This window comes from Klebsiella sp. CN_Kp073 (assembly GCF_040065495.2).
Taxonomy (GTDB): domain Bacteria; phylum Pseudomonadota; class Gammaproteobacteria; order Enterobacterales; family Enterobacteriaceae; genus Klebsiella; species Klebsiella aerogenes.
This window is the reverse complement of sequence record NZ_CM198051.1, coordinates 3,654,792-4,116,164: the sequence shown is the minus strand read 5'-3', so window position 1 is coordinate 4,116,164 and position 461,373 is coordinate 3,654,792. Positions and strand designations below refer to the sequence as shown.

The window sequence follows — 461,373 nt, the reverse complement described above, 5'->3', positions numbered from 1 at the left end:
ACGGTACCGCGCAGGTGCCGTTTCCGGCGTCGCTCTCTTTCATTACCCAAAGCGGGGCGACGAAAAGTTACGACGCCGGCTGCGACGATAGCTGGCACGACATGACCGATGCGCTATGGCTGACCACGCCGTGGACTGATATTTCCGGCGATGTGGGGCAGATGGATAAAACAACGGTGCGCTTCTCGATTGCTATGGACGATCCTATCTCGCTGCGCACCATCACCGACAACGGCTGGTTTGGCGAGGTCAGCGCTTCAGGAGAGATTCATGTCCAGGCGACGTGGCGTAACATTAATTAAGCTGACGCTGGCGAGCCTGTGGCTGCTGGCCGCGCCGCTGGCGCAGGCGATTTCTGTCGGTAATCTGACCTTTTCGTTGGCCTCTGACGCTGAGTTTGCGGCGAAGAGGGTTATCAACAACAATAAAAGCGCGCGGCTGTATCGGGTGTCGGTGGTGGGTATCGACCGGCCCGGCGGCCATGAGGTTCGTGCCCGCCCGGCGGACGGCGAACTGCTGTTCGCCCCGCGCCAGCTGACGCTGCAGGCGGGCGAAAGCGAATATTTTAAGTTCTATTATCACGGGCCGAAGGATAACCGCGAACGCTACTATCGGGTCTCGTTTCGTGAAATTCCCACCCGCAACCTGGTGATGCGCGCCCCGGCGGGCGGGCAGATCAGCATGGAGCCGGTGGTGGTGATGGATACCATTCTGGTGGTACGCCCGCGGCAGGTTCAGTTCAAATGGGCGTTCGATAAAGCGGCGGGGAGCGTCAGTAATACCGGCAATACCTGGTTTAAGCTGCTGATCAAACCGGGATGCGACACCACGGAAGAGGAAGGTGACGCCTGGTATTTGCGCCCCGGCGATGTCGTTCGCCAGCCGTCGCTGCGTAAGCCCGGCAACCACTACATCATCTATAACGAGAAATTTATTAAAATCAGCAATGATTGCCCGGTGAAATAGCCGGGCAATCGCCTGATTTATTCCTCGTTCAGCAACTGACTCACCAGCGCGATATGGGTTTTAATGCCGACCGCCAGCGCATCTTCGTCGATGCGAAAATGCGGGTTGTGCACGTTCCACGTCGCCCCTTTTTGCGCATTGCCGCAGCCGATAAACAGGAAGGTACCCGGTACTTTTTCCTGATAGGAGGAGAAATCCTCGCTGCCGAATAGCGCCTTATCCTGCAGCTGTAGCGTGCCTGCCGGGAAGTGACGAGCTATGGCTTCACGGGCGATATGATTGGTGGCGTCGTGGTTGTTTCCTACCGCATAGCCCTGCTGCCATTTGATTTCGTAGCTGGCGCCGTGGGCGGCGGTGATGCCGTCGATAATCCGCGCCATCAGCGGCGGTACCGCCTCGCGCACCTGCTGGCTATGGGTACGCAGCGTCCCGGCCAGACGCGCGCTGTCGGGGATCACGTTATAGCTATCGCCGGCCTGAAAAGTGGCGATAGTCAGCACCGGCGCGTTGCCCGGATCGATATTGCGGGCGACGATCTGCTGCAGCGCGCCGACCACTTCCGCGCCGATGGTCACCGGATCGATACAGTGCTGCGGCATAGAGCCGTGGCCGCCTTTGCCGCGAATGGTGATATCAAAGTTATCGCTGGAGGCGACGTACACTCCCTCTTTCAGGGTTATCACGCCAACCGGGCTGGTGGGGAAAACATGCAGGCCGAAAATATGTTCAACGTCGTCAACCACGCCCAGTTCAACCAGCTCACGCGCGCCGCCCGGCGGCACCTCTTCCGCTGGCTGGAAGATGAATTTAATGCTGCCGTGCAGCTGTTCGCGAAGCTGGCACAAGACTTTCGCCGCCCCCATCAGCATCGCGGTATGCGCGTCGTGACCGCAGGCGTGCATTACGCCGGGCTTCGTTGAGCAGAATGCTTCACCGCTCTCTTCCTGTAGCGGCAGGGCATCGATATCGGCGCGCAGCGCCCACATTGGCCCAGGATGCGCGCCGCGCAGCACGGCAATCACGCTATTTTCCAGCGGGCGGCTTATCTCGAGGCCGGAAAATAGCGCCAGCTCGCGGGCGATATAATCGGCGGTCGGCTTCTCGTTAAACGACAGATCCGGATGGGCGTGGATATGGCGACGCCAGCGCAGCGCTTCCTCGGCCGCGGCGGAAATGAATTGTTCAGTGGCGTGTTGCATCAGTGACTCCTTCAATCAATAACGGGCTGACTGACGACGGTTTTACGTTTCATGAGCGGCAGCACCGCCAGCGCGGAGCAAACCATCGCCAGTGAAAGAAACAGGAAAGCGCTGGCGTAACCGTGGGTTTTCTCCACCAGATAGCCAATGACGATCGGCGAGACAAAGCCGCCGAGGGTACCACCGGTATTAATCAGACCAATGGCCGAGCCCATCATATTTTCCGGCAGGCGCTTCATCGGCAGGGTAAAGGCGGTGACGAAGGTCGACATCAGGAAAATTTCGCCGATAAACAGCAGCAGGCTGGCGATAAGCGGCGTCCGGGCGTGGAAGATGGCGAAGATCGCCACGGCGCTGATTAGCGCGCTGATGGCAATCACCAGCGGTTCGCGATTAAGAAAATATTTACCCACCAGCCAGCCGGTACCGAGCGATGAGATCCAGATCCCCAGCCCCCCCGCGGCCACCACGTAGCCGGATGCAGAAAGCGACATTCCCATACTCTGAACAAAAAACTTCGGCAGCCAGGCCATCAGGCCATAGCTGGGAATATTGACGCAAAAGATAGCCAGAAAGAGCAGGATAACCGTGGGGTTACGCCACAGGGCGGCGCCAGCGGCGCTCTGTTTCGCGACCACCGCCGTCGGCTGTCGGCGCGGCACGCGCAGGGCGATCAGTAGGGCGATAGCGCAGGCAACGATCCCCAGTACGGTGAACGACAGATGCCAGCCGAGCAGCGCCAGCGCGTTAACAGCGATAATCGGCCCAATGGTCATCGCCAGTCCCGCTGACGACAGCAATATCGATTGGGCGAAGGTACGTTGTTCAAGAGTGAAGTTGCTTACCACCGCCTTGGCGCAGGAACAGGGATAGCCGGAGTGGCCGACGCCCGACAGAAAGCGGAACAGCAGCAGCAGGCCGAAGCTCGCTCCCAGCAGGCCGAAGCACAGCGCGAAGATCCCCAGCGCCGCCAGCGACAGCACCAGCATGGTTTTGTAGCCAATGCGATCGTTAAGCCAGCCCGCCGGAACCTGAAACAGCGAATAGGCGAGAAAAAAGATGCCGGTAATGTAGCCCAACTGCTCGGCGTTAAGCCCGAACTCCTTTTCGATAGGCAGCAGCGCGAAGCCGGTGACGGTTTTGTCGATGTAAACGACCACGTAGCCGATAAACAGTAAGAAGATCATCTGAGACTGACTTTTCATTTTTTTCCGCCCGGTGTCTCATGGTTGCATGTGTTGTCGTGGGGAATCCCCCCACTGCATCCTCAGGCTTTACCCGCGCGGCGGGAAGATATAATTTTTCTATAGGTGATGCTTTTTTCTGATAGGGGTGAGCGGTGAAATATCTTCCCAAATTAAACCAGCTGCAGGCGCTACGGCAGGTGGCGCGTAGCGGCAGCATCCGCTCAGCGGCGCGTGAACTGGGGCAATCGCAGCCGGCGCTGAGCCGGACATTACGTGAGCTGGAGCAAATCCTCGGCACGCAACTTTTTCTGCGCAGCAAAGAAGGCGTCGCCCTGACCGAAGCGGGAATCGCTTTCTTACAGCGCGCGGAGTGGGTGCTGGAGGAGCTGCGGCGCGCGGCGGACGAGGTGGAACAGATAAACCATGTCACCCACGGTAGGCTGACGGTCGGCTTTTCGTCGCTGATTGCCCTGACGGTGTTTCCGCAGGTGGCCGAAGGATTTAAGCAGGCGCTGCCGCAGGTACAGATGACGGTGAAAGAGGGGCAGCTTTCGTCGCTGCTGCCGGGCGTCCGCAGCGGAGAGATTGACCTGGCGATCGGATCGGTCGACCCGATGCATCCGCCGGAAGGGGTGATGCTGGAACCGCTGTTTACCGCGCCGTTCTGCGTTATCGCGCGCAAGGGGCATCCGCTGGCGCACGAAAGCGATCTGCTGGCGCTGCGTAAAGCCCGCTGGCTGCTGCCGGAGTCGCCGATGGGCTACTACCAGCAGCTACAAAACGAGCTGATTCATTTTTATCGCCAGGTGTCGATTACCCCGCTACGCACCGACTCGGTGATAGTCGGCTTGCAGATGGTACTGGAATCCGATTATCTGACCATCGTCGCGCGCGCCATGAGCCAGCCGCTGCAGCTTGGCGATAAGCTGGTCACGCTGCCGGTATCCACGCTCCCGGCGGCGCAGTATTGCGCGGTATGGTCGCAAAAATCGGCGCTCACCGCCAATGCCCGGCTGTTTCTCAATCGGCTGCGAAGCGCCTGTCAGCGCTACGCCTGGTAAAACGGCGGCTCGCCAGCTGGCTGAGGGCGCAGCACAGTAAATAGTAAACCGCGCCGGTAAAGACGAATATCGCCAGCGGGTAGATTTGCACCCGGTTATTGACCTGCCCGGCGACGGTGGTGAGTTCAGGCACGTTGACGATAAACGCCAGCGAGGTGTCTTTCAGCAGGCCGATAAAAATGCCGACCAGCGACGGCTGGACGTTGCGCAGCGCCTGCGGCAGCAGGATTAAGCGTAGCGTCTGGCCGGGGGCGAATCCCTGCGTCAGCGCCGCTTCATGCTGGCCGCCGGGCAGGGCGCGCAGCCCCGCCAGCACCGAGTGCATCACCGAGGCGGCGGTGAACCACGCCAGCGCCAGCGTGACCGTCACCGCGCCCGGCAGATCGCCGCCGGTCAGCATCGGCAGCAGATACCACAGCCAGAAAATAACGAAGATCAGCGGGATACCGCGAATAATTTCCGCCCACAGGAACAGCAGACGACGGACCGCTCCGCCGTAGCGCCAGGCGGCGCAGGCCAGCAGAATACCACCCGGTAGCGCCAGCGCGGTCGCGCCGATGGCCATCAACAAGGTGAGCGCCACGCCGCCGGGCTGGCCTTCCGCCAGTCGTCCCCACAGCAGATAATCAAGGTTGTCGGCGATCACCGCGAGGTTAGCGTTCATGTTGTGCGCTCCGTGGCTGACGATATCCCGGACCGAAGCGCGTCAGCGCCAGTCCCATAACAATACCCAGCGCCAGATACAGCACTGTGCCGATAGCAAAGGCCTCCAGCGCGTGGGCGTTATAGCTCTCGATTTGCCGTACCTGGTAGGTGAGCTCGGCAAAACCAATACCGCTGGCCAGCGAAGAGAGTTTCATCAGGTTCAGGTACTGGCCGACAATCGGCTGCCAGGCGTTGGCCAGCCCCTGCGGCAGCAGAATAAAACGTAATTCACCCCACGGGCTAAATCCCTGCGACAGCGCCGCTTCGCGCTGGCCGTGGCTGACGGCGCGCAGTCCGGCGGCAATCTCTTCCACCAGAAATGCCGAGGTAAATACGCCGAGCCCCCACATTGAGCAGAGAAATTCCGGCGTCAGCCACCAGACGTCGCCCGGTAGAATCGACCAGCTATGGGAGTCGTTGATAAAATCGCGCGCCGCCAGCGGCAGCAGGTTCCAGGCGGCGAAGTACCAGAACAGCAGTTGAACCAGCAGCGGTGTATTGCGAAACAGCGATACCCACGCCGCCACCAGCCAGCGGCCGGGGCGTCCGCCGCCGAGACGCAGGGCCAGCAGCAGCACCGCCAGCGCGGTGGCCAGCAGTATCCCGGCGAAGCTGACCCAGACGGTGGTCAGGAAGCCGGAGATTATCCACTGTAGCGGCTGCCCGCTGAGCACGCCATGCCAGTCGAGTATCGCCATCACTCAATGCTCTCCTGATGCAGCGGGTCGAGCACCTTCTGCAGAAAACGGCGGGTACGCGCATGCTGCGGGCGGGCGAAAAATTCCGCCGGCGGCGCGGTTTCGAGGATTTCGCCACCGTCGATAAACACCACCCGATCGGCGATTTCGCGGGCAAACTGCATCTCGTGAGTGACCACCACCATGGTGATACCGCTGTGGGCCAGGGCTTTCATCACCTGCAGCACTTCGCCGATCATCTCAGGATCCAGCGCCGAGGTTGGTTCATCAAACAGGATGATTTGCGGCGAGGAGGCAAGGGCGCGGGCGATGGCGACGCGCTGCTGTTGGCCGCCGGAGAGCTGAGCGGGCATCTGCCGCGCTTTATCCGTGAGACCGACCTGGGTGAGTAATTCCAGCGCCCGCTTTTGGGCGGCATCGTGTTGCCAGCCGTGCACGCGCTCCAGCGCGAGGGTAATATTCTCCTGCGCCGTCAGGTGAGCGTAGAGATTGAACTGTTGAAAAACGAAGCCGACCCGGCTGCGCAATTGGCGCAGCGCGCTGCCGGTCAGGCGGCGGGTCGGTTTGCCATCGATGAGGATCTCGCCGCCGCTTAACGATTCAAGCTGGTTGATCAGGCGGATCAGCGTTGATTTACCCGATCCTGATGGCCCGAGGATCGCCACCACTTCGCCGGGATTGACCGTTAAATTAACGCCGTTAAGTACCTGATGATCGCCGTAGCGTTTAACCACGTCGCGAAAGGTAATACTGGCCTGCTGCAGATGCGAGAAATCCGCGGCTGAAGCCGCGGAGCGTGAAAATAAGGCGGAAAACATCAGGGTTATTTCGCTTCTATGGTAAAGGCGCGCGGCTGCGGAGAGGCGGTGCCAGGGCCAAACCAGGTGTCGTAGATTTTCGCCGCCTGGCCGGATTTTTCCAGCTTAACCAGCTCGTCGTTTACCGCTTTCAGCAGCGCCGGTTCGCCTTTTTTCACGCCGACGCCAATCTCTTCTTTGCTCAGCAAATCCGGCAGAATTTTAAAGTTGGCTTTATCCGGCGCGCCCGCCAGCAGCCCGGCGAGAATGGTGCTGTCCTGGGTAATCGCCTGCACGTTGCCGTTTCGCAGGGCGGTCAGCGCCAATGGAATATCGTCATAGGAGAGCACCCGCGACTGCGGGAAGCGCTGGTGCAGCGCCTGTTCGCCGGTGGTGCCTTTTACCGCGCCGATGCGCGCTTTGCTGTAGTCATCCAGTTTATCCGGCGACTTAGCCGGAACCAGGAACTGCTGTCCGGTTACAAAGTAGGGCGTTGAGAAATCAATTACCTGCGCGCGCTCCGGGGTAATGGTGATATCGGCGACGATCAGGTCAGCCTTACCGGACTGCAGCAGCGGAATACGGTTAGCCGGGTTAGTGGCCACCAGCTCAAGCTTGACGCCAAGAGATTTCGCCAGCGCCTGCGCGAAATCGACGTCGTAACCCACCAGTTGATGGGTTTTGGCATCCACGGAACCAAACGGCGGGTTAGCGTCGAAGGTGGCGACCTTCACCACCCCGGCGGCTTTGATATCGGCTAACTGGTCAGCCTGAACCTGGGCGGTCAACAGCAGCGCGCCCAGCGCAAAAGCGATTTTGGTATAAGTTTTATGCATCATCATTCCCCTGAATCCCTGTTTTGTTTTGTGTTTATCACGCTCCCACAAAACCGCCTCGTCCGGCAAAGAAGAAAAAATTCTTATCTATAACCAAAATCTCTTAATAAAAATGGGGATATTGCTGTTAACCAAATCGCTTTTACAGGAAGGGGTTAGTCACCGAAGCGCAGCGGCGAATATGCATCTTCCAGGATTACAAATTCGGAATTGATATTTCCCGCCCGTCGGCGATTGTGGTTGAAATAACAACAACGCAAACCCGACCGATGGAGGAGAAATGAAAGTAGCGCTGTGGCAACGGATTACCGGCTGGCTGGCTTTTTTATCTAACGGAGAAGCCGGGCAGCAAGATGGTCAACGGATGATGGAGGCGATCTTGCCGGTCGCCAGCCTGTATGGCGTGGATCTCGGCAACGTGGAAACCCGGTGGTTTCGCCATGACAAAACATACTGAGCGGCGCTGGACGCGCGAAGCCTACTGGAACGAGGTGTGCTCTGTGTAGCAGAAGGCTGCTTGCGGTTGCGGTAAAAAGGAGAGGCTCCGCAGCCCAAGCAGCTTTAAACCCAGGCTCCTACTCCTGTTCTCCCTGTTTTTTCCCTTCCCCGTTTTGCAATTTCCCCGCCGTCACGGTATAAATGACCTTCATTTGGATGTTTAGACGTCCATACATAAAGAAGGCAATATGCAAACAACATCACAACAACAAGGTGGGCAACTTAAGCGCACCATGAAAACGCGCCACCTGATTATGCTCTCGCTGGGCGGCGTCATTGGCACAGGGTTATTCTTCAATACCGGCTATATTATCTCGACCACCGGCGCGGCGGGCACGCTGCTGGCGTATCTGATTGGCGCGCTAGTGGTCTGGCTGGTGATGCAGTGTCTTGGCGAACTGTCGGTGGCGATGCCGGAAACCGGCGCCTTTCACGTGTATGCCGCGCGTTATCTCGGCCCGGCGACCGGCTATACCGTGGCGTGGCTCTACTGGCTGACCTGGACCGTGGCGCTCGGCTCGAGCTTTACCGCCGCCGGCTTCTGTATGCAGTACTGGTTCCCGCAGGTGCCGGTGTGGGTCTGGTGCGTGATTTTCTGCGCGGTGATTTTCGCCCTGAATGTTATCTCTACCCGCTTCTTTGCCGAAGGCGAATTTTGGTTCTCGCTGGTCAAAGTGATCACCATCATTGCTTTTATTATTCTCGGCGGCGCGGCCATCTTCGGCTTTATTCCGCTGACCGACGGTTCACCGGCGCCAGGGCTGCATAACATCACCGCCGAAGGCTGGTTCCCTCATGGCGGCTTGCCGATCCTGATGACCATGGTGGCGGTGAACTTCGCTTTCTCGGGCACCGAACTTATCGGTATTGCCGCCGGTGAGACGCAAAACCCGCATCAGGTGATACCGGTCGCGATCCGCACCACTATTGCCCGGCTGATTATTTTCTTTATCGGTACCGTTTTCGTGCTCGCCGCGCTAATCCCGATGCAGCAGGCGGGGGTGGAAAAAAGCCCGTTCGTACTGGTGTTTGAAAAGGTCGGTATTCCTTACGCGGCGGATATTTTTAACTTCGTGATCCTGACCGCGATTTTGTCGGCGGCCAACTCGGGCCTGTATGCCTCCGGACGGATGCTGTGGTCGCTATCAAATGAGAAGACGTTGCCAGCCTGCTTTGCCAAAGTGAATAAACGCGGCGTGCCGCTAACCGCGCTGACGGTGAGCATGCTGGGCGGCGTGCTGGCGCTGTTTTCCAGCGTAGTCGCGCCGGATACGGTGTTTGTTGCGCTGTCGGCGATTTCCGGTTTTGCGGTGGTCGCGGTATGGCTGAGCATCTGCGCATCGCATTTTGTCTTCCGCCGCCGCCATCTGCAACAGGGCAAAGCGTTAAGCGAGCTGCACTATCGCGCGCCGTGGTATCCGCTGGTGCCGGCGCTGGGTTTTGTACTTTGCCTGGTGGCCTGCGTGGGGCTGGCCTTTGACCCAAGCCAGCGTATTGCGCTGTGGTGCGGGATCCCGTTCGTCGCGCTATGTTATGGTGCTTACTATCTGACTCGTACACGGAAATTAACTCAGGAGCCGCAACATGCCGCAGAATAATCCGCTAACCGCCATCCTTGAAACGCAACCGTTCGTGCTGCTGGATGGCGCGATGGCGACGGAACTGGAAGCGCGCGGCTGCAATCTGGCCGATAGTTTATGGTCGGCGAAGGTACTGCTGGAGAACCCGCAGCTGATCCGCGATGTGCATCTCGACTATTTCCGCGCTGGCGCACAGGTGGCGATCACCGCCAGCTATCAGGCAACACCGGCAGGCTTTGCCGCCCGCGGACTGGATGAGGCGCAGTCGAAGGCGTTGATAGGTAAAAGCGTCGAGCTGGCGCGTAAAGCCCGCGAGGCGTATCTGGCGGAAAACCCGCAGGCGGGAACGCTGCTGGTGGCCGGGTCGGTCGGGCCGTATGGCGCGTATCTGGCGGATGGCTCTGAGTATCGCGGCGATTATCAGCGCAGCGCGGAGGCGTTTCAGGCATTCCACCGTCCGCGCGTCGAAGCGCTGCTGGATGCCGGGGCGGATCTGCTGGCCTGTGAAACATTGCCGTCGTTTGCCGAAATCACGGCGCTGGTGGCGCTGCTGCGTGACTACCCGCGCGCCCGCGTCTGGTTCTCGTTGACCCTGCGCGACGCCGAACATCTCAGCGACGGTACGCCGCTGCGCGAGGTTGTTGCGGTATTGGCCGATAATCCGCAGGTGCTGGCGCTGGGGATTAACTGTATCGCGCTGGAAAATACCACCGCCGCGCTGCAGCATCTGCACAGCCTGACGTCGCTGCCGCTGGTGGTCTATCCTAACTCCGGCGAGCACTATGATGCGCTGACCAAGACCTGGCATCATCACGGCGAAGCCTGCGCGACGCTCGCGGCCTATTTGCCGCAGTGGCTGGCGGCTGGCGCCAGGCTGATTGGCGGCTGCTGTCGCACCACGCCGCAGGATATCGCCGCGCTGGCGGCGGGCCGCTAACACCTGTATTTCTTTCCCCCGGATGGCGGCGCTCCGCGCCTGATCCGGGCTACAACGACAACATCCGCAACTTTTGGTAGCCCGGCTAAGCGCAGCGCGAGCCGGGGGAACCCATTTCTTTAATCCCTGTTTTTAACTATCTAATCCCGCTTTTCTTCTAAAAACGATTCGCTATTAGGCAGAATTTTTAATTACTTCATCTCCACGCTGATGCCGGAAATACTGCACCCATAACAACTAAGGGGAAGCAGACACTATGGCATTCACATCGCGAATTACTCTTCTGGCGGCGCTGGCTTTCGCTGCCTTCCAGGCGCAGGCGGTTAACGTCACCGTCGCCTATCAAACCTCCGCCGAACCGGCGAAAGTCGCCCAGGCGGACAACACCTTCGCCAAAGCCAGCGGCGCCACCGTTGACTGGCGTAAATTCGACAGCGGCTCCAGCATCGTACGCGCGCTGGCCTCAGGCGATGTACAAATCGGCAACCTCGGTTCCAGCCCGCTGGCGGTGGCCACCACTCAGCAGGTACCGATTGAAGTGTTCCTGCTGGCCTCAAAGCTCGGTAATTCCGAAGCGCTGGTGGTGAAGAAAGATATCACTAAGCCGGAAGATCTGATTGGCAAACGCATTGCGGTACCGTTTATTTCGACCACCCACTACAGCCTGCTTTCCGCGCTGAAACATTGGGGAATCAAACCGGGCCAGGTGCAGATTATCAACCTGCAGCCGCCGGCGATTATCGCTGCCTGGCAGCGCGGCGATATCGATGGCGCTTACGTGTGGGCACCAGCCGTTAACGAACTGGAAAAAGAGGGCAAGGTGCTGACCGACTCTGCGCAGGTGGGGCAATGGGGCGCGCCGACGCTGGATGTATGGGTTGTGCGTAAAGACTTTGCCGAGCAGCATCCGGAAATCGTGAAAGCTTTCGCTAAAAGCGCCATCGACGCGCAGCAGCCCTATATCGCCAACCCGGAGGCGTGGCTGAAGCAGCCGGAAAATCTCAGCAAGCTGTCGCGACTGAGCGGCGTGCCGGAGGCGGATGTGCCGGTGTTAGTCAAAGGCAATACCTATCTTACCGCCGCCCAGCAGGCGCAGGAGCTTAACGGCCCGGTGAACCAGGCGATTATCGATACCGCGAAATTCCTCAAAGAGCAGGGCAAAGTGCCGGCCGCAGGAACCGATTATAGCCAGTTCGTTACCGACCGTTTCGTGAAATAAAAGGAGGCTCCGATGCTGCAAATCTCGCACCTCTCCGCTGATTATGGCGGTAAACCGGCGCTGGCGGATATCAACCTGACGTTGGACAGCGGCGAACTGCTGGTGGTGCTGGGCCCTTCCGGCTGCGGCAAAACCACGCTGCTGAACCTGATTGCCGGATTCGTGCCTTACCAGCACGGCAGCATCACTCTCGAAGGCCGTCGCATCGACGGGCCGGGCGCCGATCGCGGCGTGGTGTTTCAAAATGAAGGCCTGTTGCCGTGGCGCAACGTGCTGGATAACGTCGCGCTGGGATTACAGCTGGCGGGGGTTGAAAAGACCCAACGCCGGGAAATCGCCGCGCAGATGTTAAAAAAAGTCGGCCTGCAGGGGGCGGAAAAACGCTTTATCTGGCAGCTTTCCGGCGGCCAGCGTCAGCGTGTCGGTATTGCGCGCGCGCTGGCGGCGGATCCGCAGCTTTTGCTGCTGGATGAGCCCTTCGGCGCGCTGGATGCCTTTACTCGCGAGCAGATGCAAACTCTGCTGCTGCGACTGTGGCATGAAACCGGCAAGCAGGTGCTGTTGATTACCCACGATATCGAAGAAGCGGTATTTATGGCCAGCGAGCTGGTGTTGCTGTCGCCGGGGCCGGGGCGGGTGCAGGAACGCCTGCCGCTGGAGTTTGGCCGCCGTTTTGTCGCCGGTGAATCCTGCCGCAGCATTAAATCGGATCCGCAATTTATCGCCCAGCGCGAATATGTGCTTAGCCGGGTGTTCGAACAACGGGAGGCTTTCTCATGAGCGTGGTCCTCAATGATAAACCGCGCCAGCGCGCGCTGAAGTGGCGCTGGCCGCTCTCACGGCAGTTGACCCTTAGCGTAGCGACGCTGGCGGTGTTGCTGGCTATCTGGTGGGCGGTGACCGCGCTGCAGTTGATTAGCCCGCTGTTTTTACCCTCGCCGTGGCAGGTATTGCAGAAGCTACTGACCATTGCCGGGCCGCAAGGCTTTATGGACGCGACCCTGTGGCAGCATCTGGCGGCGAGCCTGACGCGTATCGCCATCGCGCTGGTACTGGCGGCGATCGTTGGCGTGCCGGTGGGGATCGCCATGGGATTGAGTCCAACGGTACGCGGGATCCTCGACCCGCTGATCGAACTGTATCGTCCGGTACCGCCGCTGGCGTGGCTGCCGCTGGTGATCATCTGGTTCGGTATTGGCGAAACGCCGAAAATCTTACTGATCTATCTGGCTATTTTCGCCCCGGTAGTGATGTCGACGCTGGCGGGGGTTAAAAGCGCGCAGCAGGTCCGTATTCGCGCCGCGCAGTCTTTAGGGGCCAGTCGCGCTCAGGTGCTGTGGCTGGTGATCCTGCCGGGCGCGCTGCCGGAAATTCTTACCGGCCTGCGCATTGGCCTTGGCGTCGGTTGGTCGACGCTGGTGGCGGCGGAGCTGATTGCCGCCACTCGCGGCTTAGGTTTTATGGTGCAATCCGCCGGTGAATTCCTGGCGACCGATGTGGTGTTAGCCGGGATCGCGGTGATTGCGATAATCGCATTTGTTCTGGAACTGGGACTGCGCGCGTTGCAGCGCCGCCTGACGCCCTGGCATGGAGAAGTACAATGAGTGAACGTCTGAGCATTACCCCGTTGGGGCCGTATATTGGCGCGCAGGTGGCCGGAGCCGATTTGACCCGTCCGTTAAGCGACAATCAGTTTGAGCAGCTATACCACGCGGTGCTGCGCCATCAGGTGGTGTTCCTGCGCGAGCAAAATATCACCCCGCAACAGCAGCGCGATCTGGCGTTACGGTTCGGCGATTTGCATATCCATCCGGTCTATCCGCATGCGCCGGGCGTGGATGAAATTATCGTACTGGATACCCATAACGATAATCCGCCGGACAACGATAACTGGCATACCGACGTGACCTTTATCGACACGCCGCCGGCGGGGGCGATTCTGGCGGCGAAGGAGTTACCTTCTACCGGCGGCGATACCCTATGGACCAGCGGTATTGCCGCGTGGGAAGCGCTCTCCGAACCGTTCCGCCAGCTGTTGAGCGGTTTACGCGCGGAGCACGATTTCCGCAAATCGTTCCAGGAGTATAAGTACAACAAGACGGAAGTGGAGCATCAGCGCTGGCGCGAGGCGGTGGCGAAGAACCCGCCGCTGTTGCACCCGGTGGTACGTACCCATCCGGTAACCGGTAAGCAGGCGCTGTTCGTCAATGAAGGGTTTACCACCCGCATTGTGGATGTCAGCGAGAAAGAGAGCGAGGCGCTGCTGAATTTCCTGTTTGCTCACGTCACTAAACCGGAATACCAGGTGCGCTGGCGCTGGCAGCCGAACGACGTGGCGATTTGGGATAACCGGGTGACGCAGCATTACGCTAACGCCGACTATCTGCCGCAGCGGCGCATCATGCACCGCGCGACAATTCTTGGCGATAAGCCGTTCTACCGGGCGGGATAAACGGCTAAAGATGCGCGCCGATGTAGCGCTGGTAGCGGTTGGCTTTGAGGTAGGTTAAATCCACCAGTACCAGCCCATCGACGCAGTGATTAAAGTCCGGATCGCTGCCGAAATCGATAAACTGCACGCCGCCCGGCTCGCACACTTCCGAGTACTGTTTATACAGCGGCGGGATGGCGCAGCCGAGGTTGCCGAGCAGCGACTTCAGCCGCGTCAGGTCTTCGGTGTAATCCTCGCCGCCAAACTGCGCCAGCACGTCGGGTAGCGAAGCTGGGTAGGGGCGGCGCGATTTGGCCAGCGGATGCGTCGCCGGAAACCATAAGCGGTAGAAGGCGACCAGCAAATCGCGGGCATCGGGCGGCAGACCGCCGGAAATCGAGACCGGGCCAAAAAGATAGCGATAGTGCGGGTTTCGCGCCAGCCAGGCGCCGATGCCTGACCAGAGATAATCCAGCCCGCGGCGTCCCCAGTAGCGCGGCTGAATGAAGCTGCGCCCCAGTTCAATCCCGTGCTGCAGAATATCGTCCATCCGCGCGTCGTAGTGGAACAGGCTGTAGCTGTAGATGCCCTCCACTCCCCGTTTCTCCAGTTGCATGGCGGTAGGCATAAAACGATAGGCGCCGACGATCTCCAGATCCTCTTCATCCCATAAAATCAGGTGCAGGTAGTCATCATCGTAGCTATCAATATCGCGGCGTTTGCCGCTGCCTTCGCCGACCGCCCGGAAGGCTATCTCCCGCAGACGGCCCAGTTCGCGTAGCAGCGGTGCCTCTTCCTGGCCGTTGCGTTGCCACAGATAAATCAGTTTACCGTCCGTGGTTTTGCCTAAACATTCGGTTTTTGCCAGCTCGCGTTTGAGCAGCGCGCGGTCTTCCGGGCGGGCGATCGCGCTTTCGCTTTTAAACAGGCCGGGGTGTCCTTTACCGAGGCGCTCGACGTGGCGGTAGCACCGGTCCGCCAGTTCGCGGGCGGAAAGCTGCGGCTGATGCCACGATGACCACGCGATTTGCTGGCCAATGCGCAACGGCAAGCTGCTATCGCGGCGGCGAAACATCTGCTGCATTAACAGCAGCAGCGGCAGATTCTCGGAGAGCAGGGCGCTGGCGTAGAACAACGGGCTGTTGTGGGCGCGGATCCAGGCCGGCAGCAGCGGCGCGCGGTATTTCGTCGCCAGCTTGATGAAGCCGGGATGCCATTTTTTATCACGGATGCCGCGGCGGGTCAGGCGCGAGACTTCCCCCGCAGGGAAGAAGATCAGCACGCCGCCCTGCAGAAGCTGCTGGTCCATCTGCTGCAGCGCCGCTTTGGCGGTACGGCCGTTGATATTATCCACCGGAATAAACAGCGAGCTCAGCGGTTCAAGATGGGTCAGCATACGGTTAGTGACGACTTTGACATCGCGCCGCACGCGGGAGACCGCATAAAGCAGGGCGAGCCCATCGAGCGTCCCGGTCGGATGGTTGGCGATAATCACCAGCGGGCCATGTTCGGGGATTTGTTCAAGGTCATGCGCCGGGATAGCGCAGCGGATATTGAGATGTTCGAGGACCTGTTCGACCGTATCCAGTCCTTTCAGGTGACGATGGCGGGCGGCAAAGTGCTGGAACTCTTCTTCATGCAGAAGCTTTTTCAACACCTTTTTCTGCCAGGGGGCGGGCCTCGCCTGAGGCCACAGGTCATCGAGAACGTTGTCGAGACTAAACATAGTGACTCCTCCTCTGTCCTGCCCAGACAGTAGAAGGCGCAGATGTCGTTCAGATTACAATTCGGTGAAGATTCGGTCTCAGCAGGCGAGGTTTCCCGGATAGCGGCTTACGCCTTATCCGGGCTACGGTCGGCGCCGATTTGTAGCCCCGGTAAGCGTCAGCGCCACCGGGGAGGGGCTATCGGCGTTCGCCGCAGCTAAGATCCAAGCTTTCGCCAGCCCAGTTTGCAGGATATAGCCCGCGTTGGACATCTCGATGAAAGGTTGAAAATGGCCAATCTATAACCTGCGTAACCCAGCCATGTTTTAATGGATTGATATGTATGTAATCAACAAGGCGGCGAGAATCTTTTTCATCACGTATGGCATGCTCCCAGAAGCGAGGTTGCCAGATATGTTGTCGTTTTAATGTTCTGCTAAAGCAGCCTTTGATATCGCGCCAGCGGGAAGAAAAATCGTCATCATTGTTGGGAAGTGTCCAGATACAGTGGAAATGTTCAGGCAATACCACCCAGGCATTAATGATAAAAGGGCAACGTTGTTTTACAACGGAAACGGAGTAGCGAAATAATGCAATTCTTTCAGTCAGAAGCATGCTTCTACGGTCCTTCAAATTAACGGTAAAGAACCAGGTTCCCCCCTTGATGTAATAGCGTCGATAAGCAACCACAGCTTCTCCTGGTAGCCAGCGTTTATAATGTGATTTAAGACGTTAAAGGAGAAGAGAAGGTTCGCCAAGGAGCCGTCACGGAAGATGGAAAGCAGCACGCAAAATCTGATTCCCGGATAGCGGCTCACGCCTCATCCGGGCTACAAGGTAGCCCCGGTAAGCGTCAGCGCCACCGGGGAGAGGGTAGGTTTAACGCAGGATTTTTTTCTCGGCCAGATCGAGGGCGAAATAGCTGAAGATCAGGTCCGCGCCCGCGCGTTTAATTGCGCCAAGGCTTTCCAGCACCACTTTCTCTTCGTCGATAGCGCCAGCCTGCGCGGCAAATTTGATCATCGCGTACTCGCCGCTGACCTGATAAGCGCCGAGCGGCAGGTTGCTGCGCTCGCGGATATCACGCAGGATATCCAGATAGGCGCCGGCCGGTTTCACCATCAGGCAGTCCGCGCCCTGGGCTTCATCAAGCAATGACTCGCGAATTGCCTCGCGACGGTTCATCGGGCTCATCTGGTAGGTTTTACGATCGCCTTTCAGCGCGGTACCGGCGGCTTCGCGGAACGGGCCGTAGAACGATGAGGCGAATTTAGTTGAGTAAGACATAATCGCGGTATTGGTAAAGCCTGCGGCATCCAGCGAACGGCGGATCGCCTGTACCTGACCGTCCATCGCGGCGGATGGCGCGATGAAATCAGCGCCGGCGGCCGCGGCGACTACCGCCTGCTTACCGAGGTTTTCCAGGGTTGCATCGTTATCGACGCCGTGCTCGCACAGCACGCCGCAGTGGCCGTGCGAGGTATATTCGCAGAAGCAGGTATCGGACATGACGATCATTTCCGGCACCGCCTGTTTGGCGATACGGGTCATGCGCGCCACCAGACCGTTTTCATTCCAGGTATCGCTACCGGTCGCGTCGGTATGGTGGGAAATACCAAAGGTCATCACTGAACGAATCCCGGCGTTGGCGATGCGCTCAATTTCGCGCGCCAGATGTTTTTCCGGAATACGCATGACGCCAGGCATCGCTTCGATGGCTTTGTAATCATCAATTTCTTCTTCAACAAAGATCGGCAACACCAGGTCGTTCAAACTCAGTGTTGTCTCTTCAAACATGGCGCGCAGCGAGGCGGATTGACGCAGGCGGCGTGGGCGAGTGATTAAATCTGTCATGGTTTGCCTGATTTTGTGAAATGAAAGAAGGTAGTGTACCGCAAACGACAGCGGGATGTTTCGCCAAAACGATCCTTAACAATCAGTGGCAAAACATCCCGCAACGATTACTGGCTGGCGGTTTCCATATTCGGCTGCACGCCGCTTAAGGCGCTGACGAGGTCGTTGACGCCGTCGCTCATGGCGCTGAAACGGGTCAACGCGGAACGGGTCACCACCACGAAGACCCCGACGTTAGCCTGCGGGTTCATCGCCATATAGGTAATAAATCCGCCGCCGCCACCGGTTTTCTGAATAATGCCCGGATGGCCGTTTTTCGGCTTCATGTACACCCAGCCCAGACCCAGCGCATCGGCTTTACCGGGGACATCCATGCCGATCACTCGGGTGAGCTGGGTACGTTGATAAATCAGCGTCTGCATGCGATCGGCCTGCTGGCCGCGAGTATAGAAATCCGAAGAGAGGAACTGCTGCATCCAGCGCATCATATCGCCCGGGGTCGAATACACGCCGCCGCTGCCGATGGCCGCGAGGGTGTTATTACACGGGCTGGCGCCTTTCTCCGCCACCATCAAGCGCTGACACTGATCCGGCGATGGGGTGAAGGTGGTGTCCTTCATGCCGAGCGGGCGGGTGATTTGTTCTTCAAACAGCTGCGGGTAGGGCTTACCGGCGGCGGTCGATAGCGCATCGGCCAGCAGGTCGAAGGCCAGGTTGGAATAGGCCGCCTGCGAACCCGGCGTGGTTTTAAGCGTAGCCGTCGACAGCCAGTTCCAGCGCTGCTGGCGGGTCGGCCAGACGAATACCGGGCGATGCGCCGCGCCGCCGGGCTGCTCGCGCGGCAGGGCGCTGGTGTGGGTTGCGAGATTGACCAGCGTAATCGGTACGCCCTGGTAGGTTGGCACCCGCGCGCCAGGCGGCGCGTATTTACTCAGCGGATCGTCAAGCTTAACCACTCCCTGATCGAGCAGTTTCACCAGCATTTCACTGGTCATCAGCTTACTCAGAGAGGCGATGCGGATAACGGAATCCAATTGTGGATGCTGATTATTACCCGGACGGGTTTCGCCGAAGCTGCGGAATACGCGCTGGTTGCCGTCGATAACCACCATCGCCATGCCGGTGGCGCCGCTGCCGTAATAAATATGTTCGGCGAAGCGGTCGACCACATCAGAAGTAAATACCGGATCAACGCTCGGCTGAACCGCCTGGGCTGAGGTCCACGACGCCGCGCACAGCGCAGCAAAAATGAGCAAACTACGTTTCAACGGAGGCATCCATCGTTTATTAGGGGAATATACACCGTATTTATACTACGAAGTCGCGGCGAGCAAAGTGGGAATAACGACAATATTTCACAGAAAAGCGTAACGGTGCGTAAAAATGACTTTTTTCCGCTTTCAGATATCTGCTTTTCCGCCTGACGCGTATGATTAAGCTCTTATTCATCTTATAAAAGAGAGTGGTGATGGCATCTCAACGGGTTCTGATGGTAGTGGATATGCAAAACGGCGTATTCGAGACGCCGCGTGTCGATCGCGAACGCTGCGTAGCGCAAATCAATCGCCTGATTCACGCCGCCGATAGCGTTATTTTCATTCAGCACGCTGAAGCAGGCGGCCTGGAAGAAGGAAGCGAAGGATTCGCGCTGCTGCCTGAACTGGCGCAACCCGCCGGGGCGCGCTACGTCACCAAAACGGCCTGTGATGCGTTTTATAAAACCGATCTTGAACAGGTGCTGCGCGAGAACGGAACTCACGCTTTTGTTATCTGCGGCTGCGCGACCGATTATTGCGTCGATACCACCATCAAAAACGGCGCCAGCCGCGGCTACGCCATCACCATTGCCGAAGATGCCCATACCACCGCCAATCGCGCCGCCGCCGAGGCTAAAACGCTGATCGCTCACTATAACGAGGTGTGGCGGACTTTCACCCTTCCCGATAATCCTTTACGCGTGAAACCCGTAGAAACAATTCTTGCCGAATGGCAGACGAACTAAGTCGCTGATATCCGGTCTCATCATGGGTCCGCTTTACTTCGCCGCCGCGCGTTGCGGCGGGCGTACGTGTGGTACACAGCAAAAACAGAACGATAAGAAGTTAGCAGGAGAGTACGATGTTTAAAGCTTTTTTCCCCAAACCGGGGCCGTTTTTTATTTCTGCCTTTATCTGGTCGCTGCTGGCGGTGATCTTTTGGCAGGCGGGCGGCGGCGACTGGCTGCTGCGGATAACCGGCGCATCGCAGGATGTCGCCATCAGCGCGGCGCGGTTCTGGTCGCTCAACTATTTGGTGTTTTACGCGTATTACCTGTTCTGCGTCGGCGCCTTCGCGCTGTTCTGGTTTATCTATAGCCCGCATCGCTGGCAATACTGGTCTATTCTCGGCACCTCGTTGATTATTTTTGTCACCTGGTTTTTGGTGGAAGTTGGGGTGGCGATCAACGCCTGGTATGCGCCGTTCTATGACTTGATTCAGAGCGCGCTGGCCACGCCGCACAAGGTCAGCATCAATCAGTTCTACCACGAGATTGGCATTTTTCTTGGCATCGCGCTGATTGCGGTGGTGATTGGCGTGCTGAATAACTTCTTCGTAAGCCACTATGTGTTCCGCTGGCGTACCGCGATGAACGAACACTATATGGAACACTGGCAGCATCTGCGCCATATCGAAGGTGCCGCTCAGCGTGTGCAGGAAGACACCATGCGCTTCGCCGCGACGCTTGAAGATATGGGCGTAAGCTTTATTAATGCGGTAATGACGCTGATTGCCTTCCTGCCGGTGCTGGTTTCGCTGTCGGCGCATGTGCCGGACCTGCCGATCGTTGGCCATTTACCGTATGGGCTGGTGATTGCCGCTATCGTGTGGTCGCTGATGGGAACCGGGCTGCTGGCGGTGGTCGGGATCAAGCTGCCGGGCCTGCAATTTAAAAACCAGCGCGTAGAAGCCGCCTATCGTAAAGAGCTGGTGTATGGCGAGGATGACGCCAACCGCGCCACGCCGCCGACCGTGCGCGAGCTGTTCAGCGCGGTGCGCCGCAACTACTTCCGCCTCTATTTCCACTATATGTATTTCAATATTGCCCGTATTCTTTACCTGCAGGTGGATAACGTTTTCGGCTTGTTCCTGCTGTTTCCGTCGATTGTCGCCGGTACGATTACGCTCGGCCTGATGACCCAGATCACCAACGTGTTCGGCCAGGTTCGCGGCTCGTTCCAGTATCTGATTAGTTCGTGGACCACGCTGGTGGAACTGATGTCCATCTATAAACGTCTGCGCAGCTTTGAGCGCGAACTGGATAACAAAGGGCTGCAGGAAGTCTCTTCAACCGTTAATTAATGAATGAATGCAAGGAAGGTTTATGGCGCAGGTTTCTCGCGGTGTTTCACTCTCTTTTACGCTGCTGGCCGGGTTGGTGCTGAGCGCCTGTACCAGCCAGCAGGCGCCTAAGTTGAAAGAAGGCGAGAAGCCGGTGGATGTCGCCGCCGTGGTGCGGCAAAAAATGCCCGCCAGCGTCAAAGACCGCGAGGCCTGGGCGCAGGCGATTGCCAAAACCTTTGACAGCCAGAAGCTGGCGCCGACGGAAGAAAACGTCTGTTCGGTGCTGGCGGTCGCCCAGCAGGAATCAAACTATCAGGCCGATCCGGCGGTACCGGGCCTGAATAAAATCGCCTGGCAGGAAATTGACCGTCGGGCGGAAAAAATGCATATCCCGGTATTTCTGGTGCATACCGCGCTGAAAATCACCTCGCCGAACGGTAAAAGTTACAGCGAGCGCCTCGATAACGTCAAAACGGAAAAACAGCTAAGCGCGATTTTTGATGACTTCATCGGCATGGTGCCGATGGGCCAGAAGCTGTTCGGCTCTCTCAACCCGGTGCATACCGGCGGGCCAATGCAGGTAAGCATCGCCTTTGCCCAGCAGCACACCGATGGCTATCCGTGGAAAATGGACGGCACCGTGCGCCAGGAAGTCTTCAGCCTGCGCGGCGGGTTGTGGTTCGGCACCTATCATCTGCTCAACTACCCGGCTAACTATAGCGTGCCGCTGTACCGCTTTGCTGATTTCAACGCCGGTTGGTATGCCAGCCGTAACGCCGCCTTCCAGAATGCGGTGGTTAAAGCCACCGGCGTTAAGCTGGCGCTGGATGGCGATCTTATTCGTTATGACAGCGATGAACCCGGAACGACTGAGCTGGCGGTGCGCCGTTTAGCCGGGCAGTTGGGGATGAGCGATGGCGATATCCATCGCCAACTGAAGAAGGGCGATAGCCTGGCGTTTGAAGAGAGCGATTTGTATAAGAAAATATTTAAAATCGCCGAGAAAAAGGCCGGGAAAACGCTTCCGCGCGAGATGTTGCCGGGGATCCAGCTGGAAAGCCCGAAAATCACCCGCAATCTTACTACCGCGTGGTTTGCTAAGCGGGTCGACGATCGCCGCGCCAGCTGTATGGCGCGTCGTTAACGGTTATGGTACCAGCGCAGGATAAGCCCCAGCGCGCCGACCAGCAGGCTACCAAACAGGAACGGAATTAAACCGAACAGGGTACCGACGCCGAGCCCAATCTCAATGCGCGGGCGGTTGATATCCTGAATCTGAATGAGATGTTCGAATACGCCTGGCGCGTGTACCAGCATGCTCAGCATTTGCGCGCCGGCCCAGATGCACAGCAGAACAAAAAGCGCGTAGGCAATGTTACCGCTGGTGATCGATACCTTCTTTTTGTTGCTCCCCATCAGCGTTTTAGAAAACGTAAATTCAGCCATATAAACCTCCGCAACACCTGTTCCGCTGGTTTTTCCCCCAGCTCTATAGACAGGAATTCTGGCAGCGCCGGGCGTTTCCCTGTATCAGATTGCTGGTAATTTCTGCCAGGAATAATCCTGTTTTGACAAAACTGTCGGCGAGCCCGCATTGCACAAAAGGGAGAGCGGCTTCGCATTGTGCGAACAATCTTGTTGGCGCGGCGGGCGGCTATGCGATGATGTTTTTTTTCCGCAGGAGTCGTTATGAAGCTGACCGACAAAATCCGCCGTGACTGGCACTACTACGCGTTTGCGCTGGGGTTAATTTTTATTCTCAATGGCGTGGTAGGGCTGTTGGGGTTTGACGCGCAGGGCTGGCAATCTTATGCCGTCGGTCTGGTGACGTGGGTAGTGAGCTTCTGGCTAGCGGGATTTGTTATTCGCCGCCGTCCGGCAGAAGAGGCGTAATATCCCCGGCAAGACGTGGTAGTTATTATTATCGGTTTGCGATCGTTTCGCCCTGGAAAAACGGTTGTTCTGTGGTGTTTCCAGGCACATTGCGCTCCCGATAATCCTTCTGCGTTATGTCTCTCATGGCGCAGGGAGCGCACAGAGGGCGGCCAGTCGCCGCCGCCCTCTGTACTCCCGGGCTCTGGCCGCCAAAATCGCCACTTCGTGGTTCCTTCGACTTATCCCTTCAGGCTTCGGGTCGGGCCGAGGCAGCGTCCGTGCAAAACACGGCCCTCAGCCCGCATCCATGCGGGCTGCCCCGGCCTTCCGGGAACGTCTCAGCGATTTTGAGGCCACCAACGGCGGCAGTTTCAGCAGCCACGGATAAAGAGGTAGCCCGGGTAAGGCGGTACGCCGCTACCCGGGAAAAATGCTTAGTTCATTGAGGTTTTCAGCGCGCGGTCGGCGGCGTGGCGCTCCAGCGCCAGCTCGATCAGGCGGCTTATCAGGCTGGTGTAATCCAGGCCGCTGGCCTGCCACAGCTTCGGATACATACTGATGTTGGTAAAGCCCGGCAGCGTGTTGATTTCGTTGATCACCACCTCGTTATCTTCCGTCAGGAAGACGTCAACGCGGGCCATTCCGCTGCAGCCGAGCGTTTGATAAGCGCGGACGGCGATATCGCGGATTTTGTCGTTGATCTCCGGGGCGATGGCTGCCGGAACCACCACCTGCGCGCCTTTATCATCGATGTACTTGGTATCGTAGGCATAGAATTCGCTATTGAGTACGATCTCCCCGCAGGTGCTGGCCTGGGGATAATCATTGCCCAGCACCGCGCACTCGATTTCACGGCCCTTAATCCCTTGTTCAACCACCACTTTATGGTCGAATTCAAAGGCTAACGCGACGGCCTGCCGATACTCTTCTTCACTCTTCACTTTGCTGACGCCGACGGAAGAACCCTGGTTCGCGGGCTTCACGAATAGCGGTAGTCCCAGCTTCGCTTTGACATCGGCAAAGCTGAACTGCTGGCGGTTGGCGCGAGTCAGGGTGATGAACGGCGCAATCGACAGACCGGCATCGCGTAGCAGGCGTTTAGTGACGTCTTTATCCATGCAGGCGGCGGAGCCCAGCACATCGGAGCCGACGAACGGCAAATTCGCCATCCGCAGCATCCCCTGCAGCGAACCATCTTCGCCAAGGGTGCCGTGAACAATCGGGAAGATGACGTCGATGGCCGCCAGCGGCTGGCCGCTATCGGCGTTGATCAACTGATGGGCATCGCGACCAGGAATTTGCGCCAGCGTCACGTCGGACGGGCGCAGCGCGATATGGGCAGGATCCTGCGGGTTCAGCAGATAGTTGCTGGCATCGTTGATATGCCAAAGCCCCTGTTTATCGATTCCCAGCAGCACAACATCAAAGCGTGTCTTATCAATTGCTTCGACGATATTTTTGGCTGACTGCAGCGACACTTCATGTTCTGCCGACTTACCGCCAAAAACGATCCCAACCCTCATTTTAGCCATTTCAACTTCCATCCTGATTACATCAAAACACATAACATAGCATGTGTTTTAGCGAGATGGCTGCCTGAATCTTTACCCTTTACAGCAGAGGGTTAAATGCTGCGCATTCGCCACTATCCGCCGATGTGCCTCAGCACATCCCACTGACGACAATGCGGTTATCTTCGATTATGTTTGTCTACTCCGCGGTCAGGGCGATAAAACACCAAACTCGCGGTATGCGCATCTCTGGTACTACGTGCGAAGACGGAAATTGCTAAGCTAGGTAATAATTAACGAAACACTAATGAATACGCGTAGTTATGGAATCCTAGAAGGTTAATCTCATTTCTGTCTGGTTCGGCTGCTTTTTCACCGGACTCGCCATCAGTCAAATTCTGCCCTTCTTACCGCTGTATGTCTCTCAGTTGGGCGTTACCTCACATGAAGCGCTGTCGATGTGGTCGGGCTTGACCTTTAGCGTCACCTTCCTGGTGTCGGCGATTGTCTCGCCGATGTGGGGGAGCCTGGCAGACCGCAAAGGGCGCAAACTCATGCTGCTGCGCGCCTCCCTTGGTATGGCGATTGCGATTTTGCTGCAGGCTTTTGCGAACAACGTCTGGCAGCTATTTATTTTGCGTGCGGTAATGGGGCTGACCTCCGGTTATATTCCCAACGCCATGGCGCTGGTGGCCTCGCAGGTGCCGCGTGAACGCAGCGGTTGGGCGCTCAGTACGCTGTCGACGGCGCAGATAAGCGGCGTGATCGGCGGCCCGTTGCTCGGCGGTTTTCTTGCTGACCACGTCGGCCTGCGGGCGGTGTTTTTCATTACCGCGATTTTACTGACGGTCAGTTTCCTCGTGACGTTGTTTCTGATTAAAGAGGGCGCCCGGCCGCAAGTGAGCAAAGCTGAACGCCTGAGCGGCAAAGCGGTCTTTGCTTCATTGACCCATCCGGGGCTGGTGATTAGCCTGTTTTTCACCACCCTGGTTATCCAGTTGTGTAACGGCTCTATCGGGCCAATTCTGGCGTTATTTATCAAGTCGATGGCGCCGGACAGCAACAATATCGCGTTTCTGGCGGGGATGATTGCCGCCGTACCGGGGATTTCGGCATTGATTTCCGCGCCTCGCCTGGGAAAACTCGGCGATCGCATCGGGACGTCGCGCATTTTGCTGGCGACGTTATGCTGCGCGGTGGTGATGTTCTTTGCGATGTCGTTCGTGACCTCGCCGCTGCAGCTCGGGGTATTGCGCTTCCTGCTGGGCTTTGCCGACGGCGCGATGTTACCGGCGGTTCAGACGCTGCTCTTGAAATACTGCAGCGATAACGTCACCGGGCGTATTTTCGGTTATAACCAGTCATTTATGTATCTGGGTAATGTCGCCGGGCCGCTCATTGGCGCTTCGGTCTCGGCAATGGCGGGGTTCCGCTGGGTGTTTATTGCCACTGCGTTGATTGTCCTGATTAATATCTGGCAACTGGCGATTATGTTACGCCGTAGCCGCCGCGCGGCCGTTTAAATAAAAATATTGGGCGCTCATAAGGGCGCCTTATATTAATCAGCTGATATAGCTATTAACCATTACCTTTAGTTATCCTTAAATAGTGCGACACATATTCCATTTTATTATTTACTATTAAATTTGGTTATAGAATTATCTTTTTGCTATTAATAATAGGGGCTTTCCCTTTGTTGCCTGGCGGTAATAAAAACGTTTCGCTGAATATTATTGCAGGAATAACCCTATTATTTGAAAATAATTCTGGTATCGATATGCCGATGTATGACATAACTAGGCCATTATGGATGTTGCTTAAGGATAATGCGTAATGAAAAATCTCATTGCTGAGCTGTTGGTCAATCTGGCGCAAAAAGAAGAAGAGGCAAAAGAGCTGACGGTACAGGTTGAGGCGCTGGAAATTGTCGTCACCGCGCTGCTGCGCCATATGGCTGAGGATGCGCAGCAACGTTTGATTCAGGATATCGAAACCGCCATGGAGCAGGTAAAGCCCGGACCGCTGGTGGACGACCGTGACACCCAACTTCTGCAGCAATATATAAAAAAGCTGCTCCGGCATCCTCGTAACTAATCATGTGACCAGTAAGGATGCTGTCATTTTTCTGTCACACCACTTTTATAAAGTCTCCCTCGTTTTGTTTTTTAAGTATTTTTTACATGGAGACGACAAAGTGAAATTATCTGCCCTCTTTATTGCCCTGTTACCGCTGCTGGCTCCCCCGGTTATTCATGCACAAACAACTTCTTCGCCGGTGCTGGAAAATCGCGCGGCCCAGGGCGATATCACGACCCCAGGCGGCGCGCGCCGTTTAACGGGCGATCAGACCGAAGCGCTGCGCGCTTCTTTAATCAATAAGCCGGCGAAAAATATTATTTTGCTCATTGGCGATGGCATGGGCGATTCAGAAATTACCGCCGCACGAAATTATGCCGAAGGCGCCGGCGGTTTCTTTAAAGGTATTGATGCCCTGCCGCTGACGGGCCAGTACACTCATTATTCTCTGGATAAAAAAACCGGCAAACCGGATTACGTGACGGATTCCGCCGCTTCGGCAACCGCGTGGACCACCGGCGTGAAAAGCTATAACGGCGCGCTGGGCGTTGATATCCACGAAAAAGATCATCAGACCATCCTTGAGCTGGCGAAAGCCGCGGGTCTTGCCACCGGCAATGTCTCGACGGCTGAGCTGCAGGATGCGACGCCGGCGGCGCCGGTGGCCCATGTGACCTCGCGTAAATGCTTTGGTCCCAGCGTGACCAGCGAAAAATGCGCCAGCAACACGCTCGAAAAAGGCGGCAAGGGCTCTATCACCGAACAACTGCTGAATGCCCGTCCGGATGTCTCTTTAGGCGGCGGGGCGAAGACCTTTGCTGAAACGGCGACCGCAGGGGAGTGGCAGGGGAAAACCCTGCATGAGCAGGCGGTCGCTCGCGGCTATCAGATTGTGACCGACGCCGCCTCTCTCGCCGCTATCAGCGAAGCAAATCAGGGTAAACCGCTGCTCGGTCTGTTCTCCGACGGCAATATGCCGGTGCGGTGGGAAGGCCCGAAAGCCTCTTATCACGGCAATATCGACAAACCGCCGGTAACCTGTACCCCAAACCCGAAACGCGATGCTTCCGTACCGACGCTGGCGCAGATGACCGAAAAAGCGATTGATCTCCTGAGCCGCAACGAGAAAGGTTTCTTCCTGCAGGTTGAGGGGGCGTCTATCGATAAACAGGACCACGCGGCAAACCCTTGCGGCCAGATTGGCGAAACCGTCGACCTCGATGAAGCGGTACAGAAAGCGCTGGAATTTGCCAAAAAAGAGGGTAATACCCTGGTGATCGTCACCGCCGATCACGCCCACTCCAGCCAGATTATCCCGGCCGACACGAAAGCGCCGGGCCTGACCCAGGCGCTGACGACCAAAGATGGCGCGGTAATGGTGATGAGCTATGGCAACTCTGAAGAAGAGTCGATGGAACACACCGGCACCCAACTGCGTATTGCCGCCTATGGCCCGCATGCGGGCAACGTGGTGGGTCTTACCGACCAGACCGATCTGTTTTACACCATGAAAGACGCGCTGGGTCTGAAATAACCCGCGGCCGGTAACGAATTTACGTTACCGGCTGGTTTTTTTGCTGATAGCGACCAGACTTACAGAGATCCACTAACAGAGGGATGGTGTGATGAAAATAACATTTCTGGTAACCCTACTTTTTGGTTTGGTCTTTGTTGCCGCGGTAAGTGCCGCAGATAAAACGTTAACGCCTCAGCAGCAGAAAATGAGCGTATGTAATACCGAAGCGGCGTCAAAGTCGCTAAAGGGTGATGAACGTAAAACCTTTATGAGCAATTGCCTGAAGAAAGATGCGCCAGCGGCCGGCAAGACGCTGACGCCTCAACAGCAGAAGATGAGCGCTTGTAGCAAAGAAGCGTCGTCGAAATCGCTGAAGGGTGACGATCGTAATAAGTTTATGAGTACCTGCCTGAAGAAATAAGATGACGGGTGGGGCGGTGGCGCCTCACCCGTAGTCTCTTTGAGGATTATCAGGAACGGCTCAGTTGCTCTGATTTTTCCATACACTTCGCCATTGCTTCGATAACGGCTGAACGGAAACCTTTTTCTTCCAGTACGCGAACCGCTTCAATGGTGGTGCCGCCCGGCGAGCAGACCATATCTTTCAGCGCGCCCGGATGTTCGCCGCTTTCCAGTACCATCTTCGCTGACCCCATGACCGCCTGCGCGGCGAATTTGTAGGCCTGCGCGCGCGGCATACCGCCGAGAACGGCGGCATCGGCCATGGCTTCGATAAACATAAAGACGTAAGCCGGCGCGGAACCGCTGACGCCAACCACCGGGTGAATCATCGGTTCGGCGATGGTTTCCGCCTGGCCGAAGCAGCGGAAAATGGTTAATACCTCGGCGATCTCTTCCGCGCTGACCAGCGCGTTTGGCGTCACGGAGGTCATCCCGGCGTTCACCAGCGACGGCGTGTTCGGCATGGCGCGAATAATTTTGCGATCGTGGCCCAGCGCGCGCGCCAGCTGATCCAGCGTGACGCCTGCGGCTATCGAGACCACCAGCGAATCTTTGTTCAGACTGGAAGCGATATCGCTTAATACCTTGGTCATGATCCCCGGCTTCACCGCGCCGAAGACGATATCGGCGACCTGAGCGACTTCTTGCGCGCTTTCCGCCGCATTAATACCGTACTGGTCATGCAGGGCGGCAACTTTGTCCGGCGATGGGGTATAGACCCAGATTTGCGCCGGTTGCACTTGTCCGCTGGCGATCAGGCCGCCGAGAATGGCTTTACCCATGTTGCCGCAGCCGATAAAGCCAATTTTCTTATCCATTACCTTTCCCCTCTGCATTTTTCGTTACGATCCCACTAGCTTATCATCCTGGCGCTTTTCTGGGGGAGAAAAGCAGGCGACAATGTCGCAACCTTTGCCGACGACAGGAGCCGAAATGGCGATTTGGGTAGATGCGGACGCGTGTCCGAATGTCATTAAAGAAATTTTGTTCCGCGCCGCCGAACGCACGCAGACGCCGCTGACGCTGGTCGCCAACCAGTCGCTGCGGGTTCCACCGTCGCGCTACGTCCGCGCGCTAAGGGTGGCGCAGGGTTTTGATGTTGCCGATAACGAGATTGTCCGTCTCTGTGAACCGGGCGATTTGGTGATCACCGCTGACATCCCGCTGGCGGCGGAAGTGCTGGCGAAAGGAGGGGCGGCGCTGAATCCGCGCGGCGAGCGCTACAGTGAGGCGACCATTCGCGAGCGCCTGACGATGCGTGATTTTATGGAGACGATGCGGGCCAGCGGCGTACAGACCGGTGGCCCGGATAGTTTATCGCAGCGCGATCGGCAGTTATTCGCCGCCGAGCTGGAGAAGTGGCTGCTTGCGGTTAAACGTCAGCAGGATTAAACCCAGCTGTCGTCATCGCTACCGAAATCATCGTCATTGCCGAAGCCGGCGTCGAAATCTGAGTCAAGGGTGTTGTTGTCCGCCAGGAAAGGATCGTCCTGCTGGCGGAACGGATCCTCGGCGGCGTTATTATCCAGCGCCGGGCTGACGTCTTGTTGCTGCTGCGGCTGCTGTTCATCGATGATGTTCACAATCTCCTGCGGGTGTGAACCACTGAACATATTGGTCAGCATATTGCCCAACACTACGCCGCCTGCCACCCCGGCCGCGGTTTGTAGCGCACCCGCCATAAAGCCACCGCCGCTGCGGCCTGCCGCCTGCGGGGCATAGTTTTGCTGCGGCGCATACTGCGGTTGCGCGTTATTGGCCTGCGGGCGGCCATATTGCTCGGCCCCAGGAATCGGATCGGAGCCGCGGGACTGGCCGCCGCCGAACAGGCCCGACAGGAACCCGCCGCTGCTCGGTTTTGCCGCCTGTAGCTGGCTAACCTGAGCCTCCAGCGCCTGAATGCGGTCGTTAAGTTGTTTGATAGCCGCTTCCTGAATCAGGATAGTTTGCGCCATATAGTACGGGGCCGCCGGCTGCTGGGTTACGTGCTGGGCAATCCGCGCCTCGGCGCTGGCGTCGCGCGATGCGCTGTGCGTCTCGGCCTCTTTTAAACGGGAAAACAGGCCATCAATAAGGCGTTGTTCTTCAGATTGCATGATACATTCCTCTGTCACACGGGTCATTTACCGTCAGAGTGCGACGGTCGGCCGGTGTTGTAAATATGTTGCAGCGTAAAGCTGTGCAGAAATGTGTTACCGTTTACGGCAAAGAATGGATAAAAAATAATCCTTCGCCTTTAAGTAAAGCTGGCATAACACTAAATGCAATGATAAGTTTACATGCGGAATCCATTCAAACTCTGTGGTAAATAGGGTTCCCTAAAAAATGTAACGATTATTTTACGGTTATCGTGGCAGGCATTTGCAGGTATCATGGCGTACTTTTCGCCTTTATTTCTCCGCGAAACGCGGAACCAGGGGGTCTTCGGTAATGACACAACCAATTTTTCTCATCGGGCCGCGAGGCTGCGGTAAAACGACGATCGGCCATGCCCTGGCGCGCGCGCTGCATTTCCAGTTTTCCGATACCGATCATCGTTTGCAGGCGCATGAGAAACGTACGGTAGCGGAAATCGTGCAGAAAGAGGGCTGGGAACGCTTTCGTGAACTGGAGACGCTGTCGCTGAAGGCTGTTACGCTGCCGGATACGGTGATTGCGACCGGCGGAGGAATTATTCTCGCTGAACGTAATCGTCTGTTTATGCGTGAAAACGGCATCGTGATTTATCTGCAGGCTTCAGTTAACGCCTTAATTGAGCGTCTGGAAGCATACCCACAGGCGGAACAGCGTCCAACGCTGACCGGTAAGCCCGTCCGCGAGGAAGTCGGCGAAGTGTTGGCGCAGCGGGAAGCCCTGTACCGCGAAACCGCCCATCATACCGTAGACGCCACCGCGACGCCGGATGCGGTGGTTGAACAGATTATGACCATGCTGTGCGATGTGACGGTAAGTTAGGATTTTACCTGGGTCAGGGGGGAAAGCGGAGCCTATACTTAATTGTTCTGACAGCCGAAAAAGGAAGAACAATGCCAAACAGACCCCCTTATCCGAGACAAGCACGCGTTGTCGCCGTCGAAAAAGGCGCCGCGGGTCAGACGGTCACCTGGTATCAGCTGCGTGCGGATTACCCGACACCCGATTCGCTGATCAGCGAACATCCCTCCGAGCAGGAAGCGTTAGACGCTAAACGGCGCTACGAAGATCCCGAAAAAACATAATCCCCCGGCCCGGTTTGTGCCATGAAGATGGCAATACCGGGCTCAGCTCACATTTTTAATTCATCAATGGTACTAATGAATACCTAACACACGGATTTTTCAGGAGCGACTCTGAAGCTTCTGGAATCTTTACATTCCGCAGCGCCGCTGAGCTGCTACGCTTCTCGACGGTTGATTTTTACTCACCAGGGGGGCGGATGTCGTGTGTGAAAAGCCTGTGTTGAAGCAGTGGTAGTGAAAAGGTACATGATATGAGTGCAACGATGGCAATTTTGACCATTGGCGTGGCGCCGGTGGCGGAAGTTTTGCCGCTGTTAACCGAACATATCAGGGAAGAGCAGATCACCCATATTAGCCTGTTAGGTAAAATGACGCGTGAAGACGTTATGGAAGATTATGCCGTGGAATCCGGTGACCAGGGGCTGCTGACCTTACTCAATGACAACCAACTGGTGGAAGTCTCCCGCCAAAAGGTGGAGCGCGATCTGCGCTGCGTTATCGAGATGCTGGATCGGCAGGAATATGATGTCATTCTTCTTCTCAGTTCCGAACAGTTGAGCGGCCTTGCGACGCACAACGCTATCCTTCTTGAGCCTGAACGGATTATTCCGCCGCTGGTGGCATCGATCGTCGATGGCCATCAGGTGGGTGTGATTGTACCCGTTGAAGAAGTCCTGCCCCTGCAGCGGCAAAAGTGGCTCACTTTAGAAAATACGCCTTACTATGCGCTGGCGAACCCGATGGGCGGCAGCGACAGCGATCTGCTGGATGCAGGAAGAGGTTTAGTCGAACAGGGGGCGGATGTACTGGTGCTCGACTGTCTTGGCTATCATCAGCATCACCGCGACGTATTACAAAAGGCGCTGGATGTCCCGGTATTATTGTCAAATGTGCTGGTTTCGCGACTGGCGGCAGAACTATTAGTTTAACCCGACGTTATCGATTAATTTTACGTGACAGGGGCAAGGAGCGCCCCCTATATTGAAGCTTCAACCAACGATGATAAGGTCTTGTTTATGCTTCAAAGCAATGAGTATTTTTCAGGGAAAGTGAAATCTATCGGCTTCACCAGCAGCAGTACCGGCCGCGCCAGCGTTGGAGTGATGGAAGAGGGTGAGTACGCCTTTGGCACCGCCCAGCCGGAAGAGATGACCGTGGTCAGCGGCGCGTTGAACGTGCTGTTACCGGGGGAAACGGAATGGAAGGTGTACGCGGCAGGTGAAGTGTTTAACGTACCGGGTAATAGCGAATTCCACCTGCAGGTGGCGGAACCGACTTCCTACCTGTGCCGTTATCTGTAATTTAAGCGCCTTCCTGCCGCGTCCACTTTCCGGGCCCGGCAGGAAGGTGATGCCTTAGCGCTGAGCTTCGCCGCCGAGGCCTTCTACCAGGTTTTGGATCAATGCCGCCAGCTCGCCGGTCATTAAGATAAAGTCGGCGTCAAAACGCTGCGCAAAATCTTCGCGGTCAATATCTTCATTCTGGTCACGTAATTCGTCGCAGAACTTCAGACGTTTGATCGATGCGTCGTCGCAGATCATAAACTGGATACGCTGCTGCCAGTCGAGCGCCAGTTTGGTGACCACTTTACCCGCTTCGATATGTACGGCGATCTCATCGCTCACCAGATCCTGTTTCTTCGCGCGGATCACGCCGCCATCTTCCAGCATCGCTTTCAATTCAGCTTCGTCAAGCAGCTGGAAGCCCTGAGCCACGCTACCGGAGCGCACCCATTCGGTCAGCGTCAGCTCGATCGGATTTTCCAGCGTCAGCGGCACCACCGGCAGCGAGCCCAGCGTTTTACGCAGCAGCGCCAGCGTATCTTCCGCTTTCTTCGCGCTGGCGCAGTCCACCATGATCAGGCCATTGACGGTATCGATCCACATCATCGTCTGGCTGAAGCGGCTAAAGGCGCGCGGCAGCAGCGAGTGCAGCACTTCATCTTTCAGCGAATCTTTTTCCGTTTTCTTCAGCTTGCGGCCTTGATCGGCTTCGAGCTTGAGGATCTTCGCTTCCAGCGCCTGTTTGATCACCGGCGACGGCAGGATCTTTTCTTCTTTACGGGCGCAGATAACGATCTGGCCGTTTGCCGTATGCGTCAGCGCGTCGCTGTGCGATCCCATCGGCGATACCCAACCGGTTTTCGCCATATCCTGGCTGCCACAAGGGGTAAATGTCAGCTCGGCCAGCTGTTTTTCCATCTCTTCGGCGCGCAATTCGATATCGCGGCTCAGACGGTAAACCATTAAATTTTTGAACCACAGCATGATAATTTCCACGGCTTTGTCGTTAAATCAGGCGGGCATGATAGCGAATTGTCGCTATGCTTGCATTGTTAATCGGGGTGAGGAGCAGACTGTGCGTATTGGTATTGATTTAGGTGGAACAAAAACAGAAGTCATCGCCCTGAGTGAGCAGGGCCAGCAGTTATTTCGCCACCGCTTGCCAACCCCGCGGGAGGATTATCGCCAGACCATCGAGACCATTGCCTCGCTGGTGGAGATGGCCGAGCAGGCGACCGGGCAGCGCGGCACCGTCGGTATGGGCATCCCCGGCTCGATTTCGCCATATAGTGGGGTGGTGAAAAACGCCAACTCGACCTGGCTGAACGGCCAGCCCTTCGATAAAGACCTCAGCCTGCGCCTCAATCGTGAGGTCCGGCTTGCCAACGATGCTAACTGCCTGGCGGTTTCGGAAGCGGTCGATGGCGCGGCCGCGGGGGCGCAAACCGTGTTTGCGGTCATTATCGGTACCGGCTGCGGCGCGGGGGTGGCGTTGAACGGGCGCGCGCATATCGGCGGCAATGGTACAGCCGGCGAATGGGGACACAACCCGCTGCCGTGGATGGATGAAGATGAGCTGCGCTATCGTCAGCAAGTGCCTTGTTATTGCGGCAAGCAGGGGTGTATTGAAACCTTTATTTCCGGCACCGGCTTCGCCACCGACTTTCAGCGGCTAAGCGGAAAACCGTTAACCGGCCGCGAGATTATGCGCCTGGTGGGGGAAGGTGACGAAAAGGCCGAACTGGCGCTGCGCCGCTACGAGCAGCGTCTGGCGAAATCACTGGCGCACGTGGTGAATATCCTCGATCCAGATGTCATTGTGTTAGGCGGCGGGATGAGCAACGTCGAACGTCTGTATCAAACGGTTCCGGGGCTGATGAAACAGTGGGTATTCGGCGGAGAATGCGAGACGCCGATTCGCCAGGCGATGCATGGCGATTCCAGCGGCGTACGCGGCGCGGCATGGCTGTGGCCGCTATAATCTCATTCCCTCTCCCCCCTGTGGGGAGAGGGTTAGGGTGAGGAGAAGACTTCACTCCACCGCAAACGCTTTCTCCAACCGGCTGTATCCCAGACCGTTTATCTTTTTCACTTTAATCTGCACCGGGATGCGTTCTTTCATCGCCTCGACGTGGCTAATCACGCCAATAACTTTGCCGCTGGCGTTAAGCGCGTCGAGCGCATCCAGCGCGGTATCCAGCGTTTCGCTATCCAGGGTGCCGAATCCTTCGTCAAGGAAGAGCGAATCAATTCGCGTCTTATGGCTCACCAGGTCAGATAGCGCCAGCGCCAGCGCGAGGCTCACAAGGAAGCTTTCGCCGCCGGAAAGCGTGCGGGTATCGCGCACCGCGTCGGCCTGCCAGGTGTCCACCACTTCCAGCTCCAGCGCCTCGCTGGCTTTGCGTTGCAGCAAGTAGCGACCATGCAGGCGGTTGAGCTGCTGGTTAGCCAGCCACACCAGATTATCCAGCGTCAGCCCCTGGGCGAATTTACGGAACTTATCGCCCTCTTTTGAACCAATGAGCGCATTCAGCCAGGCCCAGTCTTCGACCTGCTGCGCGGCTTGTTCCATCTGCTGGCGTAATGATTGCTGGCGCTGTTGGTTATCGCTGTTTTGCTTCAACTGCTGGCGGATCTCACCCTGACGGGCGCTGTTTTCCCGCAACTGGCGCGCCAGTTGCTCCAGCCTATTCTCTCGCTGCTCCAGCGGCTGGTTGATATCAATATCGCCGGGCGGCTGTTGCTGATGGCGTTCAAGCGACGCCTGCGCCCGCAGGGCCAGCGTTTGGTTCTGCTGAACTTCTTTTTCCAGCGTCTGCTTGAGTTGTTCCAGCCGCTGGCGGCTAGCCTCGTCAAGCAAAGCGGCAAGAAAGGCCGTTTGGTCGGCAAACGGGCTGGCGGCCAGCGCGGCGGTAAACTGCTTTTCGCTTTCCTTCACCTGCGCCTGCTGCTGGCTTTCCTGCTGGCCCAGCGTTTGCCACTGGCTCTGTAGCGCCAGGCAATCATCATGCACCTGCCGCCAGCCCTCCAGCGGCGCGGGAACGACGGTTTCCGTTGACTCGGGCAGCGTCTCAAGCAGCGGCGTTAGCTGCTGGCGTTGCTCCTGCAGCGCGGCGGCTTCATTTTGTTTCGCCTGCCAGCTGTGGGTCTCGGCTTCGCGCTGGGCCAGCCAGTCGTTAGCCTCTGCGGCAGGCGGAAGCGCCAGGGAATAAACCTCCAGCTCCGCCTGCAGCGCGCGACGGCACTGTTCGAGATCCTGCTGTAACTGCTGGAGCTGCTGCTGGCTCTCCTGCTGTTGCGCCTGCCAGGCCAGTCGTTGTTGATGCTGATACAGCTGCTGTTCATGCTGCTGTTGGCTATCAAGCCAGCCGGCAATATCATCCTGCGGCGTTAGCGCGATCGCCAATTCCGCGAGGGTGGCTTGCCATTGAGAGGTGAGCGCTTGCTCCTGCTGCAGAAGCGATGTTTTCTCGTCAGCGTCTTTTTGCTGTTGTTTAAGCAACGCTTCAAGCTGGCCGCGCAGCTGCGCGCCTTCTTCCGCCAGCTGTCGCACTTCCCGATCCAGCGCGTCGCGGCGGGTTTGGTTGATGCCGGGCACCAGCGCCTGGTATTCCGCCACCGCCGGATGATGTTCGGAACCGCACAGTGGACAAGGCGCGCCTGGCTGCAGGCGGGCGCGCTCGGCTTCCAGCCCGGCGATACGCGCTTCCAGTTCGCAGATGGCTTTTACATCGCTGAGCTGTTGATTTTTTTCCTTCCACGCCTGACGGCGCTGTTGTAGCGCGGCTTCAAGCTTCTCTTTTTCCTGCTGTGAGGCGTTTTCCGCGCTCTGTAGCTGCCGCAGACGCAGGAACAGCGGCTGCAGCTGGCGATGGAGGGTTGAGAGCTGCTGGCGCAGCGGGCGGGCGGCGGTATGCTGTGCCAGCTCGCGGCTGACCTGCTGCGCATCGAGGGTTAGCGTGGTGGCCGGCAATTCGCCGAGCTTACGGCTGGCATCCTGCAGGCGCTGCTGTAGCGTCAACTCTTGCTGAGCGTCGCGATTAAGCTGCTGGAAGGTGGCTTTCCAGCCTGCCAGCGCCGTACTCCACTGCTGGAATCGCTCGTGCGCTTTAAGCCACTCATGCAACGATTGCTGGCTGGATTCTAGTTGAGCCAGACGTTGTTGGGCTGCCAGGCGGATCCCGGCGCGACGGCGCAGGCTGTCCTGTAAGCGAGTATTTACTTCCTCAACCTGACGGCGGGTTTGCGCCAGCGCGGTACTGTGTTCCTGTAGCCGCGACCATAATGGGCGCAGTTGCTCTGCCGGCTGCGCGGTTTGTAGCGCCGCCAGCTGCGGCGCGGCGGCTTCCTGCGCCAGCAGCGCCTGCTGTAAAGCGGCCTGCGCCTGGGTGGCTTCCGCGTTTAGCTCCTGACGGCGGCGCAGCCACTGTAGGGCATTTTGCTGGCGGGTCTGTTCGGCAAGCTGCTGCTGTTCTTCAGCAGTAAGTACTTGCAAACTTTGCTGTAACGCCTGCTGCTGCTCATCATTTAACAGTACGACGCCGGAGGCCTGCGCCTGCAGCTTTTCCAGCTCAATGCGGGCGAGTTTATGTTTTTCAAAGACCTGCGCGGAAATTTGCCCGTAAATTTCAGTCCCGGTCAGCTCTTCCAGCAGCTCGGCGCGCTCTTTCGGTTTGGCATTGAGGAAAGCGGCGAATTGTCCCTGCGAAAGCAGCATTGAACGGGTAAAGCGCCCATAGTCGAGGCCGGTAATTGATGCCGTCAGCTCCAGTTTGTCTTTGACCTTGTCGGCAAGAATTTTACCGTCGTCGCAGCGCGCCAGCTCAACGCGCGGCGCCTGTAGATTGCCATCCGGCTGGTTGCGGGCGCGGTTCTGGCTCCAGAAGGCGCGATAGGCGGTGCCCCGGACCTCAAATTCAACTTCCGCCAGGCACTCGGCGGTGTCGCGGGTCATCAGATCGTTTTGCGATTGCGATACGCTGCTCAGGCGCGGCGTTTCGTGGTACAGCGCGAGACAGATGGCATCTAACAGGGTGGTTTTCCCGGCGCCGGTCGGCCCGGTAATCGCGAATAACCCATTGCTGGCGAATGGTTCAGCGGTAAAGTCGATTTTCCATTCGCCTTTCAGCGAGTTAAGGTTTTTCAGACGTAGGCTCAGGATTCTCACAGGTGTTCCTCACCGTTCAGGCTATGCAGCGTTTCCGTAAACAGTTGCTCCAGCCGCAGTTGCTGTGGAGCATCAAGAGTTTCCAGCGCCAGGCGGCGGGCAAACACCTCTTCCACCTGCAGTTCGCTCAGCGTTTCTCGCTGAACGCCGGCCAGAATGCGTTCACGCTGGGCGCGACTGCGGCGCACCAGCAGCACTTCCACCGGCAGCGATTCGGTCTGCTGCTGAATTTTTCTTTGGATATCGTGCAGATATTCATCGCTGGTGATTTCGATATCCAGCCAGACCGGCGGCTGCTGCGCGCTATCCTGCCACTGCTGAAGCTGTTCGGTGATGCTAGCGAAATCGCCTTTCAGTACCGCCAGCGGCTGGGTGATCGGCACCGGCAGCGGCGTCACCTCGCTGAGCTTGCCCTCCCTGAATGAGACCAGATTAACGCTTTTGTTTTTTCCGGTTTCATCAAAACTCAGCGGCAGCGGCGAACCGCTGTAGCGAATATGCTCGCAGCCGCCGACCATCTGGGCGCGATGAATATGGCCGAGCGCGATGTAATCGGCGGGCGGGAAGCGGTTGGCCGGGAAGGCGTCGAGGGTACCGATATAGATTTCACGGACCGCGTCGCTTTTGCTGGCGCCGACGGTGGTGAGGTGGCCGCTGGCAATAATCGGTAGTGCCCGTTCGCCGCGCAGATCGCAGGCCTGCTGATATTGCTGCTGATAGTAGTCGCTGATGGCGGTGAGCAACTGCTGCTGTTTTTCGCCGCTGGAGTGGCCAGCCTGGCTGACCACCAGTTCGCGCGGGCGCAAAAACGGCACCGGGCAGAAGACTGCGCCGGGCGTGCCGTCGCGCCGCGGCAAGATAAAGGGCGCGTGGCCGGCGTTGGCGACCACGGTGGTTTTCAGGAAGGCGAGTATTTCGCGCGACTCGTTTAACGTCGCCACCGAATCGTGGTTGCCCGCCAGCACCACCAACTGGCAGCCGGTTGGCTGCAGCTGAACGACAAAACGGTTATACAGTTCGCGGGCGTAGCTCGGCGGAGAGCCGGTATCAAAAATATCGCCGGCGACGATAATGGCATCCACCTCGTGTTCCTGCGCGCGTTCCAGCAGCCAGTCGAGAAAGGCGGCGTGTTCGTCCGCGCGGCTTTTGCTGTAGAAGTTCTGGCCGAGGTGCCAGTCGGAGGTATGAAGGATGCGCATAAAAATTCCGTTGCGATAAAAGCCAGGCGGCCATTATAACGTTGATCCTGCCGCCCGTATTCCTTTTGCCCTATTACGGCGAGACAGGATGCGTTAAGTGCGTGTCATCATTCAAAATCCGCATTCATCAGACGGTCATTTTTTCATAAATCTGTCACAAATCTGACGCATAATGGCCGCGCACTTCTATACTGATGGCTAAAAAACACAGGGTAAATAATGGCGAGAAGAATTCTGGTCGTTGAAGATGAAGCTCCAATCCGCGAAATGGTCTGCTTTGTTCTGGAGCAAAACGGCTTTCAGCCCGTCGAGGCGGAAGATTTTGACAGTGCGGTGAATCAACTCAATGAACCCTGGCCCGATTTGATTCTCCTCGACTGGATGTTGCCGGGCGGATCGGGGCTACAGTTTATTAAACAGCTTAAGCGCGAAGCGATGACCCGCGATATTCCGGTGGTGATGCTGACGGCGCGCGGCGAAGAAGAAGATCGCGTTCGCGGTCTGGAAACCGGCGCGGATGATTATATTACCAAGCCGTTTTCGCCGAAGGAGCTGGTGGCGCGAATTAAGGCGGTGATGCGCCGTATTTCGCCAATGGCGGTTGAAGAGGTGATTGAGATGCAGGGGCTGAGCCTGGATCCTTCCTCGCATCGCGTCATGACCGGTGAAAATCCGCTGGATATGGGGCCGACCGAGTTTAAATTATTACACTTCTTTATGACCCACCCGGAACGCGTATACAGCCGTGAACAGCTGCTGAATCACGTTTGGGGAACCAACGTTTACGTTGAAGACCGGACGGTGGATGTGCATATTCGCCGCCTGCGCAAAGCGCTGGAACATAGCGGCCATGACCGAATGGTACAGACGGTTCGCGGCACGGGATATCGTTTCTCCGCCCGTTTCTGAATTTTGACAGGAGTGTGACCCGTGCTGGAACGGCTGTCATGGAAAAGGCTGGCGCTTGAGCTTTTCTTATGTTGTATCCCGGCCCTGATCCTCGGGGCGTTTTTCGGTCATCTGCCGTGGTTTTTACTGGCGGCGGTGACCGGGTTGCTTATTTGGCATTTCTGGAATTTGTTACGTCTGTCATGGTGGCTGTGGGTCGATCGCAGTATGACACCGCCGCCGGGAAGCGGCAGTTGGGAACCGCTGCTGTATGGTCTGCATCAAATGCAGATGCGTAATAAAAAACGTCGCCGCGAGCTGGGAAGCCTTATCAAGCGCTTTCGCAGCGGGGCGGAATCCTTACCCGATGCGGTGGTGCTGACCACCGAAGAGGGCGCCATCTTCTGGTGTAATGGCCTGGCGCAACAAATCCTTAATCTACGCTGGCCGGACGATAGCGGGCAGAATATCCTCAACCTGCTGCGCTACCCAGAGTTTGCTAACTATCTGAAAAACCGTGATTTCACCAAGCCCCTTAATCTGGTGCTCAATAACGCCCGTCATCTGGAAATTCGCGTGATGCCTTATAGCGATAAACAGTGGTTGATGGTGGCGCGCGATGTCACGCAAATGCACCAGTTGGAAGGCGCGCGGCGTAACTTTTTCGCCAACGTCAGCCACGAGCTGCGCACGCCGCTCACCGTACTGCAGGGTTATCTCGAGATGATGCAGGAGCAGGTGCTGGAAGGGCCGACGCGGGAAAAAGCCCTGCATACCATGCGTGAGCAAACGCAGCGGATGGAAGGGTTGGTGAAGCAGTTGCTGACGCTCTCGCGTATTGAAGCCGCGCCGGTGCTGGCGATGAACGATAAAATCGACGTCCCGATGATGCTGCGGGTGGTTGAGCGCGAGGCGCAAACGCTAAGCCAGGGTAAGCATCAGTTGCACTTTAGCGTCGACGAAACGCTCCAGGTGATGGGTAACGAAGAGCAGTTGCGCAGCGCGATTTCCAATCTGGTGTACAACGCCGTAAACCATACGCCAGCGGGAACCGAGATCCGCGTCGTCTGGCAGCGGGCGCCGCACGGCGCGCTGTTTAGCGTTGAGGATAACGGCCCGGGCATTGCGCCTGAGCATCTACCCCGGCTAACCGAGCGGTTCTACCGCGTCGACAAGGCGCGCTCCCGGCAAACCGGCGGCAGCGGTTTAGGGCTGGCTATCGTGAAACACGCGGTTAGCCATCACGAAAGCCGCCTGGAAATCGAAAGTACGGTCGGGAAGGGAACGCGCTTTAGCTTCCTGCTGCCGGAACGTTTAATTGCCAAAAATGTCGCCTGACGCGGCGTTTGTCAGCTTTCCTTGCCAATGACCAGCTTCGGCTGGTCATTTTCATTTGCAGTCAACTTTACGTTGCGTATTAAACGAACGCCTGGTTATTTATTGTTCGCATGATTAGCCACGCGTTTTGCGTCGTCATGGTCAATTAATCCAGGTTCAAAATCATAGTTAGCATAATCATCTGGTTTTACGATCCCACCTTGCTTTAAAACGTTATAAGCGTTTAAATTGCCCCCTATGCAGTCCCGGTAAGACTGCTTTTGCGTGGTAATTCAAAAAACAATTCTTTTCCACGCCGCTTCGAGAGCATATCTCGCTGAGTTTACAGGCAATGGCCGCTGTATCATCCCGAAAGGAAGGCACGGCATTTTTCCGTTTTTACAACACCACATCCACAGGCAGTAATGAATTTATGACCCATCAGTTAAAATCTCGCGACATCATCGCGCTGGGCTTTATGACCTTCGCGCTGTTCGTTGGCGCAGGCAACATTATCTTCCCTCCGATGGTTGGCTTACAGGCCGGCGAACACGTCTGGACCGCAGCCATTGGCTTCCTGATTACCGCCGTGGGTTTGCCGGTGCTAACGGTAGTCGCGCTGGCGAAAGTCGGCGGCGGCGTTGAGCGTCTGAGCTCGCCAATCGGCAAAGTTGCGGGCATTCTGCTGGCCGTGGTGTGCTACCTGGCGGTTGGGCCGCTGTTCGCGACCCCGCGTACCGCAACCGTTTCATTTGAAGTGGGGATTGCTCCACTGACCGGCGACGGCGCGCTGCCGCTGCTTATCTATAGCGTTATCTATTTCGCGCTGGTGATTCTGGTTTCCCTCTATCCGGGCAAACTGCTGGATACCGTCGGCAATTTCCTGGCGCCGCTGAAAATTATCGCCCTGGTCGTGCTCGCGGTGGCCGCGGTAATCTGGCCGGCCGGCCCGATTAGCGACGCGATGGAAGCCTATCGTACCGCGCCGTTCTCTAATGGTTTCGTCAATGGCTATCTGACCATGGACACGCTGGGGGCGATGGTCTTTGGTATCGTTATCGTCAATGCCGCGCGTTCCCGTGGCGTTAGCGAAGCCCGATTGCTGACTCGCTACACCGTCTGGGCTGGTCTGATGGCCGGCGTGGGCCTGACGCTGCTGTACCTGGCGCTGTTCCGCCTGGGTTCCGATAGCGCGACGCTGGTCGATCAGTCGGCAAACGGCGCGGCTATTCTGCACTCCTACGTGCAGCATACCTTCGGCGGCGCGGGCAGCTTCCTGCTGGCGGCATTGATATTTATCGCCTGTCTGGTCACCGCGGTTGGCCTGACCTGCGCCTGCGCTGAGTTCTTCGCGCAGTATCTGCCGCTGTCGTATCGTTCGCTGGTGTTTATTCTCGGCCTGTTCTCCATGGCGGTTTCTAACCTGGGGCTCAGCCATCTGATTCAGATTTCGATTCCGGTGTTAACCGCTATCTATCCGCCGTGTATCGCACTGGTGGTATTAAGCTTTACCCGCGGTTGGTGGCATAATTCCTCCCGCGTTATCGCGCCGGCAATGTTTATCAGCCTGATGTTTGGTATCATTGATGGCGTTAAAGCATCGGCGTTCGCAGATATTCTGCCGCAATGGACCGCGAGCCTGCCGTTGGCAGCGCAAGGTCTGGCGTGGCTGCTGCCGACTGCGGTGATGGCCGTGCTGGCCGCGATCATCGATCGCGCAGCGGGTAGCCCGGTGGTCTCAAAAGCCCATTAACCGACGCTTTACGCAGGTGTTTAACCACGGGACTTAAGGTCCCGTGGTTTTTTGTTTTTTTGGTCATTCCCTTTTGCGTTTTGCCCCCGCAAAGCACAAACGAGAAAAACGGCATGGAACACGATGGAAAGTAGTAACAAGCTTAAGCGCGGGCTAAGTACCCGGCACATTCGCTTTATGGCCCTTGGTTCCGCTATTGGTACCGGCCTGTTCTATGGTTCGGCTGACGCCATTAAAATGGCGGGGCCGAGCGTATTGTTGGCATACATTATCGGCGGCGTGGCGGCGTATATCATCATGCGCGCGCTGGGCGAAATGTCGGTGCATAACCCTTCCGCCAGCTCTTTCTCGCGTTATGCGCAGGAGAACCTCGGCGGGCTGGCCGGCTATATCACCGGCTGGACCTATTGTTTTGAAATCCTGATCGTCGCGATTGCCGACGTGACCGCCTTCGGTATCTATATGGGCGTCTGGTTCCCGGCGGTGCCGCACTGGATATGGGTACTGAGCGTGGTGCTGATTATCTGCGCCGTCAATCTGATGAGCGTGAAGGTGTTCGGTGAACTGGAGTTCTGGTTCTCATTCTTTAAAGTCGCCACGATTATCATCATGATCCTCGCCGGTTTCGGCATCATCATCTGGGGTATCGGCAACGGCGGTCAGCCCACCGGTATTCATAACTTATGGAGTAACGGCGGTTTCTTCAGTAACGGCTGGCTGGGGATGGTGATGTCGCTGCAGATGGTGATGTTCGCCTACGGCGGGATTGAGATTATCGGTATCACCGCCGGTGAAGCGAAGGATCCGGAAAAATCGATTCCGCGGGCGATTAATTCGGTGCCGATGCGTATCCTGGTGTTCTACGTGGGGACGCTGTTCGTCATTATGTCTATCTATCCCTGGAACCTGGTGGGGACTAACGGCAGCCCGTTCGTGTTGACCTTCCAGCATATGGGAATTACCTTCGCCGCCGGCATCCTGAACTTCGTGGTGTTAACCGCCTCGTTGTCGGCGATTAACAGCGACGTATTCGGCGTTGGTCGTATGCTGCACGGAATGGCCGAACAGGGGAGCGCGCCGAAGGTATTCGCCAAAACGTCGCGTCGCGGTACGCCATGGGTGACGGTGCTGGTGATGACCGTGGCGCTGCTGTTTGCGGTCTATCTCAACTACATCATGCCGGAAAACGTCTTCCTGGTGATTGCCTCGCTGGCGACCTTCGCCACGGTGTGGGTGTGGATTATGATCCTGCTGTCGCAAATCGCTTTCCGTCGTCGCCTGTCGCCGGAAGAGGTTAAGGCGCTGAAGTTTAAAGTGCCGGGCGGCGTGGCCACCACCGTGGTCGGCCTGCTGTTCCTGGTCTTTATCATCGCGCTTATCGGCTACCATCCGGATACCCGCATATCGCTGTACGTCGGCTTTGCGTGGATCGCGCTGCTGCTCGTTGGCTGGAAAATTAAGACCCGCCGCGACCGTCAGTTAGCCCAGGCGCAGTAATTCTCCGCTCTTCCGGGTCCGGCTTTGCCGCGGCCCGGAAAAATCACATCCTCCTCCTTTCTCCTCCCCCAATTATTCTATTGATGATGAGTTATACGCCGGTTCACTGTGGCAAGGTGTGGCCATTACGCAAAAAGAGGAATGATGATGTTGAAGGCCTGGCACCTGCCGGTTGCTCCTTTTATTAAAGAGCAGCAGGAACGACTCGTTATCACATTGTGGCTAAGCGGCGAAACGATGCCGCAGCGCATTACGCTGCGCGCGGAAGAAGACAATGAAGAGCTGTCGTTGCCCATGCAGCGCCTGCGCCAATCCCCACACGCCGATGTCGTCGCCTGGCGTGGAGAGATCAACCTGACGAACGGCCAGCCGCGCCGCCGCTATAGCTTTAAGCTGCTGTGGGCGGACCGTCAGCTGTGGTTTACGCCGCAGGGTTTTCAGCGTTTTCCGCCCGCACGGCTGGAGCAGTTTGCGGTTGATGTGCCGGATAGCGGCCCGCAGTGGGTCGCCGATCAGGTCTTTTATCAAATTTTCCCCGACCGTTTCGCCCGTAGCGAGGCGCGAGAAGCCGGGCAGGACCAGGTTTATTACCACCATGCGGCCGGCCAGGATATTGTGCTAAAAGCGTGGGATGAGCCGTTAACCGGCGAGGCGGGCGGTTCGACCTTTTATGGCGGCGATCTCGACGGTATTAGCGAGAAGCTTCCTTATCTGAAGCAGCTTGGCGTGACCGCGCTGTATCTCAACCCAGTATTCGTCGCGCCCAGCGTACATAAATACGATACCGCTGATTACCGCCGTGTCGATCCGCAGTTCGGTGGCGATGCCGCGCTGCTGCACCTGCGCCACAATACGCAGCGTGAAGGGATGCGGCTGATCCTCGACGGCGTGTTTAACCATACCGGTGACTCGCACCCGTGGTTCGATCGCCACCAGCAGACGAGTAACGGCGCCTGCCATCGGCCGGATTCACCGTGGCGTGAGTGGTTTAATTTTTCCCCGGACGGGGTAGCGCATAACTGGCTGGGTTACGCCAGTCTGCCAAAACTTGACTACCGTTCATCGAGCCTGGTTAATGAAATCTATGCTGGCGAAGACAGCGTGGTGCGCCACTGGTTAAAAGCGCCGTGGAGTATGGACGGCTGGCGGCTGGACGTGGTGCATATGCTGGGCGAAGATGGCGGCGCGCGCAACAACCTGCGCCATATTGCCGGTATCACCCAGGCGGCGAAGCGGGAGCAGGCGGAGGCTTTTGTATTCGGCGAACATTTCGGCGACGCGCGTCAGTGGCTGCAGGCTGATGCCGAAGATGCGGCGATGAACTATCGTGGTTTTACCTTCCCGCTGTGGGGTTTCCTCGCTAATACCGATATTTCCTACGATCCGCAGCACATCGATGCGCAAACCTGTATGGCGTGGATGGACAACTATCGCGCCGGGCTGTCGCATCAGCAGCAATTGCGGATGTTTAACCAACTGGATAGCCACGATACCGCGCGTTTCAAATCCTTGCTGGGTAAAGATGTGGCGCGACTGCCGCTGGCGGTGGTCTGGCTGTTCTGCTGGCCGGGCGTTCCGTGTATTTACTATGGTGATGAAGTCGGCGTCGATGGCAACAACGATCCCTTCTGCCGTAAACCCTTCCCATGGGATCCGGCACTGCAGGATGAAACCTTGTTGGCGTTATATAAACGTATGACCACCTTGCGTAAGGGGCATCAGGCGCTGCGCTACGGCGGCTGCCAGGTCATCTATGCGGAAGATAACGTGGTGGTCTTTGTTCGCGTTTATAAACAGCAGCGGGTGCTGGTGGCGATAAACCGCGGTCACGCCTGCGAGGTGGTAATCGACGCATCGCCGTTGCTGGAGGGGAAAACGTGGCAGCGTAAAGAAGGCGCGGGCGACATGCACGATGATGTGCTGAGTCTGCCCGCGATTTCCGCTAGCGTCTGGTGTAGCCGTTAACGGTAGAGCTGGCTCAGACAGCTGTCTTCGAGAATAGCTTCTCGCCACCAGCGCTGAGCCAGACCGTTATTGCCGCTACGCCAGGCCATATAGGTAATATCTTTCTCACGGCTCGAAATCACCGGTTTCTCCAGCAACTCACCGCTCTCCAGCCACGGGCGGGCGATGTGGCGGGGCAGGAATCCGCATCCCAAACCGGCGCGCAGGAGCGCGACTTTGGTGGCGAAATCATCGACCCGGATTTGCTCCTGCTCATCGAGCAGGTTGCTGTTCAATGGATGACAGTAGCGGGCGCTATCGCTAATAACCACCGCGCGATGCAGGCTAAGCTGTTTGTTGGTCAGCGGTTGGGTCGTTTCCGCCAGCGGGTGGCCGGGCGCGACAACGAACACGTTGTCCATCGCGCCGAGCATTTTCCACGACCATTCCGCTGAAGTCGGCGGTTCGTTAATCGCCCCAAGAATAATATCCGCGCCGTTGTGAGTCAGCTCTTCCCACGAGCCTGCCAGGGTATGGTGGGTAAAGTTGAGGCGGGTTTGCGGATATTGCGCGTAAAACTTTTCAATCAGCGGCAATAGGGCCTGGAAAGGAAAAGAGTCGTCCAGCGCAATCGCCAGATCCCGCTCCCAGCCGGAACTCAGTAGCTGCGCCTGTTTTTCCAGATCGTTGGCGGCATTGAGCAGCAGGCGCCCCTTTTCCAGCATCATTTTACCGGTATCGGTAAATTTCGCCCGGTGTCCGGAACGATCCAGCAGACTGATGTTTAGATCGCTTTCCAGTTTTTGGATCATGTAGCTCAGCGCGGCGGGGGTTTTAAATAGCGACTCGGCCGCCAGCGCGAACGAGCCATGTCTATCCAGAGCATCAAGAATCAAAAGTACATCAAGGTTTAAACGCATTAGTTTCGATCCGTCAGTCTAATAATAACGTTGTTTTACCGAAGGGCCATGTTCAATTCCAGTGAATAAATTAGAACAGTTTCCCGTAATTTTTTGATTAGCTTTATTTAAATATTCAAACGGCCATTATTTTTACTCAAGTGAATTAAAACGGAAAGAATTCTTTAATAACTCGTTAGAAATTACTGACTATACTCATCATGCGTTATTGGCCACAATCAGCACAGCACAACGGCAGTGAATTATCTTCCTAACCAATTGATTAATAGGATATGTTATGTCTATTCGTGAACTGATTGATCCGTCTAATTCCACTCTTATTTTTATTGACCACCAGCCGCAAATGGCTTTTGGCGTGGCCAATATCGATCGCCAGACGCTGAAAAATAACACCGTCGCGTTGGCCAAAGCGGGCAAGATTTTTAACGTTCCTGTTATTTATACCTCTGTCGAAACCAAAAGCTTCAGCGGCTATATCTGGCCAGAACTGCTGGCGGTTCATCCGGAAGTGAAACCGATTGAACGTACTTCTATGAACTCATGGGAAGACGCCGGTTTTGTTAATGCGGTAAAAGCCACTGGACGTAAAAAACTGATTATTTCCGCGCTGTGGACCGAAGTGTGCCTGACTTTCCCGGCGCTGATGGCGCTGGAAGCAGGTTATGAAGTGTACGTGGTAACCGATACCTCCGGTGGTACCTCCGTTGACGCTCACGAGCGCGCCATCGACCGTATGGTGCAGGCCGGCGCCGTGCCGGTGACCTGGCAGCAGGTTCTGCTGGAGTACCAGCGCGACTGGTCACGTAAAGAGACTTACGACGCGGTGATGGATCTGGTTCGCGAACATAGCGGCGCCTACGGTATGGGCGTGGATTATGCTTATACCATGGTGCACGGCGCGCCGGAACGTAAAGCCTAAAACACTTCACCCTGCAAGCTGCCTCTTTGTTGGCTTCGTTTGCCCGCCCCGGTCACTGACTGATGTCAGCTCCCGGGGAAGGGCAATCTTGCCGCCTCAATGCGGCATGAATGATTTTGTGTATTGTCATTTATGGCTGATGGCGGGGGAAATCCCGCCATTCCCTGAAGCAAGGAATACTTAATGGCGCAACAGAAATCAGTGACGCTGGTCATCAGCCATCATCTCGATCCGCAAAACGGCCAGCGGTATGAAGCATGGTTGGGGAAAATCATGCCGGTTGCGGCGGAGTTTCCCGGCCATCTCGGCGCCAACGTGATCCGTCCGGCAGCCGGGCAAAATCTCTGGAGCGTGATTATTCGCTTCGACACCATTGAACATCTCTACGCCTGGACGCAGTCGGAAACCCGTCGTGAATTAGTCGCGGAAATCGCGCCGTATCTCAACGATGGCGATCGTACTGAAATCCGCACCGAACCGGCGTTCTGGTTTACCCCGCCTGCTGCCAACATTCGCCAGCCGCTGCGCTGGAAACAGTTTCTGATAACCCTGCTGGTCATCTTCCCGAGTACCAACCTGGTGCCGTGGTTGACCGGCATGGCGCTACCGGAGTTACGGGGAAGCTTATTACTGCATCTGATTAACGATGCCCTGGTGGTCGCGTTGGTGGTCTGGCTGTGGATGCCAATCGTGACCCGTCTTTTTGCCGGCTGGTTGAAAAAAAACTAACTCAACCAGCTTAAAGGAGTGTGTTATGTCGCAAACTGCCACACTGATTCTGACCCACGGTCAGATTCATACGCTCGATCGCGCGAACCCACTGGCGGAAGCCGTGGCCATCGCCGAGGGAAAAATTCTCGCGACCGGAAGCCACGATCGAATAATGACGTTCGCCGCCGAGGGGACGCAAATTGTCGATCTTAAAGGCCATACGGTGATCCCGGGTCTTAACGACTCCCACCTGCATCTGATTCGCGGCGGCCTGAACTATAACCTCGAGCTGCGCTGGGAAGGCGTGCCATCGCTGGCGGATGCGCTGCGTATGCTAAAAGATCAGGCCGATCGTACCCCGTCGCCGCAGTGGGTGAGGGTAGTCGGCGGCTGGAGCGAATTCCAGTTTGCCGAACGCCGCATGCCGACGCTGGAAGAGCTGAATGAAGCGGCGCCTGACACGCCGGTATTCGTACTCCATCTGTACGATCGCGCGCTGCTTAACCGCGCGGCGCTGAAAGCCGTTGGTTATACCAAAGAGACGCCGGATCCGGCGGGCGGCGAGATCGTTCGCGATAACAACGGCAACCCGACCGGGATGCTGATCGCCAAACCGAATGCCATGATCCTGTATGCCACGCTGGCCAAAGGGCCGAAGCTGCCGCTCGATCTGCAGGTCAACTCAACGCGCCAGTTTATGCGTGAACTGAACCGCTTAGGATTAACCAGCGCCATCGATGCCGGCGGTGGTTTCCAGAACTACCCGGAAGATTACGAAATTATCGAGCAACTGCATGCCAAAGAGCAGATGACCGTTCGTATCGCCTACAACCTCTTTACCCAGCGGCCGAAGCAGGAGCTGGATGATTTCGAGCGCTGGACCGACATGCTGAAGCCGGGGCAGGGCACCGATTTCTATCGTGCCAACGGCGCTGGTGAAATGCTGGTCTTCTCGGCGGCGGATTTTGAAGACTTCCTGCAGCCGCGGCCGGATCTGCCGCAAGGCATGGAGGATGAGCTGGAGCGGGTGGTTCGTCATCTGGTGGAACATCGCTGGCCGTTCCGTCTGCATGCCACCTACGATGAGTCGATTAGCCGAATGCTGGATGTGTTCGAGAAGGTGAACCGCGATATTCCATTTAACGGCCTGCACTGGTTCTTCGACCACGCCGAGACCATCACCGAACGTAATATTGAACGCGTGAAGGCGTTAGGCGGCGGTATCGCGGTGCAGCACCGGATGGCCTTCCAGGGCGAGTATTTTGTCGACCGCTACGGCAAAGAGGCGGTGAAACATACGCCGCCGGTGGCGAAAATGCTGGAACTGGACGTACCGGTAGGGCTGGGTACCGATGCGACCCGCGTCGCCAGTTATAACCCGTGGACCGCGCTGTACTGGCTGGTTTCCGGGCGTACCGTCGGCGGCATGGCGATGTACGATGATAACAACCGTCTGCCGCGCGACGTCGCCCTTGAGCTATGGACCGCCGGTAGCGCGTGGTTCTCCAGCGAGCAGGGTAAAAAAGGACGTATTGAGAAAGGGCAACTGGCTGACCTGGTGGTGCTGTCAAAAGACTACTTCAGCGTTGCGGAAGAGGAAATCAAAGGCATTGAGTCGGTATTGACCATCGTTGATGGCAAGGTGGTGTACGCGGCCGGTCATTTCTCGCCGCTGGCGCCGCCGCCAATTCCGGTATTGCCGGAGTGGTCGCCGGTGGTAAAAGTGCCAGGGCATTATCGCTCGGCGCCGCCTGCGGCCGCGAAGATTGGCGCGGTAGTGCAGATGCACCAGTGCTGCGGCAGCTGCGGCGTGCATGGACATCAGCATGATATTGCGCGCAAGTCGTCGATTCCGGTGGCGGATGAGCAGGCTTTCTGGGGCGTATTAGGCTGTTCTTGCTTCGCGTTCTGATACTTTTGCCCGGTGGCGCTGCGCTTACCGGACCTACAGCGAATATAACAGGCACAAAAAAGGCTCGCATTTGCGAGCCTTTTGACTAAAACGTCTAGCCGATTACAGGCTGGATACGTTCTCGGTCAGGTATTTAGCTACGCCTTCCGGAGAAGCGGCCATACCTTCTTTTCCTTTTTCCCACTGAGCCGGGCAAACTTCACCGTGCTCTTCGTGGAACTGCAGCGCGTCAACCATACGCAGCATTTCGTCGATGTTACGGCCCAGCGGCAGGTCGTTAACAACCTGGTGGCGAACGATGCCGTTAGCGTCGATCAGGAAGGAACCGCGCAGCGCAACGCCTTCGTCCGGATGCTCGATGCCGTATGCTTTCTGAATTTCACGTTTGATGTCGGCAACCATCGCGTATTTAACCGGGCCGATACCGCCCTGGTCTACCGGAGTGTTACGCCATGCGTTGTGAACGAACTCGGAGTCAAAGGAAACGCCAACCACTTCTACGCCGCGTTTCTGGAATTCTTCATAGCGCTTGTCGAAAGCGATCAGTTCAGACGGGCAAACGAAAGTGAAGTCCATTGGCCAGAAGAACAGGACGGTAGCTTTACCGTTGGTGTGCTGTTTGAAGTTGAATTTCTCAACGATTTCGCCGTTACCTAATACTGCTGCAGCGGTAAAGTCCGGAGCCTGACGAGTAACCAGAACCATATGATTCTCCTGTTATTACTAAGGTTAATTGGAACGCAACGCGGGCCAGTATAGGCAGAGGCGGGCAGGAACTCAATGCGGCGCTGACAATCGATGAGATAGATTTTGCCTATTGATAATTATTCAATAGCGCTTTCAGAATAATCGTTTTGTGAGAAAGCGCAAGGTTTTACAGCGTTCTCTTTTTCGCCTGGTCCATCATTCGCGGATAAAAACGCCAGAATTGCTGTTCCAGTTGCCCATAGTGGTTATCAAGGTCGTACCATGAATCACGCAGCGCATCGAGGCGCGGGCGGCGGCTGGCCATACCGTTCAGGACACGCTGAATGAATTCCATATCCTGATAACGTTCCAGCCAGCGTTCGGACCACATATATTCGTTGAGATTAACAAAGCGCGGCGGCGAATCCGGCAGAATTTGCGCCACCTGCGCGTGGGCGTAGCGCACGAACTCGTTTAGCGGCAGATCCGGCGACAGCTGCGCCCAGTGATGCGACAGGAAATGGTCCCACATCACGTCGAGGGAAATCGGCGCGACCCGGCGGGTCTCGGGGCGAAACCATTCGCGCGCCGTTTTAACTTCCGCCAGATTGTCGGTCATTACATCTATACGCCGATGCATATAAATGCCGTCAACCACATCCTCAGGATACTCGCCCTGCGGGTTACCGCGGACAAAATCGGCCAGCAGGTTGCCCGGCAGCGAGCTATCCGCAAGATGGGCGAGGTGTAAATGCGCGAGAAAATTCATATCAACTTCAATCCTTCACAGGGTCATGGCGTTCTTGCTGGTTAATCATGGTATTCCGCTATTATATCCAGCGTTGAATAGGGTAACGGTTGCAGGAAGACCCGCCCGGCACTAGACTACCCGCCTCTTTATTTAGTCTGAGTCATCGTCATGCGCGTTACCGATTTTTCCTTTGAATTACCTGAATCCCTGATTGCTCACTATCCACAGCCGGAGCGCAGTAGCTGCCGCTTGCTGTCGCTGGACGGGCCGACGGGCGCGCTGACGCACGGTACTTTCACCGATCTGCTCGATAAGCTCAACCCTGGCGATTTGCTGGTCTTTAACAATACCCGGGTGATCCCGGCGCGTCTGTTTGGCCGTAAAGCCAGCGGCGGCAAGATTGAAGTGCTGGTCGAGCGCATGCTGGACGATAAACGTATTCTGGCACATATTCGCGCCTCTAAAGCGCCGAAGCCGGGGGCGGAGCTGCTGTTAGGCGATGACGAGAGCATTAACGCCACGATGCTGGCGCGCCACGGCGCGCTTTTTGAAGTTGAATTCAACGATGAGCGCCCGGTGCTCGATATCCTGAACAGCATCGGTCATATGCCGCTGCCGCCGTATATCGACCGCCCGGACGAAGACGCCGATCGCGAGCTGTACCAGACGGTATACGGCACCAAGCCGGGCGCGGTCGCCGCGCCGACCGCCGGCCTGCATTTTGACGATCCGCTGCTGGAAAAACTGCGCGCGAAAGGCATCGAGATGGCGTTTGTGACGCTGCATGTTGGCGCGGGGACCTTCCAGCCGGTGCGCGTTGACAGCATCGAAGAGCACATCATGCACTCTGAGTATGCGGAAGTGCCGCAGGATGTGGTCGATGCGGTTCTGGCGGCGAAAGCGCGCGGCAACCGCGTCATCGCCGTCGGCACCACTTCCGTGCGTTCGCTGGAAAGCGCGGCGCAGGCGGCTAAAAATGGCCTGATTGAGCCGTTCTTTGCCGATACGCAGATCTTTATCTATCCGGGATATCAGTACAAAGTCATCGATGCGCTGGTGACTAACTTCCATCTCCCTGAATCCACACTGATTATGCTGGTCTCCGCTTTCGCTGGCTATCAGCACACCATGAACGCCTATAAGGCTGCGGTAGAACAAAAATATCGCTTTTTTAGCTACGGGGACGCGATGTTTATCACGTACAATCCGCAGGCTATTTCTGAGCGTCCCTAAAAAGGCCGGCACGCCGGCTTTCTGACGCCTTGACGCATTTTTTAGCCACGGAGTCATTCCGTGGCGAGTATTTAAACGTCGGACTGTTTTTCTGACGCAGGAGCAATGATGAAATTTGAACTTGATACCACCGACGGCCGCGCGCGTCGCGGCCGTTTGGTGTTTGATCGCGGCGTGGTTGAAACGCCAGCCTTCATGCCCGTTGGCACCTACGGCACCGTCAAAGGGATGACGCCGGAAGAAGTTGAAGCCACCGGCGCGCAAATCATCCTCGGCAACACCTTCCACCTGTGGCTGCGCCCGGGCCAGGAAATCATGAAGCTGCACGGCGACCTGCATGATTTCATGCAGTGGAAAGGGCCGATCCTCACCGATTCCGGCGGCTTCCAGGTCTTCAGCCTTGGCGATATCCGTAAGATCACCGAACAAGGCGTGCATTTCCGCAATCCGATCAACGGCGATCCGATTTTCCTCGATCCGGAAAAATCGATGGAGATTCAGTACGATCTCGGTTCCGATATCGTGATGATCTTCGACGAATGTACGCCGTACCCGGCGGACTGGGATTACGCTAAGCGTTCGATGGAAATGTCTCTGCGCTGGGCCAAGCGCAGCCGCGACCGTTTCGATGGCCTCGGCAACAAAAACGCGCTCTTTGGCATCATTCAGGGCAGCGTTTACGAAGATTTACGAGATATCTCGGTTAAAGGTCTGGTAGAGATTGGCTTTGATGGCTACGCTGTCGGCGGTTTGGCTGTCGGCGAGCCGAAGGAAGACATGCACCGTATCCTGGAGCACGTTTGCCCGCAGATCCCGGCAGATAAACCGCGATACCTGATGGGCGTCGGGAAACCGGAAGACCTGGTGGAAGGGGTACGTCGCGGCATCGATATGTTTGACTGCGTTATGCCGACGCGCAACGCGCGTAACGGCCATCTGTTCGTGACCGATGGCGTAGTGAAAATCCGCAACGCGAAGCATAAAAGCGATACATCGCCGCTGGATGCTGAGTGCGATTGCTATACGTGTCGCAATTATTCACGTGCTTACTTGCATCATCTTGATCGTTGCAACGAAATATTGGGCGCGCGCCTCAATACCATTCATAACCTGCGCTACTATCAGCGTTTAATGGCTGGTTTACGCAAGGCTATCGAAGAGGGTAAATTAGAGAGCTTCGTGACCGATTTTTACCAACGTCAGGGGCGTTCCGTTCCTCCTTTGAACGTTGATTAATTTTAATAATGAGGGAATTTCAATGAGCTTTTTTATTTCTGATGCGGTAGCAGCAACCGGCGCGCCGGCGCAGGGCAGCCCAATGTCTCTGATTCTGATGCTGGTGGTGTTCGGTCTGATTTTTTACTTCATGATCCTGCGCCCACAGCAGAAACGTACTAAAGAGCACAAGAATCTGATGAACTCCATCGCCAAAGGTGATGAAGTCCTGACTAACGGCGGTCTGGTTGGTCGCGTGACTAAAGTCGCGGAAAACGGCTACATCGCTATCGCGCTGAACGATACCACCGAAGTGGTTATCAAACGTGACTTCGTAGCTGCCGTTCTGCCGAAAGGCACCATGAAGGCGCTGTAATTACCATTTTCCCTAAGGGAACTGCCGTGTTAAACCGTTATCCTTTGTGGAAGTACGTTATGCTGGTCGTCGTGATTATCGTCGGCCTGATTTACGCGCTTCCCAACCTGTATGGTGAGGATCCGGCTGTTCAAATCACTGGCGCGCGCGGCGTCGCCGCCAGTGAGCAAACGCTGATCCAGGTCCAGAAAACTTTACAAGAAGAAAAAATCACCGCGAAGTCTGTGGCACTGGAAGAGGGCGCAATTCTTGCGCGCTTCGACACCACCGATACTCAGCTGCGAGCGCGCGAAGCGCTGGTAAATCTGCTGGGTGACAAATACGTCGTGGCGCTAAACCTTGCTCCGGCGACCCCGCGCTGGCTGGCGGCGATGTATGCCGAGCCGATGAAGCTGGGTCTTGACCTGCGCGGCGGCGTGCACTTCCTGATGGAAGTGGACATGGACACCGCATTAGGCAAACTGCAGGAACAAAACATCGATAGTCTGCGCAGCGAGCTGCGTGACAAAGGCATTCCTTACTCTACCGTGCGTAAGGAAGACAACTACGGTCTGAGCATCGTCTTCCGCGACAGCGCGGCGCGCGATCAGGCTATCTCTTATCTCAGCCCGCGCCATCGCGATCTGGTTATTTCAAGCCAGGGTAACAATGCGCTGAAAGCGGTGATGACCGACGAACGTCTGAAAGAAGCCCGTGAATACGCCGTTCAGCAGAACATCAACATTCTGCGTAACCGCGTAAACCAGCTCGGCGTGGCCGAACCGCTGGTTCAGCGTCAGGGTTCCGACCGTATCGTGGTTGAACTGCCGGGTATCCAGGATACCGCGCGTGCGAAGGAAATCCTTGGCGCGACCGCGACGCTGGAATTCCGTCTGGTGAACACCAACGTCGATCAGTCCGCAGCCGCTTCTGGCCGCGTACCGGGCGATTCGGAAGTGAAAGACACCCGTGAAGGCCGTCCGGTGGTGCTGTATAAGCGCGTGATCCTGACCGGCGACCATATCACCGACTCCACTTCCAGCATGGACGAGTACAACCAGCCGCAGGTTAACATCTCGCTCGATAGCGCAGGTGGCAACATTATGTCTAACTTCACCAAGGACAACATCGGTAAACCGATGGCGACCCTGTTCGTGGAGTACAAAGACAGCGGTAAGAAAGATGCCAACGGTCGCGCTATCCTTGCGAAAGAGGAAGAGGTGATTAACATCGCCAACATCCAGTCTCGCCTTGGCAATAGCTTCCGTATCACCGGTATCAGCAACCCGACCGAAGCGCGTCAGCTTTCTCTGCTGCTGCGTGCGGGCGCCCTGATTGCGCCGATTCAGATCGTTGAAGAGCGTACTATCGGCCCAACTCTGGGTATGCAGAACATCAAGCAGGGCCTGGAAGCATGTCTGGCCGGTCTGGTGGTCTCTATCCTGTTCATGATCTTCTTCTATAAGAAGTTCGGTCTGATTGCGACCTCTGCGCTGATTGCTAACCTGGTGCTGATTGTCGGCATTATGTCCCTGATTCCTGGGGCGACGCTGACCATGCCGGGGATCGCGGGTATCGTCTTAACCCTTGCGGTGGCGGTCGATGCTAACGTACTGATTAACGAGCGTATCAAAGAAGAGCTGAGCAACGGACGTACCGTTCAGCAGGCGATTGACGAAGGTTATAAGGGCGCATTTAGCTCCATCTTTGACGCCAACGTGACGACGCTGATTAAGGTTATCATCCTGTACGCGGTCGGTACCGGTGCCATTAAAGGGTTTGCGATTACTACCGGTATCGGTATCGCGACCTCAATGTTTACCGCTATCGTCGGCACCCGTGCCATCGTGAACCTGCTGTACGGCGGCAAGCGCGTGAAAAAGCTGTCTATCTGAGGAGTGCGTTGTGGCACAGGAATATACTGTTGAACAATTGAACCACGGCCGTAAAGTCTGGGACTTTATGCGCTGGGACTACTGGGCCTTCGGCATTTCAGGTTTTCTGCTGATTGTGTCGATCGCCATCATCGGCGTCCGCGGGTTTAACTGGGGTCTCGATTTCACCGGCGGTACGGTGATTGAAATTACCCTCGAAAAACCGGTTGATATGGACCAGCTGCGCGATTCGCTGCAGAAAGCGGGCTTTGAAGAGCCGCAGCTGCAGAACTTCGGCAGCAGCCGCGACATCATGGTGCGTATGCCGCCGGTACACGATGCCAACGGCAGCCAGGAGCTGGGCAGTAAAGTCGTTAACGTGATTAACGAATCGACCAGCCAAAGCGCGACGGTGAAACGAATTGAGTTCGTTGGCCCGAGCGTGGGCGCGGACCTTGCGCAAACCGGCGCTCTGGCGCTGATTGCGGCGCTGGTGTGTATCCTTATCTATGTCGGCTTCCGCTTTGAATGGCGACTGGCGGCAGGGGTGGTTATCGCACTGGCGCACGACGTGGTGATTACCATGGGCGTGCTGTCGTTGTTCCACATCGAGATTGACCTGACCATCGTCGCATCGTTGATGTCGGTCATCGGTTACTCGTTGAACGATAGTATCGTGGTTTCGGACCGTATCCGTGAAAACTTCCGTAAGATCCGTCGCGGTACGCCGTACGAAATCTTTAACGTGTCGTTGACCCAGACGCTGCACCGTACCTTGATCACCTCCGGTACCACCCTGATGGTGATCCTGATGCTGTTCCTCTTCGGCGGCCCGATTCTGGAAGGCTTCTCGCTGACCATGCTGATCGGTGTATCCATCGGTACGGCTTCTTCTATCTACGTCGCGTCCGCGCTGGCGTTGAAGCTGGGCATGAAGCGCGAGCATCTGATCCAGCAGAAGGTCGAAAAAGAAGGGGCGGATCAGCCGTCTATTCTGCCGTAATCCGGTTCAGTTGATATAAAGCAATCCCGGCCTCGATGGCCGGGATTTTTTTGCCAAAATTATCCGGCCTCGGCTACAAGTGCGGAAAAATCGCCTCTTTAGCCCTCATTTCTCCAGAAAACCTCGCCTCTACCTTCATCTTCAGCATAAAACAAACTTAGTTAACCTTCGCCAGTCAGCTCGCTACCTGCAACATTTATCCCTGCAAATCACGGCCCTCAGCCCGCATGGTGAATAAATTAACGGCAGGCCGCACGGACCGTAGGCCGGATAAGGCGCAGCCGCCATCCGGCGCAAAAGCGGCTCCTTATCCGCGGATATTGCCCGGAAGCGCTGCGCTTGCAATAACCCTTCAAACAGGGATATCTGCGCAGGTTGAGTATACCCACAACCTGATATGCCAAATTCTGAAAACCGCTTAGCACACTGCTGACAGTATGCTGTCAGGAGCCCTCTCGTACACTGCTTCTGAACTCACTAACGAGCTGGAGGAAGTATGAACAACGTGATTAACTGGTTTGAAATTCCGGTCGCTGATATGGATCGCGCCGTCGCGTTTTATGAGCCGGTAATGCAGGTGACGCTACGGCGTGAAACCATGGATTGCGCGGACCTGGCCGTCTTCCCGCATCAGGACCCGGCCCCCGGCGGCGCGTTGGCTAAATTTGACGGGATCGCGCCATCGCCACAGGGCGCTATTATTTATCTGCACACCGACAACCTTGCCGCCACGCTGGATCGCGTCGCCTCGGCGGGTGGGGCGTGTGTATTTGGCCCGTTGACGCTGCCGAATGATATTGGCGCCATCGCCCTGTTTACCGACAGCGAAGGCAACCGCGTAGGCTTGCATCAACCGGCTTAACCTCACTATTTAGCGAAACGAGAAATGACCCGACGCGCCGACCGTTTATTTCAGATAGTACAGATCCTGCGCGGCAGGCGGCTAACTACCGCGGCGTTGCTGGCTGAACGGTTGGGCGTGTCGGAGCGTACCGTCTATCGCGATATTCGCGACCTTTCGCTCTCCGGTGTCCCGGTTGAGGGGGAGGCAGGGAGCGGTTATCGTCTGCTGGCGGGCTACGACCTGCCGCCACTCATGTTGACCGCCAAAGAATCCGAAGCGCTCATTGCGGCGATTCGACTGTTAAAAACCTGGGGCGGCGATGCGCTTTCGCAGTCGCTGGAGTCAGCCCAGGAAAAAATGCTGGCGATTTTGCCGGAGGAGAGGCGGCGCAAAGCGGAGCAGACCCGGCTGTTTGCCCCTGATCTTGGCGCGCATCGCTATGCTAAAACCCACTTTGACGTTATCCATCAGGCCGTATCCAATCAGCAGGTATTACAGCTTCACTATCAGGATGAATCCGGTCAGGTGACGCGACGTGAAGTGTTGCCGCTGGGGCTGTTTTTCTGGGGGGAGCGCTGGCTGCTGGTGGCCTGGTGCGAACTGCGCAGTGATTATCGTAACTTTCGTCTCGATCGTTGTCTGGAGGTAAGGGCGACCGAGCGTCGTTTCAGCGAGTGCGCCGACCGTTCATTGAGCGATTTCTTACGTAAGGTGAGATGTGAGGAGCAATAAAAAAACGCCCGGTTGGCGTAAAACGCGTCCCGGGCGCTGTCTTGCTGTATCAGCAATTAGAAGTTGTAACCGACAACGAAGTAACCACCCCAGCCGGTAGAGCGAACGCTGAAGTCGCCGTCGCCGAAGTTCAGCTTGGCATCATCAGCCCACTGGCCGCCGTTATGGAAGTAACGCGCGACGATAGAGTAGTGCCAGTGCGCGTAGTTCAGCGCCAGAATATGGCTGGACGCAATAGAGTTGCTGGTACGCGCGTGCTTACCGTTCATATCGTAGAAGTTATCGTCGCCGAGGTCAGAACCCCAGTCGAAGTTGGTGAAGCCGATATAGCTCAGCGAACCGCCCCACAGGTCGGTCAGCGGAACGAAGTATTTCACCTTGAAGCGGTAGCCGTCCCACTCGTTTTCGTTGGAGGCGCCGTAGTTCTGCCACTGGTATTTGGCATAGATGTTCAGCGACAGGCTCATCGGCAGACCGGTATCGATGTCGGTACCCAGACCCATGTACCAGGTGCTCTGCTCCTGGGAGTCGTTACGGCCCATATCGTAGATATAGTTGTTCGCGAAGTACCACTCTTTGAACGGCCCGAAGCTCAGATCGGTGTTAGTCAGCTTGTCGATAGAGAAACGCGGTTCGATCTCCATAAACAGCGGGGAGCCTTTGTTCCAGATACCTTTCGCCGTGCTGTTGCCGCCGAAGAAGACCGGGGCATCAATATAGCCGTAGAAATCAAACCAATCTTTTTTAGCAAACGCTTCGTATTCCAGATAGGTATCGTTACGGATCTGCGGTCCAAAACGGGTGTGGTAGCTGCCGACCACGTTCACACTCTGGTGCCACCAATCAGACAGGTACTGCGGTTTTTCAGTTTCTGCCGCGCCAGCGGTGAAAGAAGCGGAAAGCGCCACAACAGCGCTCGCTGCCAGTAATGTTTTTTTCATGTTGATGCCACTGTTTAAATTAAGCCAAAAGGCGTTAAGAAAATTGCCGAAGCGTTGCTAAATATTTCGTCTTTCTGTGGGGGTCTATTATAGAAATCATTGCTCACAAAAATACGTGTTGTTTCACATAACCAGAACATGCGTAATCGATTGCGTTCACGATTCTATGCATTTCTTGACAAAATGCTACTGAAAATCGCCATCAGGAACGATTTCTAATGAACTCTTATGAAAAGTTGTAAATGGATAATATCGAGTGATGAAAGCGGGTCGCCGGGCCGTTTTGCCCGGCGTGAGCGCTTACTGCGCGCTGGCGGGTTGGATATCGTGGATACGAATAAAGCCGACTTTATCAGGCGTCACATTCAGGCGCAGCGGGATATCGACATCGCTGGGCGCCAGGATGCTGGCCGGGGCGCTAATCAATTGATCCTGGACGTTGACTTCCTGATAGCTGTGGGTAGTCCCGGTAATCTGTCCGGAAGCGACGGTTGCGGTAAAGGCCGGGAGCGGATCGTTAGACTCGCCCTGGATGCGTAAGGTCAGGCGCGAACCGTCGCCATCTGGCGTAATGCTACCCACTGACATACGCAGGGTGCCGATCTGGCTCTCCAGCCGCGCCGGGGTTTTGGCCTCCGGCAGCAGATAAACGCCGCGGGTTGATTTAGCATTCAGTGCGTTTTGCTGGGTGATTTTTATTGTTTGCTGATTCAACTGGGTCATCTCTTTGCTCAGCGTACTGACGCTCTCGTTCATCTGACGAACTTCGCTTTGCTGGGCGCAGGCGGTAAGGGTGAACAGGCTGCCGATGATAGCCAGTTGTAGGTAACGTCTTGTCATGGTCAGGATTCCGTTTACAGAGGATGATTAATGGTAGCTAAACTGAATTGACCTACCATAGATCCTTTGTCTCAAAAGCTCTTTCTTTGTAGTCCGCTGACTTCAGGGTAAACTACCCTTCAGATTAACTACCTGTCAGGACGCGCCATGCATTGCCCTTTCTGTTTCGCCGTGGATACCAAAGTCATCGATTCTCGCCTGGTCGGCGAAGGCTCCTCCGTGCGTCGTCGTCGGCAGTGCCTGGTCTGCAATGAACGCTTTACCACTTTTGAAGTGGCGGAACTGGTGATGCCGCGGGTGGTAAAAAGCAACGACGTGCGCGAACCTTTTAACGAAGACAAGCTGCGTAGCGGGATGTTGAAAGCGCTGGAAAAGCGCCCGGTCAGCGCCGATGACGTCGAAATGGCGGTAAATCATATTAAAACCCATCTGCGCGGCACCGGCGAGCGTGAAGTCGCGAGTAAAATGATCGGTAATCTGGTGATGGAACAACTGAAGAAGCTCGACAAGGTCGCCTATATTCGCTTCGCTTCCGTCTATCGCAGTTTCGAAGATATTAAAGAGTTCGGCGAAGAAATCGCCCGTTTACAGGACTAAGCCATGCAGGACGAAATGTACATGGCGCGAGCGCTGAAGCTTGCCGCGCGCGGACGCTTTACTACCCATCCTAATCCCAACGTCGGCTGCGTGATTGTAAAAGACGGCGAGATCGTCGGCGAGGGCTTCCATTATCGGGCCGGCGAGCCGCACGCGGAAGTGCACGCGCTGCGCATGGCCGGCGAGAAAGCCAAAGGCGCGACCGCCTACGTCACCCTGGAGCCCTGCAGCCACCATGGCCGCACGCCGCCGTGCTGCGACGCGCTGATCACCGCGGGCGTGGCTCGCGTGGTAGCGGCAATGCAGGACCCGAATCCACAGGTGGCCGGTCGCGGCCTGTATCGCCTGCAGCAGGCCGGCATTGACGTCAGCCATGGGCTGATGATGAATGAAGCGGAAGCGCTGAATAAAGGTTTTCTGAAGCGCATGCGTACCGGTTTTCCGTGGATCCAGCTGAAGATGGGCGCTTCGCTCGATGGCCGTACGGCGATGGCCAGCGGCGAAAGCCAGTGGATCACCTCGCCGCAGGCGCGACGCGACGTGCAGCGCCTGCGCGCGCAGAGCCACGCCATTCTCACCAGCAGCGCGACGGTGCTGGCGGACGATCCGGCGCTGACCGTGCGCTGGCAGGAGCTGAGCGCCGATACGCAGGCGCTCTATCCGCAGGAGAACCTGCGACAGCCGCTGCGTATCGTCATCGATAGCCAAAACCGCGTCACGCCGGAGCATCGAATTGTTCAGCAGCAAGGTGAAACCCTCTTCGCCCGCACCCATGCCGATGAACGTGCCTGGCCTGACAACGTGCGTACCCTGCTGGTGCCGGAGCATAACGGCCATCTTGACCTCGTGCTGCTAATGATGCAGCTCGGTAAACAGCAGGTGAACAGTATTTGGGTGGAAGCGGGGCCGACGCTGGCCGGCGCTTTGCTACAGGCCGGGCTGGTGGATGAGCTTATCGTCTATATTGCGCCTAAACTGTTAGGCAGTGATGCGCGCGGTTTATGCGCGCTGCCGGGGCTTGAGAAACTGAGCCAGGCCCCCCATTTCAAATTCAACGAGATACGTCAGGTCGGCCCCGATGTCTGCCTGCATTTAACGACTGCGTGATGTATTCCTAATATTAGGAAGCAGCGCCCAGAATATTATGATAAAATCCGCCCCCCTTGCGGGGCACATGAACCCGAAGGAAGAGTATGAACATTATTGAAGCTAACGTTGCTACCCCGGACGCTCGCGTCGCCATCACCATTGCGCGTTTCAACAACTTTATCAATGACAGCCTGCTGGAAGGCGCGATTGACGCCCTCAAGCGCATTGGTCAGGTAAAAGATGAAAACATCACCGTTGTTTGGGTTCCAGGCGCGTATGAGCTGCCGCTGGCGGCTGGCGCACTGGCAAAAACCGGTAAATATGACGCGGTGATCGCGCTGGGTACGGTGATTCGCGGCGGTACCGCCCACTTTGAATATGTGGCTGGCGGTGCAAGCAATGGCCTGGCGCACGTCGCTCAGGACAGTGAAATCCCGGTAGCCTTCGGTGTTCTGACTACTGAAAGTATTGAACAAGCCATCGAACGCGCTGGCACCAAAGCCGGTAACAAAGGCGCAGAAGCCGCGCTGACCGCGCTGGAAATGATTAACGTATTGAAAGCCATCAAGGCCTGATTTTTTGTAAGGGGAATTCCGTGAAACCTGCTGCTCGTCGCCGCGCCCGTGAGTGTGCCGTCCAGGCGCTCTACTCCTGGCAGTTGTCCCAGAACGACATCGCTGATGTTGAATACCAGTTCCTGGCGGAACAGGATGTAAAAGATGTCGACGTTCTGTATTTCCGCGAACTGCTGTCCGGAGTGGCGACTAACAGCGCGTATCTCGACGGTCTGATGAAGCCATACCTGTCGCGCCAGCTGGAAGAGCTGGGTCAGGTAGAAAAAGCGGTACTGCGTATCGCGCTGTTTGAGCTGTCGAAGCGTGACGACGTGCCGTACAAAGTGGCTATCAACGAAGCTATCGAGCTGGCGAAAACCTTCGGCGCTGAAGATAGCCACAAGTTTGTCAACGGCGTGCTGGATAAAGCGGCCCCGGTAATCCGTCCCCGCAAAAAGTAAACTGCAGGCCGGGCTTTGCAGGATCTAATCCTGCGAACCCGGCCTTATTCTTTTCTTTGCTGAGGCATAACGTATGGCATGCGGCGAATTTTCCCTGATTGCCCGTTATTTTGATCGCGTTAAAAGCGCCCGCCTTGATGTTGAAACCGGCATTGGCGATGACTGCGCGCTCCTGAATATCCCCGAGAAAAAAACGCTGGCAATCAGCACCGACACCCTGGTGGCGGGCAACCACTTTTTAGCCGACATCGACCCTGCCGACCTGGCGTATAAAGCGCTGGCGGTGAACCTGAGCGATTTGGCGGCGATGGGCGCGGAACCGGCGTGGTTAACGCTGGCGCTCACCTTGCCGGAAGCAGACGAAGCGTGGCTTGAAGCCTTTAGCGACAGTCTGTTTGTCCAGCTTAACTATTATGATATGCAGCTAATCGGCGGCGACACCACCCGAGGGCCGCTGTCGATGACGCTGGGTATCCACGGCTTTGTGCCGCCGGGGCGCGCGATGAAGCGTTCCGGGGCCAAGCCTGGTGACTGGATTTATGTCACCGGCACGCCGGGCGACAGCGCCGCCGGGCTGGCGCTTTTACAGGACCGGTTAACGGTCGATTCGCCAGCGGATGCCGATTACCTGCTGGCGCGCCATTTGCGTCCGATGCCCCGCGTGCTGCAGGGGCAGGCGCTGCGCGACCTGGCCAATTCAGCGATCGATCTTTCTGACGGTCTGATCTCAGACCTTGGTCATATCCTGAAGGCCAGCGCCTGCGGCGCGCGTATCGATCTCGATGCGATGCCGTACTCCGATGCTATGCTGCGGCAGGTCGATCCTGAGCAGGCGCTGCGCTGGGCGCTCGCCGGCGGCGAAGATTATGAGCTGTGCTTTACCGTACCTGAGCTGAACCGCGGGGCGTTGGATGTCGCGATTGGTCAGCTAGGCGCGCGTTTTACCTGTATCGGCCAGATCGTGGCGGAAGCAGATGGACTGCAGTTTATCCGTGAGGGTAAGCCGATTAAATTGGATTTAAAGGGGTACGATCATTTTGGCACGCAGTAGAGACGAGGCGAAAAGCCGCCTCAATATGCGCAATCCCTGGCACCTGCTGGCGACCGGGTTCGGTAGCGGGCTGAGCCCGGTGGTTCCGGGAACCATGGGGTCGCTGGCGGCGATTCCGTTCTGGTATCTGATGACCTTTCTTCCCTGGCAGCTCTATTCGCTGGTGGTGATGATGAGCATCTGTATTGGCGTCTATCTTTGCCACCGTACGGCTAAAGATATGGGCACCCATGATCACGGCAGCATCGTTTGGGATGAGTTTGTCGGGATGTGGATCACCCTGATGGCGCTACCGACGATGGACTGGCAGTGGGTGGCCGCCGGCTTCGTTATTTTCCGTATCTTCGATATGTGGAAGCCATGGCCAATCCGCTGGTTCGATCGCAACATTCATGGCGGAATGGGGATTATGGTCGACGATATCGTCGCCGGGGTGATCTCCGCCGGCGTACTGTATCTGATTGGCCACCACTGGCCGATAGGTCTACTCTAAATCTGCACCCCGGCGCGGCCGGGGTCTAAATTGCGGCGTTATTTGAAGCCGACGATTGGATGGGGCCGATAGGTCGCCTCCAGCTTGTCGATCTGTTCTGGCGTCAGGGTTAAATCGACGGCATGAAGGAGCTCATCCAACTGTTCCTGCCGCGAGGCGCCAATAATCGGCGCTGCCACGCCGGGCTTGCTTAATAGCCAGGCCAGCGCCACCTGCGCGCGGTTGGCGTCTAACTCCTCAGCCACTTCCTCCAGCTTCTGTGCTATCTGCTCATCATTGGCGTCGGTGGCGCTATACAGCGATTTACCGAACTCATCGGAGACGAGGCGTGCGGTCGTTTCTCCCCATGGTCGTGTTAGTCGGCCGCGCGCCAACGGGCTCCACGGCATGACCGCAATCCCTTTGCGCTGGCATAGCGGCAGCATCTCGTTTTCTTCTTCGCGATAAATCAGGTTGTAGTGATCCTGCATGGTGACGAAGCGCGCCCAATTGTTCTGTTCCTGCAGGGCGAGCGCCTGGGCGAACTGGCGGGCATGCATTGATGATGCGCCGATATAGCGCGCTTTCCCGGCGCGTACGACATCGCTGAGCGCCTCCAGCGTCTCTTCGATGGGCGTGGCGTAATCCCAGCGGTGGATCTGCAACAGGTCGACATAGTCCATTCCCAGACGGCGCAGGCTATCGTCAATGGATCGCATGATTTGCGCGCGTGATAGTCCCTGCGGCAGATCGCCGACCTGGTGATAAACTTTGGTGGCGACGATCACCGAATCGCGGCGAGCGTACTCCCGCAGCGCGCGGCCAAGTATCTCTTCGCTGCTGCCATCGGAATAGTTGTTCGAGGTATCAAAGAAGTTAATTCCGCCTTCCAGCGCACGTTTAATCAGCGGACGGCTGCTCTCTTCAGGGAGCGTCCAGGCGTGATTGCCGCGGTCAGGTTCGCCGAAGGTCATACAACCGAGACAGAGTCGGGAAACACGAAGATGGGTATCGCCAAGAGGGATGTAGTGCATAAGACGCTCCTGCTACTTTAAAAGGTATCCTTTAAGCATAGCAGGAGCGGTATGGGCAATTATGCCAACCAGTCGCGGATTTTGGCTTCGATACCGGCGGCATCAAGGCCGAGATCGGCGCGAACTTCTTCCTGAGTCCCCTGTGGGATAAAGAAGTCCGGCAGGCCGATGTTCAGCACCGGTACCGGGCGACGGTGGGCCATCAAAAGCTCGTTTACGCCGCTGCCTGCACCACCCATGATGGCGTTCTCTTCAAGGGTGACCAGCACATCGTGATCGGCGGCAAGCTGCAGGATTAGCGCGTCATCAAGCGGTTTCACAAAACGCATATCGACCAGCGTCGCATTGAGTTTTTCCGCAACCTGCGCGGCTTCCGGCAATAATGTCCCGAAGTTAAGGATTGCCAGCTTCTGGCCGTTACGTTTCACCACTCCTTTCCCGATCGGCAGCGACGCCAGCGGCTCAAGCGCGGCGCCGGTTCCGGTACCGCGCGGATAGCGTACCGCGCTAGGGCCGTCGTTATAGTGATAACCGGTGTAGAGCATCTGGCGACATTCATTTTCGTCGCTCGGGGTCATGATCACCATTTCCGGAATGCAGCGCAGGAAGGAGAGATCGAACGCTCCCTGGTGTGTCTGACCGTCGGCGCCGACGATGCCCGCACGATCGATTGCAAACAGCACCGGCAGCTTTTGAATGGCGACGTCATGGATCACCTGATCGTAAGCGCGCTGCAGGAAGGTTGAGTAGATCGCCACGATCGGCTTATAGCCGCCAATCGCCATCCCGGCGGCAAAGGTGACTGCGTGCTGTTCGGCAATGGCGACATCAAAATATTGATCGGGGAATTTCTTCGAGAACTCGACCATGCCCGAACCTTCACGCATCGCCGGAGTGACGGCCATCAGTTTGTCATCCTTCGCCGCGGTTTCGCACAGCCAGTCGCCAAAGACTTTAGAATATGTTGGCAGGCCGCCGCTGCTTTTTGGCAGCACGCCGCTGGTGTGATCGAATTTTGGTACCGCATGGAAGGTGATGGGGTCTTTTTCGGCCGGTTCATATCCGCGGCCTTTTTTGGTCATGATGTGCAGGAACTGCGGTCCTTTCAGGTCGCGCATATTCTTCAGCGTATTAACCAGACCCAGCACATCGTGGCCATCTACCGGGCCGATGTAGTTAAAGCCCATCTCTTCGAACAGCGTGCCGGGCACCACCATACCTTTAATATGCTCTTCGGTACGTTTAAGCAGTTCTTTAATCGGCGGTACGCCGGAGAAGACTTTTTTGCCACCTTCACGCAGCGAGGAATACAGCTTGCCGGAGAGCAACTGCGCCAGATGGTTGTTCAACGCGCCGACATTCTCTGAGATCGACATTTCATTGTCGTTCAGCACGACCAGCATGTCTGGTTTGATATCGCCCGCGTGGTTCATCGCCTCAAATGCCATCCCGGCGGTGATAGCGCCATCGCCAATGACGCAAACGGTACGTCGCTGTTTGCCTTCTTTTTCGGCGGCAATAGCGACGCCGATCCCGGCGGAGATAGAGGTGGAGGAGTGACCGACGCTCAGTACGTCATATTCGCTTTCGCCGCGCCATGGGAACGGATGCAGCCCGCCTTTCTGCCGGATAGTGCCGATTTTGTCGCGACGACCAGTGAGAATTTTGTGCGGGTAGGCCTGATGACCGACGTCCCAGATTAAGCGGTCGAACGGCGTATTGTAGACATAGTGCAGCGCCACGGTCAGTTCAACCGTGCCAAGGCCAGAGGCAAAATGGCCGCTTGAGCGGCTCACGCTGTCCAGAAGATAGCGGCGCAGCTCATCGCAGAGCTTAGGCAGGCTATCTTTTGGCAGCAGGCGCAACTCCTGGGTGGAATCTACCAGCGCCAGGGTTGGGTATTTGGCAATATCAAAACTCATCAGAGACTCATTTATTGTTTATTTATCGCGCTGAATAATGTAATTCGCGAGCGCTTCCAGTGCCGTGGTATCCAGCGATTGCACAGCCAGTTCATCTAGCGCCTGGCGGGCATCGGCAACCAGATCGCGTGCTTTCCGCTGGGCTTGCTCAAGACCCAAAAGCGCCGGATAGGTACTTTTGCCTAACTGTTGGTCGGCACCCTGACGTTTGCCAAGAGTCGCAGTATCACCTACCACATCAAGAATGTCATCCTGCACCTGGAAGGCGAGACCGATATTCTCCGCAAAGCGATCGAGCGCCGGCAGCGCCTGACGGCCACGCTCGCCGGCGCTCAGCGCACCAAGACGAACCGCCGCGCGGATAAGCGCTCCGGTCTTGTGACGGTGAATTCGCTCCAGCGTCTGCAGATCGACCTGTTTGCCTTCCGCCTCGAGATCCAGCGCCTGACCGCCGCACATTCCGGCGACGCCGCTGGCCTGGGCCAGTTCGGAAACCATCGCCAGACGGTCGCGATCCGGCACTTCCGGCATCGGCGTATCACTCAGTATAGAAAATGCCAACGTTTGCAGGGCGTCACCGGCAAGAATAGCGTTCGCTTCGCCAAACTTGATGTGGCACGTGGGTTGACCGCGGCGCAGATCGTCGTCGTCCATCGCCGGCAGATCGTCATGCATCAGCGAGTAGGCATGAATGCATTCGACGGCGGCGGCTGGGGCATCCAGCGTGGAACGGCTAACGCCGAACATCTCGCCGGTGGCGTAAACCAGGAAAGGGCGCAGCCGTTTACCGCCTAATAATGCGCCATAGTGCATGGCTTCAACCAGCGGAGTGTTCTGAAACGGCTGCGGGGAGATAAAACGGCGCAGCGCGTCATTGGCCTGGGTGACACAGGCCTGTAATTGTTGCGGGAAGTCCATTTATTCAGCGTCCGGCGTAAAGGGAGTCAACGGCGCATCTTCGCTATCGGCCAGCAGAATTTGGACACGCTGCTCGGCCTGTTGCAGTTTCGTCTGGCCCTGGCGTGCGAGCTGCACCCCGCGTTCAAATTCGCTGAGCGCTTCTTCCAGCGGTAGTGCGCCGCTTTCCAGACGATTAACGATCTGCTCGAGTTCGCCTAAAGCGCTCTCAAAGCTGGCCGGGGCCTCATTTTTCTTTGGCATAGTGAATATAGACTCTTGTTATGTCTCGATGGCTATCAGTATGGTAACGGAGTCGGGCGGTTAAGCAAACTCGCGGCATTCACCCTACGGATACATTTTTGCGAAAATGCGCAATGCCAGGCGAAAAGCGAACAATGATGGTATACTCCGCGCCCTGGATGCAGACGCTGTATTGCGCCTGTACAACTTTTTTGCTTAAAGCCCCGTCGGGCTTGCCAACGAACTATTGTCGCCATGAAGTTTATCATTAAATTGTTCCCGGAAATCACCATCAAAAGCCAATCTGTGCGGTTGCGCTTTATTAAAATTTTAACCGGGAACATTCGTAACGTTCTCAAAAACTATGATGAGACGCTCGCCGTCGTTCGTCATTGGGATCATATCGAAGTTCGCGCGAAAGACGAAAATCAGCGTCCGGCTATTCGCGACGCGCTGACCCGTATCCCGGGCATTCACCATATTCTGGAGGTGGAAGATGTACCTTTCACCTCGCTGCACAACATTTTTGAGCAGACATTACCGCTGTGGCGCGAGCAGCTCGAAGGCAAAAGCTTCTGCGTGCGTGTGAAGCGCCGTGGTAAACATGAATTCACCTCAATTGAGGTTGAGCGCTACGTTGGAGGCGGCCTGAACCAGCATATCGAATCGGCGCGCGTGAAGCTCACCGACCCGGACGTGACGGTTAACCTCGAGATTGAAAACGATCGCCTGTTGCTGGTGAAAGGGCGCTATGAAGGTATTGGCGGCTTCCCCATTGGTACTCAGGAAGATGTGCTGTCGCTCATCTCCGGCGGTTTCGACTCCGGGGTTTCAAGCTATATGCTGATGCGCCGCGGCTGCCGCGTACACTACTGCTTCTTCAACCTCGGCGGCGCGGCGCATGAAATCGGCGTTCGTCAGGTGGCGCACTATCTGTGGAACCGCTTCGGCAGCTCCCATCGCGTTCGTTTCGTGGCAATCAATTTTGAGCCGGTCGTTGGCGAAATTCTTGAAAAAGTCGATGATGGTCAGATGGGGGTGGTGCTCAAACGTATGATGGTGCGTGCGGCATCGAAAGTCGCTGAGCGTTATGGCGTGCAGGCGCTGGTGACCGGCGAAGCGCTGGGCCAGGTCTCCAGCCAGACGCTGACCAACCTGCGTCTTATCGATAATGTCTCTGACACGCTGATCCTGCGTCCGCTGATTTCGCATGATAAAGAACACATCATCAATCTTGCGCGTGAAATCGGCACGGAAGATTTTGCCCGCACCATGCCGGAATACTGCGGCGTTATCTCGAAGAGCCCAACCGTAAAAGCGGTGAAAGCGAAGATCGAAGCGGAAGAAGAGAACTTCGACTTCAGCATTCTGGATAAAGTGGTTGAGGAAGCGAATAACATCGATATTCGCGATATCGCCCAGCAAACGCAGCAGGACGTGGTGGAAGTGGAAACCGTCAGCGGCTTCAGCGCCAATGACGTGATTCTCGATATTCGTTCTATCGATGAGCAGGATGACAAGCCATTAAAAGTGGAAGGCGTCGATGTTGTTTCGCTGCCGTTCTATAAACTGAGCACCCAATTTGGCAACCTCGATCAAAGCAAAACCTGGCTGTTGTGGTGTGAGCGCGGCGTGATGAGCCGTCTGCAGGCGCTATACCTGCGCGAGCAGGGCTTTACTAACGTGAAAGTGTATCGTCCGTAATTCGCCTGTACTACTTATGAAAAGCCTTCCCTTAGGGAAGGCTTTTTTACATCTATTGGCTGGCGTATCAGCGTAGCGTTATCGCCAGCGCATTCAACTGATCGATAACGATATTCCATCCCTCAAAAAATCCCATCTTTTCATGCTGCTCGCGGGTTTCATCATCTGCATGCAGTACCGTAGCCGTATAGCGACAGCCGTCGTTTTCATCCGCAAAGGTAATAATAGCCGTCATAGCAAAAGGGGTAACGGCCGGCCGAAAGTTCTCGGTTAGCATTGAGGTCATGACTAATTTTTGCTGCGGAATGACTTCAAGAAAGCAGCCGGGGTTATCGCTACGTTCACCGTCAGGGCCGTGCATCACGGTGTGAAAAGCCCCACCTGGACGCAAATCAAAGGCCAGAACGTCGGTATACCACGGCTTAGGGCACCACCAGGTTTTGAGTAATGCCGGATCGGACCACGCGCGCCAGAGAGCTGAAGTGGGCGCGCTGAGCCAGCGGCTAATGACGAGGTCACGAGAATCGGTTGCGCTACGGGACATGCTACGGCTCCTCAAGATACAGGGGGGCCAGTCCGCTGCGCGGACCGGCTATCAGGATTCGTAGTAATTATAGATGCCAGCAGCCATGACCAACTGCGAAGCCACTTCATACGCTTTTTCGCGCCCGACCAGCAGGTCAATCATTTTGAGGGCGAAATCAATAGATGTTCCAGGCCCCTGGCTGGTCAACAAATTAACCCTGGGATCCCAGACGACGCGTTTATCCTGCCACTGTTCGGCGGGGATATGCTCTTTTAGCGCCGGGAAACCGGTCATGTTGCCGATAGGGAACAGATTATGTGGCACCAGAACGGTCGCTGGCGCGGCACAGATTGCCGCCACGATGCGCCCGGATAAATGAAATTGTCTTACGGTTTCTACCAGCAAAGGGCTGTCGCGGAAGCACTCGGCGCCTTTAATTCCGCCAGGCAAAACGATGATATCAAAATCGCCATCGGCGACTTCGACCAGCGGCGCATCCGCGAGGAGCTTCACGCCTCTTGAGCAGACAATCGTTAGATTGCCATCACTGGCGACGCTGGCGTTGGTCACTTTCACACCGCCGCGCGCTAATAAATCGATAGTGGTGACCGCTTCGGTCTCTTCGCTACCAGGGGCGAGGCAAATCAGTGCCGACGCGCTCATAAATATTCTCCTTTCGCTTTACCTGTTCAAATAAACGGGCATTTTCCGGCACTGACAGACCGTGGGCCCGGGCGCGATTAAGCAGAAAACCGGTGATATAGTCGATTTCCGTATGCCGCTGCGCGCGGATGTCCTGCAACATCGATGAAATATTATCTGCAGTACTTTCAATGACCTGATTCACATACAATAACAGGTTTTCTGCCGACGTATGAATGCCTTCACGTTGCATTACTGCGGCGACTTCCTGACAGATAACATTGATTTCATGCGGAAAATCACGCAGATCGCCATTTCTGCAATCTTTCAGCGCGGTCAGGGGGTTAATCACGCAGTTGACGGCCAGCTTACTCCACAACGCCGGGTGGATATTGTCGTGCCAGGCGACATCCGGTAGTACGTTTTGTAGGATGTCGGCGAGGTCGCTGTAATCTTCGCTATAGCTTTTAGCAGGGCCGATATGAGTGGTTCCCTGGGCGACGTGAATGATGACATTGCCATCGCGTCGGGCGGCGTGGGTGGTGGACGCCAGCAGCAGTGGTTGCTTAATGTTTTTTAATTCATTCAGGGTGCCCATGCCGTTATGAATAAGCAAAATAGGCGCCGAAGCCGGTAATATAGCGGCCAGATTTTTCACCGCCTGCGAAACCTGCCATGCTTTTAACGTCACCAGTAGCAAATCGCTGGAGGCGAGAAAATCAGGATCGTTAGCGGTCATTGATTCGTTAAAGGTGCTACCGTCAGTCTCAATGAGATTAACGCTACAAAATGGTTGCGGGACGCGTAACCAGCCCTGGACCTCATGTCCGTTTTTACACAGCGCGGTTAACCACAGTTGTCCCAGTGCACCGCATCCCAGTACGGTTACTTTCATTATTCCTCCTCACCTGCGACTCCCAGGCGCTTGTAGCTAAAGTATAGCGTTATCAGCTAAGCTTCCGGGATAACAAGTTGAGTTATGCCGCGTTGTGGGTATTATGCAACGCAAAAGAAACGGAAGGAGAGGAAAAGATGCCATCTTTCGATATTGTCTCTGAAGTCGATCTTCAGGAAGCGCGTAATGCGGTCGAAAACGCAAGCCGCGAAGTCGAGTCACGATTTGATTTTCGTAATGTTGAAGCCACCTTTGAGCTGAATGAAACCAGTAAAACCATCAAGGTGCTGAGTGAGTCTGATTTCCAGGTCAATCAGTTATTAGATATTTTACGCGCGAAGCTGCTCAAGCGCGGCATTGAGGGAAGTTCGCTCGACGTACCAGAAACCTTTGTACATAGCGGGAAAACCTGGTTTGTCGAAGCTAAGCTGAAACAGGGCATTGAGAGCGCAATACAGAAGAAAATCGTTAAATTGATTAAAGACAGCAAGCTAAAAGTACAAACGCAGATTCAGGGCGAAGAAATTCGTGTCACAGGTAAATCCCGTGACGATCTGCAGTCAGTAATGGCGTTGGTGCGTAGCGGCGATCTCGGCCAGCCATTCCAGTTCAAAAACTTCCGCGATTAACACGCAAAGCCCGATGGCGCAACGCCATTCGGGCATTGCGCTGATGTCGATGCCAGAGAAGGCTTAAGCCGCTCTCCGGCAAATCTAGATTTCATTACTGATCCCTTCCTTCCTGCTTTGTAATCCTTCAACAAAGTATTCAGCATATTTTTTCATGACCAACGCCAGGTTAGTTTTGCTAATTAATTTCTCAAATTGAACCTCAAAACGATGAATTCATACTTACATGATAAAACATGAGAGTGAATAAACCCCGGAAGAAGAGGGGCATACAGCGTTGATCTCAATCATGAAATAAGGAAAGTTGATTATGCACGGAACGAATTCACTTTTTGTTCATTATTTTAATCGGTGAAACTGTAACGGAGTAAGGATACGGCGTTGTGTGTGCCATTATTTATTACGCATCGCTAAAAAAATTTTGAATTGGTTTAGCAGGCGAGATGAGAACTGATGAACTAACAGCGTTGAAACGAGTCGTTACGCTCGATGCGTGGACAGGGGATGTCTCATATTTTATATGAATTGAATCAATTTTCTTTGTTCCATGTAGGTATATGCATTCGGCGTAGGCGAGCGCAAAAATACATTTTTAATATATTTAAAAATAATTTATTGAATAGAACTGCATATAACATTTGATGAGTTTACGTGCTTTTCACAGGGATTTTGTATGCATGATGCGTACTTAAAATAGTCAGGGTGAATATTGCTGCATTAGCGCAGATTATTCCTTCTGGCTGCACTCAATCAATACTATCTTAGAAAGGTTCATATGAAATACCACGAAAACAAAAAAAGGTCAGTGAAATTAAACCCGATTGCAGCGTCATTATTACTGCTGATGCCCGTAATGGCGCAGGCGGAAATTTCTATTAAAAATGGCAGCGTTACTGAAGCTTCCAATGGCGTGCCGGTTGTTAATATCGCCAAAGCGAACAGCAATGGCCTTTCGCATAACGTATATGACACGCTGAATGTTGGTGCCGAGGGCGTTATTTTTAATAACGCGACAAGCGCAGCACAGTCCGTGCTGGCAGGGCAGATTGCGGCCAACCCGAACCTTACGGATGGCAGCGCAATGGTTATTCTTAACGAAGTAACTTCAACAAATGCCAGTACCATTAATGGCATGATGGAAGTTGCAGGTGATTCCGCTCACTTAATCATTGCCAACCCTAATGGCATTACGACTCAGGGAGGCGGGTTCATCAACGCTGAAAAAGGGACATTGACGACTGGCACGCCAAAGATCGGTGATGATGGGCTGCTAAATGGCTATTCGGTTAATGGCGGAACGATTACGGTAAGTGGATTTCAGAGCGACTCGCCGACCGAAATCCTCGCGCGCAGTATCGTGGTGAATGGCGCTCTTTCTGCGAGTGAACTTAATGTCGTCGCTGGCAATAATGCCCTTAATACTGAGGGGGTGGTGACGGGTACCGTGACTGCTACTGGCAATGCTAGCAGCTATGGCGTGGATGTATCAAAGTTAGGCGGAATGTACGCGAATAAGATTAACCTCGTCAGTACTGAAACTGGGGTTGGCGTGCGAAACCAGGGAACGATTGCAGGTGGCGATAGCGGTATAAAGCTTACCAGCAATGGGAAGTTGGTTAATAAAAACGCAGCTATCCAGTCTAGTGGCGATATCACCCTGAACACCAACGGTGTTTTAGAAAATAGCGCAGGGAAAATCAACAGCGATAAAATGATCGCTATTGATACTTCGGGTAATAATGTTAGTAATATCAACGGTGGCAATATTTTAGCAACCACGAATAACTATATTACCAGCGGTAAATTCGATAATAGTAATGGTAAACTGGCTGCCGGACAAACGCTGGCTGTCAATACCAGTGGTAATACTTTTACCAATACCGGAAAAGCTAAAACGGCGGGTATTGAGGCGGGTGTCGTTGCAATAGAATCAGGTGATTTTAATAATAACAACGGTCAGATTCATGCTGGCTATGTTGGCCTGAAAAATACATCGTTAACCAATAATGGCGGAACTATTGATTCAACGGGCAATGTCGAAGTTGAAAGTACTGGAAACATTGAAAACGTAACTGGTTTGATCCGTTCCAGTGCTGGTGCTGTAAAATTAACGACAACGAAAGCAGTTAAAAACAACGACAACAAATCGGCCGATACCACGGGCGGTGAATCCTTGGGTATCGTCTCAGGTAATGGCATCGAGATTGCTGCTGACTACTTATTCAACTGGGCTGGCGAAATTGCCTCAGATGGTGATGTGAGCATCCAAACCACCAGTGATATTGATAACTATATGGGTAAAATTGAAAGCAGTAAGACTGTTTCAATTACTGGTCGCGACATCAATACCAGCCAATCCGGTATTAACGGAGGAGATGGTGTAAATATCGATCTCGACAATTACTACAGCCGCTTGGGGGTGATAACTTCAGTAAACGGTGATGTTACTATCAAAGCCAACACCGTGAGCACAGACAGTTCAGTCATTAAAGCTAAAAATATCAGTATCGATTCCGGAGCTGATATCGATGCTAAATATACTATGATGGTTGCTGATCAAAAACTAGCGCTTAATGCGGCAGGCAAAATCACCAGCACCGATAGCGACAAGTTCGGTTTCTATGTTGGTCAATATTTCGGTTATGGAAACCAACAAGGTGGTTTAATTGGTGGTGAGGGTGTTGATATTACGGCGAAAAGCCTGAATAACGAATCCGGTCGTATCATTGCGCAAACCGGTGATGTAAATATTAACCTGACTGGCGATCTTGCCAGTAACAAAGGGCAGATTGTTGCGAATTCCGGGAAAATGACGATTGCAGCGAAGAGAATTGCCGCTGATTATGCAACAATCTACAGTTCAGGCAACATGAAGATTGATGCCAGTGGATTATCGTCCAAAGCAAGTGGCTCTATCGCAAAAAACACGGCTACCGGTATCATCTCTTCTGATAGCGACGTATTGATTAATATCAATGGAGATTATAATAATACCGGCTGGGTGAACGCCAAAGGTAATATGACGGTAAATGCTTCTGGTTATCTGACTAATAACCATGCATTTAGTGCTGATGGTGATTTGAACCTGACGGGGAAAACCATTACTAATAACAGTGATATTGCTGCTGGAAATACGCTTAATATTTCTACAGCAAATGACCTGACCAATAACCTTGGCGCGAACATTTCGGCCAAAACAACTAACGTTACCGCTAAAAATATCTCTAACTGGGCTAACTTAGTTGCTGACAGCGAATTGAACGTCACGGCAAGTAATAACATTTATAATTACGGTAATCTGTATACCAATGGTAAAGCTGTTATCAATGCCAAAAAAATAGTCAATACTGGTTTTTGGGCTGTATTAGGTGGTGCGCAAGGATTTCAGACTACTGCTAATATTGTAAACATTTTTGGTACCGTGGTCGGTAAATAAATCAGGTAGCAGGTGAAAGCAGTAAGGGATTACTGCTTTCACATTATCAGGATAAGAAATGGATATTCGACATACATTAATTATTACTTCTCTTTTTTTGGTTGCGCTTCCTGTGACTGCTGCTGATGTTCAGTTAGGTCGTCTTATAAAAGAACAGCAAAGTAACGATAATGCGTCCTTACAAGACAGAAAAATAGAGCAGAAAGATGTATATTCTGATGCTACAACAAAGAAACATACTGATAGCACATTCCCGCAAGAAACACCTTGTTTTCAGATCAATGAATTGATTCTTAGTGATGATTTTTTAGATAATAATGAATTAAAGAAAATAAAAAATCAGGTAGTTGGTCAATGTCTCGGAATGAATGGGCTCAAAAAGGCTGCGGTGCTGTTCCAGGATTATTATATAAACGCAGGGTATATTACTACCAGAGTTGAAATTCCAACTCAGGATTTATCAACGAAAAAATTAAAACTGACGGTTGTGCCTGGAAGAATTTCAGAGATCGTTGTTGCTGGAAATGATATAAGCAAGTGGATTTTACCTTTTTCAGTTGGCGATATTCTGAACATCCGAGATCTAGAACAAGGCCTGGAAAACATACAGAGAACCCCTGAGGTGGATGTAAAGATCAACATTCTGCCAGGTTCCGAAAATGGTTCGAGCAAAGTAGTAATAAATACGCAGCGCAAAAAAAATGGAGCTTAAGGGCTTCCTATAATAACTTCGGCGATCAGAGTACTGGTAGTGAACTTATCGGTGGAACAAGTTATTTATATAATGTCACAGGCTTGAGTGACCTTTTTTATCTTGCAGGGACAGGTAGCCAAACGGGTGGCTATAAGAACGTGAGTACTTATTATAGTGTGCCATTCGGTTATTATGATCTTAGTCTCTATTATAGTAAAAGTAAATCCCATCAAGGCATCGATATTGGTGCATATACTTTTGACTATATTGGCAAGACAGAATACTTCAGTCTTAAAGGCAATAGAATGCTATACCGCAATGTGAACTCAAAATTGTCTGCAAGCGCTGAACTGATCAGACGTAAGTATGACTACACATTGGGTGGGACAGAACTGGTATTGCAAAAGCGTGATATGGGTAATGTACGGTTAGGCGTAAATTATAAGAGAAACTTTACCGGGGCAGCACTGGACTCCACGGTAACCTGGCAGCGGTTTACCAAGGCGTTTGGCGGTACCGATACACCTGATATGCGCACTGGCACTGTTAGTAAAGAAAGTCAAATTGTGAACCTTAATGTGAATTACGTGAAATGGTTAACAATGTTGCCAGTTAACGCCTATTATGAACTTAATTTTGGCGCCCAGTATTCACCGGATAATTTGACGTTACAGGATCAGTTCACGATAGGCGATCGTTGGAGTGTGCGTGGTTTTCAAAATAGTGATGGGATCTATGGCAATAAAGGTTTCTTTTTACAGAACACGCTAAATGCTGTGACGGGTTATAAAGGTCTCATACCCTATATCGGTGCAGATTATGGTCAAATAATTGGTAAGTTACCTTCACAGAACCTTAGTGGCAAAAAAATAATGGGTGGTATTTTGGGTGTCAAAGGGGCTGTCAGAGCTCTGGAATATGATGCTTCGGTATCAGCCCCTTTTATCTATCCTAATAATTTGGATGTCGATGAATATAAATTAAATTTCAACTTTGCGTACCAGATTTAATTCATTGGGGGATGTGCAATGCGTATTGGTACAGATATTGTTGAAGTGGCAAGAATAGAAAAAGCCATTGCCAATGATAAGTCAGGATTTCTTCATCGAGTATATACGGATAATGAGATCAAAGATATTGATTTTCCTTGCCCTAATTATGAGAGGGCATCAGGATTTTGGGCTGCTAAGGAGTCTCTGGTAAAAGCCATAGGGTATGGATTTAGTCACGGGATCCGTTTCCATGACATTGAGGTCGTTCATGATGAATATGGAAAACCTGAATTCATATTGTCAGGGAGTGTTAAGGAGATTCTAAATAATCAACAAATTATGAATATATCATTGAGTATTTCACACTGCCGGACATATGCGATAGCCGCAACCATAATCTATTAATAAAGGCATTCATGTAAAATGTATAGGTATAGCGATCTTGTAAGTAAAAAGGTGCTGATTACTGGTGCCAGCGGCGACATAGGTCTTGCAATTTGCGAGAAATTTCTTGAGCAAAAATGCACGGTATATGCGTTGTATAAATCAAATGTCGAGCCTTTGATTGCTCTGAAAGGAAACCATGCTAATGGCAACTTACTTAATATTTTGCCATGCGATCTCACAAGCCAGAAAGAAGTGACTGCGTTGTGTGAGCGCTTGACTGCCGAAGCCGGAAGACTGGACGTGCTGGTGAATAATACGGGGATTGTTAAGGATAGCCTCTTTGCATCAATGACCTTTGATGATTTTTATTCTGTCATTAGCATTAATTTACTTAGCTTGTTCCGGTTAACGAAGGAAGCATTAATGCTATTACGTTCAGCGGAAAATCCAGTTGTTATTAATGTCGCATCGGTGGCAGCTCTTGTACCAAGCGTTGGCCAGGCAAACTATAGCGCATCAAAAGGTGCAATATTAAGTTTTACCAGGACACTTGCCGCTGAGCTGGCGCCGCGGGGAGTACGCGTTAACGCGGTCGCGCCGGGGATGATTGAATCTAAAATGGCGAAGAAGGTTCCACGTACAGTTGTTCGTGAAGTGACTAACTCAATTCCATTAAAACGACTCGGAAAATGTGACGAGGTGGCCAACGTTATTGTTTATTTAAGTTCTTCAGCATCTAGCTATGTCATAGGGCAAACCATCGTCGTCGATGGTGGCATGGTAATGCGGTGATATATGTCTAAGTATTCAATACCACCAAAAATTTTTCTTGCTATGGGCGGCTGGCGTCAACCTTTACTCATGGTAGATAAAATAGTCGATTTTAAATACGGAGAGAATGGCTTCATCAAAGTTATAAAACATGTAACTTATAATGATCCTTATCTGCTTGGACATTTTCCGGAAGATCCCATTATGCCAGGAGCGATCATTTCTGAGATATTTGGCCAGGCAAGCGAGTATTATTCTTTTCTCACTGATATCTGTGATATTTATCAACAACACTCGGGTAAAGAACTTAGGTCATTGCGTGATATACATGCTTATATCAAGCATCCGGATATGTTGAGCATAATACATGCAAGGCGTGCTGCGGTGCGTGGAGTGTTAGCATCACAGAATTTGAAATTTAAAGAAACGGCTTACCCGGGAGATACGATTGAAGTGGTAAGCAAGCTGTCATTTTCTGATGATAGTGGGTTTAAACATTATTTAGTTACAGCTAATGTTGGCAAGAAAATTATTAGCCAGGGCATCATTATTAACTTTAGAGAAATCATTTAATTATCCAAGGAGTTCGGTGTGACAAACATCCATGATGAAATTGATGAAATTGATGAAAGAAAAAAAATAATCATCACGATTAAAAACGAAATTATTCAACGCCTGAATGTCCAGCGTGAGGCTCATCAAATAGATGATGATACGCCCTTGTTTGGCAATGGCTTGAAACTTGACTCTGTCGATGCAACGGAGATTATCGTTATGCTTGATAAAACCTTCAACATCCAGGTCTCAGAAGGCGATGATCCAGCCTATATGCGAAGCATAAATAATCTGGCATCTTTCATTCTAAAGAAAAAAACATCCTGAATTGATAAGGTTATATTGAAGGGTATTTTATGAAGTTACTTTCTGATCTCCATTTTAAAAACAATGCGGTTATGGGTATCTATAATCACCAATGCGTACCTTCTTCATATCATGATATTTATGAAGAGTATAAAGCTGTGCGTGAAAATGTCTTGCTGGTAGATTATTCTCATATGTCCATTACCAGTGTGATGGGGGAGGATGCATGGGCGCTTGTAAACTATTTGGTATCTGCTGATGTATCGATCATCCGTGATGAACAGGGTATTTACTCTTTGCTGCTTAACGCTGATGGAACTATCCGCGGTGATGCTTATGTTCTGTGCGCCGCTGAAGGCTATTATATTCTATCAGAGAATCTGACTGCACAAGAAGTTATAAATATCCTGAATGAAATCCTTGTTAAGGCGGATGATTTAGATATTCAGGAGATTCCAGAAATAAAATCGATGGGAGAGGATGACTGGGGCGTCATTATGCTGGAAGGGCCTTATGCCTGGGAAGTAATGGCAGAGGTTTATGGTTTTGATATCATTGGCCTACCTTATTATGAATATATGAATACCAATGATGGACTTATGGTTTTTCGTTGTGGGAAACATGGCGAATTCGCATATCAATTGATTGGTGCACAAGCAACGCTTGTCACCATGTGGATGAAGTTACAAGAAATAGGCGCCAGATATTCGCTGAAAACCGGTGGCTTAGAATATCAACGTCTGGTGAGAATTGAAAATACAGGATGGGATGAAAGTATTTACCCTCGCTATTCCACAAATCCGGTGGAACTGCAAATGCAGTGGGCTATCCAGTATGATAAAGAGGACTTTATTGGTAAGAGTGCAGTCGTGGAGTTATCGCGAAATGGCGCACAACGTAAGCTTATTGGGATCTCTCCATGCGATGAATGTTGTCAGATCGATTCAGATGATCTTGTGATGGTTAATGGACAACAGGTAGGGGTTATTATTAATGCAACATATTCGCCGGCCAGGCAAGCATGGATTGCGTTGGCCCTTATTGATGAATGTTATGCGTTAGCCGATATTTCAGGTTTTAGCCTTAAAACCGCAAATGGTGAAATCGCTGCGAAAACACAGAACTTACCCTTTATTTATAACTTGAGTTTGTTGGTTAATCCCACAACGCATAGCTTTGTTGATGCTTCGAAAGCAAAGAGCGCGTTTGCCACGGTATAACGTTTAGCGATGACAATATTATATCCAGCATCGGTCGGTAGATAATAACAATCGGGATAAAGCATAACATTATGAAAACTAGTAGAAAAAGAGTGGTTATTACCGGTATGGGGATTTTGTCGTCTCTGGCTGACAACATCGCAGACTTCAGGCAAGCGCTGCTGGAGAAAAAAAATGGCATCACTGATAGTGCGCGTTTCTCTAAATGGTTTGCGAACGCCCGTGCGGCTGAAATGCTGCATCAAATTCATTGTCCCGAATTATCGAAAGAGGTTGTCTCATCGCTAGATAATGCTGCACTTTGGGCCTACAAAGTTGGTAAGGAAGCACTAGAGCAGGCAGAACTGGCAACCCATCGGGAGTGCCTGGAACAGATGGGGCTGATTGTAGGCGTTTCTTCTGCAGGCACTGAAGCATTCCTTCCGCTATTTGAGCAGCATATTCAGGACTTTTCGTTACGGAAGGCTCTTTTTTCAGGCAGCTTTTCATCGTGTTGTTCCAGCGCATCTACGTTATTAGGCCTGAAAGGAGGCGTGGAACTCGTTGCAACGGCTTGTACGGCAAGCCCGAACGCAGTCGGCATGGCTTTTGATTACATCCAAAACGGCAAAAGCAAGGCTATGCTGGCTATTGGAACGGAACCTATTTATTTACCCACCTTTGCCGGTTTTTATGCCCTGAACGTTATGCACCCGCAATCGTGTTCGCCATTTTCGGGGCATTCAGGTATGTCTATTGGCGAAGGCGCAGGGGCAATAGTCCTGGAAGAGTATGAGCATGCGGTCGCGCGTGGTGCGACGATTCTCGGCGAAATTCTCTCGTACGCCACCTCGTGTGATGCATACCATGAAACGGGGCCCGACCCGCGCGCTAGCGGCGCAGTGCAGGTCATGCAGAAAGCCATGGCGAATGCAGGTATCAAACCTGAGCAAATTGATTACGTTAATGCGCATGGTACGGGAACGCAGGCTAATGACCAAATAGAAACTCTGGCGATGAAGAAAGTTTTCTCTGGCGCCGAAAATATATTGATCAGTTCTACTAAATCGTATTTTGGCCACAATATTGGCGCCGCCGGAATTGTCGAGCTCATCGCTTGTTTAGTTACCCTTCCGCAGAAGCATGTTCTGCCAACGTTGAATTTTTCGCAGCCGCGCCCTAACTGCGATCTGGACTACGTGGCGAATGAGTTTCGACACAAAGATATCAATATCTTTATGAAGAATAACTACGCATTCGGCGGTAATAATTGCTGCATGATTGTCAGTACCAAGCCGTGTTCAGTTCCTCTTACCGCCTATGATGCCAAACGTGTTGTTATAACTGGGATAGGTGCCGTATCGGCTATTGGACATACGCTTAATGAAATTCTTCGCTATATCCATGAAGATGCCAGGTCGCTGGAGTTGAGCGGCGTAGTATTTCCTGATGATACGCTTGAAGAGGCTAAAGCGCTGTTGGATGTTGTAGAGAAAACTAATCAGTTTGCGGAAATATTTGGCGAAGAATATCGAGAAGCGGCCTACCGACAGCCGGAGTCAGAAAAGCACTTTAAAACTTACCAGGTGAAAGGCCTCGAACCACGTAAACATTTACGCCGCTATGACCCACGCAAGGCAACGCGCGGCGGTACGTTTGCGCTGATTGCACTTTCAGAAGCGCTGAATAGGGCGAAACGCAAGATTAAACGTGACGGAGAGGAGCTGGGCATGGTTCTGGGAATGGCCCGTGGACCGCAAGAAACTACCTATAAGTATTTACAAAGTTTAAAGCCCGATCCGCGCAAAGTACGTACTTCAGAGTTTCCTGGTTCGCTGATGAACTCGATGACGACATTTTGTGGGATTTCGGAAGGTATAAAGGGATATACGACTACGTTAGCGACCGGTGAAAACGCCGCGCTTGGCGCATTGACTTATGGCTATGAAATTGTTCGCCAGCAACTACAGCCACAGGTCATTGTTGGCGGGGCTGATGAATATTTTCCATCGATGTCCCTGTATATGGATGCGGTGACCAACAAGATTCATATGACGTCAAATGTCGCTGATTATCAGGTATATGCCAAAGAGGAACATGGCTATGTTCCTGGTGAAGGGGCCTGTATGCTGTTATTGGAAGACGCGCGTGCAGCAGCTACCCGTGGCGCTGAAATATTGGGAGAAATTGCAGGTTATGGTAAGTCATGCAGTAATTCCTACTTTGATGCGACGCAGATTGAGGAAAAATCTACCGCAATGTCGCTGGCGATCGCTCGCGCGCTTGCCGATGCGGGTATTACCGCAAAAGAGATTGATTTAGTGTGTGGAACTAGTAGTGGCAGCGAAGTTAGCTCAATCATAGAAATTAATGCAATCTATGATTCATTCCATAGCCATAATCCACATGTTCCAGTGGTGAATTATAACGCATTTTTTGGCTTTGTTGCTTCGTCTGCAGGGCTTTTAAACCTGGCGGTGATTCTTGATTGTATTCAAAGACAATCGGTTCCTGCTATTCCATATACACAAAACTTTTCCGACGCAAGAATTAACTTTGTAAAGAAAACACGAGAAATAGCTATCAAATACGCTCTTTTAATTGGCGCTACAGAAGGCGGGAATTATTACGCTATCGTGATTAAAGGATAACAAGGTGAGCGGGAGAGCTATTATTTCTGGCTTTAGTGTATCCTTGCCATATGCTGAGAATAGTTCGCTGTTAATTCGAAATCTGCAGCAAGGAAAACGGGTACATTTGTCGCCATGGTTTATATCAGATAACCAGGCTAGAGAATGTGGATTTGCAGAGAATATATTCATTGCGAAACTACAACGAGAAAACGATAGCGCTTTTGAACTGGTGTACAAACTCATTGATGACGCCTTACTACAGGCTGGTCTTAGTAATGACAGCCTGAAAGGCAACAGAGTTAGAGTATATATTACCGGAATAGGCCCTCGTGTTGATGTTATGGATTACAGGAATTTTTATAATTACAATGATATGGAAGATGTTTCGGTAACATCTTCAATTAAAAATCTTTCTGTAAAAAATATGTCGCAGGATAATGTCTCTTATACGCTGGGGCTAAAGTATGAGTTGCAATATTTGCCGCCAAATATGAACTGTACAAGTAACTCATCATTGACGGCTATTCATTTGGTTACCAGGGCAATAGAGAGTGGAGGTATTGACCTCGGGCTTGTTATTAATATTTCAAAAATTAAATATCAGGATCTTGTATTCCTTGCAAGCCAGGGAATGTTTGACAGTAAAATTGTCCAGCCCTTCGGGGTAAACAGCAATGGTGTGCATTTTGCCGAAGGCTATAGCGTTATGTTACTGGAAAGTCAACAACACCGAATGATGCGCGGAAAAAGTCCGGGAGTATGTATTACTTCGGCATATAAGCAAATTAATGCTAGTCGAAGTAATGATGCATCCTGGCAAAGCACCAGCATTTTGAAGTTAATTCATTCATTATTAAATGATGCTGGGGTGAGAAAAGAGGACCTTTGTGCATTCATCCCTCACGGTAATGGAACCTCATCCAGTGATAAAGTTGAAGCAAAAGCGATCGCTATGTTTGCTGGTGAAACCCCGCTTCCCGTATTGGCCTATAAAGGACAAGTTGGTTATACCGCAACGGGTTCTGGGGTGATAGACCTAATTATTGGCTATCATTTACTGCTCACGAATGAATTGATTTTTCCTGTTATCAATGACGAAATCATAGATGATGTCGCTTGCCATATCTCCGTAGAAGGAGGTGTGAGGAGGCATGAAAAAAACCATCTTCTGAAGACCGGGTTAGGCGTCGATGGTTCAGTTGTTGCGTTATTAATGACAAATTTGAATAAGAGTTGTGGTTGATATGAATAGTAAGATGTATTTGTCTTCATATTCATTTCTTGAACCTGAAGAACCGTTTCATTTATATTATCCAAACTGGTTAAATGTATGGGAGTCGCATTCATTCAATACCGCGCTCAAGGCAACGGGAGCGAATGGTTGGCGATTTAAACGCTTTGGCACACGTGCCGAAATATATAATCGTGAAATCACAAGGCGACCAGATCATATACCCTATATTAATGCCATGGAAAGAGTGTCGGACGATGCTCTACATAGCTTATCAGCAAAAGAACGGATGCTACTCCTGAAATCACGAACCGCCTTTATCTATATTGATTCATGGGGGGAGTCAGGCGTTTTTGAATACAATATAAGTAGCCTTAACTTATCAACTATTGATACTTTACCTAAGAATTTGATTAAGAAATTTTCTATCAACAACGTGACCTGTAAAATACGAGGTGAAAACTATGCTCTATTTCAAGCAATGGCATTGACACAGGATTATCTTGCTTGGGATGTATTTGATTTTGTCGTTATCTGCGGAGGTTACCGTGCGGTGCCGTTGTTGGCTTTTACCGCAGAAAGCCTTAGCCAAGGCGAAAGGAAAAAACATCATAAGCATGTTCCTGGCGTGAATGTGTCAATTGAAAGAGTGGGCTGCTTTATATTCAGTAGAAGAGAAAGTCATATGAGAGTGAACTGTGGTCCATATATATCTAATGGTGTAGACCGCTTGTTTGTATCACAATCAGAAAAAAATAATGATATTGACTTGGTTGCCTATGCCGGTGGTATCAATAAATTAATACCACCTTCTAACAAAGGAGTCGATCTCATTACTCGTTATGGTTGTAGCGGCTGCATGACCCCTGCTTTGAGCTGGCAATACATTGCACACCACGCTTTGCATAATGGCTGTCTTCGAACCGTTATCCCTGGGGCAGTCGGTGGCTATGCTTATTTTGATACCTGGTACGAATAGAAGGCCCTATGCGCAGCAATATAACAGAATTACCTGATATATCTCTGTACGGTATACATAAATCTTATGGTCCTCAGGATAACATTACTATTGCACTGAATGATATTAATCTGGATATTGTAAAAGGTGAGTTCGTAGCATTATGTGGCCCTTCGGGAAGCGGTAAGAGTACCTTGCTTAATATACTTTCAGGTATTGATAAACCAACGGCAGGTAATGTTTTTTTCCTAGGCAAAAATCTAAATGCGCTGTCTGAAAAGAATTTAGCGCGACTCCGTAGTCATCATTTAGGGTTTATTTTTCAGTTTTTCAATTTAGTCCCGGTACTAAGTGTTTTTGATAATGTTTTTTATCCCCTGATGCTAAATGGACATTTCAATGCAAAAGAGGCGAAAGCACGGAGTCTACATTTCCTCGATAGTGTGGGCTTAGCCCACTTAGTCGGGCGAAAGCCAGGCCAATTATCAGGCGGACAACAACAGCGGGTCGCGATAGCAAGGGCGTTAGCGCATAGTCCTGAAGTCGTTGTTGCCGACGAACCGACCGGAAATTTGGATCTGGCCACTGGAGAAGCGATTCTTGACCTGCTGCTTGACATTAATCGGCGCACAGAGACGACGTTTATTATCTCCACTCATTCGACTCAGCTACAAGAGCGAGCTCGTCGGAGAGTGGAAATTAAAGATGGAGCAATAATATATGATTCAGCGAAGCAATCTTTGTAGAGTTTTGCTTCTGTGTTTAACCACGGTTATATTTTCAGCATTCGCTGAATCGATACCCACACCTGTTTCGGATCGTGTTTTACAGGATGGGTTACCAGGTGAGCCAAAAGCATTAGCATCGGTCACAGCAAATTTGCTTAAAGAATATGAACGCACTAATAACGTTGGTGTGCTGATCTTTTATTCATGGGGGATGCTGCGGCAAGCAGCTTATTACCTGAGTGTTAATGATCTGATTCACGCCTCTGAATATGCAAAAACAGGATTCTTCTATATGGATGAGTCGATAGATGTCAATGAAGATAATTTGCTAATCAGATATTTGCGTGCGCGTGTTGATGCCTGGCTTCCAGGTAATTTGGGGCGCTGCGTGATTACGATTGAAGATACCGACTTGCTGATGAGGAATAGAGATAAATTCAGCGTCGAGATTGTTCGGAAGATTAACGAGATGCGTTTACGAGCTCTCCATCAGTGCCATAGCAAACCACAAGAAGAACAATTCCTTCAGTATCTGAGAAGCGTAGGGCAAAACCTTAAAATCGATTATGCAAATAACAATCCGCCTGCGTGGGAAATGGCTGAAGTCGTGCAGGTTATTGTTCCGGTTATTAAAGGTGATTAAATGTCAAGGGATGTGATATTCATTAATGGTATTGTGGCGTTGTTATTGCTATTTGTAGTTTATAATATCATCTTCAACTATGGTGATGCTAAATTTTCATTCCTTAATTTGCTACGGCATCAGCGTAGAACCCTTTCTACTATTTTTGCTATTGTTTTAGGTGGTGGCGCTATATTTCTATATGGCGGTTTTATCAAATACTCTTTTTGGATACTCAAGGAGCAGACGATACGAACTAATGTTGGCCATGTGCAAATTTATAATAAATCCTACTTTGAAACGGCTAATAAGAATAAAAGCCTTATTTCTGACTACATTTCACTAAAGCATAATATATTACAAAATGCCTATTTTTCTAATGCAATTTCGACAATTTCAGGTCAGCTAGAGTTTAGTGGGATTATATCTCACTACGAAAGCGAAACGTCAAATTATTTTTCGGCGCAAGGCATTGAACCATTACCATCTCTGAAGCTAGGAGCATTTGATAAGATAGTCTTTGGAAGCGATTTATCTCGCGTAAAACATAATGAAATTACCATCGGAAGCGGTTTGGCCAAAACACTTGATAGCCACTATGGTGACTGGCTCGATATCCTGGCGGTAAATGTGGCAGGAGGACAGGGCGCTATATCAGTCAAACTCCGTGGCATCTTTGAGTCGGGAATTAAGGATTATGATGATGTTGCACTAAAGATACCTCTTGATACCGCTCAGCGAATCATGGGTACGAATGGCGTCAGTAAAATAGTTATCTTATTAAAACATGATGATGTAGCGCCATTTGTTATTAAAATGAGAGAGTTTATCGCTCAACAGAATTTACCCCTTATCGTTAAGGACTGGAAGGAAAGCTCTATTTTTTACCAGCAAGTTGAAGGCATGCTTTCGGGTATCTATTTTTTTATTAAAGTCATAGTAGCACTTATTGTGATATTTATGATCGGTAATTCAATGACGATGAATATCGTTGAGCGGACTAAAGAGATCACGACACTACGAGCCATCGGTTTACAGTCCAGTCGTGTTACGCTTTTATTCTGGTTGGAAGGTATATATATAGGCATTTTGGGGGCAATCGGTAGCCTTGCTTTTGGTTATACCATTGCTGCGATTATTAATATTTCCGGCATTGCAATGCCTCCTTCTCCAGGGCAGTCAGTTGGATATACTGCATTTATTAAAAGCAATGACGCAGAGTTAATTTGGTTTACCTTGATGTTGCCAATTTTAACGTCAGCCCTGGCTTCTATCATTCCTGCATATCGTGCATCGCGGCTTAATATTACAGATGCATTTAAATCTTCATAGAGGGCAGTATGAGAATTGGCATGTGGTATTTATTATATTTGGCAGTATTACTGCATTCAGCTGCAGTGCAAGCGACAAAAATTGATCAGCAGGCTCTGGAGATTATTCGCAGGGCGGATGAAGTTCGTTCACCAAATGAACCTTTCCGCTATGAAGTGACCGTGTTGGAGTTTAAAGAGGGAGTGGATGAACCTGAAAATAAACAATCTCTCGATATTTCAATGCGATTTATTAAGCCGAGGAACGGTATTAAAGCTGACGCTCGTTCATTGATACGCTTTACTTATCCTCCGCGAGATAAAGGTAAAGTCATGTTATCTGATTGGTATGATTTATGGTTTTATACACCTGAGCTTCGAAGGCCAGTTCCCATTTCGCGTTCACAACGCTTAATAGGCCAGATCTCTAATGGTGATGTTATCGTAACGAACTTCGAATATGCCTATGATTCGACGCTGGAGGGTGAGGAGCCTTGTGGTGATAAAATCTGCTATCGGTTGTCTCTTATTCGTAAATCTGAGGCCGTTACTTATCCAAAAGTGATTTACCTGGTAGAAAAAAACGCCGAGTATCGACCATTTAAGGCATCATATTACTCACTTGATAATCAATTACTCAAGAGTGTTTTGTATAAAAACTATCAAATGGTATTGGGAATGTACCGGCCAACAGAAATTATTGTGCAGAATACTCGGTATGAAAAGGGATATTCTGTCATGAAGTATAGTAATGTTCGCCTTGAGTCCTTACCAGAATTTCACTTCACGAAGGAGTTCATTCAGAGGGAAGCAAAGTGAAATTGCTTCGGGCCGTATTACTATCAATTCTAACATTAATACCGTTGTTGGGGATGGCAGATTGTCTTACCGCGGATGAAATACAACAAAATGGTCAATTGGTTTTGATGGGGCAAACATCCTTTACACATAAAAATGAGTCTCTATGGCGCATCAGTGGATCTAACCCGTATACCACTGATAACGCCTATAATAATATTTCACTTAACGTCTCTAGCTCTTGTGACATTATTGATGATGTGTTGGCTGTGGATTTTTCATTATATGGCTTTGGATATCATCCGATGAACGAGGTGGGGCCATTCGAAGAAGATGATAGTCGCTCTAAAATATTAATCGATAGGCTAAAGCTGAACGCAACATTATCTGAAAACGTCAGTCTCGAAGGCGGAAAACTTAGACCGCATTCCGGCGCTTTTCATTTAAGATCGCCTGCAGCATTGTTGACGACTTATTATGCCGGATTTAAACCTACCAGAATATTCGACCCCGGATTTAACTCCACCTATAATGAGCCGTTTTGGGGAGGGCGGATCTCAGAAGAGTTCCGCGATTATGCATTCTCATTTACCATCATACCCAAATTGGCGAGTATTGATGAATATTATGAGTCATCCAGCAACTGGACAGCCAATCAACGGAGCAACAGCAGTGAGTATTATTTATTAAGTTACTCCGATTATCGACTTGCTAATCATCGACTGGCAGCAGATGTGATGCTTGGCGATTCACCTTCGTTGGCCCTGGCGGATAGCTACAATATAACTCCTCAGTTTGTTGTCAACGTAGAGGCGGCTTTACACAAAAATCAACAGTGGCGGCATTTTTCCCGTGAAAAACGAGATGCAGTATTATCTGGAAAATATCCTTCATCGCTTTATGCTCAGGATGATAAAAAAAACTATGAATTAGCCGTTGGCGGCCAGTATACCACTGACCTTTTTAGTGTATTAGGTATCGAATACTATTATCAGAGTGAAGGATACTCAAAAGCGGCATGGCGAGAGCAGACCGACTTTATTAAACTATTAAGTAATAAAACTGGCTTGTCCAGTTTAGACAAAGTATTTGATGATTATAAATATCTGATGGGGTCAGAAATAAGTAATACAGGAAATAAAGGGATGTTACAAGGACGACATTATATTAATTCGTGGCTAAGTTTAAAGAATACAGATCATTCAACTTTTCAGCCCTATCTGGTGATGAACTTAGTTGATGGTAGTGCATTAATTGGCACCCATTATATCAAGCCGGTAAAAGGGTTGGGCGAACGGGTAGAGATTTATTCGGGGTTTTATAGCGCATTAGGTCATCGTGATTCTGAGTTCGCACTTTTTGGCGAGACCCTCGGAGTCTATATTGGATTTAAATACTATTTATAAGGATATATTGTCTATGACAAAGTTATCAGAGCAACCATTGGTGCTTATTTTCGCCGGTCAGGGAAATCCTGTAATTGGAATGGGATCAGATTTATGGGATCTAAACGCAACCACCAGACAAATCTGGGATTGCGCTAGTGATGTAACAGGGTTGGATCTTCGTCGGTTATGTCTGAAAGGGCCAATGAATCGTCTGGTGAGAACGACGACACAGCAGGCAGCGGTGACGGCTATCAACGTTACGCTCTATAGTCTTTATGCTGAGCAATTCTCTGACGCTCACATCGTGGGTTCATGTGGGCATAGTGTTGGTGAATATAGCGCACTCTACGCGGCCGGCGCTTTAACGCTGGAGAATGTGTTCAAACTAATATCAGCGCGCTCAACTATCATGGATGATTTAAGTCATATTCGTAAAGGCGCAATGCTAGCGGTGAGAGGTGCCGATTATCAAACGATAAGCCAGTTGATTAACGATTCCGCAAGCCCGGTTGTGGTGAGTTGTGATAATAGTCCCTTTCAGCAGGTGGTTGGCGGAACGCTGCCAGATTTAAGCGAATTCGCCGGGGTACTCATGGGAGCAGGCCTGGAAACGGTTAAGTTGGGCGTTAGCGGTGCCTGGCACACGCCACTAATGGCTGAAGGAGTTCAGCTTATGCGGGATGCCCTGGAGGTGGTGGAAATGGTACGGCCAAATTATCCTGTACTAATGAATGTTACCGGGCGCGAAGAAGGTGACCCTGAGATAATTAAAAACAACTTATCGTTGCATTTGACCCATACCGTACAATGGACAGCATCTATGACTGCTTTTTTACAACACACTCCCGTCGTCAGGTTCGTTGAAATCAGCAATAAAGCGTATCTTGGACAATTACTAAATGATTTCGATGATTTCTCGGCAGAGTATTTTATTCATTGTCGAAAAATATTGGGGGCGTAACGAGGCTAGCATGATTCCGGATTATTTAACTTTTATTCGTCGACAGGATCGTTCGCTTTTACCCTATTTGTACTTTATTTGTACGATGCTGATTGCATTCTACGTGAAAAACAGAGGGTATCTTTTGACCGTGGAAGATGCATTCCCTGTCAGCGCCATTTTTTCGTTAACTATGTTTAGCTTTGTTTATGAACTTAAAGCGTATTGGGCTTACAAATATGCGATAAAAAATATCAACTTTTCTTGGTTTCAGGGAAAAAAGTATTCGCAATGTGAGGCCATACTATGGCATCCGCTTGTTGCTACAGCTTGCTGTTTACTAGGGTGCTATCTGGTTGTGAAGGGATTTCTACTCTTCTTTTCAAGCATTCTCGCGATGGTCTGTATTGTCATCTTTGTGCCGATAATAGTCTATATGATGTGCTGGTTCGCCAGGAATTGTTACGTCAAACAGTTACAGCAGGCAACTGTGTATACGCTTAGATACCGTAATCTCCATCATTATGCTTGCTTAAATGTTACCGTAACTTTTATGACCAGTTTTCTGGTTATCAGCCCCTTAATCGAGGATGAAGATTTTTCCTTATCCAATGGTTTTTTGTCTGCAAAGTTGATAGTTGCTATGCTGATTCTTTGTTCAGCGATACTGGCAGTTAATTTGATTTTTGCTCACCCATCCAGGCGTTATACTTTTTTAGGACGGCTTTTTCAGAAAGAGTTTGATGTGAACCTGGCTAAAACTATCCCATTTACCGTAATGTATAGGAAATCGCTATGGTTGCGGTTAGTTATTTTATTTATTCTTCAACTGTTATGGATCGTAATTTTTAGCCTGTTGCTGAAATTATTAGGGTGGGAAATGTATTTTTATTTCTATTTTATTTTATGCATGATACCGGCGATGGGATACTTTTATTTACATGTTTACTGGCGCTGGCATGATGATTACATGACGGCATGTGATATGTATCTCAGATGTGGCGAAAATAATAATTAACATCAGAAAATATGGCCAGTCAGAAAACTGACTGGCCATATGCTATTTAGCTCTGCAGGGCCTCAACAACACCACCCCAGTCAGTAGCAGCATTATAAACAAAGTTTGACCAAACCCCTGATTCAGCATACAGCAGGGAGTTGATATGGTCAGTTATAATGCTTCCCAGGCTAGATGGCGAACCGCCAAGAATATTAGAAACCAGATCAATAGTGGTTTCCAGAGCGGAGGAGGCCAGAATCATACCTGCGTTAATACCTGCTGCTACCAGGCCCAGCGCTGATTGAACGGTGAAATCAACCAAAGCGCAAGGCAGGTCGATAATGCCTGCACCAGAGACATATTCCATTTCGTTTGCGGTTAATTCTTTCATTTTTAATTCCATCCTAGATTAATGAATTGTTAATGATGTGCCTATGCACACCGGGCAATATACTAATCAGAGGGTTTTTTATATAATAGTGAATATTTAAATGATCTATTAGTTTTAATGTGAATTAAACTTCACAAAACAGAATTAGAAAAGTATGGGGGCTTATTACGTCAATTCATGTTTGATAAGAGAAGATACCCGAAGGTATCTTCTGTGTTGCCGCGCGTTCAACTTATTGTTTAGAGCATAGAAATGGGGGGCGATTACGAAGTTGCGATAATAGCCTGTTCAACCTCGAAGCGGTTGGTCACTTTGCTGTCAATTTTTATGTAGGCTGAACGTTCTTCAGCGACAATCATGACCTGCTCAACGCCAGGTTTCGACAACAGACGGCGCTGTAGTTCATCATTAATGATGACTTCGTCCGGGATCTCAACTCGGAGACTGCTCACGTAAGGTGGTTCGCTCATCGTACTGGCAACCAGCAGCCATAACATTGCTAGCAGGGCCCCAAGCAGGAACACCGTTTGTGAATCAAAGAAACCATCGACCCAGCCGCCGAGGGCACCACCGATGGCCACGCCGATAAACTGGCTGGTAGAGTAAATACCCATTGCCGTGCCTTTATAACCTGCTGGTGATTCCTTGCTAATTAATGAAGGCAACAATGCCTCCAGCAGGTTAAAGGCGAGGAAGAACAGCTGCACGCCCGCGACCAGTTCCCAGAAATAGCCACCTGCTCCCCAGAGCACGATTTCAGCTATCAGTAGAAGAGCGACGCAGAACAGAAACACACGTTTCATCTTGCGCTTCACTTCCGCATAGATGATGAATGGCACCACGGCGACAAAGGAAATGACCATGGTCACCAGGTAAATTTTCCAGTGCTCGGCGGCCGGGAAACCCGCGGCCTCCAGTTGTCCTGGCAGCGCAACAAAAGTCGACATTAGCATGATGTGCAGACACATAATGCCGAAGTTCAGCTTGAGGAGTTTAGGTTCAGCAAGCACTTTGCTGAAGCAGCCCTTTACCATGCCAGATTCACGGTTCAGTACATGATTGTGGCTATTTGGTACTACCCATAGAGTCAGCAAAATACCGAGGCTGGCCAGAATAGCGATCATCCAGAATAGCGCATGCAACCCTAACTGGTGAGTGACAATAGGGCCGAGCACCATAGCGATAGCAAAGGTCACGCCAAAACTGACGCCAATGAAGGCCATGGCTTTGGTACGGTTCTGTTCGCGGGTTAAATCAGAAAGTAGTGCCATGACGGCGGCGGCGATAGCGCCAGAGCCCTGCAGCGCGCGGCCAAGAATAATGCCCCAGATAGAATCGGTCAGCGCGGCGATGATGCTGCCGATAACAAATATCAGCAAACCACCAATAATTAACGGTTTACGGCCAATGCGGTCAGACAGGAGGCCAAACGGGATCTGGAAGACGGCCTGGGCGAGCCCGTAAATGCCAATAGCTAAACCAATCAGCGCTTCACTAGCCCCCTGCAGCGCCATGCCATATGTGGTCAAAACAGGCAGGACCATAAACATGCCGAGCATGCGCAGTGAGAATACGGTCCCTAAACCCCAGGTTGCGCGCAGTTCTCCTGGCGTCATTTTGTTATCGTTCATTACCACCTCAATATAAAAACTGTGACTAGTGTAGTGGGGGGATAAGGACGCGTAAATAAATGTTTGTTTAGCAGATATTACGACTGTGTTGCGTAATAGAAGAAGGGATGAGAACCAGAGGCTAAAAGGGGGCAGAGCGAAATAAAAGATTAAAAACAACGGAAAGGGCAGAAATGAAATCTGCCCTGATCATTATACCGATTAGGATGCAGCCTGATCCAGGAAGCTATTCCAGTCGGTTGCGGCGTTATTCACGAAAGTGTTCCAGCTGCTTCCAGCAGTGGAAACGAAGTTTGCCCAGTTTTCCTGACCGGTGCTGACTACGCTTTCCCAGTTTGTCTGCCCAAGAAGGAACTTGCCAAATTCAATCGCGCTATCGCCGACGAAAGAGGCAAACGCCAGACCGGAGGTCAGCGCAAATGAGGTAAACCCTGCCGCGGAATTAGCGACAAAGCTGGCGAAACCAGTTGCAGCGCTTACCAGGTTGAAACCACCTGAGACAGATTCCATTTCGTTGAATGTTAATTCTTTCATTGTTATTCCTTGCAGTTAAATCCATGTTTTATGTAGGCGTTTGCCTACGAGATAAGGCTAGCACTAACTTCAGTGATGGAGCGAGATAGGCGGCGGTTAGCGATGCTCATTTTTTTCTCAATTTTTAACAGCGTAATAGGTGAAGAAAATGAAGCAAAAGGGGAGGGGAGAGGGCAATTTCTCTAGATAAAAAAGCCCCCGCTTGCGGAGGCTTTTATCATTTCATATAAAGCGTAATCTTATCTGACGTAAGCCAGCAGATTATGTGAATCCGGGACCATGAAATCGACAGACATCATCACCGACAGGGCAGTGATGGCGACGATGGAAAAGACGAACAGCTTACGTGCCCAGACTTTATCATCCGCCACTTTATACCCACGTAATGCCATGCCAAGCCACCAGACGCTGACTGCGGCCGCTACGACCAGATATTTGTATCCGGCATAGCCCCCAAGAGAAAGCATCAGCGTTGCCACGGCAAAGGCCACGATGTACAGCGTGATATGGTTTTTCGCGACGGAGATACCTTTCACTACCGGCAGAACCGGAATATTCGCCGCCTGATAATCCTTGAAACGGAAGATCGCGATGGCGTAGGAGTGAGGCATCTGCCACAGGCTAAAGATCGCCAGTAGAATCGCCGCGCCGCTGTCAAAATCACCGGTAACCGCGCAGTAGCCAATCACCGGCGGCGCAGCGCCGGAGAGAGAGCCAATCAGCGTGCCGTAGACGGAGTGGCGTTTCATGTACAGGCTGTAGACGCCGACATAAACCACGAACCCCATCACGCCCAGCCAGCAAGCCAGCGGGTTGGCGCCGAACCACAGCAGCATGAAGCCAGCAATACCCAGCAAGGTGGCGTATACCAGCGATGATTCTGGCGAGATCAGCCCTTTGACCAGCACCCGGTTTTTCGTCCGTTCCATCTTACGATCGATATCACGGTCGATGTAGTTGTTGAAAACACAACCCGAGGCGACCACCAGGGATACTCCGAGGAGCGTCCAGACGAACAGCGGATAGTCGATGTGGCCTTTGGAGGCCAGCAGGAAACCGCCGATCACGGAGATCAGGTTGCCAAAAATGATGCCTGGTTTCGTTACTTGCAGGTATTGCTTAAACATACTCGCCGCTCTTAGTGCATCATCATGTTGTAGTTGAGGTTCCACATAATCCAGATGGAGCCGACAACTACGATAGCAATGATGATTACGGTGAAGATAAACGCGGTCAGGTTCCAACCTTCGTCAGATTTACTGTTCATGTGCAGGAAGTACACCAGGTGTACCAGAATCTGCACCACAGCCGTGACCAGGATGGTTCCCAGAATCGCTGCATGCGAGGCCGAGCCACTCATAACCATTGCAAACGGGATTGCCGTCAGAATGATCGACAGGATGAATCCTGTCATGTAGCTCTTCACGCTGCCGTGAGAAGCGCCGCTATGATCGGTAGAATGACTCATTACATCGCCCCCATCAGATAAACAACAGAGAACACGCAGATCCACACCACGTCCAGGAAGTGCCAGAACAGGCTCAGGCACATAATACGGGTACGGTTAGTGCTGGTCAGGCCGCGACGGGATACCTGAACCATCAGCACCGCCATCCACAGCAGACCGGAGGTGACGTGCAGACCGTGGGTACCAACCAGCGCGAAGAACGCTGACAGGAAGCCGCTACGGTCCGGACCCATCCCTTCAACAATCAGGTGATGGAATTCATAGATTTCCATCCCAACGAACCCTGCACCGAAGAGGAAGGTGAGGGCAAGCCAGGAAACGACCTGGCTCTTGTTGTTTTTGTACATGGCGATAGCCGCCATGCCATAGGTGATGGAGCTGAATAACAGCAGTGCGGTTTCAACCAGAACGAACGGCAGTTCAAAAATATCTTTACCCGCCGGGCCGCCAGCCGTGCCGTTCACCAGAACGGCATAGGTTGCGAACAGCGTAGCGAAGATAATGCAGTCGCTCATCAGGTAGATCCAGAAACCGAAGACTTTCATCGGTCCTGTATCATGGTGCCCGTGTTCATGCGCGTGGGCATTGTGCGCAAGAGTATCAGTTGCCATTTTTCAGCCCTGCTTTGTTAATCTCATCGAAATGCTGTTTTTCCAGTTTTTCGACTTCCGCAACCGGTACGTAGTAATCCACGTCCTCGTCAAAGCTCTTGATAATCCAGGTCACAACGATGCCAGCGAAACCAACAATCGCCATCCACCAGATATGCCAGATCATCGCGAAGCCAAACACCGTTGCGAATGCAGCAATGATGATGCCCGCGCCGCTGTTTTTCGGCATATGAATTTCTTCATAATGCGCAGGTTGCTTGTACGCTTCGCCTTTTTCTTTCATTTCCCAGAACGCGTCACGTTCGTGAACGTTAGGAACGACTGCGAAGTTATAGAACGGCGGTGGAGAAGAGGTTGCCCACTCCAGAGTACGGCCGCCCCATGGGTCGCCGGTCAGGTCACGGTTCTGATCGCGATCGCGGATAGAAACGTAGAACTGAATCAGCTGGCACAGGATACCGCAAGCGATCAGCGCCGCGCCGCATGCTGCAACTACCAGCATGGAGTGGAACTGCGGGTCGATGTCCTGGCTCAGACGACGGGTCATACCCATGAAGCCCAGCACGTACAGCGGCATAAATGCCACGAAGAAGCCGATGATCCAGAACCAGAATGCGCGTTTACCCCAGGTTTCGTTCAGGGTGAAACCAAAGGCTTTCGGCCACCAGTAGGTCAGACCTGCGAAGCAACCGAATACCACACCGCCGATGATGACGTTATGGAAGTGCGCAATCAGGAACAGACTGTTGTGCAGTACGAAGTCCGCGCCCGGTACCGCCAGCAGAACACCGGTCATCCCACCAACGGAGAAGGTAACGATGAAGCCGATAGTCCACATCATCGCCGAGTTGAAGACGATGCGGCCCTGGTACATGGTGAACAGCCAGTTGAAGATCTTAACCCCGGTCGGGATTGCGATAATCATAGTGGTAATACCGAAGAAGGCGTTTACGTTCGCGCCGGCACCCATGGTGAAGAAGTGGTGCAGCCAAACGATGAACGACAGAACGGTAATACAGACGGTTGCCCACACCAGCGAGGTGTAACCAAACAGACGTTTACGCGAGAAGGTCGCTGCGACTTCGGAGAAGACCCCGAATACCGGCAGAACCAGAATGTACACTTCCGGGTGACCCCAGGCCCAAATCAGGTTGATGTACATCATCATGTTGCCACCCATATCGTTGGTAAAGAAATGGGTGCCCAGGTAGCGGTCCAGGGTCAGCAGCGCGACGGTGACGGTCAGAATTGGGAAGGAGGCGATAATCAGGATGTTGGCGCACAGAGATGCCCAGGAGAATACCGGCATCTTGAACATGGTCATGCCAGGGGCACGCATCTTGATAATGGTCACAAAGAAGTTGATACCGGTCAGGGTAGTACCGATACCGGAGAGCTGCAGCGCCCAAATCCAGTAATCGACCCCTACGCCAGGACTGTATTCAATTCCCGAAAGCGGCGGATACGCCAGCCAACCGGTCTGTGCGAACTCACCGACGCCCAGAGACAGGTTAACCAGAATTACGCCCACAACGGTGAACCAGAAGCTCAGGTTGTTGAGGAACGGGAAAGCAACGTCGCGTGCGCCGAGCTGAAGCGGAACCACCAGGTTCATCAGGCCGATAACAAACGGCATTGCCACGAAGAAGATCATGATAACGCCGTGGGCGGTAAAGATCTGATCGTAGTGATGAGGCGGCAGGAATCCTGCTTCCCCGGCAGAGGCCAGCACCTGCTGGCTACGCATCATAACGGCGTCAGCAAAGCCACGCAGCAGCATGACGATTGCCACGATAACGTACATGATACCGAGACGTTTGTGGTCGACGGACGTCAGCCACTCATTCCATAGGTAGGACCACTTACCGAAGTAAGTGATCGCTGCCAGTATCGCCAGTCCCCCGACGATGATTGCAGCAACCGTTACCACGATAATTGGTTCGTGGTAGGGCACTGCATCCAGTGTAAGTTTTCCGAACATCGTTTTCTTCCTCGGCCCCTTAGTGAGCGGTTTCCGCGTGGCTCATGTCCATGCCTTCCATCCCTTCGTGCGCAGCGTGCTCGCCTTCAGGTTTAGACATGTTCATGCTCTCGTGAGACATGAATTTGTTAACAACATCTTTGAACAAATCCGGTTTCACGTTAGAGAAGTATTCCACTTTGTTGTTTTCGCTAGGCACAGCCACTTTGTCGAATGCAGCCATGGAGTCCATGGAGTTCGGGGACTGTTTCGCTTTTGCTACCCACTGATCGAAGGTTGCACGATCTGGGGTGGCGATAGCCTTGAACTTCATACCAGAGAAGCCCGGGCCACTATAGCTTGCGGAGATACCGTCATAAGTGCCTGCTTCATCAGCAATGAGGTGCAGCTGAGTCTGCATCCCGGCCATCGCATAAATCTGGCTACCTAAGCGCGGAATAAAGAACGAGTTCATCACGGAGTTGGAAGTGACTTTAAAGTGTACCGGTACGTTCGCCGGGAAGGCGATTTCGTTGACGGTAGCGATACCCTGTTCCGGGTAAATAAAGAACCATTTCCAGTCCATCGATACAACTTCGATGGTGATTGCTTTCTCGTCGTGGACAAGCGGTTTGCTTGGCTCCAGAGCGTGAGTGGTTTTCCAGGTCAGAACGGCCAGGAACAGGATGATCAGAATAGGAACCGTCCAGACCACAGCTTCAACTTTGTTGGAGTGTGACCAGTTCGGGCTATACTTCGCATCTTTATTGCTCGCGCGATACTTCCAGGCAAATCCTACTGCCATTAAGACGGCGGGAATAACGACAATCATCATCAGGCCGAATGCCGTCAGAATCAAAGAGCGTTGCTCCAGTCCAATCTGTCCTTTTGGGTCGAGGAGCGCAGAATCACAACCACTGAGTAATACAGTACCTGCGATTAATGACATCCATCCCAAACTTTTATTGTATTTCCTGAGTCTCATTGAACGACCTCAATTCCACGGGATCTGGTGGCGTTTAAAGTGTACGGGCATTTTACGGTAAGGTTGCATTACTGTAAACACGATTGGATCTGTGTCAGTTCTGTGTTAGCGGGTTCTGCTTGGATTGTCACATATGTTACGGAATGTGACGTAATTGCTTGCAAAGCCTGATTTACGCTGGATCTATAACGAAAGGGATAAGAAAGGGAATGCTTATGGGGATACGGATATAAACATAGTAAAAATAACACAAATAATTAACAATTAATTATCAAATAAAAGACATAAAGAAAACGTTAAAATAAAGTAACGCTGCTGAATCGGTTAAATTAATTAAAGAATCGCGTAAAAATTGTCAATAATTTCCAGAAATCTAAAACGCACAAAACAACAAATCAGTTCTCAGGAAAAATAAAATCGCTAATAAGCCGTTATAATTACATCAGGTAATTAAAACGGCTATTAACGGTTTGGCGAAAATTAAAACAGCTGCGTTTTGCGTAGCGCCATATAGTCCAGAATCGCGCCGAGCAAAATACCACCGATAGCGGTCAATGCGGCGACTTCCAGCAGGCCTGGCAGGAAGGAAAAAGAGGTGTAATCCAGCGCGTTCATCGCCAACAGCAGCAGCCATATCGCCAGCATCAAACAACCTACCGCCAGGATAACCAGCGCCAGAGCATAAGTTTGCGGGTATTGCGTGCGCGGCAAGAAGCTTTCCGTTCGCTGCGTATATTCCAGCGTACGCCGACACAGAAGCAGGAGCAAAATCCCCGGCACGGCGGCTACGACGGAGAAAAGATAAAACGTCGGCCAGCCGTTCGCTTCAACAAACCAGCCGGCAATCGGACCAACGTAAACGCGACCCACCGCCGACAGTGCCGACAGCAGCGCGAACTGAGTGGCGGAAAACGACTTGTTGCATAGCGTCATTAACAGCGCGACAAATGCCGCGGTGCCCATCCCGCCGCACAGGTTTTCAAAAAATACCGCCGCCGCCATCGAATAAAGATGTTTATCGGTTACCGAGAGGATCCAGTATCCGGCGTTGGAGGCTCCCTGCAGCAGGCCAAAGATCAGCAGGGCGCGGAACAGCGTCAGGCGCTGCATCAGTACGCCGCCGTAGAGTGCGCCGACGATGGTGGCGAACAGGCCCAACGTTTTATTCACCATTCCGACTTCGCCGGCATCAAAACCGACGCCGCGTATAAGGAAAGTGGTGGTCAGGCTCATGGCGAAGGCATCACCGAGCTTATAAAGGACAATTAACAGCAGGATAAGCCAGGCGTTGTTGCGACCGAAGAAATCGCGCAGCGGCGCGGCGACGGCCTGTTCAAGAGATTTGGGCACCGGAATGACGTCGCTTGGCTCCGGCGCTAACAGCGTGGCGATAATGCATGGAATAAGTAACGCGGCCATCAGCCAGTACATACCTTGCCAGCCCAGCCAACGGTCGGCCAGCCAGAGCGCTAACCCTCCGGATACCAGCATCCCCAGGCGATAGCCGAGCACGCTGATGGCCGCACCGGCGCCGCGCTCTTCCGCCGGGAGGACGTCGGTTTTCCAGGCATCAAAGACGATATCCTGCGAGGCGGAGCAAAAAGCGATAACCACAGCCAACGCCGCCATCCAGCGCAACTGCGTTGCGGGTTCAAGAAAGCCCATCGCGGCGATGGCGACGAGTAGCGCTATCTGCGTCGTCAGCAGCCAGCCGCGGCGACGGCCTAAAAACGGCGGCGTGTAGCGGTCCATTAATGGCGACCACAAAAATTTAAATACGTATGCCTGTCCGACGAGAGAGAAGAAGCCGATAGTTTTTAAATCGATATTTTCGACGGTCATCCACGCTTGCAGCGTGCCGGAGGTCAGCGCGAGAGGTAAACCAGAAGCAAAGCCAAGGATCAGCAAAATAGCTGATTTGGGCTGCTGAAAAATACGCAAATAGTGATTGGACATGGCATATAGAGCAGACCCGGCGTAGTACCGGGTCTGCTATTTAATTAACGAGCGTTTTGCTTGATGAAGTCGTGAATGCTGGTGTCCTGCGCCATATCGGCGATGGTATCGGTCAGCACGCTATTAACCGCGTTTGCAATGTTCTCGTTGGAAGCCTGGAAAGCGCCCTCAACGGAGTAGCTGGAGCGGTAGTTTTTGGTCATCTTGTTGCCATTAGCGGCGGTGGCGATGATGGCGATATCCGCTTTAGTGGCGATGTTGTAACGCACGTTGCCCTGCGAGACGTCAGCATACAGTTTGTTAACAATGATCTGCAGATCGACGGCGCCATTCGGACCAATCATGTAGCCACGCGCGGTCATCTGCTTCTCAAGCACTTCCTGCAGCAGGAAGCGCAGATCGCGAGAGGCGGTCAGGGTGACCAACTGGTTGTTGCGGGTGACTTTCGCCAGCGCCTGATCGGTACGCTGGTCTGCGCCATTGATGCTGACGGTAACGCCCATCAGGCTCGGATCCTGCTGCGGCAGGGTGATTTTCGGCGATACTTCAATGGTCGTCGGCGGGGTGGCGCATCCTGCGAGTACAAACATCGCGACCAACGGGAATAGAATTTTCTTCAGCATGTTCAGGGTCTCAACGCACGGTGTTGTTATACCCGTCATAATTCAGGTTTCAGGCGCTACGGGGAATCGCGGGCGCTTTTTTCTGCAACTCGAAGTAGTTAGGGTGTTTAAGGAAAATTCCCGCCATCATAACATCGCCAACGGTGAGGGGAAGTGGCTACGAGTGGAAAATCATCGTGTTGTGCGTTTTATGACCTCGTCCCATTTCCGGTGGCGATTTGGCCGGGAGATTTAGCATTCATCATCAGTAAACCTGATACTTTTGCGTGAAAATATCAGAGGAATGCTAATTTTTTGTTGTTTTCTGCCAATGGAAGCGGTAAAAGCGGCTAACATTTAAAGGGAAAGGCGGCATCTCAGCGTTGTCGGAGGAGAAAATTCATGATGATACGTGAGCAGATCGAAGCAAAACTAAGAGCAGCGTTCGACCCGATGTATCTGGAAGTCGTGGATGAAAGCTATCGGCACAACGTCCCCGCGGGCTCTGAAAGTCATTTTAAAGTGGTGTTGGTGAGCGACCGCTTCACCGGCGAACGTTTCCTTAATCGTCATCGTATGATTTATGGTACGTTGACCGAGGAGCTGTCAAGCACCGTGCACGCCCTGGCGCTGCATACTTACACGATTAAAGAGTGGGAAGGGCTACAGGATACCGTCTTTGCCTCTCCGCCATGCCGCGGAGCGGGGAGCATCGCGTAAAAATCACATTTGCAACCGCTGGCGCTTTTCCAGTATGTTGCGTGAAGATTTAGCAAAAACGGCCTGCGGGCCGTTTTCTTTTGCCTGGAAAATGCGCAAAGTTCGCGCTTTTGCAGACAAATTTGAGCGGGAAATGTGAAAAACGCCGCAGCAGTAGGCGACAACCGTTCTCGACTCACAAAAGTGATGCCGCTATAATGCCGCGTCTTATATATGAATGTCTTCGGGATGATTCTGACGACAGGGAATGTGTTTCTGATTTGAAGAGGGCATCCCGGTTCTGCGAAGCCACCTACACGCGCTTCCAGAGTTGACCGAGCACTGTGATTTTTTTGAGGTAACAAGATGCAAGTTTCAGTTGAAACCACTCAGGGCCTTGGGCGCCGTGTAACGATTACTATCGCCGCTGACAGCATCGAGAATGCTGTCAAAAGCGAGCTGGTCAACGTAGCGAAAAAAGTTCGCATTGACGGCTTCCGTAAAGGCAAAGTGCCGATGAATGTTGTTGCTCAGCGTTATGGCGCTTCCGTTCGCCAGGACGTGCTGGGCGACCTGATGAGCCGTCATTTCGTTGACGCGATCATCAAAGAGAAAATTAATCCGGCCGGCGCGCCGAACTACGTTCCGGGCGAATACAAGCTGGGCGAAGACTTCACCTACGCGGTAGAGTTCGAAGTGTATCCGGAAGTTGAGCTGAAAGGTCTGGACGCAATCGAAGTTGAAAAACCGGTTGTTGAAGTTACCGACGCTGACGTTGACGGCATGCTCGACACCCTGCGTAAGCAGCAGGCGAACTGGAAAGAAAAAGAAGGCGCCGTTGACGCTGAAGATCGCGTTACCATCGACTTCACCGGTTCCGTAGACGGCGAAGAGTTCGAAGGCGGTAAAGCGTCTGACTTCGTACTGGCGATGGGCCAGGGCCGTATGATCCCGGGCTTCGAAGACGGTATTAAAGGCCACAAAGCTGGCGAAGAATTCACCATCGACGTGACCTTCCCGGAAGAGTACCACGCTGAAAACCTGAAAGGTAAAGCCGCTAAGTTCGTTATCAACCTGAAAAAAGTTGAAGAACGCGAACTGCCGGAACTGACTGCAGAATTCATCAAACGTTTCGGCGTTGAAGATGGTTCCGTAGAAGGTCTGCGCGCGGAAGTGCGTAAAAACATGGAACGTGAGCTGAAAGGCGCCGTGCGTAACCGCGTTAAATCTCAGGCTATTGAAGGCCTGGTGAAAGCGAACGACATCGACGTTCCTGCTGCCCTGATCGACAGCGAAATCGACGTACTGCGTCGTCAGGCTGCTCAGCGTTTCGGCGGTAACGAGAAACAGGCTCTGGAACTACCTCGCGAACTGTTCGAAGAGCAGGCTAAACGTCGCGTAGTTGTTGGCCTGCTGCTGGGCGAAGTGATTCGCACCAACGAGCTGAAAGCTGACGAAGAGCGCGTGAAAGGCCTGATCGAAGAGATGGCTTCCGCATACGAAGATCCGTCAGAAGTGGTTGAGTTCTACAGCAAGAACAAAGAGCTGATGGACAACATGCGCAACGTCGCGCTGGAAGAGCAGGCTGTTGAAGCCGTGCTGGCGAAAGCTAAAGTGTCTGAAAAAGCCACTTCCTTCAACGAACTGATGAACCAGCAGGCGTAATTCCGCCGGGCTGTTTAAAGTTCGCGCAAAAACCCGTTGCCGAAAGGCTGCGGGTTTTTTTATTGCAATGATAGGCTTAGGATGAGTGCTAAAACACATTTTCAGTGATAGCGTTACTCCAAAAGGTTGTTATGCTTGAATTATGGCTGCGCCATCCCCATAACCGGGTGACGTATCTGCATCCGCAGCGTCAGAAATAATGACCAGCTCAACGTATCAGTGCCCTGCGGATAGAAACTCTGGCTGATAATCCGTCCATAAGGTTACAATCAGTGCAGCAGGTTTTTTCAAAATTAATCCAGGAGACGGAAATGTCATACAGTGGCGAACGAGATAACTTTGCACCCCATATGGCCCTGGTGCCGATGGTCATTGAACAGACCTCACGCGGTGAACGTTCTTTTGATATCTATTCCCGTCTGCTCAAGGAACGCGTTATTTTCCTGACCGGCCAGGTGGAAGACCACATGGCTAATCTGATCGTGGCGCAGATGCTGTTTCTGGAAGCGGAAAATCCAGAAAAAGATATTTACCTGTACATTAACTCTCCGGGCGGCGTGATCACCGCCGGGATGTCAATTTACGACACCATGCAGTTCATCAAGCCGGATGTCAGCACTATCTGTATGGGGCAGGCGGCTTCGATGGGGGCTTTCCTGCTGACCGCTGGGGCGAAAGGCAAGCGTTTCTGCCTGCCGAACTCCCGCGTGATGATTCACCAGCCGCTGGGCGGCTATCAGGGTCAGGCGACGGATATCGAAATCCACGCCCGTGAAATTCTGAAAGTGAAAGGGCGCATGAATGAACTGATGGCGCATCACACGGGTCAATCCCTTGAGCAGATCGAGCGTGATACCGAGCGCGATCGCTTCCTGTCGGCGTCGGAAGCGGTGGAATACGGACTGGTAGATTCCATCTTGACCCATCGTAATTGATGCCCGTGGCGTAAGGGTGCCGCTATACTTGTTTTAACAACTGGGCGGCACAACGCGTCACCGCGACTTGCGCCTGAGAATGGCATTTGCGTCGTCATCTGCGGCACAAAGAACTTAAGAAGAGGTTTGGACTCATGACAGATAAACGCAAAGATGGTTCGGGCAAACTGTTGTACTGCTCTTTTTGCGGCAAAAGCCAGCATGAAGTGCGTAAGCTGATCGCCGGGCCGTCCGTGTATATCTGCGACGAATGCGTTGATTTATGTAACGACATCATTCGCGAAGAGATTAAAGAAGTCGCTCCGCATCGTGAGCGCAGCGCGCTGCCGACGCCGCACGAAATTCGCCATCACCTGGACGATTATGTTATCGGCCAGGAACAGGCGAAAAAAGTGCTGGCAGTGGCGGTATACAACCACTACAAACGTCTGCGTAACGGCGATACCAGCAACGGCGTAGAACTGGGTAAAAGCAACATTCTGCTGATCGGGCCGACCGGTTCCGGTAAAACCCTGTTGGCGGAAACGCTGGCGCGTCTGTTGGATGTTCCGTTTACCATGGCCGATGCCACCACCCTGACCGAAGCGGGTTACGTGGGTGAAGACGTAGAAAACATCATTCAGAAGCTGCTGCAGAAATGCGATTACGATGTGCAGAAAGCGCAGCGCGGCATCGTGTACATCGATGAAATCGACAAAATTTCCCGTAAATCGGATAACCCGTCGATTACCCGCGACGTGTCCGGCGAAGGCGTTCAGCAGGCGCTGTTGAAGCTTATCGAAGGCACCGTAGCCGCTGTTCCGCCGCAGGGCGGACGTAAACATCCGCAGCAGGAGTTCCTGCAGGTTGATACCTCCAAGATTCTGTTTATCTGCGGTGGCGCGTTCGCCGGCCTGGACAAAGTGATTTCCCACCGCGTAGAAACCGGCTCCGGCATTGGTTTTGGCGCGACGGTTAAAGCGAAATCTGACAAAGCCAGCGAAGGTGAACTGCTGGCGCAGGTCGAGCCGGAAGATCTGATCAAGTTTGGTCTGATCCCGGAATTTATCGGCCGTCTGCCGGTTGTCGCGACGCTGAATGAACTGAGTGAAGAAGCGCTGATTCAGATCCTGAAAGAGCCGAAAAACGCCCTGACTAAGCAGTATCAGGCGCTGTTTGGCCTCGAAGGCGCGGAGCTGGAGTTCCGTGATGAAGCGTTGGATGCGATCGCGAAGAAAGCGATGGCGCGTAAAACCGGCGCCCGTGGCCTGCGTTCAATCGTTGAAGCCGCGCTGCTCGACACCATGTACGATCTGCCGTCCATGGAAGATGTCGAAAAAGTGGTGATTGACGAGTCGGTAATCGAAGGTCAGAGCAAACCGCTGCTGATCTACGGCAAGCCGGAAGCGCAGCAGGCATCTGGCGAATAATTCGCCAATCGACACAAGCAGTTAAGCAAAAAGGGGGGATTTTATCCCCCCTTTTATTTTTCCTGTGTTCCCGCCGTTGAATGTATGGAATACATCCCCATATACTGGATTACATATTAACGGCGACGCGTTAATGAAGGTGTCGTCGGCTACCTGGCGGACTTTAAACTAAGAGAGAGCTCTATGAATCCTGAGCGTTCTGAACGCATTGAAATCCCCGTATTGCCGTTGCGCGATGTGGTGGTTTATCCGCACATGGTCATACCCCTGTTTGTAGGGCGGGAAAAATCTATCCGTTGTCTGGAAGCGGCCATGGACCATGATAAAAAAATCATGCTGGTCGCACAGAAAGAAGCGTCGACGGATGAGCCGGGTGTAAACGATCTTTTCACCGTCGGGACCGTGGCGTCAATTTTGCAAATGCTGAAGCTGCCTGATGGCACCGTGAAAGTGCTGGTGGAAGGCTTGCAGCGTGCGCGTATTACTGCGCTGTCCGATAACGGCGAACACTTCTCCGCCAAAGCAGAGTACCTTGCTTCTCCGGTCATTGAAGAGCGTGAGCAGGAAGTGCTGGTGCGTACGGCTATCAGCCAGTTTGAAGGCTACATCAAGCTGAACAAAAAAATCCCACCGGAAGTGCTGACGTCGCTGAATAGCATCGACGATCCCGCACGTCTGGCGGATACCATCGCTGCGCATATGCCGCTTAAGCTGGCGGACAAACAGTCCGTGCTGGAGATGTCCGACGTGAACGAACGTCTGGAATATCTGATGGCGATGATGGAATCTGAAATCGATCTGCTGCAGGTTGAGAAACGCATTCGCAACCGCGTGAAAAAGCAGATGGAAAAATCTCAGCGTGAGTATTATCTGAATGAGCAAATGAAAGCCATCCAGAAAGAGCTCGGCGAGATGGATGACGCCCCGGACGAAAACGAAGCGCTGAAGCGTAAGATCGACGCGGCGAAGATGCCGAAAGAGGCGAAAGAAAAAACCGAAGCGGAACTGCAAAAGCTGAAGATGATGTCCCCGATGTCGGCGGAAGCCACCGTCGTGCGCGGCTACATCGACTGGATGGTGCAGGTGCCGTGGAATGCTCGCAGCAAGGTCAAAAAAGATCTGCGTCAGGCGCAGGAGATCCTCGATACCGACCACTATGGTCTGGAACGAGTCAAGGACCGCATCCTTGAGTATCTTGCGGTGCAGAGTCGCGTTAACAAGCTGAAAGGGCCGATCCTGTGCCTGGTTGGACCGCCGGGGGTAGGTAAAACCTCGCTGGGTCAATCTATTGCCAAAGCCACCGGGCGTAAGTACGTGCGCATGGCGTTGGGCGGCGTGCGTGATGAAGCGGAAATCCGTGGTCACCGCCGTACCTATATTGGCTCCATGCCGGGTAAACTGATCCAGAAAATGGCGAAAGTCGGGGTGAAAAACCCGCTGTTCCTGCTGGATGAGATCGACAAAATGTCCTCCGACATGCGCGGCGATCCGGCCTCAGCGTTGCTGGAAGTACTGGACCCGGAACAGAACGTGGCCTTTAACGACCACTATCTGGAAGTGGACTACGATCTCAGCGACGTCATGTTCGTGGCGACCTCCAACTCCATGAATATTCCGGCTCCGCTGTTGGACCGTATGGAAGTCATTCGTCTCTCCGGTTATACCGAAGATGAAAAACTGAACATTGCTAAGCGCCACCTGCTGCCGAAGCAGATCGAACGCAACGCGCTGAAAAAAGGCGAGCTGACGGTCGACGATAGCGCCATTATCGGCATTATTCGTTACTACACCCGTGAAGCGGGCGTTCGTAGCCTGGAGCGTGAAATCTCCAAACTGTGTCGTAAGGCCGTTAAACAGCTGTTGCTGGATAAGTCGCTGAAACACATCGAGATTAACGGTGAAAATCTGCATGATTATCTTGGCGTGCAGCGCTTTGACTATGGCCGTGCGGATAGTGAAAACCGCGTAGGTCAGGTGACCGGTCTGGCGTGGACGGAAGTGGGCGGCGATCTGCTGACCATCGAAACCGCCTGCGTTCCGGGCAAGGGCAAGTTAACCTATACCGGTTCACTTGGCGAAGTCATGCAGGAGTCGATTCAGGCTGCGCTGACCGTGGTGCGCGCGCGTGCTGAGAAGCTCGGTATCAATCCGGACTTCTACGAAAAACGCGATATTCACGTGCACGTACCGGAAGGGGCAACGCCAAAAGATGGTCCGAGCGCCGGTACGGCGATGTGCACCGCGTTGGTTTCTTGTCTGACCGGTAACCCGGTACGCGCCGATGTGGCGATGACAGGGGAAATCACCCTGCGCGGCCAGGTGCTGCCGATCGGCGGTCTGAAGGAAAAACTGCTGGCGGCGCATCGTGGGGGCATTAAGACTGTTCTGATTCCTTACGAAAACAAGCGTGACCTTGAAGAAATTCCGGAAAACGTTATCGCCGATTTGGATATCCATCCGGTACAGCGAATCGAGGAAGTTCTGACACTTGCTCTGCAAAATGAACCGTTTGGCATGCAGGTTGTAAGCGCAAAATAGTGATATCGCGCAAATAGCGTTAAGAAAAGTGGGGCTGGTAAGTAAATTCGTACTTGCCAGCCTTTTTTTGTGTAGCTAACTTAGATCGCTGGCAGGGGTCATCGACAACTCTGTTGTAAGGGCATGACAGTCCTGATATAACTGCTGCGCGGTCGCGCCATGAAGGATTCTGGTGCGATATAAATTATAAAGAGAGGAAGAGAACAGTGAATAAATCTCAACTGATTGACAAAATTGCTGCGGGTGCGGACATTTCTAAAGCTGCAGCTGGACGTGCGTTAGATGCTTTGATCGCTTCTGTTACTGAATCTCTGCAAGCTGGGGATGACGTTGCGCTGGTAGGGTTCGGTACTTTTGCTGTTAAAGAGCGAGCTGCCCGTACTGGTCGCAACCCACAAACAGGTAAAGAAATTACCATTGCTGCCGCTAAAGTACCGGGCTTCCGTGCAGGTAAAGCGCTGAAAGACGCGGTAAACTAATCGGCTCTCCCGTCAGGGAATGTGACGAAGTACAAGGGCGCATCGCGAGATGTGCCTTTTTTATTTGTCCAGAACGCGACTTTATGTGTGTTTATGCGCACTTGTGGGCTGACAATTGCCCTGTTTTCTTGTCAAAATACGTCCTCACGCGCGGCAGCCATCACGTGCTATGCTGCGCGAGCAAAAGTCATCTACAGCGGAGCGTTGTTACACCATGATGGACAACCTACGCACGGCCGCCAACAGCGTCGTGCTCAAGATTATTTTCGGTATCATTATCGTCTCGTTCATTTTGACCGGGGTGAGTGGTTACCTGATTGGCGGCGGCAACAACTATGCCGCAAAAGTGAATGGTCAGGAGATTGGCCGCGCGCAGTTTGAAAATGCCGTTGCCAGCGAGCGTAACCGCATGCAGCAGCAGCTAGGCGATCAGTTCTCCGAACTGGCGGCCAACGAAAACTACATGAAGACCATGCGTCAGCAGGTGTTGAACCGCCTGATCGACGAATCGCTGCTGGACCAGTATGCTCGTCAACTGGGCCTTAGCATCAGCGACGACCAGGTGAAACAGGCCATCTTCCAGACCCAGGCCTTCCAGTCAAACGGCAAGTTTGATAACGAACGTTTCACCGGTATCGTGAATCAAATGGGCATGACCACCGATCAATACGCGCAAGCGCTGCGTAATCAGCTGACCACGCAGCAGCTGATCAACGCGGTAGCCGGTACCGATTTCATGTTGCCGGGCGAGTCCGATCAACTGGCGGCGCTGGTCTCCCAGCAGCGCGTGGTTCGTGAAGCGACTATCGATGTTAACGCTCTGGCGGCGAAACAGACCGTTAGCGATGAAGAGATTAACGCCTTCTGGCAGCAGAACCAGGCCCGTTTTATGGCGCCGGAGCAGTTCCGCGTGAGCTACATCAAGATGGATGCCGCCAGCATGCAGGAAAACGCCTCTGACGAAGAAATTCAGTCATGGTACGACCAGCATAAAGATCAATTCACTCAGCCGCAGCGTAATCGCTACAGCGTGATTCAGACTAAAACTGAAGCTGATGCGAAAGCGGTACTGGCCGAACTGCAAAAAGGCGCCGACTTCGCCACGCTGGCAAAAGAGAAATCGACCGACATCATCTCCGCGCGTAACGGCGGCGATATGGGCTGGATGGAAGAGGCTTCCACCGTGCCTGAGCTGAAAGATGCCGGCCTGAAAGACAAAGGCCAGCTTTCCGGGGTGATTAAATCTTCCGTAGGTTTCCTGGTGGCGCGCCTGGACAATGTTCAGCCAGCGCAGGTCAAACCGCTGGCCGACGTGCGTAACGACATCGCGGCAAAAGTGAAGCAGGAAAAAGCGCTGGATGCTTACTACGCGCTACAGCAGAAGGTTAGCGATGCGGCTAGCAACGATAACGAATCTCTGGCGGGGGCCGCGCAGGTCGCCGGCCTGAAAGTGGTTGAGACCGGCTGGTTCGGTCGTAACAACTTACCGGAAGAGCTGAACTTCAAGCCGGTTGCCGATGCTATCTTTAATGGCGGTCTGGTGGGTGAAAACGGCGCGCCGGGTAATAACTCCGACATCATTACCGTTGACGGCGATCGCGCCTTTGTCCTGCGTATTAGCGAGCACAAAGCGGAAAGCGTTAAACCGCTGGCGGAAGTGAAAGCGCAGGTGACTGATATCGTGAAGCGCAACAAAGCGGAACAGCAGGCGAAACTGGATGCCGATAAACTGTTGGCCGACCTGAAAGCGGGCAAAGGCGATGAAGCGATGAAAGCCGCCGGCCTGAGCTTCGGCGCGGCGCAGACGCTGTCCCGTACCGGTCAGGATCCGCTGAGCCAGGCAGCCTTCTCCCTGCCGCTGCCGCAGAAAGATAAAGCGAGCTACGGCGTGGGCAACGATGCCAAAGGCAACGTAGTATTGTTGGCGCTTGATGAAGTGAAAGCGGGTTCTATGCCAGAAGAGCAGAAGAAAGCGATGGTGCAGGGTATTACCCAGAATAATGCGCAAATCGCATTCGAAGCGCTGATGAGCAACCTGCGTAAAGACGCCAAAATCAAGCTTGGCGACCTCGTCGACCAGCAGCAATAATTTCGCGCCGCCTCGCAAAACGAGGTAACGCGATGCAATATTCAAAGGCCGCTTTCGCGGCCTTTTCCATTTCCGCAATCTGCCTTTTGTACTCCGTTTTCGCAGCCGCTATCGTGACCTTGCTGTCTACAAACAAGGAGATAACAGCATGAACAGAGGAATGAAAATGGTTATTGTCGCCGTGTTGCTGGCTTGTACGGCGGGTTCTCAGGGGGCGCTGGCGGCATCGGCGAGCGGCAAGGCGGCATCGGCAAAAGAGACTATTCAGGCGCCGCAGACGAAAATGCCGGAGGAAGGAAAAACGACCGATAACGTCGGCGCGCGGGTCAGCATCAATAATGCCAGCGCGGAGGAGCTAGCACAGGCCATGAACGGCGTTGGGCTCAAGAAAGCGCAGGCAATCGTCAGCTACCGCGAAGAGTATGGGCCGTTTAAGACTCTCGACGATCTTAAACAGGTTCCGGGGATGGGCAGTTCGCTGGTAGAGAGAAATCTGTCACATCTGACGCTCTAATTTCACCCGCTTGTTTGCACAGTGGCAAATCTTTGCCATGCTAAAGAGGTTATGCCATCTGGTGTGACCTCTTACCTGATTAACAACAATAATAGTAAGGCATGTGCGCTATGCAGACTCAAATTAAAGTTCGCGGTTATCATCTGGACGTTTACCAGCACGTTAACAATGCTCGTTATCTGGAGTTTCTCGAAGAGGCGCGCTGGGATGGGCTGGAGAGTAGCCCGGCGTTTCACTGGATGACCAGCCATAACATCGCTTTTGTAGTGGTCAATATCAATATCAATTATCGCCGCCCGGCGGTACTCGGGGATGTACTTACCGTGACCAGTAAGCTGGAGCAGTTGAACGGTAAAAGCGGCACCTTAAGTCAGGTGGTGACCCTTAATCCTAACGGTGAAGTGGTGGCCGATGCGCTGATTACCTTTGTTTGCATTGATCTGAAAACGCAGAAGGCGCAGCCGCTGGAAGGGGAGTTGCGCGAAAAGCTCGACCAGATGAATTTACGCTAACAACAGCCGGACCGCGGAGAGCGGTGAACCTGTAGGTGAGGTTGAACTCAGGCTTCGTGCTAATCGATTCCCGGAGGCGGCGCCTGACGCGCCTTTTCCGGGCTACCGGCTGGTGGGACGCGGTGAATCCGTAGCCCCGGTAAGCGAAGCGCCACCGGGGAGGTTGAACTCAGGCTTCGTGCCAATCGATTCCCGGAGGCGGCGCCTGACGCGTCTTTTCCGGGCTACCGGCTGGTGGAATGCGGTGAATCCGTAGCCCCGGTAAGCGAAGCGCCACCGGGGAGGTTGAACTCAGGCTTCGTGCCAATTGTTTCCCGGAGGCGGCGCCTGACGCGCCTTTTCCGGGCTACCGGCTGGTGGGACGCGGTGAACCCGTAGCCCCGGTAAGCGAAGCGCCACCGGGGAGGTTGAACTCAGGCTTTGTGCTAATCGATTCCCGGAGGCGGCGCCTGACGCGCCTTTTCCGGGCTACCGGCTGGTGGAATGCGGTGAATCCGTAGCCCCGGTAAGCGAAGCGCCACCGGGGAGGTTGAACTCAGGCTTCGTGCTAATCGATTCCCGGAGGCGGCGCCTGACGCGCCTTTTCCGGGCTACCGGCTGGTGGGATGTTGTGAATCCGTAGCCCCGGTAAGCGAAGCGCCACCGGGGAGGTTGAACTCAGGCTTCGTGCCAATCGATTCCCGGAGGCGGCGCCTGACGCGTCTTTTCCGGGCTACCGGCTGGTGGGACGCGGTGAATCCGTAGCCCCGGTAAGCGAAGCGCCACCGGGGAGGTTGAACTCAGGCTTCGTGCCAATCGATTCCCGGAGGCGGCGCCTGACGCGCCTTTTCCGGGCTACCGGCTGGTGGGACGCCCCGGTAAGCGAAGCGCCACCGGGGAGGTTGAACGGCGCCTTTTCCGGGCTACCGGCTGGTGGAATGCGGTGAATCCGTAGCCCCGGTAAGCGAAGCGCCACCGGGGAGGTGAACCCGTAGCCCCGGTAAGCGAAGCGCCACCGGGGAGGTTGAACTCAGGCTTTGTGCTAATCGATTCCCGGAGGCGGCGCCTGACGCGTCTTTTCCGGGCTACCGGCTGGTGGGACGCGGTGAACCCGTAGCCCCGGTAAGCGAAGCGCCACCGGGGAGGTTGAACTTAAGCTTCGTGCCCCTGGCCCAGACCGGTTTTTTGCTTCATGATCGCCATCACGCCGGCCTTATTGCCCAGATACTGATTCAGGCCGTTGGCGCGCAGGTTGCAGGCCGCACACTGGCCGCAGCCGTCGCCCTTGATGCCGTTATAGCAGGTGAGCGTTTTGCGGCGAACCAGATCCAACTGGCCCCAATAATCGGCCAGCGCCCAGGTTTCGGCTTTGTTGAGCCACATCAGCGGCGTCTCAAAACGGATATCTTTTGCCATGCCAAGGCTAACCGCGTGGTGCAGCGCTTTAACAAATTCGTCGCGGCAGTCCGGGTAACCGGAGAAGTCGGTCTCGCAAACGCCGGTAATAATTGCTTCAGCCTTAACCTGATAGGCGTAGATCGCCGTCAGGGTTAAAAACAGAATATTGCGACCTGGAACGAAGGTATTCGGAATACCATCGGCATCCGGCTTGTAATCCGGTACCGGAATGCTATCGCGCGTCAGGCTGCTCACCGCCAGTTCGTTAAGCAGCGTAACGTCCAACACTTTATGCGCCACCGCGCCCAGTTTTAGCGCCAGCTCGCGAGCCACGTCAATCTCGGCGCGGTGGCGTTGGCCATAATCAAAAGTGACGCAATGCACTTCGTCATACTGTTCCAGTGCCTGCACCAGGCAGGTTGTTGAGTCTTGTCCTCCGCTGAAGACCACTACGGCGCGTTTCATAGCAATTCCTGACTAAATAAGTGAGAGCGATATGGTACCGTCAGACGCTCGCGGCGACCAGCTCTCTCACGCCGATGATGCCGGCAGCCAGGCGCTGGCAAAGTCGAACCAGCCTCGGGCATTAAGGCGCAGGCCGTTAACCCCCGGCGGCGCGCTGATGCGGTAATTGTATTTGAATAACGGCGTCATGATGGCGTCATCCATCAGCGTATTGAAGACGTTGCGCAGGGCATCGTTGCGGCTACGCGCTTCGGGCTGCGCCTGCACGGCATCTAATGTTGCCTGCAGGTGCGCATATTGCGCCCCGGTCAGCAAATTAGGCCATAGCGTGTCGCAGCGTAGCCACTGTTCAAGGGTATATTCCGGCGCTTCGCCAATCAGGCGATCGCCCATCATCATATCGGCCTGTGCCAGATATCGGCAGCCGTCCCAATTTTTGGCGTCGTGAAAAATGAGCGTCAGTTCGCAGCCGAGAGAGGCGAGGCGCCGTTTCAGCTGCTCAGCCATAGTGTGTAATTCGACCGGCAAATGATAGAGCAGGGTAAGCTGGCGAGGCAGCGGCACCTCATGGTTTTCCGGGCCCTGAGGAATGGACCAGCCGGGCAGTACCTCATGGCTCGGCGTGATCAGATCTTCGTCCAGCGGTAGCGTTTCCAGCAACGACGAGCGGTGGATAATCGAAATCAGCCGCTGGGCCTGCGCTTTACTGAGACGTGGACTCTGACGCAGGGTCAAATAGCAGAAACCGAGGCTGATGCTATTGCTCACCTGGCGCAGATTATTGAGCTCCTCAGGATCGCCGATGGTGATCTGTACCGGATGGCGACAGCTGGTGCCGAGATCGCTTTCGAATAGCTGCGGCGTGATCCAGTATTCTACCGCCTGGATCAGCGGATGCTGTAAATGGTAGCGGGGATGGTTTTCCAGACGAACCAGATCCGGGCCAAAAAGTTTCAATCGGAACGGGCCGCTGCCGATTGCCGGATCGTCAGGATGCGCCAGCACGCTGCAATAGCTGGCTAAACGGAACGGTAGCCAGTAGTCCGGGCGATGCAGCGTAATCGTCAAACACTGGGCGTGGGTGACATCGATGCGGCTAATGCTGGCAAAAAGGGTGCGGAGAGCCGGCAGTTCCAGTAGCAACAGTAGTCTTTGCCGCAGCTGTGAGGTTTCCACGGTATCGCCGTTATGCCAGCACAGGGTCGAGCGGATATAAAAGTGCCACCGTAATCCATCGGGTGATACCTGCCAGTGGTGCGCCAGATCGCCCACCGGCGTATTATCGCTATCGTCGAAACGCGTCAGGCCGGAATAGATCTGCCCGGCCAAATGTTGTTCCGCACGACCGGGAAGAAAACCGGGGCGCAGCGGTTCCAGCGGCCGATAATAAGGGATACGCAGCGTCGGGGTATTGTTTTGCCACTGGCCGCCGAGGAAGGGGTGCAGCAACGCTTTCAGCTCAACCGGCGCCAACTGCGCCAGCTCCAGCGCGTTTTGCTGCTGACCCTTATTCAGCGCCTGTTCCATCATCTCGTTACGCAGGCTTTCCGGAGTTTTGTGAAAACAAAGCATTCCGCGCTTGCCGCGCCCGGAGCTGGCCTGCCAGCTTAACCAACCGGCCTCCTGGGCCTGGCGTAACAGCGTACGGATATGGCGCTCGCTACAAAAACAGCGCTCCGCCAGTTCGCCGACGGTCACCTGCTGCGGCGCGCCGGACGACGGCTGCCATAGCCGCTGGTACTGATTTAAACGGTTTAATAATCTCATTTGCGGAAAACCCGGAACAATAAAAAATATCTATTCACTATTACTTCCGTATATCTCAGGCGATACTGCAACACAAGCGAAACCCATCACACATCGGGGAAAATACCATGGCAAAACTGGCGGCATTTGATATGGACGGCACCCTGCTGATGCCGGACCATCGTCTCGGAGAACTGACCCTCACGGCGCTGAGACGGTTGCGTGAACGCGATATCGCCCTGACTTTCGCCACCGGTCGCCATGCTCTGGAAATGCGCCATCTGATCGGCGAGTTTTCCCTTGATGCTTTTCTGATTACCGGCAACGGTACGCGCATCCATTCACTGGAAGGCGACGAGCTGTACCGTCAGGATTTGAACCCTGAAGTGGCGGAAGAGGTGCTGCATAGCGTGTGGGATACTCAGGCCAGCATGCACGTTTTTAACGACGGCGGCTGGTTTACCGGCCAGGCAAGGCCGGAACTGCTCCGAGCTCACGCCTTCAGCGGCTTTCATTATCAACTGCGCGATCCGAAACGGATGCCGGCGCACCACGTCACCAAGATCTGTTTCTGCGGCGATCATGACGATCTGCGCCGTCTGCGGATCCAGCTAAATGAAGCGGTAGGCGCTCGCGCGTTTATTTGCTTTTCGGCGATGGATTGTCTGGAGGTACTGCCGGTCGGCTGTAATAAAGGCACGGCGCTGGCGGTGCTGAGCCAGCACTTAGGTTTCTCGTTGCAGGACTGCATGGCATTTGGCGATGCCATGAACGATCGCGAGATGCTTGGTAGCGTAGGGCGAGGATTCATTATGGGTAACGCGATGCCGCAGCTCAAAGCTGAACTGCCGCATCTACCGATCATCGGCGACTGCCGTCATCAGGCGGTTTCCCACTTTTTAACACATTGGCTGGATAATCCTGATCTTCCTTATTCCCCCGAATAGAGAGACCCTACCAGCAAGCCGGATAGCGTTCTATCCGGCTTTTTTTATTGCGCGCCGCTCAGTTGCATAATCTGCGTCTGCCACGGGGTAATATCGCCGATATTCGCCGCGACCCACTGCGGGTTGTAATAGCTTTCGAGGTAACGTTCGCCGCTGTCGCACAACAGGGTGACGATAGAGCCCATACGTCCTTCATCGCGCATCCGTGCGGCCAGCTGCAGTACGCCCCACATATTGGTGCCGGTGGAGGCGCCGACTTTTCTTCCAAGCTGGGTTTCCAGCCACAGGGCGGTGGCGACGCTGGCGGCATCCGGCACGCGCAACATTTCATCGACGACGTCGGGAATAAACGAGGGTTCGACGCGCGGGCGGCCAATACCTTCAATTTTGCTACCGACCGGGCTACGCAGGCTGGCGTCGCGGCTCTGCCAGTAATCGAGGAACACCGAATTCTGCGGGTCGACCACCATCAGTTGCGTCTCGTAGCCCTGACAGCGAATATAGCGGCCAATGGTCGCAGAAGTCCCGCCGGTACCGGCGCTCATGACGATCCACGACGGCTGCGGGTGCGGCTCGTGGGTCATCTGGCGGAAAATGCTGTCGGCAATATTGTTATTGCCGCGCCAGTCGGTGGCGCGCTCGGCGAAAGTGAACTGATCCATATAGTGGCCATTCAACTCGCGCGCCAGCATTTCAGAAGCGGCGTAAATTTCGCAGGCGTTGTCGACGAAATGACAGCGTCCGCCATAAAATTCAATCTGTTCGATTTTACGTTTCGCGGTGCAGGAGGGCATCACGGCAATAAACGGCAGGCCCAGCAGGCGAGCGAAATAGGCTTCTGAGACCGCCGTCGAACCCGAAGACGATTCGATAATCGTAGTGCCTTCTTTGATCCATCCGTTGCACAGTCCGTAGAGAAACAGCGAACGCGCCAGACGATGCTTGAGGCTACCGGTTGGATGCGTACTTTCATCTTTCAGATAAATAGGGATACCCGGAAAACCAGGCAGCGTCAGGCGGATCAGGTGTGTATCGGCGGAACGCTGGTAGTCGGCGTTAATTTCACTAATGGCATGTTTTACCCAGGCGCTGTTCATCTCGGATTCCTGTTTGTCATTTTGTGCCCATCTTAGCGGATTGTGCGGGAAAAATTGTTGCTATTTGGCCTTTCAATTACAATTACGGGAGTAAATTATTCTCTCTGGTGGCCTTATGTTAGATAAAATTGACCGTAAGCTGCTGTCGTTGCTGCAAACTGACTGCACCCTCTCTTTGCAGGCGCTGGCGGATGCCGTTAATCTGACCACCACGCCCTGCTGGAAACGGCTCAAGCGCCTTGAGGACGAAGGTATCCTGCGCGAGCGCGTGGCCATTCTGGATGCGGAAAAGCTGGGGCTCGGTCTAACCGCCTTCGTTTTGATAAAAACCCAGCATCACAGCAGTGACTGGTACTGCCGCTTTGTTAGCGAAGTGACGCAAATGGCGGAAGTACTGGGTTTCTGGCGTATGGCTGGCGAGTACGATTACCTGCTACGGGTGCAGGTCGCGGATATGAAGCGCTATGACGACTTTTATAAACGTCTGGTGAACAGCGTGCCGGGGCTGTCGGATGTCACTTCGAGTTTTGCCATGGAACAGATAAAATACACCACGGCCTTGCCTATTGATTAACGGCTTTTTGCCGCCACGAATTATACATTCAGGATTTTACCGTTTGCGATTATTTGCTCAACTTAGCTGGTACTTTCGCCGGGAGTGGCGCCGCTATCTCGGCGCCGTCGCTCTGCTTGCCGTTATTGCCGTACTCCAGCTAATCCCGCCGAAAGTAGTGGGGATTGTGGTCGACGGCGTGACTAAAGAACATTACACCGCAGAGCAGGTGTGGATGTGGATCGGCGCGCTGGTCGTTATCGCGGTGATGATTTATCTGCTGCGCTATGTCTGGCGCGTGCTGCTATTCGGCGCCTCTTATCAACTGGCCGTTGAACTGCGTGAAGACTTCTATCGTCAGCTCAGCCGCCAGCATCCGGCCTTCTATCTGCGTCACCGTACCGGCGATCTTATTGCCCGCGCGACCAACGATGTTGACCGCGTCGTCTTCGCAGCCGGCGAGGGGGTCCTGACGCTGGTGGACTCACTGGTGATGGGTTGCGCGGTGCTGATTGTGATGTCGACGCAAATCAGCTGGCAGCTAACGCTACTGGCGCTGGTGCCGATGCCGTTTATGGCGCTGGCTATCAAGCGTAATGGCGATGCCCTGCATGAGCGCTTTCGTGTGGCACAGGCGGCTTTTTCCAGCCTTAACGATCGCACGCAGGAAAGCCTGACCAGCATACGTATGATTAAAGCGTTCGGCCTTGAGGATCGTCAGTCGGCGCAGTTTGCCGCCGATGCGGCGGATACCGGGGCGAAGAACATGCGGGTCGCGCGTATTGATGCCCGCTTCGACCCGACAATTTATATTGCCATTGGCGCGGCCAACCTGCTGGCAATCGGCGGCGGCAGTTGGCTGGTGTTGCAGGGCGAGCTGACCCTTGGCCAGTTAACCAGTTTTGTCATGTACCTTGGCCTGATGATTTGGCCAATGCTGGCGCTGGCGTGGATGTTTAATATCGTTGAGCGCGGTAGCGCCGCCTACGGACGTATTCGTTCGATGCTGGAAGAAGCGCCGGTGGTCAACGATGGCACCGAAACGGTGCCGGAGGGGCGCGGTTCGCTTAACGTGGCGGTACGTGAATTTATCTATCCGCAGGCGGCGAAACCGTCGCTGGAGAAGGTTAACTTCACTCTGCGGCCGGGGCAGATGCTCGGTATCTGCGGTCCGACGGGAGCCGGGAAAAGCACCATTCTTTCCCTTATCCAGCGCCATTTTGATGTCACCGAGGGGGATATCCGTTTCCATGATATTCCGCTGACCCGCCTGCAGCTTGATAGCTGGCGAGGGCGACTGGCGGTGGTCAATCAAACCCCATTCCTGTTCTCCGATACCGTAGCGAATAACATTGCGTTGGGTAAACCGGACGCGAGCCGGGAGCAAATCGAGCGCGTCGCGCGGCTGGCCAGCGTGCATGATGATATTCTGCGCCTGCCGCAGGGCTATGAAACGGAAGTCGGCGAGCGCGGGGTAATGCTCTCTGGCGGTCAGAAACAACGTATTTCCATTGCCCGCGCGCTGCTGCTGGAGGCGGAAATCCTGATCCTCGATGACGCGCTGTCGGCGGTTGATGGACGGACGGAGCATGATATTTTGCATAACCTGCGCCAGTGGGGGGAGGGGCGGACGGTGATCATCAGCGCCCATCGCCTCTCAGCATTAACCGAAGCCAGTGAAATTTTGGTTTTGCAACACGGCCATATCGCGCAGCGCGGCCGCCACGAGCAGCTTGTCGTCCAGACGGGATGGTATCGCGATATGTATCGCTATCAGCAACTGGAAGCGGCGCTTGACGATGCGCCGCAGGATGAGGAGGCGGTTGATGCGTAATTTCGCTCATCTCTGGCCGACCCTTAAACGTCTGCTGGCCTACGGTTCGCCGTGGCGTAAGCCGCTTATCATTGCGGTCATCATGATGTGGATAGCGGCGGCTGCGGAAGTCAGCGGCCCGCTGCTGATAAGCTATTTCATTGATAACATGGTGGCGAAACAATCGCTGCCGGTGAAGCTGGTCAGCGGCCTGGCGGCGGCCTATATCTGCCTGCAGATCCTTGCCGCTACGCTGCACTATAACCAGGCGCTGCTGTTTAACCGGGCGGCGGTCGGCGTGGTGCAGCAGTTGCGCAGCGATGTGATGGACGCCGCGCTGCGCCAACCGCTCAGCGAGTTTGATACACAACCGGTCGGTCAACTGATTTCGCGCGTTACCAACGACACCGAAGTGATTCGCGACCTGTACGTGACGGTTGTGGCGACAGTGCTGCGCAGCGCGGCGCTGATTGGCGCGATGCTGGTGGCGATGTTTAGTCTCGACTGGCGAATGGCGCTGGTGGCGGTGGCTATCTTCCCGGCGGTGCTGATCGTCATGGCTATCTATCAGCGCTACAGCACGCCGATCGTGCGTCGCATGCGTGCCTGGCTTGCCGATATCAATGATGGCTTCAACGAAGTCATCAACGGGATGGGCGTTATTCAGCAGTTCCGCCAGCAGGCGCGATTCGGCGAGCGGATGCGTGAAGCCAGCTACGGTCACTATCTGGCGCGCATGCAGACGCTGCGTCTGGATGGTTTTCTGCTGCGCCCGCTGTTAAGCCTGTTTTCATCGCTGATCCTCTGCGGCCTGCTGATGCTGTTTGGTTTTAGCGCTTCCGGAAGTATCGAAGTCGGGGTGTTATACGCCTTCATTAGCTACCTCGGACGCCTGAACGAACCGCTGATCGAACTTACCACCCAGCAGTCGATGCTGCAGCAGGCGGTAGTGGCGGGCGAGCGCGTGTTTGAACTGATGGACCGTCCGCGCCAGAGCTGGGGTAGCGATAGCGCGCCGTTACGCAGCGGCGCGGTGGCGATTGATAACGTCTCTTTCGCCTATCGCGACGACCGGCTGGTGCTGCAGGATATCAATCTGGATATACCTTCGCGCGGTTTTGTGGCGCTGGTTGGTCATACCGGCAGCGGTAAGAGTACGTTGGCCAGTCTGATGATGGGCTACTACCCGTTGACTAAAGGCGAAATTCGCCTCGATGGCCGCCCGCTGTCGTCGTTAAGCCACAGCGCTTTACGTCGGGGCGTCGCGATGGTGCAACAGGATCCAGTGGTATTAGCCGATACCTTCTATGCCAACGTGACGCTGGGGCGCGATATCAGCGAGCAGCAGGTCTGGGAAGCGCTGGAGGCGGTGCAGCTCGCTGACCTTGCCCGTGAAATGAGCGACGGGATTTATACCCAACTGGGCGAGCAGGGCAACAACCTGTCGGTGGGCCAGAAACAGCTGCTGGCGCTGGCTCGCGTGCTGGTGGAAACGCCACAGGTGCTGATCCTCGATGAAGCGACAGCGAATATCGACTCCGGTACCGAGCAGGCTATCCAGCAGGCGCTGGCGAAAGTGCGCGAGCACACCACGCTGGTCGTCATCGCCCACCGTCTGTCGACTATCGTCGAGGCTGATAAGATCCTGGTATTGCACCGTGGCCAGGCCGTCGAGCGCGGGAACCATCAGCAATTGCTGGCGGCGAAGGGCCGCTACTGGCAGATGTATCAGCTACAGCAGGCTGGCGAAGAGTTAGCCGCCAGCGTTGAGGAGGAGTCGCTGAGCGCCTGATGCACCATCAGCAGGCATTGGTGCAGGGGTGACATGAAGTGGTGCAACTTGCTCACTAAGGGCGCACCGTATTGGTGCATTTTTGCGCATTAGCGGTCATTTGCCGTCTCGCCAGTAACATCCTCGCGTTTTTTTCTCCGTAAACGGGCCGATTCACGGCCCGTTTTCATTTTTGGCATATCCCTTGCTTTATCTCCTGTGTTAGCAGCGGCCACTATCAAATACTGACTGGAGGGGATTTATGAAGCTGGTTACCGTGGTAATCAAACCATTCAAACTGGAAGACGTTCGCGAAGCGTTGTCCTCCATCGGCATTCAGGGCCTGACGGTCACGGAAGTGAAAGGCTTCGGCCGCCAGAAAGGCCATGCCGAGCTCTATCGCGGCGCCGAATACAGCGTCAATTTCCTGCCAAAAGTAAAAATTGATATTGCGATTGCCGACGATCAGCTGGACGAGGTTGTCGAGGTGATAGGCAAGGCCGCCTGGACCGGAAAAATTGGCGACGGCAAAATTTTTGTCGCCGAACTGCAGCGCGTGATTCGTATTCGTACCGGCGAATCCGACGAAGCGGCACTGTAATTGCCTGACCACACAGCGATGGGGATGAAGAGATGATGAGAACGACGATGAAAACGGCTCTGGGAGCGCTGGCGCTGCTCCCGGGACTGGCGCTGGCGGCCGAACCGGCGGTGGCGGATAAAGCCGACAACGCTTTTATGATGATTTGCACCGCGCTGGTGCTGTTTATGACAATCCCCGGCATTGCGTTGTTCTACGGCGGCCTGATTCGCGGTAAAAACGTGCTCTCAATGCTGACTCAGGTCATTGTGACTTTTGGCCTGGTTTGCGTGCTGTGGGTTATCTATGGCTATACGCTTGCCTTCGGAAGCGGCGGTAGCTTCTTTGGCAGCTTCGACTGGGTGATGCTGAAAAATATTGAACTGAAAGCGTTAATGGGGTCGTTCTATCAGTATATCCATGTCGCTTTCCAGGGCTCTTTCGCCTGTATCACCGTGGGCCTGATCGTCGGCGCGCTGGCGGAACGTATTCGTTTCTCCGCGGTACTGATTTTCGTGGTGGTTTGGCTCACGCTCTCCTACGTGCCGATTGCGCATATGGTGTGGGGCGGCGGCCTGCTGGCGACCCATGGCGCGCTGGACTTCGCCGGCGGTACCGTCGTACACATCAACGCCGCGGTGGCGGGGCTGGTGGGCGCGTATATGATGGGCAAACGCGTGGGCTTTGGCAAAGAAGCGTTTAAACCGCATAACCTGCCGATGGTCTTTACCGGTACGGCGATTCTGTATGTTGGCTGGTTCGGCTTTAACGCCGGTTCCGCAAGCGCGGCCAACGAAATTGCCGCGCTGGCCTTCGTGAATACCGTCGTGGCGACCGCTGGCGCGATTCTGGCCTGGACCTTCGGCGAATGGGCCACTCGCGGTAAACCGTCGCTGCTGGGTGCCTGCTCCGGCGCGATTGCCGGCCTGGTCGGCATTACTCCGGCGTGCGGCTACGTTGGCGTTGGCGGCTCGCTGATTATTGGTATCATCGCCGGCCTGGCCGGGCTGTGGGGCGTCACGGTGTTGAAACGCTGGCTGCGCGTCGATGACCCATGCGATGTGTTTGGCGTTCACGGCGTGTGCGGCATCATCGGTTGTATCCTGACCGGCATCTTCGCCTCTACCACCCTTGGCGGGGTCGGCTATGCGGAAGGCGTAACGATGGGGCATCAGTTGCTGGTACAGCTGGAAAGTATCGGCATTACCGTGGTGTGGTCCGCCGTCGTCGCGTATATCGGCTTCAAAGTGGCGGCGATGACCGTCGGCCTGCGCGTGCCGGAAGAGCAGGAGCGCGAAGGACTGGACGTCAACAGCCACGGCGAAAACGCCTACAACGCCTGATAAAGCGAGCACTCTCCATTAGCGTCAAAGCCTCCCGTCCGGGAGGCTTTTTCTTTGCGTGGAATTTATTTCTTACTGAAGCCAGGGATAAAGCGGTCCACATCCACTTCCATAAATTGGCTGCGCTGGAAGTGGGCTTTCATATTCCACGGAACGGTGCAGTCGAAAATGGTTTTGCAGGCAATACCGCTATCGCGAATCGATGGGCTGAAGGCCGGGTCGGATGATGGATCCAACGGATGGCAACGTACGCCGGGAATAAACACGGTGCTGACATCGCCCTGATAGCGGGTGGTCATCGCCCACATGACGTCGTTGATGTCGAATACATCGACGTCCTCATCGACCAGCATCACGTGCTTCAGCTCAGAGAAGGCGGAAAAGGCCAGTAGCGCCGCCTGGCGCTGACGGCCCTCATCGCTGGGGGTGCGTTTCTTTACCTGCAGCACGGCGAGATATTTACCCGTCCCCGGAGAGGGGCAGTGGACGTTTTGTACGAAGCCCGGAAGCGCGCGTTCCACCATCTGCAGAATGCTGGCTTCGGTCGGGATCCCGGCCAGATTGGTATGCTCATCGCTCGGCCCGATACAGGTTTGCAGAATCGGGTGGCGGCGGTGGGTAATCGCTTTAACTTTTATCACCGGCACTTCCGCCTGCGCGCTACCGGTGTAGCCGGGGAACTCCGGCATGGCTTTGCCGCTGTTGGTATTCTGGTCTTCGCGTACCCGCACGCCAGGCAGCAGTTCACCTTCAATAACGATTTCGGCATTAGCGATGGCGCGGGCGTTGACGCTCACGCATTCGCTGAGCTCGACCGCCTGATTACGCAGAGCGCCGGCGATAGAGAGTTCGTCAAACCCGAGAGGAGTGGTCGGTGGTTCAAAGCAGGCGCCAATTTCAATCGCCGGATCCACGCCGATGCTAATCGAGATGGGCAACGCTTTCCCGGCGGCCTCGGCTTTTTGCCTGAAGGTGTCGAGATGACGACCCGGTACGAAATACATTGAGATTTCGTCTTTGCTCTGTACGCACAGGCGGTGGATGGTGACGTCATGGTCGCCGGTTTCCGGATCCGCGGCATAGCACATACCGAGGGTAAAGTAGGGGCCGGCGTCTTCCGGGGTGTTAGTCGGCGCGGGTAATATTTTGAGAATATCGAAATCAGGATCGCTTGCCAGATGCACCACTTCCTGGCAGGCCGCTCGTTCACGCGGGATAGTGATTGGCGCGATAGGATTCGCTACGGAGTCTTTGAGCATAAACGCCAGATTTTCCGGCGTGGTGCCAAACAGGCGCGCAACGCGCTGCCGCGAACACAGCAGGCCAATGAGCACCCTGACATCATCATAGCCTTTGACCTTGTTAAAGATCATCGCCGGGCCAACGCGGGTCGGGCGCTGAACGGTGCCGTGGGCGCCGACGTAGCGATATACGCCGGAGAGTTCGGCAATGGGGTCGACGGGTTCGTCGGTGTAGATCAGTTCATTATCGTACTGGCTTAATAGTGCCAAAGCAGAACGCAGATCGGTTACTTTTACATGTTGTTCAGACATCGTGCTTCCTTCAGTTTTCTGGCAATGGCTATTAATTCTCACCAGATACCGATAAGAGTCCAATCACATTTCCCCTTATTTTAATAAGATATTATTATCAGTGTTTTCGGGAGGGCGTGATGGATTATCGACAACTACAGGCATTTACGGTTCTGGCGGAAGAGTTGCACTTTGGCCGGGCGGCGCAGCGTCTGCATATCACGCAACCAGCGCTGACCCAGCAGATTAAAAGTTTCGAAAGCGCGCTGGAGCTACCGCTGTTCACTCGCGATCGACGCAACGTCGCCCTGACCGCCGAAGGGCAATTTTTGCTGGCCGAGGCGCGGATGATTCTCGGCCACTGCGATAAATTTCGCGAGAATGCGCGCAGTTTGCGACAGGGGCGTAAAGGGCAGTTGAAAATTGGCTACGTTGGCTCGGCTATTTTTGACCCGGCGCTGAGCGTGTTAATACGAAATTATCGTCAACGCCAACCCGAAGCCGATTTGTTAATTGAAGAGCATAACGTTAACGACCTGATAACCGGTTTATTAAGCGAAACGGTCGACCTGGCGTTTATCCGCTCGCCAGGCGCGCAATATGATGAACTGGAGTCGCTGGATATTGCGACCCGGCCGCTGGTGGCGGTGGTGCCTCGCCATCATGCGCTCGCCAGCAGGCGCGCAATTCCACTCGCGGCGCTGGCGGAAGAGACGTTTTTCATTCAGCAGGATCCCAGCGGCGTCGGATTGGGGTGGTCAGCCATCAGCGCCTGTCGGCAGGCGGGTTTTACACCCCGTAAGATTCAGTACACGCGTGATGTCTCCACGGCGATTGGCCAGGTATCGATGGGGATGGGGGTGACGTTGGTGCCCGAGACGCAAAGCGCCATGCTGGTGTCGGAAGTCAGTTATTGCCTGTTAGAAGAGACCTTTGCCGTAACGACGCTCACGTTATGCTGGCGGCGGCAGAGTCGCAACGGACTGCTGGGGGATTTTATTGCCGATGCGCGCGAATTGCTTGACCGTTAAAGGTAAGCGGGCCCGTTGTGGGCCCGTCGCGAATTAGTTATTGCGGTTACGCATGACGCCTTCCTGCACCGTCGAGGCGACAAGAATACCGTCCTGGGTATAGAATTCGCCGCGAACAAAGCCGCGGGCGCTGGAGGCAGAGGTGCTTTCGACGCTGTACAGCAGCCATTCGTTGATGTTGAACGGGCGGTGGAACCACATTGAGTGGTCAATGGTGGCGACCTGCATACCTGGTTCAAGGAAGCCGACGCCGTGCGGCTGCAGCGCAACCGGCAGGAAATTAAAATCAGATGCATAGCCCAGCAGCGACTGGTGGATACGAATATCATCCGGCACTACGCCGTTGGCGCGGATCCACACCTGGCGGGCGGGTTCGGCAACGTGCCCTTTCAGCGGGTTATGGAACTCTACCGGGCGAATTTCCAGCGGTTTGTCGCTGAGAAACTTCTCTTTCGCCTGCGGCGGCAACAAATGCGCCAGCTTACGGGCGATATCGGTTTCAGAGGGCAGACCTTCCGGCGAAGGCGCTGCCGGCATTGCTTTTTGATGTTCGTAGCCCGGTTCCGGCGCCTGGAACGAGGCGGTCATGTAAAAGATGGGTTTACCGTGCTGGATAGCCGCCACCCGGCGAGCGCTGAAGCTGTTGCCGTCTCGTAGTACTTCAACATCATAAACGATAGGTTTCTGGCTATCGCCAGGACGCAGAAAGTAACTATGAAAGGAGTGAATCAGGCGGCCCTCAGGCACGGTTTCTTTGGCGGCATACAGCGCCTGACCGACCACCTGACCGCCGAAGACCTGACGTAAGCCGAGATCTTCGCTCTGCCCGCGAAACAGCCCTTCTTCAATTTTTTCCAGATTTAATAATGCCAGCAGATTGGTTAGAGCCTGACTCATAGATACCCTCAATTAATGATAGCGGCGCTGACGCAGCGCATATTGAGGGCAAGTATAACCTGGAATCTCAAGTGGTCCGATGGGTGTAATAATCTGAATAAATGCCCCTTTCCGGGAATTATTCTGAGATCTGTGCCACACTTATTCACGATACTAATGTCTTAGCCATCGTGATGGCAGGACGTACTCCTGTGACTAAAGGGATGAAAAGGAGAACATAATGAAATTTGCCTATATGTTAAGTGCTATCGCCGTTGCTGCGGCCTTATCCGCCTGTGCGAATAATTCGAACAGCAACGCCGCTCATCAGACGACGGCACCCGATCCTTACGGCATTGCCTCACTGAGCTCCTCGCAGCAACAGCCTAATGTTTCCGGGACTATCAATATTCGCCAACGCGTAGCGTTACCGCCGGATGCGGTACTGACCGTGACGTTGTCTGATGCGTCGCTTGCCGATGCGCCAGCCCGCGTATTGTCGCAAAAAGCGGTCCGTACAGAAGGTAAGCAGGCGCCGTTCAACTTTGTTCTGCCGTATAACCAGGCGGATATCAAACCGAACGCGCGGATCCTGCTGAGTTCGGCGATCACCGTAAATGGCCAACTGATGTTTATTACCGATACCGTACAGACCGTGATTACCCAGGGCGGTAACCGCGCCGATCTGGTGCTGGTGCCGGTGCAGCATGCGCCAGTGCCGGTGGCTAATGATATGGCGCCGATGGCGCAATAAACGTCTTCATGCCCCTGTTCAGGGGCATTTTTTTGCCCTTAATAAACCCAGCGATAGTGTTGCAGGTCGATATGCCCGCTGCCGGAGACCTGGACGCCTTCCGCCAGCAGCGCCTGACGTTGGCGCTGCAGGTCGGGGCCGGTCAGCGAAATATTGCCGTGGCGATTCACCACCCGGTGCCATGGCAGGGTTGAGCCTTCCGGTAGGCGCTTTAACACGCCGCCCACCTGTCGCGCCGCGCGCGGCGAACCCGCCAGCAGAGCGACATCGCCGTAGGTGGTGACATACCCTTCCGGAATTGAGGCGACTATCTGCCAGACCCGCTGGGGAAAGCTGTCGTGGGCGTCCTCCATCATCACTCCTTCACGCGAGAAAAGCTCAGAATAAGCGCTTGACCGCGTGCTGTACAGCCGTCACAGGACGGTGAATTCCAGCGCCAGCCCGAGGATCTGCATACCGTGAATATTGTCATGCGGGCTGGTGGCGATCAGGCTTTCGAGGAATTTTAGCCGTTGCGATTGCGCATTGATAATGAGCTTGCCGCGCAGCGTCGGGTATTTGAGCGATGAGATGGGATAGACCACCCGGCCTTTGACCTCAACGGGCAGCTTACGCAGCTCGACGTGTTGCAACACGCCCACCGTGGAAAAGAGCAGGGCAACGGGGGTCACCGACAGCAGCGGCGCGCTACTGATGCTGACGAAATCCAGCAGCAGCTCGGGGCGTAGAAAATTTATGCCGTGAAAGGGGACGGTTACGCCATCAATGGCGGGCATGGGCAAGGTGGTGGTGGGGCGTGGCGATTGAGTCATGCGATTACCGTAGCGACAACACGTTGAAAAGACACAGGACGAACAAGTATGGCGGGTTGCGGTAAACTGTGCCGCGATGGGGCTCGCAATCTCTCTCATTGCTGGGGCGTTAGGCCGGGTAAAGGCACTATTTGCCGGGAAATCCGACGTTTTGCATAATAAACCAGCAGCTGGACGCGAGTGGCTTGCAATTCAGGAGTGCTATAGGGATAATGCGCCAGCGCGTTGGTTATCAACGCTCTCAATGGGGGCTCTGTTGGTTCTCCCGCAACGCTACTCTGTTTACCAGGTCAGGTCCGGAAGGAAGCAGCCAGAGCAGACGACGTGTGTGCCGGGATGTAGCTGGCAGGGCCCCCACCCAATTCCGGGTACCCTGATTTAATCTCCCTTATTTTGCTGTGCTTTTATTCTCTGCTACTATTATAAGCAATCTCACTTCATTTATTGTTTTACGTTACTAAAACGACGCTTTTTCATTCCTTAATTTTGCATTGTCATAAATGTGAAATAATAATGACATACTAATGTCATCTTCATGTCATATATAATGGGCAAATTATTTCCTGGAATTACCAGATATTATTAAGGATAAATAATATCTCTGGATCAAGATGTTAACTTCGTGTATTAATTATGATGATTTTATTGCACGGGAAGCGTGATCATGACCACAGTAGTTCTGAATGTGAAAATTGACGCAGAGTTAAAAGATAAACTGCGTCATTATGCGGAAGTCAATAACGAGAATTTAGGCACGGCAACGGAGAAGCTGCTGCAATTGGCGCTGGCGGCCATTGATTCAGCAGACGAGGCGGGGGTTTCGCATGAGGATATTGATAACCAGCATACCGAAGAGGAAGCGTCGCCGTTAACCCCTAAAGAAATCAAAGCATTACGCAAACTTCTGAAGAAGAAAAGATGAAACAACAATTCTCTACAGCCAGCAGTTACAGTGAAGCCTGTGACCTGCTGCGTTCCGGGTACGTTAAGCACGTGCGCCTGAACTGGAATATCGGTAGTGATGAGTTTTTTCGCATTGCTTCCGACTGGTGTGAAACTGGCGCAAAAATAAAAAAAGATGACGATGGCTTTATTATTTCGCTAAAAGGTTTTCCAATTCCGCGCCAGCATTAATGAAATGATTACGCGGTTGTCATTTTAATGACATGCGGCTTAGGCAAGATGGCACTGCAATTTTATAAAACATCTCATATTCATCATGGATGGTGGTTTTTGACGGGCTGATTCCAGCCCGTCGATATTTTATTATATTATTTTACGCATTCGCGTCATTTCTTTCTGTTGCGTAAGGGACTGCCACAGCGGTTGTAAAATGCTGAAGGCGTTGCGCAATTCCGTATCCGGCAGGGTGAAAGGCAAACGTAAATAACGATCGAAGGCCCCCTCCAGGCCGAAACGCGTACCGGTACCGATATGAATACCGGCATTCTCCGCACGTACTGAGAACTGCGTCGCTAACATTTCCGGCAGCTCCACCCAAAATGACAGCCCGCCCTCGGGGACGCAAAAGCGCCAGTGGGGAAAATATTCCGCCATTAATGCGGCGCACATATCGCGACGCGCGGCCAGCATCGCACGCCGTTGCGGCAATAACGCCTTTTCGTTTTCCAGTAGCCAACGGCAAGCCAGCTGCTCCAGCAGCGGCGAGCCGAGATCGAGCGTATCCCGCGCCTGGATGAGCGAGGCGATAGTCGACGCGGGCGCGCGGATCCAGCCAACTCGCAGTCCACCCCAGAACGTTTTCCCCGCGGAACCAATAGTGATTATCGGCGCTTCAGGATTGAAAGCCGCCAGCGGCGGCGGCGGCGGGGCGTTGTACCATAAATCCACCATCGTCTCGTCGGCAACCAGCGTCGTTCGCGTGCTGGCGGCCAGATCGGCGACGCGCTGCCGGGTCTCGCTATCCATGCAGCGGCCGGTGGGATTATGAAAATCCGGCATCATAAAGGCCAGCCGCGGCGAGGTTTGCGCAATGGTTGCCGCCAGTCCGTCGCAGTCCCAGCCCTTTTCCGGTAACGCCACGCCTACTGGCCGGCAGGAGGCGCCGCGAATGGCGTTAATTGCCATCGGATAGGAGGGAGCATCAACCACCACCCGGTCGCCTGGCCCGGTTAACAAACGCAGTACCAGGGCAAATCCGCTCAGCGCGCCATTTACGATCATGATTTCATCTGCCTGCGTCGGCAGTCCGCGTTCGCTATAGCGGCGGGCAATCACCGTGCGTAAATCGACTAACCCCTGCTGATCGTACCCGGTATAGGACAAATACTGCGGCATCAGCGTCAGCGCGTGGCTGTAGGCTTGATGAATTTCCGGTCCGGCGCTGAGGGCGGCGGTGGCGAGATTGACCGAAGGCGCCGAAAGCGTCTGTTCACCGGGCAGCAGAGGGCCAGCAGGTAGCGCAATGCGTGAACCACTCCCCTGGCGACTTTGCAGATAGCCTTCTTCTCGCAATAACCCCAGCGCGCTGGCGATAGTGGTGCGGCTAACATTTAGCGCCGTCGCCAGTTCTCGTTCGCCGGGCAAACGGGTCTCCAGCGCCAGCCGTCCATCAAGGATCAACAAACGCAGCGCTTCCGCCAGCTGCCGCCACAACGGCGCGCGCGAGGAAGGGGCCTGCCAGTTGCCGAGCAGGCGTACCAGCGATTGTGTTCCAAAACGACGTACTGACATAGCGATCCACTTTTCAAAAACTGGCCATTAATTACCAATCCATTTTTGCTGATGATGGGGGAGTTCGCAATATATACTGAGGTGTTTATGGTCCGTCGTTTGCTACAACTTTATATTGGTCTGGTTCTCTATGGCGTGTCGACGGCGTTATTCGTCCATGCCAACCTCGGGGCCGATCCGTGGGATGTGTTTCATCTGGGGGTGGCGAAACAGCTTAATATCAGTTTCGGCACGGTGATTATTGTGACCGGCGCCGCGGTGCTGCTGCTGTGGATCCCGCTGCGCCAGATGCCGGGTCTCGGCACCATTAGCAATGTCATCGTGCTGGGCCTTGCGGCCGATGCCACTCTCGCGGTACTTCCGCCGCTGGAATCGCTGCCCGCGCGTAGCCTGCTGCTAGCCGGCGCGGTGGTGATGAATGCGATAGCGACCGGGATGTATATCGGCGCCGGTTTTGGCCCCGGACCGCGCGATGGCCTGATGACCGGATTGCACGCGCGGACCGGCTGGTCGCTGCGTGGTATCCGTACCGCCATCGAAGTCTCGGTGCTGCTAATTGGCTGGCTGCTGGGCGGTAAAGTCGGGGTTGGCACCGTGGTTTACGCCTTTGCTATCGGCCCGCTGATCCAGCTATTTTTGCCCTGGTTCCGTCAACCGCGGCCAGTCAGTGCGGCGGCTAAAAGCCGTGAACTGGCGTCCTGAAATCGCCGTTCGCAATAGCAGCGACTAAACTTATCACTCAGACGCCGACGGATATGCCGCCGGCGCTGTTCACTTCGGAGACTCACTCATGAAGTATGTTGATGGTTTTGTCGTTGCCGTCCCTGCGGAAAATAAGGAGGCATACCGCGAACTGGCAGCAAAATCGGCGCCGTTGTTTAAAGAGTTTGGCGCCACGCGCGTGGTGGAGTGTTGGTCGGATGATGTCCCGGAAGGGAAGCTGACGGATTTCCGCATGTCGGTTAAAGCGCAGGCGGATGAGGAAGTGGTATTCAGTTGGATCGAGTACCCGTCTAAAGAGATCAGGGACGCGGCCAATGCGAAAATGATGAGCGACCCGCGGATCAAAGCGCTTAGCGATAGCTTGCCCTTTGACGGCAAGCGCATGATCTTCGGCGGTTTTGCGCCGATTCTTGACGAGTAAATCCGGCGGCGCGACTGGTTGCCAGCGCGCCGCACATGATATTAATGCGCTTTAATATTATTTTCCGCCCACTGAATAAATTCCTCTTTCGGCAGCGCCTTACAGTACAGCCAGCCTTGCGCGTAATTGACGCCATGCGCGCGCAGCCAGTCGCGCTGAGCGGGGGTTTCCACCCCTTCGGCGACGATCGCCAGATTCAGCGCCTTCGCCATGTCAATGATATGTGGCGTGAGAGGTTTATATTCCAGCGTATCGACAAATGACTTATCGATCTTCAGCGTATCCACATCCAGCGTCTGCAGGTAGCTGAGGCTGGAATAACCGGTGCCGAAATCATCAATCGAGATCCGGTGTCCCGCCTGGCGATAGCCAATAATCACCGGCAGGGTGGTTTGCGGATCGACAAAGCCGCGTTCGGTAAGCTCAAGGGGGATCTGTTCTGCGTTGATTCCCCAGCGCGCCAGCTGCTCCTTGAGTAGTTTGGGTAGCGTGGGCGAGCGCAGGTCATCCACCGACAGATTAATAGAAATGTGCATCTGCGGATGATGGCGCAGCCAGGGACCGAGATCGGAAAAGATTTTACGCACGATATCCTCGGTCAACCGGGTGATAAGCCCGGTTTGCTCGGCTAGCGGGATGAAAATATCCGGTGATAAAAAGGTCCCATCCGGCTGCTGCCAGCGGGCCAGCGCTTCGGCGCCGGCGATTTTACCATCCTCCAGCGAGACGATCGGCTGATAGTAAACCTGGATGGCATCGGATTGCAGCGCATCCAGCATGCCATAACGCGGCGAGCGTAATCTGCGCAGCAGGCGCAGAAGTAAAAAAGAGGTCAACAGGCTGGTAAAGAGCCCAATCGGCAGCCATAGCAGCAGCTGCTGGCGAAGGCGCGCATCCAGTGGCTGCGTGGACGACCAACTGGCGACGCCAAGACCCAGTTCAGGGATGATATGCACGCGATAGACGGTGTCATTCAGCGTCAGCGTCTCGCTATGGAGGTTTTTAATTCGCGTCCAAACCGCGGGATCGATCGGTTGGCTACTGATCACCACCTGATCGTGCTCGGTGCCGAATAATATCGTGTGGATCTTTTCCTGACCGGTGGCGATAACATCAATAAACGACACCGGGTCGATCATCACAATATGATTTTTATTGCCGAAAGCGGTCATGCGATGCTGCAGGCCGAGGTCATTGATCGAGGTAAGCCAGGTGCTGTAACCGTCGGCAGTCACGTGGTCGGGGGGCGGAAACGTGACTGAGACCTGGTGATCCTCAAGCGATGAGCACATCGGCACCGAATTACGCAGCCAGAGTACTTCCTGCACATAGCGATGGGTGTAGGCAATGCGGCGCATATTCAACAGATGTTCTGGCGAACAGGCGGTGGCGGTGTGCGCATCGGCTTCTTGTAATGCTTCTTTGGCCTGAGCGGCGACCTGTTCCACGCGCATCACAATGCGTTTTGAGTAGTGGTCGAGCTCGCTATAAAACTGCGCCTGCGCCTGACGCATTGCCAGCCAGATACTTAAGGCGATGGGCAGCACGATGGCGAGAATAAGTACCCCTGTAACCAGACTCATTAAATGGCGAGTCGTCATGGGTATGTCCTTATTTTAACGGGGAATTGCTCTGAGTATACGCGAAAGCGAAAAAAAGACCCGGATCGCGAATGCCGCGATTTGGGAGAAGGGGGGCAAATCATCGCCTCCTGAGACATCGCGTGGTTCTTGCTGAAACCGTTAATTTCCTGTGGTTGATCTTTGGCGTTCAACGGTGTACCTTAATTGTTATGTTATAACATATTAATTGAGGTTCGCTATGAAAGCTAATATTCATCCGCACTACCGTACCGTCGTTTTCCACGATACGAGCGTGAACGAGTACTTCAAAGTGGGATCCACTATTAAAACCGAGCGTGAGATTGAACTGGATGGCGTGACCTATCCGTATGTCACCTTAGATGTTTCGTCTAAATCCCATCCGTATTACACCGGTAAGCAGAAAACGCATGCCACCGAAGGTAGCGCCGCTCGTTTCCGTCAGCGCTTCGGTGGTTTTATTGATGCCAAAAGGAGCTAAATATGCAGGTACTGAACTCATTGCGTAGCGCTAAACAGCGCCACCCGGATTGCCAGATAGTGAAACGCAAAGGGCGGCTGTACGTTATCTGCAAAAGCAATCCGCGTTTTAAAGCGGTGCAGGGACGTAAAAAACGGCGTTAATTCGTAGGCTTGCGGAAGCTCTCCAGCGTGCGATATTGCTGGCCGTTGGCATCAAAATTACCAGCGGCCAGCCACTGGCGCATCGCGCTATCCACCTGCGGCCACTCGCTATCGATAATGGAAAACCAGTCGGTATCGCGATTGTGGCCTTTTATCACCAGCGCTTGTCGAAAGCGCCCCTCGAACTGAAAGCCTAAGCGCAGCGCCGCGCGCCGCGATGGTTCATTCAGGCTATTGCATTTCCACTCATAGCGACGGTAGCCGAGCGACTCAAAGACATAACGCATCAGCAACCACTGTGCCTCGGTGGCCATCGCTTTGCGGCTCAGCAGCGGCGAAAAGTGAACATGGCCGACTTCAACGACGCCGTTTTTGGCGTCAATACGCATTAGCGCTAACGATCCGACCGGCTGCCCACTCTGTTCATCAATTACCGCGAAGTGAAGCGGGTCGTTAAGCTCGCTGATGCTGGCAATCCAGGCGCTGAACTCGGCAACGCTGTTTTCCGGTTCACGCAAAAGCCAGGTCCAGGCGCGGGTATCAGGCGCCTGTCGATAGGCGTTGAACAGCGCTTGCGCGTGTTTAACGGCAAGCGGTTCCAGGCGGCATGACTGTCCTTGTAAGGTCTGGCGCTGCGGCCATGGGCGTGGCTGCCAGTCAGATAAAGCGTCGCCAACGAGTTGGTTAAATTGGTTGTATTGCGTCATCAGTCAAGTCCTGTTTGCGGGAAGAGTTCTGAGATTAAACATCTGCTGGTTCCATAAAAAGTGCCATCCGGGTATCTTTTCATGGTGCCACGAGGAGCAATGATGAATATACCGGACGATGCTTTTTTTGCCTTGCTGACGCGCGGGATACAGCTGCGGGGAGACGCGACGCTACAGCGCGCGCTGTATCAGACGCTGCGCGAGGCCATTTTACAGGGCGAATTACTTAGCCATAGCCGGTTGCCGGGCGCCCGCGTTATTGCTCAACGTGCTGGCGTATCGCGCAATACCGTAAACAGCGCCCTGGAGCAGCTGGCGATAGAGGGATATCTAAACCGCAGTCGTCAGGGGACGTATGTCGCGGCGCTCAATATGCTGGCGGAAAGCGAGCCGACGCCGCCAACGTTTGTTTTACCTGAGCGCTTGCGCACGCTACCGCAGCCGGGTCGACGGGATTCTCCGGCACTGTTGTTGACTACCGGAATGCCCGCGGTGAACTACTTCCCGCTGGCTATCTGGCGTCGTTTGCTCGATCGGGTACTGCGCGAGAACGGCAGTACGATTCTTGGGTATGGGGAGGCGGCCGGTGAACCAGCGCTGCGCGAGGCGATTGCCCGTCATCTGACCTTATCCCGGGGCATACGCTGCACAGCGCGGCAAATTGTGATTACTGAAGGCGCGCTGGAGGGGGTTAATCTTTGCACGCATCTGCTGAGCGAGGCGGGGGATACCGCCTGGGTCGAAGAACCCGGTTATTTCGGCGCCAAAAGCGTGTTTATTAAAGCCGGATTGCAAATAAAAGGGATTGCGGTTGATAGCGATGGCATGCGGCCAGATATCGCGGACGAGCCGCCGCCACGGCTTATTTTTACCTCACCTTCGCACCAGTACCCGAGCGGGGCGGTGATGAGCGCCGGCCGCCGTCTGGCGTTGCTGGAGTATGCCCGCCAGCATAACGTATGGATTATTGAAGACGACTATGACAGCGAGTTTCGCTACAGCGGCGAACCCATTCAGGCGATGCTCGGCATGGTGACGCAGGCGCCGGTGGTTTATCTTGGCACCTTCAGTAAAACGCTTTTCCCGTCACTGAGAATAGGATTTGCGGTAATGCCTCCTGCGCTGGCCGAGGCGGCGCAGGAGGCGATCGGCGCGCTGTTGCGCGGCGGCCATCGACTGGAACAGCGCGCGCTGGCGCTGTTCATCGAAGAGGGGCATTATGCGCGCCATCTGGCTTCAATGCGCCGATTGTATCGTCGGCGTCAGCAGCTGTTACGCGAGGCGGTCGCAAGCGAATTCGAGCTGGCGAATGAGATTTGGGGCGGAGAGGGCGGGCTGCATTTAACCGTCGCCATTGATGGCATCGACGATGTGCAAATTGTCGAGCAGGCGCGACGGTATCAAATGGCGCCAGCGGCGCTAAGCCGCTTTTATCTTAACCCACAGACCGCGCGTAGCGGCCTGGTATTGGGTTACGGTAATACGTCCGCGGCGCATTTCGTCGCGTCGCTGCGGACGTTGAACCGGCTAATCAGGCAGCAACGCGGGTCAGGGTGAAGACATCGTAGAACGAGAGTTCCCCTTTGGTGGCGATCATTTTCTGCAACTGGGCTTTCTGTTCATGGCCGACCTGCGGCGATTGCAGAATGCCGTCAATTAGCTGCTCAGGCACGAAGCGGGTGTTATACCATTCACCGTTATAACAGACGCGAAAATCGAGCACGTCGATATCTTCATAACGGTAGCGCGGGTAGACATCGAAGAAGAAGAAGCCATTCAACAGGACAAACAGGACGACCAGTAGCCATACGGAATCAACCAGCGTCTCAGAGCGCAGCATGACGACGAGCGTGGCCAAAAAGGCGGCGTACATGGCGACAAATAGCCACGGGTGATTGCGAATAAAACTGATACTAAAACGCGGGCGATTATCGCGTTTTTCTTTTTCGTTCAGTTCCTCAATGGTGTTGGTTAGCAGGCGCTGTATTTCTGTCATTTTAGTCCCCGAATTCTTCGTAGAGCCCGGCATTTCAGGCTCTACGGCTCAGTTTGGCGGTTATTTTATGTTGCCGGAGACTGGGGTTAAAGTAACAGATCAGTTACAGAAAAGCATAACAGTTACTATTATTCGGTTAATAGCAGCTTGATGATTTGTGCAGGATTACCGCCGACTACCGCATTGGCCGGCACATCTTTTACCACCACGGCACCGGATGCGATGACCGCGTTGTCACCGATGGTGACGCCGGGGTTGATGACCGCCCGGCCGCCAATCCATACGTTATTGCCGATAACCACCGGTTTTCCATACTCGATACCGCTATTACGTTCCGTCGGATCGAGCGGATGGGTCGCAGTATAGATGTGAACGCCCGGCGCCAGCATACAGTTATCACCAATCCGAATCGGGCAAACATCAAGCATTACGCAGTCAAAGTTAGCGTAAAAATTGGCGCCGAGGCTGATGTTATAGCCATAATCGCAGCGGAAAGTGGGCTCGATATACGCGTCGGTGGGCTTGCCAAATAGTTCGCTCAGCAGTGCCGCACGCGATTCGCGTTCATCCGGAGCAGAGTGGTTATAGCGGTGCAGTACCTGCCTTGCATACAGGCGGTCTGCTTTTAGCGTTGCGTCTCCAGCAAGGTAAGGTTCGCCGGCGATCATTTTCCTTTTTTCTTCGCTCATGGTCTTCTCCTGGTTAAAGAAGAAACAGTATAAAGCGAAACCGGTTTCATATGCAGCAATATGGGACTCAGGCGTTTAATATCCCGAGTGATCCCTGTTGACGCGCCGTGGTATTAATGACAGAAAATGAACTAGCGGATAAATTTCCATACTGAAGTTGGGATTTTGTCGTATAGCTTATTCATGGTCAATTCAGCAAGACGATGATCGGCTGCTGAGTAAAATACAGCCAATTCATTGTCGGAAAGTTCATATTTATTCTTTTCAATTACGCGCTCCAGCGTATCAATTGTCTGACAGCGGCGTAAACGCATCAAATAGTCTGTTTTAGTTAATGGTTTACCAGACATCATTTCACCTTTTGAATGTAATAATTCTAACAAGAAAGACTTACCGGGTTCTCCCGGCTGGCGTTCACAAAGCATCGGAATAAGCGATTGCCGGATTTACGCCATTTTTGGAGATCGCTTGTGTTTATGCCATAGCTACTGAACAGCATAAAAGTGTCATCCAGGTATTCGTCAAGCTGAGAAATCAGCTTATTATCCTCAGCATACTTAATTTTATAATTAAGCGCGTAAGTTGCTATGTGCTCGATCAATTCATTTAATTGAAGATTCACCGCCGAAGTGGGATCGTTAACCCAGCCGCGGTTGCTCTCTTCCAGGTTTGCAAGGCAGTCATGATACAGGGTTTCGCAGAGAAATCTAAGCTGCGCGATATCATGTCTTTTTGGCGAGTACTCGTCCATAACACATCCCCTTGTAAGTGGTTTAAACGACGACTAACAAACACCGTTGTGGGATGAAGACCAGGCTCAAACATTGTAATCCTGTGATTTAACTATAATCCAGTATCAAAGACATTTCACCGTGCTATTACGAAAAATTACAATAAATACGGTTAATTTATCTTAAAAAAACAGATCCTATTATACGAATTCCTTTTATGTTTGGCGAAACTGGAACGTCAGCCTTATATATCATCAGGTTATCTGATTGACGCCTGCCTGCAGCGAAAAGGTTGTTGGGAGGTTGTTGGTAATTAAGAATATTCTGAATGAAGCCTGATGGTGAAGCCAATAACGGAAATCTTAATAAAGATAGAACAACGTTCATCAATGTATATTATATGTCAGAACGTAAAATAAACAATAACAATGTGTGCGTTTAAAAACCCCTAAAGAAAAAGGGCCGCAAATGCGGCCCTTAGCTTAAGCAAGATTAATGATGCTCAACCGGATGGTTATGCTCAATATCTTCAGTTTTCTTACTGAAGCGGCGACGAACCACCACGAAGAATACCGGCACGAAGAAGATGGCCAGAACCGTCGCGGTCACCATCCCGCCCATTACGCCAGTACCGACGGCGTTCTGCGCGCCGGAACCTGCGCCGGAGCTGATAACCAGCGGCATTACCCCAAGGATAAACGCCAGAGAGGTCATCAGGATTGGACGCAGACGCATACGTACTGCTTCCAGCGTCGCTTCAATCAGGCCTTTGCCTTCTTTTTCCATCAGGTCTTTGGCGAATTCAACGATAAGTATCGCGTTCTTCGCCGACAGACCGATGGTCGTCAGCAGGCCGACCTGGAAGTAAACGTCGTTAGTCAGCCCGCGGAAGGTTGCCGCTAACAGCGCGCCGACAACACCCAACGGTACCACCAGCATGACGGAGAACGGAATCGACCAGCTTTCGTACAACGCCGCCAGACACAGGAAGACGACGATAAGCGAAATGGCGTACAGCGCTGGGGCCTGGTTGCCGGACAGGCGTTCCTGATAGGACATACCGGTCCAGTCGTAGCCGACGCCAGAAGGCAGTTTGCTTGCCAACTGTTCCATCATCGCCATCGCTTCACCCGTACTGCGTCCCGGAGCGGCCTGACCGAGAATTTCCATTGATGGCAGACCGTTGTAACGCTCCAGACGCGGTGAACCATATTCCCAATGGGAAGTGGAGAAGGCGGAGAACGGCACCATCTGACCATCGCTGCCGCGTACATACCAGTTGCCGATGTCTTCTGGCAGCATACGGTATTTCGCTTCAGACATGACGTACACTTTCTTCACGCGACCGCGGTCGATGAAGTCGTTGACGTAGCTGCCGCCCCAGGCCGCGCCAAGGGTAGTGTTGATGTCGCTAATTGAAACGCCAAGCGCCTGCGCTTTTTCCTGATCGATATCGATCTTGAACTGCGGCGTATCTTCCAGGCCGTTAGGACGCACGCCAACCAGAAGGTCAGGATGCTGAGCGACCATACCAAACAGCTGGTTACGCGCCTGAGTTAATTTCTCATGCCCTAAACCACCCTGATCGATGAGCTGGAAGTCAAAGCCGGTAGCGGTACCCAGTTCGACGATCGCCGGCAGGTTAAAGGCGAAGACCATCGCATCTTTAATCTGCGAGAAACGGGCCATCGCGCGACCGGTAATCGCTTCAACTTTGTTTTCTGAACCCGGGCGTTGGCTCCAGTCTTTTAACGACACGAAGGCGATACCGGTGTTCTGACCGCGACCCGCAAAACCAAAGCCGTTAACCGCGAACACCGATTCAACGTTGTTCTTCTCTTTGGTCAGGTAGTAGTCAGTCATCTCATCAAGGACTTTCTGCGTACGTTCCTGACTCGCGCCCGCCGGAAGCTGCGCCATACTCAGGAATACGCCCTGGTCTTCATCCGGCAAGAAGGAGCTTGGCAGACGAACGAACAGGTAAGCCATACCGATGACGATAATCAGATACAGCACCAGGTAACGACCGGTACTACGCAGAATGTTGCCTACGCTGTCGGTGTAGTGGTGCGTGCTCTTATCGAACATGCGGTTAAACCAGCCAAAGAAGCCTTTGTGCTCGCCATGGCCGCCTTTCTGAATCGGTTTCAGCATGGTGGCGCACAGCGCTGGCGTCAGAATCAGGGCCACCAGTACCGACAGCGCCATCGCGGACACGATAGTAATCGAGAACTGGCGATAAATCGCGCCGGTTGAACCGCCGAAGAAGGCCATCGGGATAAATACCGCAGACAGCACCATCGCAATACCGACCAACGCGCCCTGAATCTGACCCATTGACTTACGGGTCGCTTCTTTCGGCGGCAATCCTTCCTCCGCCATCACGCGCTCGACGTTTTCTACCACCACGATGGCGTCATCCACCAGCAAGCCGATGGCGAGCACCATCCCGAACATCGTTAGGGTGTTTATCGAGAAGCCAAATACCGCCAGGATGGCGAATGTCCCGAGCAATACCACCGGTACCGCGATGGTCGGGATCAACGTGGCGCGGAAGTTCTGCAGGAAAAGATACATGACCAGGAACACCAGGATGATCGCTTCCACCAGCGTTTTTACCACTTCATGAATAGAGATCTTCACGAACGGGGTAGTATCGTACGGGTAGACGATTTTCAGGCCTGACGGGAAGTACGGTTCCATCTTCGCCAGCTCGGCGCGGATGGCGTTGGCGGTATCCAGGGCGTTAGCGCCGGTCGCCAGTTTAATCCCCAGACCGGAAGCCGGTTGGCCGTTGAACTTCGCGATGATGTCGTAGTTTTCGCCGCCGAGCTCAACTTTCGCCACATCGCGCAGACGAACCTGTGAACCATCCTGATTGACTTTCAGCAGGATTTTGCTGAATTCATCTGCGGAGGTTAAACGAGTCTGGGCGATGATCGAGGCGTTCAACTGCTGGCCTTTCACCGGCGGCGTACCGCCTAACTGGCCCGCCGCGACCTGGGCGTTCTGCGCTTTAATAGCGTTGATGACATCTACCGGAGTCAACTGGAAGTTGTTCAGCTTCGTGGGGTCCATCCAGATACGCATCGCGTACTGGGAACCGAACAGCTGAACGTCGCCGACGCCGGAGGTACGGCTGATGGCATCCTTCATATTGGCGCCCACGTAGTCGGAAATATCCTCCTGCGTCATGGTGCCGTTAGTGTTGATAACCCCGACAACCATCAGGAAGCTACTGGAGGATTTCTCCACGCTCACGCCCTGTTGTTGTACTTCCTGCGGCAGCAGCGGCATCGCCAGCTGCAGCTTGTTCTGCACCTGTACCTGGGCGATGTCTGCGTCAGTACCGGACTGGAAGGTCAGGGTGATCTGCACCGTACCGGTGGAGTCACTGTTTGAGGACATGTACATCAGGTTATCGATACCGTTCATGTTCTGTTCGATAACCTGTGTCACGGTATCCTGCACCGTTTTCGCATCAGCCCCCGGGTAGGTGGCCGAGATCGTCACTGCTGGCGGCGCAATCGTTGGATATTGCGCCACGGGGAGTTTCATAATCGAAAGCCCCCCGGCCAACATGATGATTATGGCGATCACCCATGCAAATATGGGGCGATCGATAAAGAAATTAGGCATGTCTTAACGGCTCCTGTTTAAGTTAAGACTTGGTTTGTTCAGACTGAGCGTTCGCGTTGCCGGCGGTTTGCTGTTGGTTGTCTGAAGCTACTTCCTGCGCTTTTACCTGTACGCCTGGTTTGACTTTTTGCAGGCCAGCTACGATCACGCGATCGCCGGATTTCAGACCTTCGGTCACTAACCACTTGTCGCCGATAGCTTGAGTCGCGGTGACCTGGCGAACTTCAACTTTGTCGCCTTCGCCAACCACCATCACGCTGGCATCGCCGCGCGGGGTACGGGTAACGCCCTGTTGCGGAACCAGCAGCGCATCCGGGTTAATACCTTCTTCCAGGCGTGCGCGGACGAACATCCCTGGCAGCAGGGTGTGGTCCGGGTTCGGGAAGATCGCGCGCAGCGTGATAGAACCGGTGGTCTGGTCAACGGTGACATCAGAGAATTCCAGCGTGCCGTCTTGCGGGTATTTCAGACCGTCGTTGGTCACCAGTTCGACTTTCGCTTTGCCGTTTTCTTGCTTCAGTTTACCGTTCGCCAGTTCCTGTTTCAGACGCAGGAAATCGTTGCTCGATTGGGTAACGTCAACATAAATAGGATCTAACTGTTGAACGGTCGCCAGCGCGGTAGCTTGCCCGTTTTGCACCAGCGCGCCCTCGGTGACCGCGGATTTACCAATGCGGCCGCTGATTGGCGAAGTCACTTTGGTATAAGCCAGGTTGATGCGCGCGGTTTCAACCGCGGCTTTTGCCGCGACGACGGCGGCGTTGCTTTGCTGAGCGTCGGCAACGGCGGTGTCGTAGTCTTGTTGACTGATGTATTTCGTGCCAAGCAGTTTCTGATAACGTTTGACCGTCAACTGAGCGATGTTTGCGGCGGCCTGGGCTTTCGCTAAGTCGCCTTTGGCGCTTTCATAGCTGGCCTGATAGGTTGCCGGATCGATCTGATAAAGAGACACCCCCGCCTGAATATCGCTGCCTTCAACGAAGTTACGTTTCAGAATAATGCCACTTACCTGAGGACGGACTTCTGCGACACGATAAGCATTGGTACGGCCAGGAAGTTCAGTGGTGATTTGTAGAGGTGCGGATTTGAGCGTGACAATGCCAACTTCCGGCATTTGCTGGGCTCCTTGTTGAGCCGGTTTATCGTCACATCCTGTTAGCGCTAAGCTGCCTGAGAGCATCAGAACGACCGCCAGAGGCGTTAACCCTCTGTTTTTGTTCATATGTAAACCTCGAGTGTCCAATTTCAAATTTTCAGTGGCTCAAACGTCCACAAACCCACTTCAGTCTTTCTATTATGGTCATGCTATGGTACATACATTCATAAATGTATGTAAACGCAACCTCTGTAAAGTCATCAACCTATGGCACGAAAAACCAAACAACAGGCACTTGAAACCCGGCAACTGATTCTTGACGTTGCCCTGCGTTTGTTTTCGCAGCAAGGCGTATCATCTACCTCGTTGGCCGCGATTGCAAAAGCTGCCGGAGTGACCAGGGGCGCGATTTACTGGCATTTCAAAAACAAATCCGATCTGTTTAATGAAATATGGAGTCTTTCGGACGCCAGCATTAGCGATCTCGAAGTTGAGTATCGGGCAAAATTCCCTAACGATCCACTGTCAGTTGTTCGCGAAATACTGGTCTATATCCTCGAAGCGACGGTAGTAGAGGAGCGTAGACGCCTGATGATGGAAATCATCTTCCATAAATGCGAATTTGTCGGAGAAATGGCCGTTGTCCAACAAGCACAGCGCAGTTTATGGCTTGAAAGCTACGATCGTATTGAGCAAACATTAAAAGAGTGTATCACTGCTCAACAATTACCTGCGAATTTACTCACTCGCCGTGCGGCAATTCTGATGCGTAGTTATCTTTCCGGATTAATGGAGAATTGGCTTTTCGCGCCTGAGACCTTTAATCTTCATGCGGAAGCTCGCGCTTATGTAGACACGCTCATTGAGATGTATCAAACCTGTCCATCGTTGCGTAGCCCGTCTGCAATTGTGGCCTGACGACCAGGAGTAAATAAAGGTAAATTTTACTTATCTCTGCCGCTATTCGCGCGCGGGGAGAAGTGCTATTCTGCGCGCTGCGACGACCCCCGGTATTCTCCGGCATTTGCAACCATTCATGTTAATACTATGCAGCATACAAATCGTTGGCCTCATGCTATTTCCACCATTGTCTTTGCACTGGTCCTTATAGTTGGCACTCTGAGCTTCAGCCAGGTTCAGGCTGCAGATTTACCTGACCGTTCTGACATTCAAAGCCAGCTCACTACGTTAAATAAGCAAAAAGAACTCACGCCGCAGGAAAAATTAGTTCAGCAGGACCTGACCCAGACTTTAGAAACGCTCGATAAGATTGAACGTATAAAGTCTGAAACTGTGCAACTGCGTCAGCAGGTTGAACAGGCGCCGGCGAAAATGCGTCAGGCGGTAGACAGCCTGAATGCGCTGAGCGACGTTCCTGATGATGAAGTCACCCGTAAAACCCTGAGCACGTTGTCGCTGCGACAGCTAGAGTCGCGCGTGTCGCAGGCGCTCGACGACCTGCAAAGCGCGCAGAACGATCTGGCGACCTATAACAGCCAGTTGGTCTCGCTGCAGACGCAGCCGGAACGCGTGCAGAACGCGATGTATTCCGCCTCTCAGCAATTACAGCAAATTCGTAACCGTCTCAACGGCACCGCGCCGGGCGAAGAGACGCTGCGCCCGACGCAGCAGGGGCTGTTGCTGGCGCAGCAGGCGTTGCTGAACGCGGAAATCGAACAGCAGCGTAAGAGCCTGGAAGGCAATACCGTCCTGCAGGATACGCTGCAGAAACAGCGCGACTACGTCACCGCCCATAGCAACCGGCTGGAACATCAGCTGCAACTGTTGCAGGAAGCGGTGAACAGCAAGCGACTGACGCTCACCGAGAAAACCGCTCAGGAAGCGGTCTCGCCGGAGGAGACCTCGCGGATCCAAAATAACCCGCTGGTCAAGCAGGAGCTTGAAGTTAACCACCAGCTCAGCGAAAAGCTGATTCAGGCGACGGAAAACGGCAACCAGCTGGTGCAGCGTAATATCAGAGTGAAAAACTGGCTCGACCGCGCGCTGCAGTCCGAACGCGATATCAAAGAGCAGATTTCCGTATTGAAAGGCAGCCTGCTGCTGTCGCGTATCCTCTATCAGCAGCAGCAAACGTTGCCATCAGCAGACGAGCTGCAGGATATGACCAACCGCATTGCCGATCTGCGCCTGGAGCAGTTTGAGGTTAACCAGCAGCGCGATGCGTTATTCCAGAGCGATGCCTTTGTGGCAAAGCTGGAAGAAGGCCATAGCAGCGAAGTCACGCCGGAAGTTCACGACGCCCTGTTGGAAGTGGTGGACATGCGCCGTGAATTGCTCGACCAGTTTAACAAACAGCTGGGGAACCAGTTGATGATGGCCATCAACCTGCAGATTAACCAGCAGCAGTTGATGAGCGTCTCCAGCAATCTGAAATCGATCTTGACCCAGCAGATTTTCTGGGTGAACAGCAATAAGCCGATGGATTGGGAGTGGATTAAATCCTTCCCGGAAGCGCTGAAAGGCCAGTTCAAATCGATGAAAATCACCGTCAACTGGGAAAAAGCCTGGCCGGCGGTGTTTATCGCATTCCTTGCCGGGCTGCCGCTGCTACTGATTGCCGGTCTGATCCGCTGGCGCCTGCAGTGGCTGCGCGATTACCAGGCGAAGCTGGCCTCTCAGGTAGGTCAGTTACGCAACGATACCCAGCTCAACACGCCAAAAGCGATCCTGATTGATTTGATCAGAGCGCTGCCGGTGGTGCTGCTCATCCTCGCCGTCGGGCTTATCCTGCTGACCATGCAGCTGAATGTCAGCAACCTGCTGTGGGCTTACAGTAAGAAACTGGCAATGTTCTGGCTGGTGTTCGGCCTGTGCTGGAAGGTACTGGAAAAAGATGGCGTGGCGGTGAAGCATTTCAATATGCCCGCGCAGCTGACCAGCCACTGGCGGCGGCAGATCGTCCGCGTCAGCCTGGCGCTGCTGCCGCTGAATTTCTGGTCGGTCGTCTCTGAGCTCTCTCCGCTTAATTTGATGGACGACGTACTGGGGCAGTTCGTTATTTTCGTCAACCTGCTGCTGATTGCGGTGCTGGTGTGGCCGATGTGCCGCGAAAGCTGGCGTGACAAAGAGTCGCATAGCCTGCGCCTGCTAACGGTGACCGTGCTGTCGATTGTGCCCGTCGCGCTGATGGTCCTCACGGCGACCGGTTACTTCTATACCACGCTGCGTCTGGCTGGCCGCTGGATTGAGACCGTCTATCTGGTGATGATGTGGAACCTGCTGTACCAGACCGTGCTGCGCGGCCTGAGCGTGGCGGCGCGGCGTATTGCCTGGCGCCGGGCGCTGGCGCGTCGCCAGCATCTGGTGAAAGAAGGGGCGGAGGGCGCCGAACCGCAGGAAGAGCCGACGATCGCGCTCGAACAGGTTAACCAGCAAACGCTACGTATCACCATGCTGGTGATGGTGGCGCTGTTCGCGGTGATGTTCTGGGCGATTTGGTCCGATCTGATTACCGTATTCGCCTATCTCGACAGCATTACGCTCTGGCACTACAACGGTACCGAGGCCGGAGCCAGCGTGGTGAAAAGCGTAACCATGGGCAGCCTGTTGTTTGCGATTGTCGCCTCAATGGTCGCCTGGGCGCTGATTCGCAACTTGCCAGGCCTGCTGGAAGTGCTGGTGCTGTCGCGTCTTAATATGCGCCAGGGCGCCTCCTATGCCATAACGACGATCCTTAACTACGCGATTATCGCCATCGGCGCGATGACGGTATTCGGCTCGTTAGGCGTATCGTGGGATAAACTGCAGTGGCTGGCCGCAGCGCTGTCGGTTGGTTTAGGTTTCGGCTTACAGGAGATCTTCGGTAACTTCGTTTCCGGTCTGATCATTCTCTTCGAACGCCCGGTGCGTATCGGCGATACGGTGACTATCGGCACCTTCTCCGGCACCGTCAGTAAGATCCGCATTCGCGCGACGACCATCACCGACTTCGATCGCAAAGAGGTGATCATTCCGAACAAGGCCTTCGTGACCGAACGGCTGATCAACTGGTCGCTCTCCGATACCATCACCCGCGTGGTGATCCGCCTGGGTGTGGCCTACGGATCCGATCTCGATAAAGTGAAAGAGGTGCTGCTGCAGGCGGCGCATGAACATCCGAAAGTGATGCAGGAACCGGCGCCGTCGGTCTTCTTTACCACCTTCGGCGCCAGCACGCTGGATCATGAACTGCGCCTCTACGTGCGTGAACTGCGCGATCGCAGCTACGCGGTGGACGAATTGAACCGTTCGATCGATCGCCTGTGCCGTGAAAACAATATCGATATTGCCTTCAACCAGCTGGAAGTTCATCTGCGTAACGAGAAGGGAGATGAAGTGACGGAAGTGAAGCGCGATAATAAAGGGGATGATACGGCGCCAGACGTCGCATAATCGCTAATCGGGGCGGCATATGCCGCCCCGAATCGTTTTATTCTTCTGACAAAGGCGCGTCAGGTTGGGCGTTTTTCAGTTTGTTTTCATAGTCGCGCTTAATAATATCCAACGCTCCCAGCACCGTTTTTGCGCTGACCCGGTTTTCCTCCAGCAACATGATTAAATCGACGGCCAGTTTGACTTCGTCTGGTGCATTTTCCAGCGACATAATCCTCTCCTGTTAGCGCGTTAAACGCGCCAGTACGTTTTCAATATTTTCCAGCGCATCGCGACAGCGGGCCAGGCGCCCGGCATAGGCCTCGACCTCTTTGGTCAGCCGCTGCTGTTCGGCAAGGGTTGTTGCCGACGCCAGCTGACGTTGACGACCGTTGCGCATCGCCAGCAGGCGGCGCTCATACTCCTGGTGCTGCAGGCGGCGGCGTTGCCAGCGGTTTAGCGTCGGCGAGGCGCTATCCCAGTGGCGTAACGACCAGGTCGCCGTCTCGCGGCTAATGGCGGCAATCTGCGCTACCAGCCGTTCGGCAAGCCAGGCGACCTGGGGCAGATGCTGATGTTCGACGGCATGCTGGAGCTCGGTAAAATTATGCCGCGCTTCGTCAAGGTAAGCCTGCATCTGCGTGTCGCGGGTACGGAACAGCTGGCGGTCGAAACGCGGGCTCAGCGTGGCGTGATTGGCGAACGGCGCCACCTGAAGCGCCAGCTCGGCCAGCTGACTTTCCAGCGTTTGTAAAAGCCGGGTTGTTTTCAAATAACTCCTCCATTCCCTACTCAGCAACTGTGCTACAGTAGCGACATCTGCTTGATAACGATTCGCATTATGCCACGTATTATTTTAATCATCATTGGCTGGCTGGCGGTAGTGCTGGGGACGCTGGGCGTCTTCTTACCGCTGTTACCAACAACGCCATTTATTCTACTTGCCGCGTGGTGTTTTGCCCGCTCGTCGCCGCGCTTTCACCACTGGCTACTTTATCGCTCGTGGTTTGGCGGCTATCTTCGCCACTGGCAGCAGTACCGGGCGATGCCGCCGGGGGCCAAGCCGCGAGCCATTATCATGATTTTACTGACCTTTGCCATTTCTCTGTGGCTGGTTAAGCTTATGTGGGTGCGCATCCTGCTGCTGGCGATCCTCGCCTGCCTGCTGATATTTATGTGGCGCATTCCGGTGGTTGACGCAAAGCAACAAAAGCACTGATGCGCAATAATGCCTGTTGCAATTGTTGGCGACAGCCAGTAAATTCTGGCGTTTTCGAGCGCGGGTAAGCCTGGTCAAAGGTTAAACAAATGTTTCTTTGGCCCATTTTGCACGCCCGTGGGTAACACCGTTTCAATCAGGCATAAACTTATGACCGCAACTGCACAGCAGCTTGAATATCTGAAGAACAGCATCCAAAGCGTCCAGGATTATCCGAAACCGGGCATCCTTTTCCGCGATGTCACCAGCTTGCTGGAAGACCCTAAAGCCTACGCGCTTAGCATTGAACTGCTAACCGAGCGTTATAAAGACGCGGGCATCACCAAAGTGGTGGGGACCGAAGCGCGTGGTTTTCTGTTCGGCGCCCCGGTTGCGTTGGCGCTGGGCGTTGGTTTTGTTCCGGTTCGTAAGCCGCGCAAGTTGCCGCGCGAAACCATCGCCGAAAGCTATGAGCTTGAATATGGCACCGATCAGCTGGAAATCCACGTTGATGCCATTAAAGAAGGCGATAAAGTGCTGGTCGTTGACGACCTGCTGGCGACCGGCGGCACCATTGACGCCACCGTGAAGCTGATTCGTCGCCTGGGCGGCGAAGTTCACGATGCCGCTTTTATTATCAATCTTTTCGATCTGGGCGGCGAACAGCGCCTGGAAAAACTGGGCATCAATTGCTTTAGCCTGGTGCCTTTCCCGGGCCACTAAGCAAATCCCGACACATAGCCTCGCCGATCCGGCGGGGCTGTGATAGCATTACCCCCTCGTGAATTCACCTTCCAGCGTTTCAGAGCCAGCCCATGAGTTATCAGGTCTTAGCCCGTAAATGGCGCCCACAAACCTTTGCTGACGTCGTCGGCCAGGAACATGTGCTGACCGCACTGGCGAACGGCTTATCGTTAGGGCGCATCCATCACGCATATCTCTTTTCCGGCACCCGCGGAGTAGGGAAAACCTCCATCGCCCGGCTGTTGGCGAAGGGGTTAAACTGCGAAAGCGGTATTACCGCGACGCCGTGCGGCGTCTGCGACAACTGTCGCGAAATAGAACAAGGCCGCTTTGTCGATCTGATCGAGATCGATGCCGCCTCGCGCACCAAAGTGGAAGACACCCGCGATCTGCTGGATAACGTTCAGTATGCGCCGGCCCGCGGCCGCTTCAAGGTCTACCTGATCGATGAAGTGCACATGCTGTCGCGCCACAGCTTCAACGCGTTATTAAAAACGCTGGAGGAGCCGCCCGCGCACGTCAAATTCCTGCTGGCGACTACCGATCCGCAAAAGCTGCCGGTGACGATTTTATCCCGCTGCCTGCAGTTCCACCTCAAGGCGCTGGATGTCGAACAGATCCGCCATCAGCTTGAACACATTCTTGGCGAAGAGCAGATCGCGTTTGAGCCGCGCGCGCTGCAGCTGCTGTCGCGCGCCGCGGATGGCAGCTTGCGCGATGCGTTAAGCCTGACCGATCAGGCGATTGCCAGCGGCGATGGCCGCTTAAGCGCACAGTCCGTCAGCGAAATGCTCGGCACCCTCGACGACGATCAGGCACTATCCTTGATAGAAGCGCTGGTGGCCGCCGACGGCGAGCGCGTGATGGCAGGCGTCAGCGACGCCGCCGCGCGCGGCGTTGAGTGGGAAGCGCTGCTGGTGGAAATGCAAAGTCTGCTGCACCGTATCGCGATGGTCCAGCTCTCGCCATCGGCGCTGGGGGCGGATATGGCCGCCGTCGAGCTACGAATGCGCGAACTGGCGCGTACCGTGCCGCCGGCCGACGTTCAGCTTTACTATCAGACGCTGCTGATTGGCCGTAAAGAGCTGCCTTATGCGCCGGACCGGCGTATGGGCGTTGAGATGACGCTGCTGCGCGCGCTGGCGTTTCATCCTCGCCAGCCGCTGCCAGAGCCGGAAGTGAAGCCCGTTCAGGTTCCAACCTCTGCGCCGGTACAACAAGCGGCACCGCCCGTATCGTCGCCATCAGCGCCGCCGCAGAATCTGCCGCAAAGCACCAGCCAGGTGCTGGCGGCGCGCAGTCGGCTGCAGCGAACCCCGGGAGCGACCACCCCAAAAAAGAGTGAACCGGCAGCCGCATCCCGCGCGCGGCCGGTGAATAACGCTGCGCTGGAACGACTGAGTTCGATTACCGAGCGCGTACAGGCTCGTCCGGCGGCGGCCGCGCTTGAGCAGGCCCCGGCGAAGAAAGAAGCCTACCGCTGGAAATCGACGGCGCCGGTTGAAGAAACCTTAGTCGAGGTCGCCACGCCGAAAGCGCTGAAAAAGGCGCTGGAGCATGAAAAAACGCCAGAACTGGCGGCGAAACTGGCGGTTGAAGCGGTCGAGCGCGATAGCTGGGCGGCGGAAGTGAGCCAACTGGCGGTACCGAAATTGGTTGAGCAGGTCGCGCTGAACGCGTGGAAGGAGCAGGACGGCAATCGCATTTGCCTGCATCTGCGCCCCAGTCAGCGGCATCTTAATTCCGCCGGCGCACAGCAGAAACTGGCTGAAGCGCTGGGCGTGTTGTACGGCGCGCCGGTTGAATTGACCATCGTTGAAGACGATAATTTGGCGATGCGCACGCCGCTGGAGTGGCGGCAGGCAATTTATGAAGAGAAGCTCGCGCAGGCGCGCGAGGCGATTATTGCGGATAACAACATCCAGACCCTGCGGAGATTCTTCGATGCCGATCTGGATGAAGAGAGTATCCGACCCATTTGATCGCCAGTCGGACTGGCGATCGGTACCTTAACGATGACTTACTGAGAGAGAAGCCTATGTTTGGTGGAAAAGGCGGCCTGGGTAACCTGATGAAACAGGCCCAGCAGATGCAAGACAAAATGCAGAAAATGCAGGAAGAGATCGCGCAGCTGGAAGTGACCGGTGAGTCCGGCGCGGGTCTGGTAAAAGTGACCATCAACGGCGCGCACAACTGCCGTCGCGTGGAAATCGACCCAAGCCTGCTGGAAGACGACAAAGAGATGCTGGAAGATCTGGTGGCTGCCGCGTTCAATGATGCCGCGCGCCGCATTGAAGAGACCCAGAAAGAGAAAATGGCCTCCGTTTCTGCCGGCATGCAGCTGCCGCCAGGCTTCAAGATGCCGTTCTGATGCAAACCAGCCCGCTGTTAACTCAGCTTATGGAAGCGCTGCGCTGTCTGCCGGGCGTTGGCCCGAAGTCGGCGCAGCGCATGGCGTTTACGCTACTGCAGCGCGATCGCAGCGGCGGTATGCGTCTGGCGCAGGCGCTGACGCGCGCGATGTCGGAAATCGGCCACTGCGCCGATTGCCGCACCTTCACCGAGCAGGAGGTGTGCAATATTTGCAGCAATCCGCGTCGTCAGGAAAACGGTCAGATCTGCGTGGTGGAGAGTCCGGCGGACATTTACGCCATTGAGCAGACCGGGCAGTATTCCGGCCGCTACTTCGTGCTGATGGGCCACCTGTCGCCGCTTGACGGTATCGGGCCGGATGACATCGGGCTCGATCGCCTCGAACAGCGTCTTGAAGCGGAGTCGATAAGCGAGCTGATCCTCGCCACCAACCCAACCGTTGAAGGCGAGGCGACGGCCAACTACATCGCTGAGCTCTGCGCGCAGTATGGCGTTGACGCCAGCCGCATCGCCCACGGCGTACCGGTTGGCGGGGAGCTGGAAATGGTCGACGGCACCACGCTGTCGCACTCTCTCGCAGGCCGCCACAAGATTATTTTCTGAACAAATGGAGGCTGCGTTCGCCGCCTCCGCTTGAAAAATCCCACCTCTATCCCCATCTCCTCCCCAACACGTTATTTCCATTAATAATAAATGGCATTGTTGAGGTCGACTTACATGAAAGGACAAGAAACCCGTGGTTTCCAGTCAGAAGTGAAACAGCTTCTGCACCTGATGATCCATTCTCTTTATTCCAACAAAGAAATCTTCCTGCGCGAGCTCATTTCTAACGCCTCGGATGCGGCGGATAAGCTGCGTTTCCGCGCGCTGTCCCAGCCGGATCTGTATGAAGGTGACGGCGAGCTGCGCGTACGCGTATCGTTTGATAAAGACAACCGCACGCTGACCATCGCCGATAACGGTATTGGTATGAACCGCGATGAGGTTATTGACCATCTCGGCACCATCGCCAAATCCGGCACCAAGGCGTTCCTCGAATCGATGGGCTCCGATCAGGCGAAAGACAGCCAGCTGATCGGCCAGTTCGGCGTCGGCTTCTATTCGGCCTTTATCGTTGCCGACAAAGTCACCGTGCGCACCCGCGCCGCGGGCGACAAGCCGGAGAACGGCGTGTTCTGGGAATCCGCTGGCGAAGGCGAATATACCGTTGCCGATATCACCAAAGCCGATCGTGGAACTGAAATTACGCTGCATCTGCGTGAAGGCGAAGACGACTTCCTCAACGACTGGCGCGTGCGCTCGATCATCAGCAAATATTCTGATCATATCGCGCTGCCGGTTGAGATTGAAAAACGCGAAGAAGTGGACGGCGAAACCGTTATTTCGTGGGAGAAAATCAACAAGGCGCAGGCGCTGTGGACCCGCAGCAAATCTGAGGTCAGCGACGACGAATACAAAGAGTTCTATAAGCATATTGCCCATGATTTCAGCGATCCGCTGACCTGGAGCCACAACCGCGTCGAAGGTAAGCAGGAGTATACCAGCCTGCTGTATATTCCGTCGCAGGCGCCATGGGATATGTGGAACCGCGATCATAAGCACGGCCTGAAGCTGTACGTGCAGCGCGTCTTCATCATGGATGACGCCGAGCAGTTTATGCCGAACTACCTGCGTTTCGTGCGCGGCCTGATAGACTCCAACGACCTGCCGCTGAACGTGTCGCGTGAAATCCTGCAGGATAGCAACGTCACCCGCAACCTGCGTACCGCGCTGACCAAACGCGTGCTGCAGATGCTGGAAAAGCTGGCGAAAGACGACGCCGAAAAATATCAGACCTTCTGGAAACAGTTCGGCCTGGTGCTGAAAGAAGGCCCGGCGGAAGATGCCTCCAACCAGCAAGCCATTGCTAAGCTGCTGCGCTTCGCCACTACTCATACCGATTCTTCCGCGCAGACCGTGTCGCTGGAAGAGTACGTCTCGCGCATGAAAGAAGGGCAGGAGAAGATCTACTACATCACCGCCGACAGCTATGCGGCGGCGAAGAGCAGCCCGCATCTCGAGCTGCTGCGTAAGAAAGGTATCGAAGTTCTGCTGCTGTCCGATCGCATTGACGAGTGGATGATGAGCTACCTGACCGAGTTCGACGGTAAAGCGTTCCAGTCGGTCGCTAAAGCCGACGAGTCGCTGGAGAAACTGGCGGACGAAGTTGACGAATCCGCCAAAGAAGCTGAAAAAGCGCTGGAGCCGTTCGTTGAGCGCGTGAAAGGCCTGCTGGGCGAGCGCGTGAAAGAGGTACGTCTAACGCATCGTCTGACCGACACTCCGGCGATTGTAACCACCGATGCCGACGAAATGAGCACCCAGATGGCGAAGCTGTTCGCCGCTGCCGGTCAGGCGGCGCCGGAAGTGAAATACATCTTCGAGCTGAACCCGGCGCATCCACTGGTCAAACGCGCCGCCGATACCCAGGACGACGCGCAGTTTGGCGAGTGGGTTGAGCTGCTGCTGGATCAGGCGCTGCTGGCGGAACGCGGCACGCTGGAGGATCCTAACCAGTTCATCCGTCGTATGAACCAGCTGCTGGCGTCCTAAGCTTTACCCTCACCCTAACCCTCTCCCTAAAGGGAGAGGGGACTGCTCGCAGCTGGGGGCCTTTTCTCCCTCTCCCTTTAGGGAGAGGGGACTGCTTGCCGCAGGGGCCTTTTCTCCCTCTCCCTAAAAGGGAGAGGGGACTGCTTGCCGCAGGGGGCCTTTTCTCCCTCTCCCTGCGGGAGAGGGCCGGGGTGAGGGCCTTAATCTTCCCCAACCGTAAAATATCTCACCATTAACCGTTTCAGCCGCACCGCCTTCCTTGAGCCATGGCCGTTCTGGTGGTATGGTTTAGCGTTTTTTGAAAAATTGAAACGACATTTGAGGGGATTTTCGTAATGCGTATTATTCTGCTTGGCGCTCCGGGCGCGGGTAAAGGAACTCAGGCTCAGTTCATCATGGAGAAATACGGTATTCCGCAAATCTCCACCGGCGACATGCTGCGCGCCGCGGTAAAATCCGGCTCCGAGCTCGGTAAACAAGCGAAAGACATTATGGATGCCGGCAAACTGGTGACCGATGAGCTGGTCATCGCGCTGGTGAAAGAGCGTATCGCCCAGGAAGATTGCCGTAACGGTTTCCTGCTGGACGGCTTCCCGCGCACTATCCCGCAGGCTGACGCTATGAAAGAAGCCGGCATCGCCGTTGACTACGTTCTGGAGTTCGCGGTACCGGACGAACTGATCGTCGATCGTATCGTGGGCCGCCGCGTACACGCCGCTTCCGGCCGCGTCTATCACATCAAATTCAACCCGCCGAAGGTGGAAGGTAAAGACGACGTGACCGGCGAAGAGCTGACCACCCGTAAAGACGATCAGGAAGAAACCGTACGCAAGCGTCTGGTGGAATACCATCAGATGACTGCGCCGCTGATCGGCTACTATCAGAAAGAAGCGCAGGCGGGTAACACCCAGTACGCGAAAGTCGACGGCACTAAAGCGGTGGCTGACGTGCGCGCCGATCTGGAAAAAATCCTCGGCTAATTAAGCCCTTTCTCATCCTGCTGCGGCAGGATGAGAACACCTCTCATTTCTACCTTTTGCTATGATTGGTTCCGTTTAACGCCATTTACGCTACAATTGTCAGCGATTCAAATGGTTAAGAGGCGGTAATGCATCAGACGAAAACAGGTATTTTGCTAGCCAATTTAGGCACTCCCGATGCGCCCACGCCCGATGCGGTGAAGCGCTATCTGCGACAATTTCTTAGCGACAAACGGGTAGTGGATACGCCTCGTCTGCTGTGGTGGCCGCTGCTGCGCGGCATCATACTGCCGATTCGCGCTCCCCGCGTGGCGAAGCTCTATCAGTCCGTATGGATGGCGGAAGGCTCGCCGTTGATGGTGTATAGCCGTCAGCAGCAGCAGGCGCTGGCGGCCAGATTACCGGATGTCCCGGTGGCCCTGGGGATGAGCTACGGCTCGCCGTCACTGGCAAGCGCTGTCGATGAGCTACTGGCCCAGGATGTTGACCATATCGTGGTATTGCCGCTGTATCCGCAATATTCGTGTTCTACCGTGGCGGCGGTATGGGATGAGCTGGCGCGGATCCTCGCGAAAAAGCGCGCTATTCCGGGCGTTTCGTTTATCCGCGACTATGCCGATAACGCTGACTATATCCACGCCCTGGCGGCCAGCGTGCGCGCTTCGTTCGCCGTTCACGGCGAACCGGATGTGCTGTTGCTCTCCTATCACGGTATTCCGCAACGCTACGCCCATGAGGGCGATGATTACCCTCAGCGCTGCCGGGTAACCACTCGCGAGCTGGTCTCAGTGCTCGGGCTGCCGCCGGAGCGGGTGATGATGACCTTCCAGTCGCGCTTTGGCCGCGAACCCTGGTTGACGCCGTACACCGACGAAACGCTAAAAATGCTTGGCGAAAAGGGCACACAGCACGTTCAGGTTATCTGTCCGGGCTTCTCCGCTGACTGTCTGGAAACGCTGGAAGAAATCGCGGTGCAAAACCGGGAAATTTTCCTTGAGGCTGGCGGTAAGCAATATGAGTATATTCCGGCGCTTAATGCCGATCCGGCGCATATTGAAATGATGGTGAACCTGACCGCGTCGTATCGCTGATCGCGCGCGTAGCGGGGAATATGCTACTATTCCCCGCTTGTTCCCTGTCATTAAATCGCCACTATGAAATTTCCCGGTAAACGCAAATCTAAACACTATTTCCCCGTTAGCGCTCGCGATCCGCTGCTGCAACAAATTCAGCCAGAAAATGAGTCCAACGTCTCCTGGGTGGTTGGCATCGACCAGACGTTGGTGGATATCGAAGCGAAAGTGGATGAGGCGTTTATCATACGCTACGGTCTGAGCGCCGGTCATTCGCTGGTGATTGAAGATGATGTCGCCGAAGCGCTGTATCAGGAACTGGTACGCGACGGCCTGATCACCCATCAATTTGCCGGTGGCACCATTGGCAATACCATGCACAACTACTCGGTACTGGCTGACGACCGCTCGGTGCTGCTCGGCGTGATGTGCAGCAATATTGAGATCGGCGGCTACGCTTATCGCTACCTGTGCAATACCTCCAGCCGTACCGATCTCAACTACCTGCAGGGCGTCGATGGCGCTATTGGCCGCTGTTTTACGCTGATTAGCGATAGCGGCGAACGTACCTTTGCCATCAGTCCTGGCCACATGAACAAACTGCGTCCGGAAAGCATTCCGGAAGAGGTGATCGCCGGCGCTTCCGCGCTGGTGCTGACCTCCTACCTGGTGCGCTGTAAGCCGGGCGAGCCGATGCCGGACGCGACGATGAAAGCCATTGAGTATGCCAAAAAGCATGACGTGCCGGTGGTGCTGACGCTGGGCACGAAATACGTGATTGCCGACAACCCGCAATGGTGGCAGCAGTTCCTCAAGGAACATGTTTCGATTCTGGCGATGAATGAAGAGGAAGCGGAAGCGCTGACCGGTATCGCCGACCCGCTCACCGCGGCGGATAAAGCGCTGGACTGGGTCGACCTGGTGCTGTGCACCGCAGGTCCGGCGGGCCTGTATATGGCGAGCTTCACCGAAGAGGAAGCGAAGCGTAAAACGCAGCATCCGCTCCTGCCGGGGGCGATTGCCGAGTTCAACCAGTATGAATTCAGCCGTGCGATGCGCCATCAGGATTGCGTTAATCCGCTGCGTATCTATTCGCACATCGCGCCTTATATGGGCGGCCCGGAGAAGATCATGAACACCAATGGCGCAGGGGACGGCGCGCTGGCGGCGTTGTTGCATGATATCACCGCCAATAACTACCATCGTAATAACGTGCCGAACTCCAGCAAACATAAGTGCAAATGGCTGACCTACTCATCGCTGGCGCAGGTGTGCAAATACGCCAACCGCGTCAGCTATCAGGTGCTGAATCAGCATTCACCGCGTTTAACCCGCGGCCTGCCGGAGCGGGAAGATAGCCTGGAAGAGGCCTACTGGGACCGTTAATCCCGCGATAAGAGTACGCCCCGCGAGCGGGGCGTCGTATCAACCGGTAACAATCTCGCCAGCTGGCGGCGTTTCCAGCAGACGTAACATCGCCCGCGCGATTTCGCGTTCCCCCATCACCACCTGATTGGCTCCGCGTTCGGTAATATAATCGACCTCATCGTCGTAATGGGCGCGGGCGATAATCTCAATGTTCGGGCATTTTTCCCGCGCCGAGGCGACAATTTCACCGGCTTCATAGCCGTTAGGAATGGTCAGCAGCAGCCAGCGGGCGCAGTCGAGATGCGCCAGATTCATGATTTCTTCGTTGGCGGCATTGCCCAACACGGCGCTGATACCGCGTTCGCGTAGCTCATCCACGCGGGTGCGGGAGGTTTCAATTACTACCAGCGGGATCCCCTGGGCCATCAGTTTCTCGCCAAGCAGGCTGCCGACGCGGCCAAAGCCGACCAGCAGCGCATGGTTGCAGATATCCACAGGCACCTGTTTTTCGTCTTCCAGCACCTCTTCCAGCGTCTGTTCGTCGAGGGTTTCGGTTTTATCGAGATATTTTTCCAGCAGGGTAAACAGCACCGGGTTGAGCATAATCGAAATTATCGCCCCGGCCAGCACCAGGTTCTGCCCGGCCTGCGGCAGCAGATCCAGCGCCATGCCGAGACCGGCAAGGATAAAGGCGAATTCCCCGATTTGCGCCAGGCTGGCGGCGATGGTCAGGGCGGTACGCGGCGAGTGGCCGAACATACGTACCAGGAAGAAGGCGGCGGCGGATTTACCAAAAATGATAATCGCCAGCGTTGCCAGCACCGCCAGCGGCTGTTCGACCAGAATCATCGGGTCAAACAGCATCCCGACGGAGACGAAGAATAGCACCGCGAAAGCGTCGCGTAGCGGCAGCGTATCGTGAGCGGCGCGGTGGCTGAGTTCGGATTCGTTAAGCACCATCCCGGCGAAGAATGCGCCGAGGGCGAAGGAGACGTCGAACAGCTCAACGGCGCCGAAGGCGATGCCGAGCGCCAGCGCCAGCACCGACAGGGTAAACAGTTCGCGGGAGCCGGTTGCCGCGCTGCGCGACATGATCCACGGCACCAGACGGCGTCCCACCAGCATCATAATGGCGATAAAGGCGACCACTTTACCGATGGTAATGCCCATGTCGAGCGCCAACGACGCCAGCCCGACATCGCCTTTTTCGACCATCCCGGCGATAGCGGGCAGCAGCACCAGCGTCAGTACCATCACTAAATCTTCAACGATCAGCCAGCCGATGGCGATTTGCCCACGCTGGCTATCAATAAGCTGCCGTTCCTCCAGCGCGCGCAGCAGCACCACGGTACTGGCGGTGGAAAGACACAGGCCAAAGACGATGCCGGTCATCAGCGACCAGCCGAGCAGGGAAGAGAGCGCCATCCCGAGCAGCGTCGCCACGGCTATCTGGGCGATGGCGCCGGGAATGGCTATCGACTTTACCGCCATGAGATCTTTCAGCGAAAAGTGCAGCCCGACGCCAAACATCAGCAAGATGACGCCGAGTTCGGCCAGTTCAGGCGCAAGTTTAGTATCAGCAACAAAACCAGGAGTAAATGGACCGGCCAGCACGCCCGCTAATAAATATCCTACCAGTGGTGAAATACGTAGCTTATTGGCAATCATGCCGAGGATAAAGGCGAGCACAAGGCCGCCGACAATGGTGGTGATTAGCGGTGTTGCGTGATGCATTCCGTCTCCTTGCGTGTGGTGAGCCGATCCATTTTCGCTACTTAAAGCAAAAAACCGATTAATAGTTTATGACACTTTTGCTCGTTTTGTTTATGAATAATTATTGAAATTTGCGAAAAATTGGAATTACGGCAGAAAAAAGCACAGACAGGAAAATGGCGGCAGGTCATGGTGAGGTAATGCTGATGAGATAAGGGATTGCGGCGGCCAAACTTTCACTTTGGCCGCCAGATACTCAGGCTTTTTGATGGTTATTAGGCAGGAATATCGTCAGAATGCCGAGAAGCGGCAGGAAAGCACAGATTTTATAGACCAGATCGATGCTGGTATGGTCGGCTAACAACCCCAACACCGCGGCGCCAAGGCCGCCCATGCCAAACGCGAATCCGAAGAACAGGCCGGAAACCATACCGATTCTCCCCGGCAACAGCTCCTGGGCATAGACCAGAATAGCGGAAAAGGCTGATGCGAGGATAAAACCAATTATCACGGTCAGGATCCCGGTCCATTCGAGCGATGCGTACGGTAAAATGAGGGTAAATGGCGCCACGCCGAGGATAGAGCCCCAAATTACATATTTACGACCAATTTTATCGCCAACAGGCCCGCCAATCACCGTTCCTGCGGCCACCGCGAACAGGAAGGCGAACAAGTGAAGCTGGGCGTTTTGCACCGATAATCCGAACTTGTGCATCAGATAAAAGGTGTAATAGCTGCTAATACTCGCCATGTAGAAGTATTTGGAGAAAATCAGCATTAACAGGATGCAGACGGCCAGGATAACCTTGTTACGCGGCAGAGGATTAACGATAACCGGCTTCGGCTTGCCTTTATTCATCCGATGTTGCGCGGCGTACCAGCGGCTGATTTGCGACAGCACGACGATCGCCAGCAGCGCGGCCAGCACGAACCAGGCGACGTTGCCTTTGCCGTAGGGGGCGATAATCACCGCCGCCAGCAGCGGCCCCAGCGAGCTGCCGAAGTTGCCGCCAACCTGGAATAGCGATTGCGCCAGACCGTGACGGCCGCCGGAGGCCATCCGCGCCACGCGCGAGGATTCCGGATGGAAGACCGAAGAGCCGGTGCCGACAAGCGCAGCGGCCAGCAGTACCATGCCGAAGCTACCGGCCAGCGCTAACAGAATTAAGCCGCAGAGGGTGAAACACATCCCTACCGGTAATGACCACGGCATCGAGCGTTTATCGGTGATGTAACCAATCACCGGCTGGAATAGCGATGACGTCAGCTGGAAGGTGAGGGTGATCATGCCAATCTGCACGAAGGTTAACGAGAACTCCGCCTGCAGTAGCGGATAAATCGCCAGGATGAGCGATTGGATCATATCGTTTAGCAGATGGGAGAGGCTGATTGCCCCCAGGATGCCAAATGAGGTGCGCGCTTTTTGCGGCGGCGCGCCGGTACCGGGTAAGGATTGAGCGGATTGGTTGGTTGTCATAGGTTCACTTCAGCGAGTTCTATTTGTTGTAGAGAATGCAGGTTGATACCCTAAATAATTCGAGTTGCAAGAAGGCGGCGACACAGAGAATCCCCAGGAGCTTACTCTAGTAAGTGACTGGGGTGAGCGAGGACAAATTCGTCAGGAACGAATTTGAACGCAGTTCACTGCGCCCGTAAGGGCAAGGCCCAGGGATGGGCCGAGTTATTGCCAACGCACATGCAACTTGAAGTATGACGGGTAGAATTATTATCAGACTAACATACCTGTCCCTAAGGTTTGAAGGAAGTCGCAATTCTGAAAACATATTTGTCAAAGCGGCTGACTCGCTATACTTTCGGCACTTGTTATTAAGTCAGGGAGTGAAACATGCATTATTTAAAACGCGGCGTGGCGCTGGCGTTATTCACCGCCTTATCGCTGGGAAGCCTGTCAGCGCAGGCCTATGAGCAGGACAAAACCTATAAAATCACCATCCTGCACACCAACGACCACCACGGTCATTTCTGGCGCAACGACTATGGCGAATATGGCCTTGCGGCGCAGAAGACGCTGGTGGACGGTATCCGCAAAGAGGTGGCGGCCGAAGGCGGTAGCGTCCTGCTGCTGTCCGGCGGCGATATCAATACCGGGGTGCCGGAATCCGATTTACAGGATGCAGAGCCTGATTTTCGTGGCATGAACCTGATTGGCTACGATGCCATGGCGGTGGGCAACCATGAGTTTGATAACCCGCTCAGCGTGCTGCGCCAGCAGGAGAAGTGGTCGAAGTTCCCGTTCCTGTCGGCCAATATCTATCAGAAAAGCACCGGCGAGCGCCTGTTTAAACCCTGGGCGCTGTTTAAGCGCGGCGGGCTGAACATTGCGGTGATTGGCTTAACGACCGACGATACGGCGAAAATCGGCAACCCGGAATATTTCACCGATATCGAATTCCGTAATCCGGCGGCGGAAGCCAAGCTGGTGATTCAGGAACTGCAGCAAAATGAAAAGCCGGACGTGATTCTGGCGACCACCCACATGGGCCACTATGACAACGGTAATCACGGCTCTAACGCGCCGGGAGACGTTGAAATGGCGCGGAGTTTACCAGCGGGATCGCTGGCGATGATCGTCGGCGGCCATTCGCAGGATCCGGTCTGCATGGCGTCGGAGAATAAAAAGCAGGTCGATTATGTCCCCGGTACCCCGTGCGCGCCGGATCGCCAGAATGGCATCTGGATCGTGCAGGCGCACGAGTGGGGGAAATATGTCGGCCGCGCCGATTTTGAATTCCGCAACGGTGAGATGAAGCTGGTGCACTATCAGCTGATCCCGGTCAACCTGAAGAAGAAGGTCACCTGGGATAACGGTCAGAGCGAGCGCGTGTTGTATACGCCGCAAATTGCCGAAAACCCGCAGATGCTCTCGCTGTTAACGCCGTTCCAGAATAAAGGCAAGGCGCAGTTACAGGTGAAAATAGGTAGCGTCAACGGCCATCTTGAAGGCGATCGCAGCAAAGTCCGCTTCGTACAAACCAATATGGGGCGCCTGCTGCTGGCGGCGCAGATGGCGCGCAGCAATGCTGATTTCGCGGTGATGAGCGGCGGCGGTATTCGCGACTCCATCGAAGCGGGTGATATTACCTATAAAGACGTGATGAAAGTGCAGCCGTTCGGCAACGTGCTGACTTACGTCGATATGAGTGGTAAAGAGGTGATTGAGTACCTGACCGCCGTCGCGCAGATGAAGCCGGATTCCGGCGCTTATCCGCAGTTCGCCAACGTCAGTTTCGTTGCCAAAGATGGCAAGCTTAACGATCTGAAAATCAAAGGCGAACCGGTGGATCCGGCGAAAACTTACCGTATGGCGACGCTGAGCTTTAACGCCACCGGCGGTGACGGCTACCCGCACATCGATAATAAACCGGGATACGTAAATACCGGCTTTATCGATGCCGAGGTGCTGAAAGAGTACATCGAGAAGAACTCGCCTCTGGATGCGGCAGCCTACGAGCCGAAAGGCGAGGTCAGCTGGCAGTAAGCCTGGGCTTCAGGTTGGCTATTCATACCGTGGCTACCCGTTGGGTAGCCCGGATAAGGCGCGTGCGCCGCTATCCGGGATAGTGTGCTCAATCGCGGCGGGCGATATCGGCGAACTTCGCGTCCAGAAGCTTCGCCAGATCGCTTGCCGCCAGTTCGATATCGAGCCCGCGTTTGCCGCCGGAAATATAGATGGTGGCAAACTCCTGCGCCGGGGCATCAATCACCGTCGGCAGGCGCTTTTTCTGCCCAAGCGGGCTGATGCCGCCGACCAGGTATCCGGTGATCCGCTGTGCGACCATTGGGTCGGCCATATCTACCTTCTTGGCGCCCAGCGCTTTGGCCACTTTCTTCAAATCCAACTGTCCGGCAACCGGGGTGACGGCGACCGCCAGATGTTTCATATCGCCGTTAACGGCCACTAATAGCGTCTTGTAAACCTGATCCGCATTGAGCCCCAGCTTGCGAACCACTTCATCGCCAAAATTGGTCTCTTGAGGATCGTGTTCGTAGCTGTGGATCTGAAAGGTAATTTTGTTTTTTTCGAGTAATTTAACGGCGGGAGTCATAGTAATCCTTCTTACCAACCGACCTAACGTATGACCAGCATACGCGTGAGGGTTGTATAAAAAATAGTACCATCTTGCGCAATAGTATTGGCAGTGATGGTCACTTTGAGCGACAATCAGACGATCCGGGATGTATATCCCGGGATAATAATAATGATGAAATTCCTCTTTGACGGGCCAATAGCAATATTGGCCATTTTTTTACGTCAACATATCCGGCAGGTTCCCTTCGCCATACAGATGCAGCGCGCCGACGGCGACCACGTAACGCCCCGGCGGCAGGGCAAGCAGCGTGTCGCGCCAGGCCACATTGCGCTGATGCATCAACACATCATATAAGGACTGGCTGAAGGTCGTCGGCAGCGTTTCCGCGCCGCGCGACGGCGGTTGCTCCAGCCACCAGCCAATCATGACCTGCAGTAAACGGGCGTTGGTGCGCCAGTGGGTCAGCGTATCTTCCAGCAGCGCCTTACCGCCGTCTGGCAGATTGCGCAGGAGCGCGATTTGGCTGTCGGCGCCTTCCAGCTCCATTACCCTTATGTTGCTCTCGCGAGCGGCCATCAGCAACTGGTAATCAATACCGTAATCGGGGCGTAACCCTAGCTTTTGCGCCTGAGTAGCTTGTAGCACCATTGCTACCTGCCATAGCGGCTGGCTATCGAAAAGATCGACCGATAAACCCAGCTCGCCGGCGCGTGAGCGTAATTCTGCTAATTGTGTTTCGCTCAGACGTTCAGCCAGCGGTGGATAAGAGGGGAGATTACTGAAAGGCGTTTCATTACCGGTGATGTCCGCTTCGACGATTAAGGCGTCGGCCTGACGTATCTTTTTCAGTAACTTAGCCGGCGGCGGCGCCATGTCGCGGGTGCCCATATGGATGCTGCCGACGAGGTGTAAATAACGTTCGCCGGGCAGGACGATATCCATTGCAGGCCAGGAATAAGACGAGCCGACGGCGGCTCGCCACAGCATTTTTATTCGGTTTAACAGGCCCATACGCGCTCCGAAGTGTGAGGCATTCATGCTAGCGCATATGGTGGTGGCCGTCATCTTTCCCGCGGTTTTTTATTGTCGCCAGGAAATAAACGGGCGCTGAGTAACCTCAGCGCCCGTTTTCCGGTGACTGCGCTAATCTTTCGGTTTAAAGCGCAGCAGGCGATTAGCGTTACTGACCACGGTGATTGACGACAGCGCCATTGCCGCGCCGGCGACCACCGGGTTCAGCAGGGTACCGGTCAGCGGCCAGAGGATCCCGGCGGCAATCGGGATGCCCAGTGAGTTGTAAACAAATGCGCCCAGCAGGTTCTGTTTCATGTTGCGTAACGTCGCTTTCGAAATCGCTAAAGCATCGGCCACGCCGTTAAGGCTATGGCGCATCAGGGTGATCGCCGCGGTCTCAATGGCGACATCGCTGCCGCCGCCCATGGCGATACCAACATCCGCCTGCGCCAGCGCCGGGGCGTCATTAATACCGTCGCCGACCATCGCCACTTTGTGCCCCTGGCTCTGCAGACGTTTAATGGCGTCGGCTTTACCGTCCGGCAGCACGCCGGCGATCACTTCATCAATGCCCGCTTCTTTGGCGATGGCATTGGCGGTGGTCGGGTTATCCCCGGTGAGCATTACCAGACGATAGCCCTGCCGATGCAGGCGCGCCAGCGCGTCGACGCTATCTTCACGTAGCGGGTCGCGGATGGCGAACAGCGCCGCGGCCTGACCATCGATCGCCAGCAGTACCGGCGTGGCGCCGCGCGAGGCCTGTGTCGTCATCTCGCTTTCCAGTTCCGCGGTGGCGATATGCTGCTCGTTAAGCAGCGCCTGGTTGCCGAGCAGCAGTCGATGACCTTCCGCTTCACCGCTGACGCCAAGCCCGCGCAGGGTACGGAAGCCGCTTACTTCCGGTAAAGTGCTGTCGGCGGCTTTATCGAGGATCGCCCGCGCCAGCGGATGGCTTGAGCCTTGCTCGAGCGCGGCGGCAAGACGCACCGCGGTTGTTTCATCAAACCCTGCGAAGGTTTTCACGGCCACCACCTGCGGCTTGCCTTCGGTCAGGGTACCGGTTTTATCGAACACCAGGGTGTCGAGTTCACTGGCGCGCTGCAGAGCATCGGCGTCACGCACCAGCACGCCGTATTCCGCCGCCCGGCCGACGCCGGAAATAATCGACATCGGCGTCGCCAGGCCCAATGCGCATGGACAGGCGATAATCAGTACCGTGGTGGCAATGACCAGGGTATAGACGATTTGCGGCGCCGGGCCGAAGAAGTACCAGATACCGGCGCTAATCAGCGCAATGGCTACCACTGCCGGAACAAATACCGCAGAGATTTTATCTGCCAGTTGGCCGATTTCCGGTTTGCTACTTTGCGCCTGGCGCACCATGCGAATAATCCGCGCCAGCGTGGTCTGGCTGCCGACGGCGCTGGCGGTAAACAGCACGCTGCCGTCCTGCACCACGGTACCGGCATGAATGGCGTCGCCATCGCCTTTTTGCTGCGGTACCGGTTCGCCGGTGAGCATGGCTTCATCAAACCAGGCTTCGCCCTGGCTTATCACGCCGTCAACCGGAACGCGATCGCCAGTGGTCAGACGCAGCGTCATACCCGCCTCAACTTCCGCGAGCGGCAGATCTTTCTCGCCTTCAGCCGTCACGACGCGTGCCGAAGGCGGCGTCAGGTCGAGCAGTTTTTCCAGCGCTTTCGAGGAGCGCTGGCGCGCGCGGGCTTCCAGCATATGGCCGAGGTTGATAAGACCAATGATCATCGCGCTGGCTTCGTAATACAGGTGGCGCGCTTCCATCGGGAACCACTGCGGCCACAGGTTGACGCTCATGGAGTACAGCCAGGCCACCCCGGTTCCCAGCGCCACCAGCGTATCCATGGTGGCGGTGCCGTTTTTCAGGCTTTTCCAGGCGCTGCGGTAGAAGTGACCGCCAGCGAAGACCATCACCGCGAGGGTGATGAGGCCGATGACCAGCCACAGCGATCGATTGTCGTCGCTGACCATCATGTTATCGCCAAACATGCCCCAGACCATGACCGGCACGCCGACCAGCAGGGCGACAATCGCCTGCCAGCGAAAACGTTTCATGGTGGCGATGGCGGTTTCCTGCTGCCGTTCGCGGCGTTCCAGATCGTCTTCGATAGCCTCCGCGCCGTAGCCGGCTTTTTCCACCGCCTGCACTAATTCTGCGGCGGACGCGCTGCCCATCACCAGCGCAGTGCGTTCCGCCAGGTTTACCCGCGCCTGTGAGACTCCCGGCACCGCGGCAAGCGCGTTTTGTACCCGGGAAACGCAGCTGGCGCAGCTCATGCCGTTGATCAGCAGCTGTTGACTGTCATCCTCGTCATGGGCTGCCGGAAGCTCGGGAGTGGCCGCTGTCAGTGCTTCCGACGGGATTGATGATTCTGCCAGCGGTTTAGCCTTTGGGTGGCTGAGCTCCGCGCCGTATCCGGCTTGTTTGATGGTCTCAATCAGGGCTTCAGCGCTGGCGCTGCCCGTGACGTGGGCTTCGGTAACAGTGACCTCCGCCTGTTCAACGTCTGGACGCTGTTCCAGGCTCTCTTTCACGCGTTTAACGCAGTGGCCGCAGGAGAGGCCATCAAGCGTCAGGTCGATAGTGTTAGACATAAATAACTCCTGAATAATTTCCGGTTAATGATTGACCGAACACACTCTTTCATCGAGTATTAAGAAGGTTAAACCTTCCAGCAAGGGGAAGGTCAAGGGGGAAAAATGAATATTAGCGATGTGGCGAAAAAAACCGGCTTGACCAGCAAAGCGATTCGTTTTTACGAAGAGAAAGGGCTGGTGACGGCGCCGCTGCGTAGCGATAACGGCTACCGTACCTATAGTCAAAAGCATCTGGATGAACTGACGCTGCTGCGCCAGGCGCGGCAGGTGGGATTTAATCTGGAGGAGTGCCGCGAGCTGGTGGCGTTATTCAACGATCCGTCGCGGCACAGCGCCGATGTGAAAAAAAGAACGCTGGAGAAAGTCGCGGATATTGAGAACCATATCCGCGAGTTGCAAAACATGCGCGCGCATCTGCTGGCGCTGGCGGACGCCTGCCCTGGTGATGAGAGCGCGGATTGCCCGATTATTGATAATCTTTCCGGCTGTTGTCACCGCAAAGCGCAGGCTTAGCGGACGGCGGCTCTTATCCGCAAGGTAATGCCTTCGACGGCGACCACTTCAACCTTGCTGCCCGCCGCGAGGTCTTCATCGGCAATCACCGGCCAGGAGCTATCGCCGACGCGGACGTGGCCGCGACCGTTTTCCAGCGCGTTGTCGAGTGTGAAACGACGGCCAACCAGCTGCTGGCCGCGCTGGTTAAGCTGCGCGTCGGCGGGGCGCTGCTGCCTCATGCGTTTACGCAGCCATTTTGACCACAGCCACGCCGCCAGCAGGGTAAGGACGGCAAACAGCGTCCCTTGCCATTCCCAACTAAATGGAATAACCCAGGTCAGCAGGCCGGTAACCACGCCAGCTACGCCGCTCCACAGCAGGTAGCCATTGCTGCCGAGCATCTCTGCCGCCAGCAACAGCCCGCCAAGGGTCAGCCAGAAAATATGCGGATGGGCGAGGATCAGGGCGATCATGATTTTTTCCGTTCGGCGCTGCTCTCTTTCAGCAGTTCGCCGATCCCGGCGATCGAGCCCATCAGACTGCTGGCATCCAGCGGCATCAGCACCACTTTACTGTTGTTGGCGGCGCCAATCTGCTGCAGCGCGTCGGTATATTTCTGCGCCACGAAGTAGTTAATCGCCTGAATGTCGCCTGACGCAATCGCCGATGAGACCATCTGGGTGGCGCGGGCTTCCGCTTCGGCGGAACGTTCGCGGGCTTCCGCCTGCAGGAAGGCCGACTGCCGTTCGCCTTCGGCTTTGAGGATCTGCGACTGCTTTTCACCTTCGGCTTTGAGGATTTCCGCCTGACGCACCCCTTCCGCCTCGAGGATATAAGCGCGTTTGGTTCGCTCAGCTTTCATCTGGGCGTTCATCGAGGAGATAAGCTCCGCCGGCGGGCGAACGTCGCGGATTTCGACACGGGTGATTTTCACCCCCCACGGATTGGTGGCATCGTCGACGATATGCAGCAGGCGAGTGTTAATGCTATCGCGCTGGGAGAGCATTTCATCCAGCTCCATCGAGCCGAGTACGGTACGAATGTTGGTCATCGTCAGATTGACGATCGCCAGCTCAAGATTACTGACTTCATAGGCGGCTTTTGGCGCATCGATCACCTGGATGAAGCAGACGGCGTCAATGGTGACGTTGGCGTTATCGCGGGAGATGACTTCCTGCGAAGGGATATCCAGTACCTGCTCCATCATGTTCACTTTGCGGCCGATGCGATCCATAAACGGTACCACTAAACTTAAGCCCGGCTGCAGCGTCTGCGTGTAGCGGCCAAAGCGTTCGACGGTCCATTGATAACCCTGCGGCACGATTTTTACTGCCGCCCCCACAATGACCAGTGCGACAAAAATAAGAACGGGGATAAAAATCAGCATCAAAAACCTCCTGTCTTGTTGCCTGATGGGCGCCGCAGCGAAATGGCGCAGATTTAAACAGAGTATAACTTTCTCCTTGTTCCGGTGAAAGAAAACTGGAGTAAACTGTCTGCGTTTTAGGAAATTAATTGGACATATAATGAAGGAAAATAACGCGATTTTGCGCCTCGAGGGTGTTGGTTTTAAAACCGACGACGCGGTCCTCCTGAATAATATCGATCTCCGGATTAGGGCTGGAGAGTTTAAGTTAATTACCGGGCCATCCGGATGCGGCAAAAGTACGTTACTGAAAATCATCGCCTCTCTGCTGAGCCCGACCAGCGGAGAGATTTTTTTCAACGATACCGATATCACTACGCTGTCGCCGGAAAACTATCGCCAGCAGGTCTCTTATTGCGCGCAAACTCCGGCGCTATTCGGCGATTCGGTCTACGACAACCTGGTTTTCCCATGGCAGATCCGCAACAAACAGCCGGATCCTAAAGCGCTGATTGCCGATCTCGAACGCTTCGGGCTGGCGGATAATACGCTGGAGAAATCGATTAACGAATTGTCCGGCGGCGAAAAACAGCGGGTCTCGCTCATTCGTAATCTGCAGTTTCTGCCGCAGGTGCTGCTGCTGGATGAAATTACCAGCGCGCTGGATGAGAGCAATAAGCGCAACGTTAACGAGATTATTCATCGCTACGCGACGGAAAAAGGAATGGCCATTCTGTGGGTCACTCACGACCAGAACGAAATTGCCCACGCTGATGAAGTGATTACGCTACAGCCTGCTGGCGGGAAAATGCATGAGGGGAAAAATGAACGGGCATAATATTACTAACGAATCGCTGGCGCTCTCGATGGTGCTGGTGCTGGTGGCGATCGTTGTGAGCTATCGGGAAAAGCTGGCGCTGGAAAAAGATATTATCTGGAGCATTTGCCGGGCGATAGTGCAACTCATCATCGTCGGCTACGTGCTGAAATATATCTTTAACGTTAACCATGCGGTGTTAACGCTATTGATGGTGCTGTTCATCTGCTTTAACGCGGCGTGGAATGCGAAGAAGCGCAGTAAATATATCGACAAAGCTTTTGTCTCATCGTTTATCGCTATTACCACCGGCGCCGGACTAACCCTGGCGGTGCTGGTCTTCTCGGGGTCGATCGCCTTTGTGCCGATGCAGGTTATTCCGATTGCCGGCATGGTGGCCGGTAACGCTATGGTGGCGGTAGGGCTGTGCTACAACAATATGGGCCAGCGTTTTAACAGTGAGCAGCAGCAGATTCAGGAGAAGCTAAGCCTCGGCGCGACGCCGAAGATGGCCTCCGCGCGGCTGATCCGCGACAGCATTCGCGCCTCGTTGATTCCCACGGTAGATTCAGCGAAAACGGTCGGACTGGTGAGTTTGCCGGGGATGATGTCGGGACTGATTTTCGCCGGGATTGACCCGGTGAAGGCGATTAAGTATCAGATTATGGTCACGTTTATGTTGCTGTCGACCGCCAGCCTGTCGACGATTATTGCCGGCTATCTGACTTACCGGAAGTTCTTCAATACCCGTCATCAACTGGTGGTGACGCAGTTGAAAAAGCGCCCGTAAGCATTCCCGGGTAGCGGCTTACGCCTTACCCGGGCTACCACAGGGCTGCAGATACTGTTATCGGTATACAACTGTTTTGCTTGGGGAAAAACATGTGCTTTGTGTTAATCCTGTAAGCATTCCCGGGTAGCGGCTTACGCCTTACCCGGGCTACCACGGCGTAATCTGTAGCCCGGATAAGCGTAGCGCTATCCGGGTCAGCGCCTCTGATTAGTACAGCAATGAATACAGCTGGCGGCGGTATTTCGCCGCCAGGGCGTCTCCGGTACCGAGCGCCGCGAGGATCTCCTGCAGCATTTTGCGAACCTGGCCATCGCCGGCGCCTAAATCTTTTTGCAGATGCGTGAACAGCAGCGCCAGCGCTTCTTCGTTGCGCCCGACCTGGTGCAACTGCAACGCCAGCTGAGACGCCAGCGCCGCGTCGTCCGGGTTCTGCTCGACCTGCTGCTGTAGTTGCTGGATTTCCGGGGTATCGGCGGCCTGCTTAAGCAGTTCAATCTGCGCCACCAGCCCCTGATAACGGGTGTCCTGATCCTGCAGCGGCACGGTTTTCAGCACGCTTTCAGCCTCATCGGAACGCTGCAGGGCAATTAGCGTTTCCGCCAGCAACAGGCCAATCTGGCTATCCTGGTTAGACAACTGCCAGGCGTCTTTCAGCAGCGGCAGCGCGTCGGCGTATTTTTCTTCCTGCATCAGCGCCAGCGCTTCTTGCGCTTTCAATTCTTCTTCGCGCGGCAGTACTTTATCCAGCAGGGCGCGGATGGCTTCTTCCGGCTGCGGGCCTTCAAAACCATCTACCGGCTGGCCGTTCTGGAACAGATACACCGTCGGAATCGCGCGCAGACCAAACTGCGAAGCCAGCATTTGCTCCGCGTCGCAATCTACCTTCGCCAGCGTAAACTGACCGTGGTATTGGGCGGCCAGGCGCTCAAGCACCGGCGTCAGCTGTTCGCAGTGCTGGCTGCGGGCGGACCAGAAATAAAACAGCACCGGCGCGTTCATGGATTGCTGCAGCGTCTGCTGCAGGTTGGCTTCGGTAATATTGACAATATTCTGTTCGGACATGGGCGTATCTCGTTAGTCGATTTCTGTTTTAGATGGGGGCGACATTCAGCGCTTCAACTCAGCCCTGGATAATTTTGTCCATCGCACGTGCCGGCAGCAGGCGTTTTAACCAGCCTACCGCGTGGGTGACCAGCGTCACCGGATAGCGCAGTTTCGGCTTGTCGCTGACGAAGGCGTGACGCACTTTTTCCACTACCGCCTCCGGGCCGAGCGTAAAGCGCGCGGCAATGCCTGGGTTCTCTACCGTCTTGTCGCCGGTCTGGTTAACGTTGTTGGTAAAGCGGGTACGGATTGGCCCAGGCTCAATCAGGCTGACTTTTATGCCGCTGTGGCGGAGCTCCATGCGCAGGGCATCGGACCACGCCTCCAGCGCGTATTTACTGGCGGCATAGGCGCCGCGGCCGGGGCTGGAAATCAGCCCCATCACCGAAGAGGTCATCACGATGCGGCCCTCGCCGTGCGGCTGCATAGCGGGCAGCAGCAGCATGGTGAGCTGGTGGGCGCCGAAAAAGTTGGCGGAAAACTGCTGTTCCATTTGCTGACGGCTGATGGTGGTGAGCGGACCGTAGACGCCGTAGCCAGCATTATTGAACAGGCCATACAGGCGGTTCCCGGTCAGCGCGATGACCTCGGCGGCGGCATTTTCGACGCTTTGCGGGTCATCGAGATCCAGCAAAATACCGGTCAGACCCAGTTCCTGCATACGGGCGACATCCTCCCCCTTACGGCAGGCGGCCAGTACCCGAAAGCCCTGGCGTTTTAAATCGAGCGCGCTTTCGAGGCCAATTCCGCTGGAACATCCTGTAACTAAAACCGATTTTTGCATAACTTTACCTGTGAATGACTCCCGGCGTTCAGGAGTCATGATTAACTAAGGGAGCCAACCGGGTTGCCATCCAGTCGGCAATAAACGGTTGCGCATCGCGATTAGGATGAATGCCGTCGTCCTGCATCCATTGTGGCTTGAGATAAACCTCTTCCATAAAAAAGGGCAGCAGAGGAATATCGAACTCTTTGGCCAGTTGCGGATATATCGCGCTAAAGGCTTCATTATAACGGCGCCCATAGTTGGCGGGCAGGCGTATTTGCATCAGCAGCGGCTGGGCCTTCGCCGCTTTGATATCCTGAATAACGGTACGCAGCGTCTGCTCCGTTTGCTGCGGCGGGAAACCACGCAGCCCGTCGTTGCCGCCCAGTTCCACCAGCACCCAGCGCGGCTGGTGCTGCTTCAGTAGCGCCGGCAGGCGCGCCAGTCCCTGCTGCGAGGTGTCGCCGCTGATACTGGCGTTGACCACCGTCGTTTTGGCCTGCCACTTCTCATTAAGCAGAGCAGGCCAGGCCGTATTGGCCGCCATTCGATAGCCGGCGCTCAGGCTATCGCCAAGCACTAACAGCGTATCCGCCGCCATTGCGCGGCAGGTAAACAGAACCATAAACAGGAAAGGCAAATGCCAGCGGAAAACATACTTGAAGTTCATCATCTTAAGAAATCCGTCGGTCAGGGAGAGCATCAGTTGTCCATCCTTACCGGAGTTGAGCTGGTTGTCAAACCGGGGCAAACCATCGCCCTGATTGGCGAGTCCGGTTCCGGGAAATCCACGCTGCTGGCCATTCTCGCCGGGCTCGACGACGGCAGCAGCGGCGAAGTGTCTCTTTTGGGGCAGCCGCTGCATCAGATGGATGAAGAGGCGAGGGCGACGTTACGCGCGAAGCACGTAGGCTTTGTCTTTCAATCGTTTATGTTGATTCCGACGCTAAATGCCCTGGAGAACGTCGAGCTGCCGGCCTTGCTGCGCGGCGCCAGCGATAGCCAAAGCCGCGGCGATGCGCGCGCGCTGCTTGAACAGCTAGGGCTTGGCAAACGCCTGCACCATTTACCGGCGCAGCTTTCCGGCGGCGAGCAGCAGCGAGTGGCGCTGGCTCGCGCCTTTAACGGCCGTCCGGCGCTGCTATTTGCCGATGAGCCGACCGGTAATCTCGACCGTCACACCGGCGATAAAATCGCCGATCTGCTGTTCTCACTCAACCGCGAACACGGCACCACCCTAATTCTGGTGACCCACGATCCGCTGCTGGCGGCGCGTTGCGATCGTCGCTTACGCCTGGTGGATGGCAAGTTGCAGGAGGAAGCATGATAGCCCGCTGGTTCTGGCGCGAATGGCGCTCGCCTTCACTGCTCATCGTCTGGCTGGCATTGAGCATGGCGGTGGCCTGCGTGCTGGCGCTGGGCTCAATCAGCGACCGTATGGAAAAAGGGTTGAGCCAGCAAAGCCGCGAATTTATGGCCGGGGATCGCACCTTGCGCAGTTCACGCGAAGTGCCCGCCGAGTGGATCGCCGAGGCGCGCGCGCTCGGGTTAACCGTGGGCGAACAGCTGAGCTTTGCCACCATGACTTTCGCTGTAGATACCCCGCAACTGGCGGATGTCAAAGCGGTTGATGATACTTATCCGCTGTACGGCACGCTGGAGACCTCTCCGGCGGGATTAAAACCGCAGCGCGGCAGCGTCCTGCTGGCGCCGAGGCTGATGGCGCTGCTGAATCTAAAAACCGGCGATAACATTGATGTTGGCGACGCTACCTTGCGCATCGCCGGCGAGGTCATTCAGGAGCCTGACGCCGGCTTCAACCCCTTCCAGATGGCGCCGCGGCTAATGATGAATATCGCCGATGTGGCGAAAACCGGCGCGGTACAGCCCGGCAGCCGCGTCTCCTGGCGCTATAAGTTTGCCGGTAGCGCGCAGCAGCTGGCGGCCTACGAGCGGTGGCTATTGCCGAAGCTTGGCGCGGAACATCGCTGGATTGGCCTGGAGCAGGATGATAGCGCGCTGGGTAAATCGCTGGAGCGCTCGCAGCAATTTTTACTGCTGTCCGCGTTATTAACGTTGCTGCTGGCAGTCGCCGCGGTGGCGGTCGCGATGGGGCATTACTGCCGCAGCCGCTACGATCTGGTCGCTATTCTCAAAACCTTAGGCGCCGGGCGGGCGCAGCTGCGTAAACTTATCGTCGGTCAGTGGCTAATGTTGCTGATGCTGGCGGTTGCGGCGGGGGGCGCGATGGGGCTGCTGCTGGAAAAAGCCCTGCTGCTGATGCTTAAACCGGTGCTGCCCGCCGCGCTGCCGCCCGCCAGCGGCTGGCCGTGGCTGTGGGCTATCGGCGCGATGGTGGTGATTTCGCTGCTGGTCGGCTGGCGGCCCTATCGGCTGCTGCTGGCGACTCTGCCGCTGCGGGTATTGCGGCAAGATGTGGTGGCTAACGTCTGGCCGTTAAAACACTATATTCCCGTGGTCTGCGCGGTGGTTGTCGGCGGACTGGCCTGGCTGATGGGCGGTAGCCCGCTACTGTGGTCGGTGCTGGTCGGGGCCTTGGTGCTGGCGCTGCTATGCGGGCTGGTAGGCTGGGCCTTGCTGTGGTTGCTCAAGCGCGTCACGCTAAAAGCGTTGCCGCTGCGCCTGGCGGTGAACCGTCTGTTGCGCCAGCCGTGGTCAACGCTGAGCCAACTGGCGGCGTTTTCACTGTCGTTTATGCTGCTGGCTCTGCTGTTGGTGTTACGCGGCGATTTGCTCGAACGCTGGCAGCAGCAGCTGCCGCCGGAAAGTCCGAACTACTTTCTGATTAATATCGCTCCCGAACAGGTAGTTCCGGTGAAGACATTCCTCGCCGAACACCAGACCCGGGCGGCGGAGTTTTATCCCATCGTGCGCGCGCGGCTGACGCAGATTAACGGTCAAACCACCGAGGGCAATAAAGACGAAGCGCTAAACCGCGAGCTTAATCTCACCTGGAGCGAGCAGCGCCCGGATCATAATCCGCTGGTGGCCGGCAGTTGGCCGCCGAAGGCGGGCGAGGTGTCGATTGAAGAGGGGCTGGCGCAGCGGTTGGGCGTCAGGATCGGTGATAGCATCACCTTTACCGGCGATACCCAGCAATTTAGCGCTAAGGTGACCAGCGTGCGCAAAGTTGACTGGGAGAGCCTGCGGCCAAACTTCTTCTTTATTTTCCCGCCGGGGGCGCTGGATGGGCAGCCGCAAAGCTGGCTTACCAGCTTCCGTTGGGATAATGGCAACGCGATGCTGACCCAGCTTAACCGCGAGTTTCCCACCGTTAGCCTGCTGGATATCGGCGCCATCCTGCGCCAGGTCGGCCAGGTGTTGACGCAGGTCAGTCGGGCGCTGGAGGTCATGGTGGTGCTGGTCACCGCCTGTGGCGTGCTATTGCTGCTGGCCCAGGTGCAGGTCGGGATGCGCCAGCGGCATCAGGAGCTGGTCGTCTGGCGGACGCTGGGGGCTGGTAAAGTCTTGCTGCGCACCACGTTGTGGGTGGAGTTCGCCCTGCTTGGCGTGGTTTCGGGGCTGGTGGCGGCCATTGGCGCCGAGGTGGCGCTGGCGATGCTGCAAACCAAAGTGTTTGATTTTCCATGGACGCCGGACTGGCGGCTGTGGGTGATGCTGCCACTCTCAGGCGCTATTTTATTATCGTTGTGCGGCGGTTGGTTGGGATTACGCTTATTAAAAGGTAAAGCGTTATTCCGACAATTTAACCAGTAAATAGATTTCATTTTTATGAAGCGCCGCGCAATTTCGCGGCGCTTTTATTTTAACGGCACAAAATGATAATTCCTTGATTTTTAAGCGCACAAAACATTAAAAACCCAACAACACGTCGTGCTAATTCGCAGTTAATATTCAACTGGCAAATATAAGGTTGCTTATTACTCAAGGAAAAAGCATGGCACATAAAATAAAAGCGCTGGCGATCTCGATCGGCGCAGCATTAGCGTTAACCTCTTTTGCATCCCAGGCTGAGATTACGCTGCTGAAACAAGATCCGCAGGCGGGCGATCCGTTAAGTCGCCTTAACTTTACCGTCGGCGGGAGTATTCGTCCGCAGTTCAATATGATGACCGGCGATGGCGATAAAGGTTCCTACAAGCGTAACGGTTTCGATGGCGGCACCCGTTTCCGTTTCGCGGCTGATTACTATCTCTTTGATGATATTAGCTGGATCAGCTACTACGAACTGGGCGTCAATATTCCGGCGCTGTTCGATTGGGACAATCACTACGCGGAAGGGGCGAATAATACCACCCGCCGTATGTTGTTCACCGGTCTGAAGAGCGATACCTGGGGTACCTTAACCTACGGTCAGCAAAACAGTATTTACTATGATGTCGTCGGCGTGAAAACCGATATCTGGGACTACGATATGATCGGTCAGGCTCCGGGTAACGGTATTAACGGCGATTACGATGGTTCTTATCGTTCACGCAATATGTTGAAATATAAGAAAACCGTCGGTGATGTCGATCTGTATGGCTCCTATCTGTTTGAAGATAGCGAATATCTGCCGGGCGATGGTCTGCGCTACAAGCGTAAAGGCGGCGGGTCTATCGGCGTGGATTACCACATCATGAAGGACCTGACCTGGGGTACCGCGTGGAACTACACCCGCGCCGAAATGCGCGACCCGTCAAGCTCCAATAGCAAAACCTACGACCAGAATATTGTCGGTACCGCGTTGAGCTGGACTCCGGATAACTGGACCTTCTCCTTCGGCGGCGGCTGGTATCAGAACTTCCTGACTACCAAGAAAACCGATGTTCATAACTATTTCGCCGGCGATGCCTGGGGTATTGAATACTTTGCGGGCTATAAATTCCCGATCAATCAATACGCTGTTAAATCTATTCAACCGTACTTTATGGGCGACCGCCTGGAGTACGTGAATGGCCGCAACTACCAGCGTATTGATAACGGTTTGGGTATTAGCTTCCAGCTGGATTACGGTTTCCGTGTTGATTACGAGCACGTGTTTACCTCCAGCACCGATGATCTGGGCGATATGAACCTGGTGCGTCTGCGCTACGACTTCTAACGATGAGTCGCCGCAAGCCGGGAATTTCCCGGCTTGCGCTGCGCTAAGCGGGAGTAGCCCCGGTAAGGCGCCAGCCGCTACCCGGGAAGCCGTCTGGTTGGGGAACTACTTCGCCAGCCAGGCGGCGACATCCTGCCAGTTACCGCGAAAGATAATCTTCCCGGCTTTTTTCCCCAACTGATAGCGATACATCGGGTCGTAGTATTCATTTAACAGCGGAACCAGCCAGGCGAAGTGCGCCTCGGTACTGGCGGTACGCTGCTGCTGCGACAGCGCCGCGTCGAGCAGTTCGCTTAGCTGGGCAAAGCGCTGTAGCCCTAGCCGACGCCGGATGGCAAACAGCCCGTGATGCAGATACTCGCTATATTCCTGCCAGCCTTTCTCTTCGCCATAGGCGGCAATAAAGTCGCGATGCATACGATCGAAGTACTCTTCGCGCAGTCGCTCCAGACGAACGTCAAACGGATCTTCCACCACCGCCAGCGGCGATTGCGCCATGCGGATACGCAGGCATTCCGGCAGGTGGTTCGCGCCGATCATATGGCCTTCATCTTCCAGTACCCAGCGTGTCTGTTGTTCAGCTTTTTTAAGCAGGGTGACCGCCAGATGGTTTTCGAACGTCGCCTGCGGGTGTTGCTGCAGTAGCGTTCGGCCAAATGACGAACCGCGGTGGTGGGCGTGACCTTCAAGATCGATACCGTCCGGGCGCGAGCAAACCAGCTGGGTTTTGCCATTGCCGGTGCAGCCGCCAATCAGCACGATAGGGCGCTGTACCAGCTCCTCGGTAGTCTGTATTGCCGCCTGGCGTAGCGCTTTGTAGCCGCCGACAATCAGCGGATAATCGACGCCAGCTTCCCGCAGCCACTGCTGCACGATATGCGAGCGCTGGCCGCCGCGGGCGCAGCACAGATAGCCCTGCGGATAGCGGGCGCAGGCCTCCAGCCACGCCTTGAGACGGCTGGCTCGCAGGTCGCCATCGACCAGCTTATGGCCGAGGGCTAATGCCGCTTCCGGCCCCTGGCGCTTGTAACAGGTGCCGACGGCGGCGCGTTCGTCATCGTTCATCAGCGGTAGGTTAATCGCCGCGGGCATCGCGCTTTGCTGAAATTCCACCGGTGCGCGGACGTCGATAAGCGGCGTATCCGCGCTGAGGATGGCGCGATAGTGTCTCCCATTTTCCATGGGTCGTCCTTTTGAGTTAAAACCAGATGTGCTTACTGCGAGGTGGGGATTCTACGCGCCGAAGGGCGTGCCGGGGAAGGGGATAGATCAAATCCCCGGCACGAATGGCTTAATTAAGCTGCGATTGCGCCCAGAAAACACCGCTGGCGTATTCGGCTGGCAGGAGCGGTTTCAGCGCTTCCAGCGTGGCGCTCAGGCGATCGGTATCGCTGTCGGTCAGATTCAGGTGGCCGACTTTACGCCCCGGACGAACCTCTTTGTCGTACCAGTGCAGATGCACCAGCGGCAGTTTTAGCCAGTCGTAGTTCAGATCGCTGCCGATCAGATTGATCATCACCGACGGGCTGTTGACCACCGGTGGCGGCAGCGGTAGATCGGTAATGGCGCGCAGGTGCAGTTCAAACTGGCTAATGGAAGCGCCGTTCTGCGTCCAGTGGCCGCTATTATGTACGCGCGGCGCCAGCTCGTTGATCAGCAGTCCCTCGGCGGTGACGAAGCACTCCATGGCCATCACGCCCACGTAGTCGAGCTCGTTCATGATCGCCGTCAGCATGCTTTCCGCCTGCGCCTGCTGGCGGGCATTGGCCTGCGGGAAGGCGACGCTGGCGCGCAGAATGCCGTCCTGGTGCAGGTTGCGGGTCAGCGGATAAAACACCGTGCTGCCGTCGCGGCCGCGGGCGCCGACCAGCGACACCTCGCCGGAGAAGTTAATACCCTGCTCAACGATACACTCGCCGTAGTTATCATCGGGTAGTTGTGTGGTTTCGTTCTCGCGTAAACGCCACTGGCCGCGGCCATCGTAGCCGCCAACGCGGCGCTTGACGATAGCCAGTTCGCCCAGACGGGCAAACACGGCGGGCCACTCGCTTTTATCCGCCAGTAGCTGCCACGGCGCGGTGGCGAGGCCAAGTTTGTCGAACAACTGTTTCTGGGTCAGGCGGTCGGCGATGATCGGAAAAACGTCGCGGTTAACGAACGCCGGATGGCGCGCCAGCTCACGGGTTAAAGCGGTTTCCGGCCAGCGTTCGATTTCGGCGGTGATGACGCTTTGCTGGAACGGCACCGCTTCCGGGTCGGCTTCCAGGCCGACCGGCCAGACGGCGATGCCCAGCGGTTCACCGGCCTGACGCAGCATGCGGCCTAACTGTCCGTTACCGAGGACGCAAACCTGTTTCATGCCGCACCTCGCGGGTCCGGGTTATCCAGCACCTCATCGGTTTGCGCCTGACGCCAGGCGCTCAGGCGCTGGTGCAGCTCAGCATCATGCTGGGCGAGAATTTGCGCGGCGAGCAGGGCGGCGTTAGCGGCGCCGGCTTTGCCGATGGCCAGCGTGCCGACCGGGATGCCGCGCGGCATTTGAACGATAGAGTAGAGGCTGTCAACGCCGCTTAACGCTGCGCTCTGAACCGGCACGCCAAGCACCGGCACCAGAGTTTTCGCTGCAATCATGCCCGGCAAATGCGCCGCGCCGCCCGCACCGGCGATGATCACCTGATAACCGTTGCTTTCGGCGCTTTCGGCGAAGCTAAACAGTTTATCGGGCGTACGGTGGGCGGAAACCACTTCAACATGGTGCGGAACGTTCAGGGTATCAAGGATTTCTGCGGCGAACTGCATGGTAGCCCAGTCGCTTTTGGACCCCATCACGATGGCGATACGCGCCGGATTATTGCGGGAAGACATGCGTCTGAAAACTCCTGTGGGTGTGCTTCACACTGCTTTAGAGGCCACAGAGAATAGCACGATATCCCGCTAAGGAAAACGGTTGCGTACGCGTGGTTAGCCGTCTTTTGTCTCGCTTGCCGACGATGAAGTACGTTGTTTATTTGCCTTTATCTCATTCATGATACAGGTGATAAGCAGCACTAACCCCCAAGGAAGCATCAGGGTACCCATGATCAGTAAATAGATTTGTACCAGCCGCCCATCGTGGGGCCGGGTACAGAGCAAATAAATAGCATAAAAATAAATTGCCCATGCCAGCATTGCACACCAGACAAATGCCAGTGTGTTGCCGATAGCGACGCCGATTAAGGCGATATAGCTTACCCCTAACGGATTGAGGATCGCGATGATCATTCCCCAGATTAGGGGCTGGTTCCATTTTTTCATACTCGTTCCTTGAGTGAGATTTAGCCAAAGGCTAGCATGCGGAGAACAGATAGCGTCAGTCATTCCCCCTTCAGAAGAAGGTTTTCGGAATTGTGCCTGGGAGATTAAAACGGGAAATAGATAAGTTCGACGCCGTCGGCGCTGACTTTCACCATTGACCCTTCGCTGTGCCACGCGCCGAGAACCACGCGCCACGCGGGCTGCCCGTTGGCCTGGAGTTCATGGACGGCCGGGCGATGGGTATGGCCGTGAATCAGCCACTGCACCTGATGCCGCTCCATCGCGTCGACGACCGCCTGCGGATTCACATCCATAATTTCCATCGATTTGCTGCTGTTGGCGGCTTGGCTATCGGCGCGCATTTTGGCGGCGATGCGGCGGCGGATAAACAGCGGCAGGGCGAGAAACAGACGTTGGATCCACGGGGTGTGGACTTTAGCGCGAAACGCCAGGTAACCGGGGTCATCGGTACATAAGGTGTCGCCATGCATAATCAACACTTCACGGCCATAGAGGTCCAGCCGCTCTTCTTCAGCGAGCAGGATCATGCCGCTCTGGCGGACGAAGCGCTGGCCGACGAGAAAATCGCGGTTGCCGTGGATGAAGTAGCAGGGAACGCCGGCGTCGACGACGGCTTTGATTGCCGAAGCGATTTGCTGATGCAGCGGGTTCGGATCGTCATCGCCGATCCAGGCCTCGAACAGGTCGCCGAGTATATACAGCGCGTCCGCTTCGCGGGCGCTGCCGGCTAAAAAGCGCAGAAAACCGGCGGTGATCGCCGGTTCTTCTGTTTGCAGATGCAGGTCTGCAATAAAAAGTGTCGCCACGAATTATTCGCTGACGGTGACGCTTTTGATTACAACATCTTCTTTCGGCACATCCTGGTGCATGCCGCTGCGGCCGGTGGCAACCGCTTTGATTTTGTCGACCACGTCCATACCTTCAACCACTTCGGCAAAGACGCAGTAGCCCCAACCCTGCAGGCTTTCGCCAGAGAAGTTCAGGAAGTCGTTGTCTACTACGTTGATGAAGAACTGCGCGGTGGCGGAGTGCGGGGCCTGAGTACGGGCCATCGCCAGCGTACCACGGGTGTTTTTCAGACCGTTGTTGGCTTCGTTCTGAATCGGAGATTTGGTCGCTTTCTGATTCATGCCTGGCTCAAAGCCGCCGCCCTGAATCATGAAGCCATTGATAACACGGTGGAAAATGGTGTTGTCGTAGAAACCTTCGCGGCAGTAGTCCAGGAAGTTTTTAACTGTTTCCGGCGCTTTGTCGTCAAACGTTTTGATTACGATATCGCCATGATTGGTGTGGAAAGTAACCATTTTTGCATCCTGTTCCGATGATTGTAGTGCTGAACCCAGGGTTGGGTATGACATAGGTGGCTGTTATAGCATAACCGCGGGGGTCGATGCACCTTGCAATGTGTGCTGCTTCCGGTTTGAATTAGGGTTAGAATAAGCGACTTATATCCACACACGTCTACACGGAATCTTCGATGTTAAAAATTTTTAATACACTGACGCGCCAAAAAGAAGAATTTAAACCTATTCATGCCGGGGAAGTTGGCATGTACGTGTGTGGAATTACCGTTTACGATCTCTGTCATATCGGCCATGGCCGCACCTTCGTCTCTTTCGACGTTGTCGCTCGTTACCTGCGCTTCCTTGGTTACAAGCTGAAGTACGTGCGCAACATTACCGATATCGACGATAAAATCATTAAGCGCGCTAATGAAAATGGCGAAAGCTTTGTCGCGCTGGTCGATCGCATGATCGCTGAAATGCACAAAGATTTTGACGCCCTGAACATTCTGCGCCCGGACAACGAGCCGCGCGCCACCCATCATATCGCCGAAATTATCGAAATCACCGAGCAGCTGATCGCCCGCGGTCACGCTTATGTGGCGGATAACGGCGACGTGATGTTCGACGTACCGACCGACCCGAACTACGGTCTGTTGTCGCGCCAGGATCTCGACCAGCTGCAGGCGGGCGCCCGCGTCGACGTGGTTGACGTTAAGCGTAACCCAATGGACTTCGTCCTGTGGAAGATGTCGAAAGAGGGCGAGCCGAGCTGGCCGTCGCCGTGGGGAGAAGGGCGTCCGGGCTGGCACATTGAGTGCTCGGCAATGAACTGCAAACAGCTGGGTAATCACTTTGATATTCACGGCGGCGGTTCGGATCTGATGTTCCCGCATCACGAAAACGAGATCGCGCAATCGACCTGCGCCCACGATGGCGAATACGTCAACTACTGGATGCACTCCGGAATGGTGATGGTCGATCGCGAGAAAATGTCGAAATCGCTGGGTAACTTCTTCACCGTCCGCGACGTGCTGAAGTACTACGATGCCGAAACCATCCGCTACTTCCTGATGTCCGGCCACTATCGCAGCCAGCTGAACTACAGCGAAGAGAACCTCAAGCAGGCGCGTTCGGCGCTGGAGCGTCTGTACACCGCGCTGCGCGGAACCGATAAATCCGCGCAGCCTGCCGGCGGCGAAGCCTTCGAAGCGCGCTTTATCGAAGCGATGGATGACGACTTCAATACCCCGGAAGCCTACTCGGTGCTGTTCGATATGGCGCGTGAAGTAAACCGTCTGAAAACGGAAGACGCGGCAGCCGCGAACGCGCTGGCGGCCCATATGCGTAAGCTCTCATCGGTGCTGGGTCTGCTTGAACAGGAACCGGACGCTTTCCTGCAGAGCGGCGCGCAGGCCGATGATGGCGAAGTAGCGGAAATCGAAGGGCTTATTCAACAGCGTCTGGATGCGCGTAAAGCGAAAGACTGGGCGGCGGCGGATGCGGCGCGCGATCGTCTTAACGAGATGGGTATCGTGCTGGAGGATGGTCCGCAGGGCACCACCTGGCGTCGTAAGTAAGCGCCATTGCTAATGAAAAGGCCACGCTTGCGTGGCCTTTTTGCGTTAGGGACTGACTTCCAGTGGTGTAGGCTGAAAAACGCATACGGATTCGGGCAGATTCAGATGCAGGCAGGAGGATATGTTGCGGCTGTAACGGGCAATAAACTGAATAACGCTATCGCCACTGTTTAAACCTACTTTGCCACTTGCCAATAGTTGTTCCGGCTGATCGTCGGTAAAAACATTGCTGGCAACTATTTTTGCCCCAAGGCGTTCGAAAATCGTGACCTTAACTAACGAGGGTTGATAACCCTGCTGTAAGAGCCAATGTCTGGCCTGCTCGCGTGACCAGATGTTGCTATCGCCCGCTCGGGCAAAGACTTCCAGCAGCCAGCCATTAGAGTTTTGATACGGCCCGGAGAAGGGCCAGGCGATCAGGTTATAGCGCGGGCTGTGAAACAGGTTCAGTTTGACAGGGTTGTGCAAAAGCGCTTGTAGCGCAGCGTTAAGTTCGCCGCGCGGACGTAAAATCGCAATCTGCTGGTTAACCAGTTCATCGGCGAGAAACTCATATAATCCCTGGACGTACAGCGCCGATCGCGCGGTGCCGCAGGTATTCAGATTATGATAAACCCGCCAGCTGTTATCGGCCTGCCGTAGGGCGTAGCCGGCATGTGACCAGGTTAACCCACGGCTGGACATATCTTGCCCCTGGCGGACCAAAATAACCACCGCTTCCGGTTCGCTATTTAATTGTTGTTTGAGCAACTGTGCCTGATGCATGGTTGCGGCAATGGTTTCCGCCGATGGCGACCCCGTGCCGCAATCGGTGCTGGCTGCAGTCGCGCTTACTGATGCCACGCTCAGGCACAAGGCGAGCGCCAGGCGCTTCATTTCGCCGACAGCGGTTGGTTAGCGGAGAGCGAGGCGTCCTCTTGATTCACCATATGGGTCAGGACCTTACCTTCTTTTTTCAGCAGTGCGCCGGTGCCTTCCGGGGCTTTCTCCAGCGTCAGCTTGTCCCCGGTTTTGAGATCCGCCTCTTCCACCACCTGCAGCGGCAGCACCATTTTGACGGTGTTCTGTTTAGGGTCTTTGGTGGTCAACAGCGCGGTTTTCTGCTCTTTATTTTTGTCGACAGAAGCGGTAATCAGTGCGGCGGGGAGCAGGACTGGAGAGAGAATGATGCCGCTCACCAGCGCCGAACTGCCGATACTGGTAATGGTCGAAGAGACGGCATAGGCGTTTGTATGATCCTCGGCGTGAATCGGGCACGAAACCGCCAGCAGTGCTGCAGCGGCAAGGATGGTCGTTTTATACATGTTAATCCCTAACGTTGAATAGATTGACGATATAGCCAGAGTAGTAGCGCCAGTGCGCTTCCCGGCAGCCAGACCCACTGCAGCTCGGAGAGGATCACCTGATGGCCATAAGGCGTGGCATAACGCGATAGCGCGAATGGCACCACTTTAATCACCTGCCAGGGCAGGAAGAAGCGTTGATCGGAGCAGGGCCACAGCCAGCCGACGCCTTTACCACCATCGGTGATGGCATCGAGCAGGCTATGGGATAAGAGACAGATACTAAGAAATGCCCAACGCCACGCCAGCCAGCAGCAGGCGAGGGGGAATGATTTTGCATCCCAGCCCTAACCCCAGACACAGCGGAACGGCGGCATGAGTGACGATAGTTGGCATTAGCTTATATTCTACAAATAAAAGCCTATTATCCGTGGGGTATTTGAGGATTACATCCCCGCATTATTCTGATTTTCCTGCGGGAGAGCGCTGGCGCCGGGACCGGCGCCAGAAAGGATTAGGCGATAACGGTAATGCTTTGACCGTCAAAGGTCACCGTTTGCCCGGCGACGATTTTACAGCGTTTGCGGGTTTCCACCGCGCCGTCGACTTTCACCAGCCCTTCGGCGATGAAGATTTTGGCCTGCGCGCCGCTTTCGCTCCAGCCTTCCAGCTTCAGCAGGTCGCACAGTTCAACATGCGGGTGTTTGCCCAGAGAAAAATTCGCCATCTTAGGCCTCCTGAATGTCGTGATACTCTTCGCACGCCTGCAGCGTATTCTGAATGAGGGTCGCTACGGTCATCGGGCCGACGCCGCCCGGCACGGGCGTAATGTAGGAGGCGCGTTCCGCCGCGTCTTCAAACACCACGTCGCCGACCACTTTGCCGCTTTCCAGACGGTTAATGCCGACGTCCACCACGATGGCGCCTTCTTTAATCCATTCACCCGGAATAAAGCCCGGTTTACCGACCGCGACAATCAGCAGATCGGCATTTTCGACGTGGTGGCGCAGGTTTTTGGTAAAGCGGTGGGTGACGGTAGTAGTGCAGCCCGCCAGCAGCAGCTCCATGCTCATCGGACGGCCGACGATGTTAGAAGCGCCAATCACCACCGCGTTGAGGCCATAAGTATCGATATTGTAGCGCTCAAGCAGGGTAACAATGCCGCGCGGCGTACAAGGACGCAGACGCGGCGCACGTTGACACAGGCGACCAACGTTGTACGGATGGAAGCCGTCGACGTCTTTGTCCGGGGCAATGCGCTCAAGGACTTTAACATTGTCGATGCCGGCAGGCAGCGGCAGCTGCACCAGAATGCCGTCGATAGTGTTATCGGCATTAAGCGTGTCGATAAGTTCCAGCAGCTCAGCTTCGCTGGTGGTTTCCGGGAGATCGTAAGAGCGGGAGACGAAGCCCACCTCTTCACATGCCTTGCGTTTGCTGCCGACATAAATCTGCGATGCAGGGTTGCTGCCGACCAGCACAACGGCGAGCCCGGGGGCGCGTTTTCCGGCCGCTACGCGCGCCTTCACTTTTTCCGCGACCTCAGAGCGCACCTGCTGCGCAATCGTTTTACCGTCAATAATTTTTGCTGCCATCAGAGAGAGGATTCCATCTGTCACTTTACGAAAGGGGGATGTGGATATTTTGTCAGAAGCCAGCCCCGCTGTCAGTTATCGTTTGCGTTTTTATCGGTTTTCCGCCGCGGGGCGGAGGAAAACAGGCTATTTTCCCGCGCTATAGCGACGTAATGGACGAGTCGCCAACGAGTGGGGCGAACAATCCTTAACCAGACATCGCGTTAATAATCGACAAGCTCGCTATGCTACTGTCTTTTCCCGGCAAAATGCATTGACTCACCGGAGGTTGACCGTATAATTTCACGCGATTGCACCTCCCGAAGCTCCCGCTTCTCAGTGCGCCCTTAGCTCAGCTGGATAGAGCAACGGCCTTCTAAGCCGTAGGTCACAGGTTCGAATCCTGTAGGGCGTGCCATACTCACTTATCTTAACGTCTCCTGAAGTCTACTAAAACCAGCATCCACGCGGCATACGCCAATATCTCATTATCTCAACGTCTACTATGGTCTATTGAAATCCACATTCATGTGGGGGTACATTTGGGGGTAGATTCCTGTTCAATGAAATGAGATACCCCCAAGTGAAGCTCACAGCCCGCCAGGTCGATACATCCAAAGCTAAGGACAAACCCTATAAACTGTCTGATGGCGGTGGCCTTTACCTCTTGGTGAACCCCAACGGCTCTCGATACTGGCGGCTGAAGTACCGGGTCGCAGGTAAAGAAAAGTCGTTGGCTTTAGGTGTATACCCTGACGTCTCGTTGGCCGATGCACGTCAAAAACGAGCAGAGGCTAAAAAAGTACTGGCTGCTGGTGGTGACCCGGGACAGGAAAAGCAGGAAAAAAAACATGCTAAGGCGATGGCCGTATCAAATAGCTTTGAGAGACTGGCGCTGGAATGGCATGAGCATAAATCGATGAACTGGTCAGCAGGCTATGCCAGCGACATCCTGGAGTATCTGAGAAAAGATATTTTTCCTTATATTGGCTCCCGGTCGATCACTGATATTAAGCCCGTTGATATGTTGGCTGTTCTTCGCAAGATGGAACAACGTGGAGTACTTGATAAGCTCAAAAAGACACGTCAAGCCTGCCGGCAGATCTTCACCTATGCTGTCATCACCGGTAGAGCAGAACATAATCCCGTGGTCGATCTCGCCAGTACTCTAAAAGCACCAAAGCAAAAACACTTCCCTCATTTATCGGTTGAACAAATACCTGACTTTCTGCGAGCTCTGAACGACTATAGCGGCAGCGTGGTGACTCGAAATGCTACCCGCCTGCTTATGCTTACTGGGCTCAGGACAATTGAGCTCCGTGCTTCTGAATGGGTTGATATCGACTTCGATAAGGGGATCTGGAATATCCCTGCAGAGCGAATGAAGATGCGGCGGCCACATCTCGTTCCTATCTCAACTCAGGTTCGCGAACTGCTTGAAGAAATCCACCAGCTTACCGGGCGAGGGAAGTATGTTTTCCCTGGACGGAATGATGCCGGTAAGCCAATGAGTGAGGCCAGCATTAACCAGGTGATTAAACGAATCGGTTATGACGGTAAAGCGACCGGGCACGGCTTCCGCCACACCATGAGTACCATCCTCCATGAACAGGGATATAACACCGCCTGGATTGAAACGCAGTTGGCTCACGTCGATAAGAATTCAATCCGCGGGACATACAACCACGCTCAGTATCTGGACGGCCGGCGGGAAATGCTCCAGTGGTATGCCGACTATATGGCGGTGCTTGAGAACGGTGAAAATGTGGTGCATGGCTCGTTCGTGAAACGTGCCTGACTGGATGCATAGACAGTATATACAGACGATAGTAGACTTAGGTAGACGAACAAAGAATAGGCTATGTCTAGGCTGATCCCCGAAAACCCGTACACCTCTGCGGGCTGACATAGCCGCCAAAATCAGAGGGCGTGAGGTGGCGTTATGTTAGATATCGCTGAAGTGCTTAAAGCGAGAGAAAGTGAATTTGTTAGCTTGAGAGAATTGGTTACGCGTATTCGCTTGCATCAACCGCATGTCAGTGAATCTCAAATTGCAGATTTTCTTTATATAGAAGAAGCTAATGGCGATCTTCCTGAATGGGTTAAGCAGGGCATAGCTGGTACTATTGAGCAAACAGATACTGATAATCATTATGATGGAGATCCATCTTTAACATCTCTCCTTAAAGCTATACGTGAAGAGGGATATATGCCTGAAGTTACACCTACGCTCGAAATAGCTCGGCCTACTGCGAGTGAACCTCCTTTGGATTTTGACGACTCAGATATTCCATTCTAACGAACAATTAAGGAGATAATGATGGCTGGTTGGGGAAGCAGGGATCATTGGTCGGCACCTCATTTTGATGTGTATGGTTTTAGGCGCTCAGATTTAAAGACATTAGCAGAAAAGCTAGGTATGGATTTGTCTATTCCATTAGACAAAATAACGCCAAGCATTCCAGATACTACGGATAGCAAGCCTTTGAGCGAGGCTGATGTTGAAATGTTACGCATGGAAATTGATTCGCTTAAAAGGCAAGTTCGTAAACTTGAAAGCGAACGTCCGATTCTCATAAAAAAATATAGAGAGGACGATCCGCTTTTTTTGGCCATACAAATAAGAAATAAAGAGTGGTCGAAATATGATCATGAGAATGATAGGGCTACACGTGCCAATCAGGCATCCATCAAGCAAGAACTAGAGGGGATGGGATTTACTAGCCGTCAGGCAGAATCTATTGAGCTAGTTGCGTGCCCTATCAAGCGAGGGTGAGAGCCTTACCCTCAGGGCTCTTTGAGCTTAGTTACTCTACCCCTGAGGGTACTTTTGTAGGAGCCCCTAGGGTAGTTGGGCTTTAAAATGAAAAAACACTCTAAACCCTTAGGGTAATTTATTCATTAATACCCCTCATGCTTGAGGGTATGAAAAAATACATGTTTTTCATGCCATCATTTATCTCGTAAACCGCAATAGACGTTACGAGGTAAATATGTCTCAATCGCTAATTAGATTCTCTGAAGTACAAAAGCGCACTGGCTACAGTAAGGCTTGGTTGTATCGTCTTATGAGCGAGCAGCGTTTTCCCGCCGCAATTAAAATTGGCTCACGCTCAATCGCATTCATTGAAAGTGAAATTGACGAATGGATTCATCAGCGCATCACTGAGTCGCGTGGTGAGGTGGCCTGATGCAAAAAGAAAACCGCCTCGGGCTGCAGGCGGCTAACACAGATATTCGCGGATCTGATGTTACGCCACCAGCACGTTCCATTCAAGAGTCACGCCGCACCCCGAAAAAGCATCGAGCTCGTGTTTATATGCTGCGTACTGGTGTTGAGGGATGGACTGAAAACGACATTCTGCGTTACTGCCAACTTTCCTCTGGCCGGAATTATGCCACTGAGGTTGAACGCCGCCTTGATATTAACCTAGAGCGCATCGAGCAGAAGAACCCGGATGGCATTGGTGCTCATCTACGTTACCGCTTTGCCTGCCGTGATGACGTTTTGAAGGTTATTCAGTACGTCAACCATATGGCTGCCGTCAATCATCATAGCGGGCTTTCTAAGCAGGATATCGTCGACATTCTGAACCTCTACCCGGATAACCTCACCGCTGCATAACGGAGCCGACAAAATGAAAATCGAAAAAAGCAGATTCAATTCTGAGGCCACCCCTCAACCTGATATTAACCACAGCGTAATTAACGGTAACGATTTTGCCGCTATTGTCCCTGTTATTGCTGGTCAGATTGGTGGGCGTGAAACCAATATTGCGAGCGCCCGAGCTTTGCATAAAGTGCTGGGTGTGGGTCGTGACTTTACCAACTGGATTAAAGGTCGCATCGACCAGTATGGGTTTGTAGCCGGGGCTGACTACATCCGTGTTGAAAATTTGAGCTCACCAAAACGGGCGAGCTCAAAATTTCGTCAACAAATCGAGCATGATTACCTTCTCTCGCTGGATATGGCTAAAGAGGTGGCAATGGTTGAGCGCAACGAACAGGGCCGCGCCGTTCGCCGTTATTTCATCCAGTGCGAGGAAGCGTTACAGCTGAGTGCGCCGGAAATCGCCGCGAAGTATCGCCGGTACCTCAAAGCCCGCATTGGTGCCGCCAACCTCTTTAAGCCGATGTGCGCTGCTCTGGATGCTGCCCGCGCAGAACAGGGTAAAGAGACGCAAGGCCGCCACTACAGTAACGAGAGCAACATGATCGCCCGCATTGTTTTGGGTGGTGTGACCGCTAAGCAGTGGGCGCAGGCGAACAGTATCGAAGGCGAGCCTCGCGATAGCATGAGCGCCGGACAACTGGAGCATCTCAGCTACCTGGAGAGTACCAACATCACATTGATCGATATGGGTATGGAGTACGGCCAGCGCAAAGCGGAATTAACCCGCCTTTCACAGCGCTGGCTGGCTAAACGTCTGGGGGATAACGATGAATAAGCCCACCAACTCACCGCTGCCAAACCACGTCTATCGCGACGCTCACGGCCAGATAGTGAGCGTGACGGCTGTAGCGCACAATCGCGTGACGTTCTACCGCGAGGGCTACCAATTTCCGTGCGTGCAGTCCATTGAGCGTTTCATGAAGGAGTACGTGGAGGTGAAGCCATGATTACCGCCACCCAGGGCAAAAACCTCTCTCTGGCGGGCCTGATGTTTCCATACTCAGGCTTTAAAACCTTAGCAAAACTTAGCTTACGATTTGCTGATAAGGGGAAATATTTTCCCCGTATCGCTGAGGTGATGAATTGTATTGCTGCCTCTGACAGTCGCGCTGCATGGACTTTCGCGACCAGTACGCGCGAGCTTCATCACACCTTAAGTAATGAGTTTTTAGAGTCCATAAAAAAGGGCTTGATGTTACACGCCATCCCGGTCTATGGTTATAGCGCACCAGCAAAATCTGGTGTCAGGATTGGCGTCCTGGTAAAGTACAAGGCGACACATGACGCGCCTAGCGTCTTTTTTTGTGTCCTCGCATCTTCACACCATTTTTTCAGTGATATGGCTATAGCCCGTGTCGCTAATAAAATAATGGTGGGCTGGATGGGGGCGGAGCAATCCGCGCCGGTTACCTTGTACGCCGGTTACGCCAACCCTGTTCAGCTCACCACCAGTGAAATTGGCGTTTCCGGTGGTGGGATTAAATCCCAGTACAAGGAGGCTGCCGCATGTTGGCTACTACCCCTACCCAAAATCCGCAATACATCTGGATTATCGCCGCTATTCGCCGCGATTGTCCGAAAATCAAACCTGTTCTCCACCGTGTTGCTGCTCAGACTGAGCGTGATGCCCGTCGTGCTCTGGTGCGTGATCACGTCTGTTTCTTCGCTGGTCGTATCTCTGTGCAGGGGGCGCGACATGATTAAAACCTACGATATCCCCATCGATCCTAAAGAGCGTTCGGCAACTCTCATTTCATTGGCATTGCTAATGGATGAAGTGCTGAAAGGCAATGCTGACAACCGGGATGAATACCTGTCCGCCCTTATCTCTCTCTTCGAAGTGTACGCCCGGGACTTACACAGCCTGCTGGAAGGTCACGCACTACCGGAGGTGGCGCAATGAGCCTGAATCTTCATCCGTCAGATGTGGAAGCCGAAGCTATGCTGGGTCATCCGCAACCTTATCCAGAAAGTTTCACTCTTGCCGAACGCACGTCTGAACGTATGACCCGCGCGCACAACGGTCTTGTTCACGTGATGACTAACTTGCTGCCTGCCGTTGATGGTGATCAACAAGAGGATATTTATCACTGGCTGAGCGCCGTTTTAACAATTGTTGATGTCACCAATATTGATGCGGAGAGCAGAGCATGAGTATTTATAACGACTTTGTACGGGTTAGTTTCCCGGATACAGAAAAAGACGAGCTTATGAAATTGTCTGCTCGCGCAGAATGCGCTGCTGACAGCATCCTTAACGGGGTCGCAGCAGTCGGTAAGCTGATGTTTTATGCAGGTGATATTGATAATGGTGTTTATGAGCCGACAGCGAGTGATTTTCGGGATATTGGCGGAATGCTGATGGAACTAATGCCGCTGGCTCAAGCGTTAACTGATACAGCAGCTAATGCAGAGTGCCATTGCCGGTTGTTGGGGAAAACCAAATGAACGATAAACCTGAAAGTACATTGTCGGAACAGGCTGATTTAGCCATCAGCACAGAGCTCGGTGAGCAGACAGCAAAGGTTGCTGGGGCTGTTTGGCTCCACAATCTGGATACTACTGGATCGGATATGGTGACCATCAATACGGTTGAAGGACATACTGTTGAATCTGTGTTAAGACCGTCAGATGTAACGGATTTAATTTGCGCATTTCTGTTTCCGGTTATGCAGACAGTACACAAAGACAACTGGAAGCTAACTCTTAGTGCTGAGTTTGATTTATGGCTCGAGCCAAACGGAAATCTCTCTGATTACGGGATCGTCAAATGGGGCATGCTGGTTAATCACATTGCTAATGTTATTGACCATGTGGGGTATGGCGATGCGAAACATTGATGTTATCCGCCAAGTATCTGAGGCAGCCCGCGGGCGTTGGCCGGACGTGCTTTCGCTGATGGGGATTGATGTCCCCGCTTCACCACGGGCGCAGGTGGCCTGCCCGGCTTGTGGTGGTAAGGATCGCTTTCGCTTCGATGACGACGGGCGCGGGGCTCACTTCTGTAACTCCTGTGGTGCTGGTGACGGGCTGGAGTTGGTGAAGAAGGTTAACAGCTGCGACACCACCCGTGCCGCGCAGTTGGTTGCCGACGCACTGGGGATGAATGTACACACCCTCCATACTCCAGCCAGTAACGACAATTCCCTGCAACAGCAGGAACAGGCTGAACGCCGGGCGGCGCTGGCGCAGCAGCAGGCCGAAGAACAGGCTGCTCGCGCAGCCCGCTTCTCTTCTAAGCTGGCGGCGCTGGCAGCGCAGGCGCAACCTGGTGAATCCGCTTACTTGGCTGGCAAGGGGTTGCCCGGGTTTACCTATCCGATCTTGCCAGGCGGTGCTCTGTTATTGGTGTTGGTGAATGAGTTCGGCGAGGATGCGGCCGCACAGACTATTGCGGTAGAGGGAGAAAAACGCCTGCTGACCGGTTCAGCGAAGAAAGGCTCTTATCACGTCATTAACTCAGCTCATTCACCGGAGATGGTGATTATTGGTGAGGGGGTGGCTACCGTCCTTTCTGTTCACCTGATGTGCCCTGACGCGCTGGCTGTGGTTGCCATTGACGCCGGGAACCTGCTGCCAGTAGCGCAGGTGATGCGCCGGAAGTATCCACATGCACAGGTCGTCATTGCCGCTGATAACGACATCAAGCCGGACGAGCCCAATACCGGTAAGGAGGCCGCAGAGAAAGCAGCTACGACAGTAACGGGATTTGTAGCACTTCCACCTAGTGACCATAAAGCTGACTGGAACGACTACCACCAGCAGCATGGCCTAGAAGCCGCTACAGCGGCGTTTAAGAATTCGATGTATCAACCGCAGGAGCCTGAAGTGTCCGCGAAACTGCAAGTGATCAACGGAGGGAAGAAGGACGCATCAAAACCTGAATCTCTTCGACCTCATATCCAAAGCCGTATTGATGGTGTGTACTGGGTTGAACCCAAATCAGACAAAGATACCGGGGAAATCACTACCCGTGAAAGCTGGCTGTGTTCTGCTCTGGAGGTCATAGGCACTGGCATAGATGACAGTAAAACCCGGTATCTGATCCTGCGCTGGCGGCCATTCGGCTCGAGGGGGGATACTGTCCAGGCAATACCACTTGCTGATATTGGTGAGCGTGAGGGCTGGCGAACTCTCAAGGCCGGCGGGGTAAACGTCACAACCAAAAGTGGGTTACGTGCAACGTTGGCCGACTGGCTACAGAGCTGCGCCAATGGAGAGGTATGGCGCATTGCGCATGCTACGGGCTGGCAGTGTGGCGCCTACATCATGCCGGATGGCGAGATCATTGGTACTCCAGAGCAGCCGGTGCTGTTTAACGGGCGAAGTTCTGCAGCATCCGGTTACACTACCAGCGGTACTATTGATAGCTGGCGGGAGAGCGTTGGACGTCTTGCCTTTGGTAATTACTCGATGATGACTGGTGTGGCCGCAGCATTGGCAGCCCCGCTGATTGGCCTTGCTGGTGCTGATGGATTCGGTATCCACCTCTACGAACAGTCGAGCGCGGGTAAGACTACCACTGCTAATGTGGCATCCAGTCTTTACGGAAATCCTGACATGCTGCGTCTCACCTGGTACGGTACTGCGCTGGGGCTGGCGAATGAAGCTGCCGCACATAATGACGCGCTGATGCCACTAGACGAAATCGGCCAGGGGGCTGATCCGGTGGAGGTCTACAAATCTGCCTACGCGCTTTTTAATGGCACGGGTAAGCTTCAGGGCGCGAAGGAAGGAGGGAACCGTGATCTGAAACGCTGGCGTACTGTAGCAATCAGTACTGGTGAGATGGATCTGGAAACCTTCATTGCCAGTGCAGGTCGTAAGGCTAAAGCGGGCCAACTGGTTCGCTTGCTGAATATTCCGATGCGTCGGGCAGTACGCTTCCATGAGCATGCCAATGGTAAACATCATGCCGATGCTCTCAAGGATGCATACCAGCGTCATCATGGAGTGGCCGGGCGTGAGTGGGTGAAGTGGCTGGCGGACCACCAGCACGAGGCGGTAAGCGCCGTCAGGGCAGCGGAAGAGCGCTGGCGTAGCCTGATCCCGTCTGATTACGGAGAGCAGGTTCACCGAGTCGGTGCCCGGTTTGCCATTCTGGAAGCCGCACTATTGTTAGGTCAGGTGATCACTGGCTGGGATGAGCAGACGTGTCGGGATGCTATTCAGTACAGCTATAACGCCTGGCTGCGTGAATTTGGCACTGGGAACAAAGAACATCAGCAAATTATCGAGCAGACGGAGGCATTCCTGAACGCCTACGGGATGAGCCGCTTTGCACCGTTCCCGTATGACCCGAGCAGCCTTCCCATCTCCAACATGGCGGGATACCGGCAGAAAGGGGGGCACGAGTCTGACCCAATGGTGTTCTACACCTTCCCGGCAGCCTTCGAAGGGGAGATTGCTCGCGGCTTTAACCCTCGTCAGTTTGCGGAGGTACTGAAGAAAGCAGGAATGCTGACGCCACCGACTTCAGGCCGTGGTTTCCAGAGAAAGTCACCGCGCATTGATGGGCGACAGATTCGGGTTTATGTCCTGCAGTATCTGCCGGACGATGACCAGCCAGAGTAAAAGCATTCTTTCATGTGTGTAGTTTAGGTGTTGGTTCAGTTGGTTCGGTTGGTTCAGTAAATTAAGCTCATTATTTTATAAGGATTTTTATCTTCTTATTGAACCAACACTGAACCAACAAATGGCGATTTTGAACCAACACCAGAGGAATGGGGCTTTTACTTGGCAGGCAGTGAACCGAGAGAAAGGCCGGCTGAATCAACATTATTTCTGTTATGTATACCAAATTGACGACCAGGGGATGTAATGAACGAAAATGTACAGAAATTAGTAGAAAACACGGTTAAAGACATACTGTTAGGAAATACAGCATTAACTTTTCTTTTTGCTGTTCCGCTGGCTTACATCGTCAGGAATGGTCTGGATATAGGCATATGGCTCCTCACGTTGTTTATAGCTCCGGCACTATGTGGTGTTGGAACTTGGATCGTGATCCGCATTCAGCATCATGCCGGAGATTTCTTTCATTCCAGTTGGGCAAGGCGAGGTTATGTTGCATATGTTCTGGTATCTGCTGAGCTTTTGGTTATTTATTCGATTACTCAAATAATCAGAACGCTTATTAAGTAAAAAACACCGAGACCGAGATATTTTAACAAAAGTGCTAAACGTGACAGCACAGATTTCTGTATACGGGCGGCTGGTGGCCGACCCACAGACCAGAACAACAGGAAAAGGTATGAACATGGCTATGCCCCGCCAGGCGGTAGCGCAGCCCTGTAATTCGGAAGGTAACGGAGAGGCTACTTTCTGGTTGGGCGTGATTGCTTTTGGATAGCAGTTTGGCTGAAAACGTATCAGCAAAGCCACCGCTATGATTTGCATATTCAGCCAGAGAGGAAACAGACGCCATTAAACACAGGGACTTCAAAATTCATCCCTGGTCGCTGAAAGGACTCATAGCAGAAAATTTATTCGTAACTCACTATATATTATAGGGAAATAAAACCCAAAGCACGAATTTTATAAAAACTACATATAGCCTATTATTTTTGATAAAGACTGCCAATTAAAGAAAAAACTAACCATTGAGATTATCAAGTACGCACCTGCGAGCAATAGAGCATAATAGTCTAAAGCTAAGTTGCTAACTACAGGGGCAAACATGGATACCATTGCTGATAGACAGGCTGCTATCAGTGTAGTGCCCGTCCCGAAAAGACCTCCGATAATTCCTTTTAATACGCCGTTGCTTTTTAAAGCGCCAATGATTCCCTTTGAACTGTCGAAACTACTTAGGATAGTGACTGAAGCCAAAACGAAACCAAAAAGAACCCCAGAAATAGTCGAAAGAGCGCCAGCCGCTGAAATGACAGCGTTGTGATCAAGGTCGTGAAGAAACCTAGCCCCAAAAATGGCCATTGCTAGAGCAAACAACGACTTGATAGCAAACAATGTCCGCGCTCCCATAATCTTGTCCTATTAAGGTTGACTAACCAAATAGTACTGAGTTAGATACTTTAGGTTGTCATTTTTCGCTTGTAGCATAGCATTTTTAACGTCGATATCGATCGGATATCCATCAGTTTGAATAGGAACCATTTTCCTTACTGTAAGTACTTCATCTACAAGGCTTTTCTTCTTTTTATCGCCTTGGGCGACAACATCAGCTTTCTCAAATGTCAAGCGACCATCGCCGCCAGGGAACTTTTCAAGCATTTCCTTTAGGCTTTTTTTGACGTCATCTTCAAGCCATCCTTTGGCTTTTCGTTTTAACGGGGAATGCCCGCGAAGCGAAAGCGTAAGGTGGCTTGAACTAGTACCTTTTATCATCTCAATCATCTGATTGGCGAACATGCCATCGAGATTGTACTGTGCAGCATTGAAATTTCTTGGGATTGCTATAGAGATCTCACAGCTTCTTAGGTTAGATCCAGTTTCAAGTAGTTCTTTAATGCTTTCTTCTTTCCAGATGGCTTCAAAAGAAACCGGGGTACCGTTAGTACTGGAATTGAAAAGCAGGAAAGCTAGGTCACTATGACGAGGACCTAAGTGGTTTAAGGACAATACTAAAATGTCTATCTGGGGGTAGTAGATGAAGTATGTACGCTCGGAAAGAGACTTTGCTCCTGCCAGAGGGATCTTTTCTTCAACCCACTCAGTATCAGTAATATATGCTAATGTGGCGCTTTTCCTTCTCCGTGACATAAAACCGAAGTAGGAGCCATCTTCGGGTGATACGGCAAGGAAATGAATTTTAAGTTCTCTTTCGCCAAAGTCAGCGTGGTGAGTCATCTTGAGATCTTTTGAACACTTGGTATACAGAACATTAAAGGCTTCTGCAGTTAACCCTTTGTTATTCGTGCGAATGTTCTCAGAACTTGTATAAAATCCCACTCTTATAGACTTTAAACTTTGATCTTTTGCTGCCACAGCCATTTGAGCTCCATTTTACTCTGAGTTAGTTATCGCACACCTTAATGTCAAAATCCTCATGCTAGTGACGAGCAAAATCTCCATTGATAAACTCATCTCAGATAATGATGATGTTGACGGTAGGTGGTTTTTAGGAGTCATCCTATCCTGGCATATGGATTTCGCATATCCTGATGAATGATCAGTGATTCATCAATCAGTCTGTAGTGATTAACTGATTTTGGCCACCTGTACCGAGGTTGTATGTTTAGCTTGAAACAAAACCTAGTCGTCCTTTTCATGCTGGTGGCCATCGCTGCGTGGCAGTTTCAACGCTATATGTAAAATCAAAAGTCTCATCAAAATGCCCATATTTTATTTATAGGCAGAAACGGTTTGTTCTGGCTATGTATGGCAGGAACAGTGTGTCCTGCCTATCTATAGGCTGGTTTGACGTGTTCTGGCTATGTATAGGCACATCAGGGTTGATAGCCCTTAGCGTTAACTTGCTGCGCCGGGAGGTAGCGGGTATCTCAGGTCGATTTGTGGCGCATCGCTTAGAAGCCGGCCAGATCTTGCCATCAGGTATCCGGCTATTTCTTCAGGCGTCAAATCTACATGAAGCATGTCTTCATCCTGGAACCATTCATTAGGCCAGTAGATGAGATCGGACGGATTGGCATCAAAGTTTTTCTCCAGCAATCCCAGCGCGTAGCTTTGTTCCGATTCCTTGCCTTCAGCATTGCACACGAAACTAATTATCTGAACGAGTTCATCCCAAGTTAAATCCGCAACGTATTTCTCCTGATTAAATGCCATCCGGGTAAAGTTCTTTGCGTCGGTCCATGAGGAAAAGTCACGGAAATCAGAGAATTCATACGGATTAACGACCTGCCTGTTCCAGTCATCAATCATCGCTTTTAGCCCTTCATCATCTTCGTCGGCGCCGCTATCAATTCGCGACAGCATTTCTTCGGCTGCGTCCGTTAGTTCTTTAAGTTTCTGGCGATTTATCTTGGCTGGCTTAAAACGTTCGGGTAAGGGCATCAGGTCTTCCTTGTTAAGTTGAGACTCAGCGGCGACAAGTCATTACGCAATCTTCGTTAAGTACTCCACAAAAGTCTATAAAACAATCAATTTCCTTTCTGATAACGATCGAATTTATTCTTTCACTAATTGCAATGCAAACAGTGATCATTTCATTATGTGAAATTATAATGACTGTATAAATATCAGGGGGTGGTTATGTCAAAACAGTCAGTAAAGCCTGTGTTGCTTAGTGAAGAACAGATACAGGCGATTCGAAAAATTCAGGATCAGCAACGTAAGCAGTCAGGAATTGGTGTGGCTCCCACAATCCATGAAATCGCTCGCGGTTTGATGGAGAAGGCGCTGGCGAGCTGTATGTGGAAATGAAATGCCAACCAGTTGGCGTAAAGCTGTGTCAGTTAATACTCCATCAATATAAGGGATTCAGTGAATGTTAATTTTTCAGATAGCTAATAAACATCTTAACCGTGCTGTATACGCAAAAGGCGGCGATGGTGGCGCTGGCGCCCAAGCGAAGGCTCAGCAGCAGGCAATTGATTTGCAACGAGACCAGTGGAATACGGTGATGAATAACCTTAAGCCGTATGCCGATGTTGGCTTGCCTGCATTACAGCAGCTTCAGGGGTTAATGACTTTGGACGGACAGAACAAGGCAGCGAACGACTTCTTTGGGTCGGAATTATATAAAACTCAGGCTGATCAGGCCCGCTATCAGAATCTGAATGCGGCAGAAGCAACTGGCGGTCTGGGTTCAACAGCAACGGCGAACCAGCTAAGTGCGATTGGCCCACAGCTATTTAACAGTTGGCTGGGTGGGCAAATGCAAAATTACGGGAATCTGCTCAATGTAGGTATGAATGCGGCATCAGGACAGGCTACAGCTGGTCAGAACTTCGCAAACAATACAGGGCAACTTTTACAGGGGCTTGGGTCTATTCGAGCTGGGCAAGCGCAGCAACCATCCTCCCTGTCCCGTGGAATAAGTGGCGCTGCTACCGGAGCAATGACAGGAGCGGCATTAGGTAGTGTTGTCCCTGTCATCGGAACTGCTGCTGGTGCTATTGGTGGTGGTCTGGTTGGCCTGCTTGGAGGGATGAGCTACTAATGTCTACATGGCAACTTGGTGGGCTTCAGAGCTTGGCCCCGCAAAATACAAATGCTCCAGGTGCTGATGTTCCTCAGCCTATACAGTATCAACAGCAGCCGAATGTAGGGGTAATGGGGTTACAGGGATTGCTTGGGGTGGCTCAAATAAATCAGCAAGCTCTGGCAGCTCAACAGCTCAAGGAATATCAGACGCAATTGGGAAGAATGGTAGCCAATAATGATCGCGCTGGTGTGCAGAAATTAATGGCTCAATACCCACAGTTTATGGCTGACTCTCAAAAGCAGATGGGGTTTATCGATGCTGAGCAGAATCGGCAGACCGCTGACGCCGCGATGAACCTCCGGCTTGCATCGCAGAATGGGGACCCGCTGGTCATGCAGAAAGCCATTCAGCAGGCGAGCCCAGTATTACAGCGATTTGGCCTGCCTGCGGAAGAGGTTTATCAGTCCTGGCAGAACGACCCGCAGGGATTCGACAGAACTACTGACCTGATTCACCTTCACGCTGATCCGAATAGTTACTTTAACGTTCAGGATAAACAGCAGGGGCAGGGCATTGCGCAGCAGAACGCAAACACCTCAGCCTATAACGCTCAGGTTAATGCGGAGCAGGGCGATCGACGGCTCGATCTTGAACAGTTCAAAGCCCAGTCTGATAACCAACTGCGTACCCGGGAAATGGCTCTGAAAGCGCGGCTTGGTCGTGCTCAAAATGATATCGAGCGTGACAAGTTGAACGTTGAGCTTGGCAAGGTACAGCAGGCGAAAATGGAGAAGCAGAGCGATAAAATTAATACTGTCGCAGGCAATATCGACTCCCTGAACTCTGCGCTTGGGGTGGGCCATGAGCTGGCGGGTATTGTCGGACAGCATCCAACGGCGGTCACCCGCTCGCAAAATTACAACCCGCTGACTGGTGGGCTTGGATTCCTACCTGACATGGCTGAGGATACGCGAAGCCTGCGCGCCAAAGCTGATGAATACAACCTCAAAGTTATTCTGCCGAGCCTTAAAGGTACATTTGGCGGGAACCCAACTGAGGGAGAGAGGGCGGCGCTTATGCAGTCTCAAAACGGTATCAAGTCCGCCACCAGCAACGATGCGTTTTTACGTGAGTTGAACAAAGCCCAAAATACCATCGTTCGGATGCAGAAGCGTCAAATTGCCGGGCTCGGCATCCCTGTAACCAAATCGCAGGATGAGGAGACAGATACCAAAATGCTGCTGCAGGATCCCTCACTGGTTAAGGATTATGTGACCGCACATGGCTACCTGCCGGAAAGTTACTATCAGGCAAAGCTTAAGGGAGGAATGTGATGGCGCAGATGACAGAAAGACAGACAGCCTATTCCCGCCGCCTCGATGAAAAATACGGGTTCCCATTCGGCACGATGGAAACGTTAGTGGGCAATGAATCCAGTGGTAACGGTGGCGCAGAGTCACCGAAAGGTGCCAGAGGGTACGCTCAACTGATGCCGTCGGCAATGAGTGATGCGGGTTATCGTGGGACGGATCCCCGTTCACTGCCCTTTGAAAAGCAAATGGACATAGCTGCAAATCACCTCAACAAAGGGATGAAGCGCTTTGGTGATATCGGTATGGCGTTGGCCGGATACAATTCCGGCAATGGACGCGTTAATGCGGTCAGGAATGGCAAAGCTACACTGCCAGCGGAAACAGCGGATTACGTCAGTAAATTTGCAGATGCAGGGATTATCCCTAGTGATAGCGAAATCCTGCAGTATGCCCAGTTTGGGCAGCGTCGACCCACTCAGCAGCCAGACTACGCAGACCTCGATAAGGCAATTTCACAGGTGGGTGATACCTCTGCATGGGATGCAAAACGACAGCAGTTTAAGAATCAGGAGGCAGGGCAGCCAACCGCCAGCTCGTGGGAACAGAAACGAGCCCAGTTTCTTGCCAATGAGGGTGCCGGTGAACCGCAACAGCAGGTAGCCAAGTCAAACCTTAACCCTGAGATGGAGTATCTTTCTCCTAGTCTGAAAGCAGCGCCAGAACAGGCAGTGAGGGGGATTGCCAATATCCCGTTTGATGTAATGGACGCCGGGGTTGGTGTAGTCAACGCGGCTCAGTCAGCAGGGGCATGGGCAGGCCAGCAGCTCGGCATGGGGGATGGCACTTATAACCCGATGTCACCAGTATCTCGCCCCGTTGATCGTCCCACAGACCCATACGCGCAGGCTGGTGAACAACTGGCCCCTTACTTCATTCCAGGGGTGGGCGCGGAAAGGACAGCCGCCGCGGCAGCTTCTGTCGCCAATGCTCCGCGCGCTGAGCGTGCGGCCACTCAGGTAGCTGGTATGTTGGCGGAAAACCTGCCGGGCACATTGGTGAATGCCCAAAAGAACGGACAGATCAGCCCGGAGGACTTAGCAAAAGAGACTGGTATTGGTCTGGCTGGGTCGCTGGGAGCTCGTGCTTTGATAAAGGGCGGCCAAGCGGCCACCGGGGCGGCGCGTGATTTAATACGCGGTAACGCAAACCCTGCAGGGCCTGCTGGTGGAGCAGTGAATGGTCTGGAAACCGCCAATGATGTATCAAAAGCGGCGCGTTCTGCTGCCGGTCGTGAAAATATCGCATCCCTGGCATCAAGCGTCAGTGATGATGTTGCGAGAGCTGCGGAAAGCACAGGCGTAAATGTCGACGCCCTGACACCGGGCATGCGCTCAGGTAGTCGTGGCATTGCTCAAGCCGAAGGTGTTCTCGCCTCTACGCCGGGTCACGTTCAGGATGCGCATCTGACAGCCTTTAATGAAATCTCTTCAAAGCTGAACAAGCAGCTTTCTGATTTCGGTGCTGAATCTGGTAGCGCATCGGAAAAGAGCGCAGCGATTAAAGATCGTATCAGTGCGAGTTTGGCCGACATGAAAACCGCCGAGAATACGGCATGGGCGGATCTGCGCAGCACGATGCCGCGCGACAGAATGAAAATGAGTAATGGAATGGCTGTTGTTCAGTCTGAGAAATCGGCTGGGGTACCACTGAGCCCAGAAATGAAGCAGTTTCAGGCAGCTAACGGCCAAAGTGACGGCATAACCTTTGACGGGATGAAGGCATGGCGCGCTAAGTTTGCTGATGCTGAACAGGCAAACATTCGCGCCGGTAAGGCCAATGCCGCCAGGACAGCCGGGGAGATGCGTCGCGCTATCACTGATGATATGCGCACCATGGCTGAAAAAGGCAATTTCCTCCCTGAGTGGCAGAAAGCTAACGATCTCTCGAAGGGATACATTACCGCCAAACAAAATGCTGAGTCTGTTTTTGGTCGGGATTTGGCGTCAGACGCAATGGTCAGAAAAGGCGTCGATATGCTTAAGGCTTCTGCAGATAGCGGGCCTGGGGCATTCCATCGTCTTATATCCTCACTGCCGGAAGCAGAGCGCCAGCCAGCAATAGCTTCTATTCTCCAACATGCTGCGGCGCAGGGAGAGAAGGGTGGCATCGGTGAAGGCGCAGGCCTCCAGTATTTTGCCAAAATCATGACTCCGCAGAATGTAAAAGCCATCAGTCGCCATGCACCAGATCTGGGGAAAATCATGAAGGAGTTTGGCGTTCTCGCTAAAGCCGGAACCAGACCGCAACGATACATAGAGCGCACAGGCAGAACGACAGAAGCCCTCAAAACGCTTGATACCGGGCTTCCGAAAATTGTCGGCGTGATTATGAATGGCATTCAGCAGTCTGGCGCAATTGCGGGCGGTTTTGGCGGTGGTGTGTTGGGCTCAATTAGTGGCCTTGTCGCTGGTGGCGCGCTGAGGAATTCTGTAGCGAAGATTGGCGCAACGCGAAGTGGACGGTATGCCATCGAGAAGGCGATTCAGGAAGCCGCAAAGGCAGTAAACGCGGGAGCATCACCGGCAGCGATAGCAGCAGCTGAGAAGCGATTTTCCGCTAATAAGATTGCCATGAAAGCGATCCGGGATGCTGTGGGATCTGAGGCATTCATGCAACTGACAAAGGCCGGAATTGTCGCAACTCTCAGCGGTATGAAAGATGATATTGAAGGGGAATAGCCAGCCTGACGGGTTGGCTATCGTAGTTGCAAGGGCCAAGGAAGGCTATTTGCATTCAACCGTCATTTCTTTACGGTTGAACCCGGATGATTTGGACACATCATTATACCCTGACGGGCAAACGTTGTTAGCTTCCTCATAGCAGACAGACCAGGCAGAACCTGCTCCGCACTCAATGAGATATTGTTTCTTGCCATCACTGCGGTTGATTTGGGTTGATTGCGCGCATGCTGCCAGAAAAAGGGGAAGAACCAGAGCTATCTTTTTCATTTATCCCTCAATTTAATCACGAATAAAAACTCACCATCAGCATGCAACGGTATCCAGCTTCTCGCAATTGAAAACCATCGCCTTGCTAAAGAATCTTTAGTAAGCCCGGCTAGCAAGCTTTGCAGTGCAGAGTTTTGCGACAAGTACGCGACCATGCGCGCGTACGTGAAGATTTATCTGATGTCATTACGTGAAGAGATTGAAGCTTTGCGCCCAACACACCAAGGGAAGGTTTTTCGGTGATCACTACGCGAGGCTCTTTCATCAATAGGGTGAAGGTTATTTAGGGGTCATTGCGGGGGCTGACAAGTTTTTCGGACATCACCTCGCAACGAGGATTTTGGCGGGGTCACTATGCGGAGAGTCGCGTCGATTATCTACGACCAGAGGTCACAAAACTCATATGATTTCGGATATTCATTTTCTCAGGAGAACAGAATGAACCTATGGGGAAGGCCATCATTTCGTCACTACACGCATGATCTGCCTCACCTCGGCGGGAGGGAGCTTAAGAGGCTACTGACCCTCACTGATACTGGGTGGCGCTGGATAAGCTCCAGAGGCCGACCTATTGAGTTCCACCCTGTTGAATCTGGAGGCAATCACTATCAGTATCGCGTCGTTTTGAAGCGTGGCTCTGACAGGATGGTGAGCATCACTCCGACAGCTACACAGTTTAATGGGCTGCGCTGGTGGTTTGTCTGTCCGCACTGTCAGCGCCGGAAGGGAAAGCTGTACTGGTCGGATGAAGATATCGGATGCCGTAAATGTTTTGGCCTTCACTACGCTAGCCAGAGTGAGGGTAAGATGGACAGAATGCGGGAGATGATTAGAAAGCGGCGTGCCGATATCTGGGGCGATGCGCCTTACATCAATGACCTGTTTGAAAGCTCATGCTGGTTTCCCAAGCCAAAAGGGATGCGGCAAACAACGTTCCAGACAAAGCGTAAGCAGCTGCTGGTATTGGAGTCAGCGTACTGGGGGATGTGTAGTGATTTTGTGTCGAAGATTACGGGCAAACAAAATAAATCCACCGACGATATCGGAAGCCATCTGCTGACCACATTATCAGAGGTACGCAACCAGGTACGCAGTGAAACAGAAGATCCAGGATGAGCGACTGCAGATGGGTAATGGCATGGCATCTAAACGCGAGGTATCCACCTGAACGGCGATATCTGGAGCTGGTAACCAGCAGCGGTAACCGGTGAACCCTGTTGATATCAGAAGTATCCATGCGGGGAAATACATGAACATAATAGCTACACAGGAGTAATGATGACAGATGTTTTGAATTTCCAATTACAACCAAATAAATGGGTGACTGAATCCGTGCTTAAAATAGTAACGGGGCTCCGTTCTGGCACGATAGAGAGGGCCCGCTCTCAATCATGGCTGGTAGGCCGTGAGTATCTGCATATCGCCCCAGATGGCATTCCCAAAGAAAATAGTGAGTGTATGTACAATCTTGAAGCCATTAACCGATGGATAGAAGGGCAGGCAAAACGACAGCCGACAAAATAGAATTGTACCGCATAGGGCCTTTATAGCCTCTCAGCATAGTAGCCTCAATATTTGCTTAATCACCGTAACACCATTGATATGTATTCATATCTATACTGGAACTCATGCATACGGAGGATGATATGAACGATGGTTATTACTGGATACAACACGCCGGATCTATTCAGGTGGCGTATTTTTATAATGAAATTTTCGAAGATTTGGAAACTGGTCGAATGGTACCCGGGGTATGGTTTCTAACGAGAGGAGATGATCTCTGCCATAACGGTGAAGTAGAGGTAATCAGTGGTCCACTTATCCCACCAAAAGGTTGAAGTTAGATTCTCTGAATCATTTGTTGGTTCACGGTCTCTTTTGTTGGTTCAAAACCGTGTTGTGTTGGTTCAGTTTTTTGAAAAATATGTAAAAAAAACAATGGTCTTTACGTTTTGAGGCAACTGAACCAACCGAACCAACACATTTTACATGTATTATAGATAAATTCGTTGATGTGAATTTCTCCACTGCATGTAGTCACCTAGTAGCCAACGTGAAGAGCGGCCAAATTTTATCGGTGGTGGCAGCTTACCCAACTTGATTTGCTCATAGAAATATTTCGCAGTAAAACCGGAGTCATTGGTCATGTAGGCCATGTCGATTAAAGATGCCGGGGTGAGATGTCTGTCCATTTTTTGCCTCTATGGTCACTGCTTGATTGAATGTGCCAATCGCTATTGTGCTCGAATGACTGAATGCCATTAGAACTGATGGCGAATGGTTGAATTTTAGTCTAACAAGAACGGCAAAAAGAAATGTGGGGGTATATTTGGGGGTATGTATGGTTTTTGTAACCTACATAATATAATTAAATCATATTATTATGTGTTTATATCGAATCCTGTAGGGGTGCCATTATCGCTTCTCTTACGTTCTATTCCTCCATCCAACACAAGACTTTGGCGTAGATCCGCGCGGCTATTACCCGTTAATTAATAACGAAAAGTTTAATTTTATTTCCCAGCGCGCTGACTATAGTGATGACACATTCACTTGCTTAATAAGGTCATCGCTCATGAAGTTAATTATCGCTTCCGTTATTTCATTGTTGAGCTTCAGCGCGCTTGCGGCGCCGGAAGGGACACTAAGCGTACATATTCTCAATCAGCAGACCGGTCTGCCTTCTCAAGGGGTGCAGATTGAGCTCGATAAGCAGCAGGGCAGCGGCTGGCAGCATATCGCCAGCGGTAAAACGGATGCCGATGGCCGTATCAAGTCGCTCTATCCGCAGGCCGATAATATGGAACCTGGGGTGTATAAAGTGACCTTCAAAACCGGTGACTACTTTAAAAGTCATAATATGAGCACCTTCTTTCCCGTCATTCCGGTTATTTTCAGCGTAACCGAACAGAACCAAAAGCTACATATCCCGCTGTTGTTGAGCCAGTTTGGCTACTCAACCTACCGCGGTAGTTGATCCACGCACTTTTCCTGGCCGGGCAAAGCGAAGACCGTCGTGTCTTGCTTTGCCCGGCGCATGTCACCGAATTCACTAAAACATCTATCTAACATTTCATCCCGCCCTTGATTGCCGCAACGTCGTGGCTACACCTCCCTTTTGTTTTCAATAAACGATCCTTCGTTCGATTTCTTTTTGATATGTGATGACGGTAACTAAAACACTGTTTTGTTTTCGTTGAATCATTATTTCACATGATCAATGATAACGGCATGGTATCAGTGTGGTGCGCACAACCCTGAGACTCCTGACTTTTCTCATCTGTTCGTAATGCAATGAACAGAAAGAATTTTTTCAAACGCTATTGAAAGAATAAGTCACATCCTTGCCGTTCAGGTGGGGTGGAGATGAGGATAAAACATGAAAATCAAAGCAACCATTGAACGTATCCCTGGCGGCATGATGCTGGTCCCATTGCTGCTTGGCGCGGTGCTTAATACCCTGGCGCCGGATACCGGTAATTACTTTGGTTCATTCACTAAAGGCATGATTGGTGGGACGGTGCCAATCCTGGCGGTGTGGTTTTTCTGTATCGGCGCATCGATCGATTTGCGCGCCACCGGTACCGTATTACGTAAGTCCGGCACGTTAGTGATCACCAAAATTGCTGTCGCCTGGATTGTGGCCTTTATCGCCGCGATGGTCATTCCGGAAAATGGCGTCCAGACCGGTTTCTTTGCCGGACTGTCGGTGCTGGCTATTGTCTCGGCAATGGATATGACCAACGGCGGTCTGTATGCCAGCCTGATGAATCAGTACGGCAGTAAAGAAGAGTCCGGCGCGTTTGTGCTGATGTCGCTGGAGTCCGGGCCGCTGATGACCATGGTGATCCTTGGCTCCGCCGGGCTGGCTTCCTTCGAGCCGCACCATTTTATCGGCGCGGTGCTGCCATTCCTGGTGGGCTTTGCCTTAGGCAACCTCGACCACGACTTCCGGGCTTTCTTTAGCAAAGCCACCCCGGTGCTGATTCCGTTCTTTGGTTTTGCGCTGGGCAACACTATCAACCTGAGCGTGATTCTGGATACCGGACTGCTGGGAATCGTGCTTGGCGTGGCGGTCATCATCATTACCGGTATCCCACTGATTATTGCTGACCGGGTTATCGGCGGCGGCAACGGGACGGCTGGCGTCGCGGCCTCTTCCGCAGCGGGCGCGGCGGTCGCGAACCCGGTGATTATCGCGCAGATTAATCCGGCCTTTGAACCGGTGGCCGCTTCGGCGACGGCGCTGGTCGCGGCAAGCGTCATCGTCACCGCGATTTTAGTGCCCATTATTACCGCCCTGTACGCCAGACGTTTTGGCAATGCGCAGGTGGTGAAAGCGCCTGGCGCCAGCGTGGCGCCATCGGCGAATCACTAATTTATTCTCGCCCTCCGCAGCAGGGCTCAGGCTGCTGACAAAGAAGGAAAAAGCGTGGTTTTTCCTTCTTTGTGGTTATCAGCCGAAAATCAATAAATTGATTTTCCTTGTTATTTGCCTGGTGCAATTTGCAAGCTCAATGATTGCATGAGGTTTGTCATTAATCTCTGCCCTCCGCAGGAGGGCTTTATCATTCAAGTATCAGCCTGGAGGCTAACGTGGACGTAAGACAAAGTATCCACAGCGCGCATGCGAAAACTCTGGATACCCAGGGGCTGCGTAATGAATTTTTAGTTGAAAAAGTGTTTGTGGCTGACGAATACACCATGGTGTACAGCCATATTGACCGCATTATTGTTGGCGGCGTCATGCCGGTGCAGCGCGGCGTGTCGGTGGGCGGCGAAGTCGGCAAACAGCTCGGGGTAAGCTATTTCCTCGAACGCCGTGAGTTAGGGGTGATTAATATCGGCGGCCCGGGCTGTATTACCGTTGATGGCCAATGCTATGAAATCGGCCACCGTGAGGCGCTGTACGTCGGTAAGGGGGCGAAAGAGGTGGTATTTACCAGCGTCGACCATGCAAAACCGGCGAAGTTTTACTACAACTGCGCCCCGGCGCATACCACTTATCCGACGAAAAAAGTCACCCCTGCCGATGTAGCGCCGGTGACGTTGGGTGACAACCTGACCAGCAACCGCCGCACCATCAATAAGTATTTCGTGCCGGATGTACTGGAAACCTGTCAGCTCAGCATGGGCCTGACCGAACTGGCGCCGGGCAACCTGTGGAACACCATGCCTTGCCATACCCATGAGCGGCGGATGGAGGTCTATTTCTATTTCAACATGGATGAGGACGCCTGCGTCTTCCACATGATGGGGCAGCCGCAGGAGACCCGTCATATTGTGATGCATAACGAGCAGGCGGTGATTTCGCCAAGCTGGTCGATTCACTCAGGGGTGGGTACCCGCGCTTATACCTTCATCTGGGGGATGGTCGGCGAGAACCAGGTCTTCGACGATATGGATCACGTCGCCGTACGCGATCTTCGTTAAAACTCCCCCTCAAGCCCGGATTGCCTTGGGGGGAAATGCAGCGGAGTTCACACTATCAGCGTATAGAGGCGGGGCGGAGGGGGAGACCCGTCGCCCCGTCATTGTTGATGTCGCTTAACTCGCAGGCTTTATTAATGTGTCAGACGCATCAATAGATGCGTAAAATGCGCTTATTCCTGGCTATAACTTCCCGCACTCTTACGGTTACCTAAATGTTAATGAGAGTTAACTATTCAGTTAATCAGGGAGAGTGTGATGTCCGCAACTGCCGCAACTTCAGTATTTCGCGCCAGGGCCAAAGTGATCCTGCAGGTGACCTCAGGGAATTTTCTTGAGCAGTTTGACTTCTTTTTATTTGGTTTTTACGCCACCTATATCGCCCATACTTTTTTTCCTTCCGAAAATGAATTCGCCTCATTAATGATGACCTTCGCCGTTTTCGGCGCCGGGTTCTTGATGCGGCCCGTTGGCGCGGTGGTGTTAGGCGCCTGGATTGACAAGGTCGGCAGACGTAAAGGTTTAATCGGCACGCTGTCGATTATGGCGATGGGGACCATCCTGATCGTGCTGGTGCCAGGTTATCAGACTATCGGTTTGTGGGCGCCGGCGCTGGTGCTGTGCGGCCGACTGTTGCAGGGCTTTTCTGCCGGTGCGGAACTGGGCGGCGTCTCGGTTTACCTCGCTGAAATGGCGACGCCGGGACGTAAAGGGTTTTATACCAGTTGGCAATCCGCCAGTCAGCAGGTGTCCATTATGGTGGCTGCTTCACTGGGCTATCTGCTCAATATGCTGCTCAGCGAGTCGAGTCTGCATCAGTGGGGATGGCGTATTCCGTTCGCGATTGGCTGCCTGATCGTGCCTTTTATCTTCTTTTTACGCCGCAACCTGAATGAAACCGCGGAGTATACGGAGCGTAAGGAACATCCGACCCTGGGACAATCGCTGACGATTCTGCTGGCAAACTGGCGGGTGGTGATTGCGGGGATGTTAATGGTGGCGATGACCACTACCGCGTTCTATTTGATCACGGTCTACGCGCCAACCTTTGGCAAAAACGTGCTGTTATTAAGCGCCTCGGATAGCCTGCTGGTCACGCTGTTGGTGGCGATCTCTAATTTCATCTGGCTGCCTATCGGCGGCATGCTTTCCGATAGGTTTGGTCGTAAACCGGTATTGGTCAGCATGACGCTGCTGGCTATTTTCACCAGTTGGCCTGCGTTATCGTTGCTGGCCCGCATGCCGGACTTCGCCATGATGTTGTCCGTGCTGCTGTGGCTCTCCTTCATTTACGGCATCTATAACGGCGCGATGATCCCGGCGCTGACGGAAATTATGCCTAAGTCGGTCAGGGTTGCTGGTTTTTCTCTGGCTTACAGCCTGGCTACCGCGCTGTTTGGCGGTTTCACGCCGGCGATGTCCACCGCGTTAATTAAAGTTACCGGGGATAAGGCGGCGCCCGGCTACTGGATGAGTTTTGCGGCAATCTGCGCGCTATTAGCGACGCTGTATCTCTATCAACGCGTTTCCCGGCAGGCATTGAAAACGCAAAATTCATTGGGTTAAGAGGTGAATATGCATCGTAAATCATGGGTTTTCTCGTTACTGGTATTTACCTGCGGCTATGCGCAAGTTGCCGCCGCGCAGGAGATCACGGTGATGATCTCCGGCGGCTTCTCCGCGGCGTTGGATAAACTGGCGCCCGACTATCAGCAAAAAAGCGGCAATACCTTGCATATCATTCATGGGCCCTCGATGGGGAAATCCGCGGAGGCGATACCGAACCGCCTGGCGGCAGGGCAAAAGGCGGATGTGGTGATTATGGTGGGATACGCCCTGGATGATTTGCAGAAGCAGGGCAAAGTGATGCCGGGGTCGCGTATTGAACTGGCGGACTCACGAATTGGCGCCGTTGTGCCAAAGGGCGCCCCGGTGCCGGATATCAGTAGCGTCGCCGCGTTGAAACAGACATTGCTGCAGGCGAAATCCATCGCCTATTCGGATAGCGCCAGCGGGCGCTATGTTGAAAAGGAGCTGTTCAGAAAACTGGATATTGCCGCGCAGGCAAGCTCCAAAGCAAAAATGATCGAAAAAATCCCCGTTGCTTCGCTGGTAGCGAAAGGGGACTATGCGATAGGGTTTCAGCAGGTTAGCGAGTTGTTGCCGGTCAGCGGCGTGACGTTCGTTGGTCGTCTGCCGGATGAAGTGCAATACGTTACTCGCTTCGCGGGCGCCGTGGTTGCCGATTCATCCGCGCAGTCCCAGGCGAAGCAACTGCTGTGCTATCTGGCTTCAGTCCCGGCGCAGGCGGAAATTCGTCGTACAGGCATGGATCCTTTACCCTCTAACGCCTGTGAATTACCGGAAGAGGGCTAATCACGCGGTGGGATGGTAAAAATCGGTAATGGCTTTTTCGAGCTCGGCGGCCAGAGGGGGTAACGCTCTGCCCGCTTTTTTTATCAGTCCCACCTGCCTTTTCACTTCAGGTTCCACTAGCGGAATACTCACTAACGCGTGGTGCGCATAGGCCGGTAGCGCCATCGCCGGTATTGCCGCGATACCAAGGCCGGCATCCACCATGCCCAGCATCGTTGTGACATGGCGGGTTTCACAAACCGCAGTGCGTCGCGGCCCTACGTTGCTCAGGGCACCATCCAGCAGATGACGATTGCCGGAGATCTTATCGAGCCAGATGTAATCCCGATTAAAAAACTCCTGCCAGCTGAGGCTATGACGTTGTGCCAGCGGATCGTCGCGTCGGCAAACCGCCAGGTAGCGTTCATGAACCAGCGGCGTAAACACCACCTCGGACGCGATTTCGGAGAGAAAACTCAGGCCGAAGTCCGCCTGGTGATTCTGCACGGCGCTATAAACATTTCCGGCGCTGGTATCAATGACCTTGATCCGCGCCTTAGGAAAACGTTGACGGAATTGGGTGATAACCTGCGGCATAAAAAAGTTGGCGGCAGAGGGGACACAGGCAACCGTCACCATTCCGTTGCCGAAAGCGGCGCGGTCGCTAATACCGTCCAGAGCATCTTCAAATTCGGAAAGCAGATGCTGAGCCTTTGGGGCAAAGGCTCTCCCGGTTTGCGTGAGCGTCACCCGGCGAGTGGTTCTGTCAAACAATCTCACCCCCAAAGCGGTTTCCAGCTTTTCAATTCGCCTGCTTAACGCCGATTGCGAAATGCAAATCGCCTCGGCGGCGTAGCGAAAGCTGCCGTGCTCGCTGAGGGCTAAAAAGGCGTAGAGATCCTGCAGGTCAAAAAGGGGCAAGTGGCGCTTCTCCTGGATTTAACAAAAAAACAACAATCGATTGTACTGTTTATTTTGTTTTCCAGGAAGAAACAACGCCGACCAGCCGCAGGTTAAATAGATGACCTGCGGCCCGGCATCAGGCGTGCGCCAGCAGCGGGAACATCAATTTGTTGTCGTGGAAGATGTTCTCTTTGTTGGAATAGATAAACAACATATCGTCGCCGTCTATTTTTTCGTACTCGCCAAGGCGCGCTTCCTTCGGCGTAAAACCAAGCACCGCCTGCTGCGATTGCGGCTGGGCGAGTTCATTGATAATGGTCGCCATGGATTGTCCGGCATCGCAAAAAATATCAAAGCAGATCAGCTCATGGGCGCTTTGCATCGCAATGGCGACAGCCTGGTTTTTCTCCGAGTAGTACACAAAATGCTTCATAAACGCCGAACAGTAAAACATCAGCAGACCGAAGTTATTCTCCACTCGTAGCTGTGAAAAGGGGTTGGATTTCTGGTAGTAGTGCTTAAGCAGGGCAATATCCTGCGCACTATCCATATCCAGTTTACGGAAGTCGCCGGGAGTCGGCGAAACGGGCGCAACATATTGATATTCGTCGGTCCGCGTAAAGCCAAATTTGGGGTAGAAATCGACGGTGGTGGAGTTGGCAAACAGGAAAAAAGCATCCGCTTTGTCACGCCAGTCATCAAGGATATGTTGTATCAACTGTCCGGCAAGCCCTTTATTACGGTAATCAATGTTGGTCATTACCGTACCTATTTGAATATAGCGTCGAGGTTGGCCTTGCCAGACCAGATCAATAATATTCGCGGAGGCGTTGGCGATAACTTTATTCTTATCAACGAAAGCGTAGGGGATATAGGATTCACTCCAGTACCCTTGCTGATACCAGGCGTCAAAGGATAGATCGAACGTTTTGATGGCTAAATCAATAAAGCTTTTTCTTAATGTATTATCATCTTTGAGTTGCTTAACCAATTTGTAGTGCATCGCAGTCATTCCTTTCTTATTCGTTTTGCTATCCGGGATTGCTACAGGCAAATTTTACCCCTTGAAAATCACAGGCTTTGCGCCTGAGTATGGCGGTTTTCTGTGGTTTGTACAGCATTGACAGAAGGGCATCGCTCAGGACGTTGCCTGGCTCACAATTAACGGCGAACATTCTGCGTGGATTAGGTCAGTGAGGAACAACCGCTTCGGTTTAAAAATGAGCACGTGGATCATTTGGTTTATTCTTTTTTCTCGGAGAATAATCTGAAGAAATCTATTTGAGAGAAATTTACAGAAGAGCGTAAGTATAAGATAAAAATATTTTAATTATTTATTTTTGGCATAACGCGCTGATATTTATCTATAAAATAAAAGATATCGAAAAGGCATATTTAATCAATAGGTAATATGAGCTAACTCTCAACGGCACAAGGCGTATTTTAGCTTCTGCGATGATATTAAATTGCTGAGGGATGAGCTAAATGAGCCATCATCTTCTACACTTTGTGGCACCGTTGCCATTGAGGTTTTTCGCAAACAAAGGGAAAACATCATATCAGCGCTGAATGTAACCAATTGAATGTTAATGAGAAGTTGTCATATTTTCAATAGAGGAGTTCGTGATATGGCATTCGTAACAACTAAAGATGGCGTTAATATTTATTTTAAAGACTGGGGTCCGAAAGAGGCTCAGCCTATTGTGTTCCACCATGGCTGGCCGTTAAGCGCTGATGACTGGGATAACCAGATGCTGTTTTTCCTCGCGCAAGGGTTTCGCGTCATCGCTATCGACCGCCGTGGCCATGGGCGTTCCGACCAGGTAAGCGAAGGCCATGATATGGATCACTATGCGGCCGATGCTTCTGCTGTGGTCGAAAGTCTGGATTTGCATAACGCTGTTCACGTTGGTCATTCAACCGGCGGCGGTCAGGTCGCGCGCTATGTGGCTAAATATGGCCAGCCGCAGGGCAGGGTAGCCAAAGCGGTATTAATCAGTTCCGTACCGCCGTTAATGGTGAAAACCGACAATAACCCAGGCGGTACGCCCATCGAAGTGTTTGACGGTTTCCGCAAGGCGCTTGCTGCTAATCGCTCACAGTTCTATCTCGATGTTGCCAGTGGACCGTTCTACGGTTTTAACCGCGATGGCGCAGAGGTTTCGCAAGGCACCATCCAGAACTGGTGGCGTCAGGGGATGACCGGTAGCGCGAAAGCCCATTATGAAGGGATTAAGGCCTTCTCTGAAACCGACCAGACAGAAGATCTGAAAGCGATTACGGTGCCGGTGTTGGTAATGCAGGGTGACGACGACCAGGTCGTTCCTTATAAAAATGCCGCCATTCTGCAGGATAAACTGCTAGCGAATAGCGAGCTTAAAATTTATCCGGGCTTACCGCATGGCATGCACACGTCACATGCGGATGTGATTAACGCCGATCTGCTGGCCTTCATTCGTTCATAACGATATTTAGCCTTCGGGGACGTTTCTTCGGAGGCTATTTATTTATTGTTGAAGATGAATAACGCAAACTTTAGCTTGCGTGCCACTGTACGAAAAAATTAATAATAAATTTGTTACACAGTTGGTTTAATACCAGGGCAGCGTACAGGTTATAGTCTACGCTTGAATGCGTATTACCGCACGAATAGGAAAAAACTAAATGTTGTGGATCGGGTACCTTATCCGCAAATTCGGACTGAGGCCTCCCGCAGGCATGTAAATCAAGGATCCTGAAGAGCAATAGTCAGATGTCGCATTTACCCAAATTCTCTCTTTCATTATTACACCCGCGTTACTGGCCGGCATGGCTGGGCATTGGCTTATTGTGGCTGGTGGTACAACTTCCTTATCCGCTGATCTATCGTCTGGGCCATGGTCTGGGGCGTTTATCTATGCATTTTTTGCGCGGAAGGGTACGTATTGCGCAGCGCAATCTTGAGCTCTGCTTTCCTCACCTCAGCCCGGCGCAGCGTCATGAAATGTTGGTTAAGAATTTTGAATCTCTGGGCATGGGGTTGATGGAAACCGGCATGGCATGGTTCTGGCCGACCCATCGCGTTGAGCGCTGGACCGAGACCAGCGGCGTCAATGAAGTTGTTGAACTACAGGAACAGAAGCAGGGTATTTTGCTGATTGGCATTCACTTTCTGACCCTGGAACTCGGCGCGCGGATGTTTGGCATGTTCACGCCGGGGATTGGCGTTTACCGGCCAAACGATAATCCGCTGATCGACTGGCTGCAAACCTGGGGACGACTGCGTTCTAACAAGACGATGCTGGATCGTAAAAACTTGAAAGGTATGGTTAAGTCACTGAAAGAGGGAGAAATCCTCTGGTACGCTCCGGATCATGATTATGGTCGCGCCAGCAGCGTATTTGTTCCCTTTTTCAATGTTGATAATGCTGCGACCACCACCGGCACCTGGATGCTGGCGAGAATGTCAAAAGCCACTATCGTTCCCTTTGTTCCGCGAAGAAAGCCCAACGGCGCCGGGTATGAGCTGATTGCGCTGCAGCCTGAGGCGACACCGCCGCTGGATTCTCCGGAAACCACCGCCAGATGGATGAACAAAATTATTGAGCAATGTATCCTGATGGCGCCGGAACAGTACATGTGGCTGCACCGTCGTTTTAAGACCCGTCCGGAAGGGGTACCGTCGCGTTACTAAGCGTGGCAGATGGTAAAAAAATAATCTGATAAATAGCGCGCTTATTAATCTTGTGTCTATACTGAAAGAGCCTCAATTAAGGCTCTAATCCAAGGAGAATGTAGGATGAAAAAGGTATTAGTCGCTTTAGCTCTTTCAGCAGTTGCCTTTGGCGCCTCGGCAGCGCAATTAATTACTAAAGAAGAAGCCTCGCATTTCAAACTGACTCACGTGGGCAGTATTTCTGTGGGACCGTCTGGCGGGCAATTCTCTTCACCTTCTGATCTTCACGATCAGCTTTCTAAGCTGGCAGATGAGAAGGGCGGTAAATATTATATTATTACCGCGGCGCGCGAACACGGGCCGAACTTTGAAGCAACGGCGGAAGTGTATAAATAATTAATCACATTGATTAATTATACATAAACGTCGAGAGTCTTATTTTTAACCCGGCACGCCACAGCGCTGCCGGGTTTTTTATTTAAGTTCCAGGAAGCGATTTGCTCCGTTTACTTCGCATCGACGGTGGGATAGTCGAGCTAGCCCTCTTTACCACCGCCGAAAAACTGCTCTCTGATTGGCTGGTTCAGCGGCAGGTTGTGCTGCAGGCGATAGGGCAGATCCGGGTTGGCGATAAACGGACGGCCAAAACCAATCAGGTCGGCCCAGCCTTTGGCCAGCGCCTCTTCGGCACGTTCTACGGTGTATTTCCCTGAATAAATCATCGTGCCGCGGAACACCTGACGCAGCGCTTCTTTAAAGGCGGCGGGCATCACCGGCGCATCATCCCAGTCGGCTTCGGCGATATGAATATAGGCGATGCCGATATCATTAAGGACGCTGGCCGCCGCCAGATAAGTGGCTTCCGGCGTATCGTCTTTCGACCCCATTAAGGTGGTCAGCGGCGCCAGGCGGATACCCAGTTTCTCTTTACCAATCGCATCGGCAACGGCCTGCGCCACTTCTTTCAGGAAACGCAGGCGATTGGTTAACGAACCGCCATACTCATCGGTGCGCTGGTTTTCTCGAGAATCAATAAACTGATTAATCAGATAGCCATTTGCACCGTGGAGCTCAACGCCATCGAAGCCGGCGGCAATAGCGTTGCGCGCGGCCTGCGCATATTGTTCGATAATCGCCGGGATCTCTGCGCGAGTCAGGGCGCGCGGCATTGAGTGCTGCACCATTTCACCGACGCCATTTTCCGGACCGCGGCCTTCGACATCGACAAAGACCTTCACCCCTTCAGCCTGAATAGCAGATGAGGAAACCGGTGCGGCATTACCCGGCTGCAGGACGGTGTGGGAGACACGCCCTACGTGCCAGAGCTGGGCAAAAATTTTGCCTCCCGCCTGGTGTACCGCAGCGGTGACTTTTTTCCAGCCGGCGATCTGCGCTTCATTATAGATGCCCGGCGTCCAGGCATAACCCTGTCCCTGTTGGCTAATCTGCGTGCCTTCGCTGATAATTAAACCGGCGCTGGCGCGTTGGGCGTAATACTCCGCCATCTGTTCGGTAGCGACATCGCCGGCCCCGGCGCGGGAACGCGTCATCGGCGGCATCACGATACGGTTGTTTAACGGCAGGGCCTGCAAGGAATAGTGGTCGAATAACATAATGCGTCTCCTTAACGACTTGATGGACGCAGCATAGACCCTGGCTATTTTGGATTAAATGACAACGATGTTCATAGACTGTTAACTGATTTGTATATAAAGGGAGTAGCTTATGCCAAACGTGTGGGGTATTGACCACCCGCATAATTAGGTAGGCGAAATGTGGTATTATCGCGCCTTTCCCTTTTCGTCCTGGGGTTTTTTTTATGCAACAACCTGTTGTTCGCGTTGGGGAATGGCTCGTTACTCCTTCTGTAAACCAAATTAGCCGGAACGGACGTCAGCTTACTCTCGAACCGCGTTTAATCGATCTTCTGGTCTACTTTGCTCAACATCCTGGCGAGGTACTCAGCCGGGACGAGCTTATCGATAACGTCTGGACGCGCAACGTGGTGACCAGCCATGTCGTCACCCAGAGTATTTCCGAATTGCGTAAATCGCTGAAAGACGGCGATGACGGCAGCATGGAATATATTGCGACGGTGCCAAAACGCGGTTACAAGCTAACGGTCCCGGTAATTTGGTGTACGGAAGAGGGCGAAGAGTTGGCGCCGGTCGTACCGCCAGCGGCCCCTGTCTCCGTTCCTGAAACGTCGCCACCGACTATCTCTTCTCCATCTGTCGCGCCAGCGGCGCCGGCAGTGCCGGAAAAACGTAAACGGATCACCACCTTCTGGGTGTGGACGCTGTTTCTGCTGGCGTTGGGCAGTTGCGTCGCGTTAGTCGCCTTGTCGTCGATAGAATCGCGGCCGCCGGAAACCAAAACTCGCCTGCTGCTAAACCCGCGCGATATCGACATACACCTGGTAAACGGCAGTTCATGCAACAACTGGGCGTCGCAGCATGCTTATGCCGTTGGGCTGGGCAGCCTGATTACTACTTCGCTCAATACCTTCTCGACCTTTATGGTCCATGATAAAACCAACTACAACATCAACGAACCCAGCAGTTCGGGTAAAACGTTGACCATCGAATTCGTTAATCAGCGCCACTATCGCGCCCAGCAGTGCTTTATGTCGGTGAAACTGGTCGATAACGCCGACGGCTCGACGATGCTCGATAAACGCTACTTTATTACCATGGATAACCAGCTCACCATCCAGAATGACCTGCTGGATAGTCTATCAACCGCGCTAATGCAGCCGTGGCCGGATCGCATGAAAGCGATGCTGAAACAGTATCAACCCGCGCAAAGCCCTTCGTTAACCCGTCTTTATCAGGCCCATCAGCTATTAATGAAAGGCGATGTCGATTCACTCGGTAAAGCCAGCGATATACTTGATGACGTCATTAAACAATCGCCGGACTTTATTTATGCTTACGCCGAAAAAGCGCTGGTGGATGTATTACGTCATTCGCAGCAGCCGTTGGATGAAAAACAATTAGCGACGCTGTATGCCGAGGTTGGGAAAGTAGGTGAAATGCCCGGCATTAAAGATATGGCGATCTTCTACCAGATAAAAACGGTAGATATGTTAGGCAAAGGGAAAATAGATGAAGCGTACAGCGCTATCAACACGGGCATTGATTTAGAAATGTCGTGGATGAATTATGTGCTGCTCGGTAAAGTCTATGAGATGAAAGGGCAGAACCGCGAAGCTGCCGATGCCTACCTGACGGCGTTTAATTTACGCCCTGGCGAAAACACCTTGTACTGGATTGAAAACGGAGTATTCCAGACCTCCGTCACCCGCGTAGTACCGTATCTCGATAATTTCCTCGCTTCAGAATAAGTAAACCCTCATCATGCTCATGGTTTTGAGTATGATGAGGTTAAATTTATGTATCTCATGAGCACTCTGATTGTTACCTGAAATAAGCGTTATTTTCCTGCCTGGTAACACAATTTCAACACCGAAGTGTCTATCTAACTCTTTGTAAGTAGGGGGTGTTTATCTTTTTTTGATATCAACATGTCATGTTTATATGTTAATGGAAAAAGGTCAAAATATCATTTGTCTGATGTTTGTAGTTATTTCACTTTATCTTTAGGATTTATCTCGTACGAATCAGTAATCTTGTTGGCAGTTGGTCGGGTCAATAAATGGTTCTATATCATGATCTGTACCTCCCAAATAAACTTAGGAGAAAAACAACCATGAGTTCTGCCAAGAAGATCGGGCTATTTGCCTGTACCGGCGTAGTCGCCGGTAATATGATGGGGAGCGGTATTGCACTATTACCTGCGAACCTCGCCAGCATCGGTGGTATTGCCATTTGGGGTTGGGTGATTTCTATTATTGGCGCGATGTCTTTGGCTTATGTTTATGCCCGACTGGCGACCAAGAACCCGCAGCAGGGTGGTCCAATTGCTTATGCAGGGGAAATTTCTCCGGCCTTCGGTTTCCAGACCGGCGTCCTTTATTATCATGCAAACTGGATTGGTAACCTGGCAATCGGTATTACCGCCGTCTCTTATCTCTCTACGTTCTTCCCAATTTTAAATAACCCGGTGCCAGCAGGTATTGCCTGTATTGCCATCGTGTGGATCTTTACTTTCGTTAATATGCTCGGCGGGACCTGGGTAAGCCGTCTGACCACCATTGGTCTGGTACTGGTGCTTATTCCGGTGGTGATGACTGCGGTCGTCGGCTGGCATTGGTTTGACGCGGCAACCTATCAGGCGAACTGGAACACCTCCAGCACTACCGATAGCCACGCGGTCATTAAAAGTATCCTGCTCTGCCTGTGGGCCTTCGTTGGCGTAGAATCCGCCGCAGTGAGTACCGGGATGGTGAAAAACCCGAAACGTACCGTACCGCTGGCAACCATGCTGGGTACTGCGATGGCCGGTATCGTCTATATCGCCGCGACTCAGGTTATCGCCGGTATGTATCCTGCTTCTCAGATGGCCGCGTCCGGCGCGCCGTTCGCAATTAGCGCCTCTACCATTCTCGGCGGCTGGGCTGCTCCGATGGTTTCCGCTTTCACCGCCTTCGCTTGCCTGACTTCTCTGGGCTCGTGGATGATGCTGGTTGGCCAGGCCGGTGTACGTGCCGCCAACGACGGTAACTTCCCGAAAGTGTATGGCGAAGTCGATAGCAACGGTATCCCGAAAAAAGGCCTGCTGCTGGCGGCGGTGAAAATGACCGCGCTGATGGTACTGATTACCCTGATGAACTCCGCCGGTGGTAAAGCATCTGACCTGTTCGGCGAGCTGACCGGTATCGCGGTACTGCTGACCATGCTGCCTTACTTCTACTCCTGTGTTGACCTGATTCGTTTCGAAGGCATCAACATCCGCAACTTTGTTAGCCTGATTTGCTCGGTACTGGGTTGCGTGTTCTGCTTCATCGCGCTGATGGGCGCAAGCTCCTTCGAACTGGCCGGCACCTTCATCGTTAGCCTGATTATCCTGATGTTCTACGGTCGCAAAATGCACCAGCGCCAGCAGAACAACGCAGCGGATAACAACAGCCCCGCTAACGCGCACTAATCAGTAAACCGTTTTCCTGAGGCTCCTTCCATCACCTGTCACATCGTGACGGGAGGGGCTTTCTACATCTGGAGATTTGACTATGAACGTTATTGCAATCATGAATCACATGGGTGTTTACTTCAAAGAAGAACCCATCCGTGAACTGCATCGTGCTCTCGAACGCCTGGACTTCCGTATTGTCTACCCGAACGACCGTGACGACTTATTAAAACTTATCGAAAACAACTCTCGTCTGTGCGGCGTGATCTTCGACTGGGATAAATACAATCTCGAACTGTGCGAAGAAATCAGCAAAATGAACGAGTACATGCCGCTGTACGCTTTCGCTAACACCTACTCCACCCTGGACGTTAGCCTGAACGATCTGCGCATGCAGGTTCGCTTCTTCGAATATGCGCTGGGCGCCGCTGAAGATATCGCGAACAAAATCAAACAGAACACTGACGAATACATCGACACCATTCTGCCGCCGCTGACCAAAGCGCTGTTCAAATATGTACGTGAAGGCAAATACACCTTCTGTACCCCAGGCCACATGGGCGGTACCGCGTTCCAGAAAAGCCCGGTAGGCAGCATTTTCTATGATTTCTTTGGTTCCAACACCATGAAATCCGATATCTCCATTTCGGTTTCTGAACTGGGTTCACTGCTCGACCACAGCGGCCCGCACAAAGAAGCGGAAGAGTATATCGCTCGCGTTTTCAACGCCGAACGCAGCTACATGGTGACCAACGGTACATCTACCGCTAACAAAATCGTCGGTATGTACTCCGCGCCTGCCGGCAGCACCGTACTGATTGACCGTAACTGCCACAAATCGCTGACTCACCTGATGATGATGAGCGACATTACGCCGATCTACTTCCGTCCGACCCGTAACGCCTACGGTATCCTCGGCGGTATCCCGCAGAGCGAGTTCCAGCACGCGACTATCGCTAAGCGTGTGAAAGAGACGCCGAATGCGACCTGGCCGGTACACGCGGTTATCACCAACTCAACCTATGATGGTCTGCTGTATAACACCGACTTCATCAAGAAAACCCTGGATGTGAAATCCATCCACTTTGACTCCGCATGGGTCCCTTACACCAACTTCTCGCCGATCTATGAAGGCAAATGCGGGATGAGCGGCGGTCGCGTTGAAGGGAAAGTGATCTACGAAACCCAGTCCACGCATAAACTGCTGGCGGCATTCTCTCAGGCTTCGATGATCCACGTGAAAGGCGACGTTAACGAAGAAACCTTCAACGAAGCCTACATGATGCACACCACCACTTCTCCGCACTACGGTATCGTGGCTTCCACCGAAACCGCGGCAGCGATGATGCGCGGTAACGCCGGTAAACGCCTGATCGACGGTTCTATCGAACGTTCTATCAAGTTCCGTAAAGAGATCAAACGTCTGAAAGGCGAGTCTGAAGGCTGGTTCTTCGATGTATGGCAGCCGGAACATATCGATGGCGCTGAATGCTGGCCGCTGCGTTCCGATAGCGCATGGCACGGTTTCAAAAACATCGATAACGAGCACATGTACCTCGACCCGATCAAAGTCACGCTGCTGACTCCGGGGATGAAGAAAGACGGCACCATGGATGATTTCGGTATTCCGGCAAGCATCGTGGCGAAATATCTCGACGAACACGGCATCGTGGTTGAGAAAACCGGTCCGTACAACCTGCTGTTCCTGTTCAGCATCGGTATCGATAAGACAAAAGCGCTGAGCCTGCTGCGCGCGCTGACCGACTTCAAACGCGCGTTCGACCTGAACCTGCGGGTGAAAAACATGCTGCCGTCTCTGTACCGTGAAGATCCTGAATTCTATGAAAACATGCGTATTCAGGACCTGGCGCAGAACATTCATAAACTGGTTGAGCATCACAACCTGCCGGACCTGATGTTCCGCGCATTCGAAGTGCTGCCATCCATGGTGATGACCCCGTATGCCGCGTTCCAGAAAGAGCTGCATGGTCAGACTGAAGAGGTTTACCTCGAAGAGATGGTAGGCCGCGTCAACGCCAACATGATCCTGCCGTATCCTCCGGGAGTTCCGCTGGTCATGCCTGGTGAAATGATCACCGAAGAAAGCCGCCCGGTACTGGAGTTCCTGCAGATGCTGTGCGAAATCGGCGCTCACTACCCGGGCTTCGAAACCGATATCCACGGCGCATACCGTCAGGCGGATGGTCGTTACACCGTTAAAGTGCTGAAAGAAGAAAACAACAAGTAATAGACGCACACAAGGGAAGTGGCTTGCCACTTCCCTTTTTTCACGCTGCAAGGAGAACCTATGAAAACACCCTCACAGCCGCGCGCGATTTACTACATCGTAGCGATCCAGATCTGGGAGTACTTCAGCTTTTACGGCATGCGCGCCTTACTCATCCTTTATCTCACCCACCAACTTGGCTTTGACGATAGCCACGCCATCAGTCTGTTCAGCGCCTACGCATCTTTAGTTTACGTAACCCCCATTCTCGGCGGCTGGCTTGCCGACCGCCTGCTCGGCAACCGCACGGCGGTGATTGCCGGGGCGTTGTTAATGACTCTCGGCCACGTGGTGCTGGGCGTCGAATCTGATTCCACCTGGAGCCTCTATCTGGCGCTGGCGATCATTATCTGCGGCTATGGCCTGTTCAAATCCAATATCAGCTGCCTGCTCGGCGAACTGTACGCCGCTGACGACCATCGTCGCGATGGCGGTTTCTCGCTGCTGTATGCCGCCGGTAACGTCGGTTCGATCGCCGCGCCGATTGCCTGTGGACTGGCGGCGCAGTGGTACGGCTGGCATATCGGCTTTGCGCTGGCGGGGATCGGCATGTTTATCGGCCTGATGATTTTCTTAAGCGGTAGCCGCTATTTCCGCGACACCCGCGGCGTCGATAAACAGGCGCTGTGCGCGGTGAAATTCGCGCTGCCGACCTGGGGCTGGCTGGTGGTGATGCTGTGCCTGGCGCCGGTGTTCTTCACCTTGCTGTTGGAAAACAACTGGTCCGGTTATCTGCTGGCGATTGTCTGCCTGTTCGCCGCGCAAATGGTGGCGCGGATCATGATCAAATCACCGCAGCATCGCCGCGCGCTGTGGCAAATCGTTCTACTGATGTTGACCGGGACACTGTTCTGGGTGCTGGCGCAGCAGGGCGGAAGCTCAATTAGCCTGTTTATCGACCACTTTGTTGATCGTCGACTGTTCAATATTGAAGTGCCGACCGCGCTGTTCCAGTCGGTTAATGCGGTAGCGGTGATGGCGGCAGGCGTGATCCTGGCGTGGCTGATCCGCCCGGAAGGGCGAACCCGCTCGGTGTTAAAAGTGTGGCTGAAATTCGCATTCGGCCTGCTGCTGATGGGCGGCGGATTTATGCTGCTGGCGCTGAATGCCCGCCACGGCGCGGCTGAAGGTCAGGCCTCGATGGGCATGATGGTCGCCGGGCTGGCGATGATGGGCTTTGCCGAGCTGTTTATTGATCCGGTGGCGATGGCGCAGATAACCCGTCTGAACATGCCCGGCGTCACCGGCGTATTGACCGGCATTTATATGCTGGCCACCGGCGCGGTCGCCAACTGGCTGGCCGGGGTGGTGGCGCAGCAAACTACCGAGTCGCAAATCAGCGACACGGCGATTGCCGCCTATCAGCATTTCTTCTCGCAGATGGGCGAATGGACCATCGGCTGCGTGGCGGTGATTGTCGTTATCGCCTTTGCCGCAGCCTGTAGCGTGGGCAAACGCCGTGCGGCTGCGGGTGAAGTTCCCGGCGGCGGCGCCTGATGCTCATCCCGGCTCGTGGCGTAAACGCCTTATCCGGGCCGCGATTCGTAGCCCCGGTAAGCGCAGCGCGACCGGGGGGATTACATCAACAGCGGAGCGCGAAGTCGTTCGTTGCACAGCCAAGAGAACAGGAGGTGGATATTCTGGCAGGCGCGGAGGCCAACGATAAAAAATACCGTTAGTGAAGCGATAGCTGAGTGAGATCAGCTTGTAGTGAATCCAGAGTCGTTAAGATTGTTCTCTGGTGTGTTACCAGAGACAGGCCGCGCTGAATGGTGACCTGGTTCAATTTATCGAAGCTAGTTTGAAAGCAGGGTTATGAGGAACCAACATGTCTGAACAACAAGCACAAGGTGCCGATGAGGCAATTGACCTTAATAATGAACTGAAAACTCGTCGCGAAAAATTGGCTGCGCTGCGTGAGCAGGGCGTCGCTTTCCCGAACGATTTCCGTCGCGATCATACCTCTGACCAATTGCACGCTGAATTCGATGCGAAGGATAACGATGAACTCGCTTCCCTGAACGTTGAAGTCTCTGTTGCTGGCCGTATGATGACCCGCCGCATCATGGGTAAAGCCTCTTTCGTTACCCTTCAGGACGTCGGCGGCCGCATTCAGCTGTACGTCGCGCGCGATGACCTGCCGGAAGGCGTCTATAACGAACAGTTTAAAAAATGGGATCTCGGCGACATCATTGCCGCCCGCGGCAAGCTGTTCAAAACGCAAACCGGCGAACTCTCCATTCACTGCACCGAGCTGCGTCTGCTGACCAAAGCCCTGCGCCCGCTGCCGGATAAATTCCACGGCCTGCAGGATCAGGAAGTCCGCTATCGCCAGCGTTATCTGGATCTGATCGCCAACGAAGAGTCGCGTCATACGTTCCGTATCCGTTCGCAGATCCTCACCACCATGCGTCAGTTCATGGTTGCCCGCGGCTTTATGGAAGTCGAAACCCCGATGATGCAGGTGATCCCAGGCGGCGCTTCCGCCCGTCCATTCATCACCCATCACAACGCGCTGGATCTGGATATGTACCTGCGCATCGCGCCGGAACTGTATCTGAAACGTCTGGTAGTCGGCGGCTTCGAACGCGTGTTCGAAATCAACCGTAACTTCCGTAACGAAGGGATCTCCGTACGCCATAACCCAGAGTTCACCATGATGGAACTGTATATGGCGTATGCGGATTACAAAGACCTGATCGAACTGACCGAGTCGCTGTTCCGCACTCTGGCGCAGACGGTGCTGGGCAAAACCGAAGTGCCGTATGGCGACCAGGTGTTTGACTTCGGCAAGCCGTTTGAAAAACTGACCATGCGTGAAGCTATCAAGAAACACCGCCCGGAAACCAATATGGCGGATCTGGATAACTTCGACGCGGCGAAAGCGCTGGCGGAATCTATCGGTATTCAGGTAGAGAAAAGCTGGGGTCTGGGACGTATCGTCACGGAGATCTTCGATGAAGTGGCGGAAGCGCATCTGATCCAGCCGACCTTCATCACCGAATATCCGGCGGAAGTTTCCCCGCTGGCGCGTCGCAACGACGTGAACCCGGAAATTACCGACCGCTTCGAGTTCTTCATCGGCGGCCGTGAAATCGGTAACGGTTTCAGCGAGCTGAACGATGCGGAAGATCAGGCGCAGCGTTTCCAGGATCAGGTCAACGCCAAAGCGGCGGGCGACGACGAAGCGATGTTCTATGACGAAGACTACGTTACCGCGCTGGAGTACGGCCTGCCGCCGACCGCCGGTCTGGGTATCGGTATCGACCGCATGGTGATGCTGTTCACCAACAGCCACACCATCCGCGACGTTATTCTGTTCCCGGCCATGCGTCCGCAGAAGTAATCGCGTCTGATAAATGACAAAACCCCGGCTTGCCGGGGTTTTTTACATGACGCTGGCATCAGGCGCCGACGCTGCCCCAGACCATCTTACCGTTATGGAAAGTGGCGGTGCGCGGCGAAATTCGCGCCACGGCTTCGGCGGAGCAGGAGGCATCAACCAGCACAAAGCTGGCGTCGTCCTGCGCTTTTGGCCATACGCGCTCGCCTTTGTCATTCAGCGGCAGCACGTCGCCGGTGGCGATGGCCAGCGCGCGCGACAGGGTCTGCTCATTGGGGCGGATATACAGCTGCGCGTAGAGATTGGCTTTCTCCAGCATGTCGCCCAGCCCGTACGGCGACCAGTGGTCAATCACGCTATCGGTACCGGTCATCACGAAGACGCCTTTTTCGCGTAGTTGCTTGAGCGGCATGTGCAGAGTGCCGATCGGCACGGTGGAGGCGATGGTGATCTGCTGCGCCGCCATGCGGCTCGCGATGGCATCTACCTGCTGTTCATTGAGCGTCGACAGCGCGAAAGCGTGGCTGATGGTCAGCTTGCCTTTCAGCGCCGGCGTCTTCTCCACGGTTTCCACCATATAGTTCACCGCCGCCACGCCCGCCGGGCTGGTTTCATGCAGATGAATATCCACCCCTTTGTCGTAATCCAGCGCAATCTGGAACATGGTATCGAGCGATTTCTCCATCGCGCCATCGACGTTAGTCGGGTCGAGGCCGCCTACGTAGTGGGCGCCGGCCTGCATCGCTTCGCGTACCAGCGATTCCGATTTCGACAGCAGCAGCCCGTGCTGCGGAAAAGCGACGATTTCGCAATCGAAGCCTGGTTTACGCCGCGCCAGCACTTCCTGCAGATTCTCCAGGTTCTTCAGCCCGGACACCGGCTCAATATTGCAGTGGCTGCGGGCGATAGTGGAGCCTTTGGACTGGATCAGGTCGATAAGCTTCTCGGCGTGCGCCTGCGTATAAGGCTGGAGTTCCGGCAGCAGTTTCTGCTCAAGCTTGATCATATCCTGAATGGTGGTGCCCGCCGGGCGGTTCAGCGAACGCCACGGGCCGCCGTAAAACGTTTTGTCCAGATGGATATGCATGTCGCGCATGGCAGGCAACATCAGTTTACCGCCCGCATCGTAGCGCGGCAGCGTGGCGTCCGGGTGGCTCAGATTGCTGCGCAGGGCGACGATTTTGCCGTCTTTTATTTCCAGCGTTTGCAGCTCGGTCCGGGTGTGAACCACCACGCCGTTTTCATATTCAAAGCCGCTTTCCAGCAGGACGTTATCAAGGTAGTAGTGCTTATCGGCGACCCTGGCCGCGCCTTTATTATCGCAGGCGGCCGCGGACGGCTGGCCTCCGACGGCATACGCCGCAGGCGCGCCCGCCGCCAGCAGGGCGGCGGCGGTGACCATTTTGCCGCTTTGGGTAAGAAATTCGCGACGGCTGTTGTCTTTATTCATCCTTTTTTCCTTTTGTGTCAGTCATGCACAATATGGGTTCCCGTTTCGCCGCGTAGCGCGGCTGGCAGACATTCCGGCGTAGTGATGATCACCCGCTTGCCGCCGTGTTGCAGGAACGCGAGGCTGGCGACGATTTTTGGCAGCATGCTGCCAGCCGGGAAATGTCCTTCTTGCATATAGCGGCTCATCTCGCTGATGCCGACGCGACCCAACGCCTGCTGATCAGGCTTGCCGAAATTAACGCACACTTTCTCCACCCCGGTGGTGATCACCAGAATATCAGCATCAATTTCGCGGGCCAGCAGGGCGGTTGAGAGATCTTTGTCGATCACCGCGTCCACGCTCTGGTAGTCGCCCTGCGGGCTGCGCACCACCGGGATCCCGCCGCCGCCGGCGCCGATCACCACAAAGCCTTGCCGGGTCAGCGCCTTGATGGCTTCTGCTTCGACAATGCGTTTCGGCTCTGGCGAGGCGACTACCCGGCGATAGCCACGGCCCGAATCTTCCACAAAGCGCCACTCAGGATGCGCCTGCTGCAGTTCATCGCGCTGGTTTTCGCTGAAGAACGCGCCGATAGGCTTAGTCGGATGGGTAAAGCCGGGATCGTTTTTATCGACTTCAACCTGCGTGACGACGGTAACCGCTTTTTGCTCGCCGCGCTGGGCGAGGCGGTTATTCAGCGCCTGCTGAATGAGGTAGCCGATGCCGCCCTGGGTATCAGCGACGCAGTTGGCCAGCGGCGTCAGCGGCAGACCTTCACGCTCGTGGGCTATCTCCGAGCGGCGTAAATCCAGCCCAACCTGCGGGCCGTTACCGTGGGTTAGTACCACGTTATAGTCCGATGCCAGCATCTCCAGCACCGTACTGGCCACCGCTTTGACCGCCTCGGCCTGATGCTCGATCGACTGGCTGGCGTTATCTTTGATAATGCTGTTGCCGCCAATGGCAACGACGATGAGTTCTTTCATATCTGACTTCCGCTACAGAAGGTGATGTAGTTATTGTTATTGTGTGGTCGTGGTAGTCGCCCGGCCAGGCGTAGGGCTGCCGGGGATTTCCCGGGGTCGGCGTAAACGCCTCGCCCGGGCTACAACGCTAAACGTCGTAACGATTGCACCAGCTGAGGATCGCTTTTTCGAAACAGGCGAACGGCGGGTGGACGATCCCGGCGCCGATCATGCCGATCCCGGCGTCTTTATGGGCGATAGCGGTGTTGATCACCGGTAAAATACCGCTGCTGCCGACGCGGGTGATGTCGATTGCGGTCGGGATCCCCATAAAGCCGAGCAGCGGAATGGTGACGTTCGGGTTTTCGCCAAGGGTGATTTCACGCATCTGGCGCGAGAAATCGACCGCTTCTTCTACCGTTCCGCCGACCAGCGCGACGATAGCCGGCGCCGTCGCCATGGCGAAACCGCCGATGCCATAGGTTTCGGTAATCGCGCTGTCGCCGATATCAAGGCCGGAGTCTTCCGGTTTAAAACCGGCAAACATCGGGCCTATCACCTGCTGCGCCGGGCCGGTAAACCACTGTCCCGGCAGGCCGCTGACCCGCAGTCCGAACTCGACGCCGTTGCGCGCCATGGTGGTGACCACGGTGCTGTATTCAATGCCGTGGGCCGCGTCCATCGCCGCTTTACACATCGCCATCCACGTCGGGCCGGAGAAGTAATCGCTGCTGGCGACAAATTCGAACACCTCGCGCTGCTGCTCTACCGGATAACCGGCCTGAATAATCCCCGGCGTGAGCGCCTGAATCAGCAGGGTGGTACCGGCGTTGTTGCGGTTATGGCACTCATCGCCCATGTGCAGCGCCTGCGCCAGCATTAAGCGCAGATCGATTTCGCCGATGATCTTCATGGCGTCGCGCAGCATGGGGCCCTGCACGTCGCGCATCCAGTTCAGACGATCGATCACGCTCTTATCGTTAGCCCCCATGCGCAGGATCTTCGCCATCTGCTCGCTCATGTTGGTATAAGCGATATTGCCGTAGGTTTTGTTCTCGACGATATGCATGAACATCGACGCCGACGTCACGCCCGCCATCGAACCCACGCAGTCGTGTTCGTGACAGGGTGAGAAGGTAATTTCACCGGAGGCGGCAAGCTCGGCCGCTTCATCCAGATCTTTCGCCAGCCCTTCAAAGACCAGCGCGCCGGTGACCGCGCCTTTCATGGCGCCGCACATGTTTTGCCATTCCACCGGCGGGCCAGCATGCAGAATGGTTTTTGGCGTCATGCCCGGCACGACGTTAATGGCCTGATCAAAACCGATCAGCACCGGGTGCGATTGAATAATACGCTCCAGGGCCTGCTGGTTGGCGGCGGCGATTTTATCGGCCAGCGGCGAGCCGGCGATGCGATCCAGCGCCTCAACCAGCTGCAAATTGCCCTGGCCCGGCGGCGTCCAGTCGAGCTGGGTGACGGCGGTGTGCTGCTTTTTCAAATCGTCGCTGAACATGGCGATACCGACGTTAATCACGTTCAACGGCTGGTTAAATAGCGACTGGCTCATCAGGCTTGCTCCCCTTTGCAGATAAATTCACGCGCCAGCAAACCGGTATTGGTGCTGCTGCTGGCCAGAATGACGCCAGCGTCAAGCAGCATCTGGCGCTGTTGCTCCAGCGACGGCGTATCGATGTCGGTGCCTAACACGTAAGCGAGGATCGTCAATGGGCGGCCATCGGCGGCGGCAATGGCTTTGGCCTCTTCGATCGCCGCGATCGTCGAACCCACCGGATCTTCATGCGCCCCGAAGCCCAGCACGAAGTCCATGACGATGACCGCCACTTCGGGATCGCGCGCTTCCTGCAGCAGGCGGCTGATACGGTTGGTCGGGTCGATCATCGGGTGCGGCTTACCGTTGGTGAAATCGTCATCGCCGAAATCGAGGAAGGTGTGTTTGATGCTGCGATTGATATCGCTCAGGCGATAAGCCGGATCCGGCTGAATGTTGCTATAAACATCCGCGTGTTTTTCCAGTACCGCGAACATGGTTTCATCGCACAGGGTACCGCCGCAGAACAGGCCGCGAATGTATTTCTGCTGCGGCGTGAGCTGCGTGCGCACTTCGGCGATAAGCGCTTGATTTAGCGGATGCAGATCGAGGTTCTCTTGCTTAATACCGCTCAGCAGAACGGCCTTCAGCGCCGCTTCTTTGGTGCCGCGGGCGAACTGCAGACCTTGCTCATCGGCGGGGGGCTCGGTGCGGCCGAGGAAGCACGCCACCACCGGTTTACGGCAGGCGCGGGCGCGTTCGAGCACTTTTTTCGCCACCGTCGGTGCCGGCGGTTTGGAAACAAGGACGATAATTTCCGTTTGCGGATCCGCTTCCAGCATCTGAATGGCGTCGAGCATCATCAGGCCGCCGATTTTCTCACTCAGATCGCGACCGCCGGTACCGATTAGCTGCGAGATCCCGCCGCCGAAATCGTGGATACGGACGCTCAGCTCCTGGCTACCGGTGCCGGAGGCGCCGATAATGCCGATGTTGCCGCGGCGAACCGCGTTACCGAAGCACAGCGCCGCGCCGTTAATAATGGCGGTGCCGCAGTCTGGCCCCATCATCAACAATCCCTTTTCGTGGGCCAGCTGTTTCAGCGCCAGTTCGTCGTCAATAGAGACGTTATCGGAAAACAACATCACGTTAAGATCGTTTTGCAGCGCCTGACGCGCTTCGCGAGCGGCAAACAGACCGTTGACCGAAATAATCGCGAGGTTACTTTGCGGAAGATGTTTTTTGGCGCTGGCGAGGGTGGCGTAGCGCGCTTCGTGCTGGCCGCTTTCGGCCTTTTTGCTGAACAGCGCTTCTATTTCACTGAGTATCTGTTCGCTATCGGCGCCGTCTTTGCCCTTGATGACGATCATCAGGTCGCCGTTTTTCGCCGCTTCCAGCTCCGGCGTCAGCAGCCCCAGGTTATTCAGCACCCCTTTGTTCATTTCCGTCGCCATCGCCACAAATGCCTGCTCTACGCCATCGAGCTTATTAGCGCGGGTGGAAATCGACATTAATGAGACCGAATCAAAATAGGTATTCTTCTTCACCACTATTTTAACTGACATTATTCCCTCCATACGTTTGGCTCAGCGCGCAGGCATCCGCCATACCCAATAGCATGTCGCTGCCGGAACTTGAGCCAATATTTTTAATATTGGCAATAGCCTCAATAGAAAAGGTTGTCGGTTGATTAACCATCAGGTTAATCATCACGGCGATACTTTCTCGATAATGCTGGTTAATCGCCGCCTCCAGCGTAATCGCGCTGAGCGGCGTAGTATTTTGTCTGGCGCTCTGCAGCGCGGTTATAAAGGCTTCCCGGTAATGGTTAGCCGGGTGTCCCTTTATGAATAAAATAACGCTTAGACCTAGCAAATAATCATCCGCCGATGGCGTCAGGCCAATGCCTAATCCGATCATGTTCGCCACAGCGGCGCCGATATTTTTATTTTCGTGAAGTGCTTTAAATAATATTTCCCGTCGCTGCTGTAATTCACGACTCATTGCGTGATAAAAGGGATTGTCGCCGCGATAGAGAAATAACGTATCATCCTCATGTAACTGCGTAACGATAATGTTGTGCCATCGTCGCCAGGCTATCAGGTTAAATGTTGCCGCGTTTAATACCGCTCGCGGCGTTTGCCAGCGCTTACACCGGTGGATCTCTATCCATTTATTATCGCCAATGTAAATTCCTGAATCGGTAAACCGGACGCTTTCCCCTGGCCGGAACAGGTTGTCAAAGTGGGTGAGTGCTAACCTACAGCTATTGGGCGCATTGTCAGAGGTTTCGCACAGCAGCGTCAGAAGCCCTGGTTTGCCCGGGGTAAGCAGGTTTACCGCATGGGTGAAAACCTGCCCGACCCGTCCACCGCCGCGCTGTGCGAGAAAGCGGGTATCCGCAGTTAGCGCTTGCACACACCACCGCGAGGAGGTGTTAATGGCGATTCTCCTTCCTCAGGCTCCGGCGGCGACCAGCAGGTGGGCGATTTCACTGAATCCCTTATCCCATGCCAGCTCCAGCGGCGATTTACCATACTTATCGGTCATATGCGGGTTGGCGCCGTGATCCAACAGCAGTTTGACGATCTCCTGCTGCGTCGCGCCGCCGTCGTTTAAAACAATCGCTTCCAGCAGCGGCGTCCAGCCAACGAAATTGGTGTGATTGACATTAATATCCGTTTCCGTCAGCAATATTTTCACGATTTCAAGATGGCCTTTTTCACAGGCCGGCGTCAGACCAACGCCGCCGAAACGCGTTAATCGTTCGAGGTCGGGATTTGCCGGCAAAATTAAGCGCAGTAGTTCGACGTCGTTATTCAGACAGCTGATTAAAAACGGGTTAAAACAGGTCTGGTCCTGCTTATTAATATCTACGCCAGCGGCAATAAGAATAGAAACACAAGCATAATGTTTATTCAGGCTGGCGAGGGTAATGGCGGTTCGCCCCTGGCGATTACTGGCATTAATATCGATGCCGCTTGCTAAGCAGGCTTTTAATTTCGCGATATTTCCCTGCTCTGCAGCCAAAAGATAGTCAGCAATAATATTTTCCGTCGCCATCACCTTGCTCCTGTTGTTGCGGCTGAGACTTTCTTGATGGCTTGAGCATAGCAACCAGAAATAGATAAAAGAACCCGCTTAAATTTTATTCGCCATAATCCGGGGGATTATTGAATAAATTTCAATAATTGATGCAGACTGTGCGGCAGAGCAATGTTTACTTCTTTTATGCCTTTGTCCTTTAACGCAATCGGGTTTTCTTTCGATATAGTTGCCGTCAGAAAGCAATATCATCGATCTTTTTTCAGAGGGGAAAGAGATGAACGGACTCACCGCTACGGGGATCACCGTCGGTATTTGCGCAGGCGTTTGGCAGCTAATTTCCTCGCACGTCGGGCTGCAGCACGGTTGGGAATTATTGGGAACCATCGGCTTCGTCGCGTTCTGTAGTTTCTATGCGGCAGGGGGCGGTAAAAGCGGTTTTGTGAAAAGCCTGTGCGTTAACTATTCCGGGGCGGTGTGGGCGTGGCTGGCGGCGCTGGCCGCCGGCGCTCTCGCCTCGGCCAGCGGTATGTCGGGGTTCTGGGCAAGCGTCATTACCACGGTGCCATTTTCGGCAGTCATCGTCTGGCAGGGGCGTTTCACGCTAACCTCGTTTATTCCCGGCGGCTTCCTCGGCATGACGCTCTTTTTCGCCACCGGTCTGAACTGGACGGTGACTCTGTTGGGATTTCTGGCGGGCAACTGCGTCGGCTTTATTTCAGAATATAGCGGGCGCAAACTCAGCGAGGCGACCAGTAAGGAGCGAGCCTGAATTCACTACGGGTGTTAAGCATTGTTCAAAAATGATTGCCCCTCGCCACAGTAACCAATACATTCAGCTTACGTATGGTTTAGCGGAAGCGGGAAGGGCGCATGAACTCGATTTTTACTGAAGAAAATCTGCTGGCATTCACCACCGCGGCGCGTTTTGGCAGCTTCAGCAAGGCGGCCGACGAGCTGGGGTTAACCACCTCAGCCATCAGCTATACCATCAAACGGATGGAAGCCGGGCTGGACGTAGTGCTGTTTACCCGCAACACCCGCAGCATTGAACTGACGGAATCCGGCTACTATCTGTTTCGCAAGGCCACCGATCTGCTTAATGATTTCCACGCGATAAAGCGCAGCATAGATACTATCTCGCAAGGCATCGAAGCGCGGGTGCGGATCTGCATTAACCAACTGCTATACACGCCTCGCCATACCGCCCGCCTGCTGCAGGTGCTGAAAAAACAGTTTCCCACCTGTCAGATAACCGTCACCACCGAGGTGTACAACGGCGTCTGGGATTCGATCATCAATAACCAGGCGAATATTGCCATCGGCGCGCCGGACACGCTGCTCGACGGCGGCGGTATCGATTATACCGAGATCGGCGCGATCCGCTGGGTGTTTGCTATTGCCCCGGATCATCCGCTGGCGTTTATGCCCGAGCCTATCTCGGAAAGCCAGCTGCGCCTTTACCCCAATATCATGGTTGAGGACACCGCCAGCACGATCAATAAAAAGGTCGGTTGGCTGCTGCATGGCCAGGAAGCGATCCTGGTTCCTGACTTCAATACTAAATGCCAGTGTCAGATCCTCGGTGAGGGGATCGGTTTTTTACCGGACTATATGGTGAACGAAGCGATAGCCGAGAAACTGCTGGTGATTCGTCAGATCCACAACCCGCGTCAGGATTCCGGCATGCTGCTGGCGACGCAGCATGCCGCAACCGGCCAGGTGACGCAGTGGATTAAAAAGCAATTTCGCCCTGGCGGGATTTTAACGGCGATATATGCTGATTTATTGCATCGCGGAGAGGGAAAGTAAGTACCATTCAACGATGATCATTTATCATTTTGATATTACTGCATAAGTTGTCGCCATTAATAAATGGCGACAACTTGGTTAGTGATGAATTTTCTTTTCAATTAACTTATATAATATTAGTCCGAATGGAATGCATATTGCGATTGTAATAGCTCCGCCAATGGTACAACCCCAAGGGTTTGGGAATTTTTTGACAAATATCCCATATGCCATCACGATAAAATTATGAGTTAAATATATAGTATAAGAAGCATCACCGATTTTTAAAAGTAAGTTGTGTTTTTTTCTTACGGGTAATACAAATATTAAAATAGCTGCGCTTATTAAACAATCGATATATACAGGTTTTTCGATATAAATAGCTATACAAACAAGAAAAGCAGCCAAGGCCCAACATATTGTATCACTGAGTTTTGATGTTAAGTTTTGTAAGATGTTTTCGTTTCGCTCAATAAACACGCCAATTATAAATAGGAATATAATCCATTTGGAAAAGAATGCATTGGCTTCAGCAGTTGGTAGAGCATTCAGTGATGAGGTAATAAACAGTAAAGTGAAAATAAAAATTAGGCTTGCTATAATTCTTTCTTTTTTAATGCGTATAGAAATTAACAGAGCAAAAGTGAAATAGAAAAACATTTCATACGATAATGTCCAGCTTTGTGACATTACGGGGGTGTCGATCTTATTATCAGTTGCACCAAAAGGAATTAGTAGATATGAGAAGAATATTTTTTCTGCATTGATATCTTGTGATCTTAGCGCTATACCTGCAGCCCATAATATAACTAGTAAAGTAAAAAATATCCAATAAATAGGATAGATTCGGAGGAGGCGTTTTTTTATGAAGGTTGATGCATATTCAACCCCAAAATCTTTGTTTTTAGTGGTGTAAGACATTATGTATCCACTAATGACAAAGAAAACATAAACCCCAAGGTCACCTAAATGTGTCGTTCTCCGTATTATTTCATCAAATAATTTATTACCTGTGGTGCTATACATGTAAAATTGATTAACAGTATGAGCTATTATGACAAATATAGCGGCAAATGCTCTCGCATATTGTAATGAATCAAGCTTTTTCATTCATAACCCTGTTAAATTATTGAGCCCATATAATCGTTAAAATATTAAATTTGCTAATTTGCATAATAGCTTACTAGCATACTCAAGGTTTGAGTATATAACATAAAATTCACAAAAGAAATCAACTTGCAAGCTTTGTTTCTGAGTCAGAAAAATCCTTCAATCTATTTATGTAATTGGATTCTTCTGATTTAGTGCTTGAGTATGGAATAGAACTAGTCACTACGTCATATCCATTGCAATGTTGTGGTTTTTTGCGAGTACATACTATTTAGTTATAGCTAACCAGCATCAGGCAGTCGTCCGGTTAAGTTTACGACCCTCAAATGTTAAAAAAACGCCAAAACTCCAGCTGTGGACTTTTCCCTTCGCTTTGCCTTATATATATTTGATGACGTCGGTGATACGGGAAAGTACGGCAATGGATACGGGGAAGTTGAACAGCAGTTTTGGTCGTATTCATGCCTGCTACCAGAAGCTGCAGTTAAATGCGCATCTCCCGGATGTGACCGCCTGTAGCGAAAGCATCGAATTGGCCCCTGGCGAGCGTTTTCAGCCGCAGGCTGGGTTTATTTACTTTCTGCTTTCCGGGAAAATCACTCTCGCCGTAAGCGAGCCTGATAATCTGCTAGGGATCGTGATCGAACATATGCCGGTTGGCCTGCTTGAGCACTACTGCCCGGCGGTAGAACTGCTGTACCAATGCCTCGATCGCTGCCGTTTCGCCAGAATCAGCGTGGATGATTTCGAGCGTATCTTCTTTTACTCTTCGCCGGAGTATATGAAAGAGCTGACGACTATTCTGGCCTACATGGGCATTTTTGCCCTCGATGCGCACAACGAGCGCGGTAACCTGTCTGGTTTTCAGACCATAAAATCGATGCTATCGCGTTATCTGTACCGTAACGAGATCGATTATGGAAAACGTGAAAGCCTGTCCGCTTTTATTATTAAACGGACCAATCTTTCGCGCAGCTATGTTTATCAGGTCTTAGCCGCGTTAAAAGAAGGCGGCTATATTACGGTGAAAAAAGGTCAACTGATTTCTATCAACCGAAAAATACCGGATAAATTCTGATTAATATGGTCAGTTGTCAGGGCGATCATGCCGGGCTTGCTGACGCCTGTATAAAGTGAATGTGAAATACGTCACACATTCTGGAGTTATTTTATGACCCTGGATTATATTGCTTTAGCCATCCTGATTGCGGTGGTGCTGATTTTATTTTATGGAATTATCGTGATCCACGATATTCCCTATGAAATTGCCAAAAAAAGGAATCATCCGCACCAGGATGCGATTCATTATGCCGGCTGGGTGAGTTTGTTCACCCTGCACGTGCTGTGGCCGCTGCTATGGATCTGGGCCACGCTGTGGCGGGAAGACCGTGGTTGGGGAATGCAACAGTTAAACGCCGAACAACACGATTTACATCAGCGTCTGGATGCGATGCAGGCGGAATTAAATCGTCTGAAAAATAGCGCCGTCAATCAGGAGGGTAAATAATGGAAACGTTATTACTGCTATGTTATGCCGCACTATGTATCGTGATATTTAAGGTATTCCGTATTCCATTAAATAAATGGACGGTTCCCACGGCGGTATTAGGCGGCGTAATACTGATTGGCATGTTAATCCTCGGTATGAATTATAACTTCCCCTATAGCGAAGTCGGGAAACAGGTTTACCGTACGGTGCCCATTGTTTCGCAAACCCGCGGGCGAGTTACCAGCGTGCCGGTAAAACCAAATCAGATGCTGCATGAAGGCGACATTCTCTTCACCATCGACCCAACCCCGTTCCAGGCGAAAGTCGACGACCTGACCGCGCAGGTGAAAGCGGCAAGCCAGGATGCGTTGTCGCTTGATGCGGGGTTAACCAGCGTGCAGGCTGATTTAAGCAAAGCGGTCGCCGAGCGCGATCGGGCCCAGCGTGAATACGCCCGCTTCCAGGCCGGTCATGATAAAGGGGCTTTTTCCGATCAGATGGTCGATACGCGTCGCCAGAACTGGAAAGCGACGCAGGCGGCGGTTGACGCCGCCCGGGCAAAGGTCGCACAGGCGCGTAACGATCTCAATTCGGTGGTGCACGGTGAGAACACCAAAGTCGCTTCGCTGCTGGCGCAACTGCGCGAGGCGCAATTTAAGCTCGATAACACGGTGGTGCGCGCGCCGTCTGACGGTTACGTCAGTACCGTCGGCCTGCGTCCGGGAACGATGTCCACCGCGCTGGGGCTGAAGCCGGTGATGACGTTTGTGCCGACGGATAATGTGAATTCACGTGAATACGTCGCCGCATTTCGCCAGAACGCGCTGCAGCGTTTGCAAAAAGGTGAGCAGGCTGAATTACTGTTCCCCTCTATTCCGGGAACCGTGTTTAAAGCACAGGTAGCGGAAGTGCTGCCGGCGATTGGCGAAAGCCAGTTTCAGGGGCAGGGGACGTTGCTGACGGCCAACGATCTGGCGGCGCGCGGCCGAGCGCTGGTGGTATTAAAAGTGACTGACGACCGTCTGGCAAACTATCAGCTGCCGCAGGGGGCGGATGTCGAAGCCGCCGTCTATTCGCAGCATTTTGAGCACCTGTCGCTGATAAGAAAGATCCTCATCCGCATGAAAAGCTGGGAAAGCTATCTCTATCTCGATCACTAAAATGACGGAATAGCGGCAAGGCAGTTTTAAGAACTTTTCCTAATGCCAAGCGCAGAAGCTTATGCCATGCTGAATGTGACTCGTAACATAAAGCACGCGTTAAGAGAGGAAAAATATGAAAAAAGCAATGATTGCACTATCCGCTATTCTGGTCGCTTCTCCGGTATTCGCGGCAACCACTACACATGCAACCGATGATACCGTGGCCGCAGCCCACGAAAATGCCAACACGGCAAAAGAAAAACTGCACCAGGCGCAGAACCAGGGCGAAGAGTTGAAGCTCAAGTCCAAACACGCTGCTGAAGGGAAAAGCGATAGCGTCGGCAGCCAGGTAAGCGAAGGCACGCAGAAAACCTGGAACAAAACCAAAGAAGGCGCCGAGAAGGGCTGGGATAAGACCAAAGAAGGCACTGAAAAAGGCTGGAATGCCACTAAAGAAGGCGCCAGCAAAGGTTGGGATAAAACCAAAGAAGTCAGCGAAAAAGGCTGGGATAAAACCAAGCAAGGCGCTGAAGAGTTAAAGAATAAAGTCTCTGAGTAATCACTGACTCGCTGAGAACAAAAAAAGGTCGCGCAAGCGGCCTTTTTTACGTCTGACGCTCGCTGAAATTAAATTTTGTTGCCCTCCTGAATTAGCCAGGAATAGTCCTGGATAGTTTGCTAATCACTATTTCTCCACATTTGCAGGGTAAAAAAAGAAATATATCAGGAGGTGTACTATGAAAAAGATTATTTCTCTGGCAGTTATTTTATCCTGCGTGTTGAGCGCTCAGGCTTTTGCCGATGGCCCGAATGATGGCCATCGTCCGGGGCAACAGCAGGTATGGCAGAATGGCCCGAAACAGGGTGACCAAAACGGACGCCACCAGCCGGGCGGTCCTGGCGATAACCATCAGGACAACAATGACCACCGCGGCCCGGAGCGTAGCGGTCATGACGATCGTCGCCAGGAGCGCCATGAACAGGATCATTTCGCCTGGAGGGGTAACGATTTCCGTAAAGGCCATCCGGCGCCGGAGCGTTATCGCGGCGATGAATATCGCGTCAGTAACTGGAACGAGCGTGGTCTGCCGCGCCCGCCGGAGGGCCATCACTGGTCTTATATCGATGGCAATTACGTGCTGATCGCCGCGGCGACCGGAATCATTACCTCAATACTGGTAAGCGGCGCCCTTGGTCATTAAATAATGATACTTGCGGCATGGCATTAGCGCCGGGTCAGGCTAACGTCTGACCCGGCTTATTGATGCTAACTTGTATGGACCGCAGTGGATTACCGTTTATTCAGCTCGTCATCCGGCCAGTATTTATAACCGTTGACCATCGCCTGCGCCGCCAACCCTTTTTCGGTGATTTCATAAACGTTGACTTTTGACGGCAGCGAAGAGGTATCTTTCGCCACGCCGTTAGCCGATGCGCCTATCGGAGCGATGCCGTTGTCGTCATATTTCGCTGCCGCGTTGGCATCCGCGCCGACCATATAGCCTTTAGTAATGAAAGTATTCAACGCATCTTTGTCGTGAAATACCAGTACGGTGCGCTGTTGTTTCACGCCCATACCAAGACCGGCGCCGCCCTGAGCCATTTTCATATAAGTATCTTTGCCCGTGGCGCTATTTTTCACGACACCATAGCCGCTGCCGAAGCCGAAGACGAATATTTTGCTGCTATTGCTGGCGAATACCGCGTAGCCCTTTGAATGCTGGATATCGCTGCGTGCTTCCGGACGCAGGCTATAGAGTTTACTGAGCGTATTGGTACGCATCTTTTGAATGCTGGCGCGTTGCTGGCTGGCGGTGTCGCCCTCAGCGCTGCAGCCTGCCAGCGTCAGCGCGCAGGCAACGACAAGTAATTGATATTTCATAGCTGTTTATTTTATTTAAAACTGAGTCAAAGCGGGGATGGTAGATTAAATGTTGGTGACCAACCCAGAAAATAAACGTTTATATTTAAATTTTGCCGGTTTTAATGGTTTTTGTTCTGCGATTTTTCTGCATTAAAAATATGACGAATGGCGTTCCAGGAATTAGAAATGCTACTTGCATAAACTTTGAGCCAGGATAACGTGTTAACTTCTTAATCTATTCCCGGAGAACGGCATGTCTGATTGTGTAATTCCAGAAATTAAAGCCACGGAACAAGAAATGATTTCTATCCGTCATTATTTACATGCCAATCCGGAATTAAGTCTGGAAGAGTTTAATACCAGCGAGCTGGTTGCCGGCAAACTGGCGGAATGGGGCTATCAGGTGACCCGTGGCCTCGGTAAAACCGGCGTCGTCGGCAGCCTGAGCAAAGGCGACTCGCCGCGCACTATTGGCCTGCGCGCCGATATGGACGCATTACCGATTTATGAAACCACCGATTTACCCTGGGCCAGTACGGTACCTGGAAAAATGCACGCCTGCGGCCACGATGGCCACACCACGATTTTACTGGCGGCGGCGAAGTATATCGCTTCGCCGGCCTGCCAGTTTAACGGCACGGTGCATCTGATTTTCCAGCCCGCGGAAGAAGCCATCGGCGGCGCGGATCTGATGATTAAAGATGGCCTGTTTGAGCAGTTCCCCTGCGAACGCATCTTCGGTCTGCACAATATGCCGGGATTACCGGTTGGCAAGCTGGGCTTCTATGCCGGCAATTTTATGGCCTCGGCGGACACGGTCAAAATCACGATTACCGGCTACGGCGGCCACGGTGCCCATCCGGAACGCACCGTCGATCCTATCGTCGCCGGCGCGGCGCTGGTGATGGCGTTGCAAAGCATCGTCGCGCGCAACGTGCCGCCGGGTGAAACGGCGGTCGTCAGCGTGGGGACTTTCCAGGCCGGCATCGCCTCGAACGTGATTCCGGAGAGCGTGGTGATGGAGCTCAGCGTGCGGGCGATGAAGCCGGAAATTCGCGACCTGCTGATCAAGCGTATTCAAGAGCTGACCGAATTTACCGCCAAAAGCTATGGCGCCAGCAGCGACGTCGAGATTTACGACTCCTATCCGGTATTAACCAACAGTAATGAAGAGACCGATTTCGCCCAGGCGCTGGCGCTGGAAGTCTTTGGCCGCGAAGGGGTGCTGGAGTCGGTATCGCCAATGAACGCCAGCGAAGATTTCGCTTTTATGCTGCGCGAGCGTCCGGGCTGCTACTTCCTGCTGGGCAACGGTGAAAAAGGCGAGAAGGGCGGCTGTATGGTGCATAACCCCGGTTATGACTTTAACGATGACATTATCAGCACCGGCGCGACGCTGTTCGCGCGTTTAGTGCAAGCGCACTGCCGTTAATCCCTGGAGAAAATCTCGAATGAAAAAATCACTGTTGTTATGTTTGGCATTAATGGCGTCGACGTCGGCGCTGGCCGCCGGGGCGAAAGAGATCCGTTTTGGCGTTGATCCGACCTTTGCGCCGTTTGAATGGAAAGATCCGCAGGGCAAGCTGGCGGGATTTGATATCGATTTAGGCAACGCGATTTGCCAGCAGCTGCAGGCGAAGTGCGTGTGGGTGGAAAGCAACTTTGACGGCATTATCCCGGCGCTAAAAGCGCGTAAGTTCGATGCGATTCTTTCGGGGATGTATATGACCGAGAAGCGTAAAGAGCAGATTGCCTTTAGCGATAAGCTCTACAACGGGCCGGTATTTCTGGTGGCGCGTAAAAATACCCTCAAAGGCAATACGCCGGAGCAGCTGAAGGGGAAAACCATCGGCGTCGAGCAGGGGTCGGCACAGGAAACTTATGTGAACCAGTACTGGCGACCGCAGGGTATCAACATTGTCGCCTATCAGGGCGCCGATAGCGTGGTGCGCGACCTTGAATCAGGCCGCCTCGATGGCGCGGTGCTCTCCGGCATGATGGCCGATTACAGTTTCCTGCAGCAGCCGCAGGGCAAGGATTTCGCCTTTGTTGGCGGACAGCTGCAGGATAATAAACTGTTCGGCGCCGGGGCGGCGATTGGCCTGCGTCAAGGCGACGATGCGCTGCGCGAAGAGATAAATGGCGCGATTGCGAAAATGCTTGCCGACGGCACCTACAAAAAACTGGCCGGGAAATATTTTAGCTTTGACGTTTATTCCGGGACATAATGTCAGAGTGTACCCTGCGGGCATGGACTGCCCGCCGCAAGATTCCTTTTCTGATTATCCACTCGACATCCTCTTCAGACCCCCTGCGGTTATCTGAGGGAAACAGAATATAAGCTAAGGAGTAATCGGCATGATGACACGTCCATTGGGCAAAAGCGGATTTTCCATCGCCCCATTAGTATTTGGCGGCAACGTCTTTGGCTGGACCATCGATGAGAAAACCAGTTTTGCCATTCTTGATGCTTTTGTTGACCACGGTTTTGATGCTATCGATACGGCGGATGTGTACTCCCGCTGGGCGGAAGGCAATCAGGGCGGTGAATCCGAAAACATTATTGGCCGCTGGCTACAGGCGCGCCCCGGCATACGCGATAAAGTCAAAATCTTTACCAAAGTCGGTTCTGATATGGGGCTACCCGGCCATAAAGGATTGAAAAAAGCCTGGATCCAGCAGGCGATTGACGACTCGTTGCGCCGCCTGAATACGGATTACGTCGACCTCTATTTCGCCCACTGGCCGGATCCTGAAACGCCGATCGATGAAACGTTAGAAGCTTTCCAGGCGGTGCAGCAGGCCGGCAAGGTGCGGGCGATTGGCGCTTCAAACCTCGACGCCGGACAGCTGTCATCGGCGCTGGAAGTGGCGCGTAAAGGCGGCCTTCCGGCCTGGCAGGTGCTGCAGCCGGAATATAACCTCTATCACCGCTCCGCGTTTGAAGGGGCGCTTCGCGATCTCTGCGTAAGCCGCGATATAGGCGTGGTGACCTACTACAGCCTGGCTTCCGGCTTCCTGAGCGGCAAGTATCGCCAGCCGTCCGATTTAGCGCAAAGCCAGCGCGGCAGCGGCATCGCTAAATATCTCAATCCACGCGGAATGCGGATTATTGACACGCTGGTCGCGGTGGCGGAAGAACAGCGCGCGAAGCCTGCCGAAGTGGCGTTGGCGTGGCTGATGAGCCGGGAAGGCGTTACCGCGCCGATTGCCAGCGCCACCAGCCTGGCGCAGGTGGAAAGTTTCGCCCACGCGGCGGCGCTGAGCCTCAGCAGCGAACAATTGGCGCGGCTCGACAGCGCCAGCGCCTGAGTCAGTCCCTCACCCCGGAGGCGGCGCGTTGCGCCTTGTCCGGGCTACCAAATCGCACAGTGCGTAGCCCCGGTAAGCGGTAGCGCCACCGGGGATTTTGCGGCCCCCAACATCGACAGTTTCAGCCAGCGTGGTGAATAATTAACGGCGGGCCGCACGAACGGTAGGCCGGATAAGGCGCAGCCGCCATCCGGCGCAAAGGTGCTCCATATCCGCGGATGTTGCCCGGCGTAGCGACACATGACCCCCTTTACTCATCAGGCTCACCCGCCGTTTCTGCTCCTGAACATGCATTTCCGTCAGCGCCTGATGCCGAAGCACCCGCGCCCGCAGGGCCCGTTCAACCGGATGGGGCGCTTCCCATATCGCCGGGCGCTTCTCCCGGCCACGCAATATTATTCCTGATGGCGGGTGACGTTGAGGATCTTCGCGCTCGCGCCGACCGGGAAATTACTCAAGGCGCCAAAATCACTGCCCTGATAACCCATGATCTTACCATCGGTGCGCATCTGCTGAAGATCGATCAAGATAGCCCCCAGCGTGGGAATGATTTTCTCCCGCCAGACGAACAAATAGAGATCCTCCGCCACCTGTACGTAATGGCAGCGGTCGACATCCGCCAGCCCCTTTTCCACGCCGTCCAGACACTGCCAGGCGTAAAAATTATAATTGAGATAGATGTGTTCATAACGCTCGGTCGGGCTATAGGTGTACTGATTGCGCATGCCGACCAGCGCGGTGGTAAAGTCCGGCAGCGGCCCCGGCTGGGCATCCAGGCGGGCGAAGACAAATCGCGCCTCGACGGCGGTCAGCGGCAACCCTTGCTCTACCCGGCTGAAGGCGTCCAGCCGCGCGGCGGCTTCGTCCGGTAGCTGGCCGTATACCAGCGTGGCGTTGCGCTGCGTCAGGTTGCATACCGCGCTGATACTGGCGTTATCGCGCTCCGGGTCAAGAAAATCGATAAACAGAATATCGGGGCGCAGGGCGGTTGCCCGCCAGGGCGCGCGTTTGCCGTTCCAGAGCAGAGTCTGGTCATTTTCGATAATCAGCTGCTGCGGCTCGCTCCCGGCGGCATAAAAGGTAAAGCGTTCGCCTGCGGGCAGACTGGCGGTGGCCAGCAGGTTGCCGTGCGGGGCAAAACCATCGGCCAGCGCGCCGACCTGGATAAATACGGCTTCTGAAGTCATGTGAGCTCCTGAGTAGAGTGGGGCGTTAAGTAAACGCCAGCGTTGGAACATCGACGATGCTGGAACCGCCGTCGGCGACCAGCGTCGCACCGCTGATAATGGCGGCCTGCGGCGAGCAGAGAAATTGGCAGGCCTGCGCTATTTCATCGGGGCTGGCGGGGCGGCGTAGCGGAACGTCGCGGCACACCCGTTGATAGGCCTCGGTAAGCGACAACCCTTCCTCCCGCATCAGCGGAATCATCTCTTCATCCGCCATCGGGGTGGTGACCCAGCCGGGGCAGATGGCATTGGCGCGGACGCCCTGTGGGCCGTAATCGCGGGCGACGGAGCGCATCAGGCCGATTAACGCGTGTTTGGCGGTGACGTAGCCACAGGCCTGCGGCCCGGCGGCAAGGGAAGCGATGGAGGCGACGAACAGTACATTGCCGCGGCTGGCGATAAGCGAAGGCAGGCAGGCGCGCACGCTGACGAAAGCGCTGTTCAGGTTCGCGTCCAGCGCCTCTCGCCATTGGCGATCGCTGGTGTCGGCGGCGGCGCTATTGCCCATGCCGCCGGCGCTGCAGATGAGCACATCGATACCGCCGGTTTGGTCGAGAATTGCCGGTAGCAGCCGTTCCCGCCAGACGTCGCCGTCGGCGGCATCGCCCACCAGCGCCGTCGCGCCGGTTTCATCGGCGATCTTCTGTAGCGTTGTTTCGCGTCTGCCGGTAATAAACACCCGCTCGCCCGCTGCCGTCATCAGCCGCGCGCAGGCGGCGCCAATCCCGCTTCCGCCGCCGGTAATCACCACGACTCTCGCCATCCGCTCTCTCCTGTAATGGGTTCAGGATTACCTTAGAAAGCGAGTCAACTTCCGGCTATCGCCCGGAAGAACGATAGCCGGGTTTGTTTATTGGCCCTCGTTCACAGGAATCGCCTGCGGCGCAGGCACCGGCTTCATGGTTGCCGGATCGACCGCCAGATAACGCCCGGTTTTGTTATCGATACCGACATAATCGATCATCTTGCCCTGCGCTTTGGTAACCATGGTGCGCTTAGCAAATGCCTCGTAGGCGTCGCTCATGGCTTTGACCCGGTCGGCATGTTGGGCCGCGACGTCATGCGTCTCCAGCGGATCGTCATGCAGATTAAACAACTGCCATGGCGCGTCGCCGGCGCTGAGGTCGAGCTTCACTAAGCGCCGCAGCTTCCAGTCGCCATCGACCCAGGCGGCCTGATTATGCAATTCGACGCCGTACTTTGAACGCGGCGGCGTCTGCGTTTCACCGGTCAGGTAGCGTTTAAAGCTGACGCCAATCATCGGCAACACGGGTTTCTTCGCCAGCGATTTATTGGGATCGATACCGGCGAATTCATATAGCGTCGGCGCCACGTCGTACACCGCCATGGTTGAGGCGTCGATTTTACCGCGCCGGGTAATGCCGGGACCGGAGATCATAAAGTCGGTATTGATGCCGCCCTGGGCGCTGGTGGTTTTGTGGTAGTTGGCGTAGGGGGCATTGCTGACGTTAGCCCAGTGGGGGCCGTAGGAGACAAAGGATCCTTTGCGGCCCACGTTGTCATAGCTGTTATCGAACTGCTTCCAGAATTCGGGGGTAGATTCGTAATAAAAACCCTGTGCCGGGTTGGCGCCGTTATCGGTTAAAAATACCAGCAGGGTATTTTTATCGCGCCCGGTTTGTTTCAGCGTCTCCATCAGCGTGCCGATTTGCGCGTCCATATTGGCGATCATCGCCGCATACACCTGCATGACTTTCGCCGTATATTTCTGCTGTTCTGGCGTTAGCGCTTCCCACTCTTTATCCAGCTCCAGATGCGGCAGCGGGGTGTCGTCATGAATGATTCCCAGCGCTTTCAGACGGGTGATGCGCTGGCGATAGACCTCGGCGTAACCCTGCTCATACTGGCCTTTAAAACGTTTGATCCACTCATCCGGCGCCTGCAGGGGGTCATGAGGGGCGGTGAAGGCGAGCCAGGCGAAGACCGGCTGCTCCTTCGGCGTCGCTTTAATCCAGCTATTCATCTGGCGGGCGTAAGCTTCGCTGGAGTAAAAATCATCCGGCAGGGAGATGCGCTCGCCATCGCGGGTATAGTAAGTGTGGAACGCCTCGACGGTTCCGAGCGGTATCGCATCGTTAAAGTGGCTGGTGCCGCCGCCCATAAAGGCGAAGGAGTGGTTAAAACCGCGGTCCTTCGGCGTGGCGCCGGGAACAAAACCGAGATGCCATTTGCCGGCCATCAGCGTGTTATAGCCGGCATCTTTAAAGCGCTCGGCCATGGTGGTGACGCGGTCGGTCAGCCGAAGCTCATAACCCTCTTTGCCAATGGTGCTGTCGTACCACCACATGCCGCCCATCCCGGCCTGCTGGTTACTGTTGCCGGTCAACAGCATCGAACGCGCCGGGGCCGACATCGGTGAGGTGTAATACTGGCTCATGCGGATACTTTGCTCCGCCATGGCCTGCAGGTTGGGGGTGGGGATCTCACCGCCGAAGGGGCTAATATCGGAATAACCCATATCATCGGCGATAATCACGATGACGTTTGGATGCTCATTCTGTGCGCCGTGCGCGCCGCCGGCGAGGATCATGCTGACCGCCGCGGCCATGGCTTTTTTGTTCACGACTGACTCTCCTGTTCATAGTGGGACAACCATCAGGGCAAAGGGCTACGCGGGATGCGCGGCCCCAACAAACGCGGCCCGCCAGGCTTTCAGGCCGTTAAGGTCGCGGGAAAAGGGACGTAATGGCGCGAGGATTTCGCTAAAGAAACGGTAATAACCGCCGCATAGACGATTGTTGCCAGCGGCGTTGAGATGCGCGGGGCAGCCGCCCTGGCAGACCATTTTTACGGAGCAAGTCTGACATTCGCGGCGCAGGCTTTTTTGCTGGCCGAAAGGGAGCTGAACGGATGCGTCGACCGCGGCGGCGAGCGTCTGCTCGTCAAGGCGGCCCAGACGGTGTTCGGCGTTGATCAGATGATCGCAGGCGTAAAGCTGGCCGTCAGACTCCATCACCAGATTGCTGCCGCAGCGGGCGCTATGCACGCAGCTGCCGCTGGTATGGGTAAAATATTGCGCCCACGCCTGTTCGATATTGATGACGAATACCCGCCCCATATCGCAGCGCTTTTGCCACTGTCGCCAGATACCGACCATAAAACGCCCCCAGTTATCGGCGCTGAGCTGATAACCCTCGCGCAGCGCCGCGCCTTCGCTCATTAGCGGCTGGAACTGCAGATAGCGCGCGCCAAGCGTGACCACCCGGTCATAAATCGCCGCCGCGTGGGCGGCCATCTCGTTATGCACCACCACCAGCAGATTAAACTCCACCTGATGCTGGTGGAGCAGGGCGATACCGCGTAGCGCCGCCGACCAGGAAGCCTGCCCGCGTTTATCCGGTCGATGGTGGTTTTGCAGCGCTTCGCTACCTTCGAGGCTGACGCCGATAATAAAGCGATGTTCGCGAAACAGCCGGCACCAGGCGTCGTTGATAAGCGTCCCGTTGGTCTGCAGGCTATTGCTGATGGTTACGCCGTCAGGGGCGTAGCGCTGCTGCAGGGCGAGCGCTTTTTTATAAAAACGTAGCCCGGCCAGTAGCGGCTCGCCGCCCTGCCAGACAAAGTTGATTTCCCGCGCGCTGGCGGGCTGGGCGGCAATATAGCGGCGGATAAACTGCTCCAGTCGCGCCTCGTCCATCTTCCTGACCGGCGTTTCATCCTGCGGGTAGTAGCAGTAGCGGCAGGCGAGGTTGCAGGCGGGGCCAATCGGTTTCATCAGAATATGAAACGGCAGCGATGAGCGCGGTTCGACGGCCAGCGGAATTTGCTGCTGGCGTAAGGCGGCGATATTCAGCATCGGCTTATCCTCTATTAATTGCTGGCCTGGGGCGGCATATTTGGGCAATAGCAAGTCAGGCGTAATCCGTTGATTAAGCCGCGGCGTTAAATTATCGACATCCTTTTAGGGTATAAATGAAAAAATGCAAAAAACTATCGTTCTTAAGGATGAGATCGGACCTGCCAATATAAGGGTTTTTAATCCTCACGAGAAAATAACGCGTGATGTTAATAACTTTTGTTTATGTTTTAACGCCACTACGTTAACAGATAGCAGGGCGATTTTTAAATGCTTTAAATAACAATGTATTGATGAAAAGTTTGTAATGGATATCACATTGTTAACATGTTAATGATTGTGTTACTTAAATGTTAAATGTATGCTTCATCTTACTCTGGTAATCCGCGTGTTACGCACCACCACCTTGACGGGGGGAAATATCATGTCTGCTTTATTAAAAGCCAGTCGTAATGATGCGATAATAGCCCGTTGTTTACAGACTATTTCACAGTTAATTCCACTGTCTTCAGCGGTTTTTTATCGAGTAAATAATCGTTTAAAACCTGAAAACTATATATTGCATAATATTTCGGATAATACACACCAACAATATCTGGAAAGCTTCCAGCCATTGGATCCGCACCTGCCGGCGCACTTTAGTCACCAGAGTACGACCATGGCAGCGATGACGCCGCGACTCTGTGACCGCAACCGCCACTACTATCATGAATTTATGTTGCCGAATAACGTACGCGACATGACCGAAATCTTTATTCGCCGCGAACGGCGGATCGTTGCCGGTATCTCGCTGATGCGCGACGTGCCTTTTTCCAGCGAGGAACGCCTCCGGGCCCAGGCGGTACTGCCGTTGGTGGAGCTGGCTATTCGCGATTTCCTGCAGGAAGAGGATCAACTCCCTGCCATCCTGACGGCCAAAGAGCGCGAAATCGTCGGCATGGTGCGTGAAGGCGCCAGCAATAAGCTGATTGCCCGCCAGCTGGATATCTCGCTCTCGACGGTGAAAACCCATCTGCGCAATATTTTCGCCAAGACCGAAGTCGTCAACCGGACTGAACTCGTTTCCCGAACCTGGATGCCTGCCGCTCAGCGTACGCTGCATCTGTAATCTGACTATCGCATCCCGCGCGCGCCGTGGCAGCACGGCGTTTTCCTGATGCCTGAGGGTATCACTCCCTGGATAACCGTCCGGGGGGAGGCTTTTTTGACTGGAGCACGCCCTACGATGTCGAGTACACCTCTTTCTGAAAATAGCCTTTCCCGGCTTGGCGGGCTGGTGGTGTCGCTGCGTTTGCTGGCGGCGATTGTCATTTTCGCCGCCATTGCGCCGGGGATTTTAATGACCGCGCCGGCGGTGGCGGCGCAACTGGCCAGCGAATGGCACCTTAAACCCGGACAGATCGGCTGGCTATTTTCGGCGGAGCTCGGCGCGATGAGCCTGGCGACGCTCCCGGCGTGGTGGTGGATGAACCGCCTGGACTGGCGGCGGGTGGCACTCGTCGCCTGCGCGGTATTTCTGCTCGCTAACCTTGCTTCGGCGGTAGTCACCCAGTATGCGTCGCTGCTGGCGGTACGCTTTATTGCTTCCCTGGCGGGCGGCACGCTAATGATTTTGTGCATCAGCTGCGCGGCGGGAACGCCGAATCCATCGCGGGTGTACGCATTTTGGGTACTGGGGCAGCTGCTGTTAGGCATGCTTGGCCTGCTGGTGTTGCCCGGCCTGTTCGTGACCTTTGGCCTGAAGGTCGTTTATCTGCTCCTCGCCGCCATCATGCTCTGCTGTTTGCCGCTGGTTTCCGCCTTCCCGTCGCGTTTTCAAGCGCAATCGGCTTCCCATCGCCAGCCACCTGCAGCGTCGTGGCGTAAGGCGCTGGCGGTGCTCGCGGTTCTCACCTTCTATATCAGCCTCAGCGCGGTATGGACCTTTATCGGCACCATCGGCAGCGGGGCGGGGTTGAGTCCGACAGAGGTCGGTCTGGTGCTGGCGGCGGCGACGGTGTTCGGCATTATCGGCGCCGGCGGCGCGGCTCTACGCGGTACCCAACGTCCGGACCGGCTGGCGGTGTGGCTGGGATACGCGCTGCTGATCGCCAGCGTGCTGTTACTGACGGGCCATCCGCTGCTGGTGCGTTACGCCATCGCGGCGCTGCTGTTTAAGTTCACCTGGACTTTCGTGCTGCCTTTTATCCTCGCTCGCGTGGCCGCGCTCGATAACAGCGGCCGGTTGATGAACAGCATCAATCTGGTGATCGGCGGCGGAATGGCAGCCGGCCCGGCGCTCGCGGGGGCCTTACTGCAACATTTCGCCAGCGCCAATCCGCTGCTGGCGGCGGCAGGCGCCTGCGCGCTGCTGTCTCTGATTTTGATTGCGGCGGCGTCGTCCGCCGGAAAAGGTTTAGCCAACGGGAGGATAGAGTGAAAAGAAAAACCGGTTTCTTCTTTGATGAACGTTGTTTCTGGCACAGTACCGGCCTGCACGCGGTAACGCTGCCGGTCGGTGGCTGGGTACAGCCGCCCGCCGGCGGCGGCCATGCCGAGTCGCCGGAGACCAAACGGCGGATGAAAAATCTGATGGACGTCTCCGGGCTGACGCCGCAGCTGGAACTACGCAGCGCGGCGGCGGCGAGCCTTGAGGACCTGCGGCGGATCCATCCTGATAGCTATCTTGAGCGTTTTAAGGCAATCAGCGATAACGGCGGCGGCATGCTCGGCAAAGAGGCGCCGCTGGGACCGGGGAGTTATGAAATCGCCTGCCTTTCCGCCGGACTGGCCTGTGCCGCCGTCGAGGCGGTGCTTAAGGGCGAACTGGATAACGCTTATTCGCTGTCGCGGCCGCCAGGACACCACTGCCTGCCGGACCAGTCGATGGGGTTTTGTTTCCTCGCCAATATTCCCATTGCCGTTGAACGGGCGAAAGCGTTGCTGGGGCTCGGCAAGGTGGCGATTATTGACTGGGACGTTCACCACGGTAACGGTACGCAGCATATCTATCTGCAGCGCGATGACGTGCTGACTATCTCATTGCATCAGGACGGCTGCTTCCCGCCGGGCTACTCCGGCGAGGACGATCGCGGCGTTGGCGCGGGCGAAGGTTACAACATCAATATTCCGTTGCTGGCCGGGGCGGGCGACGACAGTTGGCGCTATGCGCTGGAAACTATCGTCATTCCCGCGCTGGCGCGTTTTGAGCCGGAACTGATTATTATCGCCTGCGGCTATGATGCCAACGCGATGGATCCATTAGCGCGGATGCAGCTACATAGCGACAGCTTCCGGGCGATGACCGAACAGGTCCAGCAGGCGGCGGATCGCCTGTGCGGCGGGAAACTGGTGATGGTACACGAAGGCGGCTACGCCGAGTCCTACGTGCCGTTCTGCGGCCTGGCGGTGATGGAAACGCTGAGCGGCGTGCGCACCGAGGTTGAGGATCCGCTGCTGGAATTTATTCACCAGCAGCAGCCGCGCGCCGCATTCGCACAGTTCCAGCGCCAGGCCATCGATCGGCTGGCGCAGCAGTTCGGTCTGCTATAAAACGCCTCAGCTTCCCCGCTGTGATGGCGGGGAAGTCAATGCTTTCCCTTCTGCGATTTCACCGCGCATCCACTGACTTACCGCCTGATTAATCATCGCCAGCACGCTGAGCAGCAGCATCCGCTGCTGCGCTTCGAGCTTCAGATAACGGCGCAGCGGCGGCATTTTACAGACCACTTCGCTGGCGGCCCAGGGTTCAATGCAACAGCGCCAGCCGCTATCGTCAAAGGTCAACGAAAAGCGGCGGTAGTCCAGCTCGCTTAAGGTGTGCTGGAGATTAGGAAAACCGTTGAGATAGCCGGCGAGCTGCGCGCTCTCTTTACTACCGATAAAGCGGATGGGCTGACGTTTCAGCCAGCCGGATTGGTGGGCGCGGATCTTGCCGCGAGCGGGCCGGGTAACCGGCCCCTCGACGACAAACTCGCAGCTGTGAATGCTGGCCATAAATAGCCGCTTCTGGCGCACGCTGAAGGTGACGGCGGTGACGTCGTTCAACCGCAACATCGCGCTGCGTTCGCTGAGTTTTTCGCTCGGCCAGCCCGCTAAGTCGCGCTGCACCGCGTTCATTAATGGCGTTTCAAACCAGGGGACGGAGGACATCAGGCGTCATCTCCCCGCAGGTCTGTTTCTCATAATTGCCGATAGCGCGCTCGACCACCTCTTCCACCTCCAGCGGCTTGAACGGATTAACGCGCTGTACGCACAGCGTCCAGAACAGGGCATAGGCGGCGGTCAGGCCGAGCATAATCCCGAACGGCACCAGCACCTCGCGGCTGTCCATCCCCGGTGGGGTAATATTCACAATCGCGATGATAATCCCGACGCTGGAGATAATCTGCGGTAGCGGGAACCACGGCGAGCGGTAGGCGCGCGGCAGGTCAGGGCGGCGAATGCGCAGCATCACCACCGACAGCGTGACCAGCAGATAGGCCACGCCCCAGGCGCAGACCGCGGCGAGGATCAGCGGTACGATACGGTCCAGATCGCCGTTCAGGTACCAGGCGTGCAGGCAGGGGATGGCCACGCCGATGGCAATCGCGATCACCGGCGTTTTGAAGCGCGGATGCAGCCAGGTAAGAAAACGCGGCAGCGCGCCGTCCAGCGCCATACCGTAAATAATACGCGGCACCGCGGCCATCAAGGTATTAATCGTGGCGCAGCCCGCCAGCAGCAGGCCGACCCCGAGCCAGTACTGGCCGGCGTGGCCCATCACCCGCTCGGCGAAGGCCGGGATCGCCATCGGCGTGTCCAGCAAATGGACGTTATTCGCCGCATCGATCACCACGTTTTCCACCTGGCGGTTAATCGCCGCGCCATAGATAAACATGCAGCTGGCGACCCCCAGCAGACCCAACGCCATCGCCCGCGGAATGGTGCGGTGGGCTTTTTTGATTTCCGGCGCCATCGGCGTCACCAGTTCACAGCCGACGAACATAAACATCGCCATGCCGATATAGCCGAACAGGCCGGAGATATCGCTAACGTTCAGCGGCGTGCCGAACCAGCCGGAAAGGTGAGTCACCGGCGCCATAAAAATGCCGCACAGGCCGAAAATGGTTAGCGTTGTCCACATGCCAAAGGTAAGCACCACTTCGACCTTGCCGAAAATTTCCACCCCAATGGCGTTCAGCAGGCCGAAAATGACCACCATACCGACACCCACCATCCAGGTGTTTTGATGGGCGGCCATCTGCGCGTTGACCGATTCGAAGTTCACCAGCGCCATAATGCCGGCGAGAATGGTCTCCGCGGTTCCGGCGAAGATATGGACGATAAGATAGGCGCACAGCGCGCCGGTAATGGCGAAGAAGCGGCCCATACCGCAGGAGATATAGTCGTACACCGAACCGGTGGTGGGGATTAACGTCGCGGCTTCGGCGAAGGTAGTGACCTGCGCCTGCATCATAATAAAAGCCAGCAGTACCGCCAGCGCGAAGGTGTCGCCGCCCATGCCGAATCCGCTGGTGACCGTTAGGATCACCGGGCTTGCCATAATCAGCCCAACCGAGCTGGCGAGGGTCGTCGGAAAGCCGACGACGCCGCGTTCAAGATGGCTGGCGAGTCTGTTACTAAACATAGTCAACCTCTGCACAATGTAGGGGAGGGCAGGGAATAGCCAGCGCCACTCCCGGATAGTCATAATTTAGGCGGGCATCCTGCTCAACGAATATCGTCCGGAAGGTGGAGAGCAACGGGTGAATCTGTGACGTAGTCCATGAATGTGGCGGTTGATAAACAAGATGGCCCCGGAAAGCGGGGCCATCTGTCTTGCCACGTTGCGCGTATTTCTGCCGGGTGGCGGCTAGCGCCTTACCCGGCCTACGGTCCATGCGGCCAGCCTTTAATTTGGCCTAAAAATCCCCGGTAGCGCCGACGCTTATCGGGGCGACAGCGCTGTGCGATTTGGTAGCCCGGAGAAGGCGTAATGCGCCGCCGGGCATTATCAGCGTGTTAGCGCGTCTCGACGTTCGCCAGATAGTGTTTGACGAAACGTGGGGTGAGGATTTTCCACTCCACTTCGGTGCCCTGTTTGACAAACCAGCTGTCCCCCGGCGCGAAGCGCTGCGGCTCGCCGCCGGCGACGGTCAGTTCAACTTCACCCTCCAGCACGGTGGCGTGTTCGGTAAACGGATAGGTCATGGTGAAGCTCCCTTCGGTGGACGAAAACAGTCCGCAGGTAAAGGCGTCCTGCGGCTCGCCGTATATCATCGCGCCCGCTACCTGCGGGTCGCCGGCGGTCGGCGTCGCGCCGAGCAGGCTGACGCTGCCGATCGGCTGCAGTTCAGGTACCGGGTGTTTGAGTTTAAAAGCGTGCATAGCGTTCTCCTGATTAACTCCGGCCTTTCCAGAAACCGGCGGTTTGATGCATCAGTTTTCCGGCGGTGACTAATAGCAAGCGCAGGCTGTCACGGCCGTGGATGGTCGCGTGGGGAATGCTGCTTAGCAGACGATAGCGGTCGGAACCGCCATTGATCCCTTCGGCGAGGATTTTGCACACGATGTGCGAGGGGGTGACGCCGAAGCCGGAGTACCCCTGGACGTAAAAGACGTTGTTATGGTCGCGTAAGGTGCCAATCTGCGGGAACAGGTTGGCGCTACAGGCCATCGGCCCGCCCCAGGCGAAATCGATCTTCACATCTTTCAGGTATGGGAAGACCTCCGCCAGCAGCGTACGGTTCCAGGCGGCGAAATCGTTCGGCGTATACTCCACGAAGCGGGTAGCGCTGCCGAACAGCAGGCGGTTTTCACGAGTGACGCGGTAGTAGTTAATCACCGGGCGAATATCGCTGAAGGCGCCGCGCAGCGGGCTGATGCGCTCGATCAGTTCATCGGAGAGCGGCTCGGTCGACACCTGATAGGAGTAGGTGACCAGCGTTTTGTTGTAGATCTCCGGCTCCATATTGTTGAGGAAGCTGTCGCAGGCCCACAGTAGTTTGGCGGCTTTAACGCTGCCCATCGCGGTGCGCACCCGTACCTGTTTGCCGTAATTCACCTCCACCACCGGCGAGGATTCGAAAATCTTCACCCCCAGCGAATGCGCGGCCTGCGCCGAACCAAGCAGCATATTGAGTGAATGGATCTGCCCGCCGCCCATATGTTTCAGCGCGCCGCAGTAGACCTCGGAACCGACCACCTGCTGCACCTCTTTCCCGGTATACAGTTCGATCTCTTCATCCGGGGTGGCGGCTTTAAACTCCTTCTCCCACTGGCGTAGCGTTTTAAGCTGCCGCTGGTTATAGGCCAGGTAGCCGTAGCCGGGGACGAAATCGGCGTCGATGTTGTATTTGCGGATGCGTTCGCGAATGATACCCGCGCCGAGGTTGGCGATTTTAAATAGCGTCTCCAGCCCCTCTTTGCCGACGTGTTTTTTCACCGCTTCGATATCGTGGCCGATTCCAGCCATCACCTGGCCGCCGTTGCGCCCGGTGCCGCCATAGCCAAGATGGCGCGCTTCCAGCACCACCACGTTGGTGATCCCCTGTTCCGCGAGTTCGAGCGCGGTGTTAATGCCGGAAAAGCCGCCGCCGATAATCACCACATCGGCTTCAATATCTTCCCGTAGCGCCGGAAAATGGAGCTGGTATTTCTTCGTCGCGCCGTAGTAGTTCAGCGCATCGATTTTAATATTCATCGCGTTACCCTGTCGTCTTGCCTGGCTCAATGTCCTCATCACAGCACGCCGCGCGGGCGCTGAATATCGTCCGGAAGAATGACGTTCTTTAGAACGATGGGCGGTGCGGCGCAACCGTGCTGTGATGGGCTAACTTTGCTAAAAAACGGGTGCTGACGATGAGCGAGATAACCTTACTGGCGGAAGTGACCGCCTTTTTACGCCAGCCGCACGGGCAGTTTATTGCCGGTCATCGGGAGGCGGGCCACGGCGCGCCGTTCGCGGTGATAAACCCAGCGACCGGACAGGCGATTGCCGAGGTCACGGCGGCGGATGTCGGCCAGGCGGACCGCGCGATGGAGAGCGCCCGCCTGGCGTTTAATCAGTGGCGCGAGATACCGACGCTGGCGCGCGGCGCGCTGCTGCTGAAACTGGCGGACACGCTGGCAGAGCATCGCGAAGAGCTGGCGCAGCTGGAAAGCCTCTGCTCCGGTAAGACCATCACCCTGGCGCGGATGCTGGAACTGGATCAATCGGTAGCGTTTTTGCGCTACTTCGCAGGCTGGGCGGGAAAAATCACCGGGGAAACCCTGGATGTGTCGCTGCCGTCGATGGCCGGGGAGAAATATACCGCCTTTACCCGCCGCCAGCCGTTGGGCGTGGTGGTCGGCATCGTACCGTGGAACTTCTCGATTATGATTGCCATCTGGAAGATGGCGGCGGCGCTGGTCTGCGGCTGCACTATCGTCCTCAAGCCGAGCGAGTATACGCCGCTGACGCTGCTGCGGGTGGCGGAACTGGCGAAAGCGGCGGGTATCCCGGATGGCGTCATTAACGTGGTCAACGGCGCCGGAGGCGAAATCGCCCAACGGCTCATCACGCATCCGGCCTGCGCCAAAGTGAGCTTCACCGGCTCGGTGGCGACCGGGGAAAAAGTCCAGCAGTCGGCCAGCGGGTCAGGTAAACGGGTTACGCTGGAGCTGGGCGGTAAAAACGCCGCGCTGTTCCTCGATGATCTGACGGCGGAGGCCATGGTGAACGGCATCATTGAAGCCGGTTACCTCAACCAGGGGCAGATTTGCGCCGCCGCTGAGCGCTTTTATCTGCCGCAGGGCAAGCTGGATGCGGTACTGGCGCTGCTGAAAGATAAGCTCAGCGCTTTCGCGCCGGGGTCGCCGCTGGATGAACAAACGCTGATGGGGCCGCTGGCCAACCGCCAGCAGTATGACAAAGTCTTGCGGCTCATTCAGACCGCGCGCGATGAGGGCGATACCATCGTTTGCGGCGGCGAAGCGCTGCCCGGCGAGGGCTATTTCCTGCAGCCGACGGCGGTTAAAGTGCGCAGCGAAGAGAGCACCCTGATGCGCGAAGAGACCTTCGGCCCGGTATGCAGCTTTATTGGCTATCGCAGCGAAGAAGAGGCGCTGGCCCGAATTAATGCTTCGCCCTATGGGCTGGCGGCCAGCGTCTGGTCGGATAATATCCGCCAGGCGCTGCGCTACTCGCAGGCCATTGATGCCGGGATCGTGTGGGTCAACATGCATACCTTCCTCGACCCGGCGGTACCGTTCGGCGGCATGAAAGGATCGGGTATTGGCCGTGAGTTTGGTAGCGCGTTTATTGATGATTATACTGAACTTAAATCGGTGATGATGCGTTATTAAACCGCGGTAATACGTTGCTGCCGCTAATCCCCCTTCATTAAATATAAGACTTAATAGTTATTATTATCTAATCCTTACCCTGGCCGCTAAATAATAATTTAGTGGCCTTTTTGTTTACCTCGAATATGCGTGCAAGGAAATTGCCTGAAAACTTGTACAATAATATCCCGATTAAAAATTGCCGCCAATTAAATTTGCGATTACCAATATGCATCCCGTAATCATCTAATGGATGACTGGCATTTTATTGTTTGAATTATTGTTAACTAAAAATTATCTGAGAGTTTTTAATTAACATTTAATTAATTATTTTGGAGTTCACCTTGACTACGCCATTAAAAGAGATCGTTATTGTCGGCGGCGGCGCCGGCGGGCTGGAGCTAGCGACCCAACTGGGACGTAAATTAGGGCGTCGGCGGAAAGCGAATATTACCCTTGTCGACCGCAGCCAGAGTCATCTGTGGAAACCGCTATTGCATGAAGTCGCCACCGGTTCGCTGGATGAAGGCGTGGATGCGTTGAGTTTCCTCGCCCATGCCAGCAAACACCACTTTTCCTTCCAGCACGGTTCGGTAATGGATATCGATCGGCAGGATAAGACTATTACTATCGCCGCGCTGCGGGATGAGCAGGGAGAAATGCTGGTGCCGGAACGCAAGTTGCGCTGGGATACGCTGGTGATGGCGCTGGGCAGTACGTCGAACGATTTTAATACGCCCGGGGTAAAAGAACACTGTATTTTCCTCGACAGCGCTGAGCAGGCAAAAGTATTTCATCAGCAAATGCTGAACCAATTTCTGCGCTATTCCGCCGACCCGCAGACCACCGGTAAGGTCAATATTGCCATTGTTGGCGGTGGCGCTACCGGCGTTGAATTATCTGCCGAATTACATAATGCGGTGAAAGAACTGCACAGCTATGGCTATAAAGATCTGACTAACGATGCGTTAAATGTCAGCCTGATTGAAGCCGGCGATGGTATTTTACCCGCGCTACCAAAACGAATTTCCAGCGCCGTCCACGATAAGTTGAGCAAGCTTGGCGTTAATGTAATGACCAACACCATGATCACCGGCGTTGAGGAAAATGGTCTGCATACCAAAGACGGCCAGTTTATCGAGGCGAATTTAATCGTTTGGGCGGCCGGGATTAAAGCGCCGGACTTCATGAAAGAGATTGCCGGACTGGAGACCAACCGTATCAATCAGCTGGTGGTGGAGCCTACGCTGCAAACGACGCGCGATGCCGATATTTTCGCCTTTGGCGACTGTGCGGCGTGCCCGCGTCCGGAAGGCGGATTTATCCCGCCGCGCGGCCAGGCGGCCCATCAGATGGCGCTGTTCACCGCCGATAATATTATCGCCCGCATGAAGGGGCATAAGCTGAAAGCGTTCTCCTATCGCGATCGCGGTTCGCTGGTTTCACTGTCCAGCTATACCACCTTCGGTAGCATTATGGGGCATCTGCCGATCGGCCCGCTGATGGTCGAAGGCCGTATTGCGCGCATGGTTTACGATTCGCTGTATCGGATGCATCAGGTGACGCTGCACGGTTATTTCAAAACCGGCCTGATGATGCTGTCCGGCGGGATTAACCGTATTATTCGCCCGCGCCTGAAATTGCATTAAACGTGCTAAGCCGCCCTTCGCCAGAAGCGTGCGGCTTAGCCTCCTGTCGCCCGGATAAGGCGTAATGCGCCGCTATCCGGGTATGTATCGATCCCGCAGTTCTTTTCTCCCCCTATCAATCCGCCATCCCACGTTAAAAAATCAGCAGATAATCTTTTTTGCCCGCCGAGGCTTGTTTGACATTCGATAATGAGTATAGTTCTCATTCTCTTTTTTGTTCGCAGACTAAGCAGGGATCGATCTGCGCCAGTGAGTCGTTCACAAGGAACAGCGAAGGCGTAGGGTGACGCAAAGACAGCAGGCCGGAAACACACAATATCGGCCGCTGCGCGACCACCGGGTCATTGATTTTTTATAGGGTTGTTCCAATGAAATACACTCTTCCGGCGTTGGCGCTGGCCATCAGCGCGACGTTAGGCGGCTGCGCGACCCACCATTCCGCTGCCGTTGCTCAACCGGTTGTTAACTCTCCTGCGGCTAACGTGGCGCAACCTCTGCAGCGCCAGCTAGCGGAAGGGTTGTACGAGATGGCGCTAAGCCCGCAGGGCGATGCGCTGTACGTCGCCAGCGCCGAGGGCTTTAAAGATGTGCAGGGCGGAGCGGTTTACAAGCTGGATCCGCAAACCCTTAATACCATCGGCCTGACGCATACCGATCTGAAAAACTTCGCTTTACAGCTCTCTGCGGATGGTAAAACGCTATACGTCAGCAATTCGCTCGACGGCGGCATCAGCGCTATTGACACCGCCACCGGCAAGGTAAAAAACCGCCTGCTGTTCAGCGAGCGCAATGAAAAAGGGCTCCCCTATGGGGCGCGTCAGTTGCTGCTGTTAAATAATACCCTCTACGTTGGCGCGGTCGCCGACCCGGCGCAAATCTGGGTGGTTGACGCCACTACCCTGAAGCTGAAAACGCGGATTAAAAACACCGGTAAATGGATGACCGGCCTGCACTATTCTGCACAAACCGGGCGCGTATACGCCGCCAACGGCAGCGGTGAAATTCTGGTGATCAACCCGCGCAACCAACGCATTGAACAGCGCTGGAAGCCGCTGGGCGACAAGCCGGCGCTGCTGCTTAATATGGCCGAAGATAGCGAAACCGGTCGTCTGTTCGTGACCGATAACTCGAAAGCGAAAACCACCCTGGTGTTGGATATCCACAGCGGCAAACTGCTTAAACAGCTCGATGTCGGCGATTCGCTGGCGGTGCAGTTCAATGGGAAACGCCACGAGATTTATATTTCACAGCGTGAATCCGGCAAGGTTATCAGCCTTGACGCCAGCCACTACACGCTGAAGAAAAGCTGGGCGCTGCCGGCCAATCCCAACAGCCTGCTGCTTTCCGCCGATGGTCAGACGCTGTTTGTCACCGTCAAACAGCCCTTCAATAAAGACCACTCCACTAAAGGCCCGGACAGCATCGTACGTATCGACCTGAACGCGCAATAAAAATAACTGGCCCGGCGACGGGCCCTTTGATCCATTTATCCTCATCCATGGGGCAAATTATGCACACCACGCACTATTCATCCTTCCCGCTGCGTAAAACGCTGCTGGCCTTAGCCATCAGCGCCGCCAGTCAAACGGCGATGGCCGCGGACGCTGCCGCCGCGAAGCAGCCTGGCGAAGAGACCATCATCGTCGAGGCTAAAGAAAACAGCGATTTTAAATCCGGCGGCGACCTGGTAGTTCCGGCATTCCTCGACGGCCAGATCGCCCACGGCGGCCGTCTGGGAATGCTTGGCGAACAAAAAGCGATGGACGTCCCGTTTAACGTCATCGGCTATACCTCGAAGCTGATTCAGGACCAGCAGGCGAAAACTATCGCCGATGTCGTCAGCAACGACGCTGGCGTGCAGGCCGTACAGGGCTACGGCAACTTCGCCGAGACCTATCGAATCCGCGGGTTTAAGCTCGATGGCGATGACATGACCATGGGCGGACTGGCGGGCGTGGTGCCGCGTCAGGTGATGGATACCCAGATGCTGGAGCGCGTTGAAATTTTCAAAGGGGCTAACAGCCTGCTTAACGGCGCGGCCAGCAGCGGCGTCGGCGGGATGATTAACCTCGAGCCGAAGCGGGCGGAAGATCTGCCGACCGCACGCGTTGGCGTCGACTATACCTCTGATTCCCAGGTTGGCGGTACCCTCGACCTGGGGCGCCGTTTCGGCGATAACAACCAGTTCGGCGCCCGGGTCAACCTGGTGCATCGCGAGGGCGAAGGCGCTATCGATAACGATAAACGCCGTACCACGCTGGCTTCGCTGGGGCTTGATTACCGCGGCGATCGTTTCCGCTCCTCGCTCGATTTCGGCTATCAGAAGAAAACGTTCCACGGCGGTACGATGGGCGTCAATATCAGCGGCGTGGATTTCGTCCCGGCGCTGCCGGACAACAGCAAAAATTACAGCCAGAAGTGGGGCTATAGCGATATCGAAAGCGAGTTCGGCATGGCGAAGGCGGAATATGACCTGACCGATAGCTGGACGGTATACAGCGCCCTCGGCGGTCAGCATTCGCATGAAATCGGCACCTACAGCGCGCCGAAGCTGCTCAATAAAAACGGCGATGCGACGGTTGGCCGCCTTGATACTAACCGCATCATCGACGCGATCAGCGGCATGGGCGGGGTACGCGGCGATTTCAATACCGGCGCGATTTCGCATAAGGTGAATCTCGGCTATGCGGCGCAGGTGCATACCGATGCGACCGCCTGGCGGATGTCGGCGAAGAACCCGACCACCAATATCTATGACAACCGCGATGTGGCAATGCCGGATAACGCCTATTTAGGCGGCAACTACCACGATCCGCTGGTCACCTCGCGCAGCCGTACGCAGGGCTGGCTGCTGAGCGATACCCTCGGCTTCTTTAACGATAAGGTGCTGTTTACCGCGGCTGCTCGTCATCAGAAAGTGGTCGTGCGCAACTACAGCAACGCCACCGGGCTGGAAGATACCTCGTCGCGTTATACCCAAAGCCGCTGGATGCCGACGTTTGGCCTGGTGTACAAGCCGTGGGAGCAGCTGTCGCTGTATGCTAACCATACCGAAGCGCTGCAGCCGGGCTCTGTGGCGCCGACTACGGCGGCCAATGCCGGGCAGAGTACCGGGATCGCGCACTCGAAGCAGGACGAAGTGGGCGTCAAGATCGACTACGGTACGATCGGCGGATCGCTGGCGCTGTTTGAAATCAAAAAACCGAACGCCATTTCCGATACCGCTGGCAATTACGGCCTCGACGGCGAGCAGCGTAACCGCGGCGTAGAGATGAACGTCTTCGGCGAGCCGATGCTGGGGCTGCGTCTTAACGCCAGTACGGTGTGGCTGGATGCCAAACAGACTAAAACCGCTAAAGGCGCAACCGACGGTAAAGATGCCATCGGGGTGGCTAACTTCTACGCGGTGCTTGGCGCCGAGTATGATATCAAGCCGGTGGAAGGCCTGACCGCGACAGCGCGTGTCAATCATAGCGGCTCGCAGTATGCCGATGCGGCCAACACCAAGAAGCTGGATAGCTACACCACCCTGGATTTAGGCCTGCGCTATCGTATGCGCCTGAACGCCGACCAGAACGAAATGACCTGGCGCATCGGGGTGACCAACGTGACCAACGAGAAGTACTGGTCCGGCATTGACGATACCGGAACCTATCTGTTCGAAGGCGATCCGCGTACCGTTCGCGTCTCAATGAGCTACGACTTCTAACGCTAAAAAAGCGGGGCGGGCGGCTGATGCTTGCCCCGCGCAACTTGCGACAATCCCCCCTAAGTGATAAAAGGTGCCCCTTCACAAAAACACACAGGGGAACGACGTGAAAGACGCGTCAACGTCGTCGGATGCCGTGGAAGAGAGCGGCCCGACGCTTCATCGCGGTTTACAAAACCGACATATTCAACTTATCGCCCTTGGCGGCGCGATTGGTACCGGCCTGTTTCTCGGCATTGGTCCCGCGATTCAAATGGCTGGCCCGGCGGTATTACTGGGTTACGCCGTGGCCGGTATTGTCGCTTTTTTGATTATGCGCCAGCTTGGCGAGATGGTGGTGGAAGAGCCGGTATCCGGTTCCTTTGCCCACTTTGCCTATAAATACTGGGGCCCGTTCGCCGGCTTTCTCTCCGGCTGGAACTACTGGGTCATGTTCGTGCTGGTAGGGATGGCGGAACTGACCGCCGCCGGGATTTATATGCAGTACTGGCTCCCGGACGTGCCCACCTGGGTTTGGGCGGCGGCCTTCTTCATCATTATTAACGCCGTCAACCTGGTCAACGTACGCCTGTATGGAGAAGCAGAATTCTGGTTCGCGCTGATTAAAGTGCTGGCGATTATCGGCATGATCGCCTTTGGCCTGTGGATGCTGTTTGGCGGCCACGGCGGCAGCAAAGCCGGTTTTGATAACCTGTGGAAGCATGGCGGTTTCCTTGCCACCGGCTGGCATGGCCTGGTGCTGTCGCTGGCGGTGATTATGTTTTCTTTCGGCGGGCTGGAGCTTATCGGCATTACCGCCGCGGAAGCGCAAAATCCGGAAAAGAGCATTCCGAAAGCGGTCAACCAGGTGGTTTACCGTATCCTGCTGTTTTACATCGGCTCGCTGGTGGTGCTGCTGGCGCTCTATCCGTGGGTGGAGATCAAATCCGATAGCAGCCCGTTTGTGATGATTTTCCATAATCTTGACAGCAACGTGGTGGCTTCCGCGCTGAATTTCGTCATTCTGGTGGCATCGCTGTCGGTCTATAACAGCGGCGTCTATTCCAATAGCCGGATGCTGTTCGGCCTGTCGGTACAGGGCAATGCGCCGAAGTTTCTCGCCCGCGTCAGCAAACGCGGCGTGCCGGTGAATTCGCTGCTGCTGTCAGGCGTCATTACCTCGCTGGTGGTGGTGCTGAACTATCTCCTGCCGCATGAAGCGCTGGGGCTGCTGATGGCGCTGGTAGTGGCGACGCTGCTGCTGAACTGGATAATGATCTGTATGGCGCACCTGAAGTTTCGCGCCGCGCAGCGTCGTAAAGGCCGCGAATCGAAGTTCAAAGCGTTACTGGCGCCAGCCAGCAACTACTTCTGCATCGCTTTTCTCGGTTTGATTCTGGTACTGATGTGCACCATTGACGGGATGCGTCTGTCGGCGATATTGCTGCCGGTGTGGATTATCTTCCTGTTTGCCGCCTTCAAACTGCTGCGCCGCCCGGCGTAAGGCTTATCGCCCCGCGGACTGGCGGGGCGACACAACTTATTTTATCCCGTGGAAGCCGTCCAGATAGGCGCCAGCCAGCTCATTACCAAACAGACGAGCATCTTTCGCTTCCATCGTTTCGCTCCACCGATCGCTCGCATTACCGTTGAAGGAGTGTTGTGACTTCACCCCTTCCAGCGCCTGTTGCTTAATGGCGTCGGCAACCCGCTGCGCATCGCTTTCACTCACCCCTTTTTTCCGATCTTCTTGCCCGCGGGCATAAATATCGCGGAAGTTAGGCAGGTTCATCTGATAATTTTGCTGACGGTTAACGGTGAAATTACCGCCGACGAAATCTGAACGGTGAGACACGAAGCTATAAGCATGGCGTTCTGGCGAGGTCTTCGATGAGGTGCAACCGGAAAGGAGTGCTAAAGCGCAGCCAAGCGCGACAAACGTTGTGGTTAATTTCATTATGCAGAGCGTCCTTTGGCGATAATCCATGTTGGTGAAAAGATCATCTGCTTAAACTGTGTCGACGGCTAGCCCTGAGAAATGATAGTGGAGTGAGAGTACGCTGGCGCGCAATGCGCGCCAGCCGGGAATCAGGACGACAGCGCGCCCGACAGTGAACGAATGTCGTTGCCGGTTGGCGTCTGGTGAATACGCAGGCCGAACTCGTCAACCACGGCAAAGATATGGTCGAAGATATCCGCCTGAATGCCTTCATACTCCGCCCACACCACGGTATTGGTAAAGCAGTAGATCTCAATCGGCAGGCCGTTAGCGTCCGGCGCTAGCTGGCGCACCATCATGGTCATATCCTTGCGTAGCCGCGGATGGTTACGCAGATACTCCTGCAGATAGGCGCGGAAGGTGCCGATATTGGTCATTTTGCGCAGGTTGAGCACCGATGGCGCATTGGCGTGCTGTTGGTTCCACTCGTTAATTTCCTGATGGCGCGAGTCCATATAGGGCTTCAGCAATTTGGCCTGAATCAGGCGCTGTTGCTCCTGCTCGTCAAGAAAATGGATGCTGGTGGTATCGATGTTCAGGCTGCGCTTAATGCGACGACCGCCGGAGGCCGACATCCCGCTCCAGTTTTTAAACGAATCCGAGACCAGCGACCAGGTGGGGATTGTAGTGATGGTGTTATCCCAGTTGCGCACTTTTACCGTGGTCAGACCGATATCAATAACCGCGCCATCGGCGCCATATTTCGGCATCTCCAGCCAGTCGCCGAGTTTGAGCATGTCGTTGGCGGAAAGCTGGATCCCGGCCACCAGGCCAAGAATCGGGTCTTTAAATACTAACATCAGCACGGCGGCCATCGCGCCAAGGCCGCTAATCAGAATCGCCGGCGACTGGCCAATTAGCAGCGATATGATCAGAATGCCGATAATAATCGCCGTAACCAGCTTAATGCCCTGGAAGATGCCTTTTAACGGCAGCTGCGAGGCGGTGGGGAATTTTTGCGCCAGATTGAAAATCACGTCCAGCAGCGAGAAGAAGGAAAGCATGGCGTAAACCATTACCCACAGCTGCGCGCAGGTGGATAAAATTTCCGCCGCTTCGCTGCCTTTCTGCAGCCAGAGCACGGCCTGAACGTTGACGATAATTCCCTGCAGGGTGAACGCCAGGCGGTGAAAGAGTTTATTTTGCGTGATGATTTGCAGCCATAAATGGCTGCTGGCCTGCGCCCGCTTTTCGAAGGTGCGCAGTACCACTTTGTGCAGAATGAGATGAACGACAATCGCCGTCAGAAAAATAATGCCAAAGGTAATGATGAGCGAGGTGGTAGGGGTGATTTTGATGCCTAATGCGGCGATTTGCGATATTAATTCCTGCATAACGTCTCCTGTACATCCAGCGGTTATGATGACCGCTGGATGACTATTATGCAAATCAGAGGTTACACAGTTGTGAATCAGGACGCCGTCGCCGCCGGCTGCAGGTTCAGGTGATGGCGCAGCCAAAGGGCTATAGCGCCCAGCAGCAGCATCATCGCCACCTCGACCAGCAGGAAGACGATCAGCGCCAGCGCATAGTCGCCACCGCCGCGCTGGGCCAGGGTCAAGAACAGCGAGCCAAGAATGGCCGGCCCCAGGCCCAGCGTCGCCTGCTGCAGAGTACTGAGGATGGCGCTACCGGCACCGGCGTCGCAGGCGCGAATGTCCCGCATCCCGATACGATAGAAACTGTTGACGATTAACGCCTGACCATAGCCGACTAGCGCGGTGGAGGGCACCAGCGCCAGCGTCGTGGTCCGCAGGCCAAGTTGATAAAAGGTGGCGCTCAGCAGCAGCAGGCCGCTAATCTGTACCGCCAGGCCTATCAGCAAAATGCGCCCCATGCTGTAGCGGGCGATAAGCTTCGGCGCGTACAACGCGGAGATAAAATAGGCCACCCCGAGAGCAATAAAACTGTTGCCGGACTGCCACGGCGCCATCCCAAGCCCGGCCTGCATGGTCAGCGCCATACAGAACATAAAGCCGGACCAGGCGCTGAAGAACAGCAGCGCGATAGCCATCCCAAAGCGGATACTGGTGAGCTTTAACAGCCGCGGCGGTAGCAGCGGTTGCTCGCCGCGCTGCTGTTTACGCAGCGCGCTCAGGCGCATCCAGCCGAGCAGGGGGAGTACGGCCAGCAAAAGCAGCTGTAGCTCCCATGGCCAGTGCAGTTCCGGCCCCAGCGCCATCGGGAACAGCAGGCAGCAGAGGATTAACGCCAGGCTGAAAGTTCCCTGCCAGTCGATGCTGGAATGGCTTTCGCGGCGGGTTTCCGGCACATAGCGGCGGCTAAAGGCCAACACCAGCAGGCAGATAGGCACGTTGATAAAGAAGGCGTTGCGCCAGCCGAGCCCGGCGATATCGGCGGAGACCAGCCAGCCGCCGCCCATCTGGCCGACGATAAACGCGATGCCGCCGATACCGCCGTAGAGGCTGATCGCCCTGGCGTGAGCGGTGCCTTTCAGGGTGACGTGCAGGGTGGCGAGGATCTGCGGCACGATCAGCGCCGCGCCGGCGCCTTGCAACGTTCGTGCGGCGAGTAGGGCGTTAATGGAGTTAGCCATTCCGCATAGCAGCGAGGCGATGCCGAATACCGCCACGCCCCAAAGAAACAGGCGGCGGCGCCCATAGTTATCGCCCAGTTTGCTGCCCATCGCCAGGCAGACGGCAAAGGCCACGCCGTACAGCGCGACGATAAGCTCCAGTTGGGTGGCGCTGGCGTCGAGGGAGTGGGTGATCGAATCCAGCGCCACGTTGGTTATCGAGGTATCAATTAACGGCAGCATCTGGCCGGTCAGTAACAGCAGTAAGCCGGCGCGGCCGGGTGAAACAGCAGACGAATTCATCGGATCTCTCCATTGCGTCATTCAGCGGATGGCCGTAGCATCTCCGATTAATTAAACGGGTACCAGTTCCTGTCTATACTGGTATTGGTACTACCATGTTGGAGGAATAATGACGCTAATACTGCAACGTGAGGCGCTGAATCTCGCGCCCGATGATAGCCGTAAACAGCTGGGGGCATTTCTGCGCGCCCGCCGCGAAAGCCTTGACCCGCAGCGTCTCGGCCTGCCGCGCGTCGGGCGGCGGCGGACGCCGGGGCTGCGCCGGGAGGAAGTGGCGATGCTGGCGGACGTCGGCGTGACCTGGTACACCTGGCTTGAGCAGGGGCGGGAAGTGAATCCGTCGGCGGCGGTATTAAGCGGCGTGGCCAGCGCGCTTCAGTGCAGCCCGCTGGAGACCCGTCATCTGTTCGTTCTGGCAGGCTTAACGCCCCCAGAGAATACGCAGGCCACGGTCTGCGAGGGGATAAGCCCCGGAACCCGACGCATGCTTGATAGCCTGATGCCGCAGCCCGCCAGCATTCAGAAACCGAACTTTGATATCGTCGCCTGGAATGACAGCTTTTGCCGTCTGATAGGCGTTGATTTCGCGACGATTGCCGAAGAAGACCGCAATTGTATCTATCTCTATCTCACCTGCGAAGCCTGGCGTAGCCGCATTGAAAATCGCGACGTGTTGCCGACTTTTGTTTCCTATTTTCGCGCGGCGATGGCTGAGCATCGCGGTTCGCCAGAGTGGGAAGACAAGCTGGCGCGCTTTTTCGCCGCCTCAGCGGAGTTCGAAGCGCTATGGCACCAGCGCTATGAGGTGCGCGGTGTCGAAAATCAGGTGAAAAATTTCAACCATCCGCAGCTCGGACGCTTTAGCCTGCAGCAAATGTACTGGTATTCCGCGCCGCGCAACGGTTCGCGTCTGCTGGTCTATTTACCGCTGGATAAAACCGGAGAACAGGCGCTGGCCTGGCTGGATCAACAGGGCTAAGCCCGCAATGGACAAGGAACGCTTATGAACGTCACCCGCAAACAACAGCGGATTATTCAACGCGCAATCGAGCAATGGCAACAGGAGGGGGTCCTGAACAGCAGCGACGGCCAACGGCTATCAGCGTCGCTATCTGTCCGTGCTTTCGACTGGCAGCGCCTGAGCCGCTACGCCTTCTGGACCGCGATAGCCTGCGTACTGATTGCGCTGGGCAGCCTGTTCGCCGATGCCGAACTGATTGCCGCGATTATCAATCTGTTCAGCGACTCCGCTGTCGCGCGCATTATCCTGCCGACGCTGCTGGCCATCGCATTTTATTATTGGGGGTTCCGCCGTCAGCGTCGCGAAGCGCAGTGGCACTATAGCACCGAGGCGATTTTGTTCCTCGGCGTGATCTGCACCGCCATTGCCCTGTGGCAGCTAGGCGATCGGCTGGACGACGGCAGCGGCCACGTGGCGCCGCTGATACTGCTCGGCTGCGCGATTTACGGCCTGATAGGGTATTTCGCCCGTTCCGGGCTGGTGTGGCTTTTCTTTCTGCTGGCGCTGGGGAACTGGTTTGGCGCGGAAACCGGCTATGTATCAGGCTGGGGTGCCTACTGGCTGGGGATGAGCTTCCCGATTCGTTTCGTGCTGTTCGGCGGCGTGCTGCTGGCGCTGTGCTACTTGATGCAAAATGTGTTACGCCAGCGGCAGTTGTTTACCGTCACTAAGGCGATGGGGCTGACCTGGCTGTTTGTCGCGTTGTGGATCCTGTCGATATTCGGCAACTACGATTCCGAGAGCTGGTATGGGGTCAGTCAGGCGCAACTGCTGCCGTGGGGACTGCTGTTTGCGCTGGCGGCGGTGATCTGTATTTATATCAGCCTGAAAACCGACGATGGCATGCTGCGTGGGTTTGGCCTGACGTTTCTCGCCATCAACCTCTATACCCGCTTTTTCGAATTCTTCTGGTACAGCCTGCACAAGGTGGTGTTTTTCCTGATCCTGGCGGCATCGCTGGCGATGATTGGCCGCTACGCCGAGCGGATCTGGCACGCCGGCGAGGGGGAGAAAAAGTAACCCTCCCCGGTGGCGCTAACGCTTACCGGGGCTACCAACCGAGTACTGGACCGTAGCCCTTGTTATCGGTTTTCGACTGCTTCGCTCCTGGAAAAACGGTTGTTCTGCGCTGTTTCCGAGACATTGCGCTCCCGATAATTCTTCTGCGTTATGTCTCTCATGGTGCAGGGAGCGCACAGAGGGCGGCCAGTCGCCGCCGCCCTCTGTACTCCCGGGCTCTGGCCGCCAAAATCGCCACTTCGTGGTGCATTCGACTTATCCCGGCAGGCTCCGGGTCGGGCCGAGGCAGCGTCCCTGCAAATCACGGCCCTCAGCCCGCATTCATGCGGGCTGCCCCGGCCTTCCGGGAACGTCTCAGCGATTTTGAGGCCACCAACACCAGCAGTTTCAGTCAGCATTGATGCGGTTGTAACGGGGGTAGCCCGGATAAGGCGCAAAGCGCCGCCATCCGGGGAGGGCAGCGCGCGGAGATTAGATCTCGGTGATGGTTGTGGACTGCGGCAGGCGGGATTTCGGCAGCGCGGCGTTGAAGTCTTCCACGCTGTGATGACCGACCGGCACGACGACCACGCTGGTATAACCTTGCGCTTTCAGGCCAAACTCTTCGTCGAGGATAGCGAAATCGACGCCTTCGATCGGCACCGCATCCAGCCCCATTGCCGCCACGCCGAGCAGGAAGTTGCCCACGTTAAGATAAACCTGCTTCGCCATCCACTGATCGTCATCTTTCAGCTCTTTGCGGTGCATATCGGCAAAGAAGGTGCGGCCTTTGTGGTTGCCGGCTTTGGCTTCCGGAGTGGCAAAACGGCCATCGGCGTCTTCCTGATCAACGACTTTTTCCAGCCACGCATCGTCCATCGCGGTTTTCGCACAGAACACGACAACGTGGGAAGCGTCGAGGATTTTACGTTCGTTGAACACGTAGGTGCCGCTGGCCGCTTTCGCGACGCGGGCTTTGCCTTCATCGCTGCTGGCGACGATAAAGTGCCACGGCTGGGAGTTGGTGCTCGACGGGCTATATTGCAGCAGCGTTTTCAGGTTTTCCGCCTGTTCGGCCGTCAGCTTTTTCGCCGGATCAAAGGCCTTAGTGGAGTAACGTTTTAAGGCAACTGAGATAATATCCATGACTCTTCCTCACAATTTTCAGCCCCTTACGGGCACATTTCGTGGGAGGAAGAGTACAGCGATGCGCGGGAAATGATAAGAGTGAAAAATGCGATAACACTTATCGCATTTATTTGAAAATCAGCCGGGACGCAGCCGACGTTGGTCTTTTTTCGCCAGCTTATCCACCACCAGATTCCACGAGTCGTCAATAAGCTCGGCAAGTAAATCCTCGCTGATATCCTCGCCCGGCACCACGGTGATCCAGTGCTTTTTGTTCATGTGATAGCCCGGCTCGATACTGCGGTAAATTTGCTGATTGAGCAGCGATTTTTGCGGATCGGCCTTCAGGTTGACGATTGCCCGCCCGCGAAGGGTCATGGTTAGCATGAAGATACGCCCGCCGACTTTAAACACGTCATACTCCGGGCCAAACGGCCAGCAGTGCTCAGTGAAAGGGTAGGTCAGCGCGATACGCTGCGCGTGATGGTGTAGCGCTTTGTTATCCATTAATGCTCACTCTCATGCAGCGCATTCCACATCGCCTCAAAACCGAGAGCGATAAGCTCACGGGCGCGCTGCGGATCGTGGCTGGCGAACTCGATGGTGGTCTCGGCCAGCGACAGGAACAGGGCATCGCCGAAAGCGCGATAGGCGTCGCTAAGGAAAACCGCTTTCACCGATAGTTGGCACATCTCGTTAAGCTCGGGAAAACTCTCTTTGACCAGGCTGCGGGTTTCATCGGTGATGCGTTCGCTCAATGCCATACGGCGAATGGCGCGATATTCCATAGGGTTACGCATCCCCCAGTCGATATAGCTGTTCCAGATATTGCGCGCGTTTTCCTTTGGGCGTTTTTCGTCAGGGTTGAGCCCGGCGATCATGGTCTGCACCAGGCGCAGCTTAATAGCGAGGTATAACTCGTTGAGCAACTCATCTTTGGTGGCGAAATAGCGAAACAGCGTCCCCTCGGCAACCCCCGCGCTGCGGGCTATCGCCGATGTTGAAGCGGCAATGCCGGACTGGGCGAAAGCGGCCGTAGCGGCTTCCAGTAACGCTTGTTTTTTATCTTCACTCTTAGGACGAGCCACTACATTTTACCTCGCTGAAAGTTAAACCCCGATCTAATCACGGCGGACCGCGCAACTGCAACGGCAGATGTCAAAAATTGAAAATAGGCTTGACGATTTTCTACTCCTTCCTAATAATGAGTGCTTACTCACTCATAATCAAGTTATATCATAAAGTCCCCTGGATGGGGCTTTTGTCTGGTCAGGATATGAACCGTGTCACCTTTAGCGTGGTCGCCATTATGTTATTAGCAGCAACAACGACATTGCCGTTTGTTCTCAATGCCGGTTTTGGCAAAGCGCCAAAGGGTGCGCAGCTTAGTCTTGTCGAACAGTCGCCGAATTACCGTGACGGCCAGTTCCATAATCAACTGCCGACGCCAGGATTCACCGGCCAGAAAAACATGCTGGCCGCGTGGTGGGATTTCCTGGTGACTAAGCGAGAAAACGCACGCCCGCTGCAGCCGTTGCCGCTGGTGAATACCGATCTTGCCAGCCTGCCGTCTGGCGAAGACGTGATGGTCTGGCTTGGCCACTCATCGTGGTATCTGCAGCTGGCGGGGAAACGTATCCTGATCGATCCGGTATTTAGCGATTATGCCGCGCCGTTCTCTTTCATCAATAAGGCCTTCCCCGGCGACTACCCGTGGAACGCGCAGCGGATGCCTGAGATCGATGTGCTGATAATTTCCCACGATCACTATGACCATCTCGACTACGCCACCATCAAAGCGCTGATGCCGAAAGTTAAACGCGTGGTGACGCCGCTCGGCGTCGGCTCGCATCTGCGCTACTGGGGAATGGATGCGGCGATCATTGATGAAATGGACTGGAATCAGGCGGTAAAAATCAGCGATGAACTGACCGTACACGCGCTGCCGGCTCGCCATTTTTCCGGTCGCGGGCTGAAACGCAACCAGACCTTGTGGGCCAGCTTCCTGTTCGTCACCCCGCAGCAAAAGATTTATTACAGCGGCGATAGCGGCTATGGCCCGCATTTTAAGGCGATTGGCGAGCAGTTTGGTCCTATCGACCTGGCGATCATGGAAAACGGTCAATATGACCAGGACTGGAAGTACATCCACATGATGCCGGAAGAAACGGCGCAGGCCGCCGATGATTTACGCGCCCGGTCGGTATTACCGGGGCATGCCGGACGCTTTGTGCTGGCAAAACACAGCTGGGACGATCCGTACCAGCGGCTGGCGGCAGCCAGTGAAGGACGTGAGTGGCGTTTAGTCACGCCAATGCTGGGCGAACCGGTGTGGGTCGCTGATAAGACACAATCATTTAACGCCTGGTGGCGCTAACCGCCAGAGTGGTTCAGGAGGAGAGAAGAGATATGAATATATCCGCTCAGGTGATTGACACTATCGTGGAATGGATTGATGACAATCTGCATCAACCGCTGCGAATTGATGATATTGCGCGCCATGCCGGGTATTCGAAATGGCATCTGCAACGGCTGTTTTTACAGTACAAAGGGGAAAGTCTCGGGCGCTACATTCGCGAGCGTAAACTGCTGCTGGCGGCGCGCGACCTGCGAGATACCGACCAGCGGGTTTATGATATCTGCCTGAAATACGGCTTTGATTCGCAGCAAACCTTCACCCGTATCTTTACCCGTACCTTCAATCAGCCGCCGGGCGCGTATCGCAAAGAGAACCACAGCCGTGCGCACTGAGCGCCGGCCGCATACCAGTCCGCCTTTATCGGCGGGCTTTTTTTTCTCTCTTACTGCTTAATCTGCCAGTGAGAACCAGCGGCGCCATACCCAGCGTAATACCAGGTACTCGACGACTCCCAGCGCTAAGAACCACAGGCAGAAGATCAAGGTATAGAGCTGGTTGAGATCCATCAGGTGGAAGGATGTGACTAGCTTTTGCGCCAGCGTCAGGCCGAGCGAGGGCGCCGGCAATAGCAAGCAAGAAATCAGGGCTAACAGCAAAATGCCGGCGGCGGATAATAGCGTTTCCAGCGGGTGTTTCATTATGATGTTAATCTTCAGTTAAAAAACATATTGTCCGGTAAAAAGTCCGTTAACGCAATATGCTTTATCCGCTGATTAATTTACGTCATTCATATTATTTCTAATACTATTAATTAAAACCCCTCTGTTAATTTATTGAGTAATATTTGTGATTAAGTTAATTGCATCGTGATGTAAATTACCGTCATTTATTACCCCAGCATTTTTACAAAAGTATAAGTACTATATCCCACAATTGTGGCGATAATGATTGCCAGTACGACATACAGCGCCAGACGGCGCCCGCGGTAGATTCCAAACATGTTTTACCTCGTTTAGAAATGGTTTAGAAATACTCTGTGATATTTGTTTTTCAGAACCAACTTACCATGTATTTTTAAATTTGCGAGTAAATAAATGTTGTGGCTGGATAATTTGATCTTGCTCGCAAAACGCATTAATTCATTGGCCAGAAATGATTTCAGGCTTTCCGATTCACGGAATTTAAAAGGAAACTTTATTTTGACCAGCATGATTAATCCCCACAACATCACGCCCTCGGGCGACGTCGCGCCGCAGCAGGCTTATCAGCAAACAGTCGAGGCGGTACTGGCGCAAAAAAAGAGCCATGCCGACGGTCTCAGCACCGCTGAAGCCGCCGGTCGCCTGAAATCATACGGCCCTAACGCGCTGCCGGAAAAGAAAGGCAAACCGGCATGGCTGCGTTTTCTCGCCCACTTCAACGATGTCCTGATTTACGTCCTGCTGGCCGCTGCCGCGCTCACCGCGGTGATGGGCCACTGGGTCGATACTCTGGTTATTCTCGGCGTTACCGTCATTAATGCGTTGATCGGTCATATTCAGGAGAGCAATGCCGAAAAATCGCTGCAGGGGATCCGCAACATGCTCTCCAGCGATGCCCGCGTGCTGCGCAACGGCAAGCATGAAACCATCCCCACCCGTGACCTGGTGCCGGGCGATATTGTTATTTTGCGCGCCGGCGACCGCGTTCCGGCGGATCTGCGCCTGATTGAAAGCCACAATCTACGGGTCGAAGAGGCGATCCTCACCGGCGAGTCGACGGTGGTGGATAAAACCACCGTGACGCTACAGGGCGAACTGCCGTTGGGCGACCGCACCAATATGGTCTTCTCCGGCACCACTATCAGCGCCGGCAGCGGCGTCGGTGTGGTTACCGCTACTGGTCAAGAGACCGAGCTAGGCCACATCAATCAGATGATGGCGGCTATTGAAAAGCACCGTACTCCGCTGCTGGTGCAGATGGATAAACTGGGGAAAGCGATTTTTGTCATCATCCTCGCGATGATGGTGGCGCTGTTCTTCTTTAGCCTCGCACTGCGCGACATCCCGCTTGGCGAGCTGCTGCTGTCGCTGATTAGCCTCGCGGTGGCGGCAGTACCGGAAGGACTGCCGGCGATTATCTCGATTATCCTGTCGCTCGGCGTACAGACGATGGCGCGTAAGCGGGCGATTATCCGCAAGCTGCCGACGGTTGAAACGCTTGGCGCGATGACCGTGGTGTGTTCGGATAAGACCGGCACCCTGACCATGAACGAGATGACGGTGAAAGCGATCATCACCGCCGACTGCTGCTACCGCGTTGAAGGCGACAGCTATGAGCCGCAGGGGCACATTTTCCAGGAGGGCAGCGACGAGCCGGTGGTGGTCCAGCCGGGCAGCGTGCTGGAAACCTACCTGCGCACCATCGATCTGTGCAATGACAGCCAGATCGTTCAGGACGAACGTGGTCTGTGGAGCATCACCGGCGGCCCGACCGAAGGGGCGCTGAAGGTATTAGCGGCGAAAGCCCAGTTAGCGCCGGTCGTCACCCGGCTGGTGGCGAAAATTCCGTTCGACTCGCAGTACAAATACATGGCCACCCATCAGCAGATTGGCGATGAGGAGCGGGTACTGATTACCGGCGCGCCGGATGTCATCTTCGCCCTGTGCGGCCAGCAGATGAGCAAGCAGGGGCCAATGCCGTTTGACCGTCAGTACTGGGAAGACGAAATGGCGCGCTTTGCCCGCCAGGGGTTACGGATGGTTGCCGCCGCCTGCAAACCGGCAGCCGTCGGCAGCGCCGCGTTGACCCACGATGACCTGAGGGAAGGGCTGGTGTTCCTCGGCATCGCCGGAATGATGGATCCGCCGCGTCCGGAGGCGATTGACGCGATCCACGCCTGCCAGGCCGCCGGGATCCGCGTGAAGATGATCACCGGCGACCACCCGCAGACGGCGATGAGCATCGGTCAGATGCTGGGGATCGCCAACAGCCGCCAGGCGATGACCGGCTATCAGCTTGAGCATATGGATGATGCCGAGCTAGCGAAGGCGGCGGTGGAGTTTGATATTTTCGCCCGTACCAGTCCGGAGCATAAGCTGCGTCTGGTAAAGGCGCTGCAGGATAGCGGCGAAGTGGTCGGCATGACCGGTGACGGCGTTAACGACGCCCCGGCGCTGCGCCAGGCCGACGTGGGCATCGCCATGGGCATTAAAGGGACCGAGGTGACCAAAGAGGCCGCCGATATGGTGCTCACCGACGACAACTTCGCCACCATCGCCAGTTCGGTGAAGGAGGGGCGTCGCGTCTACGACAACTTGAAAAAGACCATCCTGTTCATCATGCCGACCAACCTCGCGCAGGGGCTGTTGATCATCATCGCGCTGCTGGCGGGCAATATTATTCCGCTGACGCCGGTGCTGATTTTGTGGATGAACATGGCGACCTCGGCCACGCTCTCCTTCGGCCTGGCCTTTGAAGCCGCCGAGCGCAACGTGATGAACCGTCCGCCGCGTAAGACCGGCCAGCACGTGATGGATGGGTTCGCCGTCTGGCGCGTCGCTTTTGTCGGTTCGATGATTGCCGTCGCTGCTTTTATTCTCGAAGCCTGGCTGGCGCCGCGCGGCCACAGCGCCGAGTTCATCCGCACCGTGCTGCTGCAGATGCTGGTGACCGCGCAGTGGGTCTATATGATTAACTGCCGCAGCAGCGACAGTTTCTCCCTGAACAAAGGGTTGCTGCGCAACAAAGGTATCTGGCTGGTGACCGGCGTCCTGTTGCTGATGCAGCTGGTCATCATCTATGTACCGCTGATGCAGAATATGTTCGGCACTGAGGCGCTGCCGCTGCGCTACTGGTTCGTGACTCTGGTGATTGGTGTGGCTATGTTCCTGGTGGTTGAAATTGAGAAGCGGCTGACCCGCCGTTTCCGTAAAGCTGCCTGATCCCCTCCGGCGCCCCTTCAGGATTGAGCGGGCGCCATTTTCCTTTAGCCTGGTTTTTTGATTTCCACCGCGATCATGGTGACGAACGGATGGTACTGCCACGGTATGCTGCCGCCCTTTTGATACATTTTTGAGATGGTGCCGTCGAGGTAGAGCATCTGGCGCACGTGGAGTTTGGACTGCGCGTAACAGGCGAAATCGTAGAAATTGGTTTCACGCTCGCTAAGCATAAATACCACCCGTCCCTGCTTATCAATGCCGACGCCGTTGCGCAGTTTGCGCGAGCTGGCGGAGGGCTTCAGCCGCCAGTTGATGGCGCCGTTTTCAATCAGCATTGGCCCGGACTGCACGGCGTAGGTTATCTCAGGCGATGGCTTAAAGTTGTTGATAGGCGTTATTCCCGCCCGCTGGCCCTTCAGCCAGAATACGCCGCCGGGGCGGATGAAAAAGTTGCCGCCGCCGGAGGCGCGGTTGATCGGCTTTAGCAGCTCGCCGTTTTCGATATACAAGCCCAGCGGTTCGTAGGCCTTATCGTATATCCCGCCGTTCATCGCCATCTGGACGCTGCCGTCTTTATCGATATCGGACAGCAGCGAGCGCAACGATCCCCAGGCTTTACCATTTTGCTTTTGCCAGTACATCACGATGCGCTCCTGCTGCGGATTAACCGTATAGCTTTGCAAGGTCAGCGTCGGGTCGGTGAGCGTACAGGCGGCATGGGTAAAAGCGGTGAAGGGAAGAAGCGCAAGAGGGATCAGGCGGCGTAATAACATGAACATTCCTTTTAAATATCCTGCGCCGAGTATACCCGTTTCGCTTCCTTATGCCGCCCAAATCTCGCAATGCTTTTGTACCAGACCAATCAGCGAACCGCCGTTGGCGATGAATTCGCGCATCTGCTGCGCTTCGCTGATGGGGGACCTGGCCTGGCGCACAACCGACTCCAGCGCCGCGCTGGCATGCACCTTGTGGGCAAAAGGCGCCAATCGGTCGGCCAACTGCAGAATGTTCGCGCGGATGCTCTGCTGTTCGCCGGACCAGACATCGGTTATCACCCCGTCGAGGCCGTAGCGACAGGCCTGATAGCGGTTGAAAGGGTAGAGGAGGTAATCCTCCGGTTGATGTTTAAATGGCCGTTCGCTTAACAGCCAGCAGGCCAGCGTCTGGATAAATCCGGCGATATTCACCGCCTGGCCTATCGTCAGCGGCGTATCCATTACCCGCACCTCGACGGTACCGAACACCGGGCTCGGGCGGATATCCCAGTGCAGATCCTTCATGCTGTCGATCATGCTGGTGTAGCTCAGGCGGCGGAATAAACGCTGAAAGGCCTGCCAGTTCTCAACCCACGGCATTGGCCCGTTATCGGGATAGGAAGAGAAACGATTCAGACGCGAACAGGCAAAGCGGCTGTCGGTGCTGTCGAACCACGGCGAGGCGGCGTTGAGGGCAATAAAGTGAGGTACAAAGCGTGACAGCCCGTGCAGCAAATAGATGGCGTCATCGCCGTTCTGACAGCCGACGTGAACGTGCTGGCCAAATACCGTCGCCTGCTTTGCCAGATAGCCGAAGTGCTCGACGGTTTTCACATAGCGCGGATTATCGCTGATTTGCTGGCGCTGCCAGGCGTGGAAAGGGTGCGATCCGCCGCCGCAGATCTGCAGATGGTGACGGAGAGCGGCGCGCTGTACCGCCTGATGGATGGCGCCGAGCTGTGCGGTGGCGTGGCTAATATCGCGACAGATGCCGGTGGCTATCTCCAGCATGCTTTCGGTGATGTCGTGTTTAGCCTCTCCCGTCGTTAGTTCACTTTGCACATCGGCAATCAGCGTGGAGGCATCCTGGCTGAGGTCGTATCCCGGCGGGTTGACGACCTGCAACTCCAGCTCAATACCAAGCGTAAAAGGCGCTGAGACGTGAAAATCGGGTAGCGTCATCGTCTTCTCCTGTCCCCGCTTAAACTGCAAGTATAGGTGAAGCGCAGAGAGTGCGGGCGGGATGAGAAAACCCCGGTGGCGCTGTCGCTTACCGGGGCTACAGCGCTGTGCGATTTGGTAGCCCGGATGAGCGTAGCGCAATCCGGGAAGGCCGGGTGGCATATTGCTGACACCGGTGCTGGTGGCTTCAAAATCCCCGGTGGCGCTGTCGCTTACCGGGGCTACAACGTTGTGCGGTTTGGTAGCCAGGATGAGCGTAGCGCAATCCGGGAGGCCGGGTGGCATATCGCTGACACCGGCGCAGGCGGCTTCAAAATCCCCGGTGGCGCTGTCGCTTACCGGGGCTACAACGTTGTGCGGTTTGGTAGCCCGGATGAGCGTAGCGCAATCCGGGAAGGCCGGGTGGCATATTGCTGACACCGGTGCTGGCGGCTTCAAAATCCCCGGTGGCGCAGTCGCTTACCGGGGCTACAGCGCTGTGCGATTTGGTAGCCCGGATTAGCGCAGCGCAATCCGGGGACCTGCTCGTTTAGCGGCGAACTGGCGCGTCGCCGGCGACATAGTAGGCCGCGGTGCTACGCGGTAACGGCTGACGCCCGCGAATGGCATCGGCCATCTTCTCGCCAATCATGATCGTGGTGGCGTTCAGGTTGCCGGTAATAATCTGCGGCATAATCGACGCATCGACCACGCGTAACCCTTCCAGACCGTGGACGCGGCCTTCTCCGTCGACCACCGCCATGTCGTCGTACCCCATCTTACAGGTGCCGCACGGGTGGAACGCGGTTTCGGCGTGATTACGCACAAACTCATCTAACTCCGCATCGCTCTGGCACTCAACGCCAGGACTGATTTCGCGCCCGCGATACTTATCCAGCGCCGGCTGGTTCATGATTTCGCGGGTAATACGGATGGCGTCGCGGAACTCCTGCCAGTCCTGTTCGCTCGACATATAGTTAAACAGGATTGCCGGATGGGCATGCGGGTCGCGCGATTTCAGGCGCACATGGCCGCGGCTTGGTGAACGCATCGAGCCAACGTGGCACTGGAAACCATGCTCTTTAACGGCATTAGAACCATTGTAATTAATCGCCACCGGCAGGAAGTGGTACTGAATATTTGGCCAGGCGAATTCCTCGCGGCTGCGGATAAATCCACCCGCTTCGAATTGATTGCTGGCGCCGATCCCGGTGCCGCCGAACAGCCATTCCGCGCCGATTTTCGGCTGGTTCCACCACTGTAGCGCCGGATACAGCGACACTGGCTCTTTGCACTCGTACTGCAGATACATCTCAAGATGATCCTGCAGATTTTCACCCACGCCGGGCAGGGCGTGGACCAGCGGAATATCAAACTGGCGCAGTAGCTCCGGGTTGCCGACGCCGGAACGTTGCAGAATTTGCGGCGAGGCGATGGCGCCGGCGCACAGCAGCACTTCCTTATTGGCTGTCGCTTTTGACGGCGCGCTGCTATCGCCTTCCAGCCACTCGACGCCGACGGCGCGTTTGCCGTCAAAAATAATGTGATCGGTCATGGCATGGGTGCGGATGGTCAGGTTCGCACGGCTGCGGGCCTGATCGAGATAGCCGCGGGCGGTGCTGGCGCGACGCCCCTGCGGCGTCACGGTGCGATCCATCGGGCCAAACCCTTCCTGCTGATAACCGTTGAGATCGTCAGTGCGCGGATAGCCTGCCTGCACGCCGGCTTCCACCATCGCATGGAACAGCGGATTATTATTCTGTTTCGGCGTAGCGACGCTCACCGGGCCGTCGCCGCCGTGATAGTCGTTAGGGCCGATATCGCGGGTTTCCGCTTTTCGGTAATAGGGCAGGCAGTCGAGGTAGCTCCAGTGTTCCAGCCCCGGCGCGGCGGCCCAGTTATCAAGGTCCATGGCGTTGCCGCGGATATAACACATGCCGTTAATCAGCGAGGAGCCGCCGAGACCTTTACCGCGTCCGCACTCCATGCGGCGGTGGTTCATATAGGGTTCCGGTTCGGTCTCATAGGCCCAGTTGTAGCGTTTGCCCTGCAGCGGGAAAGCCAGCGCGGCGGGCATCTGGGTGCGGAAATCAAAGCGGTAATCCGGACCGCCCGCTTCCAGCAGCAGGACGGTGGTGTTGGGATCTTCCGTTAAACGCGTCGCGAGGACGTTGCCGGCGGAGCCGGCGCCAATAATGATGTAGTCAAACTGCAAAAATGACCTCCTGGTTAAAATATGGATTGAAACTGACCCATCTCAACCTGGATGGATTTCACTTGGGTATAGCTCTGTAGCGTCATCACGCCGTTTTCTCGGCCAATGCCGGAGTGCTTATAGCCGCCGACCGGCATTTCCGCCGGCGATTCGCCCCAGCTGTTGATCCAGCAAATGCCCGCTTCCAGCTGGTGGATGATGCGGTGAGCGCGGTTCAGATCCGGCGTGACGACGCCAGCGGCAAGGCCGTACTCGGTGGCGTTGGCGCGGCGAATCACTTCCGCTTCGTCGTCATAGCTGAGAATCGACATCACCGGTCCGAAGATCTCTTCGCGCACGATAGTCATGTCGTCGGTGCAGTCCGTGAAGACCGTCGGAGCGACCCATGCGCCATTATCGAAGCCTTCGCCTTTGAGCACATCGCCGCCGCACAGCAGGCGAGCGCCTTCGCTTTTGCCGCTCTCGATATAGCGCAGGACATTCTGGCGATGCGGGAAGCTGACCAGCGGGCCGAAGTTGGTATCGTCGGCAAACAGGTCTCCGGCGCGGATACGGCCCACGCGCTCCAGGATCTTGTGCTCAAATTCGGCTTTAAATTTCGCGGGCACAAACACGCGGGTGCCGTTGGTGCAGACCTGACCGGAGCTGTAGAAATTGGCCATCATGGCGATATCGGCGGCGAGGTCGAGGTTGGCATCTTCCACGATAATCAGCGGTGATTTACCGCCTAGCTCCATGGTCACCTCTTTTAAAGAAGAGGCGGCGGAGTTGGCCATGACTTTTTTGCCGCTGGCGACACCGCCGGTGAAGGAGATTTTGGCGATGTCCGGATGCTCGGTCAGGTACTGGCCGGTTTCGGCGCCGATCCCCGGCAGGACGTTGAAGACCCCATCCGGCAGACCCGCTTCGCGGTAGATTTCCGCCAGCTTCAGCGCGGTGAGCGGAGTGACTTCGCTTGGTTTAAAGATCATCGCGTTACCGGCGGCCAGCGCCGGGGCCGATTTCCACAGCGCTATCTGGATCGGGTAGTTCCAGGCGCCGATACCGGCGACCACGCCAAGCGGTTCACGGCGGGTGTAGACAAAAGAACTGTCGCGCAGCGGGATCTGGCTGCCTTCCAGCGCCGGGATCAATCCGGCGTAGTACTCCAGTACATCGGCGCCGGTCACGATATCGACGGCGGCGGTTTCGCTCAGCGGTTTGCCGGTATCAAGCGTCTCCAGACGCGCCAGCTCATCGTTACGTTCGCGCAGAATATCAACCGCTTTACGCAGGATCCGCGAGCGCGCCATCGCGCTCATCGCCGCCCAGACTTTTTGCCCCTGTTGGGCGCTTTTTACCGCACGGTCGACGTCTTCACGCCCGGCGGCCTGGACGGTTGCCAGCACTTCCCCAGTGGCAGGGTTGATGGTCTCGAAAGTTTTACCGCTGGTGGCGGCGACAAACTTGCCGTGAATATAAAGCTGCTGTTCGGCCATTCGGGACATGGTTTCCTCCATTATTGCGAAGTCGGTGGCAGATACTGCCTGATGAAATGGTCCGCGAGCGCCTCAGCGCGGGCTTTGTCGAGCGGTTTACCGCTTAACGCCGCACGCAGCCACAGGCCATCGATCAGCGCCGCCAGGCCATAGCCCGCTTCCTGCGCCTGCTCGCGCGGCAGCTGGCGCTGAAACTCATAGACGATATTCGATAACAAACGCTTACTGCTGACCTGCTGCAGGCGGTAGAGCATCGGCTGGTGCATACTGCTGGCCCAGAAGGCAAGCCAGGCCTTCATCGCCGCGCTGCTTATCTGGCTGTCGTCGAAATTGCCGGCGACGATGGCCCGCAGACGCCGTTCAGCGCTGGCGCCGGGTAGCGCCCGCAGCCGCTGTAACACCGCATGACGTAGCTGGCCGGTGATGTCGCGCATCGTCGCCTCCAGCAGGCCGTTTTTGTCCTTGAAATAGTGGCTGATGATGCCCGTCGATACGCCCGCCCGGCGGGCGATCTGCGCGATGGTGGCGTCATGCATGCCGACCTCATTAATCGCCGCCAGCGTAGCGTCAATCAGCTGTCGCTGACGTATCGATTGCATCCCCAGTTTTGGCATTTCCCGGACTCCATTCATCAGATTTGTTTATCTATTAAAGCGGTTTTTGATTGGACGTTCAATATAAAATGTGTCTTAATTGTTACCGATTTGCTTTTTAATAGTTGCAATAAATGTAAGGAGAATGGATGACAGACCTTTCGCCGAGCAGAGAAAAGGACAAAATCAATCCGGTGGTTTTTTACACTTCCGCAGGACTGATTTTGTTGTTTTCCCTGATGACTATCTTCTTCAGCGATTTTTCCGCGGCCTGGATTGGCCGTACCCTGAACTGGGTTTCTAAGACATTTGGCTGGTATTATTTACTCGCCGCCACGCTGTATATCGTGTTCGTCGTCTGTATTGCCTGTTCGCGCTTTGGCTCGGTGAAGCTGGGGCCGGAACACTCGAAGCCGGAGTTCAGCGTGCTGAGCTGGGCGGCGATGCTGTTTGCCGCCGGTATCGGCATCGACCTGATGTTCTTCTCGGTCGCCGAACCGGTCACGCAGTATATGCAGCCGCCGGAAGGGGCGGGGCAGACCATGGAAGCGGCGCGCCAGGCGATGGTGTGGACGCTATTCCACTACGGCCTCACCGGCTGGTCGATGTACGCCCTGATGGGAATGGCGCTGGGATACTTTAGCTATCGTTATAATTTGCCGCTCACCATCCGCTCCGCGCTCTATCCTATCTTCGGGAAAAAGATTAATGGCCCCATCGGCCACAGCGTCGATATCGCCGCGGTGATCGGTACGATTTTCGGCATCGCCACTACCCTCGGTATCGGCGTGGTGCAGCTCAATTACGGTCTGAGCGTGCTGTTCCATATTCCTGATTCCCTAGGAGCAAAGGCGGCGCTGATTGTATTGTCGGTGATTATCGCCACCATTTCGGTGACCTCCGGCGTGGATAAGGGCATTCGCATCCTTTCCGAGCTCAACGTGGTACTGGCGCTGGGGCTGATCTTATTCATTCTGTTTATGGGCGATACCGAGTTCCTGCTCAATGCGCTGGTATTGAACGTCGGGGATTACGTCAATCGCTTTATGGGAATGACGCTAAACAGCTTCGCCTTCGACCGCCCGGTTGAATGGATGAATAACTGGACGCTATTCTTCTGGGCCTGGTGGGTGGCGTGGTCGCCGTTTGTCGGCTTGTTCCTGGCGCGTATTTCGCGCGGGCGCACCATTCGCCAGTTTGTGGTCGGTACGCTGATTATTCCGTTCACTTTCACCCTGCTGTGGCTGTCGGTATTCGGCAATAGCGCGCTGTATGAAATTATTCACGGCAATGCGGATTTTGCCGCCGAAGCCATCGCTCACCCGGAGCGCGGTTTCTATAACCTGCTGGCGCAGTATCCGGCGTTTACCTTTAGCGCCTCGGTCGCCACCATTACCGGCCTGCTGTTTTACGTCACCTCAGCGGACTCCGGCGCGCTGGTGCTCGGCAACTTCACTTCGAAGCTGAAGGATATTAATAGCGATGCGCCGAACTGGCTGCGCATCTTCTGGTCGGTGGTGATTGGCCTGTTGACCCTCGGTATGCTGATGACTAACGGCATTTCCGCGCTACAGAACGCGACGGTGATCATGGGGCTACCGTTCAGCTTTGTGATTTTCTTCGTGATGGCGGGGTTATATAAGTCATTGAAGGTGGAAGATTATCGCCGCGAAAGCGCCAATCGCGACACTGCGCCGCGCCCGCTGGGCGTGCAGGATCGTCTGAGCTGGAAAAAGCGCTTGTCACGCTTAATGAACTATCCTGGCACGCGCTATACCCGCCAGATGATGGAGACGGTGTGCTTCCCGGCGATGGAAGAGGTAGCGCAGGAGTTGAAGCTGCGCGGCGCTTACGTTGAGCTGAAAAGCCTGCCGCCGGAAGAGGGCGATAACCTTGGTCACCTCGATCTGCTGGTGCATATGGGCGACGAACAAAACTTCGTCTACCAGATTTGGCCGCAGCAGTACTCGATTCCCGGCTTTACCTACCGGGCGCGCAGCGGCAAATCGACCTACTACCGTCTTGAGACTTTCCTGCTGGAGGGGAGTCAGGGCAATGACCTGATGGATTACAGCAAAGAGCAGGTGATCACCGATATTCTCGACCAGTACGAGCGGCACCTGAACTTTATTCATCTACACAGGGAAGCGCCGGGGAATAGCGTCACCTTCCCTGGAATGTAAACCCGCTTTTACCAGGGCGTCATGTAATAAATGACGCCCTTTTCTTGCAATCTAATACATTGTCAATTTACAGCTTTAATTATTAAATAGCCATTTAATGTACTATTTGTGCTTAATTAAAATGTTTTATTTGTGTTATTACTGGTTGTCATATAGTCATGGGGGGATATCTACGCTTAAATATCATTATTTGCAAATAATGGAATGAAATAATGAGTCCTCCAGGATTGCTTCCAGGAGCGACAACGATATTTAACCGTATATCTGTTGAGCTTCCGATTGACGGACTTTCTTTCTGGAAATTGTCTGGAGATGCAGCAATTTCAACGCCATTTTCTTTTGAAGCCGTGTTGCTGGCGACGGATGCGCGTATCGATCGTAGCACCTTGCTGGGAGAGTCGGTTACGGTTGCTGTTCCTGTAAAAAACGCGTTAGAACCGCGATATTTTAATGGCAAAGTCACCGGGATTGGCGTGGGGGCGATAGAGCTGTCAGGGAACCGATATGCGGCTTATTCGCTGACGCTTGAATCAGATTTATGGCCGATGCAGCGCGATCGTAATTCGCGCATCTTTCAGGAAAAAACAGTTCCGCAGAATGTGGTCATGCTATTGGCTGAATACCAGGTAAATGTTGAAGATGCGCTGCTGGAACAATATCGTGTCTGGGATTACTGTGTTCAATATCAGGAAAGTAGTTTTGATTTTATCAGCCGCTTAATGGAGCACGAAGGTATTGCTTATTATTTTCGCCACGATCGTGATAAGCATACGCTGGTTCTGGTTGATGCCGCTGAAAGTTATCATTCGATTACTGGTTATGAAGACATTCCCTACCAGTGCACATCATTGCGTGGAAGTACGCCGGCCGAGGGCATCTCACGCTGGGCGATGCAGGATAACGTCACTCCGGGGCTATATAGCCTTGATGATTATGATTTTCGTAAACCGAATGCCTGGTTGCTGCAGGCGCGACAAAATCCGCTCTCCCCACGGCCGGGAAAAATTGATGTTTATGACTGGCCTGGCCGCTTTGTGGAGCATGAACAGGGGGCAAACTACGCCCGTCTTCGTCAACAGCGCTGGCAGGTGGAACAGCATAAAATTAACGCTGCCTCGACGGCGCCGGGCATTGTGCCTGGCGCGCGATTTCAATTAAGCAACGCGCCGTTCTTTGGTGACAATGGCGAATATCTTACCATCCAGGCGCATTATGAATTCGAGGAAAATCGTTACGCCAGTGGTGCTGATAATCAGGCCATTCAGCGCATTGATTTTGTCGTGATCCCGTCGTCTACCGTCTTCCGTCCGCCACTGGCGACACCCTGGCCGCGTACCTATGGTCCGCAGACAGCAAGAGTGGTGGGCCCTCGGGCTGAGAGTATCTGGACCGATAAATATGGGCGCGTAAAAGTGAAATTCCACTGGGATCGAGAAGGAAATAACGACGATAGCAGTTCCTGTTGGGTACGCGTATCGAGCGTCTGGGCAGGACAGGGGTTTGGCGGGATACAGATCCCGAGGGTCAATGATGAAGTGATCGTTGACTTTATTAACGGCGATCCCGACCGCCCAATAATTATCGGGCGCGTTTATAACGAATCTAGTTTACCGCCGTGGGCGCTACCGAACGAGGCCACGCGGATGGGGTTTATGACCCGTAGCAAAGATGGGCATAAAGATAATGCGAGCTATCTTTTCTTCGAAGATCGGGCGGGCAGCGAATCGGTTGATTTACACGCTGAAAGAGATATGAATATTTCAGTAGAGAACGATAAAACTGCGGCTATTGATGGCCACTATCTCACAAAAATAGGCAAAACGCAGACCCATGAAGTGATGGATGACGCCGTTTTTACTTATCTGTCCCGGCGTACCACCAGGGTTGAAAAAGCAGAAGAATCCATTTTTAACCAGGGTGAAACCAAGACAATCGCGAAGGGGAGAAAACTGGCCATCACCGACGGCGGCGATTTTTCACAGATTAACGGTGATGTGACGACCACCATTAATGGTACTGCCTGCACGACAATAAACATCGGCGATCGGTACCTGACCCTGGAAGATGGCAGCATGTGGCTGAAGGTTTCCGCGGGAGGACGGCACGTTGAAATCCACGACGGCGATGAATTAATAGTCCGTAGCGGCGGGCGTAAAAATACCATCATCGGCGGATTAACAACAACCGTAGCTGGAGGTTGGGCCCAAAAAGTGACTACCGGTGATATCGAGATATCGACCCCTGATACCATGATATTGCGAGGAGAAAAGAAAATTGACCTCCAGTGCCCGGATTATTTTGAATATAAAGCGGCGGCGATGTCGGTCAAACTTAATGATACCGCGCTGGCCCTAACAGAAATTAGCGTCAAAGGATTAAAATACGAAACTAATCCCGTGGTGTTTAAGTTTCGCGGCGGCGGGGCGCATTTTGAGATCAATGGTAATAGGCTGGAGTATAATTTATTGTCTTTGCAGACCGCACTATTAACAATCATTACATGAGAAATATAATGGAAAAATATTCAGGGATCATCATTCGTGGGCCCTTCTATGCCTTGATGGCTGCGGTTGTCTTCTGCTTTGCCCGAGGTTTTTTCTTCTACTGGCTGATTAAAAGGGATCCCGTAGCGACTCGCGCTAGTATCGTCTCTTATTATCCTAAAACACCGAACGATCGTGGCGAGGTGAGTATTGTATTAACGTACAGCTTTAGTGCCGGAGGTAAAATTTATAGCAAGGCCAATCAGTTTATGACTATTAATATGGTGGATCTCGATAAGGTTTATGTGGGAAAAGAGGTGCCCGTGATCTACTATCGGGCTAATCCGAAGTACAGTAAGTTAGATTATTATCATCAGGAGTTAAGACAGAGATGATAACCTTGTGGGGATAAATAACAGCAACCGGGTAGACCCGGCTACTATTTTAGTATCAGAGAGTAGAAATCGGTGAATACTATTTCGCCGCCAGCTCCCGGCGAATGATTTCCGCCCCGGCGCTTAGCGCATGCAGCTTACCGCTGGCGACCTGACGCGATAACGGCGCCATGCCGCAGTTGGTTGATGGATAGAGCTTGTCGGCGTCGACGAACTGCAGGGCTTTACGCAGCGTGCTGGCCACCTCTTCTGGCGTCTCAATGGCGTTGGTCGCCACATCGATTGCTCCGACCATCACTTTCTTACCGCGGATGAGCTCCAGCAGGTCCATCGGTACGCGCGAGTTGTGGCACTCCAGCGAAATAATATCGATAGAAGAGGTCTGCAGTTTCGGGAACGCCTCTTCATACTGGCGCCATTCGGAGCCGAGCGTTTTTTTCCAGTCGGTATTGGCCTTAATGCCGTAGCCATAGCAGATATGTACGGCGGTTTCGCATTTCAGCCCTTCAACGGCTTTTTCCAGCGCGGCGATCCCCCATTCATTGACTTCATCAAAGAAGACGTTAAAGGCGGGTTCATCAAACTGAATAATATCTACCCCGGCGGCTTCTAATTCCCGGGCTTCCTGGTTGAGAATTTTGGCAAATTCCCATGCCAGCTTTTCACGGCTTTTATAGTGATCGTCATACAGCGTATCGATCATGGTCATTGGCCCCGGCAGGGCCCATTTAATCGGTTTGTTGGTGAGTTGACGCAGATATTTCGCATCTTCGACAAACACCGGCTGCTGGCGCTCGACGGCGCTGACGACGGTCGGCACGCTGGCGTCATAGCGGTTGCGAATTCTCACCGTTTGCCGTTTCTCGAAATCGACGCCGCTGAGATGTTCAATAAAAGTGGTGACAAAGTGCTGACGCGTCTGCTCGCCATCGCTGACGATATCAATGCCTGCACGCAGCTGATCGTCGAGCGATAAACGCAGCGCATCGCGTTTGCCCAATACTAACTCTTCATTCTGTAATTTCCACGGTGACCACAGCGTTTCGGGCTGCGCCAGCCAGGTCGGTTTCGGTAAACTGCCTGCGGTGGATGTCGGGAGCAATGTTTTCATACAGGTGACCTTTATTTTATGATTTAGAGAGCGTAATGAGCTGACCATTGCTCAAGAATATGCTGGTACGGCTTAATAAACTGTTGTTCGGTAAATTTGCCCTGTTCAATCGCCAGGCGGCTGCGCTCTTCGCGGTCATAGACAATCCGGGTAAACGAATGATCCTGATTATTCAGGTTCGGCTGATAGCACTGCCCGGCCGCGGAGTTGGCGTTGTAAATTTCCGGGCGATAAATCTTCTGGAACGTTTCCATGGTGCTAATGGTACTAGCAAGCTCAAGGTTGCTGTAATCGCTAAGCAGATCCCCCGCGCAGAAGAAGGCCAGCGGCGCTACGCTATTGGCCGGCATAAAGTAACGCACCTGCAGACCCATCTTATTGAAATAGGCTTCGGTGAGGGCCACGCCATCCTGCTGGTATTCGACGCCGAGAATAGGGTGCTGATTACCGGTCCGGCGGTAGGTATGCTTATTGGATACGCTCAGGCAGATGACCGGCGATTTTTTAAAACATTCATGGTATTCGGCAGAGTGCGTGAAGTGCTTGAAGATATTGCCATGCAGAACGCCATAATCTTCCGGCACGCTGAAGGTTGCCTTGTCTTTATTATATTCCGGCAGTAATACGCTAAAATCATAATCGCGCACATAAGAGGAAAAGTTATTTCCTACAATGCCTTCGCTACGCGTATTGGTGGCTTTATCGATAATATTGGTTTGCAGAATCTCAATCACCGGGAATGCCGCATTCTGGCCGTTAGCGGTTATATTCATCTCGACTGAGATAATATCGAGTTCGACGGAATAACGGTCGCCGTGCGGATTATCCCACTGCACCAGGTTATTAAAGCGATTATCAATCATCGTCAGCGTGTTGCGCAGGTTCTGCTGACGGTTTTCGCCCCGCGCCAGGTTGGCAAAATTGGTGGTAATACGCGTATTTTTCGCCGGGTTATAGTGTTCATCAAAACGACTGCGTTTAATCGTAAAGGTAAAGTCTGTCATCGTCTCTTTCCACCCTGGGTTCTGATATAAAAATGCAGGTATTTCACATTCCCAGAATGACCTTGCGATTTATCTGGATTTATTATTCAGTAGCATTCATATTGTCTGCAGTTGCTGAAGACTATTTTTGCCAGAGTCATTGAGTGAGTGAAAGAGAGTTAATTTCAATACGGCATGAGCCATCTTCATGATCCGTCATGCGCTCTGCGTAGACGTGCAAGAGTGGAATGAAATAGCCCCGGCTTAGGCATCGTTAGCCGGGGCAAGACCGGTTTTACCAGCAGATAAACCCGCCATCGACCACCAGATCCACGCCGGTGCAGAATGAGGCGGCGTCGCTGGCGAGGAACAGCGCCGGGCCGGCCATCTCTTCAACCTTCGCCATGCGCTGCATCGGGGTCTGGCTTTCAAACTCGCGGGTCTGATGCACCATCTCCGGGCGGGTATTCATCGGCGTGGCGGTATAGCCGGGGCTGATGGCGTTGACGCGGATCCCTTTATCAACCCACTCCATGGCCAGGCTTTTCGACAGGTGGATAACGCCGGCTTTCGAACAGTTGTAATGCGCCTGATCGAGGCCGCGGTTAACGATAATCCCCGACATCGAGGCGATATTAATAATCGACCCGCCGCCAGACTCCTGCATTAATTCCGCTTCTGCTTTGCAGGAGTTCCAAACGCCAGTGAGGTTGATGTCGATAACCCGCTGCCACTGCTCGCTTTCCATCTCCAGGGCCGGATTGGCGTTGGCGATACCGGCGGCGTTAACGGCGATATCGAGGCGGCCAAAGCGGCTTTTGGCCAGCGCAACGGCGGCGCGCAGGTCGGCAAGCTGGCGGACATCGCCGGTATAAGAACAGGCCTGGCCGCCGATGGATTCAATATGGCCGACCGTTTCCGCCAGCCCGCCGTCGTCGCGAAGATCAAAACAGACCACTCGCGCGCCGGCGCTGGCGAGCGCGCAGGCGATGGTTTGGCCGATGCCGCTGCCGGCGCCGGTCACGAAAGCGACGCGCTCCTGCAGGTTAAACAGCTGCTGTGCAAAGTCTTTGCCGATCATAGTGATTACTCTCTTCAGTATAGTGTCGAACGTCGGGGTCCCGGTTTCCCGGATGGCGGCGCGTAGCGCCTTATCCGGGCTACCCTTCGGCGGTATTACGTAGCCCCGGTAAGCAAAGCGCCACCGGGGGCCTTCCCGGAGTGGTGGCGCCAATGCGGGATGCCTTATTCGGGCGATAGGGCCCGCTAACCTCGGGGGATTACGACATAATTAAACCGCCATCGATATTAATGGTCTGCCCGGTGAGGTAGCGTGCGTCGTCGGAGGCGAGGAAGGCCACCAGCCCGGCCACGTCTTCCGGCTTACCGGCACGCTTCATCGGGATCCCTTCGACCCATTCCGCCATCAGTTCGCCCTTGCCGTAGCGCTTCTGCTCGGTGCTGAGAATTTCTCCCCACACGCGATCGTTGTAATCCCACATTTCACTCTCAATGATGCCGGGGCAGAAGGCGTTGACGGTGATGTTCCACGGCGCCAGTTCGTGCGCCAGGCTTTGGGTAATACCGATCACGCCCATTTTGCTGGCGGCGTAGTGCGGCGTGTAGATAAAGCCCTGACGCCCCTGGCCGGAAGAGGTATTAATCAGGCTGCCGTGGTTCTGTTTCACCATATATTTAGCGGCCTCGCGGCAGCACAGCCACACGCCGGTGGTGTTAACCGCGAGCACTTTTTCAAAATCGGCTTTTGGCATCCGATCGTAGTAATCGATGGTGATCACCCCGGCGTTCTGAATGGAGACGTCAATGGCGCCGAAGCGCGCGGCGGCCTGCTCATACAGCGACTGTACCTGCGCTTCGTCAGTCACATCGACCTGCAGCGATAAAATATCCGCCTGATAGCGCTGACGCAGGGTTTCGGCGGTCTCGTGAACGCGCTCGGCGTTGGAGACCATCACCAGATTAGCGCCGTCGCGGGCAAAGCGCTCCGCAATACCTGCGCCGATGCCGCGGCAAGCGCCGGTGATAACTACCGTTTTATTATGGAAATCTCGTTGCATATTTTTTCCCTTTCGATAAGCCGGGCACCGGGCCCGGCGGAATACGTGAATACGGTTGCGATTAGCTGGAGGTGGCGCCGTTCGGGGGGATGGCGGCCAGCTTCTCTTCGTGGCGGCGCATCAGAATGACTTTGTTCTGCAGCTTCTGCTGGAACTGGTCGACGACAACGGCGGTGACGATCACCAGGCCCTTAATGACCATCTGCCAGAAGTCGCTAACTCCCATCATCACCATGCCGTCGGCGAGGAAGACGATCACGAAGGCGCCGATAATCGAGCCGGTCACCCGACCGCGGCCTCCTGCCAGCGCGGTTCCGCCGAGCACGGTGGCGCCGATGGCGTCCATCTCAAACATGTTGCCGGTCATCGGGTGGGCGGTTTGTAGCTGAGAGGCGACGATCAAGCCGACGAAGGCGGCGCACAGGCCGGAGAAGGCGTAGACGAAAATTTTGGCTTTGACGATCGGTACGCCGGCGAGGCGAGCGGCGGATTCGTTGCCGCCGATAGCGTAGATGTAGCGACCAAGCGGCGTTTTGGTCGTCAGCCAGTAGCCCAGTACCAGGAAGCCGATCATCAACCAGATCGGCAGATAAACGCCAAGCAGCGTACCGGAGCCCAGCGTGGCGAAACCGGTATTGCCCAGCGCTTCCATGCCGTTGAGGTTCGGGTAGGTGCTGCCGTTGTTAAACAGCAGGGCCGAGCCGCGGGCGACGTACATCATCCCTAAGGTGCAGATGAACGGCGCGACGCCGAAGCGGGTAATCACCGCGCCGTTAACCAGCCCTACCAGCACGCCGAAGACCGCGACGCAAAGGATGACCTCCGGGACGTTAAAGAAGATGATATCGCCGTTCCATAGCGGTAGCCCGTTGGTCAGCAGCGCGCCCGCGACCATCCCGCAGATACCTGCCACCGCGCCGACGGACAGGTCAATGCCGCCGGTGAGGATCACCAGCGTCATACCGATGGCCAACAGGCCGGTAATCGCCACGTGCTGGGTCATGATCAGCAGGTTAGAGGCGGTCAGGAAGTTCGGTACCATCACGCTGAAGAATGCGATCACCAGCAGCAGGGCGATGAAGGTTCTGGCCTTCAGCAGGTACATATAAATCATATATTTCTGGTTCATGATGGATTCCAGCCTGATTAATCTTGAGGTGTTGAAGCCGCGATTAACTTTTCGCGGGTCACCGCATGGCGCGGTAAATCGGCGGTAATGCGGCCATCGGCCATCACCAGGATGCGGTCGGCCAGCGCCATCACTTCATCCAGCTCCGAAGAGGAGAACATGACCGCCAGCCCCTGCTGGGCCATTTTGCCGATCAGGTGATAGACGTCGGTTTTCGCGCCGACGTCGATGCCGCGCGTCGGTTCATCAAGGAACACCACCTGCGGCTGGGTCATCAGCGCCTTACCCAGCACCACTTTTTGTTGGTTGCCGCCGCTCAGCGAGGTGATGGGTAAATTGGCGTCGCTTACTTTGATCGCCAGTTGCTGAATCATCTCTTTTACGCAGAACTCCTCTTTCTGCGGATTCAGCCAGCGCCAGGCGCGGCGGAAACCCTGCAGGCTAAAATCAGAGAGCGTCATGTTGGATTGAATCGACATCATCTGCACCACGCCTTCGCCCTGACGGTCTTCCGGCACCAGCGCCAGCCCCTTTTTCAGGCGATGTTGAAAGCGAGATTTACCGATGCTTTCGCCGTTAAGATGTACCTCGCCGCTCTGGCAGGGCATCAGGCCGACCAGCCCTTTAAACAGCTCGGTGCGCCCGGCGCCCAGCAGGCCGTAAATACCGATCACTTCGCCCTTGCTGAGGGTGAAGGTGACATCATTGAGTTTGTAGCCGCCGCTCGGATGCAGCGCGGTCAGCCCCTTGACCTCAAGCACCGCGTTGCCTTTTGGCGCGGGCTGATAATCAAAGTGCTTTTTCTTGTCTCCGACCATCTGCTCGATGATCCACGGCACGCTGGCGTCGCTGACGTTACGCTCGCTGATAAAGCGGCCGTCGCGGAAAATGGTGATGTTGTCGCCAATCTCCATCAGCTCTTCGAGGCGATGCGAAATGTAGATAATGGTGACGCCGCGGCGCTTAAGCTGCTCGATAACCTTAAACAGCACTTTGACTTCTGACTGGCTCAGCGCCGAGGTGGGTTCATCCATAATCAGCACGCGGGTGTCTTTCGATAGCGCGCGGGCGATTTCAACCAGCTGCTGATGACCAATCCCCAGTTCGCCCAGCTGCGTGTAGGGATCGACGTCGAGCTCCAGCCGCTCCAGTAGCGATTTGGCTAACGCATATTGATATTTTTCGTTGATGCGTCCTTTCTGAAAGAATTCATTAGCCATGAATATGTTGTCCATCACATTCATATTGGGGAATAAATTCAGTTCCTGAAAAATAATACTGATGCCTAATTTCTCTGCCTGGTGGGTAGAGTTTAAAGTCACCGCTTCGCCATCGAGAATAATTTGACCGGAGGAGGGCGTTTCCACGCCGGCAAGCATTTTCATCATGGTGGATTTACCCGCACCATTTTCTCCGATCAGAACGTTAACCTTATTTCGATAGACCCGGTAATTCACGTTATCCAGCGCGGTCACGCCGGGATAAATGCGCGAAAGGCCGCGGGTTTCGATAATCACTTCAGATTCGACTGGTTGGGGAGCGACGATATCTTGCGGCGTCATATTATTGTCCCCCCGGATGAACGATTTTCGCCGGGGTGATTTCCGGAATAGTTTGTGGAATATCCCAGGCTGAGAAGACGCCATACACTTCTACGTTGTCGCCGGTTTTCAGGTTGGCCGCCTGAATCATTTTGACCGCCTGACTATTAATATTTTTGCTGTATTCGCCAAACAGCACCTGGTCGTTAAAGTCCTGGTAGCTGGCGCCGCGGTAACCGTCGCGCAGCAGGGTGCCGCGCAGAGTAGGGCCAATCTGCACCAGCACATTACCGATGCTGCCATCGGCGAGAGTCATCTTGCCGCTGCGCGAGGCGCTATCCAGCTTGCTGACGGCGCCCGCCACCTTGACGTAAAAGATGCACGGGTTTTCGTCCTGGGCGCGGTAGCCCAGCGCTTTGCAGGCGCTATCGATATCTTTTTGCGCCTTCAGCGCGCTCATCAACTCCGCCGCCGGGCGGGCGTTGGCGACCACCTGCGGCACGATGCTCTGCTGCCAGGTTTTATCGATGTTCGCCATATGCGGATTGGGCGGGGATTTCAGGTCTGCCAGCTCCTGCTGCGAGACGATGCGGCAGCCGCCAAGCGCCAGAACGGCCAGCGCCAGACAGGTTTTCTTATACATAATGCTCTCCTCTGCGCCCCCGCAGGGGCGCAACCACCCGAACTCAGGACTTGATATTGAAGTCCTGAACTTTATCTGCGTTATCCTGGGTAATCAGAATGCCGCGGAACATCACGCGCTGCTTCGCCGGCTTTTCGCCTTTTTGCAGGTAGTTATCGAGATCAGTAACGCCCTGGGCGGCGATGGCCTGCGCCTGGAGCATCACGGTCGCCTGTAGCGTGCCTGCCTTCACCGCATCGCGTTCGTCGTTGCTACCGTCGATGCCGACGACAATCACATCGTTACGATTGGCCGCTTTCAGCGCCGCGATGGCGCCAAGAGCCACCGGGCCGTTACCGCAGATCACCCCTTTGACATCCGGGTGAGCCTGCAGAATGCTATCCATAATGCGTTTGCCGTCGATCAGGGTGCCTTTGGCATCCTGTTTTGCCACGCTGACCATATCCGGGTACTGGTCAATCACCTGGTGGAAGGATTTAGAACGGGTGACGCAGTTATTATCGGCGAGGTTGCAGGTCAGTTCGGCGTATTTGCCTTTTTCCGCCATTTTCTCAACAAATACGTTGGCGACTTCTGAACCGGCCTGGAAGTTATTGTGGGTAATTTGTTCCAGCGCGACATCATCAACCGGAATTTCACGGTTAATTAAGACCACCGGAATACCCGCTTTTTTGGCTTTTTCAATGGCGGCGACGCTGGCGGTGGAGTCGGCATTATCGAGAATAATTCCCTGCACCTTTTTACCAATGGCGGTATCAATCAGCTCATTTTGCTTTTTGACATCTTCGCCATGCGAAAGCACGGTCGTTTTATAGCCGAGGGCTTGCGCTTTTTCGCTGGCGCCTTTGGCTTCCGAGGCGTAATAAGGGTTATCCAGCGAGTTAACCATTATCATAATGGTGCCTTTTTCGGCGCTATGCGCGGCAAAGGAAAAGGCGGTCAGGGTCGCAGCGGTTAAAAGAGTTAAACGTAATTTCATGACTCTGTTCCTGTATTTTTATATTCGAACAAATGATCCCTGAGCGGGCAGGGTTTACGGTCTGAAATTTCCCCAGAATAAATTCGGGGGTTGCGATACATCGTTATGGGCCGGGGTTCTCCTGTAGTGGGTTAATAAGGTTCGTCGCCCAATCTGACGCCGATGGGCATCAGGCCGGCGAATCCGGTTTCCATAATGTTCTGTTTACCGCATGGCGCCACTCCTGCCAGCGCTGCTGTAGGCGCTGGTGGCGGGCCATGTCGGGTTGAAAAGCGCTGTGTTCGGTTAAGAAGGCTTGCAGGTCGGCGGTTTCACCGGGAGTGAGGGCTTTTCGCGCCAGCAGCGCCGCGCCGATGGCGGACAGTTCCGGGATATCGCTGCGCATCACCGGGCAGCCGAGCAGGTCGGCCTGGTATTGCATCAGCCAGTCGTTGTTGGTTGGACCGCCGTCGACCATTAATGCCGTCAGGGTGAATTCAGCGTGCTGGCGCATCGCCGCCACCACGTCGGCGATTTGATAGGTAATGGATTCCAGCGCCGCGCGGATCAGGTGCGCGCGCTTGACCCCGCGGCTAAGGCCGCAGATTACCCCGCGGGCGCTGTCGTCCCACCAGGGCGCGCCGAGCCCGGTTAGCGCCGGTACGAAGTAGACCCCTAAAGTCGAATCGACGGAGGCGGGCAGGGTATTCAGCTCATGGGCCAGGTCGGCTGCGGAGAGTTCGCTCAGTCCGGTGCTGTCCGCCATCCATGCTACCGCATCGCCGGTATGGGGGATGTTGCCTTCCAGTCCCCACACCAGCTGGTCGCCATCGTGCCAGGCGACGGTGGTCGCCAGGGCGGCAATATCGCACTGGGCCGATTGGACCGGCGCCATCACCGAGGAGCCGGTACCGTAGGTGGCTTTCACACAGCCAGCTTCGCCAAGGGCGTGGCCGAATAGCGCGGCGTGGGAGTCGCCAATCATCGCCATCACCGGGATACCGTCGGGGATCGCCGCCAGCCCTTTGGTGTAGCCGAACAGCCCGCTCGACGGTTTAATCTCCGGCAGCGCCGCGCGCGGAATACCAAACAGCGTCAGCATCTCCTCATCCCACTCGCCGCGGTGCAGATTCAGCAATTGGGTGCGGGCAGCGTTGGAGTAATCGCAGAAGAAAGATTGTCCGCCGGTTAAATTCCACAGCAGCCAGCTGTCGATAGTGCCGAGGCAAATCTCGCCGCGCGCGGCAAGCTGATAACCATCGGGAGTGGCATCCAGCAGCCAGCGCATTTTGGAGGCGGAAAACAGCGGCGCAATCGGCAGGCCGGTGGCGTGCTTAATGCGCTGCTCCTGACGATCGCGACGCAGCGTGTCGCAGAAAGCGGCGCTGCGGGTACATTGCCATGTGATGGCGGCGTTAATCGGTTCGCCGCTGGCGCGATACCAGCCGATGGCGGTTTCGCGTTGATTACTGATAGCCAGCGCCGCGACGTTTTCCGCACCGACGTGTGCCACCGCTTTGGCGATCACCGCCAGCGAGGCCGCCATCAGCGCCTCGCCGGATTGTTCCACCCAACCTTCGCGCGGGGTTTGGATCGCCAGCGGCTGCGAGAACTTGACGCTAACCTTGCCTTTGCCGTCCAGCACCACGGCTTTCGCGTTGGTGGTGCCTTCATCCAGCGCAATGATGAACTCTTTGGCTGTCGCCTGCATATGATGCTCTCCTCGGTCACACATTGTCCTGGAACGGCGGAAACAGAGATGGTCTCCGGCCATTGCATGCGTCTATGCAGGCCATGATGTGACATATCGTTATCGTTTTTTTAATCACTGAATATATATTCGATAGTGATTATTTATTTGATACCTTAAGCCACAAACCCGGTGATGGGCTACCTGAAAAATCATCAATTGTGCTGGCAATCACATTTCGCAGATTGGGAATATGACACGAAGGTGGGGAAGTGAGTGGTTTAATTTGTTGAATTATAATGAGTTATTTTGCAATCCCTGTTGCTGAAAAAACAGCCTCAGGGATTGACGAGGCATAAAACTGCGGAGGATTAGTCGCTAACCAGCAGTCTGGCGGTGGGGTAATCGGTGATTAAAACATCGATATAGCCGCCGGTAAGCGCGCCTTTTATTGCCGCGACTTTGTCGGTGCCGCCGGCCAGCGCGACCACGTTCGGACATTTTTTGACTTTCTCCAGCGCCATGCCGATCACCGGATCTTCATCTTCGCGTAACACCGGCTGGCCGTATTTGTCATAGTAGTGCAGGCAGATATCGCCAACCGCGCCCCGCGCCGCCAGCACCTGCAGCATATCTTCGTGATAATAGTTACCCGACGTTTTCAGCAACTGGGAAGGTTCGAGAATGCCAATGCCGACAATGGCGATATCGACCTCGTCAAAGCGTGAAACCACATCGGCGACATCTTTGCTGGCCAGCAGGCGGTTGCGCTCTTCCATGGAACCTTCGATGCTTTGCGACGGCAGCAGCCAGGCATCGCAGTTAAGACGCTGGGCCAGCGTCTGGGTGAGGATCGTCGCCTGCACGTTGCCGTTGGGCCCGACGCCGCCAAGCAGTTGGATGACGCCGCTGGCCTTCAGGTTTTGCGCGTGGACCTCATCAACCATCGCGCGGATGGTTGAGCTCCATGAAGAGACGCCAATCAGATCTTTTGGCCGCAGGCGGGTTTCCAGGTAGTGCGCGGCGGCTGAGCCAATCGCCCGCTTGATGGTATGGTCGCTGGCCTCTTCTTCGGTATCGACCACCACCGCCTGTTTAAGCCCGTAGCGATCCTCAAGCCCCTTTTCGAGATTGAGGAAGATATTTGATGGCTGTACGACGCTGATTTTGACAACGCCCTCTTTTTGGCAGCGGGTAATCGCGCGAGAGACAAATGACTGAGACAGCGAGAGAAGTTGGGCGATATCAGACTGCTTTCGTCCTTCCAGATAGTAAAGCGTGGCAATCTTCACCAATAGCCGTTGTTCATCCTGCTTAGCCATATTAATCCTCGAAAATCATTTATCGCCTTTCTTCAGGCGTTTAGCTGCAGCCATTATCGTAGTGACTTTTATCATACGCGAAAAAAAATCACACTTAAGTGTGATGATGGTCAAATTTTTACCACTCATCAAAATCGGCTATGGACAAAAACAAAACAGTCAGGCCATAATCGAATAAAGAATCATCATTGAATATATATTCAAGTCGGTTTTGAGTCAACGAGTTTATCCGGGCTTCGCCTGGAGCGGGAGGCAGAATGTTCCTGAGTATGGCGCTGGGGCGGAAGGCTAACCACCGGCATGGGGATATCTGGTTTTTTTAGTCCCTGACGGAATAAATATTCCATATTGAAAATAAATTCAGAGGTATTAAATGAATCCCTACAGATTTGATGTCCAGACGCTTGAGCGCAAAGCGCGCGCCGTGCGCCGCCACATTGTCCGCTTAAACGCCAATAGTCCGGCTGGCGGGCACACCGGGGCCGACCTGTCGCAGGTCGAGCTGTTAACCGCGCTCTACTTCCGTGTGCTCAATGCGGCGCCCGATCGGCTGGACGACCCGCAGCGCGATATCTATATCCAGTCGAAAGGCCATGCGGTGGGCTGCTACTACTGCGTCCTGGCGGAAGCCGGTTTCTTCCCGATCGATTGGCTGGAGACCTACCAGCATGCGAACTCGCATCTTCCCGGCCATCCGGTGCGGCAGAAAACGCCGGGCATTGAGCTGAACACCGGCGCGCTGGGCCACGGTTTGCCCGTTGCGGTGGGGCTGGCGCTGGCCGCGAAGAAAAGCAACAGCTCCCGGCGCATCTTTTTAATCACCGGCGACGGCGAACTGGCGGAAGGCAGTAACTGGGAGGCGGCGCTGGCGGCGGCCCATTATGGCCTCGATAACCTGGTCATTATTAATGATAAGAACAATCTTCAGCTGGCCGGGCCAACCCGCGAAATTATGAATACCGATCCGCTGGCCGATAAATGGCGCGCCTTCGGCATGGAGGTCAGCGAATGCGAGGGCAACGATATGGCCTCGGTGGTCGCGGCTCTCGAAGGGCTACAGCAGAACGGTAAACCTAACGTCATTATTGCCAACACCACGAAGGGCGCGGGCATCTCCTTTATCCAGGGGCGCCCGGAGTGGCACCACCGGGTGCCGAAAGGCGAGGAAATCGCACTGGCGCTGGAGGAACTGAAAGATGAGTAATGCAGAACACCTGGCGAACGTGATGGTCGAGGCGTTTATCGCCGCGGTGGAAAAGGGCGTCGATCTGGTGCCGGTGGTCGCGGACTCCACCTCAACGGCCAAGATCGCTCCCTTTATTAAGCAGTTCCCAGGACGGCTGGTTAACGTCGGTATCGCCGAGCAGAGCATGGTCGGCACCGCCGCGGGGCTGGCGCTCGGCGGTAAAGTGGCGGTAACCTGTAACGCCGCGCCGTTCCTTGTCTCTCGCGCCAACGAGCAGATTAAAGTTGATGTCTGCTACAACAACACCAACGTCAAGCTCTTTGGCCTCAACGCCGGCGCCAGCTATGGCCCATTGGCCAGTACCCACCATGCCATTGACGATCTGGCGGTAATGCGCGGTTTCGGCAATATCCAGATTTTCGCCCCCTCCACGCCGCGCGAATGTCGGCAGATTATCGACTACGCCCTGGCGTATCAGGGGCCGGTTTATATTCGTCTGGATGGCAAGGCGCTGCCGGAGTTGCATGACGAAGCGTACCGTTTTGTGCCCGGCGCGGTGCTGACCCTGCGCGAAGGCGCAGCGGTGGCGCTGGTGGCGACCGGTTCAACGGTGCACGAAGCGGTGGAGGCGGCGCAGCAGCTTGCCGACCTCGGCATTGAGGCGAAAGTGGTTAGCGTGCCGTCGATTCGTCCCTGCGATACCGCGGCGCTGCTGGCGGCACTGCAGTCATGCCGTTCAGTTATTACCGTCGAAGAACATAACGTCAATGGCGGGCTGGGGAGCCTGGTCGCCGAAGTGCTGGCGGAAGCGGGGAAAGGGATTGCCTTGCAGCGTCTGGGGATCCCGGATGGCGAATATGCGGCGGCCGCCGATCGCGGCTGGCTGCGTCAACATCACGGTTTTGACGCGGCGTCGATTGTCGCGCGAGTACAGAAGTCAGTACGGGGTTGAAGCACAACGCCCTCCATGGGGAGGGCGTCAGACTGCTGACAAACGTGCTTAAAAGTGAATGAGGGTTCTTTTTCTCCCTCTCCCTCCCAGGGAGAGGGCCGGGGTGAGGGGGATAACGAGCTGACTAATGAGCAGATTTCCCCCTCTTCCTAACCCTCACCCAAAGGGGCGAGGGGAGCGTCCGTGCTCTTTGAGGGGGTGTCATCAGAAGTGGGTGTTGACGCTCATATACCAGGTACGACCGGATTCGTTATAGGTTTCAGCGCCAGCGCCGTACATACTCCCTTTGTCGCCGCCGGTCGTTTGGGCGTTACCCGCGCGCCAGTGGCGCTTGTCGAAGACGTTATCCACGCCGCCGGTCAGGCTGACGTTTTTGGTCACGTCCCAGGTCGCGCTCAGGCCGAGAATGCTATACGGGCTGACCTCGTTCTTCTCGCTGCCGGTAACTGGCTGGCCTTTGTAGTTGTACTTCTTCGGTTCCTGCTTGCCGTACCAGGTGAAGGTCGATTGCACAGAAACGTCCTGATAAACCTGCCAGCTCAGCGTCGAGTTCAGCGTGTATTCCGGAATAATCGACAGGCGATCGCCGGTCTCTTTGTTCTTACTCTGCAGCATGTAGGTGATGTTGTTGGTCCAGTTCACCGTCTCGCTGACCGGCACGTTCAACGTGCCTTCCAGCCCTTCAACTACCGCTTTCGGCACGTTTTCCCACTGGTACAGGTCGGTACCTTTATTGTTTTGATAGACCGGGGCATATCCCGCTTCAATCTTGTTGCGGTAGTCGTTACGGAACCAGGTGACGCCCGCCAGCCAGCCGTCGCGTTTGAACTCGAGGCCAATCTCTTTGTTGATGCTGGTCTCGGCTTTTAAGTCGTCATTCCCTTGCAGATAGCAGCCTTCTTTACTGGCGTAGCAGCCCTGACCTTTACTGTAGAGAATATAGTTGGGGTTGGTCTGATACAGGCTCGGCGCTTTATAGGCGCGGGCGATACCCATTTTCAGGGTAAAGTCGTCGCCCAGACCCTGCGACAGGTTCAACGACGGGCTCCAGTTATTACCGACAATACTGTGGTGATCGAAACGCAGCGCCGGCGTCAGCATGGTGGTATCGGTCACTTCCATGTTGTTCTCGGCGAACAGGGAGAAGATTTCCGCTTTCGAATACGGGCTGCGGCCGGTGCTGTCGTAGCCCGGAATTTCGCCGCCAGACAGAGCCTGAGTATTGGAGGCGTTGTCCTTCATGCGCTGCTGGTTCCATTCGGTACCCAGCGTCAGGTTCTGGTTAACCCACAGGTCGAACGGAATATTGACTTCGCTGTGCAGCATCACGTCCGACAGGTCGATATCGGTAAACTGGTTGCTGCTGAAGATCCCCTCGGTGCCGCCCGCCAGACCTTCGCCTTTACGCGAGTTGCGGGTGTGTTCGTACTGCGCCCAGTTGCTGGTGGTCACGCCGTTATCCCAGCCGCCGTTCCAGGTCACGGAGTAAGTATTGCGATAGAGTCGGTTGGTCTCTTTACCGTAGTTCTCTTTCACCAGATCGTTGCTGTTGGTGTTTTGCGTATCACCGGCGTAGAGGTTGCCCTGGCGGCTATAGCCGGCTTCAAACTCCAGCGACTGCATCGGCGCGAAATCCCAGCGCACCACGCCGTTGATGTTTTTGTTTTCTACCCCTTCACGCCCGGCGGGTAGGGTATCGGCGTAAATGCCGGTGCGTTCAGACTGGTGGCCCTGGTTGATATCCCAGGCGTCAGCCTGGGTTTTATCGAGGTTGCCGTACATGCGGAAGCTGAAATCGCCGCCCAGCGGGCCGCTGAGGCTAAAGTCGGTACGCTTGGTCGCGCCTTCGTCTTTATGCTCCGGCATGTTCATGTAGGCGTTCCACGAACCATGCCACTGGTTGTCGAATTTTTTAGTAATGATATTGACCACGCCGCCTGCCGCGCCGTTGCCGTAGCGCGCCGCCGCCGGGCCGCGGATAACGTCAATACGTTCGATCATTTCCGGCGGTACCCAGCTGGTATCGCCGCGGGTGTCGCGCTCGCCGCGCCAGCCGAGACGAATGGAGTTACGGCTGGTCACGGGCTTACCGTCAATCAGGATTAAGGTGTTTTCCGGGCCCATGCCGCGAATATCAATCTGGCGATTGTTGCCGCGCTGGCCGCTGGTGGAGTTGCCGGTCAGGTTGACGCCCGGCATGGTACGGATGATTTCAGAGACGTCGCGGGCCGGCGGACGTTTGCGAATTTCATCGGCGGTAATGGTCGAAACGCCCGGCGCCTGCAGGTTTTGCACTTCGGCGGTGACGACCATCGTTTCTTCACCGGCGGTTTGTTTACTGTCGGTGGTTTCTTCTGCCGCGCACAGCGGGAATGCCACCCCGTAGATACCCAGATTGACCATTAAGGCCAGGGACTTAATCCTGTTATTCATTGTAAGTCAGTTCCGCTTTTCTTTGCCGCTTTCCCCAGAAGCCCCTTCCCACCGGGAGGGGAGACGGCATAAATGTAGCCAGTAGAAGGTGAACGCTTTCCGTAGCCCACCGAGCCAAACGCTCAGAAAAGACCCTCTCTGACCTTGATTTAATGTAATGAGAAGACGCGCTACCCATAGGCGCGTTAATACGCTATTGCAAATGCAAATAGTTATCAATAATATTATCAATAAATATTACCTTTGTTGATAAAAATCACGGTAAACATAGGGTTACTGACGGAATGCAAATAACGGGAAGTGATGACTGGTGGCGGGGGATCGCCGGCCCGCAGACTGAGGCGCTGGGCGACGCATATCGGGTGACCTTCTGGTGGCGCGATCCGGCCGGCAGCGAAACCACGTCGCCGATTCGGCGGGTGTGGATTTACATTACCGGCGTCACCGATCATCACCACAACGCGGCGCCGCAAACCCTGCAGCGCATCCCCGGTACCGATGCCTGGCGCTGGCAAACCACGCTCCCCGCCAGCTGGCGCGGCAGCTACTGTTTTATTCCCTCCGAACGCGACGACGATTTTTCCCCACAGCTTTTTAACGGTGAAGCGCCGGACCGCGCGCTGCTGCGCGAAGGCTGGCGCAAACTGCTGCCGCGGGCGATTGCCGATCCCCGCAATCCGCAAAGCTGGAAGGGGGGACGCGGCCACGCGGTCTCGGCGCTGGAACTGCCGCAGGCGCCGGAACAGCCGGGTTGGCATTATCGCGAGCCGGTTTCGCCTGCGCCGCGCTGTATTGAATGGCGCAGCCAGCGATTAGGTAACCAGCGACGAGTGTGGATTTACACCACCGGCAGTGGGACGGATCGCCCGCTGGCGGTCCTGCTTGACGGCCAGTTCTGGGCCGAAAGCATGCCGATTTTTGCGCCGTTGGCGGGACTGACGCGGGAAGGCCGCCTACCGCCGGCGGTCTATGTGCTGATCGACGTTATCGACAATCAACACCGCAGCGTCGAGCTGCCCTGCAACCGTGATTTCTGGCTGGCGGTACAGGAAGAACTGCTGCCGCAGGTGCACGCCGTGGCGCCATTCAGCGATCGCGCCGACCGGACGGTAGTGGCGGGGCAGAGCTTTGGCGGTCTGGCGGCGATGTATGCCGCGCTCCACTGGCCGCAGCGTTTTGGCTGCGTCCTGAGCCAGTCGGGGTCGTACTGGTGGCCGCAGCGCGGCAGTAGCCAGCCGGGGGTGATACTTGAACAACTGCAGCGCGGCGAACTTCGGCCGCAGGGGCTGCGTATCTGGCTGGAAGCCGGCGTGCGCGAACCGATTATTTTTCGCGCCAACCAGGCGCTTTTCGCGCAGCTGCGGCAGACCACGCCGTCCATTTTCTGGCGCCAGGTTGACGGCGGGCATGACGCGCTATGCTGGCGCGGCGGGCTGACGTCCGGGCTTATCCAGCTGTGGCAGTCTTTGCGCCGCGGGCAACAACACGCGCTTAACGAGGAGTGAGAGATGCAATTCAGCAACCCCTTCGATAATCCCCAAGGGCAGTTTTACATTCTGCGCAACGCACAGGGGCAATTTAGCCTGTGGCCGCATCACTGCGCGCTGCCGACAGGCTGGACGGTGGAGTGTCCGCCGCAGTCATTAGAGGCCTGTAACGCCTGGCTTGCCGCCAACTGGTCAACCCTTATTCCAGCGCACTACGCCTCCTGAGGAGCTTTCGATGAGTACACGTTTACCGCTGGTTGCGGCGCAGCCGGGGATTTGGATGGCTGAACGCCTTTCTACGCTACCCGGCGCCTGGAGCGTTGCCCACTATGTTGAACTGCGCGGCAATCTCGATTCGGCGCTGCTGAGTAAGGCTATCGTCGCCGGGCTTAAGCAGGCCGATACCCTGAGCATGCGCTTTTGCGAAGATAACGGCGAAGCGTGGCAGTGGGTTGATGACGCGCGCGAGTTTGCCGAGCCGCAAAACGTCGACCTGCGCCAGCAGGCCGATCCGCACATGGCCGCGCTGGCCCTGATGCAAAGCGATCTCGGGCAGAATCTGCGTGTCGATAGCGGTAATCCGCTGGTCTGCCATCAGCTCATGCGCGTTGGCGACGATTGCTGGTACTGGTATCAGCGCTATCACCATTTGCTGGTTGATGGCTTTAGCTTCCCGGCCATTACCCGCCAGATCGCCGCGATTTATCGCGCCTGGCAACGCGGGGAAGAGACGCCGGATTCACCGTTTACCTCGTTCGCCGAGGTGGTGGAAGAGTATCAGCGCTACTACGGCAGCGAGGCGTGGCAGCGCGATAAAGCCTTCTGGCAGGCGCAGCGTCAGGCGTTGCCGTCTCCGGCTTCGCTATCTGACGCGCCGCTGGCCGGGCGGGCGACCAGCAGTGATATCTGGCGCCTGAAACTGGAGGCCGATCCGGCTATCTTCAGCCAGCTCGCCGCCAGCGCGCCGCAGTGCCAGCGCGCCGATTTGGCGCTGGCGCTGACGACGTTATGGCTGGGACGGTTGTGCGGCTGCATGGATTACGCGGCGGGCTTTATCTTTATGCGCCGCATGGGATCGGCGGCGCTGACCGCTACCGGCCCGGTACTCAACGTACTGCCGCTGGCGGTGAATATCGACGCGCAGGAGACGCTGGCGCAGCTGGCGACGCGACTCTCCGGGCAGCTGAAAAAAATGCGCCGCCATCAGCGCTACGATGCTGAGCAAATTGTCCGCGATAGCGGCAAAGCGGCGGGCGACGAACCGCTGTTCGGCCCGGTGCTGAACATCAAAGTCTTTGATTACCAGTTGGATATCGACGGCGTGCAGGCGCAGACGCATACCCTCGCCACCGGCCCGGTGAATGACCTCGAGCTGGCACTGTTCCCGGACGAACGCGGCGGCCTGTCGCTGGAGATCCTCGCCAACAAAGCACGCTACGATGAGGCGACGCTGAACCGCCACGTATCGCGTCTGACATCGTTACTGGCGCAGTTTGCCGCCAATCCGGCGCTGCGCTGCGGCGAAGCGGAGATGCTGTCGGCGGAAGAAGGCGCGCAGCTGGCATTGATCAACAATACCGCGATGCCGCTGCCGACCACCACCCTCAGCGCGCTGGTGGCGGAACAGGCGCGGAAAACGCCGGATGCCCCGGCGCTGGCGGATGCCAACTGGCGCTTTAGCTACCGCGAAATGCGCCAGCAGGTGGTGGCGCTGGCCAACCTGCTGCGGCAACGCGGCGTGAAGCCGGGGGATAGCGTGGCGGTTGCCTTACCGCGTTCGGTGTTCCTGACGCTGGCGCTGCACGGCATTGTCGAAGCCGGCGCCGCCTGGCTGCCGCTGGACACCGGCTACCCGGATGACCGTCTGCGGATGATGCTGGAAGATGCGCGGCCTTCGCTGCTGATTACCTCTGACGATCAACTGGCCCGTTTTAGCGATATTCCTGGGCTGAGCAGCTTGTGTTATCAGCAGCCGCTGGCCGCTGAAGATGATACGCCGCTGGCGCTGTCAAAACCGGAACATACCGCCTATATCATCTTCACCTCCGGCTCCACCGGGCGGCCGAAAGGGGTGATGGTCGGCCAGACCGCCATCGTGAACCGCCTGCTGTGGATGCAAAATCACTATCCGTTAACCGCCGCCGATGTGGTGGCGCAGAAGACGCCGTGCAGCTTTGATGTCTCGGTATGGGAGTTCTGGTGGCCGTTTATGACCGGCGCGCAGTTGGTGATGGCGGCGCCGGAGGCGCATCGCGATCCGCAGGCGATGCAGCGGTTCTTCGCGCAGTACGGCGTGACCACCACCCACTTTGTTCCGTCGATGCTGGCGGCGTTTGTTGCCTCGCTGGATAGCGATAATGTGTCGTCCTGCCGGACGCTAAAACGCGTTTTCTGCAGCGGCGAAGCGCTGCCGACGGAACTGTGTCGCGAATGGGAACGCTTAACCGGCGCGCCGCTGCATAACCTGTACGGACCGACGGAAGCGGCGGTGGATGTCAGCTGGTATCCCGCCTGTGGGCCAGAGCTGGCGGCGGTCACCGGCAACAGCGTGCCCATCGGTTGGCCGGTATGGAACACTGGATTACGTATTCTTGATGCCGCCATGCGCCCGGTGCCGCCGGGCGTGGCGGGTGATTTGTACTTAACGGGCATTCAGCTGGCGCAGGGTTATATGGGGCGCCCGGATCTGACCGCCAGCCGCTTTATTGCCGACCCGTTTGCTCCCGGCGAGCGCATGTACCGCACCGGCGATGTGGCGCGCTGGCTGGATAACGGGGCGGTAGAGTATCTTGGCCGCAGCGACGATCAGTTGAAAATTCGCGGCCAGCGCATTGAGCTTGGCGAGATCGACCGGGTGATGGCGGCGCTGCCGGACGTCGCGCAGGCGGTGTGCCACGCCTGCGTCTTCAATCAGGCCGCGGCCACCGGCGGCGATGCCCGTCAGCTCGTCGGTTATCTGGTGAGCGAGTCCGGCCAGCCGTTGGACGTGGCGGCGCTGAAGGCGCGTCTTAGCGAACAGCTGCCGCCGCACATGGTGCCGGTGGTGCTGATCCAACTGGAATCCTTCCCGCTCAGCGCCAACGGTAAGCTGGACCGTAAAGCGCTACCGCTCCCCTCCTTAAGCAGCGAGCGCAGCGGTCGCCCGCCGCAATCGGCTACCGAAATGACCGTTGCCGCGGCGTTCAGCCAACTGCTGGGCTGCGAGGTAAATGATATCGACGCCGATTTCTTCGCCCTCGGCGGCCATTCGCTGCTGGCGATGCGGCTGGCGGCGCAGATTAGCCGCGAGCTGGCGCGGCAGGTGACGCCGGGGCAGGTGATGGTCGCTTCGACGGTCGGCAAGCTGAGCGCATTGCTGGCTTCCGACCTGAGCGACGAGCAGGCGCAGCGCCTGGGCTTTGATGCGCTGTTGCCGCTGCGCGAGAGCGATGGTCCGACGCTGTTCTGCTTCCATCCGGCTTCCGGTTTTGCCTGGCAGTTCAGCGTGCTGGCGCGTTATCTTAGCCCGCGCTGGTCGATTACCGGAATTCAGTCGCCGCGTCCGACGGGGCCAATGGCCTCCGCCGCCAACCTCGACGAGGTCTGCGAGCATCATCTGCGCACGCTTTTAGCGCAGCAGCCGCATGGGCCTTACTATCTGTTTGGCTATTCGCTCGGCGGAACGCTGGCGCAGGGGATTGCCGCCCGTTTACGCCAGCGCGGCGAAGAGGTGGCGTTCCTTGGCCTGCTCGATACCTGGCCGCCGGAGACGCAAAACTGGGCGGAGAAAGAGGCGAACGGTCTGGATCCCGAAGTGCTGGCGGAAATCGCCCGCGAGCGCGAAGCGTTTCTCGCCGCACAGCAGGGGCAGGCTTCCGGCGAGCTGTTCAGCGCGATTGAAGGTAACTACGCCGATGCGGTGCGCCTGTTGACGACCGCGCACAGCGCGAAGTTTGACGGTAAGGCAACGCTATTTGTGGCGGAGAAAACGCGCCAGAAAGGGATGGATCCGCAGGTCGCATGGGGGCCGTGGGTTGGCGAGCTGGAGGTGTTCAGCCAGAACTGCGCCCACGTCGAGATTATCTCGCCGCAGGCCTTTGAAGCGATAGGCCCGGTAGTGCGGGAGATTCTGGGGTAACGGTAGAGCTCGGGCTACCCGTTTTTGGTAGCCCGGCTCAGCGCAGCGCAAGCCGGGGATGCGATGGTAAAGAAAAGATTATCGGCGTCCCAGCGGCACCACCAGCGGCGTATGCGCCACCGGATCCTCGATGATCGTGCAGCGCAGGCCGTAGATACGCTCAATCAGATCCGCCGTGACGATCTCTTTCGGCGCGCCTTCGGCGACGATCTTACCGTCGCGCAGGGCGATCAGATGGGTGGCGTAACGACAGGCCTGATTGAGATCGTGCAGTACCGCCGCCAGCGTATATCCCTTCTCGCGATTCAGCTCGCTTAACAGTTCCAGCAGGTCGATCTGATGGCTGATATCAAGCCAGGTCGTCGGCTCATCAAGCAGCATAATCGCCGTCTCCTGCGCCAGTACCATTGCAATCCACGCCCGCTGGCGCTGGCCGCCGGAGAGGGTATCCACGCTCTGCAGCGCGAGGTCGACAATACCCGTCGCCCGCATCGCGTTATTTACCGCTGCTTCGTCCTCTTTACGCCAACGGGTAAACATCGGTTGGTGCGGATAGCGCCCGCGCGCCACCAGCTCCTGTACGGTGATATCGCCGGGCGTGGTGGCATTCTGCGCCAGCAGGCCGATCCGCTTCGCCACCTCTTTGCTGGCGTAGCGTTGGATCTGTTCGCCGTCGAGATAAACGTGTCCGCTGGACGGTGTCATCAGGCGGCTGAGGGTGCGCAGCAGGGTTGATTTACCGCAGCCGTTGGGGCCGATAATCGCCGTAAAATGGCCGTCAGGAATTGTGACGTTCAGCGATTCGGCGATGGTCTTTTTACCGTAGGCCAGGGTCAACTGGTCGCCGCGCAAACGGGAGGTGACAGCGGTCATTTTTTGCGGGACTCCTGAATTAATAACGCGATGAGGTAGATACCGCCAAGGCTGACGGTGACCACCCCGACCGGTAACTGATAAGGCATGAACAGGCGCTGAGCGCAGTAATCGGCCAGCGCCAGCAGCAGCGCGCCGCACAGCGCCGACTGGGTTAACCCCCAGCGCGCGGTGCCGCTTATCCGCCGGGCGATATGCGGCGCGACCAGCGCGACGAAAGAAATAGGCCCGGCCAGCGCGGTGGCGGAAGCGGTCAGCAACACCGCCACCAGCATCAGCAGCAGGCGCGAACGTTCGACCCGAACCCCCAGCGCGCAGGCGGTATCGTCGCCCATCTCCAGCAGCCGCATCCGCCGCGCCAGTAGGGCGCTGCACGCCAACATCAACAGGATAAGCGGCGCCGAAGGCCAGGTTTTGCCCCACGTCAGGCCGTTGAGCGAACCGGCATTCCACAATCCGGCGGAAAGGGCGGTCTCAAGCGACGCGCGCAGCAGCAGCCAGGTATTGAATGCCACCAGCATGGCGCGCACGCCGATGCCGATAATGATCAGGCGGAAGGTTTCTATGCCGTTGCGCCACGCCAGTAGCCACACCACCAGCGAGGTCAGCACGCCGCCGAGCATCGCCGCCAGCGCGATGGCGGTTAGGTTCTGGCCGAACATCACCATCGCTACCAGCACGCCGCTCCAGGCGCCGGTGTTGAAACCCATTACGTCCGGGCTACCCAGCGGATTACGCATCAATGACTGAAAAATGGCGCCGCTGACGCCAAGCCCGGCGCCGATAAGCAGCGCCATCAGCACGCGCGGCAGTCGCCATTCGGTGACCACCATGCTGACGCTGCGCGGTGCGTCGCCGAGTAGCGCGGAAATCACCTGTTCAGTGCTGAGCGGCACCAGGCCATTACCCAGACCGAACAGGGACACCAGCAAGCTCGCGAAAATCAGCAGCAGGCAGCAGAAAATCAGGCGGCGGGAGGGAGCTATCACAGCGCACCTCCTCGCGGCTGACGGCGAACCAGCCAGATCAGCACCGGCGCGCCGATAAAGGCGCTGACCACCGAAACGCGCAGTTCACCAGGCACCAACAGGCGGCCAATCACGTCGGCAAACAGCAACAGGGCAGGGGTGGCGAGCAGCGTAACCGGCAATGACCAGCGGTGATCCGCCCCCACCAGCCAGCGCGCCATATGCGGCATCATCAGGCCGATAAAGGCGATAGGGCCGACCAGCGCCGTCGCGCTGCCGCACAGGACGGTGATCGCCAGCAGGCCGATCAATTGGGTACGTGCGACCCGGCTACCGAGCGCGGTGGCGGTGTCGGCGCCGAGGCTCAGGCTGTTCAGCGCCCGGCTAAGAAACAGGGTTACCACGGCGGCAATCAGCACCGGCAGCAGGACTATTTTCAGCGTTTGCAGGGTGCGAATATCCAGCGAGCCGGCCTGCCAGAAGCGCAGCTGGTCATACACGTCCGGGTTGAGCAGGGCGATGCCGTTAGATAAACCTTCCAGTACCGCCGCCAGCGCCACGCCCGCGAGGGTCAGGCGCACCGGGCTGAGCTGGCCGCCGCCCCGGCTGCCGGTAAACGCGACCAGTAGCGACGCGGCGAAGGCTCCGCAGAAGGCCATCAGCAACTGCTCCTGCGGCGATGTTATGCCGAACAGCGCCGCGCCGAGCACGATGGCGAAGCTGGCGCCGGAGTTGACGCCGAGCAGGCCCGGGTCGGCCAACGGGTTACGGGTGAGGGTTTGCATTAGCGCGCCGGCGAGGCCAAGCGCGCAGCCGGCCAGCAATCCGGCCAGCGTACGCGGCAGGCGGGCATCCAGTACGATGGTACAGTCGGCGCTCTGACAACTGCCGGAAAAGGCATCGATAATCACCGAAGGCGGCAACGGTTTGGCGCCGATAAGCAGGCTGAGCGCAATCGCAAGAGCCAAAAGTAACAAGAGACCCGGCACGGCGACGGCGCGCACCGTGGTCGTAGAAAACGACATAGTTCAAATCCCTGATATGATAATGATAGTAATTATCGTTATCGATTTTATTCAGGTATGTTACCATGAGAAACCATAAAAATGGTATGAAAAATAACGACAAGGCCCTTGCATGAATCGACCTTCCCGGCTGCTTGATGTCAGCCTCCTGCGCACCCATCCGGCGTTCCGCGCCGTCTTTATCGCTCGCTTTATCTCGATCCTGTCGCTTGGCCTGCTAGGCGTGGCGATCCCGGTTCAAATCCAGACAATGACCCACTCGACCTGGCAGGTCGGACTGTCGGTAATGCTGACCGGTTGTTCGATGTTCGTTGGGCTGATGGTTGGCGGCGTGCTGGCCGACCGTTATGAGCGTAAACACCTGATCCTGCTGGCGCGTGGCACCTGCGGCGTGGGCTTCGTCGGCCTGTGCCTGAACGCCATGCTGCCGGAACCGTCGCTGGCGGCCATTTACCTGCTGGGGATTTGGGATGGCTTCTTCGCCTCCTTAGGGGTGACCGCGCTGCTGGCGGCGACGCCGGCGTTGGTGGGCCGCGAAAACCTGATGCAAGCCGGGGCGATCACCATGTTGACCGTGCGTCTCGGTTCGGTGATATCGCCGATGATCGGCGGGTTGCTGCTGGCGACCGGCGGCGTGGCCTGGAACTATGGCCTGGCGGCGGCGGGGACGTTCATTACCACCCTGACGCTGCTGCGTCTGCCGCTGCTGCCTCCGCCGCCGCAGCCGCGCGAGCATCCGCTGAAATCTCTGCTGGCGGGGCTTAAATTTCTCTTTAATAGCCCGCTTATTGGCGGTATTGCGCTGCTCGGCGGCCTGTTGACGATGGCCAGCGCGGTGCGGGTGCTTTATCCGGCGCTGGCGGAGGGCTGGCAGATGTCAAATTCGCAGATTGGCCTGTTGTACGCCGCCATTCCGCTTGGCGCGGCGCTGGGTGCGTTAACCAGCGGACAACTGGCGCATACCGCCAGGCCGGGGGCGTTGATGTTGACGACAACGGTGGGGTCGTTTGTGGCGATTGCGCTATTCAGCGTGATGCCGTTCTGGGCGCTGGGCGCGCTCTGTCTGGCGCTGTTTGGTTGGCTGAGCGCGATAAGTTCGCTGCTGCAGTACACGCTGATTCAGACGCAAACGCCGGAAAATATGCTGGGGCGCATTAATGGCCTGTGGACCGCGCAGAACGTGACCGGCGATGCTATTGGCGCGGCGCTGCTGGGGGGGTTAGGGGCGGTAATGACCCCGGTGGCTTCGGCCAGCGCCAGCGGCTGGGCGCTGGTGATTGTGGGAATATTACTGGTTGGCTTATTGCGCGAGCTACGCCGTTTTCAGCGTCCGGAGATGGTCAGCGAAAGTTAAATGCAACAATAGCAAAAAGGCCCCGGATTACTCCGGGGCCTGGCTTCACTTATAACACTTAGTACGCGCCGAGATCTTTCCAGACGTCGAACTGGCCGCAGTTCAGGTCCGGCTGGTTGCCCTGAGACCACCATTTCACCTGGTAGTTATGGCCTTTCCAGCTCACGGTTTCAAAGGTACCCCAGTTGCCGCCATAAACAGTATTGGCATTCCACTGCGGGTAAGGCGCGGCGGCATCGTCAGAAGGAACAACGTCATCATCCTTTGCCGGCACGTCATCGGCATCTTTTTCGTCGTCAGCCGGTTCATCAGCCGGCTCATCGGCTGGCTTGTCATCGCTCTGGCCATTCTGGGAAGCCACGACCACGGAGAGGATAAAGCGCTGCTGGGTTGACGGTTCGCCCCAGGTATCGCGAACGAACAGCGTGAAAGTAAATTCAGTGTCCGCGGTGACTTCCGGTACGTCGAACTCAATGACCGCGGCGGTTTTATCAGCGACATCAATCGCTGCCGGCACGCCCCAGCTGTAGCTCAGCTCGTCGCTATCTTCATCAGATGATTTTTCACCGGACAGGCGAACGCGGGAGCCGCCTACGACCATCATTTCAATCGCCGCTTCCGGCGCATGGTTTACCGTTGGTTCGGTTGGCTCATCTTCTGACTTATCGTCATCCTGTTCATCAGCAGGCACAACGTTGATGCCTTCGAAATAGAACGGGTCCATATCGATAACTTCAGAAGCGATTTCATACCCCAGACCTTCACGGGCGGCGTTAACCAGCACGCCGTTATCATGGTCAATAGTCCAGGTAAACAGACCGCCCAGCCCCAGGCTGGCAGCGTATTCGCCTTTGGCTTTGACGGTGCGCGGGGTATCCAGCGACATGAAGAGTTTGGATTCCGGGTTGTAGAGGAAGTCAGCATCAGCTACCTGGTCGGTGTAGACGTTGAAGCCGTTACGGCCTTTCTGGTTTTCCAGGTCCAGGTAGTTGTAAATGACGTCATACCATTCGTTGGTGCCGGATTCAAATGTACCGACAGTGGTACCGTTACCCGGGTTATAGGTGCCTTTCAGCGGCGACAGCGATTCCAGCTCGGCATTGCGGCCGTTACGGGTATAGCCGGCGTAACCGATGTTGATGCGCTCAGCCGGGAAACCTTCCGCCAGCAGGTGTTCAACAATGGTGTTTATCGCCCAGTCGCCTTGCTCAATGGCTTTCAGGTTGGTGTGGTGGGTGATGCTTTCCGCCCACGGGGTGCCGAAGAAGTCATAGGTCATGACGTTGATGCCGTACAGACCGGCATTCATCAGCGCTTTGACGTTGGAATAACCAAACGTTTTTACTACCGCGGAGCTGGCAATGGAGATTTTGACATCGCTCAGGCCGGCGGAATCGAGCTGTTTACGCAGTTCACCAATCAGCAGGGCGTAATTATCGCCATCTTCCGGGCCGTATGGGTTACCGGCGCCTTCGGCGTTCGGGTATTCCCAGTCGATATCCACTTCGCTGAACATCGGGAACTGTTTGAACAGTTTCACCACGCCTTTGGCGAAGGTTTTACGGGCGGAATCCGACGCCGCGGTTTCATGGAAACCGTTGCTCATGGTCCAGCCGCCGATGCTCATTGACAGCACCAGGTTGTGGCCCTGCTGTTTGGCTTTCGCCTGCAGGTCACGCAGACCGCCGAGCAGGCCTTTGGTGTTTGTCTGGGTTACGGTTTTCGGATCAACATCCCAGCCGCTGACGCTGTGGCCAACGTTAACGTAAGACTGGAAATCGCCCCACGGATCAAGGAAGGTCGGTTCATATTTCACTTTGCCGCACTGCTCTGCCCCTTCTGCCACCACATCACGCCACTGACCATCCACTTTATGGAAGCCGGTTACGCCGACGAAGCCAACGATGATTTTATCGTAAGCGGTAGGGGAGACGTTAGTCAGGTCGTAGCCGCGGCCGCGGTTATCTTTCGCATCGCTGCCCTGCAGGCGGCCATCGTACTGAGACCAGTCGGTGTAATAACCGAATACTTTAGGTTTGTTGGTTGCGCTTTTGTATTTGTTATACACCGGTTTGGCGACGCGGTCCGAAGTATAGCTGTAGTTGCTGACTTCCGTTGCCGGGTTAAAACCATCTGCAGCGTTACTGGTTTCGGTCAGGGTATCGCCCTTAATCAATTTGCTTGTCGTCACGGTAATTTCCTTATGAGTTGAATGTCCACCTCAAGTGGTGTGAGGCAGATATTCGAGGAACGCGGCGGCGATGGCTAATCACAAAACAACACCTCAAACGATGATGATTCGCGTGAGGCGCCGATGAGGTCTCAAGTGGGGAAGGCAATAAAAAGTTCTTTTATAACAAAAGGATGATGTAGTTGATGATGTGAAATGAGATCCCGGCTCCAGGGCCGGGAAGAGAATCAGGCAAAGAGCGCCGATAAACGTTGTAGCACCAGCATGGCGCTGTAGTAGTCAAGACGGAAGGTTTCCGTCCCCAGCGGATAAACGCGCTTTGCGGCAACGGCTGGCAAATGCGCCAGTAGCGGATTGGCGTAAATTGCCCCGGCGTCTTTCTCGTCGCCGGCGAACAGGAACAGGCTTTCGCCGTTAATTCCGGCGGCCAGGTTTTCGCCGCCCAACTGCACGATATCGTGACGCTTACCCTGGCTCTGGCTGGCGTGCAGACCACCCGGCAGTGTCGCCAGCTTAAAGCCTAACTGTTCCAGCATCTGACCCTGCGCTGATTCCGGCGTCCAGATATTGGCGCTATGCGCCGCGGCGGTATAAACCAGCGCGGTGACCGGCTGCGGCGGCAACTTCAGTTTCTCTTTTAACGAAACGAGCTGTTTATTGAACTCGGCAATGCGCGCGTCCGCCTGCTTTTCATGACCGGTAATATGTCCCAATTGGGTTAGAAGCGTCTGCCAGCTTTTATCGTCGTAGTTGATGATAAGGGTCGGCGCGATAGTCGAAAGCTGGTCGTACAGCGCCAGCGCGGAATCGCCGCCGGTGGCGCTAATCAGGATCAGATCCGGCATCTGCGCCGCTACCGCTTCGGCGCTGGGTTCGCCAATATACAGTCGCGCTAGTTTGCGCTTTTTAGCGATATCGCCCCACTGGCGCAGAAAGCCCTGTGCATCGGCCACGCGGTTATTCGGCGTGGTCGCGCCGCTGGCGACCACCGGCGCATCAATAGCCAGCAACGAACCGGTGAGGGTGACGCTGGTTGAGACTATGCGCAGCGGCTGGCTTTCCAGCGTATGGGTACCGCGACTGTCGGTGATCTGACGCGGCCAGTCCGCCGCCAGCGCTGAGGTAATTCCTAAAAGGCACAGCCCGCTGGCGAGTAAAGTACGACGGCAAAAAGTGGCAAAATTCACGAATTCGCATCCTGAGTCAGTTGTAGTAAATACGTCTCATTTTCAACTTTGTGTAACCCGGATGCAAGTTTAAGTCGCATAACCTGCTGTTTGTGCGGTTGACAAGGAGAGCAATACCTTTTAGGTTAGCCAACAAAAATATAAATGATAATTATTCTTAATATCTTTATCGTTTTTGGAGGATGATATGGAAACGTCACTGGCTGAGGATGTACAGGAAAAAACGCAGACCCTGTCGCCGCAAAGCTTCTTCTTTATGTCGCCGTACCGCAGCTTCAGTACCACCGGCTGTTTTAGCCGTTTTTCCCAACCTGCAGTCGGTGGTGATTCGCTGAACGGCGAGTTTCAGCAGAAAATGGCGGCCGCATTTGCCGAAGCCCGCGCGGCGGGGATCCGCAAGCCGGTCATGGTCGGGGCGATCCCGTTCGACACCAATCAGCCTTCCGAACTCTATATCCCCGAACGCTGGGAATCTTTCTCCCGTACCGACAAACAACAGTCCGCGCGTTACGCGGCGCCGCTCAAGGCTATGGATGTTGTCGATCGTCAGGAGATCCCGGAGCAGGACGAGTTTCTGGCGATGGTAGAACGTGCCGCCGCGCTGACGGCGACTCCCGAAGTCGACAAAGTGGTGCTCTCCAGGCTGATTGATATCACTACCCGCGACCGGGTCGATAGCGGCGCGCTGCTGGAACGGCTGATCGCCCAGAACCCGGCGAGCTTTAACTTCCATGTCCCGTTGTCAGACGGCGGGGTACTGCTGGGCGCCAGTCCGGAACTGCTGTTGCGTAAAGAAGGGCTGCACTTCAGTTCTCTGCCGCTGGCCGGCTCCGCCCGCCGCCAGCCTGACGATGTGCTGGATCGGGAAGCGGGCAACAAGCTGCTGGCGTCAGGCAAAGATCGCCATGAGCATGATCTGGTCACGCAGGCGATGAAGAGCGTGCTTGGCCCGCGCAGCAGTCAGCTGTCGCTACCGGAATCGCCGCAGCTGATTACCACCCCGACGCTCTGGCATCTGGCGACGCCGATCGAAGGTACGGCGCTGGCGGAAGAAAACGCCATGTCGCTGGCCTGTCTGCTGCATCCGACTCCGGCGCTGAGCGGCTTCCCGCATCAGGTGGCAAAGCGGCTGATAGCCGAGCTCGAACCGTTCGATCGCCAGCTGTTTGGCGGCATCGTCGGCTGGTGCGACGACGAAGGCAACGGCGAATGGGTGGTGACCATCCGCTGCGCGCGCCTGCATCAACGCTCGCTGCGCCTGTTTGCCGGTGCGGGTATCGTTCCGGCCTCCTCGCCGCTGGGCGAATGGCGCGAAACCGGCGTCAAATTGACCACCATGCTCAACGTATTTGGCTTGAATTAAGAGGCAAGGATGATTGCATTTACCCGTTGGCCGGAAGAGTTTGCGGCCCGCTATCGTCAAAAAGGTTATTGGCAGGATCTGCCGTTAACCAATCTGATTACCCGTCATGCGCAAAATGACGCCGTGGCGATTATCGACGGCGAGCGGCAGATTAGCTACCGCCAGTTTAACCAGCTGGTGGATAACCTCGCGTCCTCCCTGCAGCATCAGGGACTCAAGCGCGGAGAAACCGCGCTGGTGCAGCTTGGCAACGTCGCTGAGTTTTACATTACCTTCTTTGCGCTGCTGCGTATCGGCGTCGCTCCGGTTAACGCCTTGTTTAGCCACCAGCGCAGCGAACTCAACGCCTATGCCGCGCAGATTAAACCGGTGCTGCTGATTGCCGATCGTGAGCACGCGCTGTTTGCTGACGATAGTTTCCTTAATGGTTTTATCGCTGAGCATCCTTCGCTGCGCGTCGCGCTGCTGCGTAACGACGGCGGCGAACGCGATCTGGCAACGGAAATTAACCGCACGGCGGATAACTTTGTCGCCAATCCGACGCCGGCTGACGAAGTCGCCTTTTTCCAGCTCTCCGGCGGCAGTACCGGGACGCCGAAGCTTATCCCACGAACCCATAACGATTACGACTACAGTATCCGCCGCAGCAACGAGATCTGCGGTATTAACGCCGATACGCGCTATCTCAACGCATTGCCAGCGGCGCACAACTATGCGATGAGCTCGCCGGGCTCACTGGGCGTCTTTCTTGCCGGCGGCCGGGTGATCCTCGCCGCCGACCCGAGCGCCACGCTCTGTTTCCCGCTGATTGAAAAGCATCAGATAAACGTCGCTTCTCTGGTGCCGCCGGCGGTCAGCCTGTGGCTGCAGGCTATTCATGAATGGGGCGGCAACGCGCAACTGCAATCGCTGCAGCTGTTGCAGGTTGGCGGAGCGCGCCTGTCCGCGACGCTCGCCGCGCGTATCCCGGCGGAAATCGGCTGCCAGCTGCAGCAGGTGTTCGGCATGGCCGAGGGGCTGGTTAACTACACCCGCCTCAACGATAGCCCGCAGCGAATTATCAACACCCAGGGTTGCCCGATGTGCCCGGACGACGAAGTGTGGGTAGCGGATGCCGATGGCAACCCGCTGCCGCGCGGCGAAGTGGGCCGTCTGATGACCCGCGGCCCTTATACCTTCCGCGGCTACTACAACAGCCCGCAACATAACGCGGAAGCCTTTGATGCCGATGGATTTTACTGCTCAGGCGATCTGATTTCGATCGATGAAGATGGCTATATCACCGTCCAGGGGCGGGAAAAAGATCAGATCAACCGCGGCGGCGAGAAGATCGCCGCTGAAGAGATCGAAAACCTGCTGCTGCGTCATGAGGCGGTGATCCACGCCGCGTTGGTCAGCATTGAAGACAATCTGCTCGGCGAGAAGAGCTGCGCTTATCTGGTGGTGACCTCGCCGCTGCGCGCCGTCGCGGTACGTCGCTTTCTGCGCGAGCAGGGCGTGGCCGAATTTAAATTGCCGGATCGCGTGGAGTGCGTTGCCGCGCTGCCGCTGACGCCGGTGGGCAAAGTCGATAAAAAACAATTACGTCAGTGGCTGGCCGAAGGCAAGCTGGGCTGAAGGAGAACAGAAAATGGCAATCCCTAAATTACAGGCTTACGCGCTGCCGGAAGCCAGCGATATTCCGGCGAACAAAGTTAACTGGGCCTTTGAGCCGTCGCGCGCCGCGCTGCTGATCCACGATATGCAGGAGTATTTCCTCAACTTCTGGGGCGAAAACAGCGCGATGATGGAGAAAGTGGTGGCTAATATCGCCGCCCTGCGCGATTTCTGCAAACAAAACGGTATTCCGGTGTACTACACCGCCCAGCCGAAAGAGCAGAGCGATGAAGATCGCGCCCTGTTGAATGATATGTGGGGGCCGGGGTTGACCCGCTCGCCGGAACAGCAGCAGGTGATTGCCGCGCTGGCGCCGGATGAACAGGATACGGTGCTGGTGAAATGGCGCTACAGCGCGTTTCATCGCTCGCCGCTTGAAGAGATGCTGAAAGAGACCGGCCGCGACCAGCTGATCATCACCGGCGTTTACGCCCATATCGGCTGCATGACTACCGCCACAGATGCTTTTATGCGCGATATCAAACCGTTCTTTGTCGCCGACGCGCTGGCGGATTTCAGCCGCGAAGAACATTTGATGGCGCTGAAATACGTCGCCGGCCGTTCCGGACGCGTGGTAATGACCGAAGAGCTGCTGCCGCTGCCGGCCTCCAAAGCGGCGCTGCGCGCGCTGATCCTGCCGCTGCTCGACGAATCCGACGAACCGCTGGATGATGAAAACCTGATCGACTACGGCCTGGATTCGGTGCGCATGATGGCGCTGGCCGCCCGCTGGCGCAAAGTGCACGGCGATATCGACTTCGTGATGCTGGCGAAGAATCCGACCATCGACGCCTGGTGGGCGCTGCTCTCCCGCGAGGTGAAATAATGGCGGCGCTGGATTTTCGCGGTCAGACCGTGTGGGTGACCGGCGCAGGTAAAGGCATTGGCTATGCCACCGCGTTGGCTTTCGTCGAGGCCGGGGCCAACGTCACCGGTTTCGACCTTGCCTTTGCCGGCGAAGGCTACCCGTTTGCCACCGAAACGCTGGACGTCGCCGATGCCGACCAGGTACGTGACGTGTGCACGCGTTTGCTCAACGACATCGAACGACTGGATGTACTGGTGAATGCAGCCGGGATCTTGCGCATGGGCGCGACAGATCAACTGAGCGCGGAGGACTGGCAGCAAACCTTCGCGGTGAACGTTGGCGGCGCGTTTAATCTGTTTCAGCAGACGATGGCGCAGTTCCGTCGTCAGCGTGGCGGGGCGATCGTCACCGTCGCTTCCGATGCCGCGCATACGCCGCGTATCGGCATGAGCGCCTATGGCGCTTCGAAAGCGGCGCTGAAAAGCCTGGCGTTGACCGTCGGACTTGAGCTGGCAGGCAGCGGCGTACGCTGCAACCTGGTGTCGCCTGGCTCCACCGATACCGACATGCAACGTACTCTGTGGGTCAATGACGATGCGGAACAGCAGCGGATCCGCGGATTTGGCGAGCAGTTTAAGCTTGGCATCCCGCTGGGCAAAATCGCCCGCCCGCAGGAGATCGCCAATACCATTTTGTTCCTCGCCTCTTCTCACGCCAGCCATATCACGCTGCAGGATATTGTGGTCGATGGCGGCTCGACGCTGGGGGCGTAAATGGCCTGGAAACGAGAGCTCACGCTTGCGGCATTGAACGCCAGTAGCGAAAACACCATGGTGGCGCATCTTGGCATCGTCTACACCCGGCTGGAAGAGGGGCTGCTGGAGGCGGAGATGCCGGTGGATGCGCGCACGCATCAGCCGTTTGGCCTGCTGCACGGCGGCGCTTCCGCGGCGCTGGCGGAGACGCTGGGCTCGATGGCCGGTTGGCTGATGACCGAGGATGGGCAGTGCGTGGTGGGCACCGAGCTTAACGCTAGCCACCATCGTCCGGTCTCCAGCGGGAAAGTACGAGGCGAATGCCGACCGCTGCATCTTGGCCGCCAGAGTCAGAGCTGGGAAATTGTGGTGTATGACGAAAGGGGGCGGCGCTGCTGCACCTGTCGTCTGGGTACCGCGGTGCTAGGCTAAGAAGCCGCTATTTCCCCGGCTTGCGCTGCGCTGAGCCGGGCTACGGATCGGCGCCTTCTCCGGGCTAGCAAATCGCACAGCGCTGTAGCCCCGGTAAGCGGTAGCGCCACCGGGGGTTTTGAGGCCGCCACCCGACAAAAAAACGACACCGTTCACGGTAATCCTTTCATTTATTTTCCTGTCTTAAGTGATCCCGCTAGCAATGTGAGATAAATCTCCGCCGCGGTGCATCATCCGCGCTGTTTCGAAGTTGTTAAATTCTGCGTTGTGTTCTAGAAACAAACTGTAACATCCTGATTACCCTACCGGTGGACCACAACAATGAATAATTCAGGGAAATACCTCATCTGGACACTGCTCTCCGTGATCGGAGCCTTTGCCCTCGGCTATATCGCCTTAAACCGGGGTGAGCAGATAAACGCGCTGTGGATTGTCGTCGCGGCGGTCTGCGTTTATCTGATCGCGTATCGTTTCTACGGCCTGTATATCGCCAAAACCGTCCTCGGCGTTGACCCAACGCGAATGACCCCGGCGGTGCGTCATAATGACGGCCTCGATTATGTACCGACCGATAAAAAAGTGCTGTTCGGTCACCATTTTGCCGCGATTGCCGGCGCAGGGCCGCTGGTGGGGCCGGTGCTTGCCGCGCAGATGGGCTACCTGCCGGGGATGATCTGGATCCTCGCCGGCGTGGTGCTGGCCGGCGCCGTGCAGGACTTTATGGTGCTGTTTGTTTCGACCCGTCGCGATGGCCGTTCGCTTGGCGAACTGGTTAAAGAGGAGATGGGGCCGACCGCTGGCGTACTGGCGCTGGTGGCCTGTTTTATGATCATGGTGATCATCCTCGCGGTACTGGCGATGATCGTGGTGAAAGCATTGACCCACAGTCCGTGGGGGACATACACCGTCGCCTTTACCATCCCGCTGGCGATTTTTATGGGTATCTATATTCGCTACCTGCGCCCGGGGCGCATCGGCGAGGTGTCGGTGATAGGCCTGGTGATGCTGGTGTTCGCGATCATTTCCGGCGGCTGGGTGGCTGAAAGCCCGACCTGGGCGCCGTGGTTTGATTACACCGGCGTACAGCTGACGTGGATTCTGGTGGGTTACGGCTTTGTTGCTGCGGTACTGCCGGTCTGGCTGCTGCTGGCGCCGCGCGACTATCTCTCCACGTTCCTGAAAATCGGCACCATCGTTGGTCTGGCGATTGGCATCCTGATTATGCGCCCGACGCTGACCATGCCGGCGCTGACGAAGTTCGTTGACGGCACCGGCCCGGTATGGACCGGCAACCTGTTCCCGTTCCTGTTTATCACCATCGCCTGCGGCGCGGTTTCCGGCTTCCACGCGCTGATCTCCTCAGGCACCACGCCGAAAATGTTGGCCAACGAAGGGCAGGCCTGCTTTATCGGTTACGGCGGCATGTTGATGGAATCCTTCGTCGCGATTATGGCGCTGGTGGCGGCCTGTATTATCGATCCGGGCGTCTACTTCGCGATGAACAGCCCGATGGCGGTGCTGGCGCCGGCGGGGACGACTGACGTCGTGGCCTCGGCGGCGCAGGTAGTGAGCGGCTGGGGCTTTAGCATTACCCCGGATACGCTGAATCAAATAGCCAGTGAGGTCGGCGAACAGTCGATCATTTCACGCGCCGGCGGCGCGCCGACGCTGGCGGTGGGGATGGCTTACATTCTGCACGGCTCGTTGGGCGGGTTGATGGATGTCTCTTTCTGGTACCACTTCGCCATTCTGTTTGAGGCGCTGTTTATCCTGACGGCGGTTGATGCCGGCACCCGCGCGGCGCGATTCATGCTGCAGGATCTGCTGGGCGTGATTAGCCCCAGGTTGAAAAAAACCAGCTCGCTTCCGGCTAACCTGCTGGCGACCGCGCTGTGCGTCCTGGCGTGGGGCTACTTCCTGCATCAGGGGGTGGTTGACCCGCTGGGCGGTATTAATACCCTGTGGCCGCTGTTCGGTATCGCCAACCAGATGCTGGCGGGGATGGCGCTAATGCTGTGCGCGGTGGTACTGTTCAAGATGAAACGCCAGCGCTATGCGTGGGTGGCGCTGCTGCCGACAAGCTGGCTGCTGATTTGTACGCTGACCGCTGGCTGGCAGAAATCGTTTAGTCCGGATACCAAAGTCGGCTTCCTGGCCATCGCCAATAAATTCCAGGCGATGATCGACAGCGGTACCATTCCGCCGCAGTATACGGAATCGCAGCTGGCGCAGCTGGTGTTTAATAACCGTCTCGATGCCGGGCTGACTATCTTCTTTATGATTGTGGTGGTGGTTCTGGCGCTGTTCTCGATTAAAACCGCGCTGGCGGCGCTGAAAGAGGATAAACCGACGGCGAAAGAGACGCCGTATGAAGCGATGCCCGCGGATGCGCAGACCTTAACGGCGCAGGCGAAGCGCGCGCATTAACCTGTTTGCCGGGAGGCGCTAGCGCTGACCCGGCCTACCTTTCTTCTCCTCCCTCTCCCTGTGGGAGAGGGCTGGGGTGAGGGAAATAAGCGAGAAACTCATTATGTTCGACACCCTTTCCAAAGCAGGAAAATATTTAGGCCAGGCGGCGAAGATGATGATCGGCGTGCCGGATTACGATAACTACGTCGAGCATATGCGGCTGACCCATCCGGATCGGACGCCGATGACCTATGAAGAGTTCTTTCGCGAACGCCAGGACGCGCGCTACGGCGGTAAGGGCGGGGCGAAGTGCTGCTAGCCTTCTTTCGGTAAGTAGAGGCTGATTTTCTTTATGCATCACGTCGCATACTTCACCTGACAGCATTACGTCATCATAGCAATCGTGTTCGATTTCAATATCTTCCAGATCGTCGTCGGTTTCGTCGTCGATCTCTGCCATCTGTAAACGCAGGTAAGAGGCAAAGCGTAACCCGTCGAGGCGGTGCGGGAAGGCCTCTGCCGGGCGACAGAGGCTTGCAGAAAATAGGCGATCAGGCGTTCAGGCCGCCATCCACGTCGAGCCCCGTACCGGAGATCTGTCCGGCGGCCGGGCTGGCCAGGAAGGTGACCGCCGCGGCAATGTCTTGCGGCTGGCCGTAGTGACCGACCGCAATCATCTGGCGCTGGGCTTCCGCCTGTTCCCCATCCTCCGGGTTCATATCGCTGTTAGTCGGCCCTGGATGGACAAGGTTAACGGTGATCCCGCGAGGGCCTAAATCACGCGCCAGCCCACGGGTCAGGGAGTTGAGGGCGGACTTGGTCATGGCGTAAACCGCGATACCCGGCATGGCTACGCGGTTGGCCAGACAGCTGCCGATGTTGATGATCCGTCCGCCATCGGACATATGCACCAGTGCTTCCTGGATGGCGATAACCACCCCACGAATATTGACGTTGATAAGGGCGTCAATGTCCGCCAGCGTCATGGATTCCAGTGGACCGCCGCGGGCGATGCCAGCGTTGTTGACCAGAATATCCAGTCCGCCGAGGGCCCGGGCCGCATGGGTGACGGCATCCTGAATGGCCTGCGCGCTGGCGCTGTCGGCCTGCACCGCTTCGCCGTACCGACCCAGGGCCTTTATTTCATCGGCGACCGCCTGGGCTTTATCGGCCGATTTTTCATACGTAATAACCACATCGGCGCCGGCGCGCGCCAGCGACAGCGCAATAGCGCGACCCAACCCACGGCTGGCGCCGGTAACCAGCGCCTTCTTACCTGTTAAATCGATCTGCATGATGACCTCGTTGCGAGAGTGGTGAGAATCATCATTAGGTATAGACGGTCGGGGTGATTAACGGCTGAAGTATTCCACCTTCTCGAACGCGGCGCGCAGAACGTCAGGGTTAACGTCATCGGCAGGCTAAAGCGCTACCCCGGTGGGAAGCAGTCCTTATAGGTGTTGGGCTAACCTGATGTTATGTCTGGACATCCAGATGGCTAATATTATTTGGTTTTATCTTATGCTTTTTACGCAGTTGTCAGGCATCGGCGGCTGTGAAAAATTCGTTAAATCAGAATATTAATTGCCCCGGGGAGGGTGATGAGCGTGAATCGCCTTGAGATGCATAACATTAGCCTGGCCTTTTCCGGTTTTCAGGCGCTGAGCAAGGTGGCGTTTACCCTTAAGGGCGGAACGGTGCATGCGTTGACCGGCGCCAACGGCGCTGGCAAATCGACGTTGATGGCGGTGTTGTGCGGGACGCATGCCGATTACGAAGGCGAAGTGGTGATCAATAACCAGCCGGTTAGCATTCGTTCGCCGCGCGATGCAAAGCAACTGGGAATTCATCTGGTACAGCAAGAGGTGGATGTTGCGCTGGTTCCGGGGTTGAGCATTGCCGAAAATATCATGCTGGACAGGCTGGCTGAGCCGGGTGCGGTTTTTCGCTGGTCGCATGTGCGTCAGCAGGCGCGCGATGCGCTGGCGCAGCTTGATATTGCGCTGGATGTTCGACGTTCTATCGATAGCTGTACCCTTGCCGAAAAGCAGCAAATTCTGCTGGCTCGCGCACTGTCGCACCATTGCCGTTTTTTGATTCTTGATGAACCCACCGCGCCCTTGGATCAGCACGAAAGCGAACGCTTATTTACGGTGGTTCGTCGTCTGCAGCAGCAGGGGATCGGCGTGGTCTTTATTTCGCACCGTATTCATGAACTCAAAGCGATTTGCGACACCCTGACGGTGCTGCGCGATGGCCGTTTAATCGAAAGCGGCCCGATGGCCGAGCTCAGCGGCGAGCAGATCGTCGAAAAAATGCTCGGTCACGAGCTGAGCGATATTTTCCCGCCTGCGCGTCCGCCGCACGGCGCAGAGGTGCTGTTGCAGGTTGAGGGTTTGCATGACGAGGCGCTGTTGCAGGATATCTCGCTACGCCTGCATAAGGGGGAAATTCTCGGTATCGCCGGCTTAGCGGGCGCGGGGAAAACTGAACTGTGCAAAGCCTTATTCGGCGCCAGTAAAAGCCGCCTGCGCCACGGCGAACTTAACGGCCGGCCGTGGCGGCCGCGCGACCCGGCTGATTCCGTCCTCCAGGGCCTGGCGCTGGTGCCGGAAGAGCGGCGCAAAGAGGGGATATTCATCGATGAGGCGATCGCCATGAATCTGGCGGTCAGCGCCGATAACAGCTTTTCGCGCTGGAGCCTGTTCGGCCATCGGCAGGCGTGGCGGTGGGCGCAGGAGGTTATTGCCCGTATCGGCGTGCGCGCCACCGGGCCGGGGCAGACGCTGCGTCGGCTCTCCGGCGGTAATCAGCAAAAAGTGGCCATCGGCAAATGGCTGCGCGGCAGTGCAAACGTGCTGATTTTCGACGAACCGACGAAAGGGGTGGACGTGAAAGCGAAAACCGATCTGTTTCAGTTGATTGATGGCCTGGCGCGGGAAGGCCGGGGCGTGATTTACGCCTCCGGCGAATTTTCCGAGCTGGTAGGCCTGTGCGATCGCATCTGCGTGCTGTGGGATGGGCGCATTGTGGCGGAAATTCCCGGCGCCGAGGCGCGGGAAGAGACGATTCTTTATTACTCCACCGGAGGAGCGGCAGCGTGAGCAAGGCCCTGGCAGTCAACGCGACGGTATCGGGCCGTCAACGGTTTTTCGATTTTCTCTATAAATGGGGCATGTTGCTGACAGTGGTGCTGCTGGTTGGCGTCTTTGGTTTAGCCTCGGATAACTTTCTTGACCCGTTTAACATCATCAACATTCTGCGCTCCATCGCTATTGTGACGGTGATTGCCATTGGGGTGTCGATTTCGCTCACCATCGGCGGCTTTGATCTGTCGGTGGGGTCGACGGCGTCGCTGGCGAATGCGTTAGTGATTTCGTTGTTTGTCTGGCACGGCCTGAACACCACTGAAGCCATTCTGATCACCCTCGCGCTCTGTACGCTGGTGGGGTTATTCAATGCGTTTCTGATCGTGGTGCTGCGCATTCCTGACATGCTCGCCACGCTTGCCAGCCTGTTTGTGATTCAGGGCGTGGCGATGACCTACAGCTACGGCGGCTCGATCACCGAAAATATGGTGCTGCCGAGCGGCGAGATGGCCGAAGGCACGATCCCGGCAGCATTTGGCGCGCTGGGGCAGGTGCCGACCATCGTCATTATCATGCTGGTGGTGACGTTAATCGCGCAGCTGGCGCTGTCGTTCACCACCCACGGGCGGCGGATGTACGCCATCGGTGGTAATCCGGAGGCGGCGCGGCTCTCCGGGTTGCGGATCACGCGCTATAAAGTAGCGGCCTACGTGATTGCTTCGCTACTGGCCGGATTGGGCGGCATTTTACTGGCATCAAGAATTGGCTCTTCCCAGGTGAACGCCGGCGGCGGTTACCTGATGGATGCGGTCGCGGCGGCGTGGATCGGCTTTTCGCTGGCGGGCTCCGGCAAACCGAATGCGTTGGGGACGCTGGTGGGAGCGGTGATCCTCGGCGTGCTTTCCAATGGCCTGGTGATGCTCTCGGTGCCGTATTACGCGATGGACATTATTAAAGGGCTGGTGCTGGCTGGCGCGCTGGCACTGACCTATTTTCAGCGCCGTACCTAACATTTTACAGGGTAAACAAAATGAAAAAGATAGCACTTTCTCTCATGGCGCTGGGCCTGCTGCAGTCGATGGCAGCGCTGGCGCAGACCCCGACGCCGGTTCCGGCGGCGATCGCTGAGCATAACGGCCCGATCCGCATCGCGGTGATTCGCAATCTCGGTTCTGACGATAACACCACCCAGTTTGTCGCCGGGGCGATTCAGGAAGGTAAAAAACTCGGTTTTAAAGTTAGCACCTTCCTGAGCAACGGCGATGACGCGAAATTCCAGGATTTCGTCAATCAGGCTATTAGCCAGAAATACGACGGTATTATTCTTTCCCAGGGACGCGATCCCTACTCGACCGCACTGGTGAAAAAAGCGGTCGATGCCGGGATAAAAGTGGCGGTATTCGATACCGCGGTGCAGGGAACTATCCCCGGCGTGACGGTTAGCCAGCAGGATGACGCCTCGTTGACCGAGCTCTCTTTTGGCCAACTGGTAAAAGACTTCAACGGCAAGGCCAACATTATCAAGTTATGGGTGGCAGGATTCCCGCCAATGGAGCGCCGTCAGGCGGCCTACCAGACGCTGCTTAAACAAAATCCGGGGATTAAAGAGCTGGAGTCGATCGGCGCCGTGTCATCCGACGTGCAGGGCGACACCGCCAACAAAGTCGGCGCGATTCTGGCCAAGTATCCCAAAGGTAAAATTGACGCCATCTGGGGCACGTGGGATGCCTTTAGCCAGGGAGCCTATAAAGCACTGAAAGAAAACGGCCGTAGTGAAATCAAACTCTACAGCATCGATATTTCCAATCAGGATTTACAGCTGATGCGGGAAGCCGGTAGTCCGTGGAAGGTTAGCGTGGCGGTCGACCCGAAACTCATCGGCGCCACCAACGTCCGCTTGATCGCCAATAAAATTGCCGGGGAAAGTACCCCGGCTACCTACGATTTCAAGGCGGCGGCGATTCCGCAGGCGCTGCTGGCGGCGCAGCCGGGGGCGGTCAACGTGGCGTCGCTGGGGAAAATAATCCCTGGCTGGGGGCAGACCGAAGATTTTATTGCCCCGTGGTTTGCCACGCTGGAAGCCCAACATAAATAATCAAGCGATTAACTGTACTGGCGTACGCGGGCGATAAGTTCGTCCACGCTATCGATACGCTCGGCGATGACGATCAGCGCTTTGCCGAGCGTTATCGCGTGGCGCAGACATTCGTGGCGCATGGCCGTGTCCTGAATCGAATCGATATCGGCGACGTGTGAAAGCCCGACGCTGCGGCGTATCAGTTCGGTACCACAGAATCCAATGGCATCGCACCATACTTTTTTCAGGAATACTGAGGCGTAACCGGGGCAGGCCAGCGCCGCATCGCGGGTTTTCTCCGCCGCCAGCGCCTGGAAACGCTCGCTGAAGGTGTGCCATAAGGTCTGAATATCGTTGAGCCGCTGTTCGCGCGCGGCGGCGGCATCGCGAATGCCGAGATGGCCCGGCAGACCACAGTAGTTAAGCAGCAAGTTGCCAATGGCGGTGCCGACGTCAAAACCGATAGGGCCGAAATAGCCAAATTCGGCATCGATGGCTTTAAGGCTATTTTCAGCGACGAAGATGGAGCCGCTATGAATATCGCCGTGCAGCAGGGCTTCGGCCTGTGAGAAAAAGCGGTGCTTCAGCGCCGCCACCGCCAGCTTAAGCTGAGCGTCCTCACGCAGGGCGGCAACCTCTTCTTCCAGCTCCGCCGGGTAGTTATTGCGCTCGTGGATCTGATACGGATCGTTAAAAAACAGATCCTCGGTGATCTCGCACATTTCGGGATTGATAAACTGCGCCACCTGCGCTTTTTTCTCATGCGGATGGAGATAGAAATCGCTGGTGTGGAACAGCGCCTGCGCCAGATATTCGCCCAACTGGCGCGCCGCCTGCGGATAGTAGACGTTGCCGATAAGCTCGCCGCGCCAGATACGGTGGTCGGAAAGGTCTTCCATTACCATGACCGCCAGAGCGGGATCGAAATGGAGAATTTGTACCGTATGTTGCGGGCTGTGTTGGTAGTGCGCGACCAGGGTCTGCGCTTCGAGGCGCGCGCGGTCAAGGGTCAGCGGCCAGGATTCGCCGACGCAGCGCACATAGGGCAGCGCCTGCTTAACAATAATTCGGCTCACGCCCTGAGCATCGAAAATTTTGAACACCAGATTGAGGTTGCCGTCGCCTACCTCCTGCGCCGACACCAGCTCAGACGGATCGTCGAGCCCGCCAAATTGTTGTGCGTAAGCCACCGCATCGCTGGCCGTGAAGGTATGGTATTGCGACATTGCCTCGATCCTCAAAAGTGCTGAATTAAGCCGTTCAGACGTCTATACATCTGGATTTCATCCTGACACAATGTGATACAACAACGCAACAGGGATTTAACGATATGCAGACACTACAGACCACCAGCCTGCGGGTAAGCGAAAATCAGCTTTTTATTCTCGATCAACAGGCATTGCCGCAGGAAAAACGCTGGCTGGCGGCGGATAACGTTGCGCTGCTGGTGGACCATATTCATGCCCTGCGGGTGCGCGGCGCGCCGTTGATCGGTCTTTCCGCCAGCCTGCTGTTGGCGCTGTTAGCCCAGCGCGGTCTTTCCCGCGACGAGCTTGCTCAGGCGCTGGAAACATTGCGTGCGGCGCGGCCGACCGCGGTCAATCTGATGAACAATCTCGATCGGATGAAGCAGGCGCTGGCGCAGGAAAACTATCCGCAGGCGTTGGAGAGCGAAGCGCTGCGCCTGATTGCCGAAGATAAACAGCTGTGCGCCAGTATTGCCGAAGCCGGTAATACATTGGTGACGCCGGGTAGCCGCTTGTTAACCCACTGTAATACCGGCGGTCTGGCGACGGCGGGGGTTGGTACCGCGCTGGGGGTTATCGCCCTGGCCCATGAACAGGGCAAAGTGGCTAACGTCTGGGTCGACGAGACGCGGCCGCTGCTGCAGGGCGGGCGACTGACCGCCTGGGAGCTGGGTGAACTGGGCGTGCCGTATCAGCTGATTACCGACTCCATGGCTGCCAGCCTGATGGCGCAGGGGCAGGTTGATGCGGTATGGGTCGGCGCGGATCGGATCGCCGCCAATGGCGACGTGGCGAACAAAATCGGGACCTATTCGCTGGCGGTGCTGGCTCACTATCATCGCATTCCTTTCTACGTGGCGGCGCCGCAAACCACTCTCGATCGCCACTGCCCGAACGGCGCGGCGATCCCGATTGAACAGCGTGCGGCGCAAGAGGTGACCGGCGTAAAAGGCAGCTTTGGCGCGGTGCAGTGGGCGCCAGAAAACGCGCCGGTTTACAATCCGGCCTTTGACGTGACGCCAGCGTCGTTAATCAGCGGTTGGGTGCTGGATAGCGGCGTGGTGACGCCACAGCGGGTGGCGGACGGTATATTTGCGCCGCTGGCGTAACGGTTAACCTCGATAAGGAACAATTATGTGGCAAGAGCGACTCGCACAACTGGTGACCACCTGTCACTGGATTGGCGCGAAAGGGTGGGCGCCGGCAACCGGCGGCAATATGTCAGTACGCGAGGATGCGCGCTGGTGTTGGTTAAGTGAATCGGGGCGCGATAAGGGCAGCCTGACCTGCGACGATTTTCTTCAGGTAGATATCCTAAACAATAATGCGCCGTCGGGGCGGAAACCGTCGGCGGAGACCGGGTTGCATACGCTGGTCTATCGTCTGTTTCCGGAAGCGAACGTCGTGCTGCACGTGCATACCGTGCACGCTACGGTGCTCTCACGCCTTGAAACCGGCAATGCTCTTCAGCTGCAGGGCTATGAAATGCAAAAAACGCTGAGCGGGCAGCATAGCCATCTCGATAGCGTAGCGGTGGCGATTTTTGATAACGATCAGGATATCGAGGCGCTGGCGGCGCGGATTGAAGCGTATGCCCGTAGTCATCCTTTACGTTATGGATTTTTGATCCGCGGCCACGGTTTAACCTGTTGGGGCAGGGATGTTAGCGAGGCGCGGCGTCAGCTGGAAGGGCTCGAATTCCTTTTCGAATGCGAGCTGCTGCGCCGCCGCTATGCGTAAAGGCGATTAGGGTAAGCGCGGGTAGGCATCGGCGATAGCATCGCCGGTGAACTGCGCTATCCAGCCTTCCGGGTTGTCAAAAATGCGAATGGCGGTGAAATTCGGCTCCGACCCCATATCGAACCAGTGTGGGGTATTCGCCGGAACGGAGATCAGATCGTTCTTTTCGCACAGCACCTGAAAAACTTCATCGCTGATATGCAGGCAAAATAGCCCGGCGCCTTCGACAAAGAAGCGCACTTCATCTTCGCCATGGGTATGCTCATTGAGGAATTTTGCCCGCAGCGCCTCTTTCTGCGGATTATCCGCTCGCAGGCTAATGACATCCCAGCTCTGGTAACCCTTTTCAGCGACCAGTTTATCGATCGCGTGTTGATAGGCCGCAATAACGGTTTCAGCGGTTGGCGCTGGGCCCAGGTAGCGATCGGCCTGCCAGCGCTCGAAGCGCACCCCTTTTGCGCTCAATTGCTGCTGGATTTCATCGGCGTTGCTGCTGTGCCAGCGTGGATGGCTGGCGTCGTTAACGGAAAAAATAGTTAATGCGCTCATGAGGGAAGTTGCTCCGGGTCGATGTCGTCAAAACGCTGAACCTGTGGATGATGGCTGGCCGGGTCGCGGTCGCCGCGTACCAGCTGCAGGGTGCGGAAACCTGCCGCTTCGGCGGCGTCCAGCTCCTGATGAATATCTGAGAGGAACAGAATGCGCGCCGGGTTATGCCCCAGTTGCTCAGCGATAGTGCGATAGGATTGAACTTCGCGTTTGGCGCCGACCAGGGTATCGAAATATCCACTGAATAGATGAGTAATATCACCTTCGTCGCTGTAGCCAAATAACAATTTCTGCGCGGCAACCGAGCCTGAGGAATATACATATAAATCAATGCCCATTGCCTTCCATTTCTCCAGCGCCGGGAGAACATCGGGGTAAAGATGGCCGGTAAAATCACCGTTCAGATAGCCCTCGCGCCAGATAATGCCCTGCAGCGCTTTCAGCGCCGTCGATTTACGATCCTCGTCCATGAAGCGGAATAGCGTATCGATAAGCTGGGCGGTGCTGGCTTCGGGGGAGGCAATTTCCGTACGCAGATTGTCGAGAATGGTACTGACCGGCTCGACGTACTGCTGCGCGTTGACAAACGCGGCCAGCCGCTCGCGGGCGTAGGGGAATAAGACGTTATGGACGAAGCGAATGTCGCTGGTTGTGCCTTCAATATCGGTCACGATAGCGCGGATCATGGTATCTCCAGAGTGGATAGTGCGCCGTGCTGCCGGTGGCGTCGGTTTGCCGCCTGCCTGCGGCAAGCGAAATAACGTTAGCATTTAGACGTCTAAGCGTCTTGATTGCCAAATATTAACATCGTGTTATAGTGGCTTCAACAACAGCATTACAATCGGAACAAAGAGAATGAGCAATAAGCCACTGATTCCTGAGAGTAAACTCCCTGCATTAGGCACCACTATTTTTACCCAGATGAGCGCGCTGGCGCAGCAGCATCAGGCCATCAATCTATCACAAGGTTTCCCGGATTTTGACGGTCCGCGTTACCTACAGGAACGGTTGGCCTGGCACGTCGCCCAGGGGGCTAACCAGTACGCTCCGATGACCGGCGTAACGGCGCTGCGCGAAGCCATTGCCGATAAAACCGCTGAGCTGTATGGCTATCGCCCGGATGCGAATAGCGATGTCACCGTCACCGCGGGGGCGACCGAAGCGCTGTATGCGGCGATTACCGCGCTGGTGAGGGCGGGTGATGAAGCGATCTGCTTTGACCCGAGCTACGACAGCTACGCGCCGGCGGTAGAGCTTTCCGGCGGGGTGCTGAAACGGATTGCTCTGCAGCCGCCGCATTTCCGCGTTGACTGGCAGCAGTTTGCCGCCACGTTAAGCGACCGCACCCGTTTGGTCATTCTTAATACGCCGCATAACCCGTCCGCCACCGTCTGGCAGCGGGAAGACTTCGCCGCGCTGTGGCAGGCTATCGCCGGACGGGAAATTTACGTTATCAGCGACGAAGTATACGAGCATATCTGTTTTGCTGAGCAGGGACATGCCAGCGTACTGGCCCATCCGCAGCTGCGGGAGCGGGCTGTGGCGGTTTCTTCTTTCGGTAAAACCTTCCACATGACCGGCTGGAAAGTGGGGTATTGCGTGGCGCCTGCCGCCATCAGCGCCGAGCTGCGTAAAGTGCATCAGTATTTAACCTTTGCCGTTAACACGCCGGCTCAGCTGGCGCTGGCGGATATGCTGCGCGCGCAGCCGGAGCACTACCGCGAGCTGCCAGCGTTTTATCGGCAGCGTCGGGATCTGTTTATCGATGCGCTACGCGATAGCCGGCTGGAGATTTTGCCTTGTGAAGGGACCTACTTCCTGCTGGCCGACTATAGCGCAATCTCTGATCTTGATGACGTCAGCTTCTGTCGCTGGCTGACCACTGAAGTCGGCGTGGCGGCGATCCCGCTGTCGGTATTCTGCGCCGATCCTTTCCCGCATAAGTTGATTCGTCTGTGCTTCGCCAAGCAGCCGGAGACCCTGCTGGCGGCGGCAGACCGTCTGCGTCGGCTGTAGCTATTTTACCGTCCACGCCTGAGAAAATTGACGGTCGCCGAATATCTCGGCCAGACCGTTAATTTGCTTCAGGCGCAGCACTTCATCGGCGTCCATCCCCAGCTCTTTACTGATTTTGCTATTGCTCCAGCCGAGATTGGCCAGCTCGCGGACAATTTCCGACATCGCGTGGATCTGATGGCGTCCGCGGGCCCGGTTGTGGCGGATAGTGGCGGCCATCAGGGCATCGCGCGGGTGGCTGTTCGCCGTCAGACAGGTTACCGGCAAATACCCCTTGAGCTGCTTTTTCAGCGACACTTTATTACTGGCCAGTTCGTGGCGGTGAAAACCGTCAACGATGGTATAACGCTTTGGCTGCTGATGCTGCACTACAATAGGTTGCGTAAAGCCGTTGGCCTCCAGCGAGGTTAGTAACAGCCGCTTTTCCGGTGGTGCAAGATTGTTAGGGTTGTAATCATTGGGAACCACTTCTCCCTCTTTAACCCATAGCACGCAGTCAACCGGCTGGTTGCGAAAAGGACTATGGCGATGCAAAGCCTGGCGAAAGCGGTTTAGTGCGTCGATTTTCTCCTCTTCCGGCAGAGCGGCCAGATACTCTTCTATCTGGGTTATTAGTCGTTGTTTATCTGGGTTATTAGTCGTTGTTGCATAACAGTCCCCATTGTTGGCGTTTTTTACTTATACGCTCACCGTAGTTTTTATAGCGGGTGGCTTTAGTTGGGCTAAAAGAAAGCTGGCGACACCAGTAATCATTATTCAATAACACCTTGCAGACGCGTCGCCACGAAGGGATATCCCGGGTGCCGATGTCGCCCTCCTGGCAATCGGGAATATCGTCCATTCCCTGTTTTTGATACCAATGCAGGTAGACCGCGATTTTGTTGCGATAGTGCTCGGCAGTTGGTCGCGGCATGCTATCCAGCAGAAACAGGGCATAACTCTTCCAGCTGTGGTGCCCGGGTTTATCGAGTTTACGGTGACCATAAAATTTGTTGTCATATCCGGCATAAATACCGCCGCTGTGCACGCCGTTTACGCGCTGGCAAATGGCTGCCCAACGCTCAGGTTCCAGCACGTGATACAGCCAGAGCCCCTGGCGCAGCTCGGGGCCAAAAGGTTCGCAAATCCGCATATAGCGTGGCGGCACCCCGGCCTGATACATCAGATCGTAGAGGGGGTTATAGGTATGGCCGCTTTTGCTAAACCACGTCCAGATATCGGCGGTTTTCCAGTCATAGATCGGATAGATGTACCAGGTATGACCGCCCGGCGCCGAAGTTGTCCATGGCTTGTCGTCGGCAAAGCGCAGTTTGCGCTGCGATGAGATGGTCATAAAACGATTAAGCGATTCATCTGCCCGGATACCCACCATCATCGCCGCCGGGCGGTTTTGCGAAAACCAGTCGGCGAAATCGCGAACGAACTCTTCAAAGCTCATTCCGCTACGATAAAACGGGAAATAGCCGGGATTGGTAATGGCGTCAGCGGGGGGCTGGCGTACCCAGTTGACGCCAGGTTCCCAGCATTGCCACTCCGGCGAAAACTGAGTCAGTGAATTTTGCGTGGTGAGCGGTAGGGCAACCCAATAAAATTTTTCAATAACATCCCGGTATTCGGCGCGGATATTTTCGCAATGCTGGATGGTACAGGAAAATTGCGCCTCCCAATCGATAAACAGCACGCTGAATTTTTTACCCATTTGCCGGGCGCAAAGCGCCGCCAGGTGCAGCATGGTGGTGGAGTCTTTTCCGCCGGAGAAAGAGATGCAGATGCGTGAAAAATTTTCTAATACCCACTGTATCCGCTGCTGGCTAGCCTGAAGAACGGACTCGGGTAATGGAATTTTTATTAATGACATTACCATTAATCCTTTAATGTGATAGGTACGCTTTTTCAGGTAGTGTAGAACACATTAATGGTAAGGTTAATATGAAATAGTAATGTTTTAAGCGAGGTCAATGTAATTCACACAAACATATTCACTTTGTGAATATGTTTGAAATGACAAATTAATTAGCTGCGGTACTTAGCGTAATAAATTCGGCGAATTTGGGGTTGTTCAATGATGAACGATTATAAATCATATAGGTTGTTATGGTAGGAATAGGGTGGGGAAGTGAAAGCTCACGAAAATTAAATGAAGCGCTAAAATAATCTATCGCATGCTTAGGTACAAATCCTAGCAGATCGCTCTGATTGATCATGGTTAAAATAGCTATCAGAGAGTTACTGCGAAACGCAATTCTTCTTTCAGGCATTCGTTCGTCGTTATTCTGTTGAAAGGCCTTTAATTTAGGATCTGAAGAAGCGTAAAGCGTAAATCCCTTACGTGAAATAGCTTCATATGAGTTAAGGTGGTCCGCACGGGGGTGACCTTCGCGGCAAACGAGCACAATCTGTAATTCCAGAAAAGGCTGGCAAATCGTACTATGATTTGACAGTGGGGTAACGCTATAGATTAAGTCTGCTTTACGGTAGGCCAGAAGATCTTCGACGCTTTCTGGCGACAGAAGAAGATCGCGGTGATCGATTTGCAAGTTAGGATCCATATTTAATCTATTTATTAAATCCATTGTTCCTGGTGATATAAGAAGTTGTGGGCTATAAATAACAAATTTTTTACTTAATTCAGAATGATTGGCAATATTAATCGTTTTTTCTAATTGGTTGAGATTCTGTTCCAAATGATGATGTAAATTCACACCAACGGTCGTCGGAGTTATCCCCTTCCCGGAACGGACAAATAGCGGATCGTTTAATTGATTGCGTAACCTTTGTAGCGACTGACTTACTGCAGAAGGCGTAATAAACAGCGTTTCTGCCGCTTTACTGATGCTAAGATGTTGATAAATACACTCAAAAATAACCAACAGGTTTAGGTCGAATTTTTTTAAGTCATAAAGGTTAGCCATGCTTAACGTCCTGTTTATGTTGCGTCGAGGCGAACGGATTACTATTACTTATCGTAATAAATTTGAAGTGATATCGTGAATTATCATTACTATAGCTAAATATACAATTAACCCCTACTTAATGTATACCAAGCGATCGCTTTCCGCCAGATCCTTTTGTGTCCTTAAGCTTCTGGCGGAAATGCGTTATTTTTTACTGCTGCTTTTACCCATCATCACCTGCAGTTTCTCTTTATCGGGTAATCCCACCACCTGCTGCAGCATGCTGTCTTTATTCATATAGTAAATAGCCGGGGTGGCGTTAGCGCCGAGGTCATCCATCAACTGCTGATTGATATTTAGCGTCCTCATCAAGTCCGCAGGGATATCTGCCGGGACGTTGAGCTTCATTTTGCCGTTGGACTGTTCGTAATCATGCCAGGTTTGCGCCGGGTTTTTGCTTGCCAGAATCGCTGCCGCGGTGGCCGGGCTCTCAGGTTTTATCACGCCGACCAATAAGGTACGCAGTTGCACCTTACCGGATTCAACCCACGGCCGCGCCTGTTGCCAGAACTGTTTACAATAAGGACAGAAAGGGTCGGCAAACACATAAAGGACGATGGGGGCCTCTTTTTTGCCTTCCAGCAGCCAGTTAGCGGACTCGAGTTTTTTCCACATCGCCTGTCCCGCCGGGGTATAGAGCTCTTTCTGGAAAAGCTGTTCGCTCAGATTGTTGCCGTTTTCGTCGTACATGTAGCCGGAAATGGCGTGTTTACCGTCGGGAGTGAGATAAATAGCAACGCCCATATCCTGATACTTCCCGAGCCAGCCTTTGACGCCGCCCGGCGCCTCAAAGGGCTTAATGATAGTAATACCCTGTTTCTCTATTGCTTTTACGGGGGCGGGGAGGTCTTCGGCATAGCTACATAACGGCAGCAGGCTCAGGAAAAGTAGTCGTTTTAACATGAGTATTCCTTTTAAATCAGAAGATAATGCGAAGTAGTGGTCAAACCTATCGCAGTCATAGATAAGACCTGCCGGGCGTTTGGTTGCCCTTTAGTTCGGCGAATGATGTAATCCCTCATGCTGTTACATTAAGGTGTAGAGCGCAACATATTGCCAGCCATTCTGGCGCTGAAGCTACCTGCGGGTATTTCAGGTAACGGGGCCGCCTGAGAGGGCGGCCTTTTTACTTTCAGCGAAATGAGGCGAAAAACGGAGAAAAACCGCGATCGCGAAGGCAGGTTCACAAAGTTGTCTTGTTACGGTTGTTAGATAACGCTTATTGATTTGATAATGCAAACGCATTGGTCGAGTCAGGAAAAATTCGTTAACTTAGACCTCAACAAAAACACGGAGGAAGTATCGATGTCTTTAATTAATACCAAAATCAAACCTTTCAAAAACCAGGCATTCAAAAACGGTGAATTCATCGAAGTTACCGAAAAAGATACTGAAGGCCGCTGGAGCGTCTTCTTCTTCTACCCGGCTGACTTCACTTTCGTTTGCCCGACCGAGCTGGGCGACGTGGCTGACCATTACGAAGAGCTGCAGAAACTGGGCGTAGATGTGTACTCTGTTTCTACCGACACCCACTTCACCCACAAAGCGTGGCACAGCAGCTCTGACACCATCGCTAAAATCAAATACGCGATGATCGGCGACCCGACTGGCGCCCTGACCCGTAACTTCGACAACATGCGTGAAGATGAAGGTCTGGCTGACCGCGCGACCTTCGTCGTTGACCCGCAGGGTATCATCCAGGCAATCGAAGTTACCGCTGAAGGTATCGGCCGTGATGCGTCTGACCTGCTGCGTAAAATCAAGGCTGCTCAGTACGTTGCTTCCCACCCAGGCGAAGTGTGCCCGGCTAAGTGGAAAGAAGGTGAAGCGACCCTGGCTCCTTCTTTAGATCTGGTTGGCAAGATCTAATTCGTTTTATTCCCGCTAATCAACGGGCGTACCCGCGCCCGTTTTATTCCAACACCATGATGCAAGCGCATTCAGGCTGCCCGATAAAGGCCGCTTGCATGATGATGTTTTAAGCCCAGGAGATAAAAATGCTCGACACCAACATGAAAACCCAGCTCAAGGCCTATCTTGAGAAGCTGACCAAACCTGTTGAGCTGATTGCCACGCTGGATGACAGCGCTAAATCGGCAGAGATCAAGGAACTGTTGGCTGAAATCGCTGAACTGTCAGACAAAGTCACCTTTAAAGAAGACAACACGCTGGCGGTACGTAAGCCATCGTTCCTGATTACTAATCCAGGTTCTAACCAGGGGCCGCGTTTCGCAGGTTCTCCTCTGGGACATGAATTCACCTCATTAGTGCTGGCGCTGCTGTGGACCGGCGGTCATCCGTCGAAAGAAGCCCAGTCGCTGCTCGAGCAGATCCGCAATCTTGACGGTGATTTTGAATTTGAGACCTACTACTCGCTCTCTTGCCACAACTGTCCGGACGTGGTGCAGGCGTTGAACCTGATGGCGGTGCTTAACCCACGCATCAAACACACGGCGATTGATGGCGGAACCTTCCAGAATGAAATCACTGAACGCAACGTGATGGGTGTTCCGGCGGTGTTTGTGAATGGTCAGGAATTTGGTCAAGGCCGTATGACGCTGACTGAAATCGTTGCCAAAGTGGATACCGGCGCGGAAAAACGTGCGGCGGAAGAGCTGAACAAACGTGATGCTTATGACGTTTTGATTGTTGGTTCCGGCCCGTCTGGCGCCGCGGCGGCTGTTTACTCCGCGCGTAAAGGCATTCGTACCGGCCTGATGGGCGAACGTTTCGGCGGTCAGGTGCTGGATACCGTAGATATCGAAAACTATATTTCCGTACCGAAAACCGAAGGTCAAAAGTTGGCCGGCGCGCTGAAAGCGCACGTCAGTGAATATGATGTTGATGTGATTGATTCACAAAGCGCGGCAAAACTGATCCCGGCAGCTGTCGAAGGCGGCCTGCATCAGATTGAAACCGCCTCCGGCGCGGTGCTGAAAGCGCGCAGCGTGATCATCGCAACCGGCGCTAAATGGCGTAACATGAACGTCCCGGGTGAAGACCAATACCGGACTAAAGGCGTAACCTACTGCCCGCACTGTGACGGCCCGCTGTTTAAAGGTAAACGCGTGGCGGTGATTGGCGGCGGTAACTCCGGCGTTGAAGCGGCGATCGATCTGGCGGGCGTCGTTGAACACGTAACGCTACTGGAATTCGCACCAGAAATGAAAGCCGACCAGGTGCTGCAGGACAAAGTACGCAGCCTGAAAAATGTCGATATTATTCTCAACGCCCAGACCACCGAAGTGGTTGGCGATGGCAGTAAGGTGACGGGGCTGCAGTACCGCGACCGCGTCAGCGGCGATGAGCATCATGTCGCGTTAGCCGGTATTTTTGTCCAGATCGGTTTGTTGCCGAATACCAACTGGCTGGAAGGTACGGTTGAGCGTAACCGCATGGGTGAAATCATCATTGATGCCAAATGTGAAACCAACGTGAAAGGCGTGTTTGCGGCCGGCGACTGTACTACCGTGCCGTACAAACAAATTATTATCGCCACTGGCGAAGGCGCGAAAGCTTCTTTGAGCTCATTCGATTATCTGATTCGCACCAAAACCGCATAATCATAAAAAGTTGTAAGACATTCCCTGCACACAGCAAAGAGGCGACCTTGTGGTCGCCTCTTTTTTTTTGCTTATTTCACCGTTCCGTTATCTCACGACCATTACCGGAATATGCGCATGACGGATGACGCTTGAGGCGTTTGAACCCAGCAAATGGGTGCTGATCGACGGATTGCGTGAGCCAATCACCACTACGTCAGCTTTTATTTCATTGGCCAGTTCATTAACCATATCGCGGACGTTGCCGAAACGCACATGGCTCTTAATACGAGAGGGGTCGATGCTAAAATGGCCGACCATGGTCTGTAAGCGGGTCTCCGCTTCATGCTGCAGATGCTCTTCAAAGCGGCGCAGATCGGCAGTAAAACGGCTCATGGTGAAACTCGATGAACCGGGTAACACGTGAAGCAAATGAATAATGCCGTCCTGTTGGGCGAGAAACTCTGCATGGCGGACAGCCTTGTCGCTCAGCTCCATTTCAAAGACATCAACCGGCATAATGATAGTTTTATACATATGCATTTCTCCTTGTTTGTCTGTTTCTATATCAACATATTATACAAGGATAATGTGGCATTCAGGTCGCAAAACTGTATGCCCCGTCACGGGATGAGGTAAAAATTTGTCATAGCGGGAGGGAAACAGAAAGAGGATGGCGAGGCATCCTCTGAATAAAGCGTCAAACGCCTCAGGCAGCGGGAAACTTAGCGATGGAATTCGCCTGCGGCTTCCGGCTGGTACAACAATTCCAGTACTTCCAGGTGTGCCGATGCGCCACCGGGTAACTCCCAGTGAATGGAGGTGCCGACTTTCAGCCCAAGCAGCGCCGCGCCAACCGGCGCCAGAACGGAAAGCTGAGTGGCGCTATCGGTCGCCTGAGCCGGGAAGACCAGGGTCCGCACGCGCTCTTCACCGCTGGTTAAATCGCGGAAGCGGACTTTGCTGTTCATGCTCACGACATCGTGCGGCATCGCTTCCGGCGCCAACATTTGCGCGCGATCCAGTTCGTCGTTCAGGGCATCGGCGACCGGCGAATTCGCGTAAGCCGGTTGCTCAAGCAGTCTATCGATACGTTCAGCATCGAATTCATTAATAATGATTGCGGGTCTGGTCATTGCATACTCCATGTTATCCAGGAACCTTTTCCGTAAAAGAAAACCCTCGCCGAAAGGGGCAAGGGTTAATGTCCCTTCATCATACTGAGACTTGCCTGATGTTTGAAGTGATTAAGCGCACATTCAGCGCATCGTGAGCAAAAGCAGATGAAGTGGACGATAAGATTGCTGGTCCTGCTATCAAGAACCCACTTTATCCAGCACAAACTGCTTCGCACAGTTGCCCGGATGCGGCTGAGGCAGGAACGAATCTGCGCCCAACGGGGCATTGATAGCGCCAGCTTTAATGGAAATTTGCATTTCCGTTAAATAAGCCGGGTTGCCGTCGCAGGTTAATTTAAAGGCTTTGACGTTTTGCGCGCCATACGCTTTGGCGACGGCGGCATCAAAATCGCTACGGCTAACGGTTTGTCCGTAGTGCTTCGCCAGGAAATCACCGATTGCGCTTTGCTTCACTTCGCCATTCAGGCGCACCATCGTGCCGAAGTAGTTATCCGGATCGAAGCCGAAACAGACGCCATGCTTGGCATACTCATAGCGTTCCAGACAAGAGTTCCCACCGGAACCCGGCATCACGCTGTTCAGCTTATTCGCCATTTCCAGCGACAGCCCGGTTTCCGCCGCCTGGCATTTACGCCCGGCTTTGACTTCCGGCATATTGGGGATAGGGCGCGTCGCGCAGCCATAGCGCATCCAGCGGCGCTCGTCGACGCCGCGCGAGGCGATCGACTTCGGCAGGCCCGGCCACAGGCCATGTACCGTCAGAAAATCGGCTTTATTACGTTCGTCCTGCTGTAGCCGACACTCCTCAGGCTCATTACGGTTACTATCCAGCATGCTTTGACAAAAACCGGTTTGCCAGGACAGTGCCAGCACGTAACGATCGAAATCACCGTATTTCGTCGCGGTAAGCGGTTCTGCGCCAACCTGCGTTGCGCCGAGTAAAAGGGCAATGGCGACGACATCCTTCCTGAACATTTTTATTCCTGATAGTGGGAGATGATTAATTGCTGGGATTTATTAAAGCATAAAAAAGGCGCCTGCTGGCGCCTTTTCAGTGTGGTTTGTGGTTTATTGAATCGCGGCGCCGGGGACCAGAATCTCGGTGGCGATGATCACCACCAACAGACCGACGATAACGGGAACCGAGGTGCGTTTAACGACTTCGAACGGAGAAATCTTCGCCATTCCCGCCACCGCGACCACCACGCCGGAAACCGGTGAAATAGTGCGGCCCAGATTCGACGCCTGCAGCATAGGGATCGACAGGTAGGCCGGGTTGATGCCGGAAGAGTGGGCAAGTTTCGGGATCATCTCAACGAAGGCGTAAAACGGCGCGTTGCCGGAACCGGTGGTCATCGCTGCCAGCATGGTCAGGATCACCAGCACCAGCATCAGAATGATACTGGCGGAACCGAACGAGGTGGCTATGGAGATAAGACCGTCGATAAAACCGATAGTGCTCAGCCCCTGGGCAAATACGCCCGCCGCGACCAATAGCATGACGACGCTGGCGAAGGCGTCAGCCATGCCGCGATAGGCGGCCTCCAGCCCGGCGAAGACCTTTTTTGTATCGAAACTGCGCAGAAATTCCAGTATCGAAGCCAGTACCATACAGAGCACCAGAATAGTGATGATGTGTAGCTCTGGCCCCCATTTGCCGTCAAAAATCAGCACCCCGATAATTGGCGTGAAAGGCAAAATGGCGTACAGCGCCGGGGCGGTGGTGGTTATCTCATTGACGTCGAGCATCTCGTGTGAGGCGTTCTCTTTTTTATCGAGGTAGCGCTGCCAGAAGAAGTGAGCGATAGCCATACAGACGATAGCGGCAATCGAGATAGGTAAAGTGGTTTTGAAAGCGAAATCTATCAGCGGCATTTCGGCAGCTTTGGCGGCCAGCACGACGTCACCGGAGGTCGGCGACAGGATCAACGCGGCAGGGGAGGCGCAAATCGCCGCCGCGGCGCCGCGGCTAATGCCGACGTTGACCATTACCGGGAACAGCGTCGCCATCAGCAGCACGCCGAGGCCGGTCGCCGAGGAGACCGCCAGCGACATCAGACAGGCGAGGAAGTAGGCGGCAATCATCAACAGATAAGGCGAGTTAATATATCGCAGCGGTTTAGAGGCCAGTTTAACCACCATATCGTTAGCGCCGATATGGGTCATGTAGGTGGCGAAACCGCAGAGCATCATTATCATCATGCCGAGGTCGCCGCCGCGGCTCATGAGCAGTATTTTAATATACTCAAAGATATCGGTCGCGGTATAACCCGTGCTGGCGGCGCTAGCCGGGAGAACCTTATGCCCCATGATGGCGCTGGCAATAAGCAAGATTAAACCGCCGACAAACAGCACGCCTGTCGCAGAATAGCCTTTTATAATGTAGCGGGCGACGCCCACAATAACCACGACCCCGATAAGGATCTCAACAAGCGTAAGCATACTTTACCCCTAAGCCATTAACCCAAAGAATCTGCTGATATCTAAAGCACTACAAAAATTAAGTGAGGGAATGTGCCCAAAAAACGGGCAGAACTTGCTGACCCAAATCAATAAAATACTGAGAATTGACTAATCGGAACCCGTGGCGCGGCTAACATCACAAAAGTCGTCTACCAGAGTGAAGTTTTTGCCACGGCGCAATTCAGGATTTTACCTTATTCCGTTAACAGTCTATTAAGATTACATTTGTTACTTTACTTCGTTTTTAAAATTGAAATCGGTAATAGAGAAGTGTTGAAACTACGCCAATTTGCATTGTTTATTGTCGCGCTGTCCGGCCTGTTGCTGTCGTCCGGCTATGCTAACGCTTCGTTCTCGTCAACGATCCGTGATGGCTACAATACGCTGACGGACAATGTCGCACAAACCTGGAACGAGCCTGAGCACTACGATCTGTACGTTCCGGCGATCACCTGGCACGCCCGCTTTGCCTATGACAAAGAGAAAACCGACAAGTATAACGAACGTCCGTGGGGCGCGGGTTTTGGCATGTCGCGTTGGGACGATAAAGGTAACTGGCACGGCCTGTATCTGATGGCGTTTAAAGATTCCTTTAATAAGTGGGAGCCGATTGGCGGCTATGGCTGGGAGAAAACCTGGCGTCCGCTAGCCGATGACAACTTCCACCTTGGCCTTGGTTACACCCTTGGCGTAACGGCGCGCGACAACTGGAACTATATCCCGATCCCGGTGGTGCTGCCCCTGGCCTCGATTGGCTACGGTCCGGCGACGTTCCAGATGACCTACATCCCCGGTACTTATAACAACGGCAACGTTTATTTTGCCTGGGCGCGCATACAGTTTTAATCGTTATAACGTAGTGACAAAAGTGATAAGTTCTTTGTCTTGTTGAAAAACAATGACTAACGTAACTGTCGGCTATAAAGATAGAGACTTTTATCACTTTTTAAGAAAGTTACGCTGGACAAAAGGCATCACAATTGATGTACTGGTATCCGACACAGCATTAGTGTCGTTTTTTAATTTAAAGGTAATTTTGATGTCTAAGATTAAAGGTAACGTTAAGTGGTTTAATGAGTCCAAAGGATTCGGTTTCATTACTCCGGAAGATGGCAGCAAAGATGTATTCGTACACTTCTCTGCAATCCAGTCCAACGGTTTCAAAACTCTGGCTGAAGGTCAGCGCGTAGAGTTCGAAATCACTAACGGTGCCAAAGGCCCTTCTGCTGCAAACGTAATGGCTATCTAACCAACACGTCAGTAGAATATAAAAACCCGCTCATAGCGGGTTTTTTTTTGCCTGACGTTAACGGGCGGCTGACTGTGAAAACAGCCAGAATGCCGTCGCGGTCATGGCGAAAGAACCAAGCAGGTTGACGAGAACGTTTAGCAACGCCCAGCTGAAACGTCCCTGCTGGAGCAGAAACACGACCTCCGCGGAAAAGGTGGAGAAGGTAGTCAGGCCACCGCAGAAGCCGGTGGTAATAAGCAGTTTCCACATCGGATCAACATGCGTCAGGCGATTGAACCACGCCAACCCGGCGCCGATTATAAATGCGCCCAGCAGGTTAGCGACTAGCGTGCCAATGGGAATTGCATGATGCATTGGGTTAAATTTCATGCCCAGCCACCAGCGCAACACGCTGCCGGTTCCGCCGCCAACAAAAACGGCTAAAAGGAGTTGTAACACGGTCATTTCCTGCTATTTGGTTAGGTAGAGGGTCGAGTGTAGCGCGACAAAGGCGCTTTTGGCTATGGATTCGCAAGTGGGAGAAAGAGATGCGGGTAGCAGCAGGGCAATTCGCCGTCACGGCGCAGTGGCAAACTAATGCGCAGATCTGCGTTGAGCTGATGCGTCAGGCGGCAGACTGCGGCGCTTCGTTACTGGTCTTGCCTGAGGCGTTACTGGCGCGGGCCGATAACGATCCGGATATGTCGGTAAAATCAGCGCAGGCGCTGGGCGGCGGTTTCATGCAGCAACTGCTGGCCGAAAGCCGGCGTAATGACTTAACCACGATATTAACGCTGCACGTGCCCTCTGCTGAAGGGCGCGCGAGCAATACGCTGGTGGCGATATGCCGAGGGGCAATTTGCGCACAATACCAGAAGCTCCATTTGTACGATGCGTTTAATATGCAGGAGTCACGGCTGGTGGATGCCGGTGAGCAAATCCCTCCTTTAATAGAGGTAAATGGGATGCGAATCGGCTTAATGACCTGCTACGATTTACGCTTTCCCGAATTAGCGCTATCGTTAGCGTTACAGGGGGCCGATGTCCTGGTGCTGCCGACCGCCTGGGTTCGCGGGCCTATGAAGGAACATCACTGGGCGACGCTGCTGGCGGCAAGGGCGCTGGATACTACCTGCTATATTATTGCGGCAGGCGAGTGCGGAACGCGTAATATCGGCCAGAGCCGGATTATCGATCCGCTCGGTACCACTATTGCTGGCGCCGCCGCTCAACCGCAGCTGATTTTTGCTGAGATATCCGCAGATTATATTCGTCAGGTGCGTGAGAGTTTGCCGGTGCTGCGTAATCGCAGATTTGCGCCACCGCAATTATTGTGACGTTTTTTTAAACAAGGCTTGATTCACCTTGTTACAGATTGCTATTGTGTCGGCGCGTCAAATAGCCGTTAATTGTATGCGTATATGTGTATGATGGCGTATTCGCAGCTTGAGCTTGTATAGAGAAGAAGGTTAGCTATGGGTGAGATTAGTATTACCAAACTGCTGGTAGTCGCAGCGCTGATTATTTTAGTGTTTGGTACCAAAAAATTACGCACGCTGGGTGGAGACCTGGGTTCGGCTATCAAAGGCTTCAAGAAAGCCATGAATGATGACGATGACAGTGCCAAAAAGACCAGCGCTGAGGAAGAAGCGCCGGCACAGAAACTCTCTCATAAAGAGTAATTAATCACGGGCTCCCGATGAACGGGGGCGCGTCGCGGCCGGGTGTGAAGCTCTGGCGGCAAAGAGGCGGCAGCGTATTCGTTGTCGCCTTTTTTATTGCCGGTACTCTGGCGATGAAAAGATGAAACGAAGTGTGACAACGGGAAGTTGGAAGTTGGGGGGAACTGGAGAAATCAGGCCGCCGCGAACGACGGCCAGAGAAAGGCAGAGGTTATTTTACTTCCATACCTTTTGCCTGCAGATCGGCATGATAGGAAGAGCGGACGAACGGGCCGCAGGCGGCATGGGTAAAGCCCATTGCCATGGCTTCAGCTTTCATCTCTTCAAACTCTTCCGGGCTGACGTAGCGCTGTACCGGCAGGTGGTGGCGGCTCGGCTGCAGATACTGACCCAGCGTCAGCATGGTAACGCCATGACGGCGCAGATCGCGCATCACTTCGATGATCTCTTCATTGGTTTCGCCAAGACCGACCATCAGACCCGATTTGGTCGGGATTTCCGGATGCGCTTCTTTAAAGCGCTCCAGTAGCTTCAGCGACCAGTTATAATCTGCGCCCGGACGTACCTGACGATACAGGCGCGGTACGTTTTCCAGGTTGTGGTTAAACACATCCGGCGGCGTCACTTTCAGGATATCCAGCGCGCGATCCATACGACCACGGAAATCCGGTACCAGCGTTTCAATTTTGATATTCGGGCTCTTCTCGCGGATAGCGCTGATGCAGTCGGCGAAATGCTGCGCGCCGCCGTCACGAAGATCGTCGCGGTCAACGGAAGTCACCACCACATAGCGCAGCCCCATATCGGCGATGGTTTGCGCCAGTTTTTGCGGCTCGTTGGCATCAGGCGTCACCGGACGACCGTGGGCCACATCGCAGAATGGGCAACGGCGAGTACAGATAGCGCCGAGGATCATAAAGGTCGCGGTGCCGTGGTTGAAGCACTCGGCAAGGTTCGGGCAAGAGGCTTCTTCGCACACGGAGTGCAGGCCATTCTTACGCATCGCTGCCTTGATCCCCTGAATACGGGACGAGTCAGCCGGAAGTTTGATTTTCATCCATTCCGGTTTTCTGAGCAGAGCTTCACGCTCAGTTGCCACGTTTTTCACCGGGATAAGGGCCATTTTATCGGCGTCGCGGTACTTAACACCGCGTTCCATCACAATGGGTTTACTCATAGCGTGCGTGTTCCAGTTGCGAGTCACGAAGGAAAGCGAATTAATTCAATCAAATGTTGTATTTATCAACTATTTTTGAACTAAGAACAGGCAGTATATCATTGATACGGGGTTGAAAGCAGCCTGGTTGCCCGGCAAATTGTAAAATAGTTGTTGTTTTATCCTTTTCCCTCGCGTGCGGTTAGCGGGAATAAGTTTGCAGAATAGTGTCGATAATCTCTTTCAGTAACGGCTCCTGGGCGCTTTGCCGGTTGTAATGTAGCGAGAAATCAATGCGCTGGTCTTGTAACGGCGGGAAAGGCATCGCCTGTAGAGGCCAGATCTTCGCCACCAGCGCGAACATACTCTCAGGCGTCAGCCCCAGCAAATCGCTATTATTCATCATCGCCGCCTGAGTCAACAGGTTATAGCTGCTAAAACCGCACCTCCGTTCCCCGATGAATTCATCAAGTTGCCGATGCAGGGCAGGGTAGCGCTGTCCTTCCGGCAGCAGCAGCGCAAACTCAAACTGCTGTAGATTTTCCCGCGTCAGCGGAAGAGGCAAAATTGGGTGATTTTCGCGGCAAAACATAACAACCGGCTCGGAAAACAGCACCTGATGCGCAATGGCCAGCCCGCTATGGTTATAGGTATCGATTAGCAAATCAACCTGCCGCTGGTTGAGCTGGCTGGCGGCATCGGTAATCGCAATATTGTGCAGCAATACTTGAGGAAACCGCGCTTTTAACGCGTTGGCGATGGTTGGCATCACCAATGCGCCGATGGTCGGCGCGGTAGCGATGGTGAGCACGCGCTGCTGCTGCGAGCTGCTGCCCAAATCCAGCGCATTGAGAAAGGCTTCCATCCCCTGGCTGATATATTGATGCAGGTGAGTCGCAAAAGCCGTCGGCGTCACCCCCTGTCCTTTTCGAATAAAGAGAGGGTCGGGGAACAGAGCCCGTAGTTAATTGATCGACTGGCTAATGGCCGAAGGCGTGATATTGAGCACCTTCGCCGCATTGACGATGCCTTTATGCACGTACACGGCTTCGAAGATAGTTAACAGATTAAGATCGATATTACGCAGAATACGAAAGATCTGCCGATCTTCTGGCTGTTCGTTGTTTTCCAATGGGGGATGATTGTCGGCCACTCGCGGATCCGGTCGTTGGGTCATAGGCTTATTATAGCGGGCGATGATGTGGCGTTGCGTGACAATTGATTGCAAATATGAAGTATTAATAAGGAGTTGCGCTCTGAAGGTTCAGAGCGCGGTGCGCATCAAGCGGCGACATATTCATGCGGTGGGTTGTTCAGCAGCGCCAGCAGGTTGGCGACCAGCCGCGGCGCGACGTTTTCTGTAGCGGCCTGCGGCTGCCACTGGCGCATTTGCGTCATCTCCATGCCGGCATAGCCACACGGATTAATACGCAGGAACGGCGTCAAATCCATTGCCACATTCAGCGCCAGCCCGTGGAAAGAACAACCTTTACGAATACGCAGTCCCAGCGAGCAGATTTTCTGTTCACCAACGTAAACTCCCGGCGCATCGGCGCGAGGATGAGATTCAATCTGATACTCCGCCAGCGTATTGACCACGGTCTGCTCCAGCAGCGTCACTAATTCGCGCACGCCGAGTTTACGCCGTTTAAGATTCAGCAAGACATACATCACCTGTTGGCCTGGCCCGTGATAGGTCACCTGGCCGCCGCGGTCGCTCTGAATGACCGGGATATCACCGGGTACCAGTACGTGTTCGGCTTTGCCGGCCTGACCCTGAGTAAACACCGGGTGATGTTCTACCAGCCAGATTTCATCCAGCGTCGTGTCGTCACGACTGTCGGTAAATTCATGCATTGCCTGCGAGATGGGTTCGTAAGGTTGCAGGCCGAGTTGTCGAATAAGAATGGTATTGTGCTGCAAAACAACGTCTCCGCCGAGAGGGATGACTTAAGTGGGGAGAGTATATCACAGCGAAAGAAGGAGAATTACCCGGCGCTTGAGGCCGGGTAAGGCGAGGGATTACAGCACCATCCGCACGATTTCGATATTGCCCAACTCTTCGTACAGGGCTTCGACCTGTTCGATGTGGGTGGCGTTGATGGTGATGGAGACCGAGTGGTAGTTACCTTTGCTGCTCGGTTTTACTGACGGAGAGTAATCACCAGGCGCATGGCGCTGTACCACTTCCACCACCTGATCAACCAGCTCAGGCAACGCCTGCCCCATTACTTTGTAAGTAAATGGCGTAGGGAATTCAAGCAGTTCGTTAAGTTTGGTTTTCATGTCAGCTCCGGTGTGACGACTAAAATAATAACTCCCACGTGATGTGGGAGTTATCAGGTTTCTTTGATGAATAGTATATGGGGATAGAAATCACACTTTCAAGTGTTCAATTTTTAACCAAACCAGTGATGGAACATTAACTTAATGTAATCAATGATTTTGCCGAAGAAATTCCCTTCCGGAATTTCCTGCAGCACCACTAACGGACGCTGATCGATAGTTTTGCCATCCAGCTGGAAGTTAATGGTACCGACCACCTGGTTTTTCTGCAGCGGCGCGTGCAGTTCGGTGTTGTTCAGTACATAGCTGGCTTTCAGGTCTTTCATGCGCCCGCGCGGGATAGTCAGATAGACGTCTTTATCTACGCCCAGAGAAGCGCGATCGCTATCGCCGAACCAGGCCGGTTCAGAGGCGAACTCTTTACCTGCTTTAATGGGGTTCACGGTTTCGAAGAAGCGGAAGCCCCAGGTCAGCAGTTTCTTGCTTTCGGACTCACGACCTTTGTAAGTACGCCCGCCCATCACCGCGGAGATCAGGCGCATCTGGCCTTCGGTAGCGGAGGCAACCAGGTTGTAGCCGGCTTTGTCGGTATGCCCGGTTTTAATGCCATCGACGTTGAGGCTGTTATCCCACAGCAGGCCGTTACGGTTCAGCTGGCGAATACCGTTGAAGGTGAACTCTTTTTCGCGGTAGATGGAATACTCATTCGGTACGTCGCGGATCAGCGCCTGGCCGATCAGCGCCATGTCACGCGCGGAACTGTACTGGCCGTCGGCGTCCAGGCCGTGAACGGTCTGGAAATGGGTATTTTTCAGGCCCAACGCGTTTACGTAGTTGTTCATCAGGCTGACAAACGCGTCCTGGCTGCCGGCGACGTAGTCGGCCATCGCCACGCAGGCATCGTTACCGGATTGCAGGTTGATGCCGCGGATCAGCTGCGAAACCGGCACCTGCATGCCCGGCTTCAGGAACATCAGGGAAGAACCTTTAAACACCGGGTTACCGGTTGCCCACGCGTCGTTACCCACGGTGACCAGATCGGATTCTTTGAATTTGCCCGCCTTCATGGCCTGGCCTATGACATAGCTGGTCATCATTTTGGTCAGGCTCGCCGGATCGCGGCGGGCGTCGGCGTTGTTTTCCGCCAGCACTTTACCTGAGTTGTAATCGATAAGAACCCAGGATTCAGCATCGATCTGCGGAGCGCCTGGGATCATGGTTTTCATATTCAGGTCATCGGCGCGGGCAGCGGTAGACAGTGCCGCAACGGAGAGGGCCGTAACGAGTAAACGAGCGGTGAAAGAGGTCTTCATGGTTAGAACAACGGCATCCGTGATGAAATTAAAAAAGTGCCTTACTATAACAAATGCGTTTCGCAGCGGCATCCGACATTGCATATGACTTTGTTAACGACTTTTACATATGCTGTGGCGGGAGATACCGCGGCGTCACGTTTAGTTGGCGCGAGTAATAAATGATTGTAGCTGCGCTTCGTTTTGCAGACGCTGTTGTACCGTCGTCGCTTGCGACTTACTGGCAAATGGACCCAGTTGAATCCGCCATACGGCGCCGTTTTGCATCACACGGCCGGGAACGGCGAACTGTTGGCTCAGGCGCTGCTGATATTGCTGGGCGCGAGCCTGGTCGCTAACGGCGCCGACCTGCACGACGAACTCACCGCTGGTGCCGGCGTTTGGCGCGGCAACAGCGGCGGTTGCTGCTGTTGCGGTCGCGGCAGGCGCGACGCTACCTTGAATCGAGCCAGGCGCGGTAACCGGCGCGCTGGGCGTTGCAGGCGTTGCGGCGACGGCGGCAGGCGCAGCAGTAGCGGGTTCGCTACCTTCCAGTACGCCATTATTCAGCGGCGTCGGCGCGCCGAGGAATCCACTACCGTTAACCGGCGCGCCCACGTTATCTTCAGGCTTAAGCGTTGAGTTGCTAATGGCATGAACGTTTGATTGGTCGGCCGGTGAGATGGCCGCGGAACCATCGCCATCAAGGTTTGGACGCGAAGGCAAGGCATAGGTCTGTTTGGCGACGGTGGTGCACGCCATACCAGGGCCGGATAACGCGCCGTCCTGAGAGACAATAATCGGATCGATACGAACTTTAGTATTGTTAGAAGTGTTCAGGCGGTCGGCTGAGGCGCTGGACAGGGAAATGACCCGGTCATTGCCGTACGGGCCACGATCGTTAATGCGCACTACGATCATCCGGCCATTGGCCAGGTTAGTGATACGCGCATAGCTTGGGATAGGCAACGTAGGATGCGCGGCGGTAAGCTGTGTCGGATCGAACGCTTCGCCAGAGGCGGTCAGGTTGCTGTTCGGTTCGGCATCATAAATTGCCGCCAGACCGGTCTGGGTGAAGTTAGCCGGATCCTGGACGATTTTATAGCTTTTGCCGTCGCGCTCATAATCCTGATTGGCCGTGGCATTCAGCGTTTCGAAATGCGGATCGGCGCCGCTGATTTCTACCGTCGGACCATTACAGACAGCCGGCTGCGGGACGCTAACCGTCTTCTGCTGAACGTCTTCACCTGAACATGCCGCCAGCAGCCCTGCTGCTATGCAGATCCCCAGCCATTGCTTACGCATTGCGAACCCCTTAAACGCTTTTCGACAACATTTTTCTGTGGGTATGGATCGACATAACGATACCAAACCCGGCCATCAATACGATTAGGGCTGAGCCCCCGTAGCTGACCAGCGGCAAAGGTACCCCCACCACCGGCAAAATACCACTTACCATACCAATATTTACGAAGACATAAACGAATAAAATCAACATTAAACCGCCTGCCATGACGCGGCCAAAGGTGGTTTGCGCCTGGGCGGCGATCCATAGTCCGCGCATGATAAGCAAAATGTACAATGCCAGCAGGATCAACACCCCGATGAGCCCCAGCTCTTCCGCCAGTACGGCGAAGATAAAGTCGGTATGGCGCTCCGGCAGGAATTCGAGCTGCGACTGAGTACCATGCAACCAGCCTTTACCGCGTAATCCGCCGGAACCAATAGCGATTTTGGACTGAATAATATGATAGCCCGCGCCCAGCGGATCGGTCTCCGGATCGAGCAGCATCATTACGCGCTGACGCTGGTAGTCGTGCATCAGGAAGAACCATAAAATCGGAATAAAGGCGGCGACAAGTACCACCGCGATGCCGATTAAGCGCCAGCTCAGGCCGGAGAGGAACAGAACAAACAGGCCGGAGAGGGCGATCAAAATAGAAGTGCCGAGGTCTGGCTGCGCCGCAACCAGCAGGGTCGGCAGGAAGATCAGGACCAGCGCGATGGCGGTATTCTTCAGTGAAGGCGGACAGACATCGCGGTTTATGAACCGCGCCACCATCAGCGGCACCGCTATTTTGGCAATCTCCGAGGGCTGAAAACGAACAATACCGAGATCGAGCCAGCGCTGTGCGCCTTTGGAGATAGCGCCGAAGGCGTCTACGGCAACCAGCAAAATAATACAGAAAATATACAGGTAGGGCGCCCAGCCCTCATATACCCGCGGCGGGATCTGCGCCATCACGATCATAATCACCACGCCCATGGCGATTTGGCCGATTTTGCGCTCCATCATGCCTACGTCCTGGCCGCTGGCGCTCCAGATAACCAGCGCGCTGTAGGTGAGCAGCGCCAGCAGAATGAGCAGCATCGTTGGGTCAAGATGGATTTTATCCCATAGCGATTTTTTGTTCGGATTATCGGTCATTATTGATCCTCCCCCGCCGTCACCGCCGGGTTCTCACTCGGCAGATTGGTGTTGTTATCACCCAGCATGATGTGATCAAGGATCTGGCGCATAATGGTACCGACCGCCGGGCCGGCGCCGCCATTCTCCAGGATCATCGCCACCGCGACCTGGGGGTTGTTGTAAGGCGCAAACGCCGTCATGAGCTTGTGGTCACGCAGACGCTCGGAAATTCGGTGCGCGTTATAGGTTTCGTTGGCTTTCAGGCCGAATACCTGCGCGGTACCGGACTTCGCCGCAATCTTATACGGCGCGCTGGCAAAGTATTTGTGCGCGGTACCGTTGCCGCGGTTGGCAACGCCATACATCCCGTCTTTAGCGATTTCCCAATAGCCGGAATGAATATCGCCGACCGGCGGTTCATGCGGCTGAACCCACGGTACCTGTTTACCGTCTTCAAGCGTGCTTTGCAGCAGGTGAGGGACTTTAACCACACCGTCATTTATCAGGATCATCAGCGCTTTGTTCATCTGAATCGGCGTAGCGGTCCAGTAGCCCTGGCCGATACCGACCGGGATGGTGTCGCCCTGGTACCAGGGTTTCTTAAAGCGCTTGAGCTTCCATTCGCGAGTGGGCATGTTACCGGAGCGCTCTTCCGCCAGGTCGACGCCGGTGTAGTCGCCGTAGCCGAATTTACTCATCCATTCGGAAAGGCGGTCGATGCCCATATCATAGGCGACCTGATAGAAATAGGTATCCGCGGACTCTTCCAGCGCTTTAGTGACGTTCAGGTGACCGTGGCCCCATTTTTTCCAGTCGCGATAGCGTTTTTCCGATCCAGGCAACTGCCACCAGCCGGGGTCGAACAGACTGGTATTGCGGGTAATGACGCCGGCGCTTAAGGCCGAGACGGCGACGTAGGGTTTTACCGTCGAGGCGGGTGGATAGACCCCCTGTGTGGCGCGGTTAACCAGCGGGGTATTCGGATCGTTGAGGAGTCCGGAATAATCTTTGCTGGAGATACCATCGACAAACAGGTTGGGATCGTAGCTCGGGGTTGAAACCAGCGCCAGAATCGCGCCGCTGCGCGGGTCGGTGACCACTACCGCCGCGCGGCTGCCCGCCAGCAGCGTTTCGATATACTGCTGCAGCTTCAAATCAAGGGTTAAGTAGATATCGCGTCCGGCCTGCGGAGGCACTTCTTTTAACTGGCGAATAACGCGGCCGCGGTTGTTGACTTCAACCTCTTCATAACCGGTTTGCCCGTGCAGCACGTCTTCATAATAGCGCTCGATTCCCAGCTTACCGATGTCGTGGGTCGACGCGTAGTTAGCCAGCTTGCCCTCTTTATCCAGGCGATCGACATCTTTATCGTTAATTTTAGAGACGTAGCCGATAACGTGGGTCAGGGCGGAGTTATAGGGATAGTAGCGGCGCTTGTAGCCTTTGACTTCGACGCCGGGGAAGCGGTACTGGTTTACGGCGAAGCGCGCCACCTGGACTTCATTAAGATTGACCTTCACCGGAATCGAGGTGAAGCGGTGAGAGCGCGCGCGCTCTTTTTTAAAGCCGGCAATGTCGTCGTCGGTCAGGTCGACGACGTCGCGCAGCGCATCCAGCGTCTGCTGCACGTTATCGACTTTTTCCGGCATCATCTCTAACTGATAGATGGTGCGGTTCAGCGCCAGCGGTGTGCCGTTGCGATCGTAGATAATACCTCGGCTGGGCGGAATGGGGACCAGCTTAATACGGTTTTCATTGGAACGCGTTTGATAGTCGTTGAAACGGACAATCTGTACGTTGTAGAGGTTGGCAATCAGCACGCCGGTAAGCAACAAAATGCCCGTAAAAGCGACCAGCGCCCGGCGTACAAACAGCGAGGATTCAGCCGTATAGTCGCGGAAAGAATTCTGTAATTTCATTCGCTGCTTAGTCTACCCAGGTCATCATTACTCACGGTGGTAAGGGTGGTTAGTCGTAATGCTCCACGCACGATACAGGCTCTCAGCCACCAGCACGCGAACTAACGGGTGAGGCAACGTGAGCGTGGAAAGGGACCAACTCTGTTCCGCTGCCGCTTTGCAGGCCGGAGAGAGACCTTCCGGGCCGCCAATGAGTAAACTGACGTCCCGGCCATCCTGCTTCCAGCGTTCCAGTTCTCGCGCCAGCTGCGGCGTATCCCAGGGCTTACCGGGAATATCCAGGGTCACGATACGGTTCTTGCCTGCGGCCGCCAGCATCATTTCGCCCTCTTTTTCGAGGATGCGTTTGATATCGGCATTTTTTCCGCGCTTACCGGCAGGGATCTCTACCAGTTCGAACGGCATATCTTTTGGAAAACGGCGCAGATATTCGCTAAAGCCGGTCTGAACCCAGTCCGGCATTTTGGTGCCAACGGCCACCAATTGTAGCTTCACGCATTAACTCCAGAGTTTTTCCAGCTCGTACAAACGACGACTCTCTTCCTGCATGACGTGAACCATTACGTCGCCCAGATCGACCACGATCCAGTCGGCGGCGGCTTCACCTTCAACGCCCAGCGGCAGCATTCCGGCGGCGCGGGATTCCTGCACCACATGGTCGGCGATGGACATCACGTGGCGCGTAGACGTGCCGGTGCAAATAATCATGCAATCGGTGATGCTGGATTTGCCATGTACATCAATGGCGACGATGTCCTGACCTTTCAGGTCATCAATTTTGTCGATAACAAAATCCTGGAGTGCTTTACCCTGCAAGTGTTCCCCCTGGGTGCGTGAAGAGTGATAACAATAACGAGCCTGACAGTATACCCGAAGTCATGGCAATGTCGGGAGAAAAGTCAGCTTTCAGCCCTTGAAAGCGGGCTATCATCCCATCCCTTGCCGACGAATGCATCGCCATTTTTGTAAAACAATTTCTGCAAGATGCGTATAGCGGGTGTAGCCTGGCTGCGGAGAATAGCAGCCTGCTCGGGGCTGTCAATGGGCGGTCATGAATTCTTATTCCGCGCGCCACTGCGCCTGGCTATTTAATACCCGCAGGGTTGTAAAATCGTCGCGTCGTTCGATAAGGCTCCAGCAGCCGTGGGCGAGGGGAAAATGCCACATTGCTGAGGCAGGCATCTGCAATAAGAGTGCGATTAACAGGCTTAAAGCGCCCTGGTGGCCGACGATCAGCAGGTTATCCCGCGGCTGATATTGCCCGAGGGTGGCGACAAAAGCCGCGATACGCTGCGCGAAGGCCTGGAAGCTTTCGCCGTTGGTCGGTGCGGCGTGTTGCCAGTCTTTGCACCATGCGGCGTAGTTCTGCGGATCTTCTTTTTGCAGATCGCGATGGTGGCGCATTTCCCAATCGCCAAAAAACATCTCATTCAACGAAGGAATCACTTGCCGTGGGATTAGCCGACCAGCGAGCACCAGGTCGGCGGTATGCTGGGTTCTCTCCAGCTCGCTGCACAATACCAGCTCGAAAGGTACCTCCCGCAGACAGTCACCCAGCGAGCACGCCTGCTGGATACCGCGTTCGGTGAGCGGGGTGGGAGCGTGACCGCTATACAGCCCGTCGACGTTAGCCTGCGTTTCGCCGTGGCGAACCAGCCATAATTTCATGATGCACTCCGTGGAAATCGCGTAGCGTAACGATATCCCTGCAGCGGGTTCTCAGCAATAGAGCTTCTGCTGGTGAATGTAGTCCAGCACGGCCTCGGGCAGCATATCGGCGCAGGAGACCCCCTGCTGCAGACGCTGACGAATCAGCGTGGCGGAAATATCGAACCACGGCGTTTCCGCAAGATAGATAGCGCCGGCGGGGCGGTTATGTAACAGCTCGATATCGTGGGTGAGATGTTTATCGAGCCATTGCTGATCTTTTTCGCGCTTCATCGCCAGTGGATATCCCGGACGACGGCAGACGATCAGATGGGCGTTATCGAGGATCGTGGCGTAGTTATGCCAGGTGGGGAAGGTCAACAGCGAATCCTGACCAATAATAAACGCCAGCGGCCGGTCAGGACCCTGTTCCTGTCGCCACTCCTGCAACGTTTGCGCCGTCCAGGAGAGGGTATCGCGCCGCAGCTCGCGCTCATCGAGGACAAACAGCGGTTTATCCGCTATCGCCAGCTCGAGCATATGTACGCGCTGGGCGCTGGTGGCCTCCGGCTGCGGACGATGCGGCGGGACGTTATTGGGGACGATGATCACCCGGTTAAGACCGATCTGGTTCGCCAGAATTTCTACCGGCTTCAGGTGGCCATAATGCACCGGATCGAAGGTGCCGCCGTACATCGCCTGCAACTGAGTCATATCAACCATCAATGAAAACGTCCGCCAGCGCTTTATGGCAGAGCAGTAACGAAAGACTTTCCAGCTCGGGCCATATTGACTGGCCATAATCTTGTTTGAAGGTGAGCTCGGCGCGGGTTAATAACGTGACGGCCTGGCGCAGTTGCTCGGCGCTGAGGCGCGTGAGCGCGTCACCCACCAGTTGACGGCGGTTCTGCCAGACCCGGTGTTTATCAAACAGCGTACGCAGCGGCGTATGCGCCGACTGGCGCTTCAGGTTCACCAGCAGCAGCAGTTCGCGCTGCAGCGTGCGCAGCAAAATGGCGGGTTCGCAGCCTTCAAGGCGCAGTTGCTGCAGGACGTGCAGTACGCGCTTGCTCTTGCCGGCCAGCAGGGCATCGACCCAGTGATATGGCGTGAAGTGGGCGGCATCATTCACCGCCTGTTCAACGCGAGGCAACGTCAGCTTGCCGTCAGGCCACAGCAGCGAGAGCCGCTCCAGCGCCTGCGCTAACGCCAGCAGATTACCTTCATAGCAGTAGCACAGCAGTTGGCTGGCGGCTTCATCTAATTGCAGCTTGTTCTGCTTAGCGCGGGCGGCCAGCCAGCGCGGTAGCTGCGCGTATTCCGGCGTCTGACAGCTGACCTGTACGGCGCGGCTGGCAAGCGCGGTCACCCATGCTGCGTTTTCCTGGGCTTTGGTAAGCTTATTGCCGCGGACAATCAGCAGCAGATCTTCATGCAGCATACCGACCAGCGTGGCTAGCTGTTCGTTAATCGCCGCATTCGGACCGTTTTCCGGCAGAATAAGCAGAAGCGTCTGGCGGCTGGAAAAGAGGCTCAGCGCCTGACTTAAGGAGAAAAGGGCGGGCCAGTCGGTGCTGGCATCGATGGTCGCGGTGTGATGTTCGGTAAAGCCCTGGGCGGCCGCGGCTTCGCGGATGGCATCCTGGCTTTCCTGTAACAACAGCGGATCGTTACCAAGCAATAAATACGCCGCGCGCAGCCCTTCAGTGAGCTGCGCGCGGAGTTGTTCCGGGTACAACCGAATCATCAGTTACCCAGCGTAGTGGAAACGCGGTTGCCGGAGGTAGAGGCGGCCGGGGTTCCAGACACCGGTTGCTCAGCCTCTTTGGTGGCTTCGACATCCGCAACATGCACGCTCGGCAATTTGCGGATCAGCTGCTCCGCGGCCTTGTCGTACATCTCACGAATAATCATGTCCTGCTCGGCATCTTTCGCCAGCGCCGCCTGCGGGTTATCGAAGAATGAACGATAAACCTTGGTATTGATTGGGTAAATGTCATGACCCGGGATCAATACGGTGGCGTTAACGGTCAGCACCATCTGGTATTCAGCAGTACGACCATCCTGGAAAATGGATGCCGTATCTTTCTGAATGGATGAGTTACCCAGACGCAGGGACGGAACGTCCTTACGCAGCGTATCGGCATCGATCAGCTCAACGCCATTCAAACGCAGCTGATTACGTACCGCACGGCTTAACGGACCGTTCGGATCGCTTGACTGGAAAATCATAGTTTTCATTGTGGTTGGAACCTGCGTATTGCTACGCAGATGCCAGCCGCAACCGGCGGTGATTAACACCGCCAGAGATAACAGCATTGTTGCCAGATATCGCACGCTTCCTCCCGCGCTTAGCCAACGACCAGATTGAGCAGTTTGCCCGGAACGTAAATCACTTTACGTACGGTCACGCCTTCAAGGTATTTTGCGACCAGATGTTCCTGGCCTGCACGTTCACGAACCTGCTCCTCGGTTGCATCTACCGCAACGGTAATTTTACCACGAACTTTACCGTTTACCTGGACGACGACCAGAGTCGTGTTTTCAACCATTGCACTTTCGTCCGCTACCGGCCACGGCGCGTTGTCGATATCGCCTTCGCCGCCCAGTTCTTGCCACAGGGTGAAGCAGGCATGCGGGGTGAACGGGTTGAGCATACGTACGACTGCCAGCAGAGCCTCACGCATCAGCGCGCGATCCTGCTCGCCTTCCTGCGGCGCTTTCGCCAGTTTGTTCATCAGCTCCATCACCGCGGCAATGGCGGTATTGAAGGTCTGACGACGGCCGATATCATCGGTCACTTTGGCAATCGTTTTATGCACGTCGCGACGCAGCGCTTGCTGATCTTCGCTGAGGCTTGCCACATCCAGAGCGACAGCCGGGCCCTGAGAGGTATGCTCGTAAACCAGTTTCCAGACGCGTTTCAGGAAGCGGTTCGCGCCTTCTACGCCGGATTCCTGCCACTCCAGGGTCATTTCCGCCGGAGACGCGAACATCATGAACAGACGTACGGTATCCGCGCCGTAGCGTTCAACCATCACCTGCGGGTCGATACCGTTGTTCTTCGACTTGGACATTTTGCTCATGCCGGTGTACACCAGCTCGCGGCCCTGCGGATCGAAGGCTTTAACGATGCGGCCTTTTTCATCACGCTCAACGGTAGCGTCAATCGGTGATACCCAGTTACGCTCGCCGTTTTCGCCGACGTAGTAGAACGCATCGGCCAGTACCATGCCCTGGCACAGCAGCTGTTTGGCTGGCTCATCGGAGTTCACCATACCGGCATCGCGCATCAGCTTGTGGAAGAAGCGGAAATAGAGCAGGTGCATAATGGCGTGTTCGATACCGCCGATATAGATATCCACCGGCAGCCAGTAGTTCGCGGCATTCGGGTCCAGCATGCCTTTATCGTACTGCGGGCAGGTATAGCGCGCGTAGTACCAGGAAGACTCCATAAAGGTGTCAAAGGTGTCGGTTTCACGCAGCGCCGGCATGCCGTTAACGGTGGTTTTCGCCCACTCCGGGTCGGCTTTGATCGGGCTGGTGATGCCGTCCATGACCACGTCTTCCGGCAGGATTACCGGCAGCTGATCTTCCGGCGTCGGCATCACGGTACCGTCTTCCAGGGTCACCATCGGAATTGGCGCGCCCCAGTAACGCTGGCGGGAAACCCCCCAGTCGCGCAGACGATAGTTAACTTTACGCTCGCCAACGCCCATCGCGGCCAATTTATCGGCGATGGCGTTGAAGCCCGCTTCGTAATCCAGGCCGCTAAATTCGCCGGAATTAAACAGCACGCCTTTTTCAGTCAGCGCCTGCTCGGAGAGATCCGGCTCGGAGCCGTCGGCGGCGAGGATAACCGGCTTGATGTTCAGGCCGTATTTGCTGGCAAACTCGTAGTCGCGCTGGTCGTGACCCGGAACGGCCATCACCGCGCCGGTACCGTACTCCATCAGCACGAAGTTCGCCGCCCATACCGGAATCGCTTCGCCGGTCAGCGGGTGAATAGCTTTAAAGCCGGTGTCGACGCCTTTTTTCTCCATTGTCGCCATGTCGGCTTCGGCAACTTTGGTGTTACGGCATTCGTCAATAAAGGCGGCCAGCGCCGGATTGTTAGCCGCAGCCTGCTGGGCCAACGGGTGACCGGCAGCGACCGCCAGGTAGGTGCAGCCCATAAAGGTATCCGGGCGGGTGGTGTAGACGGTCAGCTTATCGGCGTAGTCGTTGACGTCAAAGGAGATTTCCACCCCTTCAGAGCGGCCGATCCAGTTGCGCTGCATGGTCTTAACGGTGTCTGGCCAGTGGTCCAGATTGTCCAGATCGTTGAGCAGTTCATCGGCGTAGGCGGTGATTTTAATAAACCACTGCGGGATTTCTTTACGCTCAACCTTGGTGTCGCAGCGCCAGCAGCAGCCGTCGATAACCTGTTCGTTAGCCAGCACGGTCTGGTCATTCGGACACCAGTTGACCGCGGAGGTTTTCTTGTACACCAGGCCTTTTTTATACAGCTCGGTGAAGAATTTTTGCTCCCAGCGGTAGTATTCCGGGGTGCAGGTCGCAATTTCACGGCTCCAGTCATAGCCGAAGCCCAGCTTTTTCAGCTGGTTTTTCATGTATGCGATGTTGTCGTAGGTCCACGGCGCCGGGGCGGTATTGTTTTTCACCGCCGCGCCTTCCGCAGGCAGACCAAACGCATCCCAACCGATCGGCTGCAGGACGTTTTTGCCCAGCATGCGCTGATAGCGCGCGATGACGTCGCCGATGGTGTAGTTACGCACGTGACCCATGTGTAGTCGACCAGAAGGATAAGGAAGCATCGACAGGCAGTAATACTTCTCTTTGCTCTCGTCTTCAGTTACTTCAAATGTACGATTTTCGTCCCAGTGAAGCTGGACTTTCGATTCTATCTCTTCCGGGCGGTATTGCTCTTGCATGGCAGCCAGTGGTCCTGTTTTCAATACAGCTACAAAATGTAGCCAATGGATGTGTTATTTCAGATCGGCATAGCATAGCCCAAACGTCCACGTCAAAACAGCCTTTCGCACATTAACATCGGCAAAAGCGAAGCAGAATTTTTCACGACTCTGTGGCGCGGCTGGCAAAGCAAACCGCAGATAACGTCTATTATTAGAAGCAGTTAATCACACCGGAGGCGAAATGATGAACAAGGTTGCTCAATATTACCGGGAACTGGTCTCCTCGCTCAGTGAACGGCTGCGCAATGGAGAGCGTGACATTGACGCGCTGGTGAAGCAGGCGAGGGAGAAAATCACCCAGGCAGGCGATCTGACGCAGAGCGAGGTCGAGTCGCTGATCGCGGCGGTAAAGCGCGATTTAGAAGAATTTGCCCGCAGCTACGAAGAGAGCCATGAAGACGATAGCGACAGCGTCTTTATGCGGGTCATCAAAGAGAGCCTGTGGCAGGAACTTGCGGATATTACGGATAAAACGCAGCTTGAATGGCGCGAAGTATTCCAGGACCTGAACCACCACGGGGTTTATCACAGTGGAGAGGTGGTGGGGCTGGGTAATCTGGTATGCGAAAAGTGTCATTACCATCTGGCGGTGTACACACCGGATGTGCTGCCGCGCTGCCCAAAATGTGGGCATGACCAGTTCCAGCGTCGACCCTTTGAACCGTAATCGGTAAAGCAGCGATGCGCATTGTGCTGCGCATCGCTGAGTTATTACAGAACGGTATTGATTTCCGCAATCTTAAAGTACTGATAACCGCCCATTTCATTGGTATAGTTATGCGATGAGTTTAGTATCAGCTTGTTAGTACGAATGGTGCCGATATCACAGGTACTCCACTTTAACCAGCCGCAGCCGCGACCGCTATTAACGATTTTTTTCGCGGTCAGGGTCAGGGTGTCATCCGCCTGTAGTAAATAATAGTTGTAGATATTCGCTTTGTTTTGCGTGTCCAGCAGCAAATCGCCGGTGCTGTAGATAGTGCCTTCGTTAACAATATCTCCGGTGCTGGTGATCGAAATTGTATTTGCTATTATGGTGCCGGTATTGTTTACCGGGCCGTGGTCGGTTGTAATACTGCCGGCGTTCATCGCGCCATTATTATTCAGCCAATAGCTGTGAGCGGTAATGGCGTTGGTGGCCGTCATTGTTCCATTGGCGCTTTGCGCCAGAGTCCCATTCGTTAGCATATCGATATTTTCACCGGTCATGCTGCCCTGATTATAAATCTCACCGGTGTTGGTGGTGTTGTCCTGATTTAACGACTTGACGGTAACCTTACCTGTCGCGCTGATAGCGCCGGTATTTTTAAAGTTGCTGCCGACAAAGTTCAATACGGTATTTTTACCGCTGATGGTGCCGGCATTGGTGAAATTACCTATTGATGTGGCGGTAATCTGGGCGCCCGAAGTGATTTTAGCCCCGGCGTTGTTGGTTATCGCTCCGTTGCTGGCGGCGATCAGATTGGAGGTAGCGCTAATCGTTCCACTATTTTGTAAATTGCCTACGGCACTCAGAACTAATTGTTTAGTGGAGCTGATAGTGCCCTTACCGCCGTTAGTGAGTGCGCCGTAGGTGGTGATTTTCGTCAAGTTTTTAGTCGTCAGCGTACCGTTATTGGTGAAGTTACCGGAGGCGGCGATGCTGGTGAGAAGGCCATTACTGGTGATGGACCCATCGTTGGTCAGTAATCCATTGTTGGTCATGGAAAGTGAAGAGTTGGCGGTGATAGAGCCTTTATTACGTACGCCGAAGCCTAGATTGTTTCCGACCATACTGATGCTGTTGGCTTTAATGCCACCAAGGCTGCTGATATCAATGCTATATACCGGATTGAGCATTTGCAGCATGGTGGCGGTTTTTCCTGCGGATGTCATAACGCCCGTGCTGTTATCGAAGGTGAAATTACCGCCACCGACCACGGAACTACCGGCGTTGACCATACCATTGATGGCGACGGCGTCTGCCAGCAATGCGGCATAGCTGGTGGAAGCATCCATACCCTTTTCACCGATAGTGACTTTGCCCTTGGTAATGGTATAGCTGCCGATAGCGCCTTCATCGGTCAGATTGACCTGGCCGGTGGTTAATACCGCCTTGTTGGTGTTAACGAAACTACACCCGGAGCAGGTAATGCCATTGGGGTTGGCAATGACGACGTCGGCTTTTAGACCGGCGACTTCAATAAAACCATTCAGTGAACTGGCTTTATTGGAGGTGACTTCATTGAGGATCACCGACGCCCCGCCGTTGGTCAGATTGTTGTTTTTAGCGATATTGCCAAAAGTCGCGTGATCAATATCACTGCTGCTGTTATTGAGTATTAAACCGTTGCCGTCAACGTTAAATTCACGATACAGGTTGTGCGAAACGCCTGCAGCATTTGGCGCTTCAATATCCACTACCTTTGCGCCTGATAGATGGGTATAAGTCGTCGGGTCGGCATACACTACCGTCGAGCTTAACGCTGCTGCTAAAGCAACATAGGTTAATTTAAACTTAAACATGAATTCATTCCTTTAAATATGATTGGCAATATGTTGGTTTTAATACTTCCATTTCAATGCGAAGCCCATATTGATCGAGTCGCTCTGAAAGTTATCCGGCTTACTTAGCGGCGTACCGATAAAAAGATCATATTGCGTGGAAAGCAGCTTGCCACGTAATCCGCTAACCGCACCTGAAATCACTTTCCCTTGCCGATATTGTTCGCTGCCAATAATACGACCAATATCTAATCCTAAATAAAATTGCTGTTCCGGGCCGGCAATATCCCAGATAAAATCATTACTCCAGTACCAGCCCTGATTGCCTGAGAGAGTATATTCACCATCAAATCCGCGGACCGTCCAGCGGTTGCCAATATTAAATTGGTTATCCGAAGAGAGAATATCCGGGCTGTATTGCGCATTAAAATGCGGTGCATAACTAAATTTGTCGCCGGTTAAATCGAATTTCATCAAAGCCTGCAAGTCGGCGTGCACGACGCGTGAACGCTTGCTGAACAGGCCTGCTTTTTCTTCTGGCGTAGCGACGGAGCTTAGCCATGGAAGGCGGCGTTGTAGCCCCAGACTGGCGGCGACGACTTTTTTATCGAAATAACGTTGCTGGCGTAGCGTCAGCTCCCATGTCGGGTTTTGTTTGCGCACCACCCCGAGCTCCTCACCGCCAAAGTAGTAGCGTGAAGCGCTTTTTGCGATGCGTAAATCCAGCGATGTCTGTTGCTGACGAGTATGCGACAGGAGTCGCGACAGCGTAGCGCTGTAGTAGCGGTTTTTACTTTTATAGTCCGTTTGCGACCAGGCGCCTTTGAACAGCTGTCTATATTGACTCTGCGAACCGTAAAGACTTAATGACCAGTAGCCGAAGGGGAGCGAGTAATAAAGACTGCCATTCTGGTTGCCGTCATTATGCTGATTAAATTCAATATCGCCGCCGCCGGAGACATAGAAAATATCGTTGAGCGTGGTGACATCATACAAATAGAGCGCGCCGCCGGCCTGATAGCGGCCGCTGGCGCGGCTGCCAGCATCATCAACCCAGGCACCGACCTGCCACTTTTTATCCAGACGACGAGTAAGCATCAGATTGCTTTCCGCCTCCCGCTGTCCCGGCAAGATTTGCATATTCGCTGAACTTCCCGGCAGGCGAAGCAGGTTTTCCATCCCCTGTTCCAGGTCAGAGAGGCGCAGAATATCTCCCTCACGCGCGGGGATATTGTTCCAGATACTGGTGGTTTGCTCACTTGTCGTTGACCAGAGTATTTCACCGATTCTGCCATACGCCAGCTCGAGCTTTAGTGTCCCTTGCGTCAATGACTGTTCCGGGATAGTCACTAATGAAGTGATATAACCGCGGGCGATTAACTCATTTTGTAATGCCATGGCGAGGTACTGAATGCCGTTAATCCCAAGGCAACGATGCAGAGCTTGAGACGTGAGATTATCCAGTAGCTTATGTGTCAGCCCCGGCTCGGCGGAATTGATACGAATGGTGTTGATTAACCGACAGTTTTTTTCCTCGGGAAACGTTAGCGTTTGTCTGTCGGTATTAATTTGCGAAGCTTGAGTGCCCTGGTGCTGTGGCGTTAGCGCCGCCTGACGCGCTTTATCCTGCTCATTTTGATTCGTTGTGGCCGAGGCAATGGTGCTGGCAATGGCCTGCTGTTGACATAAAAATAAAATTAGCAGGGCGTGAATCAGGTTGTGTTTATTAAACATGAAGCAAGATCCATTTGTTTCATTGAATGTGTGTGTCGTGTTTTTAAGCGCGCAGGTGCATCTTTAGAAAAATTATTTTTATTTAAGCGTAATGTTATGTAGAGAAATTTTCCCTGAAGCCGTTTTTAACGGGGGGTATGTTAGCTGTGGCGGTAACGCTTAGCTATGCGAAGGAAACTGAATTTTATATGAATTAAACTAATTTAGAATGTGAATTATTGGGCGCGGCGGCTGATTCATTTCCTGACTTAATAGAGATAGTCTTAAAATAAACCACTAATATATGTGTGCAATATTGCAGGGGGAAAGAAGGCGCGCACATGAGGTGCGCGCTGGGATTTTAGTGCAGGATTTTGGCGAGGAAATCTTTCGCGCGTTCTGATTGCGGGTTGGCGAAGAAGGCTTCTTTATCGACATCTTCGACAATTTTACCTTCATCCATAAAGATGACCCGGTTGGCTACTTTACGGGCAAAGCCCATTTCGTGCGTCACTACCATCATGGTCATGCCTTCGTTAGCCAGTTCGACCATGACATCCAGCACTTCGTTGATCATCTCCGGGTCAAGCGCTGAGGTCGGCTCATCGAACAGCATCGCAATCGGATCCATACACAGCGCGCGGGCGATCGCGACACGCTGCTGCTGACCGCCGGAGAGCTGCGCCGGATATTTTTCCGCATGCGCCGCCAGGCCCACGCGCTCCAATAATTTGAGACCCTTTTTACGGGAAGATTCTTTATCGCGATTAAGAACCTTAATTTGCGCCAGCGTCAGATTGTCGATGATCGACAGATGCGGGAACAGTTCAAAGTGCTGGAATACCATGCCGACGCGGGAACGCAATTTAGCAAGATTGGTTTTCTTATCGTTAACCTGGGTGCCATCAACGATAATTTCGCCTTGCTGGACCGGCTCCAGGCCGTTAACGGTTTTAATCAGCGTCGATTTACCGGAGCCAGACGGCCCGCAGACCACGACGACTTCGCCTTTTTTCACTTCGGTGGAGCAATCGGTCAGCACCTGAAAGTGACCATACCATTTTGAAATATTTTTCAGGGTAATCATTACACAGTCCTTTTCTTCAACCAGCTGACCAACAGCGATGCGCTGAGACTAAATATAAAATAAACGGCGCCTGCGAACAGGATCATTTCCACCTGGGTTCCGTCGCGCTCGCCAATAGTAGAGGCGGTACGGAAGAAATCGGCCAGACTCAGGACATACACCAGTGAGGTATCCTGGAACAGCACAATCCCCTGGGTTAATAGCAGCGGGACCATCGCGCGGAAGGCCTGCGGCAGGATCACCAGCTTCATCGATTGCCAGTGGGTCATCCCCAGCGCCAGCGCGGCGCTTGATTGACCGCGGGAAATGCTCTGGATACCGGCGCGAATAATTTCCGAATAGTAGGCCGCTTCAAACATCGAAAATGCCACCATTGCCGAAATCAGGCGAATATCGGTTTTCGGCGACAGCCCCAGCACGTTTTGCAGGAATCCGGGAACGATCAGATAGAACCACAGCAGCACCATCACCAGCGGAATCGAGCGGAAAACGTTAACGTAAGTTTTGGCAAACCACGCCAGCGGCAGGAAGCTTGACAGGCGCATCACCGCCAGAATGGTGCCCCAAACGATACCGAAAATAATCGCCGTGACGGTGATTTTCAGCGTAATGACCAATCCTGCCAGCAGGTAGGGCATGGAAGGAACAATTGAACTCCAGTCAAAATCGTACATTATTTGCCTCCCATATTGCCCGGCAGACGAACTTTACGTTCAACCACGTACATCACCAGCATAATGACGGCGTTGATGAAGACATAGGCGAGGGTGATCGCGGTAAACGATTCCCAGGCGTGGGCAGAATAATCCAGTAACTTGCCGGCCTGCGCCGCCATATCCGCCAGGCCGATGGTGGAAGCGATGGCCGAGTTTTTTACCAGGTTCATCATTTCCGAGGTCATCGGCGGCACGATAACGCGATAAGCGTTCGGCAGCAGCACGTAGCGATAGGTTTGCGGCAGGGTCAGGCCCATCGCCAGGCCGGCATTTTTTTGCCCGCGCGGAAGGGACTGTATCGCGGCGCGGACCTGCTCGCAGACGCGGGCGGCGGTAAACAGCCCGAGGCACAGCATTGAGGAGACAAAGAACTGAATATTGGGATCCAGCTCAGATTTAAACCACATACCGACGTTTTCCGGCAGAAATTCCGGAATAACAAGGTACCAGGTAAAGAACTGCACGATCAGTGGAACGTTACGAAACAGTTCGACGTAACAGGTACCAATCCCGGCTAACCAGCGGTTAGGGACGGTACGCAGAATGCCGAACAGCGAGCCAACAAGGAAAGCGATAATCCAGGCGCTAATCGACAGTGCGACGGTAACCTGAAAGCCGCTCCATAACCAGCCTAAGTAAGTGGTGTTGCCGAACGGGGCGGGTTGCAGGAATATTCCCCAGTTCCAGTCTATTGACATAAATAAACTCCAGAAAAAAAAGGGTAGCAGCGCTACCCTCGAAGATTGTTGCCCTGCTTGTTTCGGTATTCGCGGCGGCTGGGGAACGACCAGCCGCCGTATAGTCTGTCCGTGCGAAGGCAACAATCGGGAGGGCTACTTTGTCGAGCCCCTGTTTTTTTAATTAGTTAAGAGCTTTATCATTCGGTGATTTGAACAGCGCCTTCATGTCGTCGGACAGTTCGAAGTTCAGGTTCAGATTTTTCGGCGGAATCGGGTTCTTGAACCAGGTGTCGAACCATTTTGCCGCTTCGCCGGAGGTCTGCGCCTGGGCGACGGTGTCATCGACCAGCGTTTTGAACGACGCGTCGTCTTTACGCAGCATGCAGCCATAGGCCTCTTTCGATTGCGGCGTACCGACGATTTCCCAGTTATCCGGTTTCTTCGCTTTTGCGCGCTCGCCGGCCAGCAGGGCATCATCCATCATAAAGGCCACCGCGCGGCCGCTTTCCAGAGTACGGAAGGAGTCACCGTGATCTTTCGCGCTGATGATGCGCATGTTCATTTTCTTCTCGTCGTTGAGCTTATGCAGCAGGACTTCCGAGGTGGTACCGGAGGTGACGACCACCGCTTTGTCTTTCAGATCCGGGAAGTCTTTAATCGGGCCGCCTTTTTTCACCAGCAGACGGGTGCCGACGACGAAGATCGTGTCAGAGAAGGCGGCCTGTTTCTGGCGCTCCAGGTTGTTGGTGGTGGAGCCGCACTCGAAATCATAGGTGCCGTTCTGCAGCAGCGGGATACGGTTCTGCGAGGTGACCGGAATCAGCTTCACCTGCAGATCGGGTTTGTTCAGTTTTTTCTTGATGGCTTCAACGATAGCGTTGGAGTAATCCTGAGAGTAACCCACCACTTTCTGTTGGTTATCGTAGTAGGAGAATGGTACGGAAGATTCGCGGTGGCCGACGACGATCACCCCATTTTTAGCGATTTTATCCAGCGTGCTCTGACCTGCGGCCGGGGCGGCATCTTCAGCGTGCGCCAGACCGGCGGTCACTCCCATGACCAGCATTGCGGCGGCCAGTTTACGTAATTGCATATCCAACTCCTTATCCTTAACGCCAGGGACGCTAGTGATACCCATTGTGATTGTGTGTATGTGTTGTTATTCCCGTTAGCTCTGCCGTAAGGCGGCGCTTTCGGGAATCGTCTGCAATCTTAAAGTGCAGTATTTGTATGAGCTTGTTAGCATTTAGTTTGGCTTAATGTAAAGATTTTGATGCGTTATTGTTTATTTTTGCGAAGCACTCCGCACCATTTATGGGCAAAAATGGTTTGTTGCACCAACATGGCGCGAAGTGCGAACGCTTTCGGTGCAACCCCGGTGCAACCGCGGTCAAAATCGTCTACAGGGGGAAATTAAGCAATGGGCGTGCCAGATTGGCGCAAGGGAGCGTAAAGCTGGGAAGAGTCACCGGCGACAAACGCCGCCGGGAGTTGGCCGGGCGGCAGCCCGGCGGAGAAGGTTAGCGACGACGCTGGCGCAGGCTCATCACCAGCGCGGCAAAGCCGAAGAGGGCGGTTAACGCCCACAGCGGCCAGTTGCCGGTACGGGCATACGGCGTCAGGCCGGTGGTTGGCGTGACCTTAGTGGTCAACACCGCGCGGGTAAACTGCGGGATCATGTCCTGAATTTCACCACGCGGGCCGATAACGGCGGTAATACCATTGTTGGTGCTGCGCAGCAGCGGGCGCGCCAGCTCCAGCGCGCGCATCCGCGCCATCTGGAAGTGCTGCCACGGGCCGATCGATTTACCAAACCACGCATCGTTGGAGATGGTCAGCAGGTAATCGGTATCCGGGCGGAAATTATCGCGGACCTGTTCGCCGAGAATAATTTCGTAGCAAATTGCCGCCGTGAGTTTCAGGTTATGCGCTACCAGCTGCGGCTGCACGTAAGGACCGCGGCTGAACGAGGACATCGGCAAATCGAAGAACGGCGCCAGCGGGCGTAAAATCGACTCCAGCGGCACAAATTCGCCGAACGGCACCAGATGGTTCTTGTTGTAGCGGTTGGTCGAGTCGTAGCTGTACGGATTATCTTTACCCAGCGTAATGATGGTGTTGTAGGTATCGTAGCGGTTTTGTTTATTGAGCCGCGCATCGACAATACCGGTAATCAGCGAGCTATTTTTGGCCCGCATCAGGTCATCAACCATGCTGAGGAAATGCTGCTGATTGATTTCCAGATCCGGGATCGCAGATTCCGGCCAGATAATCAGCTGCGATTTACCCATATGCGGCTGGGTGAGATCGAGGTAGGTTTTCAGGGTATTAACCAGCTGGTTTTCATCCCATTTCATCGCCTGCGGGATATCGCCCTGCACCAGCGAGACTTCCGTCGCGCGTGCCGGCAGCAACTGGTACCACTGAATGTAACGCAGCGGGAAGGGCAGGGCAAACAGCACCGCGGCGATCAGCAGCGGTTTCCAGCTGCGTTGCACAATAGCCAGCGCCAGCAGACCGCTGACCACCATTAACAGAAAGTTTATCGCCTCAACGCCCATCACTGGCGCCAGACCTTTCAGCGGGCCGTCAATCTGGCTATAGCCGAACTGTAGCCACGGGAAACCGGTCAATACCCAGCCGCGGAGAAATTCGGTAATTTGCCAGACCGCAGGCGCGGCGATGGCCAGACGGATCCAGTTGGTTTTCGGCCACAGTTTCGCGAGGATCCCGGCGAAAAGGCCGGTATACAGCGATAGATAGGCCGCCAGGAGGGCAACGAGGAAAACGTTAACCGGGCCCGGCATGCCGCCGAACTGCGCGATGCTAACGTAAACCCAGTTGATGCCGGTGCCGAATAGCCCAAGCCCCCAGAAGTAGCCAATCCAGGCGCTCTGTAGCGGGCGACGGTTAAGAGTGAGCGCCTGCAGACCAAATAGCGAGACGATGGCCGCCGGCCAGAAGTCGTAAGGTGAAAAAGCCAGCGTTCCGCTGGCTCCGAATAACAGCGCCAGCAGCAGACGTACGCGCTGGCGTTCAAGTAAAGAGGCAAATACCATTTAGGTTAATCGTCCCGTTAAATTAGTCTTCCAGCTTCGGCTGCGGCGCATCATCAGGAAGCTTTACATGGACCTGAATAATACGTCTGCTGTCAGCCATTGCGACCTTGAATTGGTAACCATCAATGTCAATCGACTCGCCGCGGGCCGGCAGATGACCAAAGGCCTGCATCACCAGCCCGCCGATGGTATCGACCTCTTCATCGCTGAAGTGGGTGCCGTAGGCTTTATTGAAGTCTTCAATCGATGCCAGCGCGCGTACCGTCCAGGTATGACGGCTTAGCTGACGGAAATCGATATCTTCCTCTTCGTCATACTCGTCCTCGATTTCGCCGACGATAAGCTCAAGGATGTCTTCAATCGTCACCAGGCCGGAGACGCCGCCGAACTCGTCGATGACGATTGCCATATGATAACGTTGCGAGCGGAACTCTTTCAGCATGCGGTCGACCCGCTTGCTTTCAGGCACGACAACCGCCGGGCGTAACACTTTTTCCATGCTGAAAGCTTCGGCGTCGCTGCGCATAAACGGCAGCAGATCCTTAGCCATCAGAATCCCTTCAATGTGATCTTTATCTTCGCTAATGACCGGGAAACGCGAGTGGGCGGATTCGATGATCACATCGAGGCACTCGTCCAGCGTCTGGTTGCGTTTCAGGGTAATCATTTGCGAGCGCGGGATCATAATATCGCGGACGCGCTGGTCGGCGATATCCATTACCCCTTCGAGCATGTCGCGCGTATCTTCATCGATAAGCTCGTTCTGCCCGGAGTCACGGATCAGCGCCAATAATTCATCACGGTTTTTCGGTTCACCGTGAAAAAGTTGGCTGAGTAAGAGGGAGAAAAATCCCTTTTTGCTGTTTACTGTGTCACTACTGTGTGAATTGTCGTCGCTCATGGCGTCGTATGGGTTCTCGTGTTGATTTAATTGTCGCTCGTCGCGCGTAAACTCAGCGTCGTACGGCATGTTTAGCCTGATGGCGCTACGCCTGTCAGGCCTTCGATACGCATGAATGTAGGCCGGATAAGGCGCTCGCGCCGTCATCCGGCAAGTTACTATTCAGCAATCTTCTCGGCAATGTACGGATCCTCATAGCCCAGAGCAAGCATTATCTCTGTTTCGAGGCCTTCCATTTCTTCCGCTTCGTCGTCTTCGATATGATCGTAGCCCAGCAGGTGCAGGCTACCGTGCACGACCATGTGCGCCCAGTGGGCCTCCAGCGGTTTTTCCTGCTCTTTGGCTTCCTGTTCAACCACCTGGCGGCAGATGATCAGATCGCCGAGCAGCGGCATCTCAATGCCCGGCGGGGCTTCGAAAGGGAAGGAGAGGACGTTAGTCGGCTTATCCTTGCCGCGATAGGTCAGGTTCAGCTCGTGGCTTTCGGCGACATCCACCAGGCGAATCGTTAACTCTGACTCTTCCTGGAATTGCGGGATGACGGCATCCACCCAGCGTTGAAAGAGGGCTTCGTCCGGTAGACCGCTGGTGTCTTCGCAGGCCAGCTGTAAATCGAGAATCACCTGACTCATTTTTGCTCCTGTTCCTGGGCTTCGCGTTTGCGCTCGGCGGCCAGTTCTGCTTTACGTTTTTGTTCGGCTTCTTCCCATGCCTCATAGGCATTGACGATGCGGGCGACCACCGGATGGCGAACCACATCTTCGCTGTGGAAGAAGTTGAAGCTGATTTCATCGACTTCCGCCAGCACTTCAACGGCGTGACGCAGGCCTGATTTGGTATTACGCGGCAGGTCAATCTGGGTAACGTCGCCGGTGATAACCGCTTTCGAGTTAAAGCCGATACGGGTCAGGAACATCTTCATCTGTTCGATGGTGGTGTTCTGGCTTTCGTCGAGAATGATAAAGGCGTCATTCAGCGTACGCCCGCGCATATAGGCCAGCGGCGCAACTTCAATCACGTTGCGCTCAATCAGCTTCTCGACTTTCTCAAAGCCGAGCATCTCGAACAGCGCGTCATACAGCGGGCGCAAATAGGGGTCAACCTTCTGGCTTAAGTCGCCCGGCAGGAAGCCAAGCTTCTCGCCCGCTTCGACCGCAGGACGAGTCAGCAGAATACGCCGAATCTCCTGGCGTTCCAGAGCATCGACCGCCGCGGCAACCGCGAGGTAGGTTTTACCGGTACCCGCCGGCCCGACGCCAAAGGTAATGTCGTGGTCGAGGATGTTGGCGATGTACTGCGCCTGGTTTGGCGTACGCGGTTTGATAACCCCGCGTTTGGTTTTGATATTGATGGCCTTACCGTATTCCGGCACGCTCTCGGCGCTCTGCTCGAGCACCCGAGCTTCTTTAATAGCCAGATGGATTTGTTCCGGTTCAATATCCTGAATCTGGCCGCGCATTGGCGCGGTATCGACATACAGGCTTGTCAGAATATCGGCCGCGGCGTGCACGCAGATCGCGCGGCCGGTCAGTTTAAAATGATTGTCGCGGCGGTTGATCTCAATCCCCAACCGGCGCTCCAGCTGTTTGATGTTGTCGTCAAACGGGCCGCACAGCGCTAACAGGCGGGTATTGTCCGCTGGCTCCAGGGTAATTTCACGGGTTTCTATGTTCAAACTGTTCCTCTTATTACGCGTGTTGCCGGAGGGCGTTCGTCATCCGGCCAATAAGGAAATTATTCACGTCACGGGAATATGGCGCAAGCATTGCTGTAGATATAGGGGCGAGGAGGGGAAATGCAAGGCCTGCCGGAACCGACAGGCCTGCGGGGATTACGGCTGATAGATGCCGACGCCCAGATCGTTTTCTTTACGCGTACGCGCAATGACCGACTCCGGCGACTCCACGACGCGCAGCCCCATCTCGTCTTCGGTGCGGACGATTTTGCCGCGTAATGAGTTAGTGTAGACATCGACGATTTCCACGTCGACGAATTTACCGACCATATCCGGCGTGCCTTCGAAGTTCACCACGCGGTTGTTCTCGGTGCGCCCGGAGAGCTCCATCAGGCTCTTACGCGACGTGCCTTCTACCAGAATACGCTGGGTGGTGCCGAGCATGCGGCGACTCCACGCCATCGCTTGCTGATTAATACGCTCCTGCAGAATGTACAGGCGCTGTTTTTTATCGGCTTCAGAAACATCGTCGACCATATCCGCCGCCGGGGTGCCCGGGCGGGCAGAGAAGATAAAGCTGTAGCTGACGTCAAAGTTAACCTCGGCAATCAGCTTCATAGTTTTTTCGAAGTCTTCCGTCGTTTCGCCAGGGAAGCCGACGATAAAATCGGAGCTAATCTGGATATCCGGGCGCGCTTCGCGCAGCTTGCGGATAATCGCTTTATATTCCAGCACGGTGTGGGTACGGCCCATCAGGTTCAGTACGCGATCGGAACCGGCCTGTACCGGTAAATGCAGGAAGCTCACCAGTTCAGGAGTATCGCGATAGACCTCGATGATATCGTCAGTGAACTCAATCGGGTGGCTGGTGGTGAAGCGAATACGATCGATACCGTCGATGGCGGCGACCAGACGCAGCAGATCGGCAAAGTTGCCGGTCGTGCCGTCGTAGTTTTCACCGCGCCAGGCGTTAACGTTCTGCCCCAGCAGGTTCACTTCACGCACCCCTTGCGCCGCCAGTTGGGCGATTTCAAACAGAATATCGTCGCACGGACGGCTCACTTCTTCACCGCGGGTATAGGGCACCACGCAGTAAGTACAATATTTGTTGCAGCCTTCCATGATGGAAACGAAGGCGGTCGGCCCCTCGGCGCGCGGTTCCGGCAGACGGTCGAATTTTTCGATTTCCGGGAAGCTCACGTCGATAACCGGTTTATGGTTGTTGCGCACCGCGTCGATCATCTCCGGCAGGCGGTGCAGCGTCTGTGGGCCAAAAATAATGTCAACGTAATGGGCGCGCTGGCGAATCAGCTTGCCTTCCTGGGAGGCGACACAGCCGCCGACGCCGATAATGACGCCGGGTTTTTTCTCTTTTAGCAGTTTCCAGCGGCCAAGCTGATGGAACACTTTTTCCTGCGCCTTCTCGCGAATTGAGCAGGTGTTGAGCAGCAGCACGTCCGCTTCTTCGGCCACTTCTGTGAGTTGATACCCATGGGTGGCATCCAGCAGATCGGCCATCTTGGATGAATCGTATTCGTTCATCTGACAGCCCCAGGTTTTAATATGGAGTTTTTTTGTCATCGACTTGCTCATGCTCAATTATAAAGACGGGTATAAGTTAAGAATTAGAATTCGTTTGCAGGGTACGCATTGTAATGCTTTGGTTGCCACCTGACCAGTGCGACCACGATCCCCGCAAGGCGCAAAAAATCCGGTAAACTTAAGGAAATCAGCTTTAAGGATAATTGCCATGACAATTCATGCAACAGATATCGCCATCGTCGGCGGCGGAATGGTCGGCGGCGCGCTGGCGCTGGGGCTGGCGCAACACGGGTTTTCGGTAGCGGTGATAGAAAAACACGCGCCTCCGGCCTTTGATGCCGCTGCGGCGCCGGATGTGCGTATTTCGGCGATCAGCGCGTCGTCGGTCGGCCTGCTCAAAAGCCTCGGCGTCTGGGAGGCGGTGCGCGCTATGCGCGCGCATGCTTATCGGCGTCTTGAAACCTGGGAGTGGGAAAGCGCGCACGTTGACTTTAATGCCGCCGAACTGAAGCTGCCTGAGCTTGGCTATATGGTGGAAAATAACGTGCTACAGCTGGCGCTGTGGCAGGCGCTCGAAGCCCATCCGCAGGTGACCTTGCGGGTTGGCGTGACGTTAAGCGAGCTTAATCGTGAGCCGCAGGGCGTTTCGCTGCGCCTGAGCGATGAGAGCGTTTGCGCGGCGCAACTGGCGATCGGCGCCGACGGCGCGAATTCGCAGGTGCGCGAGCTGGCCGGCATTGGCGTGCAGGCGTGGCAATATCAGCAATCCTGTATGTTAATTAGCGTGCAGTGCGCCGACGATCCCGGCGATAGTACCTGGCAACAGTTTACCCCCAGCGGGCCGCGCGCGTTCCTGCCGCTATTTGATAACTGGGCGTCGCTGGTGTGGTACGACACCCCGGCGCGCATCCGCCAGCTGCAGGCGATGTCGATGGCCCAACTGCAGCAGGAAATCACCGCGCATTTCCCAAAACGTCTGGGCAGCGTGACGCCGATGAGCGCCGGCGCCTTCCCGTTAACCCGCCGTCATGCGTTGCAGTACGTGCAACCGGGACTGGCGTTGGTTGGGGATGCGGCGCATACCATTCATCCGTTGGCGGGGCAGGGGGTCAACCTTGGCTATCGCGACGTTGACGCGCTGCTGGATATTTTGGCGGAATCCCGCGGGCGCGGTGAGGCCTGGTCCAGTTTGCCGGTGCTGAAGCGCTATCAGGCGCGGCGCCGGGCGGATAACTTTATTATGCAATCCGGCATGGATCTGTTCTATGCGGGCTTCAGCAACGATTTAGCGCCGGTGCGCGTGCTGCGTAATATTGGCCTGATGGCAGCCGAACGTGCCGGAGTATTGAAACGCCAGGCATTGAAGTATGCATTAGGATTGTAGTAAGTCTATACCCATGGGACTGCGGGCAGGTTTTGCAGTCCCCGGCGGGGAAATAGCCATCAGCAGAAAGCAAAAAAGCTCACCGAAGTGAGCTTTTTTGCTAATAAGTGGCTGGGGTACGAGGATTCGAACCTCGGAATGCCGGAATCAGAATCCGGTGCCTTACCGCTTGGCGATACCCCAATTGTCTGCTGGTGTTTCGTGTGCCGGACTCAGCCCGGTGGGCTTACAGCCTGGCGATACCCCAACAGGTTGCGTTCACGGAAGAACGTCTTTTGAATTTGGCTGGGGTACGAGGATTCGAACCTCGGAATGCCGGAATCAGAATCCGGTGCCTTACCGCTTGGCGATACCCCAACAAATTTTTACGGATTTACCGATGTTAACCGATAGTCCTGAATATGGTGGCTACGACGGGATTCGAACCTGTGACCCCATCATTATGAGTGATGTGCTCTAACCAGCTGAGCTACGTAGCCAAATTGTCATGCTGTTTCTTCGATGGCTGGGGTACCTGGATTCGAACCAGGGAATGCCGGTATCAAAAACCGGTGCCTTACCGCTTGGCGATACCCCAATACCGTCGCGGCTAACCGCAAATATCGAAGAAATATGGCTGGGGTACCTGGATTCGAACCAGGGAATGCCGGTATCAAAAACCGGTGCCTTACCGCTTGGCGATACCCCATCCGTGCAACGCTTTTTAGTGAATGGTGCGGGAGGCGAGACTTGAACTCGCACACCTTGCGGCGCCAGAACCTAAATCTGGTGCGTCTACCAATTTCGCCACTCCCGCAAAAAAGATGGTGGCTACGACGGGATTCGAACCTGTGACCCCATCATTATGAGTGATGTGCTCTAACCAGCTGAGCTACGTAGCCATCTTTTTTTCGCGTTACCTTATCGGCGTTGCGGGGCGCATTATGCGTATTGGGCCTGCGAGCGTCAACCACTTTTTCAAGGAAAATCGTCGTAATGTGACTGTTTGGTTAGGTTGCGAACAGCATGCTGCAATAATCGGCAAGAATTGATTATTTATCGTTTTTATTTGCCAAATTCGGCATAAAAAAACGGACCCCGTAGGATCCGTTATTCGCCAGAATGGCTTACTTATAAGCCGACTGGTGGACGCCGACCGCGCGTCCTGATGGATCGTTCATGGTTTTGAACGCTTCATCCCACTCGATGGCTTTCGCCGAAGAGCAGGCGACGGACGGGCCGCCGGGGACGCATTCCGCCGCGCTTGGCAGCGGGAACAGCTCTTCGAAGATTTCGCGGTACAGATAGCCTTCTTTAGAGGTCGGCGTGTTGTACGGGAAGCGGAAGCTCGCCGTCTCCAGCTGCTGGTCGCTAATCTGTTTTGCCGCCACCTCTTTCAGCGTATCAATCCAGCTATAGCCTACGCCGTCGGAGAACTGCTCTTTCTGGCGCCAGGCGACGCTGGCCGGCAGATAGGACTCAAAGCATTCGCGCAAAATATGTTTTTCCATTTTGCCGTTGCCGCACATTTTGTCCTGCGGGTTGATGCGCATCGCCACATCGAGGAATTTCTTATCGAGGAACGGTACGCGGGCCTCTACCCCCCAGGCGGACATCGCTTTGTTGGCGCGGGCGCAGTCAAACATGTGCAGCGCCTGCAGTTTACGCACCGTTTCTTCATGCAGTTCTTTGGCATTCGGCGCTTTGTGGAAGTAGAGATACCCGCCGAATACTTCATCGGAGCCTTCGCCGGAGAGCACCATTTTAATGCCCATGGCTTTAATTTTACGCGACATCAGGTACATCGGCGTCGAGGCGCGAATGGTGGTCACGTCATACGTTTCGATGTGATAGATAACATCGCGGATCGCATCCAGCCCTTCCTGCACCGTAAAGTGAATTTCGTGATGCACGGTGCCGAGGTGGTTTGCGACTTCCTGTGCCGCTTTCAGGTCAGGGGAGCCTTCGAGGCCGACCGCGAATGAGTGCAGCTGCGGCCACCAGGCTTCGCTGCGCTCCTGATCTTCAACGCGGCGTGCGGCGTATTTTTTGGTAATGGCCGAAATCACCGAAGAGTCCAGGCCGCCGGAAAGCAGCACGCCGTAAGGCACATCCGACATCAGGTGGCTTTTCACCGACTCTTCCAGCGCCTGACGCAGTTCGTTTTTATCCGTGACGTTGTCTTTTACCGCGTCGTAGTCGAACCAGTCGCGCTGATAGTACTGGCGAATTTCACCATCCTGGCTCCACAGGTAGCTACCTGCAGGGAACTCTTTAATCGTGCGGCAAACCGGCACCAGCGCTTTCATTTCGGAGGCGACGTAGAAGTTGCCGTGTTCGTCGTGGCCCATATACAGCGGGATAATACCGATATGGTCGCGGCCAATCAGGTAAGCGTCTTTCTCGCTGTCATACAGCGCGAAGGCAAACATTCCCTGCAGTTCATCGAGGAACTCCGGCCCTTTTTCCTGGTACAGCGCGAGGATCACTTCACAGTCGGAACCGGTCTGGAACTGGTAGCGGTCGCCATATTCGGCGCGCAGCGCCTGGTGGTTGTAGATTTCACCGTTGACCGCCAGCGCATGGGTTTTTTGTTGGTTATAGAGCGGCTGGGCCCCGGCGTTGACGTCGACTATCGACAGACGTTCGTGGGCGAGAATCGCTTTATCGCTGGCATAAACGCCGGACCAGTCCGGTCCGCGGTGGCGCATCAGGCGGGAAAGTTCCAGTGCCTTTTTACGCAGTTCGCCTGCGTCAGTTTTAATATCCAGTACGCCAAAAATAGAACACATAGCCTTCTCCGTTACCCTGTCATGTGGTGATGTTGTGCAGACCTCGTCTCTTGCAAGGTCTTAGTGCGTGTTAAAGAAAATGCCGTAAAGGAGAGTGGGGCGCAAGAGATTTACCGGCGGAAAAGCAAAAAGTGCAATACTGATTGTTGAATGTTGAAAAATGCGTATGTTTAGCGCAGCTTTATTGATGAATGTTTAGCAATAATCCATTTTCATTAGATGAATCTATTTTTAGCAGCGCTATAAATAAAAAACCACGTCCTGGGACGTGGTTTCGGCTCAAAAAACGTCGATTTCGGCGACCGACGGATAAATCCACGACGGGCGGAACGGCATGCTATCGATATCGTCCAGCGTGGAGACTCCGGAGAGCACCAGAATGGTCTCAAGGCCCGCCTGGAAACCAGCGAGGATATCGGTACGCAGGTTATCGCCGACGATCACCGTTTGCTCGGAGTGGGCCTGCATTTTGTTGAGCGCGGAACGGATAATCCACGGGCTCGGCTTACCGACATAAAACGGTTTCCGGCCGGAGATTTTTTCAATCCCCGCACAGAGCGCGCCGCAAGCAGGGTAGTAGCCGCGACCGTGAGTATCCGGGTTGGTGGCGATAAAGCGCGCGCCGTTGGCGACAAAGAAAGCCGCTTTATGCATCATTTCCCAGTTAAAGGAGCGGGTCTCGCCAACGATGACGAAATCAGGATTAACGTCGGTGATGGTGAAGCCAGCCTTATACAGTTCGTGGATGAGCGCGCCTTCGCCAACCACGTAGGCCTTCTTACCTTCCTGGCGACGCAGGAAATCGGCGGTGGCCATGGCGGAAGTGTAGAACGCGGTATCCGGCACTTCGATACCGGCGGTGGCGAAGCGGTTGGCCAGGTCCTGTCCGGTTTGCGAAGGATAGTTGGTCAGCATCACCAGCGGCATACCTTTATCCAGGATGCGCTTGATAAATTCAGCGGCGCCGGGAACAGCCACGTTATCGTGCATCAGCACGCCGTCGATATCACAAATTACGTTTTGAATGGTCATGAACAGTCCAACATCATTAACGAAAGGCGAAACTATAAAGCTGGATTAACTTTCCAGCAAATGCTGTAACAGGATGCCGTTGAGCATCGCGCGCTTGACCAGCGCAAAGGCGCCGATCGCTGAGCGGTGATCGAGCGTCGAGCGTACCACCGGCAGATTGTGGCGAAACGCTTTCAACGCCTGGCCGTTGATACAGCTTTCAATGGCCGGTAGCAGCACCTTTTCCGCCTCGACGATTTCACCGGCAATCACCACTTTTTGCGGGTTAAACAGGTTGATAGCGATGGCGATGGTTTTGCCCAGATGACGGCCAACGTATTCGACCACTTCGCAGGCCAGCGCATCGCCTTTATTTGCCGCTTTGCAGATAGTTTTGATATTGCAGTCATCAAGCGTGATACGGCTTTGATAGCCCTGCTCAAGCAGATGGCGGACACGGTGCTCAATAGCGGCGTTCGCGGCGACGGTTTCCAGACAGCCGAAGTTGCCGCAGTGACAGCGCTCGCCTAACGGGTCGACCTGGATATGGCCAATTTCGCCAACGTTGCCGTTACGGCCGATAAAAATACGCCCGTTGGAAATAATGCCCGCGCCGGTACCGCGGTGTACGCGCACCAGAATAGAGTCTTCGCAATCCTGGCTTGCGCCAAAATAGTGCTCGGCCAGCGCCAGGCTGCGGATGTCGTGGCCGACAAAACAGGTGACGTTAAAGCGTTTTTCCAGCGCTTCGACCAGCCCCCAGTTCTCCACCTGAATATGCGGCATATAGCGGATAACGCCGCTTTCAGGGTCGACCAGCCCCGGCAGAATGACCGAAATGGCGATAAGCTCGCGGATTTTGCGCTGACAATTTTCAATAAAGGTGGCGATGATATTCAGCAGCGCGTGCTCGAGCGTTTCCTGGGTACGCTCCGGCAGCGGGAAGTGCTCTTCTTCCAGCGTTTTACTGCTTAAATCATAAAGGGTCAGGGTGGCGTCATAGCGGCCTAGCCGCACGCCGATAGCGTTGAAATTGCGGGTTTCCGCGATGATAGAGATGGCGCGGCGCCCCCCGGTGGAGGCCTGCTGATCGACTTCTTTGATCAGGCCGCGCTCAATAAGCTGACGCGTAATTTTGGTTACGCTGGCAGGGGCAAGCTGACTTTGTTCCGCTATCTGAATGCGCGAGATGGGACCATGTTGGTCAATCAGCCGATAGACGGCCGCGCTGTTCAGCTGTTTTACCAGATCGACGTTACCAATTTGAGCTTGTCCGCCTGCTGTCATACTTTTACTTACTCAGTGACGACCTCGTTACCATTAACGATGGTCTTGATGATTTTATAATCGCGGCTGAAAGCGGTCAGGTTAGCGACCATACCCGGCGCAATGCTACCGAGCTGCTTGTCCACGCCAATCGCGCGCGCCGGGTAGAGCGTCGCCATACGCAACACTTCATCCAACGCCACGCCGCAATGTTCAACGAGGTTACGTACCCCTTCAATCATGGTCAGCGAAGAACCGCTGAGAGTGCCGTTTTCATCCACGCACAGACCATTACGGTAGTATATTGTTTTACCAGCAAAAATGAACTGGTCAATATTAGCCCCTGCCGGCGCAGTGGCGTCGGTCACCAGGCATAGTTTATCGCCTTTCAGCCGTTTCGCGTTACGCACGTTGGCGTAGTCGACGTGCATGCCGTCAACGATGATACCGCAGTAGACATCCGGCTCGTCGAAAATGGCGCCGGCCAGGCCCGGTTCACGGCCGGTAATATACGGCATGGCATTATAAAGGTGCGTCGCAAAAGTGATACCGGCGCGGAAACCGATTTTCGCTTCTTTCAGCGTAGCGTTAGAGTGGCCTGCCGAAACCACGATGCCGGCGGCGACCAGTTTACGGATCACTTCCGGCTCGACGCGCTCAGGGGCCAGCGTCACTTTGGTGATAACGTCGGCGTTGTCGCACAGGAAATCAACCAGCGCGGCGTCCGGTTTACGCACGTAGTCCGGGTTATGGGTGCCTTTCTTGACGATATTCAGCCACGGTCCTTCCAGATGCAGACCCAGCGCCTGGTTGGGGTGTTTTTGCAGGTATTCGCGCATGACGCGGATGCCTTGCTTCATCAGATCATCGCTGGAAGTAATCAGCGTCGGCAGGAAGTTGGTGCAGCCGGAACGTTCGTTCGCTTTCTGCATAATTTCCAGCGTTTCGACGGTGACCGCATCCGGACTATCGTTGAACTGCACGCCGCCGCAGCCGTTCAGCTGGACGTCGATGAAACCGGGGGCAATAATCGCGCCGTTGACCGAGCGTTGCTCAATTTCAGACGGCAAATCAGCCAGCGGACAGAGACGTTCGATACGGCCATTGGCGATAACAACCGCATGGTCATCGAGAATTTCATGACCGGTGTAAACCCGGCCCTGGGTTAATGCATACATTACGACCCCCGGTATATACGCCCCACCAGCTCAACTCGCATTGTTCTGGCGTTGCATACAAAGAAAAAGATGGTCCCACGCCAGGGCGCGGGACGGACTACATTACAGACCTTTAATATTTTCAGCTTCTAATTCGTTGAAATATTTCAGGGTCTTCACTTTCAGTTCCATCGTGGACGGCTCGTCGCAGACCACAACCGCTTTCGGATGCAGCTGCAGACAGGTGATGGTCCACATGTGGTTGACGTTACCTTCTACCGCCGCCTGCAGCGCCAGCGCTTTCTGATGGCCCAGCACCAGAATCATCACTTCTTCCGCATCCAGCAGGGTACCCACGCCCACGGTCAGCGCATATTTCGGCACCAGATCCACGTCGCCATCGAAGAAACGAGAGTTGGCCACGCGGGTGTCATGGGTCAGGGTTTTAATACGGGTACGGGATGCCAGAGAAGAGGCCGGTTCGTTAAACGCGATATGACCATCGTTACCTACGCCGCCCATGAACAGGTGGATTTTACCGTAGGAGCGAATTTTTTCTTCATAACGACGGCATTCTGCATCGATATCCGGCGCATTACCATTCAGCAGGTTGATATTTTCAGCTGGAATATCAACATGGTCAAAGAAATTGCGGTGCATGAAGCTATGATAGCTTTCCGGATGCTCTTTCGGCAGGCCAACATACTCATCCATGTTGAAGGTAACAACGTGCTTGAAGCTAACCTGGCCTGCTTTATGCATTTCAACCAGCGCTTTGTAAGCGGTAAGAGGCGTACCACCGGTAGGCAGACCCAGTACGAACGGACGGTCCGCGGTCGGTTTGAACGCGTTAATGCGGTTAACGATATGACGGGCAGCCCATTTACCTACTTGTTCAGCTGTTACCAGGGGGATCAGTCTCATTCTTCACCTCTATAGTTAAATTAGAACCTGGCGGATTGGCGCCAGCATACTATGAAGAGTATTGCAGCAACTGCGCCGACCGGGGTCAATCCGTGTTGATTTTTTGAATGATAAAATAAGTTTTCGATGTTAGCCAGTCAAAGGGAGGGGTGAATACGATATTTGGTGATTATAGTCACAAAAAATACCCGTTTAATTTGCGATACGAATTAATTTTTCACACACTTTGCCGGTAAGTGATAAATCCGACCTTGTTACACAATAAAAAAGTGGCTTTGAAATGAGCCTCATCGGGGTCTCATAGGGGGAATAAGATGAATATTTTAGGTTTCTTTCAGCGGCTGGGTAGGGCTTTACAGCTCCCTATCGCAGTGCTGCCGGTCGCGGCATTGCTGCTGCGATTCGGGCAACCAGATCTGCTGAACGTACCCTTCATCGCGCAAGCGGGTGGGGCAATCTTTGACAACTTAGCGTTGATCTTCGCCATCGGCGTGGCATCAAGCTGGTCCAAGGATAACGCGGGTTCTGCGGCGCTGGCCGGCGCGGTAGGTTATTTCGTGATGACCAAAGCGATGGTCACCATTAACCCGGAAATTAACATGGGCGTGCTGGCGGGTATCATTACCGGTCTGGTCGCGGGTGCTGTTTATAACCGTTGGGCCGGCATTAAACTGCCAGACTTCCTGAGCTTCTTCGGTGGCAAACGCTTCGTACCGATCGCTACCGGCTTCTTCTGTCTGGTGCTGGCTGCAATCTTCGGCTATGTCTGGCCGCCGGTACAGCACGCTATTCATGCGGGCGGCGAATGGATCGTCTCTGCGGGCGCGCTGGGCTCCGGTATCTTCGGTTTCATCAACCGTCTGCTGATCCCAACCGGTCTGCATCAGGTGCTGAACACCATTGCCTGGTTCCAGATTGGCGAGTTTACTAACGCCGCGGGCGCGGTCTTCCACGGCGACATCAACCGCTTCTACGCCGGTGACGGCACCGCGGGGATGTTCATGTCCGGCTTCTTCCCGATCATGATGTTCGGTCTGCCGGGCGCGGCGCTGGCGATGTATCTGGCTGCGCCGAAAGAGCGTCGTCCGATGGTCGGCGGTATGCTGCTGTCCGTCGCCATCACCGCGTTCCTGACCGGTGTGACCGAGCCGCTGGAATTCCTGTTCATGTTCCTGGCGCCATTGCTGTACCTCCTGCACGCAATCCTGACCGGTATCAGCCTGTTCATCGCAACGGCGCTGGGTATCCATGCGGGCTTCTCCTTCTCCGCGGGCGCTATCGACTACGTGTTGATGTACAGCCTGCCGGCAGCCAGCAAAAACGTCTGGATGCTGTTGGTGATGGGCGTGGTGTTCTTCTTCGTTTACTTCCTGTTGTTCAGCGCGGTTATCCGCATGTTCAACCTGAAAACGCCGGGTCGTGAAGATAAAACCGACGACGTCGTGACTGAAGAAGCTAACAGCAACACCGAAGAAGGTCTGACTCAGCTGGCGACCAACTACATCGCAGCCGTAGGCGGTACCGATAACCTGAAAGCTATTGATGCCTGTATCACCCGTCTGCGTCTGACCGTCGGCGACTCGGCGAAAGTCAACGATGCCGCCTGTAAACGTCTCGGCGCCTCCGGCGTGGTGAAACTGAACAAACAGACCATCCAGGTCATCGTTGGCGCGAAAGCGGAATCCGTGGGCGACGCGATGAAGAAAGTGGTGGCGCGTGGCCCGGTTGCCGCAGCGGCTGCCTCGACTGACAGCGCGCCAGCCGCCGCGCCTGTGGCCAAACCGCAGGCGGTTGCCAACGCTAAAACCGTCGAAGCGCTGGTTTCCCCGATTACCGGCGAAGTGGTGGCGCTTGAGCAGGTACCGGATGAAGCCTTCGCCAGCAAAGCCGTCGGTGACGGTGTCGCGGTGAAACCGACCGATAACATCGTTGTCGCGCCGGCGGCCGGTACGGTGGTGAAAATCTTCAACACCAACCACGCGTTCTGCCTGGAAACCGATAACGGTGCGGAAATCGTCGTCCATATGGGCATCGATACCGTCGCGCTGGAAGGGAAAGGCTTTAAACGTCTGGTTGAAGAGGGCGCACAGGTGAAAGCCGGCGAGCCGATTCTGGAAATGGATCTGGCGTTCCTCAACGCCAACGCTCGCTCGATGATTAGTCCGGTCGTCTGCAGCAACAGCGATGATTACAGCGCGCTGGTGATTCAGGCAACGGGTAACGTTGTCGCCGGCCAAACGCCGTTGTTCGAGATTAAAGGCAAGTAAGGCTCCTGAGTAGAGTTTTGCCTCAGCGGCGCAGCGAAACCTGCGCCGCTTTTTTTTGCAGCAAATACCCCCATATCCAACAACAGATACGTATTTTGCGTAACTAATAGTTGTCTCTGCGTCCTGCTTGTAAGATCATGTGCCGTTATACGTTGTTTACGCTTTGAGGAACCCGTGATGAGTGAGGCAGAAGCCCGCCCGACTAACTTTATCCGTCAGATCATCGATGAAGATCTGGCTACCGGTAAGCACACCACCGTTCATACCCGCTTCCCGCCGGAACCGAACGGCTATCTGCACATTGGCCATGCAAAATCCATTTGCCTGAACTTCGGCATCGCCCAGGATTATCAAGGTCAATGTAATCTGCGTTTCGATGACACCAACCCGGTTAAAGAAGATATCGAATACGTAGAGTCGATTAAAAACGACGTGCAGTGGTTAGGTTTCCACTGGTCCGGCGATGTCTGCTACTCCTCTGATTACTTCGATCAGCTGCATCAGTATGCGGTTGAACTGATCAACAAAGGTTTGGCTTACGTTGACGAGCTGTCCGCCGACGAGATCCGCGAATACCGCGGTACCCTGAAAGAGCCGGGTAAAAACAGCCCATACCGCGATCGCAGCGTGGAAGAGAACCTCGCGCTGTTCGAAAAAATGCGTACCGGCGGCTTCGAAGAGGGCAAAGCCTGCCTGCGCGCCAAGATCGACATGGCGTCGCCGTTCATCGTGATGCGTGACCCGGTGCTGTATCGCATTAAATTTGCGGAACACCATCAGACCGGCAACAAGTGGTGCATCTACCCGATGTACGACTTCACCCACTGCATCAGCGATGCGCTGGAAGGTATCACCCACTCGCTGTGTACCCTGGAGTTCCAGGACAACCGTCGTCTGTACGACTGGGTGCTCGACAACATCAGTATTCCGGTGCATCCGCGTCAGTATGAATTCTCGCGCCTGAATCTCGAATACACCGTGATGTCCAAGCGTAAGCTGAATCAGCTGGTGACCGAGAAGCACGTTGAAGGCTGGGATGACCCGCGTATGCCGACCATTTCCGGTCTGCGCCGTCGTGGTTATACCGCTGAATCCATCCGCGAGTTCTGCAAACGCATCGGCGTGACCAAGCAGGACAACACCATTGAGATGGCGTCGCTGGAGTCGTGCATTCGTGAAGATCTGAACGAAAACGCCCCGCGCGCGATGGCGGTGATCGATCCGGTTAAACTGGTTATCGAAAACTATCCGCAGGGCGCAAGTGAAATGGTGGCGATGCCGAACCATCCGAACAAGCCGGAAATGGGCAGCCGCGAGGTTCCGTTCAGCGCTGAGATCTGGATCGATCGCGCTGACTTCCGTGAAGAAGCCAACAAACAGTACAAGCGTCTGGTGCTGGGTAAAGAGGTGCGTCTGCGTAACGCCTACGTGATTAAAGCGGAACGCGTTGAGAAAGATGCAGAAGGTAATATCACTACCATCTTCTGTACTTACGATGCCGATACCCTGAGCAAAGACCCGGCCGATGGCCGCAAGGTTAAAGGCGTTATCCACTGGGTGAGCGCGGCGCACGCGCTGCCGGTTGAAATCCGCCTTTACGATCGTCTGTTCAGCGTACCGAACCCGGGCGCGGCGGATGACTTCCTGGCGGTAATGAACCCGGAATCGCTGGTCATTAAGCAAGGTTTTGCGGAACCGAGCCTGTCGAAAGCGCAGGCGGGTAAAGCATACCAGTTCGAGCGCGAAGGTTACTTCTGCCTCGACAGCCGCTATGCCACCGAGAGCCATCTGGTCTTCAACCGCACCGTTGGCCTGCGTGACACCTGGGCTAAAATCGGCGAGTAATGCTCGCCGTATTCATGAAACGCCGCACCCTGCGGCGTTTTTTTATTGCAGAATCAGTGGATTAAAAACTGATATTTTTTCGATGCGAATTAATCTTATTAAAACGCAGTAATAATTACCCATCTCTTCCTGCCTGCATATTTACATTTAACCGTTTCAGCTTTCATCAATTATCAGTTTTTTTTCGATATAACCATGACTTATCGTTAAAAATACTGAGAAGTAAGTCTGTAACAAAACGACATAAATTATGTGCGCTTTGTCATAATCTTAAGCTTTGCTCTGCGAAAGAGATTGATAATTCGCGTCACGAAAAATAGTCTATCCATAGTGGTTTCGCGGCCTTTTAACCGCACCGCTTTTCAAATTTTTTTATTTTTTTAGCGAGCTGCCTTTGGCAATCGCAATTTTAAAACGTCAAAGAGGATATGCACATGCGTACGTTTAGTGGCAAACGTAGTACGCTGGCGCTGGCTATTGCCGCCGTCACCGCGATGTCGGGTTGGGTTGTGGCCCCACAGGCCAGCGCAGCAGGTTTTATCGATGATTCTACCTTAACCGGCGGTATCTATTACTGGCAGCGTGAGCGCGACCGTAAAAACGTAGAAACCGACAAATACGAAACTAACCTTTCTCATTCTACCTGGAACGCCAACCTGGATTTCCAGTCCGGATACGCGGCCGACATGTTTGGTCTGGATATTGCTGCCTTCACCGCGATTGAAATGGCGGAAAACGGCGACAGCGGCCACCCGAACGAAATTGCTTTCTCCTCCAGCAACCGTGCCTACAGCGAAGATTATACCGGCGATAAGAGCGGGATAAGCCTGTATAAAGCGGCGGCTAAATTTAAATTCGGCCCGGCGTGGGCGCGCGCAGGCTACATTCAGCCGACCGGACAAACGCTGCTGGCGCCGCACTGGAGCTTTATGCCGGGTACCTATCAGGGGGCTGAAGCCGGGGCAAACTTCGACTACGGCGATAACGGCGCGCTGAGTTTCTCCTATATGTGGACAAACGAATATAAAGCGCCGTGGCATATCGAGATGGATGATTTTTACCAGAACGATAAGAAAACCAAAGTTGACTATCTGCACTCTCTTGGCGCGAAGTACGATTTTAAAAACGATCTGGTGCTGGAAGCCGCATTTGGTCAGGCCCAGGGCTATATCGATCAGTACTTTGCTAAAGCCAGCTACAAATTTGATATCGCGGGTTCACCGTTGAGCACCAGCTATCAGTTCTACGGTACCCGCGATAAAGTCAGCAACGGCGGCGTCAACGATATCTACGACGGCACCGCGTGGCTGCAGGCGATCACTTTCGGCTATAAAGCGGCCGATGTGCTGGATCTGCGTCTGGAAGGGACCTGGGTGAAAGCCGATGGCCAGCAGGGCTACTTCCTGCAGCGTATGACGCCAACCTATGCCTCCTCTAACGGTCGTCTCGATATCTGGTGGGATAACCGCTCTGACTTTAACGCCAACGGCGAGAAAGCGGTGTTCTTCGGCGCGATGTACGACATGAAGAACTGGGATATGCCGGGCTGGGCGTTTGGCGCGTCCTATGTTTACGCCTGGGATGCGAAGCCTGGCAGAATGGCATCCCCGGATGCTTACTACGATCCTAACTATCGTCTGAAAGAATCCGCCTACAGCCTGGATGCCATCTACACCCTGCAGGAAGGCCGCGCGAAAGGAACGATGTTCAAACTGCACTTCACGCAATACGACAACCACTCCGACATCCCAAGCTGGAGCGGCGGTTACGGCAACATCTTCCAGGATGAGCGTGACGTGAAGTTTATGGTTATCGCGCCGTTCACCATTTTCTGATGCCTGCGCGGCGGGCGTGAGCCTGCCGCCCCTCCGGGAGAATAACTATGAAAAAACTGCTGCTCATCGCCATCATGGCATCGGGTCTGGTTGCCTGCGCGCAGTCGCCAGCGCCGAAAGAAGATTCCAAATTGAAAGATGCCTATAGCGCCTGTATCAACACGGCGGAAGGTAATCCGGACAAGATCGAAGCCTGTCAGAGCGTACTGAACGTATTGAAACAAGAGAAACCGCATCAGCAGTTTGCGACGCAGGAAAGCGTCAGGGTGCTCGATTATCAAGCCTGTATTCAGGCGACGCGCACCGGTAATGACCAGGCTGTCAAAGCGCGCTGTGATAAAATCTGGCAGGAGATTCGCAGTAACAACACCACGAAGTAAAGCAGACGGTTAAGCGAAAACGGGCGGAGCGCACACTCCGCCCGTGGCTATTTTAACGCGGTATTTCCGCCGGCTGATAGCCGCGGCTTAGACGCATGAACAGCATGGCGGTGGCGGCGAATCCGCATAGCGCCGCGCACATCAGCCACCAGCCCGGCGCGCTTTTATCACCGGTGATTTCGACCAGCGCGGTGGAAATAGCCGGCGTCAGCCCGCCAAAGATAGCTGTGGCGAGGCTAAATGCCAGCGAAAAGCCCACGGTGCGGACGTAAACGGGCATCACTTCCGTTAGCGCCGCCACCATCGCGCCGTTATACATACCGAAAAAGAACGAGAACCACAGCAGCACCAGCGTCATGCGGGTGAAATCCGGCGCGGCGGTGAGCCATTGCATCACCGGCCAGGTGGTCAACAGCGCCAGGATGGTAATTCCCATCAGCACCGGGCGGCGGCCTATCTTGTCTGAGAGCGCCCCGCCAATCGGTAACCAGATAAAGTTAGAAATACCGACCAGCATCGTGACCAGCAAGCTGTCGCGCGCGCTCAGATGCAGTACCGCTCTGCCGTAGGTTGGGGTATAGACGGTAATAAAATAAAAGGTGGTGGTGGTCATCGCCACCAGTAAGGTGCCCGCGCTGATGATGCGCCAGTTTTTAACAATAGTGGTCAGTATCTCTTTCGTATCGGGACGATGCTTACGCTGCAGAAACGCTTCGGTCTCCTGCAGCGAACGCCGGAGTACGAAAATCAGCGGGATAATCAGGCAGCCGATAAAGAAGGGGATGCGCCAGCCCCATTCTGCAATCTCGTCGTGACCCAGCGTTTCGTTCAGCGCGTAGCCAATCAGCGCCGCCATGACGATGGCCACCTGTTGGCTGGCGGACTGCCAACTGGTATAGAACCCTTTTTTCCCCGGTTTGGCGATTTCCGACAGGTAGACCGACACACCGCCGAGCTCGACCCCGGCCGAGAATCCTTGCAGCAAACGGCCAATTAAGACCAGCACCGGCGCCAGCACGCCGATGGTTTGGTAGCCCGGCACCAGCGCAATCAGTAACGTGCCACAGCCCATAATCGCCAGGGTGACCATCAGCCCTTTGCGGCGACCGATCCTGTCAATATAAGCCCCTAATACCACCGCGCCGATGGGGCGCATCAGGAAGCCGGAGCCAAACACGGCAAAGGTGAGCATCAACGCCGCGAACTCGCTCTCTGCCGGAAAGAAGGTTCTGGCGATATAGGTGGCGTAGAAACCAAACAGAAAGAAGTCGAATTGCTCGAGAAAATTACCGCTGGTTACGCGGAGAATTGCGCCGAAGGTACCGGCGCGCGAGGTTGGTTGGGTCATAGGGTTTGCTCTCCATTGTCTTTATCTTGTTGTTATAGAGGTAAGAGGGAGCGGGTTAGTCGCCTGCGACTGCCGCCTGTTTTCCGCGCCGCTTCTCAATCGCCCACTTGAGTAACGCCGCACAGCGATAAAATCCGTGGGCAAATTTTCCGTAAGGCAGCGTTAAAAACAGCGCCATCACCACCCCGAGATGGATAGCGAGCAGAATGCCCATCCACGAGGTGTCCCGACCCGCCAGTAGCGCGAGCCCGGTAAAACTGGTCAGTAGCAACAGCAGGATAAAAGCGCGATCCATCGGTTTTTGCCGCGCGTCGCCGTGCAGCGGCGAGCGGCGCAGATTCAGCCATAGCAAACCCGCAGGGCCTACCAGCAGCCCGATGCCGCCGAGCGTGCCCAGCAGTACCGGTACGCTAAAGAACGGGTAGGGCGCCTCCCAACCGGCGAGATAGTGATAGCCCGTGGCCACAACCGTGGCGGCGAAACAGAGCATGAAACCGTAGAAAGTGAAGTGGTGAAAACGGCGGCGCATCAGGGTGAAGGCGTCATCGGCCTCGTTACAGCCTTTACCGTGTCCGCCGTCGAGATATTTCAACGTCAGCGCATCATGTGAGGCCCTGGCGATATCGCCAGCCTGCGGTTGGCCCGGCGAGATCTCGCGCCAGAAACGAATCACCCCGCTCATCAGTAAACCGATGGCCGCAATGAAAACCGAACCGAACATCCACGCCAGCAGGTTATGCGGGAAAATCTGGTAGAAATCACCGGCCAGCGGCGGGTGCAACAGAGAGCCTTTGAGCCCCATCGCCAATAGCAGAAACAGGACAAGACCCGCGACCAGCGCCAGCACCGTGGCGATCCCCGCACGGCGATATAAACTGCCGAAAGCGGCGGGCCGGGCGTAATGTTGATAGGTTTCCAGCCGCACTTCCGCCATCGCTTTGGGAACATTAATCGCAAACTCGTGCGGCGGGGCATACTGGCAGGCGTGCAGGCAGGCGCCGCAGTTGTGGCACAGGTTCGCCAGATAGTTAATATCCGCCTTGCCAAATTCCAGACGCTGGGTCATGGCCGGAAATACGGCGCAAAAGCCTTCGCAATAGCGGCAGGCGTTACAGACCTGCATCACCCGTTCGACTTCCGCTTCCGGCTCGGTGATGATTTGCGCCTCGATGATCAGCTTTTCAAGCGACTTCATGATGTTTCTCCTGCTGTGCCGCCATGGCGGCTTGCTGACCGGCAATGCGGCCGAATGTGGTGCCAATCGACATGCCTACGCCGGCGGTATAGCCTTTGCCCAGTACGTTGCCGGCCATCATTTCGCCGGCGACAAATAGGTTGCGGCTCGGCTTACCGGCAAAGTGGACGGCGGCGTGTTGATTGACGTACAGCCCGAGGTAGGTGAAGGTGATCCCTGGACGCAGGGCATAACCATAATAAGGCGGCGTATCGATAGGCCGCGCCCAGTGGGTCTTCGGCGGCGTCAGGCCGGAAGTGGTGCAGTTATCAAGACGGGTATGGTCGAACTGGCCTGGCGTACAGGCGGCATTGTAGCTGGCGATGGTCTGCGACAAACGTTCGCCATCCAGCCCCAATTGGCGGGCCAGTTCCGCGATGGTATTGGCCTGGGCGCCCGGAAAAACGGGCGGCATAAACTGTCCAACGGCTTTACTGTCGATGATCGAATAGCCGATTTGCCCCGGCTGGTGGGCGACCAGACGGCCCCAGATGGCGTAACGTTTGGGCCAGAAATCCTCCCCTTCATCATAAAAGCGCTCGGCATCGCGGTTCACCACTACCCCCAGCGACACGCAGTCGACGCGGGTACAGATGCCGCCGTCATAGAGCGGCGCCCGGGCGTCAATGGCGACGCAGTGCGACTGTGAAGGATCGCCGATGATATCGGCTCCGGCGTCGATCATAAATTTGAGCAGTACTCCCTGGTTAAAACGGGTGCCGCGGATGAGAAAATTGTCGGCAGGCCACTCGCCGCGCTCATTTTGCCCCCAGGCTTCGCGCAGCCACTCGCGGTTAGATTCAAAACCGCCGGCGGCGAGCACGCAGGTTTTCGCGGCGATGCGCTCGGCGCCTGCCAGCGCGGCGACGAATTCGCCATCACGTAATTCAAGCGCCTGCACCGGCGTGTTATAGCGGATCTGCACGCCCATCTGCTCGGCGCTGCGGTAATAGGCATTGACCAGGGCTTTGCCGCCGCCCATAAAAAAGGCGTTAGTGCGGGCGACGTGCAGGGCGCCGGATAACGGCGGTTGAAAGTTAACGCCATGGCGGCGCATCCAGTCCCGACAGTGCGACGAGGTGCGGATCACCAGACGGGCCAGCGCTTCGTTGGTATTGCCGTCGGTAACGCGCAGCAGATCCTGCCAGTATTCTTCTTCCGGATAGCTGTCGACTAAGACATCCTGCGGCGCATCGTGCATACAACGCAGATTACGCGTGTGCTGAGAGTTACCGCCCCGCCATTCCCGCGGCGCGGCTTCCAGCAGCAGTACGGATGCGCCTGCTTCCCGGGCGGTTAAGGCGGCGCATAACGCGGCGTTGCCGCCGCCAATCACCAGTACATCCACCATTATCGGCTCCATTACGCTTTGACTAATTGTTAAATTTGTAATGGAAATGTAAGGTGCAGGGGCGGCAGGCGCTATGGCGTAAAGCTAAAGGGGGGTTTAGTGTGTGTAAAGACTGGCGCCCGGCCAGTTGCCGGATTCAACTAGCTGGCGCATGACTTTTGCCAGCATTACCCGTGCCGCAAGGCCTGCCGGGGTGAGTTCGTCATCGGAAAGACTGACCAGAAAATTCGGTCGGCTAAGTACCGGATTATCGACGCCGATCACTCTTAGCGCCTGGCTGTCGAGATGAGAAATCGCTGCGCCCGGCTGCAGCGTGGCGCCGAGCCCGTCACGAACGGCGCGCATCAGCAGGGCCAGGCCATCGATTTCAGCCACCACGTCAACGTTGATGGCGTGCTCCTGGCAAATAGCGTCCAGCCTGCCGCGCAGGCCATGCCCCTGGCTTGGCATAATCAGCGGGATGGCGGCCAGTTGGTTCGGGGAGATGCTATCGCCGGGCAGCGGCGCCAGCACGTCATGGGCGCCAATCAGGAACAGACGTTCCTCAAGAATGGGTCGGGCGCTCCAGCGCAGGATCTTCTCTTTCTGGAAAACGATGGCTAAATCGAGCTGGCGGGTGTTGATCATCCGTTCCAGATTGCCGGAGAGGCTCTCCACCAGGTGCAGGCGGACGTCGGCGTAGCTTTCGCGCATGGCGTTGATAAAAGGTACGCCCAGTACAGAAGCGGTGCTCGGCGCCATACCGACGCTGACGTGACCGGAAAGGCGCGCCTCGCGCGCGGCGAGAATAGCATCGTCAGCATGACGCAGCGCCAGTTGCGCCTGCGAGTAAAAGGCAAGGCCGGCGCTGGTGGGCATTACGCCGCGCGAAGTCCGTTGCAGCAGGCGGATAGCGAGTTCATTTTCCAGACGCGCCATTTGCTGGCTGAGCGCAGAGACGCCAATATTCAGATCGAGCGCGGCGCGGCCCATACTGCCGGTTTCCACAATGCGGACAAAATAGCGTAGCTGGCGCAGCTCCATATTGACTCTCCGTACAAGGCGTTATGCACTGACAGAATACGCATGCCGGTGGATTTCGCCCATAAAAAAGCCAACCTTGAGGTTGGCTTTTTACGACAAACGAGACGGGAAATTATTTATTCACCGCATCGTGGGCATGTTCATCTTCGCGGCAGTCGCCTTCCGCACAGTGGCCGTACAGGTACAGGCTGTGGTTGGTTAAGCGGATGCCGTGTTGGGCAGCAATTTCACGTTGGCGGGATTCGATAGAATCATCGCTGAACTCGATCACTTTGCCGCAATCGAGGCAAATCAGGTGATCGTGGTGGTGCTGCTGAGTCAGCTCGAATACGGATTTACCGCCTTCGAAGTTGTGACGAGTCACGATGCCTGCATCGTCGAACTGGTTCAGCACGCGGTAAACGGTAGCCAGACCAATCTCTTCACCCATATCGATCAGGCGTTTATATAAATCTTCCGCACTGACGTGATGGTTATCCGGTTCCTGCAACACTTCCAGAATTTTCAGTCGGGGAAGTGTGACTTTCAGGCCAGCCTTCTTTAATGCGATATTGTTGTCAGTCATGCGGAATCTGTCCTGTTGCTAAAGATCGGCTTCCTTCAAAGGGAAGCAATACAGAGAATCACCCGATGTAATGCGTCTCATTATAGAGCTGCAACTCTGAAATGAAAACTGCAACCATCGCGCCTTGTAAGCTGTCAAAAACGAATTACCAGCTACAAACTGTGTCACGTGACCTCGTGGAATCAGAGGACATTGTACAGATATGTGATGAAAAGTTAAAAACTTGTAGCTATTAGTTTGATTGCTTTTATCTATTAATTCAGCGCAGCTTAATAGCTGCGCTGTTTGATTCTTAGGCGTTTTTGATTTCTTCCAGATGCAGCTCTTCGGAAATCTGCTTCACCCACTTCTCAACGCGCTCGTTGGTCAGTTCCGGCTGACGGTCTTCATCAATCGCCAGACCTACGAAGTGATCGTCGTCTGCCAGGCCTTTAGAAGCTTCAAAGTGGTAGCCCGCGGTCGGCCAGTGGCCAACGATGGTTGCGCCGCGTGGTTCAATGATGTCACGAATGGTGCCCAGCGCATCGCAGAAGTATTCTGCGTAATCTTCCTGGTCGCCGCAGCCAAACACGGCTACCAGCTTACCGTTGAAGTCGATCTCTTCCAGCGTCGGGAAGAAGTCGTCCCAGTCGCACTGCGCTTCGCCGTAGTACCAGGTTGGGATGCCGAGCAGCAGAATATCGTGGCTTTCCAGATCTTCTTTGCTGCTCTTGGCAATGTCGTGAACTTCAGCAACGTCTTTACCGAGCTGCTTTTGGATCATTTTTGCAATATTTTCGGTGTTGCCGGTGTCGCTGCCAAAAAAGATGCCGATGATTGCCATGAGTAAAATAACCTCTTGAAACTTAATGATGTGGTAGTGGCATTATGCCTACAGTTAACGGCAATCATAGCAGAACAGGGAAGGGCGCGGAAACAGCAATAACGTCCTGGTGCACACTCTGCTACATGAAAGCGATTTTTTTGCGTTTTTCAGACTTCGCCCTGGTTACGCAGGCAGGCCAGTTGGTGCATCAGCATCTCTTCGATAAGATCGCTGCGGCTCATGTTGCGGGCTTCCGCCAGCTCATTAAGCGCGTCGACCGCATCGGCGTTGAGCTTCAACTCAACGCGCTTCAAGCCGCGAACTTTATCGCGTTTGAGCTGATTGCGTTTGTTGATGCGCAGTTGTTCATCGCGCGAAAGCGGATTGGTTTTCGGTCTACCCGGGCGACGCTCATTTGCGAACAAATCTAATGTCGTTCGGTCCGTTTGTTCTTTTGCCATGATTCAGAGTGACTTCGGGGAAACAAGCTGCCGGGCTATAGCCGGCGCAGATAGCGCGCCATAATACATCAGGCGAACCGCTGCGCCAACGACCGCGGGCATTATGCCGCGCGGTCGGGCGTTTTTTAGCCACTCAGGCTTCAATTGTGCTCAGATAACGGCGAATTGCGCGTAAAACCGCCTCGGGTTTTTCCGCATGCACCCAGTGTCCGGCGCCGGCAATGACGTGAGCGCGGGCCTGCGGGAACTGCGCCAGCAGCGCGTCGCGGTATTCATCGGTAACATAAGGGGAGTTGCCGCCGGGAATAAATTGCGCCGGGTGCGGCCAGGCTGGCACCGTTTCCCAGCCGACAATATGCGGGTATTGATCCCACAGCGCCGGCACGTTGAAGCGCCACGCGCCGTCGACAAAGGATTTCAGCAGAAACTGAATGACGCCTTCTTCATTTATATGCTCGCGCATCACCTGCGCCGCCTGCTGGCGGGTGCTGGCGGCGGATTCGCTGACGGCGTTAATCGCCGCGAAGATCTCATCATGACGGCGGACGTGATAAGCCACCGGCGCAATATCAATCGCCACCAGCCCGGCGATGCGATCCGGCGCCAGCGCGGTCAGCGCCATCACCGCTTTGCCGCCCATTGAATGGCCGATAAAGGTCGCTTTCTCTATCTGATGATCGTCAAGAGTATCCAACAGATCCTGCGCCATCGCGCGGTAGGTCATCTCCGGCGAACGCGGCGATAAGCCGTGGTTGCGCATATCGACCTGCAATATATCGTAGTCGGCGACCAGATCGCGGGCGAGGATCCCAAGGTTGTCCAGGCTGCCGAACAGGCCGTGTACCAGGACGATTGGGGATTTATTGTGCGGGTTTTGTGCAGATTGCGCTCGGCTATTTAATTTCATGGCAAAGTTCTTTTTTTCGCTCCGTCGGGTTAGGGTATTATGTTGGACATTCTGCCATTAGGCTGCAAGACCCGGAAGCATTCTGAGTTTTACCGCCATCCTGGTTTGACGCTATTCGCGGTTGGGATTTGTCCTCTATCTGATGCCTTTTGCGCAGTAGTGTGAAAGACAAAGGATAGTTAATCCCGACGACTTGTATTCAGAAACAAAGAAATCGCACTGGATTAAGATGAAAACAATCGAAGTTGATGATGAGCTCTACCGCTATATTGCCAGCCACACTCTGCATATCGGCGAGAGCGCATCCGACATTTTACGGCGCATGCTGAAATTTACCGCCGTTTCTCAACCTGCATCTGGCGCGCCTGCGGCGAAAGCCGCGCCGGCGGCTGCTCCTGCGGCGGCGCCAGTCGTCGAAGCGAAGCCGGCCAACCCGGTTAAAGATAAAGTCCGCGCCATGCGCGAACTGCTGTTATCTGACGAATACGCTGAACAAAAGCGCGCGGTTAACCGCTTCATGCTGGTATTGACTACGCTTTACTCGTTAGACAGTAAGGCTTTTTCAGAAGCCACTGAATCTCTGCACGGGCGCACCCGCGTATACTTCGCCGAAGATTCACGGACGCTGCTGAAAAGCGGTAATCAGACCAAACCGAAACAGGTTCCTGGTACGCCGTGGTGGGTTATCACCAATACTAATACCGGCCGTAAATGCAGCATGATCGAACATATCATGCAATCAATGCAGTTCCCTGCGGAGCTGATTGAAAAGGTTTGCGGCACGATCTAGTTAATTAAACTTTGCACCAGAAGGATCAGGCAATGGCAATCGATAAACGTGCGGGTCAGCCGGCACAACAGAGTGATTTGATTAACGTCGCCCAGCTGACCGCTCAGTACTATGTGCTGAAGCCGGAAGCGGGTAATGCGGAGCATGCGGTTAAGTTCGGCACCTCCGGCCATCGCGGTAGCGCAGGGCGCCACAATTTCAATGAGCAGCATATTCTGGCGATTGCGCAGGCGATTGCGGAAAACCGCGCGAAAAACGGCATCACCGGCCCGTGCTACGTGGGTAAGGATACCCACGCTTTATCCGAACCGGCATTCATTTCCGTGCTGGAAGTGCTGGCGGCGAACGGTGTTGATGTGATCGTTCAGGAAAACAACGGTTTCACTCCGACGCCGGCGGTCTCCAACGCGATTCTGGTGCATAACAAAAAAGGCGGCCCGCTGGCGGATGGTATTGTGATCACGCCATCGCACAACCCGCCGGAAGATGGCGGTATCAAATACAACCCGCCAAACGGCGGCCCGGCTGATACCAACGTGACGAAAGTAGTGGAGAACCGCGCTAATGAACTGCTGGCCGCCGGTCTGCAGGGTGTGAAGCGTATCTCTCTCGACGCCGCGCTGGCGTCCGGCCACGTAAAAGAGCAGGACCTGGTGCAGCCGTTTATTGAAGGGCTGGCGGATATCGTCGATATGGCGGCTATCCAGAAAGCGGGCCTTAAACTGGGCGTCGATCCGTTGGGCGGCTCGGGTATCGAATACTGGAAACGTATCGGCGAGCACTACAAGCTGGATCTGACCATCGTTAACGATCAGGTCGATCAGACGTTCCGCTTTATGCACCTTGATAAAGATGGCGCGATCCGTATGGACTGCTCCTCCGAGTGTGCAATGGCGGGTCTGTTGGCGCTGCGCGATAAGTTCGATCTGGCCTTCGCCAACGATCCGGATTACGACCGTCACGGTATCGTGACTCCGGCTGGGCTGATGAACCCGAACCACTATCTGGCGGTGGCTATCAACTACCTGTTCCAGCATCGCCCACAGTGGGGCAAAGATGTTGCGGTTGGTAAAACGCTGGTTTCTTCGGCGATGATTGACCGCGTGGTTAACGATCTGGGCCGTAAGCTGGTGGAAGTGCCGGTAGGCTTCAAGTGGTTTGTTGACGGTCTGTTCGACGGCAGCTTCGGCTTCGGTGGTGAAGAGAGCGCTGGGGCATCGTTCCTGCGTTTCGACGGCACGCCGTGGTCCACCGATAAAGACGGTATCATCATGTGCCTGCTGGCGGCGGAAATCACCGCGGTCACCGGTAAGAACCCGCAGGAGCACTATAACGAGCTGGCGCAACGCTTTGGCGCCCCGAGCTACAACCGTCTGCAGGCCTCCGCCACTTCCGCGCAGAAAGCGGCGCTGTCTAAGCTTTCGCCGGAAATGGTGAGCGCCGATACGCTGGCGGGCGATCCGATCACCGCGCGTCTGACCGCGGCGCCGGGCAACGGCGCTTCTATCGGCGGGCTGAAAGTGATGACCGACAACGGCTGGTTTGCGGCCCGTCCGTCAGGCACCGAGGACGCCTACAAAATCTACTGCGAGAGCTTCCTTGGCGAAGAGCATCGCAAGCTAATTGAAAAAGAAGCGGTAGAGATTGTCAGCGAAGTGCTGAAAAACGCCTGATTGTCCTATCAGCATCAGGCCCCCTGCGGGCCTGATTTTTTTCGCAAGGAATGCGATGAAATTACAACGGAAGTCCCTTTTTTTGTTCTGGGCGTGGATGGATCTCTTTTTCGTCCTGCAATTCTTATGGTGGAATATTTCCCACCGCCGTCTTCCTTTCTACGACGATCTACTGGCGTATCTTCAGCTGCTGCACACTTACGGCGCAGCGGCGGCCTGGCTGTACCCGCTGAATGTTCTGCTGATTATCAGCATTCCGCTGTCGATGATCCTATTTTTCCGTCAGAGCCGCTATGCGCTGTGGTTGGCCTGGGGGCAGGCGCCGCTCAGGCTGGTATTTATGCAGCCTTCGCTGTCGCTGGGTCTGTGGCTGATTCAAGCCGCCGGCGTCAGGAATTTAGCGATCCTGTCAGGCTTCCTGCTGCTCTCTGAAGGGCTGAAAATCGCCACTCTCTGGTACTGCAGAGGCGAATTTCAGGGCATAAAGCGATAGCCAATCCCGGTTTCGGTCAGCAGATGCTGCGGCCGCGCCGGGTCAACCTCCAGCTTTTGCCGTAAGTGCCCCATATAAATCCGCAAATAGTGACTGTGTTCGACGGCGTTAGGCCCCCATACCTGATTCAGAAGCTGGCGCTGGGTGAGCACTTTGCCCGGATTGTTCAGCAGCGCCGCCAGCAGGCGAAACTCGATGGGCGTCAGGTGAATTTCTTCACTGCCGCGCACGATACGGCGGGCGGGGATATCGACGCTAATATCGGCAAAACGCACCACCGGCTCATCGGCCTGCGCGCTGCCGTGACGGCGCAGCGCGACGCGTAGCCGCGCCTGCAGTTCACCAATGCCGAACGGTTTACTGAGGTAGTCATCGGCGCCGGCGTCAAGGGCGGCGATTTTGTCATGCTCTTCGCTGCGCGCCGACAGCACGATAATCGGCATTTGGCTCCACTGGCGGACTTCGCGGATAAAATCATTACCATCCCCGTCCGGCAGGCCGAGATCGAGGATCGCTAAATCCGGTTTGCGGGTGGCGGCTTCGATTAGCCCGCGCTGCAGGGTTTCGGCTTCAAATACGCGCATGCCGTCAGCTTCCAGCGCAGTGCGCAGAAAGCGGCGGATAGCGTGTTCGTCTTCGATGATTAAAACGTTAATCACAATTCCTCGGTTAACTCTTCCAGTTCTGGGGGCGCTTCTCGCGGCAGTGTAACACGGAAACAGGCGCCGCCCTCCGGACGGTTGCTGGCGGTAATGCTACCGTCGTGCACCTCGACAATGGCCTGGCAAATGGCCAGCCCCAGGCCGACGCCGGGGATAGCAGACTCTTTATTACCACGGGCGAATTTATCAAAGATAGCCTGTTCCTGGCCTGCCGGGATCCCAGGACCATTATCCCAGACTTCAATGATCAACTGCTGCCTATCCGCTTCGGTGTGAATGCCAATCTGCGCCTGCGCGCCGGCGTATTTATGCGCGTTCTCCAGCAGATTGATCAGCACCCGTTCAAACAGCGGGCCGTCAACGTGGACCAGCAGCAGCGGGTCCGGCAGCGACAGCTGGATGCGCTGGCCGCCAAGCCCAGGCTCCAGCATACGCAGGGCGCTGCCAACAACCTCTTCGAGGGTTAACCACTCTTTGTGCAGATTAAAACCGCCGGACTGGATACGCGCCATATCCAGTAGATTATTCACCAGCCGGGTGGTGTTGAGCACGTGCTGGCGAATTTCGTTGGCCTGCGGCGCGTGCTTCGAACCTTCGCTGGCCAGATCGAGAGTGAGGATCTCCGCCTGGCCGAACAGGACCGTCAGCGGCGTCCGCAGATCGTGAGAGAGGGCGGCCAGCAGTGAGTTGCGCAGGCTTTCGCGTTCGCTGGTCAAGCGCGCCTGCTCTTCGCTGGCGGTCAGGGTCAGGCGCTCAAGGGCGCTGGCCACCAGCAGGGTAAAGGTTTCCAGCAGTCGCTGTTGTTCCGGGATCATCAGCTGACGCAGATTTTCCGGTTCGACCAGCAGCAGCCCCCAGGTGCGGGAGGCGCTTTGTAGCGGCAGAATTTGATATGGTACGCCGGGGAGAGTGTCGGTGCCGGCCCCGGCTGGCTGGCCTTTATCAAAACTCCAGCGGGCAATCGCATCATCCCACGAGAAAACGCCGGATTGCTGGGTCATCGGCTGCAGCTGCCCGTTCTCATCCGGCAGCAGTAGTTGGCTGCGGGCCTGAAAAGTGGAAGTAATAAAGCGTTCGCTGGTGGCGGCGATATCTTCGCGGCTGCGTCCGACCGCCAGCGCTTTCGACATTTCATACAGATGCCGGGTACGTCGCTCGCGATAACGCGCCACCCGCGCCTGGTAACGCATCCCGGCGGTCAGATTGCCGATCACCAGACCAACGGTCAGCATCACGCCGAACGTCAGCAGATACTGGACGTCGGAAACCGCCAGCGTACCGCGTGGGGCGACAAAAAAGAGATCGAAGCTAATGACGTTGATAAAGGTCGCCAGCACCGATGGCCAGCGGCCATACAGCAGAGCGATTATCACCACACCCAGTAGATAGAGCATCACCAGGTTGGCGGCCTCAAAGGCCATCAGCCACTGCATGGCAACCACGGTGATAATGGCGCACAGCGCCACGGCCAGCAGACAGCCCTTCAACTGCTGGCGCCACTTATCGATCGCCGTGCGGTTGTCGTTCGCGCGGGCGGGCAGAGAAGTAGGTTTTTCATCCAGCGCGATCACCACCAGATCGAGGTCCGGGGCGCGGCGCGCCAGACGGTCGGCAAATCCGGCTCGTTCCCACCAGCGTCGCTCCCCCTGGCGACCAATCACAATTTTGCCGAGGTTATGTTCGCGAGCGTAATGCAGTACCGCTTTTTCTTCCGATGGATCGGAGAGGGTGGCGGTTTCGGCGCCTAACTCTTGCGCCAGCTTCAGCGCCGCGAGGATCGCCCGCCGTTTGGCCTCCGGTAGACGGTGCAGCGAGGGGGTTTCCACGTATACCGCGTGCCAGACGCTGCCGAGCCTGGCCGCCAGCCGGGCGGCGGCGCGAACCAGTTTTTCGCTGCCGGTGTTGTGGCCGATGCACAGCAGAATGGCGTCGCGGGTGTGCCAGACTTTTTCCTGCCCCTGGCGGTCGCGCCAGGCGCGCATTTGTTCGTCTACCCGGTCGGCGGTACGGCGCAGCGCCAGCTCGCGCAGGGCGATCAGATTACCTTTGCGGAAGAAGTTTTCGATGGCGCGTTCGGCCTGGCCGCCAATGTACACCTTGCCCTCATTCAGGCGCTGGCGCAGATCGTCCGGCGGCAAATCCACCAGAACTACATCATCAGCGGCGTCAAAGAAGGGGTCGGGGACGGTTTCGCGCACCTGCACGCCGGTAATACCGCTGACCACATCATTGAGACTTTCAAGATGCTGGACGTTGACGGTGGTGAAGACGTCGATACCGGCTTCGAGCAGTTCTTCGACGTCCTGCCAACGTTTCGGGTGGCGCGAACCCGGCGCGTTGCTGTGCGCCAGTTCGTCCACCAGGATCAGCGCCGGACGGCGGGCCAGCGCGGCATCAAGGTCAAATTCATGGACGTAGCGTCCGCGATGGGAAATGCGTTTTTGCGGGAGGGTGCTGAGCCCCTCCAGCATGGCGGCGGTATCTTTGCGGCCGTGGGTTTCCGCCACGCCGATCAGAATATCCAGCCCCTGAGCGCGCAGCCGCTGCGCTTCCGCCAGCATTGCCCAGGTTTTGCCCACCCCGGCGCAGGCGCCGAAAAACACCTTCAGCTTGCCGCGATGCGGCGCAGCGGTTTGTTGCAGCAGACGGTCGGGGTCCGGACGCAGCGGCTCGTCACTCATTGATTAATCCTTTAGGGCATCCAGCGCCATATTCAGTTGCAGTATATTTACCACAGGTTGACCGAGAAAACTGAGCAACGGTTTTTGCGTCGCCTGATCCACTAGCTGTTTCACCTGCGCGTCGCTGAGATTGCGCGCTTTAGCGACGCGCGGTACCTGCCACAGCGCCGCGGCAGGGGTCAGGTTGTTATCCAGCCCGCTGGCCGATGCGGTAACCAGCTCGACCGGCACCGTTGGGTTCGCTTGCGGGTTCGCGGCGCGTAACGCCTGTACCCGTTCGCTAATCGCTTTATCCAGCGCCGGATTGCTGACCGCCAGATTACTGCCGCCAGAGGCCAGCGGATTATCCGCCACCTCTGCCGTCGCGGAAGGGCGGCCGTGGAAATAACCGGCTGCGGTAAAGTTCTGCCCGATCAGCGCTGAGCCGCGCACTTCGCCGTCGATCTGGATCAGCGAGCCGTTAGCCTGCTGCGGGAACCACCACTGCCCTAAGGCGGTAGTCAGCAACGGATACAGGCCGCCAGTGAGCAGGGTTAACAGAATAAATAGCACAAATGCCGGACGAATCAATGACATGGTAGTTTCCTCACACCAGACCGGTCAGGGTCAGCAACAGGTCGATGGCTTTAATACCAACGAAAGGCACAATCAGGCCGCCGAGGCCGTAAACCCACAGGTTGCGGCGAAGCATCGCCGATGCCGACAGCGGACGATAGCTCACGCCCTTCAGCGCTAAAGGGATCAGGCAGACGATAATCAGGGCGTTGAAAATAACCGCGCTCATGATCGCCGAAGAGGGCGAGTGCAGATGCATCACGTTCAGCATCGCCAGCTGCGGATAGGCGGCGGCGAAGGCGGCCGGAATAATCGCGAAATACTTGGCGACGTCGTTGGCGATACTGAATGTAGTTAACGACCCACGGGTCATCAGCATCTGTTTACCGATATGCACCACTTCAATCAGCTTGGTCGGGTTTGAGTCGAGATCCACCATATTGCCCGCCTCTTTCGCCGCCTGGGTGCCGGAGTTCATCGCGACCGCTACATCAGCCTGCGCCAGCGCCGGAGCGTCGTTGGTGCCGTCGCCGGTCATCGCCACCAGCCGTCCTTCCGACTGATACTGGCGAATCAGCGCCAGCTTGGCTTCCGGCGTCGCTTCGGCCAGAAAATCATCAACCCCCGCTTCGGCGGCGATGGCGGCGGCGGTCAGGCGGTTATCACCGGTGATCATCACCGTTTTAATGCCCATTTTGCGCAACTGGGCGAAACGCTCTTTAATGCCGCCTTTGACGATATCTTTAAGCGAAATAATCCCCAGTACGCGCTCGCCTTCCGCGACGACTAGCGGCGTGGCCCCCTGGCGGGCGACCTCTTCTACCTGCTTATCGACATCGGCCGGGAAGTGGCCGCCGTTAGCTTCGATATGGCGGCGAATCGCGTCTACCGACCCTTTGCGGATCATACGTTGGTCGATGTTGATACCGCTCATACGGGTCTGGGCGGTAAAGGGGACAAATGTGGCGTGCAGCGACTGCAGGTCGCGTTCGCGCAGATTAAAGCGCTGTTTCGCCAGCACCACGATGCTGCGGCCTTCCGGCGTTTCATCCGCCAGCGACGACAGCTGGGCGGCATCGGCCAGCACGCGCTCTTCGACGCCGCGCGCCGGCAGGAATGCCGAGGCCTGACGGTTACCAAGGGTGATGGTGCCGGTTTTATCCAGCAACAGTACGTCGACATCGCCCGCGGCTTCCACCGCGCGACCGCTGGTGGCGATAACGTTGGCGCCGAGCATTCTGCTCATCCCGGCGACGCCAATGGCGGAGAGCAGGCCGCCGATAGTGGTCGGGATCAAGCACACCAGCAGCGCGACCAGCACGGTAACGCTAACCGCATTACCGCTCCACGCCGAGAAGGGCCAGATGGTGGCGGTAGCCAGCAGGAATACCAGCGTCAGGGCGATCAGCAGGATCGTCAATGCGATTTCGTTCGGCGTTTTACGGCGCTGCGCCCCTTCAACCATGGCGATCATCCGGTCGAGGAAGGTTTCACCAGGGTTGACGCTGCAGCGGATCACCAGCCAGTCAGAAAGGATCCGGGTACCGCCAGTTACCGAGGCGAAATCGCCGCCGGACTCGCGGATCACCGGCGCGGATTCCCCGGTGATGGCGCTTTCATCTACCGAAGCGCCGCCTTCGATCACTTCGCCGTCGCAGGGGATAATGTCGCCGGCTTCCACCAGCACGATATCGCCTTTGCGTAACTCTTCCGCCGGGACGTGATCCATCGGGGCATCGTGCTGGGGCGCGCGCAGCTTACGGGCGAAAGCGGTTTTCTTCACTCCTTTCAGGCTATTGGCCTGCGCTTTGCTACGTCCTTCGGCCATGGCTTCGGCGAAGTTGGCGAACAGTACGGTAAACCATAGCCATAGGCTGACGGCGGCGGTAAAACCGGCGTGACCCGCGAGATACCCCACGGCCATGGCCATCGCCAGCAGGGTGGTCAGCACGCTGCCGATCCAGACGATAAACATTACCGGGTTACGCCACTGCACCGAGGGGCTGAGTTTTTTCACCGCATCCAGCAGCGCCTGACGCACCAGCGTCGGCTCCAGCAGGGCTAATTGTTTGCGACTCATAACAGGCTGCTCCGCATCGCTTAAAGTAAAGAGAAGTGTTCCGCCACCGGGCCGAGCGCCAGTGCGGGGATAAAGGTCAGGGCGCCGACCAGCAGGACGGTGCCGATCAGCAGGCCGATAAACAGCGCATCGTGGGTGGCGAGCGTCCCGGAGCTGGCTGGCTGAATTTTCTTATTCACCAGCGACCCGGCAATCGCCATCACCGGGACGATCACCCCGAAGCGGCCCACCAGCATGCAGAACGCCAGCAGCAGGTTCCAGAAGGTCGTGCCGGCGCTTAAGCCGCCGAAGGCGCTGCCGTTGTTGTTGGCCGCCGAGGTGACCGCGTACAACACCTCGCTAAAGCCATGCGGCCCAGGATTCAGCATGGCGCTGCGTCCGGCTTCGGTCATCATCGCCAGCGCGGTGCCGAGCAGTACCAGCGTCGGGGTCACCAGAATCGCCAGCGCGATCATTTTCATTTCGCGCACGTCGATTTTCTTGCCGAGATATTCCGGCGTGCGGCCAATCATCAGCCCGGCGATAAATACCGCCAGCATGACGAACAGCAGCATGCCGTACAGCCCGGAGCCCACGCCGCCGAAGACCACCTCGCCAATCTGCATCAGCCACATCGGCACCATGCCGCCCAGCGCGGTGAAGGAATCATGCATCGCGTTGACCGCGCCGCAGGAGGCCGCAGTAGTGACTACCGCAAACAGGCTGCTGGCGAGAATGCCAAAGCGGCTCTCTTTCCCTTCCATATTCAGGCTGCTGTCGGCGCCAAGGCTGAGCAGATGCGGATTTCCGCGGGTTTCCGCCCACATCACCACCGCCACGCAGACCACGAAAATCAGCGCCATCGCCCACAGGATGGCGCGCCCCTGACGGCGATCGCCGACCGCTTCGCCAAAGGCAAAACACAGCGCCGCCGGGATCAGGAAGATCGCCAGCATCTGCACCAGGTTGGTTAACGCCGTCGGGTTCTCAAACGGATGCGATGAGTTGGCATTAAAGAAACCGCCGCCGTTGGTACCGAGCATTTTGATTGCTTCCTGCGAGGCGACCGGCCCCATCGGCAGCCACTGGCGAACGCCTTCCAGGCTGGTGAATGGCTGATAAGCCTGCAGGTTCTGCGGCACGCCCTGTTGCACAAAGAACAGCGCGATCAGCAGAGAAAGAGGCAGTAGCAGCCACAGCGTAATGCGGGTCAGGTCGACCCAGGCGTTGCCGAGGGTGCTGACTTTTTGTCGCGCCCAGGCGCGGGTCAGTACGAAGATCACCGCAATACCGGTCGCGGCCGACAGGAAGTTTTGCACCGCCAGGCCCGCCATCTGGCTGAGATAGCTCATGGTGGTTTCCCCGGCGTAGGCCTGCCAGTTAGTGTTGCTGACGAAGCTTACCGCGGTATTCAACGCTAAATCCCATGACAGGTTGGGGAAGTGCTGCGGATTGAACGGCAGCCACCCCTGACACATTAGCAGCGCCATCAGCGCCGCGAGACCAATAGCGTTAAACAGCACAATGGCTATCAGGTACTGCCGCCAGTCCATCTCCTGGCTGCGAATCCCCGCCAGCCGCCAGATACCGCGCTCAACGCCGGCAAGCCCTGGAAGCGGGACGTCGTTGATCATTTTCGCCAGCAGCGAACCGAGTGGCCGCGCCAGCACCAGCAGTACCAGCAGGAAGCTGGCGATAAGTAAGAACCCTTGCGCGGCCATCAGAACGCCTCCGCATGTATCAGGGCATAGACCAGATACGCCAGCAGCAGGAACACCAGCGTTACGCCGGCAATGATGCCTGTAGTCACTTTCCACCTCCGGGTGTGTCTCTTATTGATATACCGAGAGGGTAGGAATTTCGGCGCAAAGATTTCGCAAAAATCGCCGCGGGCGGTGTAAAAAAAGTATAAAAATGGCTAAAGGCACAATTTAACTAATGATTAGTATTAATTTAACTTTTTTGTAACCCAATTACGCCGTGAATGTAAATTAAGTATAAATAAGTGCTTTTTAGTGGTCGGATGAGTAGTAAAATTACAACCAGCGCGGTACTATTTGTGCAGACAAACATTGTGACATTTACCGGCGTTGCTTGCCGGCCTGACAAAGGGGAGAGAAATTATGGCGTTGTACAAAGCTTATCCTGCTCACATTATCCTGATGCGTCGCGCTTTCGCCGTCGTGGCCGGGGTTGCTGCGCTGCCGGTGATGCTGTTCTGGAAAGATCGTGCCCGTTACTACAGCTGGCTGCACCGCGTATGGGCGAAAACCAGTGAGCAGCCGGTATGGATGGCGCAGGCGGAAAAAGCCGCGCACGATTTCTACTAATCCGCGCTGCTGCGACGAATATAGAAACCGCCGGTTGACGACCGGCGGTTTTTTTTCGTCTGCTGTCTACACTTAGCTTTCACGCGCCGTGGCAGAATTGGCAGGTGCTTATTTTGCCGCAGCGCGCTATTTTGCCGGCCTGAGTGATGAGTTTTGCTTACGGAGAGTGAGGAGTTTTATGGCCACCCATCTGGTCTGGTTTCGCATGGATTTACGCCTTCACGATAATCTGGCGCTGGCCGCCGCCTGCCGAGACCCGCAGGCGCAGGTGCTGGCGCTGTATATCGCCACGCCAGAGCAGTGGCGCCAACATTATATGGCGCCGCGCCAGGCGGCCTTTATCGCCAGCCATTTACGCAGCCTGCACGCGGCATTAGCGGAACGCGGTATTCCGCTGCTGGTAGAAGAAGCGGACGATTTCGCCGCCAGCATCGAGCTGCTGACGCGCTTCTGTAAACAGCACCAGGTGAGCCATCTATTTTATAACTATCAGTATGAGTTTAATGAGCGCCGGCGCGACGCCGGTGTTGAGAAAAGCCTGACAGAAGTTACCTGTCAGGGGTTTGACGACAGCGTGCTGTTGCCGCCGGGCAGCGTGATGACCGGCAACCGCGAGATGTATAAAGTCTTTACGCCGTTTAAAAATGCCTTTATCCGCCGCCTGCGTGAAGGGCTGCCGGAGTGCGTGGCGGCGCCTAAACCACGCCCGTCAGCCGCCCGTCAGGCGCCGCCGCTGCCTGAAATCAACTATCCGCAAACGGCATTTGACACCGATCTGTTCGCGGCGGATGAAAAAACAGCGCTCGCTCGATTGCGCGCGTTTTGCCAGCAGCCGGCGGCGGATTACGATCAGCAGCGCGATTTCCCGGCAATAGAAGGAACCAGCAGGCTATCGCCGTGTCTCGCGGTAGGCGTACTGTCGCCGCGCCAGTGCCTGCATCGCTTGCTACGGGAGCAGCCCGGCGCGCTGGATGGCGAAGCGGGCGCAAGCTGGCTGAACGAGCTTATCTGGCGCGAGTTCTATCGTCATCTGATGGTTTACTACCCGAAACTGTGTAAAGGCCGGCCCTTTGTCGCCTGGACCGACAAGGTCGCCTGGCGCAGCAATGAGGATGAACTGCGGGCCTGGCAACAGGGGCAAACCGGTTTCCCCATCGTCGATGCCGCCATGCGGCAGCTTAACGCCACCGGCTGGATGCACAACCGCCTGCGGATGATTGTCGCCAGCTTCCTGGCGAAAGACCTGCGCCTCGACTGGCGGCAAGGCGAGCGCTATTTCATGAGCCAACTGATCGACGGCGATTTGGCGGCCAACAACGGCGGCTGGCAGTGGGCGGCCTCGACCGGTACCGACGCAGCCCCTTACTTTCGTATTTTCAATCCGACGACCCAGGGGGAGAAGTTTGATAAGCAGGGCGAGTTTATTCGCCGCTGGCTGCCGGAACTGGCGGAAGTACCAGAGAAAGCGCTGCATCAGCCGTGGCTGTGGGCGGATAAACAGGGGGTAGCGCTGAAGTATCCGCGCCCGCTGGTTGACCATAAGCAGGCGCGGCTGGAGACGCTGGCGGCCTGGGAAGCCGCCAGATAGTTTTTATTCTACCGCCAGTTGGCGGGTTTTGACCTTCACGGAGTGATACAGCCAGATGACCAGCACCAGGCCGACGCAGGCCAGCGCGCCCCAGGTGATCTGGCTGAAGACGTCGATATAGGCTTCAATCGAATAGTTAACCGCGCCGGCGGCATCAAACGACGCCTGCGACGTCTGGTCGGCGATGACGCCGGCCAGATAGTTGGCGATCGCCCCGGAAAGCAGCATATAGATACCGGTCAGCACTCCGGTGACGCCGGGGATTTCGATACGGGTGATTTGCGACATCGCTACCGGATCGATAAACAGTTCGGCGAAACCCATCACCGCCAGCCCCAGTACCATTAGCGGCATGGAGGAGTGGCCATACGCGGCCGACCAGCGGGCGCTTAAGGTCAGAATGCAGAACCCGGCGCTCATTAGCCCGAGACCGAGGGCGAATTTCCCCCAGATACGCACGGTGCGGTTGCCCTTGATGTTCTCTTTAACCAGCCATGCCAGCACCATACCGCAGAGCATCACCGCAAAGGCGTTAACCGACTGGAACATCGCGGTTGGTACTTCATAGCTCATGACGTGGCGGTTCACGAAACGGTCGATATAGAGGCTGATGGAGCTGCCGCCCTGCTGGGCGAAGGCCCAGAACAGCAGGCTAAAACCGGTGAGGACGATAATCAGGCGCAGCTCTTTACGCTGTTTGTCGTTCTCCGCGCGCAGATAAATGCGCGCCAGTACCGCCAGGCCAATCACCGTCGCGACGATCAGCGCATACACCGACCACTCCTGCCAGAACAAGACGGTAATCAGCAGCGGCGTCGCCACCAGCAAAACCAGCAGCCAGCCCCAGTTTGGCAGGACAAAGGTCCGCGCGCGCAGCGCCTCGCGGTTAACGCCGGTGGTATGGCGGAAGTGGCGACCGCCGCAGAGGAAAATCACCAGTCCGGCAATCATGCCGACTGCGGCCAGCGCAAAGCCCATCGCCCAGCTGTACTCTTCCTGCACGTAGCCGCAGGCGATAGGCGCGATGATCGAACCAATATTCCCCGCGGCGTACATCAGCGAGAAGCCGCCATCGCGGCGCGGATCGGTCGGCTCGTACAGTTCGCCAAGCAGGCAGCTAACGTTGGATTTAAACAGTCCGTAACCGCAAACGATAATCGCCAGCGACAGATACAGGAAGGTGGGAGCGACTTCGCTGGCGCCGAGCACCAGGTGACCGATAGCCATGAGTAGCGCGCCGAGCATCACCGCCATGCGGTTGCCGAGCAGTTTGTCGGCGAGGAAGCCGCCGAGAATAGGGGTGACGTAGACCAGGGAGCAGTAGGCGCTAAACAGGGTGTAGGCGTGGTTATCGTCGTACTTGAGCTGGTTGGTGAGGTACAGGATTAACAGCGCCCGCATGCCGTAAAAACTGAAGTATTCCCAAATTTGCAGCGCAACGACGTAATAAATCGCCCGTGGCTGTGAAGTTTGTCTGTTCATGTAACGTTCATTTCCTGGCCGTAAAACGAAAGTCGATCTTTCTGCATGAATAGCGTTTGTCTGGTGTTATTCATGGCCTAAATGGCTTTCTGGTTATTTAATATGCTTTATAAGTGCATAAATATACACTAATGCGCGGTGAGGGGAAGAGACAATTTGGGCGATTACGCGAATGGCTGAAATGGACCCTTTGGCGTCGCTATCGACGACTCGGGCGGATGTGGTTATGTTATAGGTTTGTGCAAACTGATTTTCTGATGGAGCGGCAATGAAAAATAGCGAACTGGAACAATTAATTAACGAAAAACTGAATAGCGCGGCCATCAGTGATTACGCCCCGAACGGCCTGCAGGTGGAAGGGCGGGAGACGGTGCGGAAAATCGTCACCGGCGTTACCGCCAGCCAGGCGCTACTTGATGAAGCCGTTCGTCTGCAGGCGGATGCGGTGATTGTGCATCACGGTTACTTCTGGAAAGGCGAGTCGCCGGTGATCCGCGGCATGAAGCGCAATCGGCTGAAAACGCTGCTGGCCAACGATATCAACCTTTATGGCTGGCATTTACCGCTGGATACGCATCCGGAACTGGGCAATAACGCCCAGCTGGCGCAGCTGCTGGGGATCAATGTAATGGGGGAAATCGAACCATTGGTGCCGTGGGGCGAGCTTTCTATGCCGGTATCCGGGCTGGAACTGGCATCGTGGATTGAAGCGCGATTAGGGCGTAAACCGCTGTGGTGCGGCGATACCGGGCCGGACAAAGTTACCCGCGTCGCCTGGTGTACCGGCGGCGGCCAGAGCTTTATCGATAGCGCGGCCCGCTTTGGCGTCGATGCCTTTATTACCGGCGAAGTGTCTGAGCAGACGATTCATTCCGCCCGTGAGCAGGGGTTGCATTTTTATGCCGCCGGCCATCATGCCACCGAGCGCGGCGGTATTCGCGCCCTGAGCGAGTGGCTGACGGAAAATACCGACCTGGACGTCACCTTTATTGATATCCCTAACCCGGCCTGATGAGAGAGAAAAAAGTGCAGCGAGCGCGTTGTTATCTATTAGGTGAAACGGCGGTGGTCCTGGAGCTTGAGCCTCCGGTGACCCTGGAGAGCCAAAAACGTATCTGGGGCCTGACGCAGCGGTTGACCGATCGCGAAGAGGTGGTTGAAGTGATCCCGGGGATGAACAACATCACCGTTGTGCTGCGTCGTCCGCAGGAGATGGCGTGGGAGGCGATTGACAAGCTGCAGCGCTGGTGGGAAGAGAGCGATGCGCTGGAGCCGGAATCCCGTGAGATAAGTATCCCGGTTATCTACGGCGGCGAGGCGGGGCCAGACCTTGGCGACGTCGCGCGCCATAGCGGGTTGAGCGAAAAGCAGGTGGTGGAGCTGCACTCTTCGGTGGAGTACATGGTGTGGTTTCTGGGTTTCCAGCCGGGGTTTCCGTACTTTGGCGGCCTGCCGGAGCAGCTGGCGATGCCGCGTCGCGCCGAGCCGCGCGTACTGGTACCGGCGGGATCGGTAGGTATCGGCGGATCGCAAACCGGTATTTATCCGCTGGCGACGCCGGGCGGCTGGCAGCTGCTGGGTCGCACGCCGCTGGCATTATTCGATCCAAAACGTGAAGAGCCGGTGCTGCTGCGTTCTGGCGATCGCGTGCGCTTTGTGCCGCAGAAGGAGGGGGTATGTTGAAATTTATCCGCGCCGGCATGTACACCTCGGTCCAGGATGGCGGCCGGGAAGGCCAGCGCCAGTGGGGAATTAGCCGCTGCGGCGCGCTGGATAAACCGGCAATGACTATTGCCAATCTGCTGGTGGGCAATGCGCCGGAGACGGCGGCGCTGGAAATTACGCTGGGTCAGGTCGATGTACAGTTTACCCGCCATTGCTGGTTCGCGTTGACCGGAGCCGCCTGTGAAGCGACGCTCGACGGCGCGCCGGTCTGGTTGGGCTGGCGAATGGAAGCGAAGGCCGGGCAGCGGCTGGTGTTGAAAACTCCGCAGCATGGGATCCGCAGCTACCTGGCGGTGGCGGGCGGTATCGACGTGCCTGAAGTTTTAGGTTCCCGCTCTACCGATCTGAAAGTCGGTATCGGCGGAATCGAAGGGCGCCGGTTGCAGGATGGCGATCAATTGAAGATTGGGAAATCCTCCCGCCGCTTTAGCGCCTCGCGCGGCGTTAAACAGCTACCGACCGGTAATATCATTCGCGCGCTGCCGGGGCCGGAGTATCACGAATTCGACAGCGTGTCGCAGGAGTCTTTCTGGCGTTCGCCGTGGCGCCTTAGCCCGCAGAGCAACCGTATGGGCTACCGCCTGCAGGGCCAGCCGCTCAAACGCACAACCGACCGGGAAATGCTCTCCCATGGCCTGCTGCCCGGGGTGGTACAGGTGCCGCATAACGGCCAGCCGATTGTGTTGATGAACGATGCGCAGACCACCGGCGGCTATCCGCGTATAGCCTGCATTATTGAAGCCGATATGTACCAACTGGCGCAAATTCCGCTGGGTCAGCCGATCCATTTCGTCCCCTGTTCGCTGGAAGAAGCGCTGAAAGCGCGCGCCGACCAGCAGCGTTACCTTGAACAACTGGCCTGGAGATTAAGCGATGAAAATTGATTTAAATGCCGACCTCGGCGAAGGCTGCGCCAGCGATAGCGCGCTGCTGCAGCTGGTCTCTTCCGCCAATATCGCCTGCGGCTTTCACGCCGGTGATGCGCTGCTCATGCAGCAGTGCGTGCGCGAGGCGCTGAAAAACGGCGTTGCTATTGGCGCGCACCCAAGCTTCCCGGACCGGGAAAATTTCGGCCGCACCGCGATGCAGTTACCGCCAGAGACGGTCTACGCCCAGGTGCTGTACCAAATTGGCGCGCTGGCGGCGATTGTACATGCCCAGGGCGGCGAGCTGCGGCACGTCAAACCGCACGGCATGTTGTACAACCAGGCGGCGAAAGAGCCACCGCTGGCCGATGCCATCGCTCGCGCGGTGCACGATGCCGACGCCGGGCTGGTACTGGTCGGGCTGGCGGGGAGCGAGCTTATCCGCGCCGGACAGCGCTATCAGCTGACGACGCGCCAGGAAGTCTTCGCCGATCGCGGTTATCTCGCTGACGGTAGCCTGGTGCCGCGCAGCCAGCCGGGCGCGCTGATTGAGAGCGAAGAACAGGCGTTGGCGCAAACGCTGGAAATGGTGCAGCACAACCGGGTGCGCAGCCTGAGCGGCGAATGGGCGCATGTGAAGGCGGAAACGGTCTGCCTGCATGGCGATGGCGCTCATGCGCTCGATTTCGCCCGACGCTTGCGCGCTGCTTTCGCAGGGCGCAATATCGACGTCAGCGCGGACATTGATTAATAGTCCGCCTTAGTATTATTAATAATAATTAAATCAAATAACTAACAACACTCACAACTCAACAGGACGTTATTATGCAAGAGGTGATATCCCTCTGGCCGCTGATCGGCATTGCCGTGATTGTGGTCGGTTTTCTATTACGCTTTAACCCGGTGCTGGTGGTGATTATCTCCGGGATCGTCACCGGCGTGGCGGCGCATATGCCAATAGCCACTATTCTGGAGAAACTGGGCGAGGGCTTCCTCAATACCCGTAATCTGCCGTTTATTCTGCTGTTGCCGCTGGCGGTGATCGGGCTGCTGGAGCGCCATGGTCTGAAAGAGCGGGCGCAGGCGTGGATCGCGAAGATCCATAGCGCGACTGCCGGACGACTGCTGATCGTCTATCTTTTCGTGCGCGAAGCCACCGCCGCCCTGGGCTTGACCAGCCTCGGCGGACATCCGCAAATGGTGCGCCCGCTGCTGGCGCCGATGGCGGAAGGGGCGGCGGAAAAGCGCTTTGGCCCGCTGCCGGGCAATGTGCGCTACCGGCTGCGCGCAATGTCGGCGGCGACCGACAACGTTGGCCTGTTCTTCGGTGAAGATATTTTTGTCGCCTTTGGCGCGATCATCTTCATGCACAACTTTATGCTGGAGTCGGGCGGGATCCAGACCGAGCCGTTGCATATTGCCCTGTGGGGGATCCCGACGGCGATCTGCGCCTTCCTGATCCACGCCGCGCGCCTGTGGCGCCTCGATCGCCATCTCCAGCGCGAGCTGGACCGGGTTAACGCCGGGCAGGCGAAAGGCGGTGCGGCATGAACTTCCAACAAACGTATTTATATTGGCTGGCCGGCGCGGTACTGCTGGTCGTGGCTATCATGTCCTGGCGCGACAAAAGCAATCCGCGGCGCCTGACAACCGGCCTGTTCTGGGGCCTGTACGGGCTGGTGTTCTTGCTCGGCGACTGGACGTATCAACTGGTGGGCGATAAGCGTACGGTGAATATCGCCGTCGGCGGGGTGGTGGTGGTACTGGCGCTGATCGCTGGCTTTGGCGGTGTGCGCCTCGGCAGCTACCATCAGCGTACCCAGGAAGAGAAAACTGCCAGCGCGAAACGCCTCGGCAACAAACTTTTCTATCCGGCGCTGGCGATCCCGGTCGTCACCGTCATTGGCGTACTGCTGTTTAACAATCTGCCTTCATGGCAGGTGGCGCTCTTCGGGCCGGGCAACCACGCGACGCTGATTACCCTGTTCTCGATGACCGTCGGTACGCTGATTGGCCTGGCGATGGCGATTCGTATGACCCATGAAACGGTGGCGCAGCCGATGCAGGAAGCGCGCCGTTTGCTGGATTCCGTCGGCTGGGCCTTTATCCTGCCGCAAATCCTCGCGGTGCTGGGGCTGCTATTTACCGCGGCGGGCGTCGGAACCAGCATTTCATGGCTGACCGAGCACTATCTGGCGGTAGATAACCGCTTTATCGCCGTGGCCGTGTACGCCATCGGCATGGCGGTGTTGACGATGGTGATGGGCAACGCCTTTGCCGCTTTCCCGATCGTGACCGCCGGGGTTGGCATTCCGATTTTAGTCCTGCAGCATGGCGGCAATCCGGCGGTAATGGCGGCGATTGGTATGTTTTCCGGCTACTGCGGTACGCTGATGACGCCGATGGCGGCGAACTTTAATATCGTACCGGCGGCGCTGCTTGAACTGCCGGATAAAAACGCGGTGATTAAAGCCCAGGTGCCGACCGGTATCCTGCTGCTGATCGTCAACGTATTCTTACTCTATTTCCTGATGTTCCTGTAAGGAGGGATGATGGCTGGCGTATTAATTACCGGTTTTGAGCCGTTCGGCGGCGAAACGGTTAATCCTTCGTGGGAAGTGGTTAAGCAGCTTGATGGCGCGATTATTCGCGGACAGCAGGTGGTGGCTAAACAGTTACCCTGCGTGTTCGGCGAGGCGCTGACGGCGCTGAAGGCCGCGCTGGAGACTTATCAACCGCAGCTGACGATTGCCGTCGGGCAGGCCGGCGGCCGTGTCGATATTACCGTCGAACGTGTGGCTATCAACGTCGATGATGCGCGGATCCCCGACAATAAAGGGCAGCAGCCGATCGATGAGCCGATCGTCGTTGATGGCCCCGCGGCCTGCTTCAGCACGCTACCGATCAAAGCGATCGTTAGCGCGCTGCGCCAGCAGGGGATCCCGGCCTCGGTGTCGCAAACCGCGGGCACTTTTGTCTGCAATCACGTGATGTATGGTTTGCTGCATCAGTTGCAGGGAAAAAGCGGGCAGAAGGGCGGTTTTATCCATATTCCGTATCTGCCTGAACAGGCGGCGGCCCACCCTGGCGAGCCGAGTATGTCGGTCGCGACGGTACGCGCGGCACTGGAAACGGCGATTGCCGTCGCTCTTGAACAGAATGACGATGTCAAAATTGGCGGCGGCGCCACGCACTAATAGAAGGACGATACTATGCCTGAAGGCCCGGAGATCCGCCGTGCGGCGGATAACCTGGAGGCGGCTATCAAAGGCGAACCGTTAACCGAAGCCTGGTTCGCCTTTCCACAGTTGCAACCCTATCAAAGCCAGTTGATTGGCCAGCGGGTGACCCATATCGCCACCCGCGGCAAGGCCCTGTTAACCCACTTATCCGGCGGATTGACGCTGTATAGCCATAACCAGCTATATGGCGTCTGGCGCGTGGTGGATGCCGGCGTTGAGCCGCAATCGAACCGCGTGCTGCGCGTCAGACTGCAGACCGCACGCAAGGCGATTTTGCTCTATAGCGCCTCGGAGATTGAGATATTGACGGCGCAACAGCTGGCCCATCATCCGTTTTTACAACGGGTCGGGCCGGATGTGCTGGATATGACGTTAACCGCCGGGCAGGTCAGAGAGCGGCTGTTATCGGCGAAATTTCGCAATCGCCAGTTTTCCGGCCTGTTGCTGGACCAGGCGTTTCTCGCCGGGCTCGGGAACTATCTGCGGGTAGAGATCCTGTGGCAGGTGGGGCTGACCGGGCAGCATAAAGCCGCCGAGCTCAATGAAACGCAGCTCGATGCGCTGGCGCACGCGCTGCTGGATATCCCGCGCCTTTCTTACCGTACCCGCGGCCAGGTGGATGAAAACAAACATCATGGCGCGCTGTTCCGCTTTAAGGTCTTTCATCGCGAGGGTGAGGCCTGCGAACGCTGCGGCAGCATCATTGAGAAAACGATGCTGTCATCGCGACCCTTTTACTGGTGCCCCGGCTGCCAGCACTAATGCCAGTTGTTGAGCGATTAAAATTTATTTGCACGTTTAAATAAAAAAATCGGGGAAGATCCCCGATTTTTTTATTGCTAACCCCGACAGGGTTAAAATTACTTCTTGAGATCGGACTTGAAATCGCGCTTCTGGTAGCCGGTATACAGCTGACGCGGACGGGCAATTTTCATACCGTCGCTGTGCATTTCGTTCCAGTGGGCAATCCAGCCGACGGTGCGCGCCATCGCGAAGATGACGGTAAACATCGAGGATGGAATACCCATCGCTTTCAGGATGATGCCGGAGTAGAAATCGACGTTCGGATACAGTTTCTTCTCGATGAAGTACGGGTCGTTGAGCGCGATATGCTCAAGTTCCATCGCCACTTCCAGCAGATCGTCCTTGGTGCCCAGCTCTTTCAGCACTTCGTGGCAGGTTTCACGCATAACGGTGGCGCGCGGATCGTAGTTCTTGTACACGCGATGGCCGAAGCCCATCAGGCGGAAAGAGTCATTCTTGTCTTTCGCGCGGCGCACGAATTCCGGAATGTGTTCAACGGAGCTGATCTCTTCCAGCATTTTCAGTGCGGCTTCGTTGGCGCCGCCGTGCGCCGGTCCCCACAGGGAGGCGATACCCGCAGCGATACAGGCGAACGGGTTAGCGCCGGAAGAGCCTGCGGTACGGACGGTAGAGGTTGATGCGTTCTGTTCGTGGTCAGCGTGCAGGATCAGGATACGGTCCATCGCGCGTTCCAGCACCGGGTTAACCTCGTAGGTTTCACACGGCGTGGAGAACATCATATTCAGGAAGTTACCCGCGTAGGAGAGATCGTTGCGCGGATACACGAAAGGCTGGCCGATAGAATACTTGTAACACATCGCTGCCATGGTCGGCATTTTGGACAGCAGACGATAGGCGGCGATTTCCCGGTGGCGCGGATTATTCACGTCCAGGGAGTCGTGATAGAACGCCGCCAGTGCGCCGGTAATACCGCACATCACCGCCATCGGGTGAGAGTCGCGGCGGAACGCGTGGAACAGACGGGTAATCTGTTCGTGGATCATGGTGTGGCGGGTAACGGTAGTTTTGAATTCGTCGTACTGCTGTTGAGTCGGTTTTTCGCCGTTCAACAGGATGTAGCACACTTCAAGATAATTTGACTCGGTAGCCAGCTGATCGATCGGGAAACCGCGGTGCAGCAGGATCCCCTCATCGCCGTCGATAAAAGTAATTTTAGATTCACACGAGGCTGTTGAAGTGAAACCGGGGTCGAAGGTGAAGACACCTTTTGAACCAAGACTACGAATATCAATAACATCCTGACCGAGCGTGCCTTTTAGCACATCAAGTTCAATAGCAGTGTCACCACCCAGGGTGATTTTTGCTTTAGCATCAGACATTTATGGTCTCCTTAGCGCCTTTTATTGCTTAAGACTGCCGGGTGGTGGATTTGCATTCGGCCCGAACCTGACTACGTTACCAGATTGTTATGTTGCTCACAGCTCTGTGTCGCGAAAATTGCAGGGTACAGAGCGCAGGCGCTTGATGGTACGTCTTCAGCCCGGGAGTGAAACGGCAGCAAATCAGCGTTTTAGCAGCCCGAATATTAAAACCTGTATACCACTAATAACTGTCCTGATTACATCGGTCAATACCATCACACTGTTACATAACTTATTCTCAGGTGAAAGAGTGACCCCATAACTTTTGGGCATTATTGCATTAATCTAGTAATGGTTGTAACAAGAATGTTTAATATTTGTCAAATCAGGTGATTAAAATTTAAAATAATGTTGTAATCGTGACCTTGATCACTGTTCCGGACAAAACCCGACAAACTATATGTAGGTTAATTGTAATGATTTTGTGAACGGCCTATACTGCCGCCAGGTCTCCGGAACACCCTGCAATCCCGAGCCACCCAGCGTTGTTTGGTCACGCTTTTACTCCTGGAAAGGGGTTTTAACATGACTTCTGGTTATAGAAAGGACGCTGTCTGACCCGCAAGCAGACCGGAGGAAGGAAACAATAAGAACAGCATGTGGGCGTTATTCATGGTAAGAAATGTGAAAAAACAAAGACCTGTCAATCTGGATCTACAAACGATTCGATTCCCAATCACGGCGATAGCGTCCATTCTCCATCGCGTATCCGGTGTGATCACTTTTGTGGCGGTCGGTATTCTGCTTTGGTTGCTGGGCACCAGCCTTTCCTCTCCGGAGGGCTTCCTGACGGCCGCTTCCATCATGAATAGCTTCTTCGTGAAGTTCATCATGTGGGGCATCCTCACCGCGCTGGCTTACCACGCCGTTGTCGGTATCCGCCATCTGCTGATGGACTTTGGCTATCTGGAAGAAACCCTCGAAGCAGGGACACGCTCCGCCAAAATTTCTTTTGTTATTACTGTCGTGCTTTCACTTCTCGCAGGAGTCCTCGTATGGTAAGCAACGCCTCAGCACTGGGACGCAACGGCGTACATGACTTTATTCTGGTCCGTGCTACCGCCATCGTTCTGACCCTCTACATCATCTACATGGTTGGCTTCTTCGCCACCTCCGGTGAGATCTCCTGGGAAATCTGGACCGGATTCTTCTCCTCCGCGTTCACCAAAGTCTTTACCCTGCTGGCTCTCGTTTCCATCCTGATTCACGCCTGGATCGGTATGTGGCAGGTGTTGACGGACTACGTTAAACCACTGGCCGTGCGCTTAGTTCTGCAACTGATTATCGTTGTGGCGCTGGTGGCTTACGTTCTTTATGGATTTGTTGTGGTGTGGGGTGTGTAATGAAATTGCCAGTCAGAGAATTTGATGCAGTTGTAATTGGTGCCGGCGGCGCAGGTATGCGCGCGGCGCTGCAGATTTCCCAGAGCGGACAGACCTGTGCGCTGCTCTCTAAAGTTTTCCCTACCCGTTCCCATACCGTTTCCGCGCAGGGTGGCATCACCGTCGCGCTCGGTAATACCCATGAAGATAACTGGGAATGGCACATGTACGACACCGTAAAAGGGTCGGACTATATCGGCGACCAGGACGCCATCGAATATATGTGTAAGACCGGCCCGGAAGCGATTCTTGAGCTGGAACATATGGGCCTGCCGTTCTCCCGTCTTGATGACGGCCGTATTTATCAGCGTCCGTTTGGCGGCCAGTCGAAAAACTTCGGCGGCGAGCAGGCGGCACGCACCGCGGCGGCGGCCGACCGTACCGGTCACGCGCTGCTGCACACCCTGTATCAACAGAACCTGAAAAACCACACCACTATCTTCTCCGAATGGTATGCCCTCGATCTGGTGAAAAACCAGGACGGCGCGGTGGTTGGTTGTACCGCACTGTGCATCGAAACCGGTGAAGTGGTGTACTTCAAAGCCCGCGCTACCGTGCTGGCGACCGGCGGCGCAGGCCGTATTTATCAATCCACCACCAACGCCCACATCAACACCGGCGACGGCGTCGGTATGGCTCTGCGCGCGGGCGTTCCGGTGCAGGATATGGAAATGTGGCAGTTCCACCCGACCGGTATCGCCGGGGCAGGGGTGCTGGTCACCGAAGGTTGCCGCGGCGAAGGCGGTTACCTGCTGAACAAACACGGCGAGCGCTTCATGGAGCGTTATGCGCCGAACGCGAAAGACCTGGCGGGTCGTGACGTGGTGGCGCGTTCCATCATGATCGAAATCCGCGAAGGCCGCGGCTGCGATGGTCCGTGGGGCCCGCACGCTAAGCTGAAACTGGATCACCTGGGTAAAGAAGTGCTGGAATCCCGTCTGCCGGGCATTCTTGAACTGTCTCGTACCTTTGCCCACGTTGACCCGGTTAAAGAACCGATTCCGGTTATCCCAACCTGCCACTACATGATGGGCGGTATTCCGACCAAAGTAACTGGCCAGGCGCTGACCGTGAACGAGAAGGGCGAAGATGTGGTGATCCCGGGCCTGTTCGCCGTTGGCGAAATCGCCTGCGTATCGGTACACGGCGCCAACCGTCTGGGCGGCAACTCGCTGCTGGACCTGGTGGTCTTCGGCCGCGCGGCGGGTCTGCATCTGCAGGAATCCATCGCCGAGCAGGGCGCGCTGCGCGCTGCCAGCGAGTCCGATGTCGAAGCTTCCCTGGACCGCCTCAACCGTTGGAACAACACCCGTTCCGGTGAAGACCCGGTCGCTATCCGCAAAGCGCTGCAGGAATGTATGCAGCATAACTTCTCGGTCTTCCGTGAAGGCGACGCGATGCATAAAGGTCTGGAACAGCTGAAAGAGATCCGTGAGCGTCTGAAAAATGCGCGCCTGGACGACACTTCCAGCGAGTTCAATACCCAGCGCGTCGAGTGTCTGGAGCTGGATAACCTGATGGAAACCGCGTATTCCACGGCGGTATCCGCTAACTTCCGTACCGAAAGCCGCGGCGCGCATAGCCGCTTCGACTTCCCGGAACGTGATGATGAAAACTGGCTGTGCCATTCCCTGTATCTGCCAGAGTCGGAATCCATGACGCGTCGAGCGGTCAACATGGAACCGAAACTGCGTCCGGCATTCCCGCCGAAGATTCGTACTTATTAATGCGGAGACAGGAATATGAAACTCGAGTTTTCAATTTATCGCTATAACCCGGATGTTGACGACGCTCCGCATATGCAGGATTACACCCTCGATGCGGAAGAAGGTCGCGACATGATGCTGCTGGATGCGCTTATCCAGCTGAAAGAAAAAGATCCGTCGCTGTCGTTCCGCCGCTCCTGCCGTGAAGGGGTGTGCGGTTCCGATGGTCTGAACATGAACGGTAAAAATGGTCTGGCGTGCATCACGCCGATCTCCGCGCTGAATCAGCCGGGTAAGAAAATTGTTATCCGTCCGCTGCCTGGATTGCCGGTTATCCGCGATTTGGTGGTAGACATGGGGCAATTCTACGCACAATATGAGAAGATCAAGCCTTACTTATTGAATAATGGGCAAAATCCTCCGGCTCGCGAGCATCTGCAGATGCCTGAGCAGCGCGAGAAACTCGATGGTCTGTACGAGTGTATTCTGTGCGCATGTTGTTCGACCTCTTGCCCGTCGTTCTGGTGGAACCCGGACAAGTTCATCGGCCCGGCAGGCCTTCTGGCCGCGTATCGCTTCCTGATCGACAGCCGCGATACCGAAACCAGCGAGCGTCTGGAAGGTCTGAGCGATGCTTTCAGCGTATTCCGCTGTCACAGCATTATGAACTGCGTCAGTGTTTGTCCTAAGGGATTGAACCCAACGCGCGCCATCGGCCATATTAAGTCGATGCTGTTGCAGCGCAGCGCGTAAGCAACACGGTCTGTCCCGGATGGCGCTTGCGCTTATCCGGGCTACCAAAGCAGTAGCCCCGGCAAGCGTTAGCGCCGCCGGGGATATAGCAGGAAATCTTTAAAAACCGCCACAAGATGTACCAGTAATGTGTAGGCCTGATAAGCGAAGCGCCATCAGGCAATAGAGATAGCAGGAAACCTCTAAAAACTGCCCCTGATAGTTAGACAGTTTTTAAAGGTTCCTTAGCGGATAGAAACCACAACTCGTCCGCAACAAGTGAACCCCGGCACGTGCACTCGGTGTGCGTGGTAGTTTCTACGGCGAAATAAGCATAAAAATGCTTAAGGGATCACGATGCAGAACGGCGCAATGAAAGCCTGGCTGGACTCTTCTTACCTCTCTGGTTCGAACCAGAGCTGGATAGAACAGCTCTATGAAGACTTCTTAACCGATCCTGACTCTGTTGACGCCAACTGGCGTTCGATGTTCCAGCAGTTACCTGGCACCGGAGTTAAACCGGATCAATTTCATTCGAAAACACGTGATTATTTCCGTCGACTGGCGAAGGATGCCTCACGTTACACTTCTTCGATATCCGACCCTGATACCAATGTGAAGCAGGTTAAAGTCCTGCAGCTCATCAACGCATACCGCTTCCGCGGTCACCAGCAGGCGAATCTCGATCCGCTGGGACTGTGGCAGCAAGAGAGAGTGGCGGATCTCGATCCGGCTTACCACGATCTCACCGAGGCCGATTTCCAGGAAAGCTATAACGTAGGTTCTTTCGCCATCGGAAAAGACACGATGAAGCTGGGCGACCTGATCGCGGCGCTTAAGCAAACCTACTGCGGCTCCATCGGCGCGGAATACATGCACATCACCTCTACTGAAGAAAAACGCTGGATCCAGCAGCGCATTGAGTCAGTAGCAGGCAAAGCGAGCTTCACCGCGGAAGAGAAAAAGCGCTTCCTGAGCGAACTGACCGCCGCGGAAGGCCTGGAGCGCTACCTCGGCGCCAAATTCCCGGGCGCGAAACGCTTCTCGCTGGAAGGCGGCGATGCGTTAATCCCGATGCTCAAAGAGATCATCCGTCACGCCGGTAAGAGCGGCACCCGTGAAGTGGTGCTGGGCATGGCGCACCGTGGTCGTCTGAACGTACTGGTCAACGTGCTGGGTAAAAAACCGCAGGACCTGTTTGACGAATTCGCGGGCAAACATAAAGAACACCTCGGCACCGGCGACGTGAAGTACCACATGGGCTTCTCTTCCGATATGGAAACCGAAGGCGGTCTGGTTCACCTGGCGCTGGCGTTTAACCCGTCGCACCTGGAAATCGTCAGCCCGGTGGTTATCGGCTCCGTACGCGCCCGTCTGGATCGTCTGGACGAGCCGAGCAGCAACAAAGTTCTGCCAATCACCATCCACGGCGACGCCGCGGTAGCCGGCCAGGGCGTAGTTCAGGAAACCCTGAACATGTCCAAAGCGCGTGGTTACGAAGTGGGCGGTACCGTGCGCATCGTTATCAACAACCAGGTTGGCTTCACCACGTCCAACCCGCTGGATGCGCGTTCTACGCCGTACTGCACCGATATCGGTAAGATGGTTCAGGCGCCGATTTTCCACGTTAACGCGGATGACCCGGAAGCGGTCGCTTTCGTTACCCGTCTGGCGCTGGATTTCCGTAATACCTTCAAACGCGATGTCTTCATCGACCTGGTGTGCTACCGCCGTCACGGCCACAACGAAGCCGACGAGCCGAGCGCAACCCAGCCGCTGATGTACCAGAAAATCAAAAAGCATCCGACTCCGCGCAAAATCTACGCTGACAAGCTGGAGCAGGACAAAGTCGCGACGCTGGAAGACGCTACCGAACAGGTTAACCTCTACCGCGATGCGCTGGATGCCGGCGATTGCGTGGTAGAAGAGTGGCGTCCGATGAACATGCACTCCTTTACCTGGTCTCCGTACCTCAACCATGAGTGGGATGAGAGCTACCCGGATAAAGTTGAGCCAAAACGCCTGCAAGAGCTGGCCAAACGCATCAGTACGGTGCCGGAAACCGTTGAGATGCAGTCTCGCGTAGCGAAAATCTACGGCGACCGCCAGCTGATGGCCGCCGGTGAGAAGCCGTTCGACTGGGGCGCGGCGGAAAACCTGGCGTACGCCACCCTGGTTGACGAAGGGATTCCGGTACGTCTGTCCGGCGAAGACTCCGGTCGCGGTACCTTCTTCCACCGTCATGCGGTTATCCATAACCAGAGCAACGGCTCTACCTATACGCCGCTGCAGAACGTACACAACGGCCAGGGCCAGTTCCGCGTCTGGGACTCCGTGCTGTCTGAAGAAGCGGTGCTGGCGTTCGAATACGGTTACGCCACCGCGGAACCACGCACCCTGACCATCTGGGAAGCGCAGTTCGGCGACTTCGCCAACGGTGCGCAGGTCGTTATTGACCAGTTCATCAGCTCCGGCGAGCAGAAATGGGGCCGGATGTGCGGCCTGGTGATGCTGCTGCCGCACGGCTATGAAGGGCAGGGCCCGGAGCACTCCTCCGCGCGTCTGGAACGCTATCTGCAGCTGTGCGCTGAGCAGAACATGCAGGTTTGCGTACCGTCCACTCCGGCACAGGTTTACCACATGCTGCGTCGTCAGGCGCTGCGCGGTATGCGCCGTCCGCTGGTGGTGATGTCGCCGAAATCTCTGCTGCGCCACCCGCTGGCGGTTTCCAGCATGGATGAACTGGCGAACGGCACCTTTATGCCGGCTATCGGCGAAATCGACGAGCTCGATCCGCAAGCCGTGAAACGCGTCGTACTGTGCTCTGGTAAGGTTTACTACGACCTGCTGGAACAGCGCCGTAAAAACGAGCAAAAAGATGTCGCCATCGTGCGTATCGAACAGCTCTATCCGTTCCCGCATCAGGCGGTACAGGAAGCGCTGAAAGCTTATTCGCACGTCCACGATTTTGTCTGGTGCCAGGAAGAGCCGCTCAACCAGGGCGCATGGTACTGCAGCCAGCACCACCTTCGTGAAGTAGTTCCATTTGGGGCCTCTCTGCGTTATGCAGGCCGCCCGGCCTCCGCCTCTCCGGCGGTAGGGTATATGTCCGTTCACCAGAAACAGCAACAAGATCTGGTCAATGACGCGCTGAACGTCGATTAATTAAAGGATACACAATGAGTAGCGTAGATATTCTGGTTCCCGACCTTCCTGAGTCCGTAGCTGACGCAACCGTCGCCACCTGGCACAAAAAACCGGGCGACGCGGTAGTCCGCGACGAAGTTCTGGTCGAAATCGAAACTGACAAAGTGGTACTGGAAGTACCGGCATCAGCGGACGGCATTCTGGATGCAGTACTGGAAGACGAAGGCGCCACCGTGCTGTCTCGTCAGATTCTGGGCCGCCTGCGTGAAGGCAACAGCGCCGGTAAAGCCGCTGATGCGAAAGCTGATACTAAAGAGTCCACCCCGGCTCAGCGTCAGCAAGCGTCTCTGGAAGAGCAAAGCAACGACGCGCTTAGCCCGGCTATCCGTCGCCTGTTGGCTGAACACAGCCTCGACGCGGCGGCGATTAAAGGCACCGGCGTTGGCGGCCGTCTGACCCGCGAAGACGTTGAGAAGCATCTGGCGAGCGCGCCGGCGAAAGCTGAAGCGAAAGCGCCAGCCGCTGCTGCGGCGCCGGTTGCGCAACTGGGCCACCGCTCTGAAAAACGCGTACCGATGACCCGTCTGCGCAAACGCGTTGCCGAGCGTCTGCTGGAAGCGAAAAACTCTACCGCCATGCTGACGACGTTCAACGAAGTCAACATGAAGCCGATTATGGATCTGCGTAAGCAGTACGGCGAAGCGTTCGAAAAACGTCACGGTATCCGTCTGGGCTTCATGTCCTTCTACGTGAAAGCGGTGGTTGAAGCGCTGAAACGCTACCCGGAAGTGAACGCTTCCATCGATGGCGATGACGTGGTTTATCACAACTACTTCGACGTGAGCATGGCGGTTTCTACGCCGCGCGGCCTGGTGACTCCGGTTCTGCGTGACGTTGACCTGCTGGGCATGGCGGATATCGAAAAGAATATTAAAGAGCTGGCAGTGAAAGGCCGTGACGGCAAGCTGACCGTAGATGACCTGACCGGCGGTAACTTCACCATTACCAACGGCGGCGTATTCGGTTCTCTGATGTCCACGCCGATCATCAACCCACCGCAGAGCGCCATCCTGGGTATGCATGCCATTAAAGACCGTCCGATGGCGGTGAATGGCAAGGTAGAAATTCTGCCGATGATGTACCTGGCGCTCTCCTACGACCACCGTCTGATCGATGGACGTGAATCGGTAGGCTTCCTGGTAGCGATTAAAGAGCTGCTGGAAGATCCGACTCGTCTGCTGCTGGACGTGTAGTCAGTAAGAGTATTACCTACCGTAGGCCGGATAAGGCGTTCGCGCCGCCATCCGGCGTTGATGAGATGCCTGATGGCGACGCTTGCGCGTCTTATCAGGCCTACAGGTTTAAAGATAATTATTACCTGAAGGATGGACTGAACACATGAACTTACATGAATATCAGGCAAAACAACTTTTTGCCCGCTATGGCTTACCGGCGCCGGTGGGTTATGCCTGTACTACTCCGCGTGAAGCAGAAGAAGCCGCCTCAAAAATCGGCGCGGGTCCGTGGGTAGTGAAATGTCAGGTTCACGCTGGTGGCCGCGGTAAAGCGGGCGGTGTGAAAGTAGTTAAGAGCAAAGAAGAGATTCGCGCTTTTGCTGAGCATTGGCTGGGCAAACGCCTGGTGACTTACCAAACAGATGCTAACGGCCAGCCGGTAAACCAGATTCTGGTTGAAGCGGCGACCGACATTGATAAAGAGCTGTATCTGGGCGCGGTTGTTGACCGTAGCTCCCGTCGCGTGGTGTTCATGGCGTCTACCGAAGGCGGCGTGGAAATCGAAAAAGTGGCGGAAGAAACCCCGCACCTGATCCACAAGATCGCTATCGATCCGCTGGCGGGCCCGATGCCTTACCAGGGTCGTGAACTGGCGTTCAAACTGGGTCTGGAAGGCAAACAGGTTCAGCAGTTCACCAAGATCTTCATGGGTCTGGCGACCATCTTCCTGGAGCGCGACCTGGCGCTGATCGAAATCAACCCGCTGGTTATCACCAAGCAGGGCGACCTGATCTGCCTCGACGGCAAACTGGGCGCTGACGGCAACGCGCTGTTCCGCCAGCCGGATCTGCGTGAAATGCGCGACCAGTCTCAGGAAGATCCGCGCGAAGCTCAGGCGGCGCAGTGGGAGCTGAACTACGTTGCTCTCGACGGCAACATCGGTTGCATGGTTAACGGCGCAGGCCTGGCGATGGGCACCATGGACATCGTTAAGCTGCACGGCGGCGAACCGGCTAACTTCCTCGACGTTGGCGGCGGCGCCACCAAAGAGCGCGTAACCGAAGCGTTCAAAATCATCCTCTCTGACGACAACGTTAAAGCGGTTCTGGTTAACATCTTCGGCGGTATCGTTCGTTGCGACCTGATCGCTGACGGCATCATCGGCGCGGTTGAAGAAGTGGGTGTTAACGTACCGGTTGTTGTACGTCTCGAAGGTAACAACGCCGAACTGGGCGCGAAAAAACTGGCTGACAGCGGCCTGAATATTATTGCAGCGAAAAGTCTGACGGACGCAGCACAGCAGGTTGTTGCCGCAGTGGAGGGGAAATAATGTCAGTTTTAATTAATAAAGACACCAAGGTTATCTGCCAGGGCTTTACCGGTAGCCAGGGTACATTCCACTCTGAACAAGCGATCGCTTACGGCACTCAGATGGTTGGCGGCGTAACGCCAGGTAAAGGCGGCACCACTCACCTGGGCCTGCCGGTATTTAACACCGTGCGTGAAGCCGTGGAAGCCACCGGCGCGACTGCGACCGTTATCTACGTTCCGGCGCCGTTCTGCAAAGACTCCATTCTGGAAGCTATCGACGCGGGCATTAAGCTGATTATCACTATCACTGAAGGTATCCCGACCCTGGATATGCTGACCGTGAAAGTGAAGCTGGACGAAGCTGGCGTTCGCATGATCGGCCCGAACTGCCCGGGCGTTATCACTCCGGGCGAATGCAAAATCGGCATCATGCCGGGTCACATCCACAAGCCGGGTAAAGTGGGCATCGTTTCCCGTTCCGGTACCCTGACCTATGAAGCGGTTAAGCAGACCACCGACTATGGCTTCGGCCAGTCTACCTGCGTCGGTATCGGCGGCGACCCGATCCCGGGCTCCAACTTCATCGATATCTTGAAAATGTTCCAGGAAGACCCGCAGACCGAAGCGATCGTCATGATCGGTGAAATCGGCGGCAGCGCGGAAGAAGAAGCGGCAGCTTACATTAAAGAGCACGTGACTAAGCCGGTTGTCGGCTACATCGCGGGCGTTACCGCGCCGAAAGGCAAGCGTATGGGCCACGCAGGCGCCATCATCGCTGGCGGTAAAGGTACTGCTGATGAGAAATTTGCTGCGCTGGAAGCGGCCGGTGTGAAAACCGTTCGCAGCCTGGCGGATATCGGCGAAGCGCTGAAAGCTATCATCAAGTAAACCCTCACTGCTCTCAGGAGCAGACTAATGTCCGATTTCGACATGGTTGGCCACCATCAGGTGGCCTTTTTTTGCCTTGTCGTCAGCCGCAGGCGCTCTCTTACGTTAAAAAACGCTATTCTATTGATTTGATGAATATTATTGGGAATAATCACTCGCCGCTTGTCCAGGGGAGGGGAGGTGGTTAATTTTATGTGAAAATAAACAGGAAAACGCAGACGTTATTTTTTGCATTTCGATTGGGAAAAATAGTGTGACCGGTCTAACATTATTAGGATCGCATCATTTCTTGCCTTAAATTGGTTAAAGTTAAAATTATATTACCTATAATTCTCATTTCCCCCTTTTTAGTAACCGCTAGCGGCAGACTTTAAACACATTTTTAACATCAATTTCACCGTTATTCTTTATTGCGCCACATAATTAACATAAGAAGAAAAAATTGATTTATATCAATGCTTAATCCTTGGAAAAAATCACCAAAAAACGTTAAATTGTCGCAAATCAAATTGGCCTATTCCGGGCATTTTCGCTATATATTGATCACCGTCGAAAAATGTAAAGCTGGAACAATAAAATCCTATTTATTGTAAGGTTATTGCGGCGTAATATATTAGAGAATCATTTGGTTTTTTCGTTAACGTATTTGTAACCTTTGCGAGGGCGCTGTTTCATCGCCAGATGAGCAGTAACGTACCAGGGAGCAAATAATTTTGTATTGGGGCATGCGTATGAACCTGAATTATTGGGTTCGTTCTCGGAGTCTTCATGCGATGAGCAAGGAGTCATGATGTTAGATATAGTCGAACTGTCGCGCTTACAGTTTGCCTTGACCGCGATGTACCACTTCCTTTTTGTGCCGCTAACGCTCGGTATGGCGTTCCTGCTGGCCATCATGGAAACGGTCTACGTCCTTTCCGGCAAACAGATTTATAAAGATATGACCAAGTTCTGGGGCAAGTTGTTTGGTATCAACTTCGCTCTGGGTGTCGCAACCGGTTTGACCATGGAGTTCCAGTTCGGGACTAACTGGTCTTACTACTCTCACTATGTGGGCGATATCTTCGGTGCGCCGCTGGCCATTGAAGGTCTGATGGCCTTCTTCCTCGAATCTACCTTTGTAGGTCTGTTCTTCTTCGGTTGGGATCGTCTGGGCAAAGTTCAGCACATGGCGGTGACCTGGCTGGTCGCTCTGGGGTCTAACCTCTCCGCGCTGTGGATCCTGGTGGCCAACGGCTGGATGCAGAACCCGATCGCATCGGATTTCAACTTTGAAACCATGCGTATGGAGATGGTCAGCTTCTCCGAGCTGGTCCTGAACCCGGTTGCTCAGGTTAAATTCGTCCACACCGTGGCTTCCGGCTATGTGACTGGCGCGATGTTCATCCTTGCCATCAGCTCCTGGTACATGCTTAAAGGCCGTGATTTCGCCTTTGCTAAACGCTCCTTCGCGATTGCTGCAAGCTTTGGTATGGCCGCTATCCTCTCCGTTATCGTCCTCGGCGATGAGTCCGGTTACGAAATGGGTGACGTGCAGAAAACCAAACTGGCGGCGATTGAAGCGGAATGGGAAACCCAGCCGGCGCCGGCTGCCTTTACCCTGTTTGGTATTCCCGACCAGGAAGCGCAAACCAACCACTTCTCCATCCAGATCCCATACGCGCTGGGTATCATCGCTACCCGCTCGGTGGATAAGCCGGTTATCGGCCTGAAAGATCTGATGGCGCAGCATGAAGAGCGTATTCGTAACGGGATGAAAGCCTATGCGCTGCTGGAACAGCTGCGCGCCGGTTCGACTGACCAGGCGGTTCGCGATCAGTTCAATAACGTTAAGAAAGACCTCGGTTATGGCCTGCTGCTCAAGCGCTATACCCCGAACGTCGCCGACGCAACGGAAGAGCAGATCGCCAAAGCGACCAAAGACTCTATTCCGAGCGTAGCGCCGCTGTACTTCGCCTTCCGTATCATGGTGGCGTGCGGCGTACTGATGCTGTTGATTATCGGCGCCTCTTTCTGGACCGTGATTCGCAACCGTATTGGCGAGAAAAAATGGCTGCTGCGCGCCGCGTTCTTCGGCCTGCCGCTGCCGTGGATTGCCGTTGAAGCGGGCTGGTTTGTTGCCGAGTATGGCCGTCAGCCGTGGGCGATTGGTGAAGTGCTGCCAACCGCGGTGGCGAACTCGTCGCTGACCGCGGGCGATCTGATCTTCTCGATGTTGCTGATCTGCGGTCTGTATACGCTGTTCCTGGTGGCTGAACTGTTCCTGATGTTCAAGTTTGCCCGCAAAGGACCGAGCAGCCTGAAAACGGGTCGCTATCACTTTGAACAGTCCTCCGCGGCTATTCAGTCGGCACGCTAAGACAGGAGTCGTCAAATGATCGATTATGAAGTATTGCGTTTAATCTGGTGGCTACTGATCGGCGTTCTGCTGATTGGCTTCGCCGTCGCCGACGGTTTCGACATGGGGGTGGGCATGCTCACCCGTTTCCTCGGTCGTAATGACACCGAGCGTCGAATCATGATCAACTCCATCGCCCCGCACTGGGACGGAAACCAGGTGTGGCTCATCACCGCCGGCGGCGCGCTGTTTGCTGCCTGGCCGATGGTGTACGCCGCCGCGTTCTCCGGCTTCTATGTGGCGATGATTCTGGTGCTGGCGTCTTTATTCTTCCGTCCGGTGGGCTTTGACTACCGTTCTAAGATTGAAGATACCCGCTGGCGCAACATGTGGGACTGGGGTATCTTCGTGGGGAGCTTTGTGCCGCCGCTGGTAATCGGCGTGGCTTTCGGCAACCTGCTGCAGGGCGTACCGTTCCATATTGATGAGTATCTGCGTCTGTACTACACCGGCAACTTCTTCCAGCTGCTGAACCCGTTTGGTCTGCTGGCCGGTATCGTCAGCGTGGCGATGATCCTGACGCAGGGCGCCACCTACCTGCAGATGCGTACCGTAGGCGAACTGCACCTGCGCACCCGCACCGTCTCCACGGTGGCGGCGCTGGTGACGCTGGTCTGCTTCGCGCTGGCGGGCGTTTGGGTCTACTACGGCATCGACGGCTACGTGGTGAAATCGGTGCTGGATCATACCGGCCCGTCTAACCCGCTGACCAAAGAAGTGGCGCGTGAAGCCGGCGCGTGGATGGTGAACTTTAACAACATGCCAGCGCTGTGGGCCATTCCTGCCCTGGGCGTGGTGCTGCCGCTGCTGACCGTCGCGTCAACAAAAGCAGATAAAGGCGCCATGGCGTTCCTGTTCTCCTCGCTGACGCTGGCCTGCATCATCCTGACCGCGGGTATCGCGATGTTCCCGTTCATCATGCCGTCCAGCACGATGCTGAATGCGAGCCTGACGATGTGGGATGCCACCTCCAGCCAGCTGACGCTGAATGTGATGACCTACGTGGCTATCGTGTTTGTGCCGATTATCCTCGGCTACACCACCTGGTGTTACTGGAAGATGTTTGGCCGCATTACCCGCGAAGACATCGAAAAGAACACCCACTCGCTGTACTAAGGTAAGGAGCTATATATGTGGTACTTCGCATGGATTTTGGGAACGCTGCTTGCCTGTGCCTTTGGGGTGATTACCGCGCTGGCGCTTGAGCACGTGGAAGCTACCAAAGCAGGTAAAGAAGAGCATTGATGAAAATTATCGCGACCCTTTACGCGATAATGGACAAGCGCCCGTTAAGGGCGCTTTCCTTATTAATGGCGCTGCTGCTGGCAGGCTGCATCTTCTGGGATCCGTCGCGCTTTGCGGCGAAGACCAGCGAGCTTGAAATCTGGCATGGTTTCTTGCTGATGTGGGCGGTGTGCGCCGGCGTCATTCACGGTGTGGGCTTTCGTCCGAAGGCCGTGCACTGGCAGGGGATTTTTTGTCCGCTTATCGCTGATATCGTTCTCTTCGCAGGCCTGATCTTTTTCTTCTTTTGAAAGATAAGAGTATAAGAGAAGTCTGTTAACCGCATGGGCTTGCATAAGCCCATAAAAATTTACTCGCCGTTTACTTTCTCCCATTCCAAACCACGATTCCCGCGCGTATAGTAGCGAAGTTTGAAAGCACTACTCTTTTTTTGCATTACCGGGATGTAAAGTGAATACAACGCTGTTTCGATGGCCGGTCCGGGTCTACTACGAAGATACCGATGCCGGTGGTGTGGTTTACCACGCCAGTTACGTCGCTTTTTATGAAAGAGCACGCACAGAGATGCTGCGCCACCATCACTTCAGTCAGCAGGTTCTGTTGGCTGAACGAGTTGCCTTTGTCGTTCGCAAAATGACGCTGGAGTATTTTGCGCCCGCCAGACTCGACGACATGCTCGAAATCCAGACGGAAATTACCTCGATGCGAGGCACCTCTTTGGTTTTCACGCAGCGAATCGTCAACGCCGAGAATACAGTTTTGAACGAAGCTGAAGTTCTCATTGTGTGCGTTGATCCACTCTTAATGAAGCCTCGTGCGCTTCCCAAGTCTATTGTCGCGGAGTTTAAGCAGTGACTGACATGAATATCCTTGATTTGTTCCTGAAGGCGAGCCTTCTGGTTAAACTTATCATGTTGATTTTGATTGGTTTTTCTATCGCTTCCTGGGCTATTATTATTCAGAGAACGCGTATCCTCAATTCCGCCAGCCGCGAAGCCGAAGCGTTTGAAGATAAGTTCTGGTCCGGCATTGAACTGTCTCGCCTGTACCAGGAGAGCCAGGGCCGTCGCGATAGCCTCGCCGGTTCCGAGCAGATTTTTTACAGCGGCTTTAAAGAGTTCGCGCGTCTGCATCGCGCCAACAGCCATGCGCCGGAAGCGATTGTCGAAGGGGCGTCGCGCGCGATGCGTATCTCGATGAACCGCGAACTGGAAACGCTGGAAACGCATATTCCGTTCCTTGGCACCGTGGGTTCCATCAGTCCGTATATTGGCCTGTTCGGTACCGTCTGGGGGATCATGCACGCCTTTATCGCCCTCGGCGCGGTGAAGCAGGCGACGCTGCAGATGGTTGCGCCGGGGATCGCGGAAGCGCTGATCGCCACGGCAATCGGTCTTTTCGCCGCCATCCCGGCGGTTATGGCCTACAACCGTTTGAACCAGCGCGTGAACAAACTTGAACTGAACTACGACAACTTTATGGAAGAGTTCACCGCCATTCTGCACCGTCAGGCGTTTACCAGCAGCGAAAGCAATAAGGGGTAAGCCATGGCCAGAGCACGTGGACGCGGACGTCGCGAACTGAAGTCCGAGATTAACATCGTTCCGCTGCTGGATGTCCTGTTGGTGCTGTTGCTGATCTTCATGGCGACAGCGCCGATCATTACGCAGAGCGTGGAAGTCGATCTGCCGGACGCCACGGAGTCGCAAGCGGTGAAAAGCAACGATGAACCACCGGTTATCGTTGAAGTCTCCGGAGTAGGGCAGTACAGCGTGAAAGTCGGTCAGGAAACGTTGTCCCAACTGCCGCCGGAGCAGGTCATTGCTGAAGCGAAGCGCCGACTCGAAGCGAATGAGAAGACGGTGTTCCTTATCGGCGGCGCGAAAGATGTGCCTTACGATGAAATTATTAAAGCGCTTAACCTGTTGCATAGCGCAGGGGTTAAATCGGTTGGCTTAATGACCAAGCCTATTTAATCGGCCCGCGAAGCGAGCGGCGGTGGATATCGATAGCATTCCGCCGCTGCTTTTAAGCGGCAACAGGCGAACAGTTTTTGGGAACCGATAGTGTCAAAGGCAACCGAACAAAACGATAAGCTTAAACGAGCGATCATAGTTTCAGTGGTGCTGCACATCATTCTGATTGCGCTACTGATCTGGAGTTCGTTCGATGAGCATCTGGATACTTCCGGCGGCGGCGGAGGTTCGTCCATTGATGCGGTGATGGTCGATCCTGGCGCGGTAGTCAACAACTACAACCGCCAGCAGCAACAGCAGTCCAGCGCGCGTCGCGCGGCCGAACAGCGTGAAAAGCAGGCTCAGCAGCAGGCCGAGGAACTGCGGGAAAAACAGGCTGCCGAGCAGGAACGCCTGAAGCAAATGGAACAAGAACGTCTGCAGGCGCAGGAAGCGGCGAAAGAAGCGAAAGAACAGCAGAAACAGGCTGAAGAGGCCGCAGCCAAGGCTGCCGCCGCGGCAAAAGCGAAAGCGGATGCCCAGGCTAAAGAGGCGCAGGAAGCTGCCGCCAAAGCCGCCGCCGATGCCAAAGCGAAGGCCGATGCCCAGGCGAAAGTCGCGGAAGCGGCTGCCGCTAAGGCGGCTGCCAAAGCGGCAGCCGACGCCAAGAAGCAGGCGGAAGCCGAAGCGGCGAAAGCCGCCGCGGATGCGCAGAAGAAAGCCGAAGCGGAAGCGGCGAAAAAAGCTCAGCAGGAAGCAGAGAAGAAGGCGCAGCAGCAGGCCGAGAAGAAAGCTCAGCAGGAAGCGGCGAAACAGGCTGCGGCAGAAAAGGCCGCCGCTGAAAAAGCCGCTGCCCAGAAAGCTGCCGCGGAAAAAGCAGCCGCCGAGAAGGCCGCTGCTGAAAAAGCCGCAGCTGCCGAAAAAGCCGCTGCCGCCAAAGCAGCCGCCGCAGAAAAAGCGGCGGCTGATAAAGCGGCTAAAGCCGCAGCCGCGAAGGCCGCCGCGGCCAAGAAAGCCGCTGCAGCTAAAGAAGCAAGCGGTGTTGACGATCTGCTCGGTGACCTGAGCTCAGGTAAGAATGCGCCGAAAACCGGCGGTGGAGCTAAAGGCAATGGCCAGCCATCGAAAGATAGCGGCGCCTCTGGCGCCAACGGTGGGGCTACGGGCGCTGATATCAGCGCATACGCAAAGCAAATACAAATGGCTATTCAAAGCCGCCTGTATGATGCAAGCCTCTATCAAGGCAAGCGTTGCGTGTTGCATATCAATCTTAGGCCTGACGGTACATTGAAGGATATCACCTCTGAAGGAGGCGACCCTGCGCTGTGTCAGGCGGCATTAACGGCAGCACGTACTGCGAGTATTCCTAAACCGCCAAGTCAGGCTGTTTATGAGAAAATAAAAAATGCCACACTAGACTTTAAACTGTAATCGTTTTTCCCCGTGCAAGCGGGGAAAAACAATCTATGGTAGTCACAGGGTTTTGGTAGTTTTGTGTATTTGGGTTTGTTAACATTCTGCTAAATTATCGTGGGCTTTCCGCCCGGATAAGGGAGATATGATGAAGCAGGCATTACGAGTAGCATTTGGTTTTTTGATGCTGTGGGCGGCGGTGCTGCACGCAGAAGTACGCATCGAGATCACCCAAGGGGTGGACTCGGCGCGCCCCATCGGTGTGGTGCCATTCCAGTGGGCTGGCCCGGGCGCTGCGCCTGAAGATATTGGCGGCGTGGTAGCGGCTGACCTGCGCAATAGCGGCAAGTTTAATCCGCTGGATCGCTCGCGCCTGCCTCAGCAGCCGGGTAGCGCTCAGGAAGTGCAGCCTGCGGCATGGTCCGCGCTGGGCGTTGACGCCGTGGTCGTAGGCCAGGTGACGCCAAACCCTGACGGTTCTTACCAGGTTGCCTATCAGCTGGTGGATACCGGCGGTGCGCCGGGTACCATCCTGTCGCAAGGCTCTTTCAAAGTGACCAAGCAGTACCTGCGTTATGCCGGACATACTGCCAGCGACGCGGTATTCGAAAAGCTGACCGGGATTAAAGGCGCTTTCCGTACCCGTATCGCTTACGTGGTTCGCACCAACGGCGGCCAGTTCCCGTATGAGCTGCGCGTCTCTGACTACGATGGCTACAACCAGTTCCTGGTTCACCGTTCATCGCAGCCGCTGATGTCGCCGGCATGGTCTCCGGACGGTTCTAAACTGGCCTATGTGACCTTCGAAAGCGGCCGTTCCGCGCTGGTAGTCCAGACGCTGGCGAATGGCGCAGTCCGTCAGATTGCCTCCTTCCCGCAGCACAACGGCGCGCCGGCCTTCTCGCCGGATGGCAGCAAACTGGCATTCGCACTGTCGAAAACCGGTAGCCTGAACCTGTACGTGATGGACCTCGGATCCGGCCAGATTCGTCAGGTGACTAACGGTCGCAGCAATAACACCGAACCGAGCTGGTTCCCGGATAGCCAGAACCTGGCGTTTACTTCCGACCAGGCTGGCCGTCCTCAGGTGTATAAAGTCAACATCAACGGCGGTACGCCGCAGCGTATTACCTGGGAAGGTTCGCAGAACCAGGATGCTGACGTCAGCGCTGATGGTAAAATTATGGTAATGGTAAGCTCGGCCAACGGTCAGCAACACATTGCTAAGCAAGATCTGGAAGCGGGTGGTGTACAGGTTCTGTCATCAACGTTTTTAGATGAAACGCCAAGTCTGGCACCTAACGGCACTATGGTAATCTACAGCTCTTCTCAGGGGATGGGATCCGTGCTGAATCTGGTTTCTACAGATGGGCGTTTCAAAGCGCGTCTTCCGGCAACTGATGGACAGGTAAAATTCCCTGCCTGGTCGCCGTATCTGTGATAATAAATAATTGATTATTAAAGGAATCAAAGAAATGCAACTGAACAAAGTGCTGAAAGGGCTGATGATCGCTCTGCCGGTTATGGCAATCGCGGCGTGTTCTTCCAACAAGAACGCCAGCAACGACCAGAGCGGTGAAGGCATGCTGGGTGCCGGCACTGGTATGGACGCTAACGGTAACGGCGGCAACATGTCTTCCGAAGAGCAAGCGCGTCTGCAGATGCAGCAGCTGCAGCAGAACAACATCGTTTACTTCGATCTGGACAAGTACGATATCCGTTCTGACTTCGCTGCAATGCTGGATGCGCACGCTAACTTCCTGCGTAGCAACCCGTCCTACAAAGTGACCGTAGAAGGTCACGCGGATGAGCGCGGTACTCCGGAATACAACATCGCTCTGGGTGAGCGTCGTGCTAACGCCGTTAAGATGTATCTGCAGGGCAAAGGTGTTTCTGCTGACCAGATTTCCATCGTTTCTTACGGTAAAGAAAAACCTGCAGTACTGGGTCATGACGAAGCGGCATATGCCAAAAACCGTCGCGCCGTACTGGTTTACTAAGAGAATTGCATGAGCAGTAACTTCAGACATCATTTATTGAGTCTGTCGTTACTGGTTGGCATAGCGGCCCCCTGGGCCGCTTTTGCTCAGGCGCCAATCAGTAGTGTCGGCTCAGGCTCGGTCGAAGACCGCGTCACTCAACTTGAGCGTATTTCCAATGCTCACAGCCAGCTTTTAACCCAACTCCAGCAACAGCTCTCCGATAACCAAAGCGATATTGATTCCCTGCGCGGTCAGATTCAGGAAAATCAGTATCAGCTCAATCAGATTGTCGAACGCCAGAAGCAGATTCTGCAACAGATCGACGGACTGACGAGCGGTGGCGGAGCAGCGGCAGCAGGCGCGCAGGCGCAGGCTCAGTCATCTTCCGGCGATCAGAGTTCGGCTACCGCCAGTACAGCGCCAGCGGCCTCTGGGGCGCCAGCGATGACCGGGGATGCCAACACCGATTACAACGCGGCTATTGCGCTGGTAAAAGATTCGTCCCGCCAGGATGACGCGATGGTCGCGTTTCAGAACTTCGTCAAGAAGTACCCGGATTCAACTTATCAACCGAACGCCAACTACTGGCTCGGACAGTTGAACTACAATAAGGGGAAAAAAGACGATGCGGCATACTATTTTGCCTCGGTGGTGAAAAACTATCCGAAATCCCCGAAAGCGCCGGATGCGATGTTTAAAGTCGGCGTCATCATGCAGGACAAAGGCGACACCGCGAAAGCGAAAGCGGTTTACCAGCAGGTGGTCAGCAAATTCCCTGGCACCGATGGTGCGAAACAAGCGCAAAAACGTCTTAACGCCCTGGGTTGATTATGGCATGACCAGAAATCGCGTTATTTCTGGTCTTGTCGCGCGAATCCCAAGCAGTTAAGTGATCTTTATCGAAATTTTAGTTGCGCTGAAATCTGAAATCAGTAATATATGCCGCCGTTGCCAAGGGATATCGAACAAGCCCAAAGCGACGCCAGAGTGGGTCGTTAGCTCAGTTGGTAGAGCAGTTGACTTTTAATCAATTGGTCGCAGGTTCGAATCCTGCACGACCCACCACTTAGTAGAAGTATCCAGCGCAGTATCGGGTGATTAGCTCAGCTGGGAGAGCACCTCCCTTACAAGGAGGGGGTCGGCGGTTCGATCCCGTCATCACCCACCACCGGGTCGTTAGCTCAGTTGGTAGAGCAGTTGACTTTTAATCAATTGGTCGCAGGTTCGAATCCTGCACGACCCACCATCTTTAGCATCGAACTTCGATGTTAAACGTGAAGGATAACGTTGCTTCAGCAACGGCCCGTAGGGCGAGCGAAGCGAGTCATCCTGCACGACCCACCATCTTAATGATGGGGTCGGTGGAAGCAGTATCGGTAGTATCCAGCGCAGTTTCGGGTGATTAGCTCAGCTGGGAGAGCACCTCCCTTACAAGGAGGGGGTCGGCGGTTCGATCCCGTCATCACCCACCACTCGGGTCGTTAGCTCAGTTGGTAGAGCAGTTGACTTTTAATCAATTGGTCGCAGGTTCGAATCCTGCACGACCCACCATCTAAAATGATGGTGCCGAGTACAAAATCTTTCAGGTAACACCCTTAGGGTCGTTAGCTCAGTTGGTAGAGCAGTTGACTTTTAATCAATTGGTCGCAGGTTCGAATCCTGCACGACCCACCAATCTTTAACGGTGGTTTCTGGTAGAACGTGAAGGATAACGTTGCGATAGCAACGGCCCGTAGGGCGAGGCAAAGCCGAGTCATCCTGCACGACCCACCATCCTGAATGATTACAGCAGTAAAATCCCGCAAGGGGTCGTTAGCTCAGTTGGTAGAGCAGTTGACTTTTAATCAATTGGTCGCAGGTTCGAATCCTGCACGACCCACCATTCAACATTGAACTTTGATGTTGAACGTGAAGGATAACGTTGCGTCAGCAACGGCCCGTAGGGCGAGGCGAAGCCGAGTCATCCTGCACGACCCACCAATGTAAAAAGGCGCCCTAAAGGCGCCTTTTTGCTATGCGTCATTCTCCACAATCAACTCCATGTTCGCACCACGCTTACCGTGGCTAAATAAGGCACGAACCGGTAGCCCGGGAAGATGCGCAGCATCGTCCCCGGGGAATACAAAATTCATCACGACATTTCGCTTGCGATCGGCTATCTTGTTTAGCATATAAAACATAGTAACCGTATTATGGCGATACATAGCGATATTTACGGTTTCAAAGTTAAGCCAGTAAAACGAGATTGCATGATGAGCGTAATGTTTGATCCTGAAACGGCGATTTATCCTTTCCCGCCAAAACCACAACCGTTGAACCGTGACGAAAAAGCGTTTTACCGCGAGAAAATTAAACGCCTGCTGCGTGAGCGCGACGCCGTGATGGTGGCGCATTACTACACCGATCCCGAAATTCAGCAACTGGCCGAAGAGACCGGCGGCTGTATTGCCGACTCGCTGGAAATGGCGCGTTTTGGCGCGCGTCACCCGGCCTCCACGCTGCTGGTTGCCGGAGTGCGTTTTATGGGCGAAACGGCCAAAATTCTTAGTCCGGAAAAGACCATCCTTATGCCGACGCTGAATGCGGAGTGCTCGCTGGATCTCGGCTGTCCCATTGATGACTTTAATGCGTTTTGCGATGCTCACCCGGATCGCACCGTGGTGGTCTATGCCAATACGTCGGCGGCGGTAAAAGCGCGCGCCGACTGGGTGGTGACCTCCAGCATCGCGGTGGAATTGATTGAACATCTCGATAGCCTCGGACAAAAGATACTTTGGGCGCCGGACCGCCATCTTGGTCGCTATGTACAGCGCCAGACCGGGGCCGACGTGTTGTGCTGGCAGGGCGCCTGCATCGTCCATGATGAATTCAAAACCCAGGCGCTGGCGCGCATGAAGGGGCTCTACCCCGATGCGGCGATCCTGGTGCATCCGGAATCACCGCAGGCGATTGTCGACATGGCGGATGCGGTAGGATCAACCAGCCAATTAATTGCCGCGGCGAAAAGCCTGCCGCAGCGCCAGCTTATCGTGGCTACCGATCGCGGGATCTTCTATAAAATGCAGCAGGCGGTACCGGAAAAAGAGCTGCTGGAAGCGCCTACGGCAGGTGAGGGCGCAACCTGTCGCAGCTGCGCCCATTGTCCATGGATGGCGATGAACGGCCTGAAAGCGATAGCGCAAGGGTTAGAGCAGGGCGGCATTGAACACGAAATTCACGTCGACGCCAAACTGCGTGCCGGGGCATTAATTCCGCTTAACCGTATGCTGGAATTTGCGGCTACACTACGGGGATAACTCATTACCGCGTCGCGTTACGCTTAGGGGATAAAATGGATTTTTTCAGTACGCAGAATATTTTAGTGCATATACCGATCGGCGCCGGCGGCTACGATCTGTCGTGGATTGAGGCGGTGGGGACCATCGCCGGCCTGCTGTGCATCTGGCTGGCGAGCCTGGAAAAAATCAGCAACTATGCCTTCGGCCTGGTGAACGTAACGCTTTTTGCGATCATCTTCTTCCAGATCCAGCTGTACGCCAGCCTGCTGCTGCAGCTGTTTTTCTTCGCGGCGAACGTTTACGGCTGGTACGCGTGGTCAAGGCAGACCAGCGATAACGAAGCGGAACTGAAAATTCGCTGGCTGCCGCTGCCAAAAGCGCTGGCCTGGCTGGCAGGCTGCGTAGTGGCTATCGGCCTGATGACGGTGTTTATTAACCCGGTATTTGCCTTCCTGACCCGCATCGCCGTCAACCTGATGCAAATGCTCGGGCTACAGGTGGCGATGCCGACGCTGGAACCCGATGCTTTCCCATTCTGGGATTCCTGCATGATGGTGCTGTCGATTGCCGCGATGGTATTGATGACGCGTAAATACGTGGAGAACTGGCTGCTGTGGGTGATCATCAACGTCATCAGCGTGGTGATTTTCGCTCTGCAGGGCGTGTACGCGATGTCGCTGGAGTATTTGCTGCTCACGTTCATTGCCCTGAACGGCAGCCGGATGTGGATTAACAGCGCGCGTGAGCGAGGTTCTCACGCGCTTTCACGTTAATGGTGATGATGATGCTCATGTCCGGAATGCGCCAGATTCAGGTGGCATTCCGGGCCGCTGCAGGGGCGATACTCCATCTGTACCGTCACATGCTCAATTTCATATTTATGCTCAATAAAATGCTGGATGCTATCAAGTAGCGCATCATGATCGTGTGGCGGCACGACCTGTACATGTAGCGTCATCACCGGTTTTTCCCCTACCAGCCAGACGTGAACGTGATGAACGTCGCGGACTTCAGGTATCGAGCGGCGTAGATCGCGGCCTAATGCTTCGACATCCAGCGAGCGCGGCGCCCCTTCCAGCAGCTCATTCATACTCTCCTGCAGCAGCCGCCAGGCGCTACGCAGCACTAAACACGACACCAGCACCGAGAGGATCGGGTCAATCGGCGTCCAGCCGGTCATCAGAATCACGATAGCGGCCACGATGGCGCCGACGGAACCCAACAAATCGCCCAGTACATGTAGCGCCGCCGCGCGAACGTTAAGATTACTTTCGGCGCTGCCGCGATGCAGGATCCAGAAGGCGAGAATATTGGCCAACAGTCCGGCGACGGCGATAACCATCATGGTTTTTCCCGCGACCGGCTGCGGATGGTTAAAACGCTGTACCGCTTCCCAGAAGATGAAAATGGTAATGACTACCAGGGCGATGGCGTTGACGAAGGCGGCGAGAGTGGTTAAACGCAGCCAGCCAAAGGTGTGGCGGCTATTTGGCGGCCGGCTGGAGAAGCGTACCGCCAGCAGAGCGAACAGGAGGGCGGCGGAGTCGGTGAGCATATGTCCGGCATCGGCCAGCAGGGCCAGCGAACCGGAAATGACGCCGCCGATGGCCTCAATAATCATAAAACCGGCGGTTACGATAAAAGCCCAAAGCAGCCGGTTGGCGTTACTGTTTTCGCCAGCAGGGGTCGGTGAATGTGCATGCGCCATGATGTCATCCTTTAATAGTTATCATTATTACACTATGACATCTTACCGAAATTCAGCGAACAAAGGGATCGAGGTGAACGTTGGTCACCTCGATCCCTTTTCTTACCCGTTTCAATTACTGCGTAGTGCCATCCGTTTTGCTGGCATCGTGGTTCATACCATTGCCGCTTTCCATTTTTTTATCCGTATCCGGACAGCGTCCATCTTTGCACATGCTGTTTTTATGGACCTCGTCGCTCGACATTCCGTCATGATTCATCGTCGAACCATCAGGGTGAAGCATGGTGCCACCGGAGTTAATTTTGTCGTTATCGACATTATTAGGCGCCACGTTTTCACGGGCATCGGGCGCAACCTGTCCGGCATCAGCGGCGGAATTGGCCTGGCCGTTGTTCGATTGCGCGCCGCTATCGGCGGCCAGTGCGGCGCCGCTGGCTAAGCTTAAGGTGGCGGTGATAAGTAGGGCTGTGAGTTTATTCATATTCATCGGATACTCCTGCTTAGTCGATTTGTTGGCTAAACGCGGCCAACAGAGATGTGCCAGGGATCTGCGGTGCTATGGTTTAACACTCCGCCTTAGCGTGAGGATTTAAAATATAATACTGAAAATAAACATTTAATTGGATGTTGCAGTTAAAAATTGTAGTTGGCTGGCGGGATTTCGCTACTTTATGGCGTATTTTTCCCTAATTCCAGGATTATTCCATCGTCAGTGTAAAATCACGTTTACACTTTTTGACCGAAGAGATAGATTGGAAGGATTGCATTTCATTGTATAAGTATGGCAACGCCTGGAAAGAAGATGAATTATCAGAACGACGATTTACGCATTAAAGAGATCAACGAATTATTACCTCCCGTTGCGCTCCTGGAAAAATTCCCCGCTACCGAAAATGCTGCCAATACCGTTGCACATGCTCGCAAAGCGATCCACAACATCCTCAAAGGCAACGACGATCGTCTGCTGGTGGTAATTGGTCCGTGCTCTATTCACGACCCTGCCGCGGCGAAAGAGTACGCCAGCCGCCTGCTGACGCTGCGTGAAGCGCTCAAAGGCGAGTTGGAAATCGTTATGCGCGTCTATTTTGAAAAACCGCGCACCACCGTCGGTTGGAAGGGGCTAATTAACGATCCGCATATGGATAACAGCTTCCGCATCAACGACGGGCTGCGTATCGCGCGTAAGCTGCTGCTGGAAATCAACGACATCGGTTTGCCTGCGGCGGGCGAGTTCCTTGATATGATCACCCCGCAATATGTGGCGGACCTGATGAGCTGGGGCGCAATCGGCGCGCGTACCACTGAATCCCAGGTGCACCGTGAACTCTCTTCCGGCCTCTCGTGCCCGGTTGGCTTCAAAAATGGCACCGATGGCACTATCAAGGTCGCTATCGATGCGATCAACGCAGCTGGCGCGCCGCACTGTTTCTTATCGGTAACGAAGTGGGGCCATTCCGCTATTGTGAACACCAGCGGCAACAGCGATTGCCATATCATTCTGCGCGGCGGTAAAGAGCCGAACTATAGCGCTCAGCACGTTGCCGAAGTGAAAGTGGGTCTGGCAAAAGCCGGTCTGCCGGCGCAAATCATGATCGACTTCAGCCACGCTAACTCCAGCAAGCAGTTTAAAAAGCAGATGGAAGTCGGCGCCGACGTGTGCCAGCAGATTGCCGGTGGTGAAAACGCGATTATGGGGGTGATGATTGAAAGCCACCTAGTGGAAGGCAATCAGAGCCTGGAAAGCGGCGAACCGCTGACCTACGGCAAGAGCGTGACCGACGCCTGCATCGGCTGGGAAGATACCGAGACCATCCTGCGCCAGCTGGCGGATGCGGTTAAAGCGCGCCGCGGCTAGCCTGTGCTTTGCCATCGCTGGTTGCCTTCGCGTTGCGCCAGCGATAGCTAAAAATAAAAAAGCGTGGAAAATTCCACGCTTTTTTGTTGCCGAAATAATTCAGTTGCGTATTACTTCGCTTTACCCTGGTTGGCGACGGCCGCGGCCTTCGCAGCGATTTCGTCAGCATTGCCCAGGTAGTAGTGTTTGATCGGCTTGAAGTTTTCATCGAACTCATACACCAGCGGTACGCCGGTCGGGATGTTCAGTTCGAGGATTTCGTCTTCGCCCATGTTGTCGAGGTATTTCACCAGCGCACGCAGGGAGTTACCGTGAGCGGCGATAATGACGCGCTCGCCGCTTTTCAGGCGCGGCAGAATGGTTTCGTTCCAGTAAGGTACGACGCGGTCGATGGTCAGCGCCAGGCTCTCGGTGGTCGGCAGTTCCGCATCGGTCAGCTTCGCGTAACGCGGATCGTGGCCCGGATAACGTTCGTCATCTTTGGTCAGTTCCGGCGGGGTGACGGCAAAGCCGCGACGCCACTGTTTAACCTGCTCGTCGCCATACTTCTCAGCGGTCTCCGCTTTGTTCAGGCCCTGCAGCGCGCCGTAATGACGTTCGTTTAGTTTCCAGGATTTCTCAACCGGCAGCCAGGCCTGATCCAGTTCGTCCAGCACGTTCCACAGGGTGTGGATGGCACGTTTCAGCACGGAGGTATAAGCAAAATCAAAGCTGAAGCCTTCTTCCTTCAGCAGTTTACCCGCCGCTTTCGCTTCGCTAACGCCTTTTTCAGACAGGTCAACGTCGTACCAACCGGTGAAACGGTTTTCGTTGTTCCATTGGCTCTCGCCGTGACGGACTAGTACCAGCTTAGTTACAGCCATTCTCTTACTCCTCCTACACGCAACCCGACTACTGTGGTGTATGTGTTTATTGATTGATAACTATTCTCATTATATTGCCGTGATTTACCTCACGGCAATGCTTATCCCTAACCATAGCGAAAATAGTGACGCAGTGTAAGATGCTTGTAAAACACAGGTTAGCTTTTTGTCTTTTAGCGGTGCAAATTACAGCAAAAAGGCGAAAAAAAACCCTCCGCAGGGAGGGCTATGGCGTTATCTGGCGATAAACTGATATTCCGTCAGGCTAACGTACTCGGCGCCGGGCCGTAATACGCAATCTGGCTGCGGCCAATGCGGATGATTGGGGGAGTCCGGCAGGAACTCGCTCTCCAGCGCCAGCCCTTGCCAGTCGCCGTAAGGTTGACTGCCGCGCGATGGCGTGCCGCCGAGATAGTTACCGGAATAAAACTGCAGCGCCGGGGCCGAGGTATACACCGTCAGCTGTAGCTTTTCATCCTGCGACCAGACATGCGCCGCCGGCTGGCGGGCGTCGCCTTTGGCCTGCAGCAGAAAGGCGTGATCGTAACCTTTCACTTTTTGCTGGTCAGCATCGGCAAGAAACTCTCCGGCAAGCACTTTCGGCGCGCGGAAATCAAAACTGGTGTACTCCACGTCGCGCAAATCGCCATACGGAATACCGTCGCTCTCGACCGGCAAATACTGGTCGGCGAAAATCTGCAGACGGTGGTTGCGCACGTCGCCCTGCACGCCATCAAGATTGAAATAGACGTGATTAGTCATATTCACCGGACAGGGTTTATCTACGGTGGCGCGATACTCAATCGAAATACGGTTATCGTCAGTCAGACGATAGCGCGCCGTTGCCTGCAGGTGGCCAGGGTAGCCCTGATCGCCGTCGGCGGAGTCGAGCGCGAATAGTACCTGGCTGTCGTCGTGGCTGACAATTTGCCAGCGGCGCTTGTCGAAGCCGTCCGGCCCACCGTGGAGCTGGTGGCCCGCGTCGGTAGAAGGGGACAGCGCCACGCTATGGCCGTCAAGCGTAAAGCGGCTGTGGGCTATGCGGTTGGCGTAGCGGCCGACCGATGCGCCGAGATAGGCCGCCTGTTCGCTATACAGCTGCGGCGTCGCGCAGCCAAGTAACGCTTCGCGCAGGCTGCCATCGGCAAGCTTCACTTTAGCCGAAAGCAGGGTGGCGCCCCAGTCCATCAGCGTGACCGTCATCCCCGCGTGGTTACGCAGGGTGATCAGGTTCCACGGCTGTCCGTCGGGCGCGAGTTCGCGGGTTAGCGTTAGCATTGGCCGGCTCCCTGGGATGGTTTGCAGACGTAAAAAGTCTCTTTAATGCCGGTTTTCGCTTCATACTGAGCGGCTACCGCCTGCTGTACTTTTTCAACCAATGCTTCCGGCATCAGGGCAACGATACAGCCGCCAAAGCCGCCGCCGGTCATCCGCACGCCGCCCTTGTCGCCGATAACCTCTTTGACAATCTCAACCAGCGTATCAATTTGCGGTACGGTGATTTCAAAATCATCGCGCATGGAAGCGTGAGACTCCGCCATCAGTTCGCCCATACGCTGCAGGTCGCCGTTTGCCAGCGCCTTCGCCGCTTCAACGGTACGAGCGTTTTCGGTTAATACATGACGCACGCGTTTCGCCACAATCGGGTCCAGCTCGTGGGCCACGGCATTAAACTGCGCAAGCTCAACGTCACGTAGAGCGGGCTGCTGGAAGAAACGCGCGCCGGTTTCACACTGTTCGCGGCGGGTGTTGTATTCGCTGCCCACCAGCGTGCGTTTAAAGTTGCTGTTGATAATCACCACCGCGACGCCTTTCGGCATCGACACCGCTTTGGTGCCAAGTGTACGGCAGTCGATCAGCAGCGCATGATCTTTTTTACCCAGCGCCGAAATAAGCTGGTCCATAATGCCGCAATTACAGCCGACGAACTGGTTTTCCGCTTCCTGGCCGTTAAGGGCGATTTGCGCGCCGTCGAGCGGCAGATGATACAGCTGCTGGAACACGGTGCCGACGGCGACTTCCAGCGACGCCGAGGAGCTTAACCCCGCGCCCTGCGGTACGTTGCCGCTGATGACCAGATCGGCGCCGCCGAAGTGGCTATTGCGCTTTTGCAGATGTTTGACCACGCCGCGGACGTAGTTTGACCACTGTTGGGTGTCGTGGCTAACGATAGGCGCATCGAGGGAAAACTCGTCGCGCTGGTTGTCATAATCGGCGGCAATGACCCGCACGATACGGTCGGAACGCGGCGCGCAGCTGACTACGGTTTGATAGTCAATGGCGCACGGCAGCACGAAACCATCGTTGTAATCGGTATGTTCGCCAATCAGGTTGACGCGGCCCGGCGCCTGAATGACGTGACTGGCAGGGTAGCCAAACTGTTCAGCAAACAGCGCCTGGGTGTTCTCTTTCAGACTCATTGTTCAACTCCTGATTCACGAAAATGGATATCGCTAACGGCACGTAACTTTTCGGCGGCTTGTTCCGCCGTGAGATCGCGCTGGGTTTCGGCTAGCATTTCGTAACCGACCATAAATTTGCGCACCGTGGCGGAGCGCAACAGCGGCGGGTAAAAGTGAGCGTGCAGCTGCCAGTGTTGATTATCTTCGTTATTAAACGGCGCGCCGTGCCAGCCCATGGAGTAGGGGAAGGAGGTCTGGAACAGGTTGTCGTAACGGCTGGTCAGCTTTTTCAGCGCCAGCGCCAGGTCGTGGCGCTGGGCTGCGGTTAAATCGGTCAGGCGCTGAATATGCGCTTTTGGCAGCAGCAGCGTCTCAAAGGGCCAGGCTGCCCAATAGGGGACCATGGCCAGCCAGTGTTCGGTTTCTACAACGGTACGGCTGCCGTCGGCCAGTTCGCGTTGCACATAATCCACCAGCATCGGTGAACCCTGCTCAGCGAAATATTTTTTTTGCAGACGGTCTTCACGTTCCGCCTCATTAGGCAGGAAGCTGTTGGCCCAAACCTGGCCGTGAGGGTGCGGGTTGGAGCAGCCCATCGCCGCCCCTTTATTTTCGAAGACCTGGACCCAGGGGTAACTTTTCCCAAGGTCCGCGGTCTGCTCTTGCCACGTTTTAACCACGCCTTCCAGTGCTTCAATGCTCAGTTCCGGCAGCGTTTTGCTGTGGTCTGGCGAGAAGCAGATAACCCGACTGGTGCCGCGCGCACTTTGGCAGCGCATCAGCGGATCGTCGCTCTCCGGGGCGTCCGGCGTATCGGTCATCAATGCCGCAAAATCGTTGGTAAACACGTAAGTGCCGGTGTAATTCGGGTTAGTGTCGCCGGTGACGCGGGTATTACCCGGGCACAAGAAACAATCCGCATCGTGCGCGGGCAACGTTTGTTTTGCCGGCGTCTCCTGCGCCCCTTGCCAGGGGCGCTTGGCACGATGCGGTGAAACCAGAATCCACTGCCCGGTTAACGGGTTATAACGACGGTGCGGATGGTCGACGGGGTTAAATTGCGTCATGGTATTTCCTTAGAGCCTTTCCTTTAGGCGATTAGTCCGGATAACCCTGCGGATGACGGGACTGCCAGTGCCAGGTGTCCTGCGCCATTTCGTCAAGGTTGCGCGTCACGCGCCAGTTCAGCTCGCGGTCGGCTTTGGCGGCATCAGCCCAGTAGGCTGGGAGATCGCCATCGCGGCGCGGCGCGAAGTGATAATTAATCGGTTTACCGCAGGCTTTGCTGAAGGCGTTGACCACGTCCAGCACGCTGCTGCCGACGCCTGCGCCAAGGTTGTAGATATGCACGCCGGCTTTATTCGCCAGTTTTTCCATGGCGGCGACGTGGCCGTCGGCGAGGTCCATCACGTGGATGTAGTCGCGCACGCCGGTGCCGTCTTCGGTCGGGTAGTCGTTACCGAAAATCGCCAGTGATTCGCGACGGCCAACGGCAACCTGCGCGATATACGGCATCAGGTTGTTCGGGATACCCTGCGGATCTTCGCCCATATCGCCTGATGGATGCGCGCCGACCGGGTTGAAGTAGCGCAGCAGCGCGATGCTCCAGTCCGGTTGGGCTTTCTGCAGGTCGGCGAGGATCTGCTCAACCATCAGTTTGCTTTTACCGTAGGGGCTTTGCGGGGTACCGGTCGGGAAACTTTCAACATAAGGGATCTTTGGCTGGTCGCCGTAGACGGTCGCGGAGGAGCTAAAAATAAAGTTTTTAACGCCAGCCGCGCGCATAGCGGAAACTAATTTCAGTGTACCGGTGACGTTATTGTCGTAATATTCCAGCGGCTTGGCGACGGACTCGCCGACGGCTTTCAGGCCGGCAAAATGGATCACCGCTTCAATGGCGTGATCGTGCAGAATTTCCGTCATCAGCGCTTCATTACGAATATCGCCTTCGACAAAGGTGGCTTTCTTGCCGCCGAGACGTTCAATGACCGGCAATACGCTGCGTTTACTGTTGCAGAGATTGTCGAGAATAATCACATCATGTCCCTGCAGCAGCAGCTGTACGCAAGTATGACTTCCAATGTAACCGCTACCACCTGTGACCAGTACTTTCATGATTCGCTCCAATAGGCTTATCGTGTGAGAAGAAGATAGCATACCAAAGAAGGCAAAAGTGTGACACAGGCTAAAATAGTGGAATCGTTTACACTTGGTGCAACATTAAGACTGATTTTATATAATCTTTTATAAAACAGTTAGTTGTTGTGATTTTTGGTTATTTCTCTGAAAAAATACAGGGATCCGCAGACCCCTGTATAGCGCTATTCTGCCAGCGTGCCGAGGTGGTAAGTGTAACCGTCTCCACTACGAATAAACTCCAGACGGTGGGTAATGCAGTCAGGGGCATCTTCGGCATGATGCGATACAAACAGCAGCTGCGTGGCCCCTTCGCCAATCAAAACATCAACGAAACGACGTACCAGTTGACGATTCAGCGGATCTAAACCCTGTAAAGGTTCATCGAGTATCAGTAAGGTCGGGTGTTTAACCAGCGCGCGAACGATCAGCGCCAGCCGCTGCTGTCCCCACGACAAACTATGGAACGGGGCGTCGGCGGTGCGTTTATCAATGCCCAGAATATCCAGCCAGCGCTGGACCAGCTTGTGCTGTTT

General features: G+C 54.9%; 428 protein-coding genes, 15 tRNA genes, 1 other RNA gene, 5 pseudogenes and 1 other annotated feature (2 of these 450 running past the window's edge). Of the genes and pseudogenes, 244 read left to right on the top strand and 205 right to left on the bottom strand.

All coding sequences use genetic code 11. The features are described 5' to 3' along the window. Both ecpD and ABLV66_RS19970 read left to right on the top strand, forming a co-directional pair. Positions 1–302, top strand: the end of a protein-coding gene (gene ecpD / locus ABLV66_RS19975; RefSeq protein ID WP_227505038.1) for a fimbrial adhesin EcpD. The gene continues 1,291 nt to the left of window position 1, outside the view; the window shows 302 of its 1,593 coding nt (coding positions 1,292–1,593); the start codon falls outside the window, past its left edge; the stop codon is at positions 300–302. Next, positions 271–966: a fimbrial biogenesis chaperone gene (locus ABLV66_RS19970; RefSeq protein WP_015704522.1), complete on the top strand. Its 696-nt coding sequence runs from the start codon at positions 271–273 to the stop codon at positions 964–966. The genes ecpD and ABLV66_RS19970 overlap by 32 nt, the downstream gene beginning before the upstream one ends. Before the next feature lie 17 nt (positions 967–983). On the opposite strand, the gene ABLV66_RS19965 is transcribed toward ABLV66_RS19970, so the two are convergent. Both ABLV66_RS19965 and ABLV66_RS19960 read right to left on the bottom strand, forming a co-directional pair. Continuing rightward, positions 984–2,165, bottom strand: a complete 1,182-nt coding sequence (locus ABLV66_RS19965; protein ID WP_348876141.1) for an amidohydrolase — start codon at positions 2,163–2,165, stop codon at positions 984–986. Positions 2,166–2,176: 11 nt separating this feature from the next. Next, positions 2,177–3,370 carry an MFS transporter gene (locus ABLV66_RS19960; protein ID WP_045391018.1) on the bottom strand — a complete coding sequence of 398 codons (1,194 nt, stop codon included), beginning with the start codon at positions 3,368–3,370 and terminating at the stop codon, positions 2,177–2,179. Positions 3,371–3,504: 134 nt separating this feature from the next. On the opposite strand from ABLV66_RS19960, the gene ABLV66_RS19955 reads away from it, so the two are divergent. Further along, positions 3,505–4,413 (top strand): LysR substrate-binding domain-containing protein, encoded by a 909-nt coding sequence (locus ABLV66_RS19955; protein ID WP_045391015.1) that lies wholly within the window; start codon positions 3,505–3,507, stop codon positions 4,411–4,413. Here the strand turns inward: ABLV66_RS19955 and ABLV66_RS19950 are convergent. Genes ABLV66_RS19950 through ABLV66_RS19935 form a run of 4 tightly spaced genes read right to left on the bottom strand, consistent with a single transcriptional unit; the run spans position 4,373 to position 7,449 of the window. Further along, a complete protein-coding gene (locus tag ABLV66_RS19950) occupies positions 4,373–5,077 on the bottom strand; it encodes an amino acid ABC transporter permease (RefSeq protein ID WP_045391012.1) in 705 nt (234 codons plus the stop codon). The genes ABLV66_RS19955 and ABLV66_RS19950 overlap by 41 nt on opposite strands. Beyond that, on the bottom strand, positions 5,067–5,819 hold the full coding sequence (locus tag ABLV66_RS19945) for an amino acid ABC transporter permease (protein ID WP_213317077.1): 753 nt from the start codon (positions 5,817–5,819) through the stop codon (positions 5,067–5,069). The genes ABLV66_RS19950 and ABLV66_RS19945 overlap by 11 nt, the downstream gene beginning before the upstream one ends. After that, a complete protein-coding gene (locus ABLV66_RS19940) occupies positions 5,816–6,634 on the bottom strand; it encodes an amino acid ABC transporter ATP-binding protein (protein ID WP_015368099.1) in 819 nt (272 codons plus the stop codon). The genes ABLV66_RS19945 and ABLV66_RS19940 overlap by 4 nt, the downstream gene beginning before the upstream one ends. Before the next feature lie 5 nt (positions 6,635–6,639). Next, positions 6,640–7,449 (bottom strand): ABC transporter substrate-binding protein, encoded by an 810-nt coding sequence (locus ABLV66_RS19935; RefSeq protein ID WP_370429554.1) that lies wholly within the window; start codon positions 7,447–7,449, stop codon positions 6,640–6,642. A 280-nt stretch (positions 7,450–7,729) separates the two neighbouring features. On the opposite strand from ABLV66_RS19935, the gene ABLV66_RS19930 reads away from it, so the two are divergent. The 7 genes from ABLV66_RS19930 (at position 7,730) to tauD (ending at position 14,135) form a co-directional block, all read left to right on the top strand. Then, a complete protein-coding gene (locus ABLV66_RS19930) occupies positions 7,730–7,906 on the top strand; it encodes a hypothetical protein (protein WP_015368101.1) in 177 nt (58 codons plus the stop codon). A 229-nt stretch (positions 7,907–8,135) separates the two neighbouring features. Beyond that, positions 8,136–9,545, top strand: a complete 1,410-nt coding sequence (gene mmuP / locus ABLV66_RS19925) for an S-methylmethionine permease (RefSeq protein ID WP_047045994.1) — start codon at positions 8,136–8,138, stop codon at positions 9,543–9,545. Then, positions 9,532–10,464, top strand: coding sequence for a homocysteine S-methyltransferase (mmuM, locus tag ABLV66_RS19920; RefSeq protein WP_047078673.1), 933 nt, complete (start codon positions 9,532–9,534; stop codon positions 10,462–10,464). The genes mmuP and mmuM overlap by 14 nt, the downstream gene beginning before the upstream one ends. A 256-nt stretch (positions 10,465–10,720) precedes the next feature. Then, positions 10,721–11,683, top strand: a complete 963-nt coding sequence (gene tauA, locus ABLV66_RS19915; protein WP_348876140.1) for a taurine ABC transporter substrate-binding protein — start codon at positions 10,721–10,723, stop codon at positions 11,681–11,683. A 12-nt stretch (positions 11,684–11,695) separates the two neighbouring features. Then, complete coding sequence (gene tauB, locus ABLV66_RS19910) at positions 11,696–12,463, top strand: taurine ABC transporter ATP-binding subunit (protein WP_045380937.1); 768 nt, start codon at positions 11,696–11,698, stop codon at positions 12,461–12,463. After that, positions 12,460–13,287, top strand: a complete 828-nt coding sequence (gene tauC, locus ABLV66_RS19905) for a taurine ABC transporter permease TauC (protein WP_045390998.1) — start codon at positions 12,460–12,462, stop codon at positions 13,285–13,287. Before tauB ends, tauC begins: the two co-directional genes overlap by 4 nt. Continuing rightward, positions 13,284–14,135 (top strand): taurine dioxygenase, encoded by an 852-nt coding sequence (gene tauD, locus ABLV66_RS19900; RefSeq protein WP_348876139.1) that lies wholly within the window; start codon positions 13,284–13,286, stop codon positions 14,133–14,135. Before tauC ends, tauD begins: the two co-directional genes overlap by 4 nt. Positions 14,136–14,139: 4 nt before the next feature. On the opposite strand, the gene olsF is transcribed toward tauD, so the two are convergent. The 4 genes from olsF to ampH form a co-directional block, all read right to left on the bottom strand. Continuing rightward, positions 14,140–15,840, bottom strand: coding sequence for a bifunctional ornithine lipid synthase OlsF (olsF, locus tag ABLV66_RS19895; protein ID WP_348876137.1), 1,701 nt, complete (start codon positions 15,838–15,840; stop codon positions 14,140–14,142). Between the two features lie 178 nt (positions 15,841–16,018). Then, on the bottom strand, positions 16,019–16,510 hold the full coding sequence (locus ABLV66_RS19890; protein WP_348876136.1) for an REP-associated tyrosine transposase: 492 nt from the start codon (positions 16,508–16,510) through the stop codon (positions 16,019–16,021). Positions 16,511–16,699: 189 nt separating this feature from the next. Then, positions 16,700–17,674 carry a porphobilinogen synthase gene (gene hemB, locus ABLV66_RS19885; protein ID WP_015368036.1) on the bottom strand — a complete coding sequence of 325 codons (975 nt, stop codon included), beginning with the start codon at positions 17,672–17,674 and terminating at the stop codon, positions 16,700–16,702. Positions 17,675–17,781: 107 nt separating this feature from the next. Next, positions 17,782–18,942: a D-alanyl-D-alanine-carboxypeptidase/endopeptidase AmpH gene (gene ampH, locus ABLV66_RS19880; protein WP_020079517.1), complete on the bottom strand. Its 1,161-nt coding sequence runs from the start codon at positions 18,940–18,942 to the stop codon at positions 17,782–17,784. Positions 18,943–19,163: 221 nt separating this feature from the next. Here ampH and ABLV66_RS19875 point away from each other — a divergent pair, with 221 nt between their 5' ends. The 3 genes from ABLV66_RS19875 (at position 19,164) to ABLV66_RS19865 (ending at position 22,139) form a co-directional block, all read left to right on the top strand. Continuing rightward, positions 19,164–19,676, top strand: coding sequence for an isochorismatase family protein (locus tag ABLV66_RS19875; protein WP_161801920.1), 513 nt, complete (start codon positions 19,164–19,166; stop codon positions 19,674–19,676). A gap of 116 nt (positions 19,677–19,792) precedes the next feature. Beyond that, the gene (gene sbmA, locus ABLV66_RS19870) at positions 19,793–21,013 is read left to right on the top strand and encodes a peptide antibiotic transporter SbmA (RefSeq protein WP_045390986.1); all 1,221 of its coding nucleotides are present in this window, start codon (positions 19,793–19,795) and stop codon (positions 21,011–21,013) included. A 22-nt stretch (positions 21,014–21,035) separates the two neighbouring features. Next, entirely contained in the window at positions 21,036–22,139 is a 1,104-nt protein-coding gene (locus ABLV66_RS19865) for a DUF1615 domain-containing protein (protein WP_045390983.1), read from the top strand. Here the strand turns inward: ABLV66_RS19865 and ABLV66_RS19860 are convergent. Continuing rightward, positions 22,136–22,441 (bottom strand): DUF2755 family protein, encoded by a 306-nt coding sequence (locus ABLV66_RS19860; protein ID WP_348876135.1) that lies wholly within the window; start codon positions 22,439–22,441, stop codon positions 22,136–22,138. The two genes, ABLV66_RS19865 and ABLV66_RS19860, sit on opposite strands and share 4 nt — an antisense overlap. 243 nt (positions 22,442–22,684) lie before the next feature. Between ABLV66_RS19860 and ABLV66_RS19855 the strand changes: the two genes are divergently transcribed. Next, positions 22,685–22,888: a DUF2754 family protein gene (locus ABLV66_RS19855; protein WP_045390980.1), complete on the top strand. Its 204-nt coding sequence runs from the start codon at positions 22,685–22,687 to the stop codon at positions 22,886–22,888. Between the two features lie 416 nt (positions 22,889–23,304). On the opposite strand, the gene ddlA is transcribed toward ABLV66_RS19855, so the two are convergent. After that, positions 23,305–24,402: a D-alanine--D-alanine ligase gene (gene ddlA / locus ABLV66_RS19850; protein WP_045390977.1), complete on the bottom strand. Its 1,098-nt coding sequence runs from the start codon at positions 24,400–24,402 to the stop codon at positions 23,305–23,307. Between the two features lie 326 nt (positions 24,403–24,728). Between ddlA and ABLV66_RS19845 the strand changes: the two genes are divergently transcribed. The 4 genes from ABLV66_RS19845 (at position 24,729) to ABLV66_RS19830 (ending at position 28,394) form a co-directional block, all read left to right on the top strand. Continuing rightward, positions 24,729–25,904 (top strand): multidrug efflux MFS transporter, encoded by a 1,176-nt coding sequence (locus tag ABLV66_RS19845; RefSeq protein ID WP_348876170.1) that lies wholly within the window; start codon positions 24,729–24,731, stop codon positions 25,902–25,904. Between the two features lie 310 nt (positions 25,905–26,214). Further along, on the top strand, positions 26,215–26,475 hold the full coding sequence (gene iraP / locus ABLV66_RS19840; protein ID WP_015368026.1) for an anti-adapter protein IraP: 261 nt from the start codon (positions 26,215–26,217) through the stop codon (positions 26,473–26,475). 100 nt (positions 26,476–26,575) lie between these two features. After that, positions 26,576–27,991: an alkaline phosphatase gene (phoA, locus tag ABLV66_RS19835; RefSeq protein WP_348876134.1), complete on the top strand. Its 1,416-nt coding sequence runs from the start codon at positions 26,576–26,578 to the stop codon at positions 27,989–27,991. 91 nt (positions 27,992–28,082) lie between these two features. Then, the gene (locus ABLV66_RS19830) at positions 28,083–28,394 is read left to right on the top strand and encodes a PsiF family protein (RefSeq protein WP_045390969.1); all 312 of its coding nucleotides are present in this window, start codon (positions 28,083–28,085) and stop codon (positions 28,392–28,394) included. A gap of 49 nt (positions 28,395–28,443) precedes the next feature. On the opposite strand, the gene proC is transcribed toward ABLV66_RS19830, so the two are convergent. Beyond that, complete coding sequence (gene proC, locus ABLV66_RS19825; RefSeq protein WP_015368023.1) at positions 28,444–29,253, bottom strand: pyrroline-5-carboxylate reductase; 810 nt, start codon at positions 29,251–29,253, stop codon at positions 28,444–28,446. Between the two features lie 115 nt (positions 29,254–29,368). Between proC and ABLV66_RS19820 the strand changes: the two genes are divergently transcribed. Next, a complete protein-coding gene (locus ABLV66_RS19820) occupies positions 29,369–29,827 on the top strand; it encodes a YaiI/YqxD family protein (RefSeq protein ID WP_015368022.1) in 459 nt (152 codons plus the stop codon). On the opposite strand, the gene ABLV66_RS19815 is transcribed toward ABLV66_RS19820, so the two are convergent. Next, positions 29,824–30,531, bottom strand: coding sequence for a DUF2076 domain-containing protein (locus ABLV66_RS19815; RefSeq protein WP_063416629.1), 708 nt, complete (start codon positions 30,529–30,531; stop codon positions 29,824–29,826). The genes ABLV66_RS19820 and ABLV66_RS19815 overlap by 4 nt on opposite strands. Before the next feature lie 334 nt (positions 30,532–30,865). Here ABLV66_RS19815 and aroL point away from each other — a divergent pair, with 334 nt between their 5' ends. The 4 genes from aroL to ppnP all read left to right on the top strand — a co-directional run bounded on the left by aroL (position 30,866) and on the right by ppnP (position 32,954). After that, entirely contained in the window at positions 30,866–31,390 is a 525-nt protein-coding gene (aroL, locus tag ABLV66_RS19810; protein WP_032707531.1) for a shikimate kinase AroL, read from the top strand. A gap of 71 nt (positions 31,391–31,461) precedes the next feature. Further along, positions 31,462–31,653: a YaiA family protein gene (locus ABLV66_RS19805; RefSeq protein WP_015368019.1), complete on the top strand. Its 192-nt coding sequence runs from the start codon at positions 31,462–31,464 to the stop codon at positions 31,651–31,653. 251 nt (positions 31,654–31,904) lie between these two features. Then, positions 31,905–32,582 carry an AroM family protein gene (locus ABLV66_RS19800; protein WP_015704547.1) on the top strand — a complete coding sequence of 226 codons (678 nt, stop codon included), beginning with the start codon at positions 31,905–31,907 and terminating at the stop codon, positions 32,580–32,582. An 87-nt stretch (positions 32,583–32,669) separates the two neighbouring features. After that, positions 32,670–32,954 carry a pyrimidine/purine nucleoside phosphorylase gene (gene ppnP / locus ABLV66_RS19795; protein WP_047044546.1) on the top strand — a complete coding sequence of 95 codons (285 nt, stop codon included), beginning with the start codon at positions 32,670–32,672 and terminating at the stop codon, positions 32,952–32,954. A gap of 54 nt (positions 32,955–33,008) precedes the next feature. Here ppnP and rdgC read toward each other — a convergent pair whose 3' ends face one another. Then, the gene (rdgC, locus tag ABLV66_RS19790) at positions 33,009–33,920 is read right to left on the bottom strand and encodes a recombination-associated protein RdgC (RefSeq protein ID WP_049061870.1); all 912 of its coding nucleotides are present in this window, start codon (positions 33,918–33,920) and stop codon (positions 33,009–33,011) included. 91 nt (positions 33,921–34,011) lie between these two features. Between rdgC and mak the strand changes: the two genes are divergently transcribed. Further along, positions 34,012–34,917 (top strand): fructokinase, encoded by a 906-nt coding sequence (gene mak, locus ABLV66_RS19785; protein ID WP_320482320.1) that lies wholly within the window; start codon positions 34,012–34,014, stop codon positions 34,915–34,917. A 51-nt stretch (positions 34,918–34,968) separates the two neighbouring features. Here mak and sbcC read toward each other — a convergent pair whose 3' ends face one another. Both sbcC and sbcD read right to left on the bottom strand, forming a co-directional pair. Then, positions 34,969–38,103 carry an exonuclease subunit SbcC gene (gene sbcC / locus ABLV66_RS19780; RefSeq protein WP_320482319.1) on the bottom strand — a complete coding sequence of 1,045 codons (3,135 nt, stop codon included), beginning with the start codon at positions 38,101–38,103 and terminating at the stop codon, positions 34,969–34,971. Continuing rightward, positions 38,100–39,302 carry an exonuclease subunit SbcD gene (gene sbcD, locus ABLV66_RS19775; RefSeq protein ID WP_320482318.1) on the bottom strand — a complete coding sequence of 401 codons (1,203 nt, stop codon included), beginning with the start codon at positions 39,300–39,302 and terminating at the stop codon, positions 38,100–38,102. Before sbcD ends, sbcC begins: the two co-directional genes overlap by 4 nt. Positions 39,303–39,521: 219 nt before the next feature. Here sbcD and phoB point away from each other — a divergent pair, with 219 nt between their 5' ends. The 5 genes from phoB (at position 39,522) to malZ (ending at position 46,722) form a co-directional block, all read left to right on the top strand. Next, positions 39,522–40,211, top strand: a complete 690-nt coding sequence (gene phoB / locus ABLV66_RS19770; RefSeq protein ID WP_004099401.1) for a phosphate response regulator transcription factor PhoB — start codon at positions 39,522–39,524, stop codon at positions 40,209–40,211. Positions 40,212–40,232: 21 nt separating this feature from the next. Then, positions 40,233–41,528, top strand: a complete 1,296-nt coding sequence (gene phoR / locus ABLV66_RS19765) for a phosphate regulon sensor histidine kinase PhoR (RefSeq protein ID WP_045390952.1) — start codon at positions 40,233–40,235, stop codon at positions 41,526–41,528. A 412-nt stretch (positions 41,529–41,940) separates the two neighbouring features. Continuing rightward, positions 41,941–43,260 (top strand): branched-chain amino acid transporter carrier protein BrnQ, encoded by a 1,320-nt coding sequence (gene brnQ / locus ABLV66_RS19760; RefSeq protein ID WP_015368011.1) that lies wholly within the window; start codon positions 41,941–41,943, stop codon positions 43,258–43,260. Between the two features lie 123 nt (positions 43,261–43,383). After that, positions 43,384–44,757: a proline-specific permease ProY gene (gene proY / locus ABLV66_RS19755; protein ID WP_047044535.1), complete on the top strand. Its 1,374-nt coding sequence runs from the start codon at positions 43,384–43,386 to the stop codon at positions 44,755–44,757. A 147-nt stretch (positions 44,758–44,904) separates the two neighbouring features. Then, complete coding sequence (malZ, locus tag ABLV66_RS19750) at positions 44,905–46,722, top strand: maltodextrin glucosidase (RefSeq protein WP_348876169.1); 1,818 nt, start codon at positions 44,905–44,907, stop codon at positions 46,720–46,722. Here malZ and ABLV66_RS19745 read toward each other — a convergent pair. Next, positions 46,719–47,621, bottom strand: coding sequence for a LysR family transcriptional regulator (locus ABLV66_RS19745; protein ID WP_045390943.1), 903 nt, complete (start codon positions 47,619–47,621; stop codon positions 46,719–46,721). The two genes, malZ and ABLV66_RS19745, sit on opposite strands and share 4 nt — an antisense overlap. Before the next feature lie 277 nt (positions 47,622–47,898). On the opposite strand from ABLV66_RS19745, the gene ABLV66_RS19740 reads away from it, so the two are divergent. From ABLV66_RS19740 to ABLV66_RS19730, 3 genes are all read left to right on the top strand, one after another. Continuing rightward, the gene (locus tag ABLV66_RS19740; protein WP_045390940.1) at positions 47,899–48,540 is read left to right on the top strand and encodes a hydrolase; all 642 of its coding nucleotides are present in this window, start codon (positions 47,899–47,901) and stop codon (positions 48,538–48,540) included. A gap of 183 nt (positions 48,541–48,723) precedes the next feature. Further along, on the top strand, positions 48,724–49,269 hold the full coding sequence (locus ABLV66_RS19735) for an antibiotic biosynthesis monooxygenase (protein ID WP_045390938.1): 546 nt from the start codon (positions 48,724–48,726) through the stop codon (positions 49,267–49,269). A gap of 25 nt (positions 49,270–49,294) precedes the next feature. Beyond that, positions 49,295–51,163, top strand: a complete 1,869-nt coding sequence (locus ABLV66_RS19730; RefSeq protein WP_047044530.1) for an amidohydrolase — start codon at positions 49,295–49,297, stop codon at positions 51,161–51,163. A gap of 102 nt (positions 51,164–51,265) precedes the next feature. Here the strand turns inward: ABLV66_RS19730 and ABLV66_RS19725 are convergent, their stop codons facing one another. Further along, a complete protein-coding gene (locus ABLV66_RS19725) occupies positions 51,266–51,868 on the bottom strand; it encodes a peroxiredoxin (RefSeq protein ID WP_015368004.1) in 603 nt (200 codons plus the stop codon). A gap of 169 nt (positions 51,869–52,037) precedes the next feature. Further along, a complete protein-coding gene (acpH, locus tag ABLV66_RS19720; RefSeq protein WP_045390931.1) occupies positions 52,038–52,619 on the bottom strand; it encodes an ACP phosphodiesterase in 582 nt (193 codons plus the stop codon). Between the two features lie 150 nt (positions 52,620–52,769). On the opposite strand from acpH, the gene queA reads away from it, so the two are divergent. From queA to ABLV66_RS19685, 7 genes are all read left to right on the top strand, one after another. After that, entirely contained in the window at positions 52,770–53,834 is a 1,065-nt protein-coding gene (gene queA / locus ABLV66_RS19715; protein WP_015368002.1) for a tRNA preQ1(34) S-adenosylmethionine ribosyltransferase-isomerase QueA, read from the top strand. A 108-nt stretch (positions 53,835–53,942) separates the two neighbouring features. Then, entirely contained in the window at positions 53,943–55,070 is a 1,128-nt protein-coding gene (gene tgt / locus ABLV66_RS19710; protein ID WP_015368001.1) for a tRNA guanosine(34) transglycosylase Tgt, read from the top strand. Between the two features lie 22 nt (positions 55,071–55,092). Continuing rightward, the gene (yajC, locus tag ABLV66_RS19705) at positions 55,093–55,425 is read left to right on the top strand and encodes a preprotein translocase subunit YajC (RefSeq protein WP_003859109.1); all 333 of its coding nucleotides are present in this window, start codon (positions 55,093–55,095) and stop codon (positions 55,423–55,425) included. Positions 55,426–55,451: 26 nt separating this feature from the next. Beyond that, entirely contained in the window at positions 55,452–57,299 is a 1,848-nt protein-coding gene (secD, locus tag ABLV66_RS19700; protein ID WP_015704558.1) for a protein translocase subunit SecD, read from the top strand. 10 nt (positions 57,300–57,309) lie between these two features. Continuing rightward, positions 57,310–58,281: a protein translocase subunit SecF gene (gene secF / locus ABLV66_RS19695; protein ID WP_015367999.1), complete on the top strand. Its 972-nt coding sequence runs from the start codon at positions 57,310–57,312 to the stop codon at positions 58,279–58,281. 496 nt (positions 58,282–58,777) lie between these two features. After that, positions 58,778–59,143 (top strand): VOC family protein, encoded by a 366-nt coding sequence (locus ABLV66_RS19690; RefSeq protein WP_047044525.1) that lies wholly within the window; start codon positions 58,778–58,780, stop codon positions 59,141–59,143. A gap of 24 nt (positions 59,144–59,167) precedes the next feature. Further along, positions 59,168–59,857, top strand: a complete 690-nt coding sequence (locus tag ABLV66_RS19685) for a helix-turn-helix transcriptional regulator (protein ID WP_045390927.1) — start codon at positions 59,168–59,170, stop codon at positions 59,855–59,857. A 56-nt stretch (positions 59,858–59,913) separates the two neighbouring features. Here ABLV66_RS19685 and ABLV66_RS19680 read toward each other — a convergent pair whose 3' ends face one another. Further along, the gene (locus ABLV66_RS19680; RefSeq protein WP_015367996.1) at positions 59,914–60,798 is read right to left on the bottom strand and encodes a nucleoside-specific channel-forming protein Tsx; all 885 of its coding nucleotides are present in this window, start codon (positions 60,796–60,798) and stop codon (positions 59,914–59,916) included. Between the two features lie 300 nt (positions 60,799–61,098). After that, a complete protein-coding gene (locus ABLV66_RS19675) occupies positions 61,099–61,638 on the bottom strand; it encodes a SadB/YajI family lipoprotein (protein ID WP_015367995.1) in 540 nt (179 codons plus the stop codon). A 147-nt stretch (positions 61,639–61,785) separates the two neighbouring features. Between ABLV66_RS19675 and nrdR the strand changes: the two genes are divergently transcribed. From nrdR to pgpA, 6 genes are all read left to right on the top strand, one after another. Continuing rightward, complete coding sequence (gene nrdR / locus ABLV66_RS19670) at positions 61,786–62,235, top strand: transcriptional regulator NrdR (protein ID WP_002890417.1); 450 nt, start codon at positions 61,786–61,788, stop codon at positions 62,233–62,235. Positions 62,236–62,238: 3 nt separating this feature from the next. After that, positions 62,239–63,342, top strand: a complete 1,104-nt coding sequence (gene ribD / locus ABLV66_RS19665; RefSeq protein ID WP_348876133.1) for a bifunctional diaminohydroxyphosphoribosylaminopyrimidine deaminase/5-amino-6-(5-phosphoribosylamino)uracil reductase RibD — start codon at positions 62,239–62,241, stop codon at positions 63,340–63,342. 86 nt (positions 63,343–63,428) lie between these two features. Continuing rightward, positions 63,429–63,899, top strand: coding sequence for a 6,7-dimethyl-8-ribityllumazine synthase (ribH, locus tag ABLV66_RS19660; RefSeq protein WP_001021161.1), 471 nt, complete (start codon positions 63,429–63,431; stop codon positions 63,897–63,899). 20 nt (positions 63,900–63,919) lie between these two features. Continuing rightward, the gene (nusB, locus tag ABLV66_RS19655) at positions 63,920–64,339 is read left to right on the top strand and encodes a transcription antitermination factor NusB (RefSeq protein WP_015367993.1); all 420 of its coding nucleotides are present in this window, start codon (positions 63,920–63,922) and stop codon (positions 64,337–64,339) included. A gap of 73 nt (positions 64,340–64,412) precedes the next feature. Then, the gene (gene thiL / locus ABLV66_RS19650; protein ID WP_045390918.1) at positions 64,413–65,390 is read left to right on the top strand and encodes a thiamine-phosphate kinase; all 978 of its coding nucleotides are present in this window, start codon (positions 64,413–64,415) and stop codon (positions 65,388–65,390) included. A 25-nt stretch (positions 65,391–65,415) separates the two neighbouring features. Beyond that, a complete protein-coding gene (pgpA, locus tag ABLV66_RS19645; protein WP_015367991.1) occupies positions 65,416–65,883 on the top strand; it encodes a phosphatidylglycerophosphatase A in 468 nt (155 codons plus the stop codon). A 38-nt stretch (positions 65,884–65,921) separates the two neighbouring features. Here pgpA and ABLV66_RS19640 read toward each other — a convergent pair whose 3' ends face one another. From ABLV66_RS19640 to xseB, 4 genes are read right to left on the bottom strand one after another with little or no spacing between them, the layout of a single operon-like run. Continuing rightward, positions 65,922–66,896, bottom strand: a complete 975-nt coding sequence (locus tag ABLV66_RS19640) for an aldo/keto reductase (protein WP_063416617.1) — start codon at positions 66,894–66,896, stop codon at positions 65,922–65,924. 59 nt (positions 66,897–66,955) lie between these two features. Next, positions 66,956–68,818 (bottom strand): 1-deoxy-D-xylulose-5-phosphate synthase, encoded by a 1,863-nt coding sequence (gene dxs / locus ABLV66_RS19635; RefSeq protein ID WP_047068049.1) that lies wholly within the window; start codon positions 68,816–68,818, stop codon positions 66,956–66,958. A gap of 18 nt (positions 68,819–68,836) precedes the next feature. Then, positions 68,837–69,736, bottom strand: a complete 900-nt coding sequence (gene ispA / locus ABLV66_RS19630; RefSeq protein ID WP_047078660.1) for a (2E,6E)-farnesyl diphosphate synthase — start codon at positions 69,734–69,736, stop codon at positions 68,837–68,839. Continuing rightward, positions 69,737–69,979, bottom strand: coding sequence for an exodeoxyribonuclease VII small subunit (gene xseB / locus ABLV66_RS19625; RefSeq protein WP_045390907.1), 243 nt, complete (start codon positions 69,977–69,979; stop codon positions 69,737–69,739). It abuts the gene before it with no gap. A gap of 234 nt (positions 69,980–70,213) precedes the next feature. On the opposite strand from xseB, the gene thiI reads away from it, so the two are divergent. Next, positions 70,214–71,662 carry a tRNA uracil 4-sulfurtransferase ThiI gene (gene thiI / locus ABLV66_RS19620; RefSeq protein WP_047044510.1) on the top strand — a complete coding sequence of 483 codons (1,449 nt, stop codon included), beginning with the start codon at positions 70,214–70,216 and terminating at the stop codon, positions 71,660–71,662. 67 nt (positions 71,663–71,729) lie between these two features. Here the strand turns inward: thiI and ABLV66_RS19615 are convergent, their stop codons facing one another. Genes ABLV66_RS19615 through panE form a run of 3 tightly spaced genes read right to left on the bottom strand, consistent with a single transcriptional unit; the run spans position 71,730 to position 73,725 of the window. After that, positions 71,730–72,206: an SRPBCC family protein gene (locus tag ABLV66_RS19615; RefSeq protein ID WP_047078659.1), complete on the bottom strand. Its 477-nt coding sequence runs from the start codon at positions 72,204–72,206 to the stop codon at positions 71,730–71,732. Between the two features lie 51 nt (positions 72,207–72,257). Next, a complete protein-coding gene (yajL, locus tag ABLV66_RS19610) occupies positions 72,258–72,851 on the bottom strand; it encodes a protein deglycase YajL (RefSeq protein ID WP_047044507.1) in 594 nt (197 codons plus the stop codon). After that, positions 72,814–73,725, bottom strand: a complete 912-nt coding sequence (gene panE, locus ABLV66_RS19605; RefSeq protein WP_047044505.1) for a 2-dehydropantoate 2-reductase — start codon at positions 73,723–73,725, stop codon at positions 72,814–72,816. Before panE ends, yajL begins: the two co-directional genes overlap by 38 nt. A 137-nt stretch (positions 73,726–73,862) precedes the next feature. Here panE and ABLV66_RS19600 point away from each other — a divergent pair, with 137 nt between their 5' ends. The 18 genes and pseudogenes from ABLV66_RS19600 (at position 73,863) to ABLV66_RS19515 (ending at position 94,320) form a co-directional block, all read left to right on the top strand. Continuing rightward, positions 73,863–74,354 (top strand): YajQ family cyclic di-GMP-binding protein, encoded by a 492-nt coding sequence (locus ABLV66_RS19600; protein ID WP_045390897.1) that lies wholly within the window; start codon positions 73,863–73,865, stop codon positions 74,352–74,354. Between the two features lie 775 nt (positions 74,355–75,129). Then, the gene (locus ABLV66_RS19595; RefSeq protein ID WP_045390895.1) at positions 75,130–77,790 is read left to right on the top strand and encodes a two-partner secretion domain-containing protein; all 2,661 of its coding nucleotides are present in this window, start codon (positions 75,130–75,132) and stop codon (positions 77,788–77,790) included. Between the two features lie 58 nt (positions 77,791–77,848). Continuing rightward, a pseudogene (locus ABLV66_RS19590) lies at positions 77,849–79,494 on the top strand (ShlB/FhaC/HecB family hemolysin secretion/activation protein). Between the two features lie 18 nt (positions 79,495–79,512). Beyond that, positions 79,513–79,881, top strand: coding sequence for a holo-ACP synthase (gene acpS / locus ABLV66_RS19585; RefSeq protein WP_348876129.1), 369 nt, complete (start codon positions 79,513–79,515; stop codon positions 79,879–79,881). An 18-nt stretch (positions 79,882–79,899) separates the two neighbouring features. Continuing rightward, positions 79,900–80,655 (top strand): SDR family oxidoreductase, encoded by a 756-nt coding sequence (locus tag ABLV66_RS19580; protein ID WP_088389820.1) that lies wholly within the window; start codon positions 79,900–79,902, stop codon positions 80,653–80,655. Positions 80,656–80,658: 3 nt separating this feature from the next. Then, a complete protein-coding gene (locus tag ABLV66_RS19575; RefSeq protein WP_348876128.1) occupies positions 80,659–81,207 on the top strand; it encodes a hotdog family protein in 549 nt (182 codons plus the stop codon). A gap of 18 nt (positions 81,208–81,225) precedes the next feature. Continuing rightward, positions 81,226–81,516, top strand: coding sequence for an ApeE family acyl carrier protein (gene apeE, locus ABLV66_RS19570; RefSeq protein ID WP_348876127.1), 291 nt, complete (start codon positions 81,226–81,228; stop codon positions 81,514–81,516). Positions 81,517–81,545: 29 nt separating this feature from the next. Beyond that, positions 81,546–82,715 carry an aminomethyl transferase family protein gene (locus ABLV66_RS19565; RefSeq protein WP_047044485.1) on the top strand — a complete coding sequence of 390 codons (1,170 nt, stop codon included), beginning with the start codon at positions 81,546–81,548 and terminating at the stop codon, positions 82,713–82,715. A 71-nt stretch (positions 82,716–82,786) separates the two neighbouring features. Then, entirely contained in the window at positions 82,787–85,345 is a 2,559-nt protein-coding gene (locus tag ABLV66_RS19560) for a beta-ketoacyl-[acyl-carrier-protein] synthase family protein (protein ID WP_072056480.1), read from the top strand. 4 nt (positions 85,346–85,349) lie between these two features. Further along, positions 85,350–86,570 carry a beta-ketoacyl synthase N-terminal-like domain-containing protein gene (locus ABLV66_RS19555; RefSeq protein ID WP_348876126.1) on the top strand — a complete coding sequence of 407 codons (1,221 nt, stop codon included), beginning with the start codon at positions 85,350–85,352 and terminating at the stop codon, positions 86,568–86,570. 1 nt (position 86,571) lies between these two features. After that, complete coding sequence (locus tag ABLV66_RS19550) at positions 86,572–87,537, top strand: ATP-binding protein (RefSeq protein WP_074165448.1); 966 nt, start codon at positions 86,572–86,574, stop codon at positions 87,535–87,537. A gap of 8 nt (positions 87,538–87,545) precedes the next feature. Beyond that, positions 87,546–88,262, top strand: a complete 717-nt coding sequence (locus ABLV66_RS19545; protein WP_047044478.1) for an ABC transporter ATP-binding protein — start codon at positions 87,546–87,548, stop codon at positions 88,260–88,262. Beyond that, complete coding sequence (locus tag ABLV66_RS19540) at positions 88,237–88,887, top strand: hypothetical protein (protein ID WP_348876125.1); 651 nt, start codon at positions 88,237–88,239, stop codon at positions 88,885–88,887. The genes ABLV66_RS19545 and ABLV66_RS19540 overlap by 26 nt, the downstream gene beginning before the upstream one ends. Continuing rightward, a complete protein-coding gene (locus ABLV66_RS19535) occupies positions 88,888–90,198 on the top strand; it encodes an ABC transporter permease (protein WP_045390866.1) in 1,311 nt (436 codons plus the stop codon). Positions 90,199–90,206: 8 nt separating this feature from the next. After that, positions 90,207–90,995, top strand: a complete 789-nt coding sequence (locus ABLV66_RS19530; RefSeq protein WP_047044472.1) for an outer membrane lipoprotein-sorting protein — start codon at positions 90,207–90,209, stop codon at positions 90,993–90,995. Between the two features lie 53 nt (positions 90,996–91,048). Further along, positions 91,049–92,380 (top strand): hypothetical protein, encoded by a 1,332-nt coding sequence (locus ABLV66_RS19525; RefSeq protein WP_348876167.1) that lies wholly within the window; start codon positions 91,049–91,051, stop codon positions 92,378–92,380. Between the two features lie 13 nt (positions 92,381–92,393). After that, entirely contained in the window at positions 92,394–93,323 is a 930-nt protein-coding gene (locus tag ABLV66_RS19520; protein ID WP_348876124.1) for an ACP S-malonyltransferase, read from the top strand. Continuing rightward, complete coding sequence (locus tag ABLV66_RS19515; protein ID WP_348876122.1) at positions 93,262–94,320, top strand: YcdU family protein; 1,059 nt, start codon at positions 93,262–93,264, stop codon at positions 94,318–94,320. The genes ABLV66_RS19520 and ABLV66_RS19515 overlap by 62 nt, the downstream gene beginning before the upstream one ends. Positions 94,321–94,366: 46 nt before the next feature. On the opposite strand, the gene ABLV66_RS19510 is transcribed toward ABLV66_RS19515, so the two are convergent. The 10 genes from ABLV66_RS19510 to ABLV66_RS19465 form a co-directional block, all read right to left on the bottom strand. Next, on the bottom strand, positions 94,367–94,693 hold the full coding sequence (locus ABLV66_RS19510; protein WP_047044462.1) for a hypothetical protein: 327 nt from the start codon (positions 94,691–94,693) through the stop codon (positions 94,367–94,369). A gap of 263 nt (positions 94,694–94,956) precedes the next feature. Then, on the bottom strand, positions 94,957–96,324 hold the full coding sequence (locus tag ABLV66_RS19505) for an MFS transporter (RefSeq protein WP_047044459.1): 1,368 nt from the start codon (positions 96,322–96,324) through the stop codon (positions 94,957–94,959). A gap of 201 nt (positions 96,325–96,525) precedes the next feature. After that, positions 96,526–96,858: a hypothetical protein gene (locus ABLV66_RS19500; RefSeq protein WP_045390848.1), complete on the bottom strand. Its 333-nt coding sequence runs from the start codon at positions 96,856–96,858 to the stop codon at positions 96,526–96,528. Positions 96,859–97,097: 239 nt separating this feature from the next. Then, positions 97,098–97,985: a heme o synthase gene (gene cyoE / locus ABLV66_RS19495; protein ID WP_045390845.1), complete on the bottom strand. Its 888-nt coding sequence runs from the start codon at positions 97,983–97,985 to the stop codon at positions 97,098–97,100. A gap of 11 nt (positions 97,986–97,996) precedes the next feature. Further along, on the bottom strand, positions 97,997–98,326 hold the full coding sequence (locus tag ABLV66_RS19490; RefSeq protein ID WP_015704585.1) for a cytochrome o ubiquinol oxidase subunit IV: 330 nt from the start codon (positions 98,324–98,326) through the stop codon (positions 97,997–97,999). Then, complete coding sequence (locus tag ABLV66_RS19485; RefSeq protein ID WP_015704586.1) at positions 98,326–98,937, bottom strand: cytochrome o ubiquinol oxidase subunit III; 612 nt, start codon at positions 98,935–98,937, stop codon at positions 98,326–98,328. The genes ABLV66_RS19490 and ABLV66_RS19485 overlap by 1 nt, the downstream gene beginning before the upstream one ends. Then, complete coding sequence (gene cyoB, locus ABLV66_RS19480) at positions 98,927–100,918, bottom strand: cytochrome o ubiquinol oxidase subunit I (RefSeq protein ID WP_047068076.1); 1,992 nt, start codon at positions 100,916–100,918, stop codon at positions 98,927–98,929. The genes ABLV66_RS19485 and cyoB overlap by 11 nt, the downstream gene beginning before the upstream one ends. A 19-nt stretch (positions 100,919–100,937) precedes the next feature. Next, a complete protein-coding gene (gene cyoA / locus ABLV66_RS19475) occupies positions 100,938–101,882 on the bottom strand; it encodes a cytochrome o ubiquinol oxidase subunit II (protein ID WP_015704588.1) in 945 nt (314 codons plus the stop codon). Between the two features lie 480 nt (positions 101,883–102,362). Then, positions 102,363–103,838, bottom strand: a complete 1,476-nt coding sequence (gene ampG, locus ABLV66_RS19470) for a muropeptide MFS transporter AmpG (RefSeq protein WP_348876120.1) — start codon at positions 103,836–103,838, stop codon at positions 102,363–102,365. Positions 103,839–103,882: 44 nt separating this feature from the next. Further along, entirely contained in the window at positions 103,883–104,461 is a 579-nt protein-coding gene (locus tag ABLV66_RS19465) for a lipoprotein (RefSeq protein ID WP_045390841.1), read from the bottom strand. Positions 104,462–104,842: 381 nt separating this feature from the next. Between ABLV66_RS19465 and bolA the strand changes: the two genes are divergently transcribed. The 9 genes from bolA to ABLV66_RS19420 all read left to right on the top strand — a co-directional run bounded on the left by bolA (position 104,843) and on the right by ABLV66_RS19420 (position 115,280). After that, positions 104,843–105,160 carry a transcriptional regulator BolA gene (bolA, locus tag ABLV66_RS19460; RefSeq protein WP_015367954.1) on the top strand — a complete coding sequence of 106 codons (318 nt, stop codon included), beginning with the start codon at positions 104,843–104,845 and terminating at the stop codon, positions 105,158–105,160. A gap of 345 nt (positions 105,161–105,505) precedes the next feature. Next, positions 105,506–106,804, top strand: coding sequence for a trigger factor (gene tig / locus ABLV66_RS19455; RefSeq protein WP_015367952.1), 1,299 nt, complete (start codon positions 105,506–105,508; stop codon positions 106,802–106,804). Between the two features lie 311 nt (positions 106,805–107,115). Beyond that, on the top strand, positions 107,116–107,739 hold the full coding sequence (clpP, locus tag ABLV66_RS19450) for an ATP-dependent Clp endopeptidase proteolytic subunit ClpP (RefSeq protein ID WP_003021624.1): 624 nt from the start codon (positions 107,116–107,118) through the stop codon (positions 107,737–107,739). A 134-nt stretch (positions 107,740–107,873) separates the two neighbouring features. Then, complete coding sequence (clpX, locus tag ABLV66_RS19445) at positions 107,874–109,148, top strand: ATP-dependent protease ATP-binding subunit ClpX (RefSeq protein ID WP_015704591.1); 1,275 nt, start codon at positions 107,874–107,876, stop codon at positions 109,146–109,148. 183 nt (positions 109,149–109,331) lie between these two features. Beyond that, positions 109,332–111,686, top strand: coding sequence for an endopeptidase La (lon, locus tag ABLV66_RS19440; protein ID WP_015367948.1), 2,355 nt, complete (start codon positions 109,332–109,334; stop codon positions 111,684–111,686). Between the two features lie 206 nt (positions 111,687–111,892). Then, a complete protein-coding gene (hupB, locus tag ABLV66_RS19435; RefSeq protein WP_002444653.1) occupies positions 111,893–112,165 on the top strand; it encodes a nucleoid-associated protein HU-beta in 273 nt (90 codons plus the stop codon). A 214-nt stretch (positions 112,166–112,379) separates the two neighbouring features. Further along, positions 112,380–114,254, top strand: a complete 1,875-nt coding sequence (gene ppiD / locus ABLV66_RS19430) for a peptidylprolyl isomerase (RefSeq protein ID WP_348876119.1) — start codon at positions 112,380–112,382, stop codon at positions 114,252–114,254. A 148-nt stretch (positions 114,255–114,402) separates the two neighbouring features. Continuing rightward, on the top strand, positions 114,403–114,768 hold the full coding sequence (locus ABLV66_RS19425) for a helix-hairpin-helix domain-containing protein (RefSeq protein ID WP_045390835.1): 366 nt from the start codon (positions 114,403–114,405) through the stop codon (positions 114,766–114,768). Positions 114,769–114,878: 110 nt separating this feature from the next. Continuing rightward, positions 114,879–115,280 (top strand): YbgC/FadM family acyl-CoA thioesterase, encoded by a 402-nt coding sequence (locus tag ABLV66_RS19420; RefSeq protein WP_020079469.1) that lies wholly within the window; start codon positions 114,879–114,881, stop codon positions 115,278–115,280. Positions 115,281–116,411: 1,131 nt separating this feature from the next. Here ABLV66_RS19420 and queC read toward each other — a convergent pair. Further along, a complete protein-coding gene (gene queC, locus ABLV66_RS19415) occupies positions 116,412–117,122 on the bottom strand; it encodes a 7-cyano-7-deazaguanine synthase QueC (RefSeq protein WP_348876539.1) in 711 nt (236 codons plus the stop codon). A 66-nt stretch (positions 117,123–117,188) separates the two neighbouring features. After that, on the bottom strand, positions 117,189–118,889 hold the full coding sequence (locus ABLV66_RS19410; protein ID WP_045393586.1) for an SgrR family transcriptional regulator: 1,701 nt from the start codon (positions 118,887–118,889) through the stop codon (positions 117,189–117,191). Between the two features lie 107 nt (positions 118,890–118,996). On the opposite strand from ABLV66_RS19410, the gene cof reads away from it, so the two are divergent. After that, the gene (cof, locus tag ABLV66_RS19405; protein WP_348876537.1) at positions 118,997–119,815 is read left to right on the top strand and encodes an HMP-PP phosphatase; all 819 of its coding nucleotides are present in this window, start codon (positions 118,997–118,999) and stop codon (positions 119,813–119,815) included. A gap of 44 nt (positions 119,816–119,859) precedes the next feature. Here the strand turns inward: cof and ABLV66_RS19400 are convergent, their stop codons facing one another. Next, complete coding sequence (locus ABLV66_RS19400) at positions 119,860–120,912, bottom strand: PLP-dependent cysteine synthase family protein (protein WP_063448002.1); 1,053 nt, start codon at positions 120,910–120,912, stop codon at positions 119,860–119,862. Between the two features lie 115 nt (positions 120,913–121,027). Here ABLV66_RS19400 and ABLV66_RS19395 point away from each other — a divergent pair, with 115 nt between their 5' ends. The 5 genes from ABLV66_RS19395 to amtB all read left to right on the top strand — a co-directional run bounded on the left by ABLV66_RS19395 (position 121,028) and on the right by amtB (position 126,972). Next, positions 121,028–121,486 carry an Lrp/AsnC family transcriptional regulator gene (locus ABLV66_RS19395; RefSeq protein ID WP_045393580.1) on the top strand — a complete coding sequence of 153 codons (459 nt, stop codon included), beginning with the start codon at positions 121,028–121,030 and terminating at the stop codon, positions 121,484–121,486. A 43-nt stretch (positions 121,487–121,529) separates the two neighbouring features. Then, complete coding sequence (locus ABLV66_RS19390; protein ID WP_289577443.1) at positions 121,530–123,299, top strand: SmdA family multidrug ABC transporter permease/ATP-binding protein; 1,770 nt, start codon at positions 121,530–121,532, stop codon at positions 123,297–123,299. Next, complete coding sequence (locus ABLV66_RS19385) at positions 123,292–125,070, top strand: SmdB family multidrug efflux ABC transporter permease/ATP-binding protein (protein WP_348876536.1); 1,779 nt, start codon at positions 123,292–123,294, stop codon at positions 125,068–125,070. Before ABLV66_RS19390 ends, ABLV66_RS19385 begins: the two co-directional genes overlap by 8 nt. A 241-nt stretch (positions 125,071–125,311) precedes the next feature. Next, positions 125,312–125,650 carry a P-II family nitrogen regulator gene (gene glnK, locus ABLV66_RS19380; protein ID WP_015367937.1) on the top strand — a complete coding sequence of 113 codons (339 nt, stop codon included), beginning with the start codon at positions 125,312–125,314 and terminating at the stop codon, positions 125,648–125,650. 32 nt (positions 125,651–125,682) lie between these two features. After that, positions 125,683–126,972, top strand: a complete 1,290-nt coding sequence (gene amtB, locus ABLV66_RS19375; protein WP_045393574.1) for an ammonium transporter AmtB — start codon at positions 125,683–125,685, stop codon at positions 126,970–126,972. 65 nt (positions 126,973–127,037) lie between these two features. On the opposite strand, the gene ABLV66_RS19370 is transcribed toward amtB, so the two are convergent. Then, positions 127,038–128,525, bottom strand: a complete 1,488-nt coding sequence (locus ABLV66_RS19370) for a UbiD family decarboxylase (protein ID WP_045393572.1) — start codon at positions 128,523–128,525, stop codon at positions 127,038–127,040. Between the two features lie 119 nt (positions 128,526–128,644). Between ABLV66_RS19370 and ABLV66_RS19365 the strand changes: the two genes are divergently transcribed. Continuing rightward, the gene (locus tag ABLV66_RS19365; RefSeq protein ID WP_047078645.1) at positions 128,645–129,535 is read left to right on the top strand and encodes a LysR substrate-binding domain-containing protein; all 891 of its coding nucleotides are present in this window, start codon (positions 128,645–128,647) and stop codon (positions 129,533–129,535) included. A 33-nt stretch (positions 129,536–129,568) separates the two neighbouring features. Here ABLV66_RS19365 and tesB read toward each other — a convergent pair whose 3' ends face one another. Beyond that, a complete protein-coding gene (tesB, locus tag ABLV66_RS19360; RefSeq protein ID WP_063416593.1) occupies positions 129,569–130,432 on the bottom strand; it encodes an acyl-CoA thioesterase II in 864 nt (287 codons plus the stop codon). Between the two features lie 220 nt (positions 130,433–130,652). Between tesB and ABLV66_RS19355 the strand changes: the two genes are divergently transcribed. After that, a complete protein-coding gene (locus tag ABLV66_RS19355) occupies positions 130,653–131,165 on the top strand; it encodes a YbaY family lipoprotein (RefSeq protein ID WP_047047039.1) in 513 nt (170 codons plus the stop codon). A 38-nt stretch (positions 131,166–131,203) separates the two neighbouring features. On the opposite strand, the gene ABLV66_RS19350 is transcribed toward ABLV66_RS19355, so the two are convergent. Next, positions 131,204–131,518, bottom strand: a complete 315-nt coding sequence (locus ABLV66_RS19350) for an MGMT family protein (protein ID WP_512174186.1) — start codon at positions 131,516–131,518, stop codon at positions 131,204–131,206. 60 nt (positions 131,519–131,578) lie between these two features. Next, complete coding sequence (locus ABLV66_RS19345; protein WP_063448004.1) at positions 131,579–131,977, bottom strand: hypothetical protein; 399 nt, start codon at positions 131,975–131,977, stop codon at positions 131,579–131,581. A gap of 254 nt (positions 131,978–132,231) precedes the next feature. On the opposite strand from ABLV66_RS19345, the gene ffs reads away from it, so the two are divergent. The 3 genes from ffs to ABLV66_RS19330 all read left to right on the top strand — a co-directional run bounded on the left by ffs (position 132,232) and on the right by ABLV66_RS19330 (position 133,111). Further along, positions 132,232–132,328, top strand: an RNA gene (gene ffs / locus ABLV66_RS19340) — signal recognition particle sRNA small type. Between the two features lie 313 nt (positions 132,329–132,641). Next, positions 132,642–132,899 carry a hypothetical protein gene (locus ABLV66_RS19335; RefSeq protein ID WP_015367929.1) on the top strand — a complete coding sequence of 86 codons (258 nt, stop codon included), beginning with the start codon at positions 132,642–132,644 and terminating at the stop codon, positions 132,897–132,899. Next, entirely contained in the window at positions 132,896–133,111 is a 216-nt protein-coding gene (locus tag ABLV66_RS19330) for a hypothetical protein (protein WP_015367928.1), read from the top strand. The genes ABLV66_RS19335 and ABLV66_RS19330 overlap by 4 nt, the downstream gene beginning before the upstream one ends. Before the next feature lie 132 nt (positions 133,112–133,243). Here ABLV66_RS19330 and yczR read toward each other — a convergent pair whose 3' ends face one another. Continuing rightward, the gene (yczR, locus tag ABLV66_RS19325) at positions 133,244–134,671 is read right to left on the bottom strand and encodes a MocR-like transcription factor YczR (protein WP_049061684.1); all 1,428 of its coding nucleotides are present in this window, start codon (positions 134,669–134,671) and stop codon (positions 133,244–133,246) included. Positions 134,672–134,758: 87 nt separating this feature from the next. On the opposite strand from yczR, the gene yczE reads away from it, so the two are divergent. Both yczE and ABLV66_RS19315 read left to right on the top strand, forming a co-directional pair. Further along, positions 134,759–135,373 carry a membrane protein YczE gene (gene yczE / locus ABLV66_RS19320; protein ID WP_045393554.1) on the top strand — a complete coding sequence of 205 codons (615 nt, stop codon included), beginning with the start codon at positions 134,759–134,761 and terminating at the stop codon, positions 135,371–135,373. Positions 135,374–135,461: 88 nt separating this feature from the next. Next, entirely contained in the window at positions 135,462–135,815 is a 354-nt protein-coding gene (locus tag ABLV66_RS19315) for a DUF1428 domain-containing protein (protein ID WP_015367925.1), read from the top strand. A 41-nt stretch (positions 135,816–135,856) separates the two neighbouring features. Here ABLV66_RS19315 and pdeB read toward each other — a convergent pair whose 3' ends face one another. After that, positions 135,857–137,416 (bottom strand): cyclic di-3',5'-guanosine monophosphate phosphodiesterase PdeB, encoded by a 1,560-nt coding sequence (gene pdeB, locus ABLV66_RS19310; RefSeq protein ID WP_047047049.1) that lies wholly within the window; start codon positions 137,414–137,416, stop codon positions 135,857–135,859. Positions 137,417–137,636: 220 nt separating this feature from the next. Here pdeB and ABLV66_RS19305 point away from each other — a divergent pair, with 220 nt between their 5' ends. Both ABLV66_RS19305 and ykgO read left to right on the top strand, forming a co-directional pair. Beyond that, positions 137,637–137,897, top strand: a complete 261-nt coding sequence (locus ABLV66_RS19305; protein WP_015367923.1) for a type B 50S ribosomal protein L31 — start codon at positions 137,637–137,639, stop codon at positions 137,895–137,897. A gap of 2 nt (positions 137,898–137,899) precedes the next feature. Next, entirely contained in the window at positions 137,900–138,040 is a 141-nt protein-coding gene (ykgO, locus tag ABLV66_RS19300; RefSeq protein WP_003859006.1) for a type B 50S ribosomal protein L36, read from the top strand. Here the strand turns inward: ykgO and ABLV66_RS19295 are convergent. Then, positions 138,037–138,747, bottom strand: a complete 711-nt coding sequence (locus ABLV66_RS19295; RefSeq protein ID WP_348876533.1) for a GNAT family N-acetyltransferase — start codon at positions 138,745–138,747, stop codon at positions 138,037–138,039. The two genes, ykgO and ABLV66_RS19295, sit on opposite strands and share 4 nt — an antisense overlap. A gap of 102 nt (positions 138,748–138,849) precedes the next feature. Between ABLV66_RS19295 and pdxR the strand changes: the two genes are divergently transcribed. Continuing rightward, a complete protein-coding gene (pdxR, locus tag ABLV66_RS19290; protein WP_047047053.1) occupies positions 138,850–140,304 on the top strand; it encodes a MocR-like pyridoxine biosynthesis transcription factor PdxR in 1,455 nt (484 codons plus the stop codon). On the opposite strand, the gene ABLV66_RS19285 is transcribed toward pdxR, so the two are convergent. From ABLV66_RS19285 to acrA, 6 genes are all read right to left on the bottom strand, one after another. After that, positions 140,279–140,743, bottom strand: a complete 465-nt coding sequence (locus ABLV66_RS19285) for a YlaC family protein (protein WP_047047056.1) — start codon at positions 140,741–140,743, stop codon at positions 140,279–140,281. The two genes, pdxR and ABLV66_RS19285, sit on opposite strands and share 26 nt — an antisense overlap. A 128-nt stretch (positions 140,744–140,871) precedes the next feature. Beyond that, entirely contained in the window at positions 140,872–141,432 is a 561-nt protein-coding gene (maa, locus tag ABLV66_RS19280) for a maltose O-acetyltransferase (RefSeq protein ID WP_047068100.1), read from the bottom strand. Between the two features lie 131 nt (positions 141,433–141,563). Next, entirely contained in the window at positions 141,564–141,782 is a 219-nt protein-coding gene (hha, locus tag ABLV66_RS19275; protein ID WP_015367918.1) for a hemolysin expression-modulating protein Hha, read from the bottom strand. Between the two features lie 26 nt (positions 141,783–141,808). Beyond that, a complete protein-coding gene (gene tomB, locus ABLV66_RS19270; protein ID WP_045393536.1) occupies positions 141,809–142,183 on the bottom strand; it encodes an Hha toxicity modulator TomB in 375 nt (124 codons plus the stop codon). 472 nt (positions 142,184–142,655) lie between these two features. Next, complete coding sequence (gene acrB / locus ABLV66_RS19265) at positions 142,656–145,802, bottom strand: multidrug efflux RND transporter permease subunit AcrB (RefSeq protein ID WP_047047062.1); 3,147 nt, start codon at positions 145,800–145,802, stop codon at positions 142,656–142,658. Between the two features lie 22 nt (positions 145,803–145,824). Continuing rightward, positions 145,825–147,024: a multidrug efflux RND transporter periplasmic adaptor subunit AcrA gene (gene acrA / locus ABLV66_RS19260; RefSeq protein WP_045393531.1), complete on the bottom strand. Its 1,200-nt coding sequence runs from the start codon at positions 147,022–147,024 to the stop codon at positions 145,825–145,827. 141 nt (positions 147,025–147,165) lie between these two features. On the opposite strand from acrA, the gene acrR reads away from it, so the two are divergent. Beyond that, positions 147,166–147,816: a multidrug efflux transporter transcriptional repressor AcrR gene (gene acrR, locus ABLV66_RS19255; RefSeq protein ID WP_045393528.1), complete on the top strand. Its 651-nt coding sequence runs from the start codon at positions 147,166–147,168 to the stop codon at positions 147,814–147,816. Positions 147,817–147,945: 129 nt separating this feature from the next. After that, positions 147,946–151,290 (top strand): mechanosensitive channel MscK, encoded by a 3,345-nt coding sequence (gene mscK, locus ABLV66_RS19250; protein ID WP_045393525.1) that lies wholly within the window; start codon positions 147,946–147,948, stop codon positions 151,288–151,290. Positions 151,291–151,327: 37 nt separating this feature from the next. On the opposite strand, the gene rsmS is transcribed toward mscK, so the two are convergent. Next, positions 151,328–151,501: a pleiotropic regulatory protein RsmS gene (gene rsmS, locus ABLV66_RS19245; protein ID WP_015704613.1), complete on the bottom strand. Its 174-nt coding sequence runs from the start codon at positions 151,499–151,501 to the stop codon at positions 151,328–151,330. Between the two features lie 12 nt (positions 151,502–151,513). After that, complete coding sequence (gene priC, locus ABLV66_RS19240) at positions 151,514–152,041, bottom strand: primosomal replication protein N'' (RefSeq protein WP_316422991.1); 528 nt, start codon at positions 152,039–152,041, stop codon at positions 151,514–151,516. Positions 152,042–152,110: 69 nt separating this feature from the next. Between priC and ABLV66_RS19235 the strand changes: the two genes are divergently transcribed. The 9 genes from ABLV66_RS19235 (at position 152,111) to ABLV66_RS19195 (ending at position 161,615) form a co-directional block, all read left to right on the top strand. Next, positions 152,111–152,488 carry a DUF454 family protein gene (locus tag ABLV66_RS19235; protein ID WP_015704615.1) on the top strand — a complete coding sequence of 126 codons (378 nt, stop codon included), beginning with the start codon at positions 152,111–152,113 and terminating at the stop codon, positions 152,486–152,488. Positions 152,489–152,638: 150 nt separating this feature from the next. Then, positions 152,639–153,190, top strand: coding sequence for an adenine phosphoribosyltransferase (apt, locus tag ABLV66_RS19230; RefSeq protein WP_015367908.1), 552 nt, complete (start codon positions 152,639–152,641; stop codon positions 153,188–153,190). A 92-nt stretch (positions 153,191–153,282) separates the two neighbouring features. Continuing rightward, positions 153,283–155,193, top strand: a complete 1,911-nt coding sequence (gene dnaX / locus ABLV66_RS19225) for a DNA polymerase III subunit gamma/tau (RefSeq protein WP_045393520.1) — start codon at positions 153,283–153,285, stop codon at positions 155,191–155,193. Beyond that, positions 154,526–154,590 (top strand) — a sequence feature (DnaX frameshifting element). It overlaps the preceding gene by 65 nt. Positions 155,194–155,249: 56 nt before the next feature. Then, positions 155,250–155,582 (top strand): YbaB/EbfC family nucleoid-associated protein, encoded by a 333-nt coding sequence (locus ABLV66_RS19220; protein ID WP_008805448.1) that lies wholly within the window; start codon positions 155,250–155,252, stop codon positions 155,580–155,582. After that, a complete protein-coding gene (gene recR, locus ABLV66_RS19215; protein ID WP_015367906.1) occupies positions 155,582–156,187 on the top strand; it encodes a recombination mediator RecR in 606 nt (201 codons plus the stop codon). Before ABLV66_RS19220 ends, recR begins: the two co-directional genes overlap by 1 nt. A gap of 114 nt (positions 156,188–156,301) precedes the next feature. After that, entirely contained in the window at positions 156,302–158,176 is a 1,875-nt protein-coding gene (htpG, locus tag ABLV66_RS19210; RefSeq protein ID WP_045393519.1) for a molecular chaperone HtpG, read from the top strand. Between the two features lie 335 nt (positions 158,177–158,511). Next, a complete protein-coding gene (adk, locus tag ABLV66_RS19205) occupies positions 158,512–159,156 on the top strand; it encodes an adenylate kinase (protein WP_015367904.1) in 645 nt (214 codons plus the stop codon). 128 nt (positions 159,157–159,284) lie between these two features. Continuing rightward, positions 159,285–160,247 carry a ferrochelatase gene (gene hemH / locus ABLV66_RS19200; RefSeq protein ID WP_047068109.1) on the top strand — a complete coding sequence of 321 codons (963 nt, stop codon included), beginning with the start codon at positions 159,285–159,287 and terminating at the stop codon, positions 160,245–160,247. A 63-nt stretch (positions 160,248–160,310) separates the two neighbouring features. After that, on the top strand, positions 160,311–161,615 hold the full coding sequence (locus tag ABLV66_RS19195) for an inosine/guanosine kinase (RefSeq protein WP_047078639.1): 1,305 nt from the start codon (positions 160,311–160,313) through the stop codon (positions 161,613–161,615). A gap of 39 nt (positions 161,616–161,654) precedes the next feature. Here ABLV66_RS19195 and ybaL read toward each other — a convergent pair whose 3' ends face one another. Together ybaL and ABLV66_RS19185 are read right to left on the bottom strand one after the other, a co-directional pair. Further along, positions 161,655–163,331 (bottom strand): YbaL family putative K(+) efflux transporter, encoded by a 1,677-nt coding sequence (gene ybaL, locus ABLV66_RS19190; RefSeq protein WP_015367901.1) that lies wholly within the window; start codon positions 163,329–163,331, stop codon positions 161,655–161,657. 235 nt (positions 163,332–163,566) lie between these two features. Further along, positions 163,567–164,787 carry an MFS transporter gene (locus ABLV66_RS19185; protein WP_045393513.1) on the bottom strand — a complete coding sequence of 407 codons (1,221 nt, stop codon included), beginning with the start codon at positions 164,785–164,787 and terminating at the stop codon, positions 163,567–163,569. 369 nt (positions 164,788–165,156) lie between these two features. On the opposite strand from ABLV66_RS19185, the gene ushA reads away from it, so the two are divergent. Beyond that, positions 165,157–166,809: a bifunctional UDP-sugar hydrolase/5'-nucleotidase UshA gene (ushA, locus tag ABLV66_RS19180; RefSeq protein WP_047078638.1), complete on the top strand. Its 1,653-nt coding sequence runs from the start codon at positions 165,157–165,159 to the stop codon at positions 166,807–166,809. 88 nt (positions 166,810–166,897) lie between these two features. On the opposite strand, the gene ybaK is transcribed toward ushA, so the two are convergent. From ybaK to copA, 3 genes are all read right to left on the bottom strand, one after another. Further along, positions 166,898–167,377 (bottom strand): Cys-tRNA(Pro)/Cys-tRNA(Cys) deacylase YbaK, encoded by a 480-nt coding sequence (gene ybaK, locus ABLV66_RS19175; protein ID WP_015367897.1) that lies wholly within the window; start codon positions 167,375–167,377, stop codon positions 166,898–166,900. Between the two features lie 201 nt (positions 167,378–167,578). Next, positions 167,579–168,373 (bottom strand): TraB/GumN family protein, encoded by a 795-nt coding sequence (locus tag ABLV66_RS19170; protein WP_047078637.1) that lies wholly within the window; start codon positions 168,371–168,373, stop codon positions 167,579–167,581. A 132-nt stretch (positions 168,374–168,505) separates the two neighbouring features. After that, positions 168,506–171,007, bottom strand: a complete 2,502-nt coding sequence (gene copA, locus ABLV66_RS19165) for a copper-exporting P-type ATPase CopA (RefSeq protein WP_348876532.1) — start codon at positions 171,005–171,007, stop codon at positions 168,506–168,508. A 105-nt stretch (positions 171,008–171,112) separates the two neighbouring features. On the opposite strand from copA, the gene cueR reads away from it, so the two are divergent. Further along, positions 171,113–171,523 (top strand): Cu(I)-responsive transcriptional regulator, encoded by a 411-nt coding sequence (cueR, locus tag ABLV66_RS19160; protein ID WP_045393501.1) that lies wholly within the window; start codon positions 171,113–171,115, stop codon positions 171,521–171,523. Here cueR and ABLV66_RS19155 read toward each other — a convergent pair. After that, positions 171,520–171,978 carry an NfeD family protein gene (locus ABLV66_RS19155; RefSeq protein WP_045393498.1) on the bottom strand — a complete coding sequence of 153 codons (459 nt, stop codon included), beginning with the start codon at positions 171,976–171,978 and terminating at the stop codon, positions 171,520–171,522. The genes cueR and ABLV66_RS19155 overlap by 4 nt on opposite strands. After that, on the bottom strand, positions 171,975–172,892 hold the full coding sequence (locus ABLV66_RS19150) for an SPFH domain-containing protein (RefSeq protein WP_020079443.1): 918 nt from the start codon (positions 172,890–172,892) through the stop codon (positions 171,975–171,977). Before ABLV66_RS19150 ends, ABLV66_RS19155 begins: the two co-directional genes overlap by 4 nt. 139 nt (positions 172,893–173,031) lie before the next feature. Here ABLV66_RS19150 and fetA point away from each other — a divergent pair, with 139 nt between their 5' ends. Beyond that, positions 173,032–173,709, top strand: coding sequence for an iron efflux ABC transporter ATP-binding subunit FetA (gene fetA / locus ABLV66_RS19145; RefSeq protein WP_348876531.1), 678 nt, complete (start codon positions 173,032–173,034; stop codon positions 173,707–173,709). Beyond that, a complete protein-coding gene (gene fetB / locus ABLV66_RS19140; RefSeq protein WP_045393489.1) occupies positions 173,696–174,478 on the top strand; it encodes an iron efflux ABC transporter permease subunit FetB in 783 nt (260 codons plus the stop codon). The genes fetA and fetB overlap by 14 nt, the downstream gene beginning before the upstream one ends. A 210-nt stretch (positions 174,479–174,688) precedes the next feature. Here the strand turns inward: fetB and ABLV66_RS19135 are convergent, their stop codons facing one another. The 3 genes from ABLV66_RS19135 to tesA are packed head-to-tail and all read right to left on the bottom strand — an operon-like array spanning position 174,689 to position 177,021. After that, complete coding sequence (locus ABLV66_RS19135) at positions 174,689–175,543, bottom strand: co-chaperone YbbN (protein ID WP_015367889.1); 855 nt, start codon at positions 175,541–175,543, stop codon at positions 174,689–174,691. A gap of 58 nt (positions 175,544–175,601) precedes the next feature. Further along, positions 175,602–176,408 (bottom strand): SDR family oxidoreductase, encoded by an 807-nt coding sequence (locus ABLV66_RS19130; RefSeq protein WP_161801889.1) that lies wholly within the window; start codon positions 176,406–176,408, stop codon positions 175,602–175,604. Further along, a complete protein-coding gene (gene tesA, locus ABLV66_RS19125; RefSeq protein WP_047049514.1) occupies positions 176,398–177,021 on the bottom strand; it encodes a multifunctional acyl-CoA thioesterase I/protease I/lysophospholipase L1 in 624 nt (207 codons plus the stop codon). Before tesA ends, ABLV66_RS19130 begins: the two co-directional genes overlap by 11 nt. Between tesA and ybbA the strand changes: the two genes are divergently transcribed. The 3 genes from ybbA (at position 176,992) to ABLV66_RS19110 (ending at position 181,416) form a co-directional block, all read left to right on the top strand. After that, on the top strand, positions 176,992–177,678 hold the full coding sequence (gene ybbA / locus ABLV66_RS19120) for a putative ABC transporter ATP-binding protein YbbA (RefSeq protein ID WP_047049495.1): 687 nt from the start codon (positions 176,992–176,994) through the stop codon (positions 177,676–177,678). The genes tesA and ybbA overlap by 30 nt on opposite strands. After that, positions 177,675–180,089 carry a putative ABC transporter permease subunit YbbP gene (gene ybbP / locus ABLV66_RS19115; RefSeq protein ID WP_348876530.1) on the top strand — a complete coding sequence of 805 codons (2,415 nt, stop codon included), beginning with the start codon at positions 177,675–177,677 and terminating at the stop codon, positions 180,087–180,089. The genes ybbA and ybbP overlap by 4 nt, the downstream gene beginning before the upstream one ends. Before the next feature lie 181 nt (positions 180,090–180,270). Further along, on the top strand, positions 180,271–181,416 hold the full coding sequence (locus ABLV66_RS19110) for a porin (RefSeq protein ID WP_047049491.1): 1,146 nt from the start codon (positions 180,271–180,273) through the stop codon (positions 181,414–181,416). Between the two features lie 105 nt (positions 181,417–181,521). On the opposite strand, the gene mnmH is transcribed toward ABLV66_RS19110, so the two are convergent. The 6 genes from mnmH to ppiB form a co-directional block, all read right to left on the bottom strand. Further along, positions 181,522–182,598 (bottom strand): tRNA 2-selenouridine(34) synthase MnmH, encoded by a 1,077-nt coding sequence (mnmH, locus tag ABLV66_RS19105; RefSeq protein WP_047049489.1) that lies wholly within the window; start codon positions 182,596–182,598, stop codon positions 181,522–181,524. A 109-nt stretch (positions 182,599–182,707) separates the two neighbouring features. Beyond that, positions 182,708–183,775 (bottom strand): 5-(carboxyamino)imidazole ribonucleotide synthase, encoded by a 1,068-nt coding sequence (gene purK / locus ABLV66_RS19100; protein WP_049060698.1) that lies wholly within the window; start codon positions 183,773–183,775, stop codon positions 182,708–182,710. Further along, entirely contained in the window at positions 183,772–184,281 is a 510-nt protein-coding gene (gene purE, locus ABLV66_RS19095) for a 5-(carboxyamino)imidazole ribonucleotide mutase (protein ID WP_015367880.1), read from the bottom strand. The genes purK and purE overlap by 4 nt, the downstream gene beginning before the upstream one ends. A gap of 96 nt (positions 184,282–184,377) precedes the next feature. Next, entirely contained in the window at positions 184,378–184,710 is a 333-nt protein-coding gene (locus ABLV66_RS19090; RefSeq protein WP_045393468.1) for a hypothetical protein, read from the bottom strand. 104 nt (positions 184,711–184,814) lie between these two features. Further along, positions 184,815–185,537 (bottom strand): UDP-2,3-diacylglucosamine diphosphatase, encoded by a 723-nt coding sequence (gene lpxH / locus ABLV66_RS19085; protein ID WP_348876529.1) that lies wholly within the window; start codon positions 185,535–185,537, stop codon positions 184,815–184,817. A gap of 3 nt (positions 185,538–185,540) precedes the next feature. After that, positions 185,541–186,035 (bottom strand): peptidylprolyl isomerase B, encoded by a 495-nt coding sequence (ppiB, locus tag ABLV66_RS19080; protein ID WP_015367878.1) that lies wholly within the window; start codon positions 186,033–186,035, stop codon positions 185,541–185,543. Positions 186,036–186,208: 173 nt separating this feature from the next. Between ppiB and cysS the strand changes: the two genes are divergently transcribed. Further along, the gene (gene cysS / locus ABLV66_RS19075; RefSeq protein WP_045393462.1) at positions 186,209–187,594 is read left to right on the top strand and encodes a cysteine--tRNA ligase; all 1,386 of its coding nucleotides are present in this window, start codon (positions 186,209–186,211) and stop codon (positions 187,592–187,594) included. 45 nt (positions 187,595–187,639) lie between these two features. Here cysS and ABLV66_RS19070 read toward each other — a convergent pair whose 3' ends face one another. The 5 genes and pseudogenes from ABLV66_RS19070 to folD all read right to left on the bottom strand — a co-directional run bounded on the left by ABLV66_RS19070 (position 187,640) and on the right by folD (position 190,472). Further along, positions 187,640–188,470 (bottom strand): DUF2145 domain-containing protein, encoded by an 831-nt coding sequence (locus tag ABLV66_RS19070; RefSeq protein ID WP_047049481.1) that lies wholly within the window; start codon positions 188,468–188,470, stop codon positions 187,640–187,642. Then, the gene (locus tag ABLV66_RS19065) at positions 188,467–188,898 is read right to left on the bottom strand and encodes an STM0539 family protein (protein WP_047049479.1); all 432 of its coding nucleotides are present in this window, start codon (positions 188,896–188,898) and stop codon (positions 188,467–188,469) included. The genes ABLV66_RS19070 and ABLV66_RS19065 overlap by 4 nt, the downstream gene beginning before the upstream one ends. A gap of 8 nt (positions 188,899–188,906) precedes the next feature. Next, positions 188,907–189,273: pseudogene (locus ABLV66_RS19060) on the bottom strand (metal-dependent hydrolase). Positions 189,274–189,391: 118 nt separating this feature from the next. Next, positions 189,392–189,604, bottom strand: coding sequence for a ribosome-associated protein YbcJ (ybcJ, locus tag ABLV66_RS19055; RefSeq protein ID WP_015367876.1), 213 nt, complete (start codon positions 189,602–189,604; stop codon positions 189,392–189,394). A gap of 1 nt (position 189,605) precedes the next feature. Further along, complete coding sequence (folD, locus tag ABLV66_RS19050) at positions 189,606–190,472, bottom strand: bifunctional methylenetetrahydrofolate dehydrogenase/methenyltetrahydrofolate cyclohydrolase FolD (protein ID WP_015367875.1); 867 nt, start codon at positions 190,470–190,472, stop codon at positions 189,606–189,608. A gap of 320 nt (positions 190,473–190,792) precedes the next feature. Here folD and ABLV66_RS19045 point away from each other — a divergent pair. The 16 genes and pseudogenes from ABLV66_RS19045 (at position 190,793) to ABLV66_RS18970 (ending at position 201,021) form a co-directional block, all read left to right on the top strand. After that, a tRNA-Arg gene (locus tag ABLV66_RS19045) sits at positions 190,793–190,869 on the top strand. 165 nt (positions 190,870–191,034) lie between these two features. Next, positions 191,035–192,249, top strand: a complete 1,215-nt coding sequence (locus ABLV66_RS19040) for a tyrosine-type recombinase/integrase (protein ID WP_196092781.1) — start codon at positions 191,035–191,037, stop codon at positions 192,247–192,249. A 144-nt stretch (positions 192,250–192,393) separates the two neighbouring features. Next, the gene (locus ABLV66_RS19035; protein ID WP_196092782.1) at positions 192,394–192,750 is read left to right on the top strand and encodes a hypothetical protein; all 357 of its coding nucleotides are present in this window, start codon (positions 192,394–192,396) and stop codon (positions 192,748–192,750) included. Positions 192,751–192,768: 18 nt separating this feature from the next. Beyond that, positions 192,769–193,227: a hypothetical protein gene (locus ABLV66_RS19030; protein WP_196092783.1), complete on the top strand. Its 459-nt coding sequence runs from the start codon at positions 192,769–192,771 to the stop codon at positions 193,225–193,227. A 217-nt stretch (positions 193,228–193,444) separates the two neighbouring features. Beyond that, positions 193,445–193,642, top strand: coding sequence for a helix-turn-helix transcriptional regulator (locus ABLV66_RS19025; protein ID WP_196092784.1), 198 nt, complete (start codon positions 193,445–193,447; stop codon positions 193,640–193,642). Continuing rightward, positions 193,642–194,076, top strand: coding sequence for a PM1773 family protein (locus ABLV66_RS19020; RefSeq protein WP_196092785.1), 435 nt, complete (start codon positions 193,642–193,644; stop codon positions 194,074–194,076). Before ABLV66_RS19025 ends, ABLV66_RS19020 begins: the two co-directional genes overlap by 1 nt. A gap of 13 nt (positions 194,077–194,089) precedes the next feature. Then, entirely contained in the window at positions 194,090–194,899 is an 810-nt protein-coding gene (locus ABLV66_RS19015; RefSeq protein WP_196092786.1) for an antA/AntB antirepressor family protein, read from the top strand. Beyond that, positions 194,892–195,071, top strand: a complete 180-nt coding sequence (locus ABLV66_RS19010; RefSeq protein ID WP_196092787.1) for a DUF4222 domain-containing protein — start codon at positions 194,892–194,894, stop codon at positions 195,069–195,071. Before ABLV66_RS19015 ends, ABLV66_RS19010 begins: the two co-directional genes overlap by 8 nt. Continuing rightward, positions 195,068–196,027, top strand: a complete 960-nt coding sequence (locus ABLV66_RS19005) for an ash family protein (protein ID WP_512173806.1) — start codon at positions 195,068–195,070, stop codon at positions 196,025–196,027. The genes ABLV66_RS19010 and ABLV66_RS19005 overlap by 4 nt, the downstream gene beginning before the upstream one ends. Then, a complete protein-coding gene (locus ABLV66_RS19000; RefSeq protein ID WP_196092788.1) occupies positions 196,024–196,278 on the top strand; it encodes a nicotinic acetylcholine receptor subunit beta in 255 nt (84 codons plus the stop codon). Before ABLV66_RS19005 ends, ABLV66_RS19000 begins: the two co-directional genes overlap by 4 nt. Then, a complete protein-coding gene (locus ABLV66_RS18995) occupies positions 196,275–196,571 on the top strand; it encodes a ubiquinol-cytochrome C reductase (protein WP_196092789.1) in 297 nt (98 codons plus the stop codon). Before ABLV66_RS19000 ends, ABLV66_RS18995 begins: the two co-directional genes overlap by 4 nt. Further along, positions 196,568–196,963: a hypothetical protein gene (locus ABLV66_RS18990; RefSeq protein WP_227592462.1), complete on the top strand. Its 396-nt coding sequence runs from the start codon at positions 196,568–196,570 to the stop codon at positions 196,961–196,963. Before ABLV66_RS18995 ends, ABLV66_RS18990 begins: the two co-directional genes overlap by 4 nt. Next, the gene (locus ABLV66_RS18985; RefSeq protein ID WP_196092790.1) at positions 196,950–199,697 is read left to right on the top strand and encodes a TOPRIM and DUF927 domain-containing protein; all 2,748 of its coding nucleotides are present in this window, start codon (positions 196,950–196,952) and stop codon (positions 199,695–199,697) included. The genes ABLV66_RS18990 and ABLV66_RS18985 overlap by 14 nt, the downstream gene beginning before the upstream one ends. 246 nt (positions 199,698–199,943) lie before the next feature. Then, positions 199,944–200,267: a hypothetical protein gene (locus ABLV66_RS18980; protein WP_348876527.1), complete on the top strand. Its 324-nt coding sequence runs from the start codon at positions 199,944–199,946 to the stop codon at positions 200,265–200,267. Between the two features lie 40 nt (positions 200,268–200,307). Then, positions 200,308–200,472, top strand: a pseudogene (locus tag ABLV66_RS18975) (single-stranded DNA-binding protein); the annotation flags it as partial. A gap of 330 nt (positions 200,473–200,802) precedes the next feature. Next, positions 200,803–201,021: a hypothetical protein gene (locus tag ABLV66_RS18970; protein ID WP_348876526.1), complete on the top strand. Its 219-nt coding sequence runs from the start codon at positions 200,803–200,805 to the stop codon at positions 201,019–201,021. A 98-nt stretch (positions 201,022–201,119) separates the two neighbouring features. Here the strand turns inward: ABLV66_RS18970 and ABLV66_RS18965 are convergent, their stop codons facing one another. After that, positions 201,120–202,076, bottom strand: coding sequence for a hypothetical protein (locus ABLV66_RS18965; protein ID WP_029497057.1), 957 nt, complete (start codon positions 202,074–202,076; stop codon positions 201,120–201,122). Positions 202,077–202,553: 477 nt separating this feature from the next. Further along, positions 202,554–203,099 carry a hypothetical protein gene (locus ABLV66_RS18960; RefSeq protein ID WP_047046973.1) on the bottom strand — a complete coding sequence of 182 codons (546 nt, stop codon included), beginning with the start codon at positions 203,097–203,099 and terminating at the stop codon, positions 202,554–202,556. 198 nt (positions 203,100–203,297) lie between these two features. Here ABLV66_RS18960 and ABLV66_RS18955 point away from each other — a divergent pair, with 198 nt between their 5' ends. The 4 genes from ABLV66_RS18955 (at position 203,298) to ABLV66_RS18940 (ending at position 208,243) form a co-directional block, all read left to right on the top strand. Beyond that, entirely contained in the window at positions 203,298–203,468 is a 171-nt protein-coding gene (locus ABLV66_RS18955) for a hypothetical protein (RefSeq protein WP_196092792.1), read from the top strand. A 64-nt stretch (positions 203,469–203,532) separates the two neighbouring features. Continuing rightward, positions 203,533–204,207, top strand: coding sequence for a P22-gp17 family phage DNA ejection protein (locus tag ABLV66_RS18950; protein ID WP_196092793.1), 675 nt, complete (start codon positions 203,533–203,535; stop codon positions 204,205–204,207). Beyond that, on the top strand, positions 204,207–205,526 hold the full coding sequence (locus ABLV66_RS18945; protein WP_196092794.1) for a phage DNA ejection protein: 1,320 nt from the start codon (positions 204,207–204,209) through the stop codon (positions 205,524–205,526). The genes ABLV66_RS18950 and ABLV66_RS18945 overlap by 1 nt, the downstream gene beginning before the upstream one ends. Then, positions 205,523–208,243, top strand: a complete 2,721-nt coding sequence (locus tag ABLV66_RS18940; RefSeq protein ID WP_348876524.1) for a lytic transglycosylase domain-containing protein — start codon at positions 205,523–205,525, stop codon at positions 208,241–208,243. Before ABLV66_RS18945 ends, ABLV66_RS18940 begins: the two co-directional genes overlap by 4 nt. 45 nt (positions 208,244–208,288) lie before the next feature. On the opposite strand, the gene ABLV66_RS18935 is transcribed toward ABLV66_RS18940, so the two are convergent. Next, positions 208,289–208,513: a hypothetical protein gene (locus tag ABLV66_RS18935; protein ID WP_196092796.1), complete on the bottom strand. Its 225-nt coding sequence runs from the start codon at positions 208,511–208,513 to the stop codon at positions 208,289–208,291. 438 nt (positions 208,514–208,951) lie between these two features. On the opposite strand from ABLV66_RS18935, the gene ABLV66_RS18930 reads away from it, so the two are divergent. The 8 genes from ABLV66_RS18930 to ABLV66_RS18895 all read left to right on the top strand — a co-directional run bounded on the left by ABLV66_RS18930 (position 208,952) and on the right by ABLV66_RS18895 (position 216,319). Next, entirely contained in the window at positions 208,952–209,629 is a 678-nt protein-coding gene (locus tag ABLV66_RS18930; protein ID WP_196092797.1) for a hypothetical protein, read from the top strand. Positions 209,630–209,791: 162 nt separating this feature from the next. Further along, positions 209,792–210,037, top strand: a complete 246-nt coding sequence (gene xisR, locus ABLV66_RS18925; protein WP_196092800.1) for an excisionase family protein — start codon at positions 209,792–209,794, stop codon at positions 210,035–210,037. Between the two features lie 122 nt (positions 210,038–210,159). Then, a complete protein-coding gene (locus ABLV66_RS18920; protein ID WP_227592464.1) occupies positions 210,160–210,351 on the top strand; it encodes a hypothetical protein in 192 nt (63 codons plus the stop codon). Between the two features lie 737 nt (positions 210,352–211,088). Next, the gene (gene uraH / locus ABLV66_RS18915; protein WP_047049475.1) at positions 211,089–211,490 is read left to right on the top strand and encodes a hydroxyisourate hydrolase; all 402 of its coding nucleotides are present in this window, start codon (positions 211,089–211,091) and stop codon (positions 211,488–211,490) included. A 402-nt stretch (positions 211,491–211,892) separates the two neighbouring features. Beyond that, positions 211,893–212,891, top strand: a complete 999-nt coding sequence (kdgT, locus tag ABLV66_RS18910) for a 2-keto-3-deoxygluconate transporter (protein ID WP_045393457.1) — start codon at positions 211,893–211,895, stop codon at positions 212,889–212,891. Positions 212,892–213,109: 218 nt separating this feature from the next. Then, complete coding sequence (kduI, locus tag ABLV66_RS18905; protein ID WP_045393454.1) at positions 213,110–213,946, top strand: 5-dehydro-4-deoxy-D-glucuronate isomerase; 837 nt, start codon at positions 213,110–213,112, stop codon at positions 213,944–213,946. 255 nt (positions 213,947–214,201) lie between these two features. After that, positions 214,202–215,509 carry an MFS transporter gene (locus tag ABLV66_RS18900; protein ID WP_047049470.1) on the top strand — a complete coding sequence of 436 codons (1,308 nt, stop codon included), beginning with the start codon at positions 214,202–214,204 and terminating at the stop codon, positions 215,507–215,509. 9 nt (positions 215,510–215,518) lie between these two features. Continuing rightward, positions 215,519–216,319 (top strand): substrate-binding domain-containing protein, encoded by an 801-nt coding sequence (locus ABLV66_RS18895; protein ID WP_348876523.1) that lies wholly within the window; start codon positions 215,519–215,521, stop codon positions 216,317–216,319. Here the strand turns inward: ABLV66_RS18895 and ABLV66_RS18890 are convergent, their stop codons facing one another. Then, entirely contained in the window at positions 216,320–217,219 is a 900-nt protein-coding gene (locus ABLV66_RS18890; RefSeq protein WP_045393445.1) for a LysR family transcriptional regulator, read from the bottom strand. Between the two features lie 118 nt (positions 217,220–217,337). Further along, positions 217,338–218,204: a GNAT family N-acetyltransferase gene (locus tag ABLV66_RS18885; RefSeq protein WP_045393442.1), complete on the bottom strand. Its 867-nt coding sequence runs from the start codon at positions 218,202–218,204 to the stop codon at positions 217,338–217,340. 625 nt (positions 218,205–218,829) lie between these two features. Between ABLV66_RS18885 and ABLV66_RS18880 the strand changes: the two genes are divergently transcribed. The 3 genes from ABLV66_RS18880 to ABLV66_RS18870 all read left to right on the top strand — a co-directional run bounded on the left by ABLV66_RS18880 (position 218,830) and on the right by ABLV66_RS18870 (position 221,252). Then, a complete protein-coding gene (locus tag ABLV66_RS18880; protein ID WP_045393439.1) occupies positions 218,830–219,666 on the top strand; it encodes an alpha/beta fold hydrolase in 837 nt (278 codons plus the stop codon). A 287-nt stretch (positions 219,667–219,953) separates the two neighbouring features. Next, entirely contained in the window at positions 219,954–220,874 is a 921-nt protein-coding gene (locus tag ABLV66_RS18875) for a Kdo(2)-lipid IV(A) acyltransferase (protein ID WP_032712783.1), read from the top strand. Positions 220,875–220,979: 105 nt separating this feature from the next. Further along, positions 220,980–221,252 carry a YdgH/BhsA/McbA family protein gene (locus tag ABLV66_RS18870; protein WP_015367862.1) on the top strand — a complete coding sequence of 91 codons (273 nt, stop codon included), beginning with the start codon at positions 220,980–220,982 and terminating at the stop codon, positions 221,250–221,252. A 140-nt stretch (positions 221,253–221,392) separates the two neighbouring features. Here the strand turns inward: ABLV66_RS18870 and ABLV66_RS18865 are convergent, their stop codons facing one another. Next, the gene (locus ABLV66_RS18865) at positions 221,393–222,469 is read right to left on the bottom strand and encodes an alkene reductase (RefSeq protein ID WP_348876521.1); all 1,077 of its coding nucleotides are present in this window, start codon (positions 222,467–222,469) and stop codon (positions 221,393–221,395) included. A gap of 206 nt (positions 222,470–222,675) precedes the next feature. Between ABLV66_RS18865 and cadC the strand changes: the two genes are divergently transcribed. The 5 genes from cadC to lysS all read left to right on the top strand — a co-directional run bounded on the left by cadC (position 222,676) and on the right by lysS (position 231,520). After that, positions 222,676–224,202 carry a lysine decarboxylation/transport transcriptional activator CadC gene (cadC, locus tag ABLV66_RS18860; RefSeq protein WP_047049462.1) on the top strand — a complete coding sequence of 509 codons (1,527 nt, stop codon included), beginning with the start codon at positions 222,676–222,678 and terminating at the stop codon, positions 224,200–224,202. A gap of 365 nt (positions 224,203–224,567) precedes the next feature. Next, positions 224,568–225,905, top strand: coding sequence for a cadaverine/lysine antiporter (gene cadB / locus ABLV66_RS18855; protein ID WP_045393427.1), 1,338 nt, complete (start codon positions 224,568–224,570; stop codon positions 225,903–225,905). Positions 225,906–225,987: 82 nt separating this feature from the next. Next, positions 225,988–228,135, top strand: coding sequence for a lysine decarboxylase CadA (gene cadA, locus ABLV66_RS18850; RefSeq protein ID WP_015367858.1), 2,148 nt, complete (start codon positions 225,988–225,990; stop codon positions 228,133–228,135). 60 nt (positions 228,136–228,195) lie between these two features. Beyond that, complete coding sequence (gene dtpD, locus ABLV66_RS18845; protein WP_320482303.1) at positions 228,196–229,671, top strand: dipeptide permease DtpD; 1,476 nt, start codon at positions 228,196–228,198, stop codon at positions 229,669–229,671. A gap of 331 nt (positions 229,672–230,002) precedes the next feature. Further along, complete coding sequence (gene lysS / locus ABLV66_RS18840) at positions 230,003–231,520, top strand: lysine--tRNA ligase (protein ID WP_348876520.1); 1,518 nt, start codon at positions 230,003–230,005, stop codon at positions 231,518–231,520. Positions 231,521–231,578: 58 nt separating this feature from the next. Here the strand turns inward: lysS and ABLV66_RS18835 are convergent, their stop codons facing one another. From ABLV66_RS18835 to ABLV66_RS18810, 6 genes are all read right to left on the bottom strand, one after another. Beyond that, a complete protein-coding gene (locus tag ABLV66_RS18835; protein WP_348876519.1) occupies positions 231,579–232,967 on the bottom strand; it encodes an amidohydrolase family protein in 1,389 nt (462 codons plus the stop codon). Between the two features lie 17 nt (positions 232,968–232,984). After that, positions 232,985–233,935 carry a carbamate kinase family protein gene (locus tag ABLV66_RS18830; protein WP_045393418.1) on the bottom strand — a complete coding sequence of 317 codons (951 nt, stop codon included), beginning with the start codon at positions 233,933–233,935 and terminating at the stop codon, positions 232,985–232,987. A gap of 127 nt (positions 233,936–234,062) precedes the next feature. After that, a complete protein-coding gene (locus ABLV66_RS18825; protein ID WP_063415611.1) occupies positions 234,063–235,481 on the bottom strand; it encodes a YlbE family protein in 1,419 nt (472 codons plus the stop codon). Then, a complete protein-coding gene (fdrA, locus tag ABLV66_RS18820; protein WP_348876518.1) occupies positions 235,481–237,028 on the bottom strand; it encodes an acyl-CoA synthetase FdrA in 1,548 nt (515 codons plus the stop codon). Before fdrA ends, ABLV66_RS18825 begins: the two co-directional genes overlap by 1 nt. Continuing rightward, the gene (locus ABLV66_RS18815) at positions 237,018–237,881 is read right to left on the bottom strand and encodes an oxamate carbamoyltransferase subunit AllH family protein (RefSeq protein ID WP_047049452.1); all 864 of its coding nucleotides are present in this window, start codon (positions 237,879–237,881) and stop codon (positions 237,018–237,020) included. The genes fdrA and ABLV66_RS18815 overlap by 11 nt, the downstream gene beginning before the upstream one ends. Before the next feature lie 39 nt (positions 237,882–237,920). After that, a complete protein-coding gene (locus ABLV66_RS18810; RefSeq protein ID WP_047049451.1) occupies positions 237,921–238,526 on the bottom strand; it encodes an ankyrin repeat domain-containing protein in 606 nt (201 codons plus the stop codon). Between the two features lie 259 nt (positions 238,527–238,785). On the opposite strand from ABLV66_RS18810, the gene ABLV66_RS18805 reads away from it, so the two are divergent. Both ABLV66_RS18805 and ABLV66_RS18800 read left to right on the top strand, forming a co-directional pair. Beyond that, a complete protein-coding gene (locus ABLV66_RS18805; RefSeq protein ID WP_047049449.1) occupies positions 238,786–239,280 on the top strand; it encodes a DUF1097 domain-containing protein in 495 nt (164 codons plus the stop codon). A 101-nt stretch (positions 239,281–239,381) separates the two neighbouring features. Further along, positions 239,382–240,320, top strand: coding sequence for a LysR substrate-binding domain-containing protein (locus tag ABLV66_RS18800; protein ID WP_049060204.1), 939 nt, complete (start codon positions 239,382–239,384; stop codon positions 240,318–240,320). Between the two features lie 78 nt (positions 240,321–240,398). Here ABLV66_RS18800 and ABLV66_RS18795 read toward each other — a convergent pair whose 3' ends face one another. Further along, entirely contained in the window at positions 240,399–241,409 is a 1,011-nt protein-coding gene (locus ABLV66_RS18795) for an acyltransferase family protein (RefSeq protein ID WP_047078623.1), read from the bottom strand. A gap of 436 nt (positions 241,410–241,845) precedes the next feature. Between ABLV66_RS18795 and ABLV66_RS18790 the strand changes: the two genes are divergently transcribed. From ABLV66_RS18790 to ABLV66_RS18770, 5 genes are all read left to right on the top strand, one after another. Then, entirely contained in the window at positions 241,846–242,487 is a 642-nt protein-coding gene (locus ABLV66_RS18790) for a helix-turn-helix domain-containing protein (RefSeq protein WP_047078714.1), read from the top strand. Between the two features lie 93 nt (positions 242,488–242,580). Continuing rightward, on the top strand, positions 242,581–242,916 hold the full coding sequence (locus tag ABLV66_RS18785) for a DUF3302 domain-containing protein (RefSeq protein ID WP_047078622.1): 336 nt from the start codon (positions 242,581–242,583) through the stop codon (positions 242,914–242,916). After that, the gene (locus ABLV66_RS18780) at positions 242,916–244,058 is read left to right on the top strand and encodes an HlyD family secretion protein (protein ID WP_348876517.1); all 1,143 of its coding nucleotides are present in this window, start codon (positions 242,916–242,918) and stop codon (positions 244,056–244,058) included. The genes ABLV66_RS18785 and ABLV66_RS18780 overlap by 1 nt, the downstream gene beginning before the upstream one ends. A 115-nt stretch (positions 244,059–244,173) precedes the next feature. Further along, complete coding sequence (locus tag ABLV66_RS18775) at positions 244,174–244,599, top strand: KPN_00521 family repetitive protein (protein WP_047068162.1); 426 nt, start codon at positions 244,174–244,176, stop codon at positions 244,597–244,599. 178 nt (positions 244,600–244,777) lie between these two features. Further along, positions 244,778–245,242, top strand: a complete 465-nt coding sequence (locus ABLV66_RS18770) for an RcnB family protein (protein WP_045393392.1) — start codon at positions 244,778–244,780, stop codon at positions 245,240–245,242. 89 nt (positions 245,243–245,331) lie between these two features. Here ABLV66_RS18770 and ABLV66_RS18765 read toward each other — a convergent pair whose 3' ends face one another. Beyond that, positions 245,332–245,922 (bottom strand): lipid-binding SYLF domain-containing protein, encoded by a 591-nt coding sequence (locus tag ABLV66_RS18765; RefSeq protein WP_045393390.1) that lies wholly within the window; start codon positions 245,920–245,922, stop codon positions 245,332–245,334. A gap of 235 nt (positions 245,923–246,157) precedes the next feature. Here ABLV66_RS18765 and ABLV66_RS18760 point away from each other — a divergent pair, with 235 nt between their 5' ends. From ABLV66_RS18760 to ABLV66_RS18750, 3 genes are all read left to right on the top strand, one after another. Then, entirely contained in the window at positions 246,158–247,336 is a 1,179-nt protein-coding gene (locus ABLV66_RS18760) for a M20 aminoacylase family protein (protein WP_045393387.1), read from the top strand. A 19-nt stretch (positions 247,337–247,355) separates the two neighbouring features. Beyond that, positions 247,356–248,132 (top strand): ABC transporter substrate-binding protein, encoded by a 777-nt coding sequence (locus ABLV66_RS18755; RefSeq protein WP_015367838.1) that lies wholly within the window; start codon positions 247,356–247,358, stop codon positions 248,130–248,132. Between the two features lie 130 nt (positions 248,133–248,262). Beyond that, on the top strand, positions 248,263–249,216 hold the full coding sequence (locus ABLV66_RS18750) for an aldo/keto reductase (protein WP_348876516.1): 954 nt from the start codon (positions 248,263–248,265) through the stop codon (positions 249,214–249,216). A 270-nt stretch (positions 249,217–249,486) separates the two neighbouring features. Here the strand turns inward: ABLV66_RS18750 and ABLV66_RS18745 are convergent. From ABLV66_RS18745 to ABLV66_RS18725, 5 genes and pseudogenes are all read right to left on the bottom strand, one after another. Then, positions 249,487–249,600, bottom strand: a pseudogene (locus ABLV66_RS18745) (IS110 family transposase); the annotation flags it as partial. An 11-nt stretch (positions 249,601–249,611) separates the two neighbouring features. Further along, positions 249,612–250,403: a MoaF C-terminal domain-containing protein gene (locus ABLV66_RS18740; protein WP_047049438.1), complete on the bottom strand. Its 792-nt coding sequence runs from the start codon at positions 250,401–250,403 to the stop codon at positions 249,612–249,614. A gap of 25 nt (positions 250,404–250,428) precedes the next feature. Further along, positions 250,429–251,205: an SDR family NAD(P)-dependent oxidoreductase gene (locus tag ABLV66_RS18735; RefSeq protein ID WP_047078612.1), complete on the bottom strand. Its 777-nt coding sequence runs from the start codon at positions 251,203–251,205 to the stop codon at positions 250,429–250,431. An 87-nt stretch (positions 251,206–251,292) separates the two neighbouring features. Further along, positions 251,293–253,026, bottom strand: coding sequence for an arylsulfatase (locus tag ABLV66_RS18730; RefSeq protein WP_047078611.1), 1,734 nt, complete (start codon positions 253,024–253,026; stop codon positions 251,293–251,295). A 45-nt stretch (positions 253,027–253,071) separates the two neighbouring features. Then, positions 253,072–254,259 carry an anaerobic sulfatase maturase gene (locus tag ABLV66_RS18725; RefSeq protein ID WP_320482293.1) on the bottom strand — a complete coding sequence of 396 codons (1,188 nt, stop codon included), beginning with the start codon at positions 254,257–254,259 and terminating at the stop codon, positions 253,072–253,074. A 424-nt stretch (positions 254,260–254,683) separates the two neighbouring features. Between ABLV66_RS18725 and ABLV66_RS18720 the strand changes: the two genes are divergently transcribed. From ABLV66_RS18720 to ABLV66_RS18710, 3 genes are all read left to right on the top strand, one after another. Beyond that, on the top strand, positions 254,684–255,367 hold the full coding sequence (locus ABLV66_RS18720; RefSeq protein ID WP_045393597.1) for a helix-turn-helix transcriptional regulator: 684 nt from the start codon (positions 254,684–254,686) through the stop codon (positions 255,365–255,367). Between the two features lie 117 nt (positions 255,368–255,484). Then, the gene (locus tag ABLV66_RS18715; RefSeq protein WP_348876515.1) at positions 255,485–256,678 is read left to right on the top strand and encodes an MFS transporter; all 1,194 of its coding nucleotides are present in this window, start codon (positions 255,485–255,487) and stop codon (positions 256,676–256,678) included. After that, complete coding sequence (locus ABLV66_RS18710) at positions 256,675–257,790, top strand: histone deacetylase-like amidohydrolase (RefSeq protein ID WP_047078608.1); 1,116 nt, start codon at positions 256,675–256,677, stop codon at positions 257,788–257,790. Before ABLV66_RS18715 ends, ABLV66_RS18710 begins: the two co-directional genes overlap by 4 nt. A gap of 6 nt (positions 257,791–257,796) precedes the next feature. Here the strand turns inward: ABLV66_RS18710 and ABLV66_RS18705 are convergent, their stop codons facing one another. From ABLV66_RS18705 to ABLV66_RS18690, 4 genes are all read right to left on the bottom strand, one after another. Continuing rightward, a complete protein-coding gene (locus ABLV66_RS18705) occupies positions 257,797–258,390 on the bottom strand; it encodes a DUF3156 family protein (RefSeq protein ID WP_289577347.1) in 594 nt (197 codons plus the stop codon). Beyond that, positions 258,368–259,867: an APC family permease gene (locus tag ABLV66_RS18700; protein ID WP_289577346.1), complete on the bottom strand. Its 1,500-nt coding sequence runs from the start codon at positions 259,865–259,867 to the stop codon at positions 258,368–258,370. Before ABLV66_RS18700 ends, ABLV66_RS18705 begins: the two co-directional genes overlap by 23 nt. A gap of 374 nt (positions 259,868–260,241) precedes the next feature. Then, positions 260,242–260,607 carry a cupin domain-containing protein gene (locus ABLV66_RS18695; protein ID WP_025714914.1) on the bottom strand — a complete coding sequence of 122 codons (366 nt, stop codon included), beginning with the start codon at positions 260,605–260,607 and terminating at the stop codon, positions 260,242–260,244. Positions 260,608–260,620: 13 nt separating this feature from the next. Beyond that, positions 260,621–261,922 (bottom strand): NAD(P)/FAD-dependent oxidoreductase, encoded by a 1,302-nt coding sequence (locus ABLV66_RS18690; RefSeq protein ID WP_015367823.1) that lies wholly within the window; start codon positions 261,920–261,922, stop codon positions 260,621–260,623. A gap of 158 nt (positions 261,923–262,080) precedes the next feature. On the opposite strand from ABLV66_RS18690, the gene ABLV66_RS18685 reads away from it, so the two are divergent. From ABLV66_RS18685 to pheP, 5 genes are all read left to right on the top strand, one after another. Continuing rightward, a complete protein-coding gene (locus ABLV66_RS18685; RefSeq protein WP_289577343.1) occupies positions 262,081–263,565 on the top strand; it encodes an aldehyde dehydrogenase family protein in 1,485 nt (494 codons plus the stop codon). Between the two features lie 323 nt (positions 263,566–263,888). Further along, the gene (locus ABLV66_RS18680; protein WP_047078604.1) at positions 263,889–265,193 is read left to right on the top strand and encodes an NAD(P)/FAD-dependent oxidoreductase; all 1,305 of its coding nucleotides are present in this window, start codon (positions 263,889–263,891) and stop codon (positions 265,191–265,193) included. A gap of 368 nt (positions 265,194–265,561) precedes the next feature. After that, a complete protein-coding gene (locus ABLV66_RS18675) occupies positions 265,562–266,644 on the top strand; it encodes a YncE family protein (RefSeq protein ID WP_047049423.1) in 1,083 nt (360 codons plus the stop codon). A 59-nt stretch (positions 266,645–266,703) separates the two neighbouring features. Beyond that, positions 266,704–268,902: a TonB-dependent receptor gene (locus ABLV66_RS18670; protein WP_348876514.1), complete on the top strand. Its 2,199-nt coding sequence runs from the start codon at positions 266,704–266,706 to the stop codon at positions 268,900–268,902. 106 nt (positions 268,903–269,008) lie between these two features. Beyond that, complete coding sequence (pheP, locus tag ABLV66_RS18665) at positions 269,009–270,385, top strand: phenylalanine transporter (RefSeq protein ID WP_015367815.1); 1,377 nt, start codon at positions 269,009–269,011, stop codon at positions 270,383–270,385. 36 nt (positions 270,386–270,421) lie between these two features. Here pheP and ABLV66_RS18660 read toward each other — a convergent pair whose 3' ends face one another. The 3 genes from ABLV66_RS18660 to ABLV66_RS18650 form a co-directional block, all read right to left on the bottom strand. Next, on the bottom strand, positions 270,422–270,838 hold the full coding sequence (locus ABLV66_RS18660) for an Exc2 family lipoprotein (RefSeq protein ID WP_045381305.1): 417 nt from the start codon (positions 270,836–270,838) through the stop codon (positions 270,422–270,424). Positions 270,839–270,969: 131 nt separating this feature from the next. Continuing rightward, positions 270,970–272,214 carry a mechanosensitive ion channel family protein gene (locus ABLV66_RS18655; protein ID WP_047049418.1) on the bottom strand — a complete coding sequence of 415 codons (1,245 nt, stop codon included), beginning with the start codon at positions 272,212–272,214 and terminating at the stop codon, positions 270,970–270,972. A gap of 77 nt (positions 272,215–272,291) precedes the next feature. After that, positions 272,292–273,719, bottom strand: a complete 1,428-nt coding sequence (locus tag ABLV66_RS18650; protein WP_315709640.1) for an MFS transporter — start codon at positions 273,717–273,719, stop codon at positions 272,292–272,294. Positions 273,720–273,828: 109 nt separating this feature from the next. Between ABLV66_RS18650 and ABLV66_RS18645 the strand changes: the two genes are divergently transcribed. Together ABLV66_RS18645 and ABLV66_RS18640 are read left to right on the top strand one after the other, a co-directional pair. Then, a complete protein-coding gene (locus ABLV66_RS18645; RefSeq protein ID WP_348876513.1) occupies positions 273,829–274,698 on the top strand; it encodes a helix-turn-helix transcriptional regulator in 870 nt (289 codons plus the stop codon). A gap of 24 nt (positions 274,699–274,722) precedes the next feature. After that, positions 274,723–275,760: a DUF2339 domain-containing protein gene (locus tag ABLV66_RS18640; protein WP_289577336.1), complete on the top strand. Its 1,038-nt coding sequence runs from the start codon at positions 274,723–274,725 to the stop codon at positions 275,758–275,760. A 471-nt stretch (positions 275,761–276,231) separates the two neighbouring features. Here the strand turns inward: ABLV66_RS18640 and nfsB are convergent, their stop codons facing one another. The 3 genes from nfsB to ABLV66_RS18625 form a co-directional block, all read right to left on the bottom strand. Further along, positions 276,232–276,885, bottom strand: a complete 654-nt coding sequence (gene nfsB, locus ABLV66_RS18635; protein ID WP_015367810.1) for an oxygen-insensitive NAD(P)H nitroreductase — start codon at positions 276,883–276,885, stop codon at positions 276,232–276,234. 120 nt (positions 276,886–277,005) lie between these two features. Beyond that, positions 277,006–277,374, bottom strand: a complete 369-nt coding sequence (locus ABLV66_RS18630) for an MmcQ/YjbR family DNA-binding protein (protein ID WP_348876512.1) — start codon at positions 277,372–277,374, stop codon at positions 277,006–277,008. After that, the gene (locus tag ABLV66_RS18625; protein ID WP_047049409.1) at positions 277,374–277,955 is read right to left on the bottom strand and encodes a TetR/AcrR family transcriptional regulator; all 582 of its coding nucleotides are present in this window, start codon (positions 277,953–277,955) and stop codon (positions 277,374–277,376) included. The genes ABLV66_RS18630 and ABLV66_RS18625 overlap by 1 nt, the downstream gene beginning before the upstream one ends. A gap of 173 nt (positions 277,956–278,128) precedes the next feature. Between ABLV66_RS18625 and ABLV66_RS18620 the strand changes: the two genes are divergently transcribed. Both ABLV66_RS18620 and ABLV66_RS18615 read left to right on the top strand, forming a co-directional pair. After that, a complete protein-coding gene (locus ABLV66_RS18620; protein WP_165430629.1) occupies positions 278,129–279,244 on the top strand; it encodes an MBL fold metallo-hydrolase in 1,116 nt (371 codons plus the stop codon). A gap of 32 nt (positions 279,245–279,276) precedes the next feature. Further along, complete coding sequence (locus ABLV66_RS18615; protein ID WP_015367806.1) at positions 279,277–279,618, top strand: RamA family antibiotic efflux transcriptional regulator; 342 nt, start codon at positions 279,277–279,279, stop codon at positions 279,616–279,618. Between the two features lie 57 nt (positions 279,619–279,675). Here ABLV66_RS18615 and ABLV66_RS18610 read toward each other — a convergent pair whose 3' ends face one another. Further along, positions 279,676–279,924: a DUF1158 domain-containing protein gene (locus ABLV66_RS18610; protein WP_015704686.1), complete on the bottom strand. Its 249-nt coding sequence runs from the start codon at positions 279,922–279,924 to the stop codon at positions 279,676–279,678. Between the two features lie 501 nt (positions 279,925–280,425). On the opposite strand from ABLV66_RS18610, the gene ABLV66_RS18605 reads away from it, so the two are divergent. Further along, the gene (locus ABLV66_RS18605; protein WP_047078600.1) at positions 280,426–283,149 is read left to right on the top strand and encodes a cation-transporting P-type ATPase; all 2,724 of its coding nucleotides are present in this window, start codon (positions 280,426–280,428) and stop codon (positions 283,147–283,149) included. A gap of 44 nt (positions 283,150–283,193) precedes the next feature. Here ABLV66_RS18605 and ABLV66_RS18600 read toward each other — a convergent pair whose 3' ends face one another. Both ABLV66_RS18600 and ABLV66_RS18595 read right to left on the bottom strand, forming a co-directional pair. Further along, on the bottom strand, positions 283,194–283,922 hold the full coding sequence (locus tag ABLV66_RS18600) for a phosphodiester glycosidase family protein (RefSeq protein WP_047078599.1): 729 nt from the start codon (positions 283,920–283,922) through the stop codon (positions 283,194–283,196). A 48-nt stretch (positions 283,923–283,970) separates the two neighbouring features. Next, a complete protein-coding gene (locus ABLV66_RS18595; RefSeq protein WP_047049401.1) occupies positions 283,971–285,086 on the bottom strand; it encodes a YbdK family carboxylate-amine ligase in 1,116 nt (371 codons plus the stop codon). Between the two features lie 36 nt (positions 285,087–285,122). On the opposite strand from ABLV66_RS18595, the gene ABLV66_RS18590 reads away from it, so the two are divergent. Beyond that, positions 285,123–285,503 (top strand): hypothetical protein, encoded by a 381-nt coding sequence (locus ABLV66_RS18590; RefSeq protein ID WP_512173805.1) that lies wholly within the window; start codon positions 285,123–285,125, stop codon positions 285,501–285,503. A gap of 112 nt (positions 285,504–285,615) precedes the next feature. Here ABLV66_RS18590 and betA read toward each other — a convergent pair whose 3' ends face one another. Genes betA through betI form a run of 3 tightly spaced genes read right to left on the bottom strand, consistent with a single transcriptional unit; the run spans position 285,616 to position 289,372 of the window. Continuing rightward, positions 285,616–287,280 (bottom strand): choline dehydrogenase, encoded by a 1,665-nt coding sequence (gene betA / locus ABLV66_RS18585; RefSeq protein ID WP_045392819.1) that lies wholly within the window; start codon positions 287,278–287,280, stop codon positions 285,616–285,618. A gap of 14 nt (positions 287,281–287,294) precedes the next feature. Next, a complete protein-coding gene (betB, locus tag ABLV66_RS18580) occupies positions 287,295–288,767 on the bottom strand; it encodes a betaine-aldehyde dehydrogenase (protein WP_063414782.1) in 1,473 nt (490 codons plus the stop codon). An 11-nt stretch (positions 288,768–288,778) separates the two neighbouring features. Further along, complete coding sequence (betI, locus tag ABLV66_RS18575; RefSeq protein ID WP_213797384.1) at positions 288,779–289,372, bottom strand: transcriptional regulator BetI; 594 nt, start codon at positions 289,370–289,372, stop codon at positions 288,779–288,781. 128 nt (positions 289,373–289,500) lie between these two features. On the opposite strand from betI, the gene betT reads away from it, so the two are divergent. The 3 genes from betT (at position 289,501) to ABLV66_RS18560 (ending at position 294,412) form a co-directional block, all read left to right on the top strand. Further along, a complete protein-coding gene (gene betT, locus ABLV66_RS18570) occupies positions 289,501–291,534 on the top strand; it encodes a choline BCCT transporter BetT (RefSeq protein WP_015704693.1) in 2,034 nt (677 codons plus the stop codon). A 212-nt stretch (positions 291,535–291,746) separates the two neighbouring features. Further along, a complete protein-coding gene (locus ABLV66_RS18565; protein WP_348876273.1) occupies positions 291,747–294,038 on the top strand; it encodes a type VI secretion system Vgr family protein in 2,292 nt (763 codons plus the stop codon). Between the two features lie 8 nt (positions 294,039–294,046). Then, positions 294,047–294,412 (top strand): hypothetical protein, encoded by a 366-nt coding sequence (locus tag ABLV66_RS18560; protein WP_047077911.1) that lies wholly within the window; start codon positions 294,047–294,049, stop codon positions 294,410–294,412. Positions 294,413–294,491: 79 nt separating this feature from the next. Here the strand turns inward: ABLV66_RS18560 and ABLV66_RS18555 are convergent, their stop codons facing one another. The 10 genes from ABLV66_RS18555 to ABLV66_RS18510 form a co-directional block, all read right to left on the bottom strand. Then, complete coding sequence (locus tag ABLV66_RS18555) at positions 294,492–295,523, bottom strand: methionine synthase (RefSeq protein ID WP_047049395.1); 1,032 nt, start codon at positions 295,521–295,523, stop codon at positions 294,492–294,494. A gap of 23 nt (positions 295,524–295,546) precedes the next feature. Next, the gene (locus ABLV66_RS18550; protein ID WP_047049391.1) at positions 295,547–296,527 is read right to left on the bottom strand and encodes a DUF1852 domain-containing protein; all 981 of its coding nucleotides are present in this window, start codon (positions 296,525–296,527) and stop codon (positions 295,547–295,549) included. 274 nt (positions 296,528–296,801) lie between these two features. Next, positions 296,802–297,587, bottom strand: a complete 786-nt coding sequence (locus ABLV66_RS18545; protein WP_045392837.1) for an SDR family oxidoreductase — start codon at positions 297,585–297,587, stop codon at positions 296,802–296,804. Between the two features lie 199 nt (positions 297,588–297,786). Next, positions 297,787–298,584 carry an SDR family oxidoreductase gene (locus ABLV66_RS18540; protein WP_020079384.1) on the bottom strand — a complete coding sequence of 266 codons (798 nt, stop codon included), beginning with the start codon at positions 298,582–298,584 and terminating at the stop codon, positions 297,787–297,789. Between the two features lie 61 nt (positions 298,585–298,645). Next, the gene (locus ABLV66_RS18535; protein ID WP_015367789.1) at positions 298,646–299,713 is read right to left on the bottom strand and encodes an ABC transporter permease; all 1,068 of its coding nucleotides are present in this window, start codon (positions 299,711–299,713) and stop codon (positions 298,646–298,648) included. Positions 299,714–299,730: 17 nt separating this feature from the next. Then, complete coding sequence (locus ABLV66_RS18530; RefSeq protein WP_045392839.1) at positions 299,731–301,275, bottom strand: sugar ABC transporter ATP-binding protein; 1,545 nt, start codon at positions 301,273–301,275, stop codon at positions 299,731–299,733. 1 nt (position 301,276) lies between these two features. Then, entirely contained in the window at positions 301,277–301,897 is a 621-nt protein-coding gene (locus ABLV66_RS18525; protein WP_063414694.1) for a DUF2291 family protein, read from the bottom strand. Positions 301,898–301,940: 43 nt separating this feature from the next. Next, on the bottom strand, positions 301,941–302,876 hold the full coding sequence (locus ABLV66_RS18520) for a D-ribose ABC transporter substrate-binding protein (RefSeq protein WP_015367786.1): 936 nt from the start codon (positions 302,874–302,876) through the stop codon (positions 301,941–301,943). 169 nt (positions 302,877–303,045) lie between these two features. After that, positions 303,046–304,566, bottom strand: a complete 1,521-nt coding sequence (locus ABLV66_RS18515) for an FGGY family carbohydrate kinase (protein ID WP_047077909.1) — start codon at positions 304,564–304,566, stop codon at positions 303,046–303,048. A 350-nt stretch (positions 304,567–304,916) separates the two neighbouring features. Then, complete coding sequence (locus tag ABLV66_RS18510; RefSeq protein WP_015367784.1) at positions 304,917–305,867, bottom strand: sugar-binding transcriptional regulator; 951 nt, start codon at positions 305,865–305,867, stop codon at positions 304,917–304,919. A gap of 373 nt (positions 305,868–306,240) precedes the next feature. Here ABLV66_RS18510 and ABLV66_RS18505 point away from each other — a divergent pair, with 373 nt between their 5' ends. Together ABLV66_RS18505 and ABLV66_RS18500 are read left to right on the top strand one after the other, a co-directional pair. After that, complete coding sequence (locus tag ABLV66_RS18505; RefSeq protein WP_348876272.1) at positions 306,241–307,071, top strand: transketolase; 831 nt, start codon at positions 306,241–306,243, stop codon at positions 307,069–307,071. Then, a complete protein-coding gene (locus tag ABLV66_RS18500; RefSeq protein ID WP_348876271.1) occupies positions 307,064–308,005 on the top strand; it encodes a transketolase family protein in 942 nt (313 codons plus the stop codon). The genes ABLV66_RS18505 and ABLV66_RS18500 overlap by 8 nt, the downstream gene beginning before the upstream one ends. Positions 308,006–308,209: 204 nt before the next feature. Here the strand turns inward: ABLV66_RS18500 and fepA are convergent, their stop codons facing one another. Next, positions 308,210–310,438: a siderophore enterobactin receptor FepA gene (gene fepA / locus ABLV66_RS18495; protein WP_348876270.1), complete on the bottom strand. Its 2,229-nt coding sequence runs from the start codon at positions 310,436–310,438 to the stop codon at positions 308,210–308,212. Positions 310,439–310,722: 284 nt separating this feature from the next. Here fepA and fes point away from each other — a divergent pair, with 284 nt between their 5' ends. The 3 genes from fes to entF are packed head-to-tail and all read left to right on the top strand — an operon-like array spanning position 310,723 to position 316,042. Further along, positions 310,723–311,943 carry an enterochelin esterase gene (fes, locus tag ABLV66_RS18490; RefSeq protein WP_049061779.1) on the top strand — a complete coding sequence of 407 codons (1,221 nt, stop codon included), beginning with the start codon at positions 310,723–310,725 and terminating at the stop codon, positions 311,941–311,943. 3 nt (positions 311,944–311,946) lie between these two features. Then, a complete protein-coding gene (locus tag ABLV66_RS18485; protein WP_045392859.1) occupies positions 311,947–312,150 on the top strand; it encodes an MbtH family protein in 204 nt (67 codons plus the stop codon). Positions 312,151–312,160: 10 nt separating this feature from the next. Beyond that, positions 312,161–316,042 carry an enterobactin non-ribosomal peptide synthetase EntF gene (entF, locus tag ABLV66_RS18480; protein ID WP_348876269.1) on the top strand — a complete coding sequence of 1,294 codons (3,882 nt, stop codon included), beginning with the start codon at positions 312,161–312,163 and terminating at the stop codon, positions 316,040–316,042. Between the two features lie 78 nt (positions 316,043–316,120). On the opposite strand, the gene fepC is transcribed toward entF, so the two are convergent. Genes fepC through fepD form a run of 3 tightly spaced genes read right to left on the bottom strand, consistent with a single transcriptional unit; the run spans position 316,121 to position 318,908 of the window. Beyond that, complete coding sequence (gene fepC / locus ABLV66_RS18475) at positions 316,121–316,915, bottom strand: iron-enterobactin ABC transporter ATP-binding protein (RefSeq protein WP_045381376.1); 795 nt, start codon at positions 316,913–316,915, stop codon at positions 316,121–316,123. After that, entirely contained in the window at positions 316,912–317,904 is a 993-nt protein-coding gene (fepG, locus tag ABLV66_RS18470; RefSeq protein WP_315709661.1) for an iron-enterobactin ABC transporter permease, read from the bottom strand. Before fepG ends, fepC begins: the two co-directional genes overlap by 4 nt. Further along, positions 317,901–318,908 (bottom strand): Fe(3+)-siderophore ABC transporter permease, encoded by a 1,008-nt coding sequence (gene fepD / locus ABLV66_RS18465; RefSeq protein ID WP_348876268.1) that lies wholly within the window; start codon positions 318,906–318,908, stop codon positions 317,901–317,903. The genes fepG and fepD overlap by 4 nt, the downstream gene beginning before the upstream one ends. Before the next feature lie 112 nt (positions 318,909–319,020). On the opposite strand from fepD, the gene entS reads away from it, so the two are divergent. Further along, positions 319,021–320,262 carry an enterobactin transporter EntS gene (gene entS, locus ABLV66_RS18460; RefSeq protein ID WP_045392871.1) on the top strand — a complete coding sequence of 414 codons (1,242 nt, stop codon included), beginning with the start codon at positions 319,021–319,023 and terminating at the stop codon, positions 320,260–320,262. Positions 320,263–320,320: 58 nt separating this feature from the next. Here the strand turns inward: entS and ABLV66_RS18455 are convergent, their stop codons facing one another. Together ABLV66_RS18455 and fepB are read right to left on the bottom strand one after the other, a co-directional pair. Further along, positions 320,321–322,453 carry a glycoside hydrolase family 18 protein gene (locus ABLV66_RS18455; protein ID WP_047049363.1) on the bottom strand — a complete coding sequence of 711 codons (2,133 nt, stop codon included), beginning with the start codon at positions 322,451–322,453 and terminating at the stop codon, positions 320,321–320,323. A gap of 227 nt (positions 322,454–322,680) precedes the next feature. Beyond that, on the bottom strand, positions 322,681–323,640 hold the full coding sequence (gene fepB / locus ABLV66_RS18450) for a Fe2+-enterobactin ABC transporter substrate-binding protein (RefSeq protein ID WP_047049361.1): 960 nt from the start codon (positions 323,638–323,640) through the stop codon (positions 322,681–322,683). Positions 323,641–323,827: 187 nt separating this feature from the next. Here fepB and entC point away from each other — a divergent pair, with 187 nt between their 5' ends. The 7 genes from entC (at position 323,828) to ABLV66_RS18415 (ending at position 331,382) form a co-directional block, all read left to right on the top strand. Then, complete coding sequence (entC, locus tag ABLV66_RS18445) at positions 323,828–325,003, top strand: isochorismate synthase EntC (RefSeq protein WP_047049358.1); 1,176 nt, start codon at positions 323,828–323,830, stop codon at positions 325,001–325,003. A gap of 9 nt (positions 325,004–325,012) precedes the next feature. Next, the gene (entE, locus tag ABLV66_RS18440) at positions 325,013–326,620 is read left to right on the top strand and encodes a (2,3-dihydroxybenzoyl)adenylate synthase EntE (RefSeq protein ID WP_047077900.1); all 1,608 of its coding nucleotides are present in this window, start codon (positions 325,013–325,015) and stop codon (positions 326,618–326,620) included. 13 nt (positions 326,621–326,633) lie between these two features. Next, positions 326,634–327,485, top strand: coding sequence for an enterobactin biosynthesis bifunctional isochorismatase/aryl carrier protein EntB (gene entB / locus ABLV66_RS18435; RefSeq protein ID WP_015367768.1), 852 nt, complete (start codon positions 326,634–326,636; stop codon positions 327,483–327,485). Continuing rightward, positions 327,485–328,240, top strand: coding sequence for a 2,3-dihydro-2,3-dihydroxybenzoate dehydrogenase EntA (gene entA, locus ABLV66_RS18430; protein WP_047077899.1), 756 nt, complete (start codon positions 327,485–327,487; stop codon positions 328,238–328,240). Before entB ends, entA begins: the two co-directional genes overlap by 1 nt. Continuing rightward, on the top strand, positions 328,241–328,654 hold the full coding sequence (entH, locus tag ABLV66_RS18425) for a proofreading thioesterase EntH (protein WP_047049345.1): 414 nt from the start codon (positions 328,241–328,243) through the stop codon (positions 328,652–328,654). Positions 328,655–328,975: 321 nt separating this feature from the next. Then, entirely contained in the window at positions 328,976–331,081 is a 2,106-nt protein-coding gene (gene cstA, locus ABLV66_RS18420) for a pyruvate/proton symporter CstA (protein ID WP_348876267.1), read from the top strand. A gap of 103 nt (positions 331,082–331,184) precedes the next feature. Then, positions 331,185–331,382, top strand: coding sequence for a YbdD/YjiX family protein (locus ABLV66_RS18415; protein ID WP_045392899.1), 198 nt, complete (start codon positions 331,185–331,187; stop codon positions 331,380–331,382). A gap of 232 nt (positions 331,383–331,614) precedes the next feature. Here the strand turns inward: ABLV66_RS18415 and ABLV66_RS18410 are convergent, their stop codons facing one another. Further along, a complete protein-coding gene (locus ABLV66_RS18410) occupies positions 331,615–332,358 on the bottom strand; it encodes an SDR family NAD(P)-dependent oxidoreductase (RefSeq protein WP_045392902.1) in 744 nt (247 codons plus the stop codon). A gap of 306 nt (positions 332,359–332,664) precedes the next feature. On the opposite strand from ABLV66_RS18410, the gene ABLV66_RS18405 reads away from it, so the two are divergent. From ABLV66_RS18405 to ABLV66_RS18395, 3 genes are read left to right on the top strand one after another with little or no spacing between them, the layout of a single operon-like run. Next, a complete protein-coding gene (locus tag ABLV66_RS18405) occupies positions 332,665–334,167 on the top strand; it encodes a sugar ABC transporter ATP-binding protein (protein WP_047049341.1) in 1,503 nt (500 codons plus the stop codon). Next, complete coding sequence (locus ABLV66_RS18400; protein ID WP_032714059.1) at positions 334,164–335,162, top strand: ABC transporter permease; 999 nt, start codon at positions 334,164–334,166, stop codon at positions 335,160–335,162. The genes ABLV66_RS18405 and ABLV66_RS18400 overlap by 4 nt, the downstream gene beginning before the upstream one ends. A gap of 20 nt (positions 335,163–335,182) precedes the next feature. Next, complete coding sequence (locus ABLV66_RS18395; RefSeq protein WP_045392908.1) at positions 335,183–336,247, top strand: sugar ABC transporter substrate-binding protein; 1,065 nt, start codon at positions 335,183–335,185, stop codon at positions 336,245–336,247. An 8-nt stretch (positions 336,248–336,255) separates the two neighbouring features. Here the strand turns inward: ABLV66_RS18395 and mtnK are convergent, their stop codons facing one another. After that, on the bottom strand, positions 336,256–337,455 hold the full coding sequence (gene mtnK, locus ABLV66_RS18390) for an S-methyl-5-thioribose kinase (RefSeq protein WP_047068270.1): 1,200 nt from the start codon (positions 337,453–337,455) through the stop codon (positions 336,256–336,258). 104 nt (positions 337,456–337,559) lie between these two features. Here mtnK and mtnA point away from each other — a divergent pair, with 104 nt between their 5' ends. After that, on the top strand, positions 337,560–338,585 hold the full coding sequence (gene mtnA / locus ABLV66_RS18385) for an S-methyl-5-thioribose-1-phosphate isomerase (protein WP_316422444.1): 1,026 nt from the start codon (positions 337,560–337,562) through the stop codon (positions 338,583–338,585). 25 nt (positions 338,586–338,610) lie between these two features. Further along, complete coding sequence (locus ABLV66_RS18380; RefSeq protein WP_047049329.1) at positions 338,611–339,216, top strand: methylthioribulose 1-phosphate dehydratase; 606 nt, start codon at positions 338,611–338,613, stop codon at positions 339,214–339,216. A gap of 6 nt (positions 339,217–339,222) precedes the next feature. Here the strand turns inward: ABLV66_RS18380 and ABLV66_RS18375 are convergent, their stop codons facing one another. Beyond that, the gene (locus ABLV66_RS18375) at positions 339,223–339,765 is read right to left on the bottom strand and encodes a 1,2-dihydroxy-3-keto-5-methylthiopentene dioxygenase (RefSeq protein ID WP_289577275.1); all 543 of its coding nucleotides are present in this window, start codon (positions 339,763–339,765) and stop codon (positions 339,223–339,225) included. After that, positions 339,762–340,451, bottom strand: coding sequence for an acireductone synthase (gene mtnC, locus ABLV66_RS18370; protein ID WP_047049324.1), 690 nt, complete (start codon positions 340,449–340,451; stop codon positions 339,762–339,764). The genes ABLV66_RS18375 and mtnC overlap by 4 nt, the downstream gene beginning before the upstream one ends. 184 nt (positions 340,452–340,635) lie before the next feature. On the opposite strand from mtnC, the gene ABLV66_RS18365 reads away from it, so the two are divergent. Further along, entirely contained in the window at positions 340,636–341,781 is a 1,146-nt protein-coding gene (locus ABLV66_RS18365) for a pyridoxal phosphate-dependent aminotransferase (RefSeq protein WP_165430692.1), read from the top strand. On the opposite strand, the gene ABLV66_RS18360 is transcribed toward ABLV66_RS18365, so the two are convergent. The 4 genes from ABLV66_RS18360 to dsbG all read right to left on the bottom strand — a co-directional run bounded on the left by ABLV66_RS18360 (position 341,782) and on the right by dsbG (position 345,638). Beyond that, positions 341,782–342,393, bottom strand: a complete 612-nt coding sequence (locus tag ABLV66_RS18360) for an IbrB-like domain-containing protein (protein WP_348876274.1) — start codon at positions 342,391–342,393, stop codon at positions 341,782–341,784. Positions 342,394–342,415: 22 nt separating this feature from the next. Then, positions 342,416–343,639, bottom strand: coding sequence for a phosphoadenosine phosphosulfate reductase (locus ABLV66_RS18355; protein WP_348876266.1), 1,224 nt, complete (start codon positions 343,637–343,639; stop codon positions 342,416–342,418). A gap of 151 nt (positions 343,640–343,790) precedes the next feature. Then, positions 343,791–344,693 carry a DNA-binding transcriptional repressor CitR gene (gene citR, locus ABLV66_RS18350; protein WP_348876265.1) on the bottom strand — a complete coding sequence of 301 codons (903 nt, stop codon included), beginning with the start codon at positions 344,691–344,693 and terminating at the stop codon, positions 343,791–343,793. A gap of 186 nt (positions 344,694–344,879) precedes the next feature. Then, positions 344,880–345,638, bottom strand: coding sequence for a thiol:disulfide interchange protein DsbG (gene dsbG / locus ABLV66_RS18345; protein WP_348876264.1), 759 nt, complete (start codon positions 345,636–345,638; stop codon positions 344,880–344,882). 402 nt (positions 345,639–346,040) lie between these two features. Between dsbG and ahpC the strand changes: the two genes are divergently transcribed. Further along, positions 346,041–346,604 (top strand): alkyl hydroperoxide reductase subunit C, encoded by a 564-nt coding sequence (ahpC, locus tag ABLV66_RS18340; RefSeq protein ID WP_004859485.1) that lies wholly within the window; start codon positions 346,041–346,043, stop codon positions 346,602–346,604. A 128-nt stretch (positions 346,605–346,732) separates the two neighbouring features. Next, positions 346,733–348,298 (top strand): alkyl hydroperoxide reductase subunit F, encoded by a 1,566-nt coding sequence (ahpF, locus tag ABLV66_RS18335; RefSeq protein ID WP_045392939.1) that lies wholly within the window; start codon positions 346,733–346,735, stop codon positions 348,296–348,298. A gap of 87 nt (positions 348,299–348,385) precedes the next feature. Here ahpF and uspG read toward each other — a convergent pair whose 3' ends face one another. The 4 genes from uspG to dcuC all read right to left on the bottom strand — a co-directional run bounded on the left by uspG (position 348,386) and on the right by dcuC (position 351,858). After that, positions 348,386–348,814, bottom strand: coding sequence for a universal stress protein UspG (gene uspG, locus ABLV66_RS18330; RefSeq protein ID WP_015367746.1), 429 nt, complete (start codon positions 348,812–348,814; stop codon positions 348,386–348,388). Positions 348,815–349,002: 188 nt separating this feature from the next. After that, on the bottom strand, positions 349,003–349,413 hold the full coding sequence (rnk, locus tag ABLV66_RS18325; RefSeq protein WP_015367745.1) for a nucleoside diphosphate kinase regulator: 411 nt from the start codon (positions 349,411–349,413) through the stop codon (positions 349,003–349,005). Positions 349,414–349,593: 180 nt separating this feature from the next. Continuing rightward, entirely contained in the window at positions 349,594–350,391 is a 798-nt protein-coding gene (rna, locus tag ABLV66_RS18320; protein WP_045392942.1) for a ribonuclease I, read from the bottom strand. Between the two features lie 93 nt (positions 350,392–350,484). Beyond that, complete coding sequence (dcuC, locus tag ABLV66_RS18315; RefSeq protein WP_045392945.1) at positions 350,485–351,858, bottom strand: anaerobic C4-dicarboxylate transporter DcuC; 1,374 nt, start codon at positions 351,856–351,858, stop codon at positions 350,485–350,487. Positions 351,859–352,149: 291 nt separating this feature from the next. On the opposite strand from dcuC, the gene pagP reads away from it, so the two are divergent. Then, entirely contained in the window at positions 352,150–352,725 is a 576-nt protein-coding gene (pagP, locus tag ABLV66_RS18310) for a lipid IV(A) palmitoyltransferase PagP (protein ID WP_161799856.1), read from the top strand. 193 nt (positions 352,726–352,918) lie between these two features. Next, positions 352,919–353,128 (top strand): transcription antiterminator/RNA stability regulator CspE, encoded by a 210-nt coding sequence (gene cspE / locus ABLV66_RS18305; RefSeq protein ID WP_012542460.1) that lies wholly within the window; start codon positions 352,919–352,921, stop codon positions 353,126–353,128. Between the two features lie 57 nt (positions 353,129–353,185). Here cspE and crcB read toward each other — a convergent pair whose 3' ends face one another. Next, positions 353,186–353,569 (bottom strand): fluoride efflux transporter CrcB, encoded by a 384-nt coding sequence (gene crcB / locus ABLV66_RS18300; protein WP_045381622.1) that lies wholly within the window; start codon positions 353,567–353,569, stop codon positions 353,186–353,188. Positions 353,570–353,658: 89 nt separating this feature from the next. Between crcB and ABLV66_RS18295 the strand changes: the two genes are divergently transcribed. Next, positions 353,659–354,447 carry a deaminated glutathione amidase gene (locus ABLV66_RS18295; RefSeq protein WP_348876263.1) on the top strand — a complete coding sequence of 263 codons (789 nt, stop codon included), beginning with the start codon at positions 353,659–353,661 and terminating at the stop codon, positions 354,445–354,447. A gap of 138 nt (positions 354,448–354,585) precedes the next feature. Beyond that, a complete protein-coding gene (gene tatE, locus ABLV66_RS18290; protein ID WP_045381457.1) occupies positions 354,586–354,792 on the top strand; it encodes a twin-arginine translocase subunit TatE in 207 nt (68 codons plus the stop codon). A gap of 211 nt (positions 354,793–355,003) precedes the next feature. Here the strand turns inward: tatE and lipA are convergent, their stop codons facing one another. The 15 genes and pseudogenes from lipA to leuS all read right to left on the bottom strand — a co-directional run bounded on the left by lipA (position 355,004) and on the right by leuS (position 370,436). Further along, entirely contained in the window at positions 355,004–355,969 is a 966-nt protein-coding gene (gene lipA, locus ABLV66_RS18285) for a lipoyl synthase (RefSeq protein WP_015367739.1), read from the bottom strand. Between the two features lie 181 nt (positions 355,970–356,150). Then, positions 356,151–357,047: pseudogene (locus ABLV66_RS18280) on the bottom strand (YbeF family transcriptional regulator). A gap of 182 nt (positions 357,048–357,229) precedes the next feature. Beyond that, the gene (lipB, locus tag ABLV66_RS18275; RefSeq protein ID WP_047049299.1) at positions 357,230–357,871 is read right to left on the bottom strand and encodes a lipoyl(octanoyl) transferase LipB; all 642 of its coding nucleotides are present in this window, start codon (positions 357,869–357,871) and stop codon (positions 357,230–357,232) included. Between the two features lie 99 nt (positions 357,872–357,970). After that, on the bottom strand, positions 357,971–358,234 hold the full coding sequence (gene ybeD, locus ABLV66_RS18270) for a DUF493 family protein YbeD (protein ID WP_015367736.1): 264 nt from the start codon (positions 358,232–358,234) through the stop codon (positions 357,971–357,973). Positions 358,235–358,347: 113 nt separating this feature from the next. After that, positions 358,348–359,547, bottom strand: a complete 1,200-nt coding sequence (gene dacA / locus ABLV66_RS18265) for a D-alanyl-D-alanine carboxypeptidase DacA (RefSeq protein WP_015367735.1) — start codon at positions 359,545–359,547, stop codon at positions 358,348–358,350. Between the two features lie 141 nt (positions 359,548–359,688). Next, positions 359,689–360,831 (bottom strand): endolytic peptidoglycan transglycosylase RlpA, encoded by a 1,143-nt coding sequence (gene rlpA / locus ABLV66_RS18260; protein WP_348876262.1) that lies wholly within the window; start codon positions 360,829–360,831, stop codon positions 359,689–359,691. A 10-nt stretch (positions 360,832–360,841) separates the two neighbouring features. Continuing rightward, positions 360,842–361,954 carry a peptidoglycan glycosyltransferase MrdB gene (mrdB, locus tag ABLV66_RS18255; protein ID WP_008805635.1) on the bottom strand — a complete coding sequence of 371 codons (1,113 nt, stop codon included), beginning with the start codon at positions 361,952–361,954 and terminating at the stop codon, positions 360,842–360,844. Further along, entirely contained in the window at positions 361,954–363,855 is a 1,902-nt protein-coding gene (gene mrdA / locus ABLV66_RS18250; protein WP_045381467.1) for a peptidoglycan DD-transpeptidase MrdA, read from the bottom strand. The genes mrdB and mrdA overlap by 1 nt, the downstream gene beginning before the upstream one ends. 27 nt (positions 363,856–363,882) lie before the next feature. Next, the gene (gene rlmH, locus ABLV66_RS18245) at positions 363,883–364,350 is read right to left on the bottom strand and encodes a 23S rRNA (pseudouridine(1915)-N(3))-methyltransferase RlmH (protein WP_015367732.1); all 468 of its coding nucleotides are present in this window, start codon (positions 364,348–364,350) and stop codon (positions 363,883–363,885) included. A 3-nt stretch (positions 364,351–364,353) separates the two neighbouring features. Next, positions 364,354–364,671: a ribosome silencing factor gene (gene rsfS / locus ABLV66_RS18240; RefSeq protein ID WP_002894623.1), complete on the bottom strand. Its 318-nt coding sequence runs from the start codon at positions 364,669–364,671 to the stop codon at positions 364,354–364,356. A gap of 243 nt (positions 364,672–364,914) precedes the next feature. Further along, positions 364,915–365,523, bottom strand: coding sequence for an adenosylcobalamin/alpha-ribazole phosphatase (locus tag ABLV66_RS18235; RefSeq protein ID WP_047049293.1), 609 nt, complete (start codon positions 365,521–365,523; stop codon positions 364,915–364,917). A gap of 51 nt (positions 365,524–365,574) precedes the next feature. Further along, positions 365,575–366,225: a nicotinate-nucleotide adenylyltransferase gene (gene nadD / locus ABLV66_RS18230; protein ID WP_348876261.1), complete on the bottom strand. Its 651-nt coding sequence runs from the start codon at positions 366,223–366,225 to the stop codon at positions 365,575–365,577. After that, on the bottom strand, positions 366,218–367,249 hold the full coding sequence (gene holA / locus ABLV66_RS18225; protein WP_047049285.1) for a DNA polymerase III subunit delta: 1,032 nt from the start codon (positions 367,247–367,249) through the stop codon (positions 366,218–366,220). Before holA ends, nadD begins: the two co-directional genes overlap by 8 nt. Then, positions 367,249–367,839, bottom strand: coding sequence for an LPS assembly lipoprotein LptE (gene lptE / locus ABLV66_RS18220; RefSeq protein WP_047049282.1), 591 nt, complete (start codon positions 367,837–367,839; stop codon positions 367,249–367,251). Before lptE ends, holA begins: the two co-directional genes overlap by 1 nt. A gap of 14 nt (positions 367,840–367,853) precedes the next feature. Then, entirely contained in the window at positions 367,854–370,436 is a 2,583-nt protein-coding gene (gene leuS, locus ABLV66_RS18215; RefSeq protein WP_015704739.1) for a leucine--tRNA ligase, read from the bottom strand. Positions 370,437–370,662: 226 nt separating this feature from the next. Between leuS and ABLV66_RS18210 the strand changes: the two genes are divergently transcribed. Further along, positions 370,663–371,145 carry a zinc ribbon-containing protein gene (locus ABLV66_RS18210; protein WP_045393055.1) on the top strand — a complete coding sequence of 161 codons (483 nt, stop codon included), beginning with the start codon at positions 370,663–370,665 and terminating at the stop codon, positions 371,143–371,145. A 44-nt stretch (positions 371,146–371,189) separates the two neighbouring features. Here ABLV66_RS18210 and ABLV66_RS18205 read toward each other — a convergent pair whose 3' ends face one another. The 11 genes from ABLV66_RS18205 to miaB all read right to left on the bottom strand — a co-directional run bounded on the left by ABLV66_RS18205 (position 371,190) and on the right by miaB (position 384,374). Continuing rightward, complete coding sequence (locus ABLV66_RS18205) at positions 371,190–372,983, bottom strand: two-partner secretion domain-containing protein (RefSeq protein ID WP_316422449.1); 1,794 nt, start codon at positions 372,981–372,983, stop codon at positions 371,190–371,192. 39 nt (positions 372,984–373,022) lie between these two features. Next, positions 373,023–374,696, bottom strand: coding sequence for a ShlB/FhaC/HecB family hemolysin secretion/activation protein (locus tag ABLV66_RS18200; protein ID WP_348876260.1), 1,674 nt, complete (start codon positions 374,694–374,696; stop codon positions 373,023–373,025). 340 nt (positions 374,697–375,036) lie between these two features. Continuing rightward, positions 375,037–375,762 carry an amino acid ABC transporter ATP-binding protein gene (locus tag ABLV66_RS18195; protein WP_015367722.1) on the bottom strand — a complete coding sequence of 242 codons (726 nt, stop codon included), beginning with the start codon at positions 375,760–375,762 and terminating at the stop codon, positions 375,037–375,039. Continuing rightward, a complete protein-coding gene (gltK, locus tag ABLV66_RS18190; RefSeq protein WP_047077889.1) occupies positions 375,762–376,436 on the bottom strand; it encodes a glutamate/aspartate ABC transporter permease GltK in 675 nt (224 codons plus the stop codon). The genes ABLV66_RS18195 and gltK overlap by 1 nt, the downstream gene beginning before the upstream one ends. Beyond that, entirely contained in the window at positions 376,436–377,176 is a 741-nt protein-coding gene (locus tag ABLV66_RS18185) for an amino acid ABC transporter permease (protein ID WP_045392974.1), read from the bottom strand. The genes gltK and ABLV66_RS18185 overlap by 1 nt, the downstream gene beginning before the upstream one ends. Positions 377,177–377,339: 163 nt before the next feature. Continuing rightward, positions 377,340–378,251: an amino acid ABC transporter substrate-binding protein gene (locus ABLV66_RS18180; RefSeq protein WP_015367719.1), complete on the bottom strand. Its 912-nt coding sequence runs from the start codon at positions 378,249–378,251 to the stop codon at positions 377,340–377,342. Between the two features lie 427 nt (positions 378,252–378,678). Continuing rightward, a complete protein-coding gene (gene lnt, locus ABLV66_RS18175; RefSeq protein ID WP_047077888.1) occupies positions 378,679–380,217 on the bottom strand; it encodes an apolipoprotein N-acyltransferase in 1,539 nt (512 codons plus the stop codon). 22 nt (positions 380,218–380,239) lie between these two features. Continuing rightward, a complete protein-coding gene (gene corC, locus ABLV66_RS18170; RefSeq protein ID WP_015704743.1) occupies positions 380,240–381,118 on the bottom strand; it encodes a CNNM family magnesium/cobalt transport protein CorC in 879 nt (292 codons plus the stop codon). A 158-nt stretch (positions 381,119–381,276) separates the two neighbouring features. Further along, positions 381,277–381,750, bottom strand: coding sequence for an rRNA maturation RNase YbeY (gene ybeY, locus ABLV66_RS18165; protein ID WP_042893289.1), 474 nt, complete (start codon positions 381,748–381,750; stop codon positions 381,277–381,279). Continuing rightward, positions 381,747–382,793 (bottom strand): PhoH family protein, encoded by a 1,047-nt coding sequence (locus ABLV66_RS18160; protein WP_045392978.1) that lies wholly within the window; start codon positions 382,791–382,793, stop codon positions 381,747–381,749. The genes ybeY and ABLV66_RS18160 overlap by 4 nt, the downstream gene beginning before the upstream one ends. A 156-nt stretch (positions 382,794–382,949) precedes the next feature. Next, positions 382,950–384,374 carry a tRNA (N6-isopentenyl adenosine(37)-C2)-methylthiotransferase MiaB gene (miaB, locus tag ABLV66_RS18155; RefSeq protein WP_045381508.1) on the bottom strand — a complete coding sequence of 475 codons (1,425 nt, stop codon included), beginning with the start codon at positions 384,372–384,374 and terminating at the stop codon, positions 382,950–382,952. Positions 384,375–384,543: 169 nt separating this feature from the next. Between miaB and ubiF the strand changes: the two genes are divergently transcribed. Next, positions 384,544–385,719: a 3-demethoxyubiquinol 3-hydroxylase gene (ubiF, locus tag ABLV66_RS18150; RefSeq protein ID WP_348876259.1), complete on the top strand. Its 1,176-nt coding sequence runs from the start codon at positions 384,544–384,546 to the stop codon at positions 385,717–385,719. 108 nt (positions 385,720–385,827) lie between these two features. On the opposite strand, the gene ABLV66_RS18145 is transcribed toward ubiF, so the two are convergent. The 12 genes from ABLV66_RS18145 to nagB all read right to left on the bottom strand — a co-directional run bounded on the left by ABLV66_RS18145 (position 385,828) and on the right by nagB (position 392,848). Next, positions 385,828–385,902 (bottom strand) — tRNA-Gln (locus ABLV66_RS18145). A 99-nt stretch (positions 385,903–386,001) separates the two neighbouring features. Further along, positions 386,002–386,076: transfer RNA gene (locus ABLV66_RS18140), tRNA-Gln, on the bottom strand. 45 nt (positions 386,077–386,121) lie between these two features. Next, positions 386,122–386,198 (bottom strand) — tRNA-Met (locus ABLV66_RS18135). 23 nt (positions 386,199–386,221) lie between these two features. Then, positions 386,222–386,296 (bottom strand) — tRNA-Gln (locus ABLV66_RS18130). Positions 386,297–386,332: 36 nt separating this feature from the next. Continuing rightward, positions 386,333–386,407, bottom strand: a tRNA-Gln gene (locus ABLV66_RS18125). A 23-nt stretch (positions 386,408–386,430) separates the two neighbouring features. Continuing rightward, positions 386,431–386,515: transfer RNA gene (locus ABLV66_RS18120), tRNA-Leu, on the bottom strand. 8 nt (positions 386,516–386,523) lie between these two features. Continuing rightward, a tRNA-Met gene (locus ABLV66_RS18115) sits at positions 386,524–386,600 on the bottom strand. 225 nt (positions 386,601–386,825) lie between these two features. Next, positions 386,826–388,490, bottom strand: a complete 1,665-nt coding sequence (gene asnB, locus ABLV66_RS18110) for an asparagine synthase B (protein WP_015367711.1) — start codon at positions 388,488–388,490, stop codon at positions 386,826–386,828. Positions 388,491–388,769: 279 nt separating this feature from the next. Continuing rightward, the gene (locus ABLV66_RS18105) at positions 388,770–389,522 is read right to left on the bottom strand and encodes an HAD-IIA family hydrolase (protein WP_045392984.1); all 753 of its coding nucleotides are present in this window, start codon (positions 389,520–389,522) and stop codon (positions 388,770–388,772) included. Between the two features lie 45 nt (positions 389,523–389,567). Then, the gene (gene nagC / locus ABLV66_RS18100; protein ID WP_015367709.1) at positions 389,568–390,788 is read right to left on the bottom strand and encodes a DNA-binding transcriptional regulator NagC; all 1,221 of its coding nucleotides are present in this window, start codon (positions 390,786–390,788) and stop codon (positions 389,568–389,570) included. 8 nt (positions 390,789–390,796) lie between these two features. Continuing rightward, positions 390,797–391,945, bottom strand: a complete 1,149-nt coding sequence (gene nagA, locus ABLV66_RS18095; RefSeq protein ID WP_015367708.1) for an N-acetylglucosamine-6-phosphate deacetylase — start codon at positions 391,943–391,945, stop codon at positions 390,797–390,799. Between the two features lie 102 nt (positions 391,946–392,047). After that, the gene (gene nagB, locus ABLV66_RS18090; protein ID WP_015367707.1) at positions 392,048–392,848 is read right to left on the bottom strand and encodes a glucosamine-6-phosphate deaminase; all 801 of its coding nucleotides are present in this window, start codon (positions 392,846–392,848) and stop codon (positions 392,048–392,050) included. 314 nt (positions 392,849–393,162) lie between these two features. On the opposite strand from nagB, the gene nagE reads away from it, so the two are divergent. The 4 genes from nagE (at position 393,163) to ABLV66_RS18070 (ending at position 399,175) form a co-directional block, all read left to right on the top strand. Continuing rightward, positions 393,163–395,115: a PTS N-acetyl glucosamine transporter subunit IIABC gene (gene nagE, locus ABLV66_RS18085; RefSeq protein ID WP_047049264.1), complete on the top strand. Its 1,953-nt coding sequence runs from the start codon at positions 393,163–393,165 to the stop codon at positions 395,113–395,115. Between the two features lie 177 nt (positions 395,116–395,292). Next, positions 395,293–396,960 carry a glutamine--tRNA ligase gene (gene glnS / locus ABLV66_RS18080; RefSeq protein ID WP_045381516.1) on the top strand — a complete coding sequence of 556 codons (1,668 nt, stop codon included), beginning with the start codon at positions 395,293–395,295 and terminating at the stop codon, positions 396,958–396,960. A gap of 434 nt (positions 396,961–397,394) precedes the next feature. Continuing rightward, positions 397,395–398,795 carry a chitoporin ChiP gene (gene chiP / locus ABLV66_RS18075; RefSeq protein ID WP_045392987.1) on the top strand — a complete coding sequence of 467 codons (1,401 nt, stop codon included), beginning with the start codon at positions 397,395–397,397 and terminating at the stop codon, positions 398,793–398,795. Positions 398,796–398,842: 47 nt separating this feature from the next. Then, positions 398,843–399,175 (top strand): ChiQ/YbfN family lipoprotein, encoded by a 333-nt coding sequence (locus ABLV66_RS18070; RefSeq protein ID WP_045392989.1) that lies wholly within the window; start codon positions 398,843–398,845, stop codon positions 399,173–399,175. A gap of 52 nt (positions 399,176–399,227) precedes the next feature. On the opposite strand, the gene ABLV66_RS18065 is transcribed toward ABLV66_RS18070, so the two are convergent. From ABLV66_RS18065 to ybfF, 8 genes are all read right to left on the bottom strand, one after another. Further along, complete coding sequence (locus tag ABLV66_RS18065; RefSeq protein WP_047049261.1) at positions 399,228–400,523, bottom strand: MFS transporter; 1,296 nt, start codon at positions 400,521–400,523, stop codon at positions 399,228–399,230. 55 nt (positions 400,524–400,578) lie between these two features. Continuing rightward, positions 400,579–401,718: a tricarballylate utilization 4Fe-4S protein TcuB gene (gene tcuB / locus ABLV66_RS18060; RefSeq protein ID WP_063447454.1), complete on the bottom strand. Its 1,140-nt coding sequence runs from the start codon at positions 401,716–401,718 to the stop codon at positions 400,579–400,581. After that, positions 401,705–403,108 (bottom strand): FAD-dependent tricarballylate dehydrogenase TcuA, encoded by a 1,404-nt coding sequence (tcuA, locus tag ABLV66_RS18055; protein ID WP_348877002.1) that lies wholly within the window; start codon positions 403,106–403,108, stop codon positions 401,705–401,707. The genes tcuB and tcuA overlap by 14 nt, the downstream gene beginning before the upstream one ends. Positions 403,109–403,204: 96 nt before the next feature. Beyond that, positions 403,205–404,131, bottom strand: a complete 927-nt coding sequence (tcuR, locus tag ABLV66_RS18050) for a tricarballylate utilization LysR family transcriptional regulator TcuR (RefSeq protein ID WP_045393001.1) — start codon at positions 404,129–404,131, stop codon at positions 403,205–403,207. A gap of 112 nt (positions 404,132–404,243) precedes the next feature. Further along, the gene (gene fur / locus ABLV66_RS18045) at positions 404,244–404,696 is read right to left on the bottom strand and encodes a ferric iron uptake transcriptional regulator (RefSeq protein WP_015367698.1); all 453 of its coding nucleotides are present in this window, start codon (positions 404,694–404,696) and stop codon (positions 404,244–404,246) included. 292 nt (positions 404,697–404,988) lie between these two features. Then, the gene (gene fldA / locus ABLV66_RS18040; protein WP_015367697.1) at positions 404,989–405,519 is read right to left on the bottom strand and encodes a flavodoxin FldA; all 531 of its coding nucleotides are present in this window, start codon (positions 405,517–405,519) and stop codon (positions 404,989–404,991) included. A 149-nt stretch (positions 405,520–405,668) separates the two neighbouring features. Next, complete coding sequence (ybfE, locus tag ABLV66_RS18035) at positions 405,669–405,962, bottom strand: LexA regulated protein (protein ID WP_015367696.1); 294 nt, start codon at positions 405,960–405,962, stop codon at positions 405,669–405,671. A gap of 133 nt (positions 405,963–406,095) precedes the next feature. Beyond that, positions 406,096–406,869, bottom strand: coding sequence for an esterase (ybfF, locus tag ABLV66_RS18030; RefSeq protein ID WP_045393004.1), 774 nt, complete (start codon positions 406,867–406,869; stop codon positions 406,096–406,098). A gap of 229 nt (positions 406,870–407,098) precedes the next feature. On the opposite strand from ybfF, the gene seqA reads away from it, so the two are divergent. The 3 genes from seqA to ABLV66_RS18015 are packed head-to-tail and all read left to right on the top strand — an operon-like array spanning position 407,099 to position 409,825. Beyond that, positions 407,099–407,659: a replication initiation negative regulator SeqA gene (gene seqA, locus ABLV66_RS18025; protein ID WP_045393006.1), complete on the top strand. Its 561-nt coding sequence runs from the start codon at positions 407,099–407,101 to the stop codon at positions 407,657–407,659. Positions 407,660–407,691: 32 nt separating this feature from the next. Continuing rightward, a complete protein-coding gene (gene pgm, locus ABLV66_RS18020; protein ID WP_047049249.1) occupies positions 407,692–409,332 on the top strand; it encodes a phosphoglucomutase (alpha-D-glucose-1,6-bisphosphate-dependent) in 1,641 nt (546 codons plus the stop codon). A 55-nt stretch (positions 409,333–409,387) separates the two neighbouring features. Beyond that, the gene (locus ABLV66_RS18015; RefSeq protein ID WP_049059929.1) at positions 409,388–409,825 is read left to right on the top strand and encodes a hypothetical protein; all 438 of its coding nucleotides are present in this window, start codon (positions 409,388–409,390) and stop codon (positions 409,823–409,825) included. Here ABLV66_RS18015 and kdpE read toward each other — a convergent pair. From kdpE to kdpF, 6 genes are read right to left on the bottom strand one after another with little or no spacing between them, the layout of a single operon-like run. Further along, the gene (gene kdpE, locus ABLV66_RS18010; protein WP_047049246.1) at positions 409,807–410,484 is read right to left on the bottom strand and encodes a two-component system response regulator KdpE; all 678 of its coding nucleotides are present in this window, start codon (positions 410,482–410,484) and stop codon (positions 409,807–409,809) included. The two genes, ABLV66_RS18015 and kdpE, sit on opposite strands and share 19 nt — an antisense overlap. After that, the gene (kdpD, locus tag ABLV66_RS18005; RefSeq protein ID WP_348877001.1) at positions 410,481–413,168 is read right to left on the bottom strand and encodes a two-component system sensor histidine kinase KdpD; all 2,688 of its coding nucleotides are present in this window, start codon (positions 413,166–413,168) and stop codon (positions 410,481–410,483) included. The genes kdpE and kdpD overlap by 4 nt, the downstream gene beginning before the upstream one ends. A gap of 3 nt (positions 413,169–413,171) precedes the next feature. Continuing rightward, positions 413,172–413,744, bottom strand: coding sequence for a potassium-transporting ATPase subunit KdpC (kdpC, locus tag ABLV66_RS18000; protein ID WP_045393015.1), 573 nt, complete (start codon positions 413,742–413,744; stop codon positions 413,172–413,174). Between the two features lie 10 nt (positions 413,745–413,754). Continuing rightward, on the bottom strand, positions 413,755–415,803 hold the full coding sequence (gene kdpB, locus ABLV66_RS17995; protein ID WP_045393018.1) for a potassium-transporting ATPase subunit KdpB: 2,049 nt from the start codon (positions 415,801–415,803) through the stop codon (positions 413,755–413,757). Positions 415,804–415,823: 20 nt separating this feature from the next. Then, a complete protein-coding gene (kdpA, locus tag ABLV66_RS17990) occupies positions 415,824–417,503 on the bottom strand; it encodes a potassium-transporting ATPase subunit KdpA (protein ID WP_348877000.1) in 1,680 nt (559 codons plus the stop codon). Then, positions 417,503–417,592, bottom strand: a complete 90-nt coding sequence (kdpF, locus tag ABLV66_RS17985) for a K(+)-transporting ATPase subunit F (RefSeq protein ID WP_020079348.1) — start codon at positions 417,590–417,592, stop codon at positions 417,503–417,505. The genes kdpA and kdpF overlap by 1 nt, the downstream gene beginning before the upstream one ends. A gap of 313 nt (positions 417,593–417,905) precedes the next feature. Between kdpF and ABLV66_RS17980 the strand changes: the two genes are divergently transcribed. Together ABLV66_RS17980 and phrB are read left to right on the top strand one after the other, a co-directional pair. Then, positions 417,906–418,112, top strand: coding sequence for a DUF2517 family protein (locus ABLV66_RS17980; RefSeq protein WP_015367687.1), 207 nt, complete (start codon positions 417,906–417,908; stop codon positions 418,110–418,112). 178 nt (positions 418,113–418,290) lie between these two features. Next, positions 418,291–419,700 carry a deoxyribodipyrimidine photo-lyase gene (gene phrB / locus ABLV66_RS17975; RefSeq protein ID WP_348876999.1) on the top strand — a complete coding sequence of 470 codons (1,410 nt, stop codon included), beginning with the start codon at positions 418,291–418,293 and terminating at the stop codon, positions 419,698–419,700. A gap of 3 nt (positions 419,701–419,703) precedes the next feature. On the opposite strand, the gene dtpD (ABLV66_RS17970) is transcribed toward phrB, so the two are convergent. Then, on the bottom strand, positions 419,704–421,182 hold the full coding sequence (gene dtpD / locus ABLV66_RS17970; RefSeq protein WP_047049237.1) for a dipeptide permease DtpD: 1,479 nt from the start codon (positions 421,180–421,182) through the stop codon (positions 419,704–419,706). Positions 421,183–421,450: 268 nt separating this feature from the next. Here dtpD (ABLV66_RS17970) and ybgI point away from each other — a divergent pair, with 268 nt between their 5' ends. The 8 genes from ybgI to nei all read left to right on the top strand — a co-directional run bounded on the left by ybgI (position 421,451) and on the right by nei (position 427,777). Continuing rightward, a complete protein-coding gene (ybgI, locus tag ABLV66_RS17965; RefSeq protein WP_348876998.1) occupies positions 421,451–422,194 on the top strand; it encodes a radiation resistance protein YbgI in 744 nt (247 codons plus the stop codon). 14 nt (positions 422,195–422,208) lie between these two features. After that, on the top strand, positions 422,209–422,865 hold the full coding sequence (pxpB, locus tag ABLV66_RS17960; RefSeq protein ID WP_004176857.1) for a 5-oxoprolinase subunit PxpB: 657 nt from the start codon (positions 422,209–422,211) through the stop codon (positions 422,863–422,865). Then, on the top strand, positions 422,859–423,791 hold the full coding sequence (gene pxpC, locus ABLV66_RS17955; protein ID WP_213797409.1) for a 5-oxoprolinase subunit PxpC: 933 nt from the start codon (positions 422,859–422,861) through the stop codon (positions 423,789–423,791). The genes pxpB and pxpC overlap by 7 nt, the downstream gene beginning before the upstream one ends. Further along, a complete protein-coding gene (gene pxpA, locus ABLV66_RS17950; RefSeq protein WP_279924336.1) occupies positions 423,781–424,524 on the top strand; it encodes a 5-oxoprolinase subunit PxpA in 744 nt (247 codons plus the stop codon). The genes pxpC and pxpA overlap by 11 nt, the downstream gene beginning before the upstream one ends. Positions 424,525–424,598: 74 nt before the next feature. Beyond that, complete coding sequence (locus ABLV66_RS17945; RefSeq protein ID WP_045393033.1) at positions 424,599–425,324, top strand: DUF969 domain-containing protein; 726 nt, start codon at positions 424,599–424,601, stop codon at positions 425,322–425,324. Beyond that, on the top strand, positions 425,321–426,316 hold the full coding sequence (locus tag ABLV66_RS17940) for a DUF979 domain-containing protein (protein WP_047049226.1): 996 nt from the start codon (positions 425,321–425,323) through the stop codon (positions 426,314–426,316). Before ABLV66_RS17945 ends, ABLV66_RS17940 begins: the two co-directional genes overlap by 4 nt. A 9-nt stretch (positions 426,317–426,325) precedes the next feature. Beyond that, complete coding sequence (gene pcp, locus ABLV66_RS17935; RefSeq protein WP_348876997.1) at positions 426,326–426,970, top strand: pyroglutamyl-peptidase I; 645 nt, start codon at positions 426,326–426,328, stop codon at positions 426,968–426,970. A 15-nt stretch (positions 426,971–426,985) separates the two neighbouring features. Then, complete coding sequence (gene nei, locus ABLV66_RS17930; RefSeq protein ID WP_348876996.1) at positions 426,986–427,777, top strand: endonuclease VIII; 792 nt, start codon at positions 426,986–426,988, stop codon at positions 427,775–427,777. 98 nt (positions 427,778–427,875) lie between these two features. Here nei and gltA read toward each other — a convergent pair whose 3' ends face one another. Both gltA and ABLV66_RS17920 read right to left on the bottom strand, forming a co-directional pair. Then, positions 427,876–429,159, bottom strand: a complete 1,284-nt coding sequence (gene gltA, locus ABLV66_RS17925) for a citrate synthase (protein WP_015367676.1) — start codon at positions 429,157–429,159, stop codon at positions 427,876–427,878. Positions 429,160–429,342: 183 nt separating this feature from the next. Continuing rightward, positions 429,343–429,474, bottom strand: coding sequence for a hypothetical protein (locus tag ABLV66_RS17920; RefSeq protein ID WP_418268990.1), 132 nt, complete (start codon positions 429,472–429,474; stop codon positions 429,343–429,345). Positions 429,475–429,798: 324 nt separating this feature from the next. On the opposite strand from ABLV66_RS17920, the gene sdhC reads away from it, so the two are divergent. The 28 genes from sdhC (at position 429,799) to pnuC (ending at position 452,646) form a co-directional block, all read left to right on the top strand. Beyond that, entirely contained in the window at positions 429,799–430,203 is a 405-nt protein-coding gene (gene sdhC, locus ABLV66_RS17915; RefSeq protein ID WP_020079340.1) for a succinate dehydrogenase cytochrome b556 subunit, read from the top strand. Further along, positions 430,197–430,544 carry a succinate dehydrogenase membrane anchor subunit gene (gene sdhD / locus ABLV66_RS17910; protein WP_015367674.1) on the top strand — a complete coding sequence of 116 codons (348 nt, stop codon included), beginning with the start codon at positions 430,197–430,199 and terminating at the stop codon, positions 430,542–430,544. Before sdhC ends, sdhD begins: the two co-directional genes overlap by 7 nt. Further along, positions 430,544–432,310, top strand: a complete 1,767-nt coding sequence (sdhA, locus tag ABLV66_RS17905; protein WP_032707635.1) for a succinate dehydrogenase flavoprotein subunit — start codon at positions 430,544–430,546, stop codon at positions 432,308–432,310. Before sdhD ends, sdhA begins: the two co-directional genes overlap by 1 nt. A gap of 15 nt (positions 432,311–432,325) precedes the next feature. Next, positions 432,326–433,042, top strand: a complete 717-nt coding sequence (gene sdhB / locus ABLV66_RS17900; protein WP_020079339.1) for a succinate dehydrogenase iron-sulfur subunit SdhB — start codon at positions 432,326–432,328, stop codon at positions 433,040–433,042. A gap of 336 nt (positions 433,043–433,378) precedes the next feature. Beyond that, positions 433,379–436,186: a 2-oxoglutarate dehydrogenase E1 component gene (gene sucA / locus ABLV66_RS17895; protein ID WP_047049217.1), complete on the top strand. Its 2,808-nt coding sequence runs from the start codon at positions 433,379–433,381 to the stop codon at positions 436,184–436,186. Between the two features lie 14 nt (positions 436,187–436,200). Further along, positions 436,201–437,421 (top strand): 2-oxoglutarate dehydrogenase complex dihydrolipoyllysine-residue succinyltransferase, encoded by a 1,221-nt coding sequence (gene odhB / locus ABLV66_RS17890; protein WP_020079338.1) that lies wholly within the window; start codon positions 436,201–436,203, stop codon positions 437,419–437,421. A 145-nt stretch (positions 437,422–437,566) separates the two neighbouring features. Beyond that, on the top strand, positions 437,567–438,733 hold the full coding sequence (gene sucC, locus ABLV66_RS17885) for an ADP-forming succinate--CoA ligase subunit beta (RefSeq protein WP_015367670.1): 1,167 nt from the start codon (positions 437,567–437,569) through the stop codon (positions 438,731–438,733). Beyond that, complete coding sequence (gene sucD, locus ABLV66_RS17880; RefSeq protein ID WP_015367669.1) at positions 438,733–439,602, top strand: succinate--CoA ligase subunit alpha; 870 nt, start codon at positions 438,733–438,735, stop codon at positions 439,600–439,602. The genes sucC and sucD overlap by 1 nt, the downstream gene beginning before the upstream one ends. 790 nt (positions 439,603–440,392) lie before the next feature. Further along, on the top strand, positions 440,393–441,961 hold the full coding sequence (cydA, locus tag ABLV66_RS17875) for a cytochrome ubiquinol oxidase subunit I (protein ID WP_047049214.1): 1,569 nt from the start codon (positions 440,393–440,395) through the stop codon (positions 441,959–441,961). Between the two features lie 15 nt (positions 441,962–441,976). After that, positions 441,977–443,116, top strand: coding sequence for a cytochrome d ubiquinol oxidase subunit II (gene cydB / locus ABLV66_RS17870; RefSeq protein ID WP_047049210.1), 1,140 nt, complete (start codon positions 441,977–441,979; stop codon positions 443,114–443,116). A gap of 15 nt (positions 443,117–443,131) precedes the next feature. Beyond that, positions 443,132–443,245, top strand: coding sequence for a cytochrome bd-I oxidase subunit CydX (gene cydX / locus ABLV66_RS17865; RefSeq protein ID WP_004100325.1), 114 nt, complete (start codon positions 443,132–443,134; stop codon positions 443,243–443,245). Further along, entirely contained in the window at positions 443,245–443,535 is a 291-nt protein-coding gene (ybgE, locus tag ABLV66_RS17860) for a cyd operon protein YbgE (RefSeq protein WP_045393047.1), read from the top strand. Before cydX ends, ybgE begins: the two co-directional genes overlap by 1 nt. Positions 443,536–443,695: 160 nt before the next feature. Next, positions 443,696–444,100, top strand: a complete 405-nt coding sequence (ybgC, locus tag ABLV66_RS17855; RefSeq protein ID WP_004859689.1) for a tol-pal system-associated acyl-CoA thioesterase — start codon at positions 443,696–443,698, stop codon at positions 444,098–444,100. Further along, positions 444,097–444,789 carry a Tol-Pal system protein TolQ gene (gene tolQ / locus ABLV66_RS17850; protein ID WP_015704769.1) on the top strand — a complete coding sequence of 231 codons (693 nt, stop codon included), beginning with the start codon at positions 444,097–444,099 and terminating at the stop codon, positions 444,787–444,789. Before ybgC ends, tolQ begins: the two co-directional genes overlap by 4 nt. 3 nt (positions 444,790–444,792) lie before the next feature. Then, the gene (gene tolR, locus ABLV66_RS17845; protein WP_015367661.1) at positions 444,793–445,221 is read left to right on the top strand and encodes a colicin uptake protein TolR; all 429 of its coding nucleotides are present in this window, start codon (positions 444,793–444,795) and stop codon (positions 445,219–445,221) included. Positions 445,222–445,311: 90 nt separating this feature from the next. Beyond that, on the top strand, positions 445,312–446,631 hold the full coding sequence (gene tolA, locus ABLV66_RS17840; protein ID WP_348876995.1) for a cell envelope integrity protein TolA: 1,320 nt from the start codon (positions 445,312–445,314) through the stop codon (positions 446,629–446,631). A 130-nt stretch (positions 446,632–446,761) separates the two neighbouring features. Then, the gene (gene tolB, locus ABLV66_RS17835; protein WP_015367659.1) at positions 446,762–448,054 is read left to right on the top strand and encodes a Tol-Pal system beta propeller repeat protein TolB; all 1,293 of its coding nucleotides are present in this window, start codon (positions 446,762–446,764) and stop codon (positions 448,052–448,054) included. 34 nt (positions 448,055–448,088) lie between these two features. After that, on the top strand, positions 448,089–448,613 hold the full coding sequence (pal, locus tag ABLV66_RS17830; RefSeq protein WP_002895068.1) for a peptidoglycan-associated lipoprotein Pal: 525 nt from the start codon (positions 448,089–448,091) through the stop codon (positions 448,611–448,613). 9 nt (positions 448,614–448,622) lie between these two features. After that, positions 448,623–449,423 (top strand): cell division protein CpoB, encoded by an 801-nt coding sequence (gene cpoB / locus ABLV66_RS17825; RefSeq protein ID WP_047049205.1) that lies wholly within the window; start codon positions 448,623–448,625, stop codon positions 449,421–449,423. 161 nt (positions 449,424–449,584) lie between these two features. Continuing rightward, positions 449,585–449,660 (top strand) — tRNA-Lys (locus ABLV66_RS17820). A gap of 27 nt (positions 449,661–449,687) precedes the next feature. Beyond that, positions 449,688–449,763: transfer RNA gene (locus tag ABLV66_RS17815), tRNA-Val, on the top strand. Positions 449,764–449,765: 2 nt separating this feature from the next. Further along, positions 449,766–449,841 (top strand) — tRNA-Lys (locus ABLV66_RS17810). A 150-nt stretch (positions 449,842–449,991) separates the two neighbouring features. After that, positions 449,992–450,067, top strand: a tRNA-Val gene (locus ABLV66_RS17805). Positions 450,068–450,070: 3 nt separating this feature from the next. Then, positions 450,071–450,146 (top strand) — tRNA-Lys (locus ABLV66_RS17800). 47 nt (positions 450,147–450,193) lie between these two features. Next, a tRNA-Lys gene (locus tag ABLV66_RS17795) sits at positions 450,194–450,269 on the top strand. Between the two features lie 132 nt (positions 450,270–450,401). Further along, a tRNA-Lys gene (locus ABLV66_RS17790) sits at positions 450,402–450,477 on the top strand. A 370-nt stretch (positions 450,478–450,847) separates the two neighbouring features. After that, a complete protein-coding gene (nadA, locus tag ABLV66_RS17785) occupies positions 450,848–451,891 on the top strand; it encodes a quinolinate synthase NadA (RefSeq protein ID WP_047049507.1) in 1,044 nt (347 codons plus the stop codon). Between the two features lie 35 nt (positions 451,892–451,926). Further along, on the top strand, positions 451,927–452,646 hold the full coding sequence (gene pnuC / locus ABLV66_RS17780; protein ID WP_015367656.1) for a nicotinamide riboside transporter PnuC: 720 nt from the start codon (positions 451,927–451,929) through the stop codon (positions 452,644–452,646). Here the strand turns inward: pnuC and zitB are convergent. Together zitB and ABLV66_RS17770 are read right to left on the bottom strand one after the other, a co-directional pair. Next, positions 452,643–453,581, bottom strand: a complete 939-nt coding sequence (gene zitB / locus ABLV66_RS17775; RefSeq protein ID WP_047078419.1) for a CDF family zinc transporter ZitB — start codon at positions 453,579–453,581, stop codon at positions 452,643–452,645. The genes pnuC and zitB overlap by 4 nt on opposite strands. A gap of 115 nt (positions 453,582–453,696) precedes the next feature. Next, positions 453,697–454,068, bottom strand: coding sequence for a YbgS-like family protein (locus ABLV66_RS17770; RefSeq protein WP_047049202.1), 372 nt, complete (start codon positions 454,066–454,068; stop codon positions 453,697–453,699). 315 nt (positions 454,069–454,383) lie between these two features. Here ABLV66_RS17770 and aroG point away from each other — a divergent pair, with 315 nt between their 5' ends. Continuing rightward, a complete protein-coding gene (aroG, locus tag ABLV66_RS17765; protein WP_289577183.1) occupies positions 454,384–455,436 on the top strand; it encodes a 3-deoxy-7-phosphoheptulonate synthase AroG in 1,053 nt (350 codons plus the stop codon). 110 nt (positions 455,437–455,546) lie between these two features. On the opposite strand, the gene gpmA is transcribed toward aroG, so the two are convergent. The 6 genes from gpmA to modF all read right to left on the bottom strand — a co-directional run. Further along, positions 455,547–456,299 carry a 2,3-diphosphoglycerate-dependent phosphoglycerate mutase gene (gpmA, locus tag ABLV66_RS17760; protein ID WP_015367652.1) on the bottom strand — a complete coding sequence of 251 codons (753 nt, stop codon included), beginning with the start codon at positions 456,297–456,299 and terminating at the stop codon, positions 455,547–455,549. A 234-nt stretch (positions 456,300–456,533) separates the two neighbouring features. After that, positions 456,534–457,577, bottom strand: a complete 1,044-nt coding sequence (gene galM, locus ABLV66_RS17755; RefSeq protein ID WP_348876936.1) for a galactose-1-epimerase — start codon at positions 457,575–457,577, stop codon at positions 456,534–456,536. After that, positions 457,571–458,719 (bottom strand): galactokinase, encoded by a 1,149-nt coding sequence (galK, locus tag ABLV66_RS17750; protein ID WP_045395085.1) that lies wholly within the window; start codon positions 458,717–458,719, stop codon positions 457,571–457,573. The genes galM and galK overlap by 7 nt, the downstream gene beginning before the upstream one ends. After that, positions 458,716–459,768, bottom strand: coding sequence for a galactose-1-phosphate uridylyltransferase (galT, locus tag ABLV66_RS17745; RefSeq protein WP_348876935.1), 1,053 nt, complete (start codon positions 459,766–459,768; stop codon positions 458,716–458,718). Before galT ends, galK begins: the two co-directional genes overlap by 4 nt. 31 nt (positions 459,769–459,799) lie before the next feature. Next, positions 459,800–460,816 carry a UDP-glucose 4-epimerase GalE gene (gene galE / locus ABLV66_RS17740; protein ID WP_045364697.1) on the bottom strand — a complete coding sequence of 339 codons (1,017 nt, stop codon included), beginning with the start codon at positions 460,814–460,816 and terminating at the stop codon, positions 459,800–459,802. A gap of 206 nt (positions 460,817–461,022) precedes the next feature. Continuing rightward, positions 461,023–461,373: the final stretch of a molybdate ABC transporter ATP-binding protein ModF gene (modF, locus tag ABLV66_RS17735; protein WP_047049197.1), read on the bottom strand. The gene runs 1,125 nt beyond the window's last position; only the last 351 of its 1,476 coding nucleotides appear in the window; its start codon lies off the right edge, out of view — the gene reads right to left on this strand; its stop codon occupies positions 461,023–461,025.

Bases quoted from the DNA above. Each gene is read 5' to 3' on its own strand.
- acrA (WP_045393531.1), bottom strand. From the start codon at position 147,024: ATGAACAAAAACAGAGGGTTAACGCCTCTGGCGGTCGTTCTGATGCTC.
- ribD (WP_348876133.1), top strand. From the start codon at position 62,239: ATGCAGGACGAAATGTACATGGCGCGAGCGCTGAAGCTTGCCGCGCGC.
- ABLV66_RS18515 (WP_047077909.1), bottom strand. From the start codon at position 304,566: ATGCAGGCGACAGCCAAAGAGTTCATCATTGCGCTGGATGAAGGCACC.
- ABLV66_RS18875 (WP_032712783.1), top strand. From the start codon at position 219,954: ATGTCGCATTTACCCAAATTCTCTCTTTCATTATTACACCCGCGTTAC.
- ABLV66_RS18645 (WP_348876513.1), top strand. From the start codon at position 273,829: ATGACGCTAATACTGCAACGTGAGGCGCTGAATCTCGCGCCCGATGAT.
- cyoA (WP_015704588.1), bottom strand. From the start codon at position 101,882: ATGAGACTCAGGAAATACAATAAAAGTTTGGGATGGATGTCATTAATC.
- cadB (WP_045393427.1), top strand. From the start codon at position 224,568: ATGAGTTCTGCCAAGAAGATCGGGCTATTTGCCTGTACCGGCGTAGTC.
- pxpC (WP_213797409.1), top strand. From the start codon at position 422,859: ATGTTGAAATTTATCCGCGCCGGCATGTACACCTCGGTCCAGGATGGC.
- tolR (WP_015367661.1), top strand. From the start codon at position 444,793: ATGGCCAGAGCACGTGGACGCGGACGTCGCGAACTGAAGTCCGAGATT.
- tig (WP_015367952.1), top strand. From the start codon at position 105,506: ATGCAAGTTTCAGTTGAAACCACTCAGGGCCTTGGGCGCCGTGTAACG.
- tauD (WP_348876139.1), top strand. From the start codon at position 13,284: ATGAGTGAACGTCTGAGCATTACCCCGTTGGGGCCGTATATTGGCGCG.
- uspG (WP_015367746.1), bottom strand. From the start codon at position 348,814: ATGTATAAAACTATCATTATGCCGGTTGATGTCTTTGAAATGGAGCTG.
- ABLV66_RS19600 (WP_045390897.1), top strand. From the start codon at position 73,863: ATGCCATCTTTCGATATTGTCTCTGAAGTCGATCTTCAGGAAGCGCGT.
- gltA (WP_015367676.1), bottom strand. From the start codon at position 429,159: ATGTCTGATGCTAAAGCAAAAATCACCCTGGGTGGTGACACTGCTATT.
- ABLV66_RS18520 (WP_015367786.1), bottom strand. From the start codon at position 302,876: ATGAAATTACGTTTAACTCTTTTAACCGCTGCGACCCTGACCGCCTTT.
- ampG (WP_348876120.1), bottom strand. From the start codon at position 103,838: ATGTCCAATCACTATTTGCGTATTTTTCAGCAGCCCAAATCAGCTATT.
- ABLV66_RS19305 (WP_015367923.1), top strand. From the start codon at position 137,637: ATGAAAGCTAATATTCATCCGCACTACCGTACCGTCGTTTTCCACGAT.
- galE (WP_045364697.1), bottom strand. From the start codon at position 460,816: ATGAAAGTACTGGTCACAGGTGGTAGCGGTTACATTGGAAGTCATACT.
- ybgI (WP_348876998.1), top strand. From the start codon at position 421,451: ATGAAAAATAGCGAACTGGAACAATTAATTAACGAAAAACTGAATAGC.
- pnuC (WP_015367656.1), top strand. From the start codon at position 451,927: ATGGATTTTTTCAGTACGCAGAATATTTTAGTGCATATACCGATCGGC.
- ybfE (WP_015367696.1), bottom strand. From the start codon at position 405,962: ATGGCAAAAGAACAAACGGACCGAACGACATTAGATTTGTTCGCAAAT.
- ABLV66_RS19410 (WP_045393586.1), bottom strand. From the start codon at position 118,889: ATGAGATTATTAAACCGTTTAAATCAGTACCAGCGGCTATGGCAGCCG.
- ribH (WP_001021161.1), top strand. From the start codon at position 63,429: ATGAACATTATTGAAGCTAACGTTGCTACCCCGGACGCTCGCGTCGCC.
- ABLV66_RS18920 (WP_227592464.1), top strand. From the start codon at position 210,160: ATGAACGATGGTTATTACTGGATACAACACGCCGGATCTATTCAGGTG.
- tolB (WP_015367659.1), top strand. From the start codon at position 446,762: ATGAAGCAGGCATTACGAGTAGCATTTGGTTTTTTGATGCTGTGGGCG.
- ABLV66_RS19345 (WP_063448004.1), bottom strand. From the start codon at position 131,977: ATGACTCAATCGCCACGCCCCACCACCACCTTGCCCATGCCCGCCATT.
- entF (WP_348876269.1), top strand. From the start codon at position 312,161: ATGAGTACACGTTTACCGCTGGTTGCGGCGCAGCCGGGGATTTGGATG.
- sucC (WP_015367670.1), top strand. From the start codon at position 437,567: ATGAACTTACATGAATATCAGGCAAAACAACTTTTTGCCCGCTATGGC.
- ABLV66_RS18195 (WP_015367722.1), bottom strand. From the start codon at position 375,762: ATGATTACCCTGAAAAATATTTCAAAATGGTATGGTCACTTTCAGGTG.
- ABLV66_RS19685 (WP_045390927.1), top strand. From the start codon at position 59,168: ATGACCCGACGCGCCGACCGTTTATTTCAGATAGTACAGATCCTGCGC.
- nfsB (WP_015367810.1), bottom strand. From the start codon at position 276,885: ATGGATATTATCTCAGTTGCCTTAAAACGTTACTCCACTAAGGCCTTT.
- clpX (WP_015704591.1), top strand. From the start codon at position 107,874: ATGACAGATAAACGCAAAGATGGTTCGGGCAAACTGTTGTACTGCTCT.
- pxpA (WP_279924336.1), top strand. From the start codon at position 423,781: ATGAAAATTGATTTAAATGCCGACCTCGGCGAAGGCTGCGCCAGCGAT.
- rdgC (WP_049061870.1), bottom strand. From the start codon at position 33,920: ATGCTGTGGTTCAAAAATTTAATGGTTTACCGTCTGAGCCGCGATATC.
- ABLV66_RS19935 (WP_370429554.1), bottom strand. From the start codon at position 7,449: ATGCATAAAACTTATACCAAAATCGCTTTTGCGCTGGGCGCGCTGCTG.
- ABLV66_RS19330 (WP_015367928.1), top strand. From the start codon at position 132,896: ATGAAACAACAATTCTCTACAGCCAGCAGTTACAGTGAAGCCTGTGAC.
- ABLV66_RS18990 (WP_227592462.1), top strand. From the start codon at position 196,568: ATGAACGATAAACCTGAAAGTACATTGTCGGAACAGGCTGATTTAGCC.
- ispA (WP_047078660.1), bottom strand. From the start codon at position 69,736: ATGGACTTCCCGCAACAATTACAGGCCTGTGTCACCCAGGCCAATGAC.
- ABLV66_RS18715 (WP_348876515.1), top strand. From the start codon at position 255,485: ATGTCGAGTACACCTCTTTCTGAAAATAGCCTTTCCCGGCTTGGCGGG.
- nei (WP_348876996.1), top strand. From the start codon at position 426,986: ATGCCTGAAGGCCCGGAGATCCGCCGTGCGGCGGATAACCTGGAGGCG.
- mtnA (WP_316422444.1), top strand. From the start codon at position 337,560: ATGCAGACACTACAGACCACCAGCCTGCGGGTAAGCGAAAATCAGCTT.
- ABLV66_RS18720 (WP_045393597.1), top strand. From the start codon at position 254,684: ATGTCTGCTTTATTAAAAGCCAGTCGTAATGATGCGATAATAGCCCGT.
- sbcD (WP_320482318.1), bottom strand. From the start codon at position 39,302: ATGCGCATCCTTCATACCTCCGACTGGCACCTCGGCCAGAACTTCTAC.
- nagA (WP_015367708.1), bottom strand. From the start codon at position 391,945: ATGTATGCATTAACCCAGGGCCGGGTTTACACCGGTCATGAAATTCTC.
- ABLV66_RS19395 (WP_045393580.1), top strand. From the start codon at position 121,028: ATGTTAGATAAAATTGACCGTAAGCTGCTGTCGTTGCTGCAAACTGAC.
- ABLV66_RS18955 (WP_196092792.1), top strand. From the start codon at position 203,298: ATGTCAAAACAGTCAGTAAAGCCTGTGTTGCTTAGTGAAGAACAGATA.
- ABLV66_RS19745 (WP_045390943.1), bottom strand. From the start codon at position 47,621: ATGCGTTTAAACCTTGATGTACTTTTGATTCTTGATGCTCTGGATAGA.
- nagC (WP_015367709.1), bottom strand. From the start codon at position 390,788: ATGACAGCAGGCGGACAAGCTCAAATTGGTAACGTCGATCTGGTAAAA.
- mnmH (WP_047049489.1), bottom strand. From the start codon at position 182,598: ATGGAAAATGGGAGACACTATCGCGCCATCCTCAGCGCGGATACGCCG.
- acpH (WP_045390931.1), bottom strand. From the start codon at position 52,619: ATGAATTTTCTCGCGCATTTACACCTCGCCCATCTTGCGGATAGCTCG.
- ABLV66_RS19595 (WP_045390895.1), top strand. From the start codon at position 75,130: ATGAAATACCACGAAAACAAAAAAAGGTCAGTGAAATTAAACCCGATT.
- ABLV66_RS18565 (WP_348876273.1), top strand. From the start codon at position 291,747: ATGAGTCCTCCAGGATTGCTTCCAGGAGCGACAACGATATTTAACCGT.
- tauC (WP_045390998.1), top strand. From the start codon at position 12,460: ATGAGCGTGGTCCTCAATGATAAACCGCGCCAGCGCGCGCTGAAGTGG.
- ABLV66_RS19805 (WP_015368019.1), top strand. From the start codon at position 31,462: ATGCCAAACAGACCCCCTTATCCGAGACAAGCACGCGTTGTCGCCGTC.
- mtnK (WP_047068270.1), bottom strand. From the start codon at position 337,455: ATGTCGCAATACCATACCTTCACGGCCAGCGATGCGGTGGCTTACGCA.
- ABLV66_RS18415 (WP_045392899.1), top strand. From the start codon at position 331,185: ATGTTCGACACCCTTTCCAAAGCAGGAAAATATTTAGGCCAGGCGGCG.
- fepA (WP_348876270.1), bottom strand. From the start codon at position 310,438: ATGAATAACAGGATTAAGTCCCTGGCCTTAATGGTCAATCTGGGTATC.
- ABLV66_RS18405 (WP_047049341.1), top strand. From the start codon at position 332,665: ATGAGCGTGAATCGCCTTGAGATGCATAACATTAGCCTGGCCTTTTCC.
- ABLV66_RS19025 (WP_196092784.1), top strand. From the start codon at position 193,445: ATGTCTCAATCGCTAATTAGATTCTCTGAAGTACAAAAGCGCACTGGC.
- ABLV66_RS19965 (WP_348876141.1), bottom strand. From the start codon at position 2,165: ATGCAACACGCCACTGAACAATTCATTTCCGCCGCGGCCGAGGAAGCG.
- ybaL (WP_015367901.1), bottom strand. From the start codon at position 163,331: ATGCATCACGCAACACCGCTAATCACCACCATTGTCGGCGGCCTTGTG.
- ABLV66_RS18395 (WP_045392908.1), top strand. From the start codon at position 335,183: ATGAAAAAGATAGCACTTTCTCTCATGGCGCTGGGCCTGCTGCAGTCG.
- ABLV66_RS19170 (WP_047078637.1), bottom strand. From the start codon at position 168,373: ATGGGCCTGTTAAACCGAATAAAAATGCTGTGGCGAGCCGCCGTCGGC.
- ABLV66_RS18995 (WP_196092789.1), top strand. From the start codon at position 196,275: ATGAGTATTTATAACGACTTTGTACGGGTTAGTTTCCCGGATACAGAA.
- ABLV66_RS18615 (WP_015367806.1), top strand. From the start codon at position 279,277: ATGAATATATCCGCTCAGGTGATTGACACTATCGTGGAATGGATTGAT.
- ABLV66_RS19150 (WP_020079443.1), bottom strand. From the start codon at position 172,892: ATGCTGATTTTTATCCCCGTTCTTATTTTTGTCGCACTGGTCATTGTG.
- lipA (WP_015367739.1), bottom strand. From the start codon at position 355,969: ATGAGTAAACCCATTGTGATGGAACGCGGTGTTAAGTACCGCGACGCC.
- queA (WP_015368002.1), top strand. From the start codon at position 52,770: ATGCGCGTTACCGATTTTTCCTTTGAATTACCTGAATCCCTGATTGCT.
- aroG (WP_289577183.1), top strand. From the start codon at position 454,384: ATGAATTATCAGAACGACGATTTACGCATTAAAGAGATCAACGAATTA.
- entB (WP_015367768.1), top strand. From the start codon at position 326,634: ATGGCAATCCCTAAATTACAGGCTTACGCGCTGCCGGAAGCCAGCGAT.
- ABLV66_RS19800 (WP_015704547.1), top strand. From the start codon at position 31,905: ATGAGTGCAACGATGGCAATTTTGACCATTGGCGTGGCGCCGGTGGCG.
- fetA (WP_348876531.1), top strand. From the start codon at position 173,032: ATGAAGGAAAATAACGCGATTTTGCGCCTCGAGGGTGTTGGTTTTAAA.
- queC (WP_348876539.1), bottom strand. From the start codon at position 117,122: ATGAAACGCGCCGTAGTGGTCTTCAGCGGAGGACAAGACTCAACAACC.
- cstA (WP_348876267.1), top strand. From the start codon at position 328,976: ATGAATAATTCAGGGAAATACCTCATCTGGACACTGCTCTCCGTGATC.
- ABLV66_RS19425 (WP_045390835.1), top strand. From the start codon at position 114,403: ATGAACAGAGGAATGAAAATGGTTATTGTCGCCGTGTTGCTGGCTTGT.
- ABLV66_RS18885 (WP_045393442.1), bottom strand. From the start codon at position 218,204: ATGCACTACAAATTGGTTAAGCAACTCAAAGATGATAATACATTAAGA.
- ABLV66_RS19615 (WP_047078659.1), bottom strand. From the start codon at position 72,206: ATGTCCCGTAGCGCAACCGATTCTCGTGACCTCGTCATTAGCCGCTGG.
- ABLV66_RS19090 (WP_045393468.1), bottom strand. From the start codon at position 184,710: ATGAAAAAATGGAACCAGCCCCTAATCTGGGGAATGATCATCGCGATC.
- ABLV66_RS18670 (WP_348876514.1), top strand. From the start codon at position 266,704: ATGCACACCACGCACTATTCATCCTTCCCGCTGCGTAAAACGCTGCTG.
- ABLV66_RS18630 (WP_348876512.1), bottom strand. From the start codon at position 277,374: ATGGATAACAAAGCGCTACACCATCACGCGCAGCGTATCGCGCTGACC.
- tgt (WP_015368001.1), top strand. From the start codon at position 53,943: ATGAAATTTGAACTTGATACCACCGACGGCCGCGCGCGTCGCGGCCGT.
- tesA (WP_047049514.1), bottom strand. From the start codon at position 177,021: ATGAACTTCAAGTATGTTTTCCGCTGGCATTTGCCTTTCCTGTTTATG.
- mtnC (WP_047049324.1), bottom strand. From the start codon at position 340,451: ATGATCCGCGCTATCGTGACCGATATTGAAGGCACAACCAGCGACATT.
- entS (WP_045392871.1), top strand. From the start codon at position 319,021: ATGAATCGACCTTCCCGGCTGCTTGATGTCAGCCTCCTGCGCACCCAT.
- ABLV66_RS18835 (WP_348876519.1), bottom strand. From the start codon at position 232,967: ATGAATAAAGACAACAGCCGTCGCGAATTTCTTACCCAAAGCGGCAAA.
- proC (WP_015368023.1), bottom strand. From the start codon at position 29,253: ATGGATAAGAAAATTGGCTTTATCGGCTGCGGCAACATGGGTAAAGCC.
- ybfF (WP_045393004.1), bottom strand. From the start codon at position 406,869: ATGAAATTAAATAGCCGAGCGCAATCTGCACAAAACCCGCACAATAAA.
- ABLV66_RS18960 (WP_047046973.1), bottom strand. From the start codon at position 203,099: ATGCCCTTACCCGAACGTTTTAAGCCAGCCAAGATAAATCGCCAGAAA.
- ABLV66_RS19485 (WP_015704586.1), bottom strand. From the start codon at position 98,937: ATGGCAACTGATACTCTTGCGCACAATGCCCACGCGCATGAACACGGG.
- ABLV66_RS19070 (WP_047049481.1), bottom strand. From the start codon at position 188,470: ATGAAGCGCCTGGCGCTCGCCTTGTGCCTGAGCGTGGCATCAGTAAGC.
- ABLV66_RS18805 (WP_047049449.1), top strand. From the start codon at position 238,786: ATGAACGGACTCACCGCTACGGGGATCACCGTCGGTATTTGCGCAGGC.
- ybaK (WP_015367897.1), bottom strand. From the start codon at position 167,377: ATGACTCCCGCCGTTAAATTACTCGAAAAAAACAAAATTACCTTTCAG.
- ABLV66_RS18750 (WP_348876516.1), top strand. From the start codon at position 248,263: ATGATGACACGTCCATTGGGCAAAAGCGGATTTTCCATCGCCCCATTA.
- cspE (WP_012542460.1), top strand. From the start codon at position 352,919: ATGTCTAAGATTAAAGGTAACGTTAAGTGGTTTAATGAGTCCAAAGGA.
- mrdB (WP_008805635.1), bottom strand. From the start codon at position 361,954: ATGACCGATAATCCGAACAAAAAATCGCTATGGGATAAAATCCATCTT.
- ppiB (WP_015367878.1), bottom strand. From the start codon at position 186,035: ATGGTTACTTTCCACACCAATCATGGCGATATCGTAATCAAAACGTTT.
- entE (WP_047077900.1), top strand. From the start codon at position 325,013: ATGATTGCATTTACCCGTTGGCCGGAAGAGTTTGCGGCCCGCTATCGT.
- ABLV66_RS18065 (WP_047049261.1), bottom strand. From the start codon at position 400,523: ATGACCCAACCAACCTCGCGCGCCGGTACCTTCGGCGCAATTCTCCGC.
- ABLV66_RS18560 (WP_047077911.1), top strand. From the start codon at position 294,047: ATGGAAAAATATTCAGGGATCATCATTCGTGGGCCCTTCTATGCCTTG.
- ABLV66_RS18775 (WP_047068162.1), top strand. From the start codon at position 244,174: ATGAAAAAAGCAATGATTGCACTATCCGCTATTCTGGTCGCTTCTCCG.
- ybeD (WP_015367736.1), bottom strand. From the start codon at position 358,234: ATGAAAACCAAACTTAACGAACTGCTTGAATTCCCTACGCCATTTACT.
- ABLV66_RS19235 (WP_015704615.1), top strand. From the start codon at position 152,111: ATGCCACGTATTATTTTAATCATCATTGGCTGGCTGGCGGTAGTGCTG.
- ABLV66_RS18985 (WP_196092790.1), top strand. From the start codon at position 196,950: ATGCGAAACATTGATGTTATCCGCCAAGTATCTGAGGCAGCCCGCGGG.
- nagE (WP_047049264.1), top strand. From the start codon at position 393,163: ATGAATATTTTAGGTTTCTTTCAGCGGCTGGGTAGGGCTTTACAGCTC.
- xseB (WP_045390907.1), bottom strand. From the start codon at position 69,979: ATGCCAAAGAAAAATGAGGCCCCGGCCAGCTTTGAGAGCGCTTTAGGC.
- hemB (WP_015368036.1), bottom strand. From the start codon at position 17,674: ATGACAGATTTAATCACTCGCCCACGCCGCCTGCGTCAATCCGCCTCG.
- ushA (WP_047078638.1), top strand. From the start codon at position 165,157: ATGCATTATTTAAAACGCGGCGTGGCGCTGGCGTTATTCACCGCCTTA.
- cpoB (WP_047049205.1), top strand. From the start codon at position 448,623: ATGAGCAGTAACTTCAGACATCATTTATTGAGTCTGTCGTTACTGGTT.
- ybgE (WP_045393047.1), top strand. From the start codon at position 443,245: ATGAAAATTATCGCGACCCTTTACGCGATAATGGACAAGCGCCCGTTA.
- acpS (WP_348876129.1), top strand. From the start codon at position 79,513: ATGCGTATTGGTACAGATATTGTTGAAGTGGCAAGAATAGAAAAAGCC.
- sdhD (WP_015367674.1), top strand. From the start codon at position 430,197: ATGGTAAGCAACGCCTCAGCACTGGGACGCAACGGCGTACATGACTTT.
- nadD (WP_348876261.1), bottom strand. From the start codon at position 366,225: ATGGTTGATATGACTCAGTTGCAGGCGATGTACGGCGGCACCTTCGAT.
- kdpA (WP_348877000.1), bottom strand. From the start codon at position 417,503: ATGGCCGCGCAAGGGTTCTTACTTATCGCCAGCTTCCTGCTGGTACTG.
- pcp (WP_348876997.1), top strand. From the start codon at position 426,326: ATGGCTGGCGTATTAATTACCGGTTTTGAGCCGTTCGGCGGCGAAACG.
- rlpA (WP_348876262.1), bottom strand. From the start codon at position 360,831: ATGCGTAAGCAATGGCTGGGGATCTGCATAGCAGCAGGGCTGCTGGCG.
- ABLV66_RS19030 (WP_196092783.1), top strand. From the start codon at position 192,769: ATGATGGCTGGTTGGGGAAGCAGGGATCATTGGTCGGCACCTCATTTT.
- ABLV66_RS18895 (WP_348876523.1), top strand. From the start codon at position 215,519: ATGCATCGTAAATCATGGGTTTTCTCGTTACTGGTATTTACCTGCGGC.
- ABLV66_RS18180 (WP_015367719.1), bottom strand. From the start codon at position 378,251: ATGCAATTACGTAAACTGGCCGCCGCAATGCTGGTCATGGGAGTGACC.
- ABLV66_RS18830 (WP_045393418.1), bottom strand. From the start codon at position 233,935: ATGAAAGAACTCATCGTCGTTGCCATTGGCGGCAACAGCATTATCAAA.
- pdeB (WP_047047049.1), bottom strand. From the start codon at position 137,416: ATGACGACTCGCCATTTAATGAGTCTGGTTACAGGGGTACTTATTCTC.
- gpmA (WP_015367652.1), bottom strand. From the start codon at position 456,299: ATGGCTGTAACTAAGCTGGTACTAGTCCGTCACGGCGAGAGCCAATGG.
- ABLV66_RS18770 (WP_045393392.1), top strand. From the start codon at position 244,778: ATGAAAAAGATTATTTCTCTGGCAGTTATTTTATCCTGCGTGTTGAGC.
- ABLV66_RS18950 (WP_196092793.1), top strand. From the start codon at position 203,533: ATGTTAATTTTTCAGATAGCTAATAAACATCTTAACCGTGCTGTATAC.
- ABLV66_RS18865 (WP_348876521.1), bottom strand. From the start codon at position 222,469: ATGTTATTCGACCACTATTCCTTGCAGGCCCTGCCGTTAAACAACCGT.
- ABLV66_RS19110 (WP_047049491.1), top strand. From the start codon at position 180,271: ATGGCACATAAAATAAAAGCGCTGGCGATCTCGATCGGCGCAGCATTA.
- fepC (WP_045381376.1), bottom strand. From the start codon at position 316,915: ATGACCGCTGTCACCTCCCGTTTGCGCGGCGACCAGTTGACCCTGGCC.
- ABLV66_RS19155 (WP_045393498.1), bottom strand. From the start codon at position 171,978: ATGATCGCCCTGATCCTCGCCCATCCGCATATTTTCTGGCTGACCCTT.
- ABLV66_RS18810 (WP_047049451.1), bottom strand. From the start codon at position 238,526: ATGGCGACGGAAAATATTATTGCTGACTATCTTTTGGCTGCAGAGCAG.
- dsbG (WP_348876264.1), bottom strand. From the start codon at position 345,638: ATGTTAAAACGACTACTTTTCCTGAGCCTGCTGCCGTTATGTAGCTAT.
- olsF (WP_348876137.1), bottom strand. From the start codon at position 15,840: ATGTTTAGTCTCGACAACGTTCTCGATGACCTGTGGCCTCAGGCGAGG.
- kdpB (WP_045393018.1), bottom strand. From the start codon at position 415,803: ATGAGTCGCAAACAATTAGCCCTGCTGGAGCCGACGCTGGTGCGTCAG.
- ABLV66_RS19525 (WP_348876167.1), top strand. From the start codon at position 91,049: ATGGCAGATTGTCTTACCGCGGATGAAATACAACAAAATGGTCAATTG.
- recR (WP_015367906.1), top strand. From the start codon at position 155,582: ATGCAAACCAGCCCGCTGTTAACTCAGCTTATGGAAGCGCTGCGCTGT.
- rnk (WP_015367745.1), bottom strand. From the start codon at position 349,413: ATGACCAGACCCGCAATCATTATTAATGAATTCGATGCTGAACGTATC.
- ABLV66_RS19195 (WP_047078639.1), top strand. From the start codon at position 160,311: ATGAAATTTCCCGGTAAACGCAAATCTAAACACTATTTCCCCGTTAGC.
- yczR (WP_049061684.1), bottom strand. From the start codon at position 134,671: ATGTCAGTACGTCGTTTTGGAACACAATCGCTGGTACGCCTGCTCGGC.
- ABLV66_RS18205 (WP_316422449.1), bottom strand. From the start codon at position 372,983: ATGTTTAAGTTTAAATTAACCTATGTTGCTTTAGCAGCAGCGTTAAGC.
- ABLV66_RS19020 (WP_196092785.1), top strand. From the start codon at position 193,642: ATGCAAAAAGAAAACCGCCTCGGGCTGCAGGCGGCTAACACAGATATT.
- ABLV66_RS19220 (WP_008805448.1), top strand. From the start codon at position 155,250: ATGTTTGGTGGAAAAGGCGGCCTGGGTAACCTGATGAAACAGGCCCAG.
- ABLV66_RS19930 (WP_015368101.1), top strand. From the start codon at position 7,730: ATGAAAGTAGCGCTGTGGCAACGGATTACCGGCTGGCTGGCTTTTTTA.
- ABLV66_RS18510 (WP_015367784.1), bottom strand. From the start codon at position 305,867: ATGGCTAAGCAGGATGAACAACGGCTATTGGTGAAGATTGCCACGCTT.
- tcuR (WP_045393001.1), bottom strand. From the start codon at position 404,131: ATGGAGCTGCGCCAGCTACGCTATTTTGTCCGCATTGTGGAAACCGGC.
- ppiD (WP_348876119.1), top strand. From the start codon at position 112,380: ATGATGGACAACCTACGCACGGCCGCCAACAGCGTCGTGCTCAAGATT.
- fes (WP_049061779.1), top strand. From the start codon at position 310,723: ATGCAAATAACGGGAAGTGATGACTGGTGGCGGGGGATCGCCGGCCCG.
- ABLV66_RS18600 (WP_047078599.1), bottom strand. From the start codon at position 283,922: ATGTTATTACGCCGCCTGATCCCTCTTGCGCTTCTTCCCTTCACCGCT.
- ABLV66_RS18540 (WP_020079384.1), bottom strand. From the start codon at position 298,584: ATGCAACGAGATTTCCATAATAAAACGGTAGTTATCACCGGCGCTTGC.
- dcuC (WP_045392945.1), bottom strand. From the start codon at position 351,858: ATGCTTACGCTTGTTGAGATCCTTATCGGGGTCGTGGTTATTGTGGGC.
- clpP (WP_003021624.1), top strand. From the start codon at position 107,116: ATGTCATACAGTGGCGAACGAGATAACTTTGCACCCCATATGGCCCTG.
- maa (WP_047068100.1), bottom strand. From the start codon at position 141,432: ATGAGCGAAGAAAAAAGGAAAATGATCGCCGGCGAACCTTACCTTGCT.
- ABLV66_RS18295 (WP_348876263.1), top strand. From the start codon at position 353,659: ATGCGGGTAGCAGCAGGGCAATTCGCCGTCACGGCGCAGTGGCAAACT.
- ABLV66_RS18930 (WP_196092797.1), top strand. From the start codon at position 208,952: ATGAACCTATGGGGAAGGCCATCATTTCGTCACTACACGCATGATCTG.
- gltK (WP_047077889.1), bottom strand. From the start codon at position 376,436: ATGTACGATTTTGACTGGAGTTCAATTGTTCCTTCCATGCCCTACCTG.
- seqA (WP_045393006.1), top strand. From the start codon at position 407,099: ATGAAAACAATCGAAGTTGATGATGAGCTCTACCGCTATATTGCCAGC.
- iraP (WP_015368026.1), top strand. From the start codon at position 26,215: ATGAAAAATCTCATTGCTGAGCTGTTGGTCAATCTGGCGCAAAAAGAA.
- lnt (WP_047077888.1), bottom strand. From the start codon at position 380,217: ATGGTATTTGCCTCTTTACTTGAACGCCAGCGCGTACGTCTGCTGCTG.
- citR (WP_348876265.1), bottom strand. From the start codon at position 344,693: ATGGCTAACCTTTATGACTTAAAAAAATTCGACCTAAACCTGTTGGTT.
- htpG (WP_045393519.1), top strand. From the start codon at position 156,302: ATGAAAGGACAAGAAACCCGTGGTTTCCAGTCAGAAGTGAAACAGCTT.
- ABLV66_RS18235 (WP_047049293.1), bottom strand. From the start codon at position 365,523: ATGAAATTATGGCTGGTTCGCCACGGCGAAACGCAGGCTAACGTCGAC.
- ABLV66_RS19865 (WP_045390983.1), top strand. From the start codon at position 21,036: ATGGCGCAGGTTTCTCGCGGTGTTTCACTCTCTTTTACGCTGCTGGCC.
- corC (WP_015704743.1), bottom strand. From the start codon at position 381,118: ATGAGCGACGACAATTCACACAGTAGTGACACAGTAAACAGCAAAAAG.
- ABLV66_RS18800 (WP_049060204.1), top strand. From the start codon at position 239,382: ATGAACTCGATTTTTACTGAAGAAAATCTGCTGGCATTCACCACCGCG.
- ABLV66_RS18795 (WP_047078623.1), bottom strand. From the start codon at position 241,409: ATGAAAAAGCTTGATTCATTACAATATGCGAGAGCATTTGCCGCTATA.
- acrR (WP_045393528.1), top strand. From the start codon at position 147,166: ATGGCACGAAAAACCAAACAACAGGCACTTGAAACCCGGCAACTGATT.
- ABLV66_RS18660 (WP_045381305.1), bottom strand. From the start codon at position 270,838: ATGAAATTAACCACAACGTTTGTCGCGCTTGGCTGCGCTTTAGCACTC.
- ABLV66_RS18685 (WP_289577343.1), top strand. From the start codon at position 262,081: ATGAGCGAGATAACCTTACTGGCGGAAGTGACCGCCTTTTTACGCCAG.
- ABLV66_RS18355 (WP_348876266.1), bottom strand. From the start codon at position 343,639: ATGTCATTAATAAAAATTCCATTACCCGAGTCCGTTCTTCAGGCTAGC.
- entA (WP_047077899.1), top strand. From the start codon at position 327,485: ATGGCGGCGCTGGATTTTCGCGGTCAGACCGTGTGGGTGACCGGCGCA.
- ABLV66_RS18935 (WP_196092796.1), bottom strand. From the start codon at position 208,513: ATGAAAAAGATAGCTCTGGTTCTTCCCCTTTTTCTGGCAGCATGCGCG.
- ABLV66_RS19065 (WP_047049479.1), bottom strand. From the start codon at position 188,898: ATGTATAAAACGACCATCCTTGCCGCTGCAGCACTGCTGGCGGTTTCG.
- ABLV66_RS19530 (WP_047044472.1), top strand. From the start codon at position 90,207: ATGAGAATTGGCATGTGGTATTTATTATATTTGGCAGTATTACTGCAT.
- ABLV66_RS19735 (WP_045390938.1), top strand. From the start codon at position 48,724: ATGGCGCAACAGAAATCAGTGACGCTGGTCATCAGCCATCATCTCGAT.
- lysS (WP_348876520.1), top strand. From the start codon at position 230,003: ATGTCTGAACAACAAGCACAAGGTGCCGATGAGGCAATTGACCTTAAT.
- ABLV66_RS18690 (WP_015367823.1), bottom strand. From the start codon at position 261,922: ATGAATATTAAAATCGATGCGCTGAACTACTACGGCGCGACGAAGAAA.
- betB (WP_063414782.1), bottom strand. From the start codon at position 288,767: ATGTCCCGAATGGCCGAACAGCAGCTTTATATTCACGGCAAGTTTGTC.
- nrdR (WP_002890417.1), top strand. From the start codon at position 61,786: ATGCATTGCCCTTTCTGTTTCGCCGTGGATACCAAAGTCATCGATTCT.
- pgpA (WP_015367991.1), top strand. From the start codon at position 65,416: ATGCGCAATCCCTGGCACCTGCTGGCGACCGGGTTCGGTAGCGGGCTG.
- ABLV66_RS18210 (WP_045393055.1), top strand. From the start codon at position 370,663: ATGAACAAGGTTGCTCAATATTACCGGGAACTGGTCTCCTCGCTCAGT.
- ybeY (WP_042893289.1), bottom strand. From the start codon at position 381,750: ATGAGTCAGGTGATTCTCGATTTACAGCTGGCCTGCGAAGACACCAGC.
- ABLV66_RS19335 (WP_015367929.1), top strand. From the start codon at position 132,642: ATGACCACAGTAGTTCTGAATGTGAAAATTGACGCAGAGTTAAAAGAT.
- brnQ (WP_015368011.1), top strand. From the start codon at position 41,941: ATGACCCATCAGTTAAAATCTCGCGACATCATCGCGCTGGGCTTTATG.
- ABLV66_RS19580 (WP_088389820.1), top strand. From the start codon at position 79,900: ATGTATAGGTATAGCGATCTTGTAAGTAAAAAGGTGCTGATTACTGGT.
- ABLV66_RS19545 (WP_047044478.1), top strand. From the start codon at position 87,546: ATGCGCAGCAATATAACAGAATTACCTGATATATCTCTGTACGGTATA.
- ABLV66_RS19960 (WP_045391018.1), bottom strand. From the start codon at position 3,370: ATGAAAAGTCAGTCTCAGATGATCTTCTTACTGTTTATCGGCTACGTG.
- yajL (WP_047044507.1), bottom strand. From the start codon at position 72,851: ATGAGCGCGTCGGCACTGATTTGCCTCGCCCCTGGTAGCGAAGAGACC.
- ABLV66_RS19370 (WP_045393572.1), bottom strand. From the start codon at position 128,525: ATGTCTGAACAACATGTAAAAGTAACCGATCTGCGTTCTGCTTTGGCA.
- ABLV66_RS19815 (WP_063416629.1), bottom strand. From the start codon at position 30,531: ATGCAATCTGAAGAACAACGCCTTATTGATGGCCTGTTTTCCCGTTTA.
- folD (WP_015367875.1), bottom strand. From the start codon at position 190,472: ATGGCAGCAAAAATTATTGACGGTAAAACGATTGCGCAGCAGGTGCGC.
- tauB (WP_045380937.1), top strand. From the start codon at position 11,696: ATGCTGCAAATCTCGCACCTCTCCGCTGATTATGGCGGTAAACCGGCG.
- dtpD (WP_047049237.1), bottom strand. From the start codon at position 421,182: ATGAACAGACAAACTTCACAGCCACGGGCGATTTATTACGTCGTTGCG.
- ABLV66_RS18765 (WP_045393390.1), bottom strand. From the start codon at position 245,922: ATGAAATATCAATTACTTGTCGTTGCCTGCGCGCTGACGCTGGCAGGC.
- zitB (WP_047078419.1), bottom strand. From the start codon at position 453,581: ATGGCGCATGCACATTCACCGACCCCTGCTGGCGAAAACAGTAACGCC.
- ahpC (WP_004859485.1), top strand. From the start codon at position 346,041: ATGTCTTTAATTAATACCAAAATCAAACCTTTCAAAAACCAGGCATTC.
- ABLV66_RS18785 (WP_047078622.1), top strand. From the start codon at position 242,581: ATGACCCTGGATTATATTGCTTTAGCCATCCTGATTGCGGTGGTGCTG.
- phoB (WP_004099401.1), top strand. From the start codon at position 39,522: ATGGCGAGAAGAATTCTGGTCGTTGAAGATGAAGCTCCAATCCGCGAA.
- ABLV66_RS19130 (WP_161801889.1), bottom strand. From the start codon at position 176,408: ATGACTCCTGAACGCCGGGAGTCATTCACAGGTAAAGTTATGCAAAAA.
- fur (WP_015367698.1), bottom strand. From the start codon at position 404,696: ATGACTGACAACAATATCGCATTAAAGAAGGCTGGCCTGAAAGTCACA.
- ABLV66_RS18485 (WP_045392859.1), top strand. From the start codon at position 311,947: ATGCAATTCAGCAACCCCTTCGATAATCCCCAAGGGCAGTTTTACATT.
- fdrA (WP_348876518.1), bottom strand. From the start codon at position 237,028: ATGTCAGTTAAAATAGTGGTGAAGAAGAATACCTATTTTGATTCGGTC.
- ubiF (WP_348876259.1), top strand. From the start codon at position 384,544: ATGACAATTCATGCAACAGATATCGCCATCGTCGGCGGCGGAATGGTC.
- ABLV66_RS19675 (WP_015367995.1), bottom strand. From the start codon at position 61,638: ATGACAAGACGTTACCTACAACTGGCTATCATCGGCAGCCTGTTCACC.
- galT (WP_348876935.1), bottom strand. From the start codon at position 459,768: ATGACGCAATTTAACCCCGTCGACCATCCGCACCGTCGTTATAACCCG.
- mrdA (WP_045381467.1), bottom strand. From the start codon at position 363,855: ATGAAATTACAGAATTCTTTCCGCGACTATACGGCTGAATCCTCGCTG.
- ABLV66_RS18675 (WP_047049423.1), top strand. From the start codon at position 265,562: ATGAAATACACTCTTCCGGCGTTGGCGCTGGCCATCAGCGCGACGTTA.
- tatE (WP_045381457.1), top strand. From the start codon at position 354,586: ATGGGTGAGATTAGTATTACCAAACTGCTGGTAGTCGCAGCGCTGATT.
- ABLV66_RS19365 (WP_047078645.1), top strand. From the start codon at position 128,645: ATGGATTATCGACAACTACAGGCATTTACGGTTCTGGCGGAAGAGTTG.
- dtpD (WP_320482303.1), top strand. From the start codon at position 228,196: ATGAAAACACCCTCACAGCCGCGCGCGATTTACTACATCGTAGCGATC.
- lon (WP_015367948.1), top strand. From the start codon at position 109,332: ATGAATCCTGAGCGTTCTGAACGCATTGAAATCCCCGTATTGCCGTTG.
- ABLV66_RS19640 (WP_063416617.1), bottom strand. From the start codon at position 66,896: ATGCACTACATCCCTCTTGGCGATACCCATCTTCGTGTTTCCCGACTC.
- galM (WP_348876936.1), bottom strand. From the start codon at position 457,577: ATGCTAACGCTAACCCGCGAACTCGCGCCCGACGGACAGCCGTGGAAC.
- sbmA (WP_045390986.1), top strand. From the start codon at position 19,793: ATGTTTAAAGCTTTTTTCCCCAAACCGGGGCCGTTTTTTATTTCTGCC.
- cadC (WP_047049462.1), top strand. From the start codon at position 222,676: ATGCAACAACCTGTTGTTCGCGTTGGGGAATGGCTCGTTACTCCTTCT.
- ABLV66_RS17920 (WP_418268990.1), bottom strand. From the start codon at position 429,474: ATGCCCAAAAGTTATGGGGTCACTCTTTCACCTGAGAATAAGTTATGT.
- ABLV66_RS19015 (WP_196092786.1), top strand. From the start codon at position 194,090: ATGAAAATCGAAAAAAGCAGATTCAATTCTGAGGCCACCCCTCAACCT.
- panE (WP_047044505.1), bottom strand. From the start codon at position 73,725: ATGAAAGTAACCGTACTGGGATGCGGTGCACTGGGACAACTGTGGTTA.
- pal (WP_002895068.1), top strand. From the start codon at position 448,089: ATGCAACTGAACAAAGTGCTGAAAGGGCTGATGATCGCTCTGCCGGTT.
- ybcJ (WP_015367876.1), bottom strand. From the start codon at position 189,604: ATGGCGAATTTTTCTCTGGGCAAACACCCGCATGTTGAACTGTGCGAC.
- ABLV66_RS17940 (WP_047049226.1), top strand. From the start codon at position 425,321: ATGAACTTCCAACAAACGTATTTATATTGGCTGGCCGGCGCGGTACTG.
- nadA (WP_047049507.1), top strand. From the start codon at position 450,848: ATGAGCGTAATGTTTGATCCTGAAACGGCGATTTATCCTTTCCCGCCA.
- ABLV66_RS18740 (WP_047049438.1), bottom strand. From the start codon at position 250,403: ATGACTTCAGAAGCCGTATTTATCCAGGTCGGCGCGCTGGCCGATGGT.
- proY (WP_047044535.1), top strand. From the start codon at position 43,384: ATGGAAAGTAGTAACAAGCTTAAGCGCGGGCTAAGTACCCGGCACATT.
- ABLV66_RS17945 (WP_045393033.1), top strand. From the start codon at position 424,599: ATGCAAGAGGTGATATCCCTCTGGCCGCTGATCGGCATTGCCGTGATT.
- aroL (WP_032707531.1), top strand. From the start codon at position 30,866: ATGACACAACCAATTTTTCTCATCGGGCCGCGAGGCTGCGGTAAAACG.
- asnB (WP_015367711.1), bottom strand. From the start codon at position 388,490: ATGTGTTCTATTTTTGGCGTACTGGATATTAAAACTGACGCAGGCGAA.
- yajC (WP_003859109.1), top strand. From the start codon at position 55,093: ATGAGCTTTTTTATTTCTGATGCGGTAGCAGCAACCGGCGCGCCGGCG.
- ABLV66_RS19730 (WP_047044530.1), top strand. From the start codon at position 49,295: ATGTCGCAAACTGCCACACTGATTCTGACCCACGGTCAGATTCATACG.
- ABLV66_RS18185 (WP_045392974.1), bottom strand. From the start codon at position 377,176: ATGTCAATAGACTGGAACTGGGGAATATTCCTGCAACCCGCCCCGTTC.
- ABLV66_RS19725 (WP_015368004.1), bottom strand. From the start codon at position 51,868: ATGGTTCTGGTTACTCGTCAGGCTCCGGACTTTACCGCTGCAGCAGTA.
- ABLV66_RS19565 (WP_047044485.1), top strand. From the start codon at position 81,546: ATGAAGTTACTTTCTGATCTCCATTTTAAAAACAATGCGGTTATGGGT.
- glnS (WP_045381516.1), top strand. From the start codon at position 395,293: ATGAGTGAGGCAGAAGCCCGCCCGACTAACTTTATCCGTCAGATCATC.
- ABLV66_RS19000 (WP_196092788.1), top strand. From the start codon at position 196,024: ATGAGCCTGAATCTTCATCCGTCAGATGTGGAAGCCGAAGCTATGCTG.
- thiL (WP_045390918.1), top strand. From the start codon at position 64,413: ATGGCATGCGGCGAATTTTCCCTGATTGCCCGTTATTTTGATCGCGTT.
- ABLV66_RS18825 (WP_063415611.1), bottom strand. From the start codon at position 235,481: ATGAGCCAGTCGCTATTTAACCAGCCGTTGAACGTGATTAACGTCGGT.
- rna (WP_045392942.1), bottom strand. From the start codon at position 350,391: ATGTTCAGGAAGGATGTCGTCGCCATTGCCCTTTTACTCGGCGCAACG.
- ABLV66_RS18705 (WP_289577347.1), bottom strand. From the start codon at position 258,390: ATGTCCTCCGTCCCCTGGTTTGAAACGCCATTAATGAACGCGGTGCAG.
- ABLV66_RS18880 (WP_045393439.1), top strand. From the start codon at position 218,830: ATGGCATTCGTAACAACTAAAGATGGCGTTAATATTTATTTTAAAGAC.
- adk (WP_015367904.1), top strand. From the start codon at position 158,512: ATGCGTATTATTCTGCTTGGCGCTCCGGGCGCGGGTAAAGGAACTCAG.
- entH (WP_047049345.1), top strand. From the start codon at position 328,241: ATGGCCTGGAAACGAGAGCTCACGCTTGCGGCATTGAACGCCAGTAGC.
- amtB (WP_045393574.1), top strand. From the start codon at position 125,683: ATGATGAGAACGACGATGAAAACGGCTCTGGGAGCGCTGGCGCTGCTC.
- ABLV66_RS18555 (WP_047049395.1), bottom strand. From the start codon at position 295,523: ATGAAAACATTGCTCCCGACATCCACCGCAGGCAGTTTACCGAAACCG.
- ABLV66_RS18200 (WP_348876260.1), bottom strand. From the start codon at position 374,696: ATGTTTAATAAACACAACCTGATTCACGCCCTGCTAATTTTATTTTTA.
- entC (WP_047049358.1), top strand. From the start codon at position 323,828: ATGGAAACGTCACTGGCTGAGGATGTACAGGAAAAAACGCAGACCCTG.
- betI (WP_213797384.1), bottom strand. From the start codon at position 289,372: ATGCCAAAACTGGGGATGCAATCGATACGTCAGCGACAGCTGATTGAC.
- fepD (WP_348876268.1), bottom strand. From the start codon at position 318,908: ATGTCGTTTTCTACGACCACGGTGCGCGCCGTCGCCGTGCCGGGTCTC.
- ABLV66_RS19740 (WP_045390940.1), top strand. From the start codon at position 47,899: ATGTCTATTCGTGAACTGATTGATCCGTCTAATTCCACTCTTATTTTT.
- ABLV66_RS18655 (WP_047049418.1), bottom strand. From the start codon at position 272,214: ATGCAGGAATTAATATCGCAAATCGCCGCATTAGGCATCAAAATCACC.
- leuS (WP_015704739.1), bottom strand. From the start codon at position 370,436: ATGCAAGAGCAATACCGCCCGGAAGAGATAGAATCGAAAGTCCAGCTT.
- ABLV66_RS18545 (WP_045392837.1), bottom strand. From the start codon at position 297,587: ATGATCGGCAAAGACTTTGCACAGCAGCTGTTTAACCTGCAGGAGCGC.
- ABLV66_RS19575 (WP_348876128.1), top strand. From the start codon at position 80,659: ATGTCTAAGTATTCAATACCACCAAAAATTTTTCTTGCTATGGGCGGC.
- ABLV66_RS19690 (WP_047044525.1), top strand. From the start codon at position 58,778: ATGAACAACGTGATTAACTGGTTTGAAATTCCGGTCGCTGATATGGAT.
- cueR (WP_045393501.1), top strand. From the start codon at position 171,113: ATGAATATTAGCGATGTGGCGAAAAAAACCGGCTTGACCAGCAAAGCG.
- ABLV66_RS18870 (WP_015367862.1), top strand. From the start codon at position 220,980: ATGAAAAAGGTATTAGTCGCTTTAGCTCTTTCAGCAGTTGCCTTTGGC.
- ABLV66_RS19515 (WP_348876122.1), top strand. From the start codon at position 93,262: ATGATTTCGATGATTTCTCGGCAGAGTATTTTATTCATTGTCGAAAAA.
- uraH (WP_047049475.1), top strand. From the start codon at position 211,089: ATGAAGTTAATTATCGCTTCCGTTATTTCATTGTTGAGCTTCAGCGCG.
- ABLV66_RS18015 (WP_049059929.1), top strand. From the start codon at position 409,388: ATGAAATTACAACGGAAGTCCCTTTTTTTGTTCTGGGCGTGGATGGAT.
- cydX (WP_004100325.1), top strand. From the start codon at position 443,132: ATGTGGTACTTCGCATGGATTTTGGGAACGCTGCTTGCCTGTGCCTTT.
- cyoE (WP_045390845.1), bottom strand. From the start codon at position 97,985: ATGTTTAAGCAATACCTGCAAGTAACGAAACCAGGCATCATTTTTGGC.
- ABLV66_RS19490 (WP_015704585.1), bottom strand. From the start codon at position 98,326: ATGAGTCATTCTACCGATCATAGCGGCGCTTCTCACGGCAGCGTGAAG.
- sdhC (WP_020079340.1), top strand. From the start codon at position 429,799: ATGTGGGCGTTATTCATGGTAAGAAATGTGAAAAAACAAAGACCTGTC.
- ABLV66_RS19385 (WP_348876536.1), top strand. From the start codon at position 123,292: ATGCGTAATTTCGCTCATCTCTGGCCGACCCTTAAACGTCTGCTGGCC.
- acrB (WP_047047062.1), bottom strand. From the start codon at position 145,802: ATGCCTAATTTCTTTATCGATCGCCCCATATTTGCATGGGTGATCGCC.
- purE (WP_015367880.1), bottom strand. From the start codon at position 184,281: ATGTCTTCCCGCAATAATCCGGCGCGTATCGCCATCGTGATGGGGTCC.
- phrB (WP_348876999.1), top strand. From the start codon at position 418,291: ATGGCCACCCATCTGGTCTGGTTTCGCATGGATTTACGCCTTCACGAT.
- bolA (WP_015367954.1), top strand. From the start codon at position 104,843: ATGATGATACGTGAGCAGATCGAAGCAAAACTAAGAGCAGCGTTCGAC.
- sucD (WP_015367669.1), top strand. From the start codon at position 438,733: ATGTCAGTTTTAATTAATAAAGACACCAAGGTTATCTGCCAGGGCTTT.
- ABLV66_RS19820 (WP_015368022.1), top strand. From the start codon at position 29,369: ATGGCGATTTGGGTAGATGCGGACGCGTGTCCGAATGTCATTAAAGAA.
- ABLV66_RS18700 (WP_289577346.1), bottom strand. From the start codon at position 259,867: ATGTTTAGTAACAGACTCGCCAGCCATCTTGAACGCGGCGTCGTCGGC.
- tauA (WP_348876140.1), top strand. From the start codon at position 10,721: ATGGCATTCACATCGCGAATTACTCTTCTGGCGGCGCTGGCTTTCGCT.
- ABLV66_RS19315 (WP_015367925.1), top strand. From the start codon at position 135,462: ATGAAGTATGTTGATGGTTTTGTCGTTGCCGTCCCTGCGGAAAATAAG.
- glnK (WP_015367937.1), top strand. From the start codon at position 125,312: ATGAAGCTGGTTACCGTGGTAATCAAACCATTCAAACTGGAAGACGTT.
- tesB (WP_063416593.1), bottom strand. From the start codon at position 130,432: ATGAGTCAGGCTCTAACCAATCTGCTGGCATTATTAAATCTGGAAAAA.
- ABLV66_RS18650 (WP_315709640.1), bottom strand. From the start codon at position 273,719: ATGAATTCGTCTGCTGTTTCACCCGGCCGCGCCGGCTTACTGCTGTTA.
- xisR (WP_196092800.1), top strand. From the start codon at position 209,792: ATGACAGATGTTTTGAATTTCCAATTACAACCAAATAAATGGGTGACT.
- pgm (WP_047049249.1), top strand. From the start codon at position 407,692: ATGGCAATCGATAAACGTGCGGGTCAGCCGGCACAACAGAGTGATTTG.
- purK (WP_049060698.1), bottom strand. From the start codon at position 183,775: ATGAAACAGGTTTGCGTCCTCGGTAACGGACAGTTAGGCCGCATGCTG.
- ABLV66_RS19035 (WP_196092782.1), top strand. From the start codon at position 192,394: ATGTTAGATATCGCTGAAGTGCTTAAAGCGAGAGAAAGTGAATTTGTT.
- galK (WP_045395085.1), bottom strand. From the start codon at position 458,719: ATGAGTCTGAAAGAGAACACCCAGGCGCTGTTTGCTGAACAGTTTGGC.
- kdpD (WP_348877001.1), bottom strand. From the start codon at position 413,168: ATGAGTGACGAGCCGCTGCGTCCGGACCCCGACCGTCTGCTGCAACAA.
- ABLV66_RS19940 (WP_015368099.1), bottom strand. From the start codon at position 6,634: ATGTTTTCCGCCTTATTTTCACGCTCCGCGGCTTCAGCCGCGGATTTC.
- ddlA (WP_045390977.1), bottom strand. From the start codon at position 24,402: ATGGCTAAAATGAGGGTTGGGATCGTTTTTGGCGGTAAGTCGGCAGAA.
- ABLV66_RS18550 (WP_047049391.1), bottom strand. From the start codon at position 296,527: ATGACAGACTTTACCTTTACGATTAAACGCAGTCGTTTTGATGAACAC.
- ahpF (WP_045392939.1), top strand. From the start codon at position 346,733: ATGCTCGACACCAACATGAAAACCCAGCTCAAGGCCTATCTTGAGAAG.
- hha (WP_015367918.1), bottom strand. From the start codon at position 141,782: ATGTCTGGTAAACCATTAACTAAAACAGACTATTTGATGCGTTTACGC.
- nagB (WP_015367707.1), bottom strand. From the start codon at position 392,848: ATGAGACTGATCCCCCTGGTAACAGCTGAACAAGTAGGTAAATGGGCT.
- ABLV66_RS19285 (WP_047047056.1), bottom strand. From the start codon at position 140,743: ATGACAGAAATACAGCGCCTGCTAACCAACACCATTGAGGAACTGAAC.
- ABLV66_RS19420 (WP_020079469.1), top strand. From the start codon at position 114,879: ATGCAGACTCAAATTAAAGTTCGCGGTTATCATCTGGACGTTTACCAG.
- ABLV66_RS19860 (WP_348876135.1), bottom strand. From the start codon at position 22,441: ATGGCTGAATTTACGTTTTCTAAAACGCTGATGGGGAGCAACAAAAAG.
- ABLV66_RS18780 (WP_348876517.1), top strand. From the start codon at position 242,916: ATGGAAACGTTATTACTGCTATGTTATGCCGCACTATGTATCGTGATA.
- ABLV66_RS19855 (WP_045390980.1), top strand. From the start codon at position 22,685: ATGAAGCTGACCGACAAAATCCGCCGTGACTGGCACTACTACGCGTTT.
- ABLV66_RS18535 (WP_015367789.1), bottom strand. From the start codon at position 299,713: ATGAACCAGAAATATATGATTTATATGTACCTGCTGAAGGCCAGAACC.
- ABLV66_RS19350 (WP_512174186.1), bottom strand. From the start codon at position 131,518: ATGGAGGACGCCCACGACAGCTTTCCCCAGCGGGTCTGGCAGATAGTC.
- yczE (WP_045393554.1), top strand. From the start codon at position 134,759: ATGGTCCGTCGTTTGCTACAACTTTATATTGGTCTGGTTCTCTATGGC.
- ABLV66_RS18070 (WP_045392989.1), top strand. From the start codon at position 398,843: ATGAAAAAACTGCTGCTCATCGCCATCATGGCATCGGGTCTGGTTGCC.
- pdxR (WP_047047053.1), top strand. From the start codon at position 138,850: ATGAATATACCGGACGATGCTTTTTTTGCCTTGCTGACGCGCGGGATA.
- betT (WP_015704693.1), top strand. From the start codon at position 289,501: ATGACAGACCTTTCGCCGAGCAGAGAAAAGGACAAAATCAATCCGGTG.
- hemH (WP_047068109.1), top strand. From the start codon at position 159,285: ATGCATCAGACGAAAACAGGTATTTTGCTAGCCAATTTAGGCACTCCC.
- kdpC (WP_045393015.1), bottom strand. From the start codon at position 413,744: ATGTCATTGATTCGTCCGGCATTTGTGCTATTTATTCTGTTAACCCTG.
- ybbA (WP_047049495.1), top strand. From the start codon at position 176,992: ATGCCAGCGGAAAACATACTTGAAGTTCATCATCTTAAGAAATCCGTC.
- copA (WP_348876532.1), bottom strand. From the start codon at position 171,007: ATGTCTAACACTATCGACCTGACGCTTGATGGCCTCTCCTGCGGCCAC.
- ABLV66_RS18735 (WP_047078612.1), bottom strand. From the start codon at position 251,205: ATGGCGAGAGTCGTGGTGATTACCGGCGGCGGAAGCGGGATTGGCGCC.
- fldA (WP_015367697.1), bottom strand. From the start codon at position 405,519: ATGGCAATCATCGGCATCTTTTTTGGCAGCGACACCGGCAACACCGAA.
- ABLV66_RS19135 (WP_015367889.1), bottom strand. From the start codon at position 175,543: ATGTCCGAACAGAATATTGTCAATATTACCGAAGCCAACCTGCAGCAG.
- ABLV66_RS18380 (WP_047049329.1), top strand. From the start codon at position 338,611: ATGTGGCAAGAGCGACTCGCACAACTGGTGACCACCTGTCACTGGATT.
- ABLV66_RS18900 (WP_047049470.1), top strand. From the start codon at position 214,202: ATGTCCGCAACTGCCGCAACTTCAGTATTTCGCGCCAGGGCCAAAGTG.
- ABLV66_RS19520 (WP_348876124.1), top strand. From the start codon at position 92,394: ATGACAAAGTTATCAGAGCAACCATTGGTGCTTATTTTCGCCGGTCAG.
- ABLV66_RS19550 (WP_074165448.1), top strand. From the start codon at position 86,572: ATGAATAGTAAGATGTATTTGTCTTCATATTCATTTCTTGAACCTGAA.
- sucA (WP_047049217.1), top strand. From the start codon at position 433,379: ATGCAGAACGGCGCAATGAAAGCCTGGCTGGACTCTTCTTACCTCTCT.
- ABLV66_RS18695 (WP_025714914.1), bottom strand. From the start codon at position 260,607: ATGCACGCTTTTAAACTCAAACACCCGGTACCTGAACTGCAGCCGATC.
- ABLV66_RS19010 (WP_196092787.1), top strand. From the start codon at position 194,892: ATGAATAAGCCCACCAACTCACCGCTGCCAAACCACGTCTATCGCGAC.
- apt (WP_015367908.1), top strand. From the start codon at position 152,639: ATGACCGCAACTGCACAGCAGCTTGAATATCTGAAGAACAGCATCCAA.
- mmuM (WP_047078673.1), top strand. From the start codon at position 9,532: ATGCCGCAGAATAATCCGCTAACCGCCATCCTTGAAACGCAACCGTTC.
- thiI (WP_047044510.1), top strand. From the start codon at position 70,214: ATGAAGTTTATCATTAAATTGTTCCCGGAAATCACCATCAAAAGCCAA.
- ABLV66_RS19355 (WP_047047039.1), top strand. From the start codon at position 130,653: ATGAAATTTGCCTATATGTTAAGTGCTATCGCCGTTGCTGCGGCCTTA.
- miaB (WP_045381508.1), bottom strand. From the start codon at position 384,374: ATGACAAAAAAACTCCATATTAAAACCTGGGGCTGTCAGATGAACGAA.
- mscK (WP_045393525.1), top strand. From the start codon at position 147,946: ATGCAGCATACAAATCGTTGGCCTCATGCTATTTCCACCATTGTCTTT.
- ABLV66_RS19830 (WP_045390969.1), top strand. From the start codon at position 28,083: ATGAAAATAACATTTCTGGTAACCCTACTTTTTGGTTTGGTCTTTGTT.
- ABLV66_RS18375 (WP_289577275.1), bottom strand. From the start codon at position 339,765: ATGAGCGCATTAACTATTTTTTCCGTTAACGACGCCAGCCATCCACGC.
- malZ (WP_348876169.1), top strand. From the start codon at position 44,905: ATGTTGAAGGCCTGGCACCTGCCGGTTGCTCCTTTTATTAAAGAGCAG.
- tomB (WP_045393536.1), bottom strand. From the start codon at position 142,183: ATGGACGAGTACTCGCCAAAAAGACATGATATCGCGCAGCTTAGATTT.
- ABLV66_RS18105 (WP_045392984.1), bottom strand. From the start codon at position 389,522: ATGACCATTCAAAACGTAATTTGTGATATCGACGGCGTGCTGATGCAC.
- ABLV66_RS17770 (WP_047049202.1), bottom strand. From the start codon at position 454,068: ATGAATATGAATAAACTCACAGCCCTACTTATCACCGCCACCTTAAGC.
- ABLV66_RS19540 (WP_348876125.1), top strand. From the start codon at position 88,237: ATGATTCAGCGAAGCAATCTTTGTAGAGTTTTGCTTCTGTGTTTAACC.
- ABLV66_RS19970 (WP_015704522.1), top strand. From the start codon at position 271: ATGTCCAGGCGACGTGGCGTAACATTAATTAAGCTGACGCTGGCGAGC.
- ABLV66_RS19560 (WP_072056480.1), top strand. From the start codon at position 82,787: ATGAAAACTAGTAGAAAAAGAGTGGTTATTACCGGTATGGGGATTTTG.
- ABLV66_RS19465 (WP_045390841.1), bottom strand. From the start codon at position 104,461: ATGCTGAAGAAAATTCTATTCCCGTTGGTCGCGATGTTTGTACTCGCA.
- ABLV66_RS18610 (WP_015704686.1), bottom strand. From the start codon at position 279,924: ATGAAACACCCGCTGGAAACGCTATTATCCGCCGCCGGCATTTTGCTG.
- cyoB (WP_047068076.1), bottom strand. From the start codon at position 100,918: ATGTTCGGAAAACTTACACTGGATGCAGTGCCCTACCACGAACCAATT.
- ppnP (WP_047044546.1), top strand. From the start codon at position 32,670: ATGCTTCAAAGCAATGAGTATTTTTCAGGGAAAGTGAAATCTATCGGC.
- sdhB (WP_020079339.1), top strand. From the start codon at position 432,326: ATGAAACTCGAGTTTTCAATTTATCGCTATAACCCGGATGTTGACGAC.
- ABLV66_RS18530 (WP_045392839.1), bottom strand. From the start codon at position 301,275: ATGACGCCGCAAGATATCGTCGCTCCCCAACCAGTCGAATCTGAAGTG.
- ABLV66_RS19950 (WP_045391012.1), bottom strand. From the start codon at position 5,077: ATGAACGCTAACCTCGCGGTGATCGCCGACAACCTTGATTATCTGCTG.
- ABLV66_RS18725 (WP_320482293.1), bottom strand. From the start codon at position 254,259: ATGCTGAATATCGCCGCCTTACGCCAGCAGCAAATTCCGCTGGCCGTC.
- rsmS (WP_015704613.1), bottom strand. From the start codon at position 151,501: ATGTCGCTGGAAAATGCACCAGACGAAGTCAAACTGGCCGTCGATTTA.
- ABLV66_RS18505 (WP_348876272.1), top strand. From the start codon at position 306,241: ATGAATCCCTACAGATTTGATGTCCAGACGCTTGAGCGCAAAGCGCGC.
- ABLV66_RS19295 (WP_348876533.1), bottom strand. From the start codon at position 138,747: ATGACGCAATACAACCAATTTAACCAACTCGTTGGCGACGCTTTATCT.
- ABLV66_RS18945 (WP_196092794.1), top strand. From the start codon at position 204,207: ATGTCTACATGGCAACTTGGTGGGCTTCAGAGCTTGGCCCCGCAAAAT.
- cydB (WP_047049210.1), top strand. From the start codon at position 441,977: ATGATCGATTATGAAGTATTGCGTTTAATCTGGTGGCTACTGATCGGC.
- dnaX (WP_045393520.1), top strand. From the start codon at position 153,283: ATGAGTTATCAGGTCTTAGCCCGTAAATGGCGCCCACAAACCTTTGCT.
- fetB (WP_045393489.1), top strand. From the start codon at position 173,696: ATGAACGGGCATAATATTACTAACGAATCGCTGGCGCTCTCGATGGTG.
- ABLV66_RS18640 (WP_289577336.1), top strand. From the start codon at position 274,723: ATGAACGTCACCCGCAAACAACAGCGGATTATTCAACGCGCAATCGAG.
- tcuA (WP_348877002.1), bottom strand. From the start codon at position 403,108: ATGGTGGATGTACTGGTGATTGGCGGCGGCAACGCCGCGTTATGCGCC.
- ABLV66_RS18500 (WP_348876271.1), top strand. From the start codon at position 307,064: ATGAGTAATGCAGAACACCTGGCGAACGTGATGGTCGAGGCGTTTATC.
- cydA (WP_047049214.1), top strand. From the start codon at position 440,393: ATGTTAGATATAGTCGAACTGTCGCGCTTACAGTTTGCCTTGACCGCG.
- ABLV66_RS18980 (WP_348876527.1), top strand. From the start codon at position 199,944: ATGAACGAAAATGTACAGAAATTAGTAGAAAACACGGTTAAAGACATA.
- ykgO (WP_003859006.1), top strand. From the start codon at position 137,900: ATGCAGGTACTGAACTCATTGCGTAGCGCTAAACAGCGCCACCCGGAT.
- odhB (WP_020079338.1), top strand. From the start codon at position 436,201: ATGAGTAGCGTAGATATTCTGGTTCCCGACCTTCCTGAGTCCGTAGCT.
- cysS (WP_045393462.1), top strand. From the start codon at position 186,209: ATGTTAAAAATTTTTAATACACTGACGCGCCAAAAAGAAGAATTTAAA.
- cof (WP_348876537.1), top strand. From the start codon at position 118,997: ATGGCAAAACTGGCGGCATTTGATATGGACGGCACCCTGCTGATGCCG.
- chiP (WP_045392987.1), top strand. From the start codon at position 397,395: ATGCGTACGTTTAGTGGCAAACGTAGTACGCTGGCGCTGGCTATTGCC.
- ABLV66_RS19005 (WP_512173806.1), top strand. From the start codon at position 195,068: ATGATTACCGCCACCCAGGGCAAAAACCTCTCTCTGGCGGGCCTGATG.
- ABLV66_RS17980 (WP_015367687.1), top strand. From the start codon at position 417,906: ATGGCGTTGTACAAAGCTTATCCTGCTCACATTATCCTGATGCGTCGC.
- kdgT (WP_045393457.1), top strand. From the start codon at position 211,893: ATGAAAATCAAAGCAACCATTGAACGTATCCCTGGCGGCATGATGCTG.
- ABLV66_RS19680 (WP_015367996.1), bottom strand. From the start codon at position 60,798: ATGAAAAAAACATTACTGGCAGCGAGCGCTGTTGTGGCGCTTTCCGCT.
- ybbP (WP_348876530.1), top strand. From the start codon at position 177,675: ATGATAGCCCGCTGGTTCTGGCGCGAATGGCGCTCGCCTTCACTGCTC.
- ABLV66_RS19400 (WP_063448002.1), bottom strand. From the start codon at position 120,912: ATGAACAGCGCCTGGGTAAAACATGCCATTAGTGAAATTAACGCCGAC.
- mmuP (WP_047045994.1), top strand. From the start codon at position 8,136: ATGCAAACAACATCACAACAACAAGGTGGGCAACTTAAGCGCACCATG.
- sdhA (WP_032707635.1), top strand. From the start codon at position 430,544: ATGAAATTGCCAGTCAGAGAATTTGATGCAGTTGTAATTGGTGCCGGC.
- ABLV66_RS18970 (WP_348876526.1), top strand. From the start codon at position 200,803: ATGGATACCATTGCTGATAGACAGGCTGCTATCAGTGTAGTGCCCGTC.
- cadA (WP_015367858.1), top strand. From the start codon at position 225,988: ATGAACGTTATTGCAATCATGAATCACATGGGTGTTTACTTCAAAGAA.
- ABLV66_RS19875 (WP_161801920.1), top strand. From the start codon at position 19,164: ATGGTAGTGGATATGCAAAACGGCGTATTCGAGACGCCGCGTGTCGAT.
- holA (WP_047049285.1), bottom strand. From the start codon at position 367,249: ATGATTCGGTTGTACCCGGAACAACTCCGCGCGCAGCTCACTGAAGGG.
- tcuB (WP_063447454.1), bottom strand. From the start codon at position 401,718: ATGAAGTCGCTTGAAAAGCTGATCATCGAGGCGCAAATCATCACCGAG.
- ABLV66_RS19185 (WP_045393513.1), bottom strand. From the start codon at position 164,787: ATGACAACCAACCAATCCGCTCAATCCTTACCCGGTACCGGCGCGCCG.
- ABLV66_RS18525 (WP_063414694.1), bottom strand. From the start codon at position 301,897: ATGTATAAGAAAACCTGTCTGGCGCTGGCCGTTCTGGCGCTTGGCGGC.
- dxs (WP_047068049.1), bottom strand. From the start codon at position 68,818: ATGAGTTTTGATATTGCCAAATACCCAACCCTGGCGCTGGTAGATTCC.
- ABLV66_RS18760 (WP_045393387.1), top strand. From the start codon at position 246,158: ATGTCTGATTGTGTAATTCCAGAAATTAAAGCCACGGAACAAGAAATG.
- ABLV66_RS18965 (WP_029497057.1), bottom strand. From the start codon at position 202,076: ATGGCTGTGGCAGCAAAAGATCAAAGTTTAAAGTCTATAAGAGTGGGA.
- ABLV66_RS18595 (WP_047049401.1), bottom strand. From the start codon at position 285,086: ATGACGCTACCCGATTTTCACGTCTCAGCGCCTTTTACGCTTGGTATT.
- ABLV66_RS19535 (WP_045390866.1), top strand. From the start codon at position 88,888: ATGTCAAGGGATGTGATATTCATTAATGGTATTGTGGCGTTGTTATTG.
- ABLV66_RS19510 (WP_047044462.1), bottom strand. From the start codon at position 94,693: ATGAAAGAATTAACCGCAAACGAAATGGAATATGTCTCTGGTGCAGGC.
- ABLV66_RS19500 (WP_045390848.1), bottom strand. From the start codon at position 96,858: ATGAAAGAATTAACATTCAACGAAATGGAATCTGTCTCAGGTGGTTTC.
- ABLV66_RS18755 (WP_015367838.1), top strand. From the start codon at position 247,356: ATGAAAAAATCACTGTTGTTATGTTTGGCATTAATGGCGTCGACGTCG.
- dacA (WP_015367735.1), bottom strand. From the start codon at position 359,547: ATGAAGACCTCTTTCACCGCTCGTTTACTCGTTACGGCCCTCTCCGTT.
- ABLV66_RS19505 (WP_047044459.1), bottom strand. From the start codon at position 96,324: ATGAACGATAACAAAATGACGCCAGGAGAACTGCGCGCAACCTGGGGT.
- ABLV66_RS18410 (WP_045392902.1), bottom strand. From the start codon at position 332,358: ATGCAGATCGATTTAACAGGTAAGAAGGCGCTGGTTACCGGCGCCAGC.